The 340,000-nt window shown below is 63.0% G+C and carries 338 protein-coding genes, 3 tRNA genes, 1 other RNA gene, 3 pseudogenes and 2 riboswitches (1 of these 347 cut by a window edge); of the genes and pseudogenes, 172 read left to right on the top strand and 173 right to left on the bottom strand.

Going from position 1 to position 340,000, the window contains the following annotated elements:
- Positions 1 to 1,308, top strand: the 3' portion of a protein-coding gene (locus J2X35_RS15315; RefSeq protein WP_310187004.1) for a M23 family metallopeptidase. It extends 651 nt beyond the left edge of the window; the window shows 1,308 of its 1,959 coding nt (coding positions 652-1,959); its start codon lies beyond the left edge, outside the window; it ends in the stop codon at positions 1,306 to 1,308.
- 13 nt (positions 1,309 to 1,321) lie between these two features.
- Here J2X35_RS15315 and J2X35_RS15310 read toward each other — a convergent pair whose 3' ends face one another.
- From J2X35_RS15310 to J2X35_RS15270, 9 genes are all read right to left on the bottom strand, one after another.
- Positions 1,322 to 2,866, bottom strand: a complete 1,545-nt coding sequence (locus J2X35_RS15310) for an MFS transporter (RefSeq protein WP_310187001.1) — start codon at positions 2,864 to 2,866, stop codon at positions 1,322 to 1,324.
- A gap of 47 nt (positions 2,867 to 2,913) precedes the next feature.
- Positions 2,914 to 3,240, bottom strand: coding sequence for a hypothetical protein (locus J2X35_RS15305; RefSeq protein ID WP_310186998.1), 327 nt, complete (start codon positions 3,238 to 3,240; stop codon positions 2,914 to 2,916).
- Positions 3,241 to 3,243: 3 nt separating this feature from the next.
- Positions 3,244 to 4,704 (bottom strand): L,D-transpeptidase, encoded by a 1,461-nt coding sequence (locus J2X35_RS15300; RefSeq protein WP_310186996.1) that lies wholly within the window; start codon positions 4,702 to 4,704, stop codon positions 3,244 to 3,246.
- Between the two features lie 287 nt (positions 4,705 to 4,991).
- On the bottom strand, positions 4,992 to 7,598 hold the full coding sequence (gene clpB, locus J2X35_RS15295) for an ATP-dependent chaperone ClpB (RefSeq protein WP_310186994.1): 2,607 nt from the start codon (positions 7,596 to 7,598) through the stop codon (positions 4,992 to 4,994).
- A 228-nt stretch (positions 7,599 to 7,826) separates the two neighbouring features.
- The gene (locus J2X35_RS15290) at positions 7,827 to 8,666 is read right to left on the bottom strand and encodes a DUF4167 domain-containing protein (protein ID WP_405023231.1); all 840 of its coding nucleotides are present in this window, start codon (positions 8,664 to 8,666) and stop codon (positions 7,827 to 7,829) included.
- 310 nt (positions 8,667 to 8,976) lie between these two features.
- Positions 8,977 to 9,843 (bottom strand): peptide chain release factor N(5)-glutamine methyltransferase, encoded by an 867-nt coding sequence (gene prmC / locus J2X35_RS15285; RefSeq protein ID WP_310186992.1) that lies wholly within the window; start codon positions 9,841 to 9,843, stop codon positions 8,977 to 8,979.
- A gap of 4 nt (positions 9,844 to 9,847) precedes the next feature.
- Positions 9,848 to 10,924 carry a peptide chain release factor 1 gene (prfA, locus tag J2X35_RS15280; RefSeq protein ID WP_310186990.1) on the bottom strand — a complete coding sequence of 359 codons (1,077 nt, stop codon included), beginning with the start codon at positions 10,922 to 10,924 and terminating at the stop codon, positions 9,848 to 9,850.
- Between the two features lie 43 nt (positions 10,925 to 10,967).
- Positions 10,968 to 13,238 carry a phosphoenolpyruvate--protein phosphotransferase gene (ptsP, locus tag J2X35_RS15275; protein WP_310188701.1) on the bottom strand — a complete coding sequence of 757 codons (2,271 nt, stop codon included), beginning with the start codon at positions 13,236 to 13,238 and terminating at the stop codon, positions 10,968 to 10,970.
- A 78-nt stretch (positions 13,239 to 13,316) separates the two neighbouring features.
- Positions 13,317 to 14,570: an aspartate kinase gene (locus J2X35_RS15270; RefSeq protein WP_056111947.1), complete on the bottom strand. Its 1,254-nt coding sequence runs from the start codon at positions 14,568 to 14,570 to the stop codon at positions 13,317 to 13,319.
- Between the two features lie 260 nt (positions 14,571 to 14,830).
- Here J2X35_RS15270 and ubiG point away from each other — a divergent pair, with 260 nt between their 5' ends.
- Positions 14,831 to 15,592 (top strand): bifunctional 2-polyprenyl-6-hydroxyphenol methylase/3-demethylubiquinol 3-O-methyltransferase UbiG, encoded by a 762-nt coding sequence (ubiG, locus tag J2X35_RS15265; RefSeq protein WP_405023230.1) that lies wholly within the window; start codon positions 14,831 to 14,833, stop codon positions 15,590 to 15,592.
- Between the two features lie 57 nt (positions 15,593 to 15,649).
- Here the strand turns inward: ubiG and J2X35_RS15260 are convergent, their stop codons facing one another.
- From J2X35_RS15260 to J2X35_RS15235, 6 genes are all read right to left on the bottom strand, one after another.
- Entirely contained in the window at positions 15,650 to 16,588 is a 939-nt protein-coding gene (locus tag J2X35_RS15260) for a DUF6454 family protein (protein ID WP_310186987.1), read from the bottom strand.
- Between the two features lie 97 nt (positions 16,589 to 16,685).
- On the bottom strand, positions 16,686 to 17,570 hold the full coding sequence (locus J2X35_RS15255) for a DMT family transporter (RefSeq protein ID WP_310186983.1): 885 nt from the start codon (positions 17,568 to 17,570) through the stop codon (positions 16,686 to 16,688).
- 80 nt (positions 17,571 to 17,650) lie between these two features.
- On the bottom strand, positions 17,651 to 18,076 hold the full coding sequence (locus J2X35_RS15250; protein ID WP_310186981.1) for a DUF1178 family protein: 426 nt from the start codon (positions 18,074 to 18,076) through the stop codon (positions 17,651 to 17,653).
- On the bottom strand, positions 18,073 to 18,942 hold the full coding sequence (locus J2X35_RS15245; protein ID WP_310186979.1) for a carbon-nitrogen hydrolase family protein: 870 nt from the start codon (positions 18,940 to 18,942) through the stop codon (positions 18,073 to 18,075). The genes J2X35_RS15250 and J2X35_RS15245 overlap by 4 nt, the downstream gene beginning before the upstream one ends.
- Positions 18,943 to 18,953: 11 nt before the next feature.
- Positions 18,954 to 19,223: a glutaredoxin 3 gene (gene grxC, locus J2X35_RS15240; RefSeq protein WP_310186978.1), complete on the bottom strand. Its 270-nt coding sequence runs from the start codon at positions 19,221 to 19,223 to the stop codon at positions 18,954 to 18,956.
- A gap of 30 nt (positions 19,224 to 19,253) precedes the next feature.
- Positions 19,254 to 20,027: a ComF family protein gene (locus J2X35_RS15235; RefSeq protein ID WP_310186976.1), complete on the bottom strand. Its 774-nt coding sequence runs from the start codon at positions 20,025 to 20,027 to the stop codon at positions 19,254 to 19,256.
- A 77-nt stretch (positions 20,028 to 20,104) separates the two neighbouring features.
- On the opposite strand from J2X35_RS15235, the gene J2X35_RS15230 reads away from it, so the two are divergent.
- The gene (locus J2X35_RS15230; protein WP_310186974.1) at positions 20,105 to 20,980 is read left to right on the top strand and encodes a methyltransferase domain-containing protein; all 876 of its coding nucleotides are present in this window, start codon (positions 20,105 to 20,107) and stop codon (positions 20,978 to 20,980) included.
- A 10-nt stretch (positions 20,981 to 20,990) separates the two neighbouring features.
- On the opposite strand, the gene J2X35_RS15225 is transcribed toward J2X35_RS15230, so the two are convergent.
- From J2X35_RS15225 to J2X35_RS15200, 6 genes are all read right to left on the bottom strand, one after another.
- Entirely contained in the window at positions 20,991 to 21,167 is a 177-nt protein-coding gene (locus J2X35_RS15225) for a Flp family type IVb pilin (protein WP_310186973.1), read from the bottom strand.
- 84 nt (positions 21,168 to 21,251) lie between these two features.
- Positions 21,252 to 21,554, bottom strand: coding sequence for a hypothetical protein (locus J2X35_RS15220; RefSeq protein WP_310186971.1), 303 nt, complete (start codon positions 21,552 to 21,554; stop codon positions 21,252 to 21,254).
- 95 nt (positions 21,555 to 21,649) lie between these two features.
- Complete coding sequence (gene mutT / locus J2X35_RS15215) at positions 21,650 to 22,063, bottom strand: 8-oxo-dGTP diphosphatase MutT (RefSeq protein WP_405023236.1); 414 nt, start codon at positions 22,061 to 22,063, stop codon at positions 21,650 to 21,652.
- 5 nt (positions 22,064 to 22,068) lie between these two features.
- Positions 22,069 to 22,848, bottom strand: a complete 780-nt coding sequence (locus tag J2X35_RS15210) for an N-acetyltransferase (RefSeq protein ID WP_056111970.1) — start codon at positions 22,846 to 22,848, stop codon at positions 22,069 to 22,071.
- A complete protein-coding gene (argJ, locus tag J2X35_RS15205; protein ID WP_310186966.1) occupies positions 22,848 to 24,089 on the bottom strand; it encodes a bifunctional glutamate N-acetyltransferase/amino-acid acetyltransferase ArgJ in 1,242 nt (413 codons plus the stop codon). Before argJ ends, J2X35_RS15210 begins: the two co-directional genes overlap by 1 nt.
- 166 nt (positions 24,090 to 24,255) lie before the next feature.
- Positions 24,256 to 25,173: a peptidylprolyl isomerase gene (locus J2X35_RS15200; RefSeq protein WP_310186964.1), complete on the bottom strand. Its 918-nt coding sequence runs from the start codon at positions 25,171 to 25,173 to the stop codon at positions 24,256 to 24,258.
- A 243-nt stretch (positions 25,174 to 25,416) separates the two neighbouring features.
- Between J2X35_RS15200 and secA the strand changes: the two genes are divergently transcribed.
- The 3 genes from secA (at position 25,417) to J2X35_RS15185 (ending at position 31,073) form a co-directional block, all read left to right on the top strand.
- Positions 25,417 to 28,143: a preprotein translocase subunit SecA gene (gene secA, locus J2X35_RS15195; RefSeq protein WP_056111979.1), complete on the top strand. Its 2,727-nt coding sequence runs from the start codon at positions 25,417 to 25,419 to the stop codon at positions 28,141 to 28,143.
- 249 nt (positions 28,144 to 28,392) lie between these two features.
- Positions 28,393 to 29,793 carry a lipopolysaccharide biosynthesis protein gene (locus tag J2X35_RS15190; RefSeq protein ID WP_056111982.1) on the top strand — a complete coding sequence of 467 codons (1,401 nt, stop codon included), beginning with the start codon at positions 28,393 to 28,395 and terminating at the stop codon, positions 29,791 to 29,793.
- On the top strand, positions 29,793 to 31,073 hold the full coding sequence (locus J2X35_RS15185) for a GNAT family N-acetyltransferase (protein WP_310186961.1): 1,281 nt from the start codon (positions 29,793 to 29,795) through the stop codon (positions 31,071 to 31,073). Before J2X35_RS15190 ends, J2X35_RS15185 begins: the two co-directional genes overlap by 1 nt.
- Before the next feature lie 30 nt (positions 31,074 to 31,103).
- Here the strand turns inward: J2X35_RS15185 and J2X35_RS15180 are convergent.
- A tRNA-Leu gene (locus J2X35_RS15180) sits at positions 31,104 to 31,188 on the bottom strand.
- A gap of 192 nt (positions 31,189 to 31,380) precedes the next feature.
- Here J2X35_RS15180 and J2X35_RS15175 point away from each other — a divergent pair.
- Both J2X35_RS15175 and J2X35_RS15170 read left to right on the top strand, forming a co-directional pair.
- Positions 31,381 to 31,968, top strand: a complete 588-nt coding sequence (locus J2X35_RS15175) for a YqaA family protein (RefSeq protein ID WP_056111988.1) — start codon at positions 31,381 to 31,383, stop codon at positions 31,966 to 31,968.
- Between the two features lie 28 nt (positions 31,969 to 31,996).
- Positions 31,997 to 32,518 (top strand): disulfide bond formation protein B, encoded by a 522-nt coding sequence (locus J2X35_RS15170; protein ID WP_310186959.1) that lies wholly within the window; start codon positions 31,997 to 31,999, stop codon positions 32,516 to 32,518.
- Between the two features lie 155 nt (positions 32,519 to 32,673).
- On the opposite strand, the gene J2X35_RS15165 is transcribed toward J2X35_RS15170, so the two are convergent.
- Complete coding sequence (locus J2X35_RS15165) at positions 32,674 to 33,231, bottom strand: HNH endonuclease (RefSeq protein ID WP_056111994.1); 558 nt, start codon at positions 33,229 to 33,231, stop codon at positions 32,674 to 32,676.
- A 128-nt stretch (positions 33,232 to 33,359) separates the two neighbouring features.
- The gene (locus tag J2X35_RS15160) at positions 33,360 to 34,001 is read right to left on the bottom strand and encodes a DNA-3-methyladenine glycosylase 2 family protein (protein ID WP_310186956.1); all 642 of its coding nucleotides are present in this window, start codon (positions 33,999 to 34,001) and stop codon (positions 33,360 to 33,362) included.
- Between the two features lie 73 nt (positions 34,002 to 34,074).
- On the opposite strand from J2X35_RS15160, the gene gluQRS reads away from it, so the two are divergent.
- Both gluQRS and J2X35_RS15150 read left to right on the top strand, forming a co-directional pair.
- Positions 34,075 to 34,956 carry a tRNA glutamyl-Q(34) synthetase GluQRS gene (gluQRS, locus tag J2X35_RS15155; protein ID WP_310186954.1) on the top strand — a complete coding sequence of 294 codons (882 nt, stop codon included), beginning with the start codon at positions 34,075 to 34,077 and terminating at the stop codon, positions 34,954 to 34,956.
- A gap of 54 nt (positions 34,957 to 35,010) precedes the next feature.
- Entirely contained in the window at positions 35,011 to 35,934 is a 924-nt protein-coding gene (locus J2X35_RS15150; protein ID WP_405023229.1) for a DMT family transporter, read from the top strand.
- Here the strand turns inward: J2X35_RS15150 and J2X35_RS15145 are convergent.
- On the bottom strand, positions 35,901 to 36,755 hold the full coding sequence (locus J2X35_RS15145) for a YihY/virulence factor BrkB family protein (protein WP_056112003.1): 855 nt from the start codon (positions 36,753 to 36,755) through the stop codon (positions 35,901 to 35,903). The two genes, J2X35_RS15150 and J2X35_RS15145, sit on opposite strands and share 34 nt — an antisense overlap.
- Before the next feature lie 54 nt (positions 36,756 to 36,809).
- On the opposite strand from J2X35_RS15145, the gene J2X35_RS15140 reads away from it, so the two are divergent.
- The 7 genes from J2X35_RS15140 (at position 36,810) to J2X35_RS15110 (ending at position 42,180) form a co-directional block, all read left to right on the top strand.
- On the top strand, positions 36,810 to 37,676 hold the full coding sequence (locus tag J2X35_RS15140) for an SDR family oxidoreductase (RefSeq protein WP_082542458.1): 867 nt from the start codon (positions 36,810 to 36,812) through the stop codon (positions 37,674 to 37,676).
- 23 nt (positions 37,677 to 37,699) lie between these two features.
- Positions 37,700 to 37,891 (top strand): twin transmembrane helix small protein, encoded by a 192-nt coding sequence (locus J2X35_RS15135; protein ID WP_056112008.1) that lies wholly within the window; start codon positions 37,700 to 37,702, stop codon positions 37,889 to 37,891.
- A 12-nt stretch (positions 37,892 to 37,903) separates the two neighbouring features.
- Complete coding sequence (locus tag J2X35_RS15130; protein WP_310186952.1) at positions 37,904 to 38,485, top strand: cob(I)yrinic acid a,c-diamide adenosyltransferase; 582 nt, start codon at positions 37,904 to 37,906, stop codon at positions 38,483 to 38,485.
- 38 nt (positions 38,486 to 38,523) lie between these two features.
- Entirely contained in the window at positions 38,524 to 39,294 is a 771-nt protein-coding gene (locus J2X35_RS15125) for a rhomboid family intramembrane serine protease (RefSeq protein ID WP_310186950.1), read from the top strand.
- A gap of 197 nt (positions 39,295 to 39,491) precedes the next feature.
- On the top strand, positions 39,492 to 40,238 hold the full coding sequence (locus tag J2X35_RS15120; protein ID WP_056112019.1) for an electron transfer flavoprotein subunit beta/FixA family protein: 747 nt from the start codon (positions 39,492 to 39,494) through the stop codon (positions 40,236 to 40,238).
- 22 nt (positions 40,239 to 40,260) lie between these two features.
- Positions 40,261 to 41,190 (top strand): electron transfer flavoprotein subunit alpha/FixB family protein, encoded by a 930-nt coding sequence (locus J2X35_RS15115; protein ID WP_310186946.1) that lies wholly within the window; start codon positions 40,261 to 40,263, stop codon positions 41,188 to 41,190.
- 111 nt (positions 41,191 to 41,301) lie between these two features.
- Entirely contained in the window at positions 41,302 to 42,180 is an 879-nt protein-coding gene (locus J2X35_RS15110) for a 3-hydroxybutyryl-CoA dehydrogenase (RefSeq protein ID WP_056112027.1), read from the top strand.
- A 29-nt stretch (positions 42,181 to 42,209) separates the two neighbouring features.
- Here the strand turns inward: J2X35_RS15110 and J2X35_RS15105 are convergent, their stop codons facing one another.
- From J2X35_RS15105 to J2X35_RS15005, 21 genes and pseudogenes are all read right to left on the bottom strand, one after another.
- Positions 42,210 to 42,848, bottom strand: a complete 639-nt coding sequence (locus J2X35_RS15105) for an NrsF family protein (protein WP_310186942.1) — start codon at positions 42,846 to 42,848, stop codon at positions 42,210 to 42,212.
- Positions 42,845 to 43,387 carry a sigma-70 family RNA polymerase sigma factor gene (locus J2X35_RS15100; protein ID WP_310186940.1) on the bottom strand — a complete coding sequence of 181 codons (543 nt, stop codon included), beginning with the start codon at positions 43,385 to 43,387 and terminating at the stop codon, positions 42,845 to 42,847. The genes J2X35_RS15105 and J2X35_RS15100 overlap by 4 nt, the downstream gene beginning before the upstream one ends.
- Before the next feature lie 123 nt (positions 43,388 to 43,510).
- Positions 43,511 to 45,448, bottom strand: coding sequence for an ATP-dependent zinc metalloprotease FtsH (gene ftsH, locus J2X35_RS15095; RefSeq protein ID WP_056112032.1), 1,938 nt, complete (start codon positions 45,446 to 45,448; stop codon positions 43,511 to 43,513).
- A gap of 113 nt (positions 45,449 to 45,561) precedes the next feature.
- Positions 45,562 to 46,956, bottom strand: a complete 1,395-nt coding sequence (tilS, locus tag J2X35_RS15090) for a tRNA lysidine(34) synthetase TilS (protein ID WP_310186938.1) — start codon at positions 46,954 to 46,956, stop codon at positions 45,562 to 45,564.
- A gap of 25 nt (positions 46,957 to 46,981) precedes the next feature.
- On the bottom strand, positions 46,982 to 48,064 hold the full coding sequence (ybgF, locus tag J2X35_RS15085) for a tol-pal system protein YbgF (protein ID WP_310186935.1): 1,083 nt from the start codon (positions 48,062 to 48,064) through the stop codon (positions 46,982 to 46,984).
- Positions 48,065 to 48,262: 198 nt separating this feature from the next.
- Entirely contained in the window at positions 48,263 to 48,772 is a 510-nt protein-coding gene (gene pal, locus J2X35_RS15080; RefSeq protein WP_056112041.1) for a peptidoglycan-associated lipoprotein Pal, read from the bottom strand.
- Between the two features lie 235 nt (positions 48,773 to 49,007).
- On the bottom strand, positions 49,008 to 50,324 hold the full coding sequence (gene tolB / locus J2X35_RS15075; RefSeq protein ID WP_056112044.1) for a Tol-Pal system beta propeller repeat protein TolB: 1,317 nt from the start codon (positions 50,322 to 50,324) through the stop codon (positions 49,008 to 49,010).
- A gap of 48 nt (positions 50,325 to 50,372) precedes the next feature.
- On the bottom strand, positions 50,373 to 51,536 hold the full coding sequence (locus tag J2X35_RS15070; protein WP_310186931.1) for a hypothetical protein: 1,164 nt from the start codon (positions 51,534 to 51,536) through the stop codon (positions 50,373 to 50,375).
- Between the two features lie 4 nt (positions 51,537 to 51,540).
- Entirely contained in the window at positions 51,541 to 51,999 is a 459-nt protein-coding gene (tolR, locus tag J2X35_RS15065) for a protein TolR (RefSeq protein WP_056112050.1), read from the bottom strand.
- Between the two features lie 22 nt (positions 52,000 to 52,021).
- On the bottom strand, positions 52,022 to 52,732 hold the full coding sequence (tolQ, locus tag J2X35_RS15060) for a protein TolQ (RefSeq protein WP_056112052.1): 711 nt from the start codon (positions 52,730 to 52,732) through the stop codon (positions 52,022 to 52,024).
- Positions 52,733 to 53,019: 287 nt separating this feature from the next.
- Entirely contained in the window at positions 53,020 to 53,490 is a 471-nt protein-coding gene (gene ybgC / locus J2X35_RS15055) for a tol-pal system-associated acyl-CoA thioesterase (RefSeq protein WP_056115992.1), read from the bottom strand.
- Positions 53,491 to 53,663: 173 nt separating this feature from the next.
- On the bottom strand, positions 53,664 to 54,674 hold the full coding sequence (locus tag J2X35_RS15050; RefSeq protein WP_310186928.1) for a tripartite tricarboxylate transporter substrate-binding protein: 1,011 nt from the start codon (positions 54,672 to 54,674) through the stop codon (positions 53,664 to 53,666).
- Positions 54,675 to 54,697: 23 nt separating this feature from the next.
- Positions 54,698 to 55,552 (bottom strand): amidohydrolase family protein, encoded by an 855-nt coding sequence (locus J2X35_RS15045; RefSeq protein WP_310186926.1) that lies wholly within the window; start codon positions 55,550 to 55,552, stop codon positions 54,698 to 54,700.
- Positions 55,549 to 56,226: a TetR/AcrR family transcriptional regulator gene (locus J2X35_RS15040; protein WP_056112060.1), complete on the bottom strand. Its 678-nt coding sequence runs from the start codon at positions 56,224 to 56,226 to the stop codon at positions 55,549 to 55,551. The genes J2X35_RS15045 and J2X35_RS15040 overlap by 4 nt, the downstream gene beginning before the upstream one ends.
- A gap of 205 nt (positions 56,227 to 56,431) precedes the next feature.
- Positions 56,432 to 57,469 carry a Holliday junction branch migration DNA helicase RuvB gene (ruvB, locus tag J2X35_RS15035; protein WP_056112062.1) on the bottom strand — a complete coding sequence of 346 codons (1,038 nt, stop codon included), beginning with the start codon at positions 57,467 to 57,469 and terminating at the stop codon, positions 56,432 to 56,434.
- A gap of 43 nt (positions 57,470 to 57,512) precedes the next feature.
- Positions 57,513 to 58,133 (bottom strand): Holliday junction branch migration protein RuvA, encoded by a 621-nt coding sequence (ruvA, locus tag J2X35_RS15030; RefSeq protein WP_056112064.1) that lies wholly within the window; start codon positions 58,131 to 58,133, stop codon positions 57,513 to 57,515.
- A gap of 33 nt (positions 58,134 to 58,166) precedes the next feature.
- A complete protein-coding gene (ruvC, locus tag J2X35_RS15025; RefSeq protein WP_056112066.1) occupies positions 58,167 to 58,676 on the bottom strand; it encodes a crossover junction endodeoxyribonuclease RuvC in 510 nt (169 codons plus the stop codon).
- Between the two features lie 68 nt (positions 58,677 to 58,744).
- Positions 58,745 to 59,278: a DUF1465 family protein gene (locus tag J2X35_RS15020; RefSeq protein ID WP_056112069.1), complete on the bottom strand. Its 534-nt coding sequence runs from the start codon at positions 59,276 to 59,278 to the stop codon at positions 58,745 to 58,747.
- 372 nt (positions 59,279 to 59,650) lie between these two features.
- Positions 59,651 to 60,043: a hypothetical protein gene (locus J2X35_RS15015; RefSeq protein WP_310186919.1), complete on the bottom strand. Its 393-nt coding sequence runs from the start codon at positions 60,041 to 60,043 to the stop codon at positions 59,651 to 59,653.
- A gap of 242 nt (positions 60,044 to 60,285) precedes the next feature.
- Positions 60,286 to 61,045 (bottom strand): annotated as a pseudogene (locus J2X35_RS15010) (sulfite exporter TauE/SafE family protein).
- A gap of 116 nt (positions 61,046 to 61,161) precedes the next feature.
- Entirely contained in the window at positions 61,162 to 61,617 is a 456-nt protein-coding gene (locus J2X35_RS15005; protein ID WP_310186918.1) for an Lrp/AsnC family transcriptional regulator, read from the bottom strand.
- 129 nt (positions 61,618 to 61,746) lie between these two features.
- On the opposite strand from J2X35_RS15005, the gene J2X35_RS15000 reads away from it, so the two are divergent.
- From J2X35_RS15000 to J2X35_RS14955, 10 genes are all read left to right on the top strand, one after another.
- Positions 61,747 to 62,646, top strand: coding sequence for a DMT family transporter (locus J2X35_RS15000; protein ID WP_310186916.1), 900 nt, complete (start codon positions 61,747 to 61,749; stop codon positions 62,644 to 62,646).
- Between the two features lie 78 nt (positions 62,647 to 62,724).
- Complete coding sequence (locus tag J2X35_RS14995; protein ID WP_310186913.1) at positions 62,725 to 63,183, top strand: GNAT family N-acetyltransferase; 459 nt, start codon at positions 62,725 to 62,727, stop codon at positions 63,181 to 63,183.
- Between the two features lie 126 nt (positions 63,184 to 63,309).
- On the top strand, positions 63,310 to 63,957 hold the full coding sequence (locus J2X35_RS14990) for a thiamine phosphate synthase (protein ID WP_056115998.1): 648 nt from the start codon (positions 63,310 to 63,312) through the stop codon (positions 63,955 to 63,957).
- Between the two features lie 45 nt (positions 63,958 to 64,002).
- Positions 64,003 to 65,046, top strand: a complete 1,044-nt coding sequence (locus J2X35_RS14985) for a tetratricopeptide repeat protein (protein WP_082542568.1) — start codon at positions 64,003 to 64,005, stop codon at positions 65,044 to 65,046.
- 119 nt (positions 65,047 to 65,165) lie between these two features.
- Positions 65,166 to 65,732, top strand: a complete 567-nt coding sequence (efp, locus tag J2X35_RS14980) for an elongation factor P (RefSeq protein ID WP_056112085.1) — start codon at positions 65,166 to 65,168, stop codon at positions 65,730 to 65,732.
- Between the two features lie 27 nt (positions 65,733 to 65,759).
- Positions 65,760 to 66,557, top strand: coding sequence for an inositol monophosphatase family protein (locus J2X35_RS14975; protein ID WP_056112088.1), 798 nt, complete (start codon positions 65,760 to 65,762; stop codon positions 66,555 to 66,557).
- Positions 66,558 to 66,658: 101 nt separating this feature from the next.
- Complete coding sequence (locus tag J2X35_RS14970) at positions 66,659 to 67,351, top strand: hemolysin III family protein (RefSeq protein WP_310186909.1); 693 nt, start codon at positions 66,659 to 66,661, stop codon at positions 67,349 to 67,351.
- A 132-nt stretch (positions 67,352 to 67,483) separates the two neighbouring features.
- Positions 67,484 to 68,506, top strand: coding sequence for a MotA/TolQ/ExbB proton channel family protein (locus tag J2X35_RS14965; protein WP_310186907.1), 1,023 nt, complete (start codon positions 67,484 to 67,486; stop codon positions 68,504 to 68,506).
- A gap of 1 nt (position 68,507) precedes the next feature.
- On the top strand, positions 68,508 to 69,539 hold the full coding sequence (locus J2X35_RS14960) for a peptidoglycan -binding protein (protein ID WP_310186905.1): 1,032 nt from the start codon (positions 68,508 to 68,510) through the stop codon (positions 69,537 to 69,539).
- Between the two features lie 315 nt (positions 69,540 to 69,854).
- Positions 69,855 to 70,223 carry a hypothetical protein gene (locus J2X35_RS14955; RefSeq protein ID WP_310186903.1) on the top strand — a complete coding sequence of 123 codons (369 nt, stop codon included), beginning with the start codon at positions 69,855 to 69,857 and terminating at the stop codon, positions 70,221 to 70,223.
- Positions 70,224 to 70,278: 55 nt separating this feature from the next.
- On the opposite strand, the gene J2X35_RS14950 is transcribed toward J2X35_RS14955, so the two are convergent.
- On the bottom strand, positions 70,279 to 70,632 hold the full coding sequence (locus J2X35_RS14950; RefSeq protein WP_310188695.1) for a DUF1304 domain-containing protein: 354 nt from the start codon (positions 70,630 to 70,632) through the stop codon (positions 70,279 to 70,281).
- Positions 70,633 to 70,800: 168 nt separating this feature from the next.
- Here J2X35_RS14950 and J2X35_RS14945 point away from each other — a divergent pair, with 168 nt between their 5' ends.
- Both J2X35_RS14945 and J2X35_RS14940 read left to right on the top strand, forming a co-directional pair.
- Positions 70,801 to 72,288: a carboxypeptidase M32 gene (locus J2X35_RS14945; protein WP_310186901.1), complete on the top strand. Its 1,488-nt coding sequence runs from the start codon at positions 70,801 to 70,803 to the stop codon at positions 72,286 to 72,288.
- A 44-nt stretch (positions 72,289 to 72,332) separates the two neighbouring features.
- The gene (locus J2X35_RS14940; RefSeq protein ID WP_310186900.1) at positions 72,333 to 72,470 is read left to right on the top strand and encodes a hypothetical protein; all 138 of its coding nucleotides are present in this window, start codon (positions 72,333 to 72,335) and stop codon (positions 72,468 to 72,470) included.
- A gap of 28 nt (positions 72,471 to 72,498) precedes the next feature.
- On the opposite strand, the gene J2X35_RS14935 is transcribed toward J2X35_RS14940, so the two are convergent.
- A complete protein-coding gene (locus tag J2X35_RS14935; protein ID WP_310186899.1) occupies positions 72,499 to 74,298 on the bottom strand; it encodes an ABC transporter transmembrane domain-containing protein in 1,800 nt (599 codons plus the stop codon).
- Between the two features lie 175 nt (positions 74,299 to 74,473).
- Here J2X35_RS14935 and rpmE point away from each other — a divergent pair, with 175 nt between their 5' ends.
- Positions 74,474 to 74,695 carry a 50S ribosomal protein L31 gene (gene rpmE / locus J2X35_RS14930; protein ID WP_056112114.1) on the top strand — a complete coding sequence of 74 codons (222 nt, stop codon included), beginning with the start codon at positions 74,474 to 74,476 and terminating at the stop codon, positions 74,693 to 74,695.
- Between the two features lie 74 nt (positions 74,696 to 74,769).
- Here the strand turns inward: rpmE and acs are convergent, their stop codons facing one another.
- Positions 74,770 to 76,725 (bottom strand): acetate--CoA ligase, encoded by a 1,956-nt coding sequence (acs, locus tag J2X35_RS14925; RefSeq protein WP_310186898.1) that lies wholly within the window; start codon positions 76,723 to 76,725, stop codon positions 74,770 to 74,772.
- A 259-nt stretch (positions 76,726 to 76,984) separates the two neighbouring features.
- Here acs and J2X35_RS14920 point away from each other — a divergent pair, with 259 nt between their 5' ends.
- On the top strand, positions 76,985 to 77,257 hold the full coding sequence (locus tag J2X35_RS14920) for an usg protein (protein ID WP_056116005.1): 273 nt from the start codon (positions 76,985 to 76,987) through the stop codon (positions 77,255 to 77,257).
- Between the two features lie 140 nt (positions 77,258 to 77,397).
- Positions 77,398 to 78,504 carry an ABC transporter substrate-binding protein gene (locus tag J2X35_RS14915; RefSeq protein WP_310186897.1) on the top strand — a complete coding sequence of 369 codons (1,107 nt, stop codon included), beginning with the start codon at positions 77,398 to 77,400 and terminating at the stop codon, positions 78,502 to 78,504.
- 94 nt (positions 78,505 to 78,598) lie between these two features.
- Here J2X35_RS14915 and J2X35_RS14910 read toward each other — a convergent pair whose 3' ends face one another.
- Positions 78,599 to 79,288 carry a YggS family pyridoxal phosphate-dependent enzyme gene (locus J2X35_RS14910; protein WP_310186896.1) on the bottom strand — a complete coding sequence of 230 codons (690 nt, stop codon included), beginning with the start codon at positions 79,286 to 79,288 and terminating at the stop codon, positions 78,599 to 78,601.
- A 136-nt stretch (positions 79,289 to 79,424) separates the two neighbouring features.
- Between J2X35_RS14910 and leuS the strand changes: the two genes are divergently transcribed.
- Positions 79,425 to 82,046, top strand: a complete 2,622-nt coding sequence (gene leuS, locus J2X35_RS14905; protein ID WP_310186895.1) for a leucine--tRNA ligase — start codon at positions 79,425 to 79,427, stop codon at positions 82,044 to 82,046.
- Positions 82,033 to 82,605: an LPS assembly lipoprotein LptE gene (gene lptE / locus J2X35_RS14900; RefSeq protein ID WP_310186892.1), complete on the top strand. Its 573-nt coding sequence runs from the start codon at positions 82,033 to 82,035 to the stop codon at positions 82,603 to 82,605. The genes leuS and lptE overlap by 14 nt, the downstream gene beginning before the upstream one ends.
- 36 nt (positions 82,606 to 82,641) lie before the next feature.
- Here the strand turns inward: lptE and fsa are convergent, their stop codons facing one another.
- Positions 82,642 to 83,298 carry a fructose-6-phosphate aldolase gene (gene fsa / locus J2X35_RS14895; RefSeq protein WP_310186891.1) on the bottom strand — a complete coding sequence of 219 codons (657 nt, stop codon included), beginning with the start codon at positions 83,296 to 83,298 and terminating at the stop codon, positions 82,642 to 82,644.
- 90 nt (positions 83,299 to 83,388) lie between these two features.
- On the opposite strand from fsa, the gene J2X35_RS14890 reads away from it, so the two are divergent.
- Positions 83,389 to 85,575 (top strand): primosomal protein N', encoded by a 2,187-nt coding sequence (locus tag J2X35_RS14890; RefSeq protein WP_310186888.1) that lies wholly within the window; start codon positions 83,389 to 83,391, stop codon positions 85,573 to 85,575.
- Between the two features lie 25 nt (positions 85,576 to 85,600).
- Positions 85,601 to 86,296, top strand: a complete 696-nt coding sequence (locus J2X35_RS14885; RefSeq protein WP_310186886.1) for an aspartate/glutamate racemase family protein — start codon at positions 85,601 to 85,603, stop codon at positions 86,294 to 86,296.
- Positions 86,297 to 86,330: 34 nt separating this feature from the next.
- Here the strand turns inward: J2X35_RS14885 and J2X35_RS14880 are convergent, their stop codons facing one another.
- From J2X35_RS14880 to J2X35_RS14870, 3 genes are all read right to left on the bottom strand, one after another.
- The gene (locus J2X35_RS14880) at positions 86,331 to 86,609 is read right to left on the bottom strand and encodes a DUF1488 domain-containing protein (protein WP_310186884.1); all 279 of its coding nucleotides are present in this window, start codon (positions 86,607 to 86,609) and stop codon (positions 86,331 to 86,333) included.
- Between the two features lie 190 nt (positions 86,610 to 86,799).
- Positions 86,800 to 87,168, bottom strand: a complete 369-nt coding sequence (locus J2X35_RS14875; protein ID WP_056112134.1) for a hypothetical protein — start codon at positions 87,166 to 87,168, stop codon at positions 86,800 to 86,802.
- The gene (locus J2X35_RS14870; protein WP_310186881.1) at positions 87,165 to 87,428 is read right to left on the bottom strand and encodes a hypothetical protein; all 264 of its coding nucleotides are present in this window, start codon (positions 87,426 to 87,428) and stop codon (positions 87,165 to 87,167) included. Before J2X35_RS14870 ends, J2X35_RS14875 begins: the two co-directional genes overlap by 4 nt.
- A gap of 602 nt (positions 87,429 to 88,030) precedes the next feature.
- Here J2X35_RS14870 and J2X35_RS14865 point away from each other — a divergent pair.
- The 6 genes from J2X35_RS14865 to J2X35_RS14840 all read left to right on the top strand — a co-directional run bounded on the left by J2X35_RS14865 (position 88,031) and on the right by J2X35_RS14840 (position 93,851).
- The gene (locus tag J2X35_RS14865) at positions 88,031 to 88,426 is read left to right on the top strand and encodes a DUF4345 family protein (RefSeq protein ID WP_056112139.1); all 396 of its coding nucleotides are present in this window, start codon (positions 88,031 to 88,033) and stop codon (positions 88,424 to 88,426) included.
- 235 nt (positions 88,427 to 88,661) lie between these two features.
- Positions 88,662 to 89,222 (top strand): F0F1 ATP synthase subunit delta, encoded by a 561-nt coding sequence (locus J2X35_RS14860; RefSeq protein ID WP_310186879.1) that lies wholly within the window; start codon positions 88,662 to 88,664, stop codon positions 89,220 to 89,222.
- The gene (gene atpA, locus J2X35_RS14855; RefSeq protein WP_056112145.1) at positions 89,222 to 90,751 is read left to right on the top strand and encodes a F0F1 ATP synthase subunit alpha; all 1,530 of its coding nucleotides are present in this window, start codon (positions 89,222 to 89,224) and stop codon (positions 90,749 to 90,751) included. The genes J2X35_RS14860 and atpA overlap by 1 nt, the downstream gene beginning before the upstream one ends.
- Positions 90,752 to 90,793: 42 nt before the next feature.
- A complete protein-coding gene (locus J2X35_RS14850) occupies positions 90,794 to 91,675 on the top strand; it encodes a F0F1 ATP synthase subunit gamma (protein WP_310186877.1) in 882 nt (293 codons plus the stop codon).
- Between the two features lie 69 nt (positions 91,676 to 91,744).
- Positions 91,745 to 93,343, top strand: a complete 1,599-nt coding sequence (gene atpD / locus J2X35_RS14845) for a F0F1 ATP synthase subunit beta (protein WP_056112149.1) — start codon at positions 91,745 to 91,747, stop codon at positions 93,341 to 93,343.
- A gap of 100 nt (positions 93,344 to 93,443) precedes the next feature.
- Positions 93,444 to 93,851, top strand: coding sequence for a F0F1 ATP synthase subunit epsilon (locus tag J2X35_RS14840; RefSeq protein ID WP_056112152.1), 408 nt, complete (start codon positions 93,444 to 93,446; stop codon positions 93,849 to 93,851).
- 118 nt (positions 93,852 to 93,969) lie between these two features.
- Here J2X35_RS14840 and uxuA read toward each other — a convergent pair whose 3' ends face one another.
- From uxuA to J2X35_RS14825, 3 genes are all read right to left on the bottom strand, one after another.
- On the bottom strand, positions 93,970 to 95,145 hold the full coding sequence (uxuA, locus tag J2X35_RS14835; RefSeq protein ID WP_310186875.1) for a mannonate dehydratase: 1,176 nt from the start codon (positions 95,143 to 95,145) through the stop codon (positions 93,970 to 93,972).
- Positions 95,142 to 96,617 (bottom strand): mannitol dehydrogenase family protein, encoded by a 1,476-nt coding sequence (locus J2X35_RS14830; RefSeq protein ID WP_310186874.1) that lies wholly within the window; start codon positions 96,615 to 96,617, stop codon positions 95,142 to 95,144. The genes uxuA and J2X35_RS14830 overlap by 4 nt, the downstream gene beginning before the upstream one ends.
- A 436-nt stretch (positions 96,618 to 97,053) precedes the next feature.
- Positions 97,054 to 97,713 carry a GntR family transcriptional regulator gene (locus J2X35_RS14825; RefSeq protein WP_310186872.1) on the bottom strand — a complete coding sequence of 220 codons (660 nt, stop codon included), beginning with the start codon at positions 97,711 to 97,713 and terminating at the stop codon, positions 97,054 to 97,056.
- Between the two features lie 185 nt (positions 97,714 to 97,898).
- On the opposite strand from J2X35_RS14825, the gene dctP reads away from it, so the two are divergent.
- From dctP to J2X35_RS14800, 5 genes are all read left to right on the top strand, one after another.
- A complete protein-coding gene (gene dctP / locus J2X35_RS14820; protein ID WP_310188692.1) occupies positions 97,899 to 98,864 on the top strand; it encodes a TRAP transporter substrate-binding protein DctP in 966 nt (321 codons plus the stop codon).
- A gap of 66 nt (positions 98,865 to 98,930) precedes the next feature.
- Positions 98,931 to 99,506 carry a TRAP transporter small permease gene (locus tag J2X35_RS14815; protein ID WP_310186870.1) on the top strand — a complete coding sequence of 192 codons (576 nt, stop codon included), beginning with the start codon at positions 98,931 to 98,933 and terminating at the stop codon, positions 99,504 to 99,506.
- Positions 99,503 to 100,819, top strand: coding sequence for a TRAP transporter large permease (locus J2X35_RS14810; protein WP_310186868.1), 1,317 nt, complete (start codon positions 99,503 to 99,505; stop codon positions 100,817 to 100,819). The genes J2X35_RS14815 and J2X35_RS14810 overlap by 4 nt, the downstream gene beginning before the upstream one ends.
- Positions 100,816 to 102,252, top strand: a complete 1,437-nt coding sequence (locus J2X35_RS14805) for a malonyl-CoA decarboxylase (protein ID WP_310186866.1) — start codon at positions 100,816 to 100,818, stop codon at positions 102,250 to 102,252. The genes J2X35_RS14810 and J2X35_RS14805 overlap by 4 nt, the downstream gene beginning before the upstream one ends.
- Positions 102,249 to 103,769 carry a malonyl-CoA synthase gene (locus J2X35_RS14800; RefSeq protein WP_310186864.1) on the top strand — a complete coding sequence of 507 codons (1,521 nt, stop codon included), beginning with the start codon at positions 102,249 to 102,251 and terminating at the stop codon, positions 103,767 to 103,769. Before J2X35_RS14805 ends, J2X35_RS14800 begins: the two co-directional genes overlap by 4 nt.
- A 203-nt stretch (positions 103,770 to 103,972) precedes the next feature.
- Here the strand turns inward: J2X35_RS14800 and J2X35_RS14795 are convergent, their stop codons facing one another.
- Positions 103,973 to 104,902 carry an AraC family transcriptional regulator gene (locus tag J2X35_RS14795; RefSeq protein WP_310186862.1) on the bottom strand — a complete coding sequence of 310 codons (930 nt, stop codon included), beginning with the start codon at positions 104,900 to 104,902 and terminating at the stop codon, positions 103,973 to 103,975.
- Positions 104,903 to 105,147: 245 nt separating this feature from the next.
- Here J2X35_RS14795 and J2X35_RS14790 point away from each other — a divergent pair, with 245 nt between their 5' ends.
- The 9 genes from J2X35_RS14790 to J2X35_RS14750 all read left to right on the top strand — a co-directional run bounded on the left by J2X35_RS14790 (position 105,148) and on the right by J2X35_RS14750 (position 113,100).
- The gene (locus J2X35_RS14790; protein WP_056112178.1) at positions 105,148 to 106,578 is read left to right on the top strand and encodes an extracellular solute-binding protein; all 1,431 of its coding nucleotides are present in this window, start codon (positions 105,148 to 105,150) and stop codon (positions 106,576 to 106,578) included.
- Between the two features lie 142 nt (positions 106,579 to 106,720).
- Positions 106,721 to 107,599, top strand: coding sequence for a carbohydrate ABC transporter permease (locus J2X35_RS14785; RefSeq protein ID WP_056112180.1), 879 nt, complete (start codon positions 106,721 to 106,723; stop codon positions 107,597 to 107,599).
- Positions 107,596 to 108,429 (top strand): carbohydrate ABC transporter permease, encoded by an 834-nt coding sequence (locus J2X35_RS14780; protein WP_056112183.1) that lies wholly within the window; start codon positions 107,596 to 107,598, stop codon positions 108,427 to 108,429. The genes J2X35_RS14785 and J2X35_RS14780 overlap by 4 nt, the downstream gene beginning before the upstream one ends.
- A gap of 4 nt (positions 108,430 to 108,433) precedes the next feature.
- Entirely contained in the window at positions 108,434 to 108,637 is a 204-nt protein-coding gene (locus tag J2X35_RS14775) for a DUF2160 family membrane protein (protein ID WP_405023228.1), read from the top strand.
- A gap of 4 nt (positions 108,638 to 108,641) precedes the next feature.
- Positions 108,642 to 109,682: an NAD(P)-dependent alcohol dehydrogenase gene (locus tag J2X35_RS14770; RefSeq protein WP_310186860.1), complete on the top strand. Its 1,041-nt coding sequence runs from the start codon at positions 108,642 to 108,644 to the stop codon at positions 109,680 to 109,682.
- 1 nt (position 109,683) lies between these two features.
- Complete coding sequence (locus J2X35_RS14765; protein WP_310186858.1) at positions 109,684 to 110,454, top strand: SDR family oxidoreductase; 771 nt, start codon at positions 109,684 to 109,686, stop codon at positions 110,452 to 110,454.
- A gap of 67 nt (positions 110,455 to 110,521) precedes the next feature.
- Positions 110,522 to 111,592, top strand: a complete 1,071-nt coding sequence (locus J2X35_RS14760; RefSeq protein WP_310186856.1) for a sn-glycerol-3-phosphate ABC transporter ATP-binding protein UgpC — start codon at positions 110,522 to 110,524, stop codon at positions 111,590 to 111,592.
- A 26-nt stretch (positions 111,593 to 111,618) separates the two neighbouring features.
- Positions 111,619 to 112,347 (top strand): SDR family oxidoreductase, encoded by a 729-nt coding sequence (locus J2X35_RS14755; protein WP_310186855.1) that lies wholly within the window; start codon positions 111,619 to 111,621, stop codon positions 112,345 to 112,347.
- Between the two features lie 24 nt (positions 112,348 to 112,371).
- Positions 112,372 to 113,100, top strand: a complete 729-nt coding sequence (locus tag J2X35_RS14750; RefSeq protein WP_310188690.1) for an SDR family oxidoreductase — start codon at positions 112,372 to 112,374, stop codon at positions 113,098 to 113,100.
- A gap of 330 nt (positions 113,101 to 113,430) precedes the next feature.
- Here the strand turns inward: J2X35_RS14750 and J2X35_RS14745 are convergent, their stop codons facing one another.
- The 3 genes from J2X35_RS14745 to J2X35_RS14735 form a co-directional block, all read right to left on the bottom strand.
- Complete coding sequence (locus J2X35_RS14745) at positions 113,431 to 114,906, bottom strand: protein adenylyltransferase SelO family protein (RefSeq protein WP_310188687.1); 1,476 nt, start codon at positions 114,904 to 114,906, stop codon at positions 113,431 to 113,433.
- 590 nt (positions 114,907 to 115,496) lie between these two features.
- A tRNA-Arg gene (locus tag J2X35_RS14740) sits at positions 115,497 to 115,573 on the bottom strand.
- Between the two features lie 95 nt (positions 115,574 to 115,668).
- Positions 115,669 to 116,832 (bottom strand): M20 aminoacylase family protein, encoded by a 1,164-nt coding sequence (locus J2X35_RS14735; RefSeq protein WP_310186853.1) that lies wholly within the window; start codon positions 116,830 to 116,832, stop codon positions 115,669 to 115,671.
- A 191-nt stretch (positions 116,833 to 117,023) separates the two neighbouring features.
- Between J2X35_RS14735 and J2X35_RS14730 the strand changes: the two genes are divergently transcribed.
- Both J2X35_RS14730 and J2X35_RS14725 read left to right on the top strand, forming a co-directional pair.
- Positions 117,024 to 118,205, top strand: a complete 1,182-nt coding sequence (locus J2X35_RS14730; protein ID WP_310186851.1) for a D-alanyl-D-alanine carboxypeptidase family protein — start codon at positions 117,024 to 117,026, stop codon at positions 118,203 to 118,205.
- Positions 118,206 to 118,208: 3 nt separating this feature from the next.
- A complete protein-coding gene (locus tag J2X35_RS14725; RefSeq protein ID WP_310186849.1) occupies positions 118,209 to 119,315 on the top strand; it encodes a GTP-binding protein in 1,107 nt (368 codons plus the stop codon).
- A 38-nt stretch (positions 119,316 to 119,353) separates the two neighbouring features.
- Here the strand turns inward: J2X35_RS14725 and J2X35_RS14720 are convergent, their stop codons facing one another.
- The 5 genes from J2X35_RS14720 to J2X35_RS14700 form a co-directional block, all read right to left on the bottom strand.
- Positions 119,354 to 119,590, bottom strand: coding sequence for a sulfurtransferase TusA family protein (locus J2X35_RS14720; RefSeq protein ID WP_310186846.1), 237 nt, complete (start codon positions 119,588 to 119,590; stop codon positions 119,354 to 119,356).
- 8 nt (positions 119,591 to 119,598) lie between these two features.
- Entirely contained in the window at positions 119,599 to 120,894 is a 1,296-nt protein-coding gene (locus tag J2X35_RS14715; protein WP_310186844.1) for a murein L,D-transpeptidase family protein, read from the bottom strand.
- 362 nt (positions 120,895 to 121,256) lie between these two features.
- Positions 121,257 to 122,207, bottom strand: a complete 951-nt coding sequence (locus tag J2X35_RS14710) for an acetyl-CoA carboxylase carboxyltransferase subunit alpha (protein ID WP_056112210.1) — start codon at positions 122,205 to 122,207, stop codon at positions 121,257 to 121,259.
- Between the two features lie 97 nt (positions 122,208 to 122,304).
- Positions 122,305 to 123,219 (bottom strand): site-specific tyrosine recombinase XerD, encoded by a 915-nt coding sequence (locus J2X35_RS14705; protein WP_310186843.1) that lies wholly within the window; start codon positions 123,217 to 123,219, stop codon positions 122,305 to 122,307.
- Positions 123,216 to 123,365, bottom strand: a complete 150-nt coding sequence (locus tag J2X35_RS14700) for a histidine kinase (protein ID WP_310186842.1) — start codon at positions 123,363 to 123,365, stop codon at positions 123,216 to 123,218. The genes J2X35_RS14705 and J2X35_RS14700 overlap by 4 nt, the downstream gene beginning before the upstream one ends.
- Before the next feature lie 163 nt (positions 123,366 to 123,528).
- Here J2X35_RS14700 and J2X35_RS14695 point away from each other — a divergent pair, with 163 nt between their 5' ends.
- The 4 genes from J2X35_RS14695 (at position 123,529) to J2X35_RS14680 (ending at position 126,453) form a co-directional block, all read left to right on the top strand.
- Positions 123,529 to 124,134, top strand: a complete 606-nt coding sequence (locus J2X35_RS14695) for a shikimate kinase (RefSeq protein WP_310188685.1) — start codon at positions 123,529 to 123,531, stop codon at positions 124,132 to 124,134.
- Positions 124,127 to 125,269 carry a 3-dehydroquinate synthase gene (aroB, locus tag J2X35_RS14690; protein WP_310186840.1) on the top strand — a complete coding sequence of 381 codons (1,143 nt, stop codon included), beginning with the start codon at positions 124,127 to 124,129 and terminating at the stop codon, positions 125,267 to 125,269. The genes J2X35_RS14695 and aroB overlap by 8 nt, the downstream gene beginning before the upstream one ends.
- Positions 125,266 to 126,162: a transporter associated domain-containing protein gene (locus tag J2X35_RS14685; protein ID WP_310186838.1), complete on the top strand. Its 897-nt coding sequence runs from the start codon at positions 125,266 to 125,268 to the stop codon at positions 126,160 to 126,162. The genes aroB and J2X35_RS14685 overlap by 4 nt, the downstream gene beginning before the upstream one ends.
- 165 nt (positions 126,163 to 126,327) lie before the next feature.
- Positions 126,328 to 126,453, top strand: a complete 126-nt coding sequence (locus tag J2X35_RS14680; RefSeq protein WP_310186836.1) for a hypothetical protein — start codon at positions 126,328 to 126,330, stop codon at positions 126,451 to 126,453.
- A 6-nt stretch (positions 126,454 to 126,459) separates the two neighbouring features.
- Here the strand turns inward: J2X35_RS14680 and J2X35_RS14675 are convergent, their stop codons facing one another.
- Entirely contained in the window at positions 126,460 to 126,762 is a 303-nt protein-coding gene (locus tag J2X35_RS14675; protein ID WP_310186834.1) for a BolA family protein, read from the bottom strand.
- 156 nt (positions 126,763 to 126,918) lie between these two features.
- Here J2X35_RS14675 and J2X35_RS14670 point away from each other — a divergent pair, with 156 nt between their 5' ends.
- From J2X35_RS14670 to J2X35_RS14650, 5 genes are all read left to right on the top strand, one after another.
- A complete protein-coding gene (locus tag J2X35_RS14670; RefSeq protein WP_056112229.1) occupies positions 126,919 to 127,536 on the top strand; it encodes a J domain-containing protein in 618 nt (205 codons plus the stop codon).
- A 123-nt stretch (positions 127,537 to 127,659) separates the two neighbouring features.
- Positions 127,660 to 128,646: a cobaltochelatase subunit CobS gene (gene cobS / locus J2X35_RS14665; RefSeq protein ID WP_056112231.1), complete on the top strand. Its 987-nt coding sequence runs from the start codon at positions 127,660 to 127,662 to the stop codon at positions 128,644 to 128,646.
- Positions 128,647 to 128,656: 10 nt separating this feature from the next.
- Positions 128,657 to 130,555, top strand: a complete 1,899-nt coding sequence (cobT, locus tag J2X35_RS14660) for a cobaltochelatase subunit CobT (protein WP_310186832.1) — start codon at positions 128,657 to 128,659, stop codon at positions 130,553 to 130,555.
- 53 nt (positions 130,556 to 130,608) lie between these two features.
- Positions 130,609 to 131,604, top strand: a complete 996-nt coding sequence (locus tag J2X35_RS14655) for an esterase-like activity of phytase family protein (RefSeq protein ID WP_310186830.1) — start codon at positions 130,609 to 130,611, stop codon at positions 131,602 to 131,604.
- A gap of 152 nt (positions 131,605 to 131,756) precedes the next feature.
- Positions 131,757 to 132,128 (top strand): VOC family protein, encoded by a 372-nt coding sequence (locus tag J2X35_RS14650; protein WP_310186829.1) that lies wholly within the window; start codon positions 131,757 to 131,759, stop codon positions 132,126 to 132,128.
- An 11-nt stretch (positions 132,129 to 132,139) separates the two neighbouring features.
- Here J2X35_RS14650 and J2X35_RS14645 read toward each other — a convergent pair whose 3' ends face one another.
- The 3 genes from J2X35_RS14645 to rpmB form a co-directional block, all read right to left on the bottom strand.
- Complete coding sequence (locus J2X35_RS14645; RefSeq protein WP_310186828.1) at positions 132,140 to 132,814, bottom strand: hypothetical protein; 675 nt, start codon at positions 132,812 to 132,814, stop codon at positions 132,140 to 132,142.
- On the bottom strand, positions 132,811 to 133,491 hold the full coding sequence (locus tag J2X35_RS14640) for a queuosine precursor transporter (protein ID WP_310186826.1): 681 nt from the start codon (positions 133,489 to 133,491) through the stop codon (positions 132,811 to 132,813). The genes J2X35_RS14645 and J2X35_RS14640 overlap by 4 nt, the downstream gene beginning before the upstream one ends.
- Before the next feature lie 77 nt (positions 133,492 to 133,568).
- Positions 133,569 to 133,877, bottom strand: coding sequence for a 50S ribosomal protein L28 (rpmB, locus tag J2X35_RS14635; RefSeq protein WP_056112247.1), 309 nt, complete (start codon positions 133,875 to 133,877; stop codon positions 133,569 to 133,571).
- A 253-nt stretch (positions 133,878 to 134,130) separates the two neighbouring features.
- Here rpmB and J2X35_RS14630 point away from each other — a divergent pair, with 253 nt between their 5' ends.
- The 3 genes from J2X35_RS14630 to J2X35_RS14620 are packed head-to-tail and all read left to right on the top strand — an operon-like array spanning position 134,131 to position 136,524.
- Entirely contained in the window at positions 134,131 to 134,913 is a 783-nt protein-coding gene (locus J2X35_RS14630; protein ID WP_056112251.1) for a DUF3108 domain-containing protein, read from the top strand.
- Between the two features lie 49 nt (positions 134,914 to 134,962).
- On the top strand, positions 134,963 to 135,856 hold the full coding sequence (locus tag J2X35_RS14625) for an EamA family transporter (RefSeq protein WP_310186824.1): 894 nt from the start codon (positions 134,963 to 134,965) through the stop codon (positions 135,854 to 135,856).
- Entirely contained in the window at positions 135,856 to 136,524 is a 669-nt protein-coding gene (locus tag J2X35_RS14620; RefSeq protein ID WP_310186822.1) for a lysoplasmalogenase, read from the top strand. Before J2X35_RS14625 ends, J2X35_RS14620 begins: the two co-directional genes overlap by 1 nt.
- Positions 136,525 to 136,533: 9 nt before the next feature.
- On the opposite strand, the gene gloB is transcribed toward J2X35_RS14620, so the two are convergent.
- The gene (gloB, locus tag J2X35_RS14615; protein ID WP_056112261.1) at positions 136,534 to 137,301 is read right to left on the bottom strand and encodes a hydroxyacylglutathione hydrolase; all 768 of its coding nucleotides are present in this window, start codon (positions 137,299 to 137,301) and stop codon (positions 136,534 to 136,536) included.
- 120 nt (positions 137,302 to 137,421) lie between these two features.
- On the opposite strand from gloB, the gene J2X35_RS14610 reads away from it, so the two are divergent.
- Positions 137,422 to 138,195 (top strand): class I SAM-dependent methyltransferase, encoded by a 774-nt coding sequence (locus J2X35_RS14610; protein ID WP_056112264.1) that lies wholly within the window; start codon positions 137,422 to 137,424, stop codon positions 138,193 to 138,195.
- A 1-nt stretch (position 138,196) separates the two neighbouring features.
- Complete coding sequence (locus J2X35_RS14605; RefSeq protein WP_310186820.1) at positions 138,197 to 139,999, top strand: ABC transporter ATP-binding protein/permease; 1,803 nt, start codon at positions 138,197 to 138,199, stop codon at positions 139,997 to 139,999.
- A gap of 32 nt (positions 140,000 to 140,031) precedes the next feature.
- Here J2X35_RS14605 and metA read toward each other — a convergent pair whose 3' ends face one another.
- Positions 140,032 to 140,970, bottom strand: coding sequence for a homoserine O-succinyltransferase (gene metA, locus J2X35_RS14600; RefSeq protein WP_310186818.1), 939 nt, complete (start codon positions 140,968 to 140,970; stop codon positions 140,032 to 140,034).
- A 54-nt stretch (positions 140,971 to 141,024) separates the two neighbouring features.
- A riboswitch (SAM riboswitch) is annotated at positions 141,025 to 141,102 on the bottom strand.
- A gap of 134 nt (positions 141,103 to 141,236) precedes the next feature.
- Here metA and hisC point away from each other — a divergent pair.
- A complete protein-coding gene (hisC, locus tag J2X35_RS14595) occupies positions 141,237 to 142,346 on the top strand; it encodes a histidinol-phosphate transaminase (RefSeq protein WP_056112271.1) in 1,110 nt (369 codons plus the stop codon).
- Between the two features lie 4 nt (positions 142,347 to 142,350).
- On the top strand, positions 142,351 to 143,292 hold the full coding sequence (locus tag J2X35_RS14590; RefSeq protein ID WP_310186815.1) for a prephenate/arogenate dehydrogenase family protein: 942 nt from the start codon (positions 142,351 to 142,353) through the stop codon (positions 143,290 to 143,292).
- Between the two features lie 48 nt (positions 143,293 to 143,340).
- On the opposite strand, the gene J2X35_RS14585 is transcribed toward J2X35_RS14590, so the two are convergent.
- Complete coding sequence (locus tag J2X35_RS14585; protein ID WP_310186813.1) at positions 143,341 to 144,336, bottom strand: DUF2125 domain-containing protein; 996 nt, start codon at positions 144,334 to 144,336, stop codon at positions 143,341 to 143,343.
- 89 nt (positions 144,337 to 144,425) lie between these two features.
- Here J2X35_RS14585 and J2X35_RS14580 point away from each other — a divergent pair, with 89 nt between their 5' ends.
- Together J2X35_RS14580 and J2X35_RS14575 are read left to right on the top strand one after the other, a co-directional pair.
- On the top strand, positions 144,426 to 144,947 hold the full coding sequence (locus J2X35_RS14580; protein ID WP_310186811.1) for a gamma-glutamylcyclotransferase: 522 nt from the start codon (positions 144,426 to 144,428) through the stop codon (positions 144,945 to 144,947).
- Between the two features lie 97 nt (positions 144,948 to 145,044).
- Positions 145,045 to 145,992, top strand: a complete 948-nt coding sequence (locus J2X35_RS14575; protein ID WP_310186809.1) for an aldo/keto reductase — start codon at positions 145,045 to 145,047, stop codon at positions 145,990 to 145,992.
- Here the strand turns inward: J2X35_RS14575 and J2X35_RS14570 are convergent.
- The 4 genes from J2X35_RS14570 to ftsE all read right to left on the bottom strand — a co-directional run bounded on the left by J2X35_RS14570 (position 145,989) and on the right by ftsE (position 149,331).
- Positions 145,989 to 146,792: a 1-acyl-sn-glycerol-3-phosphate acyltransferase gene (locus J2X35_RS14570; protein ID WP_310186808.1), complete on the bottom strand. Its 804-nt coding sequence runs from the start codon at positions 146,790 to 146,792 to the stop codon at positions 145,989 to 145,991. The two genes, J2X35_RS14575 and J2X35_RS14570, sit on opposite strands and share 4 nt — an antisense overlap.
- Positions 146,793 to 146,883: 91 nt before the next feature.
- Positions 146,884 to 147,486 carry a YdcF family protein gene (locus J2X35_RS14565; RefSeq protein ID WP_244478767.1) on the bottom strand — a complete coding sequence of 201 codons (603 nt, stop codon included), beginning with the start codon at positions 147,484 to 147,486 and terminating at the stop codon, positions 146,884 to 146,886.
- 203 nt (positions 147,487 to 147,689) lie between these two features.
- Entirely contained in the window at positions 147,690 to 148,679 is a 990-nt protein-coding gene (locus J2X35_RS14560; protein WP_310186806.1) for an ABC transporter permease, read from the bottom strand.
- A complete protein-coding gene (gene ftsE, locus J2X35_RS14555) occupies positions 148,672 to 149,331 on the bottom strand; it encodes a cell division ATP-binding protein FtsE (RefSeq protein WP_056112290.1) in 660 nt (219 codons plus the stop codon). Before ftsE ends, J2X35_RS14560 begins: the two co-directional genes overlap by 8 nt.
- A 192-nt stretch (positions 149,332 to 149,523) precedes the next feature.
- Here ftsE and J2X35_RS14550 point away from each other — a divergent pair, with 192 nt between their 5' ends.
- The 3 genes from J2X35_RS14550 to J2X35_RS14540 are packed head-to-tail and all read left to right on the top strand — an operon-like array spanning position 149,524 to position 151,177.
- The gene (locus J2X35_RS14550; RefSeq protein ID WP_310186803.1) at positions 149,524 to 150,186 is read left to right on the top strand and encodes a hypothetical protein; all 663 of its coding nucleotides are present in this window, start codon (positions 149,524 to 149,526) and stop codon (positions 150,184 to 150,186) included.
- A gap of 20 nt (positions 150,187 to 150,206) precedes the next feature.
- Positions 150,207 to 150,755 carry a hypoxanthine phosphoribosyltransferase gene (gene hpt, locus J2X35_RS14545; RefSeq protein WP_056112295.1) on the top strand — a complete coding sequence of 183 codons (549 nt, stop codon included), beginning with the start codon at positions 150,207 to 150,209 and terminating at the stop codon, positions 150,753 to 150,755.
- Positions 150,756 to 150,814: 59 nt separating this feature from the next.
- Positions 150,815 to 151,177, top strand: coding sequence for a response regulator (locus J2X35_RS14540; RefSeq protein WP_056112298.1), 363 nt, complete (start codon positions 150,815 to 150,817; stop codon positions 151,175 to 151,177).
- A 14-nt stretch (positions 151,178 to 151,191) separates the two neighbouring features.
- Here J2X35_RS14540 and J2X35_RS14535 read toward each other — a convergent pair whose 3' ends face one another.
- The 5 genes from J2X35_RS14535 to argH form a co-directional block, all read right to left on the bottom strand.
- Positions 151,192 to 151,575, bottom strand: a complete 384-nt coding sequence (locus J2X35_RS14535; RefSeq protein ID WP_310186801.1) for a glyoxalase superfamily protein — start codon at positions 151,573 to 151,575, stop codon at positions 151,192 to 151,194.
- 40 nt (positions 151,576 to 151,615) lie between these two features.
- A complete protein-coding gene (locus tag J2X35_RS14530) occupies positions 151,616 to 154,189 on the bottom strand; it encodes a TIGR02302 family protein (protein ID WP_310186800.1) in 2,574 nt (857 codons plus the stop codon).
- A gap of 134 nt (positions 154,190 to 154,323) precedes the next feature.
- Positions 154,324 to 155,589 carry a diaminopimelate decarboxylase gene (lysA, locus tag J2X35_RS14525; protein ID WP_310186799.1) on the bottom strand — a complete coding sequence of 422 codons (1,266 nt, stop codon included), beginning with the start codon at positions 155,587 to 155,589 and terminating at the stop codon, positions 154,324 to 154,326.
- A gap of 18 nt (positions 155,590 to 155,607) precedes the next feature.
- Positions 155,608 to 155,817 carry a hypothetical protein gene (locus tag J2X35_RS14520; protein ID WP_310186797.1) on the bottom strand — a complete coding sequence of 70 codons (210 nt, stop codon included), beginning with the start codon at positions 155,815 to 155,817 and terminating at the stop codon, positions 155,608 to 155,610.
- A 67-nt stretch (positions 155,818 to 155,884) separates the two neighbouring features.
- Positions 155,885 to 157,285, bottom strand: coding sequence for an argininosuccinate lyase (gene argH / locus J2X35_RS14515; RefSeq protein WP_310186796.1), 1,401 nt, complete (start codon positions 157,283 to 157,285; stop codon positions 155,885 to 155,887).
- Positions 157,286 to 157,316: 31 nt separating this feature from the next.
- Here argH and tlpA point away from each other — a divergent pair, with 31 nt between their 5' ends.
- The 5 genes from tlpA to ugpC all read left to right on the top strand — a co-directional run bounded on the left by tlpA (position 157,317) and on the right by ugpC (position 162,569).
- Complete coding sequence (gene tlpA / locus J2X35_RS14510; RefSeq protein WP_310186793.1) at positions 157,317 to 158,009, top strand: thiol:disulfide interchange protein TlpA; 693 nt, start codon at positions 157,317 to 157,319, stop codon at positions 158,007 to 158,009.
- 245 nt (positions 158,010 to 158,254) lie between these two features.
- On the top strand, positions 158,255 to 159,562 hold the full coding sequence (gene ugpB, locus J2X35_RS14505) for a sn-glycerol-3-phosphate ABC transporter substrate-binding protein UgpB (protein WP_310186791.1): 1,308 nt from the start codon (positions 158,255 to 158,257) through the stop codon (positions 159,560 to 159,562).
- A gap of 195 nt (positions 159,563 to 159,757) precedes the next feature.
- Positions 159,758 to 160,642, top strand: a complete 885-nt coding sequence (gene ugpA / locus J2X35_RS14500; RefSeq protein ID WP_056112327.1) for a sn-glycerol-3-phosphate ABC transporter permease UgpA — start codon at positions 159,758 to 159,760, stop codon at positions 160,640 to 160,642.
- Between the two features lie 9 nt (positions 160,643 to 160,651).
- On the top strand, positions 160,652 to 161,500 hold the full coding sequence (gene ugpE, locus J2X35_RS14495) for a sn-glycerol-3-phosphate ABC transporter permease UgpE (RefSeq protein WP_310186786.1): 849 nt from the start codon (positions 160,652 to 160,654) through the stop codon (positions 161,498 to 161,500).
- A 7-nt stretch (positions 161,501 to 161,507) separates the two neighbouring features.
- Positions 161,508 to 162,569, top strand: coding sequence for a sn-glycerol-3-phosphate ABC transporter ATP-binding protein UgpC (gene ugpC / locus J2X35_RS14490; protein WP_056112332.1), 1,062 nt, complete (start codon positions 161,508 to 161,510; stop codon positions 162,567 to 162,569).
- Positions 162,570 to 162,586: 17 nt separating this feature from the next.
- Here ugpC and J2X35_RS14485 read toward each other — a convergent pair whose 3' ends face one another.
- From J2X35_RS14485 to J2X35_RS14475, 3 genes are all read right to left on the bottom strand, one after another.
- Positions 162,587 to 163,669 (bottom strand): ABC transporter ATP-binding protein, encoded by a 1,083-nt coding sequence (locus tag J2X35_RS14485; RefSeq protein WP_310186782.1) that lies wholly within the window; start codon positions 163,667 to 163,669, stop codon positions 162,587 to 162,589.
- Complete coding sequence (locus tag J2X35_RS14480) at positions 163,666 to 165,240, bottom strand: iron ABC transporter permease (protein ID WP_310186780.1); 1,575 nt, start codon at positions 165,238 to 165,240, stop codon at positions 163,666 to 163,668. Before J2X35_RS14480 ends, J2X35_RS14485 begins: the two co-directional genes overlap by 4 nt.
- Positions 165,241 to 165,403: 163 nt before the next feature.
- On the bottom strand, positions 165,404 to 166,414 hold the full coding sequence (locus J2X35_RS14475) for an iron ABC transporter substrate-binding protein (RefSeq protein WP_310186777.1): 1,011 nt from the start codon (positions 166,412 to 166,414) through the stop codon (positions 165,404 to 165,406).
- Positions 166,415 to 166,656: 242 nt separating this feature from the next.
- Here J2X35_RS14475 and J2X35_RS14470 point away from each other — a divergent pair, with 242 nt between their 5' ends.
- Positions 166,657 to 167,448 carry a 3-hydroxybutyrate dehydrogenase gene (locus J2X35_RS14470; protein WP_310186775.1) on the top strand — a complete coding sequence of 264 codons (792 nt, stop codon included), beginning with the start codon at positions 166,657 to 166,659 and terminating at the stop codon, positions 167,446 to 167,448.
- Between the two features lie 47 nt (positions 167,449 to 167,495).
- The gene (locus tag J2X35_RS14465) at positions 167,496 to 168,638 is read left to right on the top strand and encodes a patatin-like phospholipase family protein (protein WP_056112347.1); all 1,143 of its coding nucleotides are present in this window, start codon (positions 167,496 to 167,498) and stop codon (positions 168,636 to 168,638) included.
- On the opposite strand, the gene J2X35_RS14460 is transcribed toward J2X35_RS14465, so the two are convergent.
- Positions 168,629 to 169,222 (bottom strand): TetR/AcrR family transcriptional regulator, encoded by a 594-nt coding sequence (locus J2X35_RS14460; RefSeq protein WP_310186773.1) that lies wholly within the window; start codon positions 169,220 to 169,222, stop codon positions 168,629 to 168,631. The genes J2X35_RS14465 and J2X35_RS14460 overlap by 10 nt on opposite strands.
- 114 nt (positions 169,223 to 169,336) lie before the next feature.
- Here J2X35_RS14460 and J2X35_RS14455 point away from each other — a divergent pair, with 114 nt between their 5' ends.
- The 6 genes from J2X35_RS14455 (at position 169,337) to J2X35_RS14430 (ending at position 177,456) form a co-directional block, all read left to right on the top strand.
- Positions 169,337 to 169,798, top strand: a complete 462-nt coding sequence (locus J2X35_RS14455; RefSeq protein WP_056116054.1) for a (2Fe-2S)-binding protein — start codon at positions 169,337 to 169,339, stop codon at positions 169,796 to 169,798.
- Between the two features lies 1 nt (position 169,799).
- On the top strand, positions 169,800 to 172,076 hold the full coding sequence (locus tag J2X35_RS14450) for a xanthine dehydrogenase family protein molybdopterin-binding subunit (protein ID WP_310186772.1): 2,277 nt from the start codon (positions 169,800 to 169,802) through the stop codon (positions 172,074 to 172,076).
- The gene (locus J2X35_RS14445; protein WP_056112357.1) at positions 172,073 to 172,681 is read left to right on the top strand and encodes a hypothetical protein; all 609 of its coding nucleotides are present in this window, start codon (positions 172,073 to 172,075) and stop codon (positions 172,679 to 172,681) included. The genes J2X35_RS14450 and J2X35_RS14445 overlap by 4 nt, the downstream gene beginning before the upstream one ends.
- Positions 172,682 to 172,835: 154 nt before the next feature.
- A complete protein-coding gene (locus tag J2X35_RS14440; RefSeq protein WP_082542462.1) occupies positions 172,836 to 173,999 on the top strand; it encodes an efflux RND transporter periplasmic adaptor subunit in 1,164 nt (387 codons plus the stop codon).
- Positions 174,000 to 174,034: 35 nt separating this feature from the next.
- Positions 174,035 to 177,202, top strand: a complete 3,168-nt coding sequence (locus J2X35_RS14435) for an efflux RND transporter permease subunit (protein ID WP_056112360.1) — start codon at positions 174,035 to 174,037, stop codon at positions 177,200 to 177,202.
- A gap of 95 nt (positions 177,203 to 177,297) precedes the next feature.
- A complete protein-coding gene (locus J2X35_RS14430) occupies positions 177,298 to 177,456 on the top strand; it encodes a DUF3309 family protein (protein WP_082542463.1) in 159 nt (52 codons plus the stop codon).
- 58 nt (positions 177,457 to 177,514) lie between these two features.
- On the opposite strand, the gene J2X35_RS14425 is transcribed toward J2X35_RS14430, so the two are convergent.
- Positions 177,515 to 178,468 (bottom strand): NAD-dependent epimerase/dehydratase family protein, encoded by a 954-nt coding sequence (locus tag J2X35_RS14425; RefSeq protein WP_310186770.1) that lies wholly within the window; start codon positions 178,466 to 178,468, stop codon positions 177,515 to 177,517.
- 98 nt (positions 178,469 to 178,566) lie between these two features.
- Between J2X35_RS14425 and J2X35_RS14420 the strand changes: the two genes are divergently transcribed.
- Positions 178,567 to 179,454, top strand: a complete 888-nt coding sequence (locus J2X35_RS14420) for a LysR family transcriptional regulator (RefSeq protein ID WP_310186768.1) — start codon at positions 178,567 to 178,569, stop codon at positions 179,452 to 179,454.
- Here J2X35_RS14420 and J2X35_RS14415 read toward each other — a convergent pair.
- The 3 genes from J2X35_RS14415 to J2X35_RS14405 form a co-directional block, all read right to left on the bottom strand.
- Positions 179,439 to 180,629 (bottom strand): MFS transporter, encoded by a 1,191-nt coding sequence (locus J2X35_RS14415; protein ID WP_310186766.1) that lies wholly within the window; start codon positions 180,627 to 180,629, stop codon positions 179,439 to 179,441. The genes J2X35_RS14420 and J2X35_RS14415 overlap by 16 nt on opposite strands.
- A gap of 110 nt (positions 180,630 to 180,739) precedes the next feature.
- Entirely contained in the window at positions 180,740 to 181,048 is a 309-nt protein-coding gene (locus J2X35_RS14410) for a DUF1244 domain-containing protein (RefSeq protein ID WP_310186764.1), read from the bottom strand.
- A 13-nt stretch (positions 181,049 to 181,061) separates the two neighbouring features.
- A complete protein-coding gene (locus tag J2X35_RS14405; RefSeq protein WP_310186762.1) occupies positions 181,062 to 181,859 on the bottom strand; it encodes an N-formylglutamate amidohydrolase in 798 nt (265 codons plus the stop codon).
- Positions 181,860 to 182,102: 243 nt separating this feature from the next.
- On the opposite strand from J2X35_RS14405, the gene J2X35_RS14400 reads away from it, so the two are divergent.
- Both J2X35_RS14400 and pyk read left to right on the top strand, forming a co-directional pair.
- Positions 182,103 to 182,591, top strand: coding sequence for a DUF1036 domain-containing protein (locus J2X35_RS14400; protein WP_056116060.1), 489 nt, complete (start codon positions 182,103 to 182,105; stop codon positions 182,589 to 182,591).
- Positions 182,588 to 184,021: a pyruvate kinase gene (gene pyk, locus J2X35_RS14395; protein WP_310186760.1), complete on the top strand. Its 1,434-nt coding sequence runs from the start codon at positions 182,588 to 182,590 to the stop codon at positions 184,019 to 184,021. The genes J2X35_RS14400 and pyk overlap by 4 nt, the downstream gene beginning before the upstream one ends.
- 13 nt (positions 184,022 to 184,034) lie before the next feature.
- On the opposite strand, the gene J2X35_RS14390 is transcribed toward pyk, so the two are convergent.
- From J2X35_RS14390 to J2X35_RS14365, 6 genes are all read right to left on the bottom strand, one after another.
- Complete coding sequence (locus J2X35_RS14390; protein ID WP_310186758.1) at positions 184,035 to 185,096, bottom strand: alpha/beta hydrolase; 1,062 nt, start codon at positions 185,094 to 185,096, stop codon at positions 184,035 to 184,037.
- A 67-nt stretch (positions 185,097 to 185,163) separates the two neighbouring features.
- Positions 185,164 to 185,778, bottom strand: a complete 615-nt coding sequence (locus tag J2X35_RS14385) for a tetratricopeptide repeat protein (protein WP_310186756.1) — start codon at positions 185,776 to 185,778, stop codon at positions 185,164 to 185,166.
- A gap of 95 nt (positions 185,779 to 185,873) precedes the next feature.
- On the bottom strand, positions 185,874 to 185,999 hold the full coding sequence (gene ykgO / locus J2X35_RS14380) for a type B 50S ribosomal protein L36 (protein ID WP_056112386.1): 126 nt from the start codon (positions 185,997 to 185,999) through the stop codon (positions 185,874 to 185,876).
- Between the two features lie 138 nt (positions 186,000 to 186,137).
- Positions 186,138 to 187,223, bottom strand: coding sequence for a 5-(carboxyamino)imidazole ribonucleotide synthase (locus J2X35_RS14375; RefSeq protein ID WP_310186754.1), 1,086 nt, complete (start codon positions 187,221 to 187,223; stop codon positions 186,138 to 186,140).
- Positions 187,220 to 187,717 (bottom strand): 5-(carboxyamino)imidazole ribonucleotide mutase, encoded by a 498-nt coding sequence (purE, locus tag J2X35_RS14370; protein ID WP_056112389.1) that lies wholly within the window; start codon positions 187,715 to 187,717, stop codon positions 187,220 to 187,222. The genes J2X35_RS14375 and purE overlap by 4 nt, the downstream gene beginning before the upstream one ends.
- Positions 187,718 to 187,841: 124 nt before the next feature.
- Positions 187,842 to 188,045, bottom strand: coding sequence for a YdcH family protein (locus J2X35_RS14365; protein WP_056112392.1), 204 nt, complete (start codon positions 188,043 to 188,045; stop codon positions 187,842 to 187,844).
- 235 nt (positions 188,046 to 188,280) lie between these two features.
- On the opposite strand from J2X35_RS14365, the gene J2X35_RS14360 reads away from it, so the two are divergent.
- The 3 genes from J2X35_RS14360 to J2X35_RS14350 all read left to right on the top strand — a co-directional run bounded on the left by J2X35_RS14360 (position 188,281) and on the right by J2X35_RS14350 (position 190,895).
- Positions 188,281 to 188,460 carry a YdcH family protein gene (locus tag J2X35_RS14360; RefSeq protein WP_056112395.1) on the top strand — a complete coding sequence of 60 codons (180 nt, stop codon included), beginning with the start codon at positions 188,281 to 188,283 and terminating at the stop codon, positions 188,458 to 188,460.
- Between the two features lie 311 nt (positions 188,461 to 188,771).
- Positions 188,772 to 190,040, top strand: a complete 1,269-nt coding sequence (ispG, locus tag J2X35_RS14355; RefSeq protein ID WP_310186750.1) for a flavodoxin-dependent (E)-4-hydroxy-3-methylbut-2-enyl-diphosphate synthase — start codon at positions 188,772 to 188,774, stop codon at positions 190,038 to 190,040.
- A 3-nt stretch (positions 190,041 to 190,043) separates the two neighbouring features.
- On the top strand, positions 190,044 to 190,895 hold the full coding sequence (locus J2X35_RS14350; protein WP_310186749.1) for a lytic transglycosylase domain-containing protein: 852 nt from the start codon (positions 190,044 to 190,046) through the stop codon (positions 190,893 to 190,895).
- A 44-nt stretch (positions 190,896 to 190,939) separates the two neighbouring features.
- Here J2X35_RS14350 and J2X35_RS14345 read toward each other — a convergent pair whose 3' ends face one another.
- Positions 190,940 to 193,291, bottom strand: coding sequence for a response regulator (locus J2X35_RS14345; protein ID WP_310186747.1), 2,352 nt, complete (start codon positions 193,289 to 193,291; stop codon positions 190,940 to 190,942).
- Positions 193,292 to 193,415: 124 nt separating this feature from the next.
- On the bottom strand, positions 193,416 to 194,333 hold the full coding sequence (locus J2X35_RS14340) for a farnesyl diphosphate synthase (protein WP_310186745.1): 918 nt from the start codon (positions 194,331 to 194,333) through the stop codon (positions 193,416 to 193,418).
- A 52-nt stretch (positions 194,334 to 194,385) separates the two neighbouring features.
- Between J2X35_RS14340 and J2X35_RS14335 the strand changes: the two genes are divergently transcribed.
- From J2X35_RS14335 to J2X35_RS14325, 3 genes are all read left to right on the top strand, one after another.
- Positions 194,386 to 195,165 carry a transglycosylase domain-containing protein gene (locus tag J2X35_RS14335; RefSeq protein WP_056112413.1) on the top strand — a complete coding sequence of 260 codons (780 nt, stop codon included), beginning with the start codon at positions 194,386 to 194,388 and terminating at the stop codon, positions 195,163 to 195,165.
- A 155-nt stretch (positions 195,166 to 195,320) separates the two neighbouring features.
- Positions 195,321 to 195,503: a 50S ribosomal protein L32 gene (rpmF, locus tag J2X35_RS14330; RefSeq protein WP_006203806.1), complete on the top strand. Its 183-nt coding sequence runs from the start codon at positions 195,321 to 195,323 to the stop codon at positions 195,501 to 195,503.
- 179 nt (positions 195,504 to 195,682) lie between these two features.
- Complete coding sequence (locus tag J2X35_RS14325; RefSeq protein ID WP_056112416.1) at positions 195,683 to 196,090, top strand: hypothetical protein; 408 nt, start codon at positions 195,683 to 195,685, stop codon at positions 196,088 to 196,090.
- 4 nt (positions 196,091 to 196,094) lie between these two features.
- Here the strand turns inward: J2X35_RS14325 and J2X35_RS14320 are convergent, their stop codons facing one another.
- Together J2X35_RS14320 and J2X35_RS14315 are read right to left on the bottom strand one after the other, a co-directional pair.
- Positions 196,095 to 196,526 carry a heme-binding protein gene (locus J2X35_RS14320; protein WP_056112420.1) on the bottom strand — a complete coding sequence of 144 codons (432 nt, stop codon included), beginning with the start codon at positions 196,524 to 196,526 and terminating at the stop codon, positions 196,095 to 196,097.
- Between the two features lie 130 nt (positions 196,527 to 196,656).
- Positions 196,657 to 197,172: a helix-turn-helix domain-containing protein gene (locus J2X35_RS14315; RefSeq protein ID WP_310186487.1), complete on the bottom strand. Its 516-nt coding sequence runs from the start codon at positions 197,170 to 197,172 to the stop codon at positions 196,657 to 196,659.
- 92 nt (positions 197,173 to 197,264) lie between these two features.
- Between J2X35_RS14315 and J2X35_RS14310 the strand changes: the two genes are divergently transcribed.
- Complete coding sequence (locus tag J2X35_RS14310) at positions 197,265 to 198,107, top strand: alpha/beta hydrolase (protein ID WP_310186484.1); 843 nt, start codon at positions 197,265 to 197,267, stop codon at positions 198,105 to 198,107.
- A 29-nt stretch (positions 198,108 to 198,136) separates the two neighbouring features.
- The gene (locus tag J2X35_RS14305; protein WP_310186481.1) at positions 198,137 to 198,814 is read left to right on the top strand and encodes a glutathione S-transferase family protein; all 678 of its coding nucleotides are present in this window, start codon (positions 198,137 to 198,139) and stop codon (positions 198,812 to 198,814) included.
- A 22-nt stretch (positions 198,815 to 198,836) separates the two neighbouring features.
- Here J2X35_RS14305 and J2X35_RS14300 read toward each other — a convergent pair whose 3' ends face one another.
- From J2X35_RS14300 to J2X35_RS14290, 3 genes are all read right to left on the bottom strand, one after another.
- On the bottom strand, positions 198,837 to 199,100 hold the full coding sequence (locus tag J2X35_RS14300; protein WP_310188679.1) for a metalloregulator ArsR/SmtB family transcription factor: 264 nt from the start codon (positions 199,098 to 199,100) through the stop codon (positions 198,837 to 198,839).
- A 32-nt stretch (positions 199,101 to 199,132) separates the two neighbouring features.
- Entirely contained in the window at positions 199,133 to 200,380 is a 1,248-nt protein-coding gene (locus J2X35_RS14295; RefSeq protein ID WP_056112435.1) for an MFS transporter, read from the bottom strand.
- Positions 200,381 to 200,476: 96 nt separating this feature from the next.
- Positions 200,477 to 200,668 (bottom strand): DUF1192 family protein, encoded by a 192-nt coding sequence (locus J2X35_RS14290; RefSeq protein ID WP_310186478.1) that lies wholly within the window; start codon positions 200,666 to 200,668, stop codon positions 200,477 to 200,479.
- A 108-nt stretch (positions 200,669 to 200,776) separates the two neighbouring features.
- Between J2X35_RS14290 and J2X35_RS14285 the strand changes: the two genes are divergently transcribed.
- The gene (locus tag J2X35_RS14285) at positions 200,777 to 201,787 is read left to right on the top strand and encodes an NAD(P)H-quinone oxidoreductase (protein WP_310186476.1); all 1,011 of its coding nucleotides are present in this window, start codon (positions 200,777 to 200,779) and stop codon (positions 201,785 to 201,787) included.
- Positions 201,788 to 201,931: 144 nt separating this feature from the next.
- Positions 201,932 to 202,072 carry a DUF1127 domain-containing protein gene (locus J2X35_RS14280; RefSeq protein ID WP_082542570.1) on the top strand — a complete coding sequence of 47 codons (141 nt, stop codon included), beginning with the start codon at positions 201,932 to 201,934 and terminating at the stop codon, positions 202,070 to 202,072.
- Between the two features lie 113 nt (positions 202,073 to 202,185).
- On the opposite strand, the gene J2X35_RS14275 is transcribed toward J2X35_RS14280, so the two are convergent.
- The 6 genes from J2X35_RS14275 to J2X35_RS14250 all read right to left on the bottom strand — a co-directional run bounded on the left by J2X35_RS14275 (position 202,186) and on the right by J2X35_RS14250 (position 207,866).
- Entirely contained in the window at positions 202,186 to 203,214 is a 1,029-nt protein-coding gene (locus tag J2X35_RS14275; RefSeq protein ID WP_310186473.1) for an ABC transporter ATP-binding protein, read from the bottom strand.
- Positions 203,215 to 203,224: 10 nt separating this feature from the next.
- Complete coding sequence (locus J2X35_RS14270) at positions 203,225 to 204,067, bottom strand: carbohydrate ABC transporter permease (protein WP_056112447.1); 843 nt, start codon at positions 204,065 to 204,067, stop codon at positions 203,225 to 203,227.
- Positions 204,064 to 204,984 carry a sugar ABC transporter permease gene (locus J2X35_RS14265; RefSeq protein WP_310186469.1) on the bottom strand — a complete coding sequence of 307 codons (921 nt, stop codon included), beginning with the start codon at positions 204,982 to 204,984 and terminating at the stop codon, positions 204,064 to 204,066. Before J2X35_RS14265 ends, J2X35_RS14270 begins: the two co-directional genes overlap by 4 nt.
- Before the next feature lie 23 nt (positions 204,985 to 205,007).
- Positions 205,008 to 206,252, bottom strand: coding sequence for a sugar ABC transporter substrate-binding protein (locus tag J2X35_RS14260; RefSeq protein WP_310186466.1), 1,245 nt, complete (start codon positions 206,250 to 206,252; stop codon positions 205,008 to 205,010).
- 67 nt (positions 206,253 to 206,319) lie between these two features.
- The gene (locus J2X35_RS14255; RefSeq protein WP_310186463.1) at positions 206,320 to 207,105 is read right to left on the bottom strand and encodes an SDR family oxidoreductase; all 786 of its coding nucleotides are present in this window, start codon (positions 207,103 to 207,105) and stop codon (positions 206,320 to 206,322) included.
- Positions 207,102 to 207,866: a FadR/GntR family transcriptional regulator gene (locus tag J2X35_RS14250; protein ID WP_310186460.1), complete on the bottom strand. Its 765-nt coding sequence runs from the start codon at positions 207,864 to 207,866 to the stop codon at positions 207,102 to 207,104. Before J2X35_RS14250 ends, J2X35_RS14255 begins: the two co-directional genes overlap by 4 nt.
- 125 nt (positions 207,867 to 207,991) lie before the next feature.
- On the opposite strand from J2X35_RS14250, the gene J2X35_RS14245 reads away from it, so the two are divergent.
- The 12 genes from J2X35_RS14245 (at position 207,992) to J2X35_RS14190 (ending at position 219,273) form a co-directional block, all read left to right on the top strand.
- Complete coding sequence (locus J2X35_RS14245; protein ID WP_310188677.1) at positions 207,992 to 209,137, top strand: mandelate racemase/muconate lactonizing enzyme family protein; 1,146 nt, start codon at positions 207,992 to 207,994, stop codon at positions 209,135 to 209,137.
- Between the two features lie 58 nt (positions 209,138 to 209,195).
- Positions 209,196 to 210,062: a DUF6772 family protein gene (locus J2X35_RS14240; RefSeq protein ID WP_310188676.1), complete on the top strand. Its 867-nt coding sequence runs from the start codon at positions 209,196 to 209,198 to the stop codon at positions 210,060 to 210,062.
- Positions 210,062 to 210,397 (top strand): hypothetical protein, encoded by a 336-nt coding sequence (locus tag J2X35_RS14235; RefSeq protein ID WP_310186459.1) that lies wholly within the window; start codon positions 210,062 to 210,064, stop codon positions 210,395 to 210,397. Before J2X35_RS14240 ends, J2X35_RS14235 begins: the two co-directional genes overlap by 1 nt.
- A 75-nt stretch (positions 210,398 to 210,472) precedes the next feature.
- On the top strand, positions 210,473 to 211,258 hold the full coding sequence (locus J2X35_RS14230; RefSeq protein ID WP_310186456.1) for an SDR family oxidoreductase: 786 nt from the start codon (positions 210,473 to 210,475) through the stop codon (positions 211,256 to 211,258).
- Between the two features lie 237 nt (positions 211,259 to 211,495).
- Positions 211,496 to 212,677, top strand: coding sequence for a CoA transferase (locus tag J2X35_RS14225; protein WP_310186453.1), 1,182 nt, complete (start codon positions 211,496 to 211,498; stop codon positions 212,675 to 212,677).
- A gap of 8 nt (positions 212,678 to 212,685) precedes the next feature.
- On the top strand, positions 212,686 to 213,138 hold the full coding sequence (locus J2X35_RS14220; RefSeq protein ID WP_310186450.1) for a hypothetical protein: 453 nt from the start codon (positions 212,686 to 212,688) through the stop codon (positions 213,136 to 213,138).
- 10 nt (positions 213,139 to 213,148) lie between these two features.
- Positions 213,149 to 213,481, top strand: coding sequence for a MaoC family dehydratase (locus J2X35_RS14215; protein WP_056112462.1), 333 nt, complete (start codon positions 213,149 to 213,151; stop codon positions 213,479 to 213,481).
- 26 nt (positions 213,482 to 213,507) lie between these two features.
- Positions 213,508 to 215,235, top strand: a complete 1,728-nt coding sequence (locus tag J2X35_RS14210; RefSeq protein ID WP_310186447.1) for an iron ABC transporter permease — start codon at positions 213,508 to 213,510, stop codon at positions 215,233 to 215,235.
- Positions 215,228 to 216,286 (top strand): ABC transporter ATP-binding protein, encoded by a 1,059-nt coding sequence (locus J2X35_RS14205; RefSeq protein ID WP_310186445.1) that lies wholly within the window; start codon positions 215,228 to 215,230, stop codon positions 216,284 to 216,286. The genes J2X35_RS14210 and J2X35_RS14205 overlap by 8 nt, the downstream gene beginning before the upstream one ends.
- Positions 216,283 to 217,029: a citryl-CoA lyase gene (locus J2X35_RS14200; protein WP_056112471.1), complete on the top strand. Its 747-nt coding sequence runs from the start codon at positions 216,283 to 216,285 to the stop codon at positions 217,027 to 217,029. The genes J2X35_RS14205 and J2X35_RS14200 overlap by 4 nt, the downstream gene beginning before the upstream one ends.
- 62 nt (positions 217,030 to 217,091) lie before the next feature.
- On the top strand, positions 217,092 to 218,039 hold the full coding sequence (locus J2X35_RS14195; protein WP_310186442.1) for a LysR substrate-binding domain-containing protein: 948 nt from the start codon (positions 217,092 to 217,094) through the stop codon (positions 218,037 to 218,039).
- Between the two features lie 157 nt (positions 218,040 to 218,196).
- Positions 218,197 to 219,273 carry an extracellular solute-binding protein gene (locus J2X35_RS14190; RefSeq protein WP_310186440.1) on the top strand — a complete coding sequence of 359 codons (1,077 nt, stop codon included), beginning with the start codon at positions 218,197 to 218,199 and terminating at the stop codon, positions 219,271 to 219,273.
- A 437-nt stretch (positions 219,274 to 219,710) separates the two neighbouring features.
- On the opposite strand, the gene J2X35_RS14185 is transcribed toward J2X35_RS14190, so the two are convergent.
- Positions 219,711 to 220,094, bottom strand: a complete 384-nt coding sequence (locus tag J2X35_RS14185; protein ID WP_082542467.1) for a DUF2147 domain-containing protein — start codon at positions 220,092 to 220,094, stop codon at positions 219,711 to 219,713.
- Between the two features lie 143 nt (positions 220,095 to 220,237).
- On the opposite strand from J2X35_RS14185, the gene J2X35_RS14180 reads away from it, so the two are divergent.
- On the top strand, positions 220,238 to 220,645 hold the full coding sequence (locus J2X35_RS14180; RefSeq protein WP_056116080.1) for a DUF2177 family protein: 408 nt from the start codon (positions 220,238 to 220,240) through the stop codon (positions 220,643 to 220,645).
- Here J2X35_RS14180 and J2X35_RS14175 read toward each other — a convergent pair.
- From J2X35_RS14175 to J2X35_RS14165, 3 genes are read right to left on the bottom strand one after another with little or no spacing between them, the layout of a single operon-like run.
- Positions 220,642 to 221,208, bottom strand: coding sequence for a hypothetical protein (locus J2X35_RS14175; protein WP_082542468.1), 567 nt, complete (start codon positions 221,206 to 221,208; stop codon positions 220,642 to 220,644). The genes J2X35_RS14180 and J2X35_RS14175 overlap by 4 nt on opposite strands.
- A 6-nt stretch (positions 221,209 to 221,214) precedes the next feature.
- The gene (locus J2X35_RS14170) at positions 221,215 to 222,246 is read right to left on the bottom strand and encodes a cyclopropane-fatty-acyl-phospholipid synthase family protein (protein WP_310186438.1); all 1,032 of its coding nucleotides are present in this window, start codon (positions 222,244 to 222,246) and stop codon (positions 221,215 to 221,217) included.
- Positions 222,243 to 223,079 carry a DUF1295 domain-containing protein gene (locus J2X35_RS14165; RefSeq protein ID WP_310186436.1) on the bottom strand — a complete coding sequence of 279 codons (837 nt, stop codon included), beginning with the start codon at positions 223,077 to 223,079 and terminating at the stop codon, positions 222,243 to 222,245. Before J2X35_RS14165 ends, J2X35_RS14170 begins: the two co-directional genes overlap by 4 nt.
- A 346-nt stretch (positions 223,080 to 223,425) precedes the next feature.
- Between J2X35_RS14165 and J2X35_RS14160 the strand changes: the two genes are divergently transcribed.
- Complete coding sequence (locus J2X35_RS14160) at positions 223,426 to 224,121, top strand: DUF1013 domain-containing protein (RefSeq protein WP_056112489.1); 696 nt, start codon at positions 223,426 to 223,428, stop codon at positions 224,119 to 224,121.
- A 97-nt stretch (positions 224,122 to 224,218) separates the two neighbouring features.
- Here J2X35_RS14160 and J2X35_RS14155 read toward each other — a convergent pair whose 3' ends face one another.
- The 3 genes from J2X35_RS14155 to J2X35_RS14145 form a co-directional block, all read right to left on the bottom strand.
- Positions 224,219 to 224,935 (bottom strand): YafY family protein, encoded by a 717-nt coding sequence (locus J2X35_RS14155; protein ID WP_310186434.1) that lies wholly within the window; start codon positions 224,933 to 224,935, stop codon positions 224,219 to 224,221.
- 487 nt (positions 224,936 to 225,422) lie between these two features.
- Positions 225,423 to 227,201, bottom strand: coding sequence for an SLC13 family permease (locus J2X35_RS14150; protein WP_310188672.1), 1,779 nt, complete (start codon positions 227,199 to 227,201; stop codon positions 225,423 to 225,425).
- A 234-nt stretch (positions 227,202 to 227,435) separates the two neighbouring features.
- On the bottom strand, positions 227,436 to 228,056 hold the full coding sequence (locus J2X35_RS14145; RefSeq protein WP_310186432.1) for a TetR/AcrR family transcriptional regulator: 621 nt from the start codon (positions 228,054 to 228,056) through the stop codon (positions 227,436 to 227,438).
- A gap of 71 nt (positions 228,057 to 228,127) precedes the next feature.
- Here J2X35_RS14145 and J2X35_RS14140 point away from each other — a divergent pair, with 71 nt between their 5' ends.
- Both J2X35_RS14140 and J2X35_RS14135 read left to right on the top strand, forming a co-directional pair.
- Positions 228,128 to 229,411: an MFS transporter gene (locus J2X35_RS14140; protein ID WP_310186431.1), complete on the top strand. Its 1,284-nt coding sequence runs from the start codon at positions 228,128 to 228,130 to the stop codon at positions 229,409 to 229,411.
- A gap of 119 nt (positions 229,412 to 229,530) precedes the next feature.
- Positions 229,531 to 231,108 carry an alkaline phosphatase gene (locus J2X35_RS14135; protein WP_310186430.1) on the top strand — a complete coding sequence of 526 codons (1,578 nt, stop codon included), beginning with the start codon at positions 229,531 to 229,533 and terminating at the stop codon, positions 231,106 to 231,108.
- 79 nt (positions 231,109 to 231,187) lie between these two features.
- Here the strand turns inward: J2X35_RS14135 and J2X35_RS14130 are convergent, their stop codons facing one another.
- Positions 231,188 to 231,436: a hypothetical protein gene (locus J2X35_RS14130; protein ID WP_310186427.1), complete on the bottom strand. Its 249-nt coding sequence runs from the start codon at positions 231,434 to 231,436 to the stop codon at positions 231,188 to 231,190.
- A gap of 251 nt (positions 231,437 to 231,687) precedes the next feature.
- Here J2X35_RS14130 and typA point away from each other — a divergent pair, with 251 nt between their 5' ends.
- Entirely contained in the window at positions 231,688 to 233,514 is a 1,827-nt protein-coding gene (typA, locus tag J2X35_RS14125) for a translational GTPase TypA (RefSeq protein ID WP_056116096.1), read from the top strand.
- Between the two features lie 76 nt (positions 233,515 to 233,590).
- Positions 233,591 to 234,205 (top strand): LysE family translocator, encoded by a 615-nt coding sequence (locus J2X35_RS14120; protein ID WP_056112503.1) that lies wholly within the window; start codon positions 233,591 to 233,593, stop codon positions 234,203 to 234,205.
- A gap of 27 nt (positions 234,206 to 234,232) precedes the next feature.
- On the opposite strand, the gene J2X35_RS14115 is transcribed toward J2X35_RS14120, so the two are convergent.
- Positions 234,233 to 234,796 carry a peroxidase-related enzyme gene (locus J2X35_RS14115; RefSeq protein ID WP_056112505.1) on the bottom strand — a complete coding sequence of 188 codons (564 nt, stop codon included), beginning with the start codon at positions 234,794 to 234,796 and terminating at the stop codon, positions 234,233 to 234,235.
- Between the two features lie 160 nt (positions 234,797 to 234,956).
- Between J2X35_RS14115 and J2X35_RS14110 the strand changes: the two genes are divergently transcribed.
- The 3 genes from J2X35_RS14110 (at position 234,957) to J2X35_RS14100 (ending at position 242,126) form a co-directional block, all read left to right on the top strand.
- Positions 234,957 to 239,765, top strand: a complete 4,809-nt coding sequence (locus tag J2X35_RS14110) for an NAD-glutamate dehydrogenase (RefSeq protein ID WP_310186423.1) — start codon at positions 234,957 to 234,959, stop codon at positions 239,763 to 239,765.
- Between the two features lie 143 nt (positions 239,766 to 239,908).
- A complete protein-coding gene (locus J2X35_RS14105) occupies positions 239,909 to 240,358 on the top strand; it encodes a hypothetical protein (RefSeq protein WP_310186420.1) in 450 nt (149 codons plus the stop codon).
- Positions 240,359 to 240,743: 385 nt separating this feature from the next.
- Positions 240,744 to 242,126, top strand: a complete 1,383-nt coding sequence (locus tag J2X35_RS14100) for an MFS transporter (protein WP_310186417.1) — start codon at positions 240,744 to 240,746, stop codon at positions 242,124 to 242,126.
- Between the two features lie 15 nt (positions 242,127 to 242,141).
- Here J2X35_RS14100 and purH read toward each other — a convergent pair whose 3' ends face one another.
- From purH to htpX, 4 genes are all read right to left on the bottom strand, one after another.
- Positions 242,142 to 243,758: a bifunctional phosphoribosylaminoimidazolecarboxamide formyltransferase/IMP cyclohydrolase gene (gene purH, locus J2X35_RS14095; protein WP_310186415.1), complete on the bottom strand. Its 1,617-nt coding sequence runs from the start codon at positions 243,756 to 243,758 to the stop codon at positions 242,142 to 242,144.
- An 83-nt stretch (positions 243,759 to 243,841) separates the two neighbouring features.
- Entirely contained in the window at positions 243,842 to 245,554 is a 1,713-nt protein-coding gene (locus J2X35_RS14090; RefSeq protein ID WP_310186413.1) for a heparinase II/III family protein, read from the bottom strand.
- A 113-nt stretch (positions 245,555 to 245,667) separates the two neighbouring features.
- Positions 245,668 to 247,026, bottom strand: a complete 1,359-nt coding sequence (locus J2X35_RS14085) for an RsmB/NOP family class I SAM-dependent RNA methyltransferase (RefSeq protein ID WP_405023227.1) — start codon at positions 247,024 to 247,026, stop codon at positions 245,668 to 245,670.
- 129 nt (positions 247,027 to 247,155) lie between these two features.
- A complete protein-coding gene (gene htpX, locus J2X35_RS14080; RefSeq protein WP_310186410.1) occupies positions 247,156 to 248,199 on the bottom strand; it encodes a zinc metalloprotease HtpX in 1,044 nt (347 codons plus the stop codon).
- Positions 248,200 to 248,292: 93 nt separating this feature from the next.
- Between htpX and J2X35_RS14075 the strand changes: the two genes are divergently transcribed.
- Both J2X35_RS14075 and J2X35_RS14070 read left to right on the top strand, forming a co-directional pair.
- The gene (locus J2X35_RS14075; RefSeq protein ID WP_056116106.1) at positions 248,293 to 248,511 is read left to right on the top strand and encodes a DUF1674 domain-containing protein; all 219 of its coding nucleotides are present in this window, start codon (positions 248,293 to 248,295) and stop codon (positions 248,509 to 248,511) included.
- 97 nt (positions 248,512 to 248,608) lie between these two features.
- Positions 248,609 to 249,478: a transglutaminase family protein gene (locus J2X35_RS14070; RefSeq protein ID WP_310186406.1), complete on the top strand. Its 870-nt coding sequence runs from the start codon at positions 248,609 to 248,611 to the stop codon at positions 249,476 to 249,478.
- Positions 249,479 to 249,762: 284 nt separating this feature from the next.
- On the opposite strand, the gene J2X35_RS14065 is transcribed toward J2X35_RS14070, so the two are convergent.
- Positions 249,763 to 250,392, bottom strand: coding sequence for a TetR/AcrR family transcriptional regulator (locus J2X35_RS14065; protein ID WP_310186403.1), 630 nt, complete (start codon positions 250,390 to 250,392; stop codon positions 249,763 to 249,765).
- A gap of 166 nt (positions 250,393 to 250,558) precedes the next feature.
- On the opposite strand from J2X35_RS14065, the gene J2X35_RS14060 reads away from it, so the two are divergent.
- Both J2X35_RS14060 and J2X35_RS14055 read left to right on the top strand, forming a co-directional pair.
- Positions 250,559 to 251,038, top strand: coding sequence for an anthrone oxygenase family protein (locus J2X35_RS14060; protein ID WP_310186401.1), 480 nt, complete (start codon positions 250,559 to 250,561; stop codon positions 251,036 to 251,038).
- A gap of 47 nt (positions 251,039 to 251,085) precedes the next feature.
- Positions 251,086 to 251,247: a hypothetical protein gene (locus J2X35_RS14055; RefSeq protein WP_164481585.1), complete on the top strand. Its 162-nt coding sequence runs from the start codon at positions 251,086 to 251,088 to the stop codon at positions 251,245 to 251,247.
- 9 nt (positions 251,248 to 251,256) lie between these two features.
- On the opposite strand, the gene J2X35_RS14050 is transcribed toward J2X35_RS14055, so the two are convergent.
- From J2X35_RS14050 to J2X35_RS14040, 3 genes are all read right to left on the bottom strand, one after another.
- Complete coding sequence (locus J2X35_RS14050) at positions 251,257 to 251,550, bottom strand: SelT/SelW/SelH family protein (RefSeq protein ID WP_310186398.1); 294 nt, start codon at positions 251,548 to 251,550, stop codon at positions 251,257 to 251,259.
- Positions 251,547 to 252,296: a YebC/PmpR family DNA-binding transcriptional regulator gene (locus tag J2X35_RS14045; RefSeq protein WP_056112535.1), complete on the bottom strand. Its 750-nt coding sequence runs from the start codon at positions 252,294 to 252,296 to the stop codon at positions 251,547 to 251,549. The genes J2X35_RS14050 and J2X35_RS14045 overlap by 4 nt, the downstream gene beginning before the upstream one ends.
- 265 nt (positions 252,297 to 252,561) lie before the next feature.
- The gene (locus J2X35_RS14040) at positions 252,562 to 252,894 is read right to left on the bottom strand and encodes a metalloregulator ArsR/SmtB family transcription factor (RefSeq protein ID WP_310186394.1); all 333 of its coding nucleotides are present in this window, start codon (positions 252,892 to 252,894) and stop codon (positions 252,562 to 252,564) included.
- 51 nt (positions 252,895 to 252,945) lie between these two features.
- Between J2X35_RS14040 and J2X35_RS14035 the strand changes: the two are divergent.
- The 3 genes and pseudogenes from J2X35_RS14035 to J2X35_RS14025 all read left to right on the top strand — a co-directional run bounded on the left by J2X35_RS14035 (position 252,946) and on the right by J2X35_RS14025 (position 254,219).
- A pseudogene (locus J2X35_RS14035) lies at positions 252,946 to 253,427 on the top strand (SRPBCC domain-containing protein).
- A 17-nt stretch (positions 253,428 to 253,444) separates the two neighbouring features.
- Positions 253,445 to 253,807 carry a hypothetical protein gene (locus J2X35_RS14030; protein ID WP_310186393.1) on the top strand — a complete coding sequence of 121 codons (363 nt, stop codon included), beginning with the start codon at positions 253,445 to 253,447 and terminating at the stop codon, positions 253,805 to 253,807.
- A 22-nt stretch (positions 253,808 to 253,829) separates the two neighbouring features.
- Positions 253,830 to 254,219, top strand: coding sequence for a VOC family protein (locus J2X35_RS14025; RefSeq protein WP_056112544.1), 390 nt, complete (start codon positions 253,830 to 253,832; stop codon positions 254,217 to 254,219).
- A gap of 36 nt (positions 254,220 to 254,255) precedes the next feature.
- Here J2X35_RS14025 and J2X35_RS14020 read toward each other — a convergent pair whose 3' ends face one another.
- From J2X35_RS14020 to ssrS, 4 genes are all read right to left on the bottom strand, one after another.
- Positions 254,256 to 255,008: a TerC family protein gene (locus J2X35_RS14020; RefSeq protein WP_056112547.1), complete on the bottom strand. Its 753-nt coding sequence runs from the start codon at positions 255,006 to 255,008 to the stop codon at positions 254,256 to 254,258.
- Between the two features lie 77 nt (positions 255,009 to 255,085).
- Entirely contained in the window at positions 255,086 to 255,910 is an 825-nt protein-coding gene (locus J2X35_RS14015) for a TIGR00282 family metallophosphoesterase (RefSeq protein ID WP_056112549.1), read from the bottom strand.
- Between the two features lie 65 nt (positions 255,911 to 255,975).
- Positions 255,976 to 256,563 carry a 5-formyltetrahydrofolate cyclo-ligase gene (locus tag J2X35_RS14010; protein WP_310186389.1) on the bottom strand — a complete coding sequence of 196 codons (588 nt, stop codon included), beginning with the start codon at positions 256,561 to 256,563 and terminating at the stop codon, positions 255,976 to 255,978.
- Positions 256,564 to 256,731: 168 nt separating this feature from the next.
- Positions 256,732 to 256,889: non-coding RNA, 6S RNA (ssrS, locus tag J2X35_RS14005), on the bottom strand.
- Positions 256,890 to 257,015: 126 nt separating this feature from the next.
- Between ssrS and J2X35_RS14000 the strand changes: the two genes are divergently transcribed.
- From J2X35_RS14000 to J2X35_RS13960, 9 genes are all read left to right on the top strand, one after another.
- Entirely contained in the window at positions 257,016 to 257,855 is an 840-nt protein-coding gene (locus tag J2X35_RS14000; protein WP_056112554.1) for a MoxR family ATPase, read from the top strand.
- Between the two features lie 196 nt (positions 257,856 to 258,051).
- Positions 258,052 to 258,414 carry a hypothetical protein gene (locus J2X35_RS13995; protein ID WP_310186387.1) on the top strand — a complete coding sequence of 121 codons (363 nt, stop codon included), beginning with the start codon at positions 258,052 to 258,054 and terminating at the stop codon, positions 258,412 to 258,414.
- A 78-nt stretch (positions 258,415 to 258,492) separates the two neighbouring features.
- Positions 258,493 to 258,936 carry a GNAT family N-acetyltransferase gene (locus tag J2X35_RS13990; RefSeq protein ID WP_056112559.1) on the top strand — a complete coding sequence of 148 codons (444 nt, stop codon included), beginning with the start codon at positions 258,493 to 258,495 and terminating at the stop codon, positions 258,934 to 258,936.
- Between the two features lie 25 nt (positions 258,937 to 258,961).
- Positions 258,962 to 259,390 (top strand): YeeE/YedE family protein, encoded by a 429-nt coding sequence (locus tag J2X35_RS13985; RefSeq protein WP_056112561.1) that lies wholly within the window; start codon positions 258,962 to 258,964, stop codon positions 259,388 to 259,390.
- Positions 259,391 to 259,392: 2 nt separating this feature from the next.
- Positions 259,393 to 259,821, top strand: a complete 429-nt coding sequence (locus J2X35_RS13980; protein WP_310186385.1) for a YeeE/YedE family protein — start codon at positions 259,393 to 259,395, stop codon at positions 259,819 to 259,821.
- Positions 259,822 to 259,824: 3 nt separating this feature from the next.
- Positions 259,825 to 261,015 carry a VWA domain-containing protein gene (locus J2X35_RS13975; RefSeq protein WP_310186384.1) on the top strand — a complete coding sequence of 397 codons (1,191 nt, stop codon included), beginning with the start codon at positions 259,825 to 259,827 and terminating at the stop codon, positions 261,013 to 261,015.
- 26 nt (positions 261,016 to 261,041) lie between these two features.
- On the top strand, positions 261,042 to 261,566 hold the full coding sequence (locus J2X35_RS13970) for an RNA pyrophosphohydrolase (RefSeq protein WP_056112569.1): 525 nt from the start codon (positions 261,042 to 261,044) through the stop codon (positions 261,564 to 261,566).
- A 149-nt stretch (positions 261,567 to 261,715) separates the two neighbouring features.
- Positions 261,716 to 262,858, top strand: a complete 1,143-nt coding sequence (alr, locus tag J2X35_RS13965) for an alanine racemase (RefSeq protein ID WP_310186382.1) — start codon at positions 261,716 to 261,718, stop codon at positions 262,856 to 262,858.
- Positions 262,855 to 264,111 (top strand): D-amino acid dehydrogenase, encoded by a 1,257-nt coding sequence (locus J2X35_RS13960; RefSeq protein WP_310186381.1) that lies wholly within the window; start codon positions 262,855 to 262,857, stop codon positions 264,109 to 264,111. Before alr ends, J2X35_RS13960 begins: the two co-directional genes overlap by 4 nt.
- A gap of 44 nt (positions 264,112 to 264,155) precedes the next feature.
- Here J2X35_RS13960 and J2X35_RS13955 read toward each other — a convergent pair whose 3' ends face one another.
- From J2X35_RS13955 to J2X35_RS13935, 5 genes are all read right to left on the bottom strand, one after another.
- Positions 264,156 to 264,452, bottom strand: coding sequence for a GNAT family N-acetyltransferase (locus J2X35_RS13955; protein WP_310186379.1), 297 nt, complete (start codon positions 264,450 to 264,452; stop codon positions 264,156 to 264,158).
- 53 nt (positions 264,453 to 264,505) lie between these two features.
- Positions 264,506 to 264,805, bottom strand: coding sequence for a GNAT family N-acetyltransferase (locus J2X35_RS13950; RefSeq protein WP_056112578.1), 300 nt, complete (start codon positions 264,803 to 264,805; stop codon positions 264,506 to 264,508).
- 2 nt (positions 264,806 to 264,807) lie between these two features.
- The gene (locus J2X35_RS13945; RefSeq protein WP_310186377.1) at positions 264,808 to 265,446 is read right to left on the bottom strand and encodes an alpha/beta hydrolase; all 639 of its coding nucleotides are present in this window, start codon (positions 265,444 to 265,446) and stop codon (positions 264,808 to 264,810) included.
- Positions 265,443 to 266,384 (bottom strand): VOC family protein, encoded by a 942-nt coding sequence (locus J2X35_RS13940; RefSeq protein ID WP_310186374.1) that lies wholly within the window; start codon positions 266,382 to 266,384, stop codon positions 265,443 to 265,445. The genes J2X35_RS13945 and J2X35_RS13940 overlap by 4 nt, the downstream gene beginning before the upstream one ends.
- A gap of 247 nt (positions 266,385 to 266,631) precedes the next feature.
- Entirely contained in the window at positions 266,632 to 268,035 is a 1,404-nt protein-coding gene (locus J2X35_RS13935) for a PRC-barrel domain-containing protein (RefSeq protein WP_310186372.1), read from the bottom strand.
- 251 nt (positions 268,036 to 268,286) lie between these two features.
- Here J2X35_RS13935 and J2X35_RS13930 point away from each other — a divergent pair, with 251 nt between their 5' ends.
- A complete protein-coding gene (locus J2X35_RS13930; RefSeq protein WP_056112587.1) occupies positions 268,287 to 269,204 on the top strand; it encodes a diacylglycerol kinase family protein in 918 nt (305 codons plus the stop codon).
- Positions 269,205 to 269,230: 26 nt separating this feature from the next.
- Here J2X35_RS13930 and J2X35_RS13925 read toward each other — a convergent pair whose 3' ends face one another.
- A complete protein-coding gene (locus J2X35_RS13925) occupies positions 269,231 to 269,407 on the bottom strand; it encodes a hypothetical protein (RefSeq protein ID WP_310186370.1) in 177 nt (58 codons plus the stop codon).
- Between the two features lie 139 nt (positions 269,408 to 269,546).
- On the opposite strand from J2X35_RS13925, the gene J2X35_RS13920 reads away from it, so the two are divergent.
- Complete coding sequence (locus J2X35_RS13920; RefSeq protein ID WP_310186368.1) at positions 269,547 to 271,073, top strand: HWE histidine kinase domain-containing protein; 1,527 nt, start codon at positions 269,547 to 269,549, stop codon at positions 271,071 to 271,073.
- A gap of 29 nt (positions 271,074 to 271,102) precedes the next feature.
- Here the strand turns inward: J2X35_RS13920 and J2X35_RS13915 are convergent, their stop codons facing one another.
- From J2X35_RS13915 to J2X35_RS13905, 3 genes are all read right to left on the bottom strand, one after another.
- Complete coding sequence (locus tag J2X35_RS13915; protein ID WP_056112590.1) at positions 271,103 to 271,555, bottom strand: hypothetical protein; 453 nt, start codon at positions 271,553 to 271,555, stop codon at positions 271,103 to 271,105.
- A gap of 15 nt (positions 271,556 to 271,570) precedes the next feature.
- Positions 271,571 to 271,897: a YqjD family protein gene (locus J2X35_RS13910; protein ID WP_056112594.1), complete on the bottom strand. Its 327-nt coding sequence runs from the start codon at positions 271,895 to 271,897 to the stop codon at positions 271,571 to 271,573.
- Between the two features lie 114 nt (positions 271,898 to 272,011).
- Positions 272,012 to 272,770, bottom strand: a complete 759-nt coding sequence (locus J2X35_RS13905) for a Crp/Fnr family transcriptional regulator (protein WP_056116122.1) — start codon at positions 272,768 to 272,770, stop codon at positions 272,012 to 272,014.
- A 149-nt stretch (positions 272,771 to 272,919) separates the two neighbouring features.
- Here J2X35_RS13905 and J2X35_RS13900 point away from each other — a divergent pair, with 149 nt between their 5' ends.
- A complete protein-coding gene (locus J2X35_RS13900) occupies positions 272,920 to 273,306 on the top strand; it encodes a response regulator (protein WP_310186364.1) in 387 nt (128 codons plus the stop codon).
- 55 nt (positions 273,307 to 273,361) lie between these two features.
- On the opposite strand, the gene J2X35_RS13895 is transcribed toward J2X35_RS13900, so the two are convergent.
- Positions 273,362 to 273,910 (bottom strand): sigma-70 family RNA polymerase sigma factor, encoded by a 549-nt coding sequence (locus tag J2X35_RS13895; protein WP_056112597.1) that lies wholly within the window; start codon positions 273,908 to 273,910, stop codon positions 273,362 to 273,364.
- Positions 273,911 to 273,913: 3 nt separating this feature from the next.
- On the bottom strand, positions 273,914 to 274,114 hold the full coding sequence (locus J2X35_RS13890) for a NepR family anti-sigma factor (RefSeq protein WP_056112600.1): 201 nt from the start codon (positions 274,112 to 274,114) through the stop codon (positions 273,914 to 273,916).
- 214 nt (positions 274,115 to 274,328) lie between these two features.
- Between J2X35_RS13890 and J2X35_RS13885 the strand changes: the two genes are divergently transcribed.
- The 5 genes from J2X35_RS13885 (at position 274,329) to J2X35_RS13865 (ending at position 277,358) form a co-directional block, all read left to right on the top strand.
- Positions 274,329 to 275,123 carry a response regulator gene (locus J2X35_RS13885; protein WP_056112603.1) on the top strand — a complete coding sequence of 265 codons (795 nt, stop codon included), beginning with the start codon at positions 274,329 to 274,331 and terminating at the stop codon, positions 275,121 to 275,123.
- Between the two features lie 87 nt (positions 275,124 to 275,210).
- Positions 275,211 to 275,375: a DUF1328 domain-containing protein gene (locus J2X35_RS13880; protein ID WP_082542470.1), complete on the top strand. Its 165-nt coding sequence runs from the start codon at positions 275,211 to 275,213 to the stop codon at positions 275,373 to 275,375.
- Positions 275,376 to 275,614: 239 nt separating this feature from the next.
- On the top strand, positions 275,615 to 276,562 hold the full coding sequence (locus tag J2X35_RS13875) for an HWE histidine kinase domain-containing protein (RefSeq protein WP_310186361.1): 948 nt from the start codon (positions 275,615 to 275,617) through the stop codon (positions 276,560 to 276,562).
- Positions 276,563 to 276,691: 129 nt separating this feature from the next.
- Complete coding sequence (locus J2X35_RS13870; protein WP_310186360.1) at positions 276,692 to 277,018, top strand: hypothetical protein; 327 nt, start codon at positions 276,692 to 276,694, stop codon at positions 277,016 to 277,018.
- A gap of 91 nt (positions 277,019 to 277,109) precedes the next feature.
- Positions 277,110 to 277,358 carry a YMGG-like glycine zipper-containing protein gene (locus J2X35_RS13865; RefSeq protein ID WP_056112611.1) on the top strand — a complete coding sequence of 83 codons (249 nt, stop codon included), beginning with the start codon at positions 277,110 to 277,112 and terminating at the stop codon, positions 277,356 to 277,358.
- 49 nt (positions 277,359 to 277,407) lie between these two features.
- On the opposite strand, the gene J2X35_RS13860 is transcribed toward J2X35_RS13865, so the two are convergent.
- The 4 genes from J2X35_RS13860 to xylF form a co-directional block, all read right to left on the bottom strand.
- Positions 277,408 to 279,030 carry a CHASE domain-containing protein gene (locus J2X35_RS13860; protein ID WP_310186357.1) on the bottom strand — a complete coding sequence of 541 codons (1,623 nt, stop codon included), beginning with the start codon at positions 279,028 to 279,030 and terminating at the stop codon, positions 277,408 to 277,410.
- Positions 279,031 to 279,139: 109 nt separating this feature from the next.
- A complete protein-coding gene (locus J2X35_RS13855; RefSeq protein ID WP_056112618.1) occupies positions 279,140 to 279,928 on the bottom strand; it encodes an ATP-binding cassette domain-containing protein in 789 nt (262 codons plus the stop codon).
- A gap of 12 nt (positions 279,929 to 279,940) precedes the next feature.
- Positions 279,941 to 281,257: a sugar ABC transporter permease gene (locus tag J2X35_RS13850; protein WP_310186353.1), complete on the bottom strand. Its 1,317-nt coding sequence runs from the start codon at positions 281,255 to 281,257 to the stop codon at positions 279,941 to 279,943.
- A 145-nt stretch (positions 281,258 to 281,402) separates the two neighbouring features.
- A complete protein-coding gene (xylF, locus tag J2X35_RS13845; RefSeq protein WP_056112624.1) occupies positions 281,403 to 282,443 on the bottom strand; it encodes a D-xylose ABC transporter substrate-binding protein in 1,041 nt (346 codons plus the stop codon).
- 238 nt (positions 282,444 to 282,681) lie between these two features.
- Here xylF and J2X35_RS13840 point away from each other — a divergent pair, with 238 nt between their 5' ends.
- On the top strand, positions 282,682 to 283,926 hold the full coding sequence (locus J2X35_RS13840) for an ROK family protein (protein WP_310186349.1): 1,245 nt from the start codon (positions 282,682 to 282,684) through the stop codon (positions 283,924 to 283,926).
- Positions 283,927 to 283,932: 6 nt separating this feature from the next.
- Here the strand turns inward: J2X35_RS13840 and phoB are convergent, their stop codons facing one another.
- The 7 genes from phoB to J2X35_RS13805 form a co-directional block, all read right to left on the bottom strand.
- Positions 283,933 to 284,622: a phosphate regulon transcriptional regulator PhoB gene (gene phoB, locus J2X35_RS13835; protein WP_056112629.1), complete on the bottom strand. Its 690-nt coding sequence runs from the start codon at positions 284,620 to 284,622 to the stop codon at positions 283,933 to 283,935.
- A gap of 17 nt (positions 284,623 to 284,639) precedes the next feature.
- Positions 284,640 to 285,341 (bottom strand): phosphate signaling complex protein PhoU, encoded by a 702-nt coding sequence (phoU, locus tag J2X35_RS13830; protein ID WP_056112632.1) that lies wholly within the window; start codon positions 285,339 to 285,341, stop codon positions 284,640 to 284,642.
- A 29-nt stretch (positions 285,342 to 285,370) separates the two neighbouring features.
- Positions 285,371 to 286,183 carry a phosphate ABC transporter ATP-binding protein PstB gene (gene pstB / locus J2X35_RS13825; protein WP_056112635.1) on the bottom strand — a complete coding sequence of 271 codons (813 nt, stop codon included), beginning with the start codon at positions 286,181 to 286,183 and terminating at the stop codon, positions 285,371 to 285,373.
- Between the two features lie 6 nt (positions 286,184 to 286,189).
- Positions 286,190 to 287,035: a phosphate ABC transporter permease PstA gene (gene pstA / locus J2X35_RS13820; RefSeq protein WP_310186345.1), complete on the bottom strand. Its 846-nt coding sequence runs from the start codon at positions 287,033 to 287,035 to the stop codon at positions 286,190 to 286,192.
- Between the two features lies 1 nt (position 287,036).
- Positions 287,037 to 288,026: a phosphate ABC transporter permease subunit PstC gene (gene pstC / locus J2X35_RS13815; protein WP_310186343.1), complete on the bottom strand. Its 990-nt coding sequence runs from the start codon at positions 288,024 to 288,026 to the stop codon at positions 287,037 to 287,039.
- Between the two features lie 60 nt (positions 288,027 to 288,086).
- On the bottom strand, positions 288,087 to 289,145 hold the full coding sequence (gene pstS / locus J2X35_RS13810; RefSeq protein ID WP_056112643.1) for a phosphate ABC transporter substrate-binding protein PstS: 1,059 nt from the start codon (positions 289,143 to 289,145) through the stop codon (positions 288,087 to 288,089).
- Between the two features lie 280 nt (positions 289,146 to 289,425).
- Positions 289,426 to 293,187 carry a PAS domain-containing protein gene (locus tag J2X35_RS13805; RefSeq protein WP_310186340.1) on the bottom strand — a complete coding sequence of 1,254 codons (3,762 nt, stop codon included), beginning with the start codon at positions 293,185 to 293,187 and terminating at the stop codon, positions 289,426 to 289,428.
- A 186-nt stretch (positions 293,188 to 293,373) separates the two neighbouring features.
- Here J2X35_RS13805 and J2X35_RS13800 point away from each other — a divergent pair, with 186 nt between their 5' ends.
- Positions 293,374 to 293,718, top strand: a complete 345-nt coding sequence (locus J2X35_RS13800; RefSeq protein ID WP_310186339.1) for a hypothetical protein — start codon at positions 293,374 to 293,376, stop codon at positions 293,716 to 293,718.
- Between the two features lie 37 nt (positions 293,719 to 293,755).
- Here J2X35_RS13800 and J2X35_RS13795 read toward each other — a convergent pair whose 3' ends face one another.
- The 3 genes from J2X35_RS13795 to J2X35_RS13785 all read right to left on the bottom strand — a co-directional run bounded on the left by J2X35_RS13795 (position 293,756) and on the right by J2X35_RS13785 (position 295,505).
- Positions 293,756 to 294,652: a DUF2865 domain-containing protein gene (locus J2X35_RS13795; RefSeq protein WP_310186336.1), complete on the bottom strand. Its 897-nt coding sequence runs from the start codon at positions 294,650 to 294,652 to the stop codon at positions 293,756 to 293,758.
- 347 nt (positions 294,653 to 294,999) lie between these two features.
- A tRNA-Glu gene (locus tag J2X35_RS13790) sits at positions 295,000 to 295,074 on the bottom strand.
- A 53-nt stretch (positions 295,075 to 295,127) separates the two neighbouring features.
- Positions 295,128 to 295,505, bottom strand: a complete 378-nt coding sequence (locus tag J2X35_RS13785; protein ID WP_310186334.1) for a fimbrial protein — start codon at positions 295,503 to 295,505, stop codon at positions 295,128 to 295,130.
- Positions 295,506 to 295,532: 27 nt separating this feature from the next.
- Here J2X35_RS13785 and J2X35_RS13780 point away from each other — a divergent pair, with 27 nt between their 5' ends.
- Both J2X35_RS13780 and rpoH read left to right on the top strand, forming a co-directional pair.
- Positions 295,533 to 296,591 carry an RluA family pseudouridine synthase gene (locus J2X35_RS13780; RefSeq protein ID WP_310186332.1) on the top strand — a complete coding sequence of 353 codons (1,059 nt, stop codon included), beginning with the start codon at positions 295,533 to 295,535 and terminating at the stop codon, positions 296,589 to 296,591.
- Positions 296,592 to 296,785: 194 nt separating this feature from the next.
- A complete protein-coding gene (gene rpoH, locus J2X35_RS13770) occupies positions 296,786 to 297,697 on the top strand; it encodes an RNA polymerase sigma factor RpoH (protein WP_056112657.1) in 912 nt (303 codons plus the stop codon).
- Between the two features lie 111 nt (positions 297,698 to 297,808).
- Here rpoH and J2X35_RS13765 read toward each other — a convergent pair whose 3' ends face one another.
- From J2X35_RS13765 to J2X35_RS13755, 3 genes are all read right to left on the bottom strand, one after another.
- Positions 297,809 to 298,468, bottom strand: a complete 660-nt coding sequence (locus tag J2X35_RS13765) for a peroxiredoxin (protein ID WP_056112660.1) — start codon at positions 298,466 to 298,468, stop codon at positions 297,809 to 297,811.
- 200 nt (positions 298,469 to 298,668) lie between these two features.
- On the bottom strand, positions 298,669 to 299,034 hold the full coding sequence (locus J2X35_RS13760) for a cell division protein ZapA (protein WP_310186328.1): 366 nt from the start codon (positions 299,032 to 299,034) through the stop codon (positions 298,669 to 298,671).
- Between the two features lie 3 nt (positions 299,035 to 299,037).
- The gene (locus tag J2X35_RS13755) at positions 299,038 to 299,310 is read right to left on the bottom strand and encodes a DUF4164 domain-containing protein (RefSeq protein ID WP_040973690.1); all 273 of its coding nucleotides are present in this window, start codon (positions 299,308 to 299,310) and stop codon (positions 299,038 to 299,040) included.
- A gap of 270 nt (positions 299,311 to 299,580) precedes the next feature.
- On the opposite strand from J2X35_RS13755, the gene tkt reads away from it, so the two are divergent.
- The 7 genes from tkt (at position 299,581) to J2X35_RS13720 (ending at position 308,824) form a co-directional block, all read left to right on the top strand.
- Positions 299,581 to 301,569: a transketolase gene (gene tkt, locus J2X35_RS13750; protein ID WP_310186232.1), complete on the top strand. Its 1,989-nt coding sequence runs from the start codon at positions 299,581 to 299,583 to the stop codon at positions 301,567 to 301,569.
- A 127-nt stretch (positions 301,570 to 301,696) separates the two neighbouring features.
- On the top strand, positions 301,697 to 302,707 hold the full coding sequence (gap, locus tag J2X35_RS13745; protein WP_056112669.1) for a type I glyceraldehyde-3-phosphate dehydrogenase: 1,011 nt from the start codon (positions 301,697 to 301,699) through the stop codon (positions 302,705 to 302,707).
- A gap of 193 nt (positions 302,708 to 302,900) precedes the next feature.
- Positions 302,901 to 304,811 carry a potassium/proton antiporter gene (locus tag J2X35_RS13740; protein WP_310186231.1) on the top strand — a complete coding sequence of 637 codons (1,911 nt, stop codon included), beginning with the start codon at positions 302,901 to 302,903 and terminating at the stop codon, positions 304,809 to 304,811.
- 116 nt (positions 304,812 to 304,927) lie between these two features.
- Entirely contained in the window at positions 304,928 to 306,124 is a 1,197-nt protein-coding gene (locus tag J2X35_RS13735) for a phosphoglycerate kinase (protein WP_310186228.1), read from the top strand.
- Between the two features lie 111 nt (positions 306,125 to 306,235).
- Positions 306,236 to 307,138: a fructose bisphosphate aldolase gene (locus J2X35_RS13730; RefSeq protein WP_310186226.1), complete on the top strand. Its 903-nt coding sequence runs from the start codon at positions 306,236 to 306,238 to the stop codon at positions 307,136 to 307,138.
- A 138-nt stretch (positions 307,139 to 307,276) separates the two neighbouring features.
- Positions 307,277 to 308,017 (top strand): thioredoxin family protein, encoded by a 741-nt coding sequence (locus J2X35_RS13725; RefSeq protein WP_310186222.1) that lies wholly within the window; start codon positions 307,277 to 307,279, stop codon positions 308,015 to 308,017.
- Positions 308,018 to 308,092: 75 nt separating this feature from the next.
- Positions 308,093 to 308,824 carry an SGNH/GDSL hydrolase family protein gene (locus J2X35_RS13720; protein ID WP_310186220.1) on the top strand — a complete coding sequence of 244 codons (732 nt, stop codon included), beginning with the start codon at positions 308,093 to 308,095 and terminating at the stop codon, positions 308,822 to 308,824.
- A 1-nt stretch (position 308,825) separates the two neighbouring features.
- On the opposite strand, the gene J2X35_RS13715 is transcribed toward J2X35_RS13720, so the two are convergent.
- Complete coding sequence (locus tag J2X35_RS13715; RefSeq protein ID WP_156459846.1) at positions 308,826 to 308,990, bottom strand: hypothetical protein; 165 nt, start codon at positions 308,988 to 308,990, stop codon at positions 308,826 to 308,828.
- A 169-nt stretch (positions 308,991 to 309,159) separates the two neighbouring features.
- On the opposite strand from J2X35_RS13715, the gene J2X35_RS13710 reads away from it, so the two are divergent.
- The 6 genes from J2X35_RS13710 (at position 309,160) to J2X35_RS13685 (ending at position 318,037) form a co-directional block, all read left to right on the top strand.
- The gene (locus J2X35_RS13710; protein WP_310186217.1) at positions 309,160 to 311,067 is read left to right on the top strand and encodes a propionyl-CoA synthetase; all 1,908 of its coding nucleotides are present in this window, start codon (positions 309,160 to 309,162) and stop codon (positions 311,065 to 311,067) included.
- Between the two features lie 698 nt (positions 311,068 to 311,765).
- Entirely contained in the window at positions 311,766 to 315,080 is a 3,315-nt protein-coding gene (locus J2X35_RS13705) for a helicase-related protein (protein ID WP_310186214.1), read from the top strand.
- 15 nt (positions 315,081 to 315,095) lie between these two features.
- On the top strand, positions 315,096 to 315,482 hold the full coding sequence (locus J2X35_RS13700; RefSeq protein WP_056112690.1) for an RNA-binding S4 domain-containing protein: 387 nt from the start codon (positions 315,096 to 315,098) through the stop codon (positions 315,480 to 315,482).
- Positions 315,483 to 315,620: 138 nt separating this feature from the next.
- The gene (fdxA, locus tag J2X35_RS13695) at positions 315,621 to 315,959 is read left to right on the top strand and encodes a ferredoxin FdxA (RefSeq protein ID WP_056112693.1); all 339 of its coding nucleotides are present in this window, start codon (positions 315,621 to 315,623) and stop codon (positions 315,957 to 315,959) included.
- Between the two features lie 356 nt (positions 315,960 to 316,315).
- The gene (locus tag J2X35_RS13690) at positions 316,316 to 316,900 is read left to right on the top strand and encodes a CarD family transcriptional regulator (RefSeq protein WP_082542472.1); all 585 of its coding nucleotides are present in this window, start codon (positions 316,316 to 316,318) and stop codon (positions 316,898 to 316,900) included.
- A gap of 279 nt (positions 316,901 to 317,179) precedes the next feature.
- Positions 317,180 to 318,037, top strand: a complete 858-nt coding sequence (locus J2X35_RS13685; protein ID WP_310186208.1) for an RNA polymerase factor sigma-32 — start codon at positions 317,180 to 317,182, stop codon at positions 318,035 to 318,037.
- 44 nt (positions 318,038 to 318,081) lie between these two features.
- On the opposite strand, the gene J2X35_RS13680 is transcribed toward J2X35_RS13685, so the two are convergent.
- The 6 genes from J2X35_RS13680 to thiB all read right to left on the bottom strand — a co-directional run bounded on the left by J2X35_RS13680 (position 318,082) and on the right by thiB (position 324,170).
- Positions 318,082 to 318,516: a DUF1801 domain-containing protein gene (locus J2X35_RS13680; RefSeq protein WP_310186205.1), complete on the bottom strand. Its 435-nt coding sequence runs from the start codon at positions 318,514 to 318,516 to the stop codon at positions 318,082 to 318,084.
- 48 nt (positions 318,517 to 318,564) lie between these two features.
- The gene (locus J2X35_RS13675; RefSeq protein ID WP_405023226.1) at positions 318,565 to 319,083 is read right to left on the bottom strand and encodes a DUF1801 domain-containing protein; all 519 of its coding nucleotides are present in this window, start codon (positions 319,081 to 319,083) and stop codon (positions 318,565 to 318,567) included.
- 76 nt (positions 319,084 to 319,159) lie between these two features.
- Positions 319,160 to 320,602: a M48 family metalloprotease gene (locus tag J2X35_RS13670; RefSeq protein WP_405023235.1), complete on the bottom strand. Its 1,443-nt coding sequence runs from the start codon at positions 320,600 to 320,602 to the stop codon at positions 319,160 to 319,162.
- A gap of 189 nt (positions 320,603 to 320,791) precedes the next feature.
- Entirely contained in the window at positions 320,792 to 321,559 is a 768-nt protein-coding gene (gene thiQ / locus J2X35_RS13665; RefSeq protein ID WP_310186202.1) for a thiamine ABC transporter ATP-binding protein, read from the bottom strand.
- Complete coding sequence (thiP, locus tag J2X35_RS13660) at positions 321,556 to 323,187, bottom strand: thiamine/thiamine pyrophosphate ABC transporter permease (protein WP_310186200.1); 1,632 nt, start codon at positions 323,185 to 323,187, stop codon at positions 321,556 to 321,558. The genes thiQ and thiP overlap by 4 nt, the downstream gene beginning before the upstream one ends.
- On the bottom strand, positions 323,163 to 324,170 hold the full coding sequence (gene thiB / locus J2X35_RS13655; protein WP_310186197.1) for a thiamine ABC transporter substrate binding subunit: 1,008 nt from the start codon (positions 324,168 to 324,170) through the stop codon (positions 323,163 to 323,165). Before thiB ends, thiP begins: the two co-directional genes overlap by 25 nt.
- 38 nt (positions 324,171 to 324,208) lie before the next feature.
- A riboswitch (TPP riboswitch) is annotated at positions 324,209 to 324,324 on the bottom strand.
- 118 nt (positions 324,325 to 324,442) lie between these two features.
- On the opposite strand from thiB, the gene J2X35_RS13650 reads away from it, so the two are divergent.
- From J2X35_RS13650 to J2X35_RS13640, 3 genes are all read left to right on the top strand, one after another.
- Positions 324,443 to 325,081 carry a thiamine diphosphokinase gene (locus tag J2X35_RS13650; protein ID WP_310186195.1) on the top strand — a complete coding sequence of 213 codons (639 nt, stop codon included), beginning with the start codon at positions 324,443 to 324,445 and terminating at the stop codon, positions 325,079 to 325,081.
- A gap of 8 nt (positions 325,082 to 325,089) precedes the next feature.
- Positions 325,090 to 326,904 (top strand): ABC-F family ATP-binding cassette domain-containing protein, encoded by a 1,815-nt coding sequence (locus tag J2X35_RS13645; RefSeq protein ID WP_310186192.1) that lies wholly within the window; start codon positions 325,090 to 325,092, stop codon positions 326,902 to 326,904.
- 97 nt (positions 326,905 to 327,001) lie between these two features.
- Positions 327,002 to 327,313, top strand: coding sequence for a hypothetical protein (locus J2X35_RS13640; protein WP_056112716.1), 312 nt, complete (start codon positions 327,002 to 327,004; stop codon positions 327,311 to 327,313).
- 66 nt (positions 327,314 to 327,379) lie between these two features.
- Here J2X35_RS13640 and J2X35_RS13635 read toward each other — a convergent pair whose 3' ends face one another.
- Together J2X35_RS13635 and J2X35_RS13630 are read right to left on the bottom strand one after the other, a co-directional pair.
- Entirely contained in the window at positions 327,380 to 329,038 is a 1,659-nt protein-coding gene (locus J2X35_RS13635) for a hypothetical protein (protein WP_310186189.1), read from the bottom strand.
- Between the two features lie 77 nt (positions 329,039 to 329,115).
- Positions 329,116 to 330,414, bottom strand: coding sequence for an adenylosuccinate synthase (locus J2X35_RS13630; protein ID WP_056112724.1), 1,299 nt, complete (start codon positions 330,412 to 330,414; stop codon positions 329,116 to 329,118).
- Between the two features lie 250 nt (positions 330,415 to 330,664).
- Between J2X35_RS13630 and J2X35_RS13625 the strand changes: the two genes are divergently transcribed.
- A complete protein-coding gene (locus tag J2X35_RS13625; protein WP_310186186.1) occupies positions 330,665 to 331,588 on the top strand; it encodes a DMT family transporter in 924 nt (307 codons plus the stop codon).
- Here J2X35_RS13625 and J2X35_RS13620 read toward each other — a convergent pair.
- The 6 genes from J2X35_RS13620 to glmM all read right to left on the bottom strand — a co-directional run bounded on the left by J2X35_RS13620 (position 331,581) and on the right by glmM (position 339,196).
- Positions 331,581 to 332,738: a fumarylacetoacetate hydrolase family protein gene (locus J2X35_RS13620; protein ID WP_310186183.1), complete on the bottom strand. Its 1,158-nt coding sequence runs from the start codon at positions 332,736 to 332,738 to the stop codon at positions 331,581 to 331,583. The genes J2X35_RS13625 and J2X35_RS13620 overlap by 8 nt on opposite strands.
- Positions 332,739 to 332,883: 145 nt before the next feature.
- On the bottom strand, positions 332,884 to 334,485 hold the full coding sequence (gene serA, locus J2X35_RS13615) for a phosphoglycerate dehydrogenase (protein WP_056116145.1): 1,602 nt from the start codon (positions 334,483 to 334,485) through the stop codon (positions 332,884 to 332,886).
- Between the two features lie 68 nt (positions 334,486 to 334,553).
- Positions 334,554 to 335,729 (bottom strand): phosphoserine transaminase, encoded by a 1,176-nt coding sequence (locus tag J2X35_RS13610; RefSeq protein WP_310186181.1) that lies wholly within the window; start codon positions 335,727 to 335,729, stop codon positions 334,554 to 334,556.
- 194 nt (positions 335,730 to 335,923) lie between these two features.
- Positions 335,924 to 336,610 (bottom strand): porin family protein, encoded by a 687-nt coding sequence (locus tag J2X35_RS13605; protein WP_310186179.1) that lies wholly within the window; start codon positions 336,608 to 336,610, stop codon positions 335,924 to 335,926.
- A gap of 185 nt (positions 336,611 to 336,795) precedes the next feature.
- Positions 336,796 to 337,635 carry a porin family protein gene (locus tag J2X35_RS13600; protein ID WP_310186177.1) on the bottom strand — a complete coding sequence of 280 codons (840 nt, stop codon included), beginning with the start codon at positions 337,633 to 337,635 and terminating at the stop codon, positions 336,796 to 336,798.
- A 208-nt stretch (positions 337,636 to 337,843) separates the two neighbouring features.
- Positions 337,844 to 339,196, bottom strand: a complete 1,353-nt coding sequence (gene glmM / locus J2X35_RS13595; protein WP_056112738.1) for a phosphoglucosamine mutase — start codon at positions 339,194 to 339,196, stop codon at positions 337,844 to 337,846.
- A 276-nt stretch (positions 339,197 to 339,472) separates the two neighbouring features.
- Here glmM and J2X35_RS13590 point away from each other — a divergent pair.
- Positions 339,473 to 340,000 (top strand): annotated as a pseudogene (locus tag J2X35_RS13590) (hypothetical protein); the annotation flags it as partial.

Genomic DNA, 340,000 nt, shown 5'->3' with positions numbered 1-340,000 from the left:
ATCCAGGTCGCAGCCCTTCACTATGTCGACCCCCAACGCTTCGGTGATCAGCTGGCGCAGTCGCTGGCGGGGTCCTACGGCGTCAAGATCGTTCCTGAAAACGTTTCCGTTGCGTCGCGCCAGGAACCTGACGGCGACGATGCTCCCTCCTTCGCCGAAGAGATCATTCCCTTCATGAAGGACCGCGTCATCACCGACGCCTATGCCGATTCCGGCTATACGGGTGAAGATGCTGTCGGCATGGCCGATGCGATCGGGCGGCTTCTCAACGCTTCGGCGCTGAAGGCCGGCACTGTGCTGCGCGTCGGACTGGAAGTGCGCGGCGATACGGCCAGGGTCGTGCGCACCAGCGTCTACAACAAGGCCCAGCACATTGTGACCATCGCGCTGGACGACCGCGGCCAATATGTCCCGGCACAGGAGCCGGAACCCAATCCGGAATTGCTCACCGCCTTCGACGATTCGCCCCGGCCACAAGTCCGCGGCAATCTGCCGAACATATATGACGGCATCTACCGGGCCGCCTATTCCTACGGCATGTCGAAGAAGATGACGCAGCAGCTGGTGAAGCTTCTGGCCTCCGATGTCGACTTCCAGTCCCGTCTCAACCCGTCCGACCGCCTGGAAGTGCTCTTCTCGCAGCCTGACGGCGACGACGAGGCGTCCGACGATTCGGAACTGCTTTACGTGTCGTCCACCTTCGGCGGCAACATGCGCACGCTCTATCGGTTCCAGATGCAGGACGGCACCACTGACTACTTCGATCAGGATGGCCGCAGCGCCGAACAGTTCCTGCTGCGCAATCCGCTTCCGGCCGGCAAGTTCCGCTCCGGATTCGGCGCCCGCAGGCATCCGATCCTCGGCTATGTTCGCATGCACACTGGCGTCGACTGGGCCGCCCCGATCGGCACGCCGATCATCGCAGCCGGCAACGGCACCATAGAAAAGGCCGGCTGGGCCGGCGGCTATGGCAAGCAGATCATGATCCGCCACGCCAATGGCTATGAAACGTCCTACAATCACCAGAGTGCCTTCGCCCAAGGCATCAAGGCCGGCATGAAGGTGCGGCAGGGGCAGGTGATCGGCTTCCTCGGCCAGACCGGCCTCGCGACCGGACCGCATCTTCATTACGAGCTGATCGTCAACGGCACCAAGGTCGACCCCATGCGCGTGCGCCTGCCGACCGGCAAGGTTTTGAAGGGCGACGATCTTGTCGCGTTTCAGCGCGAACGCGAGCGCATCGACGATCTGCTGAAGCAGGAAGACGCCGATCCGCTGAAAGTCGCCAGCGCCAAGATCGACGGCTAGGACCAATCCCTCTCTAGGATTGTTCCGGCCGCCTGTTTAGCAAACCGGAAAGACCATCTCCCGGCACCGTTGTCCAAGCCGTTACTGCCGAAGCCGCGCATAAAGCCGCCGTTATCCAGGCAATTGCCGCGAAAGCAGCATCGCTGGCCGCCTTGCGCAGCATTTCGACATTGTCGGCAAGCGCGACGGTGGGCAACTCGCCGAATCCCGGAAGCGCACCCTCCCCGCCCAGCGTCCTGGAATAGACCACGGCGGCAACCGCGCCCATGGCAGCGACGGCGATCAGGCCGGCAATGCGCGAAACCGCGTTGTTGATGCCGGATGCCGCGCCAGTGTCCTCGTCTTCCACGGTTGTCATGATCGCGGTCGATAGGGGCGACACCACAAGCGCCATGCCAAGTCCCATCAGGACCGACAAAGCAAAAGCCCCTGACCAGAACGCATGAACGCCAGCCCCGGTCATCGCCGCCAGTCCGGCGAAGGAGATCGCCACAAGCAGGCTGCCGGCAGCAATAGGCAGGCGGGGACCGATCCTATCCGAAAGATTGCCGACCGGGCCGGACAGCACAGCGATCGCTCCGGACAGCGGCAGAAAGATGAACCCGACCTCCGCCGTGCTCAGTCCCCAGCCCGCCACCATCAGCATCGGCAGGTAGAAGAGATTCGCCGACAGGGCGAAATAGAGGAAGAAGGTCGCGATGTTGGCGCCCGCGAAGGCGCCGCTTCTGAACAGCGCCAGGTCGATCATCGGCTGGCGCTGCCGCCATTCCCACGCCAGGAATGCCGCAAGAAGCAGGACTCCGGCGATCATGGCGGCATAACTCCTGGCTGCGATGGCGCCGGCGTTCTCAGCGCTCATCAATGTCAGGCCGTAAGCGAGTGCACCGAAGGAAAGCGTCGCCAGCGCAGCGCCGCCAAGATCGAGCGCTCGCGGCTCGGAAGGCGTATCCGCTGGTACTTTTGCCAGCAGCAGGTAAAGCGCGATGGCGCCGAGCGGCAGATTGATGGCGAAGATGGCGCGCCAGATGGAAGCGTCGAAGCTGGATAGCGCGAAGCCGCCGAGCACCGGTCCCAACGCCGTCGTCAGAGCCGAGGCGGCGGCCCAGATGCCGATGGCCTTGCCCCGTTCCTTCTTGGGATAGGCCTTGGCGATGATGGCCAGACTGCCGGGTATCATGATCGCCGCGCCAATGCCCTGGATGGCGCGGAAGGCGATCAGCCATGTCGGATCCGGGGCCAGCGCACAGGCAAGCGACGCCGCCAGGAAAAGCGCGATGCCGGCAATGAAGGTGCGGCGCAGGCCGAATCGGTCACCGGCGGCGCCGCCGGCAAGGATCAGCGCCGAAAGCATCAGCGCGTAGGAATTGGATATCCATTGCGCCTCGACGAAACTTGCACCGAGATCGAGGCGAATGACCGGCATGGCTATTGCGAGAATGGAGCCGTCGATGAAACCCAGCGCCGATGCCAGGATCGCTGCGATCAGCACATAGCGCCGCCGTGTCTGCGGGCAAAAGGTGGAGGATTTTTCAGGAGCAGCTTCGGCGGTGTTCGTCATCGCCACACCGTAACGCCATTTTCTCGCCTATGGGAGACAGCGCTTGATCAGCCGGTGACGCCGTCCCTGGTCAGCAGATGCAAAATCTGAACGTGCTCCGGCAATTCGATCAGGAATTCGGCATCGCGAGGCAGATGATGGATCCGGTCTGGATCGCCGCCGGTAAAGCGCGCCATCGCTTCGAAATTCTCCCAGTAGGAGATGGTCATGAATTCGCTTTCGCCGTCGCGATCTTCGCGGAAGGTCTGCACGCCAAGCGCTTTCTCGATCAGCGGCTTTATCCCGACCTCATAATTGTAGGCCTGATAGGAATCGGCCACTTCGGGTCGGGTGCGGCCCCGCCATATCCGGGCAATCGTCGGGCGCTTCTCCATCGCCTATTCCGAGAACTCGACCATCACGCCCGGTTTCACCAGCTTGGCGAGTTCGCGCGCATCCCAGTTGGTCAGGCGCACGCAGCCATGGCTTTCCGTCTTGCCGATCTTCGACGGCTCCGGCGTTCCGTGAATGCCATAGGTCGGCTTGTCGAGAGCGATCCAGACCGACCCCACCGGCCCGTTCGGGCCGGGCGGAATGGTCAGCACCTTGTCATTGTTGCCCTGCTTGAAATTCAGATTCGGATTGTAGGTGTAGTTCGGATCGAGCGCGACGCGCGACACGGCGTGCGATCCGGTCGGCGACGGCGTATCGGTCGAGCCTATGGTCGCCGGGTAGGCCGCGACCAGTTTGCCTGAGGCATCGTAGGCGCGCACCTGCTTCAGGCGCTTGTCGGCAATGATCCGCTCCACCGGCGTGCTTGCCAGCCTGCCGAAATTGGCCACCTTGATGATCGTACCGGGCCGGTTGAAATTCGCCTCCGGATTCAGCGCCTTCAGATATGCCTCGTCCATGTGGAACCGCTCGGCCAGCGCCTCCGGCACCGAGGTATAGGCCATGCGGTCGAGCTTGGCCTTCTCGCTATAGTCTTCGGGCACCGACGCCACATAGGGACCAGCCGCATCCTCGGACGTGATCGTGTAGGACGCAAAGGCATCACCGCCCGATTTCGCCAGCGCTTCCTTTATGGAGGCCGTATCGGTTGACCGCAGATGCACGCCGGTCAGCTCGCGATAAGCCTCCAGCGCTTTGTCGACATTCGAGCCGAAGCGACCGTCGATGACGCCGGGCGAAGCACCGCCCCGGTCGAGCAGGATTTGCAGCGCGGCGATGTCGTCACGCGCGCCGAGCGACAGTCGCGGATTCACCGCAGTGTTGTTGTCGATCCGCGGCGCTTGCGGAACCGATTCCTGATCCGAAGGAATCGCAGGATCCAGAGGCGATGTCGGCGCAATCGACGCTTCGTCCTGCGATCCGTCCAGCGGACGCCGCTCGATCGGTTGGCTGGTGACTACATCGGGCTGATCCGGAACCGGATAGGTTTCGACCCCACCCGGCGCAGGAGGAAACGCATCCGTTGAACCGTCGTCAGGTCCGAGAAGGCGGCCCTCCTCTTCTGCCTGCCGGCGCCTGAACCGCGCCATGTCCTCGGGGTCGTCAAGATAGTAACGATCGTCGCCGGCGGGCGGACTGTCGAATTGCCGCGCACGTTCGGCGCGACGGTCGAAACGCGTTTGCGGCGGCTGCACCGCTATGACCTTGCCGGTATAGGCGTCGATGATGACGCGGTTGCCGCGCCCGTCATAGAAGATTTCATAGTCGCCGTTCTGGGCAACCAGTATCTCCTCGGACATCGGCTTTTGCCGATTGTCACGCGCCAAATCAGGTCCCGACGCGGCCCATGCGTTCGAAGACATCAACGCCGCGGACAGCGCCGAAAAAACAAAAACGGTGCGCAACATCGTGCGAGAATCTCCGGTCGTCCCTGCCGCCACCCACCTGGTCCCGAAGGCAGACACCTTGCCCCGCAAACCGGTTAACCTTCTAAAGGTTCCAATATGAACCCGGCATGAAGATGGCGAAATGCCGGCCCAAAGCCGCCAAGCATCAATAAAAGCGAGGTTTTCAGGCTGATCGCAGCCGACAGCCGATTGTCGAAAGAGACCCGATCAAAGGATAATGCAGGCCGTATTGCCTGGTTTTTATGTGTCGAAAAGCCCTCTCCCTGAGCGGGAGAGGGCAATCCTGTTCAGGCAGCCGCCTCGGCGGCGACCACCGTCGGCTTCGAGCGAAAATTCAGCCTGTCCGAGCCGGATGTGACCTTGACGGTCGAGCCGTCCAGTATGTCGCCCGTCAGGATTTTTTCCGCCAGGGGGTCCTGCAGTTCCTTCTGCATGACCCGCTTCAGCGGCCGAGCGCCATAGGCAGGATCGTAGCCCTTCGCCGCCAGCCATTCGACGGCGTCGGCATCGAGGTCGAGCGTGATCTTGCGGTCGGCAAGCAGCTTCTCCAGCCGCTTGAGCTGGATTTCGACGATCTGGCCCATGTCCTGCCGCCGGAGGCGGTGGAACAGGATCACCTCGTCGATGCGGTTCAGGAACTCTGGCCGGAACGACGCTCGCACCACATTCATAACGTCCTCGCGCACCAGATCGACATCCTGGTCCTCTGTGAGATTGACGAGGTATTCCGAGCCGAGGTTCGAGGTCATGATGATCAACGTATTGCGGAAGTCGACCGTTCGGCCCTGTCCGTCCGTCAGGCGTCCGTCGTCCAGCACCTGGAGAAGGACATTGAAGACATCCGGGTGCGCTTTCTCGATCTCGTCGAACAGAACGACCTGGTAAGGCCGGCGCCGAACCGCTTCCGTCAGCGCGCCGCCTTCCTCGTAGCCGACATAGCCGGGAGGTGCGCCGATCAGCCGGGCCACGGAATGTTTCTCCATGAATTCCGACATGTCGATGCGCACCATTGCGCTCTCGTCGTCGAACAGGAAGCTGGCCAGCGCCTTGGTCAGCTCAGTCTTGCCGACACCGGTCGGGCCGAGGAACATGAACGAGCCGATCGGCCGGTTCGGGTCCTGCAGACCAGCTCGGGCGCGCCGCACCGCTTTCGAAACGGCCTGCACCGCTTCGCCCTGGCCGACGACGCGTTTGGCGATCTCGTCCTCCATGCGAAGCAGCTTGTCACGCTCGCCTTCCAGCATCTTGTCGACCGGAATGCCGGTCCAGCGGGATACGATGTGGGCGACGTGGTCGGGCGTCACCACCTCTTCGACCATGCCGGCCTTGCCATCCTGCGCCTCGGCGTCCTTCAGTTTTCTTTCAAGTTCCGGGATGCTGCCATAGGCAAGCTCCCCGGCGCGCTGGAACTCGCCCTTGCGCTGGGCGATCGCCAGTTCGTTACGGGCCTCGTCCAGCTGCTTCTTAAGATCCGCCGCCAGGCCCAGCTTCTGCTTTTCGGCCTGCCATTTCGACGTAAGTTCGGTCGATTCCTCGTCGAGGCCGGCTAGTTCCTTCTCGAGCCGCACCAACCTGTCCCTGGAAGCCTCGTCCTTTTCGACCTTCAAGGCCTCACGCTCGATCTTAAGCTGCATGATGCGCCGGTCAATCTCATCCAGCGCTTCAGGCTTCGAATCGACCTGCATGCGCAGCCGCGACGCCGCCTCGTCGACAAGGTCAATGGCCTTGTCAGGCAGGAAGCGGTCAGCGATGTAGCGGTTCGACAGCGTCGCAGCCGACACCAGCGCCGAGTCGGAAATACGCACCTTGTGGTGCTGTTCGTATTTCTCCTTCAGCCCGCGCAGGATCGAAACGGTGTCTTCCACCGTTGGCTCATCCACAAACACCGGCTGGAACCGGCGAGCGAGCGCGGCGTCTTTCTCGACATGCTTGCGGTATTCGTCGAGCGTGGTCGCGCCGACGCAATGCAGCTCACCGCGCGCCAGCGCGGGCTTCAACAGGTTGGACGCATCCATCGCCCCCTCCCCCTTGCCGGCGCCGACCAGCGTGTGCATCTCGTCGATGAACAGGATGATGCCGCCGGCTGCCGCAGTGACTTCGTTGAGCACGGCCTTCAATCGCTCCTCGAACTCGCCGCGATATTTCGCGCCAGCGATCAACGCGCCCATGTCGAGCGCCATCAATTGCTTGTCCTTGAGCGATTCCGGCACATCGCCATTGACGATGCGCAACGCCAGGCCCTCGGCGATTGCCGTCTTGCCGACGCCCGGTTCGCCGATCAGGACCGGATTGTTCTTGGTGCGCCGAGACAACACCTGGATGGTGCGGCGGATTTCATCGTCACGGCCGATCACCGGGTCGAGCTTGCCGGCCCGGGCATCGGCGGTCAGGTCGCGCGCATATTTCTTTAGCGCATCATAGCCCTGCTCGGCACTTGCCGAATCCGCCGTGCGTCCCTTGCGGACATCGTTGATGACCTGGTTGAGCGCCTGCGGCTTCACCCCGGCCTTGGCAAGGATGTCGGCGGTTTTGGCTGAGGTTTCCATGGCGAGCGCCTGCAACAGCCGCTCGACTGTAACGAACGAATCGCCGGCCTTCTTCGCCAGTTCCTCGGCGGTTGAAAACACCTTGGCCAGCGGCTGCGCCAGATAAAGCTGACCGTTGCCGCCCTCTACTTTCGGCATCGCCTCGAGCGCTGTTTCAACGCCAAGCTTCACGTCGCGCACATTGCCACCGGCGCGTTCGATCAGCGACGCGGCCAGGCCCTCGTCGTCATCGACAAGCACTTTCAGCATGTGTTCGGGGGTGAACTGCTGATGGTTTCTCGACAGCGCCATCGTCTGCGCGGACTGGATGAAGCCGCGCACGCGCTCGGAATATTTTTCAAGATTCATATGTCGTCTCCTTGCCGGTCCGGCCCGCTTTGCGGCACCGGAACAGATTGCGGTGACGGACCCGCCAGGAAGGCCGGATCCCGATTCGGAAAAGATATGGTGCCGACGGTGTCCTGCCTCAAGGCTGTGCAGCGCACAGTACCGCAACAATTTTCAGACGCCAGCGTCCAGGCGGAAACGGAAACGGCGGAGATTTCTCTCCGCCGTTTTAAACCGATCCCTATTGCCTCAGCTTTCGGCCGAAGCGACCTCCGCGCCGCTTTCGCCCGGCGCGGCCGCTTCCGCGGCCGGCTCGGTTTCCTGCCGCGGCCGGCGCGGACGCCGTGCCCGGCGAGGCGCGCCGTTCTCGGCAGCATTTTCATTGGCCTCGGCCTGCGCCGCGAGACCGGCGGGGCTCAAAATTTCCATCCGCGGCTGCGCTTCTTTTTCGACGGCCGGCTGGGCGTTGTTGTTCTGCGAAGACCTCTCATCGCCGGCGTCGGCATCATTGCGGTCGGCCTGATCGCCGCGCGCGCCATAGTCATTGCGCTGGCCATTCTGATAGTTGCCATTCTGGCGGCGATCGCGATCGCGATTACGGCCATTACCGTTGCGATTGTCGGAATTCAGCGCGACTTCGGCCGGCAGTTCGTCGATCATCGGCTGCGGCCCGCCACCCTGCGGGACGGAAGAACCCTGGCCTTCGCCCCCGGCGGCGCCATTGTCGAAATCGTCCCGGTCTTCCTCGCCGTCATCGTCGAAGTCGTCACGGTTTTGCTGGACGTTCTGGATCGGGATCTGCGCCTGGGCTGCCGCGATGATGCGGTTATAGTGCTCGGCATGCTGCAAGTAGTTTTCGGCCATCACACGATCGCCTGAACTCGTCGCATCGCGGGCGAGCGTGGCGTATTTCTCGGCGATCTGCTGAGCGGAACCGCGAATTTTCACGTCCGGGCCGTTGCTCTCATAATTGCGGTTCAGGGGATTTGGTCCCTTGCGGTTGTTGTTATTGTTGTTGTTGTTATTACCGCTGCCGCTTCCGCCATTGTTGCGACCGCGCATGCGCCTGTTCTGCTGTTGTGGCCTCATCAGACTCTCTTCAGTTCAAAGCTTGAAAGATCGTTCGCGAACGGCGGCGATCATGCGCTCTGCCGTCTAGCTGTTTCACCAGTGCTCGCCCGCATGGATTGCGTTGGCGTCACGTGCCATCCTGTTCCGGTTACATCACTTGCCGGACGATTCCCGCACGAAGCTTGGGCATCGTTTGCGCAAGAAGGCAGCTATTTTTAAGGAAACCGAATCGCTTAAGAGCACTGCCTGCTTCGTTCATCCGGTTGCGAGGGACCCTAGCTGCATTCCCAAGCCTTGCCAAGCGGTTTTTTGCCGTCTGTTGCGGCTATCAGCCGGCTATGAAAACCAGCACCCGGTCGTTGCCGGACAGGTCTTTTTCTGCCTTTGAAAGCTGCCACCCTTCCTTGCTAAACAGCTGAGCAACATCCGCATTTTGCGTGCTGCCTATCTCGACTGCGACGATTCCGCCATGGTTGAGAAAAGCGTCGGCGCCGTCTGCAATGATTCGATAGGGGTCCAGACCATCCTCGCCGCCATCCAGGGCCCGGCGTGGGTCGAAATCCCTGACTTCTCGTTGCAGGAATTCGATGTCTCTGGACGGTATATAAGGCGGATTGGAGACGATTACATCGTATCGCCCTGAAATTTCCGCGAACCAGCTGGATTCGCTGGCGGAAAAACGCGATTCCAGCCCGAGCGAAACGGCATTTTTTTTCGCCGTCGCCAAGGCGGCCGCAGAAATATCCGTCCCGTTGGCCGTCGCTTCCGGCACTTCGGCGAGCAGCGCCAGCGCAATCGCGCCGGTGCCGGTGCCCAGATCGAGAATGCGGCAGCTTCCCTGCCGCGAAACCACCGCTCTGGCGAAGGGCAGCACCGCGTCAACCAGCGTCTCCGTGTCGGGCCGCGGCTCCAGCGTATCGGGTGACAGTGCAAGCTTGAGCCCGTAGAATTCGCGGCAGCCGAGGATGCGATGCACCGGTTCGCCCGCCAGCCTTCGGTCGAGCGCGGCCTCGACGGCGGCTGATATGTCCCGCGTAATCGGGAGATCAGGCCGGACGATGGCGTCGGTACGCGACGTTCGCGAAAAATGCTCGACGATGAGGCGCGCATCAAGCGCGGCGCTGTCCATGCCGGCGTCATCCAGTTGCTTGCGGGCGATCTGCAGCAAGCTGACTAGCGTAAATGCCGCCTGCACCGCATCATCCTTCCGCCATGTCCGCCAGCAGCTTCGACTGATGGTCGGCAATCAGCGCATCGACGATTTCGTCCAGCTCGCCCATCATCACGCGGTCGAGTTTGTAGAGTGTAAGGTTGATCCGGTGGTCGGTCACGCGCCCCTGGGGAAAATTGTAGGTTCGGATGCGTTCCGATCGGTCGCCCGATCCAACCTGCGATTTACGTGACGAGGAGCGCTCCTCGTCGGCGCGGCTACGCTCCAGATCGTAGAGACGAGCCCGCAGGATCTGCATGGCGCGCGCCCTGTTCTGGTGCTGCGATTTTTCCGCCTGCACCACCATGATGCCGGTCGGCAGATGGGTGATGCGTACCGCGGAATCCGTCGTGTTGACGTGCTGGCCGCCCGAGCCGGAAGCACGCATCGTATCAATGCGGATGTCCTCGGAGCGGATTTCGATGTCGACCTCCTCCGCCTCGGGCAAAACCGCGACGGTGGCGGCGGACGTGTGGATGCGCCCTTGCGCCTCGGTCGCCGGCACGCGTTGCACCCGGTGCACGCCGGACTCGAACTTGAGATGCGCGAACACGCCCCTGCCTGACACGGTAGCGATGACTTCCTTGAAACCGCCGGCATCGCCATCGCTGGCTGAAGCAGCTTCGAAACGCCAGCCACGAGCGGCGGCATAGCGCTCATACATGCGGAACAGATCGCCGGCGAAAAGCGCCGCTTCGTCGCCGCCTGTGCCGGCCCGGATTTCCAGGATGGCGTTGCGTTCGTCGGCGGCATCCTTCGGCAGCAGAAGTATCTGGATGTCACGCCGCAGCGACTCGATGCGCTCTTCGACTTCCGGCAGCTCGGCCTCGGCCAATGCGCGCATTTCGGAATCGATGCCGCGGTCTTGCAGCATCATCTCCAGATCCGCCTGTTCCGCTTCAGCGGCGCGCAGGGCCCTGATCTTGCCGACCAGATCCTGAATGTCAGCGTACTCCGACGACATTTTTACATAAGCGTCCGGCGCCGGCCCGGCCGCCATCTGCGCCTCGAGCATGTCGAAGCGCTTGACGACCTGGTCCATTCGATCGCGGGGAAGAGAAATCATATTTCCTGATCCGGGAGCCGTTTCGCCCCGCCCTCACGTGAATTCAAAGCGGAATGCCACGATCGTCGGCGAATGCCTGCAGCAGCGCCCGCATCGGCATGCCAGTGGCGGGAGCGTTCAGATTGTCGTCGAAGAACCCCTTCAGGTCCTCCACCGGCAGTTCGGTCAGCATCGCCTTCACCGGTCCGATCGAGGCCGGCGACATGGAAATGGAGCGGTAGCCGAGACCGATCAAGGCCATGGCCGAGATCGGCTTGCCCGCCAGTTCCCCGCACAGCGTCACCGGCGTATTGTTGCGGTGGCCGGCATCCGCCACCTGCTTGAGCACCCGCAGGAACGGTACGGAAAGCGGATCGAACCGATCGGAAAGCTGGGTGTTGCCACGGTCGACCGCCATGACGAACTGGAACAGATCGTTCGATCCGACCGACACGAAATCCACCGCCTTCATCAACTCGTCGAGCTGGAAAAGCAGCGACGGAACCTCCAGCATCGCGCCGACTTTCAGGCTGTTCGGCAAATGATGGGCGAACCGTGACAGATGCCGGACTTCGCGTTCGATGATCTCGCGAGCCTGCGCCACTTCTCCCAATTCCGTCACCATCGGCAGCATCAGCTTGAGGTCACGGCCACCGGCAGCCTTGAGCAGCGCGCGGATCTGGGTGCGCAGCAGGCCCGGCCTGTCCAGCGTCAGTCTTATCGCGCGCCAGCCGAGCGCCGGGTTTTCCTCTTGCGTCGAGTTCTTGAAGTAAGGCAGCACCTTGTCGCCGCCGATGTCGATGGTGCGGAAGGTTACCGGCTTGCCGTTCGCCGCGTCCAGCACGTCGCGGTAAAGCCGCTCCTGCGCCTCCGCGCGCGGGAACGTCGAGGCGACCATGAACTGAAGCTCGGTGCGGAACAGGCCGATGCCGGCTGCCCCCGCCTCGGCCAGCTGCGGCAGGTCGACGGCAAGGCCGGCATTCATCAGAAGGTCGACCTGCACGCCGTCCCTGGTCAGCGACGGCTTCTTGCGCAACTCGCGGTAGAGTTCCTGACGCCGCGCGCGGAAACGGACCTTTTCGGCATAGGCGGCCTCGAGATCGGGCTGCGGCCGCAGATGGATCGTGCCTTCTTCGCCATCGACGATGACCGGATCGCCATTTTCCGCCATCGAGACGGCGCCCTTCACCTGGCCGGCGACCGGGATGCCCATCGCGCGGGCGACGATGACGACGTGGCTCGTCGCGGCGCCGTCTTCCAGCACCAGGCCGCGCAGTTTGTCACGCGGATAGTCGAGCAGTTCGGCCGCGCCCATCGAACGGGCGACGATGATCGCATCCTTTGGCAGCGAAGCCGCGACGTCTTCCGGACCACGCCCAAGAAGTTGCCGCAACAGCCGGTTGGCGAGATCGTCGAAATCGCTCATCCGCTCGCGCAGGTAAGGATCGGTCATGTGGATCATGCGCGCGCGCATGTCGCTCTGGACCTTCTCAACGGCGGCTTCGGCGGTAAGGCCATTGCGAACGGCTTCTTCCAGCCGCCTTACCCAACCTCGGTCGTTGGCGAACATGCGGTAGGCTTCCAGCACCTCGCGGTGCTCGCCCTCGAAATTGACGTCGCGACGCGAGAGCATATCGTCGATCGAAAGCCTGAGTGAACCCAGCGACGTCTCCAGCCGCCGGATTTCCTCCTCGCTGTCCTCGTTGAACAGATTGGTGACGACGATACGCGGCTCGTGCAGCACGACATGGCCGAGTCCGACGCCGTCGTTGAACGACAGGCCGGTGAAGCTCGCCGGACGCTTCAGATCCAGTTCCAGGCCTGGCCGGGTGAGCCGCGCCAGGTCGCCCGAAGCGATCATCTCGGCGATCACCATGGCGGTGGTTTCGAGCGCTTCGACCTCGTCGTCGCGGTAGTGGCGCATGGTCTTGTTCTGCACCACGAGAACGCCCAGCGTGCGCCCTGCCCGCAGCACCGGCACACCGAGAAAGGAATTGTAGATCTCTTCGCCTGTCTCCGGCAGGTAGGCGAAAGCCGGATGCTCCTGCGCGTTCGACAGATTGAGCGGCCGGGCGCTGGCCGCGATGGTGCCGACCAGGCCCTGGCCGAGCCGCAGCTGCGCCAGGTGGACGGCGTTCTTGTTCAGGCCCTCGGTGGCGTAGAGCTCCAGCACCGAATCGGCGCGCAGTACATAGAGCGAGCACACCTCGGCCACCATGTTGGAGGCGATGTCGTGGACGATGCGGTCGAGCCTGTCCTGCGGCTCCAGCGGCTCCTGCATGAGCTCGCGTAGCCGTCTCAGCAGAACGCGCGGGCCGCTGGCCATGTCACGCATCGCGGACTTCTTCTCCAATGGCGATTTCCCCGGCCCAGTCTCCTGCGGCCGGCGTCAACGCAAAAAACCGACTCTATGCTACTGCTTATCCAGACCGTAGACGGAATGCAAAGTGCGAACGGCAAGTTCCGTATAGGGACCGTCGATCAGGATCGAAATCTTGATTTCCGACGTGGTGATGGCGCGAATGTTGATCGAGCGATCGGCCAGCGCCTGGAACGCCGTGGCCGCGACGCCGGCATGGCTTCTCATGCCGATGCCGATCACCGACACTTTCGACATGCCCTCGTCATGCTGGACGACGTCGAAGCCGACCGTCTCCTTGACCTTGTTCAGCACCGCCAGCGTCTTGTCCACGTCGCCCTGCGGCACGGTGAAGGTCATGTCGGTCGACTTGCCGTCTTCCGAGATGTTCTGGACGATCATGTCGACATTGATGTTGGCCTCGGCCAGCGGCGCGAAGATGCCGGCGGCGACGCCCGGCCTGTCGGCGACCCGGCGCAGCGAAACCTGCGCTTCGTCCTTGGCGTAGGCAATTCCGGTGACGACCTGCTGTTCCACGATTTCTTCCTCGTCGCAAATAAGCGTTCCGGGCGGGTTCAGAAGATCGCCCATGCCCGGTGCATCCGGATCATCGAAGGACGACCGCACGAAGGTGCGCACCCGATGCACCATGGCAAGCTCGACCGACCGGACCTGCAATACCTTTGCCCCAAGAGACGCCATTTCAAGCATTTCTTCGAACGAAATCTTGGCCAGCCGCCGCGCCTTGGGCTCGACGCGGGGGTCGGTGGTGTAGACGCCATCGACGTCCGTATAGATATCGCAGCGGTCGGCCTTCACCGCCGCCGCGATCGCCACCGCGCTGGTGTCCGAGCCGCCACGGCCAAGCGTCGCGATGCGGTTGTCCGGGCCGATGCCCTGGAAGCCGGCGATCACCGCCACCTGGCCTTCGCCGAAGCGTTTGATCAGGAAAGCGCCGTCAATGTCGAGAATGCGCGCCGCGCCATGCGCGTTGTCGGTCTTGATGGGAATTTGCCAGCCCTGCCAGGACCGCGCATGGACGCCCATGTTCTGCAGCGTGATGGCAAGCAGCCCGGCGGTCACCTGTTCGCCCGAGGCGACGACGGCGTCGTATTCACGCGCGTCATGCATGGGCGAGGCTTCCCGTGTCCAACCGACCAGCTCGTTGGTCTTGCCGGCCATGGCCGAGACCACGACGGCGACCTCGTGGCCGGCGTCCACCTCGCGTTTGACATGCCGCGCCACGTTGCGGATGCGGGCGATGTCGGCGACCGAAGTCCCGCCGAATTTCATCACGATGCGCGCCATGGGACGAAAATGCCTTTGGTGAAACGGTGGAAAGAGCGGCCTCCTTTGCAGGAGTGCTGAATGCGCGCTCCATAGCCAAACGGAAAATGTTTCGCAAGGCGTCGCATGCCGCGCCGGGGTCAATCTGCAAAAGGCCCGCTAGGAAATATCCCGGTCGAGAATGAACTGGCGGCTCGACAGCTCATGTCAGCAAGCCGAATTTGCCGCCTTGACAATCAGGGTGGCAAACCCGACTTCCTAGGGCCTTCGAGGAGATTGGCATGGCTGAACCCAGGTTGTCACAAACAGGGCGATCGACAATCGATGCCGCGGAAGTCGAGCGGTTTTCGGCGCTCGCCGCCGAATGGTGGAACCCGAACGGCAAGTTCCGCCCGCTGCACAAGTTCAATCCGGTCCGCCTCGCCTACATCCGCGACCAGGTCGCAGCCCGCTTCGGGCGCGACCCGCGCGCCGCCCAGCCGTTCAAGGGCCTGCGCTTCCTCGACATCGGCTGTGGTGGCGGCCTCCTTTGCGAGCCGATGGCGCGTCTGGGCGCCGAGATCGTCGGTGCAGACGCGTCGGCCACCAACATCGAAGTGGCGAAGCTCCACGCCGCCGAAGCCGGTGTGACCATCGACTATCGCGCCACCACCGCCGAGGACCTCGCCGAGGCCGGGGAAAAGTTCGACGTCATCCTCAACATGGAAGTGGTCGAGCACGTCGCCGACATCGGCCTGTTCATCGACAAATGCGCCCAGATGGTGAAACCAGGCGGCATCATGTTCGTTGCCACCATCAACCGCACGCTGAAGGCGCTGGGACTGGCGATCGTCGGCGCCGAATACGTGCTGCGCTGGCTGCCGCGCGGCACGCATCAGTTCGGCAAGCTGGTGCGCCCGGAAGAACTTGAGCGGGCGCTGACCGCGTCCGGCCTGACCATGATCGACCGCACCGGCGTCGTCTACAATCTGCTTGGCGACCGCTGGCAAATCTCGAAGGACATGGACGTCAACTACATGGTGCTGGCCGAGAAAGCCGGATGAGGCGTTCGAACTGGCCGCCAACCAGGCGGCCGTTCCTGGCTTCGGTTCCGGAAGCCTCTACTTGCCCTTCAGATCCACATCGAAGGTGAACAGCGTCGATTTTTCGTCGTCGGGCATGAAATGGGCGCGAAGACCCGCATCCGTGGTCTCCACGAAGAACGGGTTCTGCGTCATCGGCAGGCCTGACGGCGCCCATTGCTCCACCGGCACCTGCCAGAGCGGACGATTGTCCTTCAGGCTGACCAGTTCCATGCCGCCGAGGCGGAACGGCTCGGCATCGGGCTTGACCTTGTAGGCATTGAGGCCGGAGCACAGCATGCGGCTGGCGCCGGCATAATGGCAGTCCTGGAAGTCGATATATTGCGACGGGTTGGCGACCCGTAGGTCTTCCGGTTTGGCGTCGGCATTGGTGATCTTGCCGTCGTCGCCGAGCGGCCATTGATAGAGCCGCCGCGAGCCCCAGCTGACGCCATGCAGCGCCTTGCCCTCGGTGTCGTGCACGATGCCGCCGACATGGTCCTTGAAACGAAAGACCTCCTCCGCCTTCATCGTCTGCGGATCGACGCGATAGACGATCGACTGGCTGTTCGGACGATATTCGGCGACCGGCACCCAAATGTATTTGCCGTCATAGTCGATGCCGCCGGGATGATAGACCGTGCCTTCGCCGAGCGGCAGGTCGGCCAGCAGCTTGCCATCCTTCGATATCCTGAACAGATGGCCTTTGCCTTCGCCGGTATCGCGGTCGTAGCCATCCTTCGGCTGCGGGTATTTTGTCGTCGGCTTCAGGATTTCGACCGACGAGACGAAGAATTCGTCGCCGATCTTCACCATGCCTTGCGGATGAAACGTTGGAAACTGGATGGCGAGCTCGCCGGCAGGCTTCCATTTCGTGCCGCGCGTCAGCTGCATGACCGCGTCGCCCACATCGGCCGCATGAGCGGCGTAGCTGCCAAACATGGCCGCGGCGGCAACAAGAAGAATCTTCGCTTTCATCGTCATCGACCTCCTCTACACACCAGCGAAGCCTAGGAGCAGTCCTTGTCGGCAAGATGACGGTGCGCCCGTTTGCGTGCCGGCGTAAAGACGCGTCCTATCTCGACTGCGCCTTGGTGGTGATGACCACCCCGACGACGATGATCGCGGCGCCGAGCCATGTCAGCAGCCGGTAATGCTCACCCAGCGCCAGCGTACCGGCGATCAGGCCCACGGCTGCGCCGACATAGCCGATCTGGCTGAGATAGACCGGGCCGCCGGCCGCCTGCAGGCGAAAGAAGAAAACGAACATCAGCGCCGCCGAGGCGACCTGTCCGGCCGTCACCGCCGGAACGTCGGCCAGATGGTGGAAACCGTTCGGGCCGAGCAGAAGCAATATGCCCGCAAGCAGCATCGCCGCTGAAGCGAGATGGCTGCCGACGGCAAGCTCGATCGGCCCCGTGCCTTCAGGCCAATCCACCGTGCGGTAGATGTTGCCAGCCGCCAGGCTGACCGGAATGAGCAGCCCCATCGCCACCCAGAAAAAGTGGGCGGGCTCCCCGGCCTCGCCTCGGGTGAGCGTCACCATGACCGCGCCGGCGAAACCGACCGCAATGCCGATGACGCCGAGCAGGTTCGGCCGGCGCACCCGCAGCAGGATCGAAAACACCAGGGTGATCACTGGCGAAAGCGTGAACATGATGCCGGTATAGCCGGCGCCGAGATGCGGGATGGCCGAGAACATCAGCAGATTGGGGATGGCATAGGATACCGCCGCCGTGACGAAGAAATAACGCAGCCGGTGCGGCGTCAGGCGCATTCTCTCGCGGCGCGCCAGCATGGCCAGAAGCAGCACGCCGCCGGCGCCGAACGAGATGACGAAGGCCCAGACCATCGCCGGCACTCCCGCCATGGTAGCAAGCTTGCCGAACGGCAGCGTCAAGCCGAGCAGCGTGCCGGTGATGATGAGAAGGGCGGGCGCCGAGCCCCAGATCAGATTCATGCCGGGTGATTAGCGCGCAACGGCAGGGGAAGAAAGCCGGGGCGATTGTGCCAGAGCCGCTGCCTTCGAGGCTCGCCCAGTCAGTTCCGGTCGTCCGGGAATACCGGCAGTGGCATGAATTCGACACCGTCCTCCGCCAGGCCCTTGGCCTCGTCGAGCGTCGCTTCGCCATAGATGCCGCGCGCATCCGTTTCGCCGAAATGAATCTTGCGGGCTTCCTCGGCGAATTTTTCGCCGACATATTCGGAGTTTTCCCGCACCTTCTCCGACAGCGCCTTGAGCTGGGCCATCATCTTGCGCTGCTCATCGCCGACGGCAAGCGCAACCTTTTCTTGCTTCCGACTGGTCGAGACCGCCGGAGCCATCAGCGCCTTCTCGACCTTGTGCGACCCGCAGGAAGGACAGTCCACCAGACCGCGCTTCTTCTGCGCATCGAAATCCTCATTGGAGCGGAACCACGCCTCGAACTCGTGCTCCCGTTCGCAGATCAGCGAAAAACGGATCACGATGCGGCTCCCCGCATCGGCGGGGCTTCGCCGCCGATGTCGCTGGTGGCGGAAAAATCGCGCGCGTTCTTCAGGTTCGGAATCTTGCGCCGCGCCGCCGTGGATTGCGACAGGTCGATCTCGGCCACGATCACCGCCGGTTCGTCATGATCGGCCTCGGCGACGATGCGTCCCCATGGATCGACGATCAGAGAGTGGCCATACGTTTCGCGGCCGTCTTCATGCAATCCACCTTGGGCGGCGGCAATCACGAACGCGCCATTTTCGATAGCGCGGGCGCGCAGCAGCACATGCCAGTGCGCCTCGCCGGTCTGGCGCGTGAAGGCGGCGGGAACAGTCAGGATGTCGGCGCCGGACAAGGCTTCGGCCCGGAACAGTTGCGGGAAGCGCAGATCGTAGCAAACGGCGAAGCCAAGCCGGGCCTCGCCGAGCGAAGTCACAACCGCTTGCGTGCCCGGCTCATAGGCTGAGGATTCCCGCCAGCTTTCGCCATTGTCGAGATCGACGTCGAACATGTGGATCTTGTCATAGGTGGCAAGCGTCGACCCATCCGGCCCGAAGAGGAAGGCCCGGTTCGCCAGCTTGCCGTCTGCGCGCAGGATCGCAGTCGAGCCTATATGCAGGAAAACGCCAAGCTCGCTGGCCAACTGCCGCGCAGTTGTAACAATCACGTCCTGGTCTTCAGACGTGAAGACGGATGCTCTTGCTTCCTTGTCGCGCAACAGGGCGCCAGTCATTTCCGGTGTCTGTATGTAGGTCGCGCCTTTCGCGGCCGCTTCCCGCACCATGCCCGCCATATCGGCGCTGTTGCGCCGCGGGTCCTTGCCGGAGCGCATCTGGATCGCCGCTGCTTTCAGGATGGTCATGCCAACTCCACTCAGCTCAGCTTGCCATTGGCAAGCAGCGTATCCAGCCGGCCCTGCTCTTCGAGCGCATGAAGATCGTCGCAGCCGCCGACATGCACGTCGCCGATGAATATCTGCGGGAAGGTCGAACGCCCATGGGCGCGCTGGATCATTTCCTGGCGCAGCTCCTGTGAAAACGACGCGTCGTTCTCTGTGTAGACGACGCCCTTTCTGTCGAGGAGCCGCTTGGCGGCGGCGCAGTAGCCGCACATCATGCGCGTATAGATCGTCACGTCAGCCATGGGTCAGTAATCCTGTCTCGTCTTGCCCAATTATATAGTGGCGGAGTCGTCAGGCCGGAAGTCCCCTGGAAGCACGCGCGCGAAGGTCAGCACATCGACGGCGCCCGCGCCCGCCTTTCGCAGCGCCTTGCTGGCGGAGCGCGCCGTGGCGCCGGTCGTATAGACGTCATCGACCAGCAGAACCCGCCGGCCTGCGATCTCGATCTCCATCTCGGGTGGCACCTGGAAGGCCGCACGCACGTTTTCCTCGCGCTCGCGCCGTTCGAGCCCGACCTGCTGGCGGGTGAGCTTGACGCGCCGCAAGGCCGACGGCCTGAACGGCACGGCGGAGAGTTGCGAGAGCGCGCGCCCAAGCTCTGCGGACTGATTGAACTGCCGCTTGAAGAAGCGTCGCCAGTGCAAGGGCACTGGCACGATCACCTCGGCTTCTTCCATCAGCTCCCGCCCGGCGCGCATCATCCATCGCCCCATCCAGGGCGCAAGGTCGGTGCGGTCCTGATACTTCAGGCCCTGGACCATCTGCCGCGCCACGCCGGAGTAGACGACGGCAGCCCGCGCCCGCTCGAACGGCGGCGGATCGGCGATCGCTTCGGCGGAAAGGAAGCCCTCGCCCATGTCGTGGATGAACGGCGTGCCCATCACGGGGCACCACGGCCTTTCCAGCATCCGTAGTTTCGGCCAGCATTCGCCACACAGCACGCCCGGCTGCGAGACATGCCGCCGGCACCCCGCACAGACCGGAGGAAACAGAAGCCGCATTGGCAAACGGAGCGCATTGCCCGCAAGGCTCTTGATCTCAGCCATCCGATCGGCCACCTGATTGTCTTCAGCCACCTTAAAGCCTTTCATGGCCTTGCGAAACAGACGACGGAAACCGCACAGTGCAGCCACTTCTCGACACGCCACTCTGGCTGCAACGCAAGCGCCACGCCCTCGCGCGCATGACGAACGGGGCGGATTTCCTGATGCGGCGCGTCGCCGAGGACCTTGGCGACCGGCTCTCCGCGGTCGAAAGGACCTTCGAAAACGCGGCGACGCTATACTGCCAGACCGCCGACGCCGGCGCGGTGCTCGCTGCAAGCAGCAAAGTGGAAAAGGTAAGGCGAATCGAAGCCGACCCGGCTTTCCTTGCCGGCGCCGAAGGTGATGTCGCGCCCTTCGAGACTGCGCCGTTCCAGCCCGGTGAACTCGATCTGGCGGTTTCGATCCTGTCCTTGCAGTCGATGAACGACATTCCGGGAATGCTGGCGCAAATCCGCCGCGCGCTGAGGCCTGACGGCTTGTTCCTCGGCGCCATGGCGGGGGCCGGCACATTGGCTGAGCTGCGCGAAAGCCTTCTTGCCGCCGAGACGGAACTTGCAGGCGGCGCCAGCCCTCGGGTCATTCCCTTCGCCGACGTCCGCGATGCGGGAGCGCTACTGCAGCGCGCAGGATTTGCCCTGCCTGTCACCGACACCGAAACAGTTACCGTTCGCTACGACACCTTGTTTCACCTGATGGCCGATCTGCGCGCCATGGGGGAAACCAGCGTTCTCATCGACCGGCCGCGCAAGCCGGCGACGCGACGACTGTTCGCGCGTGCGGCCGAAATCTACGCCGAGCGCTTTTCCGATCCCGACGGGCGTGTGCGCGCCACCTTCTCGATTGTCTGGATGTCCGGCTGGGCGCCCGATCCGTCGCAGCAGAAACCGTTGAAACCCGGCTCGGCCAAAGTTTCGCTCAAGGATATCCTGGAAAACCCGCCTGCTCGGCGTTGAGTGCAAGAGCTTATTTGCTAAAGGCCTTGCGGATTTCGCTGTCGTTGCCGTTCCAGAGCTGGGTGACCTGCTGACCGACAGCGCCAACACCCACGACGATCGCCAATGCAATCAAGGCCGCGATCATACCATATTCTATGGCCGTCGCACCTTTTTCATCCTGCAAAAATCGTTGCAACAAGCTCATCGGAATTTCCTCTGTCCAGGACGATAGAAGAAAGCCGTTAAGGAAAGTTAACGGATCAGCCTTAACAGGCGATGAGCGAAACCGTCAGCATTCTCCGCTGCGGCTGCCGTTGTCACGGATGATGCAGACAGAACCCGGCGATGGCTGCAGCACGCTGCGCCGCACGGTGTAGGTGTTGTCACTGCGGATCGAACCGGTCGCCATCATGTCCAGCCCCGCCGGATTGCGCGCGATGAACTGGTCCTTTTTGCCCTCAAGATAGGGAATGGCCATCAGCGCCACCGCAATCGCCGTCGAACCGAAAAGCAGCGCGATACGCAGGACGCCCATGCCAGCCCGGAATGAACGGTCGGGCCGGATCGAATCCCAGTCCTTGTCGAGGCTCATGCAAACACCTTCGCGAAACGGCGCTGCCGACCGGCAAGCCTTTTCGTTCAATTTTTCATAGCAATATAAATCTTCGATTAACGCTGCCGGTCCGATCAAAGCAGGTCGATCAGGAACGGGATCAGTGGCGCGTCCGCCGGCGGCATCGGATAATCCCGCAATTGCTTTGGCCGCACCCATTTCAGCGCCTGCGCTTCCAGAGGCCGTGGGATGCCGCTATAGCGGCGGCAGACATAGAGCGGCATCAGCAGGTGGAAGTCGTCGTAGCTGTGGCTGGCGAAGGTCAGCGGCGCAAGGCACGCAGTCTGGGTCTCGACGCCGATCTCCTCGCGCAACTCGCGGATGAGGCACTCCTCCGGCGTTTCGCCCGGCTCCACCTTGCCGCCGGGAAACTCCCACAGGCCGGCCAGTTGCTTCCCCTCAGGCCGCTGCGCGATCAGCACCCGCCCGTCGGCGTCGATCAGCGCGCATGCGGTTACCAGAAGCAGGCGTCTGCCGCTGGACGACAAGTTGCTCACGCTCCCGCCGGGCGGCGGTAGTGGTAGCGATAGACTTCCTCGAAGCCGAGCGAACGGTAGAGCGCCAAAGCCGGCGCATTGTCGGCCTCGACCTGCAGCCAGGCTTGGCGGGCGCCGCGCAGCCGCGCCCATTTCAACGCCGAAAGGGTGAGCCGGCGGCCATGGCCCCGATTGCGCACCGCCTTGTCCGTGCCGATTTCGAACAGCCCCGCGAGATCGCCGTCATGAACGCAGATCAGCGTCGCCAGCGCCTCGCCATCCTGCTCCAGCGCGAACAGGCCGGCTTCCGGCTGGATCGCTCCGATGATTTCCGAAAGACCAGCCCGCAAGGACCGTTCGAGATCGCGCACCTTGAGCGAGGCGCTGACGAAACGGCTGATATCCTTGAGCGGTATCTGGTCGAGCGCGTCATCGACGGGCGCATTGCCGAGCGGCATCCGCATGACCAGAGACTCGTCGAAGCGGCTCCAGCCCTCGCTGTCCATAAAGGCGGAAACTTCCGGACCGGCCAGCGGCGACAGACGGAACGTCAGCGGACGGCCATAGGCTTCGAAACGCCGGCTGGCGCGCGCGATGCGGTCGGGCAGATGATGGACGTCGCTCGGATCGAGCGGGTTCACCGAATTGAGGCGCTTGGCCGGATGGCCAGCCGTCAATCGCACCACCCAGGTTCCGTCATAATGCACTGCCGCGGCCGGCCAGGCGCGGAAACCCGCGGCTTCGTAACGCCTCACTGTGGCGAGAACGCTGGCAGGATGGGCCGAACTCAAATCCATCAGCTCCTGTAGTCGCCATTGATGGCGACATACTCCTTCGTCAGGTCGCAGGTCCACACCGTGGCCTTGCCACGGCCGATGCCGATATCGGCCACTATGCGTATCTCGTCGCGCTTCATATAGGCCGAGGTCTTTTCCTCGGAATAGGCCGGGTCGCGTTCGCCTTCATGCGCCAGGCGGTTATCGCCGAACCAGATCGACAGCCGGTCGCGGTCGGCGGGCTCGCCGGCCTTGCCGACAGCCATGACCACGCGGCCCCAATTGGCGTCCTCGCCGGCCACGGCCGTCTTGACCAGCGGCGAATTGGCGATGGAAAGCGCGATGCGCTTGGCCGAGCGCGCCGACTTCGCGCCGGTGACGGTTACTTCGATCTGCTTGCGTGCGCCTTCGCCATCACGCACCACCTGCAGCGCCAGTTGCTTGAGGATTTTTCCGAGCGCCCGCCTGAAAGCGCCCAGTTGCGGATCCTTGGCGTCCTCTATGCGCGGCGCGCCACGCTTCGAAGCCGCCCCGGTGGCGAATAGCAGCAGCGTGTCGCTGGTCGACGTGTCGCTATCGACGGTAACGGCGTTGAAGGTCTTGCCGACGGCTCGCGACAGCAAATCCTGTAGCACCGGCCCCGCGATGGGCGCATCCGTGGCCACGAAGGACAGCATGGTCGCCATGTCGGGTGCGATCATGCCAGCGCCCTTGGCGATGCCGTTGATGGTCACGTCTGTCCCACCGAGCGAGACGGTGGCCGTCGCGACCTTGGGATAGGTGTCCGTCGTCATGATCGCCTTGGCTGCCTCGGTCCAGCCACCAGGCTCGGCTCCGGCGAGAAGTCCTTTCAGCAGATGACTGAATTTGCCGGCATCCAGCGGCTCGCCGATCACTCCGGTCGAGGCAAGAAACACGTCGCCCGCCGCGCATCCGGCGGCCTTCGCGGCCGCCTCGGCGGTCATGGCGGTGGAGTCACGGCCCTTCTTGCCGGTGAAAGCGTTGGCGTTGCCGGAATTGACGATCAGCACCCGCGCCTTGCCGGCGGTCAGGTTCTGGCGGCAGAAGTCCACCGGCGCCGAAGGACATTTGGAACGGGTAAAGACGCCTGCCACCGACGTGCCCGGATCGAACACCATCGCCAGCAGGTCGGTGCGGTCGCGGTACTTGATACCTGCCTCGGCGGTGGCCATGCGCACGCCTTCGATGGCCGGCATTTTGGGGTATTTCTTTGGCGCAAGCGGGGAAACGGCAGTGGACATCGGGGCCTCGGCGCGAATTCTTGAAGCAAGCCGGTTTGCCCGATAGCGCGCGCCGGCGCAAGGCGAAAACGCTCGGCTCCGGGGCACCCCGCTGGTCATCGGCAAGGGGAATCAAAAAGGGCGGCGCCTGACAGCACCGCCCCTTCGGAATTCCACAAAGAAACGATTATTTCGCGCCTTCGGCCTCATCGACGGCCTTCTTCAACGCCGGATCGGGTATCTCGACCTTGGCGGCGCCGCGCAGTTCCTTGACCAGCGCGAAATACTTGTCGCGGATGACCGCCGAACGCGCCTGGTCCTTCACCTGCTCGAAAGCCGGCGGCTGCTGGGCGCGCTTGTCCTCCACCTTGATCACGTGCCAGCCGAACTGCGTCTGGATCGGCTCCTTGGTGTAGGCGCCGACAGCCAGGGCCTGCGCGGCCTTGTCGAACTCGGGCACCATCTGGCCTGGCGCGAAATAACCGAGGTCGCCGCCATTGGTCTTGCCGCTTGGGTCGCTCGTATGCTTGTTGGCGAGATCCTCGAACTTGGCGCCGCCATCCAGTTCCTTGATGATGGCCTGCGCCTCTTCCTTTGTCTTCACGAGAATGTGACGGGCATGGACCTCGTTGACGGGCGGCGTGTCGGCGATTTCCTTGTCGTAGCGGGCGCGGACTTCGGCATCGGTGATCTTGCCGACCACTTCCTTTTCGACCATCTCGCCATGCAGCGCGCGCTCCTGCAGGAACGCGGCGCGGCGCTGGAAGTCCGGCTCCTTGTCGAGACCGTCGGTGACCGCCTTGGCGGCAAGGACCTTGATTTCGATGGCGGCGGAAAGGGCGGCAGCGCGGCGCTGTTCGGCCGGCAACTGCGCGAACTGCTTGGCAAGCTCGCCTTCGGCCAGCGAAAGGTCGGCTTCGGTGACCGGCTTGCCGTTGACGGTCGCAACAACAGTGCCTGGGTCGATGGCGGCCGGGGCTGGCGCGGCTTCGGCTGGTTTCGCTGGAGCGGCGTCCTGAGCCGTTGCCGGCGTCAGCAGCAAAGCCGACAGTCCGGCAGCCAGAAAGAGGCCGACAATCGGCGTGCGGCGGGTGGAAAGGGACATGGATTGGGACTCCGATGGGAATTGTCGGGTTCTGAGATCAGCCCGAATGTGGCGAAATTAGGCGTTTCAGGCCCGGATAACGCAGCGTTGACATCGATTGTGGCCCCTCTTATCTGTCCAACGACTTTGCGTCCAGAACTGTTCCGGGCGCTTTTGGTGTTTCCTCCGTTTCCATGCGGGCTTGACTGGGTGCAGCGTGTGCCTGTCGCCTGACCCCGGGAACGCAATCGAAAGGACCATTTAATGGTCAGTCTTGGCGGCCTCGCCCGTAAAGTGTTCGGATCCTCCAACGATCGTCGCGTCAAGGCGACCAAGCCCCGCATCGAGGCGATCAATGCGATGGAAAGCGAGATGCGGGCCCTGTCGGACGCCGACCTCGTCGCCCGCACCGCCAAATTCCGCGAAGAACTCGCCAACGGCGCTTCCCTCGACGATTTGCTGGTTCCCGCCTTCGCCACTGCCCGCGAGGCCGCGCGCCGGGTGCTGGGCATGCGCCCGTTCGATGTCCAGCTCATCGGCGGCATGGTGCTGCACAATGGCGGCATCGCAGAAATGCGCACCGGCGAGGGCAAGACCCTGGTCGCCACGCTTCCAGTCTATCTCAACGCGCTGGCCGGCAAGGGCGTCCACGTCGTCACCGTCAACGACTACCTGGCCAAGCGTGACGCCGAATGGATGGGCCGCATCTACAAATTCCTCGGCCTCACCGTCGGCATCATCGTCCACGGCCTGTCGGACGAGGAGCGCCGCGACGCCTATGCCTGCGACGTGACCTACGCCACCAACAACGAGCTCGGCTTCGACTATTTGCGCGACAATATGAAGTACGAGCGCGCCCAGATGGTGCAGCGCCCCCACAACTACGCCATCGTCGACGAAGTCGATTCCATTCTGATCGATGAGGCGCGCACGCCGCTGATCATTTCCGGTCCGCTCGAGGACCGGTCGGAAATGTACACCACGATCGACGCGTTCATCCTGCAGTTGGGACCGGAAGACTACGAAGTCGACGAGAAGCAGAAGACCGCCATCTTTACCGAGGACGGCACCGAAAAACTGGAAAACCTGCTTCGCGCCGCTGGCCACCTGAAGGGTGAATCGCTTTACGACGTCGAGAACGTCGCCATTGTTCACCACGTCAACAATGCCTTGAAGGCGCATCGGCTTTTCCAGAAGGACCGCGACTACATCGTCCGCAATGACGAGATCGTCATCATCGACGAGTTCACCGGCCGCATGATGCCGGGCCGCCGCTATTCGGAAGGCCTGCACCAGGCGCTGGAAGCCAAGGAACATGTCTCCATCCAGCCGGAAAACCAGACGCTGGCGTCGGTGACCTTCCAGAATTACTTCCGCATGTACAAGAAGCTCTCCGGCATGACCGGCACGGCGCTGACGGAAGCCGAGGAATTCGGCAACATCTACGGTCTGGAGGTGACGGAAGTCCCCACCAACCTTCCCGTCCAGCGTCTCGACGAGGACGACGAGGTCTACCGGACGGTCGAAGAGAAGTACAAGGCGATCGTCGCCGAGATCAAGGCAGCCCACGCCAAGGGCCAGCCGACGCTGGTCGGCACCACGTCGATCGAGAAGTCCGAGCTGCTGGCCGAACGTCTTCGCAAGGAAGGCCTGAAGAATTTCCAGGTCCTCAACGCCCGCCACCACGAGCAGGAAGCCTCCATCGTCGCCCAGGCCGGCGTTCCCGGCTCCGTCACGATTGCCACCAACATGGCCGGCCGCGGCACCGACATCCAACTCGGCGGCAATGCCGAAATGCGCATCGAGCGGGAACTGGCGGATATGCCGGCGGGTCCTGAGCGCGACGCCCAGGAAGCCGCCATTCGCGCCGATATCCAGAAACTCAAGGAACAGGCGCTGGCCGCCGGCGGTCTCTACGTTCTCGCCACCGAACGCCACGAATCGCGCCGCATCGACAACCAGCTCCGCGGCCGCTCCGGTCGTCAGGGCGATCCCGGCCGCTCGAAATTCTACCTGTCTCTGCAGGACGATTTGATGCGCATCTTCGGCTCCGAGCGCATGGACGGCATGCTGCAGAAGCTCGGACTGAAAGAAGACGAGGCCATCATCCACCCGTGGATCAACAAGGCGCTCGAAAAGGCGCAGAAGAAGGTCGAGGCCCGCAATTTCGACATCCGCAAGAACCTCCTGAAATATGACGACGTCTCCAACGACCAGCGCAAGGTAGTGTTCGAGCAGCGTATCGAATTGATGGAGGGCGAGAGCCTCACCGAAACGATTACCGGTATGCGCAACGACGTGATCGACGAAATCGTCGCGAAGGCGATTCCCGAAAACGCCTATGCCGAGCAGTGGAACATTGCCGGCCTCAAGAGCGATGTTCAGGAATCGCTCAATCTCGACCTGCCGATCGAGGATTGGGCCAAGGAAGAAGGCATCGCCGAAGACAACATCCACCAGCGCATCACCGAGGCAGCCGACGCCGCCGCCAAGGACCGCGCCGAGCGTTTCGGCCCCGACGTCATGACCTATGTCGAGCGCTCCGTCGTCCTGCAGACGCTGGATCATCTGTGGCGCGAGCACATCGTCAACCTCGACCATCTGCGTTCCGTCGTCGGCTTCCGCGGTTATGCCCAGCGCGACCCGCTGAACGAATACAAGAGCGAGGCCTTCGAGCTGTTCCAGGCCATGCTTGGCAATCTTCGCCATGCGGTCACGGCGCAGCTGATGCGCGTCGAACTGGTGCGCCAGGCCGCCGATGCGCCGCCGCCGGAAGCCCCCGACATGTTCGGCTCCCATATCGACGGAACCACCGGCGAGGATGATTTCGGCGAAGGCGCCGCGATAGCGGTTCTGGAGGACACGCGTGTCGTGCCGGCAGAGCAGCGCGATCCCAACAATCCGTCCACATGGGGCAAGGTCGGCCGAAACGAGGCCTGCCCTTGCGGTTCAGGCAAGAAGTACAAGCACTGCCACGGCACGTTTGCGTAAAGCGCGACCCGACGGGCATCGAATGTCGATGCCCGTCCCTTGCGGCATGTGATCTTGTCCGCATCCCCGAAAGCCATTTTCGCCTCTAAGCTCTCCGGCTTTACAATCCGCACCGCCGAGTTCGGAATGGGCGCGTGGCCCCGTCAGCTGAGCCGCCACAGTGGCAATTGTCCGGGCTTACCCAACCGTTTCTTAAGGTGTTTTCGCTAGATAACGGGCGACACTGAGCGGAAGACGGAGAGTACCGGAGTGCGCTTTTCCGCGGCCACCACAGCCGAGCGGTTCCTGCCGCAGCGCCTTGCGCTGCGCGCCCGGCCGCTGCTGGGCCGCGTCGATGCAATCCTGTTCGCCGCCGATGAACGCGGCGAAGCCGGACGCGTTTCGCTCATCGCCTTTTCCATCCGTATCGTCAGCGCTTTCATCGCCTTCGTCAGCCAGGTGCTGATGGCCCGCTGGCTGGGCTCTTTCGAATACGGCATCTTCGTGCTGGTGTGGACGACCATGGTCATCGTCGGCAGCCTGTCCTGCCTCGGCTTCCACACCTCGGTGATCCGCTTCATTCCCGAATTCCGCGAGCGCGGCATGATCGCCGAACTGCGCGGCATCGTGCTGGCGAGCCGGCTCTTCGTTCTGGGTGCGTCCACGCTGATCGCGCTGATCGGCGCGCTGAGCGTCTGGCTGCTGTCGCCATGGCTCGAGAACTACTATGTGGTGCCGTTTCTGCTCGGCATCTTCTGCCTGCCGATGATTGCCCTGTCGGATCTGATGCAAGGCATCTCGCGGGCCAATTCCTGGGCGATGTTCGCGCTTCTGCCGACCTATATCATGCGCCCGATCCTGATCCTCGCCCTCATGGGCATAGCGCTTGCTTGCGGCTTTGCTCCCGATGCGCGGACCGCCATCCTGGCCACCATCGCAGCCACCTATGCCACGACGATTACGCAGCTCGTCGGCGTCACCCAAAGCATGCACGCCCGGACGCCTGCCGGCCCGAGGAAGATCGATTTCGCCAGATGGTTCGTGATCTCGTTGCCGATCTTCCTGGTCGAAAGCTTCTTCTTCCTGCTGACCAATGCCGACGTTCTGATGGTCGGCTTCTATCTCAATCCCGACGACGTCGCCGTCTATTTCGCCACGGTGAAGACGCTGGCGCTGGTCCACTTCGTCTATTTTGCCGTGAAGGCGGGAGTCGCCCAGCGTTACGCCCACTTCACCCATGGCGACTCGTCCAAGCTCGCCGCCTTTGCCCGCGAGACCGTGACGTGGACCTTCTGGCCCTCCGTGCTGATGGGGCTGGTGGTGATTGCCCTCGGCAAGCCGATGCTGATCCTGTTCGGTCCCGAATTCGAGGCCGGCTATCCCCTGTTGTTCATACTGGTGCTCGGCGTCGTCGCGCGTTCCGCCGTTGGGCCTTGTGAGAGCCTGCTGACCATGAGCGGCAACCAGAACATCTGCGCGCTGGTCTTTGCCCTGACGCTGGCGTTGAACATCGGCATGAGCTTTGTGCTGATCCCGCATCTGCATCTATGGGGCGCGGCCATTGCGACGGCGCTTTCGATGGTGTTCGAGGCCGCTGCCCTTTCCTTTACCGTCTGGCGCAGGCTCGGCATCGTCATGGCCATCTTCATGCCCGCCAAAGGAGGTGCCTGATGGCAGCCGTCCCACTGATCGAGGAAAGCAGCGGCGGTCCGGCCGGCGCCATGGTGTCGGGCCTTGCCGGCCTTGCCTATGATGTCGCCGAACTGGCGCATATCGAACGTCTCGCGGGCAACCGGCCGGAGCGGACGCTCGCCATCTATCCGGCTTCCGCGGGATTCGAACTGGTCGAGGAACTCGACTATCTGTGCGCCCGCACGATCGAGCCGAACGTTTTCTTCAACCCGCGCTTCCTTGCCCCGGCCATGCCTCGGCTGGAGGATCGCGAGGTGCGGCTGGCGGTGATCCGGGACGGCGACGAGCACCGCAGCCGGCTGCGGCTGCTGGTGCCCTTCTCGGTGGAAAAGCCGGCCATACCGCTCGGCGTCTCGATCATGCGCACATGGTCAAGCCCGTTCGGTCCGGTCGGAACCCCTCTGATCGACCGCGACGACCCAATCGGCGTCGTCGAGGATTTCTTCTCCATGCTTTCCAGGCCTCACCTGCGGCTGCCGAAGGTGCTGGTGCTTCCCGATGTGCCTCTCGATGGGCCGATGGCCTCGCTGCTCAGGACCGTAGCGGAATCGCGCGGCCTGCCGCTCATCGCGACTGGCGAGGCGCTGCGGCCGATCCTGCAAAGCGAACTGGATGCCGAAGCCTATCTGAAACAGTCGCTGCGAGCGCACCACTACCGGGAATTCCGCCGGCTGAAGCGACGGCTGGCCGAACTCGGCGACCTCGAGCACAAGGTGGCGCGCGGCCCGGAGGAAATCCGCCATGCCATCGAAAGCTTCCTGACGCTGGAGGCCGCTGGCTGGAAGGGCCGCGAACGCACCGCCATGGCCATCGACCGCTACCGCGCCGCCTTCGCCCGCGAGGCCGTCCATCGCCTTGCCGAACAGGATCTGTGCCGCATCCACACGCTGACGCTTGCCGGCCGCACCATCGCCAGCCTGATCGTCTTCGTCGAAGCCGGCGTCGCCTACACCTGGAAGACCGCCTACGACGAGACCCTGGCGCCCTATTCGCCGGGCACGCTGCTGATGATTGAGGTAACGAAGCAGCATCTCGAAGATCCGAATATCGACATGACCGATTCCTGCGCTGTGCCCGACCATCCGGTGATGAGCCGCTTGTGGAGCGAGCGCCGGCCGGTCGGCACCTTCGTTGTCGGCCTGTCGCCTGACACCGATCGACTGGCCCGGCAGGCGACGTCGCAGCTCCACCTCTATCGCGAAACCCGCAACATGGCGCGGCTGGTGCGCAACAGGATCCGGAGCCTGCTGCGGCGATAGGAGCGAAGCGAACTGGCGCGGGATAAAGATTGGTGCCCCTAGCCGGGATCGAACCAGCACTCCTTGCGGAACTCGATTTTGAGTCGAGCGCGTCTACCAATTCCGCCATAGGGGCTCGGACCGGGTGGTCCGGATGCGCGCGGACTATACGGTTGCGGGCCTGTTCGTCAACAGCCTGCGTCGCGCCGGCGCAAGGATAGGCTGCGACAATAACGGCGTGCTAAGGCCTCTGTCGGATTCGTGAAACGCTGTGGCATTGTGCGTCGCGAGAAATCTTCCTAGACAGGCGGCATCGAAAGAGGGGCTCATGCTTCGCGGACTGTACGACTGGACCTTGTCGCTGGCGGCGAGGAAATCCGCCGAATGGTGGCTGGCCTTCATCGCTTTTGTCGAAAGCTCGGTTTTTCTCGTTCCTGCCGACGTGCTCTATCTGCCCATGGCCCTGTCCCGGCCCGACCGCGCCTACCGCTATGCGGTCGTCGCCACCATTGCCTCCGTCCTCGGCGGTATCGCCGGCTGGTTCATTGGCCACTACGCCTATGAGGCGGTGGCGAAACCGGTGCTGGAGTTCTACGGCAAATTCGACGAATTCGAAGCGCTGCGCCTGTCTTCCGGCGACGGCATCATCCTCCTCATGCTGGTCACGTCCGGCCTCGCCCACCTGCCGCCGATCAAGGTGGTGACCATCCTCGCCGGCGTGATCGGTTTTCCGCTTCCCTGGTTCATCCTCTCGGCGATCGTGGCGCGCGGCGCGCGTTTCCTCTTTTTAGCCTGGCTCCTGCGCAAATATGGCGAGCCGATACGCGATTTTATCGAGAAGCGGCTGGGCATGATTGCCGGGGTCGCCGCCGCCGTCCTTATTCTGCTCTATCTGGTCGTCCACTATATGCTCTGACGACCGCAGCCCACTGGACTGAAACGCAATGACAGTGATATCGACAGGTGCCAATCCATCCCGCCTGCGGGCCTGGATTTCCGGCTTTCTGGCCATCGCCATGGCGGCGACGGTCGGTTCTGCATTGGCTTTCCAGTACATAGGCGGCTACATCCCCTGCAAGCTCTGCTACGAGCAACGCATTCCCTACTACATCGGCATCCCGCTGATGGTGCTCGCCTTCCTTGCCTCGGTGCTTCGCCTGCCGTCCTGGATATCGCGCGGGCTGCTGGCGCTCGGCGGCCTGCTGATGTTGTACGGTCTCTATCTCGGTATTTTTCATTCTGGCGTTGAATGGGGCTGGTGGCCGGGGCCGACCGACTGCACCAATGTCGCCGCTCCCGTCGACACCGGCGGCAACGGCGTGCTGGATTCGCTCGACAAGTTCGTGCCGCCCTCCTGCGACAAGGCGGCGCTGCGCATCCTCGGCTTGTCGCTGGCCGGCTGGCAGGCGATTGCCGCCCTCATCCTCGGCGCCATTGCCTTCAAGGGTGCGTTTGCGCGCGATTGAACCTGAGTACAGCGCAGAGTTCGCCACAGGATTTGCAAGGACGAGTCGGATGGCATGGTTCGCGAGAACCGGAGCACAGCGGACATTCGGTCCGTGAGCCCCGGAAGCGCAGCAAACCGCGTCAGGCGACCGTCCTCGCGAATTCTCGGCGAACTCTATGGTTCGAGTTCGACATCCCAGTAGAGATAATCCATCCAGCTCTCATGCAGATGGTTGGGCGGGAACAGCCGGCCATTGTTGTGCAGGTCGTGCACCGTCGGCTGGAACGGCTTCTGCAGCGGCCACATCTTCGCTTGCGCCGGCATCAGGCCGCCCTTGCGCAGATTGCAGGGCGAGCAGGCGGCGACGACATTTTCCCAGGTGGTGGCGCCGCCGCGATGGCGTGGCACGACATGGTCGAAAGTCAGATCCTCCGGCGTGCCGCAATACTGGCACTGGAAGCGGTCGCGCAGGAAGACGTTGAAGCGGGTGAAGGCCGGATGCCGGGACGGCTTCACATAAGCCTTGAGGCTGACGACGCTCGGCAGTCTCATTGAGAAATTGGCCGAGGAAACCGCGTGCTCATATTCGGCGACGATGTTTACCCGCTCGAGAAAAACCGCCTTGATGGCGTCCTGCCAGGACCAGAGCGACAAAGGGTAATAGCTGAGCGGGCGATAGTCCGCATTCAGCACCAGCGCTGGCAGCCCATCCGGAGATACGGCAACCGTCACTTCGCTTACCTCCTTGGTTCTCGAACCGATCGGCCCGGATACTGTAAGCCGGATGTGACATGGATGTGAAGCGCCTTGCGCGCCGCACGCCAGATCAAAAATGCATGATTTCAAAGCTTTTTTGCGGCTCAGGCCGGCGGAACGGCGTCCCAGCCCTTCATTTCACGGTAATAGGCCCAGAAAAGCCTCGCGGCGACGCCCCGCCATGGGCTCCATGATTCGGCCAGCGCAATCAGCGCTTTCTCGGGCGGACGTGGATCGATCCCCAGCGCATGTCCGACCGCGCTCTGCAGGGCAACGTCGCGCGCCGGGAAAATATCGGGGTGCCCGGCCGCGAACAGCAGGTAGACTTCCGCCGTCCACGTGCCAATACCGGGCACGGCGGTCAGCGCGGCAATGGCGGCCTCGGCGTCGAGCGAGCACAGATGATGCAGGTCGAGCCCATCGGCCACGGCCCGCGCAGCCGCCAGCAGCCCGCGCTGTTTGGGGCGGGACAATCCGGCTTCGCGAAAAACCTCCTCGCCAGCCGTCAGCACGGCTTCCGGCGTCAACGGGTCGAGCAAGATGGTCAACCGCCCGAAAATGGCATCGGCGCTGGCGCGCGACACCTGCTGCGACACGATGATCGAGGCGAGGCTTCGGAAGCCAGGCTCCGACAGCCGCAGCGGCACCTCGCCCGCCCTTCCGCGCACGGCCTCCAGCCGCCGGTCGAGCGCGCACAGTGCATCAAGGCCTTCCAAGACATGTTCCGGTGTGACGATGCGCTGCATGGTTTCCTTGTTCTTCCAGATGGCGCAAGGTAGCAATCCGTGTGAACCCCGCACACCCATTTGTTGCCGGATCATGAGCCTCCTGACATTCCGCTTCGCCCCCAGCCCGAACGGCGAACTACATCTCGGCCACGCCTATTCGGCATTCCTCAACGCAAAGCTGGCGCGGATGTTCGGTGGCAGGTTCCTGCTGCGCATCGAGGATATCGACACGACCCGCTGCACACCGGAATTCGAGGCTGGCATCTACCGCGATCTCGAATGGCTGGGAATCGAATGGGAAATGCCGGTGCGGCGGCAGTCAGCGCATTTCGACCAATACCAATCCGTGCTCGAACGCCTTGTCGATGAAGGTCTGGTCTATCCAGCGTTTATGAGCCGTGGCGACATCCGCGCCTTCATTGGCGATAGCGAAAGACAGGGCCGTTCCTGGCCGCGCGACCCCGATGGCGTGCCGGTCTATCCGGGACTTGATAAATCCATGCCGATGAAGGAACGCAAGGCGCGGATGGCCGAAGGCGAACCCTTCGCCTGGCGGCTCGACATGGAAAAGGCGGTGGAACGGGCTGGCGGCGCGCTGTCATGGACCGAATTCACCGACCAGACATTGACGGAGACCCGGACCGTCGAAACCCGCCCGCAGGACTGGGGCGATGTCGTCATCGCCCGCCGCGATATCCCGACAAGCTATCATCTGGCCGTCGTCGTCGACGATGCGCTGCAAGGCGTCACCCATGTCGTGCGGGGCATTGACCTGCAACTGGCCACCGGCGTCCAGCGCCTGCTGCAGTGCCTGCTCGGTCTGCCGGAACCGCGCTATCTCCACCACCCGCTTATCCTCGGCCCGGATGGTCGCAAGCTCTCCAAAAGCCAGCGGGATACGGGGCTGGCGGTGCTGCGCCAGGCCGGCTTTGCGCCGGAAGACATCAGGCGGATGATTGGCCTTGCCGGCTAGGCGGACATGAGTTCCAGCGAAACTGATCGCATCTTCAATGCTTTTGCGTTGTGAATGAACGCGCCAATCCGTACAGACGCCGACATCATGCCGAACCTCAAGACATTCCTTCCCGGCACCTTCGTGATCCTGTGGGCGACCGGCTTTATCGGCGCGCGCTACGCCATGCCATGGGCTGAGCCGTTCGCCTTCCTGGCGGTGCGCTTCATCCTTGCCTTCGTCATTCTCGGCGTGGCGATGCTGGCGTTCGGCTCCAGGGGACTTTCAAGGACCGAAGCGATGCACGCGGCTGGCGCCGGCGTCCTCATGCACGGCGTCTATCTTGGCGGCGTGTTCTGGGCGATCCATCGCGGCCTGCCGGCGGGTTTCGCCGCACTGATCGTCGGACTGCAGCCGCTGATCACCGCCGTGCTGGCGGGCAAGCTGCTGGGCGAAAAGATCCTGCCGCGCCATTGGATCGGCCTTGCCGCCGGCTTTGCCGGTGTGGTGATCGTGCTTTGGCCAAGGCTTGGCGCGCTGGGCAGCGGCGTGACCACGGCGACGTTGGCAGCAACCATCGTCTCGGTTTTCGCAATGAGCCTGGGCACCGTCTGGCAGAAGCGCTTCGCCTCCGGCGGCAATCTCGTCGCCGCCACCTTCTGGCAGTATGTCGGCGGTGCGACGATCATGACGCTGGCGTCACTCGGGTTGGAAACCGGCACTGTCATCATCAATGGCGAACTGATTTTCGCCATGGCGTGGCTGGTGCTCGTCCTGTCGATCGGCGCCGTCTACCTGCTGATGGCGATGATCCGCGACGGCGAGATGTCGAAGGTCGCCTCGCTGTTCTATCTGGTTCCGGCGGCCACCGCGGTCATCGCCTGGGCGCTGTTCAGCGAGACGCTCAACCTTGTCCAGATTGGTGGCATGGCGATCGCCACCCTGGGCGTCGGTCTGGCCACGGCTCAGCCGCCGACACGCGCCCGCGCTTCCAGATAGCGGCTGATGGCGGCGTTGAGTTCTCCGCCAAGGATGAAGATCGCCGAGACGATGTAAAGGAAGACCACCGCGATCATGATCGAGGCGAGGCCCGCATAGGTCGTCACATAGGACGAGAAGTGGTCAAGATAAGTGGCGAAGACGGTCGAGCCGATCAGCCAGGCGATCAGCGTGAAAATGATGCCGGGCACGATCGAGACAAACCGGCGCTTGCCCGCCGGCAGCCAGATATGCACCGCGAACAGGCCGGCAACGATCACCGTCGAGGCGATGATGAACCGCCAAAGCGTGATCGTCCCCATATAAGGCTTGATCCACACGAAATTGGCTTCCGCCAGGCGCGCCAGGATGGGCGCGAAAACCAGCAGGACGCTTATGACCAGGAAGCCCAGCGTGGCGATCATGACGAAGGCGATGCTCTGGACCCGCCTGTAAATGATGCCGCGGGTCTCCGACACGCGGTAGGCGCGGTTGAGCGAGGTTCTAAGCGCTTCGATGCCGTTGGAAGCGAAGAAAGCCGCCAGCAGGACGCCATAGGTCAACAGGTCGGTGCGCTGCACGGTAAGCACATTCAGCACTTCGCGTGCAATCGGATTGGCGATCTGCTCCGGCCAGGTGTCGAACACCAGATGCACCGCTGTGTCGGCGAAGGCCTGCGCGCCGAGGAAACTTGCCAGTGTCGTGGCGAAGATAAGGAACGGAAACAGCGCCATCAGCGCGGTGATCGCCAGATGACTGGCCATCGCCCACCCATCGTCGGTGTTGAAGTGGCCGAGCGCGTCATAGAGCACGCGTTTGAGGGCGACGATGTTGCGCAGCAAGGATCCGTCCTGAGATTGTATCCGGCCCGCGAATATGGGAAGTGATTGCGGCAAATGGCAAGCCTTGAAGGAACTACGGTTCCCCCGCACGAAGAGTTGCGCAGCATTATCGTCACCGGCGCCTCCTCTGGCATCGGCGCTTTCTGCGCGCGGGCGCTCAAGGCCGACGGTTGGCGGGTTTTCGCCACAGCCCGCAAGCCGAAGGATCTGGAGGCTCTTGCAGCCGAGGGCATCGAAGCCTTCTACATGGATTATCGCGAGCCGCAGTCCATCGAAGCGATGTTCGCTTCGGTCATGGAACGCACCGGCGGACGGCTCGACGCGCTCTACAACAACGGCGCCCACGCGCAGGCCGGCGCGGTCGAAGACCTGCCCGTAGAGGCGCTGCGGGAGCAGTTCGAGGCCAATTTCTTCGGCTGGCACGATCTGACGCGGCGCGCGATTCCCGTCATGCGCAGTCAGGGCGAGGGCCGCATCGTCAACTGCTCGTCCATCCTCGGCCTGCTGCCGGCACGATACCGCGGCGCCTACTGCGCCTCGAAATATGCGCTGGAGGGGCTGATGACGAGCCTGCGCATGGAACTCGGCGGCAGCGGCATCCATGTATCGATGATCGAGCCCGGTTCGGTGGACTCGAAGATCCACGCCAACGGCATGATGTGGTTCCTGCGCAACATCGACTACGGGCATTCGGCACACCGGGCCGGGTACCGGGCGCAGATGGAAGACATGCGAAGCGGCGGCAAGCGCCCCGACCTCAAGGCAGAGCCAGCCATCGTTTATGCCGCGCTTCGCCATGCGCTTCTGTCGCGGCGTCCCCGCCCGCACTATGTGATAACAATGCCGGCGAAAATCGGCGTCCTGCTCAGGCGCATGTTGCCGGCCTCGCTTCTCTATCGCATCCTGGCGCGTCACGCCTGAGCGCAAACCGAACTGGAGCCGCCATGGCAACCGTCTTCAACATTCTCGCCGTCATCGTTATGTTCGCCGTCGTGGTTGTCCTGGCTCGCGGCCTGATCAACATGATGCGCGGCGGCGACGGCGTCACCTCAAACAAGCTCATGCAGGCCCGCGTCCTGCTGCAGTTCGTCGCTCTGGTGCTGATCCTGGCCGCCTTCTATTTCACCCGAAGCTAAGGCTGCACGTCGATGGTGAAGCTGAACAAGATATACACCCGCACCGGCGACGATGGCACGACCGGACTTGGCACCGGCGAGCGCCGCTCAAAGGCCGACCTGCGCATCGAAGCCTGCGGCGTAGTCGATGAAGCCAACGCCTGTATCGGTCTGGCCCGGCTGCATACGGCGGCAGACCATCCGCAGATCGACGCCATGCTCGCCCGCATCCAGAACGATCTCTTCGACCTTGGCGCCGATCTCACCGTGCCGGAGGATGGCAAGCCGTTGGAGTACAAGCCACTGCGGATCGTTGCCGGCCAGGTCGAACGGCTGGAGAAGGACATCGACCTGCTCAACCGCGAACTGCAACCGCTGAAATCCTTCGTGCTCAATGGCGGCGCGCCCGCCGCCGCGGCACTTCATCTGGCGCGCACCGTCGCAAGGCGCGCCGAAAGGGTCATGGTCGCGCTGGCCGCCAATCCGGCCGAGCACGTCAACCGCGAGGGCATGAAATACATGAACCGCGTCTCGGATTTCCTGTTCGTCGCCGCCCGCGCGGTCAATGACAACGGAAATGCCGATGTGTTATGGGTTCCGGGCAAGAACCGCTGACAATCTCGTCGGGGCGGATGATCGGGGGCGACGCCTGAATGTTCATTCCGCTGCACGACGCCAACAGCCTCCATTACATCAAGCTGCAATACGTCACGATCGGGCTGATCGCCGCGAACGTGCTGATCTACCTGGCCACGACGCTGGGTGGTGAACAATTCTCGATGGCCACGGTCCTCGGGCTGGGCTTCATCCCCTCGGTGGTCCATGACACCGCCGAACTGCCAACACAGCTCGTCGTCATTCCGGAAACCTTCAGCTACGTCACCTATGCCTTCCTGCATGCAGACATCTTTCACCTGGGCGGCAACATGCTGTTCCTGTGGGTGTTCGGCGACAATGTCGAGGACGCGCTCGGCCATGTCCGCTATCTGGTCTTCTACCTGTTATGCGCGGTCGCCGGCGCGTTCGTGCACGGCTTCGTGGCGCCGGATTCGCGCGAACCGCTGATCGGCGCGTCGGGCGCCATTGCCGGCGTCGTCGCGGCCTACCTGATCCTGCATCCGCGGGTCAAAATCTGGATCCTGGCCTTCGGCCGAATTCCGCTGCGCATCCCGGCCTATATCACGCTGGCATTGTGGATTCTGTTGCAATTCGTCATGTTTTTGGCCGGCGGCGAGGACCAGGTGTCGTGGGCCTGCCATGTCGGCGGCATCGTCGCGGGCGCCGTTCTGGTGCTGATCCTGCGGCGACGTGACGTTCCCCTGATGGACAAGCAGATCGTCACGCCCCGCTCGGTCAAGGTCGAGCAGAAGAGTGCCGTGGAGCCTGTCGAGGCAGCGCCGGCGCCACGCTGGGGGCGGCAGTAAAGCGACATAATTCAACCGATTTTGGCATTTCCCGCGTATTGACGTGCAGGTTGCCCGCAACTACGGTCCGCCCGCTTTCGGAAGCTGGTTGAGCTGCGCCCGGAAAACGGAATTCGGCCAGGAATGTCGGCATTCGGCAACTCCCAGCAAGCAAGCGCTGCTATCAGCAAGCCGACATCATGAGAGGTGAGGTTGAGATGAAAGTACTGGTCCCGGTCAAACGTGTTGTCGACGCGAATGTGAAGGTTCGCGTCAAGGCCGACGGCTCGGCCGTCGAGCTTGCCAACGTCAAGATGGCGATGAACCCGTTTGACGAGATCGCGGTTGAAGAAGCGATCCGCCTGAAAGAGGCCGGCAAGGTCGAGGAGATCATCGTCGTGTCGATCGGCCCGCAGCAGGCGCAGGAAACGCTGCGCACCGCGCTCGCCATGGGCGCCGACCGGGCGATCCTGGTCAAGGTCGACGAGGCGGTGGAGCCGTTGGGTGTCGCCAAGGTGCTGAAGGGCGTGGTGGACGCCGAGCAGCCCGGTCTGGTGATCCTCGGCAAGCAGGCGATCGATGACGATTCGAACCAGACAGGCCAGATGCTGGCCGCGCTGCTCGGCTGGGCGCAGGGCACCTTCGCCTCCAAGGTCGAGTTGACCGGCGACAAGGCCAAGGTGACGCGCGAGGTCGATGGCGGGCTGCAGACGGTGGAGTTGAAGATGCCGGCGGTCGTGACGGTCGATCTGCGGTTGAACCAGCCGCGCTATGCTTCCCTGCCCAACATCATGAAGGCCAAGAAGAAGCCGCTGGATGAAAAGACCGCCGCCGATTTCGGCGCCGACGTCTCGCCGCGGCTCAAGGTTCTGAAGACCGAGGAGCCGGGCGGCCGCAAGGCCGGCGTCAAGGTCAAGACAGTGGCGGAGCTGGTCTCCAGCCTCAAATCCGCTGGCGTTCTGTAAGCGATCGGGAAAGGACAAAACAATGGCAATTCTCCTCATCGCCGAACACGACAATGCAAGCCTTTCGGACCAGACCGGCAAGGCGCTGTCGGCCGCCCTCAAGATCGGCTCCGACATCGATATCCTGGTCGCCGGCAAGGGCGCGAAACCTGCCGCCGATGCCGCCGCCAAGCTGAAAGGCGTGCGCAAGGTGCTTCTGGCGGAAGCCGACGAGCTGGCCGAGCGCCTCGCCGAGCCGCTAGCCGCCTTGGTCGTGTCGCTCGCCGGCGGCTACGACACTGTTGTCGCTCCGGCCACCACCTCGGGCAAGAACGTCGCCCCGCGCGTTGCGGCGCTCCTCGACGTGCAGCAGGTGTCCGAAATCATCGAAGTGGTCTCGCCCGACACGTTCAAGCGGCCCATCTATGCCGGCAACGCCATCCAGACGGTGCAGTCGAGCGACAAGACCAAGGTTATCACCGTGCGCACCGCTTCCTTCCCGGCTGCGGCCGAAGGCGGTTCGGCCACGGTCGAAACGGTCAAGGCAGCCGACAATCCCGGCCTCTCCACCTTTGTCGAGAACAGATTGTCGGACAGCGACCGCCCAGAGCTCACCTCAGCCAAGATCATCATCTCGGGCGGCCGCGCGCTCGGCTCCGCGGAAAAGTTCACCGAGGTCATCCTGCCCGTCGCCGACAAGCTGGGCGCAGCCGTTGGCGCCTCGCGCGCCGCCGTCGATGCCGGCTATGCGCCCAATGACTGGCAGGTCGGCCAGACCGGCAAGGTGGTCGCCCCTGACCTCTACATCGCCGCCGGCATTTCCGGCGCTATCCAGCATCTGGCCGGCATGAAGGATAGCAAGGTCATCGTCGCCATCAACAAGGACGAGGAAGCTCCTATCTTCCAGGTCGCCGACTACGGCATCGTCGGCGACCTCTTCGTCATACTGCCGGAACTCGAAAAGGCGCTTTGACGCTCCTTCGTACCGCATAATAAGATAAGGGTGGGGTAGACGAAGTCGCTCCGCCCTTTTAGTTTGCAGTGCACAAAAAGCAGGCTGGAAACGTCGGACGGGATCGGTGTCATGAGCAAGATCGAAACGATCGGCATTATCGGCGCGGGCCAGATGGGCGGCGGCATCGCCCATGTCTCGGCGCTCGCCGGCTACAACGTACTCATTTACGACGTCTCCACCGACCGCATCGAGAAGGGCATCGCCACCGTCAGCGGCAATATGGCCCGACAGGTGGGGGCCGGCAAGCTTGAGGAAAAGCTGCGCAACGACGCTATGGGGCGTATTTCGGCCGCTCCGACAATGGCGGATCTGGCCGGCGCTGATCTGGTCATCGAAGCGGCGACGGAAGACGAGACGATCAAGCGCAAGATTTACGCCCAGCTCTGTCCGCAGCTCAACCCTGAAGCCATCCTCGCCACCAACACGTCCTCGATCTCGATAACCCGACTGGCTGCTCAGACCGACCGCCCTGAACGCTTCATCGGCATTCATTTCATGAATCCGGTGCCACTGATGAAGCTGGTCGAACTGGTGCGCGGCATCGCCACCGAAGACCAGACTTTCGAGCTCGCCAGGGGCTATGTCGCGACGCTCGACAAGACGGCCACCGTCTCCGAGGACTTCCCCGCCTTCATCGTCAACCGCATCCTGCTGCCGATGATCAACGAGGCGATCTACACGCTCTACGAGGGCGTTGGCACCGTCGATGCTATCGACACCGCCATGCGGCTCGGCGCCAACCATCCGATGGGCCCGCTGCAACTGGCCGATTTCATCGGCCTCGACACCTGCCTGTCGGTCATGCAGGTGCTGCATGACGGACTGTCGGATTCGAAGTACCGCCCCTGCCCGCTGCTGGTCAAATATGTCGAGGCCGGCTGGCTCGGACGCAAGACCGGCCGCGGCTTCTACGATTATCGCGGCGAACATCCCGTCCCGACCCGCTAAGGCCGGCGACAGCCGGCACGTCCCGGCATTCACCAGCGGATGAAAAGCCGCCCGCCAAGCAGCCCCAGCACTGATAGTCCGGCGATCGCGACGGTGTACCAGGTGGCGACAAAGAACGGCGAGTCGTCGGGGCAATGCGCGGCATAAAACGTCGCCGCCAGCCCTCCGGCAAGAAGGCCTGCCATAGCGCCGGCCAGGCCAGGCCGCGTCGGTGCGCCATACCGCAGCGCCGCGATAAACAGGACAAGCGGACCGATGCCGATCATCGGAATGAACATCAGGCAATATTTCATATTCGTCCCGATTAGCCGCGCCGCCCAGTCCTGATGCGGTATGACGATCATTTCAGTGATCACCGCGGCGGCCATCATCGAAGGCGCGACAAGAAGCCAGGGAAGGCGCTTGCGGACCGACATGCCGGGAGAAGACAGGGCACGCACGCACCCGAACGCGGCAACCGCCAGCGAACCCGCGAAAACGAATTTGAGCAGGAAGCGCACGGTGTGGTCGGCGGCATTGAAATCCGGCCGCGGACCGATGGTTGAAAAAAACACAGCCGCCGCGACGGCAGCCGCCAGCGCTGCCGCCAGCCACCACGCGGCGGCGAGCGGCATGGTCCGGTGAGCGGCATCGGCATTCAGAGCCTTGATCAGGTCGTCCGTTTTCACGCCGGCTCCTCTCCAAACCGCATGGCGATGGCCGCCAGGCCGCGATGCAACGCCACCCGCACGGCGACTTCGCTCATGCCCAGCGTTGTGGCTGTCTCGCTGATCGACCGTCCCTCGACGGAAATGGACGAGACCACCAACCGCTGCCCGGGCGGCAGGCTGTCCAGCACGCGACCGATGTCCCGTTCGCTCACTGTCTCGGCTTCAGGACTGGCATAGGTTTCGGCGATCTCGCCGATCTCGACCTCGATGCGACGTCCGCGCCGACGGAACGCGTCGATCAGCTTGAACCGGGCAATCGCGTAGACCCACGGAAGAACCGGCGCATCGCTGCGCCAGGTATGCCGCTTGGTATGGATGGCCAGCAAGGTTTCCTGCACGATATCCTCTGGGTCGACACCGCCCTGCACGATCTTGCGGCGGGCAAAGCCGCGCACAAGCGCCGCCACCCCGTGCAGGAAATCGGCATAAGCCTTTTCATTTCCGGCGATCGCAGCCCGCATCAGCCGGGAAAGCTCGGCCTCGTCAATGCCGCTCACAAAATACACTCCTGATCTTCGTATCTCGCCGCAGATTTGTTACATCATAAGGAAACGGCCGCCAAATGGCGGCCGTTTCCTAGGTGATACAGTATTCGACCGCCGCTCAGCGACGGAGGCGTCTTAATTCGACGGCTGCGGCTCCATCCCACCTTCCGGCTCCGAACCCTTCTTCTTGCCGCGGGCGGTGCCGCCGGCTTTCGGAACGGCCGAGCCGCGGCTGGTGGGCGTATCGTCGCCGAGGTCGCGCGAGGGCTTCTGCCCAGCGATGAGCTGCTTGATCTCCTCGCCCGACAGGGTCTCGTATTCCAGCAGGCCTTCCGCCAGCGCGATCCAGTCCTTTTTCTTCTTGGTCAGGATCGTCTTGGCGGCGGAATAGGCCTCGTCGATCAACCGGCGCACTTCGGCGTCGATGATCTGCGCGGTTTCTTCCGAGACGTTCTGCGTACGAGCCACCGAGTGGCCGAGGAAAACCTCTTCCTGATTGTCGCCATAGGCGACATGGCCGAGCTTGTCGGAAAAGCCCCAGCGCGTCACCATGGCGCGCGCCAGCTTGGTCGCCTGCTCGATGTCGGACGAAGCGCCGGACGTAATGTTTTCCTTGCCGAACTTGAATTCCTCGGCCACGCGCCCGCCCATCATGATGGCAAGGCGCGAGATCATGTACTTGTAGCTCATCGAATAGCGGTCGCCTTCCGGCAACTGCATGACCATGCCGAGCGCCCGGCCGCGCGGAATGATCGTCGCCTTGTGCAGCGGGTCGGCGGATGGAACGTTGAGCGCGAGAATGGCATGGCCGGATTCATGGTAGGCCGTGAGTTCCTTCTCGGCCTGGGTCATCGCCGACGAACGCCGCTCTGCGCCCATCATGATCTTGTCCTTGGCGTCCTCGAACTCGGCCATGGTGACGAGCCGCTTGTTGCGGCGGGCCGCCATCAGCGCCGCTTCGTTGACGAGGTTCATCAGATCGGCGCCGGAGAAGCCGGGCGTACCGCGCGCCACAGTCTTCAAATCGACATTCGGGGCCAGCGGCACGTTGCGCACATGAACCTTGAGGATTTTCTCGCGGCCGATGATGTCTGGGTTCGGCACCACGACCTGACGGTCGAAGCGGCCCGGACGCAGCAGCGCCGGGTCCAGTACGTCGGGCCGGTTGGTGGCGGCGATCAGGATGATGGATTCGTTCGATTCAAAACCGTCCATCTCGACCAGCAGCTGGTTCAGCGTCTGTTCGCGCTCGTCATTGCCGCCGCCGAGACCGGCGCCGCGGTGACGGCCGACGGCATCGATTTCGTCGATGAAGATGATGCAGGGCGCATTCTTCTTGGCCTGGTCGAACATGTCGCGCACGCGGCTCGCGCCGACGCCGACGAACATCTCGACGAAATCCGAGCCGGAAATGGTGAAGAACGGCACATTGGCTTCACCGGCGACCGATCGGGCGAGCAGCGTCTTGCCGGTGCCGGGAGGGCCGACCAGCAGCACGCCGCGCGGAATCTTGCCACCCAGCCGCTGGAACTTCTGCGGATCGCGCAGGAACTCGACGATCTCCTCGAGATCTTCCTTGGCCTCATCGACGCCGGCGACATCCTGGAAGGTGATGCGGCCATGCGCCTCGGTCAGGAGCTTTGCCTTGGATTTGCCGAAGCCCATGGCGCGGCCCGATCCGGACTGCATCTGCCGCATGAAGAATATCCACACGCCGAGAATGAGGATCATCGGCAGCCACGAGACGAGATAGCCGAAGAGCGAATTGCTGCCATCGCTTTCCGGCCGCGCATTGATGGTGACGTTCTTCTCCTCAAGCCGGGATACCAGTGCGGTATCGCCGGGCGAATAGGTCTGGAACCCGTTCGAACTATCGGAATAGGTGCCCGATATGCGCTCGCCGGCGATGGTCACCGTCTTGACCCGTCCGGCCGCGACTTCCTGCAGGAATTGCGAGTAGGGAATGTCGGTCGAGGCGCCGCGCGTCTGGGGCGTCTGGAAAAGATTGAACAGGGCGATGAGCAGGACTGCGATGATCGCCCAGAGCGCGAGGTTGCGATAGTTCGGATTCATTTAATGTCCCGTTGGCGCCCACGCCGGATAGTCCGGGTGCGGGTCTTTGAGAGGAGCGTGAGCCTAACATAGGGAGAGCGCATTCCCTTGCCAAGCACAAGCACGGGTCTCGGTTAAGCTTTGCTGGACGATCCAGAGGCAATATGGCCGCTAAAAGGCGGGTGAGGAACTGAAGGCGCCCCGATCAGCGCCGCCACGGCGGATGCAGGCGCAAGATCGAAGGCCGGCAGAAGCCGCGCCCATGGTGCGGCGATCGGCCATGCGACCGCAGCCGAAACCCCTGCGAAAACCGGACCGAGGCACAGGTTTTCATGCCAGACAGCCGGTTCAGCCTGATTCGCCTTCCGCACAAGGCTTGCAGGGATACCGTCGCATTTTTCGCAGTCGGGGAATGCGCCTGCCGCCACGCCAAGCGGCGCAATCAAAAATCCGTCATCGGCGTTGCCGAAAGTGATGTGCCGGCGACCGTCCCACAGCATGGCGCCAGCGGCCGTCACTGGAGCAGGCAGGCTGCGAGCCTCGCGAAAGATAAAGATGCCGGCGCGCCTGCTGTCGATGACCGAGCGCGACAATGTGGCGCGAAGCGGACCAGCCCGCAGGCGGTGCAACAACGCTGCCACTCGTGCTCCATCGGGCAGGAACGGCGAACCCCCGACGGTGGCCAGCAGAATGCGCAGCGCATAGACCACGGCGTCATCGTTGCCGGCCGCGAAAGCCGGATCGAGGCGGAGCAGCCCGGGCGTCGGCTGCCTGGCATGACTTTCGATGAGGTGGGCTGCGCGGTGGCCGAGATCGACACGCTCCCGCCCCGCTTGGGCAGCTTGGTCCAGCGCCTGCACAACGGCATTGTCGTTGCCTTCCAGCCTCGAGCGAACCCGAGGCCGCTCAAATCGCAGATCTTCGTTGCTTGGATCGTCGATCCAGCCAATCTGCATGGCGCGCAGCCGCTCCCGCAGCCAATGCCGCCGCACGTCGAGAAAGGGCCGCAGGATCCAGACGTGGCCGTCATAAAGCGCCGCGGGCGCCATGCCGGCCAGCCCGCGGCCGGTGTCAGGGCGGCCGTCACCGCGCGCCTGCCGCATCAGCACCGTCTCGGCCTGGTCGTCGGCGGTATGCCCGGTCAGGATCGAGCCGAGCCCGGCCTCGTGCGCCGCCTGCGCCAGAAGCCGGTAGCGTGCATCGCGCGCTGCCGCCGCCAGGCCGCTGGCGGGTTTGGGGCCGGACCACATCATGATGCGGTGAGCGATGCCATGCTCCGCGCAGAGCCGCGCAACGGCGTTGGCCTCGGCCGCCGAATCGGCGCGCAAGGCGTGGTCAACGGTGACGGCCAAAAGTTTCGGCGTTGGTGAAAGGGAAGCGAGATATCGTTTCAGCAGCAACAGCAGCGCAGTCGAATCGCTGCCGCCGGAAATGGCGACGACCGCGCCGCCGGTGAAATCGATGGTCTGGAAAAGAGCGCGCAAAGCGCTTGTATCGTCCTGCGCTTCGAAATCGGTTCTGACGCTCATCAGCACGGGGCAGGAATTTCGCGTTTCAGCACGAAGCGTTGGCCCGCTCCTGCTTGACGCGTTCTTTCATGGCGCCGGAAATCTCCGGATAGCGCTTGCCGATCTCGCCAAATGTGGCGCAGGCCACGTCGCGCTGCTTCAGGCCGGCCAGCGAAACGCCCAGCTTCAACAGCATGTCCGGCGCTTTCTTTGCCTTCGGGTAGTCCTTGCTGGCGGCAAGGAAGACTTCCGCCGCGTCGCGGTATTTCTGCTGGCCGAGCAGGGATTCGCCCAGCCAGTAATGCGCGTCCGCCGCGCGCGAGTCCTTCGGGAAACGCGAAATGTGATCGCGAAAGCCCTGCTCGGCGGTGCTGTAGTCGCCCGACAGGATGAATTGATAGGAGTTGCGGTAGAGTTCGCCTGGATCGTTCGTCGATGGCAGGGCGGCGACCACGGTGCCGTTCGAGTTGCCGGCGGCAGCGGGCGCCTGCGCGGCGGGCGACGCGGACGATTGGTCGCCGGCCCCTGCATCCACGACATTGCCGTTCTTGTCGACGGTGATCGTGCCGAAGGTCTTTCCCGGGTCGCCCTTGATGACCTGGCCGGGCTCACCGTTACCGGAATCTATGATCACCTCTTCGACCGACTGGCCGGAGGGCTGCGGGACGGCTTGGGCCGTCCCCGTTGTTGCCGGCTGCTGCGCGGTCGCCTGGGGCTGGACGGCGGGTGCGGCCGCCATCCTGCTATTGTCCGTCGTGCCGGCGTCGGACTTCTTCTGTGGCGCGCCGGATCCGCCGCCTTCGATCTGCTGGAAACGGAACTCGTTGTCTTCCTGCTGCTTGCGCATCTGTTCCTGCATCTGCAGGATCTGGAAGTTGAGTTCCTCGAGCTTGCCGTTCATGGCGCGGAGCTGTTCCTGCAAGGCGACGCCGCCGGCATCGGATTGCGCCACCTGAGTGTTGTTCTCGCTGTTGCTTTTGCTGCCGAACACGCCCGGCAGACCGATGGAAGGCAGGTGGAAGGAGAACCCGCCCTCTTTCTCGGATTGACCGTTGTTGCCGGCCGCGAAAGCGGCGCCCGACAGAAGCAGCACTGCAAGCGTGCCGCTCAGGATTGTTCTGAAATACATATGCCTCTCGCCTCGGATGGTGAAATCGGTCGACGGCCGCTGCCTTGCGCTGGCATCGGCCGCAATGCGCCTCTTAGCAGGGCCTGAGACTTCGGCCAAATTTTGTTTCTGTACGTTACAACGCGAAAAAGGCGGCCATAAAGCCGCCTTTCCGAACCACGTGTTGTATTTGTGCGGCCGAAGGAGCCGGCTTGCAGTTTAGCTGCCGGCGCCGCTCAGCGTGGTGACGGCGCGGCGATTCTGCGACCAGCAGGAGATGTCGTCGCAAACGGCGACCGGACGTTCCTTGCCGTAGGAAATCGTCTTCAGCCGGTTTCCGGCAACGCCACGCCCGATCAGGAAGTCACGGGTCGCCGCGGCGCGGCGGGCGCCCAGCGCGATGTTGTACTCGCGCGTGCCGCGTTCGTCCGCATGGCCTTCGACAACGATGGCGTACTGCCGGTACTGGTTGAGCCACTGGGCCTGGCGGCTGAGTGTCTGCTGCGCGTCGGCGCGGATCGACGAGGAATCGGTGTCGAAGAAGATGCGGTCGCCGATGTTGACGGTGAAGTCCTGCGCCGAACCGGGCGATGCAGCGCCGGCGCCTCCGCCAAGGCCAAGGTCGGCGGCGCTGTTGGGGGTTTTCTTGGAGGCGCAGCCGGCGACAGCCAGCACGGCGACCAGAGCGATCATGGCCGGATTTCGGGTAAGTGCTGCGATACGGCGCATGCCGCCTCTCCTTCGCAATTCGAGTGATTTCATTGATCTGCCAGTAACCACGTTTGGGTTAACCGACGTTCAAGAAACACGGTTAAATTTCGGTTATGACCGCCGTCCACGGCCTCTTCAGCAGGGATGACATTGCGCGCGGACCGTAGGCGGAAATACGGCCAAAACGCGGCCACCGCATGAAAAAGGGGCCATTCGGCCCCGATTTCGCAATCGTTTCGCTTTTGCGGCAGCCTTATTCGAGCAGCGGCGACCAAGCCGGATCGGAAGCGAAATTGGCCGTCGGGATCGGCTGCTCGTTGCGGCCGGTGAGATCGACGGAAACAAGTTTCGGCCCGCCGGCCCCGGGTGCATCCCGGAAGAACATCAGCACGCGGCCGTTCGGCGCCCAGGTCGGGCCTTCCTGCTGGAAGCCGGAGGAAAGGATGCGCTCACCCGAACCGTCGGTGCGCATCACGCCGATCTGGAATTCGCTACCCGATTGCTTGGTGAAGGCGATCAGGTCGCCGCGCGGCGACCAGACCGGCGTCGAATAGGTGCCGTCGCCGAACGAGATGCGGGTCTGGCCGGACCCGTCGGCATTCATGGAGTAAATCTGCGCGCGACCGCCACGGTCGGAGGTAAAGACCACCTGCGACCCATCCGGCGAATAGGAGGGCGAGGTGTCGATCGCGTTTGAGTTGGTCAGCCGCGTCGTCGAACGGCTGCGCAGATCCATGGCGAAGATGTTGGAATTGCCGTCGTCGCGCAGCAGGCTCATGATCACTTTCTGGCCATCCGGCGAGAACCGCGGCGCAAAGGTCATGCCGGGGAAATTGCCGACGAGCTCACGCTGCCCGGTCTCGATCTGCAGCAGGTACACGCGCGGCTGTCCGCTCTCATAGGACATGTAGGTGATTTCCTGCCGGTTCGGCGAGAAACGCGGCGTCAGCACGATGGACGAGCCATTGGACAGATATCGCACATTGGCGCCGTCCTGGTCCATGATGGCGAGACGCTTCTTGCGCGCGTTCTTGGCGCCGGATTCGTCGATGAACACGACGCGGGTATCGAAATAGCCCTTCTCGCCGGTCAGCCGCTCATAGATGGCGTCGGCGATGATGTGGGCGATGCGGCGCTTGTTGGCGTCGTTGGCGAAGAACTGCTCGCCCGAAAGCTGCTGGCCGGCAAACGTGTCCCACAGCCGGTATTCGGCGCGGATGCGCCCGTCGGCCTCCTGGCTGACGCGCCCGGTGACCAGCGCCTGCGCATTGATAACCTTCCAGTCCTCGAAGCGCGGCGCCGCATCCGGATTCGCAATCTTCTCGATAAACGCGCTCTTGTCGATCGGGGCGAACAGGCCCGAGCGCTTGAGGTCGGCGGTCACGATGCCCGAGATTTCCGCGCCCAGCGCGTCGCCGGCGGCGAAATCGGTGATGGCGATCGGCAGCGGCTCGATATTGCCCTTGTTGACGTCGATTTCGACCAACGCCCGTGCGGGAAGCGTGGCGAGCGCGCTCAAGCCTGTGGCCATGGCGCCGATCATCATGAGCGTCGTCAGGAACTTCTTCATGCGTTCAGCCTCGTTCTTCTGTCTGGCGGATGTTCATCGGGCGGACGCCTAGAACATGTCGCTTGGATCGAAATTGACCACCACTTCCGACCAGCTGTCGTATTTGTCGGTGGGCAGGTTGAAGGGCGCGCACTTCTGCACCGCGCGCACCGCGGATTCGGCGGCCGTGCGGCCGGGGCCGGAGGACGCGCCGCCCTTGATGACTTCGGGCCGGTCCTGCAAGGCGCCGGAACGGTCGAGGTGAAAGCGCACCGACACTTTCAGCGTCTCTGCATCGTCGACCCCGGCGGGAATGCTCCAGCATCCCCCGAGTTTCTGGCGCAGCGCGTCCATCTCATTCTGGGAAAGCCGGTTGCCGCTGGTAGTTTTCTCGCCGCCCAGTGAAGCCTGCTGCGACGAACGCTTGGCGCCGCCGCCGGAGGCCTTCTGCTTGTCCAGCAGCGCCGCTATGTCGTCGGCGTTGAATTCCTTCTCATCCGACTTCGGCTTCGAGGCCGCTTCCTTTGCCGGCTTGTCGGCGTCCTTGCGCTCGGGAGCCTTGGCGGTTTCAGCCTGCGCCGGCTGCGGCCGGGGCTTGGCTTGCGGCGCGGGTGCCGCGTCTGGCAACTTGACTGCCTCTTCCACCGGCTTTTCCGAGGCGATCGCCTCGGCCACCGGGTCAGGCTTGGAAAGCGCTTCTATGGAGGCGGTATTCTGCTCCGGCGGCTTCGGCGCAGGCTCAGGCTCTTTCACTGGCTGCGGCTTCGGCTCGGGCTCCTTGACCGGGTCCGGCTTCACCTCTTCCTTCGGCTGCGGCTTCGGCGCGACCTCGGTAGCAGGGGTCGGCTTGGCCTCTTCCTTCGGCTTCGGTGCATCTTCCTGCGCCGGTTTTTCGGTCGGTGTCGGCGAAGGCGGCGGCGTGTTGGACTGCTGCACCGGCTTTGGCTTGGCTTCCGGCGTGATCGGCTTGTCGGTGTCGACGCTGTTTTCGCCGGCCTTCTGCGCATCCGCGACGATGTCGGGGCGTTGCGTCGGCGTCGGCGCCGCCTTTTCCTGCATCGTCGCTTTCTTGTCGCCCTGCTGTATCTGCGTGATGTCTTCCATCGGCACGATGTCGACGGGCAGCGCCTCGACATCGGCGACCTCGAAAGCAGACGGGGCCGACAGCGAGAACAGCCCGAAGCCGATCAGCGCCGCATGCATGATCACCGATGTGGTGAAGCCTGCTCTCATGGGACTACTGGTCTTGCTCCTGCAGCGTCACAAGGCCGAGATTCTTGTAGCCGGCTGACGAGATGCGGGCCATGACCTTCATCACTGTGCCATAGTCGGCGACCTTGTCGCCGCGCACATAGATGCGCTCGTCGTAACCGGTCTTGGCGATGGCCTCGAGCTTCGGCACCACTTCGTCGATGGGAATTTCAGTCTCCTGGATAAACACCTTGCCGGCCTGGTCGATGGACACGGTGATTGGCTGCGTATCGGAGTTCATGGCCTTCGCCTGCGTTTCAGGCAGGTCGATCGGCACACCGACGGTCAACATCGGTGCCGCGACCATGAAGATGATGAGCAACACCAGCATGACGTCCACCATCGGCGTGACGTTGATTTCGGAGATCAGCCCGTGATGACGGCCGCGACGCCTGTGGCCGCGCCCACCGCGCCCCGAGCCGCCCGAGCTTACTGACATACCCATGTTGTGCTCCTAGGCCCGGTTCTCAGACCCGCTGGGCCACTTTTTCATCGATTTGGCGCGAGAGTATGGCGGAGAACTCGTCGGCGAAGCCTTCCATCCGCACGCCCAGCTTGCCGGCGTCGGATGACAGCTTGTTGTAGGCGATGACCGCCGGAATGGCGGCAAGCAGGCCGATTGCGGTCGCCAGCAGCGCTTCGGCGATACCGGGGGCGACCACGGAGAGGTTGGTGTTCTTCGACGCCGCAATCGCCTGGAACGATGTCATGATGCCGACCACGGTGCCGAAAAGGCCGATGAACGGCGCCGCCGAACCGATCGTCGCCAGGAAGCCGAGCCGGCCTTCCAGCCGCTCCATTTCGCGCGTCAGCGCCAGGTCCATCGCCTTGTCGATGCGGTTCTGCAGGCCGAGCGGCGATTTGGCGCCCTTCTCGAAGCTTTTCTTCCACTCGCGCATGGCGGCCACGAAGATGGCGCTCATGCCGGTCGTCTTGCGGTCGGCCAGCGTGCGGTAAAGCTCTTCCAGCGATTGGCCGGACCAGAACACCTGCTCGAACCGGTTCAACGTCAGCTTCATGCGGCCATAGGCGACGAGCTTGTCGACGATGATCGCCCAGGTCCAGATCGACGCGCCGAGCAGGCCCAGCATCACCAGCTTGACCACCCAGCCGGCCTGCATGAACAAGGCCCAGATTGACAATTGCGCCGCCGGTTCGGCGAGTGCGATATTTTCCATCTTCACATTCCTTAAGAATTTCCGGGCCTGGCTTGCGGCTAGCCCCTTGGCGCTTACCCCTTGTGGCCCGTCGGCGCGAAGCTTCCGGAATGCCCCAAAATGCGCTCCTCGCGGCCTTTTTAGGGCAAATGTTGGTGAAACGAAGGCGCTCGGATTCCTGCGATTTTCACTGATCCCTTCATGAACCGTTATGGTTAAGGATCAGTTAGGGTCCATGCTGCGCTGCAAAATGGCGCGCGTTCCCGTTAAGGCAATTGCGAAACCGGGTAGCGCGGTTCAGGGCACGATCAGAAATCTGCCTTTGGCACGAAGGCCGCGACCCATTCCTTGGGGAACCGGCGTGGCCGCCCACCCTCTCCGACGATGGCGGCTTCCACCTGCGCTTCGACGAGCAGGTCGTCACCGCGTTTCAGCCGCTGCGCCATGAAGATGCGCGCGCCGGATATATCCCTGGTCCGGGTTTCTATGGTGAGGATGTCGTCCATGCGGGCTGGACTCTTGAAGTCGATCTCCATGCGCCGCACCACCCAGGCGATGCGCTCGCCATGCTTTCCCTGCGCCAGTTCCGTGTGGTCCACTCCGGCGAGCCGCAGGAAATCCGAACGGCCACGTTCGAGGAATTCGAGATAGCGGGCGTGATAGACGACGCCGGAGAAATCGGTGTCGGCATAATAGACCCGCGCCATCAGGCGATGGCCGAACGGCGTCAATGCGCCCGAAAGGCCGCCAAGCAGGTCTGCCTCGCCTTGATCGTCCATTACGCTTTCCTTCGCCACGGGACCGTATCGATCCGTTGAGACCGGCTTGGCACCGTTGCCGACGAGGATCAAGGGCTATCCGTGTCCCGTTAGCGAGCCAGACGCAACGGGCGGCGGTCCTTCAACCGCCGCCCGCCATAGGCTGTCAAATTATCTGCCGAAAGCCGGCAGGACTATTGTTGCGGAATGCCTGCCTTCTTGATCACGTCCGACCACTTCTTGATGTCGTCGGCCAGACGCTTTCCGATGTCTTCCGGCGTGCTCGAGCGGGCTTCGACGCCAAGGTCGGCGAACCGCTTCTTCAGCGCCGGATCGGCCAGAACCTCGACAAGCGCCGCATTGAGCTTGCTCACCACTTCCGGCGGCGTGCCCTTCGGCGCGAAGATGGCGTTCCAGGAGGTCACGTCGAAGCCCGTAACGCCCTGTTCCTGTGCCGTCGCCACGTCGGGCAACAGGCTGGAACGGACGGGGCCGGACGAGGCAAGCGCAATCGCCTTGTCCTGTTGCAACACGGCGTTCAACGCCGTCTGGCTGTCGATGATCATGTCCAGCTGTTCGCCGAGCAGTGCGACCTGCAGATCAGGTGTCGCCTTGTACGGCACGATGGTGAAATCCACCCCCGCCGTCGACTTGAACAGCTCCGCCGCAAGGTTCTGGCTGGAGCCGACATTGATGGTGCCGACATTGAGTGCGCCGGGATTGGCCTTGGCCGCGTCGAGAATATCCTTCAGCGTCTTGAAATTGCCGCTGGCCTTGGTGACGAAGACGAAGTCGAAATAGGCAAGGCTCGATACCGGCACGAAATCCGTAGTCGGGTCGAACGGCAGGTTCTTGAACAGCGGCACGCTGATCGCCGTGCCGTTCGAAAGCAGGGCCAACGTATAACCGTCCGCGGGCGCGTCCAGCACGGCCCTCGCCGCCGTGGCGCCACCTGCGCCGGGCTGGTTCAGGATGACGATCTGCCGTCCGAGCTTTTTACCGAGGTCCTCCGCGACGACGCGTGCGGTGATGTCGGCGATGCCGCCGGGGCCGAACGGCAACACCAGCGTGATCTCGCGGGACGGATAAGCATCCTGGGCATGTGTCGCGCTCGGCAGGCCGAGTGCGGCCGCCATCGCCAGCACCGCCCACGCGGCAGCGCGGCGCAGGACGCCTGCTGGGCCTTTAACTTTGTTCTGTTGCATTTCATTCCTCCCCATGAAGCCGCTCACGCGGCGAAACCGTAAAGACGCGCCGGGTTATCGACGAGCAGTCGCTTCTGGCTGGCGGCGTCGATGGCGAAGCGCGGGACGAGATCGACGAGATCGGCTTCATCCACCTCTCCCTCCAGATTGGGATGCGGGAAATCGCTGCCCCACAGCGTCCGCTCGGGGCTGACCTCCACCAGCGCCCGCGCGAACGGGACGGCAGCATCGAATGGAAAGCGCGAGATGCGCTCGGAACCGGAAACCTTGACCCAGCAATTCTCCTGCCGAGCCAGTTCCAGCAGGGTCTGGAATGCGGGCTGTTCCGTGCCAAGAGCAGTGTCGATCCGGCCCATATGGTCGATGACGAAAGGCACGGCGAGGCGGCGGATCATCCCGGCAAGCGGCACGATGTCGGTACCGTCCAGATGCAGGACGACATGCCAGCCGGTGCCCTTGATCCTGTCGATGACGCGATCGAAGACCGCCATGTCCGGCGCGCCGCCCAGATGGCGGACGAAGTTGAACCGCACCCCGCGTACGCCGCCGTCGTCGAGGTCCCGGAACGCGCCGTCGCCGAAACTGCCGTCGACGATCGCCACGCCGCGATAGCGGTCCGGACGCCAGGCGATCGCATCGAGCATGGCGCTGTTGTCGGTCCCGTGGCAACTCGCCTGCACGATCACCGCGCGCTCGATGCCGAGCCGGGCATGCAGCGCAGCCAGAGCCTCTTTCGGTGCGTCATCGGGCGTGTATCTGCGATTGGGCGCATAGGGGAAAACGGCGCCGGGACCGAAGACGTGGCAATGGGCATCGCAACTGCCGGACGGCAAGGCGTAGACCGGCTTGCGGCCGGCCTGTGCTGGAAGATCGTTCATGCTGACTGTTCCTGGAGAATGCTTTCGGCTGCCGTTTCCCTCGGATCGACAGCCAGGTCCCTGAAGCTCGCATAGCTCGCCGCCACGATCTGCTCGACGGCTGCCTCACGGTCGTTGCCGTCGACTTCGCCCTGCGAAAGACGGGTCACCCGCTCGGGATTGATGAGCGCGTAATAAAGCGCGCCGAGCAGGAACTGGCTGCGCCATACCAACCCTTCCCGGGAAGCGCCCGGCACGCATTCGGCGACAGCGTCGATGAAAGCGCGGCTGGTTTCGTCAAAGGCGTCCGCGATGATCGCCCGTGCATCGGTATTGCCTTCCGCTGACAGGACCGCCCGCATGCGGGTGAATTCCGCGCCGCCGCCGTCGCCCTCCGAAGACGAAATGAAAGCGGGCAGGACATAGGCCCGGAGAATCGCCATCAGCCGCTCATCCGGATGGCTGATCCGTTGCGCCTCGCCCAGAAGCTCGCGTCGACGGGCATTCATCGGCTCGGTGTGGTGCTGGTAGATTTCACGCAGAAGATTGGCCTTCGAGCCGAAATGATAGGTGAGACTGCCGACATTGGCGCCGGCCGCCTTGGCGATCTCGCGCAGGGAAACAGCGTTGTAGCCGCTGGCCGCGAACAGCGTGACGGCATTTCGCAAGAGGACGTCGCGGATGCTGGGACGCATGCAATTGCTCGTTTGACCTTATAATTTGTACATTTGTACAAATTGGTGACAAACGTCAACCGGATTCGCGATTGGCGGCGTGCAAAGCCTTAATTTGGAATTTCGGATTAAAAATCGCTTGCCAGTGCAAGGCAGCTTCAAGCCGTCACTTAGGAGCAGGATCGGGGAATTTCGAAGTTTCGCCGAACAATCGCCGGGCGAAGATTCACTCTTCCTGGAACAGGTTGATCTGCTGCTGGACGAAATCCTTCGGCGCTTCGAGGCCGAGGTGCCGCCATGCATTCGCGGTCAGCACACGGCCACGCGGCGTGCGCTGGATGAAGCCCTGCTGGATCAGATAGGGCTCGATGATGTCCTCGATGGCGTCGCGCGGCTCAGACAGCCCGGCCGCGATGGTCTCGATCCCGACTGGGCCTCCACCGAAATTCATCGCGATCATCGACAAATAGCGCCGGTCGAGCGCATCGAGGCCGAGCGCATCGACCTCCAGCCGCGACAGCGCCTCGTCGGCGATCTTGCGGGTGACGAGTTCGGCGCCGGCGACGGTGGCGAAATCGCGCACCCGCCTCAGCAGCCGGCCGGCGATGCGCGGCGTGCCGCGCGCCCGCCGCGCGATCTCCGAAGCCCCATCGTCGCTGAGCGGCAGGCTGAGGATGCGCGCGCCGCGCCGCACGATCAGTTCCAGCTCCTCGACCGTGTAGAAATTCAGCCGCACGGGAATGCCGAAGCGGTCGCGCAGCGGATTGGTGATCAGACCGAGCCGCGTTGTCGCAGCAACCAGCGTAAACCGGGCAAGGTCGATCTTGACCGAACGCGCCGCCGGTCCTTCGCCGATGATCAGGTCGAGCTGGTAGTCCTCCATCGCCGGATAGAGGATTTCCTCGACCGCCGGACTGAGCCGATGGATCTCGTCGATGAACAGCACATCGCGTTCTTCGAGATTGGTCAAAAGCGCCGCCAAGTCGCCAGCCTTGGCGATGACCGGGCCGGAGGTGGAGCGGAAGTTGACGCCCATCTCGCGCGCCATGATCTGCGCCAGCGTCGTCTTGCCCAAGCCGGGGGGACCGACGAACAGCACATGGTCCAGCGCCTCGCCTCGGCCCTTTGCCGCCTCGACGAAGACTTTCAGATTGGCCCGCGCCGCCGCCTGGCCGACGAATTCGTCAAGCGTCTGCGGCCGCAACGTCTGGTCGGCATCCTCGCCGCGCTGTTCGGGCGTGAGAAGGCGGGGGGAAAGGCTCATGCCTCCCTCCTTGCACGGGTGTCAGCCATGAGCAAGCACGGCGTCACCGCGCCAGCTCCTTCAAGCCGAACCGGATGAGCTTGGCCGAATCCGCACCCTCCCCGGCCGTCTTCATCGCCGCGGCGATGGCATTGGCGGCGATGTCGCGCGAATAGCCGAGATTGACCAGCGCCGATACGGCGTCGGTGATCGGCGCCGGAGCCACCCCTTCGCCCAGTTCCTGCTTCAACCCGATGGTGCCGGACGCAGAACCGGCAAAAGCCGGCGCCTTGTTCTTCAGCTCGGTGACGATGCGTTCGGCCACCTTCTTGCCGACGCCCGGCGCCCTGGAGACCATGGCGATGTCGCGCAGTGCGATGGCGTTGGCGAGATCAGCGGGCGCCATCGTGGAGAGGATCGCCAGAGCCACCTTGGCCCCGACGCCCTGCACATTGTTCATCAGCAGCCGGAACCACTCACGTTCCAGTCCCGACTGGAACCCGTAGAGCCGGATCATGTCCTCGCGCACATAGGTCTCGATGAACAGCACGACAGCCTCGCCGGGAGCCGGCAGCGTGGCGAGCGTCCGGGCCGAGCAATAGGCGACGTAACCGACGCCATGCACGTCGACGACGCAGTAATCCTCGTCGATCTCGTCCACCGTACCCTTGAGCTTGCCGATCATCGACGAATGTCCTGACAGATGGATTTCACTGCGCTATCCCGCCAGCGCCAGCCGGTAGGCGGCGCTTTGCCGATGGTGTGCGTGGCAGATGGCGATGGCAAGTGCGTCGGCGGCGTCATCCGTGTCGAACGTGGCCTTCGGCATCAGCACCCGCACCATCATGTGGATCTGCTTCTTGTCGCCGTGGCCCACGCCGATCACCGCCTTCTTCACCGCGTTCGGCGCGTATTCTGCGACCAGCAGCCCGGCGCGCGCAGGCACCAGCATGGCAATACCGCGCGCCTGGCCGAGCTTGAGCGTGGCGGCGGCATCCTTGTTGACGAAAGTCTGTTCGACCGCGGCCTCATGCGGCATGGCCTGGTGCAGCACCTCGGCCAGCCCGTCATGCAATTGGCAAAGCCGTGCCGCCAGCGATGCCTTGTCGTCGGAACGAACCGTGCCGGCCGCGACGAAGCGCAGGGAATTGCCGAGCGTCTCGACAACGCCCCATCCGGTCCGCCTCAGCCCCGGGTCGATACCGATGATGCGAATCGTTTCCGCCATTTTCACACTCTATCCGCCCGGCACAGCCATGCCAGTGAAATGTGAACAAAGCAGAAACGTATCGGCGATCAGCCCCGCCCGAAAGCAGTGTTGAGCAGCATGATCTGGTCCGAGACCGGATTGCCGCGATGGCCGGCGCGCGGCGGCGTCGTCACCGCTCCCGAGCCGTAGACCTCCTCGTCCATGCGCCGCACCAGCGACTGCAGCCGCAGCGAACGGTTGACCAGGTCGAGGAAGTCCTTTGGCAGTTCGTTCCAGCCGGCGGCTTCGTCATGCGCCGAGGCTGTATCGAGCCTAACCTTGGATTTTTCGGAGGCAACCTGATCGCGGGTCATTTCACCGGAGTTTGCAGCTCTTTGCAGCAGCAGCCAGGATGCGATCTGCATCAGGCGGGTGGTAAGCCGCATGGATTCCGCTGCATAGAGCGTCGCCCCCAGCCGCGAAAGCTTCTTGGCCTCGACGCGGCCCTGCCCGTCGAGATATTCCGCCGCCTCTTCGACCAGCCCCATGCCCTCATTGTAGAGAGGCTTGAAGGATTGGGAAAAGACCCGGCGTTCTGCCAGCTTGACCGTCTTTCCGTTGTCCCTCGAGGCTTCGTTCATGTCTGCGTCCTGCGCCTTATAGAGCCGGCTGATTCGTTAGCCGCACCGTGAGGTCCGGCAAAATAGAAGATAGGCCGGGAAAATGCGCTCCGTTGTCCACGAAGGCAAGGACATGTTTAACAAAGGGTTAACGGCGCTTTTGCGGCAGGCGCAAAGCCTGTGGACCAGACAAAAAAAGAGCCGCGGATAAGGCGGCTCTCAGGAGTTAAACAGGGAGGCGTCAAACAAAGTGGCTCCAACCACTCGGTAAGAATCCAGATAACTGGATAGCCGTAGTAATCGGCTGTAAAGCTTAATGAGTGCTTAACATCCGGCGATTTTTTTGACCTAACGCCTGCTTCTGTGCCGTATCAGGACAGATCGAACCGCGGTCTAGCCGGCATTCCGGCTCGGCCGCCACAGCGCCGGCAAGGCGATGAAGGCGAAGAGAAGCATCGCCGCATAGAAGCCGAGCGAGGAGATCGCCACCAGCGGCTCGATCGCCTCATTGCCGCCGAGCAGCAGGAACAGCCCGATCAGCAGGCCGATGCCGCTGACCGCCGTCAGCCAGAAATGCACCTTGGCGAGCAGCGTGGCGCTCATCGACGGAAACAGATGATAGAAGAAGGCGAACACCGCCGACATCAGCCAGCCTGCCACCATGGTGTGGGCGTGAACCGGCATTTGCGAATGGTCCTGCGAAATGGACATGTGCAGGCCGAGCGCCATGCCGCACAGCGCATAGACCACCGCCAGCGTGAAGAAGTTTCTTGCCACCCCTTGCATAATTTATCTCCCATGCCTTTTCCCTTCGGGGAATGGGTTAGCCAGCCGCCAATGCGGCTGTGCCTCGAGCTTCGGGAGCGCCTGAGCGCAAATCATGCATGAATGTGCCGCGCCAGTGCCCCCACGCCATCGGCAATGCAACTGATAGCAGGATTGCACGTCCAAAGCGCTAGGGCCGCGCCCAATTCCATGGATTTTTTTTTGGCCTGCGCTGCCACGACGGGAGCCAGCCAAGCACACCGCTACAGCAGCCCGAAAACACCGTCCCAAAGGAGCTTTCCGCCGACCAGCGCGACCGTCGCATAGGTGAATGGATAGAACAGTTCCGGCCGCATGCGCCGCACCAGCCAATGTCGCCAGCGGCGCCAGCGGCATCAGCACCAGCGAAGCGGTGAGATTGGTGGAATCGAACTGGCCAAGCGCGAAATAGGGCAGCAGCTTGATCGCATTGGTGGCGGCGAAGAAGAGCGCCGTCGTGCCTGACAGGATTTTCGGATCGAGCCGCAGCGGCAGCGTATAGACCTGGAAGGGTGGGCCGCCGACATGCGCCACGAACGAGGTGAAGCCGGAGACCGAACCCCAGAAAGCGGCGGCGAGCCGGTTCGGCGGCGCGGCATGGGTCGAGCCGTGACGAAATCGCAGATAGATCCAACGGAGCACGAAGATCATCGCCACCGTACCGACGATCAGCCTTATCGCCTCCTCCGTCACCATCGCGGCCGTCAGCCAGCCGAGGCCGATTCCCAGCAGCGAGCCCGGCAGCATGTCCATCAATGTTTTGCGGTCGTAGACGCCCCACCAGCTCCACACCGCCGCCACGTCCATCAGGCACAGGATCGGCAGCAGGATGGCGGCGGCCTGTACCGGCGGCATGGCGAGCGCCATCAGCGGCACGCCGACGAAGCCGGCGGCGCCGCCGAAACCGCCCTTCGACAGCCCGACAAGGACCACTGAGGGGATGGCCGCGGCGTAGAACAGCGGATCGGCAAGCAGACCTGTCATGACACTATCGAAGGCTGGAAGGGACGCAGCACCGGGATAACCCAGAAAGCAGCGCGCCGCGATAGGAAATTGCGCCCACTGATGCCATTCCTCCGCTGGCAGCGACAGCGGCTTGCCTACCGGGCCGGTCCTGTGGCCTCCAAAGGCGGAGGCCGCCTGTGGATAGGCTTCGCCTTGACGATGGCGGTGCTGGTCTCGGCCTTGTCGGCGATATGGTCAAGGATGCCGTCGAGCTGGCCGATCGAGCGGACATAAAGCCTTGCGACGAAACAGTCGTCGCCCGTCACCTTGTCGCATTCACCGAATTCGGGCGTCTCTTCGATCAGCTTCTGAACAATGTGCAGCTTTCCCGGCAGCGGGCGGATGCGAACGATTGCCTCGAGAGTATAGCCGAGCGCCTGCGGATCGACGTCTATCGTAAACGCGCGCACCACGCCGCGTTCCTCCAGCCGGCGCAGCCGCTCCGATACGCTTGGCGACGACAGGCCGACGCGTTGCGCCAGTTCCTTGAGCGAGGTTCGTGAATCCACGATCAGGATTTCAACGAGGCGACGGTCGATATCGTCAAGCATCTTTCATCCTTATGAAAAAATCTACGTTAGCCTTACTTTATTAAATGAAAAAGGGGTTCTGGCTTTTATATAGCATATAAAATTCCTTCAGTGCATGGGAAAATCAGCCTGTTCTTCAGGGGAAGCGTCATGAATAGCACAGCGCGCGGCACAATCGAGATGACGGCTGCGATGGGCATTCTCGGCACCATCGGATGGTTCGTGGTCATGTCCGGCCAGCCAGCCATGGACGTGGTGTTCTGGCGTTGCGCATTCGGCGCGCTGACGCTGCTCGTCATCTGCGCCGCGCTCGGTCTTTTTCGCGGCACGTTGTCCGTACGCACCCTGGCCATAGCGGCGCTCGGCGGCGTCGCCATCGTCGTGAACTGGCTGCTGCTGTTCAGCGCCTTCCCGCGCGCCTCGATCTCGATCGCCACGGCGGTCTACAACACCCAGCCCTTCATGCTGGTCGCATTCGGCGCGATCTTCTTCTCCGAACGGCTGACGCTGGCCAAGCTGACCTGGCTTGCCGTCTCCTTTGTCGGCATGCTGCTGATCGTGCGCACGGTGCCCGATGTCAGCTTCGTCGGCACCGATTACTTCATCGGCATCGCCATGGCGCTGGCCGCCGCCTTCTTCTGGGCCGTGGCGGCCGTCGTCACCAAGACGCTCAAGGGCACGCCGCCGCATCTGATCGCGCTGATCCAGGTCTGCGTCGGCGTCGTCATGCTGGCGCCCTTCGCCAATTTCTCCGCCCTTCCGACGGATGCATGGAGCTGGACCATGCTGGTGACGCTGGGCGTCGTCCACACCGGGCTGATGTACATATTGATGTACGGCGCCATCCAGAAGCTGCCGACCTCTCTGCAAGGGTCGCTTTCTTTCATCTATCCTGTGGTGGCCATCCTGGTCGACGTGCTGGCCTTCGGCCACCGGCTTGATCCGGCGCAGGTTGCCGGCGCGGCGGCCATATTGATCGCGGCGGCCGGAATGAACCTGGGCTGGTCGCCGTGGAAAACGCAAGCGCCAGCGGCCCGGACGGCGAAGTAGCCGTCACCTCCACATTGATGTCGGCGCCCGCACGCTTTATTCGGAAGCCGCGCGCCAATGCGTCAATCCGGAGGCAAGATGACCGACATTCTTTTCCGACGTGCGACAGAAGCGGATGTCCCGGCAATCGTCGCCATGCTGGCCGACGATGCGCTGGGCAAAGCGCGCGAGGACTTGTCCGAGCCGCTGGCCGAAGGTTATCGCACGGCTTTCGCCACCATCGACAGCGACCCGCATCAGTTGCTCGCGGTCATGGAAGAAGATGGCCGCATCGTCGGTACCTTGCAGATCAGTTTTCTTGCCGGCTTGTCCCGCAAGGGCGCCACGCGCGGCCAGATCGAGGCCGTGCGCGTGGCTGCCGACCGGCGCGGCGCGCGGCTCGGCGAGAAACTGATCGAATGGGCCGTGGGCCAGTGCCACGAGCGTGGCTGCCAGGTCGTTCAGCTGACCACTGACAAGAGCCGCACCGACGCGCACCGCTTCTATGACCGATTGGGCTTCACAGCCAGCCACATCGGTTACAAGCTCAATCTTTGAGCCCACGGTCGCGAGCGTGCCGACCGGCGAACCATGATCCGCCGCCTGTTCATCGCCGTCCCTTTCGTCTATGCCGCAATCCAACCATCTTCGCCTCGCATAGGCGGAACCCGGGATTGAATGCCGATGAATGACGCAACACCTTTGAACCGCTGCCGTATCGTCCTGATCGCGCCCCCCGGCGCGGCAGCCGAACAGGTTGTTGCCGCGCTCGGCGGCGGCGATGTCGCATCGCTTATCCTGCCGCAATACGAGGCCGACGAGGCTTCCTTCCAGGCGTTCGCCGAAACGGTGACCCCGGCCGCGCAGGCGGCGGGCGTGGCGGTGATCATCGCCGGCGACACGCGCATCGCCGGGCGCATCCACGCCGACGGCATCCATGTCGAGACAAGCAAGGCTGAGCTGGCCGAGACGATCGAAAAATTCCAGGACAAGATGATGGTTGGCGCCGGCGGCGCCAAAACCCGCGACGACGCACTGGAGCTGGGTGAAGAGCGGCCGGACTACATCTTCTTCGGCCGCTTCGGCTACGACAACAAGCCCGAGCCGCACAGCCGCAATCTGTCGCTCGGCCGGTGGTGGGCCGAGGTGATCGAAATCCCTTGCATCGTGTTGGCCGGCTCCGACCTCTCCTCCGTCGAGGCGGTCGCGGCGACCGGCGCCGAGTTCGTGGCGCTCTCCTCGGCGGTTTTCGCCGAGGGTGTAAACCCGGCTGAAGCAATTGCCCACGCCAATGCGCTGCTGGAAGAGCACGCGCCGCGCTTCGAGAACTGACCCGTGCCGGCACCACGCATCCTGCCGCTCGCGGCCATGATCGCCATGGCATGGTCGGCGCAGGCATTCGGTCAGGAAAAACCGGCGACGGCGAAGCCCGAGGCGGTGAAGGCAGCGCCGGCCCAGCCTCAAGCGTCCAAACCTGCGGCAGAAACCAAGACGGACAAGCCGATCGAAAAAACGCTGCCGCAGCCGGCGACTACCGTCGAACCGCCACCGCTGCCCTCCGCCGACGTCATCAATCCCGAGCGCTTCGGCGCCAAGCCTGCGGATGCCGCCTATGGCGCCTTCCAGCGCGGCCTCTACAGGACGGCGTACAATCTCGCTTTGCCGCGCGCCCAGAACGGCGATCCCGCAGCGGCGACGTTGCTGGCCGAAATCACCTCGCGCGGCCTCGGCGTGCCGCTCAACTTTCCCGAAGCGGCCAAGTGGTACGCGCAGGCGGCCGAGCGCGGCGTGCCGGAAGCGCAGTTCCAGTATGCGCTGATGCTGATCGAAGGCCGCTATGTGAAGAAGGACGAGAAAGGCGCCTTTGCGCTGATGCAGGCCGCTGCCGAAGCCGGCAACCGGCTCGCGCAGTTCAATTTCGCGCAGCTCCTCGTCCAGCAGGACGCCGGCGATGACGGACTGGCGAAGGCCGTCCCATATTACGAGCGTGCTGCCGCCACCGGTCTTGCCGACGCGCAATACGCAATGGCGCAGATCTACGCCAACGGGGTCGGCGGCAAGAAGCAGGATGATGCCCGGGCACGCCGCTTGCTGGAACAGGCCGCACGACAGAACTACGACACGGCTCAGCTCGACCTCGCCCAATGGATGGTGGACGGACGCGGCGGCAAACGTGACCTGGCGGGCGGCTTCGGCTGGATGAAGCGGGCCGCCGACGGCGGCAATGTCGCCGCCCGCAATCGCCTGGCGAAATTCTACATGGCCGGCATCGGCGTCGAGCCTGACGCCAATCTGGCCGCCGCCTGGTACATCGTCGCGCGCAGGGCGGGGCTGATTGACCAGGACATGGAGGATTTCCTCCGCGGCCTGACCACGGAAGAAATCAAGAAGGCGCTGCAGCAGGCGAACCGCCTGCCCTGAAGCAGGCCACCTGCCCTTCACGCCGCCATCGCCCGCCGCCTTCTTGCCTCCCGAAGCGATTTGTGGTCTTGGGGGCCGAAAGCCCCTTGGGCGCACCAGCATCCGGACCCAGTGCAATCATGGCCAAGATCAACGGCAACGAAATCCGGCCCGGCAATGTCATCGAACATGATGGCGGCCTGTGGGTCGCGGTGAAGACGAATTCGGTCAAGCCGGGCAAGGGTGGCGCCTACAATCAGGTCGAGTTGAAGAACCTCATCAACGGCACCAAGCTCAACGAGCGTTTCCGCTCGGCGGAGACGGTCGAGCGCGTCCATCTCGACATGAAGGATTTCTCCTTCCTCTACGAACAGGGCGACTCCCTCGTCTTCATGGACACCGAGAGCTACGAGCAGCTCGAATTGCAGAAGGATTTCGTCGGCGACCGCGCCGCCTTCCTGCAGGACGGCATGATGGTGACGGTACAGCTTTACGAAGAAACGCCGATCGGCATATCGCTGCCGGATCAGGTCACGCTGACCATCACCGAGGCCGATCCTGTGGTAAAGGGCCAGACGGCCGCTTCGTCCTACAAGCCGGCCATCCTCGAAAACGGCATCCGCGTGCTGGTGCCGCCCTTCATCGAGGCTGGCGAACGCATCCTCGTCGACACCAACGAAATCATTTATCTGCGCCGCGCCGATTGATCGGCGTAAAACCGGAAGATTGATCCCATGGCCCGCTCAGCTCTCCTCAACGTCATGGTTCAGGCCGCGATGAAAGCCGGCCGCTCGCTGTCGCGCGATTTCGGCGAGGTGCAGAACTTGCAGGTCTCGCTCAAGGGACCCGGCGACTATGTCAGCCAGGCCGACCGCAAGGCCGAGGAAATCATCTTCACCGAACTGTCCAAGGCGCGTCCCGGCTATGCCTTCCTGATGGAGGAACGCGGCACGGTCGACGGCGACGACGACCAGCACCGCTGGATCGTCGACCCGCTCGACGGCACCACCAATTTCCTGCACGGCATTCCGCTTTTCGCAGTTTCCATCGCCCTCGAGCGCCAGGGCCAGATCGTCGCCGGCGTCATCTACAATCCGGCCATGGACGAGCTTTACACCGCCGAGCGCGGCGGCGGCGCCTTCATGAACGATCGGCGGCTGCGCGTCGCCGCCCGCTCCAAGCTGACCGATTCGGTCATCGGCTGCGGCGTTCCGCATCTCGGCCGTGGCCATCACGGCAATTTCCTCGTCGAGCTGCGCAACGTCATGGCCGAAGTCTCCGGCGTCCGCCGCATGGGCGCGGCGTCGCTCGACCTCGCCTATGTGGCCGCGGGCCGACTCGACGGCTTCTGGGAAAACAATCTTTCGGCCTGGGACATCGCAGCCGGATTGCTGCTGATCCGCGAGGCCGGCGGCTTCGTCTCCGATCTTTCCGGCGGCCAGAACATGCTGGACGACGGCTCCGTCGCCGCCGGCAATGAAGTCATCCACCGGGCGCTGCTGAAGACGATCGCCAAGCCGCTCAAGGGATAGGTTGCCCTAAGCGGCATCGCGTCATACCGTCGCAAATCCGAAACAAGGCTCTGGCATGTAGCCTGCATGTCCCCCAGATTATGGGCAGACAGGCCGCTTCGATGACCCGAACCGAAACACCGACCGAACTCCATATTCCCTTCAGGGGACGCTGGCACTATTCGCGCGCCGAGCTGATCGCCGACGGCATCGTCCATGCTGTCGGCATCGTGCTGGCCATCGCAGCCGGCTCGGCGCTGCTCGCGCTTGCCGCTTTCCACACCGGGCCGGGCGAATACATCGCAGCCGTATTCTACGTCGTCTCGCTGCTCACCGTGCTGTCGGTATCGCTGGCCTACAACCTATGGCCCGTGCAGTCACCGGCGAAGTGGATCCTGCGCCGCTTCGACCATTCCGCCATTTATCTGCTGATCGCAGCGACCTACACACCGTTCCTGGCGCAGCTGGACAATTCGCCCCTCGCCCGCTGGATGATCGGCGCGGTCTGGATCGCAGCCGCCTTCGGCATGGCGATCAAGATTTTCCTGCCCGGCCGCTTCGATCGGCTCGCCGTCGTCTTCTACCTCGCCATCGGCTGGAGCGGCGTCCTGCTCGCCGAGCCGCTGATCGCCACGCTGCCCAACACCTCGCTGGCGCTGATCGTTGCCGGCGGCATCGTCTATTCTTCCGGCGTGATCTTCTACGCCTGGAAAGGCCTGCGCTTCCACACCGCGCTGTGGCACGGCTTCGTCGTCGGTGCCGCCGGCCTGCATCTGGCGGCGCTCGCAGACTGTCTGGTGGTCAGCCGTCTTTAGACCTCTATCCGGCTGGCAATGGGAACTAACGGCCGGCAGGCGGTGCCAAGCGCCTTCCAATTTGGTCACATTTCCGCTTACAGTCGCAGACAAGCGTGATCGATCATGGCTGGCAGCGCAGACGGGACACCGATGACTTTTCTCAAATCGTTCGCACTGGGCAAGCGTTCCGATGTGCTGAATTACGATCCCCACAAACTGTCCAGCCCGCAGGTCTTCCTGCTCACCATGGTCGTGTTCCTGGCGATTGTCGCCTTCATCGCCGCCATTCTGACCCGGCAGATTTCGGGTGCCTTCGTCACCAATCCGGGGCTGAACGGCCTGATCGTCGGCGTGCTTCTGGTTGGCATCCTGCTGGCCTTCGTCCAGGTGGGCAGGCTTTTCCGCGAGGTCCATTGGGTCAACTCTTTCCGTGCCGGCTCCGAGGTAACCGAACCCGTTCTGCTGGCGCCGATGAAGGCGATGCTCGGCCGGTCCTCCTCCATGGCCTTCTCCACCAGTTCGATGCGCACGATGCTGGATTCCATCGCCACTCGTCTCGACGAAAGCCGCGACACCTCGCGCTATCTGGTCGGCCTGCTCGTCTTTCTGGGCCTGCTCGGCACTTTCTGGGGACTGCTGACGACCATTGGTTCCATCGGTGAGACCATCCAGGCGCTCGACCCCGGCAGCGGCGACGCAGCCGCCGTGCTCGATGCCCTGAAGCAGGGCCTCGCCGCACCGCTTGCAGGCATGGGAACGGCCTTCTCGTCCTCGCTCTTTGGCCTCTCCGGATCGCTTGTGCTCGGCTTCCTCGACCTGCAGGCCGGGCGCGCGCAGACGCGCTTCTATACCGAGCTTGAAAACTGGCTGTCTTCCGTCACAGACTTGTCTTCCGACATCGTCGTCACCGACCCGGCCAAAGTCGATTCCGTCGATGAAATCCGCGTCCTTTCGGAGCGCTTGCGCAGCATCCAGGAAAATGGCGGCTCCAATCCGCGTGTCGCAACCGCCATGGCGAGCCTTGCCGATGGCATTTCCGGTCTGGTCAAGAACATGCGCTCCGAACAGCAGATCATGCGCGACTGGGTGGAGGCGCAGTCCGACGAGCAGAAGGCCATGCGCAACACGCTGGAAAAAATCGCCGACGCGCTGAAGAAGCCGGGAGTGCACTGACTTGGCCCTAGCCCGGGCGCGCCGCGCCGACCGCAGGATCGACTACTGGCCGGGCTTCGTCGACGCGCTGTCGACCCTGCTTCTGGCAATCATGTTCATGCTTTCGGTCTTCGTGCTGGCGCAGTTCCTGCTCAGCCGCGAGATTTCCGGCAAGGACGAGGTGCTGTCGCGGCTGAATTCCCAGATCAACGAGCTGACACAGCTCCTCGCGCTGGAAAAATCCAACAGCCAGGACGCCCAGGATTCGCTCGCCAATCTGCAGGCCTCCCTGTCGGCGACAGAAGCCGAGAAAAGCCGGCTGGAACAGTTGTTGTCGCAAGGCGCCGGCGCGGGCGATGCCGCCAATGCGCGTGCTAACGAGCTTTCCGGCGAACTCGACACGCAGCGTCAGGTCAGCCAGCGCGCATTGAGCCAGGTCGAACTCCTCAACCAGCAGATCGCCGCGCTGCGCAAGCAGATCGCCGCGCTCGAGGATGCGCTCGATGTCTCCGAAACGCGCGACCGCGAATCCAACACCAAGATCGCCGATCTCGGCCGCCGCCTGAATGTCGCGCTGGCGCAGCGCGTGCAGGAACTCAACCGCTACCGCTCGGATTTCTTTGGCCGCCTGCGCGAAATCCTCGCCGATCGCGAAAATATTCGCATCGTCGGCGATCGTTTCGTCTTCCAGTCGGAAGTGCTGTTCCCGGTCGGCTCCGAGGAGATCAACGACGCCGGCCAGGTCGAGATGAAGAAGCTCGCCGACGCCATCATCGAGCTGCAGAAGGAAATCCCGCCCGAGATCAATTGGGTGCTGCGCGTCGACGGCCATACCGACGACCGGCCGCTTTCGGGCAGCGGACGCTATCGCGACAATTGGGAGCTTTCGACCGCGCGTTCGACCTCGGTGGTGAAATTCCTGATCGCCAACGGCGTGCCGGCGAACCGTCTGGTGGCAGCCGGCTTCGGCGAATTCCAGCCGCTCGACACCGCCGGCACCGACGAGGCCCGCACCAAGAACCGTCGCATCGAGCTCAAGCTGACGGAACGCTGACCTGTTCCGCCGCGTCGTCATCTGGCACAGGACGCCGGATGGCTGCTCAGACGCTGTCGGCTTCAACTTTCCTTGAGCAGCGCGTGAACTAAGCCGTTGATTCAGCACGCCTTAGAGCGCTCACGACGAACCGGCAAGAGCGCCAAGAATTATCTTTTTTTAATTACCCTTCGCGCGACGGCGCTCCTACTGTTTGCATGCGGGCCGAGAACCGCCGGCGGTACATGCCTCCGCGACTCGACGGAACCGGACGGTCCGCAATATAGGACTGTCGGCACAGCGATGCCGGCAGTCCCTAGATCAGGAGACGCAATCATGCGCTCTTTCACTCCCAGGATGTTTGCAATTTCGGTCCTTGTCGCCACCGTGCCCCTGACCGGAGCCTATGCCTCGTCCTACAATGTCGGCGAAACGCCGGCTGTGCAGTTGCAGGGACCACGGCTCCAGGCCGTTCTCGGCCAGCTTCAGAGTGCCGTCGACGGGGTCAAGGCGGAACGCAGCGACAGGACGCTATCGGCAGCGCAAGCCGGAATGATGGAAAAACAGGCGGCAGGCATTCGCATGACGGCCGAGCGTGACGCCGCGCAAAATCACGGCCGGGTTCCGACAGCGCAGTATCAAGACATCCTGCGCAAGATCGGCAACATCGCGCCGACCGTCGACAATCTCGACGAACACGGCTGACCGCTTCCGGCAGGAAGGGACGTCGATCCTCCGGGGCTTCGGCTCCGGGGGATTTTCACCATCCCAGCCACAGCGCAGCCAGCGCCAGGACGGCCGGGACAGCCTGCACATAAAGGATATTGCGGCCCACGGTTGCGGCCCCATAGAGGCCGGCCACCAGCACGCACAGCAGAAAGAAAGTTTTCACCGGAAAGCCTGCTGCGCCGAGATAGAGACCCCAGATCAACCCGGCTGCGAGAAAGCCGTTGTAAAGCCCCTGATTGGCGGCCAGCACCTTCGACGCCGCCGCGAATTCGGGCGTCAGCCTGAAGGTTCGGTGCCCGGTGGGCGTGTCCCACAGCACCATCTCCAGATAGACAATATAGATGTGGATGAGGGCCACCAGCCCGACCAGAATGTTGCCGATCATCGTTTCCCCGCTCATTCCCGCGAAGCCGCGCGTTGCGACATCCGCGCAGGATACGCCGCCGCCGCGATGACGCATAGGCAGCAAAAGTGGTTGCCACTCCTGGCGGCTTGCTGTCTTTTCACGCGCGACGGCGGCACGATCGCCAAGTTTACAGCACAAGGAAAAACCATGTCGTTCCAGAAACTCGATGAACTCGGCCACAAGCTCGAAGCGCTGGAACACGCGATGGCGATCCTCGGCGCCGACGAGGCGACCCATATGGCGGTCGGCGGCGGCGAGAAGCGCGCCGAGGCTATGGCGACCCTTGCCGGCATGTATCACCGCCAGGCGACCGCGCCGGAAATCGGCGACTGGATCGGCGCCGCCGAAAGTGAAGCGCTGAACGAGATGCAGGCGGCGGCTGTGCGCGAATTCAGGCGCCAGTACACCAACATGACCTGCCTGCCCACGGAGTTCGTCGAGCGTCAGACCAATGCACGCCTGCGCTCGGAGCAGCTTTGGCGCGACCTGCGCGCCAAGAACGATTGGACGGGCTTCCTGCCGGCCCTTCAAGGCATCGTGACGCTGGTGCGCGAGGAGGCGGCGTTGCGCGCCGAGGCGCTTGACCTTGCCCCTTACGACGCACTGATGGAACAATACGACCCCGGCAACCGCACCGCGGATATCACCCCGGTCTTTGCCGAGTTGAAGACTTTCCTCAAGGACTTCGTGCCGGAAGCTTTGGCGGCCCAGGAGCAGCGGCTGGCCAAGCGGCCGCTCAAGCCGCTTTCGGGTATTTACCCGATCGACAGGCAGCGCGAACTCGGCCTGGCGATGATGGCTGCCGTCGGCTTCGATTTCAGTCATGGCAGCCTGTCGGTCTCTCATCATCCCTTCTGCGGCGGCGTGCCGAGCGACGTCCGCATCACCACGCGCTACAAGACGACCGACTTCCTCTCCGCGCTGATGGGCGTGCTGCACGAGACCGGCCACGCGCTGTATGAGCAGAACCTGCCGCAGGACTGGTCGCACTGGTCGCTCGGCCGCGCTCGCGGCATGGCCGTACACGAGAGCCAGAGCCTGTTTGTGGAAAAGCAGCTCGGCCGCAACCCGGCCTTCTGGCGCTGGGCGCTGCCGGTGGTGGAAAAGCACCTTGGCGAAGACTGGTCGATGGACGACATCCTGCCGCATGTGCATCAGGTGGAACGCGGCCTGATCCGTGTCGATGCCGACGAGGTCACCTACCCGCTGCACGTCATCCTTCGCTTCGAACTGGAGCAGGATCTCGTTTCCGGCGCATTGGACGTGGCCGACCTGCCGGAAGCCTGGGACGCCAAGATGCGCGACTATCTCGGTCTCTCCACCATCGACAACCCCGCCGACGGCCCGATGCAGGACGTGCACTGGCCGGGCGGCGCGTTCGGCTATTTCCCCTCCTACACACTGGGCGCCATGATGGCGGCGCAGCAATGGGCGGCATTGACGAAAGCACACAGCTCCGCCGAGGCCGATCTCGAAAAAGGGGATTTCACCGCGGTCAACGACTGGCGTCGCGACCATATCTGGTCGCAGGCCTCACGCTGGTCCACTCCCGAATTGATGCAACGCGCCACCGGCGAAAAGCTCAACGCAGCCCATTTCATCGCGCATCTGCGGGAGCGCTATGGGCGGGAGTGATCACAGGCGCAAATATAGACGTCAACGAGACGACGGAATTTGAATTGGATTGGATCCTGAACACGCTCAGCGACCGCGCGCCGGTTGCCGATCTGAGCGCATATCTGAAAGCCTTGAAGGACATCTCCTACAACGCATCGTTGAGCTACAATTTCGCCTATGCGCAGGCCGAGGCCAATTAGGCGAAGCCGATCACCGAAGAGCGAGCCCCTACTCCGCCGCCCCCATGAAGGCGTCCGCGCCGGTCTCGAACTGCAGCTTGGCCAGTCGCGCATAGATGCCGCCCTTGGCGACGAGGCTCTTGTGGGTGCCTTCCTCGACGATACGGCCGCCGTCCATCACCAGGATCCGGTCGGCCTTCAGCACCGTGGCGAGCCGATGCGCGATCACCAGCGTGGTGCGGCCGCGCATCAGATGTTCCAGCGCCGCCTGCACCAGCGTCTCGCTCTCGGCGTCGAGCGAGGACGTCGCCTCGTCCAGCAAAAGGATCGGCGCGTCGCGCAAAATGGCGCGGGCAATGGCGATGCGCTGCCGCTGGCCGCCTGATAGCGTGACGCCGCGTTCGCCGAGTTGCGTGTCGTAGCCATCCCTCAGCTTCGTGATGAATGGATCGGCAAGCGCCGCCGTCGCCGCTGCCTCGATCTCGGCACCGGAGGCGCCCGGCCTGCCGAAGCCTATATTGTCGCGCGCGCTGGCGGCGAACACGGTCACATCCTGCGGCACGATGGCGATGCGTTGCCTAAGCGCTGCCGGATCGGCCTCGCGCGCTTCGATACCGTCGATCGCTATCGACCCTGTTTCGGGGTCGTAGAAGCGCAGGATCAGCGAAAAGACCGTGCTCTTGCCGGCGCCCGAGGGACCGACGATCGCCACCGTCTCCCCGGGCTTGACCGCAAAGGTCAGCCCGTGAACAGCGGCGCGGTCCGGTCGCGCCGGATAGGAGAAGGACACGTTGTCGAACGCAATGGCGCCCCGCGCCGTCGCCGGCAGCGGCTTGGGGTTCGGGGGCGCAACGATGGCCGGTCTTTCGGCAAGGATTTCAGTCAGGCGTTCAGCCGCGCCCGCGGCCTGCGAAAGTTCGCCCCACACTTCGGACAGCGCGCCCAGCGCCCCGGCGGCGAACACCGCATAGAGCAGGAACTGTCCGAGCGTGCCGGGCGACAGCGTGCCGGACAGCACGTCGCGCGAGCCGAACCACAGCACAGCCACGACGGACGAAAAAATCATGAAGATGGCAAAGAACGTCAGCAACGCGCGCGCAAGCACGGATGAGCGCGCCGCGTTGAAAGCCGCTTCCACCGCCGCCGCGAACCGCCCCGTCACGAGCTTTTCGTTGGTGAAGGCCTGCAGCGTGCGCACCGCGCCGATCTGCTCGCTGGCATAGGCGGTCGCCTCGGCCAGCGTATCCTGCGCCTGTCGGGATCTGCGCCGCACCGACCGGCCAAACGCGACCAGCGGCAGCACGATGATCGGGATTGCCACAATGACAAGGCCGGACAGCTTGGCGCTCGTCACCACCATCATGGCGACGGCGCCAAGGCCGAGGATGATGTTGCGCAGCGCCACCGAGGCTGTCGCGCCGACTGCCGATTTCACCTGCGTCGTGTCCGCGGCCAGCCGCGAGACGATCTCGCCGGAATGCGCGGTATCAAAAAAGGCCGGCGACAGCGCCGTGACGTGGGAAAAGACGTCGCGGCGGATGTCGGCGACGACGCGCTCGCCGAGCGTGATGACGAAATAGTAGCGGCCGGCGGATGCCAGCGCCAGCACCGCGGCCATCACCACCAGCATGGCGAAGTAGTTGGCGATGAAAGTGGAATCGGCGGAGGAAAACCCGTGGTCGATCATGCGCCGGACGGCAACCGGCAGCGCCAGCGTGGTCAGCGCGGCCAGGACGAGCGAGACGACGGCGCCGGCCACCAGGCCGCGATACCGGCCGATATAGGGAACCAGCCGCCGGAGCGGCGCCGGCGAAGGGCGCCGTCCATCCCCGCTCGCTTGTTCCGCCATGCCCGGTTTCCTGTTCGAATTGGCTTCGGCGCGGCCTTGTGATTCAATTTGGCCTGATGTATAGGCTCGCCGACCGTTTTGGAAGCTGCGGCTCCTGCATAGCTGCGGCTTCTCGTTTTAAAAAGGGGCGCATCGACGCAGGCCGTCAGCCGCACCCCTCAGCAGGACAAGAGCCATGAAGACCGAAATCCATCCCGACTACCATACGATCAAGGTCGTCATGACCGACGGCACCGAGTATATGACGCGCTCGACCTGGGGCAAGGAAGGCGACACGATGAACCTCGACATCGACCCGTCGACCCATCCGGCTTGGACCGGCGGCCAGCAGACGCTGCTCGACCGCGGCGGCCGTCTCTCCAAATTCAAGAACAAGTTCGCCAATCTCGGCATCTGAACGGTTCTTACCGGCATTAAAAAACCCGCCTTCGAGGCGGGTTTTTTGTTGTTTGTGCGGCAAGGCCGGCAGGATCACTTCTTCTTGTTCTGCCGGTTCTCGATCAGGTCGTCGACCACCGCCGGATCGGCGAGCGTCGAGGTATCGCCCAGCGCGCCGAAATCGTCCTCGGCGATCTTGCGCAGGATGCGGCGCATGATCTTGCCCGAACGCGTCTTCGGCAGGCCCGGCGCGAACTGGATCTTGTCTGGCGCGGCGATGGCGCCGATCTCCTTGCGCACATGCGCGACCAGTTCCTTCCGCAGCTCCTCGGTCGGCTTTTCGCCGGCCATCAGCGTCACATAGCTGTAGATGCCCTGGCCCTTGATGTCGTGGGGATAGCCGACGACCGCGGCCTCCGACACCTTGTCGTGGCTGACCAGCGCCGACTCCACCTCGGCCGTGCCCATGCGGTGGCCGGACACGTTGATGACGTCATCGACGCGGCCGGTGATCCAGTAGTAGCCGTCCTCGTCGCGCCGGCAACCGTCGCCGGTGAAGTACTTGCCCTTGTAGGTAGCGAAATAGGTCTGCACGAAGCGGTCATGGTCGCCATAGACCGTGCGCATCTGGCCCGGCCATGAATCGACGATGCAGAGATTGCCGTCGGTCGCCCCTTCCAGCACATTGCCCTCATTGTCGACCAGTTGCGGCTTGATGCCGAAGAACGGCCGCGTCGCCGAGCCCGGCTTCAAGTCGGTCGCGCCAGGCAGCGGCGTGATCAGGATGCCGCCGGTCTCCGTTTGCCACCAGGTGTCGACAATCGGCACCCTGGAGTTGCCGACCACCTTGTAATACCACTCCCAGGCTTCCGGGTTGATCGGTTCGCCGACCGAGCCCAGCACGCGCAGGCTCTTGCGCGAGGTCTTCTTCACCGGCTCCTCGCCGGCGCCCATGAGGGCGCGGATAGCGGTCGGCGCGGTGTAGAAAATGTTGACCTTGTGCTTGTCGACCACCTCCCAGAACCGCGAGGTCGAGGGGTAATTCGGCACGCCTTCGAACATCAGCGTCGTCGCGCCATTGGCCAGCGGTCCGTAGACGATGTAGCTGTGCCCTGTCACCCAGCCGACATCGGCGGTGCACCAGTAGATATCGCCGTCATGGTAGTCGAAGACGTATTGATGCGTCATCGAGGCGTAGACGAGATAGCCGCCGGTCGTGTGCAGCACACCCTTCGGCTTGCCGGTCGAGCCTGACGTATAGAGGATGAACAGAGGGTCTTCCGCCTTCATCTTCTCCGGCTTGCAGTCCGGCTTCGCCGCCGCGACCTCATCGTGATACCAGACGTCGCGGCCATCGGCCCAGCCAACCTTGCCGCCGGTGCGGCGCACCACGACGACTGTTTTGACCTTGGTGCCGGCCTTGGCGGCGATCTCCACCGCCCTGTCGGTGTTTTCCTTGAGCGGAATGGTCTTGCCGCCGCGCAGTCCTTCGTCGGCGGTGATGACGAAGGTCGATTTGCAATCGTCGATGCGCCCGGCCAGCGCATCGGGCGAAAAGCCGCCAAAGACGATCGAATGGATCGCGCCGATACGCGTGCAGGCGAGCATCGCATAGGCCGCCTCCGGGATCATCGGCATATAGATGGTGACGCGGTCGCCCTTCTTGACGCCGTGCGTCTTCATCACGTTGGCGAGGCGGCAGACATGCTCGTGAAGCTCGTTATAGGTGATTTTCTTGTCGTCGTAGGGGTTGTCGCCTTCCCAGATGATCGCCGTCTGGTTTCCGCGCTTCTTCAGATGACGGTCGATGCAGTTGTAGGAGACGTTGGTCAGCCCGTCCTCGAACCACTTGATCGACACCTTGCCTTTGAAAGACGTGTTCTGAACCTTGGTGTACGGCTTGAACCAGTCGATCCGCTTGCCGTGCTTGCCCCAGAACTTGTCCGGGTTCCTCACGCTTTCGGCATACCACTTCAGGTATGTGTCGTTGTCGATCAAGGCGTTCTTTTTCCACGCCGGCTGCACCCGGTGGACACGGACTTCGGACATTTTTGTGCATTCCTCCCGAATTGCGTCGCCGGTTACGCACCGACGGCATCGCGGCCAGAAGCTGCGGATGCCCCGGCATTATTATCAATTCTTCCCCGGCGGCAACATTAGACGTTGGGGGAGCGTGGCGGGATGACGCACATTGTGGCGTCCAATCGAAGACGTCGGCCGGTCGTATGAAGACGTCGTTCAGAACCGGTTAACCATCCGGGCGCAGACTTCGGATGGGAGGATTGGCACCAGCGCCTGCGAGGCAGACATGCGCGACCATTCCGAACTGGAACTGCTGCTGAAAGGCTACGGCCTGACCACCGCCAGGATCCTATACCACTTCCCCGACCACCCGCATCTGCTGCAGACCTATGTCTGGCAGGACTACGATCTGGCCCCGAAATTCCCGGCTCTGTTCAGCTTCATCGAGTTCTGGAGGACCCGGCTCGAAGGACCGCTGCATTCCATTCAGTACACCCACAGCCGGCTGATCGCGCCGAACGAATGGCGCAAGGTGGACGGCGAACTGGTCCTCCACTGAGGCAAATTGCCGGCGGCACGACATCTGGCCCACATGAAAGGGGCCGGGCGGGCCTTTCCGATCGCTTCCACAGGCGTGAATGTCTATGGCTAGGGCTTTCCGCCGGCCAGACAGGACCGGCCACACAAGGAGTCATGCCAATGAAGATGAAGCTGCTTGCCGGCGTCGCCATCGCCGCAACCCTGGCGTTCGCGAATTCCGCCTGGGCCGACATCACCATCGGTGTTGTCGCGCCGCTGACTGGGCCGGTCGCCGCCTATGGCGACCAGGTCAAGAATGGCGCCGAGGCCGCCGTCGAGACCATCAACAAGAACGGCGGCGTTCTGGGTGAAAAAATCGTGCTCAAGCTCGCCGACGACGCCGGCGATCCCAAGCAGGGTGTCTCGGCCGCCAACAATCTGGTCGGCGACGGCGTGCATTTCGTCGTCGGTCCGGTCACGTCCGGCGTCGCCATACCGGCCTCGGACGTGTTCGCCGAGAACGGGGTTCTGATGGTGACCCCGACGGCCACCGCGCCGGACCTCACCAGCCGCGGTCTCACCAACGTGCTGCGCACCTGCGGCCGCGACGACCAGCAGGCCGAGGTCGCCGCCAAATACGTGCTCGAGCACATGAAGGACAAGAAAATCGCCGTCGTTCATGACAAGGGCACCTATGGCATGGGTCTCGCCAATGCATTCAAGGCGGCGCTGAACAAGGGCGGTGTCACCGAGGTGCTTTATGAAGGCATCATGCCTGGCGAAAAGGACTATTCAGCCATCGTTGCGAGGCTGAAGAATGACGGCGCTGAAGTCATCTATTTCGGCGGGTACCACCCGGAGGGCGGCCTGATCGCCCGCCAGCTCGCGGATGGCGGCGTCAAGGCGCAGATCATCGGCGGCGAAGGCCTGTCCAACACCGAATACTGGGCGATCGGCAATGAGGCGGCGGCCGGCACGCTGTTCACCAACGCGTCGGATGCGCTGAAGAACCCGGACTCGGCCGAGGCCGTGCAGGTGCTGAAGGCGAAGAACATTCCGGCTGAGGCCTTCACGCTTAACGCCTATGCCGCCGTGCAGGTCATCAAGGCCGGAATCGAGAAGGCCGGCAAGGCCGACGACGCGACCGCCGTCGCCGCCGCGCTGAAAGACGGCCAGCCGGTCGAGACCGCCATCGGCAAATTGACCTACGGCGAGACCGGCGACCTGTCCTCGCCGAGCTTCTCCCTGTTCAAGTGGGAAGACGGCAAGATCGTCCCTGTGGAGTGAGTTTTCGCCATGCTATTTGGAAGGCCGGGGCAACGCTCCGGCCTTTTTCGTGGTGCCTTTCCGGAAAGGCTGGCCGTAGCCTGCCTACGTCCGCTCAGGCGGGAACCGCCGCCGGCGCATAGGTGCGGCCGCCGAAAATCGCCGAGCCGACGCGCACACTCGTCGCGCCGAAGGCGATAGCCACCTGATAGTCGCTGGACATGCCCATCGAAAGCTTTTCGACGCCCGCTTCCTTGGCGAGCTTGCCGAGGAGCGCGAAATGCGGCCCCGGGTTTTCCTCGGCCGGCGGAATGCACATCAGGCCCTCGATATGCAGGCCATGCTCGTCGCGGCATCGGGCAACGAAAGCCACCGCATCCTTCGGCTCGATGCCCGCTTTCTGCGGTTCGGACCCCGTATTGACCTGCACGTAAAGCCGCGGGGTCCTGCCCTGCTTGCGCGTTTCCTTGGCAATTTCGGCGGCGATCTTTTCGCGATCGACCGACTGGATGACATCGAAAAGCTCGACGGCGTCCTTGGTCTTGTTCGACTGCAACGGCCCGAGCAGATGCAGCTCGATGCCCGGATATTGCGCTCTGAGCGCCGGCCACTTGCCTTGCGCCTCCTGCACCTTGTTCTCGCCGAAGATTCGCTGGCCCGCTTCGATGGCCGGCCGGATATCGTCGGGACCGAAGGTCTTGGAAACGGCTACGAGCGAGGCCGAACCGGCTTCGCGCTTCGCTTCGCGCTCGGCGGCTGCGATTTTTGCTTTGACCGCCTCAAGCTGCGAGACCGTATCACTCATCGTATGATCCTTCTGTTTTTGACCCGGCGCTGCGCCCGCATGGTTGACGGGTTCGGCAAAGCATGGTGAAGACCCGGACCGAGCTTTATGAACCGCTGCAGGCGTGTTCCCCAACGTTTTAAGTGAAAAACGTCTCATGGCAACAGAACGATATAATCCGCGCGCATCGGAACCGAAATGGCAGAAGGCCTGGGACGCCGCCAAGCTGTTTGAAACCCGCAACGACGATCCGCGTCCGAAATACTATGTGCTGGAGATGTTCCCCTATCCTTCGGGGCGCATCCATATGGGTCACGTGCGCAACTACACGATGGGCGACGTGGTGGCGCGCTATCGCCGCGCCATGGGCGACAATGTCTTGCACCCGATGGGGTGGGATGCCTTCGGGCTGCCGGCGGAAAACGCCGCGCGTGACAACAAGGTCAACCCGCGCGAATGGACCTACGCCAACATCGCCACCATGAGAGGCCAGTTGAAGACCATGGGTCTGTCGCTGGACTGGGCGCGCGAGTTCGCCACCTGCGATCCGGGCTACTACAAGCACCAGCAGAAAATGTTCCTGGATTTCTGGCGCGCCGGACTGGTGGAGCGCAAGTCGGCCAAGGTCAACTGGGACCCGGAAGACATGACCGTCCTCGCCAACGAGCAGGTCATCGACGGGCGCGGCTGGCGCTCCGGCGCTCCTGTCGAGCAGCGCGACCTGACGCAATGGTTCTTCAAGATCACCTCGATGAGCCAGGATTTGCTGGACGGGCTGGATACGCTCGACCGCTGGCCCGAGAAGGTCAAGCTGATGCAGGCCAACTGGATCGGCCGCTCGGAGGGGTTGCTGATCCGCTGGAAGCTGGACAATCCGCCCGCCGGCGAGAGCGAGCTGGAAGTCTACACGACACGCCCCGACACCATCTTCGGCGCGTCCTTCATGGCCATCGCCGCCGATCATCCGCTGGCGAGGAAGGCGGCTGAGGGAAATCCCGAGCTGGCTTCTTTCATCGAAGACGTGCGCCGGCGCGGCACCTCGGCGGCCGAACTGGAAACCGCCGAGAAACGCGGCTTCGACACCGGCCTGCGCGTCGTGCATCCCTTCGACCCGAGCTGGACGCTGCCCGTCTATGTCGCCAATTTCGTGCTGATGGACTATGGCACCGGCGCCATCTTCGGCTGCCCGTCCGGCGACCAGCGCGACCTCGACTTCGCCAACAAATACGGCTTGCCGGTCGTTCCGGTCGTCATGCCGGAAGGCGCGGACGCCGCGACCTTCCAGGTCACCGACGAGGCCTATACCGACGACGGCGTGATGTTCAATTCGCGCTTCCTCGACGGCATGAAGCCGAAGGCCGCGTTCGAGGAGGTCGCGACGCGGCTGTCCGGCATCAGCATCGGCAACCGCCCGCAGGCCGAGCGCAAGGTGCAGTTCCGCCTGCGCGACTGGCTGATCTCGCGCCAGCGCTACTGGGGCTGTCCGATCCCGGTGATTCACTGCGACGATTGCGGCGCGGTCCCCGTGCCGGATGCGGACCTGCCGGTCCGGCTGCCCGACGACGTGACCTTCGACAAGCCGGGCAACCCGCTGGACCATCATCCGACCTGGAAACACGCCGACTGCCCGAAATGCGGCAAGGCGGCGCGGCGCGACACCGATACGATGGACACCTTCGTCGATTCGTCGTGGTATTTCGCCCGCTTCACCGACCCGTGGAACGAGGCCGCGCCAACGACGCTGTCCTGCGTCGATGGCAAGGGCGGCTGGCTGCCGGTCAACCAGTATATCGGCGGTATCGAGCACGCGATCCTGCACCTGCTCTATTCGCGTTTCTTCACCCGCGCCATGACCGCCACCGGCCATCTGAACGAAGTGAAGGAGCCGTTCCAGGGCCTGTTCACGCAAGGCATGGTGGTGCATGAGACCTATCGCCTGCCGGAAGGCTGGATCACGCCCGCCGAAGTAAAGATCGAAGAAGTCGACGGCGCGAGACGGGCGGTACTGCTCAGGGACGGCAGCCCGGTCGAGATCGGCTCGATCGAGAAAATGTCGAAGTCGAAGAAGAATGTCGTCGACCCCGACGACATCATCGCCAGCTACGGCGCCGACACGGCGCGCTGGTTCATGCTGTCGGATTCGCCGCCGGAACGCGATGTCATCTGGACCGAGGCCGGCGTTGAGGGCGCGCACCGTTTCGTCCAGCGCGTCTGGCGTCTTGTGTCGGAAGCCGCCCCTGCTCTGGCCGGGGTGAAGCCCGCTGCCGCGTCTGAAGGCGATGCGGCCGCGGTTTCCAGGCAGGCGCACCGGATTCTCAAAGCCGTCGGTGAAGACATCGGCCGCCTGCACTTCAACAAGGCGGTCGCCCGCATCTACGAACTGACCAACGCGCTGTCGCCCCAGGTAGCCAATCTCGGCAAGGCCGATGCCGGCCAAAAGGGCGCCGTCAGGCAGGCTCTGGAGTTCCTCGTCCAGCTGATCGCGCCGATGATGCCGCACCTTGCCGAGGAATGCTGGGCAGAGCTCGGCGGCCGCGGATTGGCCGGCGAGCAGGCATGGCCGGCCTTCGATCCGGCGCTGACGGTGGACGACGAGATCGTGCTGCCTGTACAGATCAACGGCAAGAAGCGCGGCGATTTGACAATTGCCCGCGACGCAGACCAAGGTGCGGTCGAAAAAGCGGTCCTGGCCCTGGATTTCGTCGAGAAGGCGCTGGAGGGCAGGACACCGCGCAAGGTGGTGATCGTCCCGCAAAGGATCGTCAATGTCGTTGTCTGAACCGAGCCGCCCGAAGACCCCGCGGCATTTGCGCAATGCGACCCTGGCCGGAATGGTGGGCCTGCTGGCGCTGGCTTCGGCCTGCACCGTGCGGCCACTCTATTCGAACGCGCCGCTGTCAGCCGGTTCCACCGTCGGCGCCCGCGCCGAACTGGCGTCGATTGCCGTCAAGCCGGTCGATTCCCGCTACGCGCAGCAGGTCCGCAACAATCTCATCTATGGTCTGACTGGCGGCGGCGGCGAACCTGCCAATCCGGTCTATTCGCTTGATCTGGATGTTGTCGAGACCGTCGAATCGGCAGCCGTCATCCAGGTGACCAAGGAGATCGACGAGCCGACCGCCGGCACCGTCACTCTCAAGGCGAACTACAGGCTGGTGGAAATCTCTACCGGCAAGGTCATCGGATCGGGAAGCCGCTCGTTGACGTCCTCCTTCGACAAGTCGAAGCAGGAATTCGCGACGATGCGGGCGCAGATCGACGCCGAGAACCGCGCCGCGCGGGAACTGGCCAGCCTGCTGCAACTGAAGATCGCGCAGGATCTGGCGAAGCGCTCCTAACGCTTCGCCGCTCCGTTCCGTCTGATCCGAAAGCCGTTACCCGATCTTCTGGCCGGTCTTCGCCCAATCCGCGAGGAACTGTTCGAGGCCCTTGTCGGTCAGCGGGTGCTTGACCAGCGCCTTGAGCGTCGCTGGCGGGGCTGTGACGACATCGGCGCCTATCAGGGCAGCCTGTTTGACATGATTGACCGTGCGGACCGACGCGACGAGGATTTCGGTGGCGAAATCGTAGTTGTCGTAGATCTGGCGAATTTCCTGGATCAGTTCCATGCCGTCCGCACCGGTGTCATCGACGCGGCCGACAAACGGCGAAATGAACGAAGCACCGGCCTTGGCGGCGAGTAGCGCCTGGTTGGCCGAGAAACACAAGGTCACGTTGACCAGGCGATTCATGTCATTGCGGATCGACTTGCAGGCCTTGAGCCCATCGAGCGTCAGCGGCACCTTGATGCAGACATTGTCAGCGATCTTGGCCAGCACCTCGGCCTCACGCATCATCTGCTTGTATTCCGTTGCCACCACTTCTGCCGAAACCGGACCCTCGACGACCGAGCAGATTTCCTTGGTCACCTCGGTGATCGAGCCGCCCGACTTCAAAATCAGCGACGGATTGGTGGTGACGCCGTCGAGCAGGCCGAGATCGTTGAGTTCCTTGATTTCCTTGATGTCGGCGGTATCGGCGAAGAATTTCATGATGGTCTCCTTGGATATTCGCAAGTGCCGGCAGGGCACGCTGCTGGTCGGCCTTTGCTCTAGACCAAAGTCGGGGCAAGGTCACGCGCAATGACGACGCGAGATTCGCCCTTTTCTTCGGCCGCGCCCGTGTTGGTGCCGATGCCGGCGGAACGCCCCTACACCTATGCGGTCCCGGCCGGAATGCGCGTGGTGCCGGGTTCGATCGTGCGCGTACCGCTCGGACCGCGCCTCGTCGCGGGCATCGTCTGGGATGGCAAGGTCGAGGAGCTCGATTCGAAAAGGCTGCGGCCGATCGATCACGTTTTCGACTGCCCTCCCATTTCGGCGTCGATGCGCCGTTTCGTCGACTGGGTGGCGCAATACACGCTTTCCGCCCCCGGTATGGTCGCCCGCATGTTGCTGCGCGCACCGGAGGCCTTCGACCCGGAACCCTGGATCGAAGGCATCCAGCGTACCTTGGCCGAACCCGACAGGATGACGGCGGCGCGGCAGCGCGTGCTCGAGGTGGCGGAAGGCGGCATGGCCTGGACCCGCTCCGGACTGGCGCACGCCGCAGGCGTCTCGTCCACGGTGATCGACGGCCTGCGCGGACAGGGCGTGTTCGAAACGGTGATGATCCCGCCGCGGCCAGTCGTCGCCGCACCCGATCCCGGCTATGCGTTGCCGGATTTGACGCCGGACCAAAGTGAAGCGGCCGAGATCCTTCGAACCGGTGTGGAAGCGGCGGAATTCGGCGTCACCCTGCTCGATGGCGTCACCGGCTCCGGCAAGACCGAAGTCTATTTCGAAGCCATCGCCGCCGCGCTGGAAAAGAGCGGACAGGTTCTGATCCTGCTGCCGGAAATCTCGCTGACCCATGCCTTCCTGGAGCGTTTCCAGGAACGCTTCGGGGCCAAGCCCGCCGAATGGCACTCCGACCTGCCGCCGAGAATGCGTGAAAAGGTCTGGAGGCAAGTGGCGGAAGGCAACGTGCGCGTCGTCGCCGGTGCCCGGTCCGCGCTGTTCCTGCCGTTCCGCGATCTTCGCCTGATCGTCGTCGACGAGGAACACGATCCCGCCTATAAGCAGGAAGACCGCGTCTTCTACAATGCCCGCGACATGGCCGTGGTCCGCGCCCGTATCGGCGGCTTTCCAGCCGTGCTCTCGTCGGCCACGCCATCCGTCGAAAGCCGCGTCAACGCCGAGCAGGGGCGCTACGCGCGCGCCGTCCTTTCCGGCCGCTTCGCCGAGGCGGCGCTTCCCGCGCTCAAGACCATCGACATGCGCCGCGCGCCGCCGGCAAAGGGCGGCTTCCTCTCGCCTCTGCTGCTGGCGCAAATGCGCCAGACGCTGGAAAAAGGCGAGCAGTCACTGCTGTTCCTCAACCGGCGCGGCTATGCGCCGCTGACGCTGTGCCGGGTCTGCGGCCACCGTTTCGGCTGCCCCGTCTGCTCTGCCTGGCTGGTCGAGCACCGCTTTCGCGGACAACTGATTTGCCATCATTGCGGCCATTCGGAAAAGCGCCCGGAAGCCTGCCCCGAGTGCGGCACGTTCGATCATCTGGTCGCCTGCGGTCCAGGCGTCGAGCGCATCGCCGAAGAGGTCGTCGAGCATTTTCCGGAGGCTCGCACCATCGTGTTGTCGTCCGACCTGATGGGCGGCGTGCGCCGCCTGCGGCTGGAACTGGAAGCCATCGCCCAGGGCGAGGCCGATATCGTCATCGGCACCCAGCTTGTCGCCAAGGGCCACAATTTTCCCAACATGACGCTGGTCGGTGTGGTCGACGCCGATCTCGGTCTTGCCAATGGCGATCCGCGCGCCGCCGAACGAACCTTCCAGCTTCTATCGCAGGTGACAGGACGCGCCGGCCGCACCGGCAAGAAAAGCGTCGGCCTGCTGCAGACCTTCCAGCCTGATCATCCGGTCATGCGGGCGATCGTATCGGGCGATGCCGAGAGTTTCTACGAGCGCGAGATCGCCGAGCGCGAGCGGGCCGCCCTGCCGCCCTTCGGCCGCCTTGCCGGCGTCATCGTCAGCGCCGCGACGAGGGCGGAGGCGGAAGGTCATGCCCGCGGCCTGCGCCGCGCAGCGCCCGAAGCCTCCGACATTTTCGTCTTGGGGCCAGCCGAGGCGCCTCTGTCGCTGCTTGGGGGCCGTCATCGCTTCCGCCTGCTTGTACAGGGCGAGCGCCGCGCCGATATGCAAGGCTTCCTGCGCGCCATGCTGGCGCAGGGACCGAAGGTGCGCGGCTCCGTGCGCGTGCAGGTGGATATCGATCCGCAAAGCTTTCTGTGAGAAGTTCGGCCATGAGGAATTCGCGATGAAAACGATTGGCCTGCTTGGCGGCATGAGCTGGGAATCGACTGCCATCTATTACCGCCTGCTCAACGAGATTGTCCGCGACCGCTTGGGCGGGCTGCATTCAGCACAGTTGCTGCTGCATTCCTTTGACTTCGCCGAGATCGCCGAACGCCAGCACGAGGGCGACTGGAAGGGCGCTGCCGCCCTTCTGGTCGAAGCGGCGCGCAAACTGGAGATGGCAGGCGCTGAAGGCCTCATCATCTGCACCAACACCATGCACAAGCTGGCGGACGAGGTACAGGCGGCGATCTCGATTCCCATCGTCCATATCGCCGACGCCACCGGCGAGGCGGTGAAGAAGACCGGCGTCAAGCGCCCGGCCCTGCTGGCCACCCGCTTCACCATGGAGCAGGATTTCTACAAGGGCCGCCTGGCCGAGCGCTACGGTTTGGAGCCGGTCGTGCCGGACGAAGCCGGGCGCGAGATCGTCCACAAGATCATCTATGACGAGCTTTGCCAGGGTCTGGTCATCGAGGCCTCGAAGGAGGCCTATATCGCCGAAATCAAGCGCATGTGGCTGAACGACAACATCGACGGCGTCATCATGGGCTGCACCGAGATCACCATGCTGATCGGCCAGCGCGATTTCGATATGCCGGTTTTCGATACCACCCGCATCCACGCCGAAGCGGCGGTGGCGTTTATGTTAGGCTGATCCCGGTCATGCGGATACGCCGCGTGGGAAAAGGCTACCCGCGAAGATCGGCAGCTGTGAGCATGTAGGCAGGGCTTTGACGGCCATTTGCATAGGCCTTCATCGCTGCCTTGTGGATAGAGCCTCGCGCGGCATCGAAAGCGGAAAGACAGCGCGCTTCGGCCATGTCGGCATCGCCCCGCGCCCCGCTAAACCCAAGCGCGGCAGCCTCGACGAGGAAACGCACCTCGAACATACCGTCATGACCCGTAAAGCGCACCGCGTTTCTGATCTCGTCGAAACTGCGGCTGGGATTGGGAAAGCTGAGTGTCATGGCCGTGCCCGTTCTGTGTCCTGGTTGCGTCAGATTGATGTCGGCAGCATGTCGACGCTCACTGCGTCCGTGGATCGCCAAGACGCTCCGATGGGCGCTCCGCAGTCTCAAAGGCAAATGTCAGGTCTTGCTCTTCCCACGCGGCGCGGTAGCTCCCGAGGTCAGTTTGACCTGACTGCCGAATGCAGTTTCAGCTTTCGGCGGCGCTTTTTCCTGCTTCGGCTTGCGAATTTCCCGATTGCTGTGTTTCTGTCCCTTGGCCATTGCCGAACGTCCTTTCGATGAGGGTGGAATCTTCACCGGCAAGTGGCATCGCCACCAGCTCGAGATTGTCTTGCGTCGTCACCCGCTCGTGACGTTCTTCGTCGCTGCGGATTCGATATTGAAGCGAACCGCCACGCGGCGGCAGTGTGCCCGTAATGTGGAAGATGTCCGCGCCCGCACTGGGCATTCCAAGACCGCCACGCAGCCGCACGACTTGGCCGATGGCGAAAAGATGCACGGCGGCTTCGCGCCGGACAGGACGGAGATTGCTTAGCATGGTGGTCGTGGCGATCATGGTTGTTCCTGGTCCTTTTGCAGGGCGTTTTCGAGAACAGCCGGATCGACGGGCACCATGTGCCGGGTCAGGCTGTTTGCGGCAATCGCCGGCAGATGAATGAATGTGGCAACGCGTCGCCAGGCAAGATGCGACGCGCCTTCCAGAAGCTCCTCGTCCTGGTTGACAACGTAGTCTCCCGCTGGCTGCAGCGCATCGAAGCCGTCCAGCGCGAAGGGCGAGGAAAAATGAACGATCTTTTGCGTGGAACGGCTTGTCATGGTTGCGGTCTCCGCGGGATCCCACTCAGCGCTCCCGTGCCGTCCTGTCCGAACACCGCGTCATCCCCGCGCTGGCAGTACATCCGTGCTCAGCGCCGATGATGATGCAAGGTTCGAACGGAGCGGCATGCCGCTCCGGAAAGGCGCAGCATGTGCTTCGAGAATTTGGTGATGATGGCGGGTCGTAGGTCTCTGACACCGCGAAGCCAATTCGGCCAAATCAACAGACTTATAAATAGATTACAATCGAATTCTTTTCAAGAGAAAATGTCACTCGCGGCAATAAAAACACCAAAATACTTGTCGATAGGAAAATGAAGGGAAAATTGTCGTTCTATTTATTTTAATCGCAATTGACGGCTTCCGGTTGGATTCTCATGAGAAATCTGAACGATATTGTATATTCCTGCGACCCCGCCGGTTGCTGGGCGTGCCGTGGGAACCGGCTTGCTTGCGCCCGAAAAAGCTCCGGCAGGTAAGGGCAAAGCGGGTCCGAAAGCTGGTAAGGCGAATTCCAGGCAAAGTCTCGATTGCATCGCCGCCGCGCTTGACTTCCGCGCTCGTGGTCCTTCAATTCCGCAAGCGCAGTTGAGGGGACCGCGATGGAATTTTCCTTTCCGTGGCCGATGAGCCAGGGCGAATGGCTGGCCTGGTCAAGCGCTGTGTTCACGCTGGCGTTGGGGCTGCTGCTTTTTCTCGCACCCGGCATCGGCTTTAGGCTGCTCCGGCTGCAGCCTAAAGAAGGAAAGCCGCAAGCGATCGCCGAAGGCCGGGCAAGGATGTCCGGCTTCTATCTCGGCGTCAGCCTCTGCTGCATCCTGCTTGCCCAGCCCTGGCTCTATATGGCGCTGGGTTTCTCATGGGCCTTCACCGCCTTCGGCCGCCTGCTGTCCATGATGTCCGACGGCGCCAACACGCCTTACAATTGGACCGCCCTTGTTCTGGAACTGGTGCTGGCCGCCCTGCCCCTCGCATTCGTCTTCGGCTTTTTGCCCTGAATCGCCGCGGATCGGTCGACCTTCGCACGCGGCATGCGACAATAGTGCCTGAAAACCATTCCCGCCGATGCATTGCGGTCCTAAAAGGGCTGTGCTAGACGGCAATCGACTTTCGGCCGGGGTAGCGGAAGCCGCTCTCCCGTGCTTGGAAAAAAGCAGCAAGGTCAAAGATTTAGCCAGAGTTCGTACTCGCGCCAACAATCTGCGGCCTGTCAGACAAGAGAAAAGACGGTCCGTGGCCCAGTCCTCCTCACCAGTTTCCGGTGTCGCAGAACGCTATGCCAGCTCGCTGTTCGAGCTTGCCCGGCAGGAAAATTCGATCGCCAGGGTCGAGGCCGATCTCGGCCGATTCGAGGCGCTGCTCGATGGCAGCGAAGACCTCCAGCGCCTGATCAAGAGCCCGGTGTTTGCCGCCGAGGATCAGGCCAGGGCAATCGCCGCCATCGTCACCAGGGCAAAGATCGCCGGGCTGGCCGGCAACTTCCTCAAAGTGGTCGCCGCCAACCGCCGCCTTTTCGCCGTGCCTGCCATGATCCGGGCTTTCCGCAGGATCGCCGCCGAGCATCGCGGCGAGGCCGCCGCCGAGGTGACTTCCGCCCACGCGCTGACGCCGGCGCAGGAAACCGAGCTGAAGACCACGCTCAAGAAAGTGGCCGGCAAGGATGTGGCGATTGCTGTCACCGTCGATCCATCCCTGTTGGGTGGCCTGGTGGTGAAGATGGGCTCGCGCCAGATCGATACGTCGCTCAAAACCAAACTCAATTCGCTCAAGCTTGCACTGAAAGAGGTCGGCTGATGGACATCCGCGCCGCGGAAATTTCCGCAATTCTCAAGGACCAGATCAAGAATTTCGGCAAGGAGGCTGAAGTCTCCGAAGTCGGCCAGGTGCTGTCCGTCGGTGACGGCATCGCCCGTGTCTACGGCCTCGACAACGTTCAGGCCGGCGAGATGGTCGAGTTCCCCGGCGGCATCCGCGGCATGGCGCTCAACCTTGAAAGCGACAATGTCGGCGTCGTCATTTTCGGCAACGACCGCGACATCAAGGAAGGCGACACCGTCAAGCGCACCGGCGCTATCGTCGATGCCCCCGTCGGCATGGGCCTTCTCGGCCGCGTCGTCGACGCGCTCGGCAATCCGATCGACGGCAAGGGCCCGATCAAGGCCGAGAAGCGCATGCGCGTCGACGTCAAGGCGCCCGGCATCATTCCGCGCAAGTCGGTCAACGAGCCGATGTCGACCGGCCTCAAGGCCATTGATGCGCTGATCCCGGTCGGCCGCGGCCAGCGCGAGCTGGTTATTGGCGATCGTCAGACCGGCAAGACCGCCATCATCCTCGACACCATGCTCAACCAGAAGTCGGTCCACGACAACGGTCCCGAGAAGGAAAAACTTTACTGCGTCTACGTCGCCGTCGGCCAGAAGCGCTCGACCGTCGCGCAGTTCGTCAAGGTACTGGAAGAGCGCGGCGCGCTGGAATATTCGATCATCATCGCCGCCACCGCTTCCGATCCTGCGCCGATGCAGTTCCTGGCGCCGTTCACCGCCTGCACCATGGGCGAATATTTCCGCGACAACGGCATGCACGCGCTGATCAGCTATGACGATCTGTCGAAGCAGGCCGTCGCCTATCGCCAGATGTCGCTGCTGCTGCGCCGCCCGCCGGGCCGCGAAGCCTATCCGGGCGACGTGTTCTACCTGCACTCCCGCCTGCTGGAGCGCGCCGCCAAGCTGAACGACGATTTGGGCGGCGGCTCGCTGACCGCCCTGCCGATCATCGAGACGCAGGCCAACGACGTGTCGGCCTATATCCCGACCAACGTGATTTCGATCACCGACGGCCAGATCTTCCTCGAGACCAACCTGTTCTTCCAGGGCATCCGTCCGGCCGTGAACGTCGGTCTCTCGGTTTCCCGCGTCGGGTCGGCCGCTCAGGTCAAGGCGATGAAGCAGGTTGCCGGCTCGATCAAGGGCGAGCTCGCCCAGTACCGCGAGATGGCCGCCTTCGCGCAGTTCGGTTCCGATCTGGACGCCGCGACGCAGCGCCTGCTGAACCGTGGCGCCCGCCTGACGGAGCTGCTCAAGCAGCCGCAGTTCTCGCCGCTCAAGACCGAGGAACAGGTTGCCGTCATCTTCGCCGGCGTCAATGGCTACCTCGACAAGCTGCCGGTTGCGCAGGTCGGCAAGTTCGAACAGGGCCTGCTGTCGCATATGCGCTCCGCCGGCAAGGAAATCCTCGACGCCATCCGCAAGGAAAAGGCGCTGTCGGACGATCTGCGCGGCAAGCTCAAGGCCGAGATCGACGCCTACGCCAGGACCTTCGCCTGATTTGACGGCGAAACGGACGAAAGACGCAATCGGGTTTGAAGCATGCCTTCGTTAAAAGACCTTCGTAACCGTATCGCCTCGGTCAAGGCGACGCAGAAAATCACCAAGGCGATGCAGATGGTCGCCGCGGCGAAGCTGCGCCGCGCGCAGGAAGCGGCGGAAGCGGCAAGGCCTTATTCCCAACGCATGGGCGCGGTTCTCGCCAACATCACCCAGGCGGTTGGCGGCGGCGGCGATGCGCCGGCGCTGATGACCGGCACCGGCAGGGACGACACCCATCTGCTCGTCGTCTGCACGGCCGAACGAGGTCTGTGCGGCGGTTTCAATTCGCAGATCGCCCGCCTCGCCCGCGAGCAGGCCCGCCGGCTTCTGGCGGACGGCAAGCAGGTGAAAATCCTCTGCGTCGGCAAGAAGGGTTATGACATCCTTAGGCGCGACTATGCCTCGCTGATCATCGACCGCGTCGATCTGCGTGAAGTGAAGACGCTCGGCTTCGTCAACGCCGACGCCATCGCGCGCAAGGTGATCCACCTCTTCAACGAAGGCGCTTTCGACGTCTGCACACTGATCTACTCGCAGTTCAAATCGGTTATCAGCCAGATCCCGACCGCGCAGCAGATCATCCCGGCGGCAGTGCCGGCTGCGAATGGCGAAGTCGCCAGCGACAGCGCCGTCTATGAATATGAGCCGGAGCCGGGCGAAATCCTCTCCGATCTCATCCCGCGCAACATCTCGGTGCAGATCTTCCGCGCCTTGCTGGAAAACGCGGCGGGCGAAATGGGCGCCAAGATGAGCGCCATGGACAATGCGACGCGCAACGCCGGCGACATGATCAACAAGCTGTCGATCACCTACAACCGCCAGCGGCAGGCGCAGATCACCAAGGAACTGATCGAAATCATTTCGGGCGCCGAAGCGCTCTAGCATGGTGCAGCGGCGCCGCTTGGCCCGCGCCTCATGTGAGAAACAAAGGACGAGAAAAGGGTAAGGACGATGGCGAAAGCAGCGACCCCAAAAGCGGCAGCACCGGCCAAGGCGGCAGCACCTGTGAAGATGGCCGTCAAGGCCCCCGCCAAGGCAGCCGCGCCGGCTAAGGCCGCGCCGGCCAAGAAGGCCGCGGCTCCGGCCAAGGCCGTGGCGGCAAAGAGCGGTTCGGCGACGCGCGTAAAGGCGACGGGAGCCGCCGGCAAGGTCCGCCAGGTCATCGGCGCCGTTGTCGACGTGCAGTTCGACGGCCATCTGCCGGCCATTTTGAACGCGATCGAAACCGAGAACGTCGGCAACCGGCTGGTTCTGGAAGTCGCCCAGCATCTCGGTGAAAACACCGTGCGCTGCATCGCCATGGATTCCACCGAAGGCCTCGTCCGCGGTCAGGCCGTCTATGACACCGGCGCTCCCATCACCGTTCCGGTCGGCCCCGGCATGCTCGGCCGCATCATCAACGTCATCGGCGAGCCGGTCGATGAGGAAGGCCCGGTCGACGCGACCGAGAGCCGTTCCATCCACCAGCCGGCCCCGACCTATGTCGAGCAGTCGACGGAAGCGCAGATCCTGATCACCGGCATCAAGGTCCTCGACCTGCTGGCTCCTTACGCCAAGGGCGGCAAGATCGGCCTGTTCGGCGGCGCCGGCGTCGGCAAGACCGTGCTGATCCAGGAACTGATCAACAACATCGCCAAGGCGCATGGTGGCTACTCGGTATTCGCCGGCGTCGGCGAGCGCACCCGCGAGGGCAACGACCTTTATCACGAGTTCATCGAATCCGGCGTCAACAAGAAGGGCGGCGGCGAAGGCTCCAAGGCCGCGCTCGTCTATGGCCAGATGAACGAGCCTCCGGGCGCCCGCGCCCGCGTCGGCCTCACCGGCCTAACGGTCGCCGAATACTTCCGCGATCAGGGCCAGGACGTGCTGTTCTTCGTCGACAACATCTTCCGCTTCACCCAGGCGGGTTCGGAAGTGTCGGCGCTGCTCGGCCGCATTCCTTCGGCTGTGGGCTATCAGCCGACACTGGCCACCGACATGGGCCAGTTGCAGGAGCGCATCACAACCACCACCAAGGGTTCGATCACCTCGGTGCAGGCCATCTACGTGCCCGCCGACGACCTGACTGACCCGGCGCCGGCGACGTCCTTCGCCCATTTGGACGCGACGACGACGCTCAACCGCGCCATCGCCGAAAAGGGCATCTACCCGGCAGTCGATCCGCTCGACTCCACCTCGCGCATGCTCGACCCGATGGTCGTCGGCGAAGAGCACTACCAGGTCGCCCGCCAGGTGCAGCAGACCCTTCAGCGCTACAAGTCGCTGCAGGACATCATCGCCATCCTCGGCATGGACGAGCTTTCGGAAGAGGACAAGCTGACGGTCGCCCGCGCCCGCAAGGTCGAGCGCTTCCTGTCGCAGCCCTTCTTCGTCGCCGAAGTCTTTACCGGCGCGCCGGGCAAGCTCGTCGACCTCGCCGACACCATCAAGGGCTTCAAGGGCCTTGTCGCCGGCGAATACGACCACCTCCCCGAGGCTGCCTTCTACATGGTCGGCACCATTGAGGAAGCGGTCGAAAAGGCGCAGAAGCTGGCCGCGGAAGCGGCGTAACAACGGCAATCGGCAATAGGGAGTAGGCAGTCGGGTAGAAACGGGGTTCGGAGATGCATTGTGCGATTGCCGACTGCCCACTGCCGACTGCCTGAAAAACATGGCTGAAGCTTTCCAATTCGAACTCGTCTCCCCCGAACGCCTGCTCGTTTCCGAGCAGGTCGAGTCGGTCGTCATTCCGGGCGCCGAGGGCGAGATGACCGTCATGGCCAACCATGCGCCGGTGATGACCACGATCAAGCCCGGCGTCGTGACCGTGAAGGCCGTCGGCGGCCAGGAAGAACGCTATGTCGTGTTTGGCGGCTTCGCCGACATCCTGCCTTCGGGCTGCACGCTGCTGGCTGAATCCGCCGTCGCGGTGAAGGACATCGACCGCGCCGACATCGCCCGCCGCATCCAGGAGGCGCGTGAAGACGCAGCCGACGCCAAGTCTGACGAACACCGCACCAAGGCCGAGCAATTCCTCGACCAGCTCACCACGCTGGAAGGCGCGATCCTGCCGGCGTAAGCATTTCCGGCAAGCTCCCTATCGAATGCAAAAAGCCGGGCATCTGCCCGGCTCTTTTGTAAGCGACGCCCACAATGGACGCGTTGTCACCGTGTGCAGGTGACGTCGCCCAACTCGTTCAACTCAACGCCTCCACCGCCCGCATCACGCCGCGCAGTTCCGCCAGGCCTTTGAGCCGGCCGATCCAGGTATAGCCTGGGCTTCGGCCGCCGCCGACATCGTCGGTCAGCGCGTGGCCGTGGTCGGGCCGCATCGGCAGTTCCCAGTCGGTGCGGCCCGCCGCCTTGCGCCGCCGCTCCTCGGCGATCAGCACCGAGACCACCGCAACCATGTCGGTATCGCCGTCGAGATGTTCGGCTTCGTGGAAAGAACCGTCCGGTTCCTTGGTGACGTTGCGCAGGTGAACGAAATGGATGTCGCTGGCGAACTCCTTCGCCATGGCGACCAGATCGTTGCCCCGCCCCGCCCCGTAGGAGCCGGTGCAGAAGGTCAGCCCATTGGATGGTGACGGACAGGCTGCCAGCAGCCGTCGCGCGCCGTCCGCGCCGGAGACGATGCGCGGCAGGCCGAACAGCGAAAAGGGAGGATCGTCGGCATGGATCGCCATCTTGACGCCCGCCTCCTCCGCCACCGGCACGATTTCGCGCAGGAAAGCGGCGAGATTTTCGTGCAAGCCGTCGGCCGTGATGTCGCGATACTGGTCGAGCGTCCTGCGGAAGCTGGCGCGGTCGAAGACAAATTCCCGCGCCGGCACCCAGCCGATGAGGTTCTGTTCCAGCTTCGCCGTGTCGCTCTCGCTCATCGCGGCAAGCCGCTTTCGCGCCGCTTCGATGCGCTCAGCCGGATGGTCGGCCTCGGCGCCCGGTCTTTCGAGAATCAGCACATCATAGGCGCAGAAATCGATCATGTCGAAACGCAGCGCCGTGCCGCCATGGGCCATCGGATAGAAAAGGTCCGTCCGCGTCCAGTCGGTGATCGGCATGAAATTATAGCAGACAGTGCGGATACCGGCCGCCCCCACCGCGCGGATCGAGGCTTTGTACTTGTCGATCAGTTCGCGGAAATTGCCCGTCCGGGACTTGACATTCTCATGCACGACGATGCTTTCGACCACATCCCAGGTCAGCCCCGCCGCTTCGATCTCCCCCTTGCGCCGGGCGAGTTCATCCGCCGGCCAGGCGCGCCCGTCATTGAGGTGATGCAGCGCGCTGACGACGCCGACAGCGCCGGCCTGCCGCACATGCGCCAGCGTTACCGGATCGTCCGGCCCGAACCAGCGCCAGGTCTGTCTCATGCAACCCTCCCCTTTTCAGCCAGGACGGCCAGGACGGCCGTTGGTCCGTCGCGCCGCAGCCTGTCGAGATGCGCCGCGGTCAATTCGATGAGTCTGTCCCGCCCGGCCCGGTCCCGGGCAAAACCTGCAAGGTCGAAAACGGCCCGCGCCATCTCTGTCGCAGGCAGATGCCGTCCGGCAAGGGCTGAAAGCGGTTCGTCCAGCGGGTCTGTGAATTGGCCGCGCAGTGTCCCTCCGCGCATCTCGCAGGCGGTGATCCAGGCGGCGACGGCGAGCATGAGGTGATCCGGCGATGCGCCTGCCTCAAGCCTGTCCAGCGCCGAGCCTAGAATACGCTGCGGCAGCTTCTGGCTGCCGTCATTGGCAATCTGCGCCGTGCGGTGGGCGAGCGCCGGATTGGCATAGCGGCGCGCCAGGCGCCGCGTATAACCCTCCGTATCGAGCCCGGCCGGCAGCGTCGCAATGGCTTCCGCCCAAAGCCCATCGACGAAGGCCCTGATATGCGGATCGGCGAAGGCGCGGTCGACCGTTTCATGCCCGCTGAGCAGGCCAAGATAGGCGATGGCCGAGTGCGACCCGTTGAGCAGCCTGAGTTTCATATCCTCGTAGGCGCGCACATCCGCGACCATGGTGACGCCGAACCGTTCCCAGGCCGGCCGGCCCTGCGGGAACCGATCCTCGACCACCCATTGGCAGAAGGGCTCGGTCACCACCGGCCAGGCGTCTTCCACGCCAAGCAGCGACGAAAGCCGCGCCCTGTCCGTCTCGATCGTCGCCGGCACGATGCGGTCGATCATGCTGGACGGAAACGCGACGTCTTCGGCAATATGGCGCGCCAGACCGGCGTCCCTCAGGCTGGCGAACTCGCTCAGCAGTGCGTGCAACGTCTCACCATTGGCCGGAAGATTGTCGCAACTCAGCACAGTAAGGGACGGTATGCCCGCTTTCCGCCGCCGCGCCAGCGCCTCGGCGAGAAATCCGTGCGCTGTTCTCGGCGCACCAGGATTGGCAAGGTCGTGGACGATATCGGGATGTGTCATGTCCAGCCCGCCACCGGCCGCCCGCAGATAGGCTTTTTCGGTGATCGTCAGCGTGACGATGCGAACGCCGGGATCGGTAAGGACGGCCAGCAATGCCTCGGGGTTCTCAGGCGCCACAAGCAAGGACAGGATCGATCCGACGACCCGCAGCCGCTCACCTTCTCCATCGCGAACCGCCAGTGTGTAAAGCCCGTCCTGCGGGCCGAGCGCATCGCGTGTGTCAGCGCTGCGCAGCGACGCGCCGACAATGCCCCAGTCCGTTTCGCCGGCGGCCAGGCAATCGTCGACATAGACGGCCTGATGCGCACGGTGAAAGGCGCCGACGCCGAGATGGACGATGCCCGGCCGAATAAGCGCGCGCTCGTAAGCCGGCTTTGCCACGTCAGCTGGCAGCGTGGAAAGCGTTCGGCTCGACAGGCGTTCAGGAGACATCGGCAATCCAGAAAATCGACATTGACATGGCACTGGACGCTCTGGAGCCGCGAATGCGTGGTGATCCCGACAGGAATCGAACCTGACCTACAGATTAGGAATCTGCCGCCAACCCGCGCAAAACATGGAAATTCACAACCGATGTCGCGCCCATGTCGCACTATTGGAAAAACATCGCTTCGGCAATAGCCATCTCGCCGGCATCATCCGCAACTCGCGGCAGATCTCCTTGATCGACTTCCCTGGACAAGCGAAAGCCGCCGCATCTTCGCAATCGTCTCCACAACCAACACGCAAAACAAAAGCCTCCGATAAAACCGAAGGCAGTGTGATAACCCTGCGTTTACAGGGGTCCTTTCTGGACGCGGGTCACCCCTGGAACGGGGTCCTTGTTCCAAGCCGAAACACAGTGAAGCGAATGGAGCAATGCTGCCCACTACTCAGCCGCCGCGCGATTTATGGATGTCAAAAGATCGCCGAACCGTTCACCTTGTACGGCAACATGTGCATAGGCTCGAGATGCAGAGAGATTGCCATCACCGTTGAGCAACGCGTCGATAATGGCCTCATGCTCACCGAGCGACGTCTTCATGCGATTGCGAACCCGCAATTGCAGGCGTCGGAAAGGCGCCAACCGTCGGTGCAGCGCCATTGCCTGGTCGGCGATGAACGCATTGCCCCCGGCGATGTAGATCGCACGATGAAACCGTTCATTCTCGTAATAATATGCGTCCGTATCGCCAGCGTCGGCAGCGCGCCGACAGGCTTCGAGCGTCGTCTTCAGCTCGGCCTCGTCCGAAACCAGCATCCGGCGTGCGGCGGAGCGGGCGCAGATCGCTTCGAACTCGGCCATCAATTCGAACATTTCAAGCAATTGTTTTGGATCGGGGGCGCTGACCACCGCACCGCGATGACGACGATGCTCGATCAGGCCGGCGATCGACAACTGCTGCAAAGCTTCACGGATCGGCGTTCGAGACACACCAAAGCGTGCAGCAAGTGAGGCCTCATCGAGACGCTCCCCGGGTTGCAGGGCGCCGGTGGCGATTTCCTCTTCGATTTGGGCCTTCAGGCGATTCGACTGATTGATCTTCATTCAACGACAATGGCTTGTTTGCGCGCTTCTCGCAAGTAACGTTGAGCAATACAGCACAAATTGCATACAATCCAATTGACAATGCGTACAGAAGGCTCTCAACTGCCGTCTTGTCGGCTGGAGGGCCGAAACCCAGGGAGGAAATATTGCGACACTTCATTCAAGCGCTTTGCCTATCCACGGCGATGATCGTCGGCGGTTTTGCAGCTACGGACGCTTCAGCAACGACCATTCTCAAGGCTTCGCATCAGTTTCCGGGGGGCAAGGGCGATATCCGCGACGAAATGGTGCAGATCATTGCCCGAGAGGTCGCGGCCGCGAATGTCGATCTGGAAATTCAGGTGTTCCCCGGATCGTCGCTTTACAAGCCGAACGACCAATGGAACGCGGTCACGCGCGGACTGCTCGACATGACATCCTTCCCGCTGGACTACGCCTCCGGGCGGCATCCGGAATTCTCCGCGACGCTGATGCCGGGTCTCGTTGGCAACGCCGACCGCGCCCTGCGGCTTAATGATTCCGATTTCATGAAGGACATCAAGAAGATCGTCGACGACGCCGGCGCGATGGTGATCGCCGATGCCTGGCTTTCCGGCGCATTCGCATCCAAAAAGGGCTGCATTACTTCGCCCGATACGATCAAGGGCCAGGTGATCCGCGCGGCTGGTCCGGCCTTCGAGGAGATGCTGGTCGCAGCGGGCGCATCGATTTCCTCGATGCCTTCATCCGAAATCTACACTGGAATGCAGACCGGCGTTCTCGATGCGGCGAACACCTCGTCGGCGAGTTTCGTCTCCTACCGGCTGTTCGAGCAGGCCAAGTGCCTGACGGCTCCCGGCGAAAACGCGCTCTGGTTCATGTACGAACCGGTGCTGGTTTCGAAGAAGGTCTTCGAAGGGCTGACCGGGGAGCAGCAAAAGGCGATCCTTGCGGCGGCCGACAAGGCCGAGGCCTTTTTCAATGAGGAAGTGCGCAAGGGCGACCAGATGATGATCGACGCCTACAAGAAGGCGGGCGTCGAAGTCGTCGAGATGTCGAAGGCCGATTATGATGCCTGGCTCGAAATCGCCAAGCAGTCCTCCTACAAGAAGTTCGCCGAGAAGGTCCCGGGCGGCGACAAGCTGATCGAGAAGGCTCTTGCCGTGCAATGAGCGCACCAGGGACGGCGGCGGCGCCAAGATCCGCCGTCACCCGGTCTCATCTGCGAGGACGTCTGGATGATGAACATATATATCAAGGCGGTCGGCGCCCTGTCGCGCGCGCTCGCGGTCCTCTCAACGCTCCTGATCGTCGCCGCGATGCTCGTGGTGTGCCAGATGATCCTGATGCGCTATATATTCCGTCTTCCGACGATCTGGCAGACGGATTTCGTCATCTTCTCCGCGACCGCCGCGATGTTTCTCGGGGCGCCTTACGTGCTGTTGAAGGGCGGCCATGTCGGCGTGGACGTGGTCGAAATGCTGGTCGGAGACCGGGCCCGGCTGCGCCTCAAGCTCCTCGGCAGCGTGCTGGGCCTCGCGTTCTGCGCGATCATGCTCGCGGCGACCTGGGTGCAGTTCCATGATGCATGGGCTGGGAACTGGAAGCATTCCAGCGTCTGGGCTCCGCCGCTCTGGGTGCCGTTGGTAGCCCTGCCGATCGGCTTTGCCGCGCTTTGCCTCCAATATGTCGCTCAGATCCTGGTTCTCGTGACGACCGGCGTGGTGCCGGATGAAAGTCATGCACCGGTTGCCGAAATCCCCGTGATCGACAGTCCCGATCCGAGAACCCTTCTCAAGGAGGCCAAGCGATGAGCCCGACACTCGCCGGACTGATGATCATCGCCAGTCTTTTCGTGCTTCTTGGAACAGGCATGCCGATTGCCTTTGCGCTGGGCCTCGCGGCTTTCGGCGCACTCTACCTGCAGAGTGGGGCGGCGATCTTCTACGTACTCGGCGACACCGTGTTCTCGGGCATCGCTAATCTGGCCTACGTGTCGATCCCGATGTTCGTGCTGATGGGTGCAGCGGTCGCGTCCTCGCCTGCGGGATCGGACCTCTACACCGCGCTCGACCGCTGGCTGAACCGTGTTCCTGGCGGGCTTGTTCTGTCCAATATCGGCGCCTGCGCCATCTTTTCCGGCATGACCGGATCATCGCCGGCGACATGCGCTGCGATCGGCAAGATGGGCATCCCGGAGATGCTGAAACGTGGATATCCAACGACTGTCGCCACCGGCTCGATCGCCGCGGGCGGCACCCTCGGCATTCTCATCCCGCCGTCCGTCACGCTGATCGTCTACGGCATTGCGACGGAAACCTCGATCGGACGCCTGTTCATGGCCGGCGTTGTTCCCGGTATCATGCTGACGATCATGTTCATGATCTGGGCGGTGATCGACTGCAGGCGCAAGGGCTTTGAGCTAGACGCCCGTGCGGTCCGTTACACGCTGCGGGAGAAGCTCTCCGCTTTGCCACGCGTGCTGCCGTTCCTGCTCATCATCGCCGGCACGCTCTATGTCCTTTACGGCGGCATCGCCACCCCTTCGGAGGCGGCCGGTGCGGGCGCGTTCCTCACGCTGGCCGTGGTGGTTATCGCCTACCGTCTGTTCCGGGCGCGACCGATCGCCAAAATCTTTGGCTCAGCCATGCGCGAGAGCGTCATGATCATGATGATCATGGCCGCCGCCGAACTCTTCGCCTTCGCACTGTCATCGCTGTTCATCACTCAGACGGTTGCCGGCGCGATTGGTGGCATGGATGTGAACCCGTGGGTCCTGATGCTGGTCATCAACGTGTTCCTGTTGATCTGCGGCATGTTCCTGCCGCCGGTCGCCGTCATTGTGATGACGGCGCCGATGCTGTTTCCAATCGTCACACAAGCCGGCTTCGACCCATACTGGTTCGCGATCATCCTGACGATCAACATGGAAGTCGGACTGATCACGCCGCCCATCGGCCTCAATCTCTTTGTCATCAACGCCATCGCCCCGACAATACCGACGAAGGACATTCTGTGGGGGGCGCTGCCCTATGTGCTGGTCATGTTCCTGGCAATCCTCATTCTATGCATCTTCCCCGACATCGCCACCTGGCTGCCCAACCAGATGCTGGGGGACGTCCAATGAATACGACCTCCTTCTTCGGCGACATGCTGCTGACGATTGCCGATCGGGGCAGGCGATTTCTGTCGTTCGGCCCTGCGCGCGAGACTCGCGGCAATCCGCTCGGCTCTATCGAGGTCCAATGCGAGGCGCTGCTGACCAGCCGTGGCGAGGCGTCTGGCATGGCGCTGGCCAAGGACATTCTCGACCGGTGGCAGGCTTTCGACACGGACAAGCAGCGTGACTTCATGCGCATGCTAGTCGCGCGGTTCGGGCCGAGGAGCGAGCGTCTGGAAGCTGCGATCGATGCTTACCGCGCAAGCCGGAGCCCGAAGGCGCTGCTCGAACTGCATCACGCCGCCGAGCCTCGTCGCCAGGAGCTGATCCGACGGCTGAACCTCGCGCCGAACGGCATCGCCACGCTGGTCAGAATGCGCGAGGTGCTGCTGGGGCTGAAGGCGAAGGACCCGGACCTCGCCGCGGTCGATGCGGATTTCGCCCATCTCTTCGGCTCGTGGTTCAACCGCGGTTTCCTGGTGCTGCGGCCGATCAGCTGGTCGACGCCAGCCGATATCCTTGAAAAGATCATTCGCTACGAAGCGGTGCACCACATTGGCGGCTGGGACGAATTGCGCAGACGCCTCGCCCCGGAGGACCGCCGCTGCTTCGCCTTTTTTCACCCGCAACTCATCGACGAACCGCTGATCTTCGTCGAGGTGGCGTTGACCCGCGACATACCCGCGGGCATCGGCGACCTGCTGAGCGAGGATCGCGCGCCGATCCGCGCGACCGAGGCGACGACGGCGGTTTTCTATTCTATCTCCAACTGCCAGGAAGGTCTTCGCGGCATCTCCTTCGGCAACTTTCTCATCAAGCAAGTCGTTGAGGACCTGCGACGGGAATTGCCCGGGCTCGATACCTTCGTGACGCTCTCGCCGGTGTCCGGCTTTGCCGAATGGCTTGAACGCGAGCGGCGGACGGAGGCATCCGATGCACTGTCGCAGGCCGACAATGCCGCTCTGGCAAGGTTGAACGAGCCTGGGTGGGCGGACAACCACGAAGCCGTCGCGGCGATACAGCCGGTGATCACAGCCGCCGCCGCCCGGTATTTTCTGAGGGCGAGGCTGACCGACGGTCGTCTGCCGGACCCTGTCGCCCGGTTCCATCTCGGCAACGGGGCCCGCCTGGAGCGCATCAATTTTCTGGGCGACCGCTCGACACGGGCCATGAAGCAGGCTCATGGACTCATGGTGAACTACCTCTACAAACTCGATGACATCGAGGTCAATCACGAGGCCTTCGCCGATAAGGGCGAGGTGGTTACCACCGCGGCGATCCGGCGCATGGTTCCGCCGGCGAAAACGTCACGCAGCCTATCCCTTCCTGCGAAGGCCTCGGCCGATCCGCAAGGCGACGCGCCGGCAAAGACGAAAGGTGCTACGGAGTTTACAGCATGAGCAATCATCTTTTCGACGCGATCCGCGCGGCGGCGGTCGCCGATGCATCTTTCATTGAAACGCCCGCGGGCAGGACATGGACCTATGCAGACATGCTGGCTGTCTCCGGCCAGTTTGCGGCGGCGCTCAAAACGCTGGGCGTGCGACCGGGAGACCGCGTTGCCGTCCAGGTCGAGAAGAGCCCCGAGGCACTGATGCTCTATCTCGCCTGCATTCGTGCCGGAGCGATCTACCTGCCGCTGAACACTGCCTACACGCTTGCCGAGCTCGACTATTTCATCGGCGATGCCGAGCCGCGGCTGGTGGTCGTCGCGCCGGAGGCGCGGGCTGGCATCCTGTCCGTCGCCGGCCGTTACGGCGCCCATGTCGAGACCCTAAGCGAGGCCGGAGACGGCTCGCTGCGCGAACTGGCCCGGAATGAGAATGCCGACTTTGTCGATGCCGATCGCGGTCCTGACGATCTGGCGGCCATCCTTTATACATCGGGGACCACGGGACGCTCCAAGGGTGCGATGCTGACCCATGATAACCTGCTGTCCAACGCCTTGACGCTGCGGGATCATTGGCGCTTCACCGGCGCGGATCGTCTTATCCACGCGCTTCCGATATTCCATACGCATGGACTGTTCGTGGCTTCGAACGTCGTCCTGCTCTCCGGAGCGTCGATGTATTTTCTCCCCAGGTTCGATGCGGATGAAGCCCTGCGCCTGATGAAGTCGGCGACGGCGATGATGGGCGTGCCGACCTTCTACGTGCGTCTTCTTCAGAATCCCGGGCTCACCCGGGAGACCGCCTCTGGCATGCGTCTCTTCATCTCGGGTTCCGCGCCTCTGCTTGCCGAAACGCACCGAGCCTTCGCGGAGAAGACCGGACACGCCATCCTCGAGCGCTACGGCATGACCGAAACCAACATGAACACGTCCAATCCTTATGCCGGCGACCGCGTTGCCGGCACTGTCGGCTTCCCTTTGCCCGGCGTCTTGCTGCGGGTGGTCGACCCGGACAGCGGCGATCAACTCCCCGACGGCGAGACCGGCATGATCGAGGTGCGCGGACCGAACGTGTTCAAGGGCTATTGGCGCATGCCCGAAAAGACCAGGAGCGAGTTCCGCGAAGACGGCTTCTTCATCACAGGTGATCTCGGCAAGATCGATGAGCGCGGCTACGTCCACATTGTCGGCCGCGGCAAGGACCTCGTCATTTCCGGCGGTTATAACATTTATCCGAAGGAAGTGGAGAACGAGATCGACCAGATGCCGGGAGTTGTCGAAAGCGCCGTCATCGGGGTGCCACATCCCGACTTCGGCGAAGGCGTCACCGCGCTCGTTGTATGTAAACCCGGCGCAACGCTGGATGAGAGGACCGTTCTCGAAGGGCTGAAGGATCGGCTTGCCCGCTACAAGCAACCCAAGCGTGTGATCTTGGTCGATGAACTGCCGAGAAACACGATGGGCAAGGTGCAGAAAAATGTCCTGCGCGAAAGCTACGCCACCCTTTATAACGCGGTAAATGCCTGAAAATACCGAGGCGGGCCCTGCAATTGAAAGATGAGGCTGACCGCAGATCGCATATATAGGCGCCGTCGCGTTGTTCCCCCTGGCGAGATACCAGCGCAGCAGCCTGTTCATCGAGCCTGCTTCGTCGATCTTCACCGACCGGCCCTAGTGGTTTATCCGTTCAGAGCCGGATCAATTGTGTACAAGCAAGCCCCTGACAGCGGTTACTCGCCGCCACTTGCCTGATCGGTTGCGGTCTGAGGCAATGGATCGGCTCTGCGGTTTGTAGACAGTTTCCGGTATCTTGATGGCGTCATGTTGTGATGGCGCAAGAACACCCGGTTGAAATTCGACAGATTGCGATAGCCCGCCTCAAAGCAGATGTCCGTTATCGGCAGATCCGTTTCGGCCAGCAACTGGCTGGCCTTCCAGATGCGCAGCTTGTTGACGTGGTCGGTGAAGCTGTGACCGCTGTTCTTTTTGAAGAAGCGCGAGAACGCGCTGTCGCTCATGCCTGCCATTTTCGCCATGTCAGGCAACCGGATATCTTCCGAAAGATTGGCGAAGATATGCGCGAAGACCTTTTGCAAGGCTTCCAGCGAACCATACCTCAGGTCCGGTATATAGGCTTCCGACGACAGGACATCATAGTCCTCGGTCCCTCGCATCAACGACAGCAGCGACAGGAAGGTAGAAAGCCGCAACGGGCCCGTCTGAAACTCCATGTCGAGTATCAGCGCTTCCGCCTCAGCGCGCGCCTGGCCTTTCAAGGCCAGTCCTCGCTGAGCATGGGTCAGGAACTCGCGAAACCCAGCCAGTTCCGGCAGGAAGACCGATGCCTGCTCAAGCTTGGCTGGCAAAAACTGGATGACGATGTCGCGTCCGGGGATACGCTCATCCGGTCCGAGAGGCGTGACCCAGTCGTGTGGCAGATTGCTGCCGATGATCGAAATATGGCCCGGGCCGAACGCGCCGACATGATCACCGGCAAGCAAGATACCACTGGCATTGGCGATATAGTGGATTTCTACCTCCGGGTGGAAATTCCAGACGTTGCGCTCCCACGGATAGTCGTCCCGGCGCCATAGAAACGTCTCGTCGGCGCCGGTCAGAACATATTCAAATCGCGCAGCGGTCGGCGAAATCACGGACAAGGCGGGCGCTCTCCCGTATTGGTTAACGGCATGATGCCGCGCCACCGATCGACAATTTATTGTGCAATGCACACAAAATTCATGCGCAAACGCGGCCTCTCACGCATAATAGTATCAGTATGATGCAACGCCCGCGCTTGTGTCTACGCTTTATTTCCACAAATCTTAGGGACCGCTCGGCGTCTCGGAGGAGAATTAAGAGCCGCCTGGCCGGACCAATTCTTGCGATCAGATGGAGGAGAACAGTGAACAGTTTCGTCAAAGCCGCGGGCGCCGGCTTCATCGCGCTTGGCCTATTGAACTCGACCGCGCTTGCCCAGGATTCCTGGTGGAAGACGGCCGCGCAGCCGCTTCAGGGCGCCACCATCCGCGGCATTTCGGAATCGACGCCCGCGTCGAAATATGTCGAGCAGGTCCTCGGCCCGAAGTTCACGGCAGAGACCGGCATCAAGGTCGAGTTCGAGGCCACGTCCTGGGACCAGATGTACGACAAGGCGATCAAGGACATGGAAGCCAACACCGGCATCTATGACTTCGTCTATATCGAACAGGATATCGTCTACACCTATCTCGCCCGCAACTTCCTGGTCGATATCACGAAGTCGCTGGCCGACAATCCGAAGATCGCTTCGCCGGACTTCAAGCCGGACAATTTCACCACCTTCTTGAACTACTTCAAGGATCCGAAATCGGGCGACGTCATGGGCGTCCCGATGGAAGCATTCATCAAGCCATACCTCTACCGCAAGGATCTGTTTGACGATCCGGCGATCCAGAAGGCGTACAAGGATGCCACCGGCGCGGATTTGAAGCCGGCGACGACCCATGAGGAATACACCCAGATCGCCAAGTTCTTCACCGAATACGGCAAGGACAAGGAACTGTGGGGTTCGACCGTCCAGGCGGCATCGAGCCATCCGGCCTCCTTCTACGAGTTCTTTGAATCGATCGCTCCGACCTTCGGCGTCTACAATTGGGGCATTGACGGCACGACCTTCGCCGCCTCGGTTGCCAATGGCGGCCAGATGAACTCCGATGCAGCCAAGAAGGCATTGAACTACTGGGTCGGCCTGCTGCAATACGCGCCGCCGGAATCGACCTCATCGACATGGGACGAAGTGGCCGGTTCGTTTGCCGCCGGCCGCGCAGCCCAAGGCCTGGTCTATGGCGAGAACGCGGCCTGGATCGCAACCGACGCCAACAAGTCGACCGTCGTCGGCAAGGTCGGCGTGGCGCTGCCTCCGGTCGAGCCGGGCGTGATGGAAGCAGCCGAGGCCGGCAAGGGATATATCGGCTACTACGATGGCGGCGCGTTCGGCATCCCGCACTCGTCCAAGAACAAGGACGCAGCACTGCTGTTCCTGCAGTATATCGGGCAGCCTTCGGTGCAGACCGACTGGGCGCTGGCCGGTTCGCGCATCGTCATGAACTCGACCTACGACGATCCCAAGATCGTCGAGCAGGACAAGGCGATGAACGGCTACTATTCGCTGATGCGTGAAGACGGCAAGCTCTTTGCCGGTGCACCGCCCTACCCGTTCCACGCTCAGGTCCTGCAGGTCGCAGCACCCTTCATCTACAAGGCGATCGTCGGCGAGATCAAGCCGGACGAGGCACTCGACCAGGCCGCCGCCGCTGCCGAAGCCGAACTTCAAAAGCTCGGCTACCGCAAGTAAAGACCGCACCTCCCGGCGGTTGGCGGTCGCCTCCAGCGAGGCGGCCGCCCCTCTCACCGATCGCGGCCAGCAGCCCGCGAATTTCACTGGTCCGCGACGACGCCTCAGAACGACCTGCAAGAACGACCTGACGGAGCGCCCCATGAGACAATCCAATGTTGGATGGCTGTTTCTCGCACCAGCCTCGCTGATCCTGTTCGTGGTCGGGTTCGTTCCCTTCCTCTACATTCTCTATGTCGGTTTCTTCGACTGGAATACCAACGCCGTCGATCCAGGTTTGCGCTGGGCCGGTCTGCAGAACTATCGCAGCCTGGTTTTCGACCCGACGTTCCTGAACTCCCTGACGCGCACGCTGGTCTTCGCATTCATCGTCGTCGTCAGTGAGCTGTTATTGGGCTACGTGCTCGCCCGTGCACTGATGGCTGACCGGCTGCCCGGCCGGCAGTTCTTCCGCACCATCCACACGCTGCCGATCGTTGTCGCGCCGATCGCCGTCGGCGCCACCTGGCGGCTGCTTTGCGTCCCAGGCCTCGGCATCCTTCCACACTACATGAAGCTTTGGTTCGGGATCGACTACAACATCTCGACCAACGCCTATCACGCATTCGGCACGGCAATCCTGATGGACATCTGGCACTGGACCCCGTTCGTCACCTTGTCTTTGATGGCCGGCTTGACGGCCCTGCCGAAGGAGCCGCTCGAGCAGGCGCAGATCGACGGCGGCAACAAGCTGCAGATCTTCTGGTACGTCATCGTGCCGATGCTGAAGCCGGTCTTGCTGACCACGGTCTTCATACGCCTGATGGATGCGCTGCGCTCGGTCGACGAAATCTGGATGCTGACCAAGGGCGGCCCCGCCGAGGCGACGCGCTTCATCGGCCTGCATATCTGGATCAACGTCTTTCCCAAGACCGACTACGGCTATGGCGCGGCCATGTCGCTTTTGACGCTTTACGTAACGATCGTGCTGAGTTGGCTGCTGTTCGTCGCCATGACGGGCCGCAAGGGAGGCGCACAATGAGACGGCTCGGGTTAGGTTCAACGCTGCTATGGATCGGCCTCAGCATTCTGACGCTGCTTCCGGTCTGGTGGATGCTGGTCGTCTCCATGCGTCCGCGCGTAAAACTCTATTCGAAGTCGTTCGTCATCGACGATTTCTACTGGGACAATTTCCGCGCGGTTCTCGGCAACTCCACCTTCCTGCACTACCTGTGGAACTCAATGATCGTCGCGACATCGAACGCCGCGCTGGTCTGTACGCTCGGCCTGCTCGCCGCCTTCGGACTGTCGCGTTACAAGATCGCCGGCGGCGACAATGTCTTCTTCTGGCTGATCACCAACCGCATGGCTCCGCCCGCGGTGTTCCTGCTGCCGCTCTTTTTGCTGTTCACCAAATGGTTCGTCTTCGGCGACTTCATGCTGTTCGACACCAAGATCGGCCTGATCCTGCTCTACTGCGTCTTCAATCTGCCCTTTGCCATCTGGCTGCTGAAGGGAATGCTCGACGGCATTCCGCCCGAGCTTGACGAGGCAGCACGCGTGGATGGTGCGACGACGAGCCAGATCCTGTTCCAGCTGATCCTGCCGCTGGCGCGGCCGGGCCTGGCCGTGACGTTTATCCTGACCTGGATATTCGCGTGGAACGAATATCTGTTCGCGGCCACCCTGACGTCATCATCCTCGGCCCGCACGGTGACCACCGCGCTGGCGGAATATGTCTCGGTCACCGGAACGAACTGGGGCGAAATGGCCGCGATGGCGTTCCTGACAACGCTCCCGGCTCTGATCGTACTGGGCTTTGTCCAGAAGCACATTGTCACCGGCCTGACATTCGGCGCCTTGAAAGGATAAGATGATGGCTGGCGTTCAACCGCAAAAGCCCGAACGCGATGGCTTCCTGCCGATCAGGACCAACGGATTCGACCGCGGCTTCATCTCCGTCGTCATCCTGATCCTGGTGCATCTCCTGTGGATGCGTTTCGTCGAAGGCGTGTTGCCCCTGTGGGTCGCGACAATCCTTTGTCTCGCGCTGGCCGCGTTCATTATCCGCAAGGGCTGAAGACATGAGATCGCTCGTTCTCGAACGCAAAGGCGAACTGACCATTCGCGACCTCGACCCGAAGGAGACGCTGGGGCCGAGCGATGTGCGGATCGCCATCAAGACGGTCGGCGTCTGTGGATCCGACGTCCACTACTACACCCACGGAGCGATTGGACCGTTCGTCGTGCGTGAGCCGATGATCCTGGGGCATGAAGCCGCGGGCGTCATCGAAGAGGTCGGCAGCGCGGTCCAGAACCTGAAGGTTGGCGACCGGGTCTGCATGGAGCCTGGCATTCCCGACCCACAAAGCCGGGCATCGCGGCTTGGTCTCTACAATCTCGATCCCGCTGTCCGCTTCTGGGCGACCCCGCCGATCCATGGCGTGCTGCGGCCAAGCGTCATTCACCCGGCAGCCTTCACCTTCAAGCTGCCGGACAATGTCTCCTATGCCGCCGGCGCCATGGTCGAGCCGCTGGCCGTCGGTTTTCAGGCGATCTCCAAGGCAAGGCTGACGCCGGGTGCGATCGCGCTGGTTACCGGGGCTGGACCGATCGGCATGGTGACCGCGATAGCGGCGCTGTCGGCCGGTTGCGCCAAGGTGATCGTGACCGATGTCGTCGATGACAAGCTGGCCGTGGCGCGCAAGCTCGGCCCAGCCATCTCGACCGTCAATGTCCGGTCGCAGGATCTTAAGTCGGTCATCGCCCGCGAGACCGACGGATGGGGCGTCGATGTCGTCCTGGAATGCTCGGGCGCCGCGGAGGTCATCGCCGACACGGTCAATCACGCATCGCCGGGTGGCGCCATCGTCTTCGTCGGCATGCCATTGAAGCCGGTGCCGCTCGACATCGTCGTCGCGCAGACCAAGGAACTGCGCCTCGAGAACGTGTTCCGCTACGCCCATGTCTACCCGCGCATCGTCGCGCTGCTGGGCTCGAACCAGATCAACGTGGATGCACTGATTACCGACACCTACGCCTTCGAGGATTCGGTCGCAGCGTTCGACTACGCCGTGCGGCCCAAGCCGTCCTCCGTGAAAATCCAGATCGAGCTCGGGAGGTAGCATGTACCTGCGGAAATTCGATTTGAGCGGAAGGGTCGCAGTTGTCACCGGCGCCGGCCGCAACATCGGCTATGCGTGCGCCGACGCACTGTCGGAAGCCGGCGCTCATGTCGTGCTGACCGACCTCGACGAGAAGCTCGGCCAGGCGGCGGTTTCGAACCTCGCCGCGATGGGCCGCAAGGTCGAATTTCGTCGTCTCGACGTCACTGACCCCGACGAAACCGGCCAGGTGGCGGCCAGCATCGCAGCCAGGCTGGGTCGCGTCGATATCCTGGTCGCCAATGCCGGCATTTCTTCGCACAGCCCGGCCGAGGAGATGTCGGATGCGGACTGGCTGAAGGTCACAAACGTCAACCTCAACGGCGTGTTCTGGAGCAATCGCGCCTTCGCCAACCTGATGCTGAAGGCGGGCAAGGGCTCGATCGTCAATATCGGCTCGATGTCCGGCATCATCGCCAACCGGCCGCAGCCGCAAGCGAGCTACAATGCCTCGAAGGGTGCCGTCCACATGCTGACGAAATCGCTCGCGGCCGAATGGGCCGAGCGGGGCGTGCGCGTTAACGCGGTTGCGCCCACCTATATCGCGACCGACATGACGAAGAACGCCGCCGACAAGACCGGATGGGACAAGGACTGGTTGGACATGACGCCGATGAAGCGCATGGGCGAGGTCGAAGAAATTGCCTCTGTCGTCCTGTTCCTGGCCTCCGATGCCGCCAGCCTTATGACCGGCAGCATCGTCGTTGCGGATGCCGGATACACATCGTGGTGAAGTTGAACGTCCAACCCGTGCCGACTGCACGGCGGATACACCGTCACAGCTGACTGAGGATTGAACCATGGCCACAATCGAACTCGACCAGGTCGATAAGCACTACGGCTCCTATCATGCACTGCGCAACATCTCGTTCGAAATAGCCGACGGTGAATTTCTCGTCCTGGTCGGTCCTTCCGGTTGCGGCAAGTCCACGCTTTTGCGATCGCTCGCCGGCCTCGAGGAGATTAGCAGCGGTACGATCAAACTGGGCGGCAATCGGGTCGACAATATCGCCGCCAGGGATCGTGACGTGGCGATGGTGTTCCAGAACTATGCGCTTTATCCGCACATGACCGTGCGGGAGAACATGGCCTTCGCGCTGAAGCTGCGCGGCGAGACCCTGACGTCTCGCAACGCCAAGGTCGACAAGGCTGCCGAGATGCTGCGGCTGACGGCCTATCTCGACCGATATCCGAAGGCGCTCTCCGGCGGCCAGCGGCAGCGCGTCGCGATGGGGCGGGCGATGGTTCGCAGTCCCAAGGCGTTCTTTTTCGACGAGCCGCTGTCGAACCTGGACGCGGCGTTGCGCGTCGACATGCGTTCGGAGATCAAAGCTCTCCACCAGCGCCTCGGCGCTACGTCCGTCTATGTCACGCACGACCAGATCGAAGCCATGACGATGGCGGATCGCATCGTCGTGCTGCGCGACGGCAAGGTGGAGCAGATCGGTGCGCCACTGGAGCTCTACGACAAACCTGCAAACACCTTTGTCGCCGGCTTCATCGGATCGCCGGCGATGAACATGCTACCGGCCGCCATCGATGTCTCGCTCAAGACAGCACGACTGGCCGACGGATTGGCCCTGCCGCTTCCATCAGGAACGCGGGCCAAGAGCGGCCAGGAGGTGATTTACGGGATTCGTCCCGACCAGTGGAGCCTGTCGAAGGGCGATACGGGCGTGCCGGCGATCGTCGAGTTGATCGAGCCAACCGGGGCCGAAATCCTCGTGGCTGCCCAACTGGCGGGCAAGCGGGTCTTGTGCGCCTTTCGCGAGCGCCACGCAATAAAGCCGGGCGACCAGATTCGACTCGAGGTCGATCCGGTCGCGGCTCACGTGTTCGACAGGCAAACCGGCCAACGGATTGCACCCTGAGCAACCGGCATCGGAAGGATCAACTTGTGTCCGATTTTACAGGAAAAACGGTCATCGTAACCGGCGCCGGCAAGGGCATCGGCCGCGCTTGCGTCGAACTTCTGACCCATCGTGGAGCAAGAATAGTCGCCTTGTCCCGTTCGCAGGGCGACCTGGATGACCTGGCGGCAAAATTCGGCGCAGCCACAATATCTGTCGATCTTGCTGACAATGCAGCAGCACGAGCCGCCATGACGAAGGCAGGGTTGGCAGACGCGCTGATCAATTGCGCGGGAACCAACGTGCTCGAAAGCGTTCTAGAGATGACGGAAGAGGGCTATGAGCAGGTGCTGGGCATCAATTTGCGCGCCGCGCTGATCTGTGCCCAGGAGTTCGCGCGGGCTCGCCTTACAATCGGCGGCGGCGGCGCGATCGTCAATGTGACATCGATTGCCGGCCATCGCGGTTTCGTGGATCACGTGGCCTATGCCGCCTCAAAAGCGGGGCTGGAGGGTGCGACACGCGTCATGGCCAAGGAACTCGGTGCCTACGGGATCCGGGTCAATGCCGTGGCGCCCACCGTTACCATGACCGAGCTTGCCGCCCAGGCATGGTCCGAGCCTTCCAAGCGTGACCCGATGATTGTGCGCCACCCGATGGCGCGCTTCGCAGCGGTCGACGATGTCGCGCGGTCGATTTCACTGCTCCTTTCCGAGGATGCGCCGATGATCAATGGGGCGGTCCTGCCCGTTGACGGTGGCTTCCTTGCTGTCTGAAAAATCAAAAGGCGAGACAAGATGATGACCAAACCACTTGAAGGAAAGATCGCCGCGGTAACCGGCGCAGCGTCCGGCATCGGGCTGGCGACGACCCGGGCCCTGGTCGACGCCGGTGCGAAGGTTGTCATGGTGGACTACAACAGCGAGGCGCTGGACAAGCTTTCCGCCGAGATCGGACCCGCTGTGGTCGCACAGGTCACCGATCTTCTCGACGCCGCAAGTTGTGCTGCCATGGTCCCGGAAATTCTGGCGAAGGTCGATCACATCGACATCTTTCACTGCAATGCCGGGTCCTACATCGGCGGCGATCTTGTCGACACCGATACGGCGACAATCGATCGGATGCTCAATCTCAATGTGAATGCCGTCATGAAGAATGTCCGCGACATTGTTCCCCATATGATCGAGCGTGGGACCGGGGACATTTTGGTCACATGTTCGGTCGCCGGCCACGCTCCAATCCATTGGGAGCCGGTTTATTCAAGCTCCAAATGGGCGATCACCAGCTTCGTCCAGATCATGCGCCGGCAGCTGAACAAACATGGCATCAGGGTCAGCCAGGTCTCCCCCGGCCCGGTCGTATCCGCGCTTCTGGCCGACTGGCCTGCCGAAAACCTCGCCAAGGCAAAAGCCAATGGCAGCCTGATCGATCCTTCAGAGGTCTCCGACGCCATCATCTTCATGCTGACCCGCCCGCGAAACGTCACGATCCGGGACATGATCGTTCTGCCGACAAACTTCGACGTGTAGGTAGGATGGCCGCCCCAACGCGGACGTTCTACTTTCCATCCTGACAGGACCTCCCGCCCGGCTGGTAGCAAAAGGATACACGCCGGCAGAGTTGGGGCCGGGAGCGGACTGTCCGCTACATCGGCGCAGACAGCGACGAAACCCGCGTCCATCGACCGCACCGAGGCAGCTATCCTCGCCCGACTTTCACCTCCATGGGCTCCCGGGCGTTGGTCGAGAACTGGAACGACGTTGCCGGACCGATTTCACCACGTCCGGTTGTGGCCGTGATTCGCAACACGCTGCCGTTCCACACCCGCCCATTCTGACCTGCATCAATAGTTGCAAGGGTTACGTTCCGCAAAACGTCTGCAGCACGCGCTCTTCGTGAGCGGGCGGCTGCGCATATTCCTCCACCTCGGGCTGCTCGTCGAACGGCCGGGCCAAGACGGTGAGCAAGCTCCGGAACGGACCAAAATTGCCCTCGGACGCACCAGCGATGGCCGCTTCGACGCGGTGATTGCGCGCTATAAATTTTGGGTTGACGGCGCGCATCCGTACGGCGCGGTCAGCTGCTTTTTCCGGGTCGTGTGCCAGCCGTTGGCGCCAGCGCGTCGCCCAGTCGTCAAAGGCCGTGGGGTCGATAAAGTGGTTGCGTACTGGCCCGGGACCATCTGTCTCATGGGCGAGATCGCGAAATGTAAGGGTGAAATCGGCACCGTTGTGCGCCATCAGTTCGAGCAGTTCGGCGGCAAGGTCAAGGTCGCCCGGCTCTTCGGAAAACAGTCCGATCTTGTGCCGGACGCCTTCATGAAACGCTGCCTCGTAGCGCGCCTGGAAGGATCCGATCGCGGCTTTTGCGTTCTCGAAGCCTTCGTCGCCTCCACTTGCGCCATGGCTCAGGATCGGCAGCAGCGCTTCGGCCAGCCGTGCCAGGTTCCAAACTGTGATGCGGGGCTGGTTGACATAGGCGTAGCGGCCCTGACGGTCGATGGAACTGAAAACAGTGGCCGGATGATAGGCATCCATGAACGCGCATGGACCATAATCGATCGTCTCCCCGGAAATCGCCACGTTATCGGTGTTGAGAACGCCATGGATGAAGCCGACCAGCATCCACTGTGCGACGAGCTTCGCCTGTGCCGCGACCACGGCGTCGAGGAGACCGACATAGGGATTCGGTGTATCCGCCAGATGCGGGTAGTGCCGCGCGATTGCATAGTCGGCCAATGCCCTGAGGCCGGAGATGTCGTCCCGCGCGGCAAGGAACTGAAATGTGCCGATGCGGATATGGCTGGCTGCAACGCGTCCTATGAGCGCGCCCGGTAGCTTGGTTTCGCGATAGACCTCATCACCAGTGGCGATCAGCGACAGGGTTCGCGTGGTGGGAATCCCGAGTGAGTACATCGCCTCGCTGACGATGTACTCGCGCATCATCGGGCCAAGCGCTGCGCGTCCGTCCCCATTGCGTGAGAATCGGGTTGGACCGGACCCCTTCAACTGAAGGTCGCGCAGGCGGCCGTTTGCATCGAGCAATTCTCCCACCAGGAGGGCGCGACCGTCTCCAAGCTGCGGCACGAAATTACCGAATTGGTGGCCTGCATAAGCCTGCGCGATCGGACGTACGCCAGCGGGAAAGCGATTGCCTGCCAGCAGTTCGATACCGTCGAAAGTGCGTAGCCAGTCCGCGTCGAGACCGAGTTCGGCCGCGAGCTTTTCGTTCAACTCAAGGAGGCGGGGCGCTGACACCGGAGAGGGGTCAGTGCGCGCATAAAGCCGCTCCGGGAGGTCAGAGGCATAACTGTGCTGGAACCGGGCGCTGCGCATGACATCCTGGGGCTGGTTCGCGATACCACCTACATAGGCATGCCGCAGGCCGGTGGCCAGCAACTCCTGTTAAGGTCCAGCGGCTGCGGGCGGTCCTTTGACCGATAGCCCTGATCGCGTGCGATTGCCGGCCGAAGCGGGAGATCAGGCGCGTTAGGCGTCGGCCTCCTGGAAAGCGGAGAGCTTCCACTCGCCGCCGTTCTTCCGCACGAAGGTCCAAAGCTCTACTGTCTCGGTCGGCTCTATACACGACTTCAGGGAAAATTGGCCGCCACCGGCCACCTGCTTTCAACAGGCTGACAGCTTCATCGACAGCCCATCGTCATGGCCGGCATCCGCAATAGCCATGCAGCCCCTGCCCGCCAGAAGGAAGCGATCCTGCCCGAGGACCTCCTGGAAATTTCATAGTAGATCGACACCTCTCAAGGCATTCCAGTGGTGTTTGATTGTTGCCTGCTAGACCCTAGTTCCAACTTGGCTACCGTAAGGTGTCCCTACGTTCTTCCGCTGTCGCGTCATCGATCCGACAGAGGAGCTCCGCTCCTTCGAAAAGAAGCAAGGCACAAACTATTGAAAGGAAATGAAAATCTTGGTGATCCCGGCAGGAATCGAACCTGCGACCTACAGATTAGGAATCTGCCGCTCTATCCTACTGAGCTACGGGACCACGCGGCGCACACATAGCCGCTTCTTGATGCTTCGCCAAGACCGGCTGCCCCAGACTGTGTGCCCTGACCGACGCGCTGGTAGACCGGTCGGCCCTCAGGCGGCCAGCGCCGTCTCGGCCAGCTTGACCCAGTAACTGACGCCATGCGGGATCGCCTCGTCGTTGAAGTCGTAGGCGGGGTGATGCAGCCCGGCCGACGGACCGTTGCCGACGAAGATGAAGGCGCCCGGCCGCGCTTCCAGCATGTAGGAAAAATCCTCGCCGCCCATCAGCGGCTGGATTTCGCGGTGCACCTGCGCATCGCCCGCGACCGTCGCCGCGATGTCGCCGGCGAAGACCGTCTCTTCCGGGTGGTTGAAGGTGACGGGATAGTTGTCATTGTATTGCACGTCGATCGTCGCGCCGAAGGCGGCGGCGATGCCGACGCAGATGTCACGCATCCGCTGCTGCGCCGTCTTGGCGATCTCCTTCTTCAAGGTCCGCACCGTGCCGGCGATCTCGGCCGTCTCGGGAATGACGTTGTAGGCGTCGCCGGCATGGAACTTCGTCACCGACACGACGACGGACTCGATGGGATCGACCGTGCGGGACGCGATCGTCTGCAATGCGCCGACCAACTGGCTGGCGGCGACGATCGGGTCAATCGTGCCGTTCGGCATGGCGGCATGGCCGCCCCGCCCCCTGACCGTGATCGTGAACTCGGCCGTCGCAGCCATCACCGCGCCCGGGCGGATCGCGAACTGGCCGACCGGCAGGCCGGGCATGTTGTGCATGCCAAACACCTTGTGGATCCCGAACCGGTCCATCAGGCCGTCCTTGACCATTTCATTGCCGCCGCCGCCGCCTTCTTCGGCCGGCTGGAAGATCACCGCCACCGCGCCGGAGAAATTGCGGGTCTCGGCGAGATACTTGGCGGCTCCAAGCAGCATCGCGACATGGCCGTCATGGCCGCAGGCGTGCATCTTGCCCGGAACGGTCGAGGCATAGGGCTTTCCGGTAATCTCGTTGATCGGCAGCGCATCCATGTCGGCGCGCAGGCCAACGGTCGCCCCATCGCCGCGCCGGCCCCTGATGAGCCCGACGACGCCGGTCTTGCCGAGGCCCGTGACCACATCGTCGCAGCCGAACGCCTTCAGCTTCTCCTCAACGAAGGCAGCCGTCTCGAAAACATCGAAGCCCAGCTCGGGCGACTGGTGCAGATGACGCCGCCATCCTGCGATTTCTTCCTGCATTTCGGCGGCGCGGTTCAGGACAGGCATCTCTACACTCGCTGTTCGGCAGGCCGTTCGGCCCGCAACATCTCAATCGTGATCACCCGGCACTTTGCCATGTTGACGTCACATAGGCTAAATAGCACCGGTATGACGGCCAGGAGGACGCCAACGATGATCCGTGGCCAAATCTTACGGAGCCCAGGGTAACTACGGCAAGAGCGATTTCGGATTTCATGATGAACTACAGGCGTTCCTTCAAGTCCATGGCTGCCGCCATAGCGGCGTTTTTGGCCGTGGCCGGTCCGGCGCTGGCCAATCCGTCTATCCTCTTCGACCTCAAGAGCGGGCAGGTCATTTCGCACACCGACGCCTTCAAGCGCTGGTATCCGGCGTCGCTGTCGAAGCTGATGACCGCCTATGTCACCTTCCGCGCCATCGAAAGCGGCGAGGTGAAAGTTGATTCGCCCATCAAGATGACCAAACACGCCGCCGCCGAGCCGCCGTCCAAGATGGGGCTCAAGCCGGGAACCGTCCTGCGCCTCGACACTGCGCTGAAGATCATGCTGGTCAAATCGGCGAACGACATCGCCATGGCCATCGCCGAGAACCTCGGCGGTTCGCAGCCGGCATTTGCAGCGCGCATGAATGCCGAAGCGAAACGGCTGGGTATGGACGGCACGCATTTCGTCAATCCCAACGGGCTGTTCTCGCCCGAGCAGTACACCACCGCGCGCGACCTCGCGCTTTTGGTCACGGCGCTGCGCCGGGATTTCCCGCAGTACAACCCCTGGTTCTCGATCGAAGGCCTCGCCTTCGGCAAGAAGACGATCCCGAACTACAATCTTCTGGTCGGCCGCTATCCGGGCGCCGACGGCATGAAGACAGGCTTTGTCTGTTCCTCCGGCTTCAACCAGATCGGTTCGGCCACCCGCAATGGTCGCACGCTGGTGGCGGTGATCCTCGGCGAGCAATCGGCGGTCAGCCGCGCCGAAGCCGCCGCCCGCATGCTGGATGTCGGCTTCGCCGTTCCAACCTCGGGCACCACCACGGTGGCCACGCTGCAGACCTATGGCGACACGACATCGGTCAACGATATGCGGTCCGAGATTTGTGAAAAGAAGCCGGTCGAGGAACAGTCGGAGGCTGTCGCCATGGGCGACAAGGACGCGCCGAAATCGCCATATCAGCAGAAGCTGCAGCATCCGACGCTGGTGGCTGTCGCCATCGGCGGCGCGACCGGGCCGGTGCCCAAGGCAATGCTCGACCAGGCCGGCAATGAATATGCCGACGTGCCGCTTCCGATCTGGCGGCCCGATCTGCCGCCGCCGCCCGGCGCCGAGCCTGTTATTCCGGGCGTGACCGCCGCCGCGCGTGGGGAGCAGGCCGACGCCAAACCGGCGCTGCGCGGACTGTACTAGCCCATGGCCCCGTTTCCGATCCCCGTATCGGTGCTGACCGGCTTTCTTGGCGCCGGCAAGACGACGCTGCTCAACCGTCTTCTGAAAGACCCGGCGCTTTCCGATACCGCCGTCATCATCAACGAATATGGCGACGTCGCCATCGACCATCTCCTGGTCGAGCAGGTGTCAGACGGCATCATCCAGCTTTCCGACGGCTGCCTTTGCTGCACGGTGCGGGGCGAACTGGTCGATACGCTGGCCGACCTCGTCGATCGGCTCCAGACGGGCCGCATCGCCAAGCTCTCCCGCATCGTCATCGAAACCACCGGCCTGGCGGACCCGGCGCCGGTGCTGCAGTCGATCATGGCTCATCCGGCGCTGGTGCAGGCCCTCCGGCTTGACGGCGTCATCACCCTGGTCGACGCCGTCAATGGCGAGGCGACGCTGGATTCCCATATCGAAGCGGTCAAGCAGGTTGCCGTGGCCGACCGGCTCGTCCTCACCAAGACGGATATGGAACCCGATCCGAACGCGCTGGAAGCCCTGAAATCCAGGCTGTCGCAGTTGAACCCAGGCGCCAATGTCATCGGCGCGGACGAAGCCAATGCCGTTTCACTGCTGGATTGCGGCCTTTACAACCCGGCGACCAAGAGCGCCGATGTGCGGCGCTGGCTTGGCGAAGCCGCCGATCATGATCATGACCACGACCATGCTCACGACGGGCACGACCATGGTTCGCACGGGCACGACCACCCGCACGATTCGCGGATACAAACGCACTCGCTGGTTCATGACGGGCCGGTGCCGTTCTCCGCCATCGGCATGTTCCTCGACCTGCTGCGCTCGACGCAAGGCGACAGGCTGCTGCGCATGAAGGGCGTCATCGAGCTTGCCGACGATCCGTCGCGGCCGCTGGTCATCCATGGCGTTCAGAAAACCCTGCACCCGCCGGCCAGGCTGCCGCAATGGCCGGACGCCCAGCGCGGCACACGGCTTGTCCTCATCACGCTGGATATGCCGCCCGACTACGTTCAGCGCCTGTTCGCGGCATTGACCAACCAGCCCGCCGTGGATACGCCCGACCGGGCCGCCTTGCTGGACAATCCACTTGCGATCGCGGGGCGGTGAGCCGTTCACCCTCCCCTTTGGGAAGATTCGAGCCGCATCTACTTTCCCCGTTCCACTAGAAACCGATGTCCGCCTTCCATGGCCGCCGTCTCGACCAGCCTATGGCCGTCGTCTGTGATAAACGCGGGGATATCCAGGACAGCGAGCGGGTCGGTCGTCTCAAGCCATAGCCGGCTGCCCGGCCTCATGGCGGCAAGGCGCTTGCGCGCCTTGAGAACCGGCAACGGGCAATTCAGACCCTTCAAATCGTAAACGGCGGGATTGCTTGCGGGCAAAGCCGCCCTCAGCCGCCGAACATGCCGAGCAGGCGCTTCTTCAGCTTGGCGGCCGTGCCTGGCTCGCTCTGCGCGGTCTGCGTTTCGGCAGGCAGCGCTGCCTCGGCCGGAATGGTGGCGGTTTGTACCGGCGCTTCGGCAGCCTTCTTGCGCGCGTCGGCATCGGCAACGGCCTGTGCCTTGGCGGCTTCCTTCGCGGCCTTGGCCGCGGCGACCGCCTCGGCCTTCTCGCGCTCGGCCTTTTCCTTGGCAGCCTTCTCGGCATCCAGCGCCGCCATCTTGCGACCGGCGGGCGAATCGATACGGCCCATACGCGACGAGACAGAGACACTGCCATCGGAGTTCAGCGAAGGCGGGTCCAGCGGAACACGCTCGCCACGGGCCCGCTTGCGCGTCCAGTCGGAAACGATACTGGCTTCCTTGATGCCGGCGATGGTCGGCTTCGGCGCCGGCGTGCCGCCGTTCATGGCGCTGGCGAAGGCGGCGTCGTATTTGCTCTGATATTCGCTGTAGGCGACCTTCAGCGAATCGGGCTGCGTGCTGGCCGGACAGGCCCCGGTCGGGTTGAAGGTCGAACCCGCGGGAGCGACCTGGTTGAACACGTAGCGCTTCTCGCAGACATCGACCTTCGGCGGCACCTTGGTGATTTCGAAATTATCGTAGCCGACCTTGAGCATCTTCCAGAACTCATAGTTCGGATCGTTGCGGTAGCGCGCCATGTTCGCGGCGGTCATCCGGAACGGGAAAGCCTGGATCTGAAACTCGGTCTGGCCGCCCTGGAAGGCGTCGCGGCCGAAAGCATAGATTTCCTCGATCTGCGGGTCGGTCATCGAATAGCAGCCCGACGACGAGCAGGCGCCATGCACCATCAGATTGGCGCCGGTGCGCCCATTGGCGCGGTCATAGGCATTGGGGAAGCCGATGTTGAAGGCCAGATGGTAGCTGGACTTCGGATTCATCTGCGAAGGCCGCACCGTATAGAAGCCTTCTGGCGCCTGGCGGTCGCCTTCGGTGTATTTCGGCCCCAGTTTGCCCGACCATTTGCAGATCTGGTACGTCGCGATGATATCGTAACGGCCGTTGGTCTTCTGCTTCCAGATCTCGACCGCGTTTTCTTCCTTGAAAACGCGCGCCATGATCGGAGCATTGCGATTCATGCTCTTGGCCCGCATCGAAGCCAGGATTTTCTCCGGCAACTGCTTGTTGGCGTGCTGAGGCGCGAAATCGCTGACGGAAGAGTTGGTGCAGCCGGCGATGCCGACGGCAGCGATCAGAAATCCGGTACGGACAAGCTTGGCGAACATGAGTCCCGGTATCGTCCTTCTTGGCGCCACGGTCTGCCGCGGCTGCTTCATGAACATCGACGGACCCTAAGCCCGTTAACCTTGAAAATCTGTTACCGCAAGCTGAGCCCGCGTTTCCTCACGGCAATGTCATTGTCCAAAGCGGCGGCAATTTTGTGGCAAAAGCGAGGGGTCTTGACACATTGTGCGTCCTTCGAGGCTCGCCCTCAGACTCCTCGGACCATTATTACAGCAAGCATTCTCACGCTATTGCCGGCTCGCAACTCAGGATGAAGGAAGTATGTTCGCTTCTCCTCTCGAGGCTCGCAATAACGCCCCTCCTCCTGAGGTGCGAGCGAAGCGAGCCTCGAAGGACGCACCTTCTACAGGCTTCTGCCCATGGCGAGATACTTCTCGCGGCGCTGCTCGCGGAAATCGGTGTTGGCGCCGGCGAACTCCTGCATCGTCTTGTTGAGCAGCTCCCGGGTCGTCGCGATGACCTTTTCCGGTGCCCGATGCGCCCCGCCCAGCGGCTCCGGCACGATCCCGTCGATGATCTTGAGGTCGAACAGGTCCTGAGCGGTGATCTTCATGTTGGTCGCGGCGTCGCGCGAACGCGTCGTATCCCGCCACAGGATCGAGGCGGCGCCCTCCGGCGAGATCACCGAATAGATCGCGTGCTCCAGCATGTAGACGCGATTGGCGGTGGCGATGGCGATGGCGCCACCCGAGCCGCCCTCGCCGATGATGATCGATACCGACGGCACCTTCAGGCCAAGGCAGGCGGAGGTCGAGCGGGCGATGGCTTCCGCCTGACCGCGCTCCTCGGCGCCGACGCCCGGATAGGCGCCCGCCGTATCCACCAGGGTGATGAGCGGGATCTTGTACCGGTCGGCCAGTTCCATCAACCGGACCGCCTTGCGGTAACCTTCCGGGCGCACGGAGCCGAAATTGTGCTTGAGGCGGCTGGCCGTGTCCGAGCCTTTTTCCTGGCCGAGGATTGCCACGGACTCGCCCCTGAAACGGGCAAAGCCGCCGACAAGCGCCTGGTCCTCGCCGAAATTGCGGTCGCCCGCCAGCGGCGTGAAATCGGTGAACAGGCCCTTGATGTAATCGAAGCAGTGGGGCCTGTCGGGATGGCGCGCCACCTGCACCTTCTGCCACGGCGTCAGCGCCTTGTAGGCATCGCGCAAGGCATCCAGCGACCGCTTTTCCAGCCGCGCGATCTCGTCGGCCACATCGACCGCCTCGCCGCTCTCGGCCAGCTTCTTCAGCTCAATGATTTTGCCGTCGAGGTCTTGGACCGGCTTTTCGAAATCGAGATAGTTGTACATTCGTGAGGGTACCGATGCGCCGGATGAAAAGACTGCGGAAACGTCAAAAAACCGTTTCCGACCGGAGAAACGTGGCTTTCACATAGCGGCAGTGCGGCTAGTCGGCAAGCGGATGATGTTCGCTGACCAGCCGCATGAGCCGTTCTTCCAGCACATGCGTATAGATTTGCGTCGTCGATATGTCCGCGTGGCCGAGCAGTTGCTGCACTGCCCGCAAGTCCGCTCCGTTCTGCAAGAGATGGCTGGCAAAGGCGTGACGCAGCACATGTGGGGAGATTTTGGCAGCGGAAATGCCGGCACGCGCGGCCAGGCCCTTGAGTTCGCGGGCGAACACCTGCCGGGGCAGGAAGCCGCTGTCCGAAGCTGCGGGAAAAAGGAAAGTGCTGCTGGAAAAAGCCGGCACGCGCTTGCGCGCCGCCAGCCACGCCTTCATCGCCGTGCGCGCCTTGGCCGAAAGCGGCACCATGCGTTCCTTGTCGCCCTTGCCGCGCACCATGAAGAAGCGGTCGTCGCGCTGCGCCACCGTCACTGGCAGGCCGACCAGCTCGGAAACGCGCAGGCCGGTCGCATAGAGCACTTCGACCAGCGCATGCAGCCGCAGGGCCGACAAATCGTCGCCGCCGCCCTGGGATGGATCGCCAGCTTCCAGCGCTGCCCGGTCCAGCAGCCGGCCCGTCTCCGCCTCGCCCATGGTCTTGGGCAGCGGCCGTCCCTTGCGCGGGCTGTCCAGCGTTCCAGTCGGGTCGTCGGCGCGCAGACCCTCGGCGTAGAGGAACTTAAAGAACTGCCGCAGCGCCGAGAGTTTGCGCGCCTGCGAGGTCGGCGCGAAGCCCCGCGCGGCGATGCTGTCGAGATATGCGCGCAGATCGGCGGACGATGCATTCGCGAGATTGGCGATCTCCCCCGCCGCATCGTCGAGGTCGCGGCGATAGCTGGCCAGCGTGTTTTCCGCAGCGCCCCGCTCGGCGCTCATCATTTCGAGGAAAGCTTCGATGCGGGCCGCGTTGTTCATGGTTTGGGATTGAGCTTTTCGGCGGGAATGCGGACCGTCAGTTCCGCCTGCTTCGGCTGCACGAACATGACGAGCGCAAACATGGCGCCGTAGACGACGCCGGCCAGAACTGCGAGCGTCACGACAAAGCGGAACAGTGTCGGCATGCTTTTTATGTGCCCGTCTTCGTTTTCAGACCCCGTCCCGTTATGAGACGCCAAATCCGCCATTTCAAGGGCAATGCCGCGGCGCGACGGCCGGCCCGCGCTTGACGCAAACGGTCTTTTCATGTCGATACGCCCCGATGAGGCCCCCAAGGTCGATTTCGAAATGAATGCGCAGACGGCAAACCAGTCCCACGACGAGCGCCCCGCCCTGGTCGCGAGGCTGGGCGTGCGTTCGGTCGTGTTCGTGGGCCTGATGGGCGCCGGCAAGACGGCGATCGGCCGCAAGGTCGCGGGAACGCTTTCGCTGCCCTTCATCGACAGCGACCACGAGATCGAAACCGTATCGCGCATGACCATTCCGGAACTGTTCGAGCGCTATGGCGAGCCCGAATTCCGCGCTCTCGAGCAGCGCGTCATCCTGCGGTTGCTGGAGACCGGACCGCAGGTGCTGTCGACCGGCGGCGGCGCCTTCATGAATGCGCAAACACGGGAAGCGATCGCCGCCCAGGGCATCTCGGTATGGCTCAAGGCCGATGTCGATCTGCTCATGGAGCGGGTGTCGAAGAAGCAGAACCGGCCGCTGCTGAAGAGCGACAATCCGCGCGCCGTGCTGGAGCAGTTGATGAAGGACCGCTACCCGATCTATGCCCATGCCGACATCACCGTGCCGACGCGCGACGAACGCAAGGAAGTCATTGCCGCCGAGGTGATCGAAGCGCTTGAACGCCATCTGCCCGTCACCGATGCCGGAGTAGCTACCCATGAATGATGCCGCTCGAAACAGGGCCATCGATGCCCCTGTCGTCGTCGAGGTCGGACTGGGGGATCGCGGCTACGATATCCTCATCGGCCCCGGCCTGCTGGATCGTGCCGGAGAGGAAATCGCCCAGCGTCTGCCGGGGACGCGCGCCGCCATCGTCACCGATGAAAATGTCGCTACCGCGCATCTTGCCACCTTGCAGGCTGGCCTGGATCGAGGCGGCGTCGCCTCCACCATCATCACGCTGCCGCCGGGTGAAAAGACCAAGAGCTTTGCTCATCTTCAGGATGTCGTCGATGGCATTCTGGCCGCGCGGCTGGAGCGTCGCGACAGCGTGGTCGCGCTGGGCGGCGGCGTGGTCGGCGATCTGGCTGGTTTCGCCGCCGGCATTGTGCGCCGTGGCATGAATTTCGTGCAGATGCCAACCTCGCTGCTGGCGCAGGTCGATTCCTCCGTCGGCGGCAAGACAGGGATCAACAGCCCGCGCGGGAAGAATCTTGTCGGCGTCTTCCACCAGCCGAAGCTGGTGCTGGCCGACACGGACGTCCTCGACACGCTGCCCTTGCGAGAATTCCGCGCCGGCTATGCCGAAGTCGCCAAATACGGCCTCATCGACCGGCCCGATTTCTTTGTATGGCTGGAGAAGAACTGGCGCGACGTTTTCGCTGGCGGCGCTGCGCGCATCGAGGCGATCGCGCAATCCTGCCGCGCCAAGGCCGACGTGGTGGCGCGCGACGAATTCGAGCTGGGTGATCGCGCGCTGCTCAATCTCGGCCACACCTTCGGACACGCCCTGGAAGGGGCCGTGCAATATGACGGCGCGCGGCTCGTCCATGGCGAAGGCGTCGCTATCGGCATGGCGCTGGCGCACCGCTTTTCGGCCCGCATGAACCTCGCCAGCCCAGACGATGCGGCGCGCGTCGAGGCACACCTGCAGGCTGTCGGCCTGCCCTGGCGCATGGCCGATATCCCCGGCGAGCTTCCCGGTGCGGAAGCACTGCTCGATTTCATCACGCAGGACAAGAAGGTCAGCCGCGGCACCCTCACCTTCATCCTCACTCACGGCGTCGGCCAAGCCTTCGTCGCCAAGGACGTACCGGCCTCAGAGGTGCTGGCCTTCCTGAAGGAAAGCCACCCCGCATGAGCGCTACCGGCTGGTCCACCGCCGGCTGGCTCGTCGCCGGTATCCTGGCGGCTTTCGGCTTGCTGGCCGTTGTCCTGCACAGAAGACTGGCCGCAAGGGCAGGATACGTCCTGTTGCCGAATGCGTCATCGCATCAGGACACACAGAGCGGCGAGGAGAACCGCGCCAATGGCCAGATGACAGGGCCTGGCAGGGCCCGACTCGACGACTGGTTCGAACTGGCCGACCTGGAAGTGTCCGACGTCATGGTCCACCGCACCAATATGCGCTCGGTCAACGCTGACGATGCGCCGGAGGCGGTGGTGCGGGAAATCCTCCAAAGCCCGCACACGCGCATGCCGCTGTGGAAGGGTTCGCTCGACAACATTGTCGGTATTCTTCATGCCAAGGACTTGCTGCGCGCGCTGAATGAGGTCGGCAACGATTTTTCGCAGATCGACGTTATGAAGATCGCCGCGAAACCGTGGTTCGTGCCCGACACGACGACCCTGCAGGAACAGCTCAACGCCTTCCTGCGCCGCAAGGCGCATTTCGCCATCGTCGTCGACGAATACGGCGAGGTCGAAGGGCTGGTGACGCTGGAGGACATCATCGAGGAAATCGTCGGCGACATCGCCGACGAGCACGATATCGACATGCAGGGCGTCAAGCAGGAAGCGGACGGGTCGGTCGTGGTCGACGGCGCCGTGTCGATCCGCGACCTCAACAGGGCCTTGGGCTGGAACCTGCCGGACGAGGAAGCGACAACCATCGCCGGCCTCGTCATTCATGAGACCCAATCGATCCCGGAAGAGCGGCAGGCCTTCACCTTTCACGGAAAGCGTTTCGTGGTTATGAAACGCGACAAGAACCGCATCGCCAGACTGCGGATCAGGCCGGTCGAGGCGACATGACGGCGGATATGACCCTGGTCATTGGCCATGGTCACCTCTCACCCCATCTTCCGGACTGAGCGCAGGAGAAATGGGGCTCAGAAGGGCGAGTTTCTGGTATCGTCCATCTCGGTATGGGAAATTTCCAGATGGGTTTTACGAGGCCGAATCGCACTCGGCTTGCAATTGTCCAGCTGGATCGCAGCGGTCGAGTCAGCCCCCTCGGTTCGCTTCGTTCCCATCGACAATGCAGTCGCCATGGCAAGCGAACAACTGATCCGCGACTATCCCCATGTGCAGATCATCTGGTGAGTTTAGTCACCACCTCACCTTTTCGCCCGGCGCCGCCGGCTCGATCGCCAGGGCGTGCAGCCCGGCCTTCAATTCGCCGGCGAGCAGATCGTTGACGGCGCGATGGCGTTCCAGCCGGCTCATGCCGGCAAAGGCGGGCGCGACGATGCGGACGCGAAAATGCGTTTCGCCGGTGCCGTCATAGACGGCGTGGTGGCCTGATTCCTCATGATGGTGCCCGGCGTGCAGGTGGCTTTCGTTGATGACAGCCAGCCGCTCCGGCGAAAATGTCTCTGTCAGTTTTTTTTCCATTGCCGTTTGTATGGACATTGCCGTTTTCCTTCACCAAATACACGGCGTCGCCGCCGGCCGATTTTCCGCCACCGATTTGGCGCCGCATTCCTCCGCGATTCAGCGGTTAGGGCGATCAATGCAAAAATGTCAATTCTTGTTTCGCATCGGCGAACGTCCCATAGATGGGGTGCGATGAAGGCTTATCCCAAATATTTCGAGAAAATCCGCATCCGTCCCGAGAAGGACGCGGAGCTGAAGTCGCGCGCGCCGGTCTGCCAATGGGATGGCTGCAAGGAGCCGGGCACCCACAAGGCGCCGGTCGGCCGGATGAAGGAGGGTGAGTATTTCCGCTTCTGCTTCGACCATGTGCGCGAATACAACAAGGGCTTCAACTATTTCTCCGGCGTCTCCGACAATGAGATCGCCCGCTTCCAGAAGGAGGCGATGACCGGACACCGCCCGACCTGGAAGATGGGCGCCAGCGCCAGCACGCGCTCGGCCCCCGATTTCGCCCAGCAACGATCCGGCCGCGCCGGCTACCACAACCGCATGCGCGATCCGTTCAACCTGTTCAACGAGGCGCGGGACCGTAGCGCCCCGAAGGAGCGCAAGGCCAAGCCCCTTGAGGCCAAGGCGCTGGAAACGCTTGGCCTTGACGTAAAGGCGACTGGCAAGGACATCAAGGCGCGCTATAAAGAACTGGTGAAACGCCACCATCCCGACGCCAACGGTGGCGACAGAGGTTCGGAAGACCGGTTCCGCGACGTGCTTCAGGCCTACCGCGTGCTCAAGCAAGCGGGCCTGTGCTAGGTCATAGGGACCGAGGCATTTTTCCAACTATCATCGGGTTGGAAAAGGTTTTAAGACCGCCCCCGGACAAAAGTGGATTGCCGGCGAAGCGCATCGCCTCGCCCGTGGAGACGTTGAGACGTTATGAACAAGGTCGAACGTGACATCGCCAACCTGCCCGACACAACGGTGTCGGTGAAGGACAAATTCGGCTTCGATTCCAAGATGGTCGTACCTGCCTATTCGGTGGCGACCGAGCATGTGCCCGACATCGATCCGGATTATCTGTTCGACAAGCACACAACCATGGCGATCCTCGCCGGGTTCGCCTTCAACCGCCGCGTCATGGTTTCCGGCTATCACGGCACCGGCAAATCAACCCATATCGAACAGGTAGCCGCCCGGCTGAACTGGCCGATGGTGCGCGTCAATCTCGACAGCCATGTCAGCCGTATCGACCTCGTCGGCAAGGACGCAATCGTCGTGCAGGAAGGCATGCAGGTCACGGAATTCCGCGACGGCATCCTGCCCTGGGCCTACCAGCACAATGTCGCGCTCTGCTTCGACGAGTATGACGCCGGCCGTCCCGACGTGATGTTCGTCATCCAGCGCGTGCTGGAATCGTCGGGCCGCCTGACCCTGCTCGACCAGAGCCGCGTCATCCGCCCGCATCCGGCCTTCCGCCTGTTCGCCACCGCCAACACGGTCGGCCTCGGCGACACCACCGGTCTCTACCACGGCACCCAGCAGATCAACCAGGCGCAGATGGATCGCTGGTCGATCGTCACCACGCTGAACTACCTGCCGCACGACAACGAGGTCGCCATCGTTCTGGCCAAGGCCAAGCATTACCGCGACGCCAAGGGCAAGGAGATCGTCAACAAGATGGTGCGCGTCGCCGACATGACGCGTTCGGCCTTCGTCAATGGCGACCTGTCGACGGTGATGAGCCCGCGCACCGTCATCACCTGGGCCGAGAACGCCGAGATCTTCGGCGATGTCGGCATGGCCTTCCGGCTGACCTTCCTGAACAAGTGCGACGAGCTGGAGCGTTCGGTGGTGGCCGAGTTCTATCAGCGCGCCTTTGGCGAGGACCTGCCCGAGAGCGCCGCCAACGTGGTGCTGGGATAACAAGAGCGCCATGGCCGGAGCCGGCGACAACACGCGCAACAAATCGAAAACGGGGCAGGAAGCCGACAGCTTCAAGCGCTCGCTAACGGTCTGCATGCGCGCCATCTCCGGCGACAAGGAGATGGAGGTCGGTTTCGCCAAGGACCGGCCGGCGCTGGCCGGCAGCCGCGCGCGGCTGCCCGAACTGCCGAAGAAGCCTTCCCGAACCGATATCGCGGTCACCCGCGGGCTCGGCGATTCCATGGCGCTCAAGCGCGCCTGCCATGACGCCCGCATCCATCTGAAGCTGGCGCCGGAAGGCAAGCAGGCGCGTGCCGTTTATGACGCCGTCGAACAGGCGCGCGTCGAGGCAATCGGCTCGCGCATGATGACGGGCATCGCCGACAACATCGGCTCGATGCTGGAAGACAAGTACACCAAGGCCAATCTCGTCGACATCCGCGACAGGGAAGACGCACCCGTCGAGGAAGCGCTGGCGCTGATGGTGCGCGAGAAGCTGACCGGTCGGCCCCCGCCGAAGAGTGGCGAACAACTGGTCGATCTGTGGCGTCCCTGGGTCGAGGACAAGGCCGGCGCCGATCTCGACGGGCTGGCCGACAAGCTCGACGATCAGCAGGCTTTTGCCCGCGTCGTACGCGACATGCTGGCGTCGATGGAGATGGCCGAGGAACTGGGCGACGACCAGGAAACCGAGGACAGCGAAGACAACGACGACAACCAGCCGCAGGGCGAGGAACAAAGCGAGGAAGGCGGCGAGGACGATTCGGGCGGAGAAGATTCTCAAGCCGACGACGCCGAGGCATCGGACGATGACCAGGACACGGCTGAATCCGAATCCGCCGACGCATCCTCGGAAGATTTGTCCGATGAGGACGATGCGGATGCCGAGACGCCGGGCGAGGCCCGGCGCAACGACAATCCCTTCGCCAATCTGCCGAAGGAGATCGACTACAAGGTCTTCACCACCGCCTTCGACGAGACGGTCGGGGCCGAGGAACTGTGCGACGAGGAGGAGCTGGATCGCCTGCGCGCCTTCCTCGACAAGCAGCTCTCCAATCTGCAGGGCGTCGTCGGCCGCCTTGCCAACCGCCTGCAACGCCGCCTGATGGCGCAGCAGAACCGTTCATGGGATTTCGATCTCGAGGAAGGTTACCTCGATCCGGCGCGGCTGGTGCGCGTCGTCATAGACCCGATGCAGCCGCTGTCGTTCAAGCAGGAGCGCGACACCAAGTTCCGTGACACGGTGGTGACGCTGGTGCTCGACAATTCCGGCTCGATGCGCGGCCGGCCGATCACGGTTGCGGCCACCTGCGCCGACATATTGGCGCGCACGCTGGAGCGCTGCGGCGTCTCGGTCGAGATCCTTGGCTTCACCACCCGCGCCTGGAAGGGCGGACAGGCGCGCGAGAAGTGGCTGAAGGATGGCAAGCCGCCTAATCCGGGCCGGCTGAACGATTTGCGCCATATCATCTACAAGTCCGCCGACCATCCGTGGCGACGCGCCCGCCGCAATCTCGGCCTGATGATGCGAGAGGGCCTGCTGAAGGAGAATATCGACGGCGAGGCGCTGATGTGGGCGCACCAGCGCCTCATGGGCAGGCCTGAACAACGCAAGATCCTGATGATGATCTCGGATGGCGCACCCGTCGATGATTCGACGCTGTCGGTAAACCCCGGCAACTACCTGGAGCGGCATCTGCGCGCCGTCATCGACCTGATCGAGACCCGCTCGCCGGTCGAACTGCTGGCCATCGGCATCGGCCACGATGTTACGCGCTATTATCGCCGCGCCGTCACCATCGTCGATGCCGAGGAGCTTGCCGGCGCCATGACCGAGCAGCTTGCCTCGCTGTTTGGCGAGGAGACAGCCAAGGAGACGCGACGCGGCGGCTTCAGGCGGGCTGGATGACCACACTGGCGGCTGTGCTGAATTCCGCTCGATTTCTATCCGTTCGATGTTCGATGGCGATTTTTCTGGTGCTTTTCGCGCTACTGTTCGGCTTGCCTGGGCAGGCCGTCGAACGCAATTTTGTCGAACCCATCGAAATCGCCGCCCGCCCGATCGCCCAGTTCCATATCGGCCACGACGATACCCGGTTCGGGCCGCTGGAATTCGTCGGCGGACTGGAGATGACATCGACCGCACGCGATCTGGGCGCACTGTCGGCCTTCCGTTTCCTCAAGCCGGGCAGCGATTTCATCGGCGTTGCCGACACCGGTTTCTGGTTCTTTGGCAGCATCGTCCATGATGCGCAGAAGCGTCCGTCTGGCGTGACGAACTTCACCATGCAGCAGATGGTCGGCAAGGATGGCCAGCTCATCGACCGCAAATGGGAAGTTGATGCGGAGGGGCTGGACGTCCGGGATGGCGTCGCCACGGTCGGCTTCGAGCGCAACCACCGCATCGCGCAGTTCAGGATCGACCCGAACGACATGAAGGCCCCTTTCCGGGAGCTCGATTTCCTCGTGCCGGCCAACGAACTGCGCCAGAACCGGGGTTTCGAGACAGTCACCCATTCGACGCCGGAAAGCCGACACAACGGCAGTCTGGTCGTCGTGTCGGAAAAGAGCCTCGACAGGGCCGGCAATATTTTCGCGGCCATCATCGAGGGTCCGGGCAAGGGCATCTTCACCGTCAAGCGCAACGGCGAGTTCGACATCACCGACGGCGCCTTCCTGCCGGGCGGCGACCTCCTGCTGCTGGAACGTTCCTTCTCCATCGCCTCGGGCGTGCGGATGCGGCTTCGCCGCATTGATGGCGCCAGCATCGCCAAGGGCAAGGTGGCCGACGGCCCGGTGCTGCTGGAAGCCGACATGAGCTACCAGATCGACAATATGGAAGGCATGGACGTATGGGCCCGCGACGACGGAGCCTTGATGGTGTCGCTGATGTCCGACGACAACCATTCGATCCTGCAGCGCAACCTTTATCTCGAGTTCATCCTGCATCAGGATTGAACAGCCGGGGCCAAACGCCCTCTTCCTGCACGTTCTGTTTCAACTGTCGGCATCGGGCCGGCCCAAACGTCCTTGGGACATGCTTCGGCTCAACCGGCAACCCGTTGCCGGCACGAGACGTTCCGCATCCGAACAGCCGGAAGGAGAAAACAATGCTCAAGGACAAAACCTCGACCGCCATCGTCGCGGTCTCCGACATCGCCCGCGCGACAGCGTTCTATCGCGACGTGCTCGGCCTCGAGATCACCGACGACAGCATGGGTGAAGTGGTGGTTTTCCGCACCGGCGACACCTCGCTCGTCGTCTATCGTTCGGAATTCGCCGGCACCAACAAGGCCAATGCCGTGGTCTGGGACGTCGGTGACGAGATCGACACCATCGTCGCCGACCTCGCCGCGAAAGGCGTCACCTTCGAACACTATGACGGCATTGAATTGCAGGGCGACATCCATGTCGCCGGCAAGATGAAGATGGTCTGGTTCAAGGATCCCGACGGCAACATATTGCACTTGAACAATATGTGACGCTTGGCCTCTCAGCCGCCCTTGGTCGCCAGCCAGATGATATGACGCGCGCCGCGTTTGCCGGTGGCGCGCACCTTGACCTCTTCGACCGAAAAGCCGGCGCGGATCAGCCGGCGGGTGAAGCCGGCATCGGGCGCCGAGGACCAGACGGCGAGAATACCGCCAGCGGTCAGCGCGGCGTGCGCCTTGCCCAGCCCGGCAAGGTCGTAAAGACGATCGTTCTCACGCCGGGTCAGCCCCTCGGGGCCGTTGTCCACATCAAGGAGGATGGCGTCATAGCTGGCTTTCGCCTGCGCGATTACAGCGCCGACGTCGGTCTCAATGATCGAAACACGCGGATCGTCCAGGCAGCCGGCGAAGATTTCCGCCATCGGCCCACGCGCCCATGACACCACCGCCGGCACCAGTTCGGCCACCGCGACGTGCGCATCGGCGGAAAGCCCGGTTAGCGCGGCGCGCAGCGTAAAACCCATGCCGAGACCACCAATGAGAAAACTGGCCTGCTTGCGTGAGCCGACCCTCTGGCACGCCAGGCTGGCAAGCGCCTCCTCGGAACCGCTCAGCCGGCTGTTCATCAGTTCGGTGGCGCCGAGCATGATGGAGAATTCGCTGCCGCGCCGCTTCAGCCGCAGGTCGCCGCCGCCATCGGGCATTTCGGCCCTGTCGAGCTGGATCCACGGGATCAAGCGGTGACCGTCTTCTGGCTCCAGCGGGCGGCGATGAGCCGGTAGGGAATCAGCGCGAAGACGGCGATGATCAGCTTGACAGAAAGGTCGCCGAGCGCCCAGGACACCCAGCGCATCGTCTCGATCGGCAGCACACCCAGCAGCGGCGCGGTCTCCAGCGCGAAGGCATCGTTCGGGCCGGAAAAGGCGAAGGCGGCGGAAAAGGCCACCGAGAAGAACACCACGGTGTCGACGACCGAGCCGGCCAGCGTGCCGAAGATCGGCGCCCGCCACCAGCTCTGCCGGCGCAGCCAGTTGAACACCGTCACGTCAAGAAGCTGTGCGGTGAGAAACGCCGCGCCCGACGCAGCTGCGATGCGCACCAGCCGGTCGGCCGCCGTCTGGAACTCGATCAGGCCGGCGCGGAACAGCAGCGGCGGCATGACGATCGAACACACGACAGCCGTCATGAAGCCAACAAAGACAATCCGGCGCGCCACCGCGGGCCCGTAGCGGCGATTGGCGAGGTCGGTCACCAGGAAGGCGAAGGGATAGGTGAAGGCGCCCCATGTCAAAATGTCGGCGAGCGAAAGCCCGCCGACGGTTCCCTGCACGGGAAACTGCACGAGAATGTTGGACGCCACCACGACAAGCGCCATGGCGGCCACGAAGGGCAGGTAACGGGAAAAGAAGTTCATTTTTTTATCCTGGGTAATGGAACCAGCGGAGCGAAATCATGCTCCAGGAAAGGCGGTCGTCCCCCGCCTTGAACGGATCAGGCTGCCGGCTGCTCGGCCGGCTGGTCAGCCTGCTTCTTGGCGATCTGCTTCTTCAGCAGGCGCGCCTTCTGCGACAGCTCGGCCACATCGGCCTTGGCCAGGAAAGCGTCGAGACCGCCGCGATGCTCGACCGAACGCAGCGCGTTGGCGGAGATACGCAGGCGCACATTCTGGTTCAGCGCTTCCGAGATCAGCGTCACATTGACGAGATTCGGCAGGAAGCGACGCTTGGTCTTGTTGTTGGCGTGGCTCACATTGTTGCCGGTCAGAACGGCTTTGCCGGTGAGTTCGCAGGCGCGTGACATGATGCTAACCTTCAATAACTGTCGAACCAAACTTCGTGCCCGCGCCGGTCGGCGCGCGGTCTTCCTGAAGCGGCCCATGGAAAAGTTGGCGTTCCATAGGGGCATTTGGCCAAGGCGTCAAGCCGGCGAATGCCGCGCGGCGCGCTGCAAAGGCCTGCGTATCCACATTAATGCCGGATTTGGCCGGTTGAAACAAGGCGATGGGACATATCGCAATCCCCTGCGGCTTGCGGAAAGATAAGGAAATCCGGGCATGGCAGGGCTGGCGAACCTCCTTCTCGCGGCGCTCGTGGTCACGGTGCCGGCGACAGGCAAGCAAGGCGACTATTCGTTCACCGGCGATTATTCGATCACCTTCCTCGGTCTGCCGGTGGCAAGCTCCACCTTCAACAGTACGTTCAAGGACGGAGCTTATTCGGTGAAGGGCGCCTTTTCGGCCTCCGGGCTGGCGCGCCTCTTCGACGATACCAAGGGTTCGATCAGCTCGTCCGGCCGCATCGAGGGCGACGATATCAGGCCGAGCCGGTTCCACAGCTCCTATACGTCGGGGAAGAAGGCATCCACCATCGACGTCCGCTTCCAGGGCGGCAATGTCGTCAGTACCGAGGTGACGCCGAAGCCGAAGAAGCGCGGCAGCGACTGGCTGCCGATTGGCGCGGCGGACCTCAAGGGGGTGGTCGATCCGATTACCGCCACCGTCATCAGCGCCGAAAGCCTGGAAAAGGTCTGCGGCCGCACGGTGAAGCTCTACGACAGCGAAATGCGCGCCAATTTGAAGCTGACGCATGATTCCACCGGCTCCATTTCCGTCCAGGGCTATGAGGGGCCGACTGTCACCTGCTCCATGCGCTTCGAACCGGTGTCGGGTTACCGCAAGGGCCGCAAGGCGCTGGAATTCCTGCGCAACAAAAGCCGCATCATGGTGACGTTTGCGCCTCTGGGGCAAACCGGCGTATATGCGCCCATCTACGCCACCGTCGGAACCCAGATCGGTACCATCACCATCCGCGCAAGGCGTTTTGAAGTGACGAAATAGGCGCACTGCGGCGCCGTCGGGAAAGCCCGGCGAATATCTTGGGGGAGATATGGGGCGCGCGACACTGATCGGCTTCTCGGCAGTCGCCATGTGGGCGCTGCTGGCGCTTCTCACCGACGCGTCCGGTTCGGTGCCGCCCTTCCTGCTGTCGGCGATGACCTTCGCCATCGGCACCTGCGTCGGGCTGGCCGCGCGGCTGTTCATGGCTCGTCCTGACCGGCCGGTGAAAATCCCGCCTCAGGTCTGGCTGATCGGCATTGCCGGTCTGTTCGGCTATCATTTCTTCTACTTCACCGCTCTGCGGAACGCACCGGCGGTCGAAGCCAGTCTCATCGCCTATCTCTGGCCGCTGCTGATTGTTCTGGGATCGGCGCTGATGCCGGGCGAGCGGCTGGCCTGGAACCATGTCGCCGGCGCGCTGCTGGGGCTGGCCGGCACCGTCCTGATCGTCACCAAGGGCAGTGGCCTTTCCTTCGAGGCCAACTACGCCTTTGGATATGCCATGGCCGCGGTATGCGCGCTTTTATGGTCCGCCTATTCGCTGCTGTCGCGCCGGTTTCCATCGGTGCCGACCACAATCGTCACCTGGTTCTGCGCCGCCACGGCGATCCTGTCGCTGTTTTGCCATCTTGCGCTTGAGCAGACCGTGCTGCCGGCGACGCCGGGGCAATGGCTGGCCGTGCTTGGCCTCGGCCTGATGCCGGTGGGCGCCGCCTTCTATGCCTGGGATATCGGCGTCAAGCGCGGCAACATCCAGGTGCTCGGGGCGGCAAGCTATGCCGCGCCCTTGCTGTCGACGCTGGTGCTGATCGCCACCGGCTTCGCCGAGCCGTCCCTGCGCATTCTCGCTGCCTGCCTGCTCATCACCGGCGGCGCCGTGCTGGCGGCAAAATCGCTTCTGTTTCGCCGCCGCGCCTCGGCTCAAACCGGAGCAAGCGCCTGATGCTGTTCCCCGGAGGGATTGAGGCCACTCCCAACGCAACGCTGCTATTCTCGGTCGCGGCGGCCATAATCTACCTGCTCACGGTCGATATGGGACCGACATTGTCCCGCACCGCGGTGAAGACCCTGTCGATCCTGCTCCTGGCCGGCCTCGCCATCACGCAGGACGCGCCGTGGCTGCTGCTCCTGGCGCTGCTGCTCAGCGCGGCGGGCGATGCATTCCTGTCGCGCGACGGCGAACTGCCCTTCATGGCCGGGCTGGTCAGTTTCCTGGCCGCCCATCTCGCCTATATCGTGCTGTTCCTCGGCAATGGCGAAGGCCTGGGGCTGCTTGCCGGCGAGCCCTGGCGGGCCGCGCTGGCATTGCTGCTCGTCCTTTTCGCCGTGGCCATGCTTTTCGCGCTCTGGCGGCCGGTCGGCAGCGATCTGCGTCCGCCGGTGGCGATCTATATGGTTGCGCTTCTGGCGATGGCGCTGGCGGCGCTCACCATGCGCTTGCCGCTGGTCGTCTGCGGCGCGCTCCTGTTCATGGCGTCCGACGCCATGCTGGCATGGGAAAAGTTCGTCGCCCGCCCGCAGGCGTCCTACCGCCCGCTGATGCGCCGCGCCGTGTGGATCACCTACTATGGCGCCCAGTTGGCGATCGTTCTGGCTTTTGTCCTGGCTTAAAGCCCGAACTCAGAAATTGTCCTTGCGCTTTCGGATCTCAGCGAACACCTCGTCGTTCGAAGCATCTTCCATGCCGAGGTTCTTGCGGATGGCCGGATCGGCCCAGCGCAGAAACGGATTGGTCGCCAGTTCTTCGCCGATCGTCGTCGGCAGCGTCGGCCGGTCCTCTGCCCGCAGCGCCTCGATCTTCTTGACGCGTTCCTGCAAAAGCACATTGCCGGGATCGATGGTGAGGGCAAAGCGCGCGTTGGCCAGCGTATATTCATGACCGCAATAGACGACGGTATCCGGCGGCAGTTCGGAGAGCTTCTTCAGCGATTCGTACATGACCTCGGGCGGCTTTTCGAAAAGCCTGCCGCAGCCCAGTGCAAACAGCGTGTCGGCGGTGAAAACCACCTTCGACTGCGGGAAATAATAGGATACGTGGCCGGCGGTGTGGCCCGGCGTCTCGATCACCTCGACCTCCTCATTGCCGAAGGCAAGTGTCGATCCCTCGACGACCGTGTCGTCAATGCCGGGAATCTTCTCCTGCTCCGCCCGCGGCCCGATGATCTTGAGGCCAAAGCGATCCTTCAGCGCGAGATTGGCCTCGACATGGTCCGCATGGTGATGCGTCGTCAAGATCAGCCCCGGTGTCCAGCCGGTGCGCTCGATGGCCGCAAGGATCGGCGCCTCTTCCGGCGCATCGATCAGCGCCGTCTCGCCGGTCTCGGAATCGTGCACAAGCACGCCGAAATTGTCGCTGCGGCACATGAACTGCTCGACCTGGATCGCCATCGTCTTTTTCTCCTTTTTCTGCCGCAGAGATAGGGCGCGCCACGCCCGCTGTCATCCCGTCTTCGCCTTATAAGGCCAAGGTCATTCAACTTTGCCGCATCATGGGTTAGCGTCCGCCGCATGCATTCGGACATTGTCGATCTCCGTTCCTTCTATGCGAGCCCGCTCGGCAGTCTTGCCGAGCGCTCGATCACCATGGCGCTGTCCTCGATCTGGGCGAATGTGCCGAACGAGCGGCTGGTCGGTCTCGGCTACACCCTGCCCTGGCTCGAGCGCTTCGGCGCCGATGCCGAACGCGCGCTGGCCTTCATGCCGGCGACGCAGGGCGCCGTGGTATGGCCGGCGACCGGGCCGGTGGCGACCGCGCTGGTCTTCGACGAGGAACTGCCGCTGGTTGACGCCTCGATCGATCGAATGCTGCTCGTCCACTCCCTGGAGCACGCCGAAAACCCGCGTGAGACGCTCAACGAAATCTGGCGCGTGCTGTCGCCGGCCGGGCGCGTCGTCATCGTCGTGCCGAACCGACGCGGCGTCTGGGCGCGTTTCGAACACACGCCGTTCGGCACCGGCAGGCCGTTTTCACGCGGCCAGCTCACCGAACTGCTGCGCGACGCTAACTTCACGCCCGCCGCCTGGTCGGACGCGCTCTATTTCCCGCCGTCCCAACGCCGCTTCATGATGCGCTTCCAGGGCGTTCTGGAGCGCATGGGCCGCCGCGCCTGGCCGATCTTCTCCGGCGTCATCGTCGTCGAGGCTCAGAAACGGCTCTATCAGGGCGTGCCCGTGGCGCAGCGCGCCTCCCGGCGCGTCTTCGTACCGGTGTTGTCGCCGCAGGGCGCCACCGGCATGGGGCGTCAGGGCCGCAAGCACGCAGCATGCCGGAGCCAAGGCTGAAATGAGCGACGAAAACAGCGTGGCGGTCGAGGCCAGCAGCCTGCGCGAACAGGTTTCCGCCGTCCGGCAGGCGCTGGCGGCGTCACCGGTGCGCAAGCCGCTTTACTGGGCGGCGGCGGGCATCTTCGCCGTCATCATCGCCACGTCGTTCGGACAAATCCTGCTCAACCGCTGGAACCAGCCCTTCTACGACGCCATCCAGCGGCGCGACCTGCAGGGCTTCCTGCATCAGCTGATGGTCTTCGCCATGATTGCCGGCGGCCTTTTGCTGCTCAACATCGCCCAGCAATGGCTGAACCAGCGGCTGCGGCTTCGCTTGCGCGAAACGCTGACGCTCGACCTGATCGACCAATGGATGCGGCCAAACCGCGCCTTCCGCCTGACCCATGCGGGCGTCATCGGCGTCAATCCCGACCAGCGGATGCAGCAGGACGCCGGCCATCTTTCCGATCTGACCACCGATCTGGGCGTCGGCTTGCTGCAGGCCTGCATCCTGCTCGCCTCCTTCGTCGGCGTCCTGTGGACGCTGTCTTCCGGTTTCGCCTTCCACATCGGCGACCGCACGATCGCCATTCCCGGCTATATGGTCTGGGCAGCGTTCCTGTATGCCGGTCTCGCCTCGCTGATCAGCTGGCTGGTCGGGCGGCCGCTCATTCAGCTCAACAGCGACCGCTATGCGCGCGAGGCCGAACTGCGCCACTCCATGGTGCGGGTCAACGAACACATCGACGCCATCGCGCTCGCCCGCGGCGAGGCCGACGAGAAGCGGCGGCTGGAAACCGACCTTGGCGCGGTCCTGGCTGCGATGCTGCGCATCTACGGCGCGCAGATCAATCTCGGCTGGGTCACCGACACCTATGGCTGGATCACCGTCGTGGCGCCGATACTGGTCGCCTCGCCGGTCTATTTCGCCGGCGATCTGAGCTTCGGCGGGCTGATGATGGCGGTCGGCGCCTTCAACCAGGTGCATTCCTCGCTGCGCTGGTTCGTCAACAACATTGGCGGCATCGCCGACTGGCGCGCGACGCTGATGCGCGTCGCCGATTTCCGTATGGCGCTTACCGAGACAGACAGCCTGTATGGCGATGAAGAGCGCATCGAGATCGTGGCGAACAAGGACGACGCGCTGACCTTCGACGGGCTCGAAATCGTCGCGCCGACCGGCTGCATCAGGCTGAACGAGCCGAAGACCCGCATCGAGGCCGGCGAGCGCGTGCTGGTCACCGGCGATCCCGGCTCGGGCAAGACGCTGCTGTTCCGCACCGTGGCCGGCCTGTGGCCATGGGGCAAGGGGCGCATCGGCCTGCCTGCCGGGGAAACGCCGATGTTCATTTCCCGCACGCCCTATTTTTCACCCGGTACCCTGCGCGAAGTGCTGAATCGGTCCGGCAAGGCCGAAAAGATCGACGACGCGGCGATGAAGAAGGCGCTGGCCGCGGTCGGTCTCGACCGGCTTTCCGCCTGGCTCGACCGCAGCGCCCGCTGGGAACACGAACTGAGCGACGACGAGCAACGCCTCCTCGCCTTCGCCCGGCTTGTCCTGCATAAACCGGCCTGGGTCATCATTGACGAGGCGCTGGATACGTTCGACGGCACCCAGACAAAGCAGCTGCTCGCCGCCATCGAAAGGAACCTGCCCAAATCGGCAGTCGTCAACATCGGGCGCAGCCAGCGCAACTACGAATTCTTTCCGAGAACGCTGGATATCGTCAAGGACACGGCGGGTCCGGCGCTGAAACCGCCGCATGTCCGTCCGGGCGCCATCGAGCCGCCGCCCAAAACGGTCAAGAAGCGTAAAAGATAGAAAACACCCCCAATACGGTTCGAGGGTATTGGCTAGGCGACCGCCGGATCAGATCCAGCGCCAATATCGTCGATGTCGTACGGCGTCATCTGGTAAACCTGGTTGATCCAGTTGCCGAACAGAAGATGGGCATGCGAGCGCCAGCGGTTGAGCGGCGGGTTGGTCGGATCGTCACTTGGATAATACTCATGCGGCACCGCGATCTCGACACCGGCCGCCACGTCGCGGTCGTATTCCTCCTTGAGCGAGGTGGAGTCGTACTCGATGTGGTTGAACATATAGAGCCGGTTGCCTGCCTTTTCGGCGAGCATGCAGGGGCCGGTCTCCTCCGAATCCATCAAAAGATCGATGCCCCTTCCGGCTGGAAGGTCGGCGCCGCGCACTTCCGTCCAGCGCGAGACCGGAATGGCGAAATCGTCGGAAAACCCGGCCAGATAAGGTGAGGCCGGCGCGTGGTTGTGATGCCGGTAAACACCGAAGGCCTTCTTTGCCAGCGTGTGCTTCGGGATACCGTGGAAATGCCAGGCGGCGGCCATGGCGCCCCAACAGATGAAGAACGACGAAAGGACGTTCGTTGTCGTCCAGTCGAAAATGCGCGTCAGCTCGTCCCAGTAGGTCACGTCTTCGAAGGGCAGCAGTTCGATCGGCGCGCCGGTCACGATGAAGCCGTCGAACTTGCGGTGCTTCACCTCGTCCCAGGTCTGGTAGAAGCTGATGAGATGATCCGCCGAAGTGTTCCTGGCCTTGTGGTTGCCGATGCGCACCAGCGTCAGTTCCACCTGCAGCGGGCTGGCGCCGATCAGCCGGGCGATCTGCGTCTCGGTGCGAACCTTGTTGGGCATCAGGTTCAACAGGCCGATCTGCAGGGGCCTTATATCCTGACGCAACGCCGTCTTTTCGTCCATGACGGAGACGCCTTCATGCGTCAACACTTCCCGGGCGGGAAGCTGATTGGGGATTTTGATCGGCATGAGCGGGCACTCCAACAAAAAGACCGGCGGCGAAATCGCGACCGGCCCCAGAGGATTTTGTGCTCCACGGTCCTTTAGCGATTTTTTTTACGTGGCTGCAAGCCGACCGGCCAAATCACCACGGGACTCCCCCTATTTAGAACCGGTGTGACTTGACGTCAATGATTCTCAACCGGCCGCCGCAGGAGCCGTCGCTCTCGACATTGAACCCGCCCGCCTGTATTCCCGCTGCGGCCCCGGCATGGAGCCCTGAACGGATACTTGTGATGGATCAGGCACAGGAAAAGATACGCCCCACCCCCCGCGCGGGGATCATGGACATTGACGCCTATGTGCCGGGCAAGAGCACCGCGCCGACGGGCGTGAAGCTGCACAAGCTGTCGTCGAACGAGAATCCGCTCGGCGCTTCCGAAAAAGCCATCGAGGCCGCCCGCGACGTGGCCGGACGGCTTGAGCGCTATCCGGACGGCTCGTCCCTGAAACTCAGGCAGGCGATCGCCGACACGCATGGGCTGAACCTCGCCAACGTGCTCGCCTTCAATGGCTCCGACGAAATCCTCGCGCTTCTGGCCCGCATTTATCTCGAGCCCGGCGACGAGGGCATCTACAGCGAGCACGGTTTCCTCGCCTACCCGATTTACATCCGGAGCACCGGGGCGACGGCCGTAGTCGCCAAGGAGAAGGACGAGCGGACCGACGTCGACGCCATATTGGCGGCTGTCACCCCGCGCACCAGGATCATCTTCCTCGCCAATCCGAACAACCCGACCGGCACCTACCTGCCGTTCGAGGAAGTGCGCCGCCTGCACGCGGGACTTCCGAAGAACGTCCTTCTGGTGCTGGACGCGGCCTACGCCGAATTTGTCCGCCGTAACGACTATGAGGCGGGCGTCGAACTGGTCGCCGGCAACGAGAATGTCGTCATGACCCGCACCTTCTCGAAGGTTCACGGCCTCGGCGGCGCTCGCATCGGCTGGTGCTACGCGCCTGCCTCCATCGTCGCCGCCGTCGAGCGGGTGCGTGATCCATTCAACGTCAACGCCATGGCCATCGAGGCAGGCGCCGCCGCGATGCGAGACCGCGCTCATGTCGAGAAAAGCGTCGCGCATAACGGCGAATGGCTGGATTGGCTGACGGTGGAACTGACGCAGATCGGCCTGCGCGTGACGCCCAGCGTCTGCAACTTCATCCTGATCCATTTTCCGGACGACGCGGCGCATTCGGCGGCAAAGGCCGACGATTATCTGACGGCACGCGGCTTCATCCTGCGCCGTGTCGCCGGCTACGGCTTCCCCAATGCGTTGCGCATGACCATCGGCACCGAAGAAGCGAACCGCGGCGTCGTGGCCGCGCTGTCCGCATTCCTGAAAAGCTGAGACCATGTCTGAACCGCTTTTTAACAAGATCGCGCTGGTCGGCATCGGCCTCATCGGCTCTTCGCTGGCGCGGGTCATCCGCCGCGAACATCTCGCCGGCCACCTCGCCATCTCGACGCGCAGCCAAGCCACGCTGAAGCGGGCCGAGGAGCTTGGCCTCGGCGACAGCTACACTACCGACGCACAACAGGCCGTGCGCGATGCCGATCTGGTGATCGTCTCGGTTCCGGTCGGCTCCTCCGGCCAGGTTGCGCAAGAGATTGCACCCAGCTTGAAAAGGGGAGCCATCCTCACCGATGTCGGCTCGACCAAGGGCTCGGTCATCGCCCAGATGCAGCCGCATGTGCCGCCGGGCGTGCATTTCATCCCCGGCCACCCGCTGGCGGGTACGGAAAAATCCGGCCCCGATGCCGGCTTCGCCGAGCTGTTCGAAAACCGCTGGTGCATCTTCACGCCGCTGCCCGATACCGATCCCGCCGCGCTGGAAAAACTGTCGGAATTCTGGCGCCGCTGCGGCTCCAACATCGACACGATGGACCCCCAGCACCACGACATGACGCTGGCGATCGTCTCGCATTTGCCGCACATCATCGCCTACAACATCGTCGGCACCGCCGACGATCTGGAATCGGTGACCAAATCCGAGGTCATCAAATATTCGGCGTCCGGCTTCCGCGACTTCACCCGCCTCGCCGCCTCCGACCCGACCATGTGGCGCGACGTCTGCCTGCATAACAAGGACGCGATCCTGGAGATGCTGGCGCGGTTTTCGGAAGACCTCGCCTCGCTGCAACGGGCGATCCGCTGGGGCGACGGCGAGAAGCTGTTCGACCTGTTCACCCGCACCCGCGCCGTCCGCCGTTCGATCATCGAGGCCGGGCAGGACATCGATGCCCCTGATTTCGGCCGCCAGGCGGTGGAGCATCCAGGCGGCAGTCGGCAATAGGCAGTCGGCAATCGAAATCCGACTGCCCACTGCCGATCTGCCGACTGCCTACTCCACCGGCTTGATCCGTCCGAGCGGAATGAAGCCGAGCGACGCCTTGCCCTTCACAACCTTGAGCGGCATCGACGTCTGGTTGCCCAGCATGGCGAGCGCCGCGAACCCCTGCCGGATTTCGCTATCCCTTTCCGGCATCGCCCTGGCGATGATGTCCGCGACCGCGTTCGGATTGCTGAGCTTGATCGTCAGATTGGCGTCGATCAGCCCCTCGGCATCGATCGAAACCGGTCCGGCGACGGTGATCCGCGCTTCGCCAGAGGACAGTTCGAGGTTGCGGAACTCGGCCGACTGACCTCTGAGGCTGCGGACCTTGCTGCGCAGCGCGGCGAGCCCGTTCTTGATCGTGGCGTCGGCGCTGCCGTCGAGCGGCGGCAACTCACGGCCCTTGATGGCCGCGGGATCGATCTGCAGGCCGTTGAAGGAACCCATATAGTCGAGATCCTCTCCGTTCGGCTGCACCTGGGCTTCCGCCGCGGTGGCGCTGAACAGCGAGACAGGCTCTCCCTCCTCCGGGTCGGTCTGGCCAGACAAGCCTTCGGCTGATGCCGCCAGTTCACCGGTGAGCGGCCAGGACAGCTTCGACTTGACCTGCAACCTGTCCCAGTCGAGCCAAAGCGGCGGCATTCCAGGGGCCGTCGTCCGCAAAGGCCCGGCAAGCTCGACATTGGGGAGAAAGAAATTCGCCAGGCTGGCCGAAGCATTGAGTCCGCCGGCCGAGGCCGCAACATTTCTGCCGTCGTCCTGATAGGCGAGGCTGTCGCAGGTGACAGAAAAGCGCAGCGGGAAGCCGCCGACCTGCAGGTTGACGCAATCGGCCTCGATGCCGTCCGCTTCCAGCGCGGCGATGGAGCGCGCGGTTTCCGTCCTCACCTTGTCCGCCGCCCAGAACCAGCCGGCGCTGTAGAGGCCGAACAGGACGGCCAGCGCCAGCACCAGCCATACGAGGCCGCGGCGGCGTCTGGGCCGATGCTCTTCACTTGACGTCATGCTGCGGCTCTCTTTAACCCGTTGGCTTTCGGCTCCGCTCGGGCGATCTCCCGATTCGGTAACATCCATTCTGTCACAGGCTCGGGCATATGGGCGATTTTTGGGTTTTTGGCTACGGCTCGCTGATCTGGCGGCCCGGCTTTGCCCATGTCGAAACGCAGCGCGCCCGGCTCTACGGCTACCGCCGTTCGCTCTGCGTCTATTCCTATGTCCATCGCGGCACGCCGGAAAGGCCGGGGCTTGTCCTGGGGCTCGACCGCGGCGGGTCCTGCGTCGGGCTGGCCTTTCGCGTGCCCGGCGACCTGCACGGCGAAGTCATGGCGTATCTGCGCGAACGCGAACTGGTCACCAGCGTCTATCTCGAACGCCGGCTGGCCGTGCGGCTCGAGACGGGTGCAAAGGTCGAGGCCACCGCCTATGTCGTCGACAGGGGTCACAAGCAATATGCAGGTGCTCTGGACGAAGCCGAGGCGGCATCCTTCGTCGGCGGGTCGGCCGGAAAATCCGGCCACAACGAAGACTATCTTTTCTCGACCATCGAACATCTGCAAGCTTTGGGAATCCGCGACCACTGGCTGGAGGCCGTCGCCGCGCGGCTCGCCAAATCGTGATCGGTTCGGCGACGAAACCGGCTCGATGTCTTTGAACTTTCGTCGCCAGAACCTAGGTTCTGGCTGGGCGGAATGATTCCCCGACAGGAGATTTATCGTGCAGAAACGTCGACTCGGTCGCACGGACCTTGAAATCGCGCCGCTGGTTTTCGGCGGCAACGTCTTCGGCTGGACCGCCGACGAGAAAACGTCGTTCGAACTTCTGGATCGCTTCGTCGACGCCGGGCTCAACACCATCGATACCGCCGATGCCTATTCCCGCTGGGTATCCGGCAACAAGGGCGGCGAATCCGAAGCCATCATCGGCAAATGGATGAAAAGCCGGGCCAACCGCGACAGCATCGTGGTCATCACAAAGGTCGGATCCGACATGGGACAGGGCAAGAAGGACCTGTCCGCATCCTACATCGAAAAAGCCGTCGAGGCCTCGCTCAAGCGCCTGCAGACCGATGTCATCGACCTTTATCTTTCCCATTGGCCTGATCCCACCGTTCCCCATGAGGAAACGCTCGGGGCCTATCAGAAGCTCATCGAGAAGGGCAAGGTTCGCCACATCGGCGCCTCGAACCTCGATGCCAGCCAGTTGCGGGCCGCGCTCGACGTGGCCAGATTGAGGGATTTACCGCGCTATGAGGTGCTGCAGCCCGAATACAACCTCTACGACCGCGCTTCGTATGACGGCGCGCTGCGCGACCTCTGCATGAAAGAGGACCTCGGCGTCATCACCTATTACAGCCTCGCCAGCGGCTTCCTCAGCGGCAAATACCGAACCGCCGCCGATCTCGGCAAGAGCGTGCGCGGCGGCGGCGTGAAGCGCTATCTCGACGTACGCGGCATGCGCATCCTGGCAGCCCTGGACGCCGTTGCGAAGCGCCGCAAGGCCGCACCCGCGGAAGTGGCGCTTGCCTGGATCATCGCACGGCCTGGCGTCACCGCGCCGATTGCCAGCGCCACCAGCGTCGAACAGGTGGAGAGCCTGGTGAAAGCCGCGTCTCTGGAACTTGATGCGGCCGATATCGAGGCGCTGGATTCGGCCAGCGCCTAAGCGTCTCGGCCTGCTCTGGCTCCACGCAGTTCCGCCAGCCGCTTGACGGCAGTTGGCGGCATTGGCGGTGCATTAGGTTCTTCGGCGGCCTCCAGAAGCAGCGCGTCGCAGGCGGCTTCCGTTTCGGAAATCAGCCGGTTCATGAATTCTTCCTTGTCCAGCCCGGCGGGGATGGCGGGCAGGAATCGCGCCTTGATGGTGCCCGGATAACGCAGGAACTTGCGGCGCGGCCAGTAGAGGCCGGCAACATGCGCAACCGGCACAACCGGCACGCCAAGCTGCGCATAAAGCTCGACGATGCCATATTTGTAGGCCGCCTCGTCTCCCGGCGCGCGGCGCGTCCCCTCGGGATAGATGATGAGCTGGCGCGGATTGCGCGCCATTTCTTGCCTCGTCGCCGAGACGACCGCCTTCAGCGCCCGCGAACGGCTGCCGCGATGGACCGGGATCATCCGCATCTTGAGAATGTACCAGCCGAAGAAAGGTATCCACGTCAGCTCGCGCTTGAGGATATAGAGCGGGTCGTCGAGATAGGGGAAGAAGGCGATCGCGTCCCAGAAAGACTGGTGTTTTGGAGCCAGGATGAACGACCCTTCCGGCAGGTTCTCCATGCCGGTGATATCGCTTTTCGTCCTGGCGACCTTCTCATAGAGCCACAGTGAGGTGCGCGACCAGAATTTCGGTACGAACCAGGCCCAGCTGCGCGGCGACAGGAAATAGTACGGCGTCCAGACGATCATCTGAACGATCAGATTGACGTAGAAGACGAAGTTGAAGGCCAGGGAGCGGATTTGGAGCATGCCGGGTGCCACGGTGAGACTGTGGCGTCGTACACCAAGCGCATGGCAAATGGAAAGGCTCACACGACCGTAGGATGGCGAAGACGGCGGATTAGTGAAGGTCAGTCTGCATCCCGGCGATGGCCACGCCATCCGCCGTCGGCTTGAGCGGCAGCACACCCCGCGCCAGCGCGACGAGGTATTTGTTGTATTCGGTGAACAGCACCCGCAGCGCTTCCGGCTTGGTCAGCCATTCGCCGTTGTCGAGGTTGGAGTTGACCACCGGATACGGCTCCAGCTTGGCGTGGCGCAAGAGCCGTCCCATCTCCAGCAGCGTGCGCGGCATGTGGTAGTTGTTGGTGACCAGGATGACGCTGCCATAGGCGTGGGTCTCGACCCATTTGGCGCTTTCCTCGGCATTGCCGATCGTGTCCAGCGCGGCGCGGTCGATGTCGACGCAGCAGGAGAACAACCGCCTGTCTCCGCCCGTCGCTTTCTGTAGCTGGCGGCGGCTTGCGGACGGGTGCACGCCTGAGATCAGCAGGCGTTCGCCCTTGCCCATGGCGAGCAGGTTCATGCCGGCATCAAGCCGCGATTGCCCGCCGGTCAGGACGATGATCGCATCCGCCTTCTGGGGATTGGCTGGAGTAACGAGGCGGCTGACATGGTTGGCGAACCAGCCGAAACCGATTGCAAACGCCAAAACCCCGGCCATGCATCCAAAAAGGACGGCGCGTACGACCGGCCATAACCGCAACGGCCGAGGCGTCGCCCTCGCCATTGAGGCCGCGTCAACCGTCCCGATCGATTCGCGCCCGTTCATCATCTCAAGATATGTCCTGGAACACAGCCGTTGGTAGTGTCCACGCGCATTTTCCGTTAAATTGTCTTTCCGTTCGTGATCTCCACAGTATGGTGCTAGCCTCCGTCCGTCTGGCGGACATCAAGGTCGCTCAGATAGGCGACGACAGTGACATGCGACGTCGCAGCCGTCAGAACGCCGATCAGACCGACCATGAGGATGACGCCGAGATACCCGGCCGAGCCGATGGCGAAATTTCCGAACAGCGCCGCGGCCTGGTCTGCCTGCGGCGTCGCCAGGTTGCGCGAGGCCCACCAGGAAAAAACCACGAACACCATGACGGCCGCGGCTCCGCCCGCGGCGGCGCCTTTCGTGCCGGTGACGAGGAAATGGCGCCGGAACTGGCGCGCGATGAAACGCGCTTCGGCGCCGACGAAATGCAGCACTTCAATGATATGGCCGTTGCCGGCCATGGCGCCGCGCGTCGCGAACACCACTGTCAGCACCGTGGCGACCAGCATCAGAGCAAGCACGGCTACGCCAATCGTTACCGTCGTGCGGGCCATGGCGACCAGACGATCCACCCAGGTGCGGTGATCGTCGAGCGCCGCGCCGGGAATCTTGCTGGCAAGGGCCGTGCGCAGCGCATCGAAGTTCGGTGGATTTGCTTGGTCGATGGTGACGATCACCAATCGCGGAACGGGCAGTTCGTCGATGTTCAGCCCGGTTCCCAGCCACGGTTCGAGCAGCCGGGCGGTCGCCTCGCGGTCGATGATCCGTGTTCCAGTCACGCCCGGCATACGGCTGGCCAGTTGCGCCGCTTCGCCGAGCGCCTTGTCCATGTCCAGCCCGTCCGCCGGCTTTATCTGGATCGTCGCCTCGCGGGAAATCTGGTTTTCCCACACCGAGGCCGTGTCGCGCACCAGCGTCACTGCGCCGAAAGCCAGGCACGACAGAAATGTCATGATGGCGATGACGCTGACCAGCGCCCGCCCGGCAATGTTCTGCTCCGGTACGATGGGCGCCGTACGGCGCTGCATACGGGGCTGCGGCTCGGCATTGCCGGCGGCTTCATCTTCAAGCGGTTCGGTAAAAAGCTCAGTCATAGATGTCGAGCCTGCCGTCAGCGAGGATGAGGCGGCGCGCGTCCACCTGTTCCATCAGGCCGAGATCGTGGGTGGCGATCACCACCGCCGTTCCCAGCCGGTTCAATTCTATGAACAGCCGCAGCAGCCGGCGGGCGAGCTGTGGATCGACATTGCCGGTCGGTTCGTCGGCCAGCAGGATTTCCGGCTGCTCGATCAGGGCGCGGGCTATTGCCGTGCGCTGCTTTTCCCCGCCGGAAAGAACCGGCGGCAGCACATGCATGCGCTCGCCCAGCCCCACCCATTTCAGCAGTTCGGTGACGTCCGTGCGGTAGCTGGATTCCTCGCGCCCGCGCACCCGCAGCGGCAGGGCGACATTTTCGTATGTCGTCATGTGGTCGAGCAGGCGGAAATCCTGGAACACGACGCCGATGCGCCGCCTGAGATAGGGCAGTTCGGCCCGTGTGATGCGCGACCTGTCCTTGCCGAATACGGTGATCAGGCCGCGCGTCGGCTTCAGCGACATGAACAGAAGGCGCAGCAATGTCGTCTTGCCGGCGCCGGAGGGACCGCTGAGGAACTGGAATGAGCGCTCCGGTATCTGCAGGGAGATGTCGCGGAGGATTTCCGGACCCATGCCATAACGGAGGCCGACATTTTCGAAGCGGATCACGTTCGGCGGCCTGAAATTCTAGGATCAATTCTAAAGAGCAGAAAGCTGCCCATTTCTTCGAAACGACCATCGGCCGCCATGGTTAACGAACGATTAAGGGTATCCGGTTTTCGGGTCGTCAAACAGGCCTCGGTGGTGAAGCGTTAACCATTACGGTTTACGCAAAAGAAACGGAGAACGAAAAGGGCCAGCATGGCTGACAGGCAGAGCGCACGCCCGGTTTCCGGCGAAATCATGACGGCGTTGAAGGATCCGCCTGCGGCAGCGGCATATGTTCCACCGGCCGCGGCAGGGGACGTCGTCGATGCGGACTACGAAGTGCTGCCGCGCTTCGGCCGCCGCGATAATCCGCGAAACGGACCCGATGGCCTTTCCGCGTCCGCTGACAATGTTGCCGCCGCGCAGGGAATGGACATGCTGCGCAAGCCCGATGCGGCATCCGCGCCATCCACACCGGGCCGACGCGGCGGACCGATCTTCTGGACGGCAGGCGCCTGTGCCGTCTTCGCCGCTTTCTGGATTTCCGGCGGCCACGTGCTGTTGCGCGGCGCGGCCGCCTCGCTGGCGCAGGACCCGCCAGCGGTCCTCAACCTCACCTCGATCACGTCACGGGTCGATACATCCGGCGCAAACCCCGTGCTTTTCGTCGATGGCGAGGCCGGAAACGACGGTGCGGAGGCCTCGGCCCTGCCGCCGCTCGAAATCCACGTCACCGGAAAGGACGGCACCATCACCCGTTACCGTCTGGGCACATCGGGCCGCTTGCTCGCATCGGGGGAAAGATTCGCCTTTTCCAGCCGGCTGGAGGTGCCTAAGAATGGAGTAAAGAACGTCTCCGTGGCGTTCGCACGATAAACGGATTGTCGGGAGCCCGAATGCCAGTCGTCCGCGACAAGGATATCGAAGTGCTTTTTTCGGCGTCGGCGATAGCCCGGCGCAATCTGGAACTGGCCAAGGACATCGCCGGCCACGATTATCACGACCTGCTCGTCATCTCGGTGCTGAAAGGTTCGTTCGTCTTCGCCGCCGATCTCATCCGCGCCATGCACGATGTCGGCCTGTCGCCTGAGGTCGAGTTCATCTTCATTTCAAGCTATGGCGCCGGCACCACGTCAGGTGAGGTGAAGGTCCTGCGCGACATCGACAATGATGTTGCCGGACGCGACGTGCTTTTGATCGACGACATTCTGGAATCGGGCAAGACGCTGACCTTCGCGCAGGACCTGATGCTTTCACGCGGCGCAAAAAGTTGCTCCATCGCCGTGCTGCTGGACAAGCGCATGCGCCGTCAGACAGCGCTCAACGCCGATTATGTCGGCTTCGACTGCCCCGATTATTTCGTCGTTGGCTACGGCATGGACGTCGCGCACGCTTTTCGCGAGCTTCCGTTTGTCGGGGTTGTGCGGGGCGATGCCCAACCCTGAACCGCTTTCATTGCCGCCTCTCAGTAAAAGTTTAACGACTCGCCGCGAATATCCGCGCCATGGCAAAATTGTTGATCGTCGAGGACGATGAGTCCGTCCGTATTCTCGCAGCCCGCGCGCTCGAACGCGCCGGGCACTCCATCGATGTGGCCGCAGACGGCGCGCAAGGGCTGGCTTCTATCCGCGCCGCCAATGGCGGATACGATCTCGTCGTCTCGGATATCCGTATGCCGGAAATGGACGGCATCGAGATGGCGATGACAGCCGCGCAGGCTTTCCCCGCGATGAAGATGATGCTGATGACCGGCTATGCCGACCAGCGCGAGCGCGCCGAGGAGCTGAACGGCATCATTCTCGACGTCGTGCAGAAGCCCTTCACCCTCGCCGAAATCCGCGACCGGGTCAGCCGCGTTCTGAGCTGACAAGCAGCCTGCGGTCACGCCTCGGGCGGACTGCCGGCGTCCTCGTAGAAATGCAGGCGGTTGCCGAAGGGATCACCGACGGAAACCTCCCTTGTGCCCCACGGCGGGTTTTCGAGGCCGGGGCGGGCGAAGCGGTATTTCTTGTCGGTCAGTTCACGATGAAACGCGGCGATGTTTTCCACCCGGATGCGCACAGCCGATCCGGGCGATGCGTCGCCGTGATGCTCGCTCAGATGCAGAACGCAATCGTCGCGGGAAACCGCCATGTAGAGCGGCGCGTTGTCGTCGAAGCGATGTTCCCACTGCACCTCGAAGCCAAGAAAATCGAGATAGAACTCGCGCGCCTTCGCGATGTCGAACATGCGCAGGATAGGGGTGACGGCTCCTAATTTCGGCATCGTGTCCGTGCTCAGAATTTTCGTGCGCGTTTGGCGCCGGTTATTTGAGTTCCAGCAGGCGCTCGAGATAGCTGCGCTCGACATCGGGGCTGAGCGCATTGCCGAGCCGCTTGCGGATGGCTTCCAGAATCTGGCGCGCCCGCTGCGCGTCGATTTCATCCGGCACCTTCACCGAATCGCCACGGTCCGGGCCGTCTGTCGTGCGCGGCCGGCCAAGCGGATCGCGGTCGGCGTTCTGCTGACGCCCGCCCTGCTCGCTGCCGCCTTCGTCGCCCTGCATGGCCTGAAGCTGCTGCATCATGTCCTTGGCGCCCTGGCGCAGCGCTTCCAGCGCCCGGCCCTGATGGCCGACGGCGCCCTCGCCTTCGCCTTGGCCGAGCGACTGCTCTGCCTCGCCCATGGACCGGCCCGCCTGGCCAAACCCTTCATTCGGCTCGATGCCCAGCCCCTGAAGGCCTTTCTTGAGCTGCTCCAGCTCGCTCTGCAGTTGCCCTTGGCCCTGCTGCAGCTGCTTCAAGGCCTCGGCGAATTCCTCCGGCGTCATTGGCTGGCCATTTTGGGGCTTGCCGTTCTGCCCCTGCTGGCCTTGGCCCTGCTGCTGCTCGCCGTCGCCGTCCATCTGCTGCTCGCCGTTCTGGCCACGCTGCATCTGGTCCATGCGAAACGTCTCGTTCATCATCTCCTGCTGGCGCCGCATGATCTCGCCCAGCTTGTCCATCTGCTGGCGCATCTCGCTGTTCTGCTGGCCCTGCTGTTGCTGACGGCCGGCCTGCAGATTGTTCATCATGTTCTCGAGCTGCGAGAGCAGCTCCTGCGCCTGGTCGCGATCGCCGGATTTGGCCAGGTTCTCGATCTGGTCCATCATCCGTTCGAGATCGTTCTGGGTAAGCTCCTGCGCATCCTGCGGCGGCTGGGCCGCGTTCTTGTTGTTGCGGTTCTTCTCCGCGAACTCACGCAGGAAATCGTTCATCGCCTGACGCAGTTCCTGCATCAGTTTGCTGATTTCCTCTTCGCTGGCGCCGTTCTTCAACGCATCCTTCAACGCCTGCTGCGCCTGCCGGAGCTTCTTTTCCGCTGCCGAGAAATCGCCTTCCTCGATACCCAGCGCTACTTCCCAAAGATAGGAGACGACATCGCGGAGCTGGTCGTCGCTCTCGGCCTGCTTGAGGCGGCTGCGCGCGCTCATGATGGCAAGATAGTGCGCCAGGTTGCTGAACGTGTCTTCCGGCCGCAGCGTGATCGCGTCCATCAGGTCGATCACGCGCGGCTTGGCGTTGGCGTCAAGCGCCAGCAGCCGGCGATCCTCGATCACGGCGCGAGCCAGCGGATTGGTGAACGGCCGTTCCGGCATCACCAGCGTCTTGGTTTCGCTGCGGGCCACCTGGCCGGCGGCATCGACCGCTTGCAGCGTTATCTTGACCGGCGCGCCGGCCCAGACATGCTCCATCATGTCCTTGGTGGTCTTGGCGGCGTTGTTCTTGGCGTTGCGGCGCGGCAGCGACAGCGGCATTTCCGGCGGGCCGTAGAGCGGGCGCGCATTCGGCGCCTGCGGCTCGGCCAGCGCGAAATCCGTCTTGGCCGACGCCGCGCCGTAATCGTCCTCGATCTGGTAATTGAGTTCCAGCGAGCCGTTGACGGCGCGTTTCGGCTCGCCGACGAAGCGGATTGTCGGCCCGGTGTCCGCCTGCACGGCGAAGCTCCAGCGTTTCAGCTCATCCTCGCCGGATTTCAGAACCAGCATGCCGTCCTTCGACAGCTTGCCGGAGAACAGCAGCGGAGCAGCCATTGGCGAACCCGCGCTGTCGGTCTTCTGGTCATCCTTCGGCGCTTCGGCGGCGATGGCCCGGACATTGCCGTCGGCTTCCGTATAGCTCAGCGCCTCGTCGCCATTGCCGCCAGTCACGCGCAGCGAGACGTCGCTGCCCTGCGGCACCGTGAAAGCCTGAGCAGCCTGGTTGGCTTCGGCGGTCAGGAAGATCGGGGCCTTGCCGGTGTAGGGCGGCGGCGTGACCCAGGCGTCGATCCGCGCCGGCACGGCATCCACGGAGGCGCGTTGCACGAAGGGATCGCGGATGCTGCCGCCGAGCGGGCCAAACGAAAAGGCGAAGGCGGCGACCAGCACCAGCGCGACGAGCGCGCGCAGCCCCCAAGGGTCGCGCTCCGGTATGCTGGTGCGTGGCAGATCCGCTCCGATCGACCCGAGGCGGGCGGCCATGCGTTTCTGGTGTTCGCGCCAAAGGGCTTGTGAGAAACCGGTATCGCGGCCGCTCGGACGGTCGCTCTGCACCAGCACGGGGCTATGCAGCAGCGCGTTCGCGGCCTCGATGCGTCGGTCTACTTCGACCGCCAACGGCCAGCGGAAGAACCGCAAGGGATAAAGCGCGGCCAGCGCGGCCAGCACGAAAATCCCGGCAAGCGCGAGACGCGCCAGGTCCGGCAGCAGTGCGAACAGCCCCAACCATGCAGCGCTCAGGAACAGTGCCACGACGAGCAGCAGCGGCAGGACGAGCGGCCAGACGCGTTCGACCACCATGGCGGCGCGCGTGAACAGCCGGCTGGCGGCCAGCCGTGCCGAAAGGCTTCCGTCGGGATTTGTCGCGGGTCGCTCTGTCATCGGCCCTTCCGGGGCCGGCCGGAATGGCGCGGCCTCACAGTCCCAAGAATAGCAGCAAACACGGCAAAGGCGAGGCAGGCTCCCGAAAACGTGAACTTGCTGTTCGGAGATCGTTTGGAAAAGCGTCGGAGCGCTCAGAGCCAGTCGGGAATGATGTCAAGCCCGATCAGTTCGTCATAGGTCGGACGCGCCCGCACCACGGCGAAGCGGTCGCCGTCGACCAGCACTTCCGGCACGATCTGCCGGGAATTGTAGGCGCTGGACTGCACCGCGCCATAGGCGCCTGCGGTGCCGACCGCGATAAGGTCGCCGGCCTTCATCCGCGGCAGGTCGCGGTCATGGCCCAGGAAATCGCCCGTCTCGCAAACCTGGCCGACCACGTCGACGCGCAGGCGCGGCGAAGTATCCGCAGCCTGGACCACCGGGAAGATGTCGTGGAACGCGTCGTAAAGCGTCGGCCGGATGAGGTCGTTCATCGCCGCGTCGACGATCAGGAAGTTTTTTGCCTCGCCTTCCTTCACATAGATGACTTCGGAAACCAGAATGCCGGCATTGCCGACGATCAGTCGGCCCGGTTCGAACAGCACCTTCACGCCCAGCCTGGCGAAGTGCTTGTGCACGATGGCTGCATAGGCGTCCGGCAGCGGCGGCGGATTGTTGTCGCTTCTGTAGGGAATGCCGAGACCGCCGCCCAGATCGACATGCTCGACCGTATGGCCGTCGGCCCGCAGCGAGCCGACCAACTCCGCCATCAGCGCGAAGGCGTCGTCGAATGGCTGCAGATCGACGATCTGGCTGCCGATATGGGTATCGATGCCGACCGGCCGCACGCCCGGCAGTTCGGCGGCGCGGGCAAAGACGTGGCGCGCTCGCTGCCACGGAATACCGAACTTGTTCTCGGCCTTGCCGGTGGAAATCTTCTTGTGCGTCTTGGCGTCGACGTCGGGGTTGATGCGGATCGACACCCGGGCGAGCTTGCCCGCCGCCGTCGCGCGCGCCGAAAGCAGCTCAAGCTCCGGTTCGGATTCGACGTTGAAGCAAAGTATGCCGGCAGCCAGCGCGAAATCCATCTCGCCGGCCGTCTTGCCGACGCCGGAAAAGACGATCCTGTCAGCCGGAATTCCGGCCGCGAGCGCGCGCCGCAACTCGCCTTCGGAAACCACGTCGGCGCCGGCGCCGAGCTTCGCCAGCGTCTTCAGCACCGCCTGGTTCGAATTGGCCTTCAGCGCGTAGCACACCAGTGAATCGAGCCCGGCGAACGCTTCAGAAAACACCCGGAAATGCCGGGTCAGCGTCGCCGTCGAATAGCAGTAGAACGGCGTACCGACCTGCGCGGCGATGGCCGGTATGGCGACATCTTCGGCGTGCAGGACGCCGTCGCGGTACTCGAAATGGTTCACTGTAGGGCGGTCCGGAGCTTACTGGATGAGCTTGTCGAGGAAGAACGGCTTGTTGGTGTCCGGTTTCTGCGGCTCCGGCGGCAGCGGTTGCTTGGCCTTCTCCGCTGCCTTGCGCGCATCGACCGCCGCCTCGTAGGGCGTGTCGAGCCCCGCCTTGCGGCCGCAGGCGGCCACGGTGGCCATCACGGCGACAAGCGCCAAGGTCGTCAACATCCTGCCTGCGGTCATCTGATCATCCGTCCGAGCTGATTGCCTGCCGCTTTTAACCGAGTTTTTTCCGGTTTGCACCCCGGCATCATGCCTTCGGCAAGCGCTTCTTCCAATAGCGTATCTGCCGCCTGACCTCGGCCGGCGCGGTGCCGCCGAAAGAGGTCCGGCTCTTCACCGAATTCTGTACCGAAAGCACTGTAAATACGTCATCGGTGATGCCGTGATGGATCGAGCGCAGATCGTCCAGCGACAGCTTCTCCAGCCCGACCTTCTTCTCCTCGGCCAGCGCCACCGCCCTGCCGGTGACGTGGTGCGCCTCGCGAAACGGCATGTTCAGACTCCGCACCAGCCAGTCGGCCAGATCGGTGGCCGTGGAATAACCGGAGCCGGCGGCCTTCTTCATCGCCGCCACATTGACAGTAAGGTCGCCGATCATGCCCGTCATCGCCGCCAGCATCAGGTCGAGCGTCTCGGCGGCGTCGAAGACTGCTTCCTTGTCTTCCTGCATGTCCTTTGAATAGGTCAGCGGCAGCCCCTTCATCACCGTCAGCAGTCCGACCAGATGGCCGTTGACGCGACCGGTCTTGGCGCGCACCAGTTCGGCGGCGTCCGGGTTCTTCTTCTGCGGCATGATCGACGAGCCGGTCGAATAGCTATCGGACAACCTGACGAAGCCGAATTGCGGCGTCGACCAGATGACGATCTCCTCCGCAAGCCGCGAAAGATGCGTCGCGGTTATCGCCGCGACCGACAGGAATTCCAGTGCGTAGTCGCGGTCGGAAACGCTGTCGAGCGAATTGCGCGTCGGCTCGCGGAAGCCCAGCGCCTTGGCGGTCTGGTGCCGGTCGACCGGGAATCCGGTGCCGGCGAGCGCGGCCGCGCCGAGCGGGCTTTCGTCCATGCGCTCCAGCGCGTCGCGCACCCTGGAAAGGTCGCGCGCAAACATTTCGACATAGGCCATGCAGTGATGGCCGAAGGTGACCGGCTGCGCCGTCTGCAGATGGGTGAAACCAGGCATCACAGTCGCGGCGTGCTCTTCGGCTCTGGTCAGCAGCGTCTCGATCAACCCCTTGAGGGCCACGGCCACCCGGTTGAACTCGTCCTTCACCCACAGCCGGAAATCGACCGCCACCTGATCGTTGCGTGAGCGCGCCGTGTGCAGCCGCCCCGCCGCCGGACCGATCAGCTCGGCCAGCCGCGCCTCGACATTCATGTGGATGTCTTCCAGCCGGGTCGAAAAAGCGAATTTGCCGGACTCGATCTCTGCCAAAATCGTGTTCAGCCCGTGAGCGATTTTCTGTTGATCGTCCGCCGAAACAATGCCCGTCTGCGCCAGCATTTCGCTATGGGCGATGGAGCCGCGTATGTCCTGCGCATAGAGCTTGCGGTCGAAGCCGATTGAGGCGTTGATCGCCTCCATGATCGCGGCCGGACCCGAGGCAAAACGTCCGCCCCACATCTGGTTGCTGGCCTTCTTGTCGCTCATCGCTATAACCCGTTTCCCGGAGCATTCGAAAATGGCAGACGGTAATCGTTTCTTCCCGGCGTCACGCCTCATCCTTGTCGCCCTGGTGGCGGGCGTGCTGGCCGGTGCGGTCGCGGTATATGTCAGGGAGAGCGGCTCTGGCAACAATGCGCCTGGAAATGCAGCCACACAGGTGGCTGTCGGCGATAGCGCTGACGACAAGGTCTGTGCCGCCAAGGCCGACGAATCCAGGAAAATATCGGATGCCGCGACCGGCCACGTCGCGGCGCTTCTGCCGGCATCGCCGCCGCAATCGCTGAAAACGCTCGCCTTCAACGATCCCGACGGCAAGCCGATGAGCTTGGCCGACCGCGCCGGCAAAATACTGCTGGTCAATTTGTGGGCGACATGGTGCGCGCCCTGCCGCGCCGAGATGCCGGCGCTCGATGCCCTGCAGAAGGACAAGGGCGGTGACAGGTTCGAGGTCGTCGCCGTCAATGTCGACACCGGCGACGATGCGAAGCCGAAGAAATTCCTGTCCGACATCGCAGTATCCAACCTCGCTTTTTACCGTGACCCGACGCTGAAGCTGTTCAACGACGTCAAGACGCGAGGGCTGGCGCTGGGCTTGCCGGTCACCATGCTGGTCGACTCCGAAGGCTGTCTGATCGCATATATGAACGGTCCAGCGGAGTGGGCGGGACAGGATGCACGCGCGCTGGTGGATGCCGCGACCGGTCTCTGAGAACCGTTTTCCGTCGCTCTCATCTTCATGGACAGGGTTTCATCGATAGCCAGCGAAGCAATTCGCTGTTACCGCGCATCGTTTACAACTCGAAAGATCAGGCCATTTTTGGCAATTCAAACGAAACCGATATGAAAAAGGTGTGAAAATTCACACCTGTGCAACAAAACCGTTGTCGGGCTGTCATATTCGACCCATACTCCCTGCCGCGGTCCCTTTCCGCCAACGACATATGGGAGTGAAACATGAAATTTCATGGCTTTGCGGCCTCACTGGCCGCGCTGACCCTTTTTTCAACGACATCGGCTTTCGCCGCCACCCAGATCAGCTGGTGGCACGCCATGACAGGCGCCAACGCCGAGGTCGTCAACAAGATCGCCAAGGACTTCAACGCCAGCCAGAGCGAATACGAGCTCATGCCGGTTTTCAAGGGAACTTACCCCGAGACGCTGAACGCCGGCATCGCCGCGTTCCGCGCCGGCCAGGCGCCTGAGATCATGCAGGTTTTCGACGTCGGCACCGGCGTCATGATGGCCGCTGAAGGCGCGGTGAAGCCAGTTGCCGATGTGCTCACCGAAGCCGGCGCCAAGTTCGATAAGGCCGCGTATCTGCCCGGCATCGTTGCTTACTATTCGAAGCCCGACGGCACGATGCTGTCCTTCCCCTACAACTCATCCTCGCCGATCCTCTACTACAACAAGGATATCTTCCAGAAGGCCGGGCTCGACGTGAACAACCCGCCCAAGACCTGGAACGAGGTCTGGGACGCGGCCAAGAAGATCAAATCGAGCGGCGCCGCTCCCTGCGGTTATACCTCGACCTGGCTCACATGGATTCATCTCGAGAACTTCGCCGCCTGGAACAACGTTCCTTGGGCGACCCAGGAAAACGGTCTCGCCGGCGGTGACGTCGAGCTCAAGATCAACGCGCCGCTCTATGTGAACCACTTCCAGGCCTTGGCCGATCTCGCCAAGGACGGCACCTTCAAATATGGCGGCCGCACTTCGGAAGCCAAGCAGATCTTCCTCGCCGGCGAATGCGGCATCTTCACCGAATCGTCCGGCGGCCTCGGCGACATCGTCAAGTCGGGCATGAACTACGGCATCGGCCAGCTGCCCTACGACAGCGATGCGCCCGGCGCCCCGCAGAACACCACGCCTGGCGGCGCCAGCCTCTGGGTCTTCGGCAACAAGACGCCCGAACAGTACAAGGGCGTCGCGGCCTTCTTCACCTATTTGTCGCAGACCGACGTGCAGCAGTATCTGCACGAGAAGTCGGGCTATCTGCCAGTCACGCTGGCGGCTTACGAAGCCACCAAGAAGTCGGGTTTCTACGAGAAGAACCCCGGCCGTGAAACGCCGATCCTGCAGATGATGGGCAAAGCGCCGACCGAAAACTCGAAGGGCGTTCGTTTGCCGAACCTGCCGCAGGTGCGCGACATCCAGAACGAGGAGTTCGAGAACATGCTGGCCGGCAAGCAGACCGCCCAGCAGGCGCTCGACAACGCCGTCAAGCGCGGCAATGCGGCCATCAAGGAAGCGTTGGGGAATTGAGCGCATTGACCCTCCCCCTTGCGGGAAGGGTCGGTGAGATGCTTTGCAACGCAAGGCGATCGAGACGGGTGGGGGCCAGAACATGATCTGCCGGAAGATGGATTTGACCTGTTCACCCCCACCCCGCTTCGCAATTTCCGCTCCGCTTCAATTGCTCATCGACCCTCCCCACACGGGGGAGGGTAAGGCGCCAGCATGACCCCCCGCGTCGTCTTCCCGAACAAGTTCCTGCCTTACCTTCTGGTGGCGCCGCAGCTCGCCATCACGCTGATCTTTTTCTACTGGCCGGCGGGGCAGGCGCTTTACCAATCCATGTTGAAGGAAGACCCCTTCGGCCTCAGATCGAAATTCGTCTGGTTCGACAATTTCAAACGCGTCCTCTCCGACCCCAGCTATCTCAACTCCATCAAGGTCACGATCGTCTTTTCCGTGGCGACGGCGGCGGTGGCAATGTGCGTGGCGCTGCTGCTGGCGGTCATGGCCGACAAGGTCGTGCGCGGCAAAGGCTTCTACCGCACCCTGATGATCTGGCCCTATGCGGTGGCCCCCGCCATCGCCGGCATGCTCTTCCTGTTCCTGTTCAACCCGTCCATCGGCAGCCTGGCGGTTCTCCTGCGCCGGGCCGGCATTCCGTGGGACCCGGTGCTGAACGGCAACCATGCGATGATCCTTCTGGTGATCGCCGCGGCCTGGAAACAGATCAGCTACAATTTCCTCTTTTTCGTCGCCGGTCTGCAGGCGATCCCGAAAACGCTTATCGAGGCGGCCGCCATAGATGGCGCCGGCGAAACCAAGCGCTTCTGGACTATCGTCTTCCCGCTGCTCGCGCCGACGACGTTCTTCCTGCTCGTCATCAACACGACCTACGCCTTCTTCGACACGTTCGGCATCGTTCACGCCGTCACCGGCGGTGGCCCCGGCAAGTCGACCGAAACGCTGGTCTACAAGGTCTACAATGACGGCTTCGTCAACCTGATCCTCGGCTCGTCCGCAGCCCAGTCGGTCATCCTGATGGTCATCGTCATCGCCCTCACCGCCATCCAGTTCCGCTATGTGGAGAAGAAGGTGCATTATGGTTGAGGCTGCACGATGATCGGCCAATCTCCCGTCCGCACCTTGATCGCTCATGCCGTCCTGATCCTCGGCATATTGATCGTGGCGTTCCCGATCTACTACACCTTCGTCGCCTCGACCCACACGCTGCAGACGATCCTGCGGCCACCGCTGCCGCTGCTGCCCGGTGGCGAGTTCCTGCGCAACTACACGGAAGCGCTGTTCGGCGGCATCGGCCGCATCGGCGGTGTCGGCGTCGGCACGCTGTTGCTCAACACCACGATCGTCGCGGTGGGCATCGCGGTCGGCAAGATCATCATTTCCATCCTGTCGGCCTACGCGATCGTCTTCTTCCGCTTTCCGTTCCGGATGACGTTCTTCTGGCTGATCTTCATCACGCTGATGCTGCCGGTTGAGGTCCGCATCCTGCCGACCTACAAGGTCATGGTCGACTTCGGCCTGATCGACACCTATGCCGGGCTCATCATCCCGCTCATCGCCTCGGCGACCGCGACGCTGCTGTTCCGGCAGTTCTTCATGACCATTCCGGGTGAACTGGTCGAGGCGGCCCGCGTCGATGGCGCTGGTCCGTGGCGGTTCTTCTTCGATATCCTTTTGCCGCTGTCGCGCACCAACATCGCCGCGCTCTTCGTCATCCTCTTCATCTATGGCTGGACGCAGTATCTGTGGCCGCTTCTGGTCACCAACCGCAACGATATGAACACCATCGTCATCGCGCTGAGGAAGATGGTGTCCTTCGCCGACGCCGACACCCAGTGGCACCTCGTCATGGTCACCGCCATGCTCGCCATCGTGCCGCCGATCCTCGTGGTGGTGCTGATGCAGCGCTGGTTCGTGCGCGGCCTCGTCGATTCCGAAAAGTGAGAACCTGATGGCGACTGTCGATCTCAAGGATGTGGAAAAGGTCTATGGCGGAGCGGTCAAGGCCGTCAAAGGCGTCACCATCGCCATACCCGACAAGGCGCTGTGCGTGCTGGTCGGTCCCTCCGGTTGTGGCAAGTCCACCCTCTTGCGGATGATCGCCGGGCTGGAGACCATCTCCTCCGGCACCGTTTCGATCGACGGCAAGGTGGTCAACGAAATCGGCCCGACCGAGCGCGACATCGCCATGGTGTTCCAGAATTACGCGCTTTATCCGCACATGAAGGTCTACGACAACATGGCCTACGGCTTGCGCAACCGCGGCATGCCGAAGGACGAAATCGACAGGCGCGTCAAGGACGTGGCCGCGACGCTGGAGCTTGCGCATCTGCTCGACCGCCGTCCGCGCGAACTGTCCGGCGGCCAGCGCCAGCGCGTCGCCATGGGCCGCGCCATCGTCCGCAATCCCAAGGTCTTCCTGTTCGACGAGCCGCTTTCCAACCTCGACGCAAAGCTGCGCGGCCAGATGCGCGTCGAAATCAAGAATTTGCAGCGGTCGCTTGGCGTCACCTCGGTATACGTCACCCATGACCAGCTCGAGGCGATGACGCTGGCCGACATACTGGTGGTCATGAACGCTGGCCTGGTCGAGCAGATGGGCGCGCCGCTCGACATCTATGAAAAGCCGGCCTCGACCTTCGTCGCATCCTTCATCGGCGCACCGCCGATGAACCTTTTGCCGATCGTTGCCAGCGGCAACGGCGCTACACTGGCCGACGGAACTGATATCGGCATGGCAGCGCCGGCGAACGCCGTCACCCTCGGCTTCCGGCCGGAAGATGTCGATGTCGTCATGAACGCAGACAGGCCGGAGGGGGCGGTCGCGCTTCCCGCGCGGGTCGAAGCGGTCGAGCCTGTCGGCGCGGAAAGCTTTCTCTACTGCGCCGCCGCCGGAAACCGCATCGTCGTGCGCGTCTCGGGCCGCGCCACGGCCAAGCCCGACGACGACCTGCGCATCGTCGCCAAAAGCGAAAAGCTGCACTGGTTCGATCAGGCGGGGAAGCGCGTCTAACCCGATCGGGTCAACCCTTACCCGAACACATGCGCCTTGCCGGCAACGCTGATGCGGACGATCTCGCCGACCGCCGGCGCGTCAGTGCCGGGCTTTTTCAACACCAGCGGCGTGTTGCCGATAGCCGCTGCGTCGGGCGGATTGGAATTGTTCATGAGCCGCACCGCCACCGTGCAGGTCGCGCCGGCGAACTCCGATTCCACCACCTCGCCGAACAGCATATCCGGCGTGCCTGACATGCCCTGCCGCGTCGTCCGCTTGATCAGCAGCTGCTCCGGCCTCAGCATGATGCGGGCGACCTCGCGGCGTCCGTTTTCATCGACCGGAATACGGCCGAGCTGGCATTCGGCAAAACCATCGGCGACGCGCGCCGGCAGCACGATGGCGTCGCCGAGAAATTCGGCCACCATGCGGTTCACCGGTTTCAGGTAGAGATCGCGCGGCGTTCCCACTTGCGAGAACTTGCCGTCGCGCATGACCGCCACCTGGTCGGCGAAGGAAAGCGCCTCCGCCTGATCGTGCGTGACCAGAATGGTGGTGATGCCGGCGCCTTCCAGAAGCTCCGCCACAGCCTTGCGCATCGAGGCGCGCAGGCCGGTATCGAGCGCCGAGAACGGCTCGTCGAGCAACATCAGGCGCGGCTTCATCGCCATGGCGCGCGCCAGCGCGACGCGCTGCTGCTGGCCGCCAGAAAGCTGGTGGGGACGGCGCTTCAGGATCGCCTTGTCGAGGCCGACGATGTAGGCCAGTTCGCTGATGCGCTCGGCCCGCTTGTGCTCGTCCTTGCGCATGCCAAAGCCGATATTGTCCGCGATCGTCAGGTGCGGGAACAGCGCCCCGTCCTGCGCCACCACGCCGATGCCACGCAGGTGCGCCGGCACCACGCCGGCCTCGTCCGCCAGCGTATGCCCGTCGAGCGCGATCCGGCCATTGTCCGGCGCCTCGAAGCCGGCGATCAATCGCAAAAGCGTGGTCTTGCCGCAACCGGACGGGCCAACGATCGCCGTCCGGCTGCCGGCCTGCACGGCAAGATCGATGCCGTTGAGCGCGGCGACCGGCCCGTAACGTTTTGTCAGCCCGGAAAGCTCGAGAAGGCTCATCGCCCGGCCATCCTTTTCGACTGCACATAAAGCAACCAGGTGAGCGGCAGCGAGACCGCCACCATGATCGCCGCATAGGGCGCAGCCGACGCATAGTCGATTTCGCCGCTGTAGTTCCAGAACGCCATCGCCAGCGTGCGCGTGCCGTTTGGCGCCAGCATCTGGGTTGCGGTCAGCTCGTTCATGATGCCGAGCGCCACAAGCGCGATGCCGGCGGCGGCGCCCGGCGCCGAGAGCCGGATCGTCGTCGCCCACAGCGCCTTGGCCGGCGAGCGCCCAAGGCTTCCGGCCGCACGCTCCAGCTCGACCGGAGCCTGCGCAATGGAAGCGCGCAGGCTGATGATGGCGCGCGGCAGGAACATCAGCGCATAGGCGACCAGGATCGTCACCATGGTCTGATAGAAGAACGGCAAGGTCCGCACGGTGACCGTCACCAGCGCCAGCGCCACCACCACGCCGGGCAGCGAGCCGACGACATAGTTGCAGCCTTCGAGCATGCGCTGCAGCCGGCCGGGCGAGCGGATCGATAGCCAGGCGATGGGTATGGCGGCGGCGGTCGCCAGCAAGCCGCCCACGACCGCCAGGAAAAGCGTCTGGCCAAGCGCGCGGCCGATCTCGTCGAGCCGCCAGATTTCCGAGCCGCCGGCGACAAGCCAGCGGCCTATGGTCCAGAAGGGCACCCCGAGCGACAGGCACGTCACGGCGGCCAGCAGCAGGCTGCAAGGCAATGCAAGCAAACCCAGCCGCGCGCGCTGCAATGGCCGCGCCGCGCCCGATCCGACGCGGGCGTAGCGCTCTTCGCCGCGCACCAGCACCTCGACCGCCAGCAGCGCCAGGCAGCAGGCAACCAGGACACCTGCCAGCATGTTCGCCGCCGGTCCGTTGAAGGTCGACTGGAACTGGTCGACGATGGCCGTGGTGAAGGTGTCGAAGCGGACGAAAACATAGAGACCGTACTCGGCCAGCAGATGCAGGCCGACGAGCAGCGCGCCGCCGCATATCGCCAGCCTCAGCTGCGGCAGCACCACCCGGAAGAACACCCGCCACGGCCCCAGCCCCAGCGACGCTGCACTGTCTTCGAGCGCGGGGTCAAGCCGGCGCATCGCTGCCGACAACGGCAGATAGAGGAACGGAAAATACGCGATGACCGAAATCAGCACGCCGGCGAACAGTCCGTGCAGCCCCGGCACCATCGTCACCCAGGCGTAGCTATGGACGAAGGCCGGAATGGCCAGCGGCGCGACCGAAAGCCAGGACCATAGCCGCGCGCCCGGCAGGTCGCTGCGCTCGGTCAGCCACGCCAGCGCTATCGAGAGCAACGCCGATATCGGCACGGCAAAAATCACCAGCAGCAGCGTGTTGACCAGCAGATCGCCGACGCGCGGCCTGAAGACCAGCGCCGCGACTGTCGACCACCCCGCCTGGATCGCAGCGACGGCGACGAATACGATCGGCAGAAGCGCGAAGGCCGAGACCAGTACGGCGCAGGCGGCAATCCAGCGCACTGGATACCGGCGGCGATGCAGGGTTCTCCCCCGATAAGCCCCGCCTGAGGCTGCCGCGGATGTCATGACTGCGTGGCCGCGTGCAGACCGCCCCAGCGACGGACCTCAATGCGTCGGACACGGCTGGGGGTAAAGCTGCTCGAAAACATCGTCAGACGCCATGTGGCAAACGAAGGCTCCCGCGGACACCGCGGGAGCCGGATCGCTGCCCTTTTAGAACCTGCGCCAACTAAAGCAAGCCGACCGCCGTCATCAGATCGGTGACCTTCTTGGAATTGAGTGCCGAAGCCTCGACTTTTGGCGCCTGCAGATCGGCCAAGGGCACCAGCCTGGCGTTGGACTGCGCGTCCTTGCCAACCGCATACTCATAGGACGTGCCATTCTGGAGGATGTCCTGCCCGCCCTTGCCGGCGATCCACTTGAGGAAAGCCTGCGCTTCCTTGGGATGCTTGCTTGACGCCAGCACACCGCCGCCGGAGACCGAAACGAACGCACCCGGATCCTGGTTCTTGAAGTAGTGCAGGTCGACGTTCTTGCTGTTCTCGCCGGTCTTCGCCTGATCGCCGAAATAGTAATAGTGATAGATGATGCCGCCTTCGATCTCGCCGGCATTGACCGCCTTCATCACCGTGCCGTTGCCGCGATAGGCGGTGAAGTTTTCCTTCATGCCCTTCAGCCAGTTCGCCGTCGCCTCTTCGCCTTTCAGCTCAAGCAGCGCGCTGACGATCGCCTGGAAGTCGGCGCCCGAAGGCGATGCCGCCCAGCGCCCCTTCCAGCTCGGATCCGCAAGCTCCAGCATCGACTTCGGCAGCTTGTCGGCCGGCAGCTTTTCCTTGTTGTAGACAAAGACGGTGCTGCGGGCGGCGATACCGGTCCACTTGCCGCTGGACGGACGATATTCGTCGGGGATCAGCGCCAGCGTGTCGGCGTCGACCGGCGCGAACAGTCCGGCGGTCTCCACCAGCACCATGGCGGGCGAGTTCTCCGTCAGGAAGACATCGGCGGGCGAGGACGCGCCCTCGGCGACGATCTGGTTCGAGAATTCGCTGTCGGACCCGTTGCGCAGCGTCACCTTGATACCGGTTTCCTTGGTAAAGCCTTCGGCCCATTCCTTGGCCAGGCTTTCGTGCTGGGCGTTGTAGACGACGATCTCGCCGGCATCCTGCGCAACAGCAGGTCCCGTGAGCGAACTCACGGCAAGCGCCGCCGCCGCTGCCCAGGTGGAAAATGCAAATCTCATGGTCGTCTCCTTGCTTGTCCGGCTTGTCGCAATGGCCGTAGCAATACATGAACGTCTAGATCAAGTTTTTTCGTTCCGGAAACGACGATTCGACGATTCGGCGGGACGATCGCGTGATCCCGAACCCTGCCTTCGTCGGTAGCGCACTTTCCCCAGCGTCACGTTTCGCGCTATTTGTCTCGTCGTCAACCCGCCATATATTGCACTGCAACATCGCTCGGCCCTCATCCTGGAACCCCGTCATGACAGACCCGACACCGCGCAAGACAGCAATCGTCACCGGCTCCACCTCCGGCATAGGCAAGGCGATTGCCGAGGCGTTGGCGGCCGCGGGCTGCAATGTCGTCGTCAATTCCTTTTCCGACACGCCTGCCGACCACAAGGTCGCCGCGACAATTGCGGCAAAACACGGCGTCAGGGCGCTCTATGTGAAGGCGGATATGTCGAAGGGTGCGGAATGCCGCGCGCTCGTCGAAAGGACGGCGCAGGCCTTCGGATCGGTCAACATCCTCGTCAACAATGCCGGCATCCAGCATGTTGCGCCGGTCGAGGACTTCCCGGCTGAAAAGTGGGACGCCATCATCGCCATCAACCTGTCCTCGGCCTTCCACACGATCGCCGCCGCCATACCGCTGATGAAGAACGCCGGCGGCGGCCGCATCGTCAACATCGCCTCGGCGCACGGGTTGGTCGCATCACCGTTCAAGTCCGCTTATGTGGCGGCCAAGCATGGCATCATGGGCCTGACCAAGACGGTGGCGCTGGAATTGGCGCGGGAGAAGATCACCTGCAACGCCATCTGCCCCGGCTACGTGCTGACGCCGCTGGTCGAAGCGCAGATCCCCGACCAGATGAAGGCGCACAACATGGACCGCGAGACGGTCATCCGCGAAGTGATGCTGGAAAAGCAGCCGACGCGCGAATTCGTCAGCGTCGAACAGGTCGCGGCGACCACTGTCTTCCTGTGTTCAGACGCCGCCGCGCAGATAAACGGCACGCATATCTCGGTCGATGGCGGCTGGGTGGCGCAATAGGCAAGCCACCCAGTCCACATCTGAAAATCAATCGAAAGGACGACGCCATGGCCGACAACGGCAAGGCGGAGGAGAAAAAGAAGATCAACGTCGCCCTGCAGGGCGGCGGCTCGCACGGCGCCTTTTCCTGGGGCGTGCTCGACCGGCTGCTGGAGGATGGCAGGTTGGAGATCGCCGCGATTTCCGGCACCAGCGCCGGCGCCATGAATGCTGTGGCGCTCGCCGACGGCTTCGTGCGCGGTGGAACCGAAGGCGCTCGCGAAAGGCTGGAAGCGCTGTGGCGCTCCGTGGCGCGCAAGGGCCGCTTCAGCCCTGTGCAGCGCGCGCCCTGGGATGTTCTGTGGGGCAACTGGTCGATCGAGAACACGCCGGGTTATGTCTGGTTCGACACCATGTCGCGGGTGTTCTCACCCTATGTCGCGAACCCGCTCGGCCTTAATCCACTGGCGGAAGCGGTGGCGCACGAGATCGACTTCCGCAATGTGCGCGCCTGCAAGTCGATGCAGCTCTTTATCTCGGCGACCAATGTCGAGACCGGCCAGCTGCGCGTCTTTTCCGATGGCGAGATCGATCTCGATACGGTAATGGCCTCGGCCTGCCTGCCGCAGATATTCCGCGCCGTCGAGATCGACGGCGTGCCCTATTGGGATGGCGGCTATGGCGGAAATCCGGCGTTGTTTCCGTTTTTCAAGGCAGCCGAGAGCGACGACGTCCTGCTGGTCCAGATCAACCCTGTCGTGCGCGAAGGCACGCCGAAGACCGCCAACGAAATCCAGAATCGCGTCGATGAGATCACCTTCAACGCCGGCCTGCTGCGCGAATTCCGCTCCATAGCCTTTGTCAAGGAACTGATCGCCGCGGACCGCCTGCCGCACGGTGAATACAGAGACATCCGCATGCACCGCATCGATGCCGATGACGCCTTCAAGGATTTGTCGGCGTCGTCCAAGGTCAACGCCGAATGGGCGTTCCTCGAATATCTGTGCGACCTCGGCCGCACCGCGGCCAGCGACTGGCTGGAAACGAACTACGAAGCGGTTGGCAAAAGCGCGACGCTTGATCTCTCCGGCGAACTCGACGACGGATACAAGCCTGTGCAAGGCCCGGTGCGCACACCGAAGGCCGGCAACCGCGTCCGCGAATTTTTGGCGACCCGGCGCAAGCCCGCGGCGGTGCGCCGTCAGGCGTGAAGCGCGAGGTCGATGACCTTGACCAAAGCGGCGACCGCCTGACGCTTCTCTTCCACATTGCTGATGCGCGACTTCATACCTTCCAGCCCATCGAGCAGGATGTCGGCGAGCTGCGGCGCGGAAAAGCCTTTCGCCTGCAGGTCGATGCGATTGCCGGAGGCTTCCTCGTCTATGGCGTCCGCGATATGGCCGGCCAGCTGGTCGCGCCAGCACAGGGCGATATCGGCGACGATCGATTTCATGTCGAGGAGTTCAGCGCCGTGTGGAGAATCGCCGATTTCCTGCATCATGCCGATCAGCCCCACTTCGATCGCATCCGTCGCCCGTTGCGCGAAGGTGGCCTCGCCTTGCAGCGCAGCTTTGGCCGACTCGGCCGAACGTCCGAGCAGCATCATGGCGGTGGCGCGGTAGATGTCGGTCTTGTTCTTGAACAGCAGATAGAGCGCCGGCCGCGACATGTCCGCCGCCTTGGCGATGTCGTCCATCGTGGTCCTGGCGAAGCCATAGGTCAGGAAGGTCTTGAACGCCCCATCCAGCACACGGGCGCGTTTCGGGTCCTCGGTAATGTCTTCTCTTGCGCTCACGGCTCTTCCTTCGAAACAGCTTGTTGACAAAATGACGAACTTTGTCAAGATGTCCAGAAGTTGGCGATGAGCCGGCGGCTTACGAACTGCATGGACGACAACGAGGGTATCCCCGTGCGCCTAACCGTCGACGGACAATCGATCGATATCGACGCCGATCCTGAAATGCCGTTGCTGTGGGCATTGCGCGACCTTGCCGGCAAGACCGGTCCCAAGTTCGGCTGCGGCATCGCCGCCTGCGGCGCCTGCACCGTGCATGTCGATGGTTCGCCCGTCCGGTCCTGTGTGTTGAAGGTGGGCGAGGTCCATGGGCCCGTCACCACCATCGAAGGCATCGGCAGCGCCGAAAAGCTGCATCCGGTCCAGCAGGCCTGGCTGGAGGAGCAGGTGGCGCAATGCGGTTACTGCCAAGCCGGACAGATCATGAGCGCCGTGGCGCTGCTGGACGAGGTCCCGAGCCCGACGGATGCCGACATCGACAACGCCATGGGCGGCAATCTGTGCCGTTGCGGCACCTACCCGAAGATCCGCGCCGCCATCAAGCGGGCAGCCGCGCTGAAGACGGCGGGGGCCTGAGATGGCCAGCATCGGCAAGATCGCCCGCCGCACCTTCCTGATTGGCGCTGCCGCCGTCGCCGGCGGCGTGGCCGTCGGCTACTACTATTACCGCAAGCCCTACGCCAATCCGCTTGACGACCAGCTCGCGGCCGGCGAGGCGACCTTCAATCCCTATGTGAAGATCGCACCGGACAACACCATCACCGTCATCGCGCCTCGCGAGGAAATGGGACAAGGCGTCTCGACCACCCTCGCCGCCCTTGTCGCCGAGGAACTGGACGTGACGCTGGAACAGGTGCGGGTGGAGCACGGCCCGACTTCGAAAGCCTATTACAACGCCGCCATCCTGGAAGAGGGCGGTCCGTTCGCCTTCTTCGACGAGAGCACGCTGGCGGAAGCCACGCGCAACGGCATGGGCGTGGTGGGCAAGTTCCTCGGCCTGCAGGGCACCGGCGGTTCCTCGTCCATACGCGACGGGTGGGACAAGATGCGCCAGGCGGGCGCCGCGGCCCGCCTCATGCTGATCGCTGCCGCTGCACAGAAGCTGGGCGTTGCAGCCGGCGAACTCGAGACCGCCGACGGCAAGGTTCTGCACCGGCAGTCAGGCCGCACATTGACCTATGGCGAACTGGCTGCCGAGGCTGCTGCGAGGTCGCCGCCGTCCGAAGTCGCCTTGAAGGAGAAAAAGGACTGGAAGCTGCTCGGCAAACCGCAAAAGCGCGTCGACATGCTGGCCAAGGTCACCGGCGCGCCGGTCTTCGGCATCGATGTGAGGCTGCCGGACATGCTCTACGGCACCGTCAAGTTCAGCCCGCGCTTCGGCGCGGCGCCGATAAGGACTGACCTCTCCAAAGCCGAAAAAATGCCGGGCGTGGTCAAGATCGTGCCGCTGGAGACGACATACGGCCACGGCTTCGGCGTCATCGCGCAAAACACCTGGGCCGCCTTCAAGGCGGCTGAAGCGATCGAGGTCGAGTGGGGCAAGGCCGCCTATCCAGCCGATAGCGCCGCGATCGCGAAAACCCTGGCCGATGCCCTCGCCTCGAACGGCGGTTCGGCCATGCGCGACGACGGCGATGTCGATACCGCTTTCGCCGATGCGTCGCGCGAGAAGATCGTCGAGGCCGACTATTTCGTGCCGTATCTCGCCCACGCCACCATGGAGCCGATGAACGCGACGGCGCAGCTGAGGGACGGCGCGCTGGAAATCTGGTGCGGCAACCAGTCGCCAACGCTGGTGCGCGAGCAATGCGCCGCGGCTGTCGGCGTCGATCAGGACAGGGTCATCGTCCACACCGCCTATCTCGGCGGCGGCTTCGGGCGGCGCATCGAGATGGACTACGCGCTCTGCGCCGCGCTGATGGCCAGGGAAACGGAAGGACGACCCGTCAAGGTCACATGGACGCGCGAGGAGGACACGCGCCACGACACTTATCGGCCGGCTGCGCTCGGCAAATTCCAGGCGCGCCTCGGCGATGACGGCCTGCCGGTGGCGATCGACATGAAGATCGCCTCGCCGTCGATCATGGCCAGCGTTCTGCGGCGTCTGTACCCGTCCATCCCGGCGCTCGGCCCGGACAAGACCATTGTCGACGGCGCCTACAACCAGCCCTATACCGTGCCGGATTACCGCGTTACCGCCATTGCCGCGCCCATCGACATTCCAATCGGCTTCTGGCGCTCGGTCGGCAATTCCGTCAACGGCTTCTTCCACGAGGGTTTCCTCGACGAGATCGCCGTCGCCGGCAAGACCGACCCTGTCGAGTTGCGCCGCAAGCTGATGGCCGCCTACCCCGCCGCCGTGAAGGTCATCGAGAAGGTCGCCGAAATTTCGAAATGGAGTGAACCGCTGCCGGCCGGCAGAGCCAAGGGCGTCGCCTTCACGCAATCCTTCGGCAGCTGGGTGGCGGAGGTCGTGCAGATCGCCGACACGCCCGCCGGCATCCGCATCGAGAAGGTCTGGATCGCCGCCGATGTCGGCACTGCGCTCGATCCCGGCATCATCGAGGCGCAGCTCGTCTCGGCCGCGGTCTATGGCCTGTCCGCCGCCGTCAATCAGGAAATCACTTTCACCGACGGTGCGGTTGAACAATCGAATTTCCATGATTTCGACTGCATGCGCATCTTCCAGTGCCCGCAATTCGAAGTTGCGATCCTGGAGAACTACCACCGCATGGGCGGCGTCGGCGAAATCGCCACGCCGCCGGCAGCGCCGGCGCTCGCAAACGCCATTTTCGCACTGACCGGAAAGCGCCTGAGAAGTCTGCCCCTGTCCAGGGAGGTGCGCTTCGCATGAGACGGTTTCTCATCATCCTGACGCCTGCTGCCATGTTGGCTGCGAGCGTCCATCTCGCACCTGCACAAGAGGCCGCGCCGCCGCCTGCCCTGGCGGTGGACACGGCCGCCGGACTGCCGCAATGGCAAAAGGTCTACGAGGTTTTTTCGCATCCGCGCTGCGCCAATTGCCATGTCGAGGACGACCGTCCGCGCTGGTCCGGCGCGCATTATGGCGCAACCCGCGTTCATGCCTTCAATGTCCAGCGCGGCACCGATGGTTCCGGCTTCGGCAATCCGGGCCTGCGCTGCACGACATGCCATTTCTCCAGCAATTCCAACATCTTGCATGGCCCTCCGGGGGCGCCAAACTGGCATCTGGCGCCGGCTGAAATGGTCTGGTTTGACAAATCGTCCGCCGAGATTTGCGCCCAGGTCAAGGACCCGGCCCGCAATGGCGGCCGCACATTGGCCGAAATCGCGGTGCATGTGCGCGACGACAAGCTGGTCGGCTGGGGATGGGCGCCCGGCCCCGGTCGGGAGCCCGCGCCAGGCTCCGCCGAAGAGACCTACCAGGCAATAGAGGCATGGTCGAAAGCCGGCGCTCCATGTCCGGCAATTGATTAGCCTTATCAACTTTTCTGACTGTTTTGCAGTGCAACTATCGCGTAGAAAAACCCCGCCGATCACGGCAATTTGAACAAGGCCCAGCCGAACCCCATATGCGGCGGCGCCAGACCTTAACGGTGCTGACCGGTCATCGCACGCTGGATTAGAGAACATGCGGAATTTCAAGTTTCACAAGCTCGCAGCTATTGTCGTGCTCATCGCCTTCGCGGCCTGGGTCGCCACCGGAGAATTCTCTTCGGTCGGCAGCGCCACCAACAGCGATGCCGAAAAGACGGACAATGCTGTCAAGCCGGCCGCGCAGCAGAACGCCGCCGAGCCGGAGAAGGCGCCGTTGCGCAAGGTCGGCGTCGTCGTGCCGCCGCGCAGCGAACATGCCCGCGCCATTCGCATCTCGGGCCTGACGGAAGCAGACAAGCGCGCGGTGCTTGCCACGCGTGTCGGCGGCGTCATCGAGAAACTGCCGGTCAAGCAGGGCCAGCGCATCAAGGCCGGCGACCTGATCCTTGCGCTTGCCGCCGAGGAAAAGCAGTCCGCCGTGGCCAATGCCCAGCAGGTGCTGGTGCAGCGCCGCGCCGAGCTCAAGGCCGCCGAACGGCTGGCGCAGACGGGCAATATTCCAAAGCTCCAGCTCGATACGGCGCGCTCGGCCATGGCCGCGGCTGAATCACAGCTCGACGCCACCGAACAGGACCTCGCCCGCAACGAAGTGAAAGCGCCCTTCGATGGCATCGTCGATCGTGTTCCCGTGGAACTCGGCAGCGCCGTCATGCAGGGCGGCGAAGTCGCCACCGTGCTCAGCCTCGATCCTGTCATCGCGCGCGGCGAGGTCAGCGAACGCGACCTCCGCTATCTCAAGACCGGTGACAAGGCGAATGTCCGGCTGGTCAGCGGCAACAATGTCGAGGGCACGGTGCGCTACATCAGCCGCGATGCGTCGTCGGCTACACGCACCTTCCGCATCGAGATCGCCATTCCGAATGCCGACGGCGCCATTCCAGCCGGCATGACCGCCGAGATAACGCTGGCCGCCCAGCCGACCGACGCGGTCGTTCTGCCGCGCTCCGTCGTCACCCTCGGTGACAAGGGCGATCTCGGCATCCGCGCCGTCGATAAGGACAACAAGGTCGTCTTCTATCCGATCGATCTGGTCGACGACACGCCGCAGGGCCTGGTGCTGGCCGGCATTCCCGCCGGTGCGAAGGTAATCGTACAGGGGCAGGATCTGGTCACGGAAGGCATTCAGGTCGACGCCGTCGATGCTGATCCTGCCGCGCTCAAGAAGCTGTTGGAAGACGCCGGGGCATCGACAAACTAGTCCTCCGGGACGCCGAACGAACTGCAGGTCAAACCATGGATATCGTCAAGCTTGCGATCAACAATGCGCGATTGACATTGTCGGTCCTCGTCTTCCTGATCATTGCCGGCGCTGTCGCTTACAAGAGCGTGCCGAAGGAAGCCGAACCCGACGTCGCCATTCCGATCATGTATGTGAGCCTCGTCTATCAGGGCATCTCGCCGGAAGACGCCGAACGTCTTTTGTTGCGACCGGTCGAATCGCAGCTCAAGAGCCTCAAGGGGCTCAAGGAGATGAAGTCCAACGCCTATCAGGGCGGCGCCAATGTCATCGTCGAGTTCGACCCGTCGATCGATCTCGGCGACGCGCTGATCGACACCCGCAACAAGGTGCAGGACGCCAAGCGCGATCTGCCGAGCGGCGTCGAGGAGCCGACCGTCAACGAGGTCAATCTGTCCGAATTCCCGGTGATCTTCATCTCGCTGTCGGGCGACATGCCGGAGCGCGCGCTCACCACCGCGGCCAAGACGCTGCGCGACCGCATCGAGGAAGTTCCGGGCGTCCTGGAAGGCGAAATCCAGGGCTCACGCGACGAACTGGTCGAGGCCATCATCGACCCGATGCGGCTTGCCTCATACGGGCTGCGCCTCGACCAGATGATCCAGGGCATCGGCCAGTCGAACAGCCTCGTCGCAGCTGGCGCCATCGAAGGCGCGGAAGGCAAGTACGCGGTCAAGGTGCCGGCTTTGATCGAGACCCCGGAAGATGTCGCCAACCTGCCCGTCGTGGCTGGACCCAATGCCGTCGTCAAGGTGCGCGACCTCGCAACCGTCCGCTCGACCTTCAAGGATGCGGAAACGATCTCGCGCATCGACGGCAAGACCGCCATCACCATCGCGGTGAAAAAGCGCATCGGCGCCAATGTGGTCGAGACGATCGAAGGTGCGAAGAAGGTGGCGGAGGAATTCGTCGCCCAGAACAAGGCGACCCTTCCCGATCTGAAACTGACCTACACCCAGGACAAGTCGACCTTCGTCAACCAGCTTCTCAACGACCTGCAGAACCATGTGATGATCGCGGTCATCCTGGTTTTCATCGTCATCCTGTACGCCTTGTCGGGCCGCGCTTCCCTGCTGATCGGCCTCGCCATCCCGTCGTCGTTCCTGATGGGCATCCTGCTGCTGGCGCTGATGGGCTACACGATCAACATGATCGTGCTTTTCTCGCTGATCCTCGCGGTCGGCATGCTGGTCGATGACGCGATCATCGTGACCGAATATGCCGAGCGCCGCATGGCGGAAGGCATGAACAAGGTCCAGGCCTTCGAGGAGGCGGCCAAGCGCATGGCCGGCCCGGTGATCGCGGCGACGCTTACCCGTATCGCGGCCTTTTCGCCGCTGCTGTTCTGGCCGGGGATCGTCGGCGACTTCATGAAGTATCTGCCGATCACGCTCATCGTCACGCTCGCGGCGTCGATGGCTTATGCGTTGATCTTCGCGCCGTCGATCGGCGCGATCATCGGCAAGGCGCCGAAGCATGAAGAAAAGCATCGCGACGGACTGTACATGGGTATCGTCAAAAAGGCGGTGCATTTCCCGATTACCGCCGTGGTGCTGACCATCGCCCTGCTTGGCGGCGGCATGTTCGCCTATGTGAAATTCGGCAATGGCGTCGAGTTCTTCCCGGCGGTCGAGCCTGACTACGGCCTTCTCTACGTCCATGCGCGCGGCAACCTGTCGCTGAAGGAGATGGATACCGCCACCACCATCGCCGAACAGAGGATGCTCGGCTGGCCCGGCCTCAAATCCGTGCTGACCAAGGTCGGCAAGACGCGCGGCGGCCAGGACATTCCCGAAGACGTCATCGGTGTCATCAACTACGAGTTCGTCGATTGGCGTCAGCGTAAGCCGGCGCACGCCATCCTCGACGATCTGCGCAAGGCGATGGCCGGCATTCCCGGCGTCGACGTCGAGGTCCGCGTACCGGATGCGGGACCGCCGACAGGCAAGGCAATCCAGGTCGAGCTTTCGGCGACGGATCCCACCGGCCTTAACGATTACGCGAAAAAGGTCGCCGGGGCGGTCGCCAAGGTTCCGGGAGTCATCGACATGACCGACGGCTTGCCGCCACCGGGCGTCGACTGGAACCTCGTCGTCGATCGCGCCAAGGCCGCCCAGTACAATGTGTCGCCGACGGCGGTCGGCACGGTCGTGCAGCTGGTCACGACGGGCCTGAAGCTGACCGACTATCGTCCGCCGGGCGCCGACGACGCCGTCGATATCAGGCTGCGCCTGCCAGAGGATCGCCGCACGCTGTCGTCGCTTGACGAGCTTCGCGTCGAAACCGCCGAAGGCTCGGTGCCGATCTCGAACTTCGTCACGCGGAGTCCCGAACAGACGGTCGGCATCCTCAACCGCATCGACGGCAAGCGTACCATCACCATCCAGGCGAATGTCGCCAGCGGCTTTCAGGTCGCCGAGGTCCAGGCCGCCGTCACCAAGGTCGTCGGCGAGATGGCGCAGCCGGGCATCGACTGGAAACTGGCCGGCTCCAACGAGGACAGCGCCGAGGCGGGCGCGTTCCTGGCCAAGGCCTTCGGCGCGGCGATGTTCCTGATCTGCATCGTGCTGCTGGCGCAGTTCAACAAGTTCACCAGCGTGTTCCTGGTGCTGACCTGCGTCGTCATGGCCATCGTCGGCGCCCTGCTCGGCATGCTGCTGACGGGCCAGACCTTCGTCATCGTCATGTCCGGCATCGGCTTCATCGCGCTGGCCGGCGTCGTGGTGAACAACAACATCGTGCTGATCGATACCTACGACCGGTTGCGCGAGGAAGGCTGGGACAAGCTCGAAGCCGTGCTGCAGACCTGCCGCGAACGTGCGCGGCCGGTGGTGCTGACGGCGTTGTCGGCCATTCTCGGCGTGCTGCCGATCGCCTTCGGACTGGGCCTGGAAATCTTCCACCGCGAGACGACGATCAACGCGCCGTCGACGCAGTGGTGGATCGCGTTGTCCTCGGCGATCGTCTTCGGCCTGTCCTTCGCCACCGTTCTGACGCTGATCGTGACGCCGTCCATGCTGATGATCTTCACGCGCAGCAACGACAGCAAGGTCCACGCTTTCTTCCGCCGCCTGTTCAAGCGCGGCAAGGGCAAGGTGTCGAGCGAAGCCGAGCCTCAGCTCTCAACCGAAACGGATGTGGCCTACCCCAAGGCCGCCGAATAGGGATCTGGCTAACAACGCAAAAAGGCCGTCCGGGAACCCCGGACGGCCTTTTCGCATTGTTGTGTCATTGCAACATTCCCAAGCGAGGGCTTGTCATGACGCTTAGTACACTTCTCATCATTATTTTGGTTCTTATCCTCATTGGCGCCGTTCCAAGCTGGCCTTATTCGCGCAGCTGGGGCTATGGCCCGTCCGGTATCGTCGGCGTGATTCTGGTCGTGGTGCTGATCCTGCTTCTCATGGGCCGGATCTGACCCATTTCCCGAGTACTCGAGCGGCGGATGCTTGCCGGCATCCGCCACTTTTTTGCTGTCAGGCTGCCTGCGATTCCACCGGCAACAGCGCAAGATCACGCAGCGCTTCCCGCGCCGCCTGATCCAGGGGTGTTCGGGGGATTTCGCCGATGAGGCTTGCCAGGCGGTCCGACGCAAGCCGGTGCGCCTCGAACCGCAGATAGGACATCGACACGATGGCGCGCCACATCGGCACGAACGGGCTGCCGGCGCGGAGCACCCACCATGGCATCGAGGCCAACTTGAGCGGCCGGACCATCGTCTTCTCGACCGCCGCCTTCATCTCCAGTTCGGTCACGGCATGGCCGGGTAGATGCAGCGCCTCATAGGCACCCATCCTGTCCAGGTTCTGCGCCAGCATCACGAACCCGCGGGCGAAATCCGGCAGATAGACCCACTCATGGACAAGGTCCACCGGTCCGGCGGCGGTATAGACGCCCTTTTCAACTTTCGAGGCCGTCACCAGGTCGAACCATGAACCGGTCCCCTTGCCGCCGAAGAAATCGCCGGCCCGCAGCAGCACGGTGCGGACGCGACCGGCTTCGGCTTCGCTGCGGAAAAGCGTTTCCATGGCGAGGCGGATGCGCCCCTTCTCCGTCGTCGGATGCTGCGGCGTCTCTTCGGTCAGTACGGCGGGGATGGGCGAGCCGTAATTATAGACGGTGCCCGGAAACAGATGCACCGCACCGTTGACCGCGCAGGCCGCCATGACGTTTTCCGCCATCGGCAGAACGCTGCTCCAGTCCGAATAAACCGGGCTCAGCCCGTTGAAGACGATGTCGAACCCTTGCGTTGCCTGGGTCAGCGCCTCCCGGTCGAGCGCGTCGGCCGTGATGGCAGTCACGCCTGCGAGTTCAGCCGGAAGCTTGCCGCTCCGGGTCACGCCGCCGACATCGTAGCCGGCGTCGAGAAAGGCCTTTGCCACGGCGCGGCCAAGCCGTCCGCTCGCGCCGAGAACTGCAATGCTGGTCATGTCTTTGCTCCATGTTGCGTTGGGAGCACAGATATGATCGTATCGAATACGAATGGATATTCTCCAAAACTGTCTTCTTGTTATTCATATTTGAATATATGACTGATTTCGACTGGAACCTGATCCGAAGCTTTGTCGCCGTGGCCGAGACCGGCAGCCTGTCGGCGGCGGCGCGCCGTGTGGCCCTGAGCCAGCCGACGCTCGGCCGCCATGTCGCCGATCTCGAACAGGCGCTGGGCGTGACGCTGTTCCGGCGCGGCCGGCGCGGCTACGCCCTGACCGAGGCCGGTCTCGCTCTTTATGAACGCGGCAAGGCCGTGAACGAGCACGCCACGGCATTTTCGCTTTTGGCGCTGGGCTCGGTCGAGGCGATCGAAGGCACGGTCCGCATCGCCGCATCGGAAGTCGTGGCGGCCTATGTGCTGCCGCCGATCATGGCGCGGCTCGGCGTCGAGGAACCGGGCATCGCGGTCGAGATCGTCGCCTCCAACCAGATCGAGAACCTGCTGCGCCGCGATGCCGACATCGCCATCCGCATGGTGCGGCCTGCGCAGAACGAACTGGTGGCGCGCAAGGTCACCGACATCGAACTGCGGGCCTGCGCTGCCACATCATATCTGGAACGCCACGGCCGGCCGCTCCAGCCCGCCGACCTCCTCGGCCACCATCTCATCGGCTTCGACCGTGGCGACGATATCATCCGTGGCTTGAACCAGATCGGCGTGGCGGTGACGCGCGATTCCTTCCGCTTCCGCACCGACAACCAGATCGTGCTGTGGGAGGCGGTGCGCGCCGGCAACGGCGTCGGCATCGGGCAGGAGCCGCTGGCCCGCCGCGACCCGCTGATCGAAATCGTGCTGCCGGATATGCCGCTGCCCGTCCTGCCGGTCTGGCTCGCCATGCACCGCGACGTGCGCACCAGTGTGCGCCTGCGCCGCGTCTCTGATTTCCTCTTCGAGGAACTGAAGCTTTATGCGGCCGGTTGAGGGGCGAAATCGGCGGAGCGGGCCAGTTCCGACATCAGGCAGACGATCACCAGCAGGCCGGACAGCGCGATGAAAACCGGCGAGAAGCCGGTATGTTCCGCGACGAAACCGATGGCGGAGGGCGCCATCAGGATACCGCAATAGCCTATGGTGGTGACCACGCTCATGCCGGTGCCCGACGCCATGCCCGGCTGGTTGCCGCCGGCCGAAAAGGCGATCGGCACCATGTTGGCGATGCCGAGACCGGTGACGGCGAAGGCGGCGATGACCAGCCAAGGCCATGGTGATAGCCCGGCAACCAGCATGCCGCCGGCGGCGATCAGGCTGGACACCCGCAAGGTGCGCACCGCGCCGAAGCGGTTGCGGACACCGTCGCCGGCAAAGCGCATCAGCGCCATCGCGCCGGAGAAAAGCGCAAACGCGAGGCCCGCCGTGGCGAGATTGCTGCCAAGCTCCTGCTGCAGGTAGAGCGCCGCCCAGTCGAGCACCGCCCCTTCCGGCACCATCGAGAACAGCGCCATGACGCCGACCAGATAGACCGCCGGGTTTCTCGGCAGGGTGAATTTGTGATGTTCCTGCGCCTGCGGCGTCGGGTCGGTGACCAGGTAGCGCGCCGCCGCCACCAGGATCACCGCGGCGACGATTGTGACGGTGCCCGCATGGGCGAGGTGGCCGAACGTCTGGATGAAGAAACCGCCGATACCACCGCCGGCAAAGCCGCCAAGGCTCCAGAACCCGTGCGAGGAGGACATGACCGCCCTGGATAGCCGGCGTTCGACGGCGACCGCATTGGCGTTCATGGCCACGTCCATGCCGCCGATCAGCCCGCCGAACAGGAACATCGCCGCCGCCGCCAGCGGCACGTTGGACGCCAGCGCCACCAGAAGCAGGCCGAAGACGCAGACCGTCGCGAAGCCGCGCAGGACGGCGCGCGACCCGTGCTTCGACATCAGGTAGCCCGACAGCGGCATGAAGGTCAGCGCTCCGATGCCGAAGACCAGGATCAGCAGGCCGAGGGTGAATTTGCTGATCTCGAGCCGCGCCAGAAAAACCGGAATCTGCGGCGCCCAGCTGCCGGTCAGGAAGCCGTTGATGAAGAACATCGCCGCCACGGCCCAACGGCCGCGAAAAGCGGATTGCTGAGCTGCGGATTGCAGGGGGGTTGATGCAGGCATGAGGGGATCCGGCGGTTAAATCGAATTGGTGGGCAAATTAGATCGATTCAATTGCCAGTCAAGACGGCGGATGCCACAACTCTTGGACCAGATCGAGGGTAGTCCGTTATTCAGTGATCCTTCGGGCGATTGGTCTCGAAACCGGCTTTCTGCGCCTCAGACGCCTCCGTCTGATGCCGCGCCTGCCATTCGGCATAGGGCATGCCGTAAACGATTTCGCGCGTGTCCTCCTTCGAAAGATCGATGCCTTGCGCCGCCGCCGCTTCGCCGTACCAGGTCGACAGGCAGTTGCGGCAGAAGCCGGCGAGGTTCATCAGGTCGATATTCTGCACATCGGTGCGCTGGCGCAGATGCTCGACCAGCCGGCGGAAAGCCGCCGCTTCCAGATCGCGTTTCTGCTCTTCGCTCAAACTGGTCATGAACCTTGCTCCGTCACAGCGGGCCGGTGCGCGAACCGAACCGTCTCACCTCATGTATATCGGAACGGCGATTCACCGCGTCAACGATCGGCGCCAATCTCCGCGCCCAGGCGAGCGCGCTCTGCTGGGTGGCGATCAGGTCCTGCCGGATTTCGATGAGCGCGTGCGCATAACCGTTGACGACGGCGTGCCGGTACATCGTGTCGCCGCGCAGCGCACCGTCATAGGGCTCATTGTCCCCGACCGTCAGGCTGCCGTCCGCCGCCAGCCCATCGATCAGCGGCCGCGCCGCCCGGTCGTCAAGGTCCCACAACAGGCCGACATGCCACGGACGGATATGACCCTGCATGGTCGGGGTGAAGGAATGAACCGAAAAGACGAAGGGTGCCGCCCCGCTCGCCCCCGCGACCGAGGCCACCATGGCGCCGACGGCGTCATGATAGGGGCGGTAGAACAGGTCGAGCCGCCTCTCCCGCTCCTCGTCCGACATCGGATAGTTCGCCGGCACGATGGTGCCGTCATAAAGCTGGCGAATGAGCGTCGGGTCGTCCTCGCCGCGGTTGGGGTCGATCAGCAGCCGCGAGAACGTCGCGAACACGGCAGGCGCATCGAGCAGCGCGGCAAGCTCGCGCAGGACCATCTCCACGCCGATGTCGTAGGCGATATGGCGGTCGAACTCCGAAGCCGGCAGACCGAGATCGCCATACTCCTCGGGAAGATTACGGCGCGCATGGTCGGCGACCAGAACCAGACCCCGCTTGCGGTCGCCTTCGATGGTCTCGAACGGCGCAAAAACTGTGGATCGGGTCATCGGCGGGAAAAATCGGTCGGGTTCGTTGCGCGATTGCTGCTAACCTCATTCCACGAAGCGGACAGACGCGCAACGCCGTTGTTTGGCCAAGGTTTTTGCAGAATCTGTCTGTGGGTTTGCCGGGCTGATGTCTGCTTGCGACTAAATCGATTGATTTTACGCAAATCGCCGCGTTGACATGCGCCCGGACATTTCCGAAAAGGGCGTCTGAACATGCTTACATCGTTCTTCAAGGGCTTGAGAATGACCATCGCCGGCAGGCCGCGCGCGGGTAGAACCTTCGCTGGACATCTGGCGTTTTTCGCCATTCTGCTGGCGCCGCTTGCCGTTGCGACACCTGCCAGGGCCGATTTTCGCGTCTGCAACGCGACGCAGAACCTCGTCGGCGTCGGCATCGGCTATCGCGCCAAGGCCGGCTGGATCACCGAAGGCTGGTGGCGCATCGAAGGTTCAAGCTGCAAGACGCTGATTGAGGGACCGTTGTCATCGCGGTTTTATTATCTTTATGCAGAAGACGCCGAACGCGGTGGCCGCTGGGATGGGCCGATTTCGATGTGCGTGGCGGAAAAGGAATTCAAGATCGCGGGCGTGACCGATTGCGTCGCCAGAGGCTTTCAGCGCGCCGGATTTCAGGAATACGACACGGGTGAGCAGGCGAGCTGGATGGTCCAGCTGACCGATCAACCCGCAACGGACGGCGACAGCGCCGCCCCCGGAAGCAATGGTCAATGAGACGTAGCCGCAAGGTCAAGATACTCGCGACGGTAGGTCCGGTCTCCTCCGACGAGGCCATGCTGAAAAAACTCTTCGAAGCGGGCGCCGACGTTTTCCGCATCAATATGAGCCATACCGACCACGATTTGATGCGCACGCTGGTCGCTCGCATCCGCTCAGTCGAGGAGGCTGTCGGCCGACCGATCGGCATTCTGGCGGATTTGCAGGGCCCCAAACTGCGTGTCGGCAAATTCGCCAACGGCAAGGAAGCGCTGAGCACTGGCCAGACCTTCACGCTGGACAACAATCCTGAACCCGGCGATGGCAGTCGCGTTTTCCTGCCGCATCCCGAAATCCTCGCTTCGGTTGAAGCCGGTCACCGCCTGCTGATCGATGACGGCAAGGTCGAGTTGAAGGCGATCAGGACCGATGGCACCTCCATCGTTTGCACGGTGATTTCCGGAACGGCGATTTCCGACAAGAAGGGCGTCTCGCTTCCCGACACCGAACTGCCTGTCGGCGCCCTTACGCCGAAGGACCGCACCGATCTGGACGCCGTGCTCGCGGCGGGCGTCGACTGGGTGGCGCTTTCCTTCATCCAGCGTCCCGAGGACCTTGCCGAGGCCCGCAAGATCGCGCGCGGCCGCGCCCTGCTGATGTCGAAGATCGAGAAGCCGCAGGCTGTCGCCAGGCTGGCCGAGATCATCGAATTGTCTGATGCGCTGATGGTGGCCCGCGGCGATCTTGGCGTCGAGATGCCGCTGGAGGCAGTTCCCGGCATCCAGAAACAGATTACCCGCGCCGCGCGCCGCGCCGGCAAGCCGGTGGTCGTCGCCACCCAGATGCTGGAATCGATGATCTCGGCGCCGGTTCCGACGCGTGCCGAGGTTTCGGACGTTTCGATCGCCGTCTTCGAAGGCGCCGACGCCATCATGCTTTCAGCCGAATCCGCCGCCGGCGCCTATCCGGTTGAAGCTGTGGCCACGATGAACCGCATCGCCGAGAAGGTCGAGCAGGACCCGCTTTACGCCGGCATCATCAACGCCCAGCGCTCGCAGCCGGAAGCCACCGGCGCCGATGCCATTTCGCTCGCCGCGCGTGAGATCGCCGAGACGCTGAAACTGTCCGCCATCATCACCTATACGGCCTCGGGCGCCACCGGCCTTCGCGCCGCGCGCGAAAGGCCACAGGTGCCGATCATCGCGCTCTCCCCCATCCTGAACACCGCGCGGCGGCTGTCGCTGCTGTGGGGAACGCACTGCGTCGTCTCCCCGGACGCAACCGACCTCGACGACATGGTCGAGCGCGCCTGCCGCATCGCGGCGGAGGAGAATTTCGGCAAAACCGGCGACCGCGTCATCATCACCGCCGGTGTTCCGCTGCGCACGCCCGGCTCCACCAACATGCTGCGCATCGCCTATATCGGGTCGCAGATCCCCGGCCGGTAGCTGGTGCCCTGATTCAGGTCGGCGCCAGTTCACCGTCCGTTGCGGGCATATCGGCGCACCTGCCCCGGCCAAAAGAATCACCGGCGATGCGGGCTTCTACCGCCTGCGCAACCGCTTCCAGGTCGCGGTCCTTGCCGGCAAGCTTCTCGATCGAGGCGACCACCAGGTCGGGAGCGATCCAGTCCGGCTTGTGGCCGAGATTGCGCACCCACACCAGTTCCGATCCCGGTATGTCACGGGCCAGCCCGCCCGAATGCAGTTCCTCATAGACGACGCTGTCGCGATCGCCGGAGAGGATCACTGTCGGCGCCTTGATATCACGATAGCGCGGCTGCAGGGCCAGCACGCTGTCATACAGCCCGGCGACATCGGTGGCGTTGGCGCGGAAGGCCGCCGGCCGCAGAACGAGCGGTATCGATGCCAACTCGCCATAGTTGTCAGGCGCGTTGTTGGGCGCGAAGACGCAGCGCATGGCGGCGTCGAGTTGGAACAGCCCGGCCGGATAGGTCAGGGTTTCGGTGAACAGGCGTCCAATGACCGGCAATTTCGCCACGTCATAGTACCATGACGTCGCGCCGCCCGGCCACGGATGGGTGGCGGCCGCTGCGAAGACGAGGCCGAGCGTCTTGTCGCCATGTTCGACGCCGAACGCGGCCGTCACCGCCCCGCCGAACGAATGCCCGACGACAATCGCCTTTTCGATGCCGAGCCTATCCATCAACTTCGCCAGCGTATTCGCCTGCGCCGATGGATTGTCGTTGTTTCCGCGCTCCGACCAGCCGAAGCCCGGCCTGTCGAAGAACAGCATCTCCGCCCTGCCCTCAAGCAGCGGTCGCAGCGGGAGCATCTGGTCCTTCAGGTTGGCGCTGGCGCCATGAATGAAAACGACTGGCGGCAGGTCGGGATTCGCAGGTCCGTTCACATGCACATAGTGGATGCGCGCCCCATCGATGTCGGCAAAGGCGCCGATCGGCGGATTGCGCCGCTCGATCAGCCACGTGCCGACACGCGTGGTGCCGACGAGAACGAAAACGATTGCTGCGAGAAAGGCCAAGGCCGCATAGACGAGATTCATGACGAGGAGATACGGCGCCGACGCTGAGAAGTTTGCAACCAAATACGTTTTTGCCGGAGCACGATGATCAAATGCCTTCGCCGGCCAGTTCCTCGGACAGAATGGCAACCTGGTTCTGCGCATTGCGCATCATCGGATAGACGTCGAGCGCCCGCTGCCAGGCCCGGAGCGCCTGCTCCTTGCGGCCGGTGTCGCTGAAAATCTGGGCCATGCCCGAGATCGCGCCGAAATGGCGCGGCTCGAGCTCGAGCGTTTGCTCGATGTCGGCCATCGCCTTCTGATAGTTCTTCATCATGAAATGTACGGTGGCGCGGCGGTTCCAGCCTTCCGCATAGGTCGGCTGCAAGGTGACGACCTGATCGAGGAAATCGAGCGCCACATCGAATTTCTGTTCGCCGATGGCTTTCTGCGACCACTGCATCATCAGGTCGATGGAAGCGCTGCCCGACTGGTTCCACTGCGCCCACACGCGGTTGGCGATCCGTTCGGCTGACTTCTCATTGCGCTCTCGCTTGAGGTCGGTGAACAGCTTGTCGAGATGCTGCGCCCGCATCTGCGGCCCGGCTTCCGTCGACAGTTCATTCTTCGCCAGGCCATCCTTCGGCGGATCGTCGGCGGCTGCCGGCAGCGACGGGGCTGTGCTCAGGAAAAAGGCCGTGCAAACGGCAAAAACGATCCGCATGCGCCGGAATCTATCCCGTCGCGGCGGATCGTCAAACTGAATTTAGCGTGAAAGCGTTCGCACCCCGCGGCGCGGGATCACAACAGGACGGCTGATCAGCCCTGACGCGCCTTGTAGCGCGGCGCGGTCTTGTTGATGATGTAGACGCGGCCCTTGCGGCGGACAACGCGGTTGTCCCGGTGACGCGCCTTGAGCGCCTTGAGCGAGTTCTTGATCTTCATGGTCTTGCCCGTTGGTCTGGGCCCAGTCGGGCCTAACTGAAAAGCGCGCTGAAACAGCGCGCCTGAATTCGTGACCGGCTCATAAACGAGGAGGCTCGTGCCTGTCAACCGCTGGCAAGCCGTCCGGTCGGCAAAACGTTAGCGCGAAAGCGGTTTCAGCCGGGTGAAATGCCCCATTTTCCGCCCGGCGCGGGCTTCCGTCTTGCCATAGAGGTGCAGCACTGTGTCCGGCTCGGCCAGCAATGCCGCAACCCGGTCAACGTCGTCCCCGATCAGGTTCTCCATAACGCAATGGGAATGTCGCCCGGCAGCCCCGAGCGGCAAGCCCGCGACCGCGCGTATATGCTGTTCGAACTGCGAGATGGCGCAGGCCGCTTCCGTCCAATGGCCTGAATTATGGACCCGAGGCGCGATCTCGTTGGCGATCACGCCGCCATCGGCCAACACGAAGAACTCGACGCCGATGACGCCGACATAATCGAGCGCCGCCAGAATTTTTTCCGCGGCCGCGCGCGCCGCCGAGACGGTTTCCGCTGAAATGGCCGCCGGCAGCGTCGAGCTATGAAGAATGCCGTTCTTATGGACGTTCTCTGCCGGGTCATAGGCCACGACAGAACCGTCAGTCCCACGGGCCGCGATCACCGATATCTCGCGCTCGAAGGCGACCAGCGACTCCAGGATCAGCGGCACATTGCCCATCGCCTCGCAGGTACCGGCAAAGCCGCCGGTCTCCATGTTGCGGAAGACGCGCTGGCCTTTGCCGTCATAGCCGAGCCGGCGGGTCTTCAGCACGCCGCTGCCGCCGAAGTTGGCAAGTGCGGCGGCGAGCTGTTCGTCATTGTCGACGGGGAAGAAGCGCGCCGTTGCAATGCCGATCCCGTTGAGGAACTGCTTTTCCGCCATACGGTCCTGCGCCACTTCCAGTGCGCGCGGCGGCGGCAGAACCGGCACCGAGGCGGCAAGCCTCTGGGCGGCGGTAACGGGCACGTTCTCGAATTCGTAGGTGATGACGTCGCAGGCGGCGGCAAGCTCCCGCAGCGCGGCCCCATCGTCGTAATCGGCCACGATCTGCCGGTTGGCGACCTGCGCGGCGGGACAGTCTGCCTGCGGTTCGAGGACGATCGTGCGGTAACCCAGCCGCGCCGCGGCCATCGCCAGCATACGGCCGAGCTGGCCGCCGCCGATGATGCCGATAGCGGAGCCTGCCGGAAGCGGCCCGTTCACGGCGAGTCTGTCGGTTCGGCGGCGATCTTCGCCGTCTGCGCCGCCCGCCACTCGTCCAGCCTTGCCGCCAGCGGTTCGTCGTGCAACGCCAGCACTGCGGCGGCCAGAAGGGCCGCGTTCGCCGCGCCGGCCTTGCCGATGGCGAGCGTGCCGACCGGGATGCCGGCCGGCATCTGGACGATGGAGAGCAGCGAGTCCTGCCCGGACAAGGCTTTCGATTCCACCGGAACGCCGAAAACCGGCAGCGGCGTCAGCGCCGCCGTCATGCCCGGCAGATGCGCCGCGCCACCGGCGCCGGCGATGATGATTTTATAGCCCGCATCTTTCGCGCCCCTGGCGAAGCTGTAGAGCCGTTCCGGCGTGCGGTGCGCCGAGATCAGCATTCGCTTGTAGGAAACGCCCAACGCATCGAGCATTTCGGCGGCATGGCTCATCGTCGCCCAGTCGGACTGGCTGCCCATGATGATGGCGACATCGGCGCGCTGGTCGGTCAAAGGCGGATCTCCGGATCATTCTCGCAACGAGACACAGGCTGTCGCGCTGCCTGAATGCGGCCATACAAGTCGACAGGCCGCGCCTTAGCGGAAATCGGCACCCCTCGCAAGAACAGCGGGCCGTTCAGGCGATAATGTCGGGAATGATGCGATCTTCCAGCGCCGAAAGCCTGTCCTTCAGGGCCAGCTTCTTCTTTTTCATCCGTTGGATTTGCAGGGGATCGCAACCCATCGCGATCATCGCATTGATGGCCGCGTCGAAATCGGCGTGTTCCTGTTTCAAACGTGCAAACTCGAGACGAACTTCGGCTTGTTCCTGTTCCGACATGGCAACCGTTCTGCAAGTCTCCGGCGCCAGGAAGGCGCCTTTCGGGCGGGGCCGGCTTGTGCTCCTCACCGGCGCGCAGCCCATATCACATTTCACATTATCGGGAAATGCTACCACGGATTATTCGACATCCCGAAGCATCGGTGGCACACTGTCATCCTGCCGTCACAAGGCGGGCCTGAAGTGGACGCCTTTGCGGTGGCATTCGAGGAAACCATGAAAGGGAGAACCAATCATGTCTCTTGCGTCCCATCTTGAAGAGCTGCAGAAGAAGCACGGCGACATCGAACGCGAAATCGACGAAGCCCTGCTTCATCCATCGGTCGACGATCTTGACATCATCAACCTGAAGCGACGCAAGTTGGCCATCAAGGACGAGATTGAAAAGCTCAGGGCGAAACCGACCACGCACTGACGCTTCACGAACGACCTGAATTAGTTACGAAACGACCTGAATTAGTTCTGCCGGCGGCATGTGACTGTCGCCGGAGCGGAAGTTGATTTCCTCACAGGCCAAACAGATGGCGACCGGCTTGAAACCGGACTTCCTTTGACTTGCGCCATTCGGATTCGCGCATCCCGCCCGCGAAATGCCCGCTCCTTCATCCCGCATCGGCACCACCCCGATTGGCCGGTACGGCGAATGGTCGCCAATTGTGACCATTGACAAGGCGCACGCCGTCCGCCACCTGATGGCTTGATGTTGCTGGATCAGGACAGCCGGCGATGACCGGATATTTTTCTTCTCCCTTCCCGCGCCGCGTGTCTGTGGGCGTCGATGTCGGCGGCGTGATGGTCGGTGGCGGCGCCTCGGTTGTGGTGCAGTCGATGACCAACACCGACACCGCCGATGTCGACCAGACCGTCGCGCAGGTCGCAGCGCTTCACCGCGCCGGCTCCGAGATCGTGCGCATCACGGTTGACCGCGACGAGAGCGCCGCTGCGGTGCCGAAAATCCGCGAGCGGCTGGAGCGGCTGGGCGTGTTCGTGCCGCTGGTCGGCGATTTCCACTATATCGGTCACAAACTTTTGACCGACCATCCCGCCTGTGCCGAGGCGCTGGCGAAGTACCGCATCAATCCCGGCAATGTCGGCTTCAGGGACAAGCGCGACCGCCAGTTCGCCGATATCGTCGAGATGGCCATCCGCCACGACAAGCCGGTGCGCATCGGCGTCAACTGGGGTTCGCTCGACCAGGAGCTGCTGACGCGGCTGATGGACGAGAACCAGAGCCGCGGCTCGCCGCTGACCGCATTGGAGGTCACACGCGAGGCGATTGTCCAATCCGCCATCCTGTCGGCCGAGATGGCCGAGGAGATCGGCCTTGGCCGCGACAAGATCATTCTTTCCGCGAAGGTCAGCGGCGTTCAGGACTTGATTGCCGTCTACACCGAGCTCGCCACACGCTCGAACCACGCTTTGCATCTTGGCCTCACCGAGGCCGGCATGGGCTCCAAGGGCATCGTCGCCTCGTCGGCCGCCATGGGCATCCTGCTGCAGCAAGGCATCGGTGATACGATCCGCATCTCGCTGACGCCCGAGCCGAACGGCGACCGCACCCGCGAGGTGCAGGTGGCCCAGGAACTGCTGCAGACCATGGGCTTCCGCCAGTTCGTGCCGATCGTCGCCGCCTGCCCCGGCTGCGGCCGCACCACCTCGACCGTTTTCCAGGAACTGGCGCATAACATCCAGGAAGACCTCCGCAGGAACATGCCCGTCTGGCGCGAGAAGTATCCCGGGGTCGAGGTCTTGAAGGTCGCGGTCATGGGCTGCATCGTCAACGGACCCGGTGAATCCAAGCACGCCGACATCGGCATTTCCCTGCCCGGGACCGGCGAGACCCCCACCGCCCCGGTGTTCATCGATGGCCGCAAGGCCGCCACGCTGCGCGGCCCCGACATCGCCGGCGATTTCGAGAAAATGGTCGCCGACTATATCGAGCAGCGCTTCGGTCAGGCAAAACCTGAATTGGGCGGCCAGCAAGCGGCCGAATAGACCATGCCGCGAGCTCTCGGCGCGGCCTTTCTTGTCCTGAGCGTTCTTTGCAGCGGTTCAACCCTTGCCGATCCGCCCATGCCGGCGAAAAAGCGCCTTATCGGCCGCGTCTGCGATCTCATCGAATTTCACGCCGGCCGCGAAGGCTTGCCGAAAGACTTTCTGGCGCGGCTGATCTGGAAGGAAAGCCGGTTCGATTCGAACGCGGTCAGCCCTGTCGGCGCCGAGGGTATTGCGCAATTCATGCCGGGCACGGCGAAGATCCGCGGCCTCGCCGATCCGTTCGACATTGAACAGGCCATCCCGGCCTCGGCCAAATATCTAGGCGAGCTTAAAACCGGTTTCGGCAATCTCGGCCTCGCCGCCGCCGCCTACAATGCCGGAGAGACGCGCGTGGCGCGCTGGCTGAATTCGGGCGGCTTCCTGCCGCTCGAAACCGAAGACTATGTGCTCGACGTCATGGGCGAACCGGCCGAGAATTTTACCAACACCGCCTATGCCGGCACGATCCGGCCGCTGGACAAGAAGGACGGCTTTTCCGTCGCCTGCCGCAGGTTGCCGGTCATCATGTCGAGGACGGTGCCGATGGCTGCCATCAACGTGAAGCCCTGGGGCGTTCAGGTGGCCGGCAATTTCCGCCGCTCCGCCGCCGTCGGCCAATGGCAGAGGCTGCGCAACCGTTTCCCGGCGCTTCTGGCCAACCACAAGCCGGTGGTCTCGCGCGTGCGCTCGCCGATCGGCCGGCGCGGCGTCTATGCCGTCAGGATCGGCGTCGACAACCGCGCCAATGCCGACATCATCTGCCAGCAGTTGCGCGGCGCAGGCGGCGCCTGCGTGGTGGTGCGGAACCGCTAAAAGCCGGTCAGGAGCCCGTGTCGATGGGCCGATCCGGCTTCAGATCAAGCCGTCTTGGCGGTAAACCTCTCGCCCAGCCAGGTGCCGATCTTGGCGCCAAGCCGGTCGGGAGAAATCGGTTTCGGCAGGTAATCGTCCATACCCGCTTCCATGCATTTTTCGCGGTCGCCCTTCAGCGCATGCGCGGTGACGCCGATAATGGGGGTATGCGCACCGGTCGCCTCTTCCGCCGCGCGGATGGCGCGCGTCGCCTCGTAGCCATTCATCTCCGGCATCGAAACATCCATGAGGATCAGCTTCGGGCTCAATGCTCGATGCATCTCCACCGTCGTGCGGCCATTGCTGGCGATGCGGTAGCTCAGGCCCAGACCGTTGAGGATCTGGCTGAACACCATCTGGTTCACCTCATTGTCCTCGGCGATCAGTATATCGACCGGTCGCACGGAAGCGGAAGTGTCGTTCAAATTCACAGGTGCGGCAGCCGGCTGGCTGCGAATGAGGGTGAAAGCCTGCGGGCGCTGTATGGCCTGCGGGCGCGGCACCGCGGGCGCCGCCTCGCGCACGAACGCCGCTTTGGCCGGCAACGAACGCGCTTTCTGGATTGCTCCAATGACAGTTCCGAGCAGAAGCGCCGAGCGCGCCGGTTTGGTCAGATGCGCAGCAATGCCAAACTCCATGATCAGCCTGCCGAAATCGATCTGGTCGACCGACGTCAGCAGGACGACGGGGATGGAAGACAGCCGGCTGTCGGATGAGATCGCCTTGGCGACGTCGGCGCCGTTCATGCCCGGCATCTGGTAGTCGAGGATGATGCAGTCGACCGATGCGCCAAGCTGGATGGCGCGGTCGAGAAAAGCGAGGCCGACAGCGCCGTTTTCCGCCGCGGCGCAATCGAAGCCCCAGCTCCGCAGCTGTTCGAGCAGGATTTCGCGGTTGACCGGATTGTCGTCGATGACCAGTACGCGCGCGCCGGTGACATCGCCCGGCACGACCGAGTCCTGCTCGTCGGCTTCATGCACGGGCATGGGCACGCTGAACCAGAACACCGAGCCGCGGCCGATCTCGCTCTCGACGCCGATCCTGCCGCCCATGAGATCGATGAGACGCGCGCCGATCGCCAGCCCAAGGCCGGTGCCCTCATGCCGGCGGGTGGACGAGCCGTCGACCTGGGCGAATTTCTCGAACACATTCTGCAGCTTGTCCGCCGGAATGCCGATGCCGGTATCCTCGACGCGCACATAAAGCGCGACGACGCCATCGGTGACTTCGCCCCCGACATCAATGAGAACATGGCCCTTTTCAGTGAACTTCACCGCGTTTCCGAGCAGGTTGGTGACGATCTGGCGGAACCGTCCGGCATCGCCGACGACGAAGGCCGGCAGGCGCGGATCGACGCGCACGATCAATTCCAAATTCTTCTCGGCGACGCGCGCCGAGACCAGCGTCGCCACGTCCTCGACCGCTTCCGCCAGCCGAAAAGGCGCTGTCTCCAGGGTAAGCTGTCCGGCGTTGATCTTGGAGAAATCCAGGATGTCGTTGATGATCGTCAGCAGCGCATTGCCGGATTTGACGATGACGTCGGTGAAAGTCTTCTGGCGCGGATTCAACTCGGTCTTGGCCAGCAATTCGGCCATACCGAGCACACCGTTCATCGGGGTGCGGATCTCATGGCTCATATTGGCGAGAAATTCCGACTTGGCGCGATCGGCGGCCTCCGCCTTGGAGAGCGACTCGGCGCTCTCGGCGAAGGCGCGGTGGATCGCTTTCTCCATCGGCCGGAATATCCAGAAGGCGACGAGGGCCAGCACCGCGATCAGCAGGCCGCTGGCCCATAGCAGCAACCGGTCGCTGCGCCCATCGGCAAGCCGCCGTTCGCCATCCATGGCGGTGCGGGCGCGGATAAGCATCGGCCGGGCGAAGAAATTGTTCTGGTTGCGGATTTCCCGGAAGCTCCAGTCGTCTAGCTTCTGCGCCACGGCCATCAGGTTGAAATTGCGGATCATGTCACGCGTCGACCAGAACAAATCGCCATTCACCGATGCCGAACGCAGTTCGTAGCGAGCCATCTCCGACAGGCGTGGTTCGATTGCGGAGATCTGAACCGACAGATGTTCGACTTCCAAACGGATGCGTTCCGCATGGCTGCTCGCCGCCTTGGCCAGGTCCGCGCGGGTTTCGGGCCCCCATATCCTGGTGGCGTTCTCGGCGAAATCAGTCGCGCTGCGAAGATCGCGCGTCAGGGTGGTAAGGCCACCGCTCACGCCGTCGACATCGTGACGGAAGGAATTGATGCCCTGCAAGGCCCACATCGCAAGGCCTGACGCGAGGGCGAACAAAAGCAGACCGGACAGATAGCGAATCCGGATCGACCGGATGAAGGAAGAGTATTCCGGCATGCGCAACCCCAAACACATACGCAATGTTAACGGCCGGAATTACGCTCTATTACCATTAAGATTTCGTTGGAGCCTGCCGCGAAACGCGGTGTTGCCGGCCACTTGCCGGGTGCGGCGATGCCGGTCACTTACCGCGTGCGGCGATGAAAGCTGCGGCGGACTTGAGCAGGGCCGCTTTGTCGCCGTAGGGCTCAAGCAGTGCGTGCGCCTGGCCTACCAATCCCCACAACTGCGCTTTCGCCCATTCCTCGCCGTGAAGGGCAACGAGTGTCGCCTTGCCGGCCGCCGCGTCCTTGCCCGTCGCCTTGCCCATCGTGCGCGCATCGGCGGTGAGGTCGAGAAGATCGTCGGCGAGTTGGAAGGCCAGGCCGACCGCGGAGCCAAATTCGCCCAGCCTTTCGCGATCTTCCGAAGACGCACCTGACAGGATCGCTCCGGCCTCGCAGGCGAAGCGGATCAGGGCGCCGGTCTTCATCGCCTGCAGCGTGATGATGCCGGCCTCGTCCGGCTTCGATCGTTCGGCCTGGAGGTCGAGCATCTGGCCGCCGGCCATGCCGCCGGGACCGGCGGCGCGCGCCAGCGCCAGGATGAGATCCGTGCGCCGTTCCGCCGGAATATCTGTCGCCTCGTCGGCAAGGATGTCGAAGGCGAAGGTCAGCAACGCATCGCCGGCCAGGATCGCCGTCGCTTCGTCGAACGCTTTATGTACGGTCGGCTGCCCGCGGCGCATATCGTCGTCGTCCATGGCCGGCAGGTCGTCATGGATGAGCGAATAACAATGGACGCATTCCAGCGCCGCCGCGACCCGCAAGGCCGCCGCGCGCTCCCCGGAAAACAGCGCGGCGCTTTCCAGGACCAGGAACGGCCGCAGCCGCTTGCCGCCATTCAGCACGCCGTGTCGCATGGCCGCGAACAGGCGGTCCGGCCTCGCGATCTCGCCGGCGAGAGTCGCGCCGCCGAGCAGGCGCTTCAACACGGTCTCGACGGCATCGGCTCCTGCCGCAAGCGCCAGTTCGAAAGCTATTTGGTCGTCTTTCAACATTGCGGATGCGGTAGCCGACAGTCGGACATTGCGCAAGCGGTCAAGCGCCGGTATGCCGGTTCAGGGAGTTACAAGGTTGGACGTAGAGCCGATCATCGACCGCAGGATCGAGGAACTGGGTATGGCGTCGAGACCCAAACGCGGCATTCGCGCTGGTCTTAGGGGCCGGATCAGGCCCGTGGTGAAGGGACTGGTGATCCTGGCGCTGATTCCGGTCGTGCTGACGATCCTCTATTTTCCCTCCTTCGTGCATCCGGTTTCGACGCTGATGCTGAAGGATCTGGCCACCTTCTCCGGCTACGACCGGCGTTGGGTTTCGCTCGACGACGTCGCCCCGGTGCTGGCCAATTCCGTCATCATGTCCGAGGATGGGCAGTTCTGCTCGCATCGCGGCGTCGATCTCGGCGAACTGAAGGGCGTGCTGGAAGACGCGCTGACCGGCGACCTGACACGCGGCGCCTCCACCATCACCATGCAGACGGTGAAGAACCTCTTCCTCTGGTCGCGGCCGCTGGGAAGTCTGCGCAAGCTCATCGAATTGCCGCTCTCGGTCTATTTCGATGCGGTCCTGACGAAGCGGCGGATCATGGAAATCTATCTGAACATCGCCGAATGGGGACCGGGCATCTACGGCATCGAGGCTGCGGCGCAGCACCATTTCGGCGTTTCCGCTGCCAATTTGTCGCGGCGCCAGGCGGCGCTGCTGGTCGTCAGCCTGCCCAACCCGATCGCCCGCAATCCGGCCAAGCCGGGGCCCGGCCTGCGGCGCCTGGCCTCGCTGATCGAACGGCGGGCGGCAAGATCGGGCGGCTATGTCGGCTGCCTGAGATAGCAGCTGGCGGCGGCTTCAAAAAAAATCGCGCCAGCGCTGGCCAAAAGCCGGCAGGGCGTGTATAGGCACGCGACTTTCTTCTGGAAATCCGGCCCGACAGCTGGCCCTTTCACGAGGGCGACGCGGGCTTTTGACCGACTGAGTGGAGCATATCCATGGCCGTACCGAAACGAAAAACCTCTCCGTCCAAGCGCGGCATGCGCCGCTCGGCCGACGCGCTGAAGGCCCCGACCTATGTCGAGGACAAGAACTCCGGCGAAATGCGCCGTCCGCACCACATCGACCTGAAGACCGGCATGTATCGCGGCCGTCAGGTTCTGGAGCCGAAGGAAAGCTGAGCTTTCCAACGGACAAGGACTTTGTCGCAGGACCGGCCGTTGGCCGGTCTTTTGCGTTCTGGCCTTGATTTTCCGACCTGACATCAAGGAAATATCACCGTCATGGCCAAAGTCGCTTTTCTCCGCGGCCAAGACGTTTCATGGTGCGGTGAAACGCTTCCGCAAAGGGATTCCGTCCAATGCTCGCCGGTATGCCGCTTCTGATCGTGCCTTTCATCCTCTACAATCTGGGGCTTGCCGGTTTCCTCGGCGTTGGGGTCGAAGGCGACCCGTGGGCGACGGAAATCTTTTCGCTCGGCATGATGTCCGGCGGCGTGTTCTCGATGACGCTCGGCGATCTGATGATCCTCATCGGCCTGGCGTTTTTCTTTGTCGAAATCCTGAAATCGACCCGCACATCGAACGCGTCGATCATCGACCACCTGCTGTCGACCTTCGTCTTCGTCGCCTTCCTGGTCGAGTTCCTGCTGGTGAAAGGCGCCGCCCACTCCGTCTTCTTCACGCTGATGGTGATAACGCTGATCGACGTGCTGGCCGGCTTCTCGGTTTCGCTGCGCTCGGCCGGCCGCGACGTCAATCTGCATTGAACCTTCAGCCGGCGTCGGCGGTCAGTCCGGCCGCCTCGATGCCGGCGATCGCCGCCGCTTCGTCATTGTCCGAGGTATCTCCGGAAATACCGACGGCGCCGACGATCTCACCCGCCTTGTCGCGGATCAACACGCCGCCTACGACGGGGAGCACTTTCCCGCCCGAGACATCGGAAACGCCGGCTATCAAATGCGGGCGTTCCTTGGCGAAGGCTTCGACGCGGCGGCCGCCCATGCCGATGGACAGCGCGCCATAGGCCTTGCCCGCCGACATCTGCGGCCGCAGGAACGAAGCGCCGTCCTGCCGCGCGAAAGCGACCAGATGTCCGCCGGCATCCAGCACCGAGACGCCCAGCGGCTTGAGCTTCAATTCTGCGCCCTTCGCGAAGGCGGCATCGATGATGGTGCGTGCGGTGTCCAGCGGCAGGGCGGTCATGGAAATCTCCGGTTCGACGATTGCGATCCGGCGGAGATAAGCCAGTCGTCGCCGTCTTGGAAGAACACCGGAGCGGAAAACACTTATTCGCCGATCAGGACGACCAAACCCGACAGGAGCGCGGCAGGCTCTAGGGCGAGGCGGCGCCCGCCTTGCGCAGCACCACTGCTTCATAGCCCGCCTGCAGCCTGCCGCGCACCGATTCATCCATCGGTCTGACCTTGCCGATGCCGAGATGCTCGGCCCTCAGATCGGCCATGAACGCCTCCCACATGGCCGGGCCGCCGTCTTCCAGAAGTTCGGCGCGGATGGAAAGCTCTTCGCTGACCGGCAGCCAGGCGCGGCCCCAGGCGCCGAGCTGCGCCATGATCGGCACCAGCGCGATCGACTTTTCCGTCAGGCTGTAGATCGCCTTCTGCTTGTGCGTGGGATCATCGGCCTTGGTCAGCATTCCAAATTCCATCAGCCGCTTCAGCCTGTCGGCGAGAATATTGGAGGCGATGCCCTCGATGGAGGCCGTCAGCAGTTCGCGAAAGTGCCGTTTGCCGCCGAAGATCATGTCGCGCAGGATGATCAGGCTCCAGCGGTCGCCGAAAACCTCGAGCGACAGATTGATGGGACAGCCGGACCGCAGATCCATCGCCATTTCACGCACCTCAGCAAAACCAGTTGCATTATGCTATCGGTTTTATTATCGTGCAACCAATTGCAAAATGCAATCAGTTTGGAGGAATAGCGATGAGCACCGGAATAGTCCGCCAGGGTGATGTGACGATTGCCACGCAGTCCTTCGGAACACGGGAAAACCCCTCGCTGCTGCTGGTCATGGGCGCCATGGCCTCGATGCTCTGGTGGCCGGACGATTTCTGCGAGGCGCTGGCCGCGGAGGGTTTCCATGTCATCCGCTACGACAACCGCGATACCGGCCTATCGACCAAGTACGAACCGGGAAAGCCGGGCTATGGGTTCGACGACATGGTCAAGGATGCCGTCCGCGTGCTTGATCATCATACGGTCGACAAGGCGCATGTTGTCGGCATGTCGATGGGTGGAATGATCGCCCAGACGCTTGCGCTTGTCTATACGGCCCGAATTGCCTCGCTGACTGCCATCAGCACGTCCCCGCTCGGCATCGATACATCGACGCTTCCGGGCACCAGGCAAGCCTATCAGGATCACGCTGCCGCTGGGGCGAACGTCGACTGGTCCGACAAGGCGCAGGTTTTGGATTTCATGATGAAAGATGCACGGATGCTGGCCAGCACCGCACATCCTTTCGATGAAGCCGGAATGCGCGCTTTCATCGACCGGGACTATGAGCGTTCGGGGAGCTTCGCCAGCGCCACCAACCATTTCGCCATCATGGATGGCGCACCGGCGGGAAGCATACGCGATCTCGAAGCGCGATTGCTTGTCGTCCACGGCACTTCGGATCCGATCTTCCCCGTCGAGCATGGCGAAGCGCTCGCCGCGGCGGTGGCGAACGCCACGTTGGTCCGGGTTCCAGGCGGCGGCCACGAGTTGCACCGCGGCGACTGGCCCCTCATTGTCACGGCAATCGCGGCCCATCTGCGCGCCTGACTGATGCGACGCAACCGAAAGGCTGACCAATGTCCCTGACCCTGTATCTCCATCCTCTCGCTTCCTTCTGCTGGAAGCCGCTCATCGCGCTCTATGAGAACGGCACACCGTTCGAGCCGGTGATCGTCGACCTTGCCGACGAGGCTTCGCGCACCGCGTTCTTCAAGCTCTGGCCGATGGGCAAATTTCCGCTGTTGCAGGACAGGGAGCGTGGCGCGTTGGTGCCGGAATCCTCCATCATCATCGAATATCTGGCCGCCCATCATCCCGGACCGGCCGACCTCGTCTCGACAGGCGACCCCGCACGCGACATCCGCCTCGCCGACCGTTTCTACGACAGCTATGTCCATCACCACATGCAGGCGATCGTCGCCGACCGCATCCGTCCCGAAGGCAAGCGGGATCCGTTCGGCGTCGAACAGGCGCGGGCGCAGTTGCGCAAATCCTACGACCTGATCGAGCAGGACATGGCGGATAGGGAATGGGCTGTGGGCGAAGCCTTTTCGATGGCCGACTGCGCCGCCTTCCCGGCCCTTTTCTATGCCGCGAAGATCGAGCCATTCGGCAAGGAGCACCGGCGCGTCTCGGCCTACCTCAACCGGCTGCGGCGGCGGCCGTCGGTCGACCGGGTCGTCACCGAGGCGCGGCCTTATTTCCGCTTCTTCCCGTTCTGGGATGGTGCCGACGATTGCCCGCCGCCATCGTGACGGTACAACGCATGCGAACGGTCTATGCCGTCCAGAACTGGTCGAGCCAGATGTTGAGCTGGAGAAATCCGGCGTCACTGACCGCATAGACGCGGCGTGTGCCTTCCGCCTTAGCGCTCACCAGGCCGGCATCGAGCAAAACCTTGAGGTGTTGGGAAACCGCCGGGCGCGACACCGGCAGACCGGATGCAAGTTCACTGACCGTCTTCGGCCCTCGCCTGAGTTCTTCCAGCAGATATCGGCGATTGGGATCGGCTATCGCAACAAATGCATCGTCAAGCATCATGGCCTCATTTGTGAGGCAAACCACGACAAAGCTCAACCGTCGGTTTCAGATTTTATTCGGGGATCGAGCCGCGCCGCTTCCGGCGTCGTCGCCCGCTCCGAAGGTTGTGTTGCAAACGCCTCACGATCTTCAATAGGTACTGGCGCGCGCCGGTTGATGCGCAGGAGCGTGTAGGCGGCAAGTGACATGTGGGCAAGCGCGGCGGCCAGGAACACGCCTTCCGGCCGCAACAGCCCCATAAGAGCGGCGCCGACCATCGGCCCGATCATCGTGCCGAAGCCGTAGAGCAAAAGCAGCCCGCCCGACACCTTGACGAAGTCCTCGGCATTGGCGTGGTCATTCGCATGGGCGACGGCGATCGAATAGAGCGTGTAGGCGAAGGCGCCGTAGGCCGCCGCGCAGATGATGACGAAAGCGCCCGACCGTGGCTGGAAAATGAAGATCGACAGCGCGAAGATCACCGCGCCGACAGCTGCCCCCGCCAGCACATAACGCCGGTCGGTGCGGTCCGAGAGACGGCCGGCGGGCAATTGGAACGCCGCGCCGGCGACCACGACCAGGCTCATCATCAGCGCAATCTCCGGCGTCGATATGCCGATACGCGCGCCGTAGACCGCACCCAGCGTACCCCACGAGCCATTGGCGATGCCGATCAGCACGCAGGCCACCGCCGAAACCGGGGAATTGGCGTAGAGGCCGCGTATATTCAGCTTCACGTCCTGCAGCGGTTTCGGATGCGACGCGGTCGAAACCGCCGTCGGGATCAGCGACAGGCAAAAGAAGATGCCGGTGATCATGAACAGCGACGCCGATTTGACATCGCCGCCGGCCACGATCATCTGCCCGCTCATGATGGAGGCGTAGGTCACCATCATGTAGAGTCCGAACACGGTGCCGCGGTTCTCGTTCGTGGCCTTCTCGTTGAGCCAGCTTTCGATGACCATGAAAGCGCCAGCCATGCTGAAGCCGGTAAAGGCGCGCAGGAAAATCCACATATATTCGTTGATGATGAGGCCGGTGAGCAGCGCCACGATGGCGCCCGAGGCCGCGAAGGTGCCAAAGGCCCGGACATGGCCGGCGCGCCGCACGATCCTGGGGGCAAAGAAGCAGCCGGTGACGAAACCGCCGGCCCAGGCTGTGCCCATCAGGCCGAGCGCGGCTGTCGAAAATCCCTCGACCTGTCCGCGCAGCGGCAATAGCAGCCCGTGCAGGCCGGAGGCGGCGAGCAGGAAAGCGGTGCCGCGCAGCAGGGAAAGGATCGGCCGGTAGGTTGCAAACATCGTTCGAATCGGTCCGCTTCAAAATCTTGTGCAACGATCTCACGTCACAATGTGGCGTTTCTGGTCTTGCGGCGGCAATCCGGCGACTCTTTTACATCAGCGGCGAAACAGCGCCTCGGCCGCGGATTTCGTCGTGTCCTTCGCCTTGAGCTCGGCCTCGAGTCGCGAAATCTCGCCGCGCAGAACCGCGATCCGCTCTATCAGTTCCCCCACTGAAAGCAGGGCTATGTCCTGGCCGATCTCATGCGTCGCCAGCTTTTTACGGGGTTCGTCGTCGATGACCGCCATCAGGGTTCCTCCCAACTTGGCCGTTTTCCTGATTTGACAATCAGCATACATAGGGCGAGGCAACGTTCAAAATCATCCTCGGCGAACTTTGGAATAAACGGACGGATTATGGTGAACGGACAGAAAATACCGGCGACGATGACGGCGATTGCCATTTCCGAGCCGGGTGGGCCGCTGGTGCTGAAACCTGAAAAGCGGGATGTGCCGACGCCCGGCGAAGGCGAAATCCTGATTCGGGTGCGCGCCGCCGGCGTCAACCGGCCGGACGTGCTGCAACGCAAAGGCCTCTATCCGGCGCCGCGCGGCGCTTCCGACCTGCCCGGCCTTGAAGTCGCCGGTGAAGTGGCGGCGCTCGGCGAGAATGCGGCGCGCTGGCGCGTCGGCGAACAGGTCTGCGCGCTGACGGCGGGCGGCGGCTATGCCGAATATGTCACCGTCCACGCCAGCAATGCCCTGCCCATCCCGTCCGGCTTCACCTTCACCGAAGCCGCGGCGCTGCCTGAAACCTACTTCACCGTATGGCACAATGTGTTCCAGCGCGGCGGTCTGAGGGCTGGCGAGACCATCCTCATCCATGGCGGCTCTTCGGGGATAGGCACCACCGCCATACAGCTTTCGGCGGCATTCGGCGCCTATGTCATCGTCACCGCCGGCACGCGCGAAAAATGTGACGCCTGCCTGAAGCTCGGCGCGGACCGGGTGGTCAACTACCACGAGGAAGACTTCGTTCGCGCCGCTAAGGATGCCACCGGCGGCCGGGGTGTAGACGTCATCCTGGATATGGTCGGCGGCAGCTATGTCTCCCGCAACTACGATGCCGCCGCCATGGAGGGCCGTATCGTCCAGATCGCCACGCAGGGCGGCGCAACGGCCAAGACCGACATCTCCAAGCTGATGGTCAAGCGCCTGGTCCACACCGGATCGACACTGCGTCCGCGCACGCCCGAATTCAAGGGCGAGATTGCCGCCGCGCTTGAAGCCCAAGTCTGGCCGCTGCTGGCGTCCCGCAAGGTCGCGCCTGTAATGGACCGGATTTTCCCGCTCAAGGAAGCCTGGCGCGCCCATGAGCGGATCGAGGACGGCGATCATATCGGCAAGATCGTCCTGGACGTCGGTTGACGCCCTTCGAACGGCATTAACTGTTCATTTATGTTGCAATGCAGCAAACGCATTGCGGCCATGCAAAAGAGTCTGTTCACTAAAGGAGCAGAAGTGCCTAATTGAGCGCCATCACAGATCGATATGACCCAGATGGAGGGGAAAATGAACCTGATCCGCAGCTTTAAGAACTGGCGCCGCTATAACGAGACCGTCCGCGAACTGAGCCGTCTCAACGCGCGCGAACTCAACGACCTCGGCATCCAGCGCTCGGAAATCGAGCGGGTGGCTCGCGCCGCTCTCTAAGACCTTTTCGCTTAGCAAGAGCCTCGGCTGAGTGCGGTACGCCGCGCCGCCGGCTCCAGGCCCGCTGGACCCTGTCCGGCGGGTTTTGTTTTTGTACTTCAGCCTCGATGGACCTACGCGATCGTCCGGCCTTCCTTGTCGAAGAAATGCAGGACAGCCGGCTTCGCTGCAAGGCCGACGGCGCCACCGACTTCCGGCGCCTTGTTCCCGTCGTCAACGACGAGACAGATTTCGCCACCCGACAGCTCAACATGGATCAGGGTCACGGCTCCGGTATATTCCGCAAGCCTCACGACGCCTTCCAGCGTGCCTTTGCCAGGCGTGGTGAGTGTCAGATGCTCCGGACGAACGCCAACCGATTGAGTCCCGCTGGGCGTTTCGGCTTTTGGTGAAAGCCGCGAAGCGACCGCGGCGGGAAGAATATTCATCTTCGGACTGCCGATGAACTGTGCGACGAAGAGATTGCCGGGATTGTCGTAGAGGTCGCGGGGCGAACCGACCTGCTCTACCTTGCCGTCCCGCAGCACCACGATTTTGTCGGCGAGAGTCATCGCCTCGATCTGGTCGTGCGTCACGTAGATCATCGTCGTCGCCAGCCGCCGGTGCAACGCCGCGATCTCGGAACGCATGTGGACGCGCAGTTCCGCATCGAGGTTCGAGAGCGGTTCGTCGAAGAGAAAAACATCGGGATTGCCGACAATGGCCCTGCCGATGGCGACCCGCTGGCGCTGGCCGCCAGAGAGCTGACGCGGAAAGCGGTCGAGCAGCGGTTCAAGCTTCAGCGTAGCTGCGGCATCGGCGACCCGGCGTGCGCGCTCTTCGGCCGGCACCTTACGCACCTTGAGGCCAAAACCCATATTGTCGCGCACCGTCAGGTGCGGATAGAGCGCATAGGACTGGAACACCATCGCGACGCCACGCTTGGCTGCCGGCACCTCGTTGACCACACGCCCGCCGATCTGGAGTTCGCCGTCGCTGATATGTTCGAGACCGGAGATCAACCGCAGGAGCGTCGATTTTCCGCACCCCGACGGCCCGACGAAAACAACAAACTCGCCCTCGTCGATTTCGAGGTCGATGCCACGGATTATCTCCGCCGTGCCGAACCGCTTGCGGATATCCTTGAGCAGGACTTTGGTCATGGCGGCCTTCCTATCCCTTGACGCCGGAGAGTGCGAAACTCTCGATGATCTGGCGCTGCGCGATCAGATAAATGATGAGAATGGGAACCACGGCCAGGCTCGTCGCCGCCAGCTGCAGGTTCCACAGTGGCAGGCCATAGCTGTCGTTGAAGTTCGACAATGCCAGCGGCAGCGTGAATTTTTCCAGCGAGCTCAGGAAGATCAGGGGTTCGAGGAAGAGGTTCCACGAATGCAGGAAGGTGATGATTGCAACGGCGGCAAGCGCCGGACGCGACATCGGCAGGGCGATCTTCCACCATACGCCCAACCGCGACAGTCCATCCATCTTGCCGGCTTCTTCAAGCTCCTTCGGCAGCGCCAGGAAGAACTGTCGCATCAGGAACGTCGCCATCACCCCTTGCGGGCCGAACACCGGCAGCAGGATGAGAGGCCAGTGGGTATCGATCAGACCCAGGGTTTTGATGAGAAAGAAATTCGGGATGATGGTGACTTCTTCCGGCACCATCAGGGCCATCACCAGGAACAGCATCAGCAAGCCCGCGCCGGCAAAGCGGATGCGCGCCAGCGCGTAGCCTGCGAGTGAGGCGATGAGCAGGGTCAGCACGGTCACCGTGCCCGCAATGTAGAGGGAGTTGAAATATTGCCGTGCGAACGGCTGATAGGTGAAGACTTCGACGAAATTCTCAAAACGCCAGACCCGCGGGATCAGGGTCGGCGTCCCGAAGATTTCGGTCGTGCTCTTGAAGCCTCCGGAAATCATCCAGAGAAATGGAAATACGAACGGCACCGCCAGCAGCAGAAGCACGACAGTCCAGCAGACGCGATAGAGGGTCTCGGTTTGGCGCGGGGTCATTCCATTTCCCTCCGCCGCAACATCACCTGCACCAGGGTAAGCGCCATCACGATGACGAACATGATCAGGGCCAGCGCCGACGCATAGCCGACGTTGAAGAATTTGAACCCCTGCTGGTAGATGTAGAAGGCGAGCACCAGCGTGCCGTTTTCCGGCCCGCCGCCGGTCATCTGATAGATGTGGTCGAAGACCTTGAACGAGCCGATGGTCGTCAGCACCATGATGACGAGGGTCGTCGGCGCAAGCAGCGGCCAGGTGATCATCCGGAATATCTGCCGGCGCGAGGCGCCTTCGAGTGTCGCAGCTTCCTCGTAGTCGCGCGGTATCGACTGCAGCGCGGCGATGTAGAGGATCATATTCAGCCCGACCATCTTGATGACGCGGGTGACAATGACAGCCGCCATTGCCCAGTTCGGCTGGCGTAGCCAGTTCGGGCCGTCGATGCCGATCCAGGCGAGCATCTGGTTCACGGCTCCGCCTTCGCCCTGCAGCAAGAACTTCCAGACGATCGCCCAGGCGATTGCAGAGGTGATCACCGGCGCGAAAAAGATGGTACGAAAGAAGACGACGCCTCTGAAAGGCCGTGAAAGCGCCAATGCGAGGGCCAGGGCAAGCGCCATGTTCAAGGGAACGAGGCCCAGCGCAAAGACCACCGAATTGCGCACGACGTGCCAGAAATCCGGGTTTTCGAGAAGCGCATTCTCGAAATTGCGCAGCCCCACGAAAGTCGACTGCTGGCTGAGCAGGTTCCACTCGGTCGTCGAAAAATAGACGATGGCGACCAGCGGCCCGAGGAAGAAGATCAGGAAGCCGATGAAGGTCGGGCTGACGAACAGCCACGCTTCCAGCATTTCCCGGTACTTCAGGCTCAACCACGGCGCGCCCGAGGGACGCGCCATCGTTTTTCTGGGTGCCATGTCGGCCATGCGGCGCCTTCTCGTCAGAGCAGCGGCTGGATGGCGGCGCAGACGCCCTTCAGGGCTTCCTCGACATTGGCGTCGGGCTTCCACAACGCATCCACGCGCGGCGCCATCGCAGCGAAGATCTGCGGGACTTTTTCATGCGCCGGATGAACGCGGCCGTTCACAATGGCGGCGGCCACATTCTTCATCTGCTCGGCTGGAATGAGCTTGTTGGAGTTGACGAAGGCATCGCTTTCCAGAACGCTCTTGCGCGCCGGTGGAAAGAACTGGGCCATGATTGCAACATTGTCCTTGCTGGTCATTTCGGCGACCAGCTCGGCGGCGAGTTGCTTGTTCTTTCCAGAGTCGAACACCGTCAGCGCCGCCTGGCCGATGACCGGCGCCTCGCCGGCAGGGCCTGAAGGCAGGGGCGCGATACCCCATTTGAAGCCGGCTTCCGGCATCTTCGACGCCCGCGAAATCTGGTTTACCGTCATGGCCGAATTGCCGGAGAAATAGTCGCCCTGCTCGCCTGGCGGCACGATCGACTTGTCCTTGAACACCATGTCGTGCAGTTGCTTTACGGCCGCCACGGCTTCCGGCTTGTCGAGACCGCACTGGCCGTCTGCCCACAGTTCGCCGCCATAAGCGCGCACCGGCGGAAGCAGGGCGTGCGTCATGCGCGATGCATAGCCTTCGCCGTCCTTGAACTCGAAACCCCATTTGCCGGGATTGGCGTCTGTGACCTTCTTGGCGACTTCCTGGAATTTCTGCATGTTCCATTCGCCCTTGGCCGCCAGCTGGTTCGGATCTTCGACCCCGGCTTTGTCGAACATGTCCTTGTTGTAGTAGATCAGAAAAGGCGAGGTCGAGAACGGTACGCCGTAGACCTTGCCGTCCTTCTGCCACAGCGCCATCGCCGGCTGCGAAAAATCGTCGAAATTATAGCCCTCGGTGGCCTTGAGTGTCGGCCCGATGTCCATCAGCAGGCCGGCATTCTCGAAGGCGGGCGCCGCGTCTTCCATCATCCAGGCGACGTCCGGCGCGTTGCCGCCGGCGACCTGGAAGGTGAGTTTTTGCGTATAGTCGGCGACCGGCACGGTTTCGAACTTCACGGTGACGCCGGGGTGCTTGGCGATGAAGCCCGCGGCGATGCCGTTCAGCATCTTCAAATGCGCGTCGCTGCCTGTCCAGACAGTGACCCGAAGTTCCTGTGCGATCGACGGGGCCGAAAGAGCGCACAACGCCAAGGCCGATACGGCTAGTTTTATGACTGTCTTCATTGGTTTCCTCCCGAAACACTGATGGTCCACGAACAATTCCAGAAATGACCCGACAGGCAGCGTCTTGTCATGCCGCCGCGCCGGGCAGGACGCCAGGCGCATCGCCTATGGTCCAGCCGCCATCGACGGGGATGTCGGCGCCGGTGACGTAGCGGGCGGCGTCGCTGCACAGGAATACGAAGGCGCCGACAAGATCGTCGGCCTGACCGTGGCGGCCGGCGGGGATCTTTGCCGCGACCGCCTCGCGGAATGAACCATCGCGATAGCGCTCGGCCGTCGCTTCGGTCTCGATCGCGCCAGGCGAGACGACGTTCATCGTAACGCCATGCCGGGCGACGTCACGCGCCATGGCGCGCACCGCCGTCAGTTGCGCTGCCTTCAGGGATGCATAGACAATCGTTTCCGCCCTTGGACGCTTTGCCATCACGCTGCCTGTGGCGACGACACGTCCCCAGCCGCGTTTTGCCATCGGCGGCACAAGCTTTGCCGTCAGGGCGAGCAAGGCGGAAAAGTTTGCCGAAACATGCGCCTGGATATGCGCCCCATCGACGTCACCCCAAGGGCGGCGGCGCTCAATCGCCGCATTGGATATGAGGATGTCGATAGGGTTGGCGGCGACTTCATCGGCAAAAGCCGAAACTGCTTCGCTGTCGGTGAAATCCGCCTCGATAATCTCCGTATCCAGGCCTATCGCTGCCGCCGTCTCACGCGCGCCGTCAAGGTCGCCAAAATGATGCAGCACAACGGAAGCGCCATGCTGGGCGAGAGCGATCGCCACCGCGCGTCCGATGCCCGAGCTGGCGCCGGTCACCAGTGCGCGCCGACCGGCAAGCGAGAAGCGCTCCAGGTTCACGGCGACCGCTCCTCGAATTTGCCGGCCACCACGCCCGCGACCTCGAGCGACGCAATGTCGGCGGCATCGAAGTGCTCCCGAATGCGTTGGTCGGCCAGATCGGGGTCGCCCGCCGCGATTGCGTCATAGATTGCCTGGTGACGCTGAACGGTGGCGTGCCAATCCGCTTCGGTGCGGTTGGAGCGCTGCGAAAAGAGTTCCGAAACCTCGCGCTGGACCGATCGCATGCCTTCCATCTGCAGGCGGATCATCATGTTGCCCGTGGCTGTAGCGAGCCCGAGATGAAACAAGATGTCAGCCTGCGTGAAATCACTGGGCTTGCCGATGCCCGACTGCATGTCCCGTATGGCCTGGCGCATCATCTCGAGCCCTTCCGGGTCGTGTCGCTCGGCCGCCAGCCGCGCGATGCCCGTCTCGATGACGCGTCGCATCTCATTGGCTTCCTGAAGCCGCTTCAGGCTTGAGCGGATCGCGTAAGCGTAGATGCGCTCCATCGGCTCACCGCTGAGCGCTTTGGCCCGCGCAACCTTTCCCTGCTGCGTCGATACCAGACCGGCATTGGTCAACTGCCGCAGGGCCTCGCGGGCGATCGGTTTCGACACGCCGAATTCCCTGGCGATCTCGCCTTCCGGCGGCAGCGCCTCACCCGGGGCAATGCGCCCGTCGATCAAAGCGTCGGCAATCGCTTCCGACACGCCGTCCGCGAGGCGAGACGGGTTCGCCAGTTTGGTCGAGAAGATCGATTTGCGCGCTAGGGACATTTGGACGCCTCCTAGGGGTTGCTAACACAAGACCAGACAACATAGCAACTAAGTTTTCTGGTTGCTAAGTTGAATAGTACCGGTTACGACAGCCGTCAGAGGCGACGGAAGGAAGTATGAAGCCGATGCACGGGAGCGACCCAATCGTGGCGGGACCGCTGAAAATTACCGAGGTGATCGCTCACCCCCTCAGCCAGACCTTGCCAAAGCCGACCGTCACCTCATGGGGCGCATACACCAAGGTGTCGCTGGTCCTGGTAGAAGTGCGCACGGCGGACGGCATCGTCGGCGCCGGTGAAACGCTGGCGCGGTTTTCGCCCAAGGCCTATGTGGAATTGATCGAAAGCTCGCTCAGACCACGCCTGATCGGCCAGGATGCGCGCAACATCGGGGCACTATGGCAATCGATGCGGCGCGCACTTTCCGGCCGCGCGGGCGGGATGCTGATCGAGGCCATTGCCGGCGTCGACATCGCCCTTTGGGACATCCTCGGCAAAGCGACAGGGCAGCCGGTCGCCAAGCTCCTGGGCGGCGTCGGCCGCGAGCGGATCGATGTTTATGCTGCGGCGGTCAACTGGGTCGACGACAAGACGGCCGACGCCGAGCTTGACCGCTATATCGAGGAAGGTTTTCCGCGCATCAAGGTGAAGATGGCGCGCCCTGTGCGCGACGCGTGCAGGCGCATCGAGCGTATCCGCAAACGCGCCGGAGACGCCGTCGGCCTCTGCGTGGACGCCAACTGGGCCTACAATCTCGATGAAGCAGTCGAAGTCGGCCGGGCGCTTTCGGCCAACGGCTATTTCTGGTTCGAGGAGCCGCTTCAGCCGGAAAACGAGCAGGGCTATGAGGAGTTGCGCCGGCGTTGCGACGTGCCGCTGGCCGCGGGCGAAAGCAACTTCACCCTCGACCAGGCGCAACGCCTGATCGCCAACCGGACGCTTTCCGTGCTGCAGCCGGATGTCGCGCGCGCCGGCGGCATTACCGAAACGCGGCGCATGGCCGACTATGCCGCCGCGCACGACATCCGCTACGCGCCGCACATCGGCATGTCGGGCATTATCTGCGAGACGGCCAGCGTCCATCTGGCGGCCGCGATGCCGAACTTCGGCGTCATGGAGTGCGAGTGCGACGCCAGTCCGTTCAAGACGCAGCTTGCCGACATCGCGCCAGGATGCCGCCGGCAGAAGAACGGCACGCTCGATGTGCCGGACCGGCCGGGCCTCGGCATCGAGATCGACTGGGATGCCGTCAAAAAACTGAAAGCCGAATGAGATCCACGATCACATGAAAAGCCAAGAATCCCTGCAACCGGACAGTTTGACCGAAGCGATGCGGCTGGCGCTTTTGCGCGCCGATCCGGCGCTTAGCCGATTTGACCCACTGCCGCGGATTCTATCGTTCGACAATTTCGCGCGCGGTCACTGCGGCTGGTCGCAGCTTGTCGGCAACTACGAGGACGACCTGGACACGATGTTGCCGGGTTACGCCCAGCATACCAGCGCCATGCTGTCGACGCTCGGCCATTGGGACGCCGGCTCGCATGGCGGGATGGATTCGTCCTATGCCTTGAAAATCGCGACACGTCCGGTGGCGGGCGCCCGCAACGTCGCCATCAAGCGCCATACTTTCAGGAAGCGCGGGCCAATCCGCTTCGAAATGTATTTCACCTTCAAGCCGGAAGCCACCGAGCTGAAACTGTCGGAGACCGACGTGCGCTCGATCGGCTTCCTCTTCGACCTGCAGGGCGGCGACGGCGACGCCAGCGGGGATCGCGTCATGCCGCATCTGCGGTTCCTGAACGCGCTCGACGGCCAGCATCTGCAGAAATGGCAATATAAGCCGGAGACCGAGCGGATCATTCCGATTGGAACCGACAACAAGACGATCAGCCACTACCATCTCGCCCCCGAGGGCTGGCTCGACCTTCCGGGAGGCGCCCAGCGCCTCTGCTACAACGAGATACCGACCAAGGTGAACTGGACGTATCTGTGCTTCGATTTCGATCTGGAGTCGATGACGGCGCTCGGGCTGCGCTGCAATGACCGCAGCTTCGATCTTTCGGGGTTCGAATCCATCCGTATTCCGGCAATGAAAAACCTGTGGTGCATGCTCAATTTCTGCCTGTTTGCGGAAACCGATGTGGCCAAGCGCGCCTTCCTCTACGTCGATTCGATCTGCATCTCGGGAGACTTCTGATGCTGCCGGAAAACATCACGGCCATCGTCTCCCGAAACGAACGCTGGAGCGGCGAGGCGGCCAGCGAGCCTTACGAGGCGGGATGGGCGCGCGAGGCGATCTTTTTCGTGCGTGCGCTCAAGCAACCTGTCGGCCCCCCCGCCAAGGCTTGGGTCGAAATCTCTCCGGACGGCATGCACTGGCTGCGCGAGGGCACGGAGTTCGAACTGCCGGGCGAACGGGACGGCCTGGCGGCAGCGCGGCTGACACGGTTCGGAAACTGGCTGCGCATCGCCGCCCGCTTCGAAAATGGCGCGGAATGCACCGTGCTGGTGACCCTGCATCTGAAGGCCTGACTCACCTGCTGAATTCTTCTTCCCGAGGGCGGGTTCGCCTGCGCGAGTTCCATTTAGACTTTCCAGAGAGAAATCATGACTGATATCTACGCCACGTTTTCCGACGACAGCTTTGCCGGCAGGACCGTTCTGGTCACTGGCGCGGCGAGCGGCATGGGGTTCGAGACGGCTCGGGCGTTCCTTTCCAAGGGAGCCGAGGTCGTGATGTGCGACCGTGATGCGGAAGGCCTCAAGAAGCGTCATGCCGAGTTGAAGGACGGCGGCGCAAAGGCGCATACCGTCGTCGTCGACATGGGCGATCCCGACAGCATCAAGCAGATGCTCGACTATTGCGACGCCAATCTGGCGCGGCTGGACAATGTCGTGACCTGCGCCGCCATCATCACCGCCAAAAGAATACCCGAGCAGGATTGGGCGCACTGGCAACGCGTCCTGGGGGTCAACTTGCTGGGCACCTTCTTCACCGTTCAGGGCGCGGTGCAGCGCATGCAGGCCAATCCGGACGGTGGCAACATCGTCTGCGTGGCCTCCGACGCCGGCGTCCATGGCGGCGGCGGCTTGATTGCCGATACGGCCTATGCCGCGTCGAAGGCCGGCACCTTGTCGCTGGTGAAATCCGTCGCCCGCGAAATGGCCGGCAAGAAGGTGCGTATCAACGCTCTTAACCCGGGGCCAACCGATTCACCGATGCACTCGCACATAGACCAGGCCTTGAAAGACCGCATCGCCGCCAATTTGCCGATGCGCCGCATGGGCACGCCGCAGGACATGGCGGCGGCGATCCTGTTCCTCTGCTCGGGTGCCGCAGGCTTCGTCTACGGCGCGGCCCTCGACGTCGATGGAGGCTCGATGTTCCGATAGAGGATAAAGCGTGCCCTGATTTTGGACGGGCTGCCGAGCTGAATTTGGCTTTCTGTTTTGAGCCGGCGATGCGGCGTTCGCCGCCAATATCAAGCATGGAGCGACGCTTCCATGCTTGATAAAAACTAATGCATAAGTCTCATATCGACGTTTGTCAGGCCTCCCCTCAACCCCTATCGACTAGGAGCAGTTGAAATGCAGGCGCGCTCCGATTGATTGGCGTGCCGGGGAGGTTTGATGCTGGAAGGGCTTCGTGTCCTGGATTTGACCTGGGTTCTCGGCGGACCGTTCGCGGGACAGCTGATGGCCCAACTCGGCGCCGATGTGATCAAGATCGAGACCCTGTCAGGTGATTTGTCCCGGGCCGTGCCGCCGCATTGGATCCAAGGTGATTCCGCCTATTATCTTTCCGTCAACCGCGGCAAGAAATCCATCGCGCTCGACCTCAAGAGCGAAGGCGGACGCCATGCCTTCGAGAAACTGGTCGCTACGTCCGACGCAGTCATCTACGGCTTCGCACCCGACGTGCCGAAGCGGCTCGGAATTGACCACGAAAGCCTGTTGGCCATAAATCCCCGGATCTGCGTGGCCGAACTCATCGGCTTGCACGACGAGGGCGAATACTCCCGGGCTCCTGCCTACGATCTGATCGTGCAGGCCATGGGCGGCGTCATGAGCATCACCGGCGCGGAGGGCGGTGAGCCCGCCCGCGTCGGCTACCAGATCGGCGATCTTTCCGGCGGTCTCTACCTGGCGCTCGGGCTCACTGCAACGCTTGCCGCTGCGCAGCGTGATGGCAAGGGGCGCAAGGTGCAGATCTCGCTGCTCGACTGCCAGGTATCGCTGTTGACGTGGCAGGCGCAGAACTATTTCGCTTCCGGCGAAATACCGGTGGCGCGCGGGTCGCGCAATCCCGTCCTTGCGCCAAGCGAGGTCTATCGCTGCGCAGACGGTCGGCATCTTGCGGTGTCCCCGACAGGTGACAATTTCTGGCGCAATTTCTGCGAAATCCTCGGCCGACCCGACCTGGTGACAGATCCGCTCTATGCCACCCGTCAGGCGCGCATAGAGAACGGACTGAAACTTTCGGAAATTCTCGGCGCAATCTTCGAGACGAAACCGGCGACGCATTGGGCCAGCCTGTTCTTTGCAGAACGCGTGCCAGCCGCCATCGTTCATCGCGTCGATGAGGCGGTCTCGCAGCCCGTCGCGCGCCTGCGCAATATGGTCGAAGAAGTCGAGAAGCCGGACACGGGCGTTTCGACTCGCTTCCTCGGCAACCCGTTCAAATATGAAGACAGCAAGGTTCTCGGCTATCCGCCCGCACATGGTGCGGACGGTCGCGACCTGCTGCGCGACCTGTGCGGCTACGACGATGCAACCATCGACGAATTGATAAAATCCCAAGCCATCAAGTAGGAGGAAAAATGACCCGACCGAGCGACATCAAGCCCCGGGAAGGAGATCTTCCGGGCAGCAAATTCGACGATTTCGAGATCGGCGCCAAGCTTCCCGAGACACGCTTCACCATTACGCCGGACATCGTCGCCGAATATGCAAGGGCGGTCGAGTCTGACCCGCGAGGGTTCGAAATCGACGGCAAGCGCGCGGCGTTGCCCTCAGTTCTGTTTGTCTACCTGATGTCGGTTTTCTACCGCCGCTATCCTCCGGCGCAAGGCGGCATCATGGCCGGCAACCGCATGGCTTTCTTCAGCCCGATCTGGGCCGATGAGGATACCGACATCGTCGGCACCGGCCAGGTCGAAGAGAAGTTCACCAAGAAGGGGCGGAACTACATCCGTTATTCGGCTGTATTCCATCGCGCTGACAACGGCCAGAAAATCGCCGAGGCGGTCAACACCTCGACATTCCCGAACTGAGGACATCGGCATGAACAAGAAATATCCGATCACGCAGGAGATGATTGACCGCTATGGCGTCATCAACGGCGACAACGACATCATTCATTACGATCATGACTATGCTGTGAGCCGCGGCTTCAAGGGGCCGATCGCGCACGGCCTGATGGTTTCCGGCTATGCCATCGACATGGCCTGCCGGAAGTGGGGTAAGGATTTCTTCTACAAGGGTGAAATCGACGTCCGCTTCCGCGGTCCAGTTATTCCCGGCGATACGGTGGACATCGTCATCGACGACGGTTCGCTCGTTGCGTCAGTGGAGGATGGCGAAGCGCTGGTGGGAAAAATCGGCCTGCGCGGCTAGATCGCGTGTCTGGGAGGAGCGACATAGTGGGAGCAAACAGGGCAAGTTCGCCTGCCATGCAGGCGAACCGCTGGTGGTGGCGGCCGGAAGGAGCCATCCAATGGGCGGTTGCGCTGGTGGTGGTGTTCCTTATCCTCGCGCCGGTCGTACCGCTTCTCATGCAGTCGTTCTCGGCCAACGCGCTCTACGCCGCCGATAACACGGCTACGCTGGCCAATTTCCACAAGCTCCTGACCGACCCGGCTTTCGGGTCGGCGCTGGTGAATTCGCTGCTTTTCGCGGTGGGGGGAACAGTCCTGGCCCAGGCGATCGGCGCCGTTGCCGCTGTCCTGGTCGGACGCACCGACATGGCGCTGCGTGGTATGATCGGAACCATCGTCATCTGGCCTGTCTTCATATCGCATCTTGTCATCACGACGGGCTGGTCGATCGTCTACGGTCCTGCCGGATATTTCACCATGCTGTGGAAGCAGCACATCGGCACGGAATTCTGGTCGCTTTACACTATTGCCGGAATGGCGCTCGTCGCCGCTGTTACTCAAGTGCCCATAGCGTTTCTATATTGCCTCGGCTCATTGCGCTCTTCGGACCCGACGCTTGAGGATTCGGCGCGCGCTGCCGGGCTACGGCCCATGCAGATATTTCGGCGTATCACGTTGCCTCTGCTGAGGCCGGCGTTGCTGGTGTCCGGCATCCTGAACTTCGTCATGATGCTCGAGGCTGTATCCATACCGCTCGTCTTCGGCCGGCCGGCCAAAATCGAACTGCTGATGTCCTATATCTATGAACGCTCGATATCGGTCGGCACCCCGGACTACGGGCTGGTCGCCTCGGCGGCGACGCTTCTGGTCATTCTCGTCCTCGTGCTGGTCATCGTCCAGCGTTCGATCCTGAAGAACCCGCAACGCTTCGTCACCATCGGAGGCAAGGCGCAACGGCCGAGACAATTCGCGCTCGGACGCTGGAAATGGCCCGCCGCGGCGATCATGTGCGCCTATCTCCTGCTGTTTGTCCTGCTGCCGCTTGCGGGCGTGGTTGGATATGCTTTCGCCAAGATCCTGACCCCGCTGGTGCCGTTGTCCAAGGTGATGACCCTGGCGAATTTTGAAACAGTCTTCACGACGGCGACTTACCGACGCGCGATCTTCAATTCCGTCGTCATCTCCGTGGTCGGCGGAGCAATCACGACGGTGATCGTCACCCTGCTGGCCCTTGTGGCGCATCGTTCGAAGTTTCGCTTCGGCCGCGAACTGGACATCATCTCGCTGCTGCCCCGCGCAGTTCCGGGAATGATAGCCGGCATCGGCATCTTCTACGTAACGGTGCTGATCACGCCGCTCGGCTGGATGCGCCAGACGATCTTCCTGCTCATGATCGCCTTTGCCATGCGCTACATCCCGTTAGGCTACGGAGCGGTAGCGACCGCGATCATGAAAATCGATCCTCAGCTTGACCGCTCGGCGCGCGCCATCGGTGCCGATTGGTGGTTTACCGCGCGGCGTGTCGTCATCCCGCTGCTGCTGCCAGCCATGATGTCGAGCTACGCCCTGCTGTTCGTTTATTTCTTCAAGGACTATTCCACCGGCGTTTTTCTTGTTGCGCCCGGTAGCGAAGTAATGGGCACGACCATGTTGCAGATGTTCCTGTCCGGGCAAACCGGGCCGGCGGCGGCCATGGCGACCATCCAGCTCGTGCTGACCATGGTTTTTGTTGTCGGCCTTCGCCGACTGACCGGAGTATCCATGCATGGCTGATCTCAACCTGATTTCCATCAGCCGCAAATATGGTGGCTTCAACGCGCTCAAGGACCTCGACCTGACGGTCAGGGATGGTGAGTTCGTCTCGCTTCTGGGCCCCTCGGGTTGCGGCAAATCGACGACGCTGGCGCTGATCGCCGGGCTCGACAATCCGACGGCTGGACAGATCGAGATTGACGGCAAGATCGTTGCGGATGCATCGACCTGCCGTTTCGTGCCTGCCGAGCAGCGCAATCTCGGGCTGGTTCTGCAAAGCTACGCGCTTTGGCCACATATGACTGTCGCGCAGAATGTCGGGCTGCCGCTCGAGATTCGGAAAGTGTCCAAGGCGGAACGCAAGGCAAGAACGCAGGAATATCTCGGGCTCGTGGAGATGGGCGGCTTTGAAGATCGCTACCCGCATGAACTGTCGGGCGGACAGCAGCAGCGTGTCGCCCTTGCGCGGACACTGGTCTACGAACCCATTCTGCTGCTTCTCGACGAGCCGCTTTCCAACGTCGATGCGAAATTGCGCGAGCGCGCGCGCATGTGGCTCAAGGCGCTGCAGCGGCGGCTGAAAGTCACGACGATTTTCGTCACCCACGACCAATCCGAAGCCTTGGCGCTGTCCGATCGAATAGCCGTGATGTCGGGAGGCCGGCTGGTGCAAGCCGGCACACCGCTTGAAATCTACCGGAACCCGAAAGCGCCCTTCGTGGCGGATTTTGTCGGCTCGGCGAATTTTCTGAAAGGCCGTGTCGAGGCACCCGGCAAGATAATCCTGCATGGTGGCGCATCCATTCGCGCATCGACCGCCCTCCCCCCCGGGAGCGAGGTCGTCGTGGCGTTGCGGCCGGAAGATTTATCGCCTGTCCGTCCTGGCGAAAGCAGCGACAACGCGGTTTCGGTAAAGATCGTCGCCAAGGATTTCCTGGGGCCGCGCTGCATCTACCATGCCAGGCTCTGCGACCAGGATTTACGGTTCGAATCCACTGAACTCTCCCTGGAGGGCCAGGTCGCTGTCGGTTTCAGCAAGGACGTCGCTTTCGTTTTCGAGGCCAATCAATGACAACCACCCGGATCGCCACCTCGAACGCCACAAGCATCACCGTGTTGGGAGCGGATCTCGTCGAGGATCTGATCGGCAAGATCAGTTTCACGGCAATGACCTACCTGCTGATGACAGGACGCTACGCCGAGCCGGCGCAGGTGAGGTTGCTTGACGCTTGCCTGGTGACTTTGGCCGAGCACGGCTTTACGCCTGGCGCCATCGCATCGCGGTTGGTGGCGGATGCGGTTCCCGGCGAGATGCAGTCGGCGGTCGCCGCGGGCCTTTTGACGGTCGGCGGCGTCTATGCCGGAACCATGGAAGGCTGCGCAAAGCTTCTGGTGACGGCGGCCGAGGCGGGAGATGCGCAGGGTCACATCCGCGAAGTGGTGGCGTCGCACGTTGCCGAACGCCGGCCTCTGCACGGGTTCGGCCATGCCAACCACAAGCCCGACGACCCGCGCACACTGCCGCTGCTTGCTCTTGCCAAGGAGGAAGGACTTTCCGGTCGCTACATCGACCTCCTGCTTGAGTTCGGTCGCGAACTCGACCGGCAATCGGGACGGCACATCACCATCAACGCCACCGGAGCCATAGCCGCCATCCTGCTGGAGATCGGCATTGATGCGGATGTGGCGCGCGGCATCGCGCTTGTTTCCCGTTCCGCCGGACTTGTCGGGCATGTGTTGGAAGAAGCCCGGACCCACTCTGCACGATCCATCGTAAGGGCGGCGAAATCGGCCGTTCCCTATTCGGCGGAGTAAACTGGTCCGGGCCGCGCAAAGGTGCTATATCCGGGTCAGATTTTATCAACCGAACGTGCCCGGTGCCCCAACTTCCTCCGCTCAATTCCCTGCGCGCCTTTGAGGCTGCCGCCCGGCACCTGAGCTTCAAGCACGCGGCCGAGGAATTGAGCGTCACCGACAGTGCGATTTCACGCCACATCAGCCTGCTCGAAGGCCGATTGGGCGTGACGCTTTTTCGGCGCCTCATCCGCCAGGTCGCGCTGACGCCTGAAGGAGCTGCCCTTTTCGCCGAGGTCTCGCCCGCGCTCAGTCGCATCGCAATGGCCGCGGCGGCGATCACGCAAAGACAACGTGCGGCAACCCAGATCTCGGTCAATGCCCCACCGACTTTCACGATGCGGTGGCTGATCCCTCGGCTCTCTGACTTCCTTCGCGCCAACCCGGGCGTCGATGTTTCGGTCACCACGTCGATCCGGCCGGTGGATTTCGCAGCTGGCGGCTATGACCTCGCGATACGGCGCGTGCCAACGGAGATTTCCGGCCTGGTCAACCGGAAGATTCTCAATGAGATGCGGTTGCCGGTCTGCCATCCGTCGCTTCTGGAAAAGATCGATCCGAAGGATCCCGCATCCTTGCTCAGCCAGACATTGCTGCACGCGCGCACATCTCCGGGGGCATGGTCGGAGTGGCTGGCGGAAGCCGGCGTCAAGACAGCGCCGTCGGCACAGGCGCTCAGTTTCGAGGAAATGTATTTCGTCGTCCAAGCTGCGGTGAACGGCCTGGGTTTCGCCATCGTTCCAGCGGCGGTCATCATCGACGAAGTCTTGTCCGGACAATTGTCTCTCCCGTTCCGCTTCGCATCCGGACGCGCAAACCACTACCACGCGATCTTTCCCCGTACGCCGGGCAGACAAGGCGCGGTGCAGCGATTTTGCAACTGGATGGCCGAACAGGGCGCCATCTCGGAAAGGCACGTCCGCGAGCAGCTTGGCTTGCGCGAGGCGGCATTTATGGATCGAATTTCCTGAAGTATGAGACGAATTTTATCGCTTGTCGCAGTATCCTGGGGTGCCGACAGTGTCATCGCTGACAAGTCCAGCGTGAATGGCCTTAAGAATGGCGCCGGCGATCATCCCGGCATCGTCTGAAGGTCTGCCCTCGGCATCGGCAAATGGGAGGAAAATCATGTCATACCAATTCATCAAGGGACTGGTCCTTTCGGCCGTCCTTGCAGCAAGTCCCGCTGCCGCTGCCGAAGACTGGGCCGCCATCGAGCAGGCGGCAAAGGCAGAAGGCCCTGTCCTGGCCTATACGACCCTGACGCCTGAGAACTGGAAGGTCCTGCTGGACGCCTTCAACGCGAAGTACCCAGACGTCAAGGTGACGCCGGTGCGCACCGGCAGCCATGCCGAAACCTTCGAGCGCTACCGGGCCGAAAGCGCGTCCGGAACCAAGACAGCCGACGTTCTCCTGGCCGTCGGGCCGGACCAGTGGAAAGCGCTGGTCGATTCCAAGGACGTCGTGCCTTTCGAAGTTTCCGATATCGGCCAGTTACCCTCTTTCTCCTATACGGCTGATGGGCGCTATACGCTGTCGACCGACAGCCAGGTAGTCATTTTCAACAAGCTCGTCCTGCCAGAGGATCTATGGCCGAAGGGCACCGGCGACCTGGTTGAGAAAGTGAAGGCTCATCCCGAAGCCTTTGCCGACAAGATCGGCAGCTACAATCCGCAGGTCTCGCCTTTCGCCTATTCGGTCTACTGGACATTGAAAGAGCATTTCGGTTCCGACGCCTTTTGGGCCAATGAAACCGTCCTCGCCCCGGAGCTACGCTTCGAGCAGGCTGCCGGTGTCGTGGTCAACAAAACGCTGACCGGCGAATATGTCGTCGGCTACATGCTTCCCGAAGCGCTGGTGCCGTTGCCCGACGACGCTACGCGCGACGTCCTCGGTATCGTCTATCCCAATGACGGCACACCGGTACTGCTGCGTGAAATGGCGGTTATGGCCAAGGGCTCCAGCCATGACGGCGCCAAGCTGCTCGTCAACTTCCTGACATCTGCGGAAGGACAAGTGGCGCTGGGCAAAGCAGGCCTGACCCCTTATTCGCCCGCGGCGGAAGGCAAGGTTTCGCGCCACTACAACAACATCGTCGCCGGCGGCGACAGCGCCAAAAGCGTCGCGCTCTACAAATGGGAGCCGCGTGTCGATGAGGAAATGAAGGATTTCCGCGCGAAGTTCCATCAGTTGGCGGGAGAATAGACGACGGGGCGGCTTGCAGATTTTCGCATCAAAAATGGGCTTAGGCGAACTGGCTTCGCGCTGAGCCCACAGCCACCAATAGGCCGTTTTGCCGAACCTCCCGCAGGAAACTGAACCCGCCTTCATGAGGTGAATAGTGGTGCCCCAGCCCGATGCGATAACGGCTGCGGCGCACCCTGTGTTGACTTGCATTTTTGCCAGGCTCGCGAACACGACCTGCGCCACGAAGCCGTCAGGCGCAGCTCTTCGCCAGGTTCTGTGCATTGGCAAAACTGTTCATCGTCGCAGGGGACGTCAGAAATCATCAGCGACGGCATCGTCCGGATGTGGCAGCCAATCCCGGCGTGGACGTATCACGGGACCAATACTACATCATCCGGCAGGCCAGCGGCTTTCTGGTGCAGGATCGCGGAAGAGTGAGATCACCTCTCCTACCGCTATTCGCCGGCGCGAGACCAGCTCACGTCCTTGCACAGAAGGCCGCCGGCGATGCAGCCTCTGGTCACCAAATTCGCCTTGGCAACCTTGATGGTGATCGAATAAGTGCGCTTGCGCTTGACGTCGTAGGCGCTGCCCGACAGCGTGTCGTCGGACTCAGGCTTGACTTTCATGACCAGCTTGTCGCCGACTTCCTCGCCGCCGCTTGTGTCCTTGATCCAAAGGTTCGTTGCGCAAACGGAATCACCGCATGGCGCTATCTTCACGCGCGCATTGCCGTCGCCGCGCATCCACACGCCGCTCGGGTCGGGAGATGCGGCCTGCGCCACGCCACCGAACACGAACACGAACATCAACCCGGCAGTCAGGCACCGCTTTCTCATCAACATTCTCCCGATGGCAGCAAACAACGACGGAGGAACGGGATTCGTTGGCTGTAAGTTTCGGTGGCGGGCGCACGGTGAAACCCGCAAGCAACGCCGGCCGTTTCTGCATGGATACGGAGCAATGAAGGGACGAATCGATGATGAAACTGTACGGGACGGCCTACTTTGCCACGGCGATCGTTTTTCTCGCCATCGATTCCGTCTGGCTGACGCTGACCGCGAGCCGTTTGTACAGACCGCTGCTGGGCGACCTCCTGATGGATGGATTCCGCCCTGCTCCCGCCATCCTGTTCTATCTGATCTACATTGCCGCCATCGTCTTCTTCGCCATCCAGCCGGCCTTCGGAAGCGGCCGCTGGACGACGGCTGCGCTCTACGGCGCCGCCTTCGGCTTTTGCGCCTATGCCACCTACGACCTCACCAACCAGGCGACGTTGAGGAACTGGCCGGTCGCCATCACTATCGTCGATCTATGCTGGGGCACCGTGCTGACCGCCGCCGCAGCCACATTGGGCTACGTCATATCCATCAGGGTGGTCGGCACCTAGCCTTTGGCCCTGTCCGCCAGCAGGCCGGCTAGCAGCAGTCCGACGAACATCGTCAGCGTTCCGGCGCTAACGGCGTTGAGCGTCAGGAAGCCCGCATATTCTTCCGCGCTGTAGAGATGGAAAGGTGCACCGTATCGGCCGTGCAGTCCCATGAACACGATGAGCGCCAGAAGCGAGATCGCCAGGCCGAAAATGCGTTCGGCCGGACGAAACAGAACCACCGCCAGCAGCACGATGGGAATGAGGAAGATTTCCACGCCCGAAGCCGTGCCGAAGGCCTTGGCGCTCAGCATCGTGTTGGCAATGCCTGTCAGCGGCAGCAGCGCCCGGCCTGCGGTGCGGTTCAGTCGGCTGACGGCGGGCACGGCGGCGAAGAGCGGCGTCGACAGGAAGGTGAAGAAGGTCGGCCACACCACATCGCTGACCGACCAGTAGACATAGAGCGGATAGAACGGCTGGTTCCACGCCACCACCAGCGCGACCAAATTGGCGGTCGCGACCAGCGGATCGTCATCGTCGCAATAGCGGCGCAGCGCCTGCCATAAGGAACCCAGCCAGGCCAAATCGCGTCAGCCCTGCGCGACGCGGAGACGGTAGTGGCTGACGCCCCATTCCTTGCCGTGCGCATGGCCGAACAGGCCGGCCGTGGCCAGGTAGAACAGCCTCCAGCGGCGGCGCCACAACGCTGCGTCCTTGCCATAGACCTCGCGCAATATCCGGTCGATCTCCGGCAGATTGGCGTCGAAGTTGGCGAGCCAGTCCTCAGCCGTGCGCTGATAGTGCTTGCCGTTCCATACCCACTCCTTCTCGATTTCGAAAAGATCGTCGAACTGCTTGATCAAGGCATGGCTCGGCATGATGCCGCCGGTGAAAAAATGCTGCGCGATCCAGTCGGACTTGTCGGCGTGGTCGAAGCGATAGGACTGGCTGCGATGACTGAACACATGCAGGAACAGTCTTCCGTCCGCCTTCAGCCAGCCACGCACGCGGCCCAGCAGTTTCTGCCAGTTGGACATGTGCTCGAACATCTCCACCGAGACGATCCGGTCGAACTGCCCTTGCGGCTCGAACGCGTTCATGTCGGCGGTGATGACGGTGACGTTCGAAAGGCCCCGCGTCTTCGCCTCGCTTTCGATATGCATGCGCTGTGGGCTGGAATTGGACACCGCGACGATCTCGGCCTGGGGAAAGCGCTCTGCCATGAACAGCGACAACGATCCCCAGCCGCAGCCGAGTTCAAGGATGCGCTGGCCGTTGGCCAGCCCCGCATGAGCGACCGTCTCCTCAAGCGCCCGTATCTCCGCTTGCGCCAGCGTCATGCCGGCATTGTCGTACAGGCAGCACGAATATTTGCGCCGCGGACCGAGTGTCAGCGCGAAGAACTCCGGCGGCAGTTCGTAGTGCTGCTCGTTCGCGGCTTCCGTGTGCTCGGCTATCGAATAGCTGTCCATGGCGCGGACGAATTCGTCTTCGCGCGCCGCGCCTTCCAAGGCGAGCCGGCGACGCGTGCGCCCGACAAGAAAGTCGATGCCGAAGCGTGTCACCGGATCCGGCAGCGGGTTGCGTTCGACGGCACGGACGGCGGATGCGATGATGTTCAAACCTTTTTTCCTTTGCTTGTAGATTCGGTCGGCCGACGCCGCGGGCCGGGCCAGAATGCGTTGACGCGTCGCTGGTATTCCCGGAACTTTTCGCCGCGCGAGCGCAGCATATGCGCTTCGAGCGGCGGGATGCCCGACACATGCACCAGCAGCCAGTACATGAAGATCGGGCCGGCCAGCGCCGCCCAGCCCCAGGGGTAGTCATTGGTCAGGTCAATCGCGATGAGCGGATAAGCGACCCAGCCGAGCCACTCGAAGAAATAATTGGGATGCCGCGTCAGGCTCCATAAACCTCGGTCGCAGACGCGGCCCTTGTTGGCGCGGCCGGCGCGGAAGGCCGTCAGCTGGCGGTCCGCAATCGCTTCTCCGGCAACGGCAATGATGAGCACCGCGATGCCCAGCCAATCGCCCGGGCCGAGGCTCGCGGCCGGATTGCGCGCGGCCGCGAGGATCGCCATGACCAGCAGGAAAGCAGCCGCCGCCTGGATCTGCAGGAACCAGAAAAGCCGTCGCCTGAAATTCGTCCCCCACTCGGCACGCAATTGCGCATAGCGTGGATCGTCGCCGCCTCCGGCCGTCCGCGCCACGATGTGCAGGCCGAGCCGCAGCGACCAGAACCCGGCGAGTGCCGCCACCACCCACTGCCGAACCGTCCCTGACGCGTCGCCTTCCAGGGGCAGAAACGCCGCAGCCACGCCACCGGCGCCGACGGCGAAGGACCAGATCGCATCGATCCAGCCCGATCGTCCGGTCCGGATGGCTGCGAGCCAGGCGGCCGCCATCGTCGCCGACAGAAGCACGGCCAGCAGCAGGATGAGAAAACCCGCCGTCATGACAAGGCACCGCGTTCCTGCCGTGGCCGGCATGGTCCGGTAACGAAAATCAGGGCTGGAGGTCCAGGGTCGGGCAAGGGCATTTTCGGATCACCGGCTTTCGGCGAATAAACGAGGCCCGTCGGTGGGAAGTTTCCCAACAAGGTCGGAACTTGCGACAAGGACCGCCCTCGGCAGCGCCGCACACGGATTGGCCACGCGGCTGCGTCTCATATCCGATTGCACCCGCGCATCCAAAATCGTTGCGAAGCAGGGCCGAAACGGTTATATACGCCGCGATTTCCCATTTTGGTGGCTCTAAACCACCGCCCGCGCGGGAACGCGGGCGAACGAGAGGATATTTTCCATGGCCAACGCACTGCTCATGCCCAAGGCGACAGCCGTATGGCTCGTCGACAACACGGCGCTTTCCTTCGACCAGATCGCGCAGTTCTGCTCGCTGCACCCGCTTGAGGTGAAGGCAATCGCCGACGGCGAAGCGGCCCAGGGCATCAAGGGCATGGATCCGATCATGACCGGCCAGCTTACCCGCGACGAGATCGCCAGGGGCGAAAAGGACGTCAACCACCGGCTGAAACTGTCGGATCCGAAAGTGCGCGTCCCGGAATCGAAGCGCAAGGGCCCGCGCTACACCCCGCTTTCCAAGCGGCAGGACCGCCCCAACGCCATTCTGTGGCTGGTCCGCAACCATCCCGAACTGAAGGACGCGCAGATTTCGCGGCTCGTCGGCACCACCAAGTCGACCATCGAGCAAATCCGCGACCGCAAGCACTGGAATGCCGCCAATCTGGTACCGATGGACCCGGTGACGCTCGGCCTCTGCTCGCAGATCGATCTCGACCTGGAGGTCCAGCGCGCCTCGCGCGGCCGCGAACAGCCGCAACCGACCGGCGACACGCTGCTGCCGGCTTCGCTGACCGAAAGGCTGGCGCCTGAAGAGGTCAAGCCGAAGCAGGAAGACGACGAGCTCGACGCCGATGCGGTCTTCGCCAAGCTTTCGGCGCTCAAGGGCAAGGGAAGCGAAGAGGGCGAGGACGAATAATTCGCGTTTTTTTGCCGACGCAGATCACCTGATTCCCGTCTTCGAGACATTAAAAAAGCCCGCGTCATACGCGGGCTTTTTTAGTGGCGGCGGACGGTCAGGCGCCCCGCGCCGTTGGCCCCATGCCGTAGGCTTCGCTGCGCTCCACGGCGCGGTAGAAGTCGGCAAGCTGCTTGCCGCGCTCGGGCTTGAAGATGCGCTCGGTGACAACCACGGAACCGATCCGGTCGATGCGGAAGGCGCGGAAATCGCCGCGCATCTCGCACCAGGCCACCAGCGTCCACACCTTGCCCCAGAACCACAGGCCGAGCGGACGGACATCGCGCGCGGTGCCGCGCCCCGCCTCGTCGCAGTAGTCGATCGTCAGCACCTGCCGCTTCTCGACGGCGCGTTCGATGATGTCGATCGCATCGCGCGCGGCATCGCTCACCACCCACATCGGCGTGTGGATCTCGGTGCGGGAAATACGGTCCTTCTCCGCGTCGGGAAGCACCGCGCCGATCTTTACCAGCGCCTCTTCAGCCGCCCGCGCCATGGCCGCGCCGCCGAAGGCGCGCACCATGCGGGCGCCGGCGACCAGGGCGACGATCTCGTCACGCGTGAACATCAGCGGCGGAAGGTCGAACCCTTCCCTCATCATGTAGCCGACCCCGGCCTCGCCATCGATCGGAACGCCCGTCGATTGCAGGTCGGCAATGTCGCGATAGATGGTGCGCTCGGAAACTTCGAGCCACCCGCCAAGCTTCTGCGCGGTGACCAACCGGCCGCCGCGAAGATGCTGAACAATCTGGAAAAGCCTGTCGGCGCGCCGCATCGTATGGTTTCCTCGTGCCTCTGCTGCCAGCCCCGCGCGCCCAAACGACGCCGTGATGGAACCCAGGCACGAACATGGCTGGCGGCAATTGCCAGTCGCTCTCCATGCTTGCGGGCCCCATCTGCCCGGGAACCTTATCGCACGATCCTCCTGACAGCATAATGTCAGGAGCCGCTAGAGCCAACAGCGGGCTGGAAAGCATGGCAGCCGATACCGCCTCAGGCACTGCGCCGATGCCGGCTGTCATCGACATCCGGCCAACCGATATCGGCGCGGATTTCCTGGGGCAATGAGTTCAGAAAGCGTTCTGTGCGGAGGGTCCGGCGGGTCGTCCTGACCCGGCCGACGAAATAGCGAACAGCGCTCGCAATGGCAAAATCATACATGGTCAGCCTCCTCTCGATTTGACAGGAGCACTATCGCACAAGGCTGCTGACAGCCCTCCGTCAGGAGCCTTTTCCAGGTCGCCGGAGGTCGTTTCCGACGCCTATTGCATCGGCCAGACGATCATCAGCAAGGGCACCGCGACGACGATGACCAGCAGGGAAAGCGGCAGTCCCAACCGCGGGTAGTCCGAGAATCGGTAGCCCCCTGGCCCCATCACCAGCGTATTGCACTGATGGCCTATGGGGGTGAGGAAATCGCACCCCGCGCCGATGGCGACCGCCATGAGGAAGGCCTCCGGTCGGTAGCCGAGGTTCTGCGCGAAACCGGCCGCGATCGGCGCCATCACCAGCACCGTGGCGGCATTGTTGAGGAAGGGTGTAACCGCCATCGCTGCCACCAGGATGAGGCCGAGCGCTCCATAGCTCGGCAAGGTATGGCCGAACTCAGCCAACGCGGATGCAATGACGTCGGTGGCTCCCGTATGACGCAACGAGTCGCTGACCGGTATCAGGGCCGCCAGCATCACCAGGATCGGTCCGTCGAGCGAACGATAAATGTCGCGCACCGGAATGACCTTGAACAGCACCATCATCACCGCTGCGGCAAAGAAAGCCACCTGGACCGGCAGCAGGCCGAGAGCAGTCGATCCCATCGCCGCCAGCAGGATGAGCACCGGCACGATGCCGCGCCGCACGCTGCCGAGCAGCACGGGCCTTTCCACCAGGGGCAGCAGGCTGAACTCGCGCAGGAATTCCGGCAGCGTGTCCTTGTTGCCTTGCAGCACCACGACGTCGCCAAGCCGCAGCGTGATCGAGCCGAGCCGCTGGTCGAGCCGTTCACCCTTGCGGCTGACGGCCAGGAGATTGACGTTGAACCGGTCATAGAGCAGCAGCCGTTGCGCCGACCAGCCGATGAGGCTGGAGCTTTCACCGATGACCGCTTCGATCGCCGTCATCTCGCTCCCGGCGCCATTTTGCTTGGCCGGCTTACGGTTGTCTCCAAGGCTGAGTTTGGACTGCGCCACCAGCCGGTCGAGCGCATCCTGGCTGCCCTCGATCAGCAATATGTCGTCCACCCGCAGCACGGCGTCCGGAAGCGGCGCGATGCGCAGCCCTTCCGAACGGAGAATGGAAGTGATGACCGTATCGCCCGCCGCGATCTTGAGAAGCTCCCCCAGCGATTTGTCGACCACGGTGGAATCCTTGGTCACCCTCGCCTCGGCGGCATAGTTCTTGATGTCGAGGGCTTCGTGAAGCGAGACGTCCTGGCGCTCGCGCTGGGGCACCAGCCAATAGAACAGGATCAGGAATATGCAGCCCATCACCGTCAACGCGAGTCCGACCGGTGTGAAATCGAACATGGTGAAGGGCGTGCCGGTAAGTTCGCCGCGCAGCCGCGACACCACGATGTTCGGCGAGGTGCCGATCTGCGTCATCAGCCCTCCCAGCAGGGAGGCGAAGGCCATCGGCATCAGGAAGGCCGAGGGAGAAACGTTCGACCGCCGGGCGAACTGGAACGCGATGGGGATCATGATCGCCAGCGCGCCGATGTTCTTCACAAAGGCCGACAGCACCGCGACCGTAATCACCAGCAGGGCCAGCTGCGCACGCACTGAACTGACATTGGGCGCCAGCCGCTGGATGGCGAACTCCATGATGCCGGAACGCGCGACGCCCGCGCTGACCAGAAGCGCCGATCCGACGATGATGACAATGTCGTCGCTAAAGCCGCTGAAGGCCTTGTCCATCGGCACCACGCCGACGGCCAGCGCCAGCAGCAATGAGCCGGCGGCCACCAGATCATAGCGGAAGCGGCCCCATACGAAGGCCGCCATCATCAGCGCGATGACGGAGAAGGAGAGAATTTGTGGAAGCGTCAGCATGAACACCCGCAATTGGCGCCACAACACGCCAGACCGGCCTTCGTTCCGCCGGCGCCGCAATTCCCGGTGTGAACGATTCTTGGTATGGCGGCTTCTTGTGCCGCCCTTATCCCGTCACGGCAAGGCGCGTTCGCTCAAATCGGCAGTGCAATAAAAAGCAAAGACCATTCCGGCAGCACGCTCACATGTAAATGAAAGCCCCTTTCCGCCTCGGTTCCGGGACGGAGAGGGTCATTCAGATATGGTTGCCTCGACGCTGGCCGCGATAAGCAACTCTGCGTTGCGCGCCACCGCCTTCGAAGGACCGCCGGGGCCGAAAAGCTGCGCCGAGATATAGGCGCCTTCAAGCAGAAGCAGCAGACCGTCGCCCAGTTCGTCGGCGTCCTTTGCACCCATCTGCGCCGCCATTGCGCGGAGGCGGCGGCGCAATTCCTTCTTGTTGTCCTCGCCCACTGTTCGCGCTGGATGCCCCCGCTCGGGATACTCCACCGCTGCGTTCGTCATGCCGCAGCCGCGATAGCCTTCCTTCTGCAAACGCTTGGCCACGCGGGTGAGGAAAGCGAGGATCTGTGCGCGCGCATCGCCCGGGTGCGTCGCGACCGCCTCGTCGAAGCGCTCCCAGAACTCCTTGTCATATTGCTTGAGATAGGATGCCGTCAGGTCGTCCTTGGACGAGAAATTGCGGTAGAGACTGGGCTTGGTGACACCGGCCTGCCTGACGATCTCGTCGACGCCGATCGCCCTTATGCCCTTGCGGTAGAAAAGCTGCCGCGCCACGTCGAGGATCTTCTCGGCGGCGCGTGGCGCATTCCGGGCATTGATGGCAGGATCAATATTATTGTCGATCGACATTCAGGTGTCCGCTTGACAGTGTTACCGATCGGTACCTATACAGAACCACTTGCAACGTACCGGTCAGTAACATGATAGTCCAGTCACGCCCCTTTGGCCAGCGTTATGCCTTCGTCGTCGTCGGCGTGATTTTCGTGGCGCTGCTGATCGCTGCGGGCCTTCGCTCCGCGCCCGCGGTCATGATGGTGCCACTGGAGAACAGTTTCGGCTGGTCTCGCGGCGTCGTGTCCTTCGCCGCCGCCGTCGGCATTTTCCTCTACGGCCTCACCGGGCCATTCGCCGCGGCGCTGATGGAACGCATCGGATTGCGGAAGACCCTCATCGCGGCTTTCGTGCTGATGTCTGGCGCCACCGCGCTCAGCCAGTTCATGACCCAGTCATGGCAATTGGTCCTGACCTGGGGCGTCTTTTCAGGCATCGGTTCCGGCGCCGTCGCCACGGTGCTCGGCGCCACCATCGTCAATCGCTGGTTCAAGACCAATCGCGGCCTCGTCATGGGCCTGATGTCGGCTTCGGCCGCCACCGGCCTGCTGGTGTTCCTGCCGCTTCTCGCCGCGCTGGCGCAGTCGGGCGGCTGGCGGCCTGTCGCCACGGCCATTTCCATCGCCACGGCCTGTCTCATTCCACTGATCTGGCTTCTGGTGCCCGAGCGGCCGTCGTCCATCGGCCTCGTCCGCTTCGGCGCGGATGCCGACGATGTCCCGCCCGTTTCACCGGCCTCGCAGGGCAATTTCATTGCCCACACGCTGGGCACGCTGCGCCGCGCCGCCGGCACGCGCGTCTTCTGGTATCTCTTCGCGACATTCTTCATCTGCGGCTTCACCACCAACGGCCTGGTGGGCACGCACCTGATCGCCTTCTGCGGCGATATGGGCATAGGCGAGGTCCAGGCCGCCGGCCTTCTGTCGCTCATGGGCATCTTCGACCTCATCGGCACGACGCTTTCCGGCTGGCTGACCGACCGCTACGATCCGCGCAAGCTGCTCGGCATCTATTACGCCATACGCGGCCTTTCGCTGATCTACCTGCCCTATTCCGGCTTTTCGGCCCTGAGCCTCATCATCTTCGCAGTTTTCTACGGGCTGGACTGGATCGCCACCGTGCCGCCGACCTTGCGCCTTGCCAACGAAGCCTTCGGCGATCGCAGCGGCCCGCTCGTCTTCGGCTGGATCGTCGCCGGCCATCAGGTCGGCGCCGCCACCGCCGCCTTCTTCGGCGGAACCATGCGCGAAATTGCCGGCAACTACGAACTGGCGTTCCTCATCGCCGGCATGACCGGCATCATCGCCGCCTGCATCTCGTTGCTGATCAATACCAGCCGTCCGGCTTTCGAACCCGAGGGTCAGGCTGCGTAGGCAGGCTGCTGAAGCGGCTGGATAGTGGGGACTGTCAGCAAAACGTCATGGCTTCGAGATGTGGCTGAAACATTCCCCGCCGAGTTTGGCGGGTAATGTTCAAAGCCACGGAGCCAGCCATGAACCGCGTCGCCAGGATTTCACGCCGCACCTTCCTTGCCTCCAGCACCGCCGCCGGGCTTGTCGGCGCATCGGGTCTGGCGCTTCCCTACTATTCGCGCGCCAACACCCGGCCCGCATTCACCCATGGCGTCCAGTCCGGAGACGTCGATGCCTCTTCGGGCATGGTCTGGACCCGCGCCGATCGCCCATCGCGGGTGATGTTCGAGGTCTCGACCACCGAAAGCTTTGCCAATGCCGAAAGGCTGGCGCCGCTCGATGCGCTTCCCGACAGCGACCTGACGGTCAAGCGTCTGCTCACCGATCTCACCTCCGACCAGGACATCTTCTACCGCATGACGCTGGCCGACCTGAGCGACGTCAACGCCGTATCCGAACCCATCGTCGGCCGTTTCCGCACGGCGCCCGCTTCGAAGCGCTCGGTGCGTTTCGCCTGGTCGGGCGACACCGCCGGCCAGGGCTGGGGCATCGACGATGTCGGCATGAAGACCTACGCCACCATCGCGGCCCATACGCCGGATTTCTTCCTGCATTCGGGCGACACGATCTATGCCGATGGCCCGATGACGGACGAGGTCGACCTCAAGGACGGCACCAAGTGGAAGAACGCCGTCCTGATCGACGAAAAGCGCAAGGTCGCCGAAACGCTCGAAGAATATCGCGGCCAGTGGAAATACAATCTCATGGACAAGAACCTGCTGGCCATGAACGCCCTGCTGCCGACCTTCTTCCAGTGGGACGACCATGAAGTTCTGAACAACTGGTCAAGTTCCAAAGACCTGACCGGCGACGACCGTTACACGGAGAAGTCGGTCGCCCTGCTGGCCGCGCGCGCCGGCCGGGCCTTCCACGAAATGGCGCCGATCCGCTACACGCCGGCCGAGCCGGGACGCATCTACCGCAAGATCGCCTACGGGCCGCTGGTCGATGTGTTCTTCCTCGACATGCGTTCCTATCGCGGCCCGAACGGTCCGGATATGGAAGAGACGATGACGCCGCAATCGCGTATGCTGGGCGAAGCGCAGACCAGATGGCTCAAGCGCGAGCTGGCCAATTCCAAGGCGACCTGGAAGATCATTTCCGCCGACATGCCGATCGGCCTGATCGTCTGGAACGATGGCGCCAACAAGAAGGGCGCGGAGGCCGTCGCCAATGGCGACAACGGCGCGGCCAAGGGCCGCGAGCTCGAATTCGCCGATCTTCTGCGCTTCATCAAGAACGCCGGCATCACCAATACGGTCTGGCTGACGGCCGACGTTCACTATACGGCCGCGCATTACTACAACCCCGACAAGGCGCAGTTCCAGGACTTCAATCCGTTCTGGGAGTTCGTCTCCGGTCCGATCCATTCCGGCACCTTCGGCCCGAACGACCTCGACATGACATTTGGCCCGGAGCTGAAATTCATCAAGGCGCCGACCGCCGAGCAAGGCCAGAACCTGCCGCCCTCCGCAGGGTTGCAGTTCTTCGGCCTCGTCGATGTGGACGGCCAGACGGAGCAGATGACGGTTCGCCTGATGGATCGCGACGACAAGGAACTTTACAAGATCACGCTCGATCCTGTGCGCTCGGCTTGAAGCGAAAGCAGATGAATGCGGGTCGGGAACTGCCCGATCCGCACTTCTCGCTCAAAATCGGGTGGAATGATCGGCCTGGTCAGTTCGGGTAGCAGGCGACCGGCACATTCGGCCAGACGGCCCGGTCGCATCCGGCATCGCGCTGGCGTTTCTTGAAAGAAACGCTGACTGGACCGGTCACCATGGGATCGACGCCGGCCGGCGCGTCGGCGAAAAGTTCTTCCGCCGCCGAAGCCGTCAGCACGGTTTCGGATTCCAGATCGGAACGCGTGACCGAATGAGCAGTACCCGCCGCCACGACGGCTGCGAACACCGCGAGGGCCGCCAAGCCAGTATGCAATCCGGTTTTTTTCATCATGGTCCGCCAAACGATCCGAGGCCGGCATGGTTCCGGCATTGGTTAACGAAATCCTGCGCATCAAGCCCTTAATATTTGGTGACCATTTTATTAAATCCGCATGAATACGGTGTCGGCGCGCCCCCTTTCGCAATTGCGAAAAACCCTGTATGAGCCGCGCAAACGAAAAAGGCAGCGACCAAATCCCGGTCCTGCTGCCGCCAACGCTTCCGAGAGACAGTATGGACATCCGTAATATCGCGATCATCGCGCACGTCGACCATGGGAAAACCACGCTGGTCGATCAGCTTCTCCGCCAGTCGGGCTCGTTCCGCGAGAACCAGCGTGTCGCCGAGCGCGCCATGGATTCCAACGATCTCGAAAAGGAACGCGGCATTACCATTCTTGCCAAGGCGACTTCGGTCGACTGGCACGGCCACCGCATCAATATCGTCGATACGCCCGGCCACGCCGATTTCGGCGGCGAGGTCGAGCGCATCCTGTCCATGGTGGATTCGGCCATCGTGCTCGTCGATGCCGCCGAGGGCCCGATGCCGCAGACCAAGTTCGTCGTCGGCAAGGCGCTCAAAGTCGGCCTGAAGCCCATCGTCGTCATCAACAAGATCGACCGCCCCGACGCCCGTCACGTCGAGGTCGTCAACGAAGTGTTCGACCTGTTCGCCGCGCTCGACGCCAACGACGAGCAGCTCGACTTCCCCATCCTCTATGGTTCCGGCCGCGATGGCTGGGTTGCCGAAAATCCGGAAGGCCCGAAGGACAGGGGCTTGGCGCCTCTGTTCGATCTCGTGCTGAAGCACGTTCCGGCGCCGACCGTCCATCCTGGCCCGTTCCGCATGATCGGAACCCTGCTCGAAGCCAATCCGTTTCTCGGCCGCATCATCACAGGCCGTATCGAATCCGGTTCGCTGAAGTCGAACCAGCCCGTCAAGGTGCTGGCCAATGACGGCTCGGTCGTCGAGACTGGCCGCGTCTCCAAGATCCTGGCCTTCCGCGGGCTGGAACGGCAACCGATCGACGAGGCGCAAGCAGGCGACATCGTCGCCATCGCCGGCCTGTCGAAGGGCACCGTTGCCGACACATTCTGCGACCCGGCGGTGACCGAGCCGCTGCACGCGCAGCCGATCGATCCGCCGACCGTGACGATGAGCTTCATCGTCAACGACAGCCCGCTTGCCGGCACCGAGGGCGACAAGGTGACGAGCCGCGTCATCCGCGACCGCCTGTTCAAGGAAGCCGAAGGCAACGTAGCCCTCAAGATCGAGGAGGCCGAAGGCAAGGATTCTTTCTACGTGTCCGGCCGCGGCGAATTGCAGCTCGCCGTGCTGATCGAGACGATGCGCCGCGAAGGCTTCGAAATTGCCGTCTCCCGTCCGCGTGTCGTGATGCACAAGGATGAAAGCGGGCAATTGCTTGAACCGATCGAGGAAGTCGTTATCGACGTCGATGAGGAACATTCCGGCATCGTTGTGCAGAAGATGAGCGAGCGTAAGGCTGAGATGGTCGAGCTGCGCCCGTCCGGCGGCGACCGCCAGCGCATCGTCTTCCATGCCCCGACGCGCGGACTGATCGGCTATCAGTCCGAGTTGCTGACCGATACGCGCGGCACGGCGATCATGAACCGCCTGTTCCACGGCTACCAGCCATTCAAGGGCGTGATCGGCGGCCGCACCAATGGCGTGCTGCTCTCGAATGCTTCGGGCGAGGCTGTGGCCTACGCCATGTTCAACCTGGAAGATCGCGGCCCGATGATCATCGACCCGGGCGAAAAGGTCTACCAGGGCATGATCATCGGCATCCATTCGCGTGACAACGATCTGGAAGTCAACGTGCTGAAGGGCAAGCAGCTCACCAACATCCGCGCCGCCGGCAAGGATGAGGCGGTCAAGCTCACGCCGCCGATCCGCATGACCCTCGATCGCGCGCTCTCCTGGATTCAGGATGACGAGCTGATGGAAGTGACGCCCAAGACCATCCGCCTGCGCAAGCTCTATCTCGACCCGAACGAGCGCAAGCGCTTCGAAAAGAGCAAGGTGGCCGGCGCGGCTTGACCGAACGCATCCGCGGGCTCTTTCGGGGAACGGTGCGCCAGCGTACTATGCTGGTGTTCAGGACCTGAGGCCCGCCATGCACTTTTCTTCCCTTCTCATCTTCGCCGGCGCGCTGCTGGTCGCAGCAGGCTCGCCCGGCCCATCCATCGCTGCGCTGGTCGCGCGCGTGATCTCCAAGGGTTTTCGCGACGTCTTTCCCTTCCTGCTCGCCATGTGGATCGGCGAAGGCATCTGGCTGTCCTTCGCCGTGTTCGGCCTGGCAATGGTCGCCCAGACCTTTCATGCCGCCTTCGTTGTCGTAAAGTGGCTGGGCGTCGCCTATCTCGCCTATCTCGCCTGGAAGATGTGGACCGCGCCGGTCGATGCAAAAGCTGGAGAGATGCCGAGCGAGGATTCGCCGGCCAGGCTTTTCCTGGCCGGCATGGCGGTTACGCTCGGCAACCCCAAGATCATGATGTTTTACCTGGCGCTTCTGCCGACGATCATCGATCTGGCCTCGGTCACCGTCGTCGGCTGGCTGGAACTCACGCTGACCATGGCAATCGTGCTGATCGCCATCGATCTTACCTGGGGTCTGGCGGCGGCGCAGGCCCGCCGGCTGCTCAGGAGCCCACGCGCCATGCGGATCGCCAACCGTATCAGCGCCGGCACCATGGCGGGCGCTGCGGCGGCGATCGCCGCACGGAGCTGATTTCGCACGCCGAGCCGGCGGCTGAAGCTAACGCGCCATGGCGTGATAGTCGTCGTTCGGCCGCATATCGACGGCTGCCGCCACCCGGTTCGACATGTTGAAGAACGCGGCGGTCGAAGCAATGTCCCAGATATCGCGGTCCGAGAAGCCGGCCTTGCGCAGCGCGGCTCGGTCTGCTTCGACGATCTTGGCTGGCTCTTCCGTAAGCTTCACCGCGAATTCAAGCATGGCGTTTTGCCGGTCGGACAGATCGGCTGCCCGGAAGTTCATCACCATCATCTCGCCCAGCGACGGATCGCCGGACAATTGCCGCACCGCCGCGCCATGCGCGGTCAGGCAGTAATAGCAATGATTGATCGACGAAACGGCGACCGCGATCATCTCGCGTTCCAGCTTGCTGAGCCCTGATTCGCCCAGCATCAGATCATTGTACATGTCGGTAAACGCGCGTAGCTTCTTGTCGTCGAACGCATAGGCCATCAGCACGTTGGGCACGAGACCGAGCTTTTCTTCGCATTTGGCGAAATACGCCTTGGTCGCCTCGCTCAGCTCGATTTTTCCCAACTCGAGGGCAGTTACCGTCTTGGCCATCGCTTTCTCCTCATCTTTCGGTGGCATCCGTTCCAATTTAATCGTTATTTTTGTTATCCAGCCGTCAAACCTTTGTCGCTAAATTCGGTTCACATGGTAATATCGTCGCAAAATTGCGCCGCGTCGCAAAAAGTATATGACGGGAGGAAAGTTCGTCACCATGGCCAGCCTGAAGTCCGTTGCCAAAACGAAAATGGCAGCATCCGATAAAGCCAATATGAAAAGACAGTCGGTAAAATCGGCCTCGGGGGGCTCCCTCGCCGAATATCTTCTCAGCCGGGCGCCGGCGGAAGATGTCGCGGCCTACGATGCAGCCGATCTCGAGCGCGCCGCCGATCTCGCCGGACAGGCCGTTTCCCGGCACAAGAGAGGCCAGAGCGTTATCGCTGTTGAGGCCGATTCGGGCGTGAACCGGCAGGGCCGGCCGGTGACCGTCGTCACTGTCGTCAATGACAACATGCCCTTCCTCTTCGATTCCATTCTGGGCGAGATCACCGACAGCGCCGGCGAACCGACCCTGGTGGCGCACCCGGTCATCCTCGTCCGGCATGGAAAATCCGGCGTCGATGAAATCCTCGGCGAGGCCGGCAACAACAAGAACGAAGCCTCCCACGACAGGCTGAGCGTCGTCCACGCCCATATTCCTCGATTGACCGAGGAGCAGGCGGCCGACCTGGCGGACCGGCTCGAAAAGGTGCTGAACCAGGTCCGTTACGCGGTCGCCGACTGGAAACCCATGCTGGCCAGGATCGACCAGGCGATCTCCGAATTCCGCCATGCTCCCGTGCCTCTGGAAAAGAAGAACGTCGCCGAGGCCATCGCCTTTCTGGAATGGCTGCGCGACGACAACTTCACCTTCCTCGGCATGCGCGAGTTCAAATATATCGGCGGCGAGACCAGCGGCACGCTGGAGCGCGCTGAAACGCCTGGTCTTGGGATTCTGTCCGATCCAGACATTCTGGTGCTGCGGCGCGGCACCGAAGCCGTGACGACAACGCCGGAGATCCGCGCCTTCCTGCACGGTCCGGAAGCCCTGATCGTCACCAAGGCCAACGCCAAATCGTCGGTCCATCGGCGCATTTATCTCGATTACATCGGCGTCAAGACGTACACGGAGAAAGGCGCCTTGTCCGGTGAGTTGCGCATCGTCGGCCTGTTCACCTCGACCGCCTACACACGCTCGGTCCTGAAGATCCCCTATCTGCGCTCGAAAGCGGAGACGGTGATCGCCAAATCCGGCCTCAATCCGGCCGACCATTCCGGCAAGGCGCTGATCAACGTGCTGGAAAGCTATCCGCGCGACGAGTTGTTCCAGATACCGGTCCCGGTGCTGCGCAAACACGCCGAAGCCATTCTCGGCCTGGTCGAGCGTCCGCGTGTCCGCGCCTTGGTGCGCGTCGATCAGTTCGACCGGTTCGTGTCCGTCCTCGTCTTCGTACCGCGCGACCGCTACGACAGCGCCGTGCGTGAAAAGGTCGGCATTTATCTGAAGACCGTCTTCGAGGGGCGTGTCTCCGCCTATTATCCCGCCTTCCCGGAAGGCGGCCTGGCGCGCGTTCATTTCATCATCGGACGTTCCGGCGGCAAGACCCCCAAGGTCGAGCAATCGACAATCGAGAAAGCTGTCCGCGATATCGTGCGCACCTGGGACGATTCGCTGGCCGAGGCGGAGGACGCCAACGGCGCGAACGCCGAGGCGCGGGCGATCGCCGCGCGCTTCCCGCAAGGATACCGCGACAATTTCACCGCCGCCGAAGCCCTGATCGATGCCGGCCGCATCGCTCAGCTCAGCGCCGAGAACACCATCGCCATCGACTACTACCGCCATGCCGACCAGCAGCCGCAGCAGGCGGCCCTCAAGATTTATCATTATGGCTGCCCGGTCGCGCTGTCGCGGCGTGTGCCGGTGCTGGAAAACATCGGCTTCCGCGTCATCAGCGAACGCACCTTCGAGATCGGCGAGGATGGCTCCGAAAAGATCTTCGTCCATGACATGGAGCTGGAAAACGCCTACGGGCAGCCGATCGACCTGACAGATGGCGGACGTCTGTTCGAGGATGCTTTCCTCGCTGTCTGGCGCGGCGATGCTGACAATGACGGCTATAATGGCCTTGCCCAGACAGCCGGTCTATGGTCCAGCGAAATCATGGTGCTGCGCGCCTATGGGCGCTATCTGCAGCAGGCCGGCATTCCGCAAAGCCAGGATTTCATCGCCGCCGCGCTGAACCGTTACCCCGACATCGCACGCGGGCTTCATGCCCTGTTCGTGGCCCGCTTCGGGCCGGGTGCCGAGGGCGAAGGCGCCGTCACCGCCAAGCATCTGAGGGCCAAGATCAAGGACGCGCTGGAAGACGTCCCCAACATCGACGACGACACCATCATCCGCCGATATCTCAATCTGATCGAAGCTTCGCTCAGGACCAATCATTTCGTCGACGGCAAGAAGGAGCGCGGCCAGTCGCTGGCGATCAAGCTCGACTCACGGTCGGTCGAGGGTTTGCCGGAGCCACGGCCATGGCGGGAGATTTTCGTCTACGGCTCCGAGGTCGAGGGCGTTCATCTGCGCTTCGGCCCGGTGGCGCGCGGCGGCCTGCGCTGGTCGGACCGCGCCCAGGACTACCGCACGGAAGTCCTTGGGCTGGTCAAGGCGCAGCAGGTCAAGAATGCCGTCATCGTGCCGGTCGGCGCCAAGGGCGGATTTTATCCCAAGCTCCTGCCGGTCGGCGGCAGCCGTGACGAGGTTTTCGAAGCCGGTCGGTCGGCTTATGTGAACTTTGTCTCGAGCCTGCTTTCCATCACCGACAACATCGGCGTCGACCATATCATCCCGCCCGAAGGCGTGGTGCGGCTCGATCAGGACGATCCCTATTTCGTCGTCGCCGCCGACAAGGGTACGGCCACCTTCTCCGACACCGCCAACGCCATCAGCCAGGCGCACGACTTCTGGCTCGATGACGCCTTCGCCTCCGGCGGCTCGGCCGGCTACGACCACAAGAAGATGGGCATCACCGCCAAGGGGGCCTGGGAGGCGGTCAAGCGGCACTTCCGCGAGATGAACCGCGACATCCAGACCTCGCCCTTCACCTGCGTCGGCGTCGGCGACATGTCAGGCGACGTCTTCGGCAACGGCATGATGCTGTCCGACCAGACATTGCTCATAGCCGCCTTCGACCACCGCGACATCTTCATCGACCCGAATCCCGACCCGGCCGCCACCATGGCCGAGCGCAAGCGGCTGTTCGACCTGCCGCGCTCGAGCTGGCAGGACTATGACAAGTCGAAGCTCTCGGAAGGCGGCATCATCGTCTCGCGCGCGCAGAAATCGATCACGCTTTCGACCGCCGCGGCTGAAGCCATCGGCTTGGGCAAGACCGTCGCCACGCCGGTCGAGATCATGAGCGCCATCCTCAAGGCGCCGGTCGACCTTCTGTGGTTCGGCGGCATCGGCACCTATGTGAAGGCATCCGCCGAAACGAACCAGGACGCCGGCGACCGCGCCAACGACGCCATCCGCGTCAATGCCGTGGAAGTCGGCGCCAAGGTGATCGGCGAAGGCGCCAACCTTGGCGTTACCCAGCGCGCCCGCATCGAGTTCGGCCTTGCCGGCGGCCGTTGCAATTCCGACGCCATCGACAATTCAGGCGGCGTCAATTGCTCCGACGTCGAGGTCAACATCAAGATTGCGCTGGCCTCGGCCATGCGCAAGGGCGATCTCACCCGGCCCGCCCGCAACAAGCTCCTCGCCGACATGACCGACGAGGTCAGCCGGCTTGTGCTTGCCAACAATTACGAGCAGACGCTGGCCCTGTCGGTCGTGCGCAAGCGCGGCCTTGCCGATCTCGCCCACCAGGGCCGGTTCATGGCTGCGTTGGAAACGCGCGGCCTGCTCGACCGCAGCGTCGAGAACCTGCCGTCCGCCACCGTCCTGGCCGAGCGTGAAACGCGCGGCGAGCCTTTGACGCGGGCCGAACTCGGCGTCCTCCTCGCCTACGCCAAGATCGTTCTCTTCTCCGATATCGTCGCCTCCGACGTGCCGGACGATCCGCATTTCGACCGCGACCTGATGGGATATTTCCCCAACCGGATGGCGAAGAAATTCTCTGGCGAAATCCACGGCCACCGGCTGCGGCGCGAGATCATCGCTCGCGTCGTCGCCAACGATCTGGTCAATCGCGGCGGCCCGTCCTTCGTTAACCGGCTGCAGGAGACGACCGGCGGCACGGCTGCCGACGTGGTGCGGATCTTCGCCCTCATCCGCGACGGCTTCTCGCTGCCGGAGCTTTATGCGGAGATCGATGCGCTCGACAACAAGATCGACGGTCAGGTCCAGCTCGACCTCTACCAGATCGTCGGCCGCCTCATCTATATGACCAGCAGTTGGCATCTCAAGAACGATGTCAGCACCGCGCCGCTCGGCGAGCGCATCGTTGCCCTGGTCGAGGCCCGCAAGGCGCTCGAACCCAAGCTGATGTCGCTGTTGCCACCCTTCTCCCGCGAGCGGATCGAGGCGCGCCGAGAGGAACTGTTCAAGGCCGGCGCTCCTGAAAAGCTGGCCCAGCGTCTGGCGTTGACCGACGTTGCCCAGCTTGTGCCCGACATCGCGCTGGCGGCCCGCCAGTCGAATGCCGATATCGTTTCGGCAGCGAAATCGTTCTTCGCCGTAAGCGAGGCGTTCCGCATTCCGCGCATCGAGGAAGCGGCTCGCTCCATCACCCCATCCGACTACTACGACCAGCTTGCGCTGGCGCGCGCCACCGACACCATCGGCGCCGCGCGCCGTGGCATGACCGTGGCGGCTCTGACAGGTTATGGCAAAACGCCGGACCCCGTCGCAGCATGGCTGGAGGCGGGTGGCGAACGTATTGCGCGCATACTGGAGCGGCTTCAGGCCTTGACCGAAGGCGGCGACATCACCGTGTCGCGGCTCTCGGTTGCATCGGGGCTGATGAGCGACCTGACAGCGGTGTGAGTGCGTGTAAGCCGCAGCGGCAGCGTTGAATCTTGCCTTCCCCCTTGCGGGAGAAGGCAAGAGCGCCACGGCTCCACAACAGATAAATCCGTCCACGTCCGCAAAACCGCATCCATACTTTGCTGCCCGAAGCGGAGGACAGGATGGAAGGCTGGGACAGGAACGCGAACCGGGACCGCGATGTGCTGGAGCGCATCGTGGCGCTGCTGTTCGCGCTCGCCGTTCTGGCCGAGCAGGCATCGAGCCGGTCGTGGTTCGTGCGCCGCCGCGTCCTGGCGATTTTAAGTCCCGCCGAGGAAGCCGCGTTTCGCTGCCTCGCCGATGCGGCGCGCGGGTTCGGCGCGCCCGTTCCCGCCAGGGCGATCGTCGCCGCCGGCCAATGGATGGCCGCCACCGGTGATGAGGACGGGCCCGACGACGCCGTGCGCCTTGCGATGCGTTTGCGGGCGGTTGCCGCCGCGCTGGCGCTGTGTCTCCTCTCGGCGAGGCGGTTCGCGCCGGCCGATGCGAGCGGAGCACGGGCGCAGCGGCGCAAGCCGGCCATGCGGATGGACCGTCCGGCAGCGGCAATGCCCACTCCCGACACATCGTGAAGCCAGCCGCCTCGCCGTCCACGCACGACATGCTGCGCGGCGGCCGTTTCCAGATCGCGGCGGACCTGCCGCATCTTCCATGACAATGGCCAGACGGGCGAAAACCCGGGCGTGGCGAGGATGACGCGTGTCAGCGCTTTACCCTCCCCCTTGTGGGGAGGTCGCGCCGCAGGCGCGGGTGGGGTGGATCAACGAAGGTGTGGAGCACCCAACCCCGCGGGCGTTATTCCTCCGCTGCGAGAGGCAAGTGCCGAACGAAGCGACCCGGGGTGGACCGTTTTCGTGATGGAGGGAAGGCAAAAGGCATGGTGCGAAGGCGCTGGCCAAGTTTGCCAAAACATGCAGACATGGCGCGAAGCCGCGAACAGGGCGGCGTGGAGGGATGATGACCGACCTGACCGTGCAGCCCGCCACCCCGCGGCGTGGCATCTGGGGATGGATGCTGTTCGACTGGGCGGCGCAGCCCTTCTTTACCGTCGTCACAACCTTCATCTTCGGTCCTTATTTCGTCTCGCGCATGGCGAGCGACCCCGCCATGGGTCAGGCGGCCTGGGGCTACGGCATCGCCGCCGCCGGCTTCGTCATCGCCATCCTGTCGCCCATCCTCGGCTCGATCGCCGACCAGACCGGCCCGCGCAAGCCGTGGATCGCCTTCTTCGCCACGATCAAGATCGTCAGCCTGTTCATGCTGTGGTTCGCCGCGCCCGGCTCGAACCTGTTCTTTGTCGTGTTCTTCTTCTCGCTCGCTTCGGTGGCGGCTGAATTCTCGACCGTCTTCAACGATTCGATGATGCCGCGCCTGGTGCCGAAGGACGACATCGGCAGGGTCTCGAACGTCGCATGGGGCCTCGGCTATCTCGGCGGCATGATCGCGCTGATTTTCGTCATCGCGCTGATGGCCGGGTCGCCCGAGACCGGCAAGACGATCATCGGCGTCGATCCGATCTTCGGGCTGGACCCGAAACTGGGCGAGGATGCGCGCGCCACCGGCCCGCTCTCGGCCCTGTGGTATTTCGTCTTCATCCTGCCGATGTTCTTCTTCACGCCGGACGCGATCAAGGGCGTGCCGATCGGACCGGCCGTGCGCGCCGGTCTGTCCGAATTGAAAAGGACGCTCGGCGAGGTGCGCAGGCGCAAGGGCATATTCCGCTTCCTCGTCTCGCGCATGATCTACCAGGACGGCGTCAACGCCCTGCTGGCGCTGGGCGGCGCCTTCGCGGCGGCCATGTTCGGCTGGTCGATCACCGAGATCGGCATCTTCGGCATCATCCTCAACGTCGTCGCCATCGTCGGCTGCCTGGTCGCCAGCCGGCTGGACACCAGCCTCGGCTCAAAAACGGTGGTGATGATCTGCCTCGTGTTGCTGTCCATCGCCACCGTCGGCATCGTATCGACCGGCCCTGGCTTCACGCTGTTCGGCGTGCTTCAGCTTTCGCCCGCCGATTCCGGCGGCTTGTTCGGCACGGCGGCGGAGAAAGCCTACATCCTTTACGGCCTGCTGATCGGCGTCGCCTTCGGGCCGGTTCAGGCCTCTTCGCGGTCCTATATGGCGCGCAGCGTCACCGCCGCGGAATCTGGCCGCTATTTCGGCATCTATGCGCTGGCCGGGCGGGCGACGAGCTTTGCCGCGCCGTTCCTTGTGGCGACCGTCACCGCGGTCAGTGCTTCGCCTCGGATGGGCATGGCGGTCATCATCCTGTTCCTCGCCGGCGGCCTGTGGATTCTCGCCGGCACACCGTATCCAGCGGATACGGCGGAGGAGCGGTAGGCGCGTACCGCCGTTTCAATGCCGGAAATGGCGCACGCCGGTGAACACCATGGCGATGCCGTGTTCGTCCGCCGCCTCGATGACGATCTTGTCGTTGACCGAGCCGCCCGGCTGGATGACCGCCGTGGCTCCCGCCTCGATCGCCGCCAGCAGGCCGTCCGGGAATGGGAAGAAGGCGTCCGAAGCGACGACCGAGCCCTTCGTCAAAGGTTCCGCCAGGCCAGCGGCCTCCGCCGCGTCCAGCGCCTTGCGCGCAGCGATGCGCGACGAGTCCACCCGGCTCATCTGGCCGGCGCCGATCCCGACCGTCGCCAAGTCCTTGACGTAGACAATAGCGTTCGACTTCACATGCTTGGTCACCCGGAAGGCGAATTTCAGGTCGGCCAGCTCGGCTTCCGTCGGCGCCCGCTTCGTCACCACTTTCAGGTCGAGATCATCGACGACCGAATTGTCGCGGCCCTGCACCAGCAAGCCGCCGGCCACCGACTTCACCGTCTGCGCCGCCGCGCGCGGGTCCGGCAATCCGCCGGCGATCAGAAGGCGCAGATTCTTTTTCGCCGCGACGATGCGCGCCGCCTCTTCGGAAGCCTCCGGCGCGATGATGACTTCGGTGAAGGTCTTGACGATTTCCTCGGCCGCCTCGGCGTCGAGCGCCCGGTTCAGCGCGACGATTCCGCCGAAGGCCGACGTCGGGTCGCAGGCGAGCGCCTTGAGATAGGCCTCCCTCAGCGTAGCGCCTTCGGCAACGCCGCACGGATTGGCATGCTTGATGATTGCCACCGCCGCTGATTTTTCCGGATCGAACTCGCCAGCCAGTTCGAAGGCGGCGTCGGTATCGTTGATGTTGTTGTAGGAAAGCTGCTTGCCCTGGACCTGCCGCGCCGTGGCGACGCCGGGCCGCTTCTCGCCGGTGACGTAGAATCCGGCCGACTGATGCGGATTTTCGCCGTAGCGCATGACGCTTTCGAGCCTGCCGCCGAAAGCCCGCCATGCCGGATGCTCGATCTCCAGCGTCTCGGCGAACCACTCGGAGATCGCCGCGTCATAGGCCGCTGTCCGCGCGAACGCTTTTGCCGCCAGCTTCTTGCGGAAATCCAGCGACAGGCTTCCCGTATTCATCTCCAGTGCGTTGAGCACCGCGCCATAATCGTCCGGATCGGTGACGATGGCGACATAGGCGTGGTTCTTGGCCGAGGCCCGCACCATCGCCGGTCCGCCGATGTCGATGTTCTCGACGGTCGCCGCATAGCCGGCGCCGGAGCGGCGTACCTCTTCGAACGGGTAGAGATTGACGACGACGAGATCGATCGGCTCGATGTGGTGCTGGCGCATCGCGGCCGCGTGTTCGGGATCGTCGCGTACGCCCAGCAGCGCGCCATGTACCGATGGGTGCAGCGTTTTGACCCGCCCGTCCATGATTTCGGGAAAGCCGGTAATGTCCGAGACGTCGCGCACCGCCAGCCCCGCCTCGGCGATCGCCTTTGAGGTGCCGCCGGTCGAGATCAGCTCGACACCGGCCTTTGCAAGCGCCCGGGCGAACTCGACCAGTCCGTTCTTGTCGGACACCGAAAGCAGCGCCCGGCGCAGCGGCACAAGATCAGGCGCTGGAATGTTCTTGGAGGCAACGGCCATGGCGGGCTCTTTCGCTGGCTGGAAATGGAAGGCCGGGGCCTAACATACGAGCGCGGGAAATCAAGCTTTGACCGCACTTTCGGTCAGCCGCTTGCAACCTCCACCCGCGCCAGATGCCAATGCACTTCCGCCAACTCCGACGCCTTGAAGGACAGCACGATCTGGCGGCTGCGGCGCGGCCCGCCGAGCGCCGCGAAATAAATCGATTCCTCGACCTCGGCCGTGCATTCGGCGCAGGCAAAGACCCATGTGTCGGCGCACTCGGCCTTCAGCACGAGACGCTCGCGATCGTCGCGGAACAGGCCGATATCGGGATGGATGTGAAACCTGATCGCCACGCCATCGCGGCCATTGTTGCGGATCGGCTCGCCATTCGGCCTGAAGAACCGGTCGCGGCCGGCCAGCACATTTCCCTGTTCGGAGAGCGCCAGTTCGCGCTCATGGACGATCCCGAAGCGCTGCACATAGCCGTCATGGCTGGCGATGAAGCCCTGGTTGCCGCGCTGGTCTCGCCGCTCGCAAGGCACGTTTCTGGGTCCACTGATCAGCGGCGTGCCGATCAGGTCGCCGACCCGCGCCGAATGGCTGAACCTCGCCGAAGACGTATCGTTGAGCACGGCTGTCGAATGGGCGGCGGTGGCGCGGGCCAATGGCCGGAATTCGGCGACGCCGAAATTGTCCATGCCCGCATTGACGATGAAATGCTGCCGGCCGGACGAAAGCTCGAAGGAAAGGCATCCAGCATGAGCCGCGCTGGATACGTCCATCGGCGGCGACGGCCCGGTGTCGGCGATGACGGTGACGCCGCCCATCGAAAGCCGCTCATAGCCCGAATAGGGCGCGTGAAGCAGCGGCGCGCCAACCGTATCGTCATGCCGCAAGACCGCGGCGATGCGGTCGTGGATCGTCGCGCCCATGCCGTTGAAGCGCGCCAGGCTGCCATCCTGGTGGCGGAAGAAACGCAGCGCCGGCAGCATTCGGTCGATCGCCCCCATCAGCGCCGCCGGCGGAGCCTCCGCCTGGTTGGCGTAAGTCTGGCGCAAGGGCAGAAGGTCGGCGAGGATTTCGAGAACCGCCAGAGGATTTCTTGATATGTGCCCGCCATCCGGCAGGATCTGGCTGTCGAGTTCCTCGGCCAGATTGCGGGTCGCCGCCCGCAGCGCCGAGGCAGGCGCCGGCAGCGACAAGGCGGCGAAGGCAAGGGCCACGCGCGCCCGCAGCCGGTCCCGGCCGTCCGGCAGTTCCCGCGTCACCGAACGCAGGTAACGGATCTGCACGGCGAGCGATTTCAGGAAGGCGCGATAAAATGGAAATTCCGAGCCCTGGAGCACGACGGAGGAATGCTGCAGCCATGCGATGACGCGCTTGGCGGCCGTACCGGGGTCCCAGGCCGGTCCCGATATCTGGCCGCCATAGAGCGCGATCCAGTCCGACACCAGCGCCCGCGCATTGGCGGCGGCGAGTTCGGTGCCGGCGGCGCGCATGTGCCGCAGCCAACGAAAGCCATGCAACGATTTTTGCCAGCCACGGCTGGGCACGGCCACCTGGAACGGCGATTGTCCGCCGGTCTCCACCAGATGGCCGGAGAACGGATAACGGCCATAGTAGATTTCCAGCGCGATCTGCGGGTCCGCAAGCCGGAGATCGGGCGGCGCGATCAGGACGCGTTCCGGCGTGCGGCCGGAATACCGCCAGCGATAAGCAGGTCCCGCGCGCAGCCGTCTGCGCGACTTGTACCAGAATGCCTTTGCGATAAGCACCCAAAGTCGCGGCGTATCACCGTCGGCGATTGCCAAAATTCCTCCTGAATGTCCCGTCCCTGGGGATGCCGAGCGTATCTGATTCAAGTCGGGGGCGAAAAAGAAATCCGCCGGGGCGATGGCAGCCAGTGAGGCTGACCACAGGATTGTTAGCCGGTCCGCCTCATGCGGGCGGCGAAGAAGCCGTCGAGGCCGGAAAGCCCCGGTGATCCGAGGTCGAGCATGGCCGGCGTGGTACGCAGCATGCCATGCGGCGTGAGGAACGCTTCGAGGCCCGTCATCTCCTCCGTGCGAATCGGATCGTTCGTAACCTCGGGATGCGCCTTCAGAAATTCCGCATAGAGCTCTTCGCCCTCGAGCGGATCGAGCGAGCAGTTCGAAAAAACGATGCGACCGCCCGGCTTCACCAAAGCGATGGCATGGGCAAGCATGCGCGCCTGCACGGCCGCGAGTTTTTCGATGTCGGCCGGCGTCTTGGTCCACGGCACGTCGGGATGCCGCCTCACCGTGCCGGTCGAGGAGCAAGGCGCATCGAGAAGCACAACGTCGAAGAGCTGCTGCGGGCGATAGTCGGCAAGGTCCGCCTGCACGAGATCGGCGGACATTCCGAGACGCTGCAAATTCTGCTCCAGCCGGGCCAGCCGGTTCCTCGATTTCTCGACCGCGGTGACCTGCGCGCCGGCAAGAATGATCTGAGCCGTCTTGCCGCCGGGCGCGGCGCACAGGTCGGCGACCCGCAGGCTCCGCACGTCGCCCAGAAGCCGCGCCGGCAGGCTGGCAGCCGCATCCTGCACCCACCACCCTCCCTCGGAAAAGCCGGGCAGTTCGGTAACCGGCTGCGCCAGTTTCTCGACCCGGACCGAGCCGGTCGGCACGACGATGCCACCCAGTTTCTCCGCCCACCCGACCGGGTCCGACTTGACGGTGAAATCCACCGGCGCTTCGTGGCGATGCGCTTCCAGAATCCGCTTTGCCGTCTCACGTCCATAGGAGGCCGCAAGCCGTTCGGAAAACCACGCAGGCGAATCTTCCGTCGCGGCCAGCGCCTGCGGCAGTTCGGTTTCCTTCACTCGTCCCAGCGTGCGCAAAACGCCATTGACCAAGGCCGCGAAACGCAAGGTGCGCGGGTCCGACTTGGCATGGGTGACCGCGAGATCGACCGCTGCGCTGTCGGGCACATCGAGAAAGAGAAGCTGGGCCGCGGCGACATGCAGGATATGCGACAGCACCGTGGCGTTCTGCGGCAGCGGCTTTTCCAGCCGGCGGGCGAGCAGCGCGGCGATCGTCATGCGATGGCGCAGCGCCGTCGCCAGGATGGCGCGCACCAGCGCCCGGTCACGCGGCTCGAGAGCGCGATATTGCGGATGCCCGCCTTCATTGTCGGTCAGCCCGTCGAGCGGTGTATGCGCGTCGATCACCGCGGCGAGCAGACGCGCCGCGGCCATCCGAGCAGCCAGGCCGGGAACGGAGTCCGTGTTTCCGTGAAAGGGCGTTTTACTTTGCTTCATGCCGCCGCAATCACATGGGTGACGGCGAATGTCGAGGAGATTGCGCGTCCCCACCCCTAACACTTCCCACGAGGGGGAGGAGAATCCGGACGCAACGCCGCTAACGCAGATGCACAAACCTGCCGGAAATTACGACCACCGGCCTTTCGGCCCGGTCGGGTTACGGCCCCACGGATTGGGCTTCGGCGGCTCCGGCGCAGCCTCTTCCGGAGCGTCCGAAGCCGTACCCCATGGTCCCTGCCGCGCGGCCTCATCTTGGGAAGGAACGGCAGACTGACGCGGCCGCTGGCGCGCCGTCTCGGGCGTCGTTTCCGGCGCACGCCCACCGCCCATCTCTTCCGCCAATGCCTGTAGCGCGGCGATGCGGTTTTCCGTCGCGGGGTGGGTGGAGAACAGCGAATCCATGCGCTCGCCGTGCAACGGATTGATGATGAACAGATGCGCGGTTGCCGGATTGCGCTCGGCATCCGGATTGCGGATTTGCTCGGCGCTGCTGGCGATCTTGGCGAGCGCCGAAGCCAGCCCTAGAGGTTGACCGGTGATCTCGGCGCCACGCCGGTCGGCCGCATATTCGCGTGTGCGGCTCACCGCCATCTGCACGATCATCGCAGCGAAAGGCGCGACGATCATCGCCACCAGCACGCCGACGAAACCGAGCGGATTGTTGTTGTCGCGGCTGCCGCCGAGGAAGAAGGCGAAATTGCCGAGCATCGAGATGGCGCCCGCCATCGTCGCAACGATGGTCATGGTCAGCGTGTCGCGATGCTGGATGTGGGCGAGTTCATGGGCCATCACGCCGGCAGCCTCTTCATAGGTCAGGCGCTGCAGCAGTCCAGTGGTGGCGGCGACCGCCGCGTTTTCGGGGTTGCGTCCGGTGGCAAAGGCGTTCGGCTGCGGGTTGTCGATCAGGTAGACGCGCGGCATCGGTAGCCCGGCGCGCGCCGACATGTCCCGCACGATGCCGTAATATTCCGGCGCGCTCCTTTCATCCACTTCCACCGCATGGTTCATCGACAGGACCATCTTGTCGGCGTTCCAGTAGCTGAAAAGATTGGTGCCTGCGGCGATGACCAGGGCGATGATCATGCCGCCTGAGCCGCCGAGCAAAAAACCGACGCCCATGAACAGGGCCGTCATGACGGCCAGAAGCATGGCGGTGCGCATTGTATTCATCGTCTGCTCCCATGCGGCCGAGGCTCGATCCGTGCGCCGCGCTCCGCTATATGATGGGAAGGAATGTTTTTCTTTTCAATCCGGGACCAGCGCATGACCAGCGAAACGGGCAAGACGGCACCACCGGCAAACAGCGGCGCGAAGAAAAAACTGACACCGGCCGCCAGCCGCGCCCTGGCGGAAGCGGAAGCGCGCCGCGAGACATACAGAGCCAGGGAAGCCGCCCTTCCCAGGGAAATCGGGGGCCGCGGCGGCAAGGAGCCGGGTCGTTACGGCGATTGGGAAGTGAAGGGCCTCACCAGCGATTTCTGAAGGGAATCGCGTTACGGACGGCTGCAAACATGTGAAGGAACCAAGCGGGCATCGCCGCATTGTGGCAGAAGTTCCACCCAATGCAGCGAGGTACGCGATGCTGATCCGGCTCGGTTACGAGATCGCCATAGAGTGCGCGCAGGAGACCCCGGTGATTTCCTTGCTGGAAATCCATCAGGATCGGCAAGCCGATATCAAGCGGCAGACCAAGGTCCTCACCTCGCCGAACGTGCGGTCCAGCGTCTACATGGATCGCTATGGAAATACATGCCGCCGCTTTCTGGCGCCGGCCGGCCGCGTCCGAATCCTCTATGACGCCGAAATCGAGGACAGCGGCCTGCCCGACGAAGTCAACACGCTGGCCCGCGAGACGCCGGTTCAGGATTTGCCGGACGATGTGCTGGGCTATCTCCTCGGCAGCCGTTACTGCGAAACCGATCATCTCAGCGGCAAGGCCTGGGAGCTTTTCGGCCATCTGCCGCCAGGTTGGGCGCGCGTCCAGGCGATCGTCGACTATGTCCACAACCGGCTGTCCTTCGGCTACGGGTATGCGCGAGCAACGCGCACCGCCGCCCAGGCGAACGATGAAAGGGTCGGCGTCTGCCGCGACTTCGCTCATCTGGCGATCACGCTGTGCCGCTGCATGAACATTCCCGCCCGTTACGTAAACGGCTATCTTGGCGATATCGGTGTGCCTGCCAATCCGTCGCCGATGGATTTTTCCGCCTGGATGGAGGTCTGGCTGGACGGCAAATGGTACACATTCGATGCGCGCCACAACACGCCGCGTATCGGACGGGTTGTTATCGCGCGCGGCCGCGATGCCACCGACGTGCCGCTGCTGCACACCTTCGGACCGCACAGGCTGGAACTGTTCAAGGTGTGGACGCACGAGCAGGAGGGTCGTCGCTTCAATCCGCCCCGGCATGCCGTGGACCGCACTGCGGACGCGCGGATGCTGGCCTGACCTTCATCCTGTAAAGCTCAAACGAAAAGGCCGCCGCTTCTTCCGAAGCAGGCGGCCTTCCCGTGTCTTCGTCCAGTGCGCGACCGCTGGCGTCAGCCTAATGCCGCCTGCCGCGCGGGCCGTCACTTAACGGAGAGGCTGCTCTCCGCAAAGGCGATCCGCCGGAACCACGCTCTGGAAAACGAAATCACTCGACATCGGATCACCTCCTTTCGTTCGTTGAACACGCAACCAATGTGGGGCCACATCCGCATGAGTGCAAGGGCGGAAATTTCGACGCCGCGTCACCGGCTTCCCTGACAGATCGCCGCCAATTCCCTTGCCGCCATGCGTTTGTAAGCGGCGACAAGCCGGTCGCCTTCCTCACGGTCCACGGATATGGCCAGCCGCATCGTGGCTTCGCCCATCTGCCATATCAGCAGCGTCGCAGCGTCAAGTTCCTTCTGCTCCACCTCAGGGCAAAACCGTTTCAGCACGGAATTCAGCAAATGCGCGTTCGCCCGGCTGTCGGCCAGTTCCAGTGTACGCAGCGCCTTGTCCGCCTGTGTGCCGGACCAGATGTCGCGCATGACAGGCTCGGCCAGGAACAGCGCATAGTAAGTATCGACCAGAGCGAGGAACGACCGTTCGAGGTCCGTCGGATTGTCCACCGCACCCAGCGCCTCGGCGATGCAGGCGTGGCTCTCGACTGCGTAGCGCTCAGCCAATGCCCGGATGATCCCGCTCTTGTCCGGAAAGAACTGGTAGAGCGAGCCGATCGAAACGCCGGCTCTTTCGGCCACCTCGCCCATGCGCAGCGCATCGCTGCCGTTTTCGGCAATGAGCGCGGAGGCGGCAGCCAGCATGCGTTCCACCCGCTCGCGGCTGCGGCGCTGGGTTGGCTCACGCCGCACCGCCGAACTGTCCCGCGCCATCGGTCTTTCCTGTCCGCTTTCCATGACCATCCCGCAAGATTCTGCTTGACGTTGAAAATATGAGAATCTATCACGTTTAGCAAATGTGAGGATTTATCATGTTCGAGGAAGTGAACACGATGACTGACAAAACCATCCTCACGCGCAGCCTTTGGGAGAAACGAGCATGACCGGCCTGATATTTTCTGCTTTGACACTTGCCGCGATCCTCGGCAGCGGGCTGATGGCCGGATTGTTTTTCGCCTTTTCGACCGCGGTGATGGCGGCCCTTGCCCGCCTGCCTGCGGGTCAGGGCGCCACCGCGATGAACACCATCAACGTGGTGATCCAGAACCCGGTATTTCTTGCGGTCTTCATGGGCACGGCGCTCGTCTGCGCGGCGCTCGCCGTCAAGGCTGTCCTCGGCTGGAGCCAGCCGGGATCTCTCTGGCTTCTTGCCGGCGGCCTGTTCTATCTCGTCGGCATATTCGGCATCACCGTCGTGTTCAACGTTCCGCTCAACGATGCACTGGCCGCCGTCGATCCGGCAAGCAGCGAGGGGACGGCGCTGTGGACACGCTATCTGGACGAATGGGTTTTCTGGAACCATGCCCGCACGGTCGGCGGCATCGTCTCGCTGGCATCTTTCTGGCTGGCCGGACGTTGAACCGATCAAAGCTGGCCTACTGTCCGGCCGCCACAGGGAGTCCGATCATGAAGGATCAATATTCGAATATGGCAATGGGCATGGCTGTCGGCGTCGCGCTAGGCTCAGCCTTTGGTGTCGTTCTTGAAAACATGGCCGTCGGCATTGGCGCGGGAATTGCGCTGGGCGCAGGCCTTGGCGCCGCCTATGGAAGCTGGAAGGGCCGCTGACGGCCAGGCCTATTCAGGTTTGCGGTCGGCATGGCCAAGGTCGCGGCCGGGATCGACGATGTCCCGGACCAGCTGCTTGAGCCGCGCCGCATCGGGAAAACCGCCGTCGCGTTTGCGTTCCCAGATCAGCTCGTCGTTGCAGCTGATGGTGAAGATGCCGCCCGTGCCGGGGACCAGCGCCACCTCGCCCAGTTCCGGACCGAAGGTCGACAGAAGCTCCTGCGCCATCCAGCCGGCGCGCAGCAGCCACATGCATTGCGTGCAATAGGTGATGACGATGCGCGGCTTGGCGGCTTCGCTCATGCGGCGGAAAGCTTCGCCAGCGTTTCCTCATCGACCTCGAAATTGGCATAGACGTTCTGCACGTCGTCATCGTCCTCGAGCGTCGCGACCAGCTTCATCAGCGACTGCGCACGTTCTTCATCGACCGGCACGTTGTTCTGCGGCTGCCAGATCGTCTTGACGGATTCAGCCTCGCCGAGCGAGGCTTCAAGCGCCTTCGACACCTCGCCCAGATCCTCGAAGGCACAGTAGACCGTGTGCCCCTCTTCGTCGGTTTCGACATCCTCGGCCCCGGCGTCGATTGCCGCTTCCATAAGCTTGTCCGCGTCGCCTGCCGAAGCTGGATAATAGATCTCGCCCTTGCGGTCCCACATGAACGACACCGAACCGGTTTCGCCGAGTGCGCCGCCGGCCTTGGTGAAGGCGGCGCGGACATTCGAAGCCGAGCGGTTGCGGTTGTCGGTCAGGGCCTCGACGATCAGCGCAACGCCACCCGGACCATAGCCCTCATAGCGGACTTCCTCATAGTTCTCGGCATCGCCGCCGGACGCCTTGTTGATGGCGCGCTGGATGTTGTCCTTCGGCATCGACTCGGCCTTGGCGTTCTGGATCGCCAGACGCAGCCGCGGGTTCATCGCCGGATCGGGCATGCCCTGCTTGGCGGCGACGGTGATCTCGCGCGCCAGCTTGGAGAATATCTTCGACCGCACCGCGTCCTGGCGGCCCTTGCGGTGCATGATGTTCTTGAACTGAGAATGGCCAGCCATGGAAACCCTGTCGTGTTCAAATTTTCGGATTTGGCCGGCTTATAGATAAATCGCCTTGGCCCGTCCAGACGCCGCCCTTTTTGCGGCTCGCGAAATCGTGACTCCGTCGCGGAGGCGCAGGCGGCCATAGTCGCCATGGCGGTCGTCTTCCGCGGCTGCCTCGGGGAAAGCACATGCCGTTTGAGCGCCTGGTCGTCGTGGTTTTCTGCCGGCCTTTCGCCGTTCCGGCAGGGGCGCAGCAGGTGGCTCCGCCGTCCACGGGCGTCTAGACCGCTCCCCCCTCGAGATCCTGCTTCAGCCTGTCCAGTATGCTGACCGCATGAGAAGCGTATTCGCTGATCCAGCGGTCATGAATCTGCTTGATCGGCAAAGCATCGAGATGGTTCCAGCGCTCGCGTCCCTCGCGCCTCACGACGACCAGCCCTGCCTCCTGCAACACCTTGAGATGCAGCATCACCGTGCAGCGGTCCATGTCGGAAAAGGTGTCGCACAGGGCGCCGGTCGTCTTCGGGCCTTCCTTCAGTTCATCCAGAATGAGGCGCCGGCGCACATGCGCCAGCGCCTTGAAAATGGGGTCATCCTTGGCCTCACTTGACATGTTATAAATCTATAACATATCATGGTTTCAATCAAGGAAGGAGCTGTGGATATGTCCATCGGGATCAAGGTTTCGGGCCGTATCGGCAGGCCGGCTGCCGAGGTTTTCGACGCCGTCGTCAATCCGAAGAAGCTCTCCGGCTATTTCACCACCATCAACGGCGCCAGCGCGCCGCTGGTCGCCGGCACTACGGTGACCTGGTGGGGCTCGGTACCGGTCGAGGTCGACGAGGTTGTGCCGCGGAAGCGCATCGTGCTGCGCTGGGACGCGCTCGGAGACGACGGAAAACCGGCCTACAAGACGCTGATCGAGATGGATTTCGAGGCGCTGGATGACGGAGGCACCCTGGTCACCATCGCCGAGAGCGGCTGGCGCGAGGATGAGACCGGCCGCAAGAATTCATATCTCAACTGTGAAGGCTGGTCGCAATGCTTGCCTGCATGAAGGCCTATGTCGAATACGGCATCAATCTGCGCGAGGGCTACTTCCGCTCCGAGATGCGGGGCGAAAAAGCCAGCCCCGACAACCGCTGATAACCGAGAGGCTCGCTATGAACGCAAAGATCCGGGGCGGCATCAACATCGCCATGAAGGTCCCGAGCCATCAGTACCGGCAGACGATCGCCTTCTACCGCGATGTCGTCGGCCTGAAACCCTTTGACGCGAAGGCGCCCGCCGTCGGTTTCGAGCTTGGGCCGAACCGGCTCTGGATCGACGAGGCGCCGGCGATGAGCCAGGCGGAAGTTTGGCTGGAGTTCTTCACCGACGATCACGAAACCGCGCTTCAGCGTCTGGAAAACGCCGGCGTGACGCGCTGCGATCCGATCGAGCCCCTCGGGCCCGGTTTCCGCGGCGGCTGGATCATGAACCCGTCCGGCATCGTCCACATGGTGCGCGAACCGGACGCCTGGTGACCAAACGAAGGAGACACTGCCAATGACCTTGAGCCCATTCCTGATGTTCGAAGGCAGGGCGGAGGAGGCCTTGACCTTCTACTGCGAAACCATTCCCGACAGCCGCATCATTGATGTGGTGCGCTATGGACCGGGCGAACCTGGGCCGGCCGGGACGGTCAAGACGGCGCGCGCCGCGATCGCGGGACTGGAGGTGATGGCAAGCGACAGCCATGTCCACCACGCCTTCACCTTCACGCCATCGATATCCCTGTTCATGAACGTCGATAGCGAAGCAGAGCTTGAGCGCATCGTGGCGGTGCTGGCCGAAGGCGGAGGCATGCTGATGCCGATCGGCGACTACGGCTTCAGCCGTCGTTTCGCCTGGCTGAACGACCGCTTCGGCGTCTCCTGGCAGATCAATCTGCCCTGATGCCGGAGAAGCCGGCCTTGGGCCGGCTTCAGTCGGCTAGTGACCGCCTTTCCTTTTCCGCGCCAGCATGTTGAGCCCCTCGACCAGCGCCGAGAAACCCATGGCCGCGTAGATATAACCCTTCGGCACATGGTAGCCGAAACCGTCGGCGATCAGCGTCATGCCGATCATCAGCAGGAAGCCGAGCGCCAGCATGACGATGGTCGGGTTCTTCTCGATGAAATTCGCCAGCGGCGTTGCTGCCAGCATCATCACAGAGACCGCGACGATGACGGCGATATACATGATGGCGATCTCGTCGGTCATGCCGACCGCGGTGATTATGGAGTCGATCGAGAACACCAGGTCGAGCAACAGGATCTGGAAGATCGCCGCGCCCAGCGTCAGCTGCAGCGTCTTGCTGACCATCGTATCCTTGTGGTCTTCAGGATCGACCGTGTGATGGATTTCCTTGGTCGCCTTCCACACCAGAAACAGACCGCCGGCGATCAGAATCAGATCGCGCCACGAGAAGCCGTGGCCGAAGGCGGTGAACAGCGGATTGGTCAGTTGCACGATGAAGGAGATCGTCGCGAGCAACACCAGCCGCATGATCAGCGCTGCTGAAATGCCGAGCCGCCGCGCCTGGACGCGCTGTCCCTCGGGAAGCTTGTTGGTGAGGATGGAGATAAAGATCAGATTGTCGATGCCGAGAACGATCTCAAGCACGATGAGAGTGAGCAGCGCCACCCAGGCGGTCGGGTCGTTGACGAAAGTGAAATACGGCGCGAGAAAGTCGATTATCGGCATGGCGGTGGTCCCCTCGTCATGTCTTCGGCTTGATCAGGTTCGCCGGCAATTAGGTATGACCGCCGGCGATATCAATGTCACGCCCAGAACGAAGGGGCCGTTTCTTCCAGCCTTGGGCCGCGACGAAACGGCGCAATGCGTTCTGCCAGGCCGGTGCGGTCGGAAATGTCGACGCCGACGCCGCACAATGTCGCCGGTCCGCTGGCAGCCTCGAAACGTCCCTTCGGCACTTTGGACAGGAAACGGTTGAGCGGCTCCTCCTTGTCCATGCCGAGCGAGGAGTCATAATCGCCGCACATGCCGGCATCGCTCATGTAGGCGGTGCCGCCACTGAGGATATGATGATCGGCGGTCGGCTGGTGCGTATGCGTGCCGACGACCAGGCTGGCGCGGCCGTCGACGAAATGCGCGAAGCACATCTTCTCGCTGGTCGCCTCGGCATGGAAATCGACGACCACGGCGTCCGCCTGTTCGCCCAGCGGACAGGCGGCAAGCTCGCGTTCAGCCGACTGGAACGGGTCGTCCAGTTCCGGATGCATGAAGACGCGCCCCATGATGTTGGACACCAGCACCCGCGCGCCGTTGCGTGCAATGTAGACACCCGTGCCACGTCCGGGCGTACCCTTGGGAAAATTCGCCGGCCGCAGGAACCGTTCCTCGCGCGGCGCGAAGGCCAGCGCCTCGCGTTGGTCCCAGACATGATTGCCGGTGGTCACCACGTCGGCGCCGGCATCGAGCGTTGCGCGGAATATTTCTTCCGTGATGCCGAAACCGCCGGCGGCGTTCTCACCGTTGACGATGACGAAATCCAGCTTGAAGTCGGAGATCAGTCCGGGAAGCTGCTCCCACACCGCCGTCCGCCCGGTCTTGCCGACCATGTCGCCGAGAAAGAGAAGTCTCATTCGTTCACCTGACGCTTTACGTTACCGCAAGCGCCGATGCTCGAGAACCTTGCGCCCAAGGCTTTTTACCCAGTGGCGGCGAACCTCCGCAACCCATTCTCGGTCAGTATTTCGGCAAGCGCGATGTCGTGCGGCTCGTCCGGCAGGCGCGCCACCTCCTGGCAATCGAAGGCGACGCCGACGAGATGAGGCCGTCTTCCTTGCCCGTGCAGGCGGGCGATGGCGCGGTCGTAGTGACCGGCGCCATAACCCAGCCGATGTCCCCGGTTGTCGAACGCGGCCAGCGGCACCAGCAGGACGTCGGGATCAAGTATGGCGGCTTCTGGTCCGGGACCGGCGGTGCCGAAGCCCGTCGACACCAGCGGCGCGCCCCGCACCAGTTCCCGAAACACGATCGTCTCCCGGTCGAGCACAACGGGCAGGCAGAGCCTCGCGCCTTTCTCCGTCAGTGCCGCCATCAGTGGCCTCAGATCGATCTCCGACCGGATCGGCAGGAAGCCGGAAACAATCGCTCCGGGATCGAACTGGATCGCGGCGGCGCCCTTCTCTGCCGCCAGCAGCGACGCCTCGATGCGCCAGACCGGATCGAGCGCATCGCGGCGCCCGAGCGCTTCGCGCCGGAGTTGCGTTTTCCTATCTTTCGAAGAGGTCATATTACGGCTCGGCGTCGATACAGGCGTCAGCCACCATGTACCCTCATGTCCGGCCGTGATCCATCCGGAACCGAAACGTTCTAAACCCTGCACTGGAGATGTTCAGGCATGGATTTCCAACAAGCCAAAGTCGGTCTGAACCGATATTTCCGAAAATACAAAGGGAAGTGGCGATCCACACGACCGGTGGAGAAGTCGATCCCGGGAACCTACAAAGTAGGTGGGCGCCGTGTGTCCGAGCCCACGGGCCCGGCCAGGGACAGCTCCCTTTGAGATCGATAAGGCCCCGGGGAATATGTCTCTCCTGCCGGGAAGCGCAGACCGCCAACGCCAATATAGAGCCGCGAGCCTCCTCGCGCCAGCGGCAATACGCTAGCGGCATGTGTATTGCACTGGTTGCGTGCCGCATCGCACAATCCTACTGTCCCGCTGATACGAAAAGGGAGTTCTGGATGCGGTTCGAAGGCACGTCGGCCTATATCGCCGACAAGGATCTGATGGTGGCGGTGAATGCGTCGATCGCGCTGGAGCGCCCGCTGCTGGTCAAGGGCGAGCCGGGTACGGGCAAGACCGAACTGGCCAGACAAGTGGCGGCGGCGCTCGGTCTCGACCTGATCGAATGGCACGTCAAATCAACCACGCGCGCCCAGCAGGGCCTCTATGAATACGACGCCGTCTCGCGCCTGCGCGACAGCCAGCTGGGCGACGAACGCTTCAACGACATCGCCAACTATATCAAGCGCGGCAAGCTGTGGGAGGCTTTCGCCGCCGGCCGAAAGGTCGTGCTTCTGATCGACGAGATCGACAAGGCCGACATCGAGTTTCCCAACGACCTCCTGCAGGAACTCGATAGGATGGAGTTCTTCGTCTATGAGACTGGAGAGACGATCCGGGCGGATGTCCGCCCCATCGTCATCATCACCTCCAACAATGAGAAGGAACTGCCGGACGCCTTCCTGCGCCGCTGCTTCTTCCACTACATCCGCTTCCCTGACGCCGACACGCTGTCGCGCATCGTCGAGGTCCACTATCCGGGCATCAAGCAGGATCTGGTGCGTGCCGCGCTGACCCAGTTCTACGAGATCCGCGACGTCGCCGGCCTGAAGAAGAAACCGTCGACCTCCGAGGCGCTCGACTGGATACGCCTGCTCGTCGCCGACGACATCGACCCCGCCGACCTGCGCGCCGACCCCAAGAATGCCTTGCCGAAGCTGCATGGCGCGCTGCTCAAGAACGAGCAGGACGTGCATCTGTTCGAACGCCTGGCGTTCCTGGCGAAACGGCAGGCATAGTCGGATACAGCCATGGAAGTCTTTGTGCCGACGGTGCCCTTTGGCTGCGAGTGGGTAACAGTCGATGACCACCGGCAGCTCGAGAAAATGCTCGCCGCCGGATCGAAACGCATCCCATGGTGGAACTGGCCGATCCGTGCCATCCACATAACGCAGGACGATGACGGCCCTCGCGACGCCGTCGATGCGCCCTTGGATGGGCAGCCACGGCTTTGTGATAAAGGCTCCGGCCCGCGCGCGGCTGCGACCGGTTTTTGGTCGTGCGGCGCAGTACGTGCCTGTCGCCGGCACGCCCTATCCGCGCCTGTCCTATGTCCACGTCCACAACCTTGCCGATGTTCTCGACGAAAACCGGTCCGAGATCGTTCGCTTTTCACCCGGACCAGACATACTGGACATAGTGCGCCACGAATTTCTGCCGTCGGTGGCGCAGGCGGGACCCGTTTTCAAATTGAAGCAAATGCCCAGAGGCGGTGTCTATCTGACCGGCGAGGCCGTGAGCGCCATCACCAAATCCGGTCTGACCGGATTTACCTTCGAGAAAGTCTGGGAAGGCTGAAGAGCCGCGCCGAAGCCCTGTCTTGCCTTGCGCGGTCAGGGCAGCGACAGTGTCGAAAATATTCATCGGGATTCTGTCATGATCGTTGCTGTCCGTCCGTTGGTGCAAACCGACCACGCCGCGTGGCGCCGGCTATGGACCGCTTATCTGACCTTCTATGAGGCGACCGTAACGGAAGAGGTCTACGTCTCGACCTGGCAGCGGCTGTTCACGCCGGGCGAGTTCGAGCCGAAAGGCTTCATCGCCCTGCTCGAAGGCAAACCGGTCGGCCTGACGCACTACATGTATCATCGCTCCTGCTGGTCGCTGGTCAACAATTGCTACCTGCAGGATCTGTTTGCCGACCCTGAAATCCGCGGCAGGGGCGTCGGCGCCGCGCTGATCGAGGCTGTGCGGCAGGAAGCGGCGAAGATCGGCGTCACCAATGTCTACTGGATGACGCACGAAACCAACGCCACCGCGCGGAAATTGTACGACCGCGTGGCGCGCAGGACAGGTTTCATCGAATACGATCTGCTATGAAGCAACCTCTTGTATCGGATAACCCATGACCGAGTTCACACCTTTCGCATCTCTCGCCGGCGGCGCGCTGATTGGGCTGTCTGTCGTGTTGCTGATGGCTTTCGAGGGGCGGATCGCCGGGATCAGCGGCATCGCCGCACGGTTGCTTCCGCCTTATATTGGCCGCCCTGTCCTGCCTGCCCTCGGTTTTGTCGCCGGGCTGGTCCTTGCGCCGTTCGCCGTCATGGCTGTGACAGGCGCCTCCCTCCGGCAGGATATTTCGGCCAACCTGCCGCTCATGGCGCTTGCGGGTCTGCTGGTGGGTTTCGGAGCAGGCTTGGGAGGCGGCTGCACCAGCGGTCATGGCGTCTGCGGTATCTCCCGTCTGTCCCTGCGCTCGGTCGTGGCCACGATCACATTCATGCTTGCTGGATTCGCGACTGTGTTTGTGACCAGGCACATGGTGGGGCTTTGACCATGTCTTTTCTGGTCAACCTGTTGGTTGGATTACTGTTCGGCATCGGGCTGGTCGTTTCCGGAATGTCCAACCCTGCCAAAGTTCTCAATTTCCTCGATCCGTTCGGCCCGTGGGATCCGTCGCTGGCCTTTGTCATGGGCGGCGCGGTTGTCGTCGCCTTTGTCGGCTACCGTCTGGTACTGAAAAGAAAACGGCCGCTGATGGATTCGGTGTTCCACCTGCCGACGAGAAAAGACCTGGACCGCCGGCTATTTGCCGGTGCGGCCATCTTTGGCATCGGGTGGGGTTTGGGTGGCTTATGCCCCGGACCGGCGCTCACTGCTCTAGGCCTGACGGCCCCCGGTGTGTTGACTTTCCTGCCTGCGATGTTTGTAGGCCTTATGCTGGCTCGCTCGGCCACAGGAATCGAATCCCGGCGCGGCGGGTAGTTCATGTTCATTCCCTTCTTCCTCGACCTGAAAGCAACCAGAATCCCCGTTTCGCTGCGGGAATATCTGGCTCTGCTCGAAGGTCTGGAGACCGGGCTTGTCGACTATGATGTGGAGGGATTCTACTACCTCGCGCGTTCGGCCCTGGTGAAGGACGAGCGTCACATCGACCGCTTCGACCAAGTCTTCGCCCGCGCTTTCAAGGGCGTCGAGGCGTTGTCTGGGCAGGACAGTATCGAGACCGTCGAGATTCCGGAGGAATGGCTGCGCCGGCTGGCCGAAAAGCACCTGTCGGAAGAGGAGAAAAAGCTGGTCGAGGCGCTGGGCGGCTTTGACAAGCTGATGGAGACGCTCAAGCAACGGCTGGAAGAACAGAAGGGCCGGCATCAGGGCGGCTCGAAATGGATCGGCACCGCTGGCACCTCGCCCTTCGGCGCCTATGGTTACAATCCCGAAGGCGTCCGCATCGGCCAGCACGAAAGCCGCCATCGCCGCGCCGTGAAAGTGTGGGACAAACGCGAGTTTCGAAATTTCGACGATTCCGTCGAGCTCGGCACCCGCAACATCAAGGTCGCGCTCAAGCGCTTGCGCCGCTGGGTGCGCGAGGGCGCCGAGGAGGAATTCGACCTGCCCGGCACCATCCACGCCACTGCCGAGCATGGCTATCTCGACGTGCGCACGCGGCCGGAGCGGCGCAACGCCGTGAAGCTCCTGATGTTCTTCGATGTCGGCGGATCGATGGATGACCACATCAAGGTGGTTGAGGAGCTGTTTTCAGCCGCCCGCACCGAGTTCCGGCAGCTCGAATATTTCTACTTTCACAATTGCCTTTACGAGGGCGTCTGGAAGGACAACCGCCGGCGTCATGCCGAGACGCTGTCCACCTTCGACCTGATTCATAAATACGGACCTGACTACAAGGTGATTTTCGTCGGCGACGCCGCCATGAGCCCCTATGAGATCGCCTATGCGGGCGGATCGGTCGAGCACTGGAACCCCGAAGCCGGCGCGGTCTGGCTCGGGCGGGTCATGGCGCACTGGCCGAACGCCGTGTGGCTTAACCCGACCGGCGAGAAACACTGGAACTACACCCATTCCATCGGCATGATCCGCGACCTGTTCGAAGGCCGCATGTTCCCGCTCACCCTCACCGGACTTGAGGCCGCGACGAAGCAGCTGTCCCGCAAGCATTGAACAAACCAGATATCCCGAGGTCCTCCATGGCAGCCGACAAGAAAAAGAAGTTCGATCCCGAGGGCGTTCCTTACCGGCGCTGCGTCGGCATGCTGATCCTGAACGACAAGGGGTACGCCTGGGCGGGGCACCGCATTGCCGAGCCGGATAGCGAGTTCACCGGCATCGACCTTTTGTGGCAGTTGCCGCAAGGCGGCATCGACAAGGGCGAGGAGCCGATCGAGGCCGCATGGCGGGAAATCCTCGAGGAAACCGGCATGGAAAGCCTCAAGCTGCTTGGCGAGATTCCACACTGGATCAACTACGATCTGCCGCCGGATCTGATGGGTGTCGCCTTCAAGGGCAAATATCGCGGCCAGACACAGAAGTGGTTCGCCTTCCGCTTCCACGGCGACGAAAGCGAAATCCGCATCGCGCCACCGCCGGGCGGCCACAAAGCCGAATTCGACGAATGGGCCTGGCACCCGCTGGACGACCTGCCCGGCCTGATCGTGCCCTTCAAGCGCAAGGTTTATGAAGAGGTTATCGAGGCATTTCGCCACCTCGCCTGACGAGATGGCGATATCGTGCAGGAAGCTCTGTTTTCCGCCCGGAAATTCGCACGATACGCGATACTCGACAGCCAATGGCAGAGGATCGTGCGCCATATCCATGCTAGAAGCACGGTTGTGTCGAAGCGGGAAATGCACGAGGTTGGCGGGTGAGCGGGAGTTTCGCGAGATCGGTTGACGACCGGACGCCGAGCCTTGCCGCCGCCGGCGCAGTCCTGACCATCGATCTCGGCGCGCTGCGCGAGAATTATCGCCGGCTGAAGGCAAGGCTCGGCGGCATGCGCTGCGCCGCGGTCGTCAAGGCGGACGGCTATGGGCTTGGCGCGATCCCCGTGGCGAAGGCCTTGATGGCGGAAGGCTGCGACAGCTTCTTCGTCGCCCATGTCACCGAGGGCGCCGCCCTGCGCGAAGCGCTTGGCAATGGTCCCGCAATCCATGTGCTGAATGGCATTTCGCCCGACGCAGAGACGGAAATCCTTGCAGCCGGACTGATCCCCGTCCTGAACAGTGGCCTCGAGTTGCAGGCATGGCGCGGCGCTGCCGCCAGAGCTGGACGCACTCTACCCGCCGCTCTGCAGGTAGACAGCGGCATGTCGCGCCTCGGCATGACCCCGCGGGAGGTGGAAGCGGTTGCCGCAGATTCCAAAGCCTTCGAGGGCATCGACATCGTTCTGGTGATGAGCCATCTCGCCTGCGCCGATGAGCCTTCGCATCCGGCGAACCGGGCTCAGCTTCTGGAATTCGAGCGCCTGCGCCGGCTGCTGCCCGAGGCTCCGGCTTCGCTTGCGAATTCTTCCGGCGCGTTCCTCGAACCGCCCTGGCGTATGGACCTCGCCCGGCTGGGCGTCGCGCTTTACGGCGTCAATCCGACCCCAGTATTAGAAAATCCCATGCTGCCGGTTGTGCGCCTGGACGCGAAGGTGATCCAGACCCGCAACCTGCCGGCCGGAACCGGCGTCGGTTACGGACATGCCTTCACCGCGCCCGGCCCGATGCGGCTTGCCACGCTTTCCATCGGCTATGCCGACGGCTGGCAGCGTCGCGTTTCGGCGGCGGCTTTTATCGACGGCGTGCGCCTGCCCTTTGTTGGCCGCGTCTCCATGGACATGATCGTCATCGACATTTCGGCGCTGCCGCCGGACCGGTTGCAGCGGGGCGATCTCGTCGAACTGATCGGGCCGTCGCAAAGCGTTGATGACATCGCTGCCATCGCCGGCACGATCGGCTACGAAATCCTTACCAGTCTCGGCCACCGCTTCCACCGGCGGTATCTGGGAGGAGAGACGTCATGAAGGTCCTGATCCTCGGCAGCGGCGTCATCGGCGTCACATCTGCCTATTACCTGGCCGAAGCCGGCCATGAGGTCACGGTCATCGACCGTCAGCCTGGACCGGCGCTGGAGACCAGCTTCGCCAATGCCGGCGAAGTTTCGCCCGGCTACTCCTCGCCTTGGGCTGGCCCCGGCGTGCCGCTAAAGGCGGTCAAATGGCTTTTGATGAAGCACGGCCCGCTGGTCGTGCGTCCAGCCTTCGATCCGCATATGTGGAACTGGCTGGTCCGCATGCTGGCCAACTGCACCTCGGCCCGCTACGCGGTGAACAAAGCCCGGATGGTGCCGCTGGCCGAATACAGCCGCGACACGCTGAAGGCGCTGCGCGCCGCAACCGGCATCCGCTATGACGAGCGCGCGCAAGGCACGCTGCAACTTTTCCGCACGCAAAAACAGCTCGACAGCGTCGGTGGCGATGTCGAGGTGCTGAAGCACTACGGCGTGCCCTACGAAGTGCTGGAACCCGCCGGCTGTATCGGCGCCGAGCCGGGTCTGGCCGCGGTGCGGGACAAATTCGTCGGCGGCCTGCGGCTGCCCGGCGACGAGACCGGCGACTGCAAGCTGTTCACCGACAGGCTGGCGGCCATGGCTACCGCCCGAGGCGTCAAATTCGAATATGGCGTCACCCTCAACACAATAAGCGCTGAGCAGGGCCGCATCAGCGGCTGCGACACCAGCGCCGGGACCCGCACCGCGGACGCCTACATCATGGCCATGGGCAGCTATTCGCCGATCTGGATGCGCCGCATCGGCCAGCCGATCCCGCTTTATCCGGTCAAGGGCTATTCGATCACGGTGCCGATCACTGATGCGGCCAAGGCGCCTGTCTCGACCGTCATGGACGAAAGCTACAAGGTGGCGATCACCCGGCTGGGCAACCGCATCCGCGTCGGCGGCACCGCCGAGATCTCCGGCTATGACATGCGGCTGCACGACGCGCGGCGCAAAACGCTCGAACATTCAGTAGGCGATCTTTTCCCCGGCGCCGGGGACCTTGCAGCCGCGTCCTTCTGGTGCGGCTTGCGGCCGATGACGCCGGACGGACCACCGATCATCGGCGCTTCAAAATTTCCGAACCTTTATCTGAACACCGGCCACGGCACGCTGGGCTGGACCATGGCTTGCGGCTCGGCCCGCGTCCTGAGCGACATCGTCTCTGGCCGCGCACCGGATATCCACGCGGATGCGCTCAGCCTTGCGCGTTACGCAAGCTGAGCGGACCGGAAAACCTGATAACTCGATAGACTGGCGCGACGGGCTTACTGCGCCAGCACGTCCTGCCAGTCCTTGTGACGGCGGAACTCGGCAGCCACATAGCCGCAGACAGGCGTGATCGACGTACCGCTTTCGCGCGCATCCTGAACGGCACGCAGCACCAGCATGGCGGCGACGCCACGGCCCCGCGCCGACGGCGGCACGAAGCTGTAGTCGATGGCGATGTGGTCCGGGCTGCTGCGCACATAGGTGAGATAGGCGTCCTGCCCATCTGCGGTGGCAAGGACGTAACGGCCCTTCCCGTCTGTCTCTTCCCGGCGAATCTCTGCCTGCATGTCCATGACTTACTTCCGTGTTTCTTCCAATCCAATGCGCTGCCGGCCAGCCGGTTCCGCTATCGCTTCAGCACGTCCGCCCATTCCTCATGGCGGCGGAACTGCGCCGCCGCGAAAGGACAAAGCGGGATGATCGTCTTGCCGGCGGCTCGCGCATCCTCGACCGCGCGGGTCACCAGACGCAAGCCTGCGCCCTGTCCGCGGAACGCATCCGGCACGCCCGTATGGTCGATGATGATCTGGCGCTCGCCGACCTTGGTGAAGGTCATCTCCGCCTCGGCGCCATCCGGGCCGCGCAGGACATAGCGGCCCTTGCTGCCATTGTCCTCCAGGGTGATTTCCGGCAATTGCTCGTTCATCGTCAGGCTCCTTGTCCCGGTCGGGCAGCCAGGAACCGCCGCGCCGCCTCGATTTCGTTGGCGCGGATTTCGTGCCCGCCCTCATGCCATTCCACTGTGACATCCGCGGCGGCCGACTGCAAATTGGCTTCCAGCCGCGCGGTCAGGTTGGGCGAACAGATCGGGTCGTGCCGGCCGGCCGTGATCAGGATGCGTTTGCCCGCGAGGCTGCCCTTGATCTCCGGCTGGAACGGAATGAGCGGATGCATCAGCACGACCGCGTCGAACAGGTCCGGTTCGGCGAAAGTCAGCGAGGCCAGTATGTTGGCGCCGTTCGAATAGCCGAGACCGAGGACCGCCGAAAACTTTCCGTCAGTCGTGTCCGCCACCGGTCGCGCATGTGCCTTGACGAAGCTGCTCATCTTCGCCGTGGCGCGCGCCAGATCGCCCATGTCGTAGACACCCTCGCCGGTACGGCGAAAGAAGCGCGCCGCGCCATATTCGGAAACGTCGCCGCGTGGCGACACGATGGCCGCCGGCACGAGATCGCGGCCGAGCGGAACAAGCTGGGTCTCGTCCGCGCCGGTGCCGTGGAAGACGAAAAGGATGGGGCCGCCCGGCGAACCGGGCAGCACCTTGTGGATGTAGGCGTCCTCGCTCATGACCGGCCCCCGTCCAGCGGCTGGAGGTGCTGCTCCAGATAGGGCCGCAAATGGGCATGTTGCGCCGGCAGCTTGAGCGCCTCGCCGAGATGCGCGGTGTCCTCATCCCGGTCGAAGCCGGGTTCGTTGGTCGCCACCTCGAACAACACGCCGCCCGGCGTGCGGAAATAGATCGCCCAGAAATAGTCGCGGTCGATCACCGGCGTGACCTGATGGCCGGTATCCATCAGCGCCTTGCGCACTTCGAGCTGCTTGGCCCGGTTTTCCACCGCGAAGGCGATGTGATGCACCGACCCCGCGCCGAGCCCCGCGAAAGGCGCGCCGGGCAGCGTCTCGATGTCGATGACATCGGCGCCATTGCCGCCCTTGATGGCGAGGCGCCTGGTGTTTCCGAAGGTATCGACTTCCTCATAGCCCATGAATTTCAGCAGTTCCTCGGTGGCGCCGGCATCCTTCAATCGCAAGGAAGCGGAGTGGAAACCACGGATCGCCTCGTCGGCCGGCACGCCGCCCTTGACCCAGGGGGCGCGGCTGTCGGACTTGTCTTCGACAAGCGCGAAGCCCTCGCCATCCGGACCGGCGAAAGCAAGCCGCTTTTCGCCGAAAGCCTCGCTGCGCGAGATGGCGGCGACGCCTTTATCGGCGAGCCGCTTTTCCCAGTAGCCGAGCGTATCTTCCGGCACCGAGAACACCGTCGTTCCGACTTCGCCGACTCCATGCCGGCCCTTGCCGATACTGGGGAACGGGAAATAGGTCATGACCGAGCCGGGCGTGCCGAACTCATCCGCATAATAGAGGTGATAGACATCCGGCGCATCGAAATTGACGGTCTTCTTGACCCGCCGCAGCCCCAGCTTGTGCGTGAAGAAATCATTGTTGAGCGGGGCGTCGCTGGCCATTGACGTTACGTGGTGCAGCCCCTTGATCTGGTCGAGCATGGTCTTCTCCTCTCGTGGCGCGCCCGGTGCCGCGCCGATTTCTTTAAACGCGGCCAATGCCGCCGTTGCAGGGAATATGAGAGGACCTGGGCCGGTGGGAAAGACGCCAAACGCAGGATGAACTGTCCTTTAAAAGTGAACAATCCCGACCATTTTGTTCACAATGATGATGCCAGGCGCGCACTGTAGGACGAAAAAAAGCCCGCGCCGTTTCCGGCGCGGGCCTCGTCATTGGAACTTCGATACTTTACTGGACGATCAAGCGCTGTTCGTCGCGCTTCTCGGCATAGCTGCCCTTGTCATAGGCGACCTGCTTGTCGAGCTGTTCCTTGGTGAGGTTCGTGTAAAGGTAGTTGTTGCCGTCCTTGTCGGACATGAACTTGAGATTGTCCATGCCGACCGCGACGGACTTCGAACCAATGCCGAGGAAGCCGCCGACATCCATGATCACGGCATCCACCTTGTTGTCGGCCGACAGGACGATATCGCTGATCTCGCCGATATCGGCATCGTCGGCGCCATAGACATTGGTGCCGATGAGGGTGTCTGCGCTGATCTTGTCCGCGGGCATTTCCGTCAGCGTCGAACGGTCGATCGCAGCGGTTTCCGTCTTGTCCGCCGAATCGGCGTCGGCCTTCGGTTCAGCAGGCGCGGCGGCCATCGGGGCCGGTGCGGCTGCGCCGTCCGATGCGGCCGGAGGCGTGGCTTCATTGGTTGCCGTAGCCGGAGCGGTTGCCGAAGGTGCGGTGGGCTCGCCTGCCGCCGCAGCAGCCGGTGCCGGATCGTAAGCCTTGCGGTCGAAGTCCGGCAGACCCTGCAGTTCTTCCTTCGTCGCGCTGACGACCAGCCAGCGATCGCCGTCCTTCTCGGCCCATTCGGCCTTGCCGTAATCGAAGGCAACGTTCTTCGTGCCGAGGCCCAGGAAGCCGCCGACGCCGATGACCAGCGACTCGGCTGCACCATCCTTGGACAGAACGATATCCTTCACGTCGCCGATGTTTTCAGCATCGTCACCGGTACCGTTGTAGACATCCTCGCCCATGATGTTGCTGGCCAGCGCGCCGTCGGCGGGCTGGACCGGCGTGGCGTCAGCCGGCGCGGCTTTGGTGTCGGCCGGGGCCTTCTGGGCCGTGTCGGTCGCCGGCGCAGCAGGCGCGGCCGGAGTTGTGCCCGATGCCGAAGGAGCCATGGCTGTACCGCCATCCGCGGCCGGAGCCGGAGCCGGCTCGTAAGGCCGGTCGTCGAATGCGGGTAGCGCCGTCAGCGCATCCTTGCTGGTGTCAGCCACCAGCCAGCGGTCGCCATTCTTTTCGGTCCATTTCAGCTTGCTGAACTCCATGGCGACATTCTTGGAGCCAACGCCGAGGAACCCGCCAACACCGATAATCAGGGATTGGGCCTTGCCGTCCTTATCGAAGACGATGTCGGACACTTCGCCGATGTTTTCAGCGTCGTCGCCGCTGCCATTATAGACATCTTCGCCAATGACATTCGAAACCAGGCTGCCGTCCGACCGGACGACAGGGGCGGCGGGAGCGGCGCTTTCGGCGGCTGGCGGACTTGCCGGCGCCGGTGTCGTCGCGTTCTGGGCATAGGCGCCGCTTGCTACCATCGTAGCCAGGGCCGTCGTGGCCAATAGCTTGCGTATCATGATATTTCTCCTCGTCCGTTAATTCATCGGGCGCGCGGCACGGCTGGCCGCTGCTTCTACGGGTGGACAACGTGTCGGCGTCGCCGTTGTTCCGGCTTCCAATGCCGGGTTTTCGGGCATTCTGCCGCAGCATTTTCAAAGCATTTTTTTCGATTTTCTGCGGAACCATCCGTCGCAAAACGCGTTTGCGCATAGGCTGGAGCCATTTCCGGCCGGTTTTTGTTCGGGGAAAGGTATCCTTGGCGAGGGGCATGCGATTTGCAGCGGTGCTGAACCGAGAGGGCGGCACGTTGCGCACAACCGATCTTCAGGCATTCAGTTCCCGCATGCGCGAAGTGCTCGAACAGGCCGGTCATTCGCTTGTTATCGACATTGTCGATGGCAGCGAGGTCGAGCAGCATCTGCGCAAGGCCGCGGCACGGCGGAACATAGACATCGTGCTCGCCGGCGGGGGCGATGGCACGATATCCACCGCGGCCGCCATCCTCATGGGCAAAAAGAAGGCGCTGGCGATCCTGCCCGCCGGGACCATGAACCTTTTCGCGCGGGGACTCGGAATCCCGCAGACACTGGACGCGGCCATCGTGGCTTTCGCCAGCGGCAAGATCATCGCAGTCGATGTGGCGACTGCCAATGGCGAACCGTTCGTGCACCAGTTTTCGATCGGCATGCATGCAAAGATGGTGCAGTTGCGCGAAAAAATGGAATTCGGCTCACGCCTCGGCAAGATCCGGGCATCGGCTCGCGCTGCCTGGGCAACGATAAACAATCCTCCCGCCATGAACGTCACGCTGACCATCGGCGATGCCGAAATAAAAACCCGCACCACCGGCATCGGCGTCACCAACAATCTGTTTGGCGAAGGCCACCTTCCCTATGCCGATAACCCTGCCGGCGGCGTCCTGGGCATCTATGTCACCCTGGCGCGCCAGCGTGGCGAATTGGTCAGGTTTTTCTTCAACATGGCGCGCGGCAAATGGCGCGACAACGAACATGTGGAAATCCATCAGGCCAACAAGGCGACGCTCGCCATCGGTTCCTCCCGCAGGCCTCGTGCCGTCATTGATGGAGAGTTGGTCAAACTTGAATCTCTAACGGCCCTGGCGATTCATCCGCGCGCGCTGAACGTTCTGGTGCCGGCAGCCGCAGTCAAGGCAAAAGCGGCATGATGCTCACGCCGCAGCCCCGACACCGCCTACCCGTTGGGCGTCTGGGCCTGGCCGGCAGGCGTACCCGCATCGATGATTTCGCCGTAGAACTCGGCTGCCCCCCATGCGGCGAAAGCCAGAAGCAGGGCGGCGATAAGAACAATCAGGACCTGACGGCCCCTGCGCCCCTGTCGGGCATCGGTATCGGAAACGATTTTGGTCATATTCGGCCTCCATGGAGTCGGCGCTGTGAGGCGTCGTGGAAGTTGGTTGTGAACCAACGGTTCCTCTCAGCTAAGGTTCCGGGCCGTCTCGGCGGGACTGAGCCGGCTTCGGCAAAGAGCCAAAAATTCCGGGGGCTTCGTGGGCGAAAGTAAAGGTATCGGACTGCCCGCAAAGGTACGCCGGGCGGTTGACGACGAACACAGGCTAAGTGTCCTCCAGGACCTTCAGACCCTTGGCGCTACGGCTGATGCGGATTTCGACCGGCTCACCAGCCTTGCCGCCTTCCTGATGAAGACGCCGGTCGCGCTGGTGACGCTTCTCGACGTCGAGCGGCAATGGTTCAAGTCGTGTGTCGGCTTGGATAGCGCCGGCACCGACACCAATATTTCATTCTGCGCCCATGCCATTGCCGCGGGTGACAAAGCCATGATCGTCACCGATGCCACGACCGATCCGCGTTTCCTTGCCAATCCGCTGGTCACGGGTGCGGAACATATCCGTTTTTACGCCGGGGCGCCGATGATCGTCGCTGGCGCCCGCATCGGAACGCTTTGCGTGCTCGATCGCGAACCCCGTGGTTTGCCATCCGACGAGCAGCTGCAGCAGCTTGAATCCATGGCGGCTCTGGCCGCCAGCCTGTTCACGCTGAAGGATTCGAGTCGCAGCGGCGTCTTGGCGAAGGCAGCGCTTCGACTTGAGGAGCAACGCCGCGCCATCGCACTGGATGCGGCGGCGCTTGCCAGTTGGGTCTGGAACGTGCGGACGAATACGGTCGATTGCGACGTCTTGCTGCCCCAGATGTTGAACCTGCCGCGCGCGACGCGGCTGACGGCCCGCGAGGTCCTGCGTGCGGTGGATCGCCGCGACGTCAAGGGAACCCAAGCGCGTTTTCTCGACACGCTGAACGGTGAAGACCAGTATTCCGGCGAATTCCGCGTCAAAGGCTTCGACCCGCCCCGATGGCTGGCTACCCGTGGCCGCGTCATCGAGCGCGACGACGATGGCAGGCCGACCCTTATTTTCGGCGTGAACTACGATGTCACCGAACGGCGTCTTGGCGACGACCGCCAGCGCCTGCTGCTGCGCGAGTTGAACCATCGCGTCAAGAACACGCTGGCGACCGTGCAGGCTCTGGCGACGCAGACAGTCCGTCATGCCAGCGACCCGGGTGAGTTTCTTGCCGCCTTCAGCGGCAGGCTCCAGGCCTTGGGTGCAGCCCATAACCTGCTTTCGGATCGCGAATGGCGTGGCATCGGCATCCGGGAACTGGTGCAGATCGAGACGCGGCCGTTCGATGCAAGAGACGGGCAGCGCATCCAGGTTTCCGGCCCGGACATCTTCCTGACCCCGGATCAGGCGGTTGGATTGGGGCTTGTCCTGCACGAACTATCCAACAACGCGCTCCAGTACGGCGCATTGTCCGGGGCGACAGGCATCGTCGAACTTTCCTGGAGAGCGCACGGCGGCGTCAAGGATCGCAAACTGACGCTGACCTGGACCGAACATGGCGGGCCGGCGGTTTCGCCGCCCGCGCGCCACGGCTTCGGCTCAATCTTGATCCGCCGCAGCCTCGCCAAGGTGCTTTCCAGCGAAGTGGCGCATGAATTTCGCCCGGAAGGCGTGCACGCCCGCATTTCCATACCCTTGGAGGACGGGCTCGCCTGAGCTACGCGGGCAGGCTCCCGAACGGGAGCTCAGCCCTCGTCAGGCCCGGGCGGCGGTTTCACGTTTTCGCGGTAAATCGCATAGGCCGCCAGCGCAATCGCCGGACCGATGATGGCGCCCAGACCGACCTTCCCGCGCAGCAGTGTAGGGAGGAGCGCGAGCGCGGTGGTTGCGCCAACGGCTGCTAGATCCGCCTTGCGGCGTCTTGCCCGCCGCCGCGACCTGGAGCCGGCGGACAGCTTGAACATCACCACGACAAGGCCGGCAACCACGACAAACACAACGCCGAAGCCAAGCGCGGTTTCAATCGGTCCATAGCGGACAGCCGCCCACATATAGGCCGCTCCAATAAAGAACCCCGCGCCGACAAGGAAGAATACCGCAGCCAGCGTGTAGGCCACGGCTCCCAGTTTTGCGCGCTGAATCGCTGCCGCCGTCTCGCCCGAAGCGAGCCCCGCAAGCAGGGTTGCCAGCATTCCCATGATTTCGGCGCGATCCTAGCGGCGTGAAAGCAAAGCGAACAGGAAGCCGACGCCTGCGGCGATCGCCAGCGACGTCACCGGCTTTTCGCGCACGTTGGCGAGAACCTGCTCTTCAAGATCGCGGGCATTGCTCTTGAGGCTTTCCATGGCCGCCTCGCCCTGCACGCGCAGTTGCTCCACACCTTCGGTGGCTGCACGTTTGGCGGTGCCGTAGCTATGCTGCCCCGTCGCGGCCAGCTGCTTGGTCAGCTTTTCGATGTCTGCCTTGAGCAGCTTGATGTCGGCTTCCAGATCGGATGTCGACCTGCTCTCGTTGACGGTCTTTCCAGCTACAGTGGCCATACTGAACTCCTTGTTGTGTATGCCGGTTGAAACGTCCGTCGCCGGGCAAGGTTCCGGATTGAATCATCTCCTTTGAAATCCTTCGGCAGAGAAGGCAACAAAGGCACGAAACGATCAAATCAAAGGCCGCTTGCCTTCGCCGAGCCCTTCCCATCCCGCCAATTGGCGCAGCCCCTTGGCGTCAGTCACTTCGCAGCCATCCTTCCAGACGATCAGCTTGCGTTCGACGAGCTTGCGGATCGTCTTATTGGTGTGCACGAGCGAAAGACCGAGCGTATCGGCGACATGCTGCTGGGTAATGGGGATTTCGATCGGCTTTTTGCCGTTGAGACCCACACCGACGGCACGATCGGCAATGAAGGCGATCAGATAGGCGGCGCGCTCAAGCGCCGAGCGGCGGCCGATGGAGAGAAGGTTCTCATCCAGCATGCGCTCCTCGCGCGACGCCAGCCAGGTTATGTCATAGGCAAGCTCAGGATGCCGTTGGTACAACTCCGGCAGTTCATCCCGCTGGAACATGCACAAAAGCATGTCCGAAAGCGCCTCGATGGAATGCTGCATCTCACCCATGATGCTGCCCTGTAGGCCGATCAGATCGCCAGGCATCACATAGTTGAGGATTTGACGGCGCCCGTCGGACAAAAGTTTGTAGCGGAAGCCCCATCCCGAAAGAACGGTGAACAGATGGGCGCTGTGACTGCCCTCGACAAGAACGGTCGCGCCTTTGGCGGCGGCAAGCTCGCCCTTCTTGAACTTGCTGATGAATGCCAGTTCCTGCGTTTCGAATTCGCGGAAAAGCGGAAGCGGCCTCAGCGGGCATTCTTCACACGGATATCGGCGCGTGGAAAAAACACGGTCTTTCTGGCCCGACATTTCCATCATCTCACTAAGATACTGATTTTCAATAGCCTTTTCAGGCCAGGAATTTTAGCGAAGTCTCAATCACTGTACATTTTTTTTAAATGACAGCGTCGCCAATTCCGTTCATGAGTCAGACTGATTTTCAAGGAGTTATTGTTGAAGTGTCCCTTTTGCTGAATGGCCTGCGCGTGCTCATTCTCGAAGACGAGTTTCTTATCGCCATGGACGTCGAACAATTGTGCCGTGACCATGGCGCAAGCGACGTTTCCATTGCCCGCGATCTTACCGAAATTGACGTCAGCCAGGTCAAGGCTGCCTTTGACGTCGCCATCGTCGATCTGATGCTGAACGGCACTTCCACCGTCGAATTCGCCGCCACCCTGCGCGACCATAAGGTTCCGTTCGTCTTCGCCTCCGGCTATTCCGACACCCCTGAACTTCTGAGCGCCTTTCCAGGGGTCAAACTGGTGGCGAAACCATATTCCGGCGAAGATCTGGTCGAGGCGGTCGCTTCAACCTGCGGTCGCACCTCGGTGCCGGCAAGCTAGAGACATCCGTCCGGCATTTTCTGCCGGCTTTGGTTAAGGTGCTGCCGGCCGCGGGTCAGGCGGCGGAAGAACCCATGACCTGGGAGGATATAGCGTCCGGGCCGTACTCGTCCTCGCCCGAAATCTTCAGTATGTCCTGCAGCTTGGTGCGGGCGCGGCTGACGCGGCTCTTGATCGTGCCAACGGCGCATCCGCAAATCTCGGCCGCTTCCTCATAGGAAAAGCCCGAGGCTCCGATGAGGATGATAGCCTCGCGCTGGTCTTCGGGAAGCTGTTCCAGCGCGCCGCGAAAATCCTTCAGGTCAAGCTGCCCATGCTGGGCGGGGTGGACGGCCAGGCGGCTCGTCATGATGCCTTCGCTGTCCTGGACCTCACGGCCACGCTTGCGCATCTGCGAATAGAATTCGTTGCGCAGGATCGTGAACAGCCAGGCTTTCAGATTGGTGCCGGGCTGAAAGCTTTCATGCTTGTCCCAGGCCTTGACCAGCGTTTCCTGGACCAGATCATCCGCCTTGTCGGAATTTTGCGTCAGTGAGACGGCAAACGCCCGCAAGGACGGGATGGAACCGAGAAGATCGGTTTTGAAGCGCGGTGATACGGACATGTTTCAGTCCTTTTTCTGCGCGGGTTCAGAATTCTCCAGCTGCGACAGGAGCTGAGCGAAACGATCGGGAACGTCGTCCGAAACCAGCTCGTCATAATATTGCTTGAGCTTGCGCCCGATTTCGGAGTTCGATCCGAGAGGGTTCGCCGAACCCGCCCGGCGCGGCGGCGCGCCGGCGATCGTATCCTTGCCCATGGTCTTCATTCTGCCTTGTCCCGTCCCCAAACGCTTCTAACACTCAACTCCGGGCACACAAGCCCCCTCGTCAGGTAGCCCGATTTTTGGCCTAAACGCTTTCGCACGGAACTGGTTCCCACAAGGTGGAACTTTTTCCCGGTATCGGCGTTCTCGAGTATGGGATTTGGAAACTGCCCGCACCGCAATTGATCTTTCACGTCACATGAGGGAGACGTCAACCATGAGCCTATCCGCTACCATCGCCCCACATCTGCCTTACCTGCGAAGGTTTTCACGAGCCGTTTCGGGATCGCAGGAGAGCGGCGACGCAATGGTTGCGGCGATGCTGGAGGCAATCATCGCCGATGTGGGGATTTTCCCGCGGGCTTCCAATGACCGCATTGCCCTCTACCGCATATTCGCCAAGCTGTTCACATCCGTGGCCATCCGCGTTCCCCAGGAACAGAGCCAATCCGCATGGGAGCAGCGCGCGGTGACGAATCTCAATGCGCTGGCCCCGCTGCCGCGCCAGGCTTTTCTTTTGGTGGCCGTCGAAGGCTTCAGCGAGGCCGAAGCGGCCGAGGTCCTCGATGTCAGCGAAGAGGAGTTCACCGAGCTTCTGTCGCAGGCCAGCAACGAGATTTCACGGCAGGTCGCCACCGATGTCCTCATCATCGAGGATGAGCCGCTGATCGCCATGGATATCGAGGAAATGGTCGAAAGCCTCGGCCACCGCGTCGTCGGAACGGCGCGCACCCATGCGGAGGCGGTGGCCATGTTCGGCAAGACTCGCCCGAAGATGGTGCTGGCCGACATCCAGCTTGCCGATGGCAGTTCAGGGCTTGAGGCCGTCAACGAGATCCTCTCCTCGACCTCGGTGCCTGTGATCTTCATCACGGCATTCCCGGAGCGCCTGCTGACCGGCGAAAGGCCGGAGCCGGCCTTCCTGGTGACGAAGCCCTTCAACCCCGACATGGTCAAGGCGTTGATCAGCCAGGCGCTGTTTTTCGACCGCCATGCGAAAGCCGCCGCCTGACGCTGCATTTCCTTCTCTTTTCGGCTAATCGACGGAACTAACGCCACCGGCTTTGCGTTTTGTCGCATCATTGGAAGGAGATGGAACATGCTTTATTGGGCGCTCGTTTTTCTGGTTGTAGCCATCATTGCGGGCGCGCTTGGATTCGGCGGTATTGCGGGAGCATCCGCCGGTCTCGCGAAGATATTGTTCTTTGTCTTCCTCGCCTTCCTGGTCATTTCGCTGTTGGCGGGTCTTTTCCGCCGCGCCTGAACACTGGAAGCCGCACCCCCTCAAACGGTTTCCAGCCACCGCCGGGCAGTGTTCCGCAATGGAACGCCGTCCGGCGGAACTTTTTGGGATCAGCTTACTAATTGTCAACGGAACCTATCCCTGCCTGTGCCGTTCCAAGGAAATGGCATGGGAAAAACCGGATATTCCGTCTGAAACGAAGCTGGCAGGCCCCTGAGATGTCTGAGGAAATCGTTAGCCTGCCGAGCGATCGAGGTGAGATGCTTGGCCGCGCAATGATGCATGCGCTGCGCAATGCCGGTGTCTCCGTTCTTTACCAAGATCCCGAACTCAAGGCTGTCTGGGCGCGCAACATGCGCGCCCCCTGGATGACAGAGGATGAAGACCGCAGCATCCTTTCCCCCTCCCAGAACGAACAAATCCTCACGTCGCGCCGCGCCGTGGTCGCCAACGGACAGTCCGAACGGTTCGAACTCACCGTCGTCGCCGACGACAGAGTCCGCTGGTTCGAGGTATGGGTCGATGCGGATCTGGACGAGACCGGCAAGATTCAGGGCGTGATTACGACCAAGATCGAAACGACAGAACAAAAGCAGCGCGAGCAGACCCTGAAAGTGTTGCTGCGCGAAGTCAGCCACCGTTCGAAGAACCTCCTGGCGATCATCCAGAGCATCGCCACCCAGACCGGTCGCTATTCGGAGACCATAAGCGACTTTCTCGGCCGCTTTCGCGGCAGGCTGCAATCTCTGGCCTCATCCCAGGACCTCGTCACCTCCTCGAACTGGCGCGGCGCCGAGTTGCGGGAACTTGTGACGGGCCAGGTCGGCCGCTACGGGTTCGATCCCGCCCGCGCCCTCCGTTTCCAGGGCATGAACCCCTACATCAATCCCAATGCAACGCTCCATATCGGCCTCGCCATGCACGAACTGGCGGTCAACTCGGTCAGCTACGGTGCGCTGTCGCAACCGGAAGGCTTCGTCGAAATCAGCGCCGATTTCGAGGCGGAAGGCGAAGGCAGGATACTTGTCCTGACCTGGCGCGAGGCGATCTCCGCCGGCGACAGCGTTCGCAATGAGCGCCGCTTCGGCAGCGTGGCGCTCGAGCGCGTTGTGCCGGCCTCGCTCAATGGCAGCGCCACGCTGGATATTTCCAACGACAGGCTGGAATATCGCCTCGTCGTTCCGCACGGAAATTTCGAGGCAGCCTGACCGCGCCTGCCTGTCGGCTTGCGTGAGACGCCCGGCATTCGACCAAGGTTACCCATCCATCCACTGACTTTTGCGCCCCACGGAACTTCGACGCGGGAAATCCGTTTCTTGTGGCGAAAGGATCCAGCGATGGAACATATTGCTGCAGTGCTTCTGATTATCGGCTGCTCGAACGATCTTTCCCAGTGCCGCGAACTGCCCGCACCGGTGACCATCTTCGAGACTGCGGACGAATGCATGAGCGAACGCCCGTTCACTCTGAATTCGATGGGAAAGGCGGCAGAACGGGTTCTGGGTACTTGCATCGCCGTGGACCCGGCTCTCGAAGAGGAAGAAGGTGAACTGGTCTGGAGCGTCAATCCGGATGGGTCTCTCAATGCCGCTTTCGAAACGCCGGCAGTGGTTGTCGCATCAAATAACTTGCGCCAACAAAAAGACTATCTTAGCCAAGAATAGTCTATTGCGGCCGGCCACCGCCCTCTCGTGCTAGAGGTTGGAGGACATGCCGTAAGGCAGAGACGTTTTTCAAAGCGAGAGGAGTGACTTCATGCGGAAGCTCATGTTGGCCGTTGCCGCCGTTGCGGCGCTTAGCGGCTGCACCACGACCGAACAGGACGTGGGTGTTGGTACGGCGGCAGGCGCGCTGATCGGCGGCGCCGTTGGCGGTGGTCGAGGCGCCCTTATCGGCGCCGCGGTCGGCGCCGGTTCAGGCCTTCTGGTGCGCAATCTGCGCAACGGCTATTGCCAGTACCGCAGCCCGCGGACGGGCCGTATCTATACGGCGCGTTGCAACTAAGCATCGAGAAGAGGCCGGCTTTGCCGGCCTCTTTTTTCCATCCTTGGTTCTAGGCCTTCAGCGGAATGCTGATGGCAACCTTGAGACCATCGGCGTGGAAATCGCGCTCGATGGCGCCGCGCAGTTCGCGCGTGATGTTCATGTCGATAAGCTTGGTGCCGAAACCGGTTGTCTGAGGCGCTTTGACATCCTTGCGGCCTGTCTCGCGCCAGTTGAGCCGAAGCATGCGGTTCTGCCCGATACCTTCGACGCGCCAATCGACCTTCAGCGCCTCGGTGGAATTGCCGGCATCGCCATATTTAAGCGCGTTGGTGGCCAATTCGTGGAAAGTCAGGCCCAGCGCTTGCGTCGTTGTCTCGTCCAATAGCACTTCCGGACCTGAAAGCAGGTCGTCGGGCAGATCCTTGCCGAACACCTGGCCCAGCTCGATTTGCAACAGGTCGCGGAGGTCGGCTTTCTGCCAGCGTGAGCGTGTCAGCATGTCCTGTGAGGCAGCCATGGCCTGCAGGCGCGCCGCGAAGGAATTGGAGAACTCCTTGATGTCGGCGGCTCCCGCCGCCGTTTGACGCGCCATCGCCAGCACGCGCGTGATCGAGTTCTTGATGCGATGCTTCATTTCCTGGAGCATCAGATCCTTCTCCAGCAGGCTCTTCTCGGATGTCTCGTGCATTTCTGCGACCGCCTCGAAGGCGCGCTGCTGGAAGCGGGCGACCAAAGCAATGGCGCCTGCGAGCAGAAGGCCGAACAGGCCGAGCATGACCGGAATGCCGCGTGAGGATGGCGGCGAGAAACCGCTGGTTGGCCGGAACTGCACGACCCATTCGCGCCCGGCAACGGCAATTTTTCGGGTCACCACCAGATCGGCGCCGATGGAATGAACCGGGGGGGTCTCCGATCGGAAGAGCAGGTTCTGGCCCTCGCCGCTGGTGTCATAGACCTCGATGTTGACCGGCAGTAGCGGGGCACGGTTCAGAGCAACCTGGAAAAGCTCCCGGGCGCGGAAGGCGGCGTAGAGGAAGCCGGTCGTCGCCGGGCGATCGGCATCGATGCCGTCCGGCGCCGTCGCCGCGTTCAGACGGACGAAGACGAGGAAACCGGTGAAGGTCTGACCGGCCTGCGTCGCCTGGCCGAGCACCACCGGGCCGGTCGCGTGCTGCTCGTCGTCCGTCATCGCCTTTTCCAGCGCCGCCCGTCGTTCGGGGTCGGTCGCCATATCGTAGCCGATGGCAGCGCGGTTCGAGGCATCCAGCGGCTCGAACATCACGATCGGCGTGCGCCATGGAAAGGTCGTCGCCGGATAGACCGCCCGCATCTCCCCGATATTGCGCTGAATCTCGCGCTGGGCGATGATTTCGTCGCCGGTTTTCACCAGCTTCAACATGCCGATGCCGCGCAAGCCGGCAAAATGGCCATCTATGTCGAGCGCGTTGAAGAACGAACTGAACTCGCTGCGGGAAACGTCGCTCTTGCGCACATCGAACAGCGCCTTGGTCGAGCGCAGCAGCGAAAGATGGAGGTCGGCGCGGCTTTCGATCCGGTTCAGTGCATCGTCGGCGACCGCGTCGAACTTGATGCGCGCGGCTTCCTGCGTTGCGAAATAGGCGAACCCGGCCATCGCAAGGCTGATCAGCGCAACGGCGACAAACGCTATAACTGGGAAAAGTTTTTTCAACGGTGGATGCGGGCCCTGCGGTTCCGCACCTTATTAGCAAGTCCTTGCGCCAACACAATGGCGAGCGTCACACTGTCGCCGCAGAGAGCCGCGGGCCCCTTGTGCCGGTTCAGGCTGCGATCTTGAGCGCGCCGGGGCCAGGTATGGCGCCGGGCGGGCATTTGCCCAGGATGATCATGCCGAGCACCTCGTCCTGGGTGACGTCCTGCGTGCGTGCCGTGCCGACCACCTGCCCGTTCTTCATGACGCAGACCCGGTCGGCCAGGTCGAAGACATCGTGGATGTCGTGACTGATCAGGAAGATGCCGATGCCGTCGGCCTTAAGCTGCTTCACCAGTTCGCCCACTTGGGCCGTTTCCTGCGGTCCGAGCGCCGCCGTCGGTTCGTCCATGATCAGGATGCGGGCATTGAACAGGATAGCGCGGGCGATGGCGACCGACTGCCGCTGGCCTCCGGAGAGCTTCACCACCGGCTCCTTGAAGCGCTGGAAGCGCGGGTTGAGCCGCCCCATCACCTTGCGGGCTTCCGCCTCCATGGCGACGTCGTCCAGCGTGTTGTACTGGGTCATGATCTCGCGGCCGAGAAACAGATTGGCAGCCGCATCGACATTGTCCGCCAGCGCCAGCGTCTGGTAGATCGTCTCGATGCCGTATTTCTTGGCGTCGCGCGGATTGTTGATCTGCGCTTCCTCGCCATTGACGAATATCTGCCCGGCATCGCGCTTGTAGGCGCCGGAGAGTATCTTGATGAAGGTCGACTTGCCGGCGCCATTGTGGCCGAGCAGCGCCACCACCTCGCCTGGATAGAGGTCGCAGGATGCGCTGTCGACGGCGCGGATGCCGCCGAAAGCGATGGAGATGTCCTTCATTTCGATGAGCGGAGTACCGGTTCGGTCCATGATCCTGCTCCCTCAGACGCGTTTGCGATAGAAAGTATCAAGCCAGACGGCGACGACAAGCACCGCGCCGACAACGATGTTCTGCAGCGGCGTGTCGATGCCCAACAGCACCATGCCCGATTGCAGCGACTGCATCAGCAGCGCGCCCAGCATGGCGCCGATCACAGTTCCCGAACCGCCGGCGAGCGACGTGCCGCCGATGACCGCCGCCGCGATGACCAGCAGTTCGTCCAGCGTGCCCAGCGAGTTGGTCGAAGCATTGAGGCGGGCCGAGGAAATCGCCGCGGCGATGGCGCCCAGGACGCCCATGATCATGAACACCTTCATGGTCACCCAACGCGTGTTGATGCCGGCGAGGCTGGCCGCCTCCGGGTTGCCGCCGATGGCGAAGACGTAACGTCCGAAACGCGTGCGGTTGGTGACGAAGGTCATGACGATGCCGACAATGACCGCGATCAGCACCGGAATGGCGATGCCGTGGGCGATGAACAGTCCGCCTTCCGGAACCGGGATGCCGCTGGCCTCGGCGTAGCGTTTCACGATGCCAGCCGGCCAGGGATAGGAATTGGCGATCCAGACGGCGCCAAGGATGACCGCACAGGCAACCGCGCCGAGGAAGGCTTCAGCCCATACGGGGCGGAGCGGGAATTTGAAGCGCTTGCGCTGGGTGCGTCCGTTGAGAAGCAGCCCGACCACCGCGGCGCAGGCGACCAGCCCTACGACCCAGCTCCACATCGAGCCGATCGATCCAGCCGGCCCGCCGCCCATGAGCTGGAAGGTCGAGTCGAGCGGCGCAACCGTCTGTCCGCTGGTGACCCACCACGCAGCGCCACGCCAGACCAGTAGGCCGCCCAGCGTGACGATGAAGGCCGGGACGTCGAGATAGGCGATGATGAAACCCTGGAACGCGCCGATCAGAAGGCCCACCGCCACGCCAACCGCCAGCGCAATGACCCAGATCCAGGGGTTTCCGAGATCGAACCCCATGACGCGGATCAGTATATGCGCCTGCGTCACGCCCATGATCATACCGACGACGCCTTCCAGCGAGCCGACTGATAGGTCGATGTTGCGCATGACGATGACCAGCACCATGCCGGTGGCCATGATGGCGACCGAGGACGACTGCACCGAAAGGTTCCAGAGATTTCGCGGCGTCAGGAACAGGCCGCCTGAAAGGATATGAAGTCCGACCCAGATGATGATCAATGCGGCGACCATCCCGAGCATGCGGGTGTCGAGCTCGGTCGCCTGAAGAAAGCGGCCGACGGCATTGAGCTCTGAAGCGCGGGCCTGGTCCGCGCGGGCGCTGGACGTCGAATCTGTCATGAAATCCTCCCACCGGTTTGCCGTCTGGCGCGGATGCCGGAAGCCGATCGTAGCTGCATTCCCTTCGTCCCGGAAGCGGAAAGCACCTTGAGAAACGCCGCGACCGTGAGGCCGCGGCGTCGTTTGCTGGACAAGGGCCTGCGGTTTAGTTGCAGACCGAAACGCTGCCGGCCTTCACGCCGGTGCAGACTGCGTCCTTGGAAATCCAGCCGGCGTCGATGACGACGTTCAGATTGTCCTTGGTGATGGCGACCGGGGTCAGGAACACCGACTTGACGGTGTTTCCGCCAGGCGTGGTGAAATCCTTTGCCCCGGCGATGTCGCCCATGGCCTTGCCGTCGGCGAGCTGCGAGGCGATTTCGGCGGCGTTCTTGCCAAGATCGCGCGCATCCTTGAACACCGACACCGTCTGCGTACCCAGCGCGATACGGTTCAGCGCGGCATGGTCAGCGTCCTGGCCCGAAACCGGAACCGAGCCGGCAAGGCCCTGTGCCTGAAGCGCTGCGATTGCGCCGCCGGCGGTGCCGTCATTGGCAGCAACGACAGCGTCGACCTTGTTGTCGTTGGCAGTCAGGAACTGCTCCATGTTCTTCTGGGCGTTGGCAGGCAGCCAGCCGTCGGTATAGGCCTCGCCGACATTCTTGATCTTGCCGGCGTCGATGGCGCCCTTGAGAACTTCCATGGCGCCAGCGAACAGGAAATCGGCGTTCGGATCGGCGCCCGAACCCTTGATGAACACGTAGTTGCCTTCCGGCTTGACAGCGAACACGGCCTTCGCCTGCAAACGGCCGACTTCCGTGTTGTCGAAGGTCAGGTAAAAGGCATCCTTGTTTTCGATCAGGCGGTCGTAGCCAACCACCGGAATGCCTTCGTCGACGGCCTTCTGCACAGCCGGACCGATGGCGGAAGCGTCCTGTGCCAGGATGATGAGCGCGTTGGCGCCCTGGCTGATCAGGCTTTCCACATCGGCAAGCTGCTTGGTCGGGTTGGACTGGGCGTCGGCGGAGATGTATTTATCGCCAGCGGCTTCGATAGCCTTCTTCATGGCCGCCTCGTCGGTCTTCCAGCGCTCTTCCTGGAAGTTGGACCAGGACACGCCGATTACCTTGTCTTTCGCATGGGCGACGGACGCCAGCGTCAAAGACAAAGCAACACCCGCCAACATGGCGGTTGCAAATTTCCTCATGATTTCCTCCCTGCGCCGCTCGGCGCTGACTAATTGGCCTTAAGACCCGTACAGAAGCTCTTTTTTTCGAGCCTCAAAAAAAATCATGACGTAAGGATTGGCCGCTGTCAACGGATTTCATTTTCGGATTTCTATTTTTTCGAGTTCCGAAAAAATAATGACAGCCCGCGTGGCTTCTGCCACAATTGACATCTTGCCGATTGCCGTGCCCTAGCAATCGCAAGGGGAGGAAATAACGATGTCGGTGGGAATCCGCCACGACGATTTGCGGCGGCGCAATCGTGCCATGGTCATCTCGGCCGTGCGCCGGGACGGCCAGCCTTCACGCACAGAGATCGCAGCGACGACGGGTCTCAGCCACTCGACCATATCGGCTATATCCTCCGACCTCATCGGCGAATGCGTGTTGATGGAAGCGCGCGGCGAAACCACGTCGTTGAAGCGCGGCCGTCCGCAGGTCGCGCTTGCGCTCAATCCGGATGCGGCCGTGGTCGCCGCCGTGGTCCTCTCCCTCAATTTCCTCTCAGCCGCGATCATCGACTATACCGGCCATGTGGTAGCCGAGGAGCATCGCCGGCTCGACACCCAGCATATGGGTCGCGAAGACCTCATCCGGCAATGCATCGACATTGTCGGCCAAGGCCTGGACCGCCTGCAACTCAGCGGCCGCCGGGTTCTGCGCATCGCGCTCGCCGTACAAGGCATCACCGACGCTCAGGCCCGCATCCTGCTCTGGACGCCGATCACCCCTCACACCGACATCCCGTTCGCCGACTTGCTGGAAGCCCGCTTCGGCATTCCGGTCATTGTCGAGAACGACTGCAACATGATGGCCGAGGCGCTGCGCTGGCGGAACCCCGAGCGCTACCGTGAGGATTTCATCGCCATCCTCCTCTCCCACGGTATCGGCATGGGCATGATTTTGAAGGGCGAGTTGTTCACCGGCACGCATTCTTCCGGCGGTGAGTTCGGCCACATGATCCACAAGCCCGATGGCGCGCGCTGCCGCTGCGGCCGACGCGGCTGCGTCGAAGCCTATGCCGGCAATTACGCCATCTGGCGCAATGCCCATGGCCTCGCCGAAAGCTCCGAACCGGCAGCCAACATCGTCGATGACGACATGCAGGCGCTTGCCGCCTTGGCGCGCGAAGGCGATGGCCCCGAACGCGAGGCCTATCGTACGGCCGGCGAAGCGCTGGGTTTTGGACTAGGCAGCCTGTTCGCGCTGATCGATCCTGCGCCTGTGGCCGTGGTCGGCATCGGCGCAGCGGCATTCGACCTTATCGAGCCGTCATTGCGCGCGGCAATCGCCAGAACGGCTGGCGGCCAGCATTCCGGTTCGATCTCCTTCGACACCGAGCCCGACGAACGGCCGCTCATCCGCGAAGGCTGCGCCATGCGGGCGCTCACCTTCGTCGATCAGGAGATATTCGCACCCGGCAGTCAGCCGCAGGAATCGAGCAGGCAGGCGGCTGTTATTTGAGGAAAGTCAGTCCTCGCGGATGGCGTAGCCGGCGCCGCGGATCGTGCGGATGACGTCAGGCATCCGTCCGGTGTTGACTGCCTTGCGCAACCGCCCGACATGCACGTCGACTGTGCGCTCGTCGATATAGATCGTCTCGCCCCAGACATTGTCGAGGAGCTGGCTGCGCGAAAACACCCGGCCGGGGTGCCGCATCATGAACTCGAGCAGCCTGAACTCGGTCGGCCCAAGGCGGATCTCGCTCTTCTTGCGGTAGACTCGGTGCGATTCCCGGTCGAGCACGATGTCGCCGACCTTCAGCACCGAAGACAGCACCTCGGGCTTTGCCCGGCGCAGCAACGCCTTCACCCGCGCCATGAATTCGGGCGTCGAGAACGGCTTGACCAGATAGTCGTCGGCCCCGGTCGAAAGGCCACGCACCCGGTCGCTTTCCTCGCCGCGCGCCGTCAGCATGATAACCGGCAGCCTCTCGGTTTCGGGTCGCATCCGCAGACGCCGGCAAAGCTCGATACCGGAGACCGCGGGCACCATCCAGTCGAGGACGAGGAGATCCGGAACGTTCTCCTGCAGCCGGATCTCGGCCTCGTCGCCACGGGTTACGACTTCGACATGGTAGCCTTCGGATTCGAGATTGTAGCGGAGGAGGACGCCCAGCGGCTCCTCGTCCTCCACCACCATGATACGCGGTGCAATCATTGCTAGCCTTTCAGCCGTCACGCAGCCGGCGCTGCCGTCTCGTCAAGCTTGGGCCTGTTCGGCGGCAGTTGCTCGCCCGTCAGCACATAATAGGCGTTTTCGGCGATGTTGGTGACGTGGTCGCCGATCCGCTCGAGATTCTTGGCGCAGAACAGCAGATGCGTGCAAGCGGTAATGTTGCGCGGGTCCTCCATCATGTAGGTCAGGAGCTCGCGGAACACCGACGTGTATTTGACGTCGATCCGCTCGTCGTCGGTTCTCAGCTTGGACAGGGCCGGCGCGTTGCCGACGCTGTATTCGTCTACCACCGCATGGACCTGTTCCAGCACCAGTTGGGCCATCGATTCGATCGAGTGCGACAGGTCGCGCGGAACGGTGTGTTCGCCGACCGCGCCGACACGCTTGGCAATGTTCTTGGCCAGATCGCCGATCCGCTCCATGTCGCCGGCCATGCGAATGGCGCCGAGTACCGAACGGAGATCATCGGCCATCGGCTGGCGTTTGGCGATAAGCGTGATGGCCCGGCCGTCCAGTTCACGCTGGCGCGCGTCCATGATGGCGTCATCGGAAATGACGTGCTGCGCCAACGCATTGTCGGCGCCGAGCAGAGCCCGCGTCGAGCTGCCGACCATCAGGCCGGCGAGCTCGCCCATCCCGTGGATGAGCTTGCTGATCTGGGCGAGATCTTCGTCGAAGGATGCGACCGTATGTTCGCTCATGATGCTGTCCTCGTATGACGCGGGCGAAATCAGCCGAACCGGCCGGTGATGTAGTCCTGCGTGCGCTTCTCGCCCGGCGACGTGAACATCTTCTCGGTCTTGTCGTATTCGATCAGTTCGCCGAGATACATGAACGCCGTCTGGCTGGAGACGCGCGCCGCCTGCTGCATGTTGTGGGTGACGATGACAATCGTGTAGTCCACCTGCAACTCATCGATGAGTTCCTCGATCTTGGCGGTCGATAGCGGATCGAGCGCCGACGCCGGCTCGTCGAGCAGGATGACCTCCGGCTTCACCGCCACGGTGCGCGCGATGCACAACCGCTGCTGTTGGCCGCCCGAAAGGCTGAGGCCGCTGGCGTCGAGCTTGTCCTTGACCTCGTTCCACAGCGCCGCGCGATGCAGCGCCTGTTCGACCCGGACGTCCATTTCCGACTTCGAAAGCTTCTCATAGAGGCGGATGCCGAAGGCGATGTTCTCGTAGATCGACATCGGAAACGGCGTCGGCTTCTGGAACACCATGCCGATCTTGGTGCGCAGCAGGTTGAGGTCCTGCGAACGGTCGAGGATGTTCTTGCCGTCGAGCAGGACCTGCCCGTCGGCGCGCTGCTTCGGATAGAGCTCGTAGATGCGGTTGAAGACGCGCAGCAGCGTCGATTTTCCGCAACCCGACGGACCGATGAAGGCGGTGACGCTGCGGGCCGGAAGCGACAGCGATATGTTCTTCAGCGCCTTCGACTCACCGTAGTAGAAGTTGAGATCCTTGACCTCGATCTTGGTGGTTTTGGGAGCGAGGGCGATGGCATCTGACATGGCGATTTCATTGGACAGCATCGGTTTCATATCTCTCTAGGTCCTGCGTCCGGTGAGGCTCCGGGCGATGATCGACAGCGCCAGAACCGTGAGGGTGATGATGAGCGCGCCCGTCCAGGCCAATTGCTGCCATTCCTCATAGGGGCTGAGCGCGAACTGGAAGATGGTGACCGGCAGGCTGGCCATGGGTGCGTTGAGGTTGCTCGACCAGAACTGGTTGTTCAGCGCCGTGAACAGAAGCGGCGCGGTTTCGCCGGATATGCGGGCGATGGCCAGAAGGATGCCGGTGACGATACCCGAAAGCGCGGCGCGGTAGGCGACCGAGCGTATGACGATCCAGCGCGGCGCCCCGATGGCCGCGCCTGCTTCGCGCAGCGAATTCGGCACCAGTGTCAGCATGTCTTCCGTGGTGCGGACCACAACCGGTATCACGAGGATGGCCAGCGCGAACGAGCCGGCGATGGCTGAGAAATGTCCCATCGGCCGCACCAGCAGCTCATAGACGAACAGGCCGACGATGATCGAGGGCGCCGAGAGCAGGATGTCGTTGATGAAACGCACCACCACCGTGAGCTTCGAGAACCGGCCATATTCGGCCATGTAGGTGCCGGCCAGGATGCCGATCGGCGTGCCAACGATGATGCCGATCAAAGTCATGGCGATGGAGCCGGCGATGGCGTTCAGCAGGCCGCCGGCGTCGCCGGGGGGCGGCGTCATTTCCGTGAAGACGGAAAGCGAAAGACCGGCGACGCCCTTCCACAGAAGCGCGCCGAGGATGAGCGCCAGCCAGGCAAGGCCGATGCCGGCCGCCGCCATGCACAGCGTCATCATCACCGAGTTTCTGGCCTTGCGGCGGGCATGAAGCGATGAAGCGGTGGACATGTCAGGCTCCGGCGCGACGTTCGAGGCGCAGCAGCATGAAGCGCGCTATCGCCAGGATGAAGAAGGTGAGGATGAACAGGATCAGGCCGAGCGCGACCAGCGAGGACGTGTAGAGCGTCCCGTCGGCCTCGGTGAATTCATTGGCGATGGTGGCCGAGATCGTCGTTCCCGGCGCAAACAGCGAAGCGCTGATGCGATGGGCGTTGCCGATGACGAAGGTCACAGCCATGGTTTCGCCAAGCGCACGCCCGAGGCCCAGCATGACGCCGCCCATGATGCCGATGCGCGTATATGGAATAACGACGCGGCGCGTGACTTCCCAGGTTGTGCAGCCGATCCCGTAGGCCGACTCCTTCAGAACCGCCGGCACCGTGTCGAAAACGTCCTTGGTGATGGAGGTGATGAAAGGCAGCACCATGATCGCGAGGATGAGCGCCGAGGTCAGCATGCCGATGCCGTAGGGCGGTCCGGCAAACAGGCTGTTGAGGCCCGGGACGCCATGAAAGACATTGATGATGAAGGGCTGCAGGGTCGTCTGCAGGAAGGGCGCGAAAACGAACAGGCCCCAGATGCCGTAGATGATGGACGGGATGCCGGCCAGGAGCTCGACAGCGATGCCGATGGGGCGCTGGAGCGGGCGGGGGCAGAGTTCAGTCAGGAACACGGCAATGCCGATGCCGATGGGAACAGCGATCAGGATGGCGATCGCGGCCGTCACAACGGTGCCGTAGATCGGAGCCAGGGCGCCGAATTTCTCCGTCACCGGGTTCCAGGATTCGGTGGTCAGGAACGAGAAGCCGAATTTGGAGAGCGCTTCCCACGAACCAACCACAAGGGAGAAGCCGACACCCCCGAGGATGAGCAGCACGAGAATGGCGGCGCCGCGTGTGCTGTTGCGGAACAGCGTATCCGTAAGCGCGAACCGCCGGACCCGGCTTTCCCTGGCCTGGGCGGCAAGCGACGATGGCATGGCTTCGGCAACGATGGTCATGGATTCTCACTTTCGAAAGAATGGGGAGGGCGCGGTGCGCCCTCCCCGCCAGACGTGATGTCACATTGCCGAGTAAAGCGGCTTGCCGTCGCTGCCGACGATGTCCTTCGACCATGTCTCTTCGATGCTCTTCACGACATTGTCGGGCATCGGCACGTAGTCGAGGTCGGCCGCCACTTCGTCGCCCTTGCTGTAGGACCAGGAGAAGAACTTGAGGGCTTCACCGGTTGCAGCCGCATCATCCGGCTTCTTGTAGACCAGGATCCAGGTCGCGGCCGTCATCGGCCAGGACTCGGCGCCCGGCTGATTGGCGAGGATGACGCCGTAACCGGGCTGCGAGCTCCAGTCGGCATTGGCTGCCGCTGCCGAGAACGATGCAGCGGTCGGCTCAACCTTCTTGCCGTCCTTGTTCATCATGTCGGTGTAGGTCAGCTTGTTCTGCTTGGCGTAGGCGTATTCGACGTAGCCGATCGCACCGCTGGTCTGGGCAACGTTGTTGGCGACGCCTTCATTGCCCTTGGCGCCGATGCCCACCGGCCATTCGAGCGCGGTGTTGACGCCGACCTTGCTCTTCCAGTCGGCATTCACGTCGGCGAGATAGTAGGCGAAATTGAAGGTGGTGCCGGAACCGTCCGAACGGTGGACGACCGCGATCGCCTGATCGGGCAGCTTGGCGTCCGGGTTCAGCTTCTGGATCGCTGCGTCGTTCCAGTTCGTGATCTTGCCAAGGAAGATATCGCCGAGCGTCGCGCCGTCGAGCACGAGCTGGCCGGGGGTGATGCCTTCCAGGTTCACGACCGGCACGATGCCACCCATGACCATCGGGAACTGGGCGAGGCCCGTGGCTTCGAGGTCTTCGCCCTTCAGCGGCGCGTCGGTGGCGCCGAAGGTGACGGTCTTGGCCTTGATCTGCTTGATGCCGCCGCCGGAGCCGATCGACTGGTAGTTGAGACCGATGCCGGTCTCCTTCTTGTAGGTGTCGGCCCACTTCGCATAGATCGGATAGGGGAAGGTCGCGCCGGCGCCGGAGATGTCCGCGGCCATGGCCGCCGAAAGGGTGATGGTGGACGCCGCAGCCATTGCGATCGCAACGGCCGCAGAGCGGATGAAATGTCTCATTTGGCCTGCTCCTGTTCGGAATATGGTCTCTAGACGCCATGTTGTTTCAGCGTCACGGGAGGCCATAAACTCGGTTTATTACAGTCGCATGACAGTTTCGTGTCGGGTCGGTAACGCCGCACAGCCCATCGGCGGTGACATGGGCTGAAAGGGCACAAGCCGGTTGGCGATTTCTTTTTGAATCAAAGGTTTTACGGTCAAAGCGCGCCCGCTGCGGATTTGAAGCGGACGCCTTTGCATAAAATCCGGATCCGATCGGGCCGGACGGCGGGTGCTCGGCTCAGGCGGAACGCTGTCCCGCTTCCGTCGTCCCGATCCACAATTCCAGCTTCTCCAGCAACGCTTTCGGGCTGATCGGCTTGGAGAGGTAGTCGTCCATGCCGGCTTCCAGGCAACGATCGCGGTCGCCCTTGAGCGCATGCGCGGTGACGCCGACGATCGGCACCCGTGCGGCCGCGCCCTCGATCCGGCGGATCTCGGCGGTGGCCTCCATGCCGTTCATCTCCGGCATCGAAACATCCATCAGGATCATGCGTGGCTTCAGCTTGCCCCAGGCATCCAGCGCCTTGCGGCCATTGCCGACGATCTCGAAGCTGTAGCCCGTCTCGCCGAGTATCTGGGTGAAGACGAGCTGGTTCACCTCATTGTCCTCGGCAACGAGGATGTCTATGCCTGCACCCGGGTTCATCAGGGCGCTGGACCGCGGACGCATCGCCGGCGGCTGCAGCGACGTGCGCTTCGGATAAAGCGTCGAGGGCGCGAGCACAGGACTGCCCAAAGCCCCGACCTCCTGTTTCGAAGGCTCGTCCGGCTGCGCGTTCGGCATGCCGGCGGTGTGATGGCGCTGGATGGTCGCGACCAGGGTCTCCAGCAGAGCCGAGGAACGTGCCGGCTTGATGAGCTGCGCGTCGATCTGCAGGTCGCGGTAGTTCGAGCCGGCGAACTGATCGACAGAAGTCAGCATGATGATCGGCGTATCGGCGATGCCTTCGGTGCTGCGCACGATCTGCGCCATTTCAGCGCCGCTCATGCCCGGCATCTGATAATCGAGCACCACGCAATCGACCGATACCCCATAGGCGGCCGCGGCGATCAGCACCTTGAGACCCTCCGCGCCGCTCTCGGCGGCGCAGGAATCGAATTTCCACGACGTCATCTGTTCCGTCAGTATGGAGCGGTTGACGGCATTGTCGTCGACGATCAGCACCCGCGCGCCGGTCACGTCGATCGGCGTGATGCGCTGCATGCCCTGATTGTCGGCTCTCGGCAGGGTCATGGTGAACCAGAAGGTGGAACCCCGGCCTTCGGCGCTTTCCAGGCCGATCTCGCCGCCCATCAGGTCAACGAGGCGCGAGGTGATGGCGAGACCCAGCCCCGTGCCTTCATGACGGCGGGTGGAAGAGGTGTCCACCTGGCTGAATTTCTCGAAGACCAGCCTCAGCTTCTCCTCGGGAATGCCGATGCCCGTGTCGGTAACCGAGATTTTCAGCTTGGTGCCATCCGGCATCGTGGTGCCTTCGACATCGACGAGAACGTGGCCCTCGTCGGTGAACTTCACCGCATTGCCGAGCAGATTGGTGACGATCTGGCGGATGCGTCCGACATCGCCGACGAACAGGCCGTCGAGACCAGGTTCGATCCGAACGATCATCTCCAGGTCTTTTTCCTTCGCCCGTGTCGAGACCAGCGTGGCGACGTCTTCTATCGCCTCGGCCAGATTGAAGGGTGCGGGATCCAGCACCAGCTGGCCGGCATCGATCTTGGAGAAGTCGAGAATGTCGTTGATGATGGTCAAGAGCGCATTGCCGGACTTCACGATGATATCGGTGAAGGTTCGCTGTTTCGGGTCAAGCTCCGACTTCGCCAGGAGTTCGGCCATGCCGAGAACGCCGTTCATCGGCGTGCGTATCTCGTGGCTCATATTGGCCAGGAATTCCGACTTTGCCCGGTCGGCCAGAACAGCGCGCTGCAGCGCCTCCTGAAGCTCCGCCTCGCGCTGCTTCAGCAGCGTGATGTCCATCGTCGAACCGATGAGATAAAGCGATCCGTCGGAAGCGATCATTGCCCCCTTGCGCGCAAACTGGTGCCGGATGGTTCCATCCTGAGCCGTCACCGTCTCCTGGATTTCCTGGGTCTCGCCGGTGCGCAGCACGGCAAGGTCGCCTTCCACGAAAGCTTCGCCCTCGACGCCAAACATCTCGATATCGGTCTTGCCGATCGCGTCTTCCTTCGAGATGCCGGTCAGATCGCACCAGCCCTGGTTGACATAGAACTGCCGCAGGTCCGAGCGCTTGGCGTAGATCGATACCGGGACGTTGTCGATGAGGCTCCGGAACACCTCGTTTTCGCGCATGCTTTCCTGCAGCGCGCGCTCGCGTTCCTTGACATCGCTGATGTCGGCGCTCGATCCGATGAGGTGGACCGACCCGTCCTGCGCGACCAGCCGGCTCTTGCGGGTGACCAATTGATGGGTTTTTCCGTCGCGGCCGGAAACCGATTCCTCGATTTCCTGCACCAGACCGGTCTTTGTCACCTCGGCGTCGTGTTGTGCGTAGCGATCCGCATCGGCCGTCTTGAAAAGGTCATGATCGGTGCGTCCGACCGCCTCTTCCTTGGCGATGCCCGTCATGGCGGACCAGGCCTTGTTGACGAATTCGATCCTGCGTTCGGCCGTCTTGATGAAGGCCGCGACCGGCAGTTCATCCATGGCATGCCGGAACAGGTCGATCTGCCGCATGGAATTGTGCAGCGCCAGTTCGCGCGCCTTCAGTTCGGAGATATCGAACACGAAGCCCGCGACATAGTTGCGGCCGCTTTCCAGCTTGACCCGGTTCTTGCGCACAATGCGGGAACGTCCGATGCCGCCGAGCTCGAAATTCTCCTCGACCTCATAGGGATCGCCGGTATCGAGCACATGGTGCTCGCTTTCCTCGAACAGCTTTGCTTCGTGAGACGGCAGGAAGTGGCCGATCCGCCTGCCGAGCATCGACTGCGGATCGGCGGAATAGATCGACGCAAGCGCCTCGTTGACGAACACGAAGCGCAGCTCCTCGTCCTTGACGAAAATCGGGTCCTTGACGTTGTCCATCACCGCCGCGGCCAGACGCGACTTTTCAAGCGCTTCGGCGAGATCGGCCTCGCGCTGCTTCATCTCCGTGACGTCCACGTAGGACACAAGCCGTTTGCCGCCGGACAGAGACGTGACCGAAAAGATCATCGTGCAGCCGTCGGCGCGCTGGAATTCCCGCGGAGCGACATCGCCCGCCCGGATTTCTGTCAGCCGTGACGAGACATAATTTTCCCACTCGTCGTCGGCCACCGCGTAGATGCCATTGTGGCGGTTGGCGTCCATGATCTGGCGCAGCGAAACGCCGACATGCATCTGCTCGGGTGTCAGCTTCCAGATGTCGTAGAAGGCGCGGTTGATGATTTCCGTCTTGAGATCCGCATCCAGAATGAGGATGCCCATCTTCATGGCGTCGATGGTTCTTTCCAGATCGTAAAGCAGATGCCGTCCGCGCTCGACGGCGTCGAGCAACTCATCCTGCTGCTCGGGGCGGCCATCCCGCCTCAGCTCCATGACCGAATGGCTGAGTGCGGTGACGTTGCGGGCCAATCCGCGATATCCGAGAAAAGCGCCTTGCTCGTCAAAGCGCGGCAGACCGGTGATCGACACCCACCGGCATTGCGGATGGGCGTCCTTGATCTCGTAGACGAAATCCTTGAACGGTCGCCGCGCCTCGAGATCCTCGAGATGGGCGGCGGCGGCCTGACTGCCTTCCGAAACCCGCTTGAGAAAATCGAAGCGGAAACGGCCGATCACTGTTGCGGGATCGATGCCGGTTTCGCTCTGGTAGCTGTCCGAAAGCCAGGAAAACCGCAGTTCGGCGTCCGTTTCCCAAAGCCAGTCGCTGCCGGCTTCAAGCAGGTCCCAGGCCGATTCGGAAAGGGGTGAGCCCGACATGCGTCCGGCGACGGACGTCCCCTCGCCGGGGGACCCGCGCGACCCGCCTGTCCCGACACTGCCCTCTGTCTTTCTCATCCCTACCCGCCTAGAACGCCAGGCCCCTCCGCGGCCTTGGTTAACATCGGCGACAAGCATTAATTATCGACTAACCTTAATGAAGTTGCGCCGCCGCAATAGTCATGTCTGAAACGTCATCCGCGGCTTTACCAAGCCCGCAATCCGAATTGCCATGGGCACCGGCAGCGCGATACTATGGTCGGGATGGCGCACATACCGAAGCTTTTGTTCCTGATTGTTCTGGCGCTGGCCGCGAGCGGATGCTCGCGCAGCAGCGATGGCAGCGTGGTCATTCCCAAGCAGGTGGACATGAGGCGGATATGGGACCGCGAACCGCCGGTTCAACGCGTGCTACTGGGCCAGAACCCGGCTGTCTTCCCCGTCTCGCCGCAAGCCAGCCAGCCGCGCCGCGTCGTGGCCGTGGCGCCGCGCACACGCCGTGCGCCCGTCCGTACGACGCGGGCGAGGAACGAACCGGTTACGAGTTCACCGTTGAACTGCCGCAATGTCAGCGAACCCGGAAAACGGGTGCGGATGGTCTGCGACTAGCCAGATAACCGCTTTCGATAAGGAACGACGGCGGCTTTTATTCGTCCGGAAAGAACGCCGGGCCGACCACGCGGACCTGCCGTGTGGTGTCCAGCCTTTCTAAGGAAGCGTTCTGTGCTTCCCCTTGCGCTTCTTCACTGATCGCGCTCGTACGCTCGGCAATTTCCGGCCGGGAAGCCGGCAATGGAATGATGGCGTTCTTCATGTTCGTCGGCGTAACGGTCCGCGCCCGCAGCTCGGCGACGCGGTCATAGTAGCGCTTCAGATCGCATGCCCTGAAATTGGCGTCATCGCGATAGCGGAATGCCGCCGGAAGCTCCTTGTAGGGTCTGCGCTCCCCGACAGAGACCATCTCCTCGGTCTCCAGGCTGAGGTCGCTGAGCGAATACACGTCAACCGCTGCATCGTCGCAGATGTAGCGGCACTGATCGATGGTATCCTCGACGTCGTCCTGCTTGGCGAACTGCGATTTCGGCGCCGGAAAATAGTAGCCGTCGGACTGGCGCACGCAAAACAGCACAGCACCGCTGGCGACATAGCTTCCGCTCGGACGCTGTTCCTGTTTGATCGTTTCAGTCCGTTCGCGCCGCGCCGCGCCGTTGTCGCAGCCGAGCGATGCATATCGCGCCCTCAGCCTTGATGCGTCCCTCACCCCGGAAGCCTCGGCGATCTGCCGCTGCACGGTTGCCTGGCGGCTGGCGATGTCGCCACATGCGTCGAAGAAACCGCCGGAGCCGCCGCCGCTGCATCGGCGCTGGCGTTCCAACCCCTTCAGCGCGACAAGCTGGCGCCTGAGCGCCGCCACCTGCGCACTGTTGCCGCCGCTGCCGCTATTGCGCAGTTGGCTGGCAATGGCGGAGCAGGCATCCGCATAGGAAACCGTCACGCTGGCGGCAAGCGAACATAAAGCGAGAATGGTCGCGAAAACCAGCAAACGAACCGGGGCCGCAGCCCGCTTTGTTCCACAGGAAACCGCACAATTGCCTATGGTCTGTCCGCGCGCATGGCTTGCGCACCTGCCAGACGACTCCGCCGCCGAGGAAAACATGTTGCCGACCTTCAAACCTGAGACCGGGACTATACTTACGACGCCCGAAAAGTTCGAGTCTTCATTGGGCCCGATTCATTACAGGATTAAGAAGCCGTATGCGGCCCATGAACCAATGGCCGGCATCACACTGCGGTTTCCCGAAAACTCTGGGCATTTTATGATTAAGAACCGAGGCCGAAAAGCCGTTGGCGCGAAGGCGCTGATCGGTAGGTCGCTGGAAAAGGGAATTCTGGTACGCCCAAGGGGAATCGAACCCCTGTTCCCGCCGTGAGAGGGCGGTGTCCTGACCGCTAGACGATGGGCGCAGCCGAGACCGGCGATATAGTCTGGCGGTTTGCAAAAAGCAACAGCGGCCGAACTAGCGATTGCGAACGGCGAAGCGTCCGATCAGGCGCTTCTCGCCCATGTCGTAGACGAAGATCGAGCGGCTGCCGTCGGCGAGTTCCGCGTCGATGGATATGCGATTGCCGGAAAGAGACTGCGACACCACCCTGGAGCCCGGCGGCAGCACGATATCGCCTGTTGCCGGCTCTCCGGCCGGCGCCTGGATGTCGCCTGCGGCGGGGGCCGGCGGCGCGGCGGTGCGTGACTTGTAGACAAGCGCCGCGACCACCACCATAAGGGCGAGGAACAGAAGGCCGAGATTGATGGCCATGAAGCGCACCATCTTGCGGCGCACCTTCTCGACATTGGGGTCGAGCGGCTTGTCTTCTTCGTCGGTTTGAACACGCGCCATGGCGGAAATTTCCGGAATGGGTTTTCGATGATTGCACCTGATAGCGAAGGGCACCGGCAATTGATAGAGGACAGATCGGGCGCGGCAGGCCCGGTGACGCTCCAGGCCGGCGACGATGCCGAAGGCCAGCGGCTCGACCAGTGGCTGGCGGAAAAGCTTGCCCCCGGTATGTCGAGGACGCGGGTTCAAGCTCTCATCAGGCACGGCGCGGTGCATGTCGGCGGCAAGGTCGCAACCGAGCCCAAGCAGAAGCTGACGGCCGGCGCCGGGATTTCGATCGAACTTCCAGAGCCCGAACCGGCTGAACCGCAGGCCGAGGACATCCCGCTCGACATTCTCTATGAGGACAACGCACTCATCGTCATTCACAAGCCAGCCGGCCTGGTGGTGCATCCCGGCGCCGGCAACTGGACCGGCACGCTGGTCAATGCGCTGATCCATCATTGCGGCGACACGCTTTCCGGCATCGGTGGCGTGAAACGGCCCGGCATCGTCCACCGCCTCGACAAGGACACCAGCGGCGTCATGGTCGTGGCCAAGACCGACCGCGCCCACCGGGTGCTGTCAGACGCCTTCGCCGACCATGGCCGCACCGGGGATCTGAAGCGCGCCTACGTGGCGCTTGTCTGGGGCATCCCACAGCGCGTCACCGGTACGGTGGATGCGCATCTCGGCCGCGCCGCCGACCGTATCCGCCGCGCCGTGGTGCCGGAAGGCCGCGACGACGCCCGCCATGCCGTCACCCATTACACGGTTGAGGAGCGTTTCGGCGAAGGGCAGAAGGAGTTCGCCTCCGCCAGCCTGGTCGAATGCCGGCTGGAAACCGGCCGCACCCACCAGATCAGGGTGCACATGGCCCATATCGGTCATCCTCTGGTCGGCGACAGCGACTACGGCCAGGCGTTCAAAACCAAGGCCAACCGTCTGCCGGAGCCGCTGAAATCCGAGGTCCAGGCCTTTCGCCGGCAAGCTTTGCATGCCCGCCTGCTTGAATTCTCCCATCCCGATACCCACATGACGATGAGGTTCGAGGCGCCGATGCCGAAAGACATGGAGACTCTCGCCGGCGGCTTTCGCAAACTCTGAACCGGGATCCAACCACCAAAACCTGAGCCGTATTGTTCACTTTGGCGTGACACACTGTTTCGCATTGAACAAATGCTGTCTTTTCTGGTTTTGTTCCTGTATAAATCGATTAGCGAGGATGCGCCGTTTCGGCATCCGCGCCATATGCCCGCCGCGTTTTGGGGGCATCACTCTAAGAGAGGGAGGGCGCTATCATGGCCCAGTCACTACCCAGTATTGTTTCCGGCGAAGGCGGCCTCAGCCGCTACCTGGAAGAAATCCGCCGCTTTCCCATGCTGCAGCCGCAGGAAGAGTACATGCTCGCCAAGCGGTATAATGAGCATGAGGACACCGGCGCCGCCCACAAGCTCGTCACCAGCCACCTCCGGCTCGTCGCCAAGATCGCCATGGGCTATCGCGGCTACGGCCTGCCGATCGGCGAGGTGATCTCCGAGGGCAATGTCGGCCTCATGCAGGCCGTCAAGAAGTTCGAGCCGGAACGCGGTTTCCGGCTGGCCACCTATGCCATGTGGTGGATCAAGGCCTCGATCCAGGAATACATCCTGCGCTCGTGGAGCCTGGTCAAGATGGGCACGACCGCCAATCAGAAGCGCCTGTTCTTCAACCTGCGCAAGGTGAAGGGGAAGATTCAGGCGCTGGACGATGGCGACCTGAAGCCGGATCAGATCACCGAGATCGCCACTCGGCTGAATGTCTCCGAGGCGGAGGTGGTTTCGATGAACCGCCGCCTGTCGGGCGACGCCTCGCTCAACGCGCCGATCCGCGCGACGGAGGGCGAAAGCGGTGAATGGCAGGATTGGCTCGTCGATGACCATGAAAGCCAGGAAGACATGCTCATCGAGCAGGACGAACTGGAGAACCGGCGCGGCATGCTGTCGGGCGCCATGGCCGTCCTGAACGATCGCGAGCGCCGCATCTTTGAGGCCCGCCGTCTCGCCGAGGACCCGCTGACGCTGGAAGAACTGTCCAGCGAGTTCGACATCTCCCGCGAGCGTGTCCGCCAGATCGAGGTTCGCGCCTTCGAAAAGGTGCAGGATGCGGTCAAGGCCGCCGCCAAGCGGCAGGCACAGTCGCTGCGCACCATCGAGGCGCAGCCGGCCGCGTAAGCGGTTCGAAATCTGGCCAACAAAAAGCGGCGCTGAAATTCAGCGCCGCTTTTCTTTTGTCTCCAACCCTTCAGTGCTTACCCTAAAGGCTCCGGGGGTATCCGTCGCGGCTCAAGCAGCCGGCTGCTTGGTCTTGCGCAGATAAGGCAGCACGGTCTCATATGCCCCGAACCGCTTGATCGCATCCTCGTTGGACACCGCGCCGGTGATGATGACGTCGTCGCCCTGTTTCCAGTTTGCCGGCGTCGCCACCTGATGCTTGGCGGTCAGTTGCATGGAATCGACCGCCCGAAGAATCTCGTCGAAGTTGCGGCCCGTGGTCATCGGATAGGTCAGCACCAGCTTGATCTTCTTGTCAGGGCCGATGACATAGACCGAACGCACCGTGGCGTTGTCGGCAGGGGTGCGCCCCTCGGAACTGTCGCCGGCGCCAGCCGGCAGCATATCGTAAAGCTTGGCGACCTTGAGGTCCTTGTCGCCGATCAACGGGTAATTCACCGTATGGCTGGTCGCCGTCTTGATGTCGTCCGCCCACTTGCCGTGGCTTTCGACCGGATCGACCGAGATGCCGACGATCTTGACATTGCGCTTTTTGAACTCGCCTTCGAGCCCCGCCATGGTGCCGAGTTCGGTGGTGCAGACAGGCGTGAAGTTCTTCGGATGGCTGAAGAGAATGGCCCAGCCGTCACCGATCCAGTCGTGGAAATGGATCGGCCCCTGGGTGGTTTCGGCGGTAAAATCCGGCGCGATGTCGTTGATGCGAAGGCTCATGACGGTCCTGCCCTATCTCATTGTTATGGATTAGCTGCCGACGAAAGCGGCAATTGCTTCCGGTACCATTCTATCTTTTCTCAAAAACATGCCGGAAGGAAGAACGTACTGGCAGAAACGCATCTGCGGACAAGAAAATCCGGATATCGGTTCAAACGGGGAATCGTTTGCCCTTGTGCCCGACGACGACCGGCGAGCGCCTAGGCTTTCTTGATCGTCAGCGCCCCCGCCAGATCTTCCATGCGCTGCGCCAACGCGCCAAGCGCTCCGGTCAGGGCGGAATCGTTCTTGTCGGCCTTGATCAGTGCATCGTCGCGCGTCTTGCGCAGCGTCTGCACTTCGCTCTCCATACCCATGATGCGCTTTTGCAGTTCTGAAAGCTCGTCCATGACCATGATGCCAGCCATGACCGTCAACCGCTGGTCGCCGATTTCGCCGAACGATTCCTTGAGATGCGAGACGTAACGGTCGAAGCGCTCGGCCAGGTCGATAAGATGCTCTTCCTGGCCTTCGTCGCAGGCCATCCGGTATTGCTTGCCATCGATCGAAACCGTTACCTGCGCCATGGCTTACCTATCAAGCACCGCGCGGATGGTTTCCATCGCGGTCACCAGCCGTCGCGAAACTTCCTTGTTGGCATCTTCGAGCCGCTCGGCCCGGGCTTCCGAATTGTCGAGTTCCTGCGCCAGCCGCGAACGGTCGGCATTCATGCGCTGAACCTCTGCCTCGGCTTCGGAATAGTCGCGTTCATGCTCGAGACGAGCCGCGACGGCGTTCTCGAGACCCTCCATCGCCTTACCGAGTCTGGCGATCACTTCCTTGAGCGTAGTTTCGCCGGTCATGGCCTTCGTCCCGTGATTGCCCATCACCGAATCGTGCGCGTTCAGAACGCCTTATTCATGAAACATTAGGCGCCGGGTGAAGCATGCGTCAACAAGCTCTCGCGGCTGTCCCCTGCTAACGGCGGAAAGCCAGCCAAATATGGCGGCGAACGACGCCAAAGATGGACTAAATCGATTTAGAGTTTGTTGACTAAAATGGCTGGCCTGATATGTGTCGCGCAGCCTGGAAAGCGCGCAAACTCCCTGAAATAAGTTGGCGTTGGAGGAACGATGTCTACGCGAGAACAACACGACCGGATGGCCAATGCGATCCGTTTCCTGTCCATGGATGCCGTCGAAAAGGCCAATTCCGGCCATCCCGGCCTGCCTATGGGCTGCGCCGACATCGCAACGGTGCTGTTCACGCGCTTCCTGAAATTCGACGCCAAGGCGCCCCACTGGGCCGATCGCGACCGCTTCATCCTGTCGGCCGGCCACGGTTCGATTCTGCTCTACTCGCTGCTCTATCTGACGGGCTACGAGGACATGACGATCGACCAGCTGAAGAATTTCCGCCAGCTCGGATCGAAGACGGCGGGCCATCCCGAATACGGCCATGCCGCAGGCATCGAGACCACCACCGGCCCGCTCGGCCAGGGCCTCGCCAACTCGGTCGGCTTCGCGCTCGGCGAGCGGATCATGAACGCCGCCTTCGGTAACGACCTGGTTGATCATTACACCTATGTCCTTGCCGGCGACGGCTGCCTGATGGAAGGCATCAGCCAGGAGGCCATTTCCCTGGCCGGACACTTGAAGCTCAACAAGCTCATCGTCTTCTGGGACAATAACGACATCTCCATCGACGGACCGGTCTCGCTGGCCGATTCCACCGATCAGGTTGCCCGCTTCCAGGCTTCCGGCTGGAATGCCATGCATGTCGACGGCCACGACCCCGAGGCCATTGCCTACGCCATCGAGGCCGCCCGCCATTCCGACAAGCCGACGCTTCTCGCCTGCAAGACCACCATCGGTTTCGGCGCGCCGACCAAGGCCGGCACCAACAAGGCGCACGGCTCGCCCCTCGGCGCGGAAGAGATCGCCGGCGCCCGCAAATTCTTCAACTGGGAGCTGCCGCCGTTCGAAGTGCCGAAAGACGTCCTGGATGCCTGGCGCGCCGCCGGCAAGGCCGGGGCGAAAACCCGCACCGAATGGGAAGGCCGCCTCGGCAAATCCGACAAGAAAGCCGAGTTCGAGCGCCGGATGGACGGCAAACTGCCGAAGGGCTTCGACGACATGATCGTCGACTACAAGAAGAAGCTCAGCGCCGACAAGCCGAAGGTGGCGACGCGGAAATCCTCCGAAATGGCGCTGGAGGCCATCAATGGCTTCGTCCCGGAGACGATCGGCGGCTCGGCCGATCTGACCGGCTCCAACAACACCAAGACCAGTCAGACCAAGAACATCACGCCCACGGACTATGGCCAGCGCTATATCCACTACGGCATCCGCGAACACGGCATGGCGGCCGCCATCAACGGCCTGACCCTGCATGGCGGTCTCATCGCCTATGGCGGCACTTTCCTGTGCTTTTCGGACTATGCCCGTCCGGCAATGCGCCTTGCCTCACTGATGGGGATCCGCTCGATTTTCGTCATGACGCACGATTCCATCGGTCTCGGCGAGGACGGCCCTACACACCAGCCGGTCGAGCATCTGGCTGCCCTGCGCGCCATTCCCAACCACAATGTCTTCCGCCCGGCCGATGCCGTGGAAGCGGCGGAATGCTGGCAGATCGCGCTTGAAAGCGAGAAGACCCCTTCCACCCTGGCGCTGACCCGCCAGAACCTGCCTACGGTTCGCACCGAGCATGTCGCGCAGAACCTGAGCGCCAAGGGAGCCTATGAACTCGCCGCCGCCGAGGGCGGCGATGCCGCGGTGACCATCTTCGCCACAGGTTCCGAGGTCGAGATCGCGCTCGATGCGCGAAAGCTCCTGCAGGGGCACGGTCACCCGACCCGTGTTGTCTCCATTCCCTGCATGGAACTGTTCGATCAGCAGGGCGACGCCTACCGCAAGAAGACGTTGGGGGCCGCCAAAATCAATGTCGCCATCGAAGCTGGCATCCGCGAAGGCTGGGACCACATTATCGGCATTGACGGCATCTTCATCGGCATGAAGGGTTTCGGTGCTTCGGGCTCAATCGAACAGCTTTATCCGCATTTCGGCATCACCGCCGAAGCGGCCGCCAAGGCGGCGGAAGCCCGGTTGCATGCCAAATAGCCTTGCCTGAAAAGCAGTTTCCGCCGGGCCAGCGCTGCTGTTTCGGCGGCCGGGCGGCTGGATTGTTTGCCGGTCTACCGCTATGAAGTCTCAAAATTGAAACCCATCCGCTCCCAGGGAGAGAAACATGCCTGTCAGAGTTGCCATCAACGGGTTTGGCCGTATCGGCCGGAACGTCCTGCGCGCCATCCATGAGTCCGGCCGCAAGGACATCGACGTCGTTGCCGTCAACGATCTTGGCCCGGTCGAAACCAATGCGCACCTGCTGCGCTATGACAGCGTGCATGGCCGCTTCCCGCATGAAGTCACTGTCCAGGGCGACCAGATTTCCGTCGGGTCGGAAAAATTCAAGGTCACTGCGATCAAGGATCCGTCGCAACTGCCGTGGAAGGAACTGGGCATCGACATTGCCCTCGAATGCACCGGCATCTTCACCTCGAAGGACAAGGCCTCCGCTCACCTGACCGCAGGCGCCAAGCGCGTGCTGGTTTCGGCCCCCGCCGACGGCGCCGACCTGACGGTCGTCTACGGCGTCAACCACGACAAACTGTCGAAAGACCACATCGTCGTCTCGAACGCTTCCTGCACCACCAACTGCCTGGCTCCGGTCGCCATGGTGCTGAACAACGCATTCGGCATCGAGAAGGGCTTCATGACAACCGTGCATGCCTATACCGGCGACCAGCCGACGCTGGACACCATGCACAAGGATCTCTATCGCGGCCGCGCCGCGGCCATGTCGATGATCCCGACGTCGACGGGCGCCGCCAAGGCTGTCGGCCTTGTCCTTCCCGAACTGCAGGGGAAACTCGACGGCGTGTCGATTCGCGTGCCGACGCCGAACGTCTCGGTCATCGACTTCAAGTTCGTTTCCAGGAAACCGACCACCGTCGAAGAGGTCAACAAGGTGCTGATGGCCGCCGCCGACGGCCCGCTCAAGAACATCCTCGCCTACACCGACGAGCCGCTCGTCTCGATCGACCTCAACCACAACCCGGCGTCTTCGACCTTTGCGCTCGACCAGACCAAGGTGATCGACGGCAATCTGGTCCGCGTCATGTCGTGGTACGACAATGAATGGGGCTTCTCCAACCGCATGAGCGATACGGCCGTCGCCTTCGGCAAGACGATTTCCTGACGTTCGCTTTCTCTTGATATTTTGAACGCCCGGTCTCTGGCCGGGCGTTTTCATTTTGCGGTGGTCCAACCTGCATTCGAAGAAAAACATCGGGCAGGACCAAAAAATCTCGGTCTTGCCTTGCACTGGCCATGCCTTCGCCCCACTCTGCGATGAAGCCATATTTTCAAGGACTTGAGGGGGTGCTTTCCGCATGGAGCATGCGATCTATCTGATAACGCTGGTCGGCACCGGTCTGGTGGTCGCCGCAGCGTTTTCGAGCCTGATCGCCTTCCGTTTCGGTGCCCCCTTGCTGCTTCTGTTCCTTTGCATCGGCCTCGCCACCGGCGCCGATGGCCTTGGCATTCAGTTCGACAACGCTCGCGTCGCCTACTTCGCCGGATCGCTGGCGCTTGCCGTCATCCTGTTCGATTCCGGCTTCGGCACGCCGTTGAAAGTGCTGCGGCAGGCGGCGGGACCGGCGCTCTCTCTGGCAACGCTCGGCGTCGTGCTGACGACCGGTCTGTTCGGCGCCGGCGCGTTCTATCTGCTCGACCTGTCCTGGCTGGAGTCCTTCCTGCTGGGCGCCGCCGTCGCTTCCACCGACGCGGCCGCCGTCTTCTTCCTTCTGCGGGCCGGCGAAATCAATCTGCGGGAGCGCGTGCGCGCCACGCTCGAGGTCGAGTCCGGCACAAACGATCCTATCGCAATCTTCCTCACCATTACCCTGGTGGAAATTATCGCCGCCGGCGCAAACCCGGAAGCCAAGGTGCTGGTCACTGACCTTATCCTTGGCTTTGTCCTGAACATGGGTCTTGGCGCTGCGGTCGGCGTGATCGGCGGCATGCTCATTGTCCGCTTCGTCGAGCGGCTGAACCTCGATCACGGCCTGCTGCCGATCTTCGTTCTCACCCTGTCGCTCATGGTGTTCGCCGCTGCCGGCACGATCGGCGGGTCAGGCTTTCTGGCCGTTTATCTGGCGGGCCTTGTCGCCGGCAATTCGGACATCCGCGCCGTCACCATCATCAAGCGGTTCCAGGACGGCATGTCATGGCTGGCGCAGATCATCATGTTCCTGATCCTCGGCCTGTTCGCGACTCCATCGCAGTTCCCGGCCATACTCGTGCCGGCAATCCTGCTCGGCCTGTTCCTGATGTTCGTCGCCCGTCCGCTCGCGGTCTGGCTCTGCCTGCTGCCCTTTCGCTTGCCGAGACCGGAGGTTGCCTTCATCTCGTGGGTCGGCCTGCGCGGCGCCGTCTCCATCCTGCTTGCCATCACCCCGCTCCTGAGCGGTCTTGAACATGGTCGCCTGATCTTCAACACCGCCTTCATCATCGTGCTGGTCTCGCTCGTCGTTCAGGGCTGGACCGTCGGCCCGTTGGCGCGCCGCCTCGGCCTGATCGTACCGGCGCGCATCGGCCCGCTCGACAAGGTCGAGCTGGAACTGCCCGGTTCCGCCCACCACGAACTGCTTGCCTACCGCGTCGTTCCCGGCAGCCCGGTGGCCCGTGGCGAACGCATCCCGCGCTGGGCGCGTCCGTCGCTCGTCGTGCGCGAAGGTCGCTCCATGCGTTTCCAGGACATGGGCCGGCTGGCAGCCGGCGACCACGTCTACATCTTCGTCCCCGACCGTTATCCCCGCCTCCTGGACAGGTTGTTCGCCAGCCGCGCTGTGGTCGATCCGGAAGACGCCGAGTTCTTCGGCGCCTTTGCCGTCGATCCCAACCGCTCCGGTGAGGAGCTCGAGGCCGCCTATGGCCCGGGCCTGACCCTTGAGGAGCAAAAGCTCACCGTTGCCGAACTCGTCACGCAGCGGTTGGGCGGCAAGGCCGAATATGCCGATCGGACCTCCATCGGGCCGATCGAATTGATCGTACGCGACGTCGACGAGAAGGGACGCATCACCGGCCTCGGCCTCTCCTTCGAACCCACGGCGCCGGTTGCCCGCGTGCCTGTCTTCCTCAGCGCCGGCGAAATGAAGGACCGTTTCGTTGCCCTGTTGCGCAACTGGCGCGGCGCTCCCAGGGACGTCAAGGTTGAGACCGAGCCGTCGGAACTGGCGACCGCGACCGCGGAAGGACCGCAATTGCCCGTCAAAGCCGAAAAACGCCCGGGCGAATCCTGACGTACCGACGGTGCGGCGTTCTGCGTGGTTTTTCGTCTCATGGCCCCCCAGCGGAGCTTGCATCGCCCGTGGCGGATAGTAAGGTCCGCCCGGATTTCCGCAGGAGCGAACGATACATGGCCGACTTCAAGACACTCGACGACATTGGCGACGTGGGAGGCAAGCGCGTTCTGGTGCGCGTCGATCTCAACGTTCCGGTCGCCGACGGCAAGGTCGGCGACACCACCCGCATCGAACGCATCATCCCGACGCTTGAAGAATTGTCGAAGAAGGGCGCCAAGGTCATCCTGCTCGCCCATTTCGGTCGGCCAAAAGGCGGTCCCGCGGCGGAATTCTCGCTCGATCCCATCGCCGCCGCTATCGAGGCGATCCTCGGCAAGCCCGTCGCCTTCGCCGCCTCCTGCATCGGCGAGGAAGCCTCGAAGGCCGTCGCCGCCATGAAGGATGGCGATATCCTGCTTCTGGAGAATACGCGCTTTCACAAGGGCGAGGAGAAGAACGACCCCGCCTTTACAGAGCAGTTGGCCGCCAACGGCGACATCTACGTCAATGACGCGTTTTCGACCGCGCATCGCGCGCATGCCTCGACCGAGGGACTGGCGAGGCAACTGCCCGCCTACGCCGGACGGACGATGGAAGCTGAACTGAAAGCGCTCGAAAAAGGCCTCGGCAAGCCGGCCAAGCCAGTCATCGCCATTGTCGGCGGCGCCAAGGTTTCGACCAAGATCGATCTCCTGATGAACCTGGTGAAGAAGGTCGATGCGCTGGTGATCGGCGGCGGCATGGCCAACACCTTCCTCGCCGCGCAAGGCGCCAATGTCGGCAAGTCGCTTTGCGAGCACGATCTGGCGGATACAGCCAGGCAGATCATGACCGAAGCCGCGCAAGCCGGCTGCGCTATCGTGCTGCCGTCTGACGGCGTCATCGCCCGCGAGTTCAAGGCTGGCGCTACCTCCGAGACCGTCGCCATCGACAAGGTGCCGGCAGACGCGATGATCCTCGATGTCGGCGAAAAGACCGTCGCGTCCGTCAATGAGTGGATCGACCGCGCCGCGACGCTGGTCTGGAACGGCCCTCTGGGCGCGTTCGAGATCGAGCCGTTCGACGCCGCCACGGTTTCCGCAGCAAAGCATGCGGCAGCGCGCACCAGGGCAGGCAAGCTCGTTTCCGTCGCTGGCGGCGGCGATACCGTCGCGGCGCTGAATCATGCGGGCGTCGCTGACGATTTCACCTATGTTTCGACCGCCGGCGGCGCCTTTCTCGAATGGATGGAAGGCAAGCCGCTGCCGGGCGTCGAAGTGCTGAAGGCTTGACGGCCGTCACGAACGCTGCCAGTGCGCCGCTACCATCCACGGCGGTGTCGTGGCGTTGAAGCGCCGCTTCAGCTATTGAATTTTTAGAAATCGTCGATGTGGGAGAATGAGATGAACAAGGACATGGCCGCACAGGCCGCAAGCAAGGACGGCTTCATTGCAGCCCTCGACCAGTCGGGCGGCTCGACGCCGAAGGCGCTCAAGCTTTACGGCATCGACGAAAGCGCCTGGTCGAACGAGGCGGGAATGTTCGACCTCGTCCATCAGATGCGCACGCGGATCATCAAGTCGCCTGCCTTCACCGGCGACAAGGTCATGGGCGCCATCCTGTTCGAGCAGACCATGGACCGTGACATCGACGGTGTGCCGACTGCGCAGTATCTCTGGGAAAAGCGCCATGTCGTGCCGTTCCTGAAGGTCGATAAGGGGTTGGCGGACGAGAAGGACGGCGTCAAGCTGATGAAGCCGATGCCGGACCTCGACACGCTGCTGAAGCGCGCCGTCGCCAAGGGAATATTCGGTACCAAGATGCGCTCGGTGATCGATGCGGCAAACCCGAAAGGCATCGCCGCCGTCGTCGCCCAGCAGTTCGAGATCGGCAGGCAGATCCTGGGGCATGGCCTCGTCCCGATCATCGAACCCGAAGTGACGATTTCCATCCCGGACAAGGCGGAAGCCGAGGACATTCTGCTGGCCGAGATCAGGAAGCATCTCGATGAGGTGCCCGCCGGCAAGCAGATCATGTTGAAGCTGACCCTGCCGAACAAAGCCAATCTCTATAAGCCGCTGATCGACGATCCCCGCGTCATGCGCGTGGTCGCGCTCTCCGGCGGCTACTCCCGCGACGACGCCAATGCAAAGCTGAAACAGAATGTCGGCATGATCGCCAGCTTCTCGCGCGCCTTGACCGAAGGCCTGTCGGCCGGCCAGAGCGACGAGCAGTTCAACGCTGCGCTGGGCGCGGCGATCGACAGCATTTTCCAGGCCTCCCGCGCCGGCGGCAAGACAGCCTGACCGCGACACCTTGCGTGATCTGATCAAGCCCGGGCCTCGCGCCCGGGTTTTTCATGACTGAGCCGCAAAAAGTTTGCGGTTACCTGTCGCAAACCGCCTTTGCCGAACGTCCTTTGCTTGTCAGCAAAGGAGCAGACCATGTCGAAGAACAGGATCGTGCCGCGCGAGGAATGGTTCCGCGCCCACGAAAAGCACCTCGCCCGCGAGAAGGAACTGACTCGCCTGCGCGAAAAGATCGCCGCCGAGCGTCGCGAACTGCCGTGGCTGAAGATCAGGAAGGACTATGTCTTCGAGACCGAGCGCGGACCGGAACATTTGGCCGACCTGTTCAACGGCAAGAGCCAGCTCATCGTCTATCATTTCATGTTCGGCCCCGGCGCCGACTATCGCTGCGAGGGCTGTTCGTTCCTGGCCGACCACATCGACGGCGCCGACCAGCATCTCAGGCATCATGACGTTTCCCTGAAAGTGGTGGCGCGCGCGCCGCTGGCCGAATTTCTTCCCTACAAGCTGCGCATGGGCTGGAAGTTCGACTGGGTGTCGTCCTACGCCAGCGATTTCAATTTCGACATGCAGGTCTCCTTCACCGAAAAGCAGATTGCTGAAGGCGATACCAGCTACAATTTCCAGAAGCGTACGCTGACTTCGCGCGACCTGCCCGGCGCCAGCGTTTTCTACAAGGATGCGGCCGGCAACATCTTCCTGACCTTCATCACGCGCGCCCGCGGCGGTGAACCGCTGATAACGACCTACGACTATCTCGACATGACGCCCAAGGGCCGACAGGAAAACGGTCCCTACGGCGGGCTGATGGACTGGGTTCGCCTGCATGATGAATACCGGCACGCCGATGAACACGGTACAAACTGTTGCCAATGACGTGACGGCAGGAGTTCACCTGCCAGGAATGATGCGCTAAGCCTTTTGACGTCGCTCTCGTCAAAGCCTTGGCCCATGTCCCGTCTCGCCGCCCTCGCCACCTGGCTCGCCTTCCCCGTCTATATCTGGCAGGGGATGGGCGTTCGCCGGCGCACGACGCGCATGGTGCCTGCGACCGGCCCGGTCATCCACGATATCGAAGGCAGCGAGCCGGCCATCGCCTTGCTGGTTCTCGGCGATTCCTCGGCTGCCTCGGTCGGCATCGGCCGCTCGGAGGACGGGCTCGCGCACCAGATCGCGCTGCAGATCGCCGAACGGACCGGCAGGGCGGTGCGGTGGCGGGCCGCGGGGTTCAACTCGGCCACGTCAGCGCAGATACGTCAGGACGTGCTCCCCAATCTGGCGCCCGACCCGTGGACGCATATCGTGCTGACCATCGGCACCAACGACACCAAGAATTTTCACTCCGTGCCCCGCTTCAAGAAGGATTTCGGCGGCCTTCTTTACGGCCTTCGCGCCAAGTGGCCGCAGGCTCGCATTGTCTGGTCACCCGTACTCGAATTCACCCGCGCGCCGGCCATGCCCGATTGGCTGGGCCGGATACTGGAAGTGCGGGCTCGCGAGATGAACCGGATGGGCGAGCGTCTCTGCAATGAACGCGGCGCGATTGCCCTGCCGCGCCTGCCGATCATCGATCCCGAGGCGGGCTTCGCCAGCGACGGCTTCCACGCTTCCGAACTTGGCTACCGGGCATGGGCGGAACACATGCTGCCCGGCGTGCTGGGCGGAGAGGAAGCCGCGATCTGAGTCAGGGGCTCCAGTGTCCCAGCAGACCGGCGAGCGATGTCGCCGCCAGCGCCAGCACCGCCAGCTTCCAGAAATCGGCGCGGCGCTTCAAGCCCGGCCAGCCGAGCGGCTTGATGATCTGGATCGCCATCAGCGCGATAATCACGAGCGCGAGAAATTTGGTCATGCCGTTTCGGATGTCCGGTCGCTCGTTTCGAGCGGATACTTGAGCCAGATGCCTTTGAGCAGGTGTGCCGGCCCACGTCAAAGCCGAATGAAGTCCGTCCTTAGTCAGATGGACGGGACGCAGGCCTTAACGCTAGAACTGGCTGAAAACATATCTGGGAGGATAGGTGTTGGCGTCACGGTATCACGAGATCTACGACGGCTGGAAACGCGATCCGGAAGCGTTCTGGGCCGACGCTACCCAGGCGATCGACTGGTATCGCCCGGCCGACACGATCTTCGATCCGGCCGGCGGCGTCTACGGCCGCTGGTTCACTGGCGCCACCTGCAATACCTGCTTCAATGCCGTCGATCGACATGTCGACGGCGGCCGCGCCGATCAGCTCGCGCTGATTCACGACAGCGCCATGACCGGCAAGGTACAAAAATTCACCTTCGCCGAACTCAAGCGCGAGGTTGTGGCGCTGGCCTCCGTGCTGCGTAACCAGGGCGTCCAGAAAGGCGACCGGGTCATCCTCTACATGCCAATGGTGCCGGAAGCAGCGATTGCCATGCTCGCCTGCGCGCGGCTTGGCGCAGTGCATTCGGTCGTGTTCGGCGGCTTTGCCGCGCGCGAACTCGCCACCCGCATCGACGATGCCCGTCCGAAGGTGATCGTCTCGGCGTCCTGCGGTCTCGAACCCGGCCGGGTCGTGCCCTACAAGCCGCTGCTCGACGGCGCCATCGAACTGTCGCGGCACAAGCCGGACCGCTGCATCATTCTCCAGCGCGACGAACTGCGCTGCGAACTGATTGACGGCCGCGATCTGGACTATGCCGATGCCGTGGCGCGCGAGCGGGCCGCCGGCGCCAATGTCGACTGCGTGCCCGTCGCCGCCACCGACCCGCTCTACGTGCTCTATACCTCCGGCACCACCGGCCAGCCGAAGGGCGTGGTGCGGGACAATGGCGGCCATATGGTCATGCTGAAATGGTCGATGGAGAACGAGTTCGGCGTCAAGCCCGGCGAGGTGTTCTGGGCCGCGTCGGATGTCGGCTGGGTGGTCGGCCATTCCTACATCGTCTATGCGCCGCTGTTGCATGGCTGCACCACCGTCATGTTCGAAGGCAAGCCTGTCGGCACGCCCGATGCCGGTACATTCTGGCGCGTCATCGCCGACCATGGCGTCGTCGCGCTCTTCACCGCGCCGACAGCGTTTCGCGCCATCAAGGGGCAGGACCCAAGGGGCGAGTTCGTGCCGAAATACGATCTGTCGAAGTTCCGCACCCTGTTCCTCGCCGGCGAGCGCGCCGATCCGGAAACGGTCAAATGGGCCGAGCAGAAGCTTGGCGTGCCGGTGATCGACCACTGGTGGCAGACCGAAACCGGCGCGCCCATCACCCAGAATCCGGTCGGCCTCGGCATGCTGCCGGTGAAATACGGTTCGCCCGGCGTGCCGATGCCCGGTTACGACATCCGCGTGCTGGACGATGCCGGCCATGAGGTGCCGCGCGACACGCTCGGCAATGTCGTTCTTAAGCTGCCTTTGCCACCCGGCTGCCTGCCCACCCTCTGGAACGCCGACAGACGCTTCCGGCAGGCCTACCTCGACGAATTCCCCGGCTACTACAAGACCGCCGACGCCGGCATCGTCGACGAGGACGGCTATCTCTTCGTCATGGCGCGCACTGACGACATCATCAATGTCGCCGGCCACAGGCTTTCGACCGGAGCGATGGAAGAGGTGCTGGCCGAGCATCCCGATGTCGCCGAATGCGCGGTGATCGGCATCGCCGACGCCATGAAGGGGCAGGTGCCGCTCGGCTTCGTCGTCCTCAACGCCGGCGTCTCACGCGAGCACGCGGAGATCGAGAGAGAGGCCGTGCGGCTCGTGCGCGACCGCATCGGCCCGGTCGCGGCCTTCAAGACCGTGGTGACGATCAAGCGCCTGCCGAAAACCCGCTCCGGCAAGATCCTGCGCGGCACCATGCAGAAGATCGCCGACCGCGAAGACTGGACCATGCCGGCCACCATCGACGATCCGGCGATCCTCGAAGAGATCGCCGCCGCGCTCGGGACGAGGAACATCGGCAGCTAGGTCAGGACCCGGTTGGCTTGCCTGCGTCCCAGTTCGGCACGCAAAGGTTAAGGCCCAACCTCGTATGGCCCTGAAAGCAGGACTGTCACCTGTGAATCGTCGGTGGATAAGCTGTGGAAAACACAAGATGTTGCGGTGAACAAACCATGAAAATCGAGCCATCTCTGATTCGTCGCTGATTCGTTCCGCCTTTGATCGAAATGTTAATTCAAACCAGGCCAAAACCACCCAAGGCGTTAAAACCGGTTAGGAAATATTAGCAATTTCATAATGTTGGCAGACCTCGCTCAACTCCAATCCATTCGGATTTCGGATTTCGCCGGCAAAAGTTAACGACGAGACCTCCGGCAGGCAAAATCGCCGCTGGAGCGATTCAGCATGTGGTGCCCATCCTACCGTGCCAATCCACATTTAGCCGTGAACAGACCATGAATCGGGCCGAGTCAGCGATTCGTCGCTGATTCGTTCCAGACTCGTTCCATATCTTAATTTCGGCGCCGAGAACGATGCCAGACAGCAGCCTTGCCGCCTTTCGGGCAACATTCTGCTTTCACCTGGTCCAGTCAGACCCTATGTGTCGAAAGCAGTTTCAGGAAAAATGCGCAGGGTATCGTCGAGAATTGCATCCCTCAGCCGCCAGGCTGTGCATTCCAGACGACCACGGTCAGATCACGGGCGAGAAAAGTCCTCCCACACTGATGAACATCCAGCCGAAAACGAATGAACCGCTGATCCTCTCCGGGCGCGACGTCACCGCCGTGTTGGGGCCGACCAACACCGGCAAGACACATCTGGCGATCGAGCGGATGGTCGCCCACGAAAGCGGCGTCATCGGACTTCCGCTGCGCCTGCTGGCGCGCGAGGTCTATGCGCGGCTGTGCGAGAAGGTCGGCGCCCACAAGGTGTCGCTGATCACCGGCGAGGAAAAGATCCAGCCGGTCGGCGCCAAATATTCCGTCTGTACGGTCGAAGCCATGCCGCGCGAAACCGATGCCGCTTTCGTGGCCATCGACGAGGTGCAGTTGGCTGGCGACCTCGAACGCGGCCACATCTTCACCGACCGCATCCTGCACCTGCGCGGCCGCCAGGAAACCCTGCTGCTCGGCGCGGCGACCATGCACGGCATTCTGCAGCGGCTCTTGAAAGGCGTGTCGGTGGTGACGCGGCCGCGTCTTTCGCATCTCGCCTATTCAGGCTCCAAGAAGCTGACGCGCCTGCCGCGCCGCACAGCCATCGTCGCTTTCTCGGCCGACGAAGTGTACGCCATTGCCGAACTGATCCGCCGCCAGCAGGGCGGCGCCGCCGTCGTGCTCGGCGCGCTGTCGCCACGCACCCGCAATGCCCAGGTGGCGCTCTATCAGTCGGGCGATGTCGATTATCTGATCGCCACAGACGCCATCGGAATGGGCCTGAACCTCGACGTCGACCACGTCGCGTTCGCCCAGAACCGCAAGTTCGACGGCTACCAGTACCGCCAGCTCACCGCCGCCGAACTCGGCCAGATCGCCGGGCGCGCCGGACGCCATCTGCGTGATGGCACCTTCGGCGTCACCGGCAAGGTCGATCCTTTCGAGGATGACCTGATCCACAAGCTCGAAAGCCATGAGTTCGAGCCGGTGAAGGTCTTGCAGTGGCGCACCGCGAACTTCGATTTCACCAGCCTGGATGCCTTGAAGCGCTCGATCGAAACCAACGCCCCGGTCGAAGGCCTGACGCGGGCGCTGCCGGCGGTGGATGCGCAGGCGCTCGAATTTCTTTCCAAGGATAGCGAAATCCGCGCCCTCGCCACCGGCCTTGAGCGCGTCTCGCTGCTATGGGAAGCCTGCGCCCTGCCCGACTACCGCAAGATCGCACCGGCCCAGCATGCCGACCTCATCGCCTCGATCTATATGGACCTCGCCAGGCACGGCCATGTCGACGAGACATACATGGCCGAGCAGGTTCGCCGCGCCGATACGACCGAAGGCGATATCGATACGCTGTCGCACCGCATCGCCCAGATCCGCACCTGGACCTTCGTCTCCAACCGGCCTGGATGGCTTGCCGATCAGACACATTGGCAGCAAAAGACCCGAGAAATCGAAGACAGATTGTCGGATGCCCTGCATGAACGGTTGACGAAACGCTTCGTAGACCGCAGGACTTCCGTCCTTATGCGGCGCCTGAGAGAAAATACGATGCCCGAAGCGGAAATAGACGCGACCGGAACCGTGCTGGTCGAAGGCCATCACGTTGGAGAATTGCAGGGTTTTCGCTTTACGGCCGACCAGAGCGCCGGCGGCGAGGATGCCAAGGCGGTGCGCACCGCCGCGCAGAAGGCGCTGGCGGCCGAGTTCGAAGCGCGGGCCGAACGGTTCGCCGCCTCCGGCAACAACGACATAGCCCTGGGGTCGGACGGCGTGCTGCGCTGGATCGGCGCACCGGTGGGCACGCTGGTCGCCGGCGAGGACATGCTCAAGCCGCGCCTGGTGCTGCTGGCCGACGAGCAGTTGACCGGCCCGGCGCGCGACAAGGTTGCGGTCCGTGCCGAGCGCTTCGTCAATTTCCAGATCGAGACGCTGCTCAAGCCCCTGGTCGATCTGCGCGACGCTGAACAGCTTTCCGGCATTGCCCGCGGCATCGCTTTTCAGCTCGTCGAGCATCTCGGCCTCATCAATCGACGCGACATCGCCGAGGAGATGAAATCGCTGGAGCAGGATGGCCGAGCGGCGCTGCGCCGCCTGGGCGTGCGCTTCGGCGCCTACCATGTCTTCGTGCCGACGCTGATCAAGCCGGCGCCTGCCGGGCTTGTTACGCTGCTTTGGGCGCTGAAGAACGACGGCAAGGACAAGCCCGGCTTCGGCGATGTCGTCCATGCGCTGGCTTCCGGCAGGACATCCGCGGTCATCGATCCGGCTTTCGAGAAAACCTTTTACAAGCTTGCCGGTTACCGCAATCTCGGCCGCCGCGCCGTGCGCGTCGATATCCTCGAACGTCTTGCCGATCTGATCCGGCCTGCGACGAGCTGGAAGCCGGGCGTCGGGCCTCGTCCGGAAGGCGCTTATGACGGCAGCGCTTTCATGGTGACGCCGCCGATGATGTCGATCCTCGGCGCCACCGCCGATGACATGGAGGAAGTTCTCAAGGGGCTTGGCTATCGATCGGAGGCGAAACCCGCGGCCGACGTGAAGGCCCGGCTGGACGCCATCGATGCCGCGGCCAGGGAAGCGGCGGAAGCCAAGGCGGCGGAGACAGCGGCAAAGGGGGAAGCTGCCGCAGAAGCTGGCGAAGCCCAGGCAACTGACCCCAACGCCCCGGAAACGGCTGCCGGGCCGGCTGAAACGGTGACTCCAACAGCGTCCGAAGAAGCTGTGTCCGAGCAGGACACTCCCGACAATGCGAGATCGGAAGAGGAGCCCACCCCGGTTGAGGTGGCTGCCGGCGAACCTTCCACAGCCAGCGCTGAGCCGCCGGTTGAGGCGGCGGAAACTCCGGTCGCGCAAGAGGCCCCTTCGGAATCTGTCGCCGCCGAGTCCGCTGCTCCGGAAAGCGCAACCACCGAACCGGTGGCTAAGGCGGAAACTGCCGAGACGCAGCCTGCGACCGAAGGCGCGGAAATCGAGGAGCCCAAGCCCGTCCTCTTGTGGCGACAGGTACGGTTCGACCGGCATCGCGCCGGCCATCGTCACGACCAGCGCCAGCGCGGCAACCGCGCCAGCCAGGGACAGCCTGCCGGCGAGCAGACCGTCCCTGCCGGCGAACGCCCGGCCAACCGCGAGCGCTTCGGGCGGGACCGCTTCAAGGGCAAGCCCGGCGAAAGGCCGCAAGGGGAAAGGTCACCAGGCGAGCGGCAGGACCGGCGCGACCGCCCCGACTGGAACAAGGGCGGCAAGGATAGTCGCCGCGATGGCAATGGCGGCCCGCAAGGCAAGCCGGCGTTCCGCGACAAACCGCGCGAGGAGCGCCCGGCACGCGTCGATCCGGATTCTCCCTTCGCCAAGCTCGCCGCCCTGCGCGACCAGCTCAAGAAGTAGGACGCCGTCGATTCGATGGTCGCAGCGGGACGGCAGCGCATCGACAAATGGCTGTTTTTCGCCCGCGCTGTGAAATCGCGCTCTCTCGCCGCCAAGCTCGTCGTGGCGGGACGAGTTCGCATCAACGGCGACAAGGCGGAACAGGCCTCCGACACGGTCAAGCCGGGCGACGTGCTGACCATCACGCTCGATCGGCGTATCCTGATCTGGAAGATCGTCGACAACGGTCTTCGGCGCGGGCCGGCAGAAGAGGCGCGCAGCCTTTACGAAGACCTGTCTCCGCAGGAGACCATGGCCAAAACGACCTTGCCGACCGCGCTGGTTCCTGTGCGCGAGGCAGGCAGCGGCCGCCCCACCAAGAAACAGCGTCGCCAGACCGACAGGCTTTTCGACAACAATTGACCCCGCTCCGGCAAGGAAAGAAAAAACGTTTCCTCCAGCGGCCAGCAGCCGGCATGGCTGACCCTTGCAAGCGCTCGGCAAAGGCGTTACTCACCGCTCAAAAGACTTAGAAAGACGGGGCGTTCCCGGAGCCAATTGATGACTTATGTCGTTACCGACAATTGCATAAAATGCAAATACATGGACTGCGTCGAGGTTTGTCCGGTCGATTGCTTCTACGAAGGCGAGAACATGCTCGTCATCCATCCGGATGAATGCATCGACTGTGGCGTTTGCGAGCCGGAATGCCCCGCTGACGCTATCAAGGCGGACACCGAAAGCGGCCTCGACAAATGGCTGCAGGTCAACGCCGAATACGCCGAAAAGTGGCCGAACATTGCCGTCAAGAGGGAAGCGCCCGACGACGCCAAGCAGTTTGACGGCCAGACGGAAAAGTTCGAAAAATACTTTTCCCCCGAACCCGGCCAAGGCGACTGAAGCCTGACCGCATGGACCGGCGCTTACGGGACGAAATGTCATGGCTGCATTAACCGCCTTGACAGGGCGTCCCTTCGCGTATGCAGCAAATTGTTGATTCTTCCGACTTTTTGTGCTACACATCCCGGACATGCCGGTGACACAACGTCGATTGATGGCGCGAACGCCCTAATCACTGAAAGGTGAAATCTCCACTCCGGACCAGAGAAATCTGGGCCCGGCAACGCAGTTCGCGTTTGCCGTTTGGCTTGTCCGGCTGGTTTCACCTGTTGTGCGGCAGAGGCAGGGCCTTGTCGGCTCGCCGTTTGGGTTAGGCCGGCATCCGCCGGCGGCAAAATTAAGGAGTCCAGGGCGTAATGGCAACGATGACCCCCCCGAAGAAGAGCGCGACAACCGGGCGTCACGGCTTCAAGACCGGTGAATATATCGTCTATCCGGCGCATGGCGTCGGCCAGATTGTCTCCATCGACGAGCAGGAAGTTGCCGGGCACAAGCTGGAACTGTTCGTGATCGACTTCCAGAAGGACAAGATGCGCCTCAAGGTTCCGGTCGCCAAGGCGACCTCGATCGGCATGCGCAAGCTCAGCGAGACTGACTATGTCGATCGCGCGCTCAAGGTTGTTCAGGGCCGCGCCCGCGTCAAGCGCACCATGTGGTCGCGCCGCGCGCAGGAATATGACGCCAAGATCAATTCGGGCGACCTTATTTCCATTTCCGAAGTCGTCCGCGATCTCTATCGCGCCGACAACCAGCCGGAGCAGTCCTATTCCGAACGGCAGCTCTACGAAGCCGCGCTCGACCGTATGGCGCGTGAAATCGCCGCGGTGAACCGCATGTCGGAAACCGAGGCGGTGCGCCTTATCGAGGTCAACCTCAACAAGGGTCCCAAGCGCGGCGCCAAGGCCGACAATGAGGAATCCGAGCAGGAAGAGGCCGCGTAAGCAGCGCCTTCCATTTGAATGTCTAAAGCCCGGCCTTGCGCCGGGCTTTTCTTTTTCGTCGGCCTGGATTTGGCTTTTTCATACCAGCGCGACCAATAGCTGCCGGCCCATCCATTCGGCTCTTCCGCTGAAAAGTGCATTTATTTTCAGGCATCGGCGCGGCCGGTACGGAACAATCGCCCTCCCCGCCTCGTTATACGCCCGTCCTAGGGCGCCGCGGCAACGTTTCAAGACCGTCGCGGAACGGTTCAGGTTCCTGAAATCAGGCGGAGAAATCGGATGATGGAAGACAGTGCCGGACGTGCATTCATCCGCACCGCCATGAAGGCTCCTTATCTGGAACGCGAGGAGGAACATCAGCTCGCCGTCCGCTGGAAGGAGAACCAAGACCAGCATGCGCTGCACCAGATCACGCTGTCGCATATGCGTCTGGTCATCGCCATGGCGGCCAAGTTCCGTCACTTCGGATTGCCCGTTGGCGATCTCATCCAGGAAGGCCATGTCGGCCTGCTTGAAGCGGCTTGCCGTTTCGAGCCGGAACGCGAGGTCCGGTTTTCGACTTACGCTACCTGGTGGATTCGCGCATCGATGCAGGACTACATCCTGCGCAACTGGTCCATCGTTCGCGGCGGCACGTCTTCGGCGCAAAAAGCCCTGTTCTTCAACCTGCGGCGTCTCCGCGCCCGCCTTGCCACCGGGTCCGAACCGCTTTCCAACGAAACACTCTATCGCGAGATTTCCGCCGCCCTCGGCGTCTCTGAAACCGATGTGGCGATGATGGATTCCCGGCTGTCGGCGCCCGACAGTTCGCTCAACGCGCCGCTCACCGACGACAACGGCGCGGCCGAGCGCATGGATTTCCTTGTCGCCGACGATCCGCTGCCGGACGAGGTTGTCGGCGACACCATCGATGTCGAGCGCCGCACCGGTTGGCTGAAATCTGCGCTGGGTGCGCTGAACGCGCGCGAGCTGCAGATCATCGAGGAACGGCGTCTCACCGATGAAGGCGCTACGCTGGAGCAACTGGGCGCTACGCTCGGTATCTCCAAGGAACGGGTGCGCCAAATCGAAGCCCGGGCGATGGAAAAGCTCAAGGTGGCGCTGGTCCGGCAGAATCCGGAATTTCTGGCTGCCTGAGCCAGATCGGGCGGCACGTTTTCCAGTGCAGGCGTATGACCGGCTCAACCGCCGGAAGAAGCCTGCTTTTGTTTCTTCCGGGCGCGCGTCGAGGCGTTCAGAGCCACGGCGCTGCGAATGAGCGCCATGAGCGCCTTTTCGTCGATCTCTTCACCCTTTGATATGTCGATGGCGCGCCTGGTGTTGCCGTCGAGACTGGAGTTGAACAGGCCTGATGGGTCGTCCAGCGACGCGCCCTTGGCGAAGGTCAGCTTCACCACAGCCTTGTAGGTTTCGCCGGTGCAGATGATCCCGTCATGCTCCCACACCGGAACCCCGCGCCACTTCCATTCCTCGACCACTTCCGGGTCGGCCTTCTGGATGAGCTTTCGCACACGGGCGAGCGTCTCGCCACGCCAGTCGCTTAACTCCTTGATCTTCCCGTCGATCCGCTGCGAGGGGGATATTTCCTCGTCGCTCCGCGACCCACTTTTCTTCACGTTCGATCTCCCTTTCCCGTCATTTTGTGCCGGGCGGTTAGGCCTCGTTCACATTTTCTCGCCGGGCAATTTGCTGGCCTGCTTCACCCATGCGGTGAATCGGGATTCATCGAGCGCGTCACCCTCATGGATATGAAAATACCGGACGTCCTTCTGCCTGGAAGCGACCGGCGGGACGGGATCGAGCGCAGCGCCACGGAAGAAAGCCACCTTGATGTATTTGTCGAAAACATGAAAGCTGAGGAACGAGTGCTGGTCCTCCATTCCATAAAATGGCGAGTTCCATTTGACCGCCTTTTGGACGTCCGCAACGGTTTTCACGATGAGCGCGTCGAGGCGGCGCCCGACCTCGCGTTTCCAACCCGGCATGGCCGCGATATAGGCCTGCACCGGCGCGTCGCCGTGGCCTTTCGCGATCTGCGGATTGCCGCCGGAGAGACGGACCGGCTGGCCAGCCTTGGCCGGTTGCGGTTTTGCCACGCCCGGTTTTCGCGCTGTTACGCTGCCTTTGGCAGCAGCCGATTTGTCTTCTGCCTTCCCGGCAATGGTTTTGGAGGTGGTGGGCATTGCGTTCACCCCGCTGTTCAACCGCCCAAGGATAGTCGATCGAAGGCATCGACTCAAACTTGCAGCTGACCGTGCTCTAGCGGTCGGTGACGATCTTGACCTTGTCGCCGCTCGACACGCTTGCTCCCGGCGCCATCGCATTCAGCACGCGGAAGAGATCGAGCTTGCGATCGACACCGACCATCTGGGCCGCGAGCGAGCCCATGGTCTGGCCCGGCTGCACAGTGACGATGCGGATGCGCAACGGCTTCAGCGCCGCCTTTTCGGAAGGGCTCAGGACGCGGAATGAGGTGCTGACCGAACGCGCCACCGGATCGAGCGCCGTGCTGGCGGCTGGCGCAGCGGTGAGCAGGCGATAAACCTGCCCGCCGGCGCGGATGACAGTGATATCGAACTGCCAGCCGTCGGCGCGGGCCGTGGCGAAGGCCGCCTCGTTACCGTTGATGGTTTCCGGCCGAACGCTGGCCTCATCCAGCCCGGCTACCCAACCGCTGCGGATGTAGTCCGGCAGGGACTTGCCCTTGTCGATCGACACCCCGTCGAACCGCACGGCGATGTCGCCCGGTCCTGTCGCGGTAACGGCCGCGGCGGTGTTGTCGATGACGAAGCCTTCCGGCACGGCGAACGAGACGCCAAGCCCCGGATGCATGAAGACATTGCCCCGCACATAGCCTTCTTCGGGCGTGTCGCCGTACAACAGCCCGTCTATGCCGGCCAGATAGGAATCGCGGTCGCGCGTCCCGACCCCCGGCTGGCCGAAATTGCGCGCGTGGCGCTGCGCCAGTTCGATGCGCTGCGGGGTGTTCGGATGCGTCGCCAGGAAATCCAGGCTGGCGTCGGTCGCGCCGCTGATCGAGCGGAAATCTGTGTAGGCCGACATCGACTGCAGGAAGCGCCCGGCCGCGTAGGGATCATACCCCGCCTCGCCCACCGACTTGATGCCGACGGCATCGGCCTCCAGCTCCTGGTTGCGCGAAAACTGCGCCATCCTGAGCTTGCCGCGGATCAGCGCCGCCTTGGCGGCGGGATTGTCGCCCAGAACGTCTGAAACGACCTTCGTCGCCAGGACCTCCTCGGCCTCCTTCTGCTGCCGCTGCAGTCCATGATTGGCCGTCACATGGCCCATTTCGTGGGCGATAACGGCGGCCAGCTCGGACGAGTCGTTGGCCAGCGCCAGCAGGCCGCGGGTGATGTAGAGATAGCCGCCCGGCAGCGCGAAGGCGTTCACGTTGGGCGAGTTCAGGATGGTGATGCGGTAGTTCTGCGTCGGATTGGCCGAGACCGTCGTCAGGCTGCCGACGACCTTCGCCACCATGCGTTCGAGCTTCGGGTCCGAATACTCGCCGCCATAAGTCGCCAGGATACGCGGATGCTGCGCCCTTGCCAGCTCGGCCAGCTTGTTGTTGGCGGTGACATTGTCGACCGTGACCGGCTTGTTCGACGGCTGGAAGCCCGATTCCTGCACCGAATCGGGCATGATCGACTGGCAGGCAGCCAGCGACAGGCCTACCGCGGCCATGGCAATGCCGCGCGCCCACGCCTTGGCTCGCTTCTTCAATCTCAGCATGTCGGGGCCGGTCGTCAGATCGGCATTCCTTTCGGCTACAGGCTAGGCAAATCAGGCCGCACCGGTCTGTGCGGAACTAGCCATAGTCACTGGTCATTGGCAAGCAAACGCCCCGCTCGCAAGGCCCGGTGTGAGCGTAAATTATGTCGGCTTCCGGGCAACATGCCGTGATTGAGCCACTGGCGTCTTCGCGCCCATATAGCGCCGGAACGCTTCGGGTCCAGTCCTGGCGAAGAATTTCTCGATCGGACCGCTGGCAGCAACCTTGCCGTCTTCCAGAAACAGCATGGCGCTGGCGATCCGCCGCGCGTCGTCGGGCTGATGCGTGACGAACAGCACCGTCATGCCGCGCTCGGCATGCAATGCAGTCACAAGCTCCAGCATGTCGGTGCGCAGCGCCGGGCCAAGCGAGGCGAAGGGCTCGTCCAGCAAAAGCACCGGCCGGTCACGCACCAGGACGCGTGCAAGCGCGACCCGCTGGCGCTCGCCGCCGGACAATTCGCGCGGCAGGCGCTTCTCCTTGCCGGCCAGACCGGCGCGGCCGAGCGCCTCGGCCACCGCCGCGCGATCATCCGGCGTCAGCCGCAACGACGCCGAACGGCCGAGGCCGACATTCTGCTCGACGCTGAGGTGCGCGAACAGATTGTTCTCCTGGAAGACCATCGAGACCGGACGCATGGCGGGCGAACTGCCGGTCACATCCGTTTCATCGATCAGCACCTTGCCGGCGTCCGGCGTCTCGAAACCGGCGACCAGATTGAGCAGGGTGGACTTGCCCGAGCCGCTGGGCCCCATGATCGCCGTGATCTTGCCCGGTTCGAACATCGCGTCGAATGAAAACGTCACGTCGCCATAGCCGAACGTCACCTTGTCGAGGCTGACCGATGCGGCCTTCTGCACGGCGTTCATACTTCACGTCCCTTTCCGAGCCGATCGGCGGCCAGCACCAGCGCCAGGCAGGCGAGGCCGAGCAGAAGCGCCAAACCGGCCGCGTCGGCGGTACGGTAGCTGCCCATGCGCGCCAGCAGAAGATAGGGCAGCGTCTGCACGGAATCGCTGCCGAAAAGCGCGATCACGCCGAGGTCGCCCAGCGACAGCGCCATGGCGAAGGAGAATGCCGTTGCCAGCGGCCGGCGCAATGGAGGCCAGTCGATCAGCCGCAGGCGGGTCCAGCCAGCTACGCCGAGTTGCGCGCAAAGCCGCTCATGCCGTTCGCTCGCCGCATCGTAGGCCGGCCGGAGCGCGCGCAGGGCGAAAGGCATTGCCATCATCGCATTCACCGCCACCACCATCACAGGCGCGATCGCGAAGACATCGGCGACATGGCGCAGCAGCACGAACCATCCGGCGCCGAGCACGATGGGCGGCACCACCAGCACGAAGGCCGGACCGGTATCGGACAACAGCTCCAGCACAGACCGCCGCTCGCTGCGCCGTCGAATCGCCAGCGCCCTGCGCGCCATGACGAGCGACAGCGAGATCGCCACCGACAGGGCAGCCGAAAGGCAAGCCAGCACGAGACTGGTCATGGTTGCCTGCCTCACCGCCGCCTCGCCGGCAAGCCGGCCGAGATCGGCGCCAAGACCGGCCATCACGGTCGCCGCCATCGGGCCGGCGACGAAGGCGAGCGCCAGCAGGATGAGCACAGCGTTCAGCACCGTTTCGAGGTTGCCGGCCGACAGATAGCGGCGCGGCGCCACTGGCAGGTTGGCGTCACCCGTCATGCTGGCGCCAAGCCGCGCCAACGCACCGACCACCAGTACCGTCAGCCCGATCTGGATCAGCGTCAGCGACACCGCGCGGGCCGGATCGAAATCGAACCGCAGCGCCTGGTAGATGGCGACTTCCAGCGTCGAGGCGGCAGGGCCGCCGCCCAATGTCAGCACGATGGTGAAGGAGGTGATGCACAGCATGAAGACCAGCCCCGCGACTCCCGGCAGCGCAGCCCGCAGCGCCGGCCATTCGATCAGCCGGAATGTGGCCGGGGCCCGCATGCCCAGCTGGCTGGAAAGCCGCCACTGATCTGAGGGAACGGCCTGCAGCGCTTCGAGGAAAAGGCGCGTGGCGAGAGGCAGGTTGAAGAAGACATGCGCCACCAGAATGCCGGAAAGGCCATAGATGCCGGGCCAATTCTGGCCCCCCACGCTCAGCAGATCGGCGAAATAGCCGGCGCGCCCATACAGCGCCAGCACGCCGAGCGCCGCGACGATCGCCGGCAGCGCCAGCGGCAGGGCGAACAATTGCAGGATGAGCGTGCGGCCGAAGAACACCGGATGACGCGACAGCGCCCGCGCCACGAACAACGCTGGCGCGACCGACAGCAATGTCGACAACGCCGCCTGCCACAGCGTGAAGCGCGCGATACGAAACAGATAGCCGTCGAACGCGGCCGCCGCACCGGCGAGGTTTCCGGCGCCTTCCACGATCAACCCGGCGAACGCGCCGCCGACCAAGATGGCGATGAGGCCCAGCGTAAGGACGCCGGCGGTGATGCGGGTGTCGGGCGCGGCCTTCACCGGCTCATCACGGCCAGCCATTCATCCACCCAGTCTTTACGGTTCTTCGCCACCTCGTCGGCACTGAAGACCAGGCTCTTTGCCGGCTTGACCAGCCTGTCGAAAGCCGGATCGAGCGGCTTGTCCATTTTGCCGGCCGGAAACATCCAGTTGGTTTCCGGAATGGCATCCTGGAAACCCGGCCCGGTCATGAAGGCCATGAACTTTTCCGCCAGCGGGTTCTTCGCGCCCGTCGTGGTGATGCCGGCGACCTCGACCTGCAGATAATGCCCCTCGCTGAACGAAGCGGCCTGGTAGCGCTCGGTCTTCTCGGAAATCATGTGATAGGCCGGCGAGGTCGTGTAGGACAGCACCATCGGCGCTTCGCCCTTGGTGAACAGCCCGTACGCTTCGCTCCATCCCGGCGTCACCGTCAGCACCCTGCCCTTGAGCTTGGCCCAGGCGTCCGCCGCCTTGTCGCCATAGACCGCCTTGACCCAAAGCACCAGGCCGAGGCCGGGCGTGGAGGTGCGCGGATCCTGGATGACGATCTTCTGGCCTGGATCGCCCTCGACCAGTTCCTTCAGGCTTTGCGGCGGGGTCTTCAGTTTCTCCGTGTCGTAGACGACGGCGAAATAGCCGTAGTCGAACGGCACGAAAGTGTCGTCACTCCAGCCTCCGGGTACATCGACATCGGAAACCGGCCCATGGGGCACGAAGAGGCCCGTCGCCTTGGCGTCGGCGGTCAGATTGGTGTCGAGCCCCAGCACGATATCGGCCTTGGTGGACGCGCCTTCCAGCTTCACGCGGTTGAGCAACGCCACGCCGTCGGCAACGGAGACGAATGAAACCTCGCAATCGCAACTCGCCTCGAAATTCTTCTTCACCAGCGGGCCGGGACCCCATTCGGCGGTGAAGCTCTCATAGGTGTAGACGGTGAGCTTGTCCTTGGCGGCAGCCGGGGCGGCGGCGGCAAGGGTCGCAAGTGCGAATGCGGTGAAACCAACGAAACCAGTGATGCGCATCGGCGCCTCCTTCATTCGATTGACAGGGGAAGCGGCGCCTTTGGCTAGCGTCTAAATCCCTCCGCCGGTGCAAGCCGGATCAGGTTCGACGGGTTGGTTCGAAAACCTCTCAGCAGCCGCAAAAAGATTGCGGTCGGCACCCCGTTAGAGCGATGTGAGACATAGTGCGGCTTCAACTGCCGATCAAGCGGAAGTTCCGACACTTGCCGCCGGCAGGCGTCTTGCGCGTTAAGGCTTCCGCTCTGGTGCAGGCCCTGATAGAGGCCTCGGCCATGAGCCTTTTCACAATCCTGCTCGGCGGCGAGCTTGTCGCCACGCCACGGTTGCGCCGCCAGATCGCCGGCACGCGGGTGATCGCCGCCGACGCAGGGATCGCCCACGCAACTATGCTGGATGTGCTGCCCGAACTCTGGGTCGGCGACTTCGATTCCGTTCCGGCAAACTTGCCGACCGAACTCGCCAAAGTTCCGCGCCAGACCTTTCCGCCGGAAAAGGACATGACTGACGGCGAACTGGCCGTCGCGGTCGCCCGCGAGCGCGGCGCTACCGCACTGGTGCTGGCGGGCGCTTTTGGCGGCCCTCGCGCCGACCACGCCTTCCTGCATCTCACCTTGGCGCTCCGGCTGGCGGAGATGGGTGTCGGCGTGATCCTGAGCAGCGGTGCGCAGGAAGGCATTCCCCTTCTGCCGGGCAGCGCCGGCTACGACTACGACGACGAGACGCTGTTTTCCATCCTCGGCTTCTCCGATCTCGATGGCCTGACCGTCACCGGCGCGAAATGGCCACTGACCAGTGTAGAGGTGCCGTTCGGTTCGTCGCTGACGATCTCCAACCAGGTCAAGGGAAAGCTCGAAATCGGCCTTGCGCAAGGCCGCGCAATGCTTCTCGTCCATCCCTATCCGGAATTCTGAAAGCAATCATGGCTCCGCCGCTCCTCAACCTCGCCGGCATACGCTTGACCTTCGGTGGCGCGCCACTGCTTGACGGCGCCGACCTGACGGCGTCCGCCGGCGACAAGATCGCGCTGGTCGGCCGCAATGGTTCCGGCAAATCGACCCTGCTGAAAATTGCCGCGGGACTGGTCGAAGCGCAGGATGGTGAGCTTTTTCGCCAGCCCACCGCGACCATCCGCTACCTGCCGCAAATGCCGGACATGGAAGGTTTCAACTCGGTTCGCGCCTATGTCGAAAGCGGCCTCGGACCCGCTGACGATCCGCATCGCGCCACTTATCTGATGGAGCATCTCGGCCTCACCGGTGAAGAGAACCCAGCCGATCTCTCTGGCGGCGAGGCGCGCCGCGCGGCACTCGCCCGCGTCATGGCCCCGGAACCCGACATTCTGCTGCTCGACGAGCCGACAAACCATCTCGACCTTTCGGTCATCGAATGGCTGGAGGAGGAGCTTGCGCGCACGTCGTCAGCGCTGATCCTCATCTCGCACGACCGCCGCTTCCTCGAACGGGTGACGCGCGCCACGGTGTGGCTGGATCGCGGCCAGACACGCCGCCTCGACAAAGGCTTCTCCCATTTCGAGGAATGGCGGGACCAGGTGCTGGAAGAAGAAGAGCGCGACCAGCACAAGCTCGGCCGACAGATCGTGCGCGAGGAGCATTGGCTGCGCTACGGCGTGACGGCCCGCCGCAAGCGCAACATGCGCAGGCTCGGCGACCTGCAGGCGATGCGCCAGCGTTTCCGCACCCATCGCGGCGCCGAGGGCAATGCGACGCTTGTCGCCAGCGACGCCGCCGAATCCGGCAAGCTGGTGATCGAGGCCAAGGCTATAGAAAAAAGCTTCGGTGACCTGACGGTGGTGAAAGGTTTTTCGACCCGCATCCAGCGCGGCGACCGTGTCGGGCTGGTCGGCCCGAACGGCGCCGGCAAAACGACGCTGCTGAAAATGCTGACCGGAGAGTTGGCTCCCGACGCCGGCAGGGTGCGGCTCGGCGTCAATCTCGAGATCGCCACGCTCGACCAGAAACGCGAGGCGGTCGATCCGGCCGAAACGCTGGCACACTACCTGACAGACGGTCGCGGCGAGAACCTTGTCGTCAATGGCGAGCAGCGCCACGTCGTCTCCTACATGAAGGAGTTCCTGTTCAAGCCGGAACAGGCGCGCACGCCGGTGCGCGAACTGTCCGGCGGCGAACGGGCTCGCCTTATCCTGGCGCGAGTACTGGCAAGGCCGGCCAATCTTCTGGTGCTGGACGAGCCTACCAACGACCTCGACATGGAGACGCTGGAGCTGCTGCAGGAACTGGTCGCCGGTTTCGCCGGCACGGTGTTGCTGGTCAGCCACGACCGCGATTTCCTCGACCGCACGGTCACCTCCATCATCGCCCCCGATGCCGAGGGACGGTGGATCGAATATGCCGGCGGCTATTCCGACATGCTGGCGCAGCGCGGCGGCAAGAGGCTGGACGACCGCAAACGACAGCGGACGGATGCCAATCCCCCATCCCCCTCTTCGCAAAAGCCGCAGGCCGCACCCAGGGCTGCAAGCAAACTGTCATTCAAGCAGAAATTCGCGCTGGAATCGCTGCCGAAGAAGATCGAGGCGGTGAACGCGTCGATCGCGCGGCTGGAAAACAACATCGCCGATCCCGCCTACTACGAGCGTGACCCGGGCGGCTTCCAGAAGACCATTGCCGCGCTGGACAAGGAGCGCCTCGCCCTCGCCGCGCTCGAGGAGGAGTGGCTGGAGCTCGAGATGCTGCGCGAGGAACTGGAGGGCTAGGAACGCGACCCTTCCGGATAATTGGCCTCGACGCGCCGCTTGCTCTAGATAGGATAGGAAGGCGGCGACGTTCGCCGCGGAAACCTCGGAGGATAGCATGAGCGAACCGGTTCGATGGCGCCAGATGACGAGCGCGCCCAAGGATGGCAGCCGGATCCTCGTGACCATAAAGTCTTCCGAGCAAGGGCCAGCCGAGGTGGACGTGGCATACTGGGCGAGAGCCGATCAGCACGGCATCGAAGGCTGGCGCGCCAACGATTCCTATCCCGGCCACATGATCGAGTATCCTGAAACCGAACTGAAATGCTGGATGCCGATGCCCAGCGCGAGCGCTGGCGCCGAGCCGAGCGCGACGCTGCCAAGGCCGTGGGACGGCGACGAGCAGGAACTTTACGGATCAGGCATCTGAGCGCCTTCGGCGGCGCACTGAGGTCCGTCAACTAAAAGGGGCTAAGGTCTGCGCGGCGACGATCCGTCAGCCGCCGCTGGCTGGCGCAGCTGTGGCGGCCTTGGCCTGCCATGCCTGCATCGCCTCATCGAACACCTTGTCACCGGGAATCCCCTTTTCCACGGTCAGCAGGGCTCGCCGGCCGGACTTGTAGACCACCGGTATGTCAATCCAGTCCTGGTTGCGCAGCAGAGCGAGATTGGTGTCTTCCTCGGCCTTGGTGTCGTTGAGCGCCACCAGGAAGAAGCCGTCGGCGATCTTGGCCGGAATGCCGATCAGCGGGCTGCCGGCTTCCTGTTCCGACGCCTTCATCGCCACGCGCAGGACATTGTCGATGCCGCCGCCCTCAATGCCGTCGGGCGTCAGGAAAATCATCTCGATGATGTGGCTGGCCGGCAAAGTCTGGTCGGCATTGCGACGGATCGTCATGCGCAGCTGGATATCCTTGCCGGGAATTGTCGCCTCGGCGCGGATCGCCGGTTCAGGCGGCGCGTCGCCGCCGGGTGATTCCTGCACGATAGACCAGACGATATTGCCGGGCTCGGCCGACCCTTGGGCAACGCTGGTCCGCTCTTCGTAGAAGATCGCTTTCTGGCCAACCGCCAAAGCCTGCTCCGCGGAAGGGTTGGCCGGGGCAGCAGGCGGGGTCGCCGGATTGGTCGGAGGCGTGCCCGCGGCCGGCGCCGTCCCGCTTTCGGAGGCGGGGGCGGCCGGCCCGGGAGTGCTGGCCGCCGGTGCGCCTGGCGCGATAGCCGGCGGCGGCGTCGTCAGCGCGACGACCGAGGTTCCTTCGCCGACGCCGCTTTCGCCGCCGGCCGGACCGGGATCCGTTTCCTTGCCGTCCGGCTGCAGGCGCTGCGTGAATTTGGGTGCTTCGCCGCTCGCCGCATCGCTGGCAGGGGCCGGGGGCTGAGTCGGCGCGCCAGGCTTCTGCGGCGCAGGAGTAGCCGGTGTCGCTTCGATCGGCTTATTCGAGGCGACCTCACTCTGTCCGATACCCAGCATCGACTTGAAGGCATCCTGGTTGAGCCAGATGCCGTAACCGGCGCCTGCCACCACCAGCAGCGCGATCGCCGCCGCGATCAGCCCGCCATAGCCGCGCTTGCGTTCATAGCTGTCCAGTTGGTCGAACGTATCGGCATCCTCGTCCGGGATGAACAACGGTGGCCTGTCCTCGGCCACGGGCTTTCTCTCAACGGCCGGACCTGCCGATGCTGCGGACTTCGCAGGTGCAATTGGCGCGGGCGGAGGGGACGCGCGATTATAGGTGCTACCCGCCAAAGGCGGCATGGGCGGCATCTGCGGCGGAACGGCCGGCTTCTGCACCTGTTCGGGCGGTCTCGCCTCTGGCTGCGGACGCTGCCACGCCGGTTCGACCTTGGCAGCAGGCCGCACGTGGTTCGTCTGGTTTCTGTTGCGGTCTATCGAGGAGAAGATGTTTTCCAGTTCCGCCAGCGGATCGAGTTCCGGCGCCTTGCGGGTGTAGTCGCGCTCGATGGTCGAGATGGCGTCTTCAAGCGCGCGGCGCTGACGATCAGCGACGGCCGGAGCCGGCGGCGGGTCAAGAGCGGCAAGCTTACCCGCGATTGTCGAACGGGCCTTGTCGTATACCTTGGCGCGCACCTCCGGCGTTGTCTCGCCGAGACCGTCGAGCGTCTTTCTCAGAACCGCAACGAAATCTGCCATGCTTCAGTCGACCTGTAATTCTCGCTTCCGCGCTGGCCCCGCCAAATCAGCCGCAAATGCCCGAAGAAGCGCCATGATTAGTCTTGAAACGGATCGGTCACAAGTATCGTGTCGTCGCGCTCCGGACTGGTGGAAAGCAGCGCCACCGGCGCGCCGATGAGTTCCTCGATATACCGTACATACTTAACGGCCTGCGCAGGCAGGTCGTTCCAGCTCCGCGCCCCGGCTGTCGTTCCCTTCCAGCCTTCCAGCGTTTCGTAGATAGGCTGCACCCGCGCCTGCGCGCCCTGGCTGGCCGGCAGATAGTCGATCGGCTCGCCGTCGAGCAGGTAGCCGGTGCAGACCTTGATCTCATCCATCCCGTCCAGCACGTCGAGCTTGGTCAGGGCGATGCCCTTGATGCCGTTGACGGCGACGGCCTGGCGCACCAGCACCGCATCGAACCAGCCGCAGCGACGCTTGCGCCCGGTGACGACGCCGAACTCGTGTCCGCGCGTGCCAAGGAATTCGCCGATCTCGTTCTGCTGTTCGGTCGGGAACGGGCCTTCGCCGACGCGCGTCGTATAGGCCTTGGTTATGCCGAGCACATAGCTCAATGCACCCGGACCGACGCCTGCGCCCGCCGCCGCTTGTCCGGCCACCGTGTTGGAGGAGGTCACGAACGGATAGGTGCCGTGATCGATGTCGAGCAGCGTGCCCTGCGCGCCTTCGAACAGGATGCGTTCGCCGGCGCGGCGGCGGTCGTCGAGCACCTTCCACACGCGATCCATGTAAGGCAGGATCGCATCGGCGACCGACGTTAATTCCTGCATGATCGCATCATGCGAAACCTCGGCATGGCCGAGGCCCCGCCTGAGCGCGTTGTGGTGCGTCAGCAGCCTGTCCACTTTCAGCGGCAGCGTTTCCAAATCCGCCAGGTCCATTACCCTCACCGCGCGGCGCCCGACCTTGTCTTCGTAAGCAGGCCCGATGCCGCGGCGCGTCGTACCGATCTTGGTGCCGGAATTCGAAGCGGCGTCCTCGCGGAATCCGTCCAATTCCCGGTGTACCGAAAGAATAAGCGCTGTGTTTTCGGCTATTTTCAGGCGCTCCGGCGTCACCTCGATGCCCTGGCCCCTGAGCTTTTCCATCTCGGCGACAAAGGCGTGCGGATCGAAGACGACGCCATTGCCGATGATGGAGAGCTTGCCCTCACGCACCACGCCCGAAGGCAGAAGCGACAGTTTGTAGACCTTGCCGTCGACGACGAGCGTATGCCCGGCATTGTGGCCGCCCTGAAACCGCACCACCACGTCGGCGCGCTCGGATAGCCAGTCCACGATCTTGCCCTTGCCCTCGTCGCCCCACTGCGAGCCGACGACAACCACATTGGCCATGTTTCTTCCCTTCGATCCTGAAAACCCGCGTCCGGCCGCCCGTCGAACGGCCAACGCGCTGCAACCGTATCGGATAGGCTGTATCCAATACGGTTACAAAACGACAGGCCTCTATAACGTCAACAACCACTCTGCGCGACCATTGTTTGGCCAGTTGACGCCTTCGAGGCACAACAATTTTCGCCTTTCGCATCATTTACTTGGCACAGCAGCGGTCATAGGTCGGCATGGTCTGTCACAGGAAGCCGTCATGAACCATCGCTCCGCCTATGCCCTGCTGCTTTTGACCACTGTCCTGTGGGGCGGCAACGCCATCGCCGGCAAGTGGGCGGCGGGACATATTTCGCCGATGACGCTGGTGTTCCTGCGCTGGGTGGTGGCGACAGCCATCATGCTGCCCTTGGGCTGGCGCACTTTTATCCAGGACTGGCCGCTGGTGCGCCGGCATATCGTCCTGCTCACCCTTCTCGGCGCCGGCGGCTTCACCCTGTTCAACGCCATCTTCTACGTAGCGCTGAATTACACCACTGCGATCAACGTCTCCATCGAGCAGGCCGGCATGCCGATCCTCATCATCGTCGGCAATTTCCTCTTCTTCCGCCTGCGTGCCGGCTGGATGCAACTTGTCGGTGTCGTTTTGACCGTTGGCGGCGTCGTGCTGACCGCCAGCCATGGCGATCCACGCCAACTGCTGAAGCTCGACTTGAATTTCGGCGACGCCATCATGCTGATCGCCATCGTCCTTTACAGCGGCTATTCGATCGCGCTGCGCCTCAAGCCGCCTATCCAATGGCAGACGCTGATGCTGGTGCTGTGCGCCGCGGCGCTGGTCACGTCGATTCCGTTCCTCGCCTGGGAAACGGCCGCCGGCAAGGCGGTGTTCCCGGATACGACCGGCTGGGCGATCGTCCTGTACACCGCACTTGGCGCCTCGGTGATTTCGCAGGCCGCCTATATCCGCGGCAATGAGCTGATCGGCGCCAACCGTGCCGGCCTGTTCATAAACCTCGTGCCGATCTTCGGCACGCTGTTTTCAATCTTGCTGCTCGGCGAGACTTTCCACGGTTACCACGCCGTGGCGCTGGCGCTTGTCTTCGGTGGCATCTGGCTGGCCGAGCATGGCGGCCGCCGTCATGCGGCGGCGATACAGGCCAACAAGACCCAGATCAGATGAGCCCGGCCTTCGCCAGGTCCCGCATCAGGTGGCTGGCGCCGTAACGCCAGGGCGGGCATTCCGTCGACAACCGCACCCGGTTGACCAGCGCGCCAAGCTTCTCCGACGATATGGTGACGATGTCGCCATTCTTGTGGGTGAAGCCCTTGCCGGCCTCGCCCCGGTCCTTCGCCGGCGCGAACATGGTGCCAAGGTAAAGGGCCAATCCATCCGGATACTGGTGATGCTCGCCGATCGCCGCGGCGACGAGGTCTTCCGGCGAACGGCTGATCTCGGTCATGGAGCTTGCTCCCTCCAGCACGAAGCCGTCACCGCCCTCGACCTTCAGGCCGACCTGCGCCGTCTTGACGTCATCGAGCGAAAACGTCTCGTCGAACAGGCGTATGAAGGGGCCGAGCGATGCCGATGCGTTGTTGTCCTTGGCCTTGCCGAGCAGCAGTGCCGAGCGCCCCTCGACGTCGCGCAGATTGACATCGTTGCCGAGCGTCGCGCCGACGATCCTCCCCCGGCTCGAAGAGACGACCGCCACTTCCGGTTCGGGATTGTTCCATGTCGATATCGGATGCAGCCCGACGTCAGCGCCGTGCCCGACCGACGCCATCGGCTGGCATTTGGTAAAGATTTCGGCATCGGGGCCGATACCGACTTCCAGATATTGCGACCACACACCGCGTTCGATCAGCTTCGCCTTCACCCTTGCTGCCTCGGCCGATCCCGGCTTCAGCTTGGAGAGATCATGGCCGATAAGACCGGCAATATCGGCACGGATAAGATCGGCCTTTTCCGCGGAGCCCCGCGCCTGCTCCTCGATGACGCGTTCGAGTAGCGACACGACGAAGGTGACGCCCGAAGCTTTGACCGCCTGCAGATCGACCGGCGAAAGCAGATAGGGTTTTGATGTGTCGCGCCGCGCCGCCATGCTGTTGGCGAGGATATCGGCGAGCGCACCGAGCGACTTTCCTTCGGTTCTGACGACATAGGTTGCCGGCTCGTCCAGTTCGCAGATGTCCCGGCTGGTAGGCGCGACAGGAGACGTAATGTCTATCACCATGCCGTCACGAATGGTGACGACGGCCGGATGCGGCCAGCCTTCGGCAAAAGCACGGCCAAGGAAAGTGCCTTCGGCGGGAATTGTCATCTCTTGGCTCATCGGTCCAGGTTCCTCCGCCGCATGGCTGTAAACTGCCAGTCCGGCAGTATGGCTTGTTGTGACAGATACGACCTTTTCATTGGCCCGGTCATAAAAAAGGCGCGCCCAGGACCGCGCGCCTTTTCAACACTGATGCAAGCAGCGGCTAGATCCCGCCGACGTCGAAATGCAACGGCCGCGCCGATTTGATGGACTCGTTTGCGCGAAGCTCCGCAAGCACCTTTTCGGGGAACGGCGCATCGAGATAGAGGAGCGCGATCGCATCGCCACCCTGCCTGTCGCGGCCGAGCTGGAAATTGGCGATGTTGACGCCGTTCTTGCCGCATATGGTGCCGAGCAGGCCGATCATGCCGGGCGTATCTGCGTTGGTGGTGTAGAGCATGTGCTCCCCCACCTCGGCGTCGAGGTTGATGCCCTTGATCTGGATGAAACGCGGCTTGCCGTCGGAGAAGCACGTGCCGGCGATAGAGCGTGTCTTTTGTGCTGTCTTCACCGTCAGCTTGATATAGCCGTCGAAGACGCCGGACTTGTCACGCTTGACCTCGGCGACGATGATGCCGCGCTCCTTCACCATGATCGGCGCCGAAACCATGTTGACGTCGGCGACCTGCGGCCGGATCAGCCCGGCGAGCGCGGCTGAGATCAGCGCGCGCGTATTCATCTGCGCCGTCGCGCCGTCGAACAGGATTTCGACTTCCTGGATCGGCTCTTCCGTCGCCTGGCCCACGAACGCGCCCAGCACTTCCGCCAGCTTGACGAAAGGCTTGAGACGAGGCGCTTCCTCTGCGGTGATCGAAGGCATGTTGATGGCGTTGGTGACCGCGCCCTTGACCAGATAGTCGGCCATCTGCTCGGCCACCTGCAAAGCGACGTTCTCCTGCGCTTCCGTGGTTGACGCGCCCAGATGCGGCGTCGCCACCACATTCTCCATGCCGAACAGTTCGTTGCGTTCCGCCGGCTCCACCTCGAACACGTCGATACCCGCGCCCGCGACCTTGCCGCTCTTCAGCGCCGCGATCAGGTCGGCTTCGACGACCAGGCCGCCACGCGCGCAGTTGATGATGCGCACGCCATTCTTCATCTTCGCGATGGCCGTGGCGTCGATGATGTTGCGCGTCTTGTCGGTCAGCGGCGTGTGCAGCGTGATGAAGTCCGAGCGGGTGAAAAGCTCGTCCAGCTCGACCTTCTCGACACCCAGCTCCGAGGCCCGCTGCTCGGACAGGAACGGATCGAAGGCGATCACATGCATCTTCAGGCCGACGCCGCGCGTCGCGACGATCGAGCCGATATTGCCGCAACCGATGACGCCGAGCGTCTTGCCGGTGATCTCGACGCCCATGAAGCGGTTCTTCTCCCACTTGCCGGCATGGGTGGAGGCGTTGGCCTCGGGGATCTGGCGGGCAAGCGCGAAGATCATCGCGACCGCGTGTTCGGCAGTGGTGATGGAATTGCCGAAGGGCGTGTTCATGACGATGATGCCGCGCCGCGAGGCGGCGGGAATGTCGACATTGTCGACGCCGATGCCGGCGCGGCCGATCACCTTGAGGTTGGTCGCGGCGGCGATCAGTTTTTCGGTGGCCTTGGTGGCCGAGCGGATCGCCAGCCCGTCATATTTGCCGATCACTTCGGCGAGCTTTTCCTTGTCCTTGCCGAGGTCTGGCAGGTAGTCGACGTCGACGCCGCGATCCTTGAATATCTGCACGGCGGTGGGCGAAAGTTTGTCTGATACGAGAACGCGGGGCGCCATCATGGCCTCCTTGAAGAAGAATGATGTGGAAGGGAACGGACGGCGTCGGCGACGCCGCCCCGGAAAGATCAGGCCGCGGCCTTGAGCGCGGCCTTCTGGCCGGCGAAAGCCCATTCGAGCCATGCGCGGAGCGCTTCGAGGTCGGATGTCTCGACCGTCGCGCCGCACCAGATGCGCAGGCCAGGAGGCGCGTCGCGATAGGCGCCGATGTCATAGGCCACGCCCTCCCTGTCGAGCGCCGTAACCAGACCCTTGGCGAAGGCCGCCTGGCCGTCCGCGTCGAGCGCGGTTACGTCCGGATCGACGATCGACAGGCACACCGAGGTGTTGGAGCGGGTCGCCGGCTCGACGGCCAGATGACCGAGCCACGACGATTTCTGCACGAAGCCGTCCAGCACCGCGAAATTGGCGTCGGCGCGGGCGACCAACGCCTTCAATCCGCCGAGCGACTTCGCCCAGTTGAGCGCGTCGAGATAGTCCTCGACGCACAGCATCGACGGCGTGTTGATGGTCTCGCCCTTGAAGATGCCTTCGATCAGCTTGCCGCCGGAGGTCAGACGGAAGATTTTCGGCAGCGGCCAGGCTGGCTTGTAGGTCTCCAGCCGTTCGACGGCGCGCGGGCTGAGGATCAGCACGCCATGTGCGCCCTCGCCGCCAAGCGCCTTCTGCCAGGAGAAGGTGACGACGTCGAGCTTGGCGAAATCGAGCTTCTGCGCAAAGGCCGCCGAGGTCGCATCGCAGATGGTCAAGCCCTTGCGATCGGCCGGGATGAAATCGGCGTTCGGCACCCGCACGCCGGAGGTGGTGCCGTTCCAGGTGAAGACGACGTCACGGTCGAAATCGATCTGCGACAGATCGGGCAGCTTGCCATAGCCGGCCTCGATCTTGCGCGCATCGGCGAGCTTCAATTGCTTGAGCACATCGGTGACCCAGCCGGAGCCGAAGGACTCCCAGGCGACCATGTCGACGCCGCGTTCGCCCAACAGCGACCACAGCGCCATCTCGACCGCGCCGGTGTCGGAGGCCGGGACGATGCCGATGCGGTAATCCGCCGGCACTTCCAGCACTTCGCGGGTCAGGGCGATGGCTTGTTCGAGCTTGGTCTTGCCGATCTTGGCGCGATGCGAGCGCCCCAGCGCGGCATCCTTCAGCGCCTCGACCGACCAGCCGGGACGTTTTGCGCAGGGACCTGATGAAAAATTGGGATTTGCCGGGCGGAGCCCGGGCTTGGGGAGTGTCGTCATCGTGGTCTATCCTTCCAGATAGTAAGCCCCTCGTTGGGGAGGGGTGGCCCACGGACGGCGATATTCTTTCAGGCGGCCGGCGTCAAGAACAAAGTTTCCGTCGCTGACAGAACAGAGGCGAGCCGCGCCAGTATAGCCGGAAACGAAAAAGGCGGGCCGAAGCCCGCCGTCGATTGGCGAAACGGAACCGCGTCTTACCAGAGATCGTAGCGCAGGCCGACCCTGACCTGGTGGTAATCGAGGCCCTTCTCCATGCTCCCCGTTGGGATGTCGAAATATTCGAGGCCCGGAGCCGATACGTACTGGTAGCCCAGATCGACGGAAGTGTTCTGCGCCACCTTGTAGGCAAGGCCGGCGCCCAGCGAGTACGCGAAGGCATATTGCGTATCGCGCTCGGAGATGCCGAGGAAGGTATCGTCGACCTTCCGGCTCGAATGGAGCATACCTACACCAGCGCCGATATAGGGTGTGAAGCCCGCGATCGTACCAAGATCGAAATAGCCATTGGCCATGCCGCTCCAGATATTGCTTTCAGCCCGGATCGCGTCGATGCCGTTCGTCCAGTTGTATTTGTCGTGCGACAGGAACCCGAGGTTGATATCGCCACGGAAATAGTCCGTGAAATGATAGCCTACGCCGAGGCCGCCATTGATCCGCGACCCCTCCGAGTCGGTGCCATTGAACGAGACGTCATAAGGCGACTTGTTGACGTTGTAGCCAATGTCGCCACGCAGATACCAGCCCGAGCCAACTTCGACGGGCGTGTATTCCGGCGTTTCCTCGACATAGACGGACGGATCGTAATCCGCCGCGAGAGCCTGCGGCAGTGGCGAGAAGGCTAGCGCTGCGAGCGCCAGCGCGGCACGCGATTTCAAATTCATGTCACCCACTCCCCATGTCGCCATACTGCGACCGGCTGTTCGTCTGGGAGCATTGTTAACCATAGTGGTTAAGTGGCGGTTAAGGCTAACAGAGGCTTAGCGATTTAGTTAACCGCAGCCTGATGCCGCAAATGAAAACACCCGGCGCTTGGCCGGGCGTTTTACGGATCGAAATCCTGAAGAGATTACTTGGTATAGATGGGCTCCGGCGGAGGCTCGTAGGCCACCGGCTCGGGCTGCGCGCAATCCGATCTGCCGAACTGGTAGCGCAGGCCGCCGCGAACCTCGTGGACGTTGATGCCCTTGTCGTAGCCAGGTCCGCCGCCATTGGCGTAGCCGAACATCTCGCCGCCATTGATATGGCTGAAACGATAGCCCAGATCGAGCTTGGTGCGGTCGGTGAGGCAGTAGGAGGCGCCAGCCATCACCGCATAGGCGAAGCGCCAGCCCTTGCCGCCGCGATGGTAGAAATCGCCGTCATTATTGCTGTTGTGCAGCGTGTCCCATTTCAGGTAGGCGCCGCCGATACCGGCGCCGACATAAGGCGTCACGCCGTGCCAGGTGCCGAGGTCGGCATAGGCATTGGCCAGCAGGAGCAGCGCCGAATAGGACGTGGTATCGACTGACTGGCAGACGATGCCGCCGCCGCAAATGCCGGTCGTCTGGCCACGGAATTTCGACTTGGAGAACCAGTCGCCGGTCACATCGACGCGGAAGTGGTTGTTGACCTGATAGCCGACACCGGCGCCGAGCGACATGGCGCCCTTGAGCTTGCCGAAGTTGAAAGAATTGGTTCCCGGCGGCGGCCCATAGACGACGTAATCAGCGCCACGGAACTTCGACCAGTGATAGTCGACATCGCCGCGTAGATACCAGCCGCCATAGTCAGCCTCTTCATAGACCGGCGCAGCCGCAACCGGCTCCGGCAGCTCTTCCACCGGCGGGTTGTAGTCTGCGGCCATTACCGGCACGGCCAGGCAAACCGCCGCCGCCGCGAGCGCCGCTTTCCTTGCGAAATTGAACATTCTGGTCACCCCTGGGAGTATCGGAGCCGATGACGCGCCGATTGATTGGCCTCAGGCGTGGATAATGAATTGCAAAGGTTAAAAGGCCTTTAACCCTGCTCTTTAACCAAGAATGTTTAGGAGTTGAATGATCGAGCCGGTTTGCAATTGTCGGGCACATACTAAAAAGCCCGCCGAAGCGGGCCTTTTTCAAGACAGGAATGAGGGATCAGGCGGCGCTGCGGGCGTGCGAGATGACCTCGACCAGATCGTCCACCACGGTTTCGACCAGCTTCTGGTCGTCGCCTTCCGCCATCACCCGGATCAGCGGCTCGGTCCCCGAAGGCCTGATGACCAGACGGCCGCCCTTGCCAAGGCGGATGCGTGCATCCTCGATGGCCGCCTTGACAGGCGCGTCCTCCAGCGGCTTGCCGCCGGAGATATGGACATTCTTGAGCAATTGCGGCACCGGCTCGAACTTCTTCGCCACTTCGCTGACGGGCTTGTTGGCGCGCTTGATGCAGGCGAGCACCTGCAGCGCCGACACCAGTCCGTCGCCGGTGGTAGAGAAATCCGACAGCACAATGTGGCCAGACTGCTCGCCGCCGACATTGAGCCCATGTTCGCGCATGTGCTCGACGACATAGCGGTCACCGACCTTGGTGCGGTGGAGTTGCAGCTTCAGTCCGCCCAGGAAGCGTTCGAGACCGAGGTTCGACATGATGGTGGAAACCACGCCGCCGCCTGCCAGCCTGCCGTTCTGATGCCAGGACTCCGCGATGAGCGCCATGATCTGGTCGCCGTCGACCAGTTCACCCTGCTCGTCGACGATGACGACACGGTCGGCGTCACCATCCAGCGCAATGCCGATGTCGGCGCGCACTTCGTGGACTTTCCGCTGCAGTTCGGCCGGATCGGTCGAGCCGCATTCCTTGTTGATGTTGATGCCGTTGGGATCGACATTGATGGCAACCACGTCGGCGCCCAGTTCCCAAAGCGCTGCGGGCGCCACCTTGTAGGCCGCGCCATTGGCGCAGTCGACGACGATACGCAGGCCCGACAGCGACATTGAGCGCGGCAGCGTGCGCTTGGCGAACTCGATATAGCGGTCATGCACGCCGTCCACCCGCTTGGCCCGGCCGAGTCCGTCGGAATCGGCAAGCGCCATTTCGATGTCGTCATCGAGCATAGCCTCGATACGCGCCTCGATCTGGTCGGACAGCTTGTAACCGTCCGGGCCGAACAGCTTGATGCCATTGTCGTGGTAAGGGTTGTGCGAGGCCGAGATCATGACGCCGATGTCGGCGCGCAGCGACCGGACCAGCATGGCCACGGCTGGCGTCGGAATGGGGCCAAGCAGGAAGACGTCCATGCCGGCGGCGCACAGACCGGCCACCAGCGCGTTCTCGATCATGTAGCCTGACAGCCGCGTATCCTTGCCGAGCACGACGCGGTGGCGATGGCTGCCGCGCTGGAAAGAAAGACCCGCCGCCATGCCGACGCGCATGGCCACTTCCGCCGTCATGGGAAATTTATTGGCCCGCCCGCGAATTCCGTCGGTGCCGAAATAACGTCCGGTCATGCAGTGTTTGTCCCTGTCGGTTGTCCCCGATCGCGGCTCTCATGCCACAATCCCCCCGAGCATAACGATCACATTGTATGATCGTATGTTACCAAGTCTTCGTAAACGGTTCGTTTTTAGCGGAATCCACCATGATTCGGCAACAATTCATGACGCTTGATGAGCAACCTCCATATGAATGCTTCCCGGAGGGCTGGCAATAGCATCTGGCGCAACCGGCCGTTGAGCGTTATTGCTCGTAGCAGTTCATTGAGGACGGCATAACGGAGAACAGCCATGCTCATCGACCGATTTTTGAAACTATCCGCACTTGCCGTGGTGGCGCTGTTTCTGGCTTCGCCGGCCAGCGCACTGACCATGGCCGAATGCAGCACCAAATATAACGCCGCCAAGGACGCCGGCTCGCTCGACGGCAAGACGTGGAATCAGTTCCGCGCCGCCGAATGCGGCACGGACGCCAGCGCCGAGACCGCGAAACCGGCCAAGAAGGCGACCAAGGCCGCTGAGACAAAGGCTGCTAAGAAGACCACCAAGGCAGCCGCGAACGACGACGACGCAAAGGGCCTGAGCATGGCCGAGTGCAGCGCCAAGTATCAGGCGGCCAAGGACGCCGGCTCGCTCGGCGACACCAAATGGAACGACTTCCGCAAGACCGAATGCGCCGCCGGCGCAACCACGGCCGCGGAGACGAAGCCCGCCAAGAAGACAACCAAGGCAGCCGCCAACGACGACGACGCAAAGGGCCTGAGCATGGCCGAGTGCAGCGCCAAGTATCAGGCGGCCAAGGACGCCGGCTCGCTCGGC

The sequence above is a fragment of the Mesorhizobium sp. BE184 genome (assembly GCF_031457045.1).
Taxonomy (GTDB): Bacteria; Pseudomonadota; Alphaproteobacteria; order Rhizobiales; family Rhizobiaceae; genus Mesorhizobium.
Note: the sequence above shows the minus strand (reverse complement) of the source record. Positions and strands in the feature narration are given on the sequence as shown.

Excerpts from the sequence above, each read along its gene's own strand:
- uxuA (WP_310186875.1), bottom strand. The coding sequence starts at position 95,145 with ATGAGACAGACCTGGCGCTGGTTCGGGCCGGACGATCCGGTAACGCTG.
- J2X35_RS14300 (WP_310188679.1), bottom strand. The coding sequence starts at position 199,100 with ATGATGCTTGACGATGCATTTGTTGCGATAGCCGATCCCAATCGCCGA.
- J2X35_RS14440 (WP_082542462.1), top strand. The coding sequence starts at position 172,836 with ATGCGGAATTTCAAGTTTCACAAGCTCGCAGCTATTGTCGTGCTCATC.
- cobS (WP_056112231.1), top strand. The coding sequence starts at position 127,660 with ATGAACAAGGTCGAACGTGACATCGCCAACCTGCCCGACACAACGGTG.
- J2X35_RS13640 (WP_056112716.1), top strand. The coding sequence starts at position 327,002 with ATGAGCGAACCGGTTCGATGGCGCCAGATGACGAGCGCGCCCAAGGAT.
- J2X35_RS14290 (WP_310186478.1), bottom strand. The coding sequence starts at position 200,668 with ATGGCGGTCATCGACGACGAACCCCGTAAAAAGCTGGCGACGCATGAG.
- J2X35_RS14915 (WP_310186897.1), top strand. The coding sequence starts at position 77,398 with ATGAAGATGAAGCTGCTTGCCGGCGTCGCCATCGCCGCAACCCTGGCG.
- J2X35_RS14670 (WP_056112229.1), top strand. The coding sequence starts at position 126,919 with ATGAAGGCTTATCCCAAATATTTCGAGAAAATCCGCATCCGTCCCGAG.
- rpoH (WP_056112657.1), top strand. The coding sequence starts at position 296,786 with ATGGCCCAGTCACTACCCAGTATTGTTTCCGGCGAAGGCGGCCTCAGC.
- J2X35_RS14120 (WP_056112503.1), top strand. The coding sequence starts at position 233,591 with ATGCACTTTTCTTCCCTTCTCATCTTCGCCGGCGCGCTGCTGGTCGCA.
- J2X35_RS14650 (WP_310186829.1), top strand. The coding sequence starts at position 131,757 with ATGCTCAAGGACAAAACCTCGACCGCCATCGTCGCGGTCTCCGACATC.
- J2X35_RS14340 (WP_310186745.1), bottom strand. The coding sequence starts at position 194,333 with ATGTTGAAAGACGACCAAATAGCTTTCGAACTGGCGCTTGCGGCAGGA.
- J2X35_RS14165 (WP_310186436.1), bottom strand. The coding sequence starts at position 223,079 with ATGACGGCGGGTTTTCTCATCCTGCTGCTGGCCGTGCTTCTGTCGGCG.
- J2X35_RS14825 (WP_310186872.1), bottom strand. The coding sequence starts at position 97,713 with ATGAAGATCAATCAGTCGAATCGCCTGAAGGCCCAAATCGAAGAGGAA.
- cobT (WP_310186832.1), top strand. The coding sequence starts at position 128,657 with ATGGCCGGAGCCGGCGACAACACGCGCAACAAATCGAAAACGGGGCAG.
- J2X35_RS14145 (WP_310186432.1), bottom strand. The coding sequence starts at position 228,056 with ATGTCGATCGACAATAATATTGATCCTGCCATCAATGCCCGGAATGCG.
- J2X35_RS14285 (WP_310186476.1), top strand. The coding sequence starts at position 200,777 with ATGGTGAACGGACAGAAAATACCGGCGACGATGACGGCGATTGCCATT.
- argJ (WP_310186966.1), bottom strand. The coding sequence starts at position 24,089 with ATGTCCACTGCCGTTTCCCCGCTTGCGCCAAAGAAATACCCCAAAATG.
- J2X35_RS13865 (WP_056112611.1), top strand. The coding sequence starts at position 277,110 with ATGCGGAAGCTCATGTTGGCCGTTGCCGCCGTTGCGGCGCTTAGCGGC.
- J2X35_RS14415 (WP_310186766.1), bottom strand. The coding sequence starts at position 180,629 with ATGCCTGCATCAACCCCCCTGCAATCCGCAGCTCAGCAATCCGCTTTT.
- J2X35_RS14055 (WP_164481585.1), top strand. The coding sequence starts at position 251,086 with ATGAAGGATCAATATTCGAATATGGCAATGGGCATGGCTGTCGGCGTC.
- J2X35_RS14465 (WP_056112347.1), top strand. The coding sequence starts at position 167,496 with ATGGCCGACAACGGCAAGGCGGAGGAGAAAAAGAAGATCAACGTCGCC.
- J2X35_RS14990 (WP_056115998.1), top strand. The coding sequence starts at position 63,310 with ATGAATGACGCAACACCTTTGAACCGCTGCCGTATCGTCCTGATCGCG.
- pstC (WP_310186343.1), bottom strand. The coding sequence starts at position 288,026 with ATGACCATCGTTGCCGAAGCCATGCCATCGTCGCTTGCCGCCCAGGCC.
- ftsH (WP_056112032.1), bottom strand. The coding sequence starts at position 45,448 with ATGAATCCGAACTATCGCAACCTCGCGCTCTGGGCGATCATCGCAGTC.
- ybgF (WP_310186935.1), bottom strand. The coding sequence starts at position 48,064 with ATGTATTTCAGAACAATCCTGAGCGGCACGCTTGCAGTGCTGCTTCTG.
- J2X35_RS15020 (WP_056112069.1), bottom strand. The coding sequence starts at position 59,278 with ATGAACGAAGCCTCGAGGGACAACGGAAAGACGGTCAAGCTGGCAGAA.
- J2X35_RS14315 (WP_310186487.1), bottom strand. The coding sequence starts at position 197,172 with ATGGCGATGGATCTGCGGTCCGGCTGTCCCATCAATCTGTCGCTCGAG.
- J2X35_RS14085 (WP_405023227.1), bottom strand. The coding sequence starts at position 247,026 with ATGAAGCAAAGTAAAACGCCCTTTCACGGAAACACGGACTCCGTTCCC.
- J2X35_RS15125 (WP_310186950.1), top strand. The coding sequence starts at position 38,524 with ATGTTCATTCCGCTGCACGACGCCAACAGCCTCCATTACATCAAGCTG.
- J2X35_RS14580 (WP_310186811.1), top strand. The coding sequence starts at position 144,426 with ATGGGCGATTTTTGGGTTTTTGGCTACGGCTCGCTGATCTGGCGGCCC.
- J2X35_RS14885 (WP_310186886.1), top strand. The coding sequence starts at position 85,601 with ATGAAAACGATTGGCCTGCTTGGCGGCATGAGCTGGGAATCGACTGCC.
- J2X35_RS14705 (WP_310186843.1), bottom strand. The coding sequence starts at position 123,219 with ATGAACAACGCGGCCCGCATCGAAGCTTTCCTCGAAATGATGAGCGCC.
- J2X35_RS14770 (WP_310186860.1), top strand. The coding sequence starts at position 108,642 with ATGAGATCGCTCGTTCTCGAACGCAAAGGCGAACTGACCATTCGCGAC.
- J2X35_RS14230 (WP_310186456.1), top strand. The coding sequence starts at position 210,473 with ATGACTGATATCTACGCCACGTTTTCCGACGACAGCTTTGCCGGCAGG.
- J2X35_RS14850 (WP_310186877.1), top strand. The coding sequence starts at position 90,794 with ATGCCTTCGTTAAAAGACCTTCGTAACCGTATCGCCTCGGTCAAGGCG.
- J2X35_RS13910 (WP_056112594.1), bottom strand. The coding sequence starts at position 271,897 with ATGGCCACTGTAGCTGGAAAGACCGTCAACGAGAGCAGGTCGACATCC.
- thiB (WP_310186197.1), bottom strand. The coding sequence starts at position 324,170 with ATGCGCATCACTGGTTTCGTTGGTTTCACCGCATTCGCACTTGCGACC.
- J2X35_RS14530 (WP_310186800.1), bottom strand. The coding sequence starts at position 154,189 with ATGACAGAGCGACCCGCGACAAATCCCGACGGAAGCCTTTCGGCACGG.
- J2X35_RS14805 (WP_310186866.1), top strand. The coding sequence starts at position 100,816 with ATGAATACGACCTCCTTCTTCGGCGACATGCTGCTGACGATTGCCGAT.
- ubiG (WP_405023230.1), top strand. The coding sequence starts at position 14,831 with ATGGCTGAACCCAGGTTGTCACAAACAGGGCGATCGACAATCGATGCC.
- J2X35_RS13975 (WP_310186384.1), top strand. The coding sequence starts at position 259,825 with ATGTTCATTCCCTTCTTCCTCGACCTGAAAGCAACCAGAATCCCCGTT.
- J2X35_RS14965 (WP_310186907.1), top strand. The coding sequence starts at position 67,484 with ATGACTTTTCTCAAATCGTTCGCACTGGGCAAGCGTTCCGATGTGCTG.
- J2X35_RS14225 (WP_310186453.1), top strand. The coding sequence starts at position 211,496 with ATGCTGGAAGGGCTTCGTGTCCTGGATTTGACCTGGGTTCTCGGCGGA.
- phoB (WP_056112629.1), bottom strand. The coding sequence starts at position 284,622 with ATGATTGCACCGCGTATCATGGTGGTGGAGGACGAGGAGCCGCTGGGC.
- J2X35_RS14220 (WP_310186450.1), top strand. The coding sequence starts at position 212,686 with ATGACCCGACCGAGCGACATCAAGCCCCGGGAAGGAGATCTTCCGGGC.
- J2X35_RS14950 (WP_310188695.1), bottom strand. The coding sequence starts at position 70,632 with ATGATCGGCAACATTCTGGTCGGGCTGGTGGCCCTCATCCACATCTAT.
- grxC (WP_310186978.1), bottom strand. The coding sequence starts at position 19,223 with ATGGCTGACGTGACGATCTATACGCGCATGATGTGCGGCTACTGCGCC.
- J2X35_RS13955 (WP_310186379.1), bottom strand. The coding sequence starts at position 264,452 with ATGGACATGCAGGCAGAGATTCGCCGGGAAGAGACAGACGGGAAGGGC.
- J2X35_RS14585 (WP_310186813.1), bottom strand. The coding sequence starts at position 144,336 with ATGACGTCAAGTGAAGAGCATCGGCCCAGACGCCGCCGCGGCCTCGTA.
- J2X35_RS14320 (WP_056112420.1), bottom strand. The coding sequence starts at position 196,526 with ATGACCGCCCTGCCGCTGGACACCGCACGCACCATCATCGATGCCGCC.
- J2X35_RS14675 (WP_310186834.1), bottom strand. The coding sequence starts at position 126,762 with ATGTCCATACAAACGGCAATGGAAAAAAAACTGACAGAGACATTTTCG.
- J2X35_RS15185 (WP_310186961.1), top strand. The coding sequence starts at position 29,793 with ATGGCAGCCGTCCCACTGATCGAGGAAAGCAGCGGCGGTCCGGCCGGC.
- J2X35_RS14810 (WP_310186868.1), top strand. The coding sequence starts at position 99,503 with ATGAGCCCGACACTCGCCGGACTGATGATCATCGCCAGTCTTTTCGTG.
- tolQ (WP_056112052.1), bottom strand. The coding sequence starts at position 52,732 with ATGGAAAATATCGCACTCGCCGAACCGGCGGCGCAATTGTCAATCTGG.
- J2X35_RS14880 (WP_310186884.1), bottom strand. The coding sequence starts at position 86,609 with ATGACACTCAGCTTTCCCAATCCCAGCCGCAGTTTCGACGAGATCAGA.
- secA (WP_056111979.1), top strand. The coding sequence starts at position 25,417 with ATGGTCAGTCTTGGCGGCCTCGCCCGTAAAGTGTTCGGATCCTCCAAC.
- J2X35_RS13635 (WP_310186189.1), bottom strand. The coding sequence starts at position 329,038 with ATGGCAGATTTCGTTGCGGTTCTGAGAAAGACGCTCGACGGTCTCGGC.
- J2X35_RS14425 (WP_310186770.1), bottom strand. The coding sequence starts at position 178,468 with ATGACCAGCATTGCAGTTCTCGGCGCGAGCGGACGGCTTGGCCGCGCC.
- J2X35_RS13735 (WP_310186228.1), top strand. The coding sequence starts at position 304,928 with ATGGCCGACTTCAAGACACTCGACGACATTGGCGACGTGGGAGGCAAG.
- J2X35_RS14160 (WP_056112489.1), top strand. The coding sequence starts at position 223,426 with ATGGCCAACGCACTGCTCATGCCCAAGGCGACAGCCGTATGGCTCGTC.
- J2X35_RS14725 (WP_310186849.1), top strand. The coding sequence starts at position 118,209 with ATGGCCCCGTTTCCGATCCCCGTATCGGTGCTGACCGGCTTTCTTGGC.
- J2X35_RS14655 (WP_310186830.1), top strand. The coding sequence starts at position 130,609 with ATGGCGATTTTTCTGGTGCTTTTCGCGCTACTGTTCGGCTTGCCTGGG.
- J2X35_RS14630 (WP_056112251.1), top strand. The coding sequence starts at position 134,131 with ATGGCAGGGCTGGCGAACCTCCTTCTCGCGGCGCTCGTGGTCACGGTG.
- J2X35_RS13970 (WP_056112569.1), top strand. The coding sequence starts at position 261,042 with ATGGCAGCCGACAAGAAAAAGAAGTTCGATCCCGAGGGCGTTCCTTAC.
- J2X35_RS13995 (WP_310186387.1), top strand. The coding sequence starts at position 258,052 with ATGGGCAGCCACGGCTTTGTGATAAAGGCTCCGGCCCGCGCGCGGCTG.
- J2X35_RS14305 (WP_310186481.1), top strand. The coding sequence starts at position 198,137 with ATGTCCCTGACCCTGTATCTCCATCCTCTCGCTTCCTTCTGCTGGAAG.
- J2X35_RS13930 (WP_056112587.1), top strand. The coding sequence starts at position 268,287 with ATGCGATTTGCAGCGGTGCTGAACCGAGAGGGCGGCACGTTGCGCACA.
- metA (WP_310186818.1), bottom strand. The coding sequence starts at position 140,970 with ATGCCGATCAAAATCCCCAATCAGCTTCCCGCCCGGGAAGTGTTGACG.
- J2X35_RS14800 (WP_310186864.1), top strand. The coding sequence starts at position 102,249 with ATGAGCAATCATCTTTTCGACGCGATCCGCGCGGCGGCGGTCGCCGAT.
- J2X35_RS14265 (WP_310186469.1), bottom strand. The coding sequence starts at position 204,984 with ATGGCACCCAGAAAAACGATGGCGCGTCCCTCGGGCGCGCCGTGGTTG.
- J2X35_RS13870 (WP_310186360.1), top strand. The coding sequence starts at position 276,692 with ATGGAACATATTGCTGCAGTGCTTCTGATTATCGGCTGCTCGAACGAT.
- J2X35_RS13905 (WP_056116122.1), bottom strand. The coding sequence starts at position 272,770 with ATGTCGGGCCAGAAAGACCGTGTTTTTTCCACGCGCCGATATCCGTGT.
- J2X35_RS14040 (WP_310186394.1), bottom strand. The coding sequence starts at position 252,894 with ATGTCAAGTGAGGCCAAGGATGACCCCATTTTCAAGGCGCTGGCGCAT.
- pstB (WP_056112635.1), bottom strand. The coding sequence starts at position 286,183 with ATGAAACCGATGCTGTCCAATGAAATCGCCATGTCAGATGCCATCGCC.
- J2X35_RS14560 (WP_310186806.1), bottom strand. The coding sequence starts at position 148,679 with ATGACTGAGCTTTTTACCGAACCGCTTGAAGATGAAGCCGCCGGCAAT.
- J2X35_RS14920 (WP_056116005.1), top strand. The coding sequence starts at position 76,985 with ATGCGCGACCATTCCGAACTGGAACTGCTGCTGAAAGGCTACGGCCTG.
- J2X35_RS14945 (WP_310186901.1), top strand. The coding sequence starts at position 70,801 with ATGTCGTTCCAGAAACTCGATGAACTCGGCCACAAGCTCGAAGCGCTG.
- glmM (WP_056112738.1), bottom strand. The coding sequence starts at position 339,196 with ATGACCGGACGTTATTTCGGCACCGACGGAATTCGCGGGCGGGCCAAT.
- J2X35_RS15115 (WP_310186946.1), top strand. The coding sequence starts at position 40,261 with ATGGCAATTCTCCTCATCGCCGAACACGACAATGCAAGCCTTTCGGAC.
- J2X35_RS14935 (WP_310186899.1), bottom strand. The coding sequence starts at position 74,298 with ATGGCGGAACAAGCGAGCGGGGATGGACGGCGCCCTTCGCCGGCGCCG.
- J2X35_RS14325 (WP_056112416.1), top strand. The coding sequence starts at position 195,683 with ATGCTCGCCGGTATGCCGCTTCTGATCGTGCCTTTCATCCTCTACAAT.
- J2X35_RS13715 (WP_156459846.1), bottom strand. The coding sequence starts at position 308,990 with ATGACCAAATTTCTCGCGCTCGTGATTATCGCGCTGATGGCGATCCAG.
- J2X35_RS14405 (WP_310186762.1), bottom strand. The coding sequence starts at position 181,859 with ATGACCCGATCCACAGTTTTTGCGCCGTTCGAGACCATCGAAGGCGAC.
- J2X35_RS13765 (WP_056112660.1), bottom strand. The coding sequence starts at position 298,468 with ATGAGCCTTCGCATCAACGACATCGCGCCGGATTTTACCGCCGAAACC.
- J2X35_RS14235 (WP_310186459.1), top strand. The coding sequence starts at position 210,062 with ATGCTGCCGGAAAACATCACGGCCATCGTCTCCCGAAACGAACGCTGG.
- J2X35_RS14205 (WP_310186445.1), top strand. The coding sequence starts at position 215,228 with ATGGCTGATCTCAACCTGATTTCCATCAGCCGCAAATATGGTGGCTTC.
- J2X35_RS13890 (WP_056112600.1), bottom strand. The coding sequence starts at position 274,114 with ATGAAGACCATGGGCAAGGATACGATCGCCGGCGCGCCGCCGCGCCGG.
- J2X35_RS14970 (WP_310186909.1), top strand. The coding sequence starts at position 66,659 with ATGACCCGAACCGAAACACCGACCGAACTCCATATTCCCTTCAGGGGA.
- J2X35_RS14570 (WP_310186808.1), bottom strand. The coding sequence starts at position 146,792 with ATGCTCCAAATCCGCTCCCTGGCCTTCAACTTCGTCTTCTACGTCAAT.
- argH (WP_310186796.1), bottom strand. The coding sequence starts at position 157,285 with ATGAGCGACAAGAAGGCCAGCAACCAGATGTGGGGCGGACGTTTTGCC.
- J2X35_RS15040 (WP_056112060.1), bottom strand. The coding sequence starts at position 56,226 with ATGCGTCCCAGCATCCGCGACGTCCTCTTGCGAAATGCCGTCACGCTG.
- J2X35_RS14025 (WP_056112544.1), top strand. The coding sequence starts at position 253,830 with ATGACCTTGAGCCCATTCCTGATGTTCGAAGGCAGGGCGGAGGAGGCC.
- J2X35_RS14270 (WP_056112447.1), bottom strand. The coding sequence starts at position 204,067 with ATGACCCCGCGCCAAACCGAGACCCTCTATCGCGTCTGCTGGACTGTC.
- J2X35_RS14180 (WP_056116080.1), top strand. The coding sequence starts at position 220,238 with ATGAAACTGTACGGGACGGCCTACTTTGCCACGGCGATCGTTTTTCTC.
- ruvB (WP_056112062.1), bottom strand. The coding sequence starts at position 57,469 with ATGAGCCTTTCCCCCCGCCTTCTCACGCCCGAACAGCGCGGCGAGGAT.
- J2X35_RS14110 (WP_310186423.1), top strand. The coding sequence starts at position 234,957 with ATGGCCAGCCTGAAGTCCGTTGCCAAAACGAAAATGGCAGCATCCGAT.
- J2X35_RS13935 (WP_310186372.1), bottom strand. The coding sequence starts at position 268,035 with ATGATACGCAAGCTATTGGCCACGACGGCCCTGGCTACGATGGTAGCA.
- J2X35_RS14200 (WP_056112471.1), top strand. The coding sequence starts at position 216,283 with ATGACAACCACCCGGATCGCCACCTCGAACGCCACAAGCATCACCGTG.
- J2X35_RS13960 (WP_310186381.1), top strand. The coding sequence starts at position 262,855 with ATGAAGGTCCTGATCCTCGGCAGCGGCGTCATCGGCGTCACATCTGCC.
- J2X35_RS13645 (WP_310186192.1), top strand. The coding sequence starts at position 325,090 with ATGGCTCCGCCGCTCCTCAACCTCGCCGGCATACGCTTGACCTTCGGT.
- pstA (WP_310186345.1), bottom strand. The coding sequence starts at position 287,035 with ATGTCCACCGCTTCATCGCTTCATGCCCGCCGCAAGGCCAGAAACTCG.
- J2X35_RS15130 (WP_310186952.1), top strand. The coding sequence starts at position 37,904 with ATGGTGAAGCTGAACAAGATATACACCCGCACCGGCGACGATGGCACG.
- J2X35_RS14590 (WP_310186815.1), top strand. The coding sequence starts at position 142,351 with ATGTCTGAACCGCTTTTTAACAAGATCGCGCTGGTCGGCATCGGCCTC.
- J2X35_RS14765 (WP_310186858.1), top strand. The coding sequence starts at position 109,684 with ATGTACCTGCGGAAATTCGATTTGAGCGGAAGGGTCGCAGTTGTCACC.
- J2X35_RS15305 (WP_310186998.1), bottom strand. The coding sequence starts at position 3,240 with ATGGAGAAGCGCCCGACGATTGCCCGGATATGGCGGGGCCGCACCCGA.
- J2X35_RS13605 (WP_310186179.1), bottom strand. The coding sequence starts at position 336,610 with ATGAATTTGAAATCGCGTGCCGCGCTGGCGCTCGCAGCGCTAGCCTTC.
- J2X35_RS13885 (WP_056112603.1), top strand. The coding sequence starts at position 274,329 with ATGAGCCTATCCGCTACCATCGCCCCACATCTGCCTTACCTGCGAAGG.
- J2X35_RS14215 (WP_056112462.1), top strand. The coding sequence starts at position 213,149 with ATGAACAAGAAATATCCGATCACGCAGGAGATGATTGACCGCTATGGC.
- gap (WP_056112669.1), top strand. The coding sequence starts at position 301,697 with ATGCCTGTCAGAGTTGCCATCAACGGGTTTGGCCGTATCGGCCGGAAC.
- J2X35_RS15160 (WP_310186956.1), bottom strand. The coding sequence starts at position 34,001 with ATGCAGCGCATCGTCACACCGGAACATGTCTTGGAAGGCCTTGATGCA.
- efp (WP_056112085.1), top strand. The coding sequence starts at position 65,166 with ATGGCCAAGATCAACGGCAACGAAATCCGGCCCGGCAATGTCATCGAA.
- J2X35_RS14695 (WP_310188685.1), top strand. The coding sequence starts at position 123,529 with ATGAATGCGCAGACGGCAAACCAGTCCCACGACGAGCGCCCCGCCCTG.
- J2X35_RS14475 (WP_310186777.1), bottom strand. The coding sequence starts at position 166,414 with ATGAGATTTGCATTTTCCACCTGGGCAGCGGCGGCGGCGCTTGCCGTG.
- fdxA (WP_056112693.1), top strand. The coding sequence starts at position 315,621 with ATGACTTATGTCGTTACCGACAATTGCATAAAATGCAAATACATGGAC.
- J2X35_RS14450 (WP_310186772.1), top strand. The coding sequence starts at position 169,800 with ATGGCCAGCATCGGCAAGATCGCCCGCCGCACCTTCCTGATTGGCGCT.
- J2X35_RS14875 (WP_056112134.1), bottom strand. The coding sequence starts at position 87,168 with ATGATCGCCACGACCACCATGCTAAGCAATCTCCGTCCTGTCCGGCGC.
- J2X35_RS13925 (WP_310186370.1), bottom strand. The coding sequence starts at position 269,407 with ATGACCAAAATCGTTTCCGATACCGATGCCCGACAGGGGCGCAGGGGC.
- J2X35_RS13755 (WP_040973690.1), bottom strand. The coding sequence starts at position 299,310 with ATGACCGGCGAAACTACGCTCAAGGAAGTGATCGCCAGACTCGGTAAG.
- J2X35_RS14075 (WP_056116106.1), top strand. The coding sequence starts at position 248,293 with ATGACCAGCGAAACGGGCAAGACGGCACCACCGGCAAACAGCGGCGCG.
- J2X35_RS14245 (WP_310188677.1), top strand. The coding sequence starts at position 207,992 with ATGCACGGGAGCGACCCAATCGTGGCGGGACCGCTGAAAATTACCGAG.
- J2X35_RS15235 (WP_310186976.1), bottom strand. The coding sequence starts at position 20,027 with ATGGCTGAGATCAAGAGCCTTGCGGGCAATGCGCTCCGTTTGCCAATG.
- gluQRS (WP_310186954.1), top strand. The coding sequence starts at position 34,075 with ATGAGCCTCCTGACATTCCGCTTCGCCCCCAGCCCGAACGGCGAACTA.
- tkt (WP_310186232.1), top strand. The coding sequence starts at position 299,581 with ATGTCTACGCGAGAACAACACGACCGGATGGCCAATGCGATCCGTTTC.
- J2X35_RS14240 (WP_310188676.1), top strand. The coding sequence starts at position 209,196 with ATGCGGCTGGCGCTTTTGCGCGCCGATCCGGCGCTTAGCCGATTTGAC.
- J2X35_RS14420 (WP_310186768.1), top strand. The coding sequence starts at position 178,567 with ATGACTGATTTCGACTGGAACCTGATCCGAAGCTTTGTCGCCGTGGCC.
- J2X35_RS14350 (WP_310186749.1), top strand. The coding sequence starts at position 190,044 with ATGCCGCGAGCTCTCGGCGCGGCCTTTCTTGTCCTGAGCGTTCTTTGC.
- J2X35_RS13620 (WP_310186183.1), bottom strand. The coding sequence starts at position 332,738 with ATGAGCCAAGAGATGACAATTCCCGCCGAAGGCACTTTCCTTGGCCGT.
- J2X35_RS14815 (WP_310186870.1), top strand. The coding sequence starts at position 98,931 with ATGATGAACATATATATCAAGGCGGTCGGCGCCCTGTCGCGCGCGCTC.
- J2X35_RS14275 (WP_310186473.1), bottom strand. The coding sequence starts at position 203,214 with ATGACCAAAGTCCTGCTCAAGGATATCCGCAAGCGGTTCGGCACGGCG.
- J2X35_RS14745 (WP_310188687.1), bottom strand. The coding sequence starts at position 114,906 with ATGCGCAGCGCCCGGTTCCAGCACAGTTATGCCTCTGACCTCCCGGAG.
- J2X35_RS14250 (WP_310186460.1), bottom strand. The coding sequence starts at position 207,866 with ATGTCCCTAGCGCGCAAATCGATCTTCTCGACCAAACTGGCGAACCCG.
- J2X35_RS14410 (WP_310186764.1), bottom strand. The coding sequence starts at position 181,048 with ATGACCAGTTTGAGCGAAGAGCAGAAACGCGATCTGGAAGCGGCGGCT.
- J2X35_RS13985 (WP_056112561.1), top strand. The coding sequence starts at position 258,962 with ATGACCGAGTTCACACCTTTCGCATCTCTCGCCGGCGGCGCGCTGATT.
- J2X35_RS14870 (WP_310186881.1), bottom strand. The coding sequence starts at position 87,428 with ATGACAAGCCGTTCCACGCAAAAGATCGTTCATTTTTCCTCGCCCTTC.
- ruvA (WP_056112064.1), bottom strand. The coding sequence starts at position 58,133 with ATGATCGGCAAGCTCAAGGGTACGGTGGACGAGATCGACGAGGATTAC.
- J2X35_RS14975 (WP_056112088.1), top strand. The coding sequence starts at position 65,760 with ATGGCCCGCTCAGCTCTCCTCAACGTCATGGTTCAGGCCGCGATGAAA.
- ptsP (WP_310188701.1), bottom strand. The coding sequence starts at position 13,238 with ATGCGTGACATGGCCAGCGGCCCGCGCGTTCTGCTGAGACGGCTACGC.
- J2X35_RS13720 (WP_310186220.1), top strand. The coding sequence starts at position 308,093 with ATGTCCCGTCTCGCCGCCCTCGCCACCTGGCTCGCCTTCCCCGTCTAT.
- J2X35_RS13990 (WP_056112559.1), top strand. The coding sequence starts at position 258,493 with ATGATCGTTGCTGTCCGTCCGTTGGTGCAAACCGACCACGCCGCGTGG.
- J2X35_RS15005 (WP_310186918.1), bottom strand. The coding sequence starts at position 61,617 with ATGCTTGACGATATCGACCGTCGCCTCGTTGAAATCCTGATCGTGGAT.
- J2X35_RS14520 (WP_310186797.1), bottom strand. The coding sequence starts at position 155,817 with ATGACCGCAGGCAGGATGTTGACGACCTTGGCGCTTGTCGCCGTGATG.
- J2X35_RS13675 (WP_405023226.1), bottom strand. The coding sequence starts at position 319,083 with ATGCCCACCACCTCCAAAACCATTGCCGGGAAGGCAGAAGACAAATCG.
- J2X35_RS14310 (WP_310186484.1), top strand. The coding sequence starts at position 197,265 with ATGAGCACCGGAATAGTCCGCCAGGGTGATGTGACGATTGCCACGCAG.
- ybgC (WP_056115992.1), bottom strand. The coding sequence starts at position 53,490 with ATGGACGATCAAGGCGAGGCAGACCTGCTTGGCGGCCTTTCGGGCGCA.
- J2X35_RS14750 (WP_310188690.1), top strand. The coding sequence starts at position 112,372 with ATGACCAAACCACTTGAAGGAAAGATCGCCGCGGTAACCGGCGCAGCG.
- J2X35_RS13980 (WP_310186385.1), top strand. The coding sequence starts at position 259,393 with ATGTCTTTTCTGGTCAACCTGTTGGTTGGATTACTGTTCGGCATCGGG.
- J2X35_RS14020 (WP_056112547.1), bottom strand. The coding sequence starts at position 255,008 with ATGCCGATAATCGACTTTCTCGCGCCGTATTTCACTTTCGTCAACGAC.
- J2X35_RS14260 (WP_310186466.1), bottom strand. The coding sequence starts at position 206,252 with ATGAAGACAGTCATAAAACTAGCCGTATCGGCCTTGGCGTTGTGCGCT.
- J2X35_RS13805 (WP_310186340.1), bottom strand. The coding sequence starts at position 293,187 with ATGAGAAAGACAGAGGGCAGTGTCGGGACAGGCGGGTCGCGCGGGTCC.
- J2X35_RS13610 (WP_310186181.1), bottom strand. The coding sequence starts at position 335,729 with ATGACGACACTCCCCAAGCCCGGGCTCCGCCCGGCAAATCCCAATTTT.
- pyk (WP_310186760.1), top strand. The coding sequence starts at position 182,588 with ATGAGACGTAGCCGCAAGGTCAAGATACTCGCGACGGTAGGTCCGGTC.
- J2X35_RS14295 (WP_056112435.1), bottom strand. The coding sequence starts at position 200,380 with ATGTTTGCAACCTACCGGCCGATCCTTTCCCTGCTGCGCGGCACCGCT.
- typA (WP_056116096.1), top strand. The coding sequence starts at position 231,688 with ATGGACATCCGTAATATCGCGATCATCGCGCACGTCGACCATGGGAAA.
- J2X35_RS13945 (WP_310186377.1), bottom strand. The coding sequence starts at position 265,446 with ATGAGCGAGGACGCCTACATCCACAAGGTGCTGCCCGGTTCGCCGGGC.
- J2X35_RS13730 (WP_310186226.1), top strand. The coding sequence starts at position 306,236 with ATGAACAAGGACATGGCCGCACAGGCCGCAAGCAAGGACGGCTTCATT.
- J2X35_RS14155 (WP_310186434.1), bottom strand. The coding sequence starts at position 224,935 with ATGCGGCGCGCCGACAGGCTTTTCCAGATTGTTCAGCATCTTCGCGGC.
- J2X35_RS14730 (WP_310186851.1), top strand. The coding sequence starts at position 117,024 with ATGAACTACAGGCGTTCCTTCAAGTCCATGGCTGCCGCCATAGCGGCG.
- J2X35_RS14640 (WP_310186826.1), bottom strand. The coding sequence starts at position 133,491 with ATGAACTTCTTTTCCCGTTACCTGCCCTTCGTGGCCGCCATGGCGCTT.
- J2X35_RS14105 (WP_310186420.1), top strand. The coding sequence starts at position 239,909 with ATGGAAGGCTGGGACAGGAACGCGAACCGGGACCGCGATGTGCTGGAG.
- rpmB (WP_056112247.1), bottom strand. The coding sequence starts at position 133,877 with ATGTCACGCGCCTGCGAACTCACCGGCAAAGCCGTTCTGACCGGCAAC.
- J2X35_RS15245 (WP_310186979.1), bottom strand. The coding sequence starts at position 18,942 with ATGACCATCCTGAAAGCAGCGGCGATCCAGATGCGCTCCGGCAAGGAC.
- J2X35_RS14385 (WP_310186756.1), bottom strand. The coding sequence starts at position 185,778 with ATGCGGATCGTTTTTGCCGTTTGCACGGCCTTTTTCCTGAGCACAGCC.
- J2X35_RS14015 (WP_056112549.1), bottom strand. The coding sequence starts at position 255,910 with ATGAGACTTCTCTTTCTCGGCGACATGGTCGGCAAGACCGGGCGGACG.
- J2X35_RS15170 (WP_310186959.1), top strand. The coding sequence starts at position 31,997 with ATGACAGTGATATCGACAGGTGCCAATCCATCCCGCCTGCGGGCCTGG.
- J2X35_RS13780 (WP_310186332.1), top strand. The coding sequence starts at position 295,533 with ATGATTGCACCTGATAGCGAAGGGCACCGGCAATTGATAGAGGACAGA.
- J2X35_RS14535 (WP_310186801.1), bottom strand. The coding sequence starts at position 151,575 with ATGCCGAAATTAGGAGCCGTCACCCCTATCCTGCGCATGTTCGACATC.
- J2X35_RS14400 (WP_056116060.1), top strand. The coding sequence starts at position 182,103 with ATGACCATCGCCGGCAGGCCGCGCGCGGGTAGAACCTTCGCTGGACAT.
- ruvC (WP_056112066.1), bottom strand. The coding sequence starts at position 58,676 with ATGGCGGAAACGATTCGCATCATCGGTATCGACCCGGGGCTGAGGCGG.
- J2X35_RS14335 (WP_056112413.1), top strand. The coding sequence starts at position 194,386 with ATGCCGGTTCAGGGAGTTACAAGGTTGGACGTAGAGCCGATCATCGAC.
- xylF (WP_056112624.1), bottom strand. The coding sequence starts at position 282,443 with ATGAGGAAATTTGCAACCGCCATGTTGGCGGGTGTTGCTTTGTCTTTG.
- gloB (WP_056112261.1), bottom strand. The coding sequence starts at position 137,301 with ATGGCGATCCAGGTCGAGCAGTTCATGTGCCGCAGCGACAATTTCGGC.
- aroB (WP_310186840.1), top strand. The coding sequence starts at position 124,127 with ATGAATGATGCCGCTCGAAACAGGGCCATCGATGCCCCTGTCGTCGTC.
- J2X35_RS14995 (WP_310186913.1), top strand. The coding sequence starts at position 62,725 with ATGACCGACATTCTTTTCCGACGTGCGACAGAAGCGGATGTCCCGGCA.
- atpA (WP_056112145.1), top strand. The coding sequence starts at position 89,222 with ATGGACATCCGCGCCGCGGAAATTTCCGCAATTCTCAAGGACCAGATC.
- hisC (WP_056112271.1), top strand. The coding sequence starts at position 141,237 with ATGGATCAGGCACAGGAAAAGATACGCCCCACCCCCCGCGCGGGGATC.
- J2X35_RS13760 (WP_310186328.1), bottom strand. The coding sequence starts at position 299,034 with ATGGCGCAGGTAACGGTTTCGATCGATGGCAAGCAATACCGGATGGCC.
- J2X35_RS15150 (WP_405023229.1), top strand. The coding sequence starts at position 35,011 with ATGAACGCGCCAATCCGTACAGACGCCGACATCATGCCGAACCTCAAG.
- serA (WP_056116145.1), bottom strand. The coding sequence starts at position 334,485 with ATGGCGCCCCGCGTTCTCGTATCAGACAAACTTTCGCCCACCGCCGTG.
- J2X35_RS13650 (WP_310186195.1), top strand. The coding sequence starts at position 324,443 with ATGAGCCTTTTCACAATCCTGCTCGGCGGCGAGCTTGTCGCCACGCCA.
- J2X35_RS13700 (WP_056112690.1), top strand. The coding sequence starts at position 315,096 with ATGGTCGCAGCGGGACGGCAGCGCATCGACAAATGGCTGTTTTTCGCC.
- J2X35_RS14775 (WP_405023228.1), top strand. The coding sequence starts at position 108,434 with ATGGCTGGCGTTCAACCGCAAAAGCCCGAACGCGATGGCTTCCTGCCG.
- tlpA (WP_310186793.1), top strand. The coding sequence starts at position 157,317 with ATGGCAGACGGTAATCGTTTCTTCCCGGCGTCACGCCTCATCCTTGTC.
- purH (WP_310186415.1), bottom strand. The coding sequence starts at position 243,758 with ATGGCCGTTGCCTCCAAGAACATTCCAGCGCCTGATCTTGTGCCGCTG.
- J2X35_RS14135 (WP_310186430.1), top strand. The coding sequence starts at position 229,531 with ATGAACCGCGTCGCCAGGATTTCACGCCGCACCTTCCTTGCCTCCAGC.
- J2X35_RS14700 (WP_310186842.1), bottom strand. The coding sequence starts at position 123,365 with ATGCCGACACTGTTCCGCTTTGTCGTGACGCTCGCAGTTCTGGCCGGC.
- J2X35_RS15270 (WP_056111947.1), bottom strand. The coding sequence starts at position 14,570 with ATGGCGCGCATCGTGATGAAATTCGGCGGGACTTCGGTCGCCGACATC.
- J2X35_RS14865 (WP_056112139.1), top strand. The coding sequence starts at position 88,031 with ATGGAATTTTCCTTTCCGTGGCCGATGAGCCAGGGCGAATGGCTGGCC.
- J2X35_RS15000 (WP_310186916.1), top strand. The coding sequence starts at position 61,747 with ATGAATAGCACAGCGCGCGGCACAATCGAGATGACGGCTGCGATGGGC.
- J2X35_RS13940 (WP_310186374.1), bottom strand. The coding sequence starts at position 266,384 with ATGCTCGACCAGATCAAGGGGCTGCACCACGTAACGTCAATGGCCAGC.
- J2X35_RS15110 (WP_056112027.1), top strand. The coding sequence starts at position 41,302 with ATGAGCAAGATCGAAACGATCGGCATTATCGGCGCGGGCCAGATGGGC.
- J2X35_RS14360 (WP_056112395.1), top strand. The coding sequence starts at position 188,281 with ATGTCTCTTGCGTCCCATCTTGAAGAGCTGCAGAAGAAGCACGGCGAC.
- J2X35_RS14830 (WP_310186874.1), bottom strand. The coding sequence starts at position 96,617 with ATGTCTCCTGAACGCCTGTCGAGCCGAACGCTTTCCACGCTGCCAGCT.
- J2X35_RS14620 (WP_310186822.1), top strand. The coding sequence starts at position 135,856 with ATGCTGTTCCCCGGAGGGATTGAGGCCACTCCCAACGCAACGCTGCTA.
- J2X35_RS14780 (WP_056112183.1), top strand. The coding sequence starts at position 107,596 with ATGAGACGGCTCGGGTTAGGTTCAACGCTGCTATGGATCGGCCTCAGC.
- J2X35_RS14890 (WP_310186888.1), top strand. The coding sequence starts at position 83,389 with ATGACGACGCGAGATTCGCCCTTTTCTTCGGCCGCGCCCGTGTTGGTG.
- leuS (WP_310186895.1), top strand. The coding sequence starts at position 79,425 with ATGGCAACAGAACGATATAATCCGCGCGCATCGGAACCGAAATGGCAG.
- J2X35_RS14735 (WP_310186853.1), bottom strand. The coding sequence starts at position 116,832 with ATGCCTGTCCTGAACCGCGCCGCCGAAATGCAGGAAGAAATCGCAGGA.
- J2X35_RS13855 (WP_056112618.1), bottom strand. The coding sequence starts at position 279,928 with ATGGACCGAACCGGTACTCCGCTCATCGAAATGAAGGACATCTCCATC.
- J2X35_RS14710 (WP_056112210.1), bottom strand. The coding sequence starts at position 122,207 with ATGTACAACTATCTCGATTTCGAAAAGCCGGTCCAAGACCTCGACGGC.
- ispG (WP_310186750.1), top strand. The coding sequence starts at position 188,772 with ATGACCGGATATTTTTCTTCTCCCTTCCCGCGCCGCGTGTCTGTGGGC.
- rpmE (WP_056112114.1), top strand. The coding sequence starts at position 74,474 with ATGAAGACCGAAATCCATCCCGACTACCATACGATCAAGGTCGTCATG.
- acs (WP_310186898.1), bottom strand. The coding sequence starts at position 76,725 with ATGTCCGAAGTCCGTGTCCACCGGGTGCAGCCGGCGTGGAAAAAGAAC.
- J2X35_RS13600 (WP_310186177.1), bottom strand. The coding sequence starts at position 337,635 with ATGTTCAATTTCGCAAGGAAAGCGGCGCTCGCGGCGGCGGCGGTTTGC.
- J2X35_RS13625 (WP_310186186.1), top strand. The coding sequence starts at position 330,665 with ATGAACCATCGCTCCGCCTATGCCCTGCTGCTTTTGACCACTGTCCTG.
- J2X35_RS14445 (WP_056112357.1), top strand. The coding sequence starts at position 172,073 with ATGAGACGGTTTCTCATCATCCTGACGCCTGCTGCCATGTTGGCTGCG.
- J2X35_RS15210 (WP_056111970.1), bottom strand. The coding sequence starts at position 22,848 with ATGGATTTGAGTTCGGCCCATCCTGCCAGCGTTCTCGCCACAGTGAGG.
- J2X35_RS13880 (WP_082542470.1), top strand. The coding sequence starts at position 275,211 with ATGCTTTATTGGGCGCTCGTTTTTCTGGTTGTAGCCATCATTGCGGGC.
- J2X35_RS13690 (WP_082542472.1), top strand. The coding sequence starts at position 316,316 with ATGGCAACGATGACCCCCCCGAAGAAGAGCGCGACAACCGGGCGTCAC.
- J2X35_RS14100 (WP_310186417.1), top strand. The coding sequence starts at position 240,744 with ATGACCGACCTGACCGTGCAGCCCGCCACCCCGCGGCGTGGCATCTGG.
- ugpC (WP_056112332.1), top strand. The coding sequence starts at position 161,508 with ATGGCGACTGTCGATCTCAAGGATGTGGAAAAGGTCTATGGCGGAGCG.
- J2X35_RS15070 (WP_310186931.1), bottom strand. The coding sequence starts at position 51,536 with ATGAGAGCAGGCTTCACCACATCGGTGATCATGCATGCGGCGCTGATC.
- J2X35_RS14045 (WP_056112535.1), bottom strand. The coding sequence starts at position 252,296 with ATGGCTGGCCATTCTCAGTTCAAGAACATCATGCACCGCAAGGGCCGC.
- tilS (WP_310186938.1), bottom strand. The coding sequence starts at position 46,956 with ATGAGCGTCAGAACCGATTTCGAAGCGCAGGACGATACAAGCGCTTTG.
- J2X35_RS15135 (WP_056112008.1), top strand. The coding sequence starts at position 37,700 with ATGGCAACCGTCTTCAACATTCTCGCCGTCATCGTTATGTTCGCCGTC.
- J2X35_RS14185 (WP_082542467.1), bottom strand. The coding sequence starts at position 220,094 with ATGAGAAAGCGGTGCCTGACTGCCGGGTTGATGTTCGTGTTCGTGTTC.
- thiQ (WP_310186202.1), bottom strand. The coding sequence starts at position 321,559 with ATGAACGCCGTGCAGAAGGCCGCATCGGTCAGCCTCGACAAGGTGACG.
- J2X35_RS15175 (WP_056111988.1), top strand. The coding sequence starts at position 31,381 with ATGCTTCGCGGACTGTACGACTGGACCTTGTCGCTGGCGGCGAGGAAA.
- J2X35_RS13630 (WP_056112724.1), bottom strand. The coding sequence starts at position 330,414 with ATGGCCAATGTGGTTGTCGTCGGCTCGCAGTGGGGCGACGAGGGCAAG.
- J2X35_RS15310 (WP_310187001.1), bottom strand. The coding sequence starts at position 2,866 with ATGACGAACACCGCCGAAGCTGCTCCTGAAAAATCCTCCACCTTTTGC.
- J2X35_RS14345 (WP_310186747.1), bottom strand. The coding sequence starts at position 193,291 with ATGCCGGAATACTCTTCCTTCATCCGGTCGATCCGGATTCGCTATCTG.
- ugpE (WP_310186786.1), top strand. The coding sequence starts at position 160,652 with ATGATCGGCCAATCTCCCGTCCGCACCTTGATCGCTCATGCCGTCCTG.
- J2X35_RS14280 (WP_082542570.1), top strand. The coding sequence starts at position 201,932 with ATGAACCTGATCCGCAGCTTTAAGAACTGGCGCCGCTATAACGAGACC.
- htpX (WP_310186410.1), bottom strand. The coding sequence starts at position 248,199 with ATGAATACAATGCGCACCGCCATGCTTCTGGCCGTCATGACGGCCCTG.
- lptE (WP_310186892.1), top strand. The coding sequence starts at position 82,033 with ATGTCGTTGTCTGAACCGAGCCGCCCGAAGACCCCGCGGCATTTGCGC.
- J2X35_RS13915 (WP_056112590.1), bottom strand. The coding sequence starts at position 271,555 with ATGGGAATGCTGGCAACCCTGCTTGCGGGGCTCGCTTCGGGCGAGACG.
- J2X35_RS14540 (WP_056112298.1), top strand. The coding sequence starts at position 150,815 with ATGGCAAAATTGTTGATCGTCGAGGACGATGAGTCCGTCCGTATTCTC.
- pal (WP_056112041.1), bottom strand. The coding sequence starts at position 48,772 with ATGCGCCGTATCGCAGCACTTACCCGAAATCCGGCCATGATCGCTCTG.
- J2X35_RS14685 (WP_310186838.1), top strand. The coding sequence starts at position 125,266 with ATGAGCGCTACCGGCTGGTCCACCGCCGGCTGGCTCGTCGCCGGTATC.
- hpt (WP_056112295.1), top strand. The coding sequence starts at position 150,207 with ATGCCAGTCGTCCGCGACAAGGATATCGAAGTGCTTTTTTCGGCGTCG.
- J2X35_RS14470 (WP_310186775.1), top strand. The coding sequence starts at position 166,657 with ATGACAGACCCGACACCGCGCAAGACAGCAATCGTCACCGGCTCCACC.
- dctP (WP_310188692.1), top strand. The coding sequence starts at position 97,899 with ATGATCGTCGGCGGTTTTGCAGCTACGGACGCTTCAGCAACGACCATT.
- J2X35_RS14390 (WP_310186758.1), bottom strand. The coding sequence starts at position 185,096 with ATGAATCTCGTCTATGCGGCCTTGGCCTTTCTCGCAGCAATCGTTTTC.
- J2X35_RS14060 (WP_310186401.1), top strand. The coding sequence starts at position 250,559 with ATGACCGGCCTGATATTTTCTGCTTTGACACTTGCCGCGATCCTCGGC.
- J2X35_RS14000 (WP_056112554.1), top strand. The coding sequence starts at position 257,016 with ATGCGGTTCGAAGGCACGTCGGCCTATATCGCCGACAAGGATCTGATG.
- J2X35_RS13670 (WP_405023235.1), bottom strand. The coding sequence starts at position 320,602 with ATGGCCGCGGTAGGCCTGTCGCTGGCTGCCTGCCAGTCGATCATGCCC.
- J2X35_RS15300 (WP_310186996.1), bottom strand. The coding sequence starts at position 4,704 with ATGTTGCGCACCGTTTTTGTTTTTTCGGCGCTGTCCGCGGCGTTGATG.
- J2X35_RS14550 (WP_310186803.1), top strand. The coding sequence starts at position 149,524 with ATGGCTGACAGGCAGAGCGCACGCCCGGTTTCCGGCGAAATCATGACG.
- J2X35_RS14910 (WP_310186896.1), bottom strand. The coding sequence starts at position 79,288 with ATGAGTGATACGGTCTCGCAGCTTGAGGCGGTCAAAGCAAAAATCGCA.
- J2X35_RS14365 (WP_056112392.1), bottom strand. The coding sequence starts at position 188,045 with ATGTCGGAACAGGAACAAGCCGAAGTTCGTCTCGAGTTTGCACGTTTG.
- J2X35_RS13740 (WP_310186231.1), top strand. The coding sequence starts at position 302,901 with ATGGAGCATGCGATCTATCTGATAACGCTGGTCGGCACCGGTCTGGTG.
- J2X35_RS14050 (WP_310186398.1), bottom strand. The coding sequence starts at position 251,550 with ATGAGCGAAGCCGCCAAGCCGCGCATCGTCATCACCTATTGCACGCAA.
- tolB (WP_056112044.1), bottom strand. The coding sequence starts at position 50,324 with ATGAAGAAGTTCCTGACGACGCTCATGATGATCGGCGCCATGGCCACA.
- J2X35_RS14565 (WP_244478767.1), bottom strand. The coding sequence starts at position 147,486 with ATGGCCGGGGTTTTGGCGTTTGCAATCGGTTTCGGCTGGTTCGCCAAC.
- J2X35_RS14070 (WP_310186406.1), top strand. The coding sequence starts at position 248,609 with ATGCTGATCCGGCTCGGTTACGAGATCGCCATAGAGTGCGCGCAGGAG.
- J2X35_RS14010 (WP_310186389.1), bottom strand. The coding sequence starts at position 256,563 with ATGACCTCTTCGAAAGATAGGAAAACGCAACTCCGGCGCGAAGCGCTC.
- atpD (WP_056112149.1), top strand. The coding sequence starts at position 91,745 with ATGGCGAAAGCAGCGACCCCAAAAGCGGCAGCACCGGCCAAGGCGGCA.
- J2X35_RS14065 (WP_310186403.1), bottom strand. The coding sequence starts at position 250,392 with ATGGCGCGGGACAGTTCGGCGGTGCGGCGTGAGCCAACCCAGCGCCGC.
- J2X35_RS13950 (WP_056112578.1), bottom strand. The coding sequence starts at position 264,805 with ATGAACGAGCAATTGCCGGAAATCACCCTGGAGGACAATGGCAGCAAG.
- J2X35_RS13800 (WP_310186339.1), top strand. The coding sequence starts at position 293,374 with ATGGCGCACATACCGAAGCTTTTGTTCCTGATTGTTCTGGCGCTGGCC.
- J2X35_RS15050 (WP_310186928.1), bottom strand. The coding sequence starts at position 54,674 with ATGCAACAGAACAAAGTTAAAGGCCCAGCAGGCGTCCTGCGCCGCGCT.
- J2X35_RS14115 (WP_056112505.1), bottom strand. The coding sequence starts at position 234,796 with ATGGCCAAGACGGTAACTGCCCTCGAGTTGGGAAAAATCGAGCTGAGC.
- J2X35_RS13850 (WP_310186353.1), bottom strand. The coding sequence starts at position 281,257 with ATGACAGATTCGACGTCCAGCGCCCGCGCGGACCAGGCCCGCGCTTCA.
- J2X35_RS15220 (WP_310186971.1), bottom strand. The coding sequence starts at position 21,554 with ATGAGCCTCGACAAGGACTGGGATTCGATCCGGCCCGACCGTTCATTC.
- fsa (WP_310186891.1), bottom strand. The coding sequence starts at position 83,298 with ATGAAATTCTTCGCCGATACCGCCGACATCAAGGAAATCAAGGAACTC.
- ykgO (WP_056112386.1), bottom strand. The coding sequence starts at position 185,999 with ATGAAGATCAAGAACTCGCTCAAGGCGCTCAAGGCGCGTCACCGGGAC.
- J2X35_RS14785 (WP_056112180.1), top strand. The coding sequence starts at position 106,721 with ATGAGACAATCCAATGTTGGATGGCTGTTTCTCGCACCAGCCTCGCTG.
- J2X35_RS15015 (WP_310186919.1), bottom strand. The coding sequence starts at position 60,043 with ATGCAAGGGGTGGCAAGAAACTTCTTCACGCTGGCGGTGGTCTATGCG.
- J2X35_RS13685 (WP_310186208.1), top strand. The coding sequence starts at position 317,180 with ATGATGGAAGACAGTGCCGGACGTGCATTCATCCGCACCGCCATGAAG.
- prfA (WP_310186990.1), bottom strand. The coding sequence starts at position 10,924 with ATGATTTCTCTTCCCCGCGATCGAATGGACCAGGTCGTCAAGCGCTTC.
- J2X35_RS15140 (WP_082542458.1), top strand. The coding sequence starts at position 36,810 with ATGGCAAGCCTTGAAGGAACTACGGTTCCCCCGCACGAAGAGTTGCGC.
- J2X35_RS13725 (WP_310186222.1), top strand. The coding sequence starts at position 307,277 with ATGTCGAAGAACAGGATCGTGCCGCGCGAGGAATGGTTCCGCGCCCAC.
- J2X35_RS15200 (WP_310186964.1), bottom strand. The coding sequence starts at position 25,173 with ATGTCCCTTTCCACCCGCCGCACGCCGATTGTCGGCCTCTTTCTGGCT.
- J2X35_RS14840 (WP_056112152.1), top strand. The coding sequence starts at position 93,444 with ATGGCTGAAGCTTTCCAATTCGAACTCGTCTCCCCCGAACGCCTGCTC.
- J2X35_RS15120 (WP_056112019.1), top strand. The coding sequence starts at position 39,492 with ATGAAAGTACTGGTCCCGGTCAAACGTGTTGTCGACGCGAATGTGAAG.
- J2X35_RS13840 (WP_310186349.1), top strand. The coding sequence starts at position 282,682 with ATGTCGGTGGGAATCCGCCACGACGATTTGCGGCGGCGCAATCGTGCC.
- thiP (WP_310186200.1), bottom strand. The coding sequence starts at position 323,187 with ATGGCTGGCCGTGATGAGCCGGTGAAGGCCGCGCCCGACACCCGCATC.
- tolR (WP_056112050.1), bottom strand. The coding sequence starts at position 51,999 with ATGGGTATGTCAGTAAGCTCGGGCGGCTCGGGGCGCGGTGGGCGCGGC.
- J2X35_RS13875 (WP_310186361.1), top strand. The coding sequence starts at position 275,615 with ATGCTTGGCCGCGCAATGATGCATGCGCTGCGCAATGCCGGTGTCTCC.
- J2X35_RS14985 (WP_082542568.1), top strand. The coding sequence starts at position 64,003 with ATGGCATGGTCGGCGCAGGCATTCGGTCAGGAAAAACCGGCGACGGCG.
- clpB (WP_310186994.1), bottom strand. The coding sequence starts at position 7,598 with ATGAATCTTGAAAAATATTCCGAGCGCGTGCGCGGCTTCATCCAGTCC.
- J2X35_RS15225 (WP_310186973.1), bottom strand. The coding sequence starts at position 21,167 with ATGAGCTTGTTGCAACGATTTTTGCAGGATGAAAAAGGTGCGACGGCC.
- J2X35_RS14485 (WP_310186782.1), bottom strand. The coding sequence starts at position 163,669 with ATGAGCCTTCTCGAGCTTTCCGGGCTGACAAAACGTTACGGGCCGGTC.
- J2X35_RS13785 (WP_310186334.1), bottom strand. The coding sequence starts at position 295,505 with ATGGCGCGTGTTCAAACCGACGAAGAAGACAAGCCGCTCGACCCCAAT.
- J2X35_RS14760 (WP_310186856.1), top strand. The coding sequence starts at position 110,522 with ATGGCCACAATCGAACTCGACCAGGTCGATAAGCACTACGGCTCCTAT.
- J2X35_RS14480 (WP_310186780.1), bottom strand. The coding sequence starts at position 165,240 with ATGACATCCGCGGCAGCCTCAGGCGGGGCTTATCGGGGGAGAACCCTG.
- J2X35_RS14610 (WP_056112264.1), top strand. The coding sequence starts at position 137,422 with ATGCATTCGGACATTGTCGATCTCCGTTCCTTCTATGCGAGCCCGCTC.
- J2X35_RS14190 (WP_310186440.1), top strand. The coding sequence starts at position 218,197 with ATGTCATACCAATTCATCAAGGGACTGGTCCTTTCGGCCGTCCTTGCA.
- J2X35_RS14625 (WP_310186824.1), top strand. The coding sequence starts at position 134,963 with ATGGGGCGCGCGACACTGATCGGCTTCTCGGCAGTCGCCATGTGGGCG.
- J2X35_RS14955 (WP_310186903.1), top strand. The coding sequence starts at position 69,855 with ATGCGCTCTTTCACTCCCAGGATGTTTGCAATTTCGGTCCTTGTCGCC.
- J2X35_RS14140 (WP_310186431.1), top strand. The coding sequence starts at position 228,128 with ATGATAGTCCAGTCACGCCCCTTTGGCCAGCGTTATGCCTTCGTCGTC.
- J2X35_RS14030 (WP_310186393.1), top strand. The coding sequence starts at position 253,445 with ATGAACGCAAAGATCCGGGGCGGCATCAACATCGCCATGAAGGTCCCG.
- J2X35_RS13895 (WP_056112597.1), bottom strand. The coding sequence starts at position 273,910 with ATGTCCGTATCACCGCGCTTCAAAACCGATCTTCTCGGTTCCATCCCG.
- J2X35_RS14430 (WP_082542463.1), top strand. The coding sequence starts at position 177,298 with ATGACGCTTAGTACACTTCTCATCATTATTTTGGTTCTTATCCTCATT.
- pstS (WP_056112643.1), bottom strand. The coding sequence starts at position 289,145 with ATGAGACATTTCATCCGCTCTGCGGCCGTTGCGATCGCAATGGCTGCG.
- J2X35_RS15255 (WP_310186983.1), bottom strand. The coding sequence starts at position 17,570 with ATGAATCTGATCTGGGGCTCGGCGCCCGCCCTTCTCATCATCACCGGC.
- ugpA (WP_056112327.1), top strand. The coding sequence starts at position 159,758 with ATGACCCCCCGCGTCGTCTTCCCGAACAAGTTCCTGCCTTACCTTCTG.
- J2X35_RS15045 (WP_310186926.1), bottom strand. The coding sequence starts at position 55,552 with ATGAACGATCTTCCAGCACAGGCCGGCCGCAAGCCGGTCTACGCCTTG.
- J2X35_RS15290 (WP_405023231.1), bottom strand. The coding sequence starts at position 8,666 with ATGAGGCCACAACAGCAGAACAGGCGCATGCGCGGTCGCAACAATGGC.
- J2X35_RS15260 (WP_310186987.1), bottom strand. The coding sequence starts at position 16,588 with ATGAAAGCGAAGATTCTTCTTGTTGCCGCCGCGGCCATGTTTGGCAGC.
- phoU (WP_056112632.1), bottom strand. The coding sequence starts at position 285,341 with ATGAGCGAACATACGGTCGCATCCTTCGACGAAGATCTCGCCCAGATC.
- J2X35_RS13705 (WP_310186214.1), top strand. The coding sequence starts at position 311,766 with ATGAACATCCAGCCGAAAACGAATGAACCGCTGATCCTCTCCGGGCGC.
- ugpB (WP_310186791.1), top strand. The coding sequence starts at position 158,255 with ATGAAATTTCATGGCTTTGCGGCCTCACTGGCCGCGCTGACCCTTTTT.
- J2X35_RS14435 (WP_056112360.1), top strand. The coding sequence starts at position 174,035 with ATGGATATCGTCAAGCTTGCGATCAACAATGCGCGATTGACATTGTCG.
- J2X35_RS14715 (WP_310186844.1), bottom strand. The coding sequence starts at position 120,894 with ATGTTCGCCAAGCTTGTCCGTACCGGATTTCTGATCGCTGCCGTCGGC.
- J2X35_RS14605 (WP_310186820.1), top strand. The coding sequence starts at position 138,197 with ATGAGCGACGAAAACAGCGTGGCGGTCGAGGCCAGCAGCCTGCGCGAA.
- rpmF (WP_006203806.1), top strand. The coding sequence starts at position 195,321 with ATGGCCGTACCGAAACGAAAAACCTCTCCGTCCAAGCGCGGCATGCGC.